Origin of the sequence: Geodermatophilus amargosae (assembly GCF_041028265.1) — a bacterium.
Taxonomy (GTDB): domain Bacteria; phylum Actinomycetota; class Actinomycetes; order Mycobacteriales; family Geodermatophilaceae; genus Geodermatophilus; species Geodermatophilus amargosae_A.
In genome coordinates, this window is sequence record NZ_JABGCW010000003.1 from 115344 (window position 1) to 464090 (window position 348747).

Below are 348747 nucleotides of genomic sequence, written 5' to 3' on the forward strand. Positions count from 1 at the left end.
ATGTCGACGATCTTCTTGCGCAGCGGCTGCGGGTCGATGCCGCGCTCGCGGTTGTAGGCGACCTGCTTCTCCCGGCGCCGGTTGGTCTCCTCGATCGCGTGCGCCATCGAGGGCGTGACCGTGTCGGCGTACATGTGCACCTGACCCGACACGTTGCGCGCGGCGCGGCCGATGGTCTGGATCAGCGAGGTGCCGGAGCGGAGGAAGCCCTCCTTGTCGGCGTCGAGGATCGCCACGAGCGACACCTCGGGCAGGTCGAGGCCCTCGCGCAGCAGGTTGATGCCGACCAGCACGTCGTACTCGCCCTGCCGGAGCTCGCGCAGCAGCTCCACCCGGCGCAGGGTGTCGACCTCCGAGTGCAGGTAGCGGACCTTGATGCCGAGCTCGAGCAGGTAGTCGGTGAGGTCCTCGGCCATCTTCTTGGTCAGCGTGGTGACCAGGATGCGCTCGTCCTTCTCGGTCCGGACGCGGATCTCGTGCACCAGGTCGTCGATCTGGCCCTTGGTCGGCTTGACCACGACCTCCGGGTCGACCAGGCCGGTGGGGCGGATGACCTGCTCGACGACGTCACCCTGCACCCGGCCCAGCTCGTAGGGGCCCGGCGTGGCGGACAGGTAGACGGTCTGGCCGATCCGGTCGGTGAACTCCTCCCACTTCAGCGGGCGGTTGTCCATCGCCGAGGGCAGCCGGAACCCGTGCTCGACCAGCGTCCGCTTGCGGCTCATGTCGCCCTCGTACATGCCGCCGACCTGCGGGACGGTCACGTGCGACTCGTCGATGACGAGCAGGAAGTCGTCGGGGAAGTAGTCGATGAGACAGGCGCCGGCCGAGCCCGGGGCGCGGCCGTCGATGTGCCGCGAGTAGTTCTCGATGCCGGAGCAGAAGCCGACCTGGCGCATCATCTCGATGTCGTAGGTGGTGCGCATGCGCAGCCGCTGGGCCTCCAGGAGCTTGCCCTGCCGCTCCAGCTCGGCCAGCCGCTGCTCGAGCTCGGCCTCGATCGAGCCGATCGCCCGCTCCATCCGCTCCGGGCCGGCGACGTAGTGGGTGGCCGGGAAGACGAACAGCTCCTCGACCTCGCGGACCACCTCGCCGGTCAGCGGGTGCAGGTAGTACAGCCGCTCCACCTCGTCGCCGAACATCTCGATCCGGACGGCGAGCTCCTCGTAGACCGGGAAGACCTCGATCGTGTCGCCGCGCACCCGGAACGTGCCGCGGGTGAAGGACAGGTCGTTGCGGGTGTACTGCTCGGTGACGAGGGTCCGCAGCAGGTCGTCGCGGTCGCGCTCCTCCCCCACCGAGATCTTCAGCGCCCGGTCGACGTACTCCTGCGGGGTGCCCAGACCGTAGATGCAGGAGACGGTGGCGACCACGACGACGTCGCGCCGGGTCAGCAGTGCCTGGGTGGCCGAGTGCCGCAGCCGCTCGACCTCGTCGTTCACCGAGGAGTCCTTCTCGATGTAGGTGTCGGTCTGCGGGACGTAGGCCTCGGGCTGGTAGTAGTCGTAGTACGAGACGAAGTACTCGACGGCGTTGTCGGGCAGCAGCTCGCGGAACTCGTTGGCCAGCTGGGCGGCCAGCGTCTTGTTCGGCGCCATCACCAGCGTGGGCCGCTGCACCTGCTCGATGAGCCAGGCGGTGGTGGCCGACTTCCCGGTGCCGGTGGCACCCAGGAGCACCGAGTCCGTCGCCCCCGAGTCCACCCGCTCCGCGAGGGCCTTGATCGCCGCCGGCTGGTCGCCCGAGGGCTGGAAGTCGCTGACGACGCGGAAGCGCCCCTGGGTGGGCCGGATGTCGGTGGTCGCGCGCACGGGGTCGACGGTACGACCGCCCGGTGACAGAACGCCGCGTGTGACGGACGGGCACCCAGGGACGCACGGGACGGGCCGCTTGCGGTCACCTCCGGCGTCGTGCTCGTGCGTGCGCCCGGGACCCGCTAGCGTGCCCCTCGCAGGCGCGGTGCCGCGCCGGGGACCAGTGCCACCCGGGATGCCCGGACGAGGTCGGACCCCGGCGCCCCGCGGCTCGGTACCAGGTGTGACCGGCGCCCGCCCGGCCGCACCGGACCTGCGCACGACGCCCTCCCCGGCTCCGCCGCGGAGGGCGTCGTCGTCTCCGCCGGCGGTGACGTGACGTCCGCCGCGTCAGGTGTGGAGCCGCCCGGATCGGGCAAGGGACCGGCGGGCACCGTGTGCCCAGACCCCCTGCCGACGGCCGTGGCGGGGGGCCGTCGCGCCCCTCGACCCCCCGCCGGGGCGCCAGTGCTGGAGGAAAGACTCGAATGACCCTGGTGTGGCCCGGAACCGCCTATCCCCTGGGAGCCACGTACGACGGCACCGGGACCAACTTCGCCCTGTTCAGCGAGGTCGCGGAGAAGGTGGAGCTCTGCCTGTTCGACGACCAGGGCAACGAAGAACGCATCCGGCTCCCGGAGATGGACGGCTACGTCTGGCACGCCTTCCTGCCCGGCATCCAGCCCGGACAGCGCTACGGCTACCGCGTGCACGGCCCCTACGACCCGTCCCAGGGCCAGCGCTGCAACCCCACCAAGCTGCTGCTCGACCCCTACGCCAAGGCGCTCGACGGGCAGATCGACTGGGACCCGTCGGTCTTCGGCTACGACTTCACCAGCGGTGAGCGCAACGACGACGACTCCGCGCCGCACATGCCGAAGTCCGTCGTCGTCAACCCCTACTTCGACTGGGGCGTGGACCGGCCGCCGCGGACGCCGTACCACAAGACCGTCATCTACGAGGCCCACGTCAAGGGCCTGACGATGACCCACCCCGACGTCCCGGAGGACCTGCGCGGCACCTACGCCGGCCTCGCCCACCCGGCCGTCGTCTCCTACCTGCAGGACCTCGGCGTCACCGCGATCGAGCTCATGCCGGTGCACCAGTTCGTGCAGGACGACACCCTGCAGCAGAAGGGCCTGCGCAACTACTGGGGCTACAACACCATCGGCTTCTTCGCGCCGCACGACGAGTACGCCAGCAACACCAGCAACGGCATGCAGGTCGCCGAGTTCAAGGGCATGGTCCGCACCCTGCACGAGGCGGGCATCGAGGTCATCCTCGACGTGGTCTACAACCACACCGCCGAGGGCAACCACCTCGGCCCCACGCTGTCGCTCAAGGGCATCGACAACCGGGCGTACTACCGGCTGGTCGAGGGCGACGAGCAGTACTACATGGACACCACGGGCACCGGGAACTCGCTCAACGTCCGCAACCCCCAGTCGCTGCAGCTGATCATGGACTCGCTGCGGTACTGGATCACCGAGATGCACGTCGACGGCTTCCGCTTCGACCTGGCCTCCACGCTGGCCCGCCAGTTCCACGAGGTGGACCGGCTCTCGGCGTTCTTCGACCTCGTGCACCAGGACCCGATCGTCAGCCAGGTGAAGCTGATCGCCGAGCCCTGGGACGTCGGCGAGGGCGGCTACCAGGTCGGCAACTTCCCGGCCCTGTGGACCGAGTGGAACGGGAAGTACCGCGACACCGTCCGCGACTTCTGGCGCGGCGAGCCCTCCACCATCGGCGAGTTCGCCAGCCGGCTCACCGGCTCGGCCGACCTCTACCAGCACTCCGGCCGGCGCCCGGTGGCGAGCATCAACTTCGTCACCGCGCACGACGGGTTCACCCTGAACGACCTCGTCTCCTACAACGAGAAGCACAACGAGGCCAACGGCGAGGGCAACAACGACGGCGAGAGCCACAACCGCAGCTGGAACTGCGGCGTCGAGGGCCCGACCGTCGACAAGAAGGTCACCACGCTGCGCGCCCGTCAGCGGCGCAACTTCCTGGCCACGACGATGCTGTCGCAGGGTGTGCCGATGCTGCTGCACGGTGACGAGCTGGGCCGCACCCAGGGCGGCAACAACAACGGCTACTGCCAGGACTCGCCGCTGACCTGGATCGACTGGGAGTCCGTCGACGAGGGGCTGCTGGAGTTCACCAAGCTGGTCACCCGGCTCCGCCACGACCACCCGACGTTCCGCCGTCGCCGGTTCTTCCACGGCCGCCCGGTGCGCCGCGGTGAGGGCGACCCCGTGCAGGACGTCGCCTGGCTGACGCCGGCCGGCGACCTGATGACCGAGGACGACTGGGACGCCGGGTTCGCCAAGTCGCTGGCGATGTACCTCAACGGCCACGGCATCCGGAGCACCGACGAGCGCGGCGAGGACGTCGTGGACGACCACTTCTACCTGGCGTTCAACGCCTCGCACGAGAAGATGGAGTTCACCCTCCCGGCCGAGGAGTACGCCGGGTCCTGGACCGTCGTCCTCGACACCGCGGAGATGGGCGCCGTCGAGGCGCAGGAGCTCAAGCCCGGCGAGACGCTGACGCTGCAGGACCGCTCGATGGTCGTGCTCAGCGCCCACCGCCGGTCGTGAGCGGGCCCCGCGACAGCCGGGAGCGCCGGCGGGCGACGCCGTCGGCCACCTACCGGTTGCAGGTGACGGCCGACTTCACCCTGGACGACGCCGCGGCGGTGGCCGGCTACCTCGCCGACCTCGGGGTCAGCCACGCGTACACCTCTCCCCTGCTGCGCTCGGCGGCCGGGAGCACGCACGGGTACGACACCGTCGACCACGCGCACGTCGACGAGTCGCGCGGCGGGCAGGAGGGCCTCGACCGGTTCGTGGCCGGGCTGCACGGGCACGGGCTGGGCCTGGTCCTCGACCTGGTGCCCAACCACATGGGCGTGGCCGACCCGGCCGCGGCGCCCTGGTGGTGGGACGTCCTGCAGCACGGCCGCGACAGCGCGCACGCCTCGGCGTTCGACGTCGACTGGGACTTCGGCGGCGGCCGGATCCGCATCCCCGTACTGGGGTCGGCCGACGACGTGGGGGAGCTGGAGGTCGTGGACGGCGAGCTGCGGTACTACGACAACCGCTTCCCGATCGCCCCCGGCACCGGTGAGGGGACCGCACAGGAGGTGCACGACCGGCAGCACTACGAGCTGGTCGACTGGCGGCGCGCGGACTCCGACCTCAACTACCGGCGGTTCTTCGCGATCAACACCCTCGCCGGGCTGCGCGTGGAGGACCCCGAGGTCTTCGACGCCACCCACGAGCTGGTGCTGCGGCTGGTGGAGCAGGGCGCCGTCGACGGGCTGCGGATCGACCACCCCGACGGCCTCGCCGACCCGAAGGGCTACCTCGACCGGCTGGCGGAGGCCTCCGGTGGCCGGTGGACCGTCGTCGAGAAGATCCTCGAGCCCGGTGAGGACCTGCCCGGCAGCTGGCGGTGCGCCGGCACCACCGGCTACGACGCGCTCGCCGAGGTCGACGACGTCCTGGTCGACCCGGCCGGCGAGGCGGCGCTGACCGCGCTGGACACCGAGCTGTCGGGGCGGCCGGTCGACTACGCGCAGCTGGTGCACGACTGCAAGCGCGAGGTCACCGACGGGGGCCTCGGCTCGGAGGTCGCCCGCCTGGTGCGGGTCACCGGCGAGCTGCCCGGCATCGACCGCGAGCAGCAGACCGAGGCGCTGGCCGAGCTGCTGGCCACCTTCGACGTCTACCGCAGCTACCTGCCCGACGGCCGCGAGCACCTCGACGCCGCGGTGTCGGCCGTGCGCGACCGCCGGCCCGACCTGGTCGCCGCCGTGGACGCGCTGCACCCGGTGCTCGCCCAGGCCGGCACCGAGGCGGCCACCCGCTTCGAGCAGACCAGCGGCCCGGTGATGGCCAAGGGCGTCGAGGACAGCGCCTACTACCGGTGGGCCCGGTTCGTGGTGCTCAACGAGGTCGGCGGCGACCCGGCGCGCTTCGGCTCCACGGTCGAGGAGTTCCACACCGCGCAGGACCGGCGGCTGGAGCGCAAGCCGGCGTCGATGACGACGCTCACCACCCACGACACCAAGCGCAGCGAGGACACCCGGGCGCGCCTGGCCGTCCTCGCCGAGGTGCCGACCGAGTGGGCCGAGCTGGTCCGCCGGTGGCTGTCCCGCCACCCGCTGGCCGACCGGCCGCTGGCGCACCTGGTGTGGCAGAACCTGGTGGGCGCGTGGCCCCTGTCGCGCGAGCGGGCGCACGCCTACGCCGAGAAGGCCGCCCGCGAGGCCGGCCTGTCGACGACGTGGACCGACGTCGACGAGGCGTTCGAGGCGTCCCTGCACGCGATGGTCGACGCCGCGTACGACGACCCGGCGACGAACGGCGAGATCGAGGAGTTCGTCGCCCGGATCGGTCCGGCGGGGCGGTCCAACGCCCTGGCCCAGAAGCTCGTGCAGTTGACGATGCCGGGCGTCCCCGACGTCTACCAGGGCACCGAGCTGGAGGACCGCTCGCTGGTCGACCCGGACAACCGCCGGCCGGTCGACTACGACGCGCGCCGCGCGCTGCTGGCCCGCCTCGACGGGGGCTGGGTGCCCGACGTCGACGACACCGGCGCGGCCAAGCTGCTCGTGGTCTCGCGGGCGCTGCGGCTGCGCCGGGACGCCCCGGAGCTGTTCACCGGGTACGCGCCGGTGGAGGTCACCGGGTCCCCCGCCGACTCCGTCGTCGCCTTCGACCGGGGCGGCGCGGTGACGGTCGCGACCCGGCTGCCGGTCGGCCTGGCCACGACCGGCTGGGGCGACACCGCGCTCGCCCTGTCCACCGGCGCGTGGCGCGACGTGCTCACGGGCACGCGCGTGGTCTCCGACGCCGGCGGCGTGCCCGTGGGCGGACTGCTGACCCGGCTGCCCGTGGCGCTGCTCGTCCGGGAGTGAGACGCAGGTCACACCGCCGCGGGGGGAGCTCCCCCGCGGCGGTGTGACCAGGCGTTCCGCCGTGGCCCGGCCTGCGCGTCCGGGTGGGGCGGGGGTCGACTCCCGGGGCTCGATGCGACGTCCCGTGACCCTGCCGTTACCTTTGCCCCGCGCCTCGGCCGACCGAGAGCCGGGCGCCGGAGCCGATCCGCCCAACCCCGTCCGTCGGCGTCCGTTCCTCCTGCACCGCCAGGACGGGGGTGGGGGAACCACTTCGACGGCGCGCAGCCGTGGTCACGGGGCCACGCAGCACCGTCTCGGGGTGAAGCCGCACGACGTGCGGCCGGGGCACCGATCGCTCCGAACCCGACAGCTCACCTCGCAGGCGGCGGATCGGAGCATCCCCATGCGCACGTCCTCCTCGCTCGCCCGCCGGGCGCTCGTCACCGCCGGCGCGGCCGCCGTCTCCATCGGCGTCCTGGCCGGGCCCGCCTCGGCCGCGGCACCCAATAACTGGGACGCCGTCGCCCAGTGCGAGTCCAGCGGCAACTGGTCGATCAACACCGGCAACGGCTACTACGGCGGCCTGCAGTTCTCGCAGTCCACCTGGGCGGCGTACGGCGGGCTCTCCTACGCCCCGCGCGCCGACCTGGCCACCAAGGCCCAGCAGATCGCGGTCGCCGAGCGCACGCTCGACGGCCAGGGTCCCGGCGCCTGGCCGTCCTGCGGCAAGGCGCTCGACCCGTCCGCGCCGGAGGCCGGCTCCCCGGCCGCGGCGGCTCCGGCTCCCGCACCGGCTCCCGCACCGGCTCCGGCCCCCGCACCGGCTCCCGCCTCCGCACCGGCTCCCGCCCCTGCGGCCGCTCCGGCGGCTGCCGAGGCGTCCGGCGACACCCACACGGTCCGGCGCGGCGAGACCCTCCGCAAGATCGCCCGCGCCGAGGGCGTCCACGGCGGCTGGCGGGCCCTCTGGGCCGCCAACCGCGACGAGGTCCCCCACCCGAACCGGATCCAGGTCGGTCAGGTCCTGCAGCTGCCGTGACCCGCACGGTGGCCGGGGAGCACGCGCTCCCCGGCCACCGCGGCGGTTGACCGGGCCTGCTGCGGGCAAGACGGTCCGGTCACCCCGCTCGATCCCTGGAGGCCCCCGCATGTCCGCACCCGTCGAGTTCGCCGTCTGGGCGCCCGTGCCCGAGCGCGTGCGCCTGCAGGTCGACGGCGCGGTGCACGACATGCGCCGCGACGACGGCGGCTGGTGGCGGGCCGAGGTCGGGGCCGGCCCGGACGCCGACTACGGCTTCCTGCTCGGCGACGACGACACCCCGCGGCCCGACCCGCGCTCGCGGCGGCAGCCCGACGGCGTGCACGGCCTCTCGCGCCGGTTCGACCCGTCGGCGTACTCGTGGGGCGACGGCGCGTGGACCGGGCGCCCGCTGGCCGGCGGCGTCGTCTACGAGATGCACGTCGGCACGTTCACCCCCGAGGGCACCCTCGACGCCGCGATCGACCGGCTCGGGCACCTCGTCGACCTCGGCGTCGACTTCGTCGAGCTGCTGCCGGTCAACGGCTTCGACGGCACGCACAACTGGGGTTACGACGGCGTCCTCTGGTACACGGTGCAGGAGAGCTACGGCGGGCCGGCCGCCTACCAGCGCTTCGTCGACGCCTGCCACCAGCGCGGCCTCGCGGTGATCCAGGACGTCGTCTACAACCACCTCGGCCCCTCCGGGAACTACCTCCCGCTGTTCATGCCGGTCTTCAGCGAGGGCGGGCCCAACCCGTGGGGCTCCTCGATCAACCTGTCCGGGCCGGACTCCGACGAGGTGCGGCGCTACGTCCTGGACAACGCGCTCATGTGGCTGCGCGACATGCACGTCGACGGGCTGCGTCTGGACGCGGTGCACGCGCTGGTCGACGAGCGGGCCACCCACGTGCTCGAGGAGATGGCCCAGGAGGTCGACCGGCTGTCGGTGGCCGAGGGCCGGCCGCTGACGCTGATCGCGGAGAGCGACCTCAACGACCCCCTCCTGGTGACCCCCCGCGCGGCCAACGGGACGGGCCTCTCCGCCCAGTGGAGCGACGACTTCCACCACGCGGTCTTCGCCACCCTCACCGGCGAGGCCTCGGGCTACTACGCCGACTTCGCCGAGGCCGGGCTGTCGGGCGTGGCCAAGACGCTCACCGGGGCCTACTTCCACGACGGGACGTGGTCGAGCTTCCGACGCCGGCACCACGGGCGACCGGTCGACACCTCGCGGCTGCCGGGCTGGGCGTTCCTCGGCTACCTGCAGGACCACGACCAGATCGGCAACCGGGCGGTCGGTGACCGCGTCTCGGCGACCCTGTCCCCCGGCCTGCTCGCCGTCGGCGCGACCGTCGTGCTGACCAGCCCCTTCACGCCGATGCTCTTCATGGGCGAGGAGTGGGGCGCCGCCACGCCGTGGCAGTTCTTCACCAGCCACACCGACCCCGAGATCGGCCGCGCGACGGCGGTGGGTCGCAAGGCCGAGTTCGCCGAGCACGGCTGGGACGCCGACGAGGTGCCCGACCCGCAGGACCCGGAGACCTTCACCCGCTCCAAGCTCGACTGGTCCGAGCCCGACCGGGAGCCGCACGCGGGCGTGCTGGCCGTCCACCGCCGCCTGCTCGCGCTGCGCCGCGAGCACCCGGAGCTGGTCGATCCCGACCTCGCCGCCATGGAGGTCGGCTGGGACGACGAGGACCGCGTGCTCGTGGTGCACCGCGGCTCGCTGCGCGTGGTGGCCAACCTCTCCGGTGAGGAGCAGGAGGTCGAGCTGGACCGGCCGGCCACCGGCGTGCTGTTCGCGACGGCGGACGAGCCCTCCTCCGCCGGGACGTCGGTGACCCTGCCGCCGGAGAGCGCGGCCGTCCTCACCACCTGATGCGCCGGCTGCACCCGTCACCGGGAGACGCCCTCTCCGACGACGACCTGACCGACGACGACCTGACCGACGACGACCTGGCGGCGGCCTACGCGCTGCCGCCGGGGCGCTCGTTCCGCGTGGACTTCGTCGCGTCGCTCGACGGCGCGGTCACGGTCGGCGGCGTCAGCGCGGGGCTCGGCTCCCCCGGCGACCGGCGCGTGTTCTCGACCCTGCGCGCGCTGGCCGACGTCGTCCTGGTCGGGCACGGGACGGCGGCCGGCGAGGGCTACGGCCCGGTGGCCGCGGACTCCGCCGTCGGGCGGCGGCGGACGGCGCTGGGCCGGCCGGCGCAGCTGCCGGTCGCGGTGGTGTCGCGGCGGGCGTCGATGGCACCGGGCGACCGGCTGGCGCAGGCGCCCACCCTGCTGGTGACCTGTGCCGCGGCCGACCCCGGCCGGCGTGCCGCGCTGGCCGGCGCCGGCGTGGACGTGCTGGTGTGCGGGGACGCCGACGTGGACCTGCCCACGGCGGTGGACGCCCTCGCCGACCGCGGGCTCGAGCAGGTGCTGTGCGAGGGCGGACCGGCGCTGCTGACCGCGGCGCTGGACGCGGGCGTCGTCGGCGAGCTCGACCTCACCGTCTCCCCCGCGCTCGTCGGCGGGCAGGCGCGGCTGCTGGACCGGGCGCTGCGCGACGTCGTGCGGCCGCGGCTGCTGCAGGTGCTCGAGGAGGACGGCGTCCTGTTCACCCGCTACGCGCTCGGGCCGAGCTGAGCGGAGAGCTCGGCGGCCTGGGAGCGGGCCGCGGCCGCCCGCTCCGCCCCGGGCACGGCGTCCAGCTCGGCCAGCGCGGCGCGGGCCGCCCCGGGATCACCGCGCCGCACGGACAGCTCGGCGAGGAAGGCCAGCGCCTCGACCCGCTCGGCCGGGTCGGCGTCCGGGGCCCGGCGCAGTGCCCCGGCCAGCAGCCGCGCGGCCTGGTCGACGTCCCCGCGCGAGTCGGCCGCGACCACGGCGTCGGCGAGGCTGCGCGCGAGCCGGGACGACGGCTCCGGCCCCGCCGCCCCGCCGCGGACCACGCGGATCCAGTTGCCGCCCGGGTCGACGAGGCTGAAGCCGGTCAGGCCGCCGGCGTTGCGGCGCGACCGGGGCCGGGTGATCCGCGGGAAGCCGGTGAGCGGCAGCCGGCCGTGGCGGGCGCGCAGGCCGGCGGCGAAGGCCCCGAACAGCTCGGCGGGGTCGTCGACCACGACCAGGCAGCTGCCGTAGGAGTCCTCGGGGCGGTGACCCGGCTGCTCGAACCAGTGCAGGTCGAGGTCCTCGCGGCTCGCGGCCAGGTACGGGTCGGGCCGCCGCTGCCGGTGGGTGGTGGTGAAGCCCAGGGCGAGGGTGAAGTCCTCGACCTCGTCGATCGAGCCGCAGGGCAGCAGGGGGACGGTGCGTTCGCCGGCCATCCCGCAGTCGACCACGCTCCCCGCCCCGCACGCACACGGTTCGCGTGATCAGCACGCGTCCACGGTGGCCGCGCGGTCCCGGGGGACCGCCGTGGGCGGGTTCTCGTCCGGCGGGCGCGGGTCCCCGGTCACCCGATCCGGGCGGGCGCCGCCCCAGGGGCGCGTTCGGCCGTTGCGTACCGCCGGTGACTGCTTGACTGGCCGGCATGGACCTGCCCGTGCTCCCGCCGGTGAAGCCGATGCTGGCCAAGGCCGCCACCACGCTGCCCACCGGCGACGGCCTGTTCTACGAGCCCAAGTGGGACGGCTTCCGCTGCATCGTCTTCCGCGACGGCGACGAGGTGGAACTGGGCAGCCGCAACGAGCGCCCGCTGACCCGCTACTTCCCCGAGGTGGTGGCGGCGGTCAAGGAGGCACTGCCGGAGCGCTGCGTCGTCGACGGCGAGATCGTGGTGCCGCAGGGCGACCAGCTGCACTTCGAGTCGCTGCTGCAGCGCATCCACCCCGCGCAGTCGCGCGTGGACCTGCTCGCCGAGCAGACGCCGGCGCACTTCGTCGCGTTCGACCTGCTGGCCGTCGGCGACGAATCGCTGCTGGAGACGCCGTTCGAGCAGCGCCGGGCACGGCTGCGCGAGGCGCTGGGCGGGACGCACGAGCGGGTGCACGTCACGGCGGTCACGCAGGACGCGCAGACGGCGCAGCGCTGGTTCGAGGAGTTCGAGGGTGCCGGGCTCGACGGCGTCGTCGCCAAGGCACCCGACCTGCCCTACGGCCCGGACCAGCGGCTGATGACGAAGGTCAAGCACGTGCGCACCGCCGACTGCGTGGTCGCCGGGTTCCGCTGGCACAAGAGCGGGCCGATCGTCGGGTCGCTGCTGCTGGGGCTCTACGACGACGGCGGCCTGCAGCACATCGGCGTCGCGGCGTCCTTCCCGATGGCCCGCCGCGCGGAGCTGGTGGAGGAGCTGGCGCCCTACCGCGCCGGCGCCCTCGACGGTCACCCGTGGCAGGACTGGGCCGACGCGCAGGTGCAGGAGGACGGCGAGCACCGGATGCCCGGCGCGCAGAGCCGCTGGAACGCCAAGAAGGACCTGTCCTGGGTGCCGTTGCGGCCCGAGCTCGTGGTGGAGATCAAGTACGACCAGCTCGAGGGCCGGCGGCTGCGGCACACCGGCCAGTTCCTGCGCTGGCGGCCCGACCGCGAGGCGCAGAGCTGCACCTACGACCAACTGGAGATCCCGGTGCGCTACGACCTGGCCGAGGTGCTGGCCGGGTGAGCGGCGTCTGCACCGGTGGCACCGGCCTCCTACGGTGGTGATCATGCGTCTGCGCCGCGGCCTGCTCGCCGCCTCGACCGGACTGCTCCTGGCGGTCACCGGCTGTAGCTCGTTCACCGACGCGTCGTCGTCGGCGGACGCCTCGTCGTCGGCAGCGACGACGACGCCGGCCGAGCCGGAGGCCGCCCCGATCACCTGGACCGATTGCGACGCGGAGATCACCGAGCTGATCGCCGGCACCCCGGGCAGCGAGCGCGACCTCGCCTTCGAGTGCGGCCGCACCGAGGTGCCGATCGACCACGACGAGGCCGACGGCGCCACGCTGCCGCTGTTCCTCATCCGCGCCCAGCTGGCCGGGCAGACCGACCGGATCGGGTCGCTGCTGGTCAACCCGGGCGGCCCCGGGGCCTCGGGTGCCGACTTCGCGCTGAGCCTGGCGCTGTCGATGCCCGAGGACGTCCTGCGCCGCTTCGACCTGGTGGGCTTCGACCCGCGCGGCGTGGGCCTGTCCACGCCGGTGGAGTGCGTGCCCGCCGACCTCAAGGACCGCCTGGTCGCCGCCGAGCCGCGGCCGACCACGCAGCAGCAGATGGACGAGGTCCTGGGCCTGACCGACGAGGTCGCCGAGGCCTGCACCGAGGAGTACGGCGACGCGCTGGGCACCTTCAACACCGTCGACACCGCGCGGGACGTGGACCTGCTGCGCGAGTCCCTGGGCGACGAGCAGCTCAGCTTCCTCGGCTACTCCTACGGCACCACGCTCGGCTCCACCTACGCCGAGTTGTTCCCCCAGAACGTGCGCGCCATGGTGCTCGACGCGGCGGTCGACCCCGACGCCGACCCGCAGGGCGACGCGGAGGCGCGGGCGGCGGGCCTGGAGGCCGGCTTCGACGCCTTCGCCGCCAACTGCACCAGCCTGGTGTCGGGCTGCCCGATCGGCGCGGACCCCCGGACGTTCGTCCAGGACCTCATGACGGCGGCATCGGCCGCGCCGATCGCCAGCAGCACGCCCGGGGAGACCCGCACCGCGACGCCGGGGGTCATCCTCACCGCGGTCGGTGCCGCCCTCTACGACACGTCCTCGTGGCCGCGGCTGTCGCAGTCGCTGGCCGCCGCGAGCACCGGTGACGCGGCGGGCCTGCTCTCCCTCGCCGACGCCTACACCGGCCGGCTCGACGACGGCACGTACACCAACCGGCTCGACGCCAACATCGCGATCACCTGCGCCGACACCCCCGAGGACCGGACGTACTCGGAGGAGCAGGTGCTCCAGCTGGCCCAGGACTGGAACCAGCGCTACCCGCTGTTCGGCGCCGGCGCGGCCTCCGGCCTCTACACCTGCGGGGTGTGGGACGCCGCCCGCACGCCGCTGCCCGAGCGCGACGCCGAGGGCAGCGCGCCGATCCTCGTCGTCGGCACCGCCGGGGACCCGGTGACGCCGCTGCCCGGCGCCGAGGACCTGGCCGGGGACCTCACCGCCGGCACGCTGCTCGTCTGGCAGGGCCAGGGGCACACCGCCTATCCCAAGACCGACTGCGTGACCGCCGCGGTCAACGCCTACCTCATCGACCTCACGGCGCCGCAGGACGGGCTCACGTGCCCGGCCTGAGCCGCCCCGACCCGGGGAGCTGACGGGTGGCCAGCAGCAAGGACGCCGTCGTCCTGACCGTCGACGGGCACGAGGTGCGCGTCTCCAACCCGGATAAGCCGTACTTCGCCGAGCGCGGGATCCGCAAGATCGACGTCGTCGAGTACTTCGTCGCCGTCGGCGAGGGGATCCTGTTCGCCCTCCGCGACCGGCCGACGACGCTCGAGCGCTGGCCCGGCGGGGTCTTCGAGGGCGCCCGGCTGTCGACCCGCATGGACAACACCGGCGACGCCTTCTACCAGAAGCGGGTGCCCAAGAACGCGCCCGACTGGGTGCCGACGGCGCACATCACCTTCCCCAGCGGGCGGACCGCCGACGAGATCGCGCCGGACTCGGTCGCCGTCGTCGCGTGGTGCGCCAACCTGGGGACGCTGACCTTCCACCCGTGGCCGGTGTCCACGGGCGACGTCGAGCAGCCCGACCAGATCCGCATCGACCTCGACCCGCAGCCGGGCACCGACTTCTCCGACGCGGTCTGGGTGGCCCCGCACGTGCGCGAGCTGCTGCACGAGCTCGGCATGGAGGGCTGGCCGAAGACCTCCGGCGGGCGCGGGGTGCACGTCTACGTGCCGATCCAGCCGCGGTGGACCTTCCCCGAGGTGCGCCGGGCGGTGATCGCCTTCGGCCGCGAGCTGGAACGGCGGATCCCCGACCGCGTGACGATGTCGTGGTGGAAGGAGGAGCGGGGCGAGAAGATCTTCATCGACTACAACCAGATGGCCCGGGACCGCACGATCGCCTCCGCCTACTCCATCCGGCCCAAGCCGCACGCCCCCGTCTCCGCGCCGCTGGACTGGGACGAGCTCCCCGACGTCACCCCGTTCGACTTCGACGTGCTGACCATGCCGGCACGGTTCCAGGCGGTCGGCGACAAGCACGCCGGCCTGGCCGGGCACGCCTTCGGCATCGAGCCGCTGCTGGAGCTCGCCGAGCGCCAGGCCAAGGACGACGGCCTGGGCGACCTGCCCTATCCGCCGGACTACCCGAAGATGCCGGGCGAGCCGATGCGGGTCCAACCGAGCCGCGCCAGGCGTCCTACCAGCGAGGATGCCTCATCCTGAGGTCCTCGACGACCTAGCACAGCGCTCACTCGCCCGATGACCTCCCGCCGTGGCGATCCGGCTGGAGGACCTGCTGGCGTCCTTCCGGCGGCACCTGCGGGCCGCCGCCAAGGCGCCGCGGACGATCGAGCTCTACAGCCAGAGCGTGCGGTACTTCGGCCGCTGGCTGGCCGACCGCGGCCGGCCGGCGACCCTGGACGAGCTGACCCGGCACGCGATCAGCGCCTGACTGGCCGAGCTCGCGGAGACCTGCGAGCCCTCCACCGTCGGCGCCCGGCTGCGCGGGATGCGCCGGTTCTGCCGCTGGCTGGTCACTGAAGGAGAACCGGAGAAGGCCCCGACCGACGGCATCGAGATCCCCAGCCCACCCGACAAGCCCGTCCCGATCCTCACCGACGACGAGATCGCCGCCCTGCTCAAGGCCTGTGCGGTGAGTCGCGGCCGGCCCGGCACGTTCGACCGCACGGTGTTCCTCGGCCACCGCGACGAGGTGGTGCTGCGGCTGCTGCTCGACACCGGCGTCCGGGTCTCGGAGCTGTGTGGGCTGGACCTGACCGACGTCGACCTGGACCGAGAGCTGGCCTACGTCACCGGCAAGGGCTCCCGCCCGCGGGGGGTGCCGTTCGGCGCGAAGACGGCCCAGGCCGTGGACCGCTACCTGCGGGTGCGCGCCCTGCACCCCTACGCCCGGTCGCCGCGGCTGCTGCTGGGCCAGCGCGGGCCGCTGACCCCCGACGGCGCCCGCGACGTGCTGCACCTCCGCGCCGCGCGAGCCGGCGTCGCAGACGTGCACCCGCACCGGTTCCGCCACACCTTCGCCCACCGGTGGCTCGCCGGAGGCGGACAGGAGCGGGACCTGATGATGCTGGCCGGCTGGCGCCGTGACGACTGCTGTCCCGCTACGCCGCCTCCACCGCCGCCGAACGCGCCCACGCCACGCACCGGCGTCTCGGCCTCGGTATCGCCTGTGATCGGGTCTCCACCGGCGAGCACACCCGAGCTCGGTGGTCTCGCCGCGCAGCCGGCCGATCGGCGGGGTTCCGACGACCGCCGTTGCTGACCAGTCGAGTGCGCCCCTCACGGAGCCTCGACCTCTGACGCGGCCGGGTATCGGCGGCGCCGATGCCAGGGCATGGGCAGGAGTCATTTCCGCCGGCGCGCCCGCCTCGACAGACTCGGAGCAGGCAGTGGCGCCGGTCAGCGGGATGCGGCGCGTCGATCCTCCGGAGGCTCCTGCGTGACGTCGTCCGCCGCCGTGGCCGCTCCCCCGTCCCCCGCGGCCCTGGACGTGCTGTCCGGGTTGCTGCGCGACGCCGTCCTCCTGGCCGGGCGGGGGACCGCGACGCCGGCGGACGTCGACACCGCGATGCGGCTGGGCGCCGGGCACCCCACCGGGCCCTTCGAGGTCCTGGCCGGCCTGACCCCCGACCAGCGCAGCGCCCTCGGCCTGTCCGCACAGCTCCCCGGGTCGACGGCGTCCGGCACCGACACCGGGGCGGTCGGCGACTGCTGGACCGGCCCGGTCGGCGTGGTGGGCACCGGGCACATGGCCGGCGGCATCGTCGAGGCGGTCGCCCGCTCCGGCCGGCCGGTCCGCGTGCTCGCCCGCAGCGCAGCCTCGTGTCAGCGACTCCTCGCGACCCTCAGGCGGAGCCTCGACCGAGCCGTGTCCCGGGGCCGCCTGGACGAGGCGGGCAAGGTCGACGTGCTCGGCCGGGTCTCGGTGGGCGAGGACCCCGTGCTCCTCGCCGCCGCCGACGTCGTGGTCGAGGCCGTCGCGGAAGACCTGACCGTCAGGACCGAGGTGCTCGCCGCGCTCGACCGGGCACTCCCGGCCGCCGTCCCGGTCGCGACGAACACCTCGTCCTACCGGGTCGCCGACCTGCGTCCGGGGGTCCCGTCCGGCCGGCCGATCCTGGCCTTGCACACCTTCAACCCGCCCAGGTGATGAGGCTGGTGGAGGTCGTCGTCCCCGACGACGTCGTCGACGCCCCCCGGCTGCGGGCGACCGCCGCCGCCTGGGCACGCGACCTCGGCAAGACCCCCGTCACGTGCGCCGACTCCCGCGGCTTCGTCGTCACCCGGCTGCTGATCCCGTTCCTCGACGACGCCGTCCGGCTGCACGGGTCGGGGATCCCGGCGGCGGAGGTCGACGGGCTCCTCCGCACCGGCGCCGGGCACCCGATGGGGCCGCTGGCCCTGGTCGACCTGATCGGCGTCGACGTCACCGCCGCCGCCCTGCAGTCGATGGCCGCTGTCGAGGACGACCCGCGCCTCCGCCCGGCCGCGCCCCTGACCGACCTGCGCGACGCCGGCAGCCTCGGCCGCAGGACCGGCGCCGGCTCCCACACCACTGAGAGGACGCGATGACCACCGCCCTGGCCGACCCGCGCACCGCGGCGGACCCCACCGCCGCGTGGACCGCGCTGATCACCCGCTACTACGACGGCTGCAGCGCCGGCGACGTCGACCTGATGCTGCAGACGCTGCACCCGGACGTCGTCCACTGGTTCCTCGCGCCGAACACGGGGTCCGCGCCGGTCGCCGGAGCCGAGCACCTGGCCCGCTACTGGCGCAAGGTCACCGGGATGCTGCAGGCCCGCTGGGTGGTCGACACCATCTGCGCCACCCCGGAGCAGGCGGTCATCGAGTGGACGATGTGGTGGCTGCCCGAGGGCGCGACCGAACGCGTGGCCACCCGCGGCGCCGAGTGGTTCACCGGGCAGGACGGGCGCATCCGCGAGATCCGCAGCTACCACCAGATGCGCCCGCACACCACCGAGCTCGACGGCTTCCCCTATCCCGAGCGCGGCTACTCCGTCCCGGGCGCCGAGCGCAGCGGCATCCACCCCGACGCCGACCAGTACGGACCCGGCGGCACCGCGTGAGCGCCGTCGAGACCACCCGGGACGGCGCCGTCGCGACCGTCACCCTCGCCCGCCCCGACGAGCTCAACGCCCTCGACCGGGCGACCCGCTGGGAGCTGGTCGGGGCACTGCGGGACGTCGCGGCCGACGACACCGTCCGCGCCGTCGTGCTGACCGGCAGCGGCCGTGCCTTCTGCGTCGGGCAGGATCTCGCCGCCGTCGAGGAGCTCGAGCACGCCGACGAGACGGTGGCCGGCTCGTACAACCCGATCGCACAGACGATCGCCGACATGCCCAAGCCCGTGGTCGCGGCCGTCAACGGTCCGGCCGTCGGTGCGGGGTTCGGCCTGGTCCTCGCCTGCGACCTGCGGCTCGCCGCCGAACAGGCCTCGTTCTCCTGCGCCTTCGGCACGGTCGGGCTGGTCCCCGACACCGGGGTCTCGTGGCACCTCGTCCGCGAGCTCGGCTACGCGCGCGCCTTCGCGCTCGCCGCACTCGGGCGGACGTTCACGGCCGAGGAGGCCGAGGGCTCCGGCCTGGTCAACCGCGTGCTGCCGGCTGACGAGCTCGCCTCCGGAGCACGCGACCTCGCCCAACTGCTGGCCCGCGGCCCGTCGGTCGCGCTCGCGCTGACCAAACGCCAGTTCCGGGCGGTGGGCGAGGTGTCCTTCGAGGCGGCCCTGGCGATCGAGGCCCGCCACCAGGGTGCGGCCGCCGCGCACCCGGACCACGTCGAGGGCCGCACCGCCTTCGCGGAGGAGCGTCCGGCGTCCTGGACGCGGTGACCGCTCCCCTCGTCCTCCTCGCGCCCGGCGCGGCGGGGCACGTGCTCGGCTGCTGACGGCCGACGGTCAGCCCTCCCGGTGGATGCGTCGGCGGCCACGCGGGACCGGCAGCGGGTCGGGGCCGGGGACGAGGCGGTTCTCGATGACCCCGAGCTCTTCGACCTCGATGCGGACGACGTCGCCCACCCGCAGCCAGTCCGGCGCGGTGTCCGGCTGCGTCCGCTTGATCTCGGCGAGGCAGCCGGTGCCGCAGGTGCCCGAGCCGAGGACGTCGCCCGGACGGACGACGGTGCCGCGGGAGGCGTGGGCGACGAGCTCGGCGAAGGACCAGGCCATGTTGCTGGTGACGTCGCCGCCGACGCGCTCGCCGTTGAGGCGGACCTCGGTGCGCAGCGCGAGCCGGCCGTCCTCGACGCGGTCGGCGACCTCGTCGGCGGTGACCAGCCAGGGGCCGAGGGTGATGGCAGCGTCCTTGGACTTCGAGGGCCCCATGGGGAACCGGAACTCGTGCACCTGCAGGTCGCGGGCCGACCAGTCGTTGAACACCGTGTAGCCCAGGACGTGCCGCTCGGCCTGCTCGGGCGTGAGGTCCGATCCGGCCCGCCCGACGACGGCGCCGACCTCCAGCTCGTAGTCGTACTGCGTGACGTGCGGCGGCATCCGCACGCCGCCGTACGGGGCGACGATCGACGCCGGGTTGGAGAAGTAGAACAGCGGCATCTCGTACCACTCGTCCGGCGGCGGTGCCCCGGTCAGCTCGGCCAGGTGCGCCTCGTAGGTGAGGAAGTCGCGGACGCTGGGTGGATCGAGCAGCGGGCCGAAGGCGGCCTGCCCCACCTCGACGGCGTCCCCGGAGCGGGCCGCCTGCCGGCCGGCGTCGGCCAGCCCCTCTTGCCCGCCGCGCACCACGTCCAGGAGCCTCGGGCCGGCCTCCAGCAGCCGGACGACGCCGTCGGTCATCGAGCCGTCGAGGACACCGACGCGCGGGCCCCCCGCGGTGAGCAGCGTGGTCAGCCGCACGTCACTTCACCGCCACGGGGTTGACCGGCGACCCGACCGCGCGGGTGAAGGGCAGCGGCTGGGCGGAGAGGAAGAACTCGTGGACGCCGTCGTCGGCGCAGTCGGCAGCGAGCGCGTCGAGGTCCCACATCTCACCCAGCAGCAGGCCGATGTGCGGCAGCGCGACCTGGTGCACCGGCTGCATCGCACCGGGCCACTCGTTGGGCCGCACCTCCACGCCCCAGGTGTCGGTGGCGACCGCGGCGATCTCGGTGCCGTGCAGCCAGCCGGCCGTCTCGAACGACAGCCCGGGCGCCGGGCCCCCGGCGTAGGCACCCCAGCCCTCTCCCGCGGCCAGCCGGCGGCGGACGCGGGTCAGCTGGCCCGTGCGCACCAGCACGATGTCGCCGCGGCGGACCTGCGACGTCTCCCCCTGGCGCCGGATCGTCTCCTCCAGGTCGGCGCTGGTGATGGGACACCCGTCGGGCAGCTCCCCGTCCTCCCCCAGCGCCCGTCCGACGTCGAGCAGGACGCCCCGGCCGACCACCGGCGCGGCGAGTCGCTCGATGCCGGTGGCGACGTCCCCCTCGCTGGTCACCACGTCGCGACCCACCCGGCCGTTCCAGGCGACGCCGTGGTCGAAGACGTGGCCCAGGCCGTCCCACTGCGTCGAGCACTGCAGCGGCATGAACACCGCGTCGTCGGCGACCGACAGACCGTGCGGCAGGCCCATCTGCTCGGGGGTGTCCATCCCCGTGCTCATCATCGTGTGGACGGGGTTGACCCGGCGCTTCCAGCCGAACTGCGGGCCGTTCTCGTCGAAGGGCAGCGACAGGCTGAAGCTCTCGCCGCGCCGGACCAGCCCGGCCGCGGCCGCACGGGTGGCGGCGTCGAGGTGGTTGACCGTGCCGATGCCGTCGTCGGCACCCCATCGGTCCCAGTTGGAGTACCGCTTCGCACACTCGGCGATGGCCGCCTCGGGGTCGGGGCCGAAGTCGGCGGTGACGTCGTATCCGTTCACTTCTCGAGTCCCAGCAGCCGGGCGGCGTTGCCGCCGCGGATGGCGTCGGTGGTGGCGGCGTCGAACCCGGCCGCCTCCAGGCGGTCCACCGGGTCGTCGACGCCCATGTCGAACGGGTAGTCGCTACCGAGGGTCACCTGGCTGTCCCCCATGGCCGAGACCAGGTGACGCAGCTGCTCGGGCGTGTAGACCAGCGAGTCGACCCAGGTGCGGCGCAGCAGCGCACTCGGCGGCTGCTCGGTCGTGTGCGCGTCGCCGCGGGAGGCCCAGGCGTGGTCGGCCCGCACCGCGTGGCTGGCGAGGTACCCGCCGCCGTGCGCGGACCAGATCCGCAGCCCCGGGTGCCGCTCGAGCAGGCCGGAGAACACGATCCGGGACAGCGCCAGCGCGGTCTCCGTCGGGTTACCGACCGAGTTGAACAGGTAGTAGGCGTTCAGCCGGTCGCCCAGCGTGCAGCCCCAGGGGTGGATGAGCACCGCGGTGTCCAGCTCCTCCGCGGCGGCCCAGAAGTCGGCCAGCGACGGGTCGTCGAGCTCCCGGCCCGGGCCGGCCGCCGTCGAGATCTGCACGCCGCGCATGCCGAGGTCGCGCACCGCCGTCTGCAGCTGCCGGACGGCCAGGTCGGGGTGCTGCAGCGACACCGTCCCGATCGGCAGCAGCCGGTCGGGGTGCTCCCCGCAGGCCGCGGCGACGCCCTCGTTGGTGGTGGCGACGATCCGCGCCGCCAGCTCCCGGTCGGCCCAGGCGTGCGGCAGCGGGGTGGCGCTGACCGCCTGGACGTCGACCCGGGCGGCGTCCATCGCGGATAGCCGCAGGTCGGGGTCGGTCAGCCGCGGGGCCAGCTCGGCGATGTGCCGCAGGTTGTAGGCGAGCGACTCCGGCCCCAGCGTGGCGGCGTCGACCGCCCGCTGCCGGGCCAGGCCGGGCTGACCCTCCAGGAGCGCGTCGACGGCGGGGACGGCGACGTGCGCGTGCACGTCGATGGCGGGCACGTGTGACGGCGATGACACGGCGGCCAGCATGGGTCCTCGGCACGCCGGTCGGAACCGCCGATCCGGCATGCCCAGCCATCCACCCCGCGGATGGCTCCCCGTCGCGCAGGACGGCGAGGGAGACTCCTAGCGCGCGTCGCCCGGGTCGCGCTGCAGGTCGGGGTACTCCTGCTCCGCCACCACCGCCAGCTGTTCGCGGAGCCACACGTGCCCTGGGTCCCGGTCGCGCCGGGCGTGCCAGAAGGCCGACTGGCGCAGCGGCTGCAGGGGGACCTCGGGTTCGAGCAGCCGGATGTCGGCGGCCTCGGCGACCCGGCGCGCCAGCCGCTCCGGCAGCAGGGCGACCAGGTCGGTCCCGGCCAGCATGAACGGCATGGTCACGAAGCCGCTGGAGGTCGCGGCGACCCGGCGGGTCCAGCCCAGGGCGTCGAGCTCCTCCTCGACGATCGAGCGGCGTCCCTCGACGACGTACTCCAGGTAGGGCGAGCCGGCCAGCAGGTCGGCGTCGACCCGGTCCCGTGCGCGGGGGTGGCCGGTCCAGACCGCGCCCACGAACCGGTCGGTGATCACCGGCATGCGCGAGCAGTCCGGCAGGGCGCGGCTCTCGACGATCCGGTCGGGCAGGACGGCGACGTCGACCTCGTCGCGCTGGAGTGCGTCGAGATAGCGGCTCCCGACCGGTGCGGCGTCGATCCGCAGCCCCGCGGCCAGGCCGCTCAGCCGTGCGACCAGCGGCCGCACGAGGGTCACGCCCACGTAGTCGCTGCCGACCACGGAGAACCGCCGGCTGTCCGCGGTGGGGTCGAACCCCGGCGGCCGCACGATCGTCTGCTCGATGGTCGCCAGGACGTCCCGGACCGGCTCGATCAACGACTCCGCCCGCGGCGTGAGCTCCAGGTAGCGCCCCTGCTTGACCAGCAGGTCGTCCCCCAGCACCCGGCGCAGCCTCGCCAGCGCCGTGCTCGCCGCCGGCTGGGACACGTGCAGGCTCTCCGCCGCGCGGGTCACGTTCTTCTCTCGAAGGAGGGCGTCCAGCACCACCAGCAGGTTGAGGTCGACCTGCCCCAGCTTCACCGGCTCCTCCGTCCTCGGCGGTCGTGACCGCCATCACGGCGGTGGATCGCAGCCAACCACGACGTGCATTTCCGGTCGATCACCCGCCTGCCTAGCGTCGGTGTCACTCGACGAGGAGGTGCGATGCCCGACGTCCGCACACGGGTGCTGGTCACCGACGTGGCGTGGCCCACGACCGACGTGGAACGCGACGTGCTGGCTGCGGCCGGCGCCGAACTGGTCCTGTCCCCCAACGGGGACCCCGCGGAGCTGTCCCGGCTGGCGGCAGACGCCGACGCGATCCTCACCTGCTTCGCCAAGGTCACCGCCGAGGTGCTGGACGCCGCTCCCCGATGCCGCACGGTGGCGCGGTACGGCGTCGGCGTGGACAACATCGACGTCGCGCACGCCACCGCCCTCGGCATGGTGGTCAGCAACGTCCCCGTCTACTGCGTGGACGAGGTCGCCGACTCGGCCCTGCTGGGCGTCCTCGCGCTCGCGCGGCGGCTCTTGCCGCTCACCCGCGACGTCGCAGCCGGTGGCTGGGGTCGCGCCGTCCCCGGCGCCGGCACCCGGCTGCGCGGCAAGGTCCTCGGGCTGGTCGGCCTGGGCGTCATCGGTTCGGCGCTGGCGTCCCGGGCCCAGGCGCTCGGGCTCGACGTGGTCGCCTACGACCTGTCGGGCCGCCCGGTGCCCGGGGTGCGCGTCGTCGACTCGCTCGAGGAGCTGCTCACCGTGGCCGACGCCGTCTCGCTGCACGTGCCGCTCACCGAGCGGACGCACCACCTCATCGGCGCGGACCAGCTGAGGACCATGAAGCCGACCGCGTGGCTGGTCAACACCGCCCGCGGTCCGCTCGTCGACACCGACGCCCTGCTGGCCGCTCTGGAGGCCGGGGAGATCGCCGGCGCTGCGCTGGACGTCACCGACCCCGAACCCCTGCCGGCGGATCACCCGTTGCGCACCCGCGACGACGTCGTCCTCACGCCGCACACCGCGTTCTCGTCCGACGGCTCCCTCGCCGAGCTGGCCACGAAGGCGGCCACCAACGTCGTCGACGTCCTGCGGGGACGGGTACCCGCCACGGTGGTCAACCCCGAGGTGCTCGACAGCCCCGCGCTGCGCGGCCCGCTGGAGTCCCGGTGACCGCGGCCGCCACGCCGGACACCGACGCGCTGACGGCCCACCTGGTGCGCCGCGGGCTGGTCGACCCGTCGGCCGGCGTGCAGGTGCGCCCGCTGGCCGGCGGGGTCTCCAACGACGTCGTCGCGGTCACCGGACCCGGCCTCGACGCCGTCGTCAAGCAGGCCCTGGGCCGGCTTCGCGTCGCCGAGGAGTGGCTGGCCGACCCCGCCCGGCTCGACACCGAGGGCCGGGCCCTGCAGCTGGCTGGTCGGATCGTCCCCGCCGCCGTCCCCCGCGTGTACGACCTCGCCGACGGCTACCTGGTCATCGAACGGGCCCCCGGCAGCTGGGTGACCTGGAAGCAGCAGCTGCTGGCCGGCGTCGCCGACGCCGCGGTCGCCGGACAGCTCGGCCGGGTGCTCGGCGCGTGGCAGCGGGCGACCGCCGGCGACCCGGCGGTGGCGCGGGACTTCGGAGACGTCACCGCGTTCGGGCAGCTGCGGGTCGATCCGTTCCACCGGACCGTCGCCGCGCGCCACCCCGACCTGGCCGACGTCGTCGAGGAGACGGTCCAGGAGATGGCGGCGTCGCGGACCTGCCTCGTCCACGGCGACTACACGCCCAAGAACGTCCTCGTCGCTCCGGACGGCGCCGGCGTGTGGGTGATCGACTGGGAGGTCGCGCACCTCGGCGACCCCACCTTCGACCCGGCGTGGACGATCGGCCACCTGCTCCTCAAGACCGTGCACCGCCCCTCCTCGGCGGCCGGCTACGCGGCCGCGGGCCGGGCGTTCCTCGCCGCGCTCCACGACGCACTCGACGGAGCCCTCGCTCTGGACCCCCGGCAGCTGGTCCGCCAGACCGGGTGCCTGCTGCTCGCCCGCGTCGACGGCAAGAGCCCGGCCGACTACCTCACCGACGAGCAGCGCCCGCGCGTGCGCGACCTCGCCCGCCGGGTGCTCACCGACCCGCCGCCCACGATCACCGACGCCTGGGAGCTTCTGGCATGAGCGACACCACCATCACCGGCCTGCTCGCCTGGGAGGCCCTGGACTCCCGCGGCAAGCCCACGGTCGGCTGCGAAGTCCGGCTCGACGGAGGCGCCGCCGGACGGGCGACCGTGCCGTCCGGCGCCTCGACCGGCAGGCACGAGGCTCGCGAACTGCGCGACGGCGGCAACCGCTACGGCGGCCAGGGCGTGCGCACGGCGGTCGCCCACGTCACCGGGGAGATCGCCGACGCCGTCCGGGGGCTGGACGCCACCGACCAGGCCGGCCTCGACCAGTCGATGCGCGGCCTCGACGGCACCCCGGACCTCGGGCGCCTCGGGGCAAACGCCGTGCTCGCCGTCTCCGTCGCCGCCGCGATCGCCGGGGCCACCGCACGCGGGGTGCCCCTGCACCGGGCGGTCGCCGACGACGGTGCCACTCCTCTGCTGCCGCTGCCGATGGTGAACGTCATCTCCGGCGGCGCGCACTCCGGCCGCTCGATCGACGTGCAGGACTTCCTCGCCGTCCCGGTCGGCGCCGGCTCCTTCGCCGAGGCGATCGAGTGGGCGGCGCGGGTGCGCGCCGGCGCGGCCGACGAGCTCGCCTCGCGCGGGCTGCCCGTGGCTCTCGTCGCCGACGAAGGAGGCCTCGGCCCGCTGCTGCCGACCAACCGCTCGGCGCTCGACGTGCTCGTGGCGGGTATCGAACGCGCCGGCCTGCGCCCCGGGGAGGACGTCGGTATCGCGATCGACGTCGCGGCCACCCAGCTCGTGCGCGAGGACGGCCGCTACGTGCTCGCGACCGAACGACGCGAGCTCACCGCCGCGGACCTGGTGGAGGAGCTGGCCGCCTGGTGCGCCGCCTACCCGATCGTCTCCCTGGAGGACGCGCTGGCCGAGGACGACTGGGCCGGCTGGCGGACCGGCACGCAGCGGCTGGCCGGGCGGCAGCTCCTGGGGGACGACCTGTTCGTGACGAACCCGGAGCGGCTCCAGCGCGGCATCGACGAGGGCGTGGCCAACGCCGTGCTGGTCAAGCCCAACCAGATCGGCACGCTCGACACCGCGCGGTCGGTCGTGCGCCGGGCACACGCCGCCGGCTACGCCACCGTGCTGTCGGCCCGGTCCGGCGAGACCGAGGACGACTGGCTCGCCGACCTCGCCGTCGGCTGGCGCACCGGCCAGATCAAGGTCGGGTCGACGATGCGCTCGGAGCGGACGGCCAAGTGGAACCGGCTGCTGCGCATCGAGGCCGAGCTGGGCGACCGGATCGCCTACGCCGGCCGCTCGGCCCTGCAGGTGCTGTCGTGAACCGGCGCGTCGACGGACACGCCCTCGGCCGCTTCGACGACGGCACCGGTCCCTTCACCGGCCTCGTCCTGGGCGACCGGGTCCTCCGGCTGGTGGACGACGGCCTGGTGAAGGGCCCGGCGACCTACCTCGAGCTGCTCGATGACTGGGCCGAGGTCGCGCCGCGCCTCGGTGCGCTCGCGGCAGAAGCCAGCCCGACCGACGGGACCCCGGTCACCGACCTGCGGACCCTCGCTCCCGTGGAGCCCCGGCAGGTGTTCCAGGCGGGCGCGAACTACCGCTCGCACGTCGCGCAGATCATCGTCTCGGGCGCCGGCCCCGACGACCCGCGGTCGGAGGACGAGCTGCGACGGCACGCCGACGAGGTGATGGACGAGACCGCGCGCAGCGGCAGCCCGTTCGTCTTCGTCTCCCTGCCGAGCGCGATCTGCGGCCCGGACGACGACGTCGTCCTCCCCCGCGACGCCGTGCAGGTCGACTGGGAGGCCGAACTGGGCGTCGTCATCGGCCGGCGTGCGCACAAGGTCCCGCCGGAGCGGGCGATGGAGCACGTGGCCGGCTACACGGTGTGCAACGACGTCAGCGCGCGGGACCTGCAGTTCCCACCCCAGCACAAGGCGCTCGGCGGGGACTGGCTGCGCGCCAAGAGCCGTCCGACCTTCCTGCCCACCGGCCCCTTCCTCGTCCCGGCCGACCAGATCCGCGACCACCGGCAGCTGCGCATCACCTTCGACCTCGGCGGGGAACGCAAGCAGGACGACGTCCCGGCGAACATGCTCTTCGACGTCCCCGCGCTCATCGCCTCGGTCTCCGCGGCCGCCGTCCTGCTCCCCGGGGACCTGCTGCTCACCGGCAGCCCCGCCGGCAACGGCGGGCACTGGAAGCGGTGGCTGCAGCCCGGCGACGTCATGGAGACCGCCATCGAGGGCCTCGGCGTCCAGCGCAACCGCTGCGTGGCCGAGGAGGGGTGACCCCGGTCCCGGGCGACCGCGGCCGGGACTGCACCGTCACCGGCGTCCGGCCGGTGGCCGACCGCATCGTCGAGGTCCGGCTGGAGGCCGCGGACGGCGGGCGGCTGCCGCGCTGGACACCCGGCGCGCACGTCGACCTGGTCCTCCCGACCGGTCTCACCCGGCCCTACTCCCTCGCCGGAGACCCCACCGAGCGATCCTGGCGTCTCCTGGTCGCCCGCTCACCCGGAGCGGGAGCCTCCGCGCACGTCCACGACACGTTGCGCGCCGGGGACACGGTGCGGGTCCGCGGGCCCCGGCACCTGTTCCCCCTCGGCGGAGGCAGCCGCTACCTCTTCCTCTGCTCGGGGGCAGGCATCGCGCCGCTGCTGCCGATGGCCCGCATGGTCCGGGCGGCGCGCGTCTACCCGTGGTCGCTCGTGCACGTCGACACCTCCTCCCGTCTGCTGCCGCTGCGCGCGGAGGTGGAGGAGCTCGGCCCGACGGCGTGGGTCGTCCCCACGCACGCCGACGGGCTCACGGCGCTCGAGGGCCTCCGCCGCGGGACGGCCGTGTACGCGGCCGGCAGCAGCCGCTTCGTCGACGCGGTCGCGGAGACGGCCGGCGCGGACGTCGCGGTGCACCGGCAGCGGTTCGACGCACCGGCGCGGGTGTCCGGTCCCGGCCGGCCCTACGAGGTGGTCCTCGCCCGGCGCGGGGAGCGCATCCGGGTGGAGCCGGGCACCGACCTGCGCACCGCCCTGCACGAGGCCGGCGCCGACGTCCCGGTCTCCTGCGGCGCCGGCATCTGCGGTGCGTGCGTCGTCCCGGTGCTGCAGGGCGCGGTCGAGCACCGGGACTCGGTCCTGACGGCCGGGGAGCGGACTGCCGGCCGGCGGATCGTCACCTGCGTGTCCCGGGCGGCAGGGGATCGGCTCGTCCTCGACCTGTGACGTGGCTCATGCGCCCGGTGGATCGGAGCGATAGCAACGGCGCATTTCCGCCCGGCCGCCGCCGTTCCTAGCGTCGTCAGTGACAGGAGTCACGCGTCATACCGAGGAGCAGCCGTGAAGGGCCACATCGCCAAGCTGGGCTACGTGGGCGTGCAGACGCCCCGCCACGAGGAGTTCCGGACCTGGGGTCCGGAGGTGCTGGGCTGCATGCTGGGCCCCGACGGCGACGACGGCGCCGTCCGGCTGAAGATCGACGACGCCGACTACCGGCTGTCGCTGCACCCCGGCGACGACCACCGCTTCCTCTACGCGGGCTGGGAGGTCGTCAACCACCGCGACCTCGACGCGGCGGTCAAGCGCCTCGAGGACAACGGCGCCAAGCCTCGGTACGCCGACAAGGCCCTGGCCGAGAAGCGCGGCGTCGACGTCCTCGTGCAGTTCGAGGACCCGTTCGGCCTGCCGCAGGAGCTCTTCTGCTACCAGGAGTCCAACTACCACTTCTGGCACCCGCCGCGGCCGCACGCCGGCTTCGTCACCCAGGAGCAGGGCCTCGGCCACGTCGTCTTCGTGGTCCCCGACGCGCGCAAGGCGGTCGACTTCTACATCGACGCCATGGGGTTCACCACCAGTGAGGTGCTCAAGATGAACGAGCCCCTCGGCGAGATGTGGTTCCTGCGGGTCAACCCGCGCCACCACAGCGTGGCGTTCCTCGAGATGCCGAACTCCCTGGGCCTGCACCACGTCTACCTGGAGTCCCAGGAGCTCGACGACGTCGGCTACTCGTACTACGACGTCCTCGGCGGGGACAGCAACCCCGACTTGCAGATGACGTTCGGCCGGCACATCGGCGACCAGGTCATCTCCTACTACGTCCACACCGCCGGCGGCTTCATGATCGAGTACGGCTGGGGCGGCGCCTACATCGACGAGATGGACAAGCGCTCCCCCAACAACCTCAACTTCCGCAACGGCAAGCGACAGGAGCTGTGGGGCCACCACTTCCGCTTCCAGCCCAACGAGGCCGTGCACCCCTACCAGCCCTGACCGCGCTACGCGCCGGGACGAAGGAGTCCGCCGTGCCTGCCGTGAACACCGTCCTGGTCGTCGGCGGCGGCCCTGCCGGGGCCACCGCCGCCGTCCTGCTCGCCGACGCCGGGGTCGCCGTCGACCTGGTCGAGATCAGGCCCGAAGTGAACGCTCTGGGCTCGGGCATCACGCTGCAGGGCAACGCGCTGAGGGTGCTCCGCCAGTTGGGCGTCCTCGACGAGTGTCTGGAGCACGGCTTCCCGTTCTCCCAGCTCGTCATCCGTGTGCCCGACCCGGCGGCGACGATCGTCGCCCGCGTTGACGACATCCCCTTCGGCGGCCCTGACCTGCCGGCGACCATGGGCATGTACCGACCCCGGTTGGCCAGCATCCTGATGGACCGTGCCGAGCGGGCGGGGGTCAAGACCCGGTTCTCCACGACGATCGAGTCGCTCGCCCAGGACGGCGACGGTGTCGACGTGACGTTCTCGGACGGCTCCTCGGGTCGCTACGACGTCGTCGTCGGCGCCGACGGACTGCGGTCGTGGACGCGGCGGATGCTCGAGATCCCGCTGGAGACCCGATCGGTGGGCATGGGCGCCTTCCGGATGTTCGGGCCGAAACCAGCGGACATCACCGAGTTCCACGCGATCTTCGGCGGCCCCTCGTACATGGCCCTCGTGTGTCCCACCTCTGAGACGACGGCCTACTGGTCGCTCGTGGAGCCGGCCCGGGACCGGACGACCCAGACGCCCGAGGAGCGGCTCGCGGACTTCCTGGAGCTCAGCCGCCCCTACCACGGCCCCTGGGACGAGGTGCGGGACTCGTTCACCGACCCGGCGAACCTCAACTACACCTGGTTCGAGCACCACCTGCTCGACGCCCCGTGGAACCGCGGTCGCGTGGTGCTGATCGGCGACGCGGTGCACACCTGCCCGCCGACCATCGCCCAGGGGGCGGCGATGGGATTCGAGGACGCCGTCGTGCTCGCCGAACTGCTCACCACGCGGGACCGGGTCGACGACGACCTGTGGGCGGCGTTCACCACGCGCCGCTTCGAGCGGGTGAGGACCGTCGTCGAGGCCTCCATGCAGATGGCGCAGTGGAATCTCGACCACGTGCAGGGCGACGTCCCCGGCGTCACCCGCCGCGTCGCGGCCGCCGTCGGTACGCCCGCCTGACCCCGAACGAGAGGACGACGATGTCACCGAGCAAGACAGGTCCGCGGGGGCGCGTCGCCGTCCTCGGCGGCGGCCCCGCCGGGATGGCGACGGCGCTGTCCGTGCACCAGGCCGGCCACGACGTGGTGGTCTTCGAGCGGTACCCCGAGGCCCGTCCGGCGGGGAACGTGCTCAACCTGTGGCCACCGCCGTTGAAGGCCCTCCGCGTCCTGGGCGTGGACACCGACGATCTGGGAGCCCCCTGCCGGTCGGAGTTCCGCAACGTCCGGGGCAAGGTGCGCGCCCAGATCAAGAGCGACCCCGAGGTCGAGGCGCAGTACGGCCGAGGCGGTGGCTTCATCGGCCTCCTGCGTCCGGAGTTGTACGAGCGGATGCTCGCGGCGCTCCCCCCGGGCGTCCTGCGCACCAACCAGCTCGTCGAGCGCATCGAGCAGGACGACCGCGCTGTCAGCCTGTACTTCGCCGACGGCAGCACGTACGAGGCCGACGTGCTGGTCGGCGCGGACGGCATCCACTCGCTGGTCCGTTCGACGCTGTGGGGCGAGACGCCGATCCGCGAGCACCGCCTGCACGCCATCGCCGGGTTCACCTTCGCCGACGACATCGGCGGCGAGACCGGCATGTGCGTCATCGGGCACGACCGCGAGGTGCAGGGCAGCTGGACCTCCATCCGCCACAAGGGCCGGGACGGCTACCAGTGGTGGGTGCTCGAGGCCACCGACCCGGAGGCGCCGGCGCCCCCGGACCTGCTGGCCCGGGCCGAGGAGCTCGGCCGGGGGTTCCCGGCCCCGCTCCCCCAGCTCATGGACCGCACCGAACCGGAGAACGTCCAGCGCTGGGTGCTCCGCGACCGCGGCTACCTCGGCCAGTGGTCCCAGGGGCGGATCACGCTGGCCGGCGATGCAGCACACGCCACGTCGCCCTACGCGGCGTACGGCGCGGGCATGTCCATCGAGGACGGTTACTTCATCGGCCGCGCGCTGCGAGGGGTCGACCTGACCGACCTCGCGGCCGTGCGACAGGCCCTGCAGGCGTACGAGGACCCCCGCAAACCGCACGTGAACTTCCAGGTGAAGATGGCCTGGGAGAACGGGCAGCGGTTCCACCACGCACCCAAGCTGGTGCGGCCGATCCGCGACTTCGTCTTCGACCACACACCCTTCCTGCAGAAGGTCGTCGGCGACACCAACCCCCGGGAGATCAACAAGCAGCTGGCGTTGATCACGGATTGAGACCACCGCAGAGTCCCGTCCTGGCGGTGCCGGGACGGGACTCTGCGCCGCCGGCCATCAGGCGAGCGCGCTGGTGAGCTGCGCGATCCGCCCCATGAGCGCCGGGACGTCGCCCTGCTCCGTGGGCGAGCTGGCAGCAGGCCAGCTGCAGCGAAGCCTCGACGACCTCGCAGACCCGAGGCAGCCGGCGTGCGGCGAAGTCCCCGAGCAGGTCGTCGTCCAGCATGTCGGCGCCGGTGAGCACCCCGGCGAGGCCCGCGGCGTCCTCCAGGCCGAGCGCCGCGCCCTGGGCGAGCGTGGGCGGTCAGGTGCGCACGGCGTCGCCGACGAGCACGACCCCACCCGGTCGTGGTCGGCCTCGTGGTGTGCCGTCGTGAAGCGTCGACGCCTCTCCTGGGACTGCAGAAGCACCATGATCGAGTGGCACACACCTCATGCATTCGGCGCCCCCGAACTCGTTGTGACGGGTTTCCGGAGGTCGCTCCGGACGCTGGTCGCATGGCCAAGGGAGGCAGTTCCAGCTATCGAACGCGCCGGCTGGAACGCGAGCGTCAGCGCCGTGAGCGTCAGGGAGAGCCGAGGACGACGGAGGCGCTTCCTCGTCAGGCGGGATCGGCAGCCGGATCGGTCAGCACGACGACCGCTCGGGCTACAACCGTCCCGTTCGCCTAGTACAGCGGGCCCATCACGCCCGCGGCTCGCGGCCCGATACCGACGTGGTGTTCGGCCACCTGCCGTCACCGCGCGTGGGAACAGTCGCGAGCAGCGGCGTCCGGCCGTTCGGCGGTCGAGCTGGTCGAGCGCCGGGTGGAGATCCCGACGCCGGTGGCCCCGACCCGTCGCGACTGGGGACCACTCCTCGCGGAGCTGGCTCGCCAGCTGGACGACGGCCGCATCTACGAGCGCGACCTCGCGGCACTCGGCGCCGTCCTGGGCACCGTCCTGGAGGCGTACCACCGCCGACCGTCCGTCCGGGACCGGTCGCACACGGCGGGCCTCCCTCACCTGCCGTGAGGTCTCGACGGTCCAGCGCGCTCGTCGGCTCCCCCGGCAGCGACGGCTGTCCCAGTCGTCCTCCAGTGGAGGCACGTACTGGAGAAGCGGATGACCAGCGACGAACGGTGGCCGCGGTAGGAGCCACTGCAGAAGACGGGAGCTCCGGTCTCCGGAGTGACGGGTGGTGCAGCATCACCGGAGGCCGGCTGGAGACACGACCGCACCCTCAGTGCCATGTCGGCCGACCGCTCGCTCATCGCGCGCCTGGCCGCGCACGAGTCCTGGGCCAGGACCGCCGACCCCAGTGCGCGCACAGAACCGGCACGCCGCGCGATGCTCGACCGCTTCGAGCGCCTAATTGACCCCGACGGGGTGCTGTCACCGGAGGAAGGGGCACGCCGCGCGGGGCATGCGCGCAAGGCCTACTTCGCCCGTCTCGCGCTGCGGTCGGCCCAGGCGCGACGCAAGGCCCCGTCGACCCGCGTCGACGAGGACCACACCCAGTAGACGCCGCGGAACCACCGCGCTCCATCGTTCGTCGTCGTGGTCCTTCGCGGGCGCTGAGGACGGGCCGACGTGGCCCTGTGCGGCAGCGTGTCCCCCATCGTTGACCGCGGTCGCAGTGGCACGAGAACCGCCCGTTCCTGCGCTCCTCCGGGCGAAGGAACCCGCCCGATGAACCCACCCACTTCCGCTCAGCGGCGACCTGGGCTTTTGCCGCTCTGAACAGCGCTCTCGGGTTTCGCTCCCCGAAGATGCCGGGCGAGCCGATGCGCGTCCAGCCCAGCCGCGCCAAGCGGCCTGCCGGCGCGGACGAGTGATCCGGCGCTCGACGCCAGCGAAGCGCAGCGCCTACTCGACGGACAACCCCCGTCCTCCGGTGGTGCTCGCGTACTTGCCCAGTCGCTCCGCCGGGCGCGACAGCAGCCGCTGCCGAGCCCCTGCGGACGATCGAGCTCTACGAACTATCCGTCCGGAGCTTCTGCCACGGCGGGACTCGGGGCCCTACCAGCGGCCCTGCAGACGGGACGGGGTCACGGTGCAGCAGCACGCCGCCGCCTGACGCGAGACGGCAGCTGCTCCTGTCGCGCCCTCGGCAGGCACGGGCCACCGCCCTTCCACACGAGGAAGCGCGGAATCCGTGCATCTGCGCGGGCCGATCTCCATCGACACCGCCCAGTTCGTGCTGACAGCATGCGCGCGTGAGCCATCGGTGTCGCTGGCGAGGCGTGCCAGTCGAAGGCACGTGAGAGCCCGCTCCCGAGGGGGATCGTGATGGCCGGCCCATCGATCGAGACCGAGTTCCACGTCCCTCGGCGGCGGCGCGGCGTGGTGGTGCGTCCGCGGCTGGCCGAGCGCCTGAACCGGGCGGAGGAGTCGTCGCCGGCGCTGGTGTCGGTACCTGGCGCGGATCAGGAAGACGACGGTGCTGACGGAGTGGCCGGCCGCCGCCGTCCCCGCTCCGGTCCGGTCGGTCGCGTGGCCCGTCGCTCGACGAGTGGGACAACGATCCGTACACACGGCCCGCCCTCTGGCGCAGGTGGAAGGAGCCCCCATGGCACGCCCACGACCTCTCAGCACCGCGGACGCGGCTTTCCTCTATGCCGAGACGCGGGAGGCACCCCAGCACGTCGGCACCCTGATGCGCCTGCGGCCGCCCGAGGATGCGCCGCCTGAGTACCTGCGCGGCGTCTTCGAGCGGCTCCGAACCGCACCGTCGGTCGCCAACCCGTGGAATGGCAAGCTCGCCACGCCGTGGTTCCAGTACAACCCTCTCCACGCCTGGGTCGAGGACAAGGACTTCGACGTCGACTACCACGTACGCCGCACCGCCGTGCCCGCCCCTGGCGACGAGCGCGAGCTCGGCACCCTCGTCGCCCGGTTGCACGCCAGCCCCCTCGACCTGTCCAAGCCCCTGTGGGAGCTGCACGTCATCGAGGGACTCGAGGACGGCGGCTTCGCGCTGTTCGCCAAGGTGCACCACTCCCTCGTGGACGGCTACACCCTCACGAAGGCCCACGAGCAGGCCTTCACCACCGACCCGGACAGCGCGCAGTCGCGCCTGTTCTACAACGTCCCGCTCAAGACCTCGGCCGCCTTCGACGACCTCGCCGCCTCGTGGGGGAGCCCGGCGGGCCTGCTCCGCTCCGCCGGCCAGGGTGTCCGCGCGCTCGGCCCGCTCACCCGCGCGCTCAGCCGGCTCACATGGAACCGCGGCGCGCTGGTCGGGACCTTCCAGGCACCGCACACCCCGTTCAACCAGCGGATCACCCGCAACCGCCGCTTCGCGACGCAGCAGTACCCGCTGGCGCAACTCAAGCGGCTGGCCAAGACCAGCGGGACCACGCTCAACGACATCGCCTTGGCCGTCTGCGGCGGCGGCATCCGGAGATACCTGCTCGAGCTGGGCGAGCTGCCGGACACCCCCCTGGTCGCCTTCGTCCCGGTGAACATCCGGCCCAAGGACGACCCGGGCGGCGGCAACGCCGTCGGCGCCCTGCTGGCTTCGATGGCGACCGACGTCGCCGACCCCATCGAGCGGCTGCGGGCGGTCAACGCATCCACGACCGAGGCCAAGAACCAGTTCGACGGGATGACCCCGGAGGCCATCACGGCCTACAGCCAGACGCTGATGGCGCCCGTCGGACTGCAGACGCTCAGCGCCGTCACCGGGCTCGGCACGCAGCGACAGCTGTTCAACGTGGTCGTCTCGAACGTACCCGGGCCGCCCGAGCCGCTCTACTTCGCCGGTGCCCGCGTGGAAGCGATGTACCCGGCCTCGATCGTGAGCAACGGTCTTGCCCTGAACATCACGTTGTTCAGCTACGCGGGCCAGATGCACTTCGGGTTCACCGGCTGCCGCGACACCGTCCCCCACCTCCAGAAGCTCGCCGTCTACACCGGCGAGGCCGTGGCCGAGCTCGAGCAGGCGCTCCCCCTGGAGTCCTGACGGGCATCACACGCCTTCGACACGACGGCGCCATCGGGCTCGGAGGCCAGGAGCCGTGGTCCTCTCCCGCACCTGCCGACGCGGCCGATCACTGCTCGAGCGGCAGCGAGCAGGACTACCGTGAACGGTGGGCGGCCCGAGATCCGTGCGCCGCTCCCAGGGGTGCGAACCCGCCCGACAGCTCCCGCACTCTCGCTCATGCGCGACCTGCGGTTTCGCCGCTGTGAACAGCGCTCTCGGGTTCCAGTCCAGAAGATGCCGGGAGAGCCGATACGGGTCCGACCGAGCCGGGCCAGGCGTCCCACCAGCGCGGACGGCTGATCCGGCGCTCGACGCCAGCGAAGCGCAGCGCCCACTCGACGGACGACCCCCGTCCTCCGGTGCTGCCCGCGTGGTCCTCCCGCCGTGCCCCGTGATCGGCACGGTGACCGGGCGGACCTCCGTGCTGGCGGTCCGCGTGCCGGCCTCGTGCGCGGTGCTGCTGGTCATGGTCGCGTCCCCGTGATCACCCTCCACGGTTGCGTCCTCCCGCTGCCGCTGCCGCGGCCACCGCCGCGGCGAGCCCCAGGACGACCCGGACCCGGTGCCAGCGGACCCATGTCCGCAACAGGTCCCGGGTCTCCGCGTCGCTGAGTGACCCGTCGGTGAACCGGTGGTTCGCCGGCTCGTTCACGGTCAGGGTGATCGCGAGGACGCCCCCCGTGGCCACCGCGGCGGCGAGCGAGGAGGGACCCTGCTGGCGGCGACCCACCAGGTGCACCACCGCTGAGGCCGCACTGGACACGCCGGCTCCGGCGCCGAGCGGGACCATCAGCCTCCGGATGCGCTCGGCGTGTGCTGTGAACCACTGGCGGAACTCGGCCGGCGGGGTCGCGCGCCAGAACGGCACGAGCACCACCTGGATGAGGACCATGCCGCCCGCGAGCAGGCCGGCGAGCACCGCCGACACCACCGCGAGCGGCCGCCTCCAGCGGGCGACTCCGCGGATGTGCTGCTGCTCCATGAGGTTGCTCCCTTCGGGGGCGTCGGGCCGGGTGACGGCGATGTCGACTCCAGCGGGGAGGGCTGTCCGAGGTCTGCTGTCGACCTGTCCTCGATGCGAGGTGCTCGGCCGGGGGGCGCTGACGTGCTCAGGTGCTGCGCTGGGTCACGACGTCGTCGAGCGTCGTGGCAGCGGCCTGTCGAACAGCGTCCTCGGCGTCCGGCCCCAGTCGCGCACGGAGTGTCTCGGCCAGCCGCCCGGTCAGTTCGTGCTCCACCGGCGAGTCCGGGATCCCTCGAGCTCGCCGATCGGCCGCGGCCACCTCGAGCAGCAGCAACGCGCCGTGGTCGTCGCCCGCCTCCGCGCGGGCAGCCGCCAGCGCCTCGGCGGCATGACAGAGCGCCCCGCGGTGGTCGATCGCAGCCGCGACCCGCATGGCCTGCTCGGCCAGGTCGGCCGCGGTCGCGGCCGCTCCCCCGGCGAGCCGCGCGCGCGCCAGGAGTGTCAACGCGGCGGCCTCTCCTTCCCGGTAGCCGATCCGCCGACAGGCACTCAGGGCCTCCTCGGCCGCGCGAACGGCCACCGGTGCGTCTCCCGCGCGGAGAGCGTTGCGCGCTCGCTGGGTCAGGGCGAGACCCTCCAGATGGGCGTCCCCGCTCCGTCGAGCAGCGGCCAGGGCGGTCGCGGCCCGGTCGTCCGCGTCGGCGTCATGGCGGTCCAGGGCGGTGCGCGCCCGCAGGATCACCGCGACGTCCCGGCGCCACGTGTCGCTCCCAGCGGCCAGTCGGTCGATCGCTTCGTCGTGCGCGGCCGCCGCTCCGTCCAGGTCGCCGAGTGCCCACAGGGCGACGCCGAGCGTGATGAGCGCGTCCCCGGTCCCGCGGTCGTCGCCGACCGACCGGCTGAGGTCCGCGGCCTCGGCGCACGCGTCGCGCGCCAGGACGAGTCGACCCAGTGGGGCTGCGACCAGACCGACGCCGAGTAGGACGCGGGAGCGGACCCGGGGATCTCCGATCGGGGTCCGCTCGGCGCGGTCGAGCCATGCGCGGGCTTCGGCGAGCTGCCCCTCCAGCGTCCAGAACCACGCCAGTGCCCCGACCAGCCGGGCGCCCAGCTCGGGTGCGTTGCCGTCCAGGCACCACCGCAGGGCCGCCCGGAGATCAGGTCGCACCTCCCGCAGCAGGGTGAGCCAGGGCCGCTGGGCGTCGGTTCGCACCTGCCGGTCGCCGGCCTCCGCCATCGCGGCGTGGTGCTCCGCATGGCGCCGGTGCACGTCGGCCGCGTCGCACCTCCTCGCCAGCATCTCGCCGGCATAGGCGCGGATCGAGTCGAGCAACCGGTAGCGGTCAGGACCGGCGCGCGCGACCAGCGACTGGCGCAGGAGGGAGGCGAGGAGCCGGAAGTGCCCGGCGTCGGTCGATCCGGGCTCGCCACCCGCCACTGCCGCCGCGGCGTCGACGTCGAAGGTCCCGGCGAACACCGCGAGGTCGGAGAGGAGTGTGCGCTCGTCTGCCGTGAGCAGGTCGACGCTGGAGGAGATCGCAGCCCGCAACGTCCGCTGCCGCGCGACCACGTCTCGGGTCTCCGACACCAGCAGGGCGAACCGGTCGTCCAGTCGTTGCAGGATCCGCGCCGGGCTGGCCACGTCGACGTGCGCTGCGGCCAGCTCGATCGCCAGGGGCAGCCCGTCCAGGACCCGGCAGATGGCGGCGACGTCCGCTGCGTTCGCGTCGCTGATCCGGAACTCCGGCTGCACCGCCGCCGCGCGCTGCGCGAACAACTCGACGGACGCCGCTCGGCCGACCTGCTCGGTGGACACGTCGTCGACCAGGGGTGGCAGTGTCAGTGGCGGCACGGGCCAGACGACCTCCCCGGTGACCCCGAGCGGACGACGGCTGGTGGCGAGCTGACGCACCTGCGGGCAGCCGTGGAGCACCGCCGCGGCCAGGGAGGCTGCACCACCCACCACGTGCTCACAGGTGTCGAGGACGAGCACCCCCGGGTGGTCACCGAGGTGTGCGACCACGGCCTGCACCACGTCGCTGCCGGGGGCCGTGGGAGTCCCGGTGGCGGCGGCGACGACGCCCGCGACGGCGGCATCGTCGTGTGCACTGCTGAGATCGGCGAACCACTCGGGACCACGGGCGGGTCCCCGCCCGAGGACCGCCAGGGCCAACCGGGTCTTGCCGGTACCGCCGGGGCCGGTGAGCGTCAACAACCCCGCTTCGTCGAACGCCGCGGACACCGCGGTGATCTCCGCTTCCCGACCGACCAGTGAGGTGACGGCACGGGGCCTGGGGACGGGGTGCCCGGCCGCCTCGCGCGGATCTGGGCCAGCACTCCCCGGGCTCACCACGTGCGCGCGCTCCGGCACGTCGGCCCCGACGAACGGTCTGGCCGCCAGGGCCGGGTCCTGGACGAGGATGCGGTGCTCGAGATCCAGGACGATCGGGCTCGGATCGAGGCCCAGTTCGTCGGCCAGTGTCCGGCGCAGCGCCGCTGCGGCGGCCAGGGCGTCGCCCTGACGCCCGCTCCGGTACAGCGCCACCATCAGGGAACTCGTCAGGTTCTCCCGCAGGGGGTACGTCCGGGCCAGCGCCTGCGCCGCGGGAACGGCCTCCTGATGGCGCCCCAGCTCCAGCAGACAGCTCAGGCGCCGCTCCTGCGCCTGCAGGTGCAGCTCCTCCAACTCGGTGACGTGGGGCGCGGCCCAGGGCAGGTCGGCGGCATCGGCGAGCGGGTCTCCGCGCCACAGGCTCAGCGCCTGGTCGAGCGTGGCGAGGGTCCGGACCGGCTCGTCACCGGCTCCGCGGACGAGTCGGCTGAACCGCGCACAGTCCACGGCCGCTGCCTGCACGTCCAGGACGTAGCCCCCCGACGTCGTGCGCAGCGGGAGCTCCTCCTGCGCTCCGATCGTCCGTCGGAGGTAGGACACCATCCGGTGGACCGCGTTGGCGGCGTCGGCGGGCGGGCAGCCGTTCCACGTGCGATCAGCCAGCAACGACCCCGACACGGGCTCACCGGGATGCAGCAGGAGGTAGGTCAGCAGCACGCGGGGATGACCGCGGCGGACCGCCACGGTCTCCTCGCCGGCCCGTACCCGGAGCGGGCCGAGGACCGAGAAGTCCACGGGCCGCAGCTTAGCCAGCCGGCCCGCCCCACAGGGCCGTCGGAACAGCGCGGCGACCGTCGGGGGACTGCACGGCCTCGTGACGGACCGCGCCAGGTTCGCGACAGCCGCAGGGCAGAGCTCGTCGATGCACTGTCTCCACCGCCCGACGGCGGCCGGCCCCCGACGACGTGGCCGGAGCCGGCCACTGCACGAGGAGACAGCGATGAACGACACGACCGCCGGTCCGACCTCCGGGCCCAGCCCCAAGGTCGCGGTCATCTACTACTCGGCCACCGGGAACGTGCACGCGTTGGCCGAAGCGGTCCGGGAGGGTGCCGAGAAGGCCGGGGGCGAGGTCCGGGTCCGCAAGGTCGCCGAACTGGCGCCGGAGGAGGCGATCCGCAGGAACGAGGCGTGGGCCGCCCACGTCCAGGCGACCCAGGACGTGACGCAGGCGACGAAGGACGACCTGGTCTGGGCCGACGCAGTGATCTTCGGGACCCCGACCCGTTACGGACTGCCGGCGGCCCAGCTGAAGCAGTTCCTCGACACCACCGGGGGCCTGTGGGAGCAGGGACTGCTCGCGGACAAGGTGTACGCCGCGTTCACCAGCAGCGCCACCAGGCACGGAGGCCAGGAGTCGACCCTGCTGGCCCTGTCGAACACCTTCTACCACTGGGGCGGCTACATCGTGCCGCCCGGATACACCGACCCGGTCCAGTTCGAGGCAGGGAATCCCTACGGTGTCGGCCACGTCAGCGACGACGGGGCGACGCCGGTCGGTGACGTCGAGAGCGCGGCCGCCGCCTATCTGGGCCGGCGGGTCGCGACCGTCACCAAGCGGTTGCTCGCGGGAGCTGCAGCAGCCTGACGGACGGCGGCGGGCGGTTCGACCCACGCCCGCCGCCCCGAGGTCACCTCCCTCGTCACGCACACCCGACAGGACCACTGGAGTCGACCGTGAACACCTACGACCCCGCGGACCACGTCCGCTACGTCACCATGGACCGGAGGCTCGACCCCTTCGACCCCATCGCAGCGGCCGGACGAACCGAGCAGCGCCTGCTGAGCGGGTACGCGAACGCGTCACCTGCCACCCGGCTGAGGATCCGGACCGCCGCGCGCGGGCTCGACCTGCCCCGTCGGCCGGTGCCGGCCGCTGCCTGCTGACCGAGCTGAGGCGCACCGGCTCCATCCCGACAGCCTCGGGCGAGCCTCGTCCAGTGGGGCGCAGGCACCTGGCCCAGGGGCGTCACCCCGGGCCGTCACCCCCGGCGTGCTGCGCCAGGACGCCCCGCCGGAGCTGCTCGGGTGACCGAGCAGACCTGGCGCGACGGCGCCGGGAGGACAGGATGGTGACAGGTCCACCGGCTGCACTGGGGGCGTGCGCCCGACAGCACTGCACCCCTCCCCCGGATCTGGAGTCGCCATGCCGTCCTCCGTCGACGTCGCCGCATTCCTGACCACCGCTTCGACGCTGAGGCGGCTCGGCGCGTACGAGATCACCGACGACCCCGGACGCGTGGACGTCGACGTCGTCCACGCGTTCCTGTCCGGCGAGTCGTACTGGCGCAGGGGCGTCAGCAGGGAACGCGTCGCACGGTCGGTGCGGATGTCGCTGCCCCTCTCGGTGCACCTGGCCACGGCGACACCGACCATGGTCGGCTTCACCCGAGTCGTCACCGACACCGCGACACACGCCTGGCTCGACGACCTCTTCGTCCTCCGCGAACACCGCCGCCGCGGGATCGCCGGAGCACTGGTGGAGGCGGCCCTGGCCCATCCCGCCGTCGCCGACGCTTCCCTCCAGTTGCTGCTGACCGCTGATGCACACGCGCTGTACGCACGGCACGGCTTCCAGCCGTTCCCCGAGCCGGGCGCTCTGATGGCACGGCTCCCGAACGCCGCTCGCATCGCCTGACGCAGCGATGGGGCGCCGGTCACTCGTCTCGGGGCCGGGATCCCCCTGGCACCGCGCGCCCGACCAGCGGCGTCCGCCGCTGCGCGGTCAGGTGTCGGGGCCGTACGTAGCGATGAACTCCGCGTACCGGCGCGCCCCGGTGCCCGAGGACACGTCACCGATCCGGAGCACGGTCAGACCGAGGTACCCCCACGTCTCGAAGGCCTCGTCGATGTTGTCCCAGCCCTCGTCGGATCCGACACCGCCGGCGAGCGCGTTCTCGCCCTTGAGCTCGACGCCGGCGCGGAACGCGTAGTCGCCGATCCACTGCACCAGGGTCTGGGCCAGCGAGTACGCCTCCGGACCGGGCTGGTCGTCCATCTCGAGCGCGGTGAAGTGCAGGACCACCTCACGCGGGCCGCCGTCGAACCGGTTGGCCAGTTCGACGATCCGCTGGTAGCCGTGCCCGGTCGCCCACGAGTCCAGGTCGACGCTGGTCTGGATCAGGCCGGTGGTCACCTCGGTGGCCCGCGGGTGGACCGGGTGGGTCATCTGCCAGTGGATACCGGGGACCTTGTAGCCGATGTCGGCCTCGGGGAAGTCCCTGCCCAGCGCACGGATGACCGTCCGCAGCACCCGCTCGCCGTGGTCGACCAGGGAGCCGTTGTACCAGTCCACGAAGTCGCGGCCGTACTGCGTGTCCACGTACGCCCGGCTGGTGAAGAACGCCTCGGCGTCCGCGGGCGGGCCGATCCGGTCCACCGACCCGAGGTCGGTGCCCCAGGCGCGGTCGACCGCCTCCAGTGAGCCGTACCGGTGCAGCATCTCCTGCTGGAAGTCGCGCACGGCCAGCGGGGAGTACGACTGCAGGGCGCCCCGCGTCGGGTAGCCGGTGCCCTCGTCGTGCTGGTTGTAGGAGGGGTACCGGAGCTCCCCGGACGGGCCGAGCGAGACGTTGACCTCCACCACGTCGTCGGCGTACACGTCGCCGTACTGGCGCTCGAACGCCCGGGTGAAGTCCCGGTACTCGTTCATCACCACCTCGTCGGCCCAGCCCTGCACGCTCTCGGGACTGTGGTTGCCCTGCTCGCTCTGGTGCTGGAGCCCGGTCGGGCCGAGTTCGACACCGCGGTACGTCCGGTCGGCGTACTTCGTCCACAACCACGACGGCAGCAGGCTGGTGTAGTCGTCACCGACGTTGCCGCCGGCCTGGTGGAAGGACAGGATCGGCGCGAGCTCGAGCCCCTCGGACGTGATCACGTCGAAGACCCGGTCGTAGTAGCTCCAGTCGAACTGGTTGTCGGCCGCGCCCTCGACGTCGCCCCACCACACGTCGACGCTCACGGCGTCCACGCCGTAGGCGGCCACGGTCTCCAGGTCGGTCTCGAACGCCGCCCAGTCGGTCACCTTCAGCGGTGCCATGACGTTGGCGGTGAACTCCGGGTCGCCCAGCGCCACAGGTCCGGGAGGCACCGGGCCGTCCGCGGGAGCGGCCTGGGCGGTACCGGCTCCGGCGAGGAGCAGACCGAGGACGGCGGACGCGACTGTGACGTGCCTCACACCAGGCATGGTGCCACCTCGCTACGCCATGACCCAGGGACGTGTCAGGTCGGAGTGGGTCTCCGCGGCGTGTCCTACCGGACGCGCGGTCCGATCCGGCTGCCGCTCTCGGCTCCGCAGAGGATCGGCGTGGCACGAGCTCGGAGTTCGTCGGCGTCGGGACCCGGGACCGATGCCGTCGCTCAGGCCGGTCGCTCCAAGGGCCGGCCGGGGTCCGCTCGTGTCCATGCAGCGCCCCACCCCCTCCCTGCTGCCGGGGTGGTGCGAGTGGGATGGACGCTTCGCTGCCCGAGTCCCTCGGGCAGCCCTGCGCGCCCTCGACCCCCGACGTCGGTCACAGGTCCACGGTCGTCCATCCGCTCCGCTCGTGTGACGAACGCGACGGCCCGGCGGGGTGGCCGGCTCGGCCGCGGCGCGAGCGCTGGTGCCCGGTGCGACGAGCCGGTGTCAGTCCGTGCTGCTGGGGAACCTCGGCGGGCGCTTGTCGAGGAACGCCGACACGCCCTCCCGCCCATCGGGACCGGCGGCCCGAGCTCGGATCGACAGGGTCTCGCGGCGCAGCGCCGCCTCCGCAGCAGGTGTGGCCGTTTCGCGCAGCAGACGCTTGGCGGCCACCTGCGCCGTCCGCGAACCCGACCGCAGCACCGCGACCACGTCCTCGACGGCCGCGTCCAGCTCCTCATCCGGATGCACCTGGGCGACCAGCCCCACGGCCCGCGCCTCGTCCGCCGACAGGACGGGGTTGAGCAGCGCCAGGTGCAGCGCCCGGTGCAGTCCGATCGAGGCCGTCAGGAGTGTGCTGCCGCCGTCCGGTGAGAAGCCGATCCTGGTGTAGGCGAGGGTGAACCGCGCGGAAGCAGCCGCGAACACGAGGTCGGCCGCCGCGGCCAGGGGCACCCCGGCGCCCGCTGCGGTGCCTCGCACGACGGAGACCACCACGGCGTCCATCCGGTGCAGGTCGCTGACCACGCGGTGCAGCGACTCGGCCATGTCGTCGACCATCTGCTCGACGTCCTCTGCGGCGGCGAAGGCGGACACGTCCCCTCCGACGCTGAAGGCGCCGCCCGCGGCCGAGAGCACGACGACGTGCACGTCGTCGGCGCGGGCTCGCCGCACGGCGCGGCCCAGTTCCTGGACCATCGACGGGGTGAGGGGATTGCCCCGCTCCGCGTCGGCCAGCCTGATCCGCGCGACGCCGTTCCGCTGTTCGTACTCGACGGTGGTCATGGCGGCTCCTCCGCGGATCCCAGGGGACGGCCTCGCCCCGATGGCGGCGCGTCCACAGTGTCGGGCGCCCGGGTGCTCCGCCGCAGCACCCGGTGGCCGGGGCGCCGTCCGGCCGCCGCCCCGGCCGATGTCCACCTCCGTGCATCGCGGCCGCGCGGTCGGGTCCCTAACGTCGGGGTGCGAGAGCAGGCCCGCAGGAGCAGCCCGGTGCATCCGAGGTGCTCCGGGTGGCCGACGTCCCGTCCCTGCGCCTTCTCCCAGGAGGTCCCGTGTTCGAGTACGACCTGCCCGCCCCGAGTGCCCGGGCCCGCGAACTGCACGACCGCATGCTCACCTTCATGCGGGAGGAGGTCCTCCCCGCCGAGACCGAGTACCTGGCGCACCGCAGGGCGGCGGGCCCGGACGACCACGTCGTCCCGCCGGTCGTGGAGCGGCTGAAGGAGCGGGCCCGGGCGCAGGGCCTGTGGAACCTCTTCCTGCCGGCGGAGTCGGGGCTGACCCAGCTCGAGTACGCCCCGATCGCCGAGCTCTCCGGATGGAGCCTCGACATCGCGCCCGAGGCGATCAACGGCCAGGCCCCCGACACCGGCAACATGGAGCTGCTGCACCTGCTCGGCAACGAGCAGCAGAAGCAGGACTGGCTCGAGCCCCTCCTGGCCGGGGAGATCCGCTCGGCGTTCGCCATGACCGAGCCCGACGTCGCCAGCAGCGACGCCACCAACATCGCCACCCGCATCGAGCGGGACGGCGACGAGTACGTGATCACCGGGCGCAAGTGGTGGACCAGTGGCGCCATGGACCCACGGTGCGCGGTCTTCATCGTGATGGGCAAGACCGACCCGTCGGCCCCGACCCACCGCCAGCAGACCATGGTGCTCGTCCCCCGGGACACCCCCGGCGTGACCGTCGTGCGCGACCACCCGGTGCTGGGTCACCACGACCAGCACGGGCACGCAGAGGTGCGCTTCGACGGGGTGCGGGTGCCGGTGACCAACGTCGTCGGCGAGGAGGGCGGTGGCTTCGCCGCCGCGCAGGCCCGCCTCGGGCCCGGCCGCATCCACCACTGCATGCGTGCGCTCGGCGCAGCAGAGCGCGCCCTCGCCCTGCTCACCCAGCGAGCGAAGGAGCGGGTCGCGTTCGGCGGTCCGCTCGCCGACCAGGGCGTCGTCCAGCAGCAGATCGCGGAGTCGCGGCTGGAGATCGAGCAGGCCCGGCTGCTGTGCCACCGCACCAGCCACGTCATCGACACCCAGGGCAACAAGGCCGCCCGCGACCTGGTCGCCATGGCGAAGGTCGCGGTCCCCCGGGCCGCCACGCAGGTGATCGACCGGGCCATCCAGGTCCACGGCGGCGCCGGCGTCACCGACGTCACGCCGCTGGCGGCCATGTACGCATGGCACCGTGCGATGCGCCTGTTCGACGGCCCGGACGAGGTCCACCTGCGGTCGATCGCCAAGGCCGAGCTCCGCCGTACCCCCGCACTGCCGCCGCGCCCCTGATCGAGGACGGGTCGGCACCACGTCCGCGCGGGCCGCTCGGGTCCGTCAGCTCTCCAGGCGTCCCTTGAGCTCCGCGAGCGCGCCACGGTAGATGCCGGAGATCGCCTCGGCGAGCTGGCCCTCCTCCTCCGGCGAGCCCGCCGCGAAGTCCGAGGCCCACACGACCTCGGCCCCCTCGGCGTGCTCCCGGACCGACAGCCGTGAGCGGTACTCCTCCAGTGCCAGCGGGCCGGTCAGGTACTCGTAGACGTAGGTGCGTGCGGCGTCGTCGTGCTCGACGATCCGCTCGGTGGCGTCGCCACCGCCACCGGCGAAGGTGCCGTGCCGGACGTCGCCCTCCATCCGGGAGCTCTCCAGTGCGGGCACCCAACCGGCGATGGCTCCCGCGTCCCCGGCCACGGCCCAGACGGTGTCCGGGTCGGCGGCGACGACGACGGTCTCGGTGACGTTCACGGCAGCTCCTCGGCGGCTCGGGGATCGGGCGGGTGTTCCACGAGGACCTCGGTGAGCTCCTCGACGATCGTGGGCGGCACGCCGTTGGCGTGGAGGAACGGGCACACCCCGCCGTGGCGCTCGTCGACCGCGTCCAGGAAGCGGCGCATGGCCTCCGCCTCGACCACCCAGGTCGCCGGGGGGTACACGTCGACGGCATCGCCGTAGGAGGCCATGCGACGAAGGCGTTCCATGGCGGGTCCGACGTCGGCTGCGCCGGCCACGTAGTCCGCGACGATGTCGTCACGGCGCACACCGACAGCGGCCAGCACCAGCGCGACGACGACCCCTGTCCGGTCCTTGCCGACGGTGCAGTGGACGAGGGTGGGCACCGTCCCCGGCCGGAGGAGGTCGGGGAGGACACCGACGATCTCCTCGGCGCCGTCGTCGAGGTACCGGAGGTAGGTCTGCACGATGGGGTCGTCGCCCGGCATCGGCGCCACCGCCGAGCCGGCCGCGACGAGAGCCCCCACCCGGACCGGGTGCGGGACGTGCCCGATCCCCAGCGCGTCCAGCGGACCGCGCCCCTCCTGCGCCACCTCGTGCGGCAGCCGGAGGTCGATGGTCGACCGGATGCCGGTGTCCCGGACCAGGCGCCGGGCCGTCGGCAGGTCGAGGAACTGCGGGGTGCCGCTGCGGTACAGCAGGCCCGGCCGGATCCGGCCGCCGTCCACCGTGCGCAGTCCCGCGACCTCCCGGAAGCCCAGCAGCTCCGGACAGGTGGCGGTCACTGCGCCGAGAGGATGGTGACGACGCAGGCGTTGCCGTCCATCCCGGCCGCTCCGCCACCCATCGTCTCGACCAGCCCGACCCGGTGCCGCTGGACCTGCCGCGCTCCCGCGCGCCCGCGCAGCTGCCATGCGATCTCCGCGATCTGGGCCGTGCCGGTCCCGCCGAGGGGGTGTCCCCGGGAGAGCAGTCCGCCGCTGGGGTTCACGGGCTGGGCACCGTCCCGGGTGGTGTGCCCGGACGGCGCCAGCTCGGCCCCCTTGCCGCGGGGCGCCAGGCCGAGGGCCTCGAGGGTGAGGATCTCGCCGATGGTGAAGGCGTCGTGCACCTCGAGGACGTCGATCTCCCCCGGCGTGCGGCCGGCCTGGGCGAACGCGCGCTCCGCGGCGCGGGTGACCGAGGCATGGCCCCACACGTCGTCGCTGCGGTGGTCCCAGAGGGCGCCGGAGACCATGGCGGAGGCCTCGATGCGCAGGTCGTCACGGTTGCCGCGGTCGGCGCCGACGACGGCTGCTCCTGCGCCGTCACTCGTCGGGCAGCACTGCAGGAAGGTCAGCGGCTCGGCGATCATGCGCGAGGCCAGGACCTCCTCGACGGTCGGTGCGCTGTTCCGCAGCTGGGCGCGGGGGTTGTCCAGTCCGTTGCGCTTGTTCTTGACCGCCACGGCGGCCAGCTGCTCGGGCGTCACGCCGAACTCGTCCACGTACCGCGCCGCCTGCAGGGCGTAGAGCCCGGGGAGCGGCAGCGACGACGCCCCCTCCGGGTCGGTGGCCTCGGGCACGATCGCGCCGGAGAACAGCGTCGACATCTGGTCGACGCCCAGCACCAGGACGCATCCGAACCGGCCGAGCCGGACCGCCTCGACCGCCTCGTGGTACGCGCTGGTGCTGCTGGCGCAGGCGTTCTCGATGGTCCACATCGGGACACCGGGGATCCCCATCCCGCGCTGGACCCGGGTCGCGACACCGGGCGGTCCGAACACCGAGCCGACGACGATGGCGTCGACGTCACGCGGTGAGATGCCGGCGTCCCGGATCGCCTCGGCGGCCGCCTCCCACACGAGGGACTCGACGCGGCGCTCGGGGAAGAGCCCGTAGTCGGAGGTCCCGACGCCCCACAGCATCGGCTGGTTCACGACTGCTCCTCCCGTGCGGCGACGAGGTCGCCGCGGTCGGTCCCCGTGATGCGCGCACGCGTACCGCTGCGCAGCACCTCGGGTTCGGCGAGGTGGACCAGGACGCGCGGGCCGTCGTCGAGGTCGAGGTAGGCCAGCCCGAAGGGCGGTCGCCGTTCCCCCACCCGGATCGCGACCACCGTCGAGGACCAGACGGTGCCGGCCGCGGGGAAACGCTCGGCCTCCACCGCGGCGTAGCAGACCGGGCACCACGGGATCCCCCGCTGGGCCGCCGGGTACCGGCAGGCGGTGCAACGGACGCCGAGGACCGCCCCCTCGTCGAACACCGGCCGCGGGTCGGCCACCTCGAGCCCGCCGACGGCCGCGCCGGGGCGCCGCTTCGTCGGTCGTCCGACGCCGAGTCCGCTGCCGCCGAACGCCGCCTCGCTCGTGCCGGGCGTGCCGCCCGACATCAGTGGTCCCCCTCCAGGGTCAGGGAGAAGCCGGGTCCGTCGACGTGCAGGTGGGCTCCGACCGACGTCTCCACCAGCTCGCGGATGAACCGCATCTCCCGCGTCGTCGGGGCGAAGTCCCGCTCGCGCCGAGGGGTGGCGCGCATGACGTCGATGTCGTTCTCGGGGACCAGCAGGCGCAGGATCAGCTCGTCGTCGGAGATGCCCTCCCCGAAGCGCTGCCGCAGTTCGTGCAGGCTCGGCTGGGGCGGCTGCCAGTCGGTGTAGCTCTTGGCCTTGGGCGAGCTCATGATCGTGTCGAGGACGTCCTGGTCGAGCGGGACGACGGGGCGGCCGTAGAAGCCGTGCGCGTAGATCAGCACCTCGTCGGGGACCACCGAGTAGCGCTGTCCGGTCACGATGTTCAGCACCGCCTGGGTACCGACGAGCTGGGAGAACGGCGTGGCCATGACCGGGTGGCCGAGCTCCTGTCGGACGCGGGACATCTCGTCGAGGACCTCCTCGAAGCGTTCCTCCATGCCCCGCGCCCTCAGCTGGTCCTTGAAGGTGCCGGCCATGCCGCCGGGGAGCTGGTGGCGGTACTGGAACAGGGAGTACTCGGCGGGCTGACCGACCGGCAGTGCCTCGTACTCGGCGACGCGCATCAGGTGCTCGGCGACGGGCGCGAACCGGGACTCGTCCAGGTCGACGTCGAAGCCGGCGTAGCGCAGGTTCGCGACGGTGTTCTCCGTCGACGGCAGGGAGACGCCCGCTGCGAGTGGACGGCTGGCCGTGTGGACGACGTCGGCGCCGGCCAGCACGCCCTCGAGGTAGTTGACCGGGGCGAGGGCGTTGTTGCTGTGGAAGTGGATCTCGACGGGCAGGTCGCCGGCCGCGGCCTTGATCGCCGTCACCAGGCTGCGGGTCCGCTCGGGCGTCAGCAGTCCGGCGGCGTCCTCCAGCTCGATGCCGTCCGCGCCGAGCGCGACCAGCTCCCGCGTGCGCTCCGCGTAGTACTCGTCGGTGTGGTGGGGGCTGTCGGCGAAGAGGATGCACGGCACCGCCGCGGCTCCCTCTGCCTGGACGGTCTTGACCAGCCGGCCGATCTTGTCGGTGTTGAACAGGCCGTCGTAGATCCAGAAGCTGCCGATGCCGTGGGCGCAGAGGCGCTGCACCCACAGGTCCATGACGCTGTCGGCGGTCAGTCCGAAGGTCACGATGCCGTTGCTGCGGGTACCGGCGCGGACGGTCGTCCGCGGCATGGCCCTCGACAGGGAGACCAGCTGGTCCCAGGGGTCCTCCTGGCAGTGCCGCACGAGGACCTCGAAGATCGAGCTGCCGACCAGGTCGATGGTGTGGAAGCCGGTCCGGTCGAGCTCGCCGGCGATGGGCAGGCCCATGTCCCTGCGCAGTTTCATGCCCCACCAGCTCTGCGGGCCGTCCCGCAGGGTCTGGTCGATGACCTCGATCCTCCTGCGGCGCCCGTCGGCGGTCCTCGGGGCGGCGTCGAGGTAGCTCATCGGTTCTCCTCCAGGTGGTCGGGCAGGCCGCGCGCGGCGATCCACTCGGTGGTGACGCGTCCGGCCCGGAAGTCGGGGTGGTCCAGCGCGGTCCGTGCGAAGTCACGGGTGGTCGGCACGCCGGCGACCTGCAGCCGGCCGAGCGCGGCGACCAGGCGGTCGGCGGCGGTGTCGCGGTCCGGGCCGTGGGCGACGACCTTGGCCAGCAGCGAGTCGTAGTAGGGGGTGACGACGTGACCGGGTTCGCAGTGGCTGTCGACGCGGATGCCCTCGCCCTGCGGTGGCACCCAGGTCGTGACCGTGCCGGGATGTGGCGTGAAGCCGCGGGCCGGGTCCTCGGTGGTGATCCGGACCTCGATGGCGTGCCCGTCGACCCGGACGTCGTCCTGGGTGAGGCGGAGTGGCTCTCCTGCGGCGGAGCGGATCTGCTCGGCCACGAGGTCGACGCCGGTGACCATCTCGCTCACCGGGTGCTCCACCTGGATGCGGGCGTTGAACTCGAGGAACGCGTACCGGCAGGTGTCGGCGTCGTAGATGAACTCGGCCGTGCCGGCGCTGTCGAGGCGCAGGGCCTCGGCGAACGCGACGCCGCTGCGGCGGATCGCCTGCCGGACCTCCTCGGGGATGTTCGGCGCCGGGGACTCCTCGACCACCTTCTGGTGGCGGCGCTGCAGGGTGCAGTCCCGCTCGCCCAGGTGGATCACCGACCCGTGCTTGTCGCCGAGCACCTGCACCTCGATGTGCCGGGCGTTGCGGATGAACCGTTCGACGTAGAGGCGCCCGTCACCGAAGGCCGCCTGTGCCTCGCCGGCCGCCGCAGGCCAGCGGGACCGCAGCTCGTCCTCGCTCTCCACCACGGACATCCCGCGGCCACCGCCGCCGGCCGCGGCCTTGACCAGCACGGGGTAGCCCAGGGCGGCGGCGGCCTCCACCGCCTCCTGCGCCGTGGCCAGCACGGGTGATCCGGACAGGACGGGGATGCCGGCGGTCCTCGCCAGCTCGCGGGCCCGGGCCTTGTCCCCGGCCTGCGCGACCGCCTCCGGGCGGGGCCCGATGAAGGTCAGGCCCTCGGCGACGCAGGCCGCCGCGAAGTCCGGGTTCTCGGACAGGAACCCGTATCCGGGGTGGACGGCGTCGCAGCCGGTTCCCAGCGCGGCGCTGAGCACCGACGGGATCGCCAGGTAGCTCTCCGAGGCGGGCGCGGGTCCGATGCAGACGGCCCGGTCCGCCAGCCGCGCGGCGAGCCCACCGCGGTCGACCGTCGACACCACGACGACGGTCTCGATCCCGAGCGCCCGGCACGCCCGCACCACGCGGACGGCGATCTCCCCGCGGTTGGCGACCAGGACCCGGCGGATCGGCGTGCCGACGGGCGCGTGCTCGGCGACGGACGCGGGGCTAGCCATCACTGGGCCGGATCCAGAACAGCACCTGCTCGTACTCGACCATCGCGGCGTTCTCGGCGCACACCTGGACGACCTCGCCCGCGGTCGCCGCGACGACCGGGTTCATCAGCTTCATGACCTCGACGATCGCCAGCTGCTGGTCGGCCGCGACGGTGTCCCCGACCCGGACGAAGGGCGGCTGGCCGGGACTGGGCGCCGTCCAGAAGGCGCCGACGGCCGGCGACCGGACGGCGACGCAGCCGGTCGTGTCGACGGCGGACGCGGCAGCCCCCTGGGCGGGTCCGGCCGCGACCGCCGGGACCGGCGCCTGCGGTGCGGACGGGGGCGCCACGGGGGCGAGCGGCGCCGCGGACGGTGCGGTGGCTCCCACGGCCGTCGTCCCGGCCGGTGCCAGCGCGACGCCGGCCGGCGGGCCGTCCTTGCCGACGGTGATCCGCAGGCCCTGGACCTCCAGGGTCATCGCCTTCCACCCGGAGCGCGAGAAGGTCCGGAGGACCTCCTGCACCTCCCGCAGGGTGACGCCCTGCGGGACGTCGGTTCCGGCCGGGCTGTCGGTCGTGCTCATCGGGTGCCTCCCTGGTGCGCGGCCGCCGTGAGCAGGACCGGCAGGCGGTGTGCCGCGACGACGACCTCGACCCCGGCGTCGAGCGCCGCCCGGACGCCGTCGGGCGTGGTGAACAGGGCGCCGCGGACGGTGCGCGTCCCCGGGGGGATGGGCGGCACCTGCTCGCCCAGCTGATCCGCGGGGATCGCGTCGGCGTCGAGCACCGGTCCGGGGACGTCCTCGCCGGGAGCGGCCACACGCACCGTGGCGACGCCCTCGGCCCACGCGGTGAGCCGGCGAAGGTCCTCGTCGGAGCTCTCGTCGACAGCGGAGCTCTCGACCTCCCCCGCGTAGACCCGGCCGCTCGTCGCGTCGACGGTCACGGTGCGCCCGAGGAGGGCCTCGATCGTGCCGGGTCCGCACCCCACGACGCAGGGGGTGTCGAGGGCCCGGCTGACGACCGCGGCATGACAGGTGGCGCCGCCCTGCTCGGTCACCACCGCGCCGGCGGCGATCATGCCGTGCACGTCGTCGGGACTGGTGGACCGGCGCACGAGGACCGAGCCCGGCTGCTCCTGGGCCTCCTCGGGCGTCCCGACGGCCACGCCGATGGCCACCCCGGGGCTCGCCGGCGCGCCGGATGCCACCAGCTCGGCCGCAGCCGCTGCGGAGGGTGTGATCTCCGGCCGCAGCAGGGTCCGCACCTGCTCGGCGGTGACCCGCCGGACCGCCTCGGCCGGCTCGATCAGCCCCTCGTCCACCAGCTCGACCGCGATGCGGACGGCGGCGCGGGCAGTGCGCTTGGCCGGGCGGGACTGCAGGAGGAACAGCTGTCCCTGCTGCACGGTGAACTCGATGTCCTGCGCGTCACGCCCCTCCCGGTCGAGGCGCTCGGCCGCGGTGACCAGTTCGGCGTGCACCGTGGGCTGCGATGCCGCGAGGGAGCGCAGCGGCTGGGGCGTCACCCGCCCGGACACCACGTCCTCCCCCTGCCCGCACGGCAGGTACTCGCCATAGGGCTCACGGACCCCGTCGACCGGGTTGCGGGTGAACAGCACCCCGGTGCCGGACCGGTCGTCGAGGTTCCCGAACACCATGGCCTGGACGGTCACCGCGGTGCCGAGGTCGTCGGGGATGCCGTAGTGCCGCCGGTAGGAGACCGCGCGGCGGGAGCGGCTGGAGGCGAAGACCGCCTCCACGGCGGTCCTCAGTTGCTCCCACGGGTCGGTGGGGACGGTGCCGGCGCCGTCGTCGGCGAGGGCGGTACGGACGGCCGTCGTGTCGGGGAGGTCCTCGAGGTCCTCGGTGCACCCGAGGACGAGCCGGCCGTAGAAGGCGGTGAACCGCCGGTGCACCTCGGCGGCGAAGTCCGCATCCCCCGTCTCGGCGGCCAGCGCCGCCTCGACCGCGTCGTTGCAGCCCAGGTCGAGGATCGTGTCCATCATCCCCGGCATGCTCACCGCGGCGCCGGAGCGCACCGAGACCAGCAGCGGCCGGTCACACCCGCCGAAGGTCCGACCGAGCTGCCGCTCGAGGAAGCGGATCCCCGCCTCGAGCTCGGCAGCCAGTCCCTCGGGCAGGCGACCGTCGGCCGCCCACGCGGCGCACGCCTCGGTGGTCACGACGAACGCCGGCGGCACGCGCAGGCCGAGTGACCGCATGCGCCACAGGCTCCAGGCCTTGCCGCCGACCAGGTCCCTGCTCGGCTCGGCGGCCGCGTCGTCGAGCACGACCAGCCAGCGGTGTCCGGTGCCGTCCGGGCGGGTCGCGGTCGGCGCGGTCACTCGGGACGCTCCCGCCCGGTCAGGCGCAGCAGGTGCTCGTGCATCTGGAACCAGACCGTGTGCACCGAGTCGACCCGGACCCCGCTGACGTAGTCGGTCTCGCCGCCCTCGGCCCGGGTCAGGGCCGTGTCGATGCGCTCCAGGAACCGGTCGACCAGGGGGTCGGCGTCGGCGATCGGGCGGAGCACCTTCGCGGTCTTGTCCACGACGCGGCCGAGCTTGGCGACGACGGCGGCGTCGTAGTCGGCGTCGTCGTGGTCGTTGGGGACCCGGTCCCGGCCGACCTCCTTGGTCTGCCAGTCGGTGGTGAGGGTCAGGACCTGCTTGTTGACGCCCGACTCGAAGGCCTCCATGGCCTCCGACACCGCCGAGGACGACCGCAGGTCGGCGAAGGCCTGCGGATAGACGTCCGCGAGGAGCTGACGACCCGCCGGGGTGATCATGTGGTTGCCCTTGGCGGCCCGGACGGCACCCTCGGCGGCGGCCTTCTCCAGGTTCTCCTCGACCTCGGGGAGGGACTGTCCGTTGACCTCCGCGAGCTGCTCGGCCGAGGCGAGCTGGCGCAGGGTCAGGGTGTGCACGGTGAGCTGGTACGGGTCGAGCATCAGACGTCCTTCCCGGCGAGCATGCGGTCCCGCACCTCGCGACGTAGCGACTTGCCGACCGGGCTGGTGGGCAGGTCGGGCCAGATCTCGACGGCACGGGGCCGCTTGAAGCCGGCCAGGCGACCGGCGCAGAAGTCCTGGATGTCCGTGGGATCGGCGTCCTGGCGGGTGACGACCGCGGCGGCGACCCGCTCGCCCCAGGTCTCGTCGGGGATGCCGACGACGGCGGCCTGCACGACCGCGGGATGGCTGAGGAGCGCGTCCTCGACCTCGCGGGGGTAGACGTTGAACCCGCCGCTGATGATCACGTCGTGCCGGCGGTCGAGCAGGTGCAGGTAGCCCTCGTCGTCCCAGCGGCCGATGTCGCCGGTGTGCAGCCAGCCGTCGGGCTCGATCGTCTCCGCGGTGGCCTCCGGCCGGCGCCAGTACCGGCTCATCGTGTGCGGCCCGCGGGTGAGCACCTCCCCGACCCCGCCGGGGCCAAGCGGGCGTCCCTCCGCGTCGCGCACCTCGACCTCGACGAAGGTGTACGGCTTGCCCGCCGACGTCAGGCGCTCGGGCGTGTGCTCCCACGGCTGCAGGCAGGTGATCGCCAGGGGCGCCTCTGCCTGCCCGTAGAGCTGGGTGAACACCGGCCCGAGGACGTCGATGCCGCGCTGGAGGACGGTGGTCGCGATCGGCGCGCCGCCGTAGCAGAGGCGCTCCAGGGCCAGGTCCGCGTCCGCGGTCGCCGGGTCCTCCAGCAACAGGGCGATCATGGTCGGCACCATGAAGGTCGTCGTGGCGCGGTGCTTCCCGGCGGCCCCCAGGAACGCCTGCGGCGAGAACTTCGGGACGATGACGTTGGCGGCGCCCTTGACCAGGTGCGGCAGGAAGAACGCGCCGCTGCCGTGGGTGATCGGTGCGGCGTGCAGCATCACCGAGTCCGGCCGGAGGTCCGGCAGCAGGTCGACCAGGAAGTTGGCGACCTCGGCCAGCTCGCTGCGGGTGGTCAGCACGACGGCCTTGGGCCTGCCGGTGGTCCCGCCGGTGTAGGCGAGCCGGAAGGGGGCGTCGGGATCGCGGCGGACGTCGCAGGGTGCGGACGACGCCTCCGCGATCAGGCCGGGGAGCTCGTCGGCGGAGAAGACGAACTCCGTGTCGGCAGGCGGCTCGCCGGCGAGCACCAGCGCCCGGGCCTGCGAGTCCTCGATCTTGTAGGCGTGCTCGTGGGCGGTCTCCCGGGCGTTGAGCGGCACCCGGACCAGGCCGGCCTTGGCGAGGGCGTAGTAGGCGACGACGCCGTCGATGCCGTTGGGCATCAGCACCGCGACGCGGTCGCCGGGCTCGAGCCCCCTGGCCAGCAGCGCGGTGCCCAGACGGTCGGTGAGCTCGTCGAACTCCGCGAAGCTCACCACCCGCGTCCCGTCGACGAGCGCGGGAGCGGCGCCGTACTGCCGTCCGGCCCGCCGGATCAGGTCAGCGATCTGCACGTGGACGTCCTCCTGGAGGAACCGAGGGGTGTGGTCGGTCGCGGGTCGACGGGACCCGCGGCCGACCGCGGTGAGGGGACGGCGGGTCAGCCGGCGGAGGGAGGCAGGTCGGCGCGGCGGAGGCCGGCGCCGCGCCCCTCGAGGTTGCGCGACCCGCGCTGGGCGAGCCGGTACAGGTCGTCGGCCCGTTCCGTCGTCCAGTGCCGCTTGACCCACTCCTCGTCGAGGTAGCGGTACTGCTCGTCGAGCACGGCCGGCCGGAAGTCCCGGGCCCGGCGGTTGTACTCGTCGATGTCCAGTCGCCCGGCCGACGTCGTCCAGAGCCCGGTCTTGGCGTCCAGGCTGCTCGAGCCCGAGAGGCGGTCCCCGACGGTCGGGGCGTGGTCGTCGTCGACGAGCACCGAGTACGGGATGCCGGTCAGCATGTTCTGGTTCAGACCCGAGTACCGGGCCATCGAGTACTCGCTGGTCTTCTGGTGGGGGAAGCCCAGCAGGCCGACCATCTCGGCCAGGTCGTCGCGGCCGTACTCGTCGTTCAGCAGTGGCTTGAACCGCTGGGCGCGGTCGTCGACGGTGAGCCAGTCCTCCTGCCGGTAGGTACCGGCCAGGTGGGCGAAGTCCTTCGCGACCGAGGAGTACACCAGCGCGCCGGCGTCGATCATCTGCTCCCGTGACCAGGTGGCGATGCGCTTCCACAGGTCGGCCGTGGCCTCGTTGAGGATCTCCCGGTACTGCTCCATCGTCTCGGCGAGCGTGTCGGCGTTCTCCATGCCGACCGGCACGTAGCCGTCGGTGAGCGCGTCCGAGGTGTACATGCCGACCGCGGCGATGTTCGCGGCGTCGTACGCGGGCTCGGCCTCGAAGGACGCCCAGTCGTCCATCAGGTGGAAGTTGGTGTCCTTGAAGACGATGGGGATCGTCAGGTTCGCGAACGGCAGCCGGGTGGCGATGCCGTCGAGCCACGGGTAGTCGCCCTCGGTGAGCTCGAAGAAGTCGCGCACGATGAGCTGACGGTCGTCACCGAACGTGTACGGGCCGCTGTTGTGCAGCCCGATCCGGCACTCGCAGTGCGCCAGGAACGCGTACTGGGACAGCTGCGCGACCAGCTTGGTCGCCGCCGTGTGCAGCCGGTCCCCCGGCGTCACCCCGTGCAGGTCCGCCTCGAAGACCTGCAGCGTCCGCTCGGGCAGGTACTGACTGCGGTCGCCGAACTCCTTGTTGGTCAGGTGACCGTCGTTGCGGTGGTAGGCGAGGTTGAACCGGCGGGAGAAGTCGAGCACGTCGACGACGTCGTCCACCGCGTCGCTGGGGCCGAGCAGCCCCCAGTTCATGAGCATCTCCCGGCCGATGAGGTAGAAGGCCGGCATGCCCCAGGCGGCGTTGACCGTGTTCACCTTGAGGCTCACCTCGCGGGCGCGGTCGCCGAGTTCCTCGGCAGGGGTGGCGGCGTCGATCTCGCGCAGCAGCGTCGGCCACCGGTAGAAGGCGTTGAGGTAGCTCAGCAGCATGTACGGGTTCATCGGGAAGAGCTTCGATTCCTGCACCGTGCGGGTGATGCACAGCCAGTACGTCGTGTCGCTGAGCCCGCGCAGGTAGTTGTTGGTCTGCAGGAGCGAGGGGTAGGTCAACCTCGGGTTCCGGGCCGTCCCGGGCAGGTGGCTGGCGGTCATGGCTCAGGCCTCGCTCTCGACGATCCAGATCCGGGCGTGACCGGTGTCGCCGGTCTCGTACGCGTCCGCCGCAGGCGGGGCCGCGGTCACCTCGATCTCGACGACGTCGCCGTCCCTCAAGGTGTCGATCCTGCTGTTCATCACGGTGGGGACGTCGTACTCGCGGGCGAGGATCCCCAGGTGGGAGCGCACGGTGCCGCCCAGGCAGATGACGCCGGCGAAGTGCTCGATGATCGGTGCGGTGAGGGTGCCACCGGAGTCGTCGATGACCGCGATCGTGCCCTCGGGGACGCCGTCGGCCAGGTAGTCCATGACCTGGTCGATGGTGGAGATCAGCGCGACCGGGCCGGTCACGTCCGCGGTCTTGCGGATGACGTTGTCGCCCACGCCGACCTGGCGTCGGCCGTCCACTGCGGCGCTCTCGTGGAACCCGGCGGCGGCCCGCTCCGGACGCTTGTACTTCTCCGGCTCCGACTCCATCGACACCGTGGCGGAGAAGTCGAAGCGATAGCCGGAGTCGAGCGCGTCCTGCTCGACCGCGCGGGCGTCGTCCTCGGAGAAGAGGTCGTACGTCCGCTCGAAGACCACGTCCTTCCAGGCGCCGCCGGTCGCCGCGAAGCGTTCGGCGACCCGTTCGCGGACGGCCGCGTTGAAGCGCGCGGGCAGGGGCAGCATCTCGGTCGTCCCCCACTTGGGGGGCGACACCGCGGGTTCGGACATCGTCACCTCTCTGTGTCGTGTCGCTGCGGGCCGGCGCCGGAGCGGCAGCCGCCGTGTCGCCGGAGGTCCTGCCGCCTCGGCCGCATCCTGAGGAGCGGCCGCGCGGCTGTTCACCTGGTCGAAAGGTAGGTAGCGTCGGAGATGTGACCCAGTCCACGTTGGGGGACATTCCTGGACGGGGTGCGCGCCGTCTCCCGCCGCGGGCCGCGTTGCGCCCGGTCGACTACGAGCGGGCCTTCGACGTCCTCGAGAGGTGCGCGACGGCGCCCTCGCTGCCGGACTTCCGGGAAGAGCTCCTCGAGTCCCTGAGCAGCACCTTCGGGCTGCGGCACGTGTCGTTCTTCGCCGGTGCGACGTTCGGGAGCACCTTCGGCGACACGGCGCCGCTCACCGAGGGCCTCACGGTGAAGATGCTGCCGGAGTACCACGACCGCTGGTCGCGCTACGACCTCTTCGGCACACCCGCGGCGATGCGCCAACTGGTCACCACCGGTGTCTCGTCGCTGGCCGAACTGCGGGCGCAGGCGGCCCTCCCCGCCTCGGCCGACGCCTACGTCCGCCACTTCCTGCAGGCGACCTGGGGCATGCAGACGGCGGCGGCGATGCGCCTCGAGCTGGTCGGCGGGCACACGGCGCTGGTGGGCATGTTCGACTCCTCGCCCGACCGGCTGGGTCACCACGAGCTCGCGACCCTGCGCCTGCTCAACCGCCAGCTGTCCGCCGTCACCCGGCGGCTGCCGGTGTCGCGGCGGCACGCCGCGCTCGCCGGCCTGTCCGAGCGGCAGCGCCAGGTCGTCCGGCTGGTGGCCGACGGCCTCTCGAACGCCCAGATCGGGGAGACGCTGTCGCTCGCGGAGGACAGCGTGAAGAAGTACGTCAGCCGGATCCTGACGTCGACGGGCTGCCAGTCGCGCATGGAACTGGCCCTGCTGGCCCGCGCGTACGCCTGACCGGCCGGCTGCGGACACGGGACGAGGGCCGCCGACGGATGCCGGCGACCCTCGTCGGGGTGGCTCAGAGGAAGGAGGAGTCCCGGGTGAGCCCGTAGCGGGGGTGCTCGCCGATCACCATGGACTCGAAGATGCCGTAGCCCTCCGCGTCCCCCTCGCGGACCCGGATGACGCAGTCCCGCAACTGGTGGACCTCCCGCGCCGTCTCGGCGTCCGAGACGTCGGCGTACCGCTCACCGTCGAGGTGGGAGGGGCCGTGCCACTGGCCGTGCCGCTGCCCCTTGAACCCGAAGTAGAGCCCGGTGCCGAGGTGGAAGCCGGTGTCGCCGGCCGGCTCGATCTCGACGGTCCGCGTCTGTCCCCACCCGGCGTCGAAGGTCATCTTGCCGCCGAGCAGCCGCCGGTTGACCGGGTCGTACTTGAGCTCGTCGCGCAGCCCCTGCAGCGGCGTCTGCGTGCCGTCCGGCTGGTTGACGAACCCGGAGAAGTACGTGGTCTCACCGTCCACGGTCTGCAGGTAGTGGTGGATCTCGTAGCTGCTGCCGTCGGGACGCCGCAGGTACATGGGACTCCAGGTGAGGGTGAAGTCCTGGTCGAGCCGGTTCAGCCGGTGTACGTCCGGCGGCGGCTCCCCGACGTCCATGCGCACACCCCAGGAGTGGTCGCGGAAGCCGAACCAGTCCTCGTCCCCGACCTCGATGCGTTCCCCGTCGATCCACAGGGTGCCGCTGACCGTGGACGCCTGGTGGTAGCGCAGCAGGTCCGAGCAGATGCGGGCGCCGAACGGCTCGCGCTGGGCGTCCTTCGCCTCCAGGAAGGGCGGGAGGACACCGGTCACGGTGAGGTCGAACCGGATGGGGACGACGTCGTTCTCGGCGAGGACCCAGCGGACCTGCCGGAGTGGCTCGAGCACCTCGTAGTCGAGCGGGCCGACGCCCACCCGCTGCGGGTCGAGGTCGAGCTGCCGGCTGGCCCGCACCGTCAGCTGCTCCGTGCCGCGGGAGACGCCCGCGAACATGTCGATGACGTTGCGGTTGTGGTACTTGCCGATCCCGACGTCGACCTGGATCGACCCGTCGCGGGCGAACAGGGACGACCACAGCTTCTCGGTCCAGGACGTGTCGGCCTGGCTGATCGTCGCGAACGTCTCCGGGGTCTGGTGGCAGAGCAGCTCGTCCGCGGGGACGAGGCGCTGCATCGCTTGACGCATGGGTGTCCTTTCCTGACCGGGGAGGGCGGAGCGCTAGCGGATCGGCGAGAAGGCGCCCGGCATGTCGTTGGCGACGAGCGCGCCGCCGAAGATGGCCGCGGCGTGGTCGTCGTCGTCGAGGGGATCGGGGTGGAGAGCGAGGGTGTCCGGCGAGATCGACCAGTCGATCCGGTCAGTGACCCCGGCGACGTCGGCGAACGGGCGCAGCCCGGCCGTGTACATCTGCGTGGCCGAGAAGATCCGGGACCTGCGGTCCATGTCGGCGAACTGCTGGTAGACCGCCAGGTGGGACCTGCTCAGCTCGGTCGTGACGGCGGCCCAGTCCTCCGGGCCGAGCGACCGCTGCTGCCCGTCGGCCGTGTGCCCGACGACCGCCGCGTCGGTGACCGCGCCGAACAGCTGGTCGGGCTCGGTGAACGTGGTGCCCCAGTCGTTGATCTCGAAGCTGGAGAAGGCACCCGGGTCGTAGGTGAGCACCAGGGACAGACCGGCGAACGGAGGCCGCAGGTCGGTCGCCCACGGATAGGCGAACGCGCTCGGCCCCAGGGAGAGGTAGTCGCGCACGATCGTGTGCCGGCCGTCGGGCTGCACGTACGGCCCGGAGTCGTAGATGCCGACCCGCGAGTCGGTGAAGTACAGGAACGAGTACCCGGCGACCGTCGCGTTGAGCCGCTTGAGCGCCTTGGCCTCGTCCGCATCGAGCCGCTGCGACGTCGCGGTCAGCCCGGCCACCACGTCCGGGGACAGGTACCGGTTGGTGAAGCCGGCGTCCTTGTTGTCCAGGGTGCCGTCGCCGCGGTGCGCCAGGGTGAGCCGCCGCCAGAAGTCGACGACCGTGCGGATCTCCTCGGTCCGCTCGTCCGGCCGCAGCCGGCCCATCCTGATCAGGCACTCCCGGCCGCACAGGTAGTGGTAACCGACCATCCAGATCCACAGCGGGCTGACCTGGTTGGGCGCCGTCCGCAACCGCCGACCGATCTCCTCCGCCGGCACCGCCGCGTCGATCGTCGCCACCCGCTGTGCGTAGGTGTGGAAGTCGTCGATCACCGACAGCGACATGTACGGCAGCATCGGGAACAGCTCGGAGGTGAACGACGACCGCCGGGTCATCTCCGGCTTGAAGGCCCGCCCCATGTGCTGGACGAGCTCGTCGAGGCGTTCGTCGGTCAGCGGCTCGGCGATGAGGGCGTCGAGGTCCGCGGGGCCGACGTCGACGTCGAAGTCCTTGACGCCGATGTCGTCGCCGACCCGGCGGACGTAGGCCCACCACCGGTCGGACACGTCCGCGGCGGCGGGCGTCGCGGACGGCGCCTCCCTCGCGGCCGCCCCCTCCCCCGCAGCCGTCGAGATCAGGCCGCCCTGGCCGTCCTGCACCGAGAGCGTGAGCTCGGCGCCGTCCTCGGGGACCTCGACCAGGTCGGCGCCCACGAGGCAGGGCACCTCGAACTCCCGGGACACGATCGCCAAGTGGGAGCGCAGCGTGCCGTCGCGGGCGACGATGCCGCCGAGCCGCCCGAGGATGGGCGAGAGGAACGTGGTTCCGCCGGACTCCACGAGCGCGATCGTCGACTCCAGGTCGGAGTCGATCGCCTCGATGACGTCGGACGGCGAGCGGAACCAGCGGGCCCGGCCGGTGATCGGGGCGAACGCGTAGGACGGGACGCCCTTGCCGATCTGGGACATGGTCACTCCTCGGCGCCGAGGGGACGGAAGCAGCCGTCCCGGTCCTGGGGGACGAAGACGCCGCCGATCAACTGCAGGGCCAGCTCCGGGTCGCTGAAGCGGCCGTAGGACTGCGCGATGCGCGGCGTGACGGTCCAGTCGATCTCGTCGAAGCAGCCGGCCAGACGCGCCCAGGGCTTGAGTTTCCAGGCGTACATCTGCGTCGCGTAGAGGTTGCGCTCCTCCGGGTCGGTCTCTGCCAGGCGCTGGTAGAGGGTCCGGTGGGCGCTGCGGATGGCCTTCGTCGCCGCCTCGATCTCGTCCGCCCCCAGGGGGCGCAGAGTGCCGTCGTCGGTGCAGAAGACCTGGGTCTCGATGATGTCGCCCTGGTAGTCGCTGGGGCTGAACCAGGCGGTGCCCCAGACGTTGTTGTCCATCCGGACCGAGCCCGGCAGCCGGTGGGCGATGACGAAGTGGTGGTACGGCAGGGTCTCCCGGATGCCGTCGACCCACGGGAAGTCGCCGTCGCGGTCGGTGCACGTCTCCCGCAGGGCGAGGAACGACCCGTCCTCCAGCACGTAGGGCCCGGTGTCGCAGACGGCGGTGCGGGCATCGCAGTTCTCGAGGAAGGCGTAGGCGGTCAGCCGCGCGCCGAACTTGCGGATCGTCCCCTTCACGCCGTCGTCGGCCGGGCGCAGCTGCCCGCGGATCTCCTCGAGCAGCGACCCCCCGATCACGTGGGAGCTGTTGGTCGGTTCAGCGTCCATGTTGAACAGCACGCCGTCCGTGCGGGCGGCGATCGTCGCCTCCCGCCAGAAGCGCAGGACGGTCAACTGGTCCTGCAGGCCGTCCGCGAGGCCGTTCTCGCCCAGGTCGACGAAGAGCTCACGACCGGTCAGGTAGTGCAGGGGCATCGCGGCGAGGTTGATGAAGCTGCGCTTGTTCCCGATCGGCAGGTCCCGGCGGACCAGCTCGGACGGGGTGGCGTGCTGCAGGATCGTCCTGAGCCGGTCGGGGACGCGGAGGTGGTCCTCCATCATCGACATGAGGATGTAGGTGTTCATGCCGAACAGCTCGGACTCGAACACCGTGCGTGCGGAGAGCTCGGACTTGTAGGCGGCGCCGGCTCTGTGGACGAGCCAGTTCCACTCCTGCAGGGACGGCTCGTAGGTCGGGTCGGTGTAGAGCGCCGTCAGGTCGGCCGGCGTCTCGAGCGAGAGCGTCATCCCGTCACCGCCGCGCTCGCCACCGAGATCCGGGCCGTCTCACCGTCGGTCAGGTCGAGGACCACGGGGTCCCCGTCGGACACCGTGCCGTCCAACTGTGCGGCGAGCACGCACGGCACGTCGGACTCCCGCGACAGGATGGCCAGGTGGGACTCACGGCTGCCGGCCGTGCACACGATCCCCTTGAGGTCGGGCAGGATCGGCGACAGGAAGGTCATGCCGCCCTTGTTGACGAAGGCGATCGTGTCCTCGAGGTCGTCGTCGTCGATGGACAGGACGTCGGACGTGTCGTTGAACCAGCGGGCCGTCCCCCTCACCTGACCGGCGGTGAACAGGGTGGTCCCGGTGCCGACTACCTGGAGATCGTCGCTCATCTCTGCTCCGTCCCGCCCCGACGCCGAGGCGATGGGTCGACTGGGCGCCTGTCGGCGCAGGCCAGACGCTAGGAGCGCGCCAGAATGTGACCCAGTGCACTTTGGGGGACAGTGCCGGTCCGGAGTCGTCCGGCCGGTGGAGCGCGGCGGCGGGACCGCCACCGGCGGAGGCCGCGTGGCGCGTCGGCGAGGGCCGGAGTCCGGACCGTGGACGACGCGCGTCGCTCCGCGCGACCACGTTGAGCAGGACGAGCCACCGGAGTAGGAACCGGGCACCCCCCTGCCCCCAGGAGGCCGCCGTGGGTCGCAGACACCGTCTGCTCCGCTCCGGGATCGCAGCCGCCGCGGCCGTCGCGGCCGGCGTGCTGACCCGATCGATGGTGAAGTCCGTCAGTGCTCCCGAGGCGGGACCGATGGCTGCCTCCTCGAGTCCTCGTGCGGGTGACCCTGACTGATCCAGCGGCATGGTCCGGCTGTCCGAGGGGCACGACACGCCGCGTGGAGGACGACTGGAGGTCCCTGCTGGCGGACCTGCCGCTCGAGCAGCGGCTGAAGGCGCTGGCCGTGTACGAGCTGGCGAGCGATCGAGCGATGGGCCAGCCGTTCGAGACGGCGGTAGCCACCCTGCGCGCCGCGGCCACCGCCGAGGGGCTCGATGCAGGTCACCAGTGGATCCCGGCGGCCGCGGCGCGCATCAGCGCCGACACGGGCCGCTGACCACGTAGTGCCGCCGAGCGGGTGGACCGGTCAGCGCTCGCGATGCTCCGGCGCGCCCCGACGTGCTCGCGGCCGTCGTCGACCATCCAGCCGTGAGGGTCGGCGCCAGCGGATCCCCGACTGCGGCGTCGGCGTCGGCGTCGCCGCTGGCGGTCAGTGGAGGCCCTTGGCCGCCTTCTTCCCCGCCTTGCTCTTCGCCTTGCTCTTCGCCTTGCGCGGGCTCTTGCCGCCCTTCTCTCCAGCCTGGTCCCGCTTCTTGCCTGCCTTCGTGCCGGCCTTCTTCCTGCCGTCCGCAGCTGCGTCGGCGGCGACCACGACCGTGTCCGCGGGGGATCCGGACGCGGCGGCCTGCGACCTCTCGCCCTGTGGCGTGGGAACGCCGCCCTCGACGTCGACCGAGCCCGGCGACACCGTCACGCCGTCGGCCCGCGTGAGCAGGGTCTTGAACCCGGTGCCGGCGCGGAAGACGGGAACCACGGACGCCCCCACCCTGATCGCCTCCCCCGTCCGCGGATTGCGAGCCGTACGTGGCGCCCGCTCGCGGCGGTCGAAGGTCCCGAACCCACTCAACGACACCCGCTCACCGCGGGCGACGCTGCCCTCGATCTCCTCCAGCACCCCGTTGACGGCAGCCACGGCCGTCGTGCGGTCCCCGCTGAGCCGCTCGGTCATCCTGGCGATGAGGTCGGACTTGTTCACACGCGCGCTCCATCTCGTGGCGGTCACGGAGCGGTCCGGTGCAGCGGACAGCGCGTTCAGCAGAACTGCTCCACCCACCAGGCACAACACGGGGAACCGCTCGCCGCGGGGCCGCGTGGGTGCCGCGTGGCGCCGGCAGTGTCACCGCTGGACGTCCGCGGGGCGCCCGTGGACGACCGCTCCGGAGGCGCAGCGCTGTGCGACTCGACGCCGCATCCGGCCCGGCTGCGCGCCGCGGCCCCTCCGGCCACCGTGCGCCGCACCGCGCGGGACTCCTGGCAGCTCCAGGGCGACCCACCTCCTGGACTCCGACGACGTCGTGGTCCGGGCATCCTCCGCTCGGACGGGACCAGGCCCCGAGCCGGCGCCTCAGGGACACCACGCAGAGGTGGGCGGCGTTCGGTGCAGGTGCCCGGTGCCAGGCGTGCGGTCAACCGCCGCCCCGGGAGGGCGGCTCGTCGTCTGCGCTGTCTGCTGCGAGCAGGGCCGCGCTGGTCACCGACCGAGCAGCCAGTGGCGGAACTCCTCTTCCAGGCGGCCCATCTCGGCGTCGTACTCAGGCGTGTGGACGAGGCCGCGGCGCCGCTCCGCGTCCCATGCCTGGAGCGGGCGGAACTGCTTGGGCAGTTTGCGGACGCGGCTGTACGGGGTGTCGGAGTCGGTCATCCGCGCATCGTGCTCTCGGAGCGGAGACCGCGGAAGAGACGGCGGGGCGGGCGGCGGCTGCCCCGCCGTGAGGGCGGATCCTGCGGTCTGCGTCGCGGATGACCGGCTGACATCCTGATCCCGTCGCCGATCGACATGAGACCCACGTGACCAGCGGTTTCGACTCCTCCGAGCCGGAGTTCGACATCGAGGCGACCGTCGACCGCGCGATGGCGTCGACCAACAGGACCTGCAGCCCTCGCTCGAGGACGCGCAGGAGGTCGTCGACGAGGTCCGTGCGGGCAGGCCGTTGGTCGCGCCCGGCGACCTCGTGGACCAGGTGACGCGCGGGAACCGGATGAGGGCGGCCCGGGCCGTCTCCCTCTCCCTGCCGTCGATCCTCCCGGGGGTCGGGACGGCGATCTCGGCTGCGGCGGTCCCGGTCGCCCTGAGGGAGGTGTCGCAGGAGGCGGTGAGTGCGACGGTCGACGTCGGACTGCTGTCCGACAGGGACCTCACGGACCCCGAACCGACCCGCGTCGCCGTCCTGCTGGTCCTGGTGCGTGGCGTCCGAGGACCGCGTCGGGGCGGATCCTCCCGGTCTTGTCGAGCTCGACCGCTCCCTCCGTGGTCCGCCGGCAGGGTCTTCGGGCCCGCTGGACCCGTGCCGGTCACCGTCGAGTCGATCCCCGAGCGTGAGGTCGAGCAGGAGCCCGGGTCCTGAGCCGGCCCGTCGGCCGGTCGGCGCCGCCCACAGCGCCGCGTGACCTGCCGCGCCAGGCCGGCGACCCGGCCCCCGGCGTACCGACGGGATGCTCCCGGCCGTTCCCCGCGCTGCCCTTGCCCTGCCGCCCGCAGCGCAGGATGCTGCCCGCATCCGCTGCCGGGGCGGGTGGCGTCGTCCGCTCCGGCTCCGGTCCAGGTACGAGGCGTCCGCGCCCGGGCCCCCAGGAGGAGCCGGTGACAGCCACCGAGAGCCGCACGAGCAGGACCGGAGACAAGCTGTCGGGCCGGGTGGCCTTCGTGACCGGCGGCACCCGGGGGATCGGCGCGGCGATCTGCCGCAGCCTGGCCGCCCAGGGCGCCGACGTCGCGGCCGGCTACAGCGGCAACACCGAGCGTGCCGAGATGTTCGCGCAGGACTTCACCGGGGCCTATCCGGAGAGCCACGTGAGCGTGCACCGCGGCGACATCGCCAACCCGGACGACTGCCGACGCACGGTCGGCGAGGTGATCGAGCAGCACGGCAGGCTCGACATCCTGGTCAACAACGCGGGCATCACCGCGGACCGCACGGTGCTGAAGATGACCGACGACGACTGGCGGCGGGTCATCGACGTCAACCTGTCGGGCGCCTTCTCGCTCTCGCAGGCCGCGCTCCGGCACATGCTCGAGCGCGGCAGCGGACGCATCGTGATGATCTCCTCGGTCATCGGGGAGACCGGCGGCATCGGCCAGTCGAACTACGCCGCGGCGAAGGCCGGCCTGCTCGGGCTGACCAAGACGCTGGCCCGCGAGGCCGCGATGCAGGTGCAGCGCTCGGGCGGGTCCGACGGCGTGGGCGTCACCGTGAACGCCGTGACGCCGGGCTACACCGCCACGGAGATGCTGGAGAGCGTGCCCGAGAAGGTGCTCGACGGGCTCAAGGCGAAGATCCCGGTCGGCCGGCTCGGCCAGCCCGAGGAGGTCGCCCGGGTCGTGCACTTCCTGGCCGCGGACGCTTCCGGGTACATCACCGGGCAGGTCTGGGGGGTCAACGGCGGCCTGGACATGTAGCCGCCGGGCGTCGGCCACCCACCCCGAGGAGAGGTACCCGCGTGTTCGACCGCATCGCCGTCGTCAACCGAGGCGAGCCCGCGCTGCGGCTCATCCGCGCGGTGCGGGAACTCGACGCCGAGCACGGCACGCGGACCCGGGTGGTCGCGCTGCACACCGAGGCCGAGCGCCGGGCGACGTTCGTCCGGGCCGCCGACGAGGCGGTGCAGCTGGCGGGGACCGGCGGGGTGAACCCCTACCTCGACCACACGGAGCTGGGCCGGGCGTTGCGGGTCAGCCGTGCCGATGCCGCCTGGGTCGGCTGGGGCTTCGTCGCCGAGGACCCGGCCTTCGCCGAGCTGTGCGCCGGACTCGGCGTGACGTTCGTCGGGCCGCCGCCGGAGGCGATGCGGCTGCTGGGCGCCAAGATCGAGGCGAAGGTCCTCGCGGAGAAGGTGGGCGTGCCGGTCGCAGCGTGGAGCCGGGGGCCGGTGGAGGACCCGGAGGACGGCCGGCGGCACGCCGAGGTCATCGGCTACCCGCTGATCGTCAAGGCGCGCAGCGGCGGCGGGGGCCGGGGGATCCGCGTCGTCCGCTCCCCCGGCGAGCTCGAGGAGGCGCTGGAGCGCACGCGGGGGGAGGCCCTGCGCAGCTTCGGCGACCCCGTCGTCTTCATGGAGCGGCTGGTCGAGGGCGGCCGGCACGTCGAGGTCCAGGTCATCGCCGACCAGCACGGCACCGTCTGGGCACCCGGCGTGCGCGACTGCTCGGTGCAGCGGCGCAACCAGAAGGTCATCGAGGAGTCCAGCTCGCCGGCGCTCGCCCCGGAGCAGGACGCCGCGCTGCGCGAGTCCGCGATCGCCCTGGTGCGCGCCGCCGGGTACGTCGGCGCCGGCACGGTCGAGTTCCTCTACCAGCCGCAGGAGCGGCTCACGACCTTCCTGGAGGTCAACACCCGGCTGCAGGTCGAGCACCCGGTCACCGAGGCGACCACCGGGCTGGACCTGGTCAAGCTGCAGCTGCACGTGGCGGCCGGGGGCCGCCTCGAGGGCGACCCGCCGCCCCCGATCGGGCACGCCGTCGAGGCGCGGCTGACCGCCGAGGACGCCGAGCAGGGGTTCGCGCCCGCACCCGGCCGGGTCGAGCTGCTGCGGCTGCCGACCGGGCCCGGCATCCGGGTCGACACCGGCCTCGGCGTCGGCGACGCCGTCCCGCCGCAGTACGACTCGATGATCGCCAAGGTCATCGCGTGGGGCCGCGACCGTCCCGAGGCGCTCGCCCGCCTGAGCTGCGCGCTGCGGGAGACCACCGTGGTGCTGCGCGGCGGCACGACGACGAAGTCCTTCCTGCTCGACCTGCTCGAGCGCCCCGAGGTCGTCGAGGGCACCGCCGACACCGGCTGGCTCGACCGCGCCGGCGTCATCGGCGGTGACCGGGCCGCCGCCACCGCGTGGGTGGCGCTGGTGCAGGTGGCCGCCGACATCGCCGCGGCCGAGGAGGCGCGCGAGCGGCAGGCCTTCCTCGTCTCGGCGCGGGGCGGCCGGCCGCGGGCGCCGCACGAGGTCGGCCGCACCGTCGAGTTCGGCATGCGCGGGCAGGTCCACCGGCTGACCGTCGCCACCGTCGACCGCGACCGGTATCGGGTCGGGCTCGACGGACGGACCGTCGACGTCGAGGTGGACCGGCTCGGCCCGCTCGAGACGCGGCTGACGGCGGCCGGCCAGCGGTACGCGGTGGTCGCCGTCGAGGCGCCCGGGTCGACGCTGGTGGAGGTCGACGGCGCGACGCACCGGGTGGGCCGCGACGTCGGCGGGGTGGTCCGCGCGCCCGCCCCGGCCGTGGTGGTCGCCGTCCGCGCCGCGCCCGGCGACGAGGTCGAGGCCGGGCAGCCGGTCGTCGTCCTGGAGAGCATGAAGATGGAGACGGCGGTGCGGGCGCCGTTCGCCGGCCGGGTCCGCGAGGTGCGGGCCGTGGTGAACAGCCAGGTCGACGCCGGCGCGCCGCTGCTGCTGCTCGACCGGACCGGAGGTGACGCCGAGGAGTCCGTGGGTGAGCGGGTGGCCCTCCCCGGCGGCGACGCGGAGCCCGACGGCGACCCCCGCGCGCGGACCCTGTCCCTGCTGGCCGAGCTGCGCGCACTGGTCACCGGCTACGACGTCGACGCCGGGCACGCCCGGCGGCTGGTCACCGACCACGCCGCCGCCCGGGCCGAGCTCCCCGCCGACGACGCGCAGCTGCTGTCGGCCGAGCTCGACGTGCTGGTCACCTTCGCCGACCTCGCCGAGCTCTCGCGCAACCGGCCGGCCAGCGAGGAGGAGGAGGAGGCCGACACGCAGGTCCACAGCCCGCGCGAGCACTTCCACTCCTACCTGCACTCCCTCGACGCCGAGCGCGAGGGGCTGCCGGAGACCTTCCGCGCGCGGCTGCGGCGGGCGCTGGCGCACTACGGCGTCCAGGACCTCGAACCGGGCCCCGCGCTGGAGGAGGCGGTGCACCGGGTCTTCCTCGCCCAGCAGCGCACCGCCGAGCAGCTGCCCGCCGTCTCCGCGCTGCTCGACCGCTGGCTGACGGCCGACCTGCCTGCCGGCGGGCCGCTGCGCGGGGCGGTGGCGGAGGTCCTCGACCGGCTGGTGCTGGCCACCCAGCTGCGCTACCCGGCCGTGGGGGACCTGGCCCGGGCCGTCCGCTTCCGCCACTTCGAGGAGCCGGTCGTCCGGGCGGCCCGACAGGAGGTCGTCGACCGGGCGGCCCGGCTGCTCGACGAGCTCGACGCGGCCGGCGCACGCGGGGACACCGCGGAGAGCATCCGGCGGATGGAGGCGCTGGTCGCCAGCCCCGAGCCGCTGGTCCGGCTGCTGACGCAGCGCTTCGACCGCCCGACGTCCGTCCCGGACCCGGTGCTCGAGGTGCTCACCCGCCGGTACTACCGCAGCCGCAACGTCGAGGACGTGCGCTCCACCCTGCTCGACGGGGACACCTGCGTGACGGCGGAGTACGCCCTGGGCAGCGGCCGGCTGCGCCTGCTGGCGCTGATGACCCGCGAGCCGCGGCTGCCACAGGCGCTGGCGGCGGTGGCCGGGGTGCTGGCCGGCGTCGACGACCCGGCGCAGACGGTCGTGGACCTCTACGTGGACTGGCCCGACCGCCCGGCCGACGCCGACGCGCTGTCGGACACCCTGCGCGACCTGGTCGGCGGCGTCCCCGCGCTGCGCGCCGGGCGCCGGGTCACCGTCACCGTGTGCACGCCCGACGGCGAGGTCGAGACGCTGACCTTCCGCCCGGACGGGGAGGGCCGGCCGGCCGAGGCCCGGCTGCTGCGCGGCCTGCACCCGCTCACCGCCCGGCGGCTGGACCTGTGGCGGCTGGAGGCGTTCGACGCCGAGCGCGTGCCCTCGCCGGAGGACACGCACCTGCTGCACGTGACGGCGAAGGACCACCCGAACGACGAGCGGTTCATCGCCCTGGCCGAGGTCCGCGACCTGACGCCGGTGCGCGACGAGCGCGGCGAGGTCGTCGGCTTCCCCACGGTCGAACGCCAACTGCTGTCCTGCCTGGACGGCCTGCGGCGGGCGCAGTCGCTGCGGCGGTCCCGGCGACCGCTGGAGCACAACCGGATCCACCTCTACGCCTGGCCCTCGATCGAGGTGCCGCTGGCGGAGGTCGCCGAGTTCGCGCGCACCGCGGCGCCGCTGACCCTCGGTGCCGGCCTCGACCAGATCGTGCTGCTGGCCCGGTTGCAGGAGGAGGAGGGCCGCCCGCCCCGCGACGTCGCCCTGCGCTTCTCCAACCGCCCGGACACCGGTGTGCGGATGGCGGTCACCGACCGCCCGACCACGCCGCTGCGCCCGCTCGACGACTACACCGAGAAGGTGCTGAGCGCGCGGGCCCGCGGCGCCCCCTACCCCTACGAGCTGGCCCCGCTGCTGGCCGGCTCCGGTGGGTCGTTCGTCGAGCACGACCTCGACGACGACGGCCGGCTGGTCCCCGTCGAGCGTGCACCGGGACAGAACCGGGCGGGCATCGTCGTCGGCCTGGTGAGCACCCCGACGGCGCGCTACCCGGAGGGGATGACCCGGGTCGCGCTCTTCGGCGACCCGACCAGGGCGCTGGGCACCGTCGCCGAGCCCGAGTGCGCGCGGGTGGTCGCGGCCCTCGACCTCGCCGAGGAGCGGGACATCCCGGTCGAGTGGTTCGCGCTCTCGTCGGGTGCGCGCATCTCGATGGACAGCGGCACCGAGAACATGGACTGGGTCTCCCGCGCGCTGCGCCGGATCATCACGTTCACCCAGGCCGGCGGCGAGGTCAACGTCGTCGTCACGGGCATCAACGTCGGCGCGCAGCCGTACTGGAACGCCGAGGCCACGATGCTCATGCACACCCGGGGCATCCTGGTGATGACGCCGGACAGCGCGATGGTGCTGACCGGCAAGCACTCCCTCGACTACTCCGGGGGCGTCTCCGCAGAGGACAACTTCGGCATCGGCGGGCACGACCGGGTCATGGGTCCCAACGGGCAGGCGCAGTACTGGGCGCCCGACCTCACCGGCGCGCTCGACGTCCTGGCCCGGCACTACGACCACACCTACCGCGCGCCGGGCGAGCGCTGGCCGCGGCCGGCCGGGACGTCGGACCCGCGCGACCGCGACGTCCGGTCCTTCCCGCACCAGCACCCGGACAGCGAGTTCACCACCGTCGGCGACGTCTTCTCCGCCGAGGTCAACCCCGAGCGGAAGAAGGCCTTCGACATCCGCACGGTGATGCGCGCGGTGACCGACCAGGACCACCCGGTGCTGGAGCGGTGGGCCGGCATGGCCGACGCCGACACCGCCGTCGTCCTCGACGCCCACCTCGGCGGGCACCCGGTGTGCCTGCTGGGCGTGGAGTCCCGGCCGATCCCGCGGCGCGGCAGCCTGCCGGCCGACGGGCCCGACCAGTGGACGGCGGGCACGCTGTTCCCGCGCTCGTCGGCGAAGACCGCCCGTGCGATCAACGCCGCCAGCGGCAACCGGCCGCTGGTCGTGCTGGCCAACCTGTCGGGCTTCGACGGGTCACCGGAGTCGCTGCGCAAGCTGCAGCTGGAGTACGGCGCGGAGATCGGCCGGGCCATCACCAACTTCGACGGCCCGATCGTGTTCTGCGTGGTGTCCCGCTACCACGGCGGCGCCTTCGTCGTCTTCTCCGGCGCCCTCAACGACCAGATGCAGGTGCTCGCCGTCGAGGGCTCCTACGCCTCGGTGATCGGCGGCGCCCCGGCCGCGGCCGTCGTCTTCTCCCGCGAGGTGGACCGGCGCACCGCCGCCGACCCGCGGGTGCGCGAGCTGGAGGCCTCCCTCGGCAGGGCCGACGCCGTCGAGCAGGCGCACCTGCGGGCACAGCTGGCCGGCGTCCGCAGCGCCGTCCGCTCCGAGAAGCTCGGCGAGGTCGCCGCCGAGTTCGAGGCCGTCCACGACATCGAGCGCGCCCGCCGGGTGGGCTCGGTGCACGACATCGTCCCCGCCGCCGACCTGAGGCCCCGCCTCATCGCCGCCGTCGAGCGGGGGATGGAGCGCGCCGCACGTACCTGACCCACCCGACTGGAGGACCGCTCGTGAACGCCTTCGTCCTGAACCGGCACGGCCGGATGGTGTTCCCCTCGAACGTCATGCCCGAGCTGGACTTCTCCACCCTGGAGACGCTCGAGCAGCTCGACGACGTCATCCGCCGCGACTTCGAGACCAAGGCCCCCAGCGGCACCGACATCCTCGCCAAGGTGCGGACCGACGCGTACGACACCCGCTACGACCTCATGCGCGACCTCGCCCTCAACCTCTTCTGGGCCAACCGCTTCTCGATCACCATGTACGACAAGCGGCCCACCCGCTGGGGGGACCTGCCCCGGTCCCGCGAGGACGTGTTCCTGCCGGTGCTGCAGCCCTGGGAGGACGGCGAGACCAAGATCGCCGCCGTCGAGCAGGCCTATCCCCAGCTGCCGGCGAAGTGGGACGCCGAGGTCGAGGACCGCGTCTTCGCCGTCCTGTTCGACGTCTACGGCTCCCGACGGCACCAGGCCACCACGCTGCCGGCGGTCAAGCCCACGGTCGCGGAGTTCCTGGAGCACTCCGGGGCGCTCACCTTCCGGCTGCGGTCCTACGACCCGGACTTCCCGGTGTACGGCCACGACGACATCGTCGACTGCGACGAGGACGTGCCCGAGCTCGAGGCGCTGCACCGCTGGGCGATGGTGCTGCACAACCAGTACCCCTGGGACCGGTCGCAGGTGGAGCTCGCCGAGGCGCGCCAGCTGCGCGACGACGACTGGGTGGTGGCCTTCCACCCGCGCGATCGCGAGGTCCGCGGGTTCCTGCGCCGGCTGCGCGCCGGTGCCCCTCCGCGGCACGCCCCGGCGCCGCGGGAGTCCCGCCCGCCGGTGCGGCCGTTCGACGCGGTCGACGTCCGGCAGCGCTTCGCCGTCCGCCCGCGGCTGGAGGCGCTGGTGGCCGTGCACGGCGACCAGGTGTGCGGCAACGACGACCTGATCCGCAACAGCGCCTACAACTGGTCGCCGATGAGCGCCGAGGAGATCGCGGCCAAGACGGGGATCGAGCAGCGCCGGTACAGCTCGCTGCCGCTGGAGGAGCTCGCCCTGCGGGCCGCCGAGGAGGCGCTGGCCAAGGCGGGCCGCGAGCCCGACGAGATCGGCGCCGTCCTGGTGTGCACGTGCACCAGCTCCCGGCTGATCCCGTCGCTGGCCACGTACCTGTGCGGCCAGCTCGGGATGCACCAGGTGTACGCGGCCTACGACCTGATCGCCGCCTGCGCCGGCATGCCCTACGGCGTCGCCGACGCCACGCGGCTGCTGCAGGAGGTGCAGCGGCCGGTCCTGGTGGTCTGCGCGGAGAAGTTCTCGGACAAGATCGGCAACGTCCGGACGTCGCGGATGATCTTCGGGGACGGCGCCGCCGGCCTGGTCGTCGGCCCGGCCCCGGACGGCGCGGACGGCGACATCGACGTGCTCAAGACCTACGCCAGCGGCCCGGCGAGCGAGGTCAACTCGATCCTCTGGCCGAACCCGGAGTTCGACAACAACATCACGGTGTTCGGGCCGCAGGTGAAGGCTCTGGCCGGTCGCTACCTGGCGCAGATGATCGCCGAGCTCGAGCAGCTCCCGGCGCCCGACGGCCGGGACGGGTCCCTGATGGACGCGATCGACCTGATCGTGCCGCACCAGGCCAACAAGACGATGGTGATCCAGCTGGCCGAGCGCGCGGGGCTCTCGGCCGACCAGCTCTACTTCGACATCGAGCAGGTGGGCAACACGTCGTCGGCGAGCATCCCGCTGGCCATCCACGACGCCGTGCGCGACGGCGTGATCACCGAGCCGGTGCGGGTCTTCGCGCCGGGCTTCGGCGCGGGCGCCGTCGCCGGGTACGCGGTGCTGCGCGTCGACCCGGCGGTGGTGGCCGTGTCGACGTCGTCGGTGCCTGCCCCGTCCGACGACGGTGCGGCCGCCGTCCGGGCGACGACGTCGGCGTCCGAGGACGTGCGCGAGGCGTTCGGCTGACCAGGCGTCGGGCCGGGCGAGGGGTCCCGGAGCTGCAGGGTGCCGACACCGCGGTCAGCGGGATGCCGTGCGGTCACCGACCCAGGACGGCCGCCTCCGCGCCGACGATGCCCTCGCCGTAGAGGCCGTTGACGTCGGCCGTGCCCTCGCACACCGCGTTCCACTCCGGTGGGCGCTCCTCGTCGGTGTAGATCTCGACACCGCCCGCAGGACAGGCGTGGTCCTGCGCCGACTCGGCCAGCACGCGGGCGACCGTCTCCGGCTCGAGGGCTCGTCCCCCGTGACGGGTGGGGCGGCCCTCCTCCTCGACGATCAGCGCCGCCACACCCGCGACGTGCGGCGATGCCGCCGACGTGCCCTGGAGCTAGGTGTAGAAGCCGCAGATGCCCTGCTCGTCGCAGTACTCCACGGAGAACCCGTCGACCGGGCCGCCGTTCTCGTCGGCCAGCCCTTCGGCGACGGCCACGTCCAGCGGGTACGACGACAGGACGAGGTCGCCCGGCACCTGGAACTCCGGCGTCCCGACGAAGAGGACGTCGGGACTCCTCGGTGCCGGACCACCGGTGCCGTCGGCCGGCACCACACCCGGAGGACGCGTGCCTCAGCCCAGCACGGTCCGCCCGAGCTCCAGGTCCAGCCGGCGGTGGGCGGCCGGCAGCAGCGACTCGTAGCACCGGCGGTAGACCGCGGCACTCCGGGCGGCCGGCCAGTCGGGCGACAGGAACCGGGCCGGCAGTCCGGGGTCGGATCGGAGGAGCCGCAGCCAGTCCGCCCCCAGGAGGGTCACCTGCCCCAGCGGGTCCTGCCCGGGCGGCTCGGACCACCACGCCCGGATGAAGCGCTCGTGGCTGTCCCGGATCCGGTCGACCGGCCAGGCCCGCCGGATGAGCTGGTCCACCCGGACGCCGGACATGGGCGAGGCGGCGAACCAGTCCGCCAGGTCCACGAGCTCGGCCAGCCCGGCCTCGGTGAGGACCGCGCCGACGTCCACCGTGCCCGGTGCGATCCAGAGCCCGTCCCGCAGTCCGCCGAACCCCGCCCAGGTGAGCGTCGCCCGCACCCGGTGCCGCAGGTCGCGCCGGCTCTCCGGCACGGAGTAGCTCAGGAGCGTCCACTGCCCGTCCGGGTGCTCGAACGGTGCGGTGGCCCCCACCCGCTCCGCGGCCTTCGCGACGAGGGCACCCGCCTCCGTGGTGAGCCGGTAGTGCGCCGTGCGGCCGACCTGGGTCCGCTCGAGCAGCCCCTTGCGCGTCATCCGTGCCAGCGTCGCGCGCGCCGCGGCCTCCGCGACGCCCAGCTCACCGAGCAGCCGGAGGAAGACCGACGTGGGGATCGGCGACCGCTCCCGGCCGCGGACGACGCCACCGAAGAAGCTGAACAGCAGCGACTGCGGGCGATGACCGTTCGGCTGGGCCTCGGCGGCCGGATCACCGCCGTCGGGTCCCCCGACCTCCTCCAGCGCCTCAGCGCTCATCCCGACGCCTCCTTCGAGCTCCCGTCGCCTCGACCCGGCGCGCCAGAGACGTTAGACGGATGGTTGACGTACGTCACGACTACTTCTACTTTTCCTGTGACCCACAGCACGGTTCGTCCCGCGACCGTCGGTGCCGACTCGGGGATCGCGACATCCACATGACCACCCGGCGGAAGGCCTCTCGTGCCCGATCCCCTCCTCACCGTGGACGACCTCACCGTCGCCTACGACGGCGCCGTCCAGGCTCTGCGCGGGGTGTCCCTGCGCGTCGACGCCGGGTCCGTGGTGGCCGTCCTCGGCAGCAACGGCGCCGGCAAGACCACCCTGCTGCGGGCGGTGTCCCGGTCCCTCGGCACGGTCGGTGGCGCGGTCACCGGCGGCACCGTCCGCTTCGACGGCCAGGACCTCGCCCGCCGGGACGCCTCCTGGGCGGTGCGGGCCGGGCTGGTCCAGGTGCCCGAGGGCCGGCGCATCTTCCGCGATCTCACCGTCGAGGAGAACCTGCGCGCCGGCGGCTTCACCGTCCGCGACGCCCGCGCCCGCACGGAGGCCACCGACCGGGTCCTCGACCTCTTCCCCATCCTCGCGGATCGCCGGCACCAGCGCGGGGGCCTCCTCTCGGGTGGGCAGCAGCAGATGCTCGCGATGGGACGGGGGCTGATGACCTCGCCCAAGCTGCTCCTGCTCGACGAGCCGTCGCTGGGGCTGGCTCCGCAGCTGGTCGAGCAGATCGGCGACATCATCGAACAGATCCACGCGCAGGGGACGTCGGTGCTGCTCATCGAGCAGAACGCGTCGATGGGGCTGCGGGTGGCGGACCGGGCGTACGTGCTCGAGGTCGGGACCATCACCGCCTCGGGGACCGCCGCGGAGCTCGCGAGCACCGACGACATCCGCGACCGCTACCTCGGCGTGGGCACCTCCTCCCCCACCCGGACGACGCACGAGGACGAGCCGGTCGACGTGCCGGTGCACCTGCGGCGCTCGTCGACGGCCGCCGCGCAGGAGCTGCGGGTCGAGGACCTCACGGTGAGGTTCGGCGGCATCACCGCGCTGTCGGGGGTGTCCTTCACCGTCGCGGCCGGCACCATCCACGCGCTCATCGGCCCCAACGGCGCGGGCAAGTCGACGTGCATCAACGTCCTCGGCGGCGCCTACCGCGCCACCAGCGGCACCGTGCACTACGGCGACGCGACGGTCAGCGCCCTCCCGTCCCACCGGATCGCCGATCTCGGTGTCGCGCGCACCTTCCAGAACATCTCCCTGTCCCTGGAGGCCACCGTCGAGGACAACCTCCTCGTCGGCCGGCACCGCGTGATGCGCACCGGCACGGCCGCCCAGGCCCTGCGGCTCCCGCACGCGCGGAAGGAGGAGCGCACCGAACGGGAGGCCGTGCGTCGCATCGCCGTCCTGCTCGGCATCGAGTCCCTCCTCGACCGGGCCGTGCACACGCTCTCCTACGGAGACCGCAAGCGGGTGGAGATGGGTCGCGCACTGGCGGCCGAACCGACCCTGCTGCTGCTCGACGAACCGGTCGCGGGCATGACCCACGGGGAGTCCGCGGTCATGGCCGACGCCATCCGCGCCGTCCAGCAGGAGCTCGGGCTGTCGGTCCTGCTGGTCGAGCACGACATGCCCTTCGTCATGGGGCTGGCCGAGCGGATCACGGTCCTCGACTTCGGCAAGCGCATCGCGGAGGGCTCCCCCCAGGACGTGCAGCGGGACCCCGAGGTCCTGCGTGCCTACCTCGGAACGGCGGCAGCATGACCTACCTCCTCACCCAGCTGGCCAACGGCCTGTCCTACGGCCTCATCCTCGGCCTCATCGCGGTCGGCTTCGTCATCGTGTTCACCTCGACCGGGGTGCTGAACTTCGCCCACGGCTCGGTGCTGCTGGCCGGCGCCTACCTCGTCGCCGTCCTGCACGACCCGATCGGCTTCTGGGCGGCGGCCGTCGTGGGGATCGCGGGCGCCGCCCTCCTGGCGGTGCTCATCAACGCCGTGCTGGTGCGCAACCTGGCCGAGGCGAACCCCGGGACCGCGGCGATCCTCATGCTCGGCGTGGACATCCTGCTGCTCACCGAGTTGACCCGGCGCATCGGCAACCGGGTGCTGACCATCGGCTCCCCCTGGGGTGCCGACGTCTTCTCGTTCGGGGGCATCACCCTCCCGATGAGCCGGGTGATCGCCGCCGGCCTCGCCCTCGTGGTCTTCGCGCTGCTGTGGTTCCTCTTCGCCCGCACCGGCACCGGGATCGCGATGCGGGCGGCGGCCGCCGACGGCGACACCGCGTCCCTGATGGGGATCCGGTTGTCCCGGACCGGTGCCGCCGGATGGGCACTGGCCGGCGCGCTGGCAGCGATCGCCGGCATCTTCCTCGCGTCCTTCCCCGCCCCCGGGGTGGCGCCGACGCTGGCGATCAGCGCCTTCGCCGCGATCCCCGCCTGGGTGCTGGGCGGCTTCGACTCGGTCGTCGGCGCGATCGTGGGCGGCCTGATCATCGGCGTCGTCACCGCCCTGGCGGTCGGCTACGAGAGCGAGCTGCACTTCCTCGGCCGCGGCCTCGGCGAGGTCGTCCCCTACGCCGTGATGATCCTCGTCCTGCTCGTGCGGCCGTCCGGGCTCTTCGGCCGCAAGGAGGCCGTCCGTGTCTGATCTCCTCCGCCGCCTCCCCGTGGCCCTGGCGGTGCTGGTCGCGCTCGGGCTGCCCGTCGTCCTCGACGGTTTCTGGCTGCAGACCGGCCTGTTCGCCATGGCTGCCGTGGTCGGGGCGATCGGGCTGACGCTGCTGGTCGGCATCGCCGGGCAGCTCTCGCTCGGGCACGCGTTCTTCGCCGCCCTGGGTGCCTACGCCTACGCCTGGACGGTCGGCGAGGTGGGTGACCGGGCCGCCGGCGCGGGTCTGCCGCCGATCCTCGGGCTCGTGCTGGCGGGCGTGGTGGCCGCGGTCGCCGGCGCCCTGTTCAGCCCCATTTCCGGCCGGCTGCGCGGCATCTACCTCGGACTGGCCACCATCGGCCTGGTCTTCCTGGCCCGCCACCTGATGGTCAACCTCGAGGCCCTGACCGGCGGGTTCAACGGCCGGGCCGTGGAGCCGTTCGCGGTGCCGGGCTTCAGCTTCAGCAACGACGACCCCGACTACCTGGCCGTCGCGGGCGTGGAGTTCGGGGGCCTGCACAGGCTCTGGTACCTGTTCCTCGTCGTCGTCCTGCTGGCCGCCTGGCTGGGACGCAACGTCAAGGGCAGCCGCACCGGCCGGGCGCTGGCCAACGTGCGGGACAGCGAGGCGGCGGCCGCCGCGATGGGCATCCACGTGGCCCGGGCCAAGGCGACCGCGTTCGTCATCTCCTCCGCCTACGCCGGCGTCGCCGGTGCCCTGATGGCCCTCGCCTACGGACGCATCGCCCCGGACCTGTTCGGACTGCAGCTCTCGATCGACTTCCTCGTCATGATCGTCCTGGGCGGGCTCGGCTCCATCGCGGGCGCGGCGGCGGGGGCGGCCTTCGTCGTCATGCTCCCCCTGGTCCTCACCCAGTACAGCTCCGAGCTGCCGTTCCTCGCGGCGCCGGGCTCGGGGGGACTGGACGGGGCCACGCTGGCCCGGCTCCTCTACGGCGCGGCGATCATCGCCGTCCTGCTCTTCCTGCGCGGTGGCCTCGCCGGTGCCGCCGGCCGGCTCCGGCACCGGCGCACCCCACTCCCGCCCGACAGCAGCGGGGCGTCTCCCGCTCCTCCCCCGTCCGCGGCTCCCGCCAGTGCGGCCGTTCCCGAACCGTCCCACCCCGGCGTCCCCACCAGGTCGAAGGAGACCACCTCATGAAGCACCGGACCCGCACCGCGCTGGCTCTCGCCGGCTGCGTCGCCGTCCTCGCCGCCTGCTCCACCGAGGACCCCGACGCCTCCGGCGGCGGCGGGGGCGGCGGCGCCGAGGGGGACGTGGAGACCGGCAACGGCGTCACCGACGACACCATCACCGTCGGGATGCTGACCGACCTGTCCGGCCCGTTCGCCGCCGGAGCCGCGATCCAGGTCACCCAGACGCAGGCCTACTACGACCAGCTCAACGAGGACGGCGGGGTCTGCGGCCGCGACGTCGAGGTGCAGGTCCAGGACCACGGCTACGACCCGCAGCGCGCCGTCACCCTCTACCGCAGCATGGCCCCCGAGGTCGTCGCCCTCCAGCAGGTCCTCGGCGGACCGACGTCGGCGGCCGTGCTGCCCCTGGCCGAGGCCGACGGGCTCTACCTCGGCGGCCACGGCTGGGCCGGCGTCGCGCTGCAGTACGAGAACGCCCAGATCCCCGGCACGACCTACGCCATCGAGTCCGCCAACGCGATCGACTACCTCGTCGACGAACTCGGCCTGTCCGAGGGCGCCACGGTCGGCGTCGTCTACTTCGTCGGCGACTACGGCAGCGACTCCCTCGCCGGCGCCCAGTACGCGGCCGGGGAACGCGGCCTGGAGGTCGTGCCGCAGGAGATCACCCCACGCGACACCGACCTGTCGGCGCAGGCCTCCGCCCTGCAGCAGGCCGGCGTGTCCGCGGTGATCCTCGGCGCCGCGCCCGGTCAGCTCGCCTCGCTGGCCGGCGTCCTCGCCGCGCAGGGACTCGACGTCCCGATCATCGGCAACACCCCGACCTTCGGCCCGTCGCTGCTGGAGACCCCCGCCGGTCCGGCCCTGGAACAGAACTTCTACACGGTGACCAGCATCGCGCCGTACAGCCTCGACGAGCCGGGCGTCCAGGCCGCCCGGGAGCTGTACGAGGCGGCCGCCCCCGACGGCGAGCTCGGCTGGGAGGTGCCGCTGGCCTCCGCGCAGGCGGAGCTGCTGACCGCGGCGCTGGAAGGCGCCTGCGAGGCCGGCGACCTGACCCCGGAGGGCGTGGTCGCCGCCATGCGGGAGACCTCCGACCTGGACACCGAGGGCCTGTACGCGACCCCGCTGGACTACACGGACGTCGCCGAGCCGCCCACGCGCACGGTCTACGTCTCCCGCGCCTCGGCGGACGCCGAGGGCGGGCTCGAGGTCCTGGGGACCTTCGAGGGCCCGAGCGCCCAGAGCTACACCGTCGGCTGACCCGTGGCCGACGTCCTCGAGCGGTCCGAGGTGCTCGTGCCCCCGGCCGCCGGTCCGGCGGAGCACGTCGTGGGTGACGTGCTCCGCCGGGCCGCCCGGCTCGGTCCGGCCGGTCCGCTGGTCCGCACGGTCACCCCCTCCGAGGAGCACGCCTGGACGGCGGCGCAGCTCCTCGCGGACGCCGGGCGGGTCGCTGCCGGGTTGCTCGCCCAGCACGAGCCCGGGACCCGGATCGCCACCTGCCTGGTCAACGGCCCCGAGGCCGTCCTGCTGCAGTTCGGCGTCGCCCTGGCCGGCATGGTCCTGGTCCCGGTCAACCCGCGGTCCCGGCCGCCCGAGCTCGAGCACGCGCTCCGGCTCTCCGGCGCGTCGGCGGTCTACGCGGCCGAGGACGCCGCAGGCAACCCCGCGGCCGACGTCGCGGCCGGACTGGCTCCCGGGCTGCCCTCGCTGACCGGGGTCCACCGGTGCGCCGGGGACTGGCGGGCACTGCTCCACGACCCGGCTCCCGAGCTCCCGGCGGTCGACCCGGAGAGCCTGGCGCAGATCCAGTTCACCTCCGGCACCACCGGGCGCGCCAAGGGCGTGCTGATCACGCACGCCGGCATGGTCGCCACGGCGCACGCCTTCCGGGAGCGCATCGGGCTGCCCGACGGCGGTGTGTGGATCAACCCCATGCCGCTGTTCCACACGGCCGGCAACGTGCTGGGCGTGATGGGGGCGCTGTGGCAGCGGTGCGAGCACGTGGTCGTGGCGTTCGAGCCCGGCCGGGTGCTCGCACTCGTGGCCGAGCGGCGGGCCACCCTGCTGTCGGCGGCACCGACCCTGCTCGACCTGCTCATGGCCCGGCCCGAGATCGGCGACACGGACCTGAGCAGCCTGCAGGTCGTGTTCACCGGCGGCCAGACGGTGCTGCCCGGCTTCGCCGCCCGCGTCGAGTCGACGTTCGGGGCGCCGCTGATCACCACGTTCGGCATGACGGAGACGTGCGGCTCCGCCCTGCTCCCCGCGCCGACGGACCCCGACGAGGTGCGCCGGACGACCGTCGGCCGCCCCCTCGCCGGCACCGAGGTCCGCGTCGCGGCCCCGGACGGCACCCCGACGGCGCCCGGCGAGCAGGGCGAGCTCTGGGTCCGCGGGGCCCGGCTGACCCGCGGCTACCACCAGGACCCTGCGGCGACCGCCGACGCGATCGACCGGGAGGGCTGGCTGCACACCGGGGACCTCGCGGTCATGGACACCACCGGCGCCTGCCGGATCGTCGGGCGGCTCAAGGACGTGATCAAGACCGGCGGGGAGAACGTCTCGCCGGAGGAGGTCGAGGAGGCCGTCAGCGGCCATCCCTCGGTGGCCCGCGCGGCGGTGGTGGGGGCGCCCAGCGAGCGCTGGGGTGAGCTGGTGGTCGCCTTCGTGGTCCCGGTGCCCGGCGCCGAGATCGACACGGCCGAGCTCGAACAGCGGTGCCGGGACCGGCTGTCCCCCTTCAAGGTGCCGCGGGCCTGGCGCGTGGTCGACGAGCTGCCGATGACCGCCTCCACGAAGATCCAGCGGGCCGAGCTCCGCCGGATGGCCGCGTCCGACCCGGCCCTGTCCCCCACCCCGGTCCCGTGAGCGGCGCGCTGCTGGCCGGGCTGCTGGGCGACCTCGCCGACGAGGGACGCGAGCTCGACGACCTGGTCACGGCCCTCCCGGCCGCCGGGTGGGCGACCCCCACCCCCGCGGCCGGCTGGACCGTCGCCCACCAGATCGCCCACCTCGCCTGGACCGACGAGGTGGCGCTGCGCGCCGCGACCGACCCCGCGGGGTTCCGGACCGACCGGGACGCCGCCGGGCCGGACGTCGCCGGGCAGGTGGACGCCACCGCCGAGGCCGGCGCGGCCCTCCCCCGGTCCGGGCTGCTCGGGAGGTGGCGGGCGGGGCGCGCCGCCCTGGCGGCGGCCCTGGCCGCCACCGCTCCGGGCACCGCGCTCCCCTGGTTCGGGCCGGACATGAGCGCGGCGTCCATGGCGACGGCCCGGCTCATGGAGACGTGGGCCCACGGCGTGGACGTGCGCGACGCCGTCGGCCGGGTGACCCCGACGACGGCGCGCCTGCGGGCCGTGGCACACCTCGGGGTGCGGACCCGCGACTTCGCCTTCCGGCAGCACTCCGTGCCACCCCCGGCCGCGGAGTTCCGCATCGAGCTGACCGGCCCGGACGGGCAGGTCTGGACCTGGGGACCGGAGGCCGCGCCGCAACGGGTCACCGGCCCGGCTCTCGACTTCTGCCTGCGGGTCACCCAGCGCCGGCACCGCGACGACCTCGCCCTCCGCGCCGAGGGCCCGGACGCCGACCGCTGGCTCGACCTGGCCCAGGCCTTCGCCGGACCACCGGGACCCGGCCGGCCGGCCCGGACCGGCACGCGGTCCTGACCCGCGCCGGCACCGCCGTTCCCGCGCCGTCCCCCGACGGTCGCATCCCCACCCAGAGGAGTACTGCAGTGGATCTCTCCGGCAAGGTCGCCATCGTCACCGGCAGCGGGCGGGGCCTCGGCCTGGCCTACGCCACCGAGCTCGCCCGCTGCGGCGCCGCGGTGGTGGTCAACGACGTCGACGCCGCGGTCGCCGAGGCCGCCGTCAGGACCGTCACCGACGCCGGTGGCAGCGCCGTGGCCGAGGTGGTGCCGGTCGGCACGGCCGAGGCCGCGCAGGCCCTGGTCGACCGCGCGGTCGGCGAGTTCGGCCGCCTCGACGTGCTGGTCAACAACGCCGGCATCCTGCGCGACACCACGCTGTGGAAGATGACCGACGAGCAGTTCGACGCCGTCGTCACCACCCACCTGCGCGGCACGTTCACCTGCACCCGCGCCGCCGCCGTCCGGCTGCGCGAGCAGGGCCAGGGCGGGCGGGTCATCTGCGTGGGCTCCCCCACCGGGCAGGTCGGCAACTTCGGGCAGACCAACTACGCCGCCGCCAAGGCCGGCATCGTCGGCATGGTCCGCACCTGGGCCATGGAGCTTGCCCGCGCCGAGATCACCGTCAACGCGGTCGTCCCGGTCGCGGCCACCGCGATGACCGAGACGGTGCCCTTCCTCAAGCCCTACGTCGACGCGCTGCAGGCCGGCGAGCCGCTGCCGCCCTTCGCCCGCCAGGAGCTCGGCTTCGGCTCCCCGGAGGACGCCGCCGGCCTGGTCGCGTTCCTCGCCTCCGACGCCGCCGCCGGCATCACCGGCCAGGCGATCGGCATCGGCGGCGACCGCCTGGCGCTGTGGAGCCACCCGTCCGAGGTCGTCGTCGAGTTCGCCGACGGCACCGGCTGGTCGCCCGACGCCATCGCCGGCATCTGGCCGGAGCGGTTCGCCTCCGCCCAGCAGACCGTGGGCCAGCAGCTGCCGGAGCCCCCGAAGTGAGCACCGCGACGGGACTGGACCTCGACGCGCTGGTCGCCATCGACGTGCACGTCCACGTGCACGCCGACTCCCACGGCCACCTGGCGCTGGACGACGAGCTGGGCGCCGCGGCGGCCGAGTACTTCAAGGGCGACCCCTACGACCCCACGGTGCACGACATCGCCGCCGACTACCGGGACAAGCAGATGGCCGCGGTGGTCTTCACCGTCGACGCCGAGGCCGCCACCGGACAGCCGACGCTGTCCAACGAGGAGATCGCCGAGGCCGCCGCGCAGCACCCCGACGTGCTCATCCCGTTCGGCTCCGTCGACCCGGCCCGGGGTGTCGCCGGCATCCGCGCGGCCCGCCGGCTGGTCGAGTCCCACGGCGTGCGGGGGTTCAAGTTCCACCCCAGCTTCCAGGACTTCGTCCCCAACGACCGGCGGCACTACCCGCTCTACGCCGAGCTGGAGTCCCTCGGCGTCCCGGCCCTGTTCCACACAGGCCAGACCGGCATCGGCTCCGGCCTGCCCGGCGGGCGCGGCATCAAGCTGCGCTACTCCGACCCGATGCTGCTCGACGACGTCGCGGCCGACTTCCCGGACCTGACGATCATCATGGCGCACCCCTCGGTGCCCTGGCAGGACGCCGCCATCGCCGTCGCCCAGCACAAGGCCAACGTCTACATCGACCTGTCCGGCTGGTCGCCGAAGTACTTCCCGCCGCAGCTGGTCCGCGCGGCCAACACGATGCTGAAGAGCAAGGTGCTCTTCGGATCGGACTACCCCCTGCTCCGGCCCGAGCGCTGGATCAGGGACTTCGAGCAGCTCGAGATCCGCGACGAGGTCAAGCCGCTGATCATGAAGGAGAACGCGATCCGCGCCCTGGGGTTGCGGTGAGGAACGCGGGCCTGGGCAGCTGGCCGGAGCGCCGGCGGCGGATCTCCCCCGAGCGGGACGCGATCTGGTTCGAGGGGACGACGACCTCGCACCGGGCCTTGTCCGACCGGGTGCGGCGCACGGCCGCGGCGCTGGCCGGGCTGGGCGTGGCCGCCGGGGACCGGGTGGCGTGGGTCAGCGGCAACCACCCCTCGGCGCTGGAGACGCTGTACGCCTGCGGGCAGCTCGGCGCGATCTGGGTGCCGGTCAACGCGAGGCTCACCGCGCCGGAGGCCGAGTACGTCCTCGGCCACTCCGGCGCGAGCGTCGTCGTGCACGGCCGCGACCACGGGACCATCGCGGACGCGCTGCGCGACCGGCTGACCGGTGTCCGCACGTGGGTGGCGGCCGAGGCCCCCACCGCGGGCGGGGCCGACTCGCTGCCCTACGAGGACCTGCTCGCCGCCGCCGACCCCGGGCTGCGCGACGAGCCGGTCGGCCTCGACGACCCGTGCCTGATCATGTACACCTCCGGGACCACGGGGAGGCCGAAGGGCGCCGTGCTCACCCACGGCAACATGACGTGGGCGTGCATGAGCCAGGTGCTCGGGTTCGACTTCACGCCGCAGGAGCGCACCCTGGCCATGGCGCCGCTGTTCCACATCGGCGGGCTCAACGGCACCGTCAACCCCACGCTACTGCGCGGCGGGTGCGCCGTCGTCGTGCGGCGGTTCGACCCGGCGGAGGTCCTCGAGGTCATCGAGCAGCAGCGGGTCAACTCGTTCTTCGCCGTCCCGACGATGCTCGACGCGCTCAGCCGGGACCCGGGCTTCCCCACCCGCGACCTGTCCTCGCTGCGCACCATCGGCGCGGCCGGCGCCCCGCTGCCGCTGTCCACGCTGCGCACCTGGCTGGATCGCGGCGTGACGGTGCAGCAGGCCTACGGCATGACCGAGTCCGCACCGGCCGGCACCGCGCTGGACAGCGCGGACGCCGAACGCAAGATCGGCTCGGCCGGGAAGCCGCAGTTCTTCACCGACGTCCGCGTCGTCCGGCCGGACGGCACGGAGGTCGAACCCGGGGAGATCGGCGAGGTCGTGCTCCAGGGGCCGAACGTCATGGCCGGGTACTGGAACGAGCCCGAGCGCACCGCCGAGGTGGTCGTCGACGGCTGGTACCACTCCGGGGACGCCGCCACCGTGGACGAGGAGGGCTACCTCTACATCCGCGACCGGTACAAGGACATGATCATCTCGGGCGGGGAGAACGTGTACCCGGCCGAGGTCGAGTCCGCGCTCCGCGAGCTGCCGACGGTGCAGGAGGCCGCGGTCATCGGCGTCCCGGACCCGCAGTGGGGCGAGGTCGGCCTGGCCGTCGTCGTCCCCGCGCCCGGTGCCCCCGAGGACGGCGAGGCGCTGCTCACCGCCCTGCGCACCCGGCTGGCCGGCTTCAAGATGCCGCGGCACGTCGACTTCGTGCAGGAACTGCCCAAGACCGCCACCGGCAAGATCCGCAAGCCGGACCTGCGGGCCCGCTACGCACCGACCGAGGAGAACGCATGAGCACCACCACGACCACCCTGGCCGAGCTGCCCGCGCTCACGGGCACCGAACTGGGCACCAGCGACTGGATCGAGGTCACCCAGGACCGGGTCGACACCTTCGCCGACGCCACCGGCGACCACCAGTGGATCCACGTCGACGTCGAGCGCGCCAAGGCCGAGAGCCCCTTCGGCGGCCCGATCGGACACGGCTACCTGACCCTGTCGCTGCTCATCCCGATGTGGTCGCAGGTGCTCACCGTCACCGACACGACCATGGCCGTGAACTACGGGCTCAACAGGGTCCGCTTCCCCGCGCCCGTCCCGGTGGGATCCCGCATCCGGCTGACCGCCACCCTGGCGGGCGTCGAGGAGGTCACGGGCGGCCTGCAGGTCACCGCGTCCGCCGTCGTCGAGGCCGAGGGCAGTGACAAGCCGGTGTGCATCGCCGAGCCGGTGTTCCGGTTCTACGGCGGCTGACCCGACGGCCGGTCACGGCCAGCAGGCCGTGGGCAGCCATAGCCTGGAGGCGTGCCCGCCTGGCCTCCGCACCGCCGCATGCCGTACGCACGCCTCCCGGAGCGGGCCTGGCGGGCCGTCGGGGGCAGCAGCCCGCCGACCGCGCCGATCGGCCTGCGGGCCCAGCCCAGCCGGATGGACGACCTCACCGCGCACGCCGCGCTGGCGCTGGCGCTGCGCGTCGGGGCGTCGATGCTCGCCGTCGGGGCTCCCTCCGCCGACGTGACCGCGACGGTGCTGCGGGTCGCCGCCGCCTACGGGCTGACCAGCTGCCAGGTCGACGTCACGTTCACCTCGATCACGGTCAGCTTCGACCGGGAGGACGCGGTCCCGCTCACCGCGATGCGGATCGTGCGGATGAGCCGGACCGACTACACCCGACTGCAGGGGGTCACCGACCTGGCCCGGGCGATCGGCACGGGCGACCTCGACGTCGAGGAGGCCCACCGCCGACTGGACGGGGTGGTCTCGGCGCCCGTCACCTACCGTCGGGTCGTGACCACGCTGGCCTGGGCCGGCGTGGCCGGTTGCTTCGGGCTCGTCCTCGGCGGCGGGTGGCTGGAGGCCCTCGTCGCGGCGCTCACCACCGCCCTGATCGAGCAGGTCATCCGCGTGCTCAACCGCCAGAGCCTGCCGGTCTTCTTCCAGCAGGTCGCCGGGGCCGCGCTCGCCACGGGGGTCGCCGTCGTCCTGGCTGCCTGGGACGTCGACGTCCAGACCTCCCTGGTCGTCGCCGCCGGCATCGTCGTCCTCCTCGCCGGCCTGTCCCTGGTCAGTGCCGCCCAGGACGCGATCAGCGGCTTCCCGGTGACCGCCGCGGCGCGGGCGTTCGAGGTGGTCACGCTCACCGCCGGCATCGTCGTGGGCATCGCCGGCGTGCTCGACCTGGCCCAGCGCGCCCGGCTCCCGCTGACGGTCGTCGACACCTCACCCGCCCCGGTGCCCTTCGCCGTCGCGCTGGCCGCGTCGGCCGGCATCGCCGGGTTCTGGGCCCTGGCCAGCCATGCCCGGCCGCGCTCCGTCGGCCTCGCCGCGGTGGCCGGAGCGCTGGCCTGGACGACGTTCTGGGCGGTCAGCTCAGTGGGTGCCGGGCCGGCCGTGGCTAGCGGGGTCGCGGCCGTCGTCCTCGGGTTCTGCGGCGAGGCGCTCACCCGGCGGCTGCGGGTCCCTCCGCAGCTCGTGGCCGTCTGCGGCATCGTCCCCCTGCTGCCCGGGCTGGCGATCTACCACGGCCTGTTCACGATCGTCGTCGACGCCGACATCGACGGCGGGCTCGCCGCCCTCGTCGGGGCCCTGGCCATCGGTCTCGCCCTCGCCGCCGGCGTCACGCTGGGCGGGTACCTCGGCAGGCCGGTCAGCGGTGAGCGGGACCGCTACGACGAGCGGGTGCACCGGCGGGCCATGACCGCCGACTGAGCCGCGCCAGCCGGGTCCTCTCCACCGCGGTGGCCCGGCTCAGCGGAAGACGACGGTGCTGTGCCCGTTGAGGAGCACCCGTCGCTCGCTGTGCCAGCGCACGGCCCGGGAGAGGGCGAGCGCCTCGGCGTCCTGGCCGACGGTGGCCAGGGCACGAGGATCGAAGGTGTGGTCGATGCGGATGACCTCCTGCTCGATGATCGGGCCCTCGTCCAGGTCGGGTGTCACGTAGTGCGCGGTCGCGCCGACCAGCTTCACCCCGCGGTCGAAGGCCTGGTGGTAGGGCTTGGCGCCCTTGAAGCCCGGCAGGAAGGAGTGGTGGATGTTGATGGCCCGGCCGTGCAGGGCGGCGCAGGCCTCGTCGGACAGCACCTGCATGTACCGGGCCAGCACGACCAGGTCGGCCCCGTGCTCGTCGACCAGCTCGAGCAGCCGCTGCTCGGCCTGCCGCTTGGTGGCCGGCGTCACGGGCACGTGGTGGAACGGCAGGCCGGCCGCCTCGGCCATCGGGCGCAGGTCCTCGTGGTTGGACACCACGGCGACGAGCTCGGCGCCGAGGCTGCCGCCGCGCCAGCGGAAGAGCAGGTCGTTGAGGCAGTGGCCGAGCCGGGACACCAGGACGAGCACCCGCGGCGGCTGGTCGCCGGTCAGCTGGTAGGTCATGCCGAACTCGCCGGCCACCGCGGCGAAGTCCGCCGACAGGCGGTCGGCGCCGGCGTCCTGCGAGCAGACGAAGGCGGTCCGCAGGAACAGCTGGCCGCGGACGGGGTCGTCGAACTGCTGGTGCTCGACGATGTCGCAGCCGTGCTCGAACAGGAACGAGCTGACCGCGTGCACGATGCCGGGGCGCTCCTGGCAGCTCAGGGTGAGGGTGAACGGGTGGGACACGGGTGCCTCCTCAGCACTCGACGACGTTGAGCGCCAACCCGCCACGGGCGGTCTCCTTGTACTTGTCCTTCATGTCCGCGCCGGTCTCGCGCATGGTCTTGATCGCCTTGTCGAGCGGCACGTGGTGCCGCCCGTCGCCGCGGACGGCCATCCGGGCGGCCGTGATGGCCTTGACCGAGCCGACGGCGTTGCGCTCGATGCACGGGATCTGCACCAGCCCACCGACCGGGTCGCAGGTGAGGCCGAGGTTGTGCTCGATGCCGATCTCGGCGGCGTTCTCGACCTGCTCCGGCGTCCCGCCGAGGACCTCGGCCAGGCCGGCGGCCGCCATGGAGCAGGCCGAGCCGACCTCCCCCTGACAGCCCACGTCCGCCCCGGAGATGGAGGCGTTCTCCTTGAACAGCAGGCCGATCGCCGCGGCGGTGAGCAGGAACCGCACCACGCCGTCCTCGCAGCAGGAGTCGACGAAGTCGCGGTAGTAGTGCAGGACCGCGGGCACGATGCCGGCGGCGCCGTTGGTGGGCGCGGTGACCACGCGCCCGCCGGCCGCGTTCTCCTCGTTGACCGCCAGGGCGCAGAGGGTGACCCAGTCCATGGCGCGCAGCGGGTCGGCCTCGTCGCGAGGGTCCTCCAGCCGGGAGCGCAGCGCGCTGGCCCGCCGGCGGACCCTGAGCCCCCCGGGCAGGACGCCGGTGGTGCGGGTGCCGCGCTCCACGCACTCCTGCATCACCGACCAGATGTGCAGCAGCCCGGCGCGGACCTCCGTCTCGGTGCGCCAGGAGAGCTCGTTGGCCAGCATCACGTCACTGATCCGCAGCCCGGTCCCCCGGGTGTGCGCCAGCAGCTGCTCGCCGGTGCGGAAGGGATACCGCACCGGCGTGCCGTCCTCGACGACCACCGGCCTCCCGGCCTCGTCCTCGTCGAGGACGAAGCCGCCGCCCACGGAGTAGTACTCGCGCCGCCGCAGCTCCGCCCCGTCGGCGTCGAGGGCCCGGAAGAGCATCCCGTTGCTGTGGAACTCCAGCCGCCTGCGCCGGTGGAGGACGACGTCGTCGTCCACCGAGAACGCGATGGGGTGCTCGCCGGCCAGCCGGAGCCGGCCCTCCCGGCGGATGGTCTCGACCCGCGGCTCGGCCGCGAGCGGATCGACGAGGTCGGGCTGCTCACCCTCCAGCCCGAGGACGACGGCCTTGACGCTGCCGTGACCGTGCCCGGTGGCGCCGAGCGACCCGAACAGCTCGCAGCGCACGCCGGCCACCTCCCCGAGCAGCCCCTCGTCCCGCAGGCGCGAGGCGAAGGCGCAGGCGGCTCGCATCGGACCGACGGTGTGCGAGCTGGACGGGCCGATGCCCACCGTGAACAGGTCGAAGGCGCTGACGGTCACCGGGTGCTCCCTCCCACCGCTGGACGGCCGACGCACGGACCGCGAGCGCAAGTACACGAGTGGTATATCAGATGCAGGACGACGGTATGGCGATCCCTCCACGGGGGCAAGGCCCCGTGGCCATCAGCCTCTACGATCTGCCCGTGACCGTCGCACCGCTGGCACTCGACCCCTCGCCCGCCACCTCCCTGGCGGACAAGGCCTACGTGGGGATCCGGGACCGGCTGATCATGCTCGACATCCGACCCGGCGATCCGATCGACGACGACGGGCTGGCCGAGGACCTCGGCGTGGGCCGGACCCCGGTGCGCGAGGCCCTGAAGCGGCTGGAGGGCGACCGGCTGGTGGTGTCCTATCCGCGGCGCGGGACCTTCGCGACCGGCGTGGACATCTCCGACCTGGCGCACATCTCCGAGATCCGCGCCCAGCTCGAGCCGCTGGCCGCCCGCCGGGCCGCCGAGCGGGCCGTGCGCACGGCGCACACGGAGCTCGACGAGCTGGCCTCGCACATCCAGCACCTCGACGTCGCCCGGCTCGACCGGACGGAGCTCATGCGCTGGGACCTCGCGGTGCACCGTGCCATCTACCGGGCAGCCGGAAACCCCCACCTGGAGGACGTCCTGATCCGGTACGACAACCTGGCGACGCGGATCTTCTGCCTGTTCCTCGAGCGGCTGCCCACGGTGGACGAGCACGTCGGGGAGCACGTCGCCCTGCTCCGGGCGATCGCCGCCGGCGACGCCGGCCGGGCCGACGACCTCGCCCGCGAGCACGTGCTCGGTTTCGAGAGGGCGATCCGCGCGGTGGTCTGACTCAGCTGCGGAGCCGGGTCATCCCCGGGTCGACGAGCGGCTCGGCGGTGACGGTCGCCCGGATCCGGGTGCCGAAGTACTCGATCTCGACGCTCGTCCCGGCGGCCGCCGAGGCCGGCAGCCAGGCGTAGGCGATCGGCCGGCCCACGGTGTGCCCGAACGCCGCGCTGGTCACGTACCCGGCCGGCCGGCCGTCGACGAACACCGGCTCGTGGCCGAGGACGACGCTGCGGCCGTCGTCGATCGTCAGGCAGGACAGCCGGCGGCTCACCGTGTCCTCTCCCCTCCCGGCGAGGGCCTGCCGCCCCACGAAGTCCTCCTCCTTCTGCGTGCGCACGGCGAAGCCGAGACCGGCCTCGTAGGGGTCGTGCTCGGTGGTCATGTCGTGGCCCCAGGCGCGGTAGCCCTTCTCGAGCCGGAGGCTGGTGAAGGCCGCGCGACCCGCGGCGACGATGCCGTGCTCCTGGCCGGCGGCCCAGAGCACGTCCCACAGCCGCCGGCCGGTGTCGGCGCCGGTGTAGATCTCCCAGCCCAGCTCACCGACGTAGGACAGCCGCATCGCCGTCACCGGCACCCCGCCGATCCGGGCCCGCTTCGCGCGGAAGTACTTCAGCCCGTCGTTGGTGAAGTCGTCGGAGCTGAGCGCCTGGACGACGTCGCGTGCCCGCGGGCCCCACAGGCCGATGCAGCACGTGCCGCCGGTGGTGTCCCGGACCTGCACGCTGCCGTCGGCCGGCGCCTCGCGCCGGAGGAGGTCGTGGTCCAGCGGGCCGTTGGCGCCGACCTGGAACAGCTGCTCCCCGAGCCGGGCGACGGTGAGGTCGCTGCGGATGCCACCGGCCTCGTCGAGGGCGAGCGTGTAGGTCACCGACCCGACCGACTTGTCCATCTCGCCGGTCGTCAGCCGCTGCAGGAGGGCGAGCGCGCCCGGCCCGCTCACCTCGAGGCGCTTGAGCGGGGTCATGTCGTACACCGCCACGGCGGTGCGGGTCCTCCACGCCTCCGCCGCCGCGATCGGGGACCAGAACCGTCCCGACCACGCGTCGCGCTCCGGCGGGACCCACTCCGCCGGCAGCTCGTCCACGAGGGCCGCGTTGGCCTCGTACCAGTGCGGCCGCTCCCAGCCACCGGCCTCGAGGAAGACGGCACCGAGCTCCTGCTGGCGGGCGTGGAACGGACTCACCCGCAGGTCGCGCGGGGACAGCCGCGGCTGCAGCGGGTGGACGACGTCGTAGACCTCCACGAAGTTCTGCTGGGAGGTCTCGCTCACGTACTCTGCGCCGAGCTGGACGTCCTCGAAGCGGTGCACGTCGCAGCCGTGCAGGTCCACCTCGCTGCGCCCGTCCACCAGCAGCTGGGCGACCGCCCGGGCGACCCCGGCGGAGTGGGTCACCCAGACCGCCTCGGCGATCCAGAAGCCGGCCACGTCCGGCGACTCCCCGATCAGCGGGCCGCCGTCCGGCGTGAACGAGAAGACGCCGTTGAAGCCGGTGTCGATCTTGGAGGAGCGCAGGGAGGGCAGCAGCAGCCGGCTCTGCTCCCAGGCCGGGGCGAAGTCCTCCTCGGTGAAGGGCAGCATCGAGGGCATCGACGACTCGTGGACGTCCCCGTCGTCGCCGCTGCCCTGGGGCAGCTCGCGCAGGTCGACGGGCATCGGCCGGTGGGCGTAGGACCCGATGCCCAGGCGGTCGACGCGCTCCCGGTAGTAGAGGTCCTGGTCCTGGTGGCGCAGGATCGGCAGGCTCGCCTCGCCGAGCTCGTCGTTGCGGCCCACCAGGTCAGGCACCTGGCCGGTCCAGACGAACTGGTGGGCCAGCGGCAGCAGGGGCACGTCCATCCCGACCATCGCCCCGAGCTCCTGCCCCCAGAAGCCGGCGCAGGAGACGACGACGTCGGCGGGGATGACCCCGTCCGGGGTCCGGACGCCGGTGACCCGCCCGCCGGACTGCTCGATGCCGGTCACCCGGGTGGAGCCCTGGAAGCGGGCGCCCCGGGCCTCCGCGCGGCGGGCCAGGGCGACGACCGCCCGGGACGCCTTGGCCAGGCCGTCGGTGGGGATGTGCAGGCCGCCGAGGATGCGGTCGCGGTCGACCAGCGGGTGCAGCCGCACGCACTCGTCCACGTCGACCACCCGGGAATCGACGCCCCAGGAGGTGGCCCAGCCCTGCTTGCGGTGCAGGTCGGCGAGCCGCTCGGGCGTGGTGGCGACCTCGAGGCCGCCGACCTGGTTGAAGCACCAGGCGCCGTCGACGTCGATGCTCGTGAGCTTCTCCACGGTGTAGGTGGCGAAGGCCGTCATCGTCCTGGAGGCGTTGGTCTGGAAGACCAGTCCGGGCGCGTGCGAGCTGGATCCCCCGGTCAGCGGGAGGGGCCCCTGGTCGACCACGGTGACGCGGTCCCAGCCACGGGCGGTGAGTTCGTCGGCCAGGTTGGCTCCGACGATCCCCGCTCCGATGACGACCACACGAGGGGTGGTGGACATGTGCTTCCGCTCCTGACGTGCCGGTGGATCCGGGGGCTGCCGACGAGGGCCGGTCAGCCGTCGTGGGTGGGGGTGAACTCGAGGGCGGCGTCGAGCAGCCAGTCGGCGAGGTAGCCGGCGAAGGAGGCCCGGACGAGGACGACGTGGTCGTCGCCGCCGTCGGAGAGGGCCAGCAGCACGACGCCGGCCTGGCCGAGCGTGGTCTGCGCACTGCGTCCGCGGCCGAACACCCGTGGGTGCAGGTCGATCGAGCAGCCCCTGGCCAGCACGTCACGCACCCGCGCCCCGGTCAGCCGGAGGCCGATCCGCTGCGCGGAGACGTCCGTCGCGGCGCCGCCCAGCGGGAGGACGGCGGCACGGACCCGGGCCTCCAGCTCCTCCGGCGCGTCGGTGGTGCTGGTCAGGAGCCACTCGTCGGGGCCGAGCCAGACGGCCCGTCCGGTGCCGGCCGGGACCCAGGTGTCCGGAGTCGTCGGCAGGTCGACGCCCAGGGCCGCCGACGCCTCCCGGACGGCCGTGCGCAGCCGGACGTCGACCATCGCCACGAACGGCTCGACCGTGGTGCGGAAGGTGTCGGGCAGGCGCTCGAAGGCGGTGCTCCACCCCTCCAGCGGGTGGGTGCGCAGCAGCTCAGCCATCGCGACGGGCTCCTTCGGGATCGACCAGCACCGAGCCGGTGACCTCGACCGGGACGAGGGTGCCGTCGACGGGGACGTGGACGGTGTCACCGATGCGCGACCGGCCGCCTCGGACCAGGGCGAGGGCGAAGGGGCGGGCGAGCGCGGCGCTGCGGTAGCTGGACGTGACGTGGCCCAGCATCGGGACCGGCGGGGGCGGCAGCCGGCCGTCGGCGAGGAACTCCACGATCTGCGAGCCCTCGGGCAGCACCGTCCGCCGGTCGACGGGCAGCAGCCCGACCAGCTGCTTGCGCAGGGGGTCGGAGTTGGCCGGGCGGGTGAAGGAGCGCTTGCCGATGAAGTCGGGCTTCTTCTTCGAGACCGCCCACGCCATGCCCAGGTCGTGCGGGGTGACGGTGCCGTCGGTGTCCTGCCCGATGATCGGGTAGCCCTTCTCCGCGCGCAGGACGTGCATGGTCTCGGTGCCGTACGGCGTGATCCCGTACGGGCGGCCGGCCTCGAGCAGGCGCTGCCACACCGCCAGCGCGTACCAGGGGTTGACGTACACCTCGAAGGCGAGCTCGCCGGAGAAGCTGATCCGGGCCAGCCGGACCGGCACCCCGTCGAGCGTGGTGTCCCGCCAGGTCATGAACGGGAACGCCTCGGCAGAGACGTCCACCTGCGGGAAGACCGCGGCGACGACGTCGCGGGACCGGGGGCCGACGACGGGGAGGGTGACCCACTGCTCGGTGACCGAGGTGCAGTGGACGCGCAGCTCCGGCCACTCGGTCTGGAGCCACTCCTCCATCCAGTCCAGGATCTTCGCCGCGCCGCCGGTGGTGGTGAGGACGAGGAAGCGGTCCTCCGCCAGGCGCAGCACCGTGCCGTCGTCGATCACCATGCCGTCGACGCCGCACATGACCCCGTAGCGGACCGAACCGACCTTCAGGCTGCTCATCAGGTTCGTGTAGAGCAGGTCCAGGAGGACGGCGGCGTCGTGACCCTGGACGTCGATCTTGCCGAGCGTGGACCCGTCGAGGATCCCGACGCCGGTGCGGGCGGCGGCGCACTCCCGGAGGACCGCGGCCTCCATGTCCTCGCCGGGCTGCGGGTAGTAGCGGGGCCGCTTCCACTGGCCGACGTCCTCGAGGACCGCCCCTTCCGCCACGTGCCACTCGTGCAGGGCGGTGACCCGCTCGGGGTCGAAGAGCCGGCCACGGTCGCGCCCGGCCAGGGCGGCGAAGGCGACCGGGGTGTAGGGCGGCCGGAACGTCGTGGTCCCGGTGTCCTGCACCGGGATCCCCAGCAGCTCGGCGGTGATCCCGGAGGTCAGGACGCCGGAGGTCTTGCCCTGGTCGTGCGCCGTCCCGATCGTCGTGTAGCGCTTGACGTGCTCGATGGAGCGCAGGCCGGCGCCGACCGCGCGGGCGATGTCGGCGACCGTCGCGTCGCGCTGCAGGTCGACGAACGAGGTGCTGCCCTCGGCACCGGAGGTGTCCGGCACCCGCCACAGCACCAGGGGCGCGGCCGGGACGACGGGCTCGGGGGCGGCGGGCAGCCGGTCCTCCCCCGCCGGCGCGATCGCCACGGCCGTCAGTGCTGCGCGGGCCACCCGCTGCCCGTCGGCCAGGCAGCCGGCCAGGTCGGACACGCCGGCGGCCGATCCGGCCACGGCCAGGCCGTCGAGGTCCTCCCCGGGGACGAACGCGCCCAGGTCCTCGTCGTAGCGGAGCCGGCCGCGGGCCTGGCTGAACAGGTGCACGGCGGGGTTCCAGCCCCCGCTGACCAGCAGCAGGTCGCAGGCGATCGCGCTGCCCGCACCGACCTCTCCGTCCGCGAACGGGGCGACGAGGGCGTGCGTGACCCGCTCGACGCCCCGGGTGCCGGTCACGACGGCACCGGACAGGACGCGGATGCCGGCGTGCTCGCACTCCTCGCGCCGGCGCGGTGAGCCCTCCGGCCGGGCGTCGACCACCGCCTGCACCCGCACACCCGCGCGGTGCAGGTCGAGGGCGGCGTCGTAGGCGCTGTCGTTCGTGGTGAACACGACGGCCTCGCGACCGGCCAGCACGCCGTAGCGGTGCAGGAAGGTCCGGGCGGCGCCGGCGAGCATGATCCCCGGGCGGTCGTTGTCGGCGAAGACGACCGGACGCTCGTGCGCCCCCGTCGCGACGACGGTCGAGCGCGCCCGGATGCGCCAGACCCGCTGGCGGGAGACGTGCCGGGGCGCGGCGGCGCCGAGGTGGTCGGTGCGCCGCTCCAGGGCCAGGACGAAGCCGTCGTCGTAGCTGCCGAACGCGGTGGTGCGCTGCAGGTGCAGCACCTCCGGGGAGCCGGCCAGCTCGGCGACCGCCGCGGCGACCCACTGCAGCGCCGGGACGCCGTCGAGCCGGTCGGTGCCCGACAGCAGGGAGCCGCCGGCCTCGGACTGCTCGTCCACCAGGGCGACGCGGGCGCCGGACCGGGCGGCGGTGAGCGCGGCGGCCAGCCCCGCGGGTCCGGCGCCCACGACCAGCACGTCGACGTGGTGGTGCACCGCGTCGTAGCGGGCGGAGTCGGGGACGTCGGCGAGGCGGCCCTGCCCCGGCAGGCCGTGGGCCGCCAGGCCGTCGTGGAGCTCGACGGTGGTGGCCAGCAGCATCGGCTCGGGAAAGGGCTCCTCGATCTGCACGAGGCCGCCCGGGTCCTCGGCCCAGGCCGCGGCGATGCCCCGCGGTCGGCCGAGCTTGATGCTCGTGGCGACCTGGTGCCGGCCGGAGGCGAGCAGCGCCGAGGCCAGGGTGTCGCCGGGGTGGCCGGTGAGGGTCTGCCCGTCGAAGGTGGACTCGACGGTGGTCGCGCGGTCGATGCGGCCGCCCTCGGGCGTGCGGGAGGGACTGGTCACGGGCTCACCGGCTCCGGGTCGTCGAGCCGGTGGACGCGCTCGAAGCGGTAGGTGACGGTGTCGCGGATCGCGGTGAACCAGCGGCGGCAGCCGGCGGCGTGGTTCCAGCGCTCGGCGAAGCGGCCCTTGGGGTTGTCGCGGAAGAAGACGTAGTGCGCCCACTCCTCGTCGGAGAGGGTGCCCGGGTCGTCCGGGTACGGGACGTGGGCCTGGCCGCCGTAGGAGAACTCGACCTCCTCGCGGGGGCCGCACCACGGGCATGGAATGAGTTGCACGGGAGACTCCCTGGCTCGGTGAGGGATGGCTCGGTGGGCGACGGCTCGGTGGGCGACGGCTCAGTGGGCGACGGCTCAGTGGGCGACGGCGGCCGCGCCGTGCTCGTCGACCAGCGCCCCGGTGACGAAGCGGTCGAGGGTGAACGGCGCCACGTACGGGTGGAGCTCGCCGTGGGCGATGGTGTGCGCCAGCGCCGAGCCGATGCCGGGCGTGGCCTTGAACCCGCCGGTGCCCCAGCCGCAGTTGAGGTAGAGGTTGTCGTAGGGGGTCCGCCCGACGATCGGTGAGGCGTCGGGGCTGACGTCGACGATGCCGCCCCAGGTGCGCAGCAGGTGCGCCCGCGCGAACACCGGGAAGAGCTCGACCGCGGCGGCCATCTGCCGCTCGATGACGTGGAAGGCGCCCCGCTGGCCGTAGCCGTTGTACGAGTCGACACCGGCGCCCATGACCAGCTCGCCCTTGTGCGCCTGGGAGACGTACACGTGCACCGCGTTGGACATGACGACCGTGGGGTGCACCGGCTCGAGCAGCTCGGAGACCAGCGCCTGCAGGGGGTGGCTCTGGACCGGCACGCGGATGCCCAGCATGTCGGTGAGCACGGAGGTGTGGCCGGCCGCGCACAGGGCGACCGTGCCGGCGGAGATGGTGCCGCGGGTGGTCCGCACCCCGGTGATCCGGTCGCCGTCGGTGTCGAACCCGGTGACCTCGCAGTCCTGGATGAGGTCGATGCCGGCCTCGTCGGCCCGGCGGGCGAAGCCCCAGGCCACGTAGTCGTGCTTGGCGATGCCGGCGCGCGGCTGGTAGGTCGCCCCCAGGACCGGGTAGCGGATGTCGGTCGAGGTGTTGACGACCGGGCAGATCTTGCGGACCTCGTCCGGCTCCAGCCACTCGGCGTCGATGCCGTTGAGCTTGTTGGCCTCGACCCGGCGCACGCTGTCACGGACGTCCTGGAGGGTGTGGGCGAGGTTGAGCACGCCGCGCTGGCTGAACAGGATCGGGTAGCCGAGGTCCTCCTCGAGCCCCTCCCACAGCTTCAGCGCGTGCTCGTAGATGGCCGAGCTCTCGTCCCACAGGTAGTTGGACCGGATGATCGTGGTGTTGCGGGCCATGTTGCCGCCCGCCAGCCAGCCCTTCTCCAGCACCGCCACGTTCGTGATGCCGTGGTCCTTGGCGAGGTAGTGCGCCGTGGCCAGGCCGTGCCCGCCGCCGCCGACGACCACCACGTCGTAGGACCGCTTCGGCTCCGGGCTCCGCCAGAGGGAGTCCGGGTGCTCCGGCAGGTCCGCGCCGGGGGTGCGTGGGGGGCGGGAGGGACCGGGCCTCATCGGGGGACCTCCGTCAGATCGGGATGGAACGGGTGGCGGGCGGGCGACCGGACGACCGTGCCCGTGCCCCTCGCCGAGTTGCTTTCCGCGAGACTGGTATATCAGTCGTGCACCACGGTATGTCCGGAGCTCCTCGGGGTCAAGGGGTGCGCCGTGCGCTCGACCGCGGACGCCTCCTGCGGTCCGGGGACGCGCTCCCCGGCCGCCGGCCGGACCCGGCTCAGTCCGACAGGCGCCGCGTCAGCCAGTCGTGGAACTCGCCGATGTGGTGCTCGGACGGGACCAGGACGCCGCCGTTGGCGTAGGCCCGGGACGACATGGACGGCTGGGTCCGCTCACAGGCCTCGAAGTCCTGCTCGTTGACGCGGTGGAACAGCTCCACCGACCGGGACACGTCCCTTCCGGACTCCACCACCTCACGGCTGTACAGCCAGTCGCACTCCACGACCGTCCGATCGGCCGACACCGGGTACATGCGGTGGAAGATGACGTGGTCGGGCACCAGGTTGACGAAGACCGTCGGCCGGACGGTGATGGCGTAGTAGCGGCGGTCCTGGTCCTCCGCGACGCCGGGGAGCTTGTCGAAGCCCTCGCTGCCGTCGACGGTGAACCCCCGGACGTCCCCACCGAACTCCGCGCCGTGCCCGACGTAGAACTGGGCGGCGTAGCCGTCCGCGAACTCCGGGAGCACCTCGGTGAGTTCCGGGTGGATGGTCGCGCAGTGGTAGCACTCCATGAAGTTCTCGATGATGAGCTTCCAGTTGGCCTTCACGTCGTAGGTGATGCGGCGGCCCACCGTGAGCGAGTCCAGCTCGTAGCGGTCGATGGACTCCAGGTCCCCGAGGCGCTCGGTGATCGTGCCCATGACGTCGTGCTCGAACGAGGGGGGCTCGTCGGCGAGGGAGACCCAGGCGTACCCCAGCCACTCCCGCAGGTGCACCGGCACCAGGCCGTAGCGCACGCGGTCGACGTCGGGCATCTTCGTCAGGTTCGGAGCCGCGATCAGCTTGCCCTCGAGGTCGTAGGTCCAGGCGTGGTACGGGCACTGGAAGGCCCGCCGGACCTCGCCGGAGTCGTCGGTGCAGATCTGCGCGCCGCGGTGCCGGCAGATGTTGAGGAAGGCGCGCAGCTGCCCGTCCCGGCTGCGGACCACCAGCACGCTCTCCCGGCCGACGTCGACCTTCCGGAACCTCCCGGGCGTCGGCAGGTCGGCGGAGCGCACCGCGCAGAACCACATGGTCTCGAAGACCCGGGCCTGCTCGAGGGCGAAGACGGCCGGGTCCGTGTAGTAGTGGCCCGGCAGCGTGGAGATGAGGCTCGCGGGCAGTTCGGTGGTGGTCATACGGCACCTCGAGGTTCCGTCGGCGGTCCGGGGACGCCGGAGGGTCGGACGACGCATGCGTGCGCCACGCCACGGTCGTCGCCCGTCGGCAGCGCTCCGGACGACCGATGTGTTGCAAATTACACAGCGGCTCGCGCAGAGCGCAACAGTCCGTCGTGTCTCGCGGCGCCTGGCGGCCCCGCGGGGCTAGCCGAAGAAGCCGAGCCTCCTGGCCATCTCGTCGGCCCCCGAGACCACCCGCCGGGCCAGCCGGGGGAAGTCCTCCACCCCCATGCGGAAGGACGGCCCCGAGACGCTGAGCGCGGCGACCACGTCCCCGTCGGCGCCGCGGACGGGCGCGGCCACGGCGTTGAGCCCGACCTCGTACTCCTCGGCGGTGGCCCCCCAGCCCTGCTCGACGATCCGGTCCAGGTGCTGCTGCAACACCTCGGGATCGGTGATCGTCGAGGCGGTGAAGCGCGGCAGATCGCGGGCGAGCACGTCCTTGCGGACGGCGTCGGGAGCGTGGGCCAGGAGCACCTTGCCGCTCGAGGTGGCGTGCAGGGGGGTGCCCTGTCCCACCCAGTTGTGGGTGCTGAGTGCCGCCGGCCCCCGGGCCTGGCTGACGTTCACCGCCCGGTCGCTGTCCAGGATGGCGATGTTGACCGTCTCCTCGAGGTCGACGGCCAGCGTCTCGCAGACCCGCCGCCCCTCGCGGGCGATGTCGAGCTGAGCGGCGGCGGCACCGGCCAGGCGCACGACACCGAAACCCAGCCGGTACTTGCCCCGGTCGGCGAGCTGCTCGACGAAGCCCCGGCTCTCCAGCACCGCGACGAGTCGGAACGCCGTCGACTTGTGCACCCCGAGCTCGGCGGCCACCTCCGTGACGCCGGCCTCCCCCTGCGCCGCCAGGATCTCGAGGACGCTGAGGGCTCGGTCGACGGACTGCACCGCGGCGACCGAGTTCCGCTCCCCGTGCGCACCCTGCGGCTCAGCCATGGCGTCAGCGTAGGTGGCCGCTGCACGGGGCGGGCCGTCCTCTTGACGGGGTCACCCCTTCGGCCCATGCTGTTGCGCTATCGGCACAGCGTTGCGTTCTTCGCAACATCAGCGAGCCTGGAGCGTCCATGATCCCGGTCTGCCCCACGACGGCGCTGCCGCCCGGCGAGGCGATCCGAGTCGAGGCCGACGAGCCCATCGCGGTCTTCAACGTCGACGGCGACCTCTACGCCATCGACGACACGTGCACCCACCAGGACGCGTCGCTCGCTGACGGCTGGCTGGACGGCTGCACCGTGGAGTGCCCCCTGCACGCCTCCTGCTTCGACCTGCGCACCGGGAAGGTCTCCGGTCCGCCGGCCAAGGCACCGGTCCGCACGCACCGGGTCGTCGTGCAGGACGGCATGGTCTACGTGCAGGCGGAGCCCGCCGCCGACGGTGTCGCATGAGCCGCACGATCGCCGTCGTCGGGGCCTCGCTGGCCGGCCTGTCGGCTGCACGCGCGCTCCGGGAGCAGTCCTACGACGGCCGCGTCGTCGTCATCGGCGACGAGCCGCACGCTCCCTACGACCGCCCGCCCCTGTCCAAGGAGTTCCTGGCCGGCGCGGCGTCACTGGACGACATCGCCCTGGGCGCGCCCGACGACGAGGACCTCGGGCTCGAGTGGCGGCTGGGCACCCGGGCGGTCGGGCTGGACCACGTCACCCGCTCGGTGCTGCTGGACGACGGCACGGAGATCCGGGCCGACGGCGTCGTCCTCGCCACCGGCGCGCGCGCACGACGGCTGCCCGGCGACGAGGGTCTCGAGGGCGTGCACGTGCTGCGGTCCCTGGACGACGCGATCTCGCTGCGCGCGGACCTCCTGGCCGCCGGACGTCTCGTGGTGATCGGCGCCGGCTTCATCGGGGCGGAGGTCGCCTCCACGGCCCGCGGACTCGGGCTGGAGGTGACCGTCGTCGAGACCCAGCCGGTTCCGCTCGCCGCGCCGCTGGGCGCCGACGTGGGCGCGGTCTGCGCCGAGCTGCACGCCGACCACGGCACCCGGCTGCTGACCGGCACCGGGGTCGCCGGGCTCGTCGGCACCGGCAGGGTCGAGGCCGTGGAGCTCACCGACGGCACGAGGCTGCCCGCCGACGTGGTGGTCGTGGGGATCGGCGCCGTCCCCAACATCGACTGGCTCGCCCACTCCGGCGTGGCCCTCGGGAACGGCGTCCTCACCGACGCGTGCGGGGCCACCAACATCCCCGGCGTGGTCGCCGCCGGGGACTGCGCCGCGGCGTGGTCGGCCTCCGCGGACCGGCACGTCCGCGTCGAGCACTGGACCACTGCGCTCGAGCAACCGGCCACGGCGGTCGCCACGCTGCTGGGTACCGGCGCACCGGCGCCCACCCCGGTCCCCTACTTCTGGTCCGACCAGTACGGCGCCCGCATCCAGTTCGCGGGGACGCGCCGCGAGGGGGACGTCGCCCGCGTGGTGGAGGGCAGCTGCGCCGACCGCAGCTTCCTGGTGGTCTACGAGCGCGACGGGCACCCGGTGGCCGTCCTCGGGATGAACCAGCCCCGCCTGTTCACCCGGTGGCGCCGGCACCTGCGCTCAGCGGTGCCGACGCCGCCCTGACCGTCCGGCCGGCGTCCGGCCACGAGCACGAGGAGCCGCGAGCGCGGCGGCCGACAGCAGACCCGCGGCGGCGACGAGGGGAACCGGTGCGCCGGCGGCGTCGGCGAACGCGCCGAGGAGGGCGGCACCGGCTGCCTGGCCGACGGTCAGTGCGATGAACAGCAGAGCCGTCGCCTGCGCGCTCGCCTCCGGCGCCAGCCGGCCGGCCCAGACGATGAGCACGCCGCTCAGGGCCACGAAGCCGCTGCCGAACAGCGCCACGGCCCCTGCGGCGACCACGATCGAGCCCGGCTCCCAGGCGAGCAGCACCGTGCCGACGGCGGTCGTCGCCGCCGAGATCCGCCAGGTGGCGGCCAGGCCGGCTCGGCGCACGACGCTCCCGCTCAGGCCCCCGAGGAGGGCGGCTGCCCCGAGCAGGCACCACAGCAGCCCGGTGGCCTGGGGGGACAACCCGCTCCGGGCCGTCACGTCCGGTCCGAACGTCCACACGCCGGCCCCGCCGGCCCCGGCGAGCAGACCGGCGGTCAGCGGACGGACGAGGCGCGACGGCCGCAGGCCGGAGCCCGGCCGGCCGGGGTCGGCCGGGGGTGGGCACCAGCACGCGGACCGGTCGGCCCACCAGGTGACGAGCAGCGCAGCGCCGGCGAAGCCGAGCCACGCCCAGCGCCACTCCGCCGGCCAGGCGAGGACCACCAGGCCACCCGCGACCACCCCGGCCCCCGTGCCGCTGTTCACCACCGTCTGCGACCGGGGCTCGGCGGACCGGGGCACCGTGCCCGCCACCGCGGCCACCAGCGCCGGACTGGCGGCTCCCGCGCCGCTGCCGGCGACGAGTGCCCCGACCGCCAGGACCGGCGTCCCCTGCGCGGCGGCGACGACGAGCGCACCCACGGCGGCGGTGGTCCCGGCCGACCACAGGGCACGGCGCGCCCGCCCACGGTCGACGAGGTGGAGGCCCACGACGGCGGCGGCGCAGTAGGCCAGACAGCCGCCGGCGGCGATGGAGCCGGCGGTGCCGGAGGTCAGCCCCAGGTCGGTCCGGAACTGCGGCAGGTAGAGGCCGAAGCCGTACCGCGTCAGCCCGTAGGTCACCGCGATCACCAGCAGACCACCGACCACCACCGGCCCGTGCGGCGCACGTCGACCCGGGAGCTCGCACACCGGCTGTAACGATCGTTCTGCCATAACGATCGTTATGCTAGAGCCGTGCCCAGGGATGCCGCCAGTCGACCGGTCCGGGAGCGCCTGCTCGACGCCGCCGGCGAGCTGTTCTACGAGTACGGGATCGCCGCGACCGGGGTGGACGCCGTCCTGACCCGGGCCCGCGTGGCTCCGGCGACCCTGTACGCGCACTTCTCGGGCAAGGACGGGCTGGTGGCGGCCACCCTCGAACGCCGCTTCCGGCAGTGGCAGGCGGTCTGGGACGAGGTCCTCGACGAGCGGACCGACCCGGTCGACCGGCTGCTGTCGGTGTTCGACGCGGTCACGCGGTACCGCGCGGTCGAGGGCAACCGCCGCGGGTGCGCGTTCCTCGCCGCCGCCACCGAACTGCCGCCGGGCCACCCCGGCCAGCAGTGGCTGGCTGCCGACTCCCGGCTGCTGACCGAGCGGCTCCACGACCTGGCCGGGGCCGCCGGCGTCGCAGACCCCACCGCGGTCGCCGACGGCCTGCTGGCCCTCTACGACGGAGCACTGGCCCGCCTGGCGCGCCAGGCGGCCACGTCGGGACTGGACACCGGCGACCCGCTGCACCGCGCGCGGCGGATGGCGGCCGACTGGCTGGCCGGGCAGGTGCGCCCGGTCCAGCCCTCCGGCTGAGCGCTAGACGCGCGGATCCGACGGCCGGCCCATCGCCTCCGCCCTGGGCTGGCTCTGCGCGGGGACGGACGGGCCGCCTCCGGCATCCGCCACGAAGTTCCCGCTCGGACCCACCGGCAGCTGGCCGCTCGCCTCCCGGCTCGCCGGAGGCGGCTGTCCCGCCCCCGCCGCGGTGTCCGACGGCGGTCTCGGCGTCTCCTCCACGACCAGGACGAAGTCGTCGCCGTGGCGCTTGATGCCGTCGACGACGGCCTTCTCGATGGCCAGGGTGGCGTAGTTGCCGCGCAGGACGATGGGATCGCGGCGGAGGTCCTTGACCAGGCTCACGGCCATCGCCGCCATCACCAGCGCGAAGGGCAGGGCCGCGATGATCGTCAGGTTCTGCAGCCCCGTCAGGGCCGCACCGTCCTCGCCCAGGAGCAGCATGATCGCTGCGACGGAGCCCATCACGACGCCCCAGAAGACGACCACCGAGCGGCTCGGTTCCAGGGTGCCGCGCTGCGAGAGCGACCCCATGACGATCGAGGCCGCGTCCGCACCGGACACGAAGAAGATCGCCACGAGGACCATCACGAGCACGGTCGCGGCGGTGCTCAGGGGGTACTGCTCCACGACGGCGAACAGCTGCCCCTCCGTGGTGCCCTGACCGGCGACGTCGAGGCCGTCGCGCTGGGCGGCGATCCCGGCCCCGCCGAAGACGGCGAACCACACCAGGCTGACCAGGCTGGGCACCAGGAGCACGCCGGTGACGAACTGCCGGATGGTGCGCCCCCGGCTGATGCGGGCGATGAAGAGCCCGACGAACGGCGTCCAGCTGATCCACCACGCCCAGTAGAAGACCGTCCATCCGCTCAGCCAGGCGGCCATCGGGTCCCCGCCGGTGGCCTCCGTGCGCGCGGCCATCGCACCGAGGTCGGAGAAGTAGCTCCCGACCGCGTCGGGGATCAGGTTGAGGATGAAGATCGTCGGCCCGGCGACGAAGACGAACACCGCGAGGACGAGGGCCAGGACCATGTTGGTGTTGGAGAGCCACTGGATCCCCCGGGCGATGCCGGAGACGGCCGAGGCGACGAAGGCGGCGGTCAGCACCGCGATGATCCCGACCAGGATGCCGTCACCGACGCTGCCGAACCAGCCGAGGATCTGCACCCCGCTGCCGATCTGCAGGGCACCCAGGCCGAGGGAGGCCGCCGATCCGAAGAGCGTCGCGAAGATCGCCAGGACGTCGATGACCCGCCCGGCCGGACCGGCGGCGCGCCGCTCACCGAGCAGCGGGATGAACGCCGAGCTGATCAACTGACGGCGTCCCCGCCGGAACGTGCCGTAGGCGATGGCCAGCCCGACGACGGCGTACATGGCCCACGGGTGCAGCGTCCAGTGGAACAGCGTGGTGGCCATCGCCGTCTGGATGGCCTGGGACGACTCGGCCTCGGTGGTGAGCGGCGGCGGCGAGACGTAGTGCGAGAGCGGTTCGGCGACCCCGAAGAACATCAGGCCGATGCCCATGCCGGCACTGAACATCATCGCGATCCACGAGATCGTGCGGAACTCCGGCCGCTCGTCGTCCCGGCCCAGGGGGATGCGGCCGTACTTGCTGGCCGCCAGCCAGATCACGTAGATCACGAAGGCCGACGCCAGCAGCACGAACAGCCACCCGAGGTTGCCCGTGACCCAGCCGAGGACCGAACCGCTCACGGTGCCCAGGCCCGTGGGCGTGGCGAAGCCCCAGACGACGAAGCCCAGCGCCATGGCCGCGGCGATGGCGAACAGGACCCTGTCCACCGCCCAGTGGCGGTCGGCGACACAGGGTGGCGGTTCTGCGAGGGCGGGGTGGACCCCCGTCACCGAGACCTCCGTGACCCTGATCGTGGCGGTCGACTCCCCCGCCCGACCGGCTCCACCGCCGGGCGCGGAGTGGTCCTCCGGGACCTCCGGCCGGTCCTGCCGGCGAGGAGGCCGGACGTGTTCGCTGCGCGGTTCCTCCATGACACTCCCCTAACGTGTTGCGTCATTCGAGACCGACTTCGCATGAGGGAACCAGACGGCTCTCCGTCGGACAAGGGCCGGAAGTGACCCACGTCACGATCCTCCCGCGATGCGCACGGGCGTGACAGGGGTGACCCGCGGTCGCCGGATCACGGAGCGGGCCGGCCGGCCCATGAGGCAGGGCCGGGCCACTGGTGCCGCCCGCCGCCCTGGCGGACGCTGCGAGGAGGACACCGAGCGACCGCGAGGGAGCGTGATCCCGTGCTCATCACGACGACGAACGACGTCCCGGGCCACCGGGTCGAGGAGGTGCTCGGCGAGGTCTTCGGGTTGACCGTCCGCTCGCGCCACGTGGGTGCCCAGGTCGGCGCGGCGATGAAGTCGCTGACCGGAGGAGAGCTGAAGGGCCTGACCCGGAACCTGGAGGAGAGCCGGCAGGAGGCCCTCGAGCGACTGACCGCCGCCGCCGCGGCCAGAGGTGCCGACGCCGTGCTGGCGATGCGCTTCGACACGACGGAGATGGGCGGCACCTGGAGCGAGGTCTGCGCCTACGGGACCGCGTGTCGGCTGGCCCGGCTCTGAGGAGTCCCCCCAGCACACCTCCTGCCGCTCAGGGGCCGCAGGCGGCGCCGGGGGACGACCGGGAGGACCTCGGTCCCTGGACGTGCGAGCGCGGCCGCTGCCAGGGTCGGCCGCGCCGGCCGCCCAGCGCTGGGGCGGGTCGGGTCGGGTACGGACCGGGAGGGGCGGGGTGGACCTGAGACGCGCGCGTCCGTGGGCCCGCGCGGCCGGGGTCACCGGGATGGCCGCCAACGTCCTCCTGGTCGCCTTCTACGCCGTCGAGGCGGGCCGCACCCGGGTCCTGCCCGTGTCGCTCGGGTCGGCCAACGACGTCGTCGGGTCGGTCGGCACGGCGCTGATGGTCCCGGTCGTGCTCGCGGTGAGCCCGAGCCGCTGGACCCGGCGACTGGGGCTCGCCGCGACCGGTGTGCTCACCCTCGCCGGACCGGCGCTGGTGCTCGGGGTCGTCCCCTCCCGCGTGCAGATGCCGGTCGCCCTGGGCGCGTTCCAGGGCCTGGCCGGCTGGATGCTGCTGAGCAGCCGTGGACGGCGCGGGACGCTCCCGCACGAGGTGACCCGGCTCGGCGGGCTGTCCGGCGGCGCGGTGCTCGCCGGCGGCGTGGTGGCCGGCGCCGGGCTGCTGCTGCCGGAGCGGTCCGCCCTGCGGCGGGCCGCCCTCGCGGTCGGCGGTGGGGCGGCCGCCCTCGGCGGGCTCGCGATGCCGCTGTGGTTCCTGCGGCTGGGCCGGGCGGTCCTCCCGCTCTGAACGGCGCTCCCGGTACGGGACGGACGGCGCCTCGGGACCGAGGGTGCCGCGAGACGGACGGAGTCGTTTCCTTGACGCGCGTCCGACCGCGACGGACGATTCGCCTTCCGCGCTCCGCGCGGTCTCGGACGACGTCGTCGAAGGGCCCCACACGTGCGCATCTCCCCGAAGGTCCTGCTGGGTTCGGCGGTGTGTCTGCTGGTGACGGCGTGCACCGGGCAGACGGGGGCGTCCGACGAGGGCGGGGGTGGGGGCGGCGGCGGCGGCGCCAACACGCTGCGGTACCTGATCGAGCAGCTCGAGGACGCCGACGAGCTCAGCCGGCTCGAGGAGCACCTCGCCGACTTCGAGGAGTCCTCGGGCATCGACGTCGAGGTGCAGCAACTCGACATCGACACCATGCGCACGGTGCTGCAGACCCAGCTGCGTGCCGAGGACGGCCCGGACGTCATCAACTGGGGATCCGGCCCCGGCTCCGGTGGCGCCCTGGCGGACGCCGGGCTGCTCTACGACCTCACCGCCGCCTACGAGGAGAACGGCTGGGAGGTCTACGACTTCGCCAAGGAGCGGGTGACCTACGACGGCAAGGTGTACGGCATCCCGGGCGAGATGGAGACCGTCGGGCTCTACTACAACACCCAGGTCCTCGCCGACCTGGGCATCGAGCCGCCGCGCACCCTCGACGACCTCCGCGCCGCGTGCCGGACCATCAGCGAGGCCGGCCTGATCCCCATGGCCCTCGGTGACCAGGAGGGCTGGCCGGGCGGCCACCTGCTGAGCATGGCGCTGTCGAGCGCCCTGGGCCCCGACGGCATGCAGGCGCTGCTGGCCGGCGAGGGGTCCTGGGAGTCGCCGGAGGTCGTCGACGCGCTGACCTTCTGGCAGGAGGCCAACGACAACGGCTGGCTGGGCGAGTCACCGGTCTCGATCGACTACGACACGATGACGGCGCAGTACATCTCCGGCGAGGCGGCGATGATCCCCACCGGCAGCTGGTTCGTGAACGACCTGGCCGTCGGCGCCGACTTCGAGTCCGGGTACGTCCCCTTCCCGGCCCCCGACGGCGAGGGCGTCTTCTCCAGCGGCCTGGGCTCCGGTCCCTTCGTCGCCGCGAACACCGACAACCCCGAGGGCGCGATCCAGCTGCTGGACTTCCTGGCCTCCGAGGAGCACGGCCAGTGGACGGTGGAGAACCTGCAGCAGATCCCGCCGCGGCCCGTGGACACCACGGGGCTCGACGTCGACCCGCTGCTGGCCCAGGTGCTCGACCAGGTCTCCACGCTGTCCGAGGGCGGCGGCGAGCTCGGCTACAACATCGACGTCCTCATGCCCGAGGCCTTCAACGACACGATGTTCGACGGCGTGCAGGCGGTGCTCACCGGCCAGTCGACGCCGGCCGAGGTGGCGGCCTCGCTGCAGGCGGCGTCGCAGCAGTGAGCGGCGGCGTCCTCCGCGCCGTCCGCGCCGGGGTGCCGGCGTGACCGCGACGCCGGCTCCCACCGTCACGGCGACGCTGCCCTCGCCGGGGAGGTCGGGCCGGCGGGGACGCCGACCGGGCCGTGCCGGGGTCTCCGGGGCCACCCGCCGCCAGCAGGCCCGCCTCGGCGTGCTCCTGGTGGCGCCGGCGGTCGCGCTGATGCTCGTCTTCCTCGTCTTCCCGGTGCTCAACTCCGTCTACTACGTCTTCGTCGACTTCGACGGCCTCGACACCACGCCGCCCTGGGTGGGGCTGGGCAACCTCACCGAGCTGGCCCAGGACTCGCAGATGTGGGCGGCCGCGTGGAACAACGCCATCTGGATCGTCATCGGCACCATCGGACCGCTCGTCATCGGCCTCGGGCTGGCGCTGCTGCTGTGGGGGGTGCGGCGTGGTTCGACCTTCTACCGAGTCGTGTTCTTCCTGCCCTACGTGCTGCCGCAGGTGGCGGTCGGCGTGGTCTGGGGCTGGATCTACGCGCCCACCCGCGGCTGGCTCAACCGCGGGCTCGAGGCGGTCGGGCTCGACGGGCTGACCCGCGGCTGGCTGGGCGACCCGGGCACCGCGCTCTACGCGGTGATCGCCACCGCGGTCTGGGCCTCCACCGGCTTCGTCTTCGTGATCATCCTGTCGGCGCTGCGCAACGTCGACAACGAGCAGGTCGAGGCGGCGACGCTCGACGGGGCGGGCTACCTGCAACGGCTGCGGCACGTGGTGCTCCCGCAGATCATGCCGGTGTTCCTCATGGTCACCGCGCTCACGCTGATCGGCGGCTTCGCCGTCTTCGACCTCATCTTCGTGATGACGGGCGGCGGTCCGGCGAACGCCACCGAGGTGCTGGGCACCTACGCCTACAGCAACGCCTTCCAGCTCAGCCGGATCAGCTACGGCACGACCCTCGCCCTGGTGGTGACGGCCCTGGCCGTGCCGGTGGCGGTGTGGCTCGACCGGCTGCAGCGGCGGGCCTCGATCGAGGAGCGCGGGGCGTGACCCGGCCGAGGCGGACGTCCGCGTCCGGCCGGTCCGGGGTCGGGCGCACCCTGGCGCTCGGGCTGCTCGCCCTGATCACGGTGTTCCCGGTGATCCTCGTCGTGTCCACCACCCTGAAGAGCAACCAGGACGTGCGGTCGAACCCGTTCGGCCTGTTCAGCTCCTTCTCGCTGGAGAACCTCGAGACCGCCTGGACGGTCGGCAACTTCGACGACTACCTGCTCAACAGCCTCCTGCTCAGCGTCCCGAGCACGCTGATCGTCGTCGTCCTGTCGACCATGGCCGGCTACGCGTTCGCCCGGCTGCCGTTCCCCGGCCGCACGGTGTCGTTCTACGTGGTGGTCTTCGGCCTGCTCGTGCCGTTCTTCGCGTACATGGTCCCGCTGTACTTCCAGATGCGGTCGATGGGCCTGCTGGACAGCCTGATCGGGGTCAACCTGGTGCTGGCCACCACGCAGCTGTCCTTCGGCGCCTGGTTCATGCGGGCCTTCTTCTCCGACCTGCCGGGCGAGCTGGAGCAGGCGGCCCGCATGGACGGTGCCAGCGAGTGGCAGCTGTTCCTGCGCATCATGGTGCCGCTGGTGACCTCCGGCATGGGCGCGCTGGCCGTGTTCACCTTCCTGCAGCAGTGGAACAACTTCCTGGTGCCGCTGCTGTACATGCCCGGCGGGGAGTACCGCCCGCTGACCCTGGGCCTCTACCTGTTCATCGGCGGGCGCTCGGTCGACATCGGCCCGCTCGCCGCCGGCACGCTGATCACGATCCTCCCGGTGGTCGTGCTGTACGTCGTCCTGCAGCGCCAGGTCACCCAGGGGTTCCTGTCCGGAGCCGTCAAGGGCTGAGCGGCCCGGGTCGAGCACCGGCGTTGGAGCGGGGTTGGAGGCCACCGCTGCACCGTTCGACCACCCCGGCACCCGGCCGCGGCGCCGACCGGACGGAGCCTCCCCATGACCCTCTCCCCGCCGGAGTCCGGCGTCCACGACCCGGCCCGACTGCTGCGGTCGCTCGGCGCGCTGCCCGCCGGAGCGCTCGCCCTCCCCGCGGACGAGGCCTACCGCGCGGTCACCTCGCTGAGTCCCTCCGGCCCGTGCGAGCCGTGCGCGGTGGTCACGCCGGCCACCGCCGCGGACGTGGCGGCCGTCGTCCGGGCCGCCGGGGCCTCGGGTCTGCGTGTCGCCGTCCGCCGGACCGGTCACGGCGCCGTCCCGGTCGCCGGGGACACGGTCCTGGTCTCCACCGCGCTGCTCGACGAGTGCGCCGTCGACGTCGAGCGGCGGTCGGCGCGCATCGGTGCCGGGACCACCTGGCAGCAGGTGCTGGACGCCGCGACACCGCACGACCTGGCGCCGGTGTGCGGTGCGGCTCCCGGCATCGGCGTCGTCGGCTACCTCACCGGCGGCGGCATCGGCCCGCTCGCCCGCACCCACGGGGTCTCCAGCGACTACGTCCGCGCGCTGGAGGTCGTCACCGGCGACGGGCAGCTGCGCCGGGCCACCCCCACGGAGCACCCCGACCTGTTCTGGGGTCTGCGCGGGGGCAAGGCGACGCTGGGCATCGTCACCGCGGTCGAGGTCGACCTCGTCCCGCTGGCGAGCGTCTACGGCGGCTGCCTGTGGTTCGACGGTGCCGACGCGCCGGCCATCCTGCGCGCGTGGCGCCGGCTGTGCGAGGACCTCCCCGAGGAGGGGACGACGTCGCTGGCCCTGATGCACCTGCCGCCGCTCCCGCACGTCCCGGCGCCGCTGGCCGGGCGCCGCACCGTCGCCGTCCGCTTCGCCTGGACCGGGGCGCCGACCGACGCCGACCGGCTGCTCGCGGACCTGCGCGCCGCCGCGCCGCCGGTGGCCGGCGACGTCACCGTCCTGCCCTACGCGGCGATCGGCTCGATCCACGCCGACCCCGTCGAGCTGCTGCCGACGCGGGAGCACACGCTGCTGCTGTCCTCGTTCCCGCAGGAGGCCGCCGACGCCCTGCTGTCCGCCGTGGGCGCGGACAGCCCGCAGACGATGGTCGAGCTGCGACAGCTGGGCGGCGCCGTCGCGCGGGCGCCCCGGCACCCCTCCGCCGTCTCCCACCGCGACGCCGCCGTCAACGTCTTCACGGTGGGGATGCCCTCGTCGGGCGACCCCGCAGCCGTCGACCGGCACGCCGAACGGGTCCTGGACGCCCTGACCCCGTTCGCGTACGGCGGGACGCTCGCCAACTTCAGCGCCGATGACTCCCCGGCGGTCGTCGCCCGCTCCTTCTCGCCGGCCGCCCTGCGGCGGCTGACCGCGCTCGGTGACCGGTACGACCCGCACGGGGTCCTGCGCACCGGTCAGGTCGCCCGCTCGCCGCTCGCCGGCAGCTGACCTGGCCGGTGCCGTCCGTCGACCGGCCGAGGGCTTGGAGCCGGATTGGAGCGCGGTCCACGACGGTGGACGTGCTCTCGACGCCCGGCACCCACCACTGCCGGCGCCCGGGCAGCGGTCCGAACGCCACCGGAACGAGGAGTCCACATGGACGACGTGCTCGTCGTGGGAGCCGGCCCCGTCGGCCTCGTCGCGGCCTGCGAGCTGGCTCGCCAGGGCGTCCGCGCCCGGATCGTCGATCCGCTCGAGCGCCCGACGGACCAGTCCCGCGCCGTGCTGCTGCACGCCCGGAGCCAGGAGCTGCTCGCCGCGCTGGGAGCGCTCGACCGGGTCGAGGCGGCCTCGCGCCGGATCACCGGGTTCGAGGTGCGCGCCGGGGGGCGGGCGCTCGCGCGGATGCGGCTGGACGACCTGCCCACCCGCTACCCGTGGGCCCTCGACGTGCCGCAGTCGGACACCGAGGCCGCCCTCGGCGCGCGCGCCGCGGAGCTGGGGGTCACGGTCGAGCGCGGGACCGGGATGGCCGCGCTCACCCAGGACGCCGACGGCGTGGAGGTCACGCTGCGCAGCGCGACGGCCGAGGAGCGCGTCCGGGTCGGGTGGGTCGTCGCCGCCGACGGCGCGCACAGCCCGACCCGCAAGGCCGTCGGCACCGCGCTGTCGGGCAGCTTCTCCGGTCAGCACTTCGTCTTCGCGGACGTGGACGCCGAGACGGACCTCTCGCCGGACACCGTGCGCATGTTCGCCCACCCCGAGGGCATCTCGGCCGTCTTCCCGCTGCCCGGCGACCGGGTGCGCCTGCTGTTCCTGGTCGACCGGCCCGGGACCGGGGAGACCCCCACCCCCGAGCTCGTGCAGTCCCGGGCCGACCGGCGGATGGAGGGCCGGGTCGCGGTGCGCCGGTCGCGGTGGCTGACGTACTTCGAGGTCCACCACGGGCAGGTCCCCCGGTACCGCCACGGCCGCGTCCTGCTCGCCGGCGACGCGGCGCACATCCACAGCCCGGCCGGCGGGCAGGGCATGAACACCGGCATCCAGGACGCCGCGAACCTCGCCTGGAAGCTGGCCCTCGTGGCCCGAGGCCGGGCCCGCGCCGACCTCCTCGACTCCTACGACGCCGAACGCCGTCCCGTCGGTGCGGCGGTGATCCGCGGGACCACCGCACTGACCACCATGGGGACCCTGACCGGCGCGCGGGCGGTCGTGCGGAACACCGCCCTGCACGTCGCGGCATCCGCGCGGCCGCTGACCGACGCCGCGGCCGCCCGGCTGGCGGAGCTGACCGTCGCCTACCCCGACAGCCCGATCGTCGGCTCCCGGGGACGGAGAGCCCCCTCCACGGCCCGGCCGGGCACGCACGCACCGGACCCCGCCGGGCTGGTCACCACCGGCGGGGCCCCGGTCCGGATCGGCGACCTGCTGCGGCGCCCCGGGCACCTGCTGCTCGCCCGCACCGACGACCGCGCCGTCCTCGAGGCACTCCGGAGCGCGCTGGGCGACCTGGGCACCGTCGTCCCCGTCGTCCCCGACGCGGCGAGGGCGGGCGCCGACGAGGGCGCCGTCGTCGATCCCGGCGACGTCGTGGGCCGCGCGTACGGCACCGGGGACGACGGCCTCGTCCTCGTCCGCCCCGACGGCTACGTCGGCTTCACCTGCACCCCCGCGGACCCCGCGGCGCTGGCGGAGCACCTGCGCGACGTCGTCGGCATCCGTGGACCCGGCGCGCCCGCCCCGGGCGCGGAGGTGTCCTCCTCCCCGGCGTGAGCCCAGGGGCCCCCGGCCGGGGCGCCCGGGCCGCGCCGTCGCTGCGCCCGCGTTGGAGTCTCGTTGGAGACGGCGGCGGCACAGTCCGGGTCGCGACACCCCGCACCCACCAGGGAGGACACCGATGGCCCCGCCCGCGCGACCGCACCACCCCGGCGAGGCGCCGTCCGGCGGGACCGGCACCGCGGCCGACCAGCGCGCCCACCGGCTGCGGAAGCTGCGGGCCCTGCACGACCGGAGGGCGCTCCCCTACCGCTACCCCACCGACGCCACCGCCGCCGGCCTGCACACCCGGTACGCCGGGCTGGCGCCGGACTCGCGGACGACCGACCGCGTGCACGTGGCCGGCCGGCTGGAGCTGGTCCGCCGGCAGGGCCACCTGACCTTCGCCACGCTGCGCGACCGCACCGGCACCGTCCAGCTGTTCGTGGACAGCTCGGTGCTCGGCGCCGACCGGCACGCCGAGTTCGACGACGTCGACCGCGGGGACTGGCTCGGCGCCGAGGGCACGGTGGTCACCACCCGGCGCGGCGAGCTGTCGGTGTGCGTCGAGGACTTCGCCGTCCTCGGCAAGGCCCTGCTCCCGCCGCCGGACCCGCACCGGGGTCTCCCCGACGTCGAGACCCGCTACCGGCAGCGCTACACCGACCTGGAGGTCAACGAACGCACCCGCGAGGTCTTCCGGATCCGGCACACCGCCGTGCGCGCGATCCGCCGGCACCTGGAGGACCGCGGCTTCACCGAGGTCGAGGGGCCGGTGCTGCAGAGCATCCAGGGCGGGGCCAGCGCCCGGCCGTTCGTCACCCACCACAACGCGCTCGACCTGGACCTCTACCTGCGGATCGCCCTCGAGCTGCACCTCAAGCGGCTGATCGTCGGCGGGATGGAGCGGGTGTTCGAGATCGGCCGGGTCTTCCGCAACGAGGGCATCGACACCCGCCACAACCCCGAGTTCACGATGCTCGAGGCCTACCAGGCCTTCGCCGACTACACCGACATGATGGACCTGGTCGAGGGCCTGGTCACCGCCGCCGCCCGGGCCGCGCTGGGCGAGGACCTCACCGTCCACTACGGCGGGCACGCCATCGACCTCGGCGCGACGCCGTGGCCCCGCCGGCGCTTCGCCGACGTGATCGCCGAGGTCACCGGCGCCGAGATGCACCCGGCGATGCCCGTCGAGGAGGCCCGCGCCGTGCTCGACCGGCTCGGCCTCCCGTACGAGGCCGGCTGGGGTGCCGGCCGGCTGATGAAGGAGGTCTACGACGAGCGCGTGCAGCACTCGATCGTCGGCCCGGTGTTCTGCGTCGACTACCCGCGCGAGGTCTCCCCGCTGGCCCGCACCCACCGCGACGACCCCGCCTACGTCGAGCGCTTCGAACTGATCGTCGCCGGCTTCGAGCTGTGCAACGCCTACTCCGAGCAGAACGACGCCGTGGAGCAGCTGGCCGCCTTCCAGGCGGAGGCGCGCGCCAAGGAACACGGGGACCCCGAGGCCGGCGACGTCGACCTGGACTACGTGCGGGCGCTCGAGCGCGGCATGCCCTGCACCGGGGGCCTGGGCATCGGCATCGACCGCCTGGTGATGCTGCTGGCCAGCGTGGACTCCATCCGCGAGGTCATCCTCTTCCCGACCCTGCGGCCGGAGTCCGGGCCGCCGCCCGGCGGCGGGCCCGGTGGCGCCCCGCGCCCGCTCGTGCCGCCCACCCCCGTGCCGGCGACGGCGACCGGCGCCTCGGTGGTCGCCCTCCCCGACCTCGCCCCCTCGGCGCACCCGATCCCCGCGCCGCCGCCGCGGGCGGGGTCCCGCTCCACCACCGTCCGGCTGCTCGCGGGGCTCACCGCGCTGTGCGGCGTCCTGCAGCTCGCCGTCCGGCTCCCGGTCGTGCACGACCGGCTCGGGAGCGGAGCGGTCGACGTCGACCCGCTGGGGGTCCCCGTCGCCGCATCGGTGACCTCGGTCGTGGCGGGGCTGCTGCTCCTCCTGCTCGCCTCGCAGCTCGCCCGGCGCAAGCAGCGCGCCTGGCAGCTGGCCGTCGTGCTGTTCGCGGTCGGGGCGGTCGCGCACGCGGTCAAGGGGCCGCACCCGGTGGCCGTCGCCCTCTGCGTGGCGATGCTCGTCGCGCTGGGCTGCGCCCGGTCGGCCTTCCGCGCGCCCGGCGACCCGCCGTCGCTGCTGCGGCTGCTGCACGTCCTGCCGCTGTACCTGGGCGGCGTCCTGCTGTTCGGCCTGACGACGCTGTGGGCCGAGCGCTCGCGCGTCGAGCCGGGCCCGACCCCGGGCGGCGCGCTGCGGACGGTGCTCGGCGGGCTGGTCGGCCTCGACGGGCCCTACACCTACCGGTCGGAGTTCCTGAGCCGGTTCCTCCCCGCCGCGCTGCTCGCCCTCGGGATCGCCGGGCTCGTCGTCGGAGGCGTCCTGCTGCTGCGGCCGCTGGCCGCCCGCCGGCCGCACACCGAGGACGACTGGGAGCACGCCTCCCGCCTGGTGCACACCTACGGCTGGGACACGCTGGCCTACTTCTCGCTGCGCGACGACAAGAGCTTCTTCTTCTCCAGCGACGGCGAGGCCTTCGTGGCCTACACCTACCTGAACGGCTACGCGCTGGTGTCCGGGGACCCCGTCGGGGCCCGCGAGTCGGTGGTGCGGGTCGTGGACGAGTTCCTCGCCCTGTGCGACGAGCGCGCCTGGACGCCGGCGCTGCTCGCGGTCCGCGAGGCCAGCATGCCGCTCTACGCCTCGCGCGGGTTCACGTCGGTCTACCTCGGCGACGAGGCGGTCATCGACTGCCGGAAGCCGCTGCTCGACGGGCCGGCGCACAAGGGGCTGCGGGCCGCCGTGCGGCGGGTGGGCCGCACCCACCGGTTCCGGCTGGTCGCCGAGACCGACGCGCCGCCGGCGCTGGTCGACCAGCTCAACGCGATCAGCGCGCGCTGGCGGGGCAAGGCCCCCGAGCGCGGGTTCACGATGACGCTGTCGCAGGACGTGCGCGGCGCGGGCGCGGACCCGCAGTTCCTCCTCTGCGTGGCGCTCGACGAGCGCGGCGTGCCCGGCGGCTTCCTGCGGCTGGTGCCCGCGTACGGCCCGTCCTTCGGCTACACGCTGGACCTGATGCGGCACGACCCGGACGCCCCGAACGGGATGACCGAGTTCCTCATCGCCGAGACCGCCGCCGCCCTCGGCGCCCGCGGCGTGGCGCGGCTGTCGATGAACTTCGCCATGTGGGGCCGGCTGTTCGCCGACGACGTCGAGTTCACCCCGGCCCAGCGCGCGGCCCGCTGGGCCGTCGGCGTGCTCAACCCGTTCTTCCAGATCCGTTCGCTGCGGGACTTCAACGAGCGGTTCGACCCCGAGTGGCTGCCCCGCGTCCTCGCCGTCCGGCGGCGCGCGGACCTCCCGCGGGTGGGGCTGCGCTACGCCGGCGCGGAGGGCTTCCTCGCCGTCCCGGGGCTGGGGTCGCTGCTGGTGCCCCGGGCCGTGGGTGGTGTGCCGGCGCCCGCGGACCCGTCGGGACGGGCGGCGGCGTGAGGCGGGCGGGCACGGTCCTCGGGACGGGCGTCGTGCTCGCCGCGCTGCTGGCCGCGCTCGCCGTCGTCCAGTGGGCCGGCCGGGAGCGGGCGCCGTTCGGCCCCGGCTCCCTCGACGCGGTCCAGCGCGCGGTGACGGCGGCCGGCCTGCGGATCTGCGGGACCGCCGACGTCGCGCGCGACCTGCCCGGCGGCAGCCTCGGCGGCCACGCCCACACGGTGGCCGTGTCCTGCCCGGGCGACGCGGCCACCGTCGTCGTCGACCGCTTCGCCTCGGCCGGGGACCGGGACGCCGCGGCCCGGCGGTTCGAGGCGCGGACCCGCCCGCGCGGCAGCGGGGAGGTGCTCACCCTGGACGACGCGACCGTGCTGCTGCAGGGCCCGGGGGGCGAGGAGCCGCGACGGCGGCTGCGCGCGGCGCTGGCCGGCGAGGGCGCCCGGTGACGCGGCCGGCGCGCACCGCCCGGCTGGGCGTCCTGGCGCTGGCGATGATCAACGTCGCGTCGATCGTCAGCGCGCGGAACCTGCCGGTCATGGCCGAGTACGGCTGGTCGATGCTGCTGCTGTTCGCGCTGTCGATCCTGGTCTTCCTCGTGCCGGTCTCGATGGCCGCGGCCGAGCTCGGCACCGCCTTCCCCCACGACGGCGGCGTCTACGCCTGGGTGAAGGAGGCCTTCGGCGGGCGCACCGGCTTCCTCGCGGTGTGGTGCGACTACGCCGAGAACGTCGCCTGGTTCCCCACCGTGCTGTCGTTCATCGCCGCCTCCTCGGCGTACGCCGTCGACCCGTCGCTGGCCGACGACAAGACCTACCTCGTCGTCGTCATGCTCGTGGTCTTCTGGGGCACCACGGCCGCGGCGCTGCGGGGCGCGCGCACCTCCGCGGTCATCGGCGCCGTGGGGACCGTCGCCGGCTCGCTGCTGCCGGCACTGCTCGTCGTCGTCCTCGGGGCGGCCTTCCTCCTGCGGGGCGACGCCTCGCAGATCCCCTTCTCGGCCGGCGCGCTGGTGCCCGACGTCTCGCTGGGCGACCTGGCGTTCCTCGGCGGCATCATCCTGCTGTTCACCGGCATGGAGATGGCCGGCTTCCACGCGCGCGAGACCCGCGACCCCGGCCGCACCGTCCCGCGGGCGATCGCGCTGGCCGTCGCGGTCACGGTCACCTTCTCGGTCCTCGGCTCGCTGTTCATGGCCTTCGTGCTGCCGCGGCACGAGATCAGCCTGGTGTCCGGGACCATGGAGCTGTTCGCCGGCGTGCTCGACCGGTTCTCGATCGGCTGGCTGCTGCCGCCCCTGGCGGTCCTCGTGGTCCTCGGCGGCGTCGCCCACCTCACGCCGTGGGTGCTGGGACCGGCGAAGGGCGTCGCGGTCGTCGCCCGCGAGGGGCTCGCGCCGGGGCGGTTCGGGCGGACCAACCGCAACGACGTCCCGGTGGCGCTGCTGGTGGTGCAGGGCCTCGCGGGCACCGTGTTCGTGCTGCTGTTCGTCGTCGTGCCGAGCGTCAGCACCTCGTACTGGATGCTCTCGGCCGTCACCGCGCAGGTGATCGTGGCGATGTACGCGCTGGTGTTCGCCAGCGTCATCCGGCTGCGGCACACCCGTCCCGACGTGCCCCGGCCCTACCGGATCCCCGGCGGCCTGCCCGGCGTGTGGCTGGTCGGCGGCGTCGGGCTGCTGGGCTGCCTGGCCTCCTTCCTGCTCGGGTTCGTGCCGCCGAGCCAGCTGGCCACCGGCGATCCCGTGGTCTACGTGGCCCTGCTCGCGCTGGCGACCGGGGTGCTGTCCCTGCCGCCGTTCGTCTTCGCGCTGCTGGCCCGCCGCCGCGCCGGCGCACCGGTGGGCTGAGCCCTACGGCGCCGCTCCCGCGGCCGCGGCGGACCGGGCCAGCGCGACCGTGGCCGCGACCATGGCGGCGACCAGCACGGCGACGAGGGCCCACTCCGCCCCGCCCGCCCGCAGCCGCTCACCGAGCACGGTGATGCCGAGCGCCGCGCCGACCACCGGCTCCCCGACCGTGGCCGCGGGGAGCGAGGCGCCGAGCGGACCGGCCTGGAACGCGGCCTGCTGGACCAGCGTCCCGCCGAGGAGGGCCGCGGCCAGCAGCCAGGTGCTCCACGAGGTGAGCACCGCGGCCACGCCGTCGCCGAGCAGGTCCACCACGCCCTTGGTGAGGGCGGCGGCCAGGCCGTAGGCCAACCCGGTGACGAGGGCCAGCAGGACCGCGCGGGGCGTCCCCCGCCGCAGCGCCGCACCGAGCAGGCACGCTCCGGCGGCCGCGCCGAGGACCGCCCACGCCGGCAGCCAGTCGCGCCAGGCGGCCGCGTCGGCCCCGGCGGTGGGCTCGCCCGTGACGACGAACGCCGCCAGCGCCACGACGAGCACCGCGGCCCATCCCCAGTCGGCCCGGCCCAGCCGCCGTCCGGCCCACCGGGCGCCCAGCGGCAGCGCGAAGAGCACGGTCGTGACCAGCAGCGGCTGCACCAGCAGCAGCGACCCCAGGCCGAGGGCGGCCGCCTGTGCCACGTAGCCCCCGGTGTCGGCGAGCGTCCCGGCCCACCACCGGGGCGACCGGGCCAGGGCCGCGACCAGGCGCAGGCTGCCGCCCGGTCCCTCCGCAACCGCCGCCGCCGTGCGCTGCTGGACCGCCGACGCCAGGGCGAACAGCGCCGCGGCGAGCACCGCCAGCCCGGCGGCGGCAGCAGCGGCCGCCGTCACGGCCGGGGTCGCGGCGCGCTCATCCGGTGCCCGCCGGGCCGCCGGCGGCCGTGACGGGCGCCGCCGCGGCCGGCCGCCGGTCCAGGACGACGACCAGCGCGGGGAACAGCAGCACGGTGAGCACGCCCGCCCCGACCAGCGCGGCGGCGTTCTCGGGCAGCATCGTGCCGCTGCGCAGGCCGATCTCGGCGAGCGCCACCAGCACGGGCAGCGCCGTCGCGCTCACCAGCGCGGTCTGCACCCGCTGCCGCGCCGGGAGCACGCGTCGGTAGACCAGCAGCGCCGGGCCGCCGCGGACGGCGAGCATCAGCGCGAAGAACAGCAGCAGCCGCAGCGGCGCCTCCGCGATCGAGGCGAGGTCCAGGGCCATGCCCGAGGAGACGAAGAAGACCGGGACGAAGAAGCCGTACCCCACCGCGTCGAGCTTGGCCTCCAGCTGGGGTGCGGCCCTGCCGACCCACTGCCGCAGCACGACGCCGGCGAGGAAGGCGCCGAGCACCGCGTCGAGGTGGAACTGGTCGGTGAGGGCGATGAGCGCGATCAGCAGCAGCACCGTGGCGCGCAGGGTGATCTGCGCGGTGTCGTCCTGCCCCGCGGCGACGACGGTGGCCAGCCGGCCGCCCTCCCGGACCCCGCGGCGCAGCAGGCCGAGCACGACGGCGAGGACGGCGACCGCGGCCAGGGAGGCGAGAGCGGCGAGCCGGCCCTGGCTGCCCAGGAACACCGCGATGGCGAGGACGGGGAACAGCTCGCCGACCCCGCCGGTGGCCAGCAGGTACCGCCCGAGCCGGCCGCCGAGGAGCCCCTTCTCGCGCAGCACGGGCAGCAGCGTCCCCAGCGCGGTGGTGGTCAGCCCGAGCGCCACCGGCAGGAACGCCCGCACCACGCCCGTGGCGGCCAGGACCCCCACCACCCCGAGCCCCAGCCCGAGCGAGACGAACCAGGCCAGCAGCGCCCGCCGGCCGGCGTCCTCGCGGAACAGGCGGAGGTCGAGCTCGTAGCCGGCCAGCAGGAAGACGAAGCCGAGCCCGACGTCGGCGAGCACCCGCACGTCCTGCGCCGCCCCGACGTCGAGGGCGTGCGGGCCGAGCAGCATGCCGCCGGCGAGCAGCAGCACCACCTGGGGCACCGGCAGGCGCGGGAACAGCCCGACGACGACGGCCGCGACCAGCGAGACGGCAGCGACGGCGGCCAGCGTGTCGATCGACACGACGTCGTCCACGCGGGTCCTCCCCTCCGCCGGAGCGCGTACCGATCCTCGCGGGTCCCGGAGCCCAGCGGAAGGCACGCGCACACGGTCCCCACGGCGGCGACCACGACGGCACGATCGCCGGAGTTGCCCGACGCGGCGAGGAGGCGGCGTGGACCTGGACCCGGAACTGCTGCCGGTGCTCAGCGGCCGCCGCGAGCTGGTCGCCTGGCTGGTCCTCGGCTTCCTGGTGGCCTTCCTGGCCACCAGGTTCGTCACCCACGCCATCCGGACCGGCCGCGGACCGTTCCGGGACGCGAGCGTCGGCGGGGTGCACGTGCACCACGAGGTCTACGGCATCTTCCTGCTCCTGGGCACCGGCACGGCCGAGTTCGCCTGGCGTCCGGACGGCGCGGGTGGCGCCCTGCTCGCCGTGCTGTTCGGGACCGGCGCGGCCCTGACCCTCGACGAGTTCGCGCTGTGGCTGCACCTGGAGGACGTGTACTGGTCGCGCGAGGGCCGCAGCTCGGTGGACGCGGTGCTGATCGCGCTGGTGGTCGGGCTGATGCTGCTGATCGGCGCGAACCCGTTCGACGCAGACGCGACACGGGGCGAGGGCTTCCTCGCGCTGACGCTGCTGGTGCACGTCGCCGCCGCACTCGTCGCCGTCCTCAAGGGCCGGGTGGTGCTCGGCGTCGTGGGCGTGTTCGTGCCGTTCGTGGCCCTCGTCGCCGCGCTGCGGCTGGCCCGGCCGGGGTCGCCGTGGGCGCGGCGGCGCTATCCCGAGGGCAGCGCGCGCCGCGCCCGTTCCCTGCGCCGGTTCCCGCCGGGCCGCCGCAACCGCTGGGACGCGCTGGTCGACCTGTTCGCCGCCGTCCCGCGCCCCGCGCCCACCGCCGCCCGGTGACGGTGCACGCGGTCAGCGACCCGGCGGGCGCACCGACTGGGCGTGGGAGAACTGGTCGGTGGGGTCCCACCGGCCCTTGACCTCCTGCAGGCGGGGGTAGTTCGGCCCGAAGTACAGGGTCGGCCAGTCCCGCAGGTCGACGTCGGGGTAGTTGACGTAGCAGCCGTCCGTGACGTCGTCGCGCGCCGGCTCGCCGCCGGTGTCGGCGTACACCGAGGCGTAGCAGCGGCGGATCCAGCCGAGGTGCAGCTCGTCCTCGGCCGGGTCGGTCCAGTAGGTCTGGTACTGCAGCTTCATGATCGACGACCGCTGCGACACCGCCGTGTCGCCGCTCGCGACGGCGTTGACCCGGCCGCCGTAGGTGTCCACCTGCACCAGCGCCTGCGGGTTGCGATAGGCCCGGTCGGTCAGCGCGGCGTACAGGGCCGCCACGTGCCGGTCGGGGAACGGCCGGCGCATGTAGGCCGACTTGTACTTGCCCCGCTGGTTGGGACCCGAGCCGTTGAGCGTCTGGGTCGCCTGCAGCCACGGCATGGTGCGCCGCGTGGTCGTGGGCAGCGCGGCCGTGGGCATGCCGACGTCGAGCGCGGCGAGGAACGAGTCGAGCAGCGCGGGGTCCTCACCGGAGGCCTGGGTCAGCAGCGTGACCGTGCCGGCGGAGACGTGGGAGAGCTTGAGCAGCCCGAACAGCCGGCGGCCGGGGCTGTCGGGCGCGCTGTTGGCGGCCAGCCAGCCGCCGTAGTTGCGCAGCAGGGTGGCGAAGGACGCCGCGTCCAGGGCACTCCACTGCCACGTGGTGGTCGCCAGCTGGACGGTCGGCGGCGGTGCCGGCAGGTCGCGGAAGGTGTACGCGACGATGACGCCGAAGGTGCCGCCCCCGCCGCCGGTGTGCGCCCAGAACAGGTCCCCGGTCCGCGGGTCGCCGCGGCGTGCGGTGACCAGCCGCACCGACCGGTCGGCGTCGACGACCACCACGTCGACGGCGGACAGGTGGTCGACGGTCAGGCCGTGCTCGCGGGACATCAGCCCGTAGCCCCCGCCTACGACGTGCCCGCCCAGCCCCACCGAGTAGCAGGAGCCCGCGGGCAGCGTCACGCCGTGGCTCTTGTACAGCAGCTCGTAGACGTCCCAGTTCGTGCACCCGCTCTCCAGCCGGATGCCGCCGTCGGGGGTCCGGGTGACCGCCCGCATCCCCGAGACGTCGAGGACCACCCCGCCGGGGTTGTCGGTCACGAAGCCCTCGTAGCAGTGGCCGCCGGCGCGCACGGTGATCCGCCGGCCGGCGGCGACCGCGGCGCGGACGGCCTGCAGGCACTGGTCCTCGGTGGTCACCACGACCACCGCCGCGGGCGTGCCGGTGAACCGCTGGTTGAACCCCGTCACCAGCGCGGGGTACCGCGGGTCACCGGGACGGACCTCGGCCGCGGGGACCGGGCTGCCCGTCCCGGACGGCGGCCCGGCGGCGGCGGGCGGTGCCGGAGCGGTGACCGTCGCGACCGCGACGCCGGCGGCCGCCGTCCCGGACCCGACGAGGAACCCGCGCCGGGACAGCCGCCCGCGCCGTCCGCCGTGTCCCCCGGTGTCCCCACTGGTCTCTCGCACGCTCGTCACGGGCTCCCCCTGGACTCGGGCCCCACGGTGGGGCGCATCGGTCGGGGAACCCTGCGGCCGGTCGCTCCAAATGCACTCCAACGAGGGAACGGCGCGGAGCCGCAACCCCCTACCGGAGCGGGGCCGGGTGCGGTACGCAGTGGTCCGACGCGGCAGCGTCATCGACGGTGGTCGCGCGCCCTGGCGCAGCCGCTCCCGGGAGGGGTGCCGGACCGCCGTCGTCGCGGGCACGGGGGTGGCACGCGAGGGGGACCATCGTGGACGGCGACTCCACGGCCGACGTGCTGTCCTTCCGGGACCTGGGACCGCTCGAGGTGCGCCGCGCCGGGACGCCGGTCGCCCTCGGGGGCACCCGCCTCGCCGCGGCCCTGTCGCTGCTGCTGGTCAACGCGGGACGGCAGGTCAGCGTCGACGCGCTCACCGAGGCCATGTGGGGCACGGACTCCCCGGCCCGCTCGCCGTCGACGCTGGACTCGCACATCTGGCGGCTGCGCAAGGCCCTCGAGCCCGGCCGGCGGCCGGGCGCCCCCTCGGCGGTGCTGGTGCGCGAGCCGGGCGGCTACCGGCTGGTCGCCGACCCCGCGACCCTCGACTCGCGGCGGTTCGCCGCGCTCGCCGCCGAGGCGCGGGCGCTGCTGGCCGCCGGCCGCCCGCACGAGGCCGGCCGGGCCGCGGAGCAGGCGCTGGCGCTGTGGCGCGGGCGGCCCTACCCGACGGTGGCCGACGAGCCCTGGGCGACCGCCGCGGTCGCCCGGCTGGAGGAGCTGCGCGACCAGCTGCGCGAGCTGCTGGTGGAGGCGCTGCTGGCCGAGGGCGCCCCGGAGCGGGCGCTGCTCGAGGTGGGCGCGGCCGTGGCCGAGACGCCGCTGCGCGAGCGGCTGTGGAGCCTGCGCATGCTCGCCCAGCACCGCCTCGGCCGGCCGGAGGAGGCGCTGCGCAGCTACCGGCAGGTCCGCGCGGTGCTGCGCGACGAGCTGGGGCTCGAGCCGGGACCGGAGCTGCGCGAGCTGCACGGCCGGATGCTCGCCGAGGACCCGGCGCTGGCCGGCCCGGCGGCGCCCGCCCGGCCGGCGCCGCCGGTCCCTCCCCCGCGGTCGGCCGCCCCGGAGCAGCGGGCCGCTCCGCGGCCGGTGCACCTGCCGCACCGCACCGCGTCCCTGGTGGGGCGGGCGCGGGAGCTGGACGAGCTGACCCGCCTGGTGACGGGATCCCGGCTGGTCACCCTGGTCGGCGCGGCCGGGTGCGGGAAGACGCGCCTGGCCATCGAGGTCGCGCGCACGGTCGCCGACCGGTTCCCCGACGGCGTCTGGTTCGTCGACCTCACCGCGGCCGGTGACCCCGTCACCGTCCTGTCCACCGTGGTGTCCGCGCTGGGGTTCGCCCCCGCCGACACCGACCGGCCCGCCGACGCGCTGCGCGCGCACCTGCGCGACCGGCGCGCGCTGCTCGTGCTCGACAACTGCGAGCAGGTCCTCGACCCGGTGGCCGACCTGGTCGACGACTGGTCCTCCGGCGCCACCGGGCTCACCGTGCTGGCCACCAGCCGGGAGCCGCTCGAGCTCGACGGCGAGCAGCTGCACCGGCTCGGCCCGCTGCTCCTCCCCGAGGGGGACGACGACGTCACCGCCTCCCCCGCGGTCGCCCTGCTGCTGGACCGGCTGGCCGCCGCCGGCGCCGACCGGGAGGACCTGGGCCTGCTCAGCGCGGTGGTGCGGATCGCCACCGCCGTCGACGGCGTGCCGCTGGCCCTGGAGCTCGCGGCGGCACGCGCGCGGGCGTTCAGCCTGGACGAGATCGCCCACCAGGTCACCGCCGACCCCAGCTCGCTGGCGCGGACCGGACGCGGCAGCGACCACCACCGCACGGTGCGCGCCGCCATCGAGCAGAGCTACGCACTGCTGCCCGCCGACGAGGCCGAGCTGCACCGCGCCGCCTCGGTCCTGCCCGGCCCGTTCACCGTGACCGCCGCCGGCGCCGTCCTCGGGGGCCCGGACGCGGGACCGCGCCCGGGCACGGCCACCGCCGACCTGGTGGCCCGCCTGGTGCACCACTCGCTGCTGGTCCCGCTCGGGCCGGCACGGCCGGGCGGCCCGTCGCGGTTCGCCCAGCTGGCCACCGTGCGCGGGCACGCGGCGCACGCGGCCGGCGCGGACACCCCCGCCCTCCGCTCCCTGCGCGACGGGTGGACGACCGCGCTGACCCTCGCCAAGCCCCCGCTGGGGAGCATGGCGGAGACCGCGTGGTTCGACGCCCTCGACGACGACCTGCCCACGCTGCGCGCGACGCTGCAGTACCTGCTGGTGGAGGCGCCCTCGGCCGAGGGGGTGCGGCTCGCCGGCCGGCTGGGCACGTTCTGGTACTTCCGCAGCAAGACCATCGAGGGCCGCACCTGGGCCGAGCGGGCGCTGGAGGCCGAGCACCTGGCCGACCCGCTGTCGGCGGCGCTCGTGCGGCTCACCCTCGCCCACCACCTCTCCTCCGGCGGCCAGGACGACCTCGCCGCCGGGCACCTCGCCGTCGCCGCGGACCTGCTCGACGGCACCGCGGAGGCACGGTCGCGCACGGTCGCGGAGGTCCAGGCGTTGCTGGCGCACTCCCTGGTGGTGGCCGGCGCGCTGGAGCCGGCGCGCGCCGTCGCCGGCTCGGTGGCGGCGGCGGCGCGGGCCGGTGGCGGGGACGCCGACCTCGCCCTGCTCGCCGAGACGTGCGCCGCCCTGGTCGACAGCGGCGCCGGCGTCCTCACCGGCGCCCGGCTGACGGCCCTGCACGGTCGGGCGCTGGCGCTGGGCAACGTGCACGTGGCCCTGCTGGTGGCCGGGATGGCCGTCGTCGCCGCCATCCGCTCCGGCGACGCTGCGGCGGCCCTGTCCTGGTCCGACCGGATGATCGGCCACCGCCTGGTGCTGGGCACGTCCGACGGGCCGGTCGCCTTCGAGCTGCGGGGCGTCGCCACGGCGATGGCCGGCCGGGCCCAGGAGGCGGTCCGGCTGTTCGCCGCGGCCCGCACGCAGGCCCTGCGCAACGGTCTGCGCTGGCCGGCCTTCGAGGCGACGCCGGACGTCCTGCGGGACGTCACCGCCGCGCTCGACCCGGGCGCCGCGGAGCGGGCGCGCGCCGACGGTGCCCGGCTCACCCTGGCCGACGTCGTCGACCCGACGGGCGCGGTCCCCGCACCCGCCTGACCCCGGCTCAGGCCGGCGGGCCGGCGACGGCGGCCCCCGCGCGGATGGCTCCCCGGTCGGGCTTGCCCTGCTCGGTGAGCGGCACCCGGCCGACCGGCAGCACCTGGACGGAGGCCGCGACCTCCCGGCCGTGCACGGCGGTGACCGCCACCCGGCACGACGCGACGTCCACCTCCCCGCCCGGCCAGGCCTCCGCGGCCACGACGCGCACGCCGCGGCCGGCGTCGGGGACGACGACGGCGTAGCGCACCGACGGCAGGCGGCACACCGTCTCCTGCAGGTCCACCGGCAGCACCGACCCGGGCCCGACCGCGTCCGCGACGCGGCCCAGCACGTGCAGCATCCCCTCGTCGTCGAGGCAGCCCAGGTCGCCGGTGCGGTACCAGCCGTCGACGAACGCCGCGGCCTGCGAGTCCGGCCGGTTCCGGTAGCCCGCCGCCATCCCGGGCGACCGGACCTCGATCGCCCCCGCCCGCGGGTCGGTCGTCCCCTCGGGCCGCCGGAACCGGACCTGCACCCCCGGCAAGACGCGCCCGGCGCTGGAGAACCGGGATGGCCGGTCGTGCTCGGCCGCCGACAGCGCGCTGACGATGCCGACCTCGCTCGCGCCGTAGGTGTGGGCGACCACCGGGCCGAGCCGGGCGCGGGCCCGGGCGCGCAGGATCGGCGGGGCCAGCGCGCCGATGTGCGTGAGCGTCCGCAGCGAGCCGAGGTCGTGCTGCGCCACCCCGGGGGAGTCCATCAGGTCGAACAGTTGCGGCTCGACGAGGAACAGGTCGGTGACGCGCTCGCGCTCGATCGCCGCCAGCGTGGCCGCCGCGTCGTAGGAGTCCTGCAGCACGACGGTGCCGCCGCCGAGCAGGGTCTGGTCGACCAGCACCTGGGTGAGGTGGGCCAGCGAGCCGTTGGCCAGCTGCCGGCGGTCGGCGCGGGGCGGACCCGCGACCATCGCGGTGTAGGTGGCGACGTCGCGCCGGCTGCCCTTGGGCACCCCGGTGGTGCCGCCGGAGGGGATGACCACCGCGAGGTCGCCCGGGCGGGCGCGGCAGGGCGGCGGACGCTCGTCGAGGCCGGCGGCCAGGGCGTCCAGCCGCAGCGCGATCCCGGGGACCGCGCCGACCGCCGCCACCGGCACCGCGACGTCGTCGGGCAGCAGGCCGGCCGTCTCGGGGAAGACGACCAGCAGCCGCGGGTCGACCTGGGTGACCAGCCGCGCCCTCCGGTCGCGGTCGGGCGGCGCCGGCAGGTACATGACGGCGGCCCCGGCCAGGTGCGCCCCGTAGCGGAGGGCCAGGGCCTCGGGCCGGTTCGGGGCGAACACCGCGACCAGGTCGCCCGGGCCGACGCCCAGGGACGCGAGCGCGCGGGCGTAGCGGGAGACGGCGGCCACGAGCTCGGCCGCCGTGGTGTCGGTGCCGGCGTACCGCAGGACAGGGCGCTGCCCGTTCCGCTGCAGCACGGTGACCAGGTCCTGCACGTAGGCGTCCACGGTCCTCCTCGGGGGTCGGTGGCGGTATCGGTGGTGTGGTCGGACGGGGCCGGTCAGGCGGAGGCGGGGCCGGACGGCGTCCCGGGGCCCCGTCCCGACCGGCGGGTGAGCGCGTACGTCGTGCCCACGCCCGCGCCGAGGACGACGATCCCGCCGGCGGTCACCCAGCCCCACGGGACGTCGCCGGAACCGCCCTGGCTCTCGACGACGACGTCGCCGCCCGCGCCGCCGTCCGCGGTGCCGTCTTCGCTGCCGGCACCGGGGCCCGTCCCGGTGTCCGCACCACCCGCTGCGTTCCCGCCCGCCGCACCGCCCGACGGCGCGGGTGTGGGCTCGGGGGTCGGCGTGGGGGTCGGGGTCGGGGAGCCGCCGCCGGTGACCGTGACGGTGGTGGACGCCGTGCCGTTGCTGCAGGTCAGCAGCACCGGGTGCGCGCCCGCGGCGGCGTCCTGCGCGATCGTGGCGGTCCCGTCGAAGGCCGTCGGGTCGGTCTTCGAGAACGTCTCCGGCCCCGTGAACGCCGTCGACGTCACCGACTGCACCTCCGGCTGGGACCCGTCGGACGGGGTGGGACAGGTGCCCGAGACGCGCACCGTCTGCCCCGGCGCGGCCGACGCGACGGAGACGGAGACGGCCCCCGGCTCCGCGGCCGCGGTCGGGGTGCCCGGGTCGGCCAGGGCGGTGCCGCCGGCCGCCCCGAGGGTGAGCAGCGCGCCGGCGGAGGCGGACAGCAGCAGGGTCGAGGTGCGCATCGCAGGTCCTTCCCACGGACCGCCCCCGGTGGGCGATCGGTGCCGCCACCGTGGGCCTCCCGGCTCCAAGGACGCCCTCGTCGGCGTTGGAACCGGCGTTGGAGCCGCGTTGGAGCCGGCGCCGGGACGGTGCGGTCTCCCCCAGCGATCGGAGACAGACGTGCACGCGTTCTTCAAGGACCCCGACCTCCAGTTCGCCGTCGAGGGCGTCCTCGGCGCCACCTGGTCCCACGCCGCCGACGTCGGCGAGGTGCTGGCCACCGTCGACAGGATCCCGAACGGCGACCGGCGGGCCTGGGTGCAGCAGTGGAGCGCCACCGCCGAGCGGCTGGCCACCCAGGCGCGGGCCGCCGAGGCCGAGGGGCACCACCGCACCGCGGCGGCGCGCTGGCTGCGGGCGGCCGGCTACTGGTCCGAGGCGACCGACCAGGCCGACGCCACCGGCGAGTTCACCCCTCTCTGGGAGCGGCACCGCGACGCATGGGACCGCTTCGTCGACCTCACCGACGCCGTCGGCGACGTGGCCGTCGAGCGGCTGTCCGTCCCCTACGAGGACACCACGCTGCCCGGCTACCTCTTCCGCTCCGGTCCGCCGGACGAGCCGCGCCGCACCCTCGTCCTCACCAACGGCAGCGACGGCTCGGTCGTCGGCGCCTGGACCCGCGGCATCGCCGACGCGCTGGCGCGCGGCTGGAACGCCGTGACCTACGACGGCCCCGGCCAGAACGCCGCCCTCGTGCGGCAGCGCCTCCCGTTCCGGCCGGACTGGGAGCACGTGCTCACCCCGGTGCTCGACGCGCTGGTCGCCCGGCCCGACGTCGACCCCGCGCGCATCGCCGTCATGGGCGTGAGCCAGGGCGGCTACTGGGTGCCGCGGGCGCTGTCCGTCGAGCACCGGGTGGCCGCGGCGGTCGCCGACCCCGGCGTCGTCGACGTCTCCACCACCATGCTCGGCCAGTTGCCGCACCACCTCGTGCGGATGCTGGACTCCGGCGACCGCGACCGGTTCGACACCGAGATGCGCTGGGCGCTCAAGCTGTCGCCGGCCACCCGGACGATGCTGCAGTGGCGCATGCGGCCCTACGGCACCACCTCGCCGTTCGACTTCTTCACCGCCGCGCGCGCCTACGCCCTGACCGACGAGCAGCTGGCGGCGATCCGCTGCCCGATGCTGGTCACCGACCCCGAGAACGAGCACTTCTGGCCCGGGCAGTCCGCGCAGCTGGCCGCGAAGCTGACCTGCCCGGTGACGCTGCTGCGCTTCACCGCGGAGGAGGGCGCCGACGCGCACTGCGAGCCCACGGCGGTCGGCCTGCGGGGCGAGCGCGTCTTCGACTGGCTCGACGAGCAGGTGCCGGCCTGAGCGCCCCCGCCCGGCCGGTCGCTACGGGGCGACCAGGCCGGTCCGGTAGGCGACGACGACCAGCTGTGCCCGGTCCCGCGCGCCGAGCTTGGCCATGGCGTGGCTGACGTGGGTGCGGGCGGTCGCCGGGCTGAGGAACAGCGCGGCGCCGATCTCGTCGTTGTTCAGGCCCTGGCCCACCAGCGCCAGGACCTCGCGCTCCCGGTCGGTGAGGACGGCCAGCCGGTCGGCCGCGGCCGCGTCGGCGGTCCGGCGGGCGGTGAACTGGGCGATGAGGCGGCGGGTGATCCGCGGTGCGAGCAGCGACTCCCCGGCCGCGACCACGCGGACGCCGTGCAGCAGCTCGGCCGGGCCGGCGTCCTTGAGCAGGAACCCGCTGGCACCGGCCTGCAGGCCCTCGTAGACGTGGGCGTCGGTGTCGTAGGTGGTGAGGACGAGGACGCGGACCCCGCGCAGCCGGTCGTCGCCGGCGATCCGCCGGGTGGCCTCGATGCCGTCCATCCCCGGCATGCGGACGTCCATCAGCACCACGTCCGGGCGCAGGGCGCGGGCCTGCGCCACGGCGTCGGCGCCGGTGGCCGCCTCCCCCACCACGGTGATGCCGTCCTCTGTCTCGAGCAGCAGCCGGAACCCCGAGCGCACCAGCGCCTCGTCGTCGGCGAGCAGCACCCGGATCGGGACAGCGCGGTCCAGGGTGGTCACCCGCCCGTCCCCACCGGGGTCAGCGGCAGCCGGGCGCTGACGGCGAAGCCGCCGCCCGGCCGCGGGCCGGCGTCGAACTCGCCGCCGAGGAGCCGGCAGCGCTCCCGCATGCCGACGATCCCCCGGCCCGTCCCGTCCGTGCCGGGGGCCGTCCCCGGACCCTCCCGCGGGCCGTCGTCGGTCACGCGCACCTGCACGGCGTCGGTGCCGTAGTCCACCGCGACCCTCACCCGGGTCGGCCCGGCGTGCCGGATCACGTTGGTGATGGCCTCCTGCAGGATCCGGTACACGGCGCCCCCGACCGCGCCGGGCACCGGCGGAGGCGGCGAGGCCGCCTGGAGGTGGACGTCGAGCCCGGCCTCCCGCGCCCGGGCGGCGAGCTCCCCGATCCGCCCGAGGCCGGGGTGCGGGCTCCGGCCGTCGTCGTCGCGCAGGACCCCGAGGACGGCCCGCATGTCCTGCAGCGCCTCCGAGCTGGTCCGCGCGATCGCCTCCAGGGCCTCGCGGGCCCGGTCCGGCCGCCGGTCGAGCACGTGCGCGGTGACGCCGGACTGCACGGTGATGACGGCGAGGGCGTGCGCCACGGTGTCGTGGACCTCGCGCGCGATCCGCAGCCGCTCCTCGTCGACCCGGGCGCGCGCCTCCTGCTCGCGGGTGCGCTCGGCGAGCTCGGCGCGCTGCAGCGCCTCGGCCGCGACCTCCCTGCGCGAGCGGACGCTCTCCCCGAGCGCGGCGCTCATGACCGAGGCGCCGATCCGGAAGAACACCCACCCGATCGCGGCCGGCGGCTCGACGTCGGCGGCGGCGGTCAGCCAGCCGGCGGCCAGGACGGCGGTGCCCACCCCGGCGGTCAGCAGCGACCGGCGTCCGTCGCCGAGGCCGGTGAGCGTGTAGAGGGCGACGAAGAGCCCGAGCCACCCGGGCCCGTCGGGGAAGTCGAGGGCGTAGTAGGCCAGGCTCGTGAGCGCGGTCGTGACGAACACCGCGACCGGCCAGCGGCGGCGCACCGCCACGACGGCGCCGCCGGCGACCAGCAGGACGTAGCCCAGGTGCCCGAGGTCGGCGAGCGGGCGCAGGACCGTCGCCGGGTCCCCGGCGGTCCGGGTGACGGTGCCCTGGACCTGCATGACGGTCACGAACGCCGCGAGCAGCTGGTCCTGCGCCCAGACGGGCAGGCGGAGTTGCTCGGCTCGGCCCGGCATGGCCGCGAGCCTAGGGTCCGCGGACCCCGTTCCGACTCCCCCCGGCCGCGCGCGGACCCACGTCCGCCGGCGCGGTGCCGGGCGGGCCGGGTACGCCCGGGGGCGGAGGCACGGCCGACCGCCGGCCGACGACGACCCGGTGCCGGCGACGCGACGATCGTCGGCGTCCGTCCCGGTCGACCGAGGGAGTACCCGATGTCCGTCCTGCACCTGCTCACCACGCCGTCGTCCGTCGCCGCCGGCTACGAGCTCGGCACCGGGCGGTCCGTGCCCACCGCGGCCGCCGTCGTCGGGCTGGTCAGCGTGGTCGTCGGGGGGCTGGCCCTGGCCCGCTCCGCTCGGACGGCCGCGCTCGTCGCCCTGGTGGCCGGGCCGGCCGGCGCGGTCGTCGGCGGGCTGCACGCCGTCAACGCCGCGGGCGGTCTCGGCACCGGCAACGGGCTCGCGGGAGCGGTGGTGGCCGTGGCGCTGGGGCTGGCCGGCACGGTCCTCGGCGCGTCGGCCCTGGTCCGCTCCCGCCGCTCCGGGCGGCCGGTCGGCTCCGCGCGCTGAGTCGGCGCTCCCGGCGCAGTCTCCCCACCCGCCCCAGGGGTCCTGCGGTTCCTGTACCGCGGGGTCCCGGACCCGCACCATGGCGGGCCGGTGCGTCAGAGCACACGGGGAGGAGAGCTCATGTCGTCGTTGTCCGACCCTGCCGTCCAGGCGATCCTGCGGCACCACCGCCGGCGCTCGCCGGAGACGCCGATGCGCGCGGTGGTGTCGAAGGCCGCAGCGCTCGGCTTCGACGTGGTCCCGCCGCGCGAGGGCAGCAGCGCCACCCACCTGCGCCTGGTGTCCACGACGCCGTCGGGCCGCACGGTCACCCTCTACGCCGACGGCGCCAGGCTGACGTCGAGCGCGAAGGGGGACCGCGCGTTCGCCGCCGCCCTGCCCGGCGCGGTCGAGACCACCGTCGACGTGCAGTTCCCCTTCGCCGGGACCGATCCGGTCGAGGTCCTCGTCGCGTTCACCGACGACGCCCGCCACCGCGTGCCCGCTCCGGTTCCCGCGCCGGCTCCCGTCCCGCCCCGGCAGGACACCGCCGCCTGGCCGGTCCCGGTACCGGCCCCCGCTCCCCCGGCTGCGGCACCGTCCCCTGCCGGGTCCGGCCGGCGGCACGCGGTCCTCGGGGTCCTCGCCGCCGTGGTCCTGCTGTTGGGAGTCGCCGGGGTCGCCACCGGCGGGATCGGCGGCGGGCTCGCGATGCTGGGCCTCGCGGCCCTGCTCGTCGGCCTCGGCGCGGTCGTCGCCGGCCGCGCGCGGTGGGCGTTCATCGCCTCGCGCCGCGTGGGCGGTGCCGTCCTCGCCGCGGGCCTCGCCGCGGTCGTCGTCGGCGGAGTCACCGCACCCCGGACCGAACCGACCGCCGCCTCGGAGCCCGCGAGCACGTCGCCGACCGCGCCGGGCACCTCGTCGGCCGCCGAGCAGAGCGCCGCCGCCGAGCAGAGCGCCGCCGCGGAGGCGGAGGTCGCCGCGGCCGAGGCCGCGCTGCAGCAGGCGGAGACCCGCGAGTCCGCCGTCGCCCCGGTCGACTCCGCTGCCGGGCTGCTCTCCGACACCGCCACCGACACCGCCGTCGGGACCGCCGCACCCACCACCGCGCTCGCCGCCCTCGCCGCCGTCCCGGTGCAGGGCCGCGCCCCGCGCACCGGCTACGACCGCGACCTGTTCGGCGCCGGCTGGGTCGACACCGACCGCAACGGCTGCGACACCCGCAACGACGTGCTCGCCCGCGACCTCACCGGCGAGACGTTCAAGCCCGGCTCGCGCGACTGCGTCGTCCTCACCGGGACGCTCGCCGACCCCTACTCCGGGCGGACCATCGCCTTCCAGCGGGGGCAGACCACCAGCGACGACGTCCAGATCGACCACGTCGTCGCGCTGTCGGACGCCTGGCAGAAGGGCGCCCAGCAGTGGGACGCAGCCCAGCGCGCCCGGTTCGCCAACGACCCGCTCGACCTGCTCGCCGTCGACGGCCCGCTCAACGTGCAGAAGGGCGACGGCGACGCCGCGACCTGGCTGCCGCCGGACCGCTCCCACCGCTGCGCCTACGTGGCCCGGCAGGTCGCGGTGAAGGTCGGCTACGGGCTGTGGATGACGCAGGCCGAGCGCAACGCGGTGGCCACCGTGCTGAGCACCTGCCCGGCCGAGCCGCTGCCCGGCGGTGTGGTCGCTCCCGTGCGGCAGGCGGCCCCGACCACCGCCGCGCCGAGCACGCCGGCGCCTGCGCCGACGACCGCACGTCCCGTGCCGACGACGCCGCGCCCGGCTCCGGCACCCGTGCCCGTCCCGGCACCCGCACCCCGACCCGCTCCCGCACCGGCTCCGGCCCCCGCACCGGCCCCGGTGGGCGGGACGACGTACGCCAACTGCACCGAGGTCAAGGCGGCCGGGGCCGCTCCCATCCACCCGGGCGACCCGGGCTGGGACCCGAAGTTCGACCGCGACGACGACGGCGTCGGCTGCGAGTCGTGACCGCCGGGTCCTGGACCCCGCGCCCCCGTGGTGCGGGGGCCAGGACCGGCGGGCCGGAGCCGGCTCTAGTCGGCGAGCAGGGCGGCGTGCGCGCCGAGGCGGTGCGCCAGGGCCGCGGCGGTACCGGTGGAGCGCAGGACGTCGGCCAGGAGGGCGGCCAGCTCGTCGGCGGCCAGCTCGTCGGCCCGAGCGTCGGGGACCTGCGCGATCACCGGCTCCTCGAGCTCGGCGCGCAGCAGGTCGTCGAGGTCGGCGGTGTCGAGGTCGCTCAGCTCGACGAGCACGAGCGGGCGCGCGGTGGTCTCCATGACGGGCTCCTCGATGTCGGCGGACCGGGTCCGTCCCGGCGAGGACGACACTGACCGCCGCACCGCAGCCCCCGCTGCGCGCAACCGCACGATTCCCGCAAGACCGCGCTCGTCGCCCCGCCCACGCGTGATCAGCGGCGCCGCCCGGGTGGGTGAGCGCCGTCCCCGGACGGCCGAACGACCCCGCCGGGAGGTCGCTCAGCGTGAGGGAGTGCAGGTCGAACCCGCCACGCGGGGACCCAGGGGTCGGCAAGAGCGCTCCGGACGGCTAGGGTTCCTCGCGTCGGGAAGGCCCTGCGCTCTGGCAGGACCCCGATGCACCATCGCAGCTAGGAGCGAGCAATGCCCGAAGGAACTGTCAAGTGGTTCAACGCGGAGAAGGGGTTCGGCTTCGCCACCCCGGACGGTGGCGGACCTGACGTGTTCGTCCACTACTCGGCCATCCAGACCAGCGGGTACCGCTCGCTCGACGAAGGCCAGCGGATCGCTTTCGACGTCGAGCAGGGCCAGAAGGGCCCGCAGGCGGCGAACGTCACCCCGCTCTGATCTCCTGATCAGCACAGCGCCCCCGTCCCGGTCCGCCGGGCGGGGGCGCTGTCGCGTCCGGGGCCGGACGGTCAGCGCCCCCGGGGCACGTAGCCGCCGACCAGCGCCTGCATGAGCAGCGCCCCCGCGTCCGGGCCCACCGCCCGTGCCGCGTCGGCGAAGGCCCGCCAGCGCTCCCGCTCCACGTCCGTCGGCGCCCGCTCGGCCCGGATCTGCGCCTGCTCCAGCAGTCGCTCCCACTCCCCCTGCGGGGTCGGCCACAGCCCCGCCAGCCGCCGCGCCTCGGCGGAGATCCCGGTGATCCGCACGATGTCGCCGGCGTGGTTGGTCAGCGGCTCGATGTAGCCTGCCGCCGCGAGCGCCTTCGCCGCGGCCACCACCTGCTCCTTGGGCAGCCCGCTGCCCGGGACGACGGAGCCGAGCAGGTACGGCGCACCGCCGTGCTTCGGCTCGTCCACCAGCCGGGCGACGGCCCGCAGCACGGGCAGGTCGCGGGAGAACCAGGTGTCGGCCAGGGGCGCGTCGGACGGTGTCACGCCGCCCAGTCTCCCCGTGCGCACGGCGGCGCCCCGCCACCCGGGGTCACGGGATGGCGGGGCGCCGCCAGGGAGGCCCTCCTCGGTCCCGGGCCCCGGTGACGTGGTGGACGGCGTGCGGAGCGAGCTGCGCGATCGGGAGGTGCGCGGGCGACCGTGCGGGTGCGCGAGGCCGGTCCGGGCCGGTGACGCGGGGAATCAGGCCGCGACGCGACCCGTTCCTCCTGGCATGACGACGTCCCCTTCGCAGCCCCAGGTGACCAAGAGCGACGCGGAGTGGCGCGCCCAGCTGTCCCCGCAGGAGTACGCGGTGCTGCGCCAGGCCGGCACCGAGCGGCCGTGGACCGGTGAGTACGTCGACACGAAGACCGTCGGCGTCTACACCTGCCGCGCCTGCGGCGCCGAGCTGTTCCGGTCGGAGACCAAGTTCGACTCGCACTGCGGCTGGCCGTCCTTCTACGAGCCGTCGGCTGCCGACGACGTGGTGCTCCGCGAGGACCGCAGCCTCGGCATGACCCGCGTCGAGGTCCTGTGCGGCACCTGCCACAGCCACCTCGGCCACGTCTTCGAGGACGCCCCGCAGACGCCCACCGGCGACCGCTACTGCATCAACTCCGTGAGCATCCGGCTGCAGCCCGCCGAGGGCTGAGCGCCCGCAGCAGCCCGAGGGCGGCTCCCCCTGCCGGGGAGCCGCCCTCGCTGCGTCTCGGGCGCTGCACCGCCGTCCTGGCTCACCGTGGCGCGTCCTGGCTCACCGCCGACGCCGAGCCAGGACGCAGCACGATCAGGTCACCTGATCATCCGCGGGCTCGCGCTCAGGCGAGGTCGCGGACCAGCTCGGCGACCGGCTTGCGGACGCCGGTGTAGAACGGGACCTCCTCGCGCACGTGCCGGCGGGCGCGGCTGGCCCGCAGGTCGCGCATGAGGTCGACGATGCGGTGCAGCTCGTCGGCCTCGAAGGCGAGCATCCACTCGTAGTCGCCGAGGCCGAACGAGGCCACCGTGTTGGCCCGCACGTCGGGGTAGGGCCGGGCCTGCATGCCGTGCTCCTTGAGCATGTCCCGCCGCTCCTCCTCGGGCAGCAGGTACCACTCGTAGGACCGCACGAACGGGTACACGCAGACGTAGCGCCGCGGCTCCTCCTCGGCGAGGAACGCCGGGATGTGGCTGCGGTTGAACTCCGCCGGCCGGTGCAGCGCCATCTGCGACCACACCGGGTCCAGCGAGCGGCCCAGCTGGGTGCGGCGCAGCCGGGTGTAGGCCTCCTGCAGCGCCTCGGGCGTCTCGGCGTGCCACCAGACCATCACGTCGGCGTCGGCCCGCAGCGCGGCGACGTCGTAGGTCCCGCGGACGACGACGCCCTTGCCGGCCAGCTCCTCGAACAGCCCGGCGACCTCGTCGGCGGCCGCGGTGCGCTGGTCGTCGGCCAGCGGCCGGGCGAGCCGGAACACCGACCACATGGTGTAGCGGATCAGGGTGTTGAGCTCGTTGGCCCGCTTGCCGACGCTCTTCGTCTCGGTGGGGGCCTGCGTCTGCTCGCTCATGCACCCATTGTCCCGCGCCCCCGGCCCCGGCGTCCGGGCAGGCAGGCCAGCGCGGCCAGCGCGAGGACGACGGCGTCCTCGGCGAGCGCCGCCTGCCAGTCGGGCACCCGCCGTCCCGCCCAGCGCCGCCAGCGCGCGCCCCCGAGCGTGCCCGCCGCGACGCCGGCCACCCCGGCCAGGACCGGCAGCACGCCGCTCCCGCCGCCCCGCCGGGCCAGCAGCACGCTCCCGCCGGCTCCGGAGGCCAGCCGCACGGCGACGCTCGGCGGGAGGGTGCGGGACGGCGTGCCCGGCAGCTTGTCGGTCGTCACCTCCCCCGTCACGGCGGCGACGGCGGCCAGGCGCACCGGCCACGGCAGGCGCGAGGGGGCGGTCAGCGCGGGCGTGGCGAGACCGAGGGAGCTGCGGCCCCCGGCGGCGGTGCCCAGCAGCGCGGCCCGCAGGAGGAGGGAGGGGGTCACGGCGCCAGCCTGTCAGGCCGCGCCCGGACCTCAGACCAGCGCCTCGACCGCGCGCCGGGCGCCCCGGATGCAGGCCGGCACGCCGACGCCGTCGTAGGCCGCGCCCGCCACCGCCAGTCCCGGCACCCCGGCCACGGCGTCCCGGATCGCGACCACCCGCTGCGGATGGCCGACCAGGTACTGCGGCAGCCCGCCGCCCCAGCGCACCAGGTGCGCCTCCAGCGGCTCGCGGCGCTCGAGGCCGAGCAGGTCGGCGACGTCGGCGACCACCGCGGCGGTCAGGTCGTCGTCGTCGCGCTGCAGCTGGGACTCGTCGCCGTAGCGCCCCACCGATGCGCGCACCCGCAGCGCCCCGCCGCCGGACAGGTGCGGCCACTTCGACGACGACACCGTGACGCCCTTGACCAGCCGCCCGGTCACCGGCGGGACCAGCAGCCCCGACCCGGCGTCGACCGGCTGGGCGGGGAAGGCCATCGCGACGACCGCCATCGACGCGTACGGGATGCCGCGCAGCGGCTCCCCGGCGTCCGGCGCCACCCCGGCCAGCAGCCGCGCGGACTTGCCGGCCGGCGCGGTGAGGACCACGGCGTCGGCCTCCAGCACCTCGGGTGCGGCGGTCGGCCCCACCGCGACCTCCAGCCGCCCGTGCGCCCGGCGGATCGCGTGCGCCGGCGTGCGCAGCCGCACCTGCGCCCCCGACGCCTCCACCAGCGCCGGCGGCAGCGAGCCCAGCCCGCCGTCCACCGTCACGAACACCGGCCCGTCGGCGTCGCCGCGGCTGCGCGCCCCGGCGTCGCGCGCGGCGACGGCGGCCGCGAGGACCGAGTCGGCGCGGGCGAGCTGCGCGGCCAGCGCGGGCATGGTGGCGGCCAGCGAGAGGTCGTCGGGCCGGCCGGCGTAGACGCCGCCGAGCAGCGGCTCCACCAGCCGGTCGACCACCTCGTCGCCGAGCCGCGCACGCAGCAGCGCGCCGACCGAGACGTCGCCGTCCAGGCGCAGCGGCGGGAGGTCGGCCTCGGCGCGCACCCGCGCGACGCCGTCGGGAGTGAGCACCCCGGCCAGCCCGTCGGCCGACGTCGGCACCCCCTGCACGGTCCCCGGCGGCAGCCGGTGCCGGCCGTCGGGCAGCACGATCGAGGCCTGCGTCGTCCGGGGTGCCACCAGCCGGTCCCCGAGACCGAGCTCCCCGACCAGCTCCACCGCCTCGGGCACGCGGGCCAGCACCGCCTCGGGCCCGGTGTCGTACCAGGTGCCGGCCAGGTCGACCCGGTCGATCTTGCCGCCGATCCGCCCGCCGGCCTCCACGACGACGACCTCGTCGCCGGGCCGGCACCGGGACCACTCGAACGCGGCGGTCAGGCCGGCGATGCCGGCACCGACGACGACGACGCGGGTCATCGCGCCGAGAGCTCGTGCACCAGCTCCACGACGTGGGTGAGCGCCCCCGGGTCGGTGTCCGGCAGCACGCCGTGGCCGAGGTTGAACACGTGCCCGCGGGCGGCGCGGCCCTGCTCGACGACGCGGCGGACCTCGCGGTCGACGGTCTCCCGGTCGGCCAGCAGGACGGCGGGGTCGAGGTTGCCCTGCAGCGACCGCTGCGGCCCCACCCGGCGGGCCGCCTCGTCCAGCGGCACCCGCCAGTCGACGCCCACCACGTCGGCCCCGGCGTCGCCGATCAGCGCGAGCAGCTCGCCGGTGCCGACGCCGAAGTGCACGCGCGGGACGTCCCGGTCGCCGAGCCCGTCGAAGACCGCCCGCGAGTGCGGCAGCACCCGGGTGCCGTAGTCGACGGCCGAGAGCACGCCGGCCCAGGAGTCGAACAGCTGCACCGCCGAGGCGCCGTTGTCGATCTGCACGCGCAGGAAGGTCGCCGCCGAGACCGCCAGCCGGGTCAGCAGCCGGGACCAGGCCTCCGGCTCGGCGTACATGAAGGCCTTGGTGCGGGCGTGCTCCTTGGACGGGCCGCCCTCGATCAGGTAGGTCGCCAGCGTGAACGGCGCCCCGGCGAAGCCGATGAGCGGCGTGGGACCGAGCTCGGCCACCAGCCGGCGGACCGCCGTCGCGAGGAACTCCAGCCGCTCGGGCTCGAGGTCGGGCAGCGCGTCGACGTCGGCGACCGTGCGCACCGGGTCCGCCACCACCGGGCCGACACCGGGCTTGATCTCGACGTCGACCCCGGCCACGACCAGCGGCAGCACGATGTCGGAGAAGAGGATCGCGGCGTCCACACCGTGCCGGCGGACCGGCTGCAGCGTGATCTCGGTGACCAGGTCGGGGTCCTGGCAGGCCTCGAGCATCGCGGTGCCGGCGCGTAGCGCCCGGTACTCCGGCAGCGACCGTCCGGCCTGCCGCATGAACCACACCGGGGTCCGCTCCACCGGGAGGCCGCGCGCGGCCCGCACGAGGTCCGAGTCGGCGGGGGACGGCGGAACGGCGGGTGCGGTGCTCACGACGGCCCATCCTCCCAGACCCCTGAGCAGCGGCGCGTCCGAGACAGACCGGGCTCCCGGCCCCTACCCTGCGAGCGTGGAGCCACGCAGCCTGGCCGGGACCCGGGACGGGGCCGGTACGCGCGCGGGCTCCGGCGGACCCGGGGACGACCGGCCGGCCGACTTCGTCGCCGCCCTGGAGTCCCTGGCCGCGGTGCGGCCCCGCACCGAGATCGTCGTCGAGGGGATCCCCGCGCCGCAACGCCTGGCGCCCTTCGCGCACGCGCTGGCCGCACGGGTCCCCGAGGGCGAGGGCGACGACGAGGTCGAGCTCGCCGTCGCCCGGTTCATCGTCCTGCACGACCCCGCCGGTCACGAGGCCTGGGACGGGACCACCCGCTGCGTCGGGTACCTGTCGGCGAGCACCGACGAGCACATGGTCGACGACGCGATGTTCTCCGAGGTCGCATGGAGCTGGCTGACCGACGCCCTCGGCGACTGCGGCGCGGCCTGGCACGCGCTCGGCGGCACCGTCACCCGCACCGCCTCCACCCGCTTCGGCGACCTCGCCGGCCCGGAGCACTCCGTCGACGTCGAGATCCGCGCGTCCTGGACCGCCGAGGACACCGCCCTCGGCCGCCACCTCGACGCCTGGCTGGAGGTCCTGGCCAACGCCGCCGGGCTCCCGCCGCCGGGGGTCGCCCTGCTCGGCCCGGCCGGCACCGCACCCGAGCCGCCCTGAGCCGAGCACTGCTGCTCCGGGCACTGCCCCCGGGAGGGACGCGCGCCCCACGCGGTCTCTACGATCGGGGGGACACGCAGACGCACTCCCCCGGGTCCCGCGCCGCTCCGCTCGCGCACCCGGGAGCCGAGGGGCGCACGGACGGGACGGGCGAGAAGGTGGACGGCAACTGAGCACCGAGCCCCTGCCCGCCGACGCCCGGGACGACGACCTCGAGCCGGACGCTCCCGAAGCGATCCCGCTGCTGGCCCCGCGCGACGGCCTGCCGCCGGTCATCGACACCCCCGAGGCGCTCACCGGCTACGCCGACGCGCTCCGCGCCGGCAGCGGCCCCGTCGCCGTCGACGCCGAGCGCGCCTCCGGGTACCGCTACGGCCAGCGCGCCTACCTCGTGCAGCTGCGCCGCGCCGGTGCCGGCACCGGACTGGTCGACCCCATCCCGCTCGGCGACCTGTCGGTCGTGAAGGACGCGATCGCCGACGCCGAGTGGGTGCTGCACGCGGCCAGCCAGGACCTGCCCTGCCTCGCCGAGATCGGCATGGTGCCGGAGCGCATCTTCGACACCGAGCTGGCCGCGCGCCTGGCCGGGCTGCCGCGGGTGGGCCTGGCCGCCGTCGTCGAGTCGCTGCTGGGCTACTCCCTGGTCAAGGGCCACTCCGCCGCCGACTGGAGCACCCGGCCGCTGCCCGACGAGTGGCTGGTCTACGCCGCCCTCGACGTCGAGGTGCTCGTCGACCTGCGCGACGCGCTGGCGGCGCTGCTGGACGAGCAGGGCAAGACCGCGTGGGCGCGCCAGGAGTTCGCCGCGGTGCTCGCCGCGGGCACGCCGCCGCCCCGGCAGGACCCCTGGCGGCGCACCTCCGGGGTGCACGGGCTGCGCAACCGGCGCCAGCTCGGGATGCTCCGCTCCCTGTGGCAGGCGCGGGACGACCTCGCCCGCCGGCGCGACGTCGCCCCCGGCCGGGTGCTGCCCGACGCGGCGATGGTGTCGGCCGTCCAGGCCGATCCGCAGACCGAGGCCGCGCTGCTGGAGCTGCCGGTGTTCCGCGGCCGGGCCAACCGGCGGCTGGTGGGCACGTGGTTCGGCGCGTTGGCCCGCGGCCGGGCGCTGCCGGAGGCCGAGCTGCCGCCACACAGCCGCTCGGGCGACGGGCCGCCGCCGGTCAACCGCTGGGCCGACCGCGACCCCGCCGCGGCCAAGCGCCTCCAGGCCGCCCGCACGGGACTGGCCGCGCTCTCGGAGCAGCACGGCGTGCCGGTGGAGAACCTGCTGTCCCCCGACCTGGTCCGCCGGCTGATGTGGACCCCGCCCGAGCCGCGCGACGCGGGGACCGTCGCCGCGGCCCTGCGCGCCGGCGGCGCCCGCGAGTGGCAGGTCGAGCTGACCCGCGACCTCCTCGCCGAGGCCCTCGCCCGCGCCTGAGCGAGGACCCCGGCGCCCCCACCCCTCGCACGCTCGCGGCGGGACCCTGCGCCGGGGCCGCACGGCCACACGGGAAGGGGCGGCCCCGGCACGAGCCGGGACCGCCCCTTCCTGGCGGGATGCGGTGCTAGTGCCCCGTCGCAGCCGCCCGCCGCCGGGCCAGCGCGTCGACGCTGGCGGCCAGCAGCAGCACTCCACCGGTGATGATGAAGTTCAGGTACGCCTCGGTGCCCAGCAGGCCCAGCCCGTTGGCGATGATCGCCACCACCAGGCCACCCAGGACGGCGTCGCGCACCCGTCCCCGGCCGCCGAAGAGGCTGGTACCACCGATGACCGCGGCACCGACGGCGTAGAGCAGCGTGTTGCCGCCGCCGGACCCCGGCGCCACCGACCCGAGCCGGGCGGCCGCGACGATGCCGCTGATCGCCGCCAGGGTCGAGCCGATGACGAACACGGCCACCCTGATCCTGGTGACGTTGATGCCGGCCCGCCGGGCCGCCTCGGCGTTGCCGCCGACCGCGTAGACGTGCCGGCCGAAGCTGGTGCGGCCGAGCACGAACGTCAGGAGCAGGAGCAGCAGGACCACGAGCGGGATGGCGTACGGGATCCCGGCGAGCACCACACCGACGGCCGGGGCCCGGTCGACGCTCAGCACCGCCGTGACCAGGACGACGACCGCCGCGATCACGCCGATCCGCACGAGCACCACGGCGAGGGGCGAGTGCGCGAGCCCCCGGCCGCGCAGGACGCGGAACCGGTTGAGCTGCACCGCGGCGTACACGGCGATGACCACCAGGGCGAGGACCCAGCCGAGGGCGACCGGCACGTTCTTGTCGCTGATCGCCGAGATCACCGGGTCGCGCACCGGCACCGTGCCGCCCTCGCCGATCAGCCGCAGCGTGAAGCCCTGCCAGCCCAGGAAGAGCGCGAGTGTGACGACGAACGACGGGATGCCGACCATCCCGACGAGGCTGCCGGTGAACAGGCCGATCACCACGCCGGTGAGGATGGCCGCCGCCACCGAGACGTACCACGGCGCGCCGGCGTCGGCGAGCAGCTTGGCCATGACCGCGGCGCAGACGCCGCTGACCACACCTGCGGACAGGTCGATCTCGCCCAGGAGCAGGATGAAGACCAGCCCCATCGCCAGGATGATGATCGGCGCCGCCTGGTCGGCCAGGTTGGCCATGTTGCGCGGCGTCAGGAACGTCTCGGGGCGCAGCGCGAAGAACAGCAGGCCGAGGGCGACGATGCCCAGGATGGCCGGCAGCGCCCCCAGGTCACCGCCCCGGACGCGGTCGACGTAGGCCCGGGCCGTCTCGCCGAGGGACCCCGCGGTGCGGTCGGCCTCGAAGCCCGACGGGGCGCCGCCGGGCTCCTGGGCGCTCGTCGGGGCGGACATCGTGCTGGACATGGGTCAGACCTCCACCGCTGCGGCTTCGGCGGGCGCGATGCCGAGGGTGCCCGACCGCCCCGCCGTGATGAGCTCGATGACCTGGGGGCGGTCGACCTGCGAGATGGGCACGTCGGCCGCCATCCGGCCCAGGTAGAGCGCCGCCACCCGGTCGGACACCTCGAAGACGTCGACCATGTTGTGGGTGATGAACAGGACGGCGTGGCCGGTGTCGGCCAGCCGGCGCACCAGGTCGAGCACCTGGCGGGTCTGCGCGACGCCGAGGGCCGCGGTCGGCTCGTCGAGGATGACGACCTTGGACTCCCACAGCACGGCCTTGGCGATGGCCACGGTCTGCCGCTGACCACCCGACAGGCTCGACACCAGCTGGCGGACCGACTTGAGGGTGCGGACCGAGAGCTTGGCGAGGGTGTCGCGGGCGGCGGCCTCCATGGAGGCCTCGTCGAGCAGGATGCCGCGCTTGCGCTCGCGGCCGAGGAACATGTTCTGGACGACGTCGAGGTTGTCGGCCAGCGCGAGGTCCTGGTAGACGACCTCGATGCCGAGGGCGGCGGAGTCCCGCGGGCCGGTGACCGACACCGGGTTCCCCTGGAACAGGATCTGGCCGCCGTCGATCGCGTGGATCCCGGCGATGGCCTTGATCAGCGTGCTCTTGCCGGCTCCGTTGTCACCCACCAGCGCGGTGACCTGACCCGGGAAGACCTTCAGGTCGACCCCGTGGAGCACCTGGATGGCGCCGAAGCTCTTGGTGACGCCGCGGAGCTCGAGGATGGGGGTCCCCTCGTCCGCCTGCGGAACGGTCATGGCGGTCCTCTCTCGGTACAGGCCTGCGGGGCGTCTCCCGAGCATGTCAGGAGACGCCCCGCAGGGAGGGGTCAGGAGATCCCGAGCTCCTGGCACGCGGCCGCGAAGTCGCCGGTGCACAGCTCCTCGGCGCTGACGAACTCGTCCTCGACGACGTCACCGACGTTGTCGCGGAAGATGGCCTGCGGCGTCAGCAGGACCGACGGGACCTCACGGCCGCCCTCGGTGTCCTCGACCGTGCCGGTGGTCTCGCCCTCCTCGCCGTTGATCAGCGCGACGGCCAGCTCGGCGAGCGCGTTGGCCTCGTCACGGACCGACTTGTAGACCGTCATGCACTGGTCGCCGGCGAGGATGTTCTGCAGACCCTCGACGCTGGCGTCCTGACCGGTCACGTTGGCCTGGCCGGCGGCGTTGTTGCGCCCGAGGATCTGGATCACCGAGTTGGCGAGACCGTCGTTGGCGGCCAGGACGCCGGCGATCTGGCCGCCGGCCTGGGTGTACATCTGCTCGAAGATCGTCGCCGCCTCCTGGTTGTCCCACTCCGGGACCGCCTGCTCGGCGACCTGCGGGTACTGCGTCAGCGGGTCGAGCACCTCGTGGGCGCCCGAGGAGAACAGCGTCGCGTTGTTGTCGTCCGGCGAGCCGTTGAGGAAGGCGATCGGCCCCTCGGTGACCCCGTTGGCCTCCAGGCACTGCTGCAGACCCTGGCCCTGGAGCCGGCCGACCTCGGTGTTGTCGAAGGAGACGTAGTACTCCGCCGAGCCGCCCAGCGTCAGCCGGTCGTAGTCGATCGTCGCGACGCCCTCGTTGGCCGCCTGCTCCTGGATCTGCGCACCCGAGGCCGAGTCGAGGTTGACGATCGCGAGCACGGTGGCGCCCTCGGTGATCATCTGCTCGGCGATGGTCGCCTGCCGCTGGGCGTCGCCCTCGGCGTTCTGGATGTCGTACTCGACCCCGGCCTCCTCGAAGGCCGCCTCGAGGTAGGGGCGGTCGAAGTTCTCCCACCGCACCGAGGACTCGGTGTCGGGGAGGATCACGCCGACCTTGCCGGCGGCCTCGCCGCCACCCTCGCCGCCGCCACCGCCGCCGCCGCCGGTGTCACCACCGCTGTCGCCGCCACAGGCGGCCAGGCTGAAGACAAGGGAGGCCGCGAGGGCCGTCATCGTGGTGCGCCGTCGCGCCATGGATGGGTCCACCATTCCGTCGGGAATCTGCAGAAGTGCGGCGGCCAATATGCGCTCCCCATCACACGGGTTGCAAGCCCGGGTCGGTGGCGTTGCCGGACCGTGACCCTTCCGGGGTGCGTGCGGACCGCCCCGACACCCCCGAGGGGTCGGGTCGCGCTTGGTCAAAGGGTTACCGACGGGTAACTTCGCTCCTGCCGCCCCCGGCTCCGGAGGACGGCTCCCACTGCTGCGGAGGTCTGAGTGTCAACTGGAGAGCGGCGGCCGCGCTCGCTGCGCGAGGTCGTCTTCGTCGACGGCGTGCGCACTCCCTTCGGCAAGGCCGGCCCCACGGGCATGTACGCCGAGACGCGCGCCGACGACCTGGTCGTGCGCGTGATCCGCGAGCTGCTGCGCCGCAACCCGGCGCTGCCGGCCGGGCGGGTCGACGAGGTCGCCATCGCCGCCACCACCCAGATCGGCGACCAGGGGCTGACCATCGGCCGCACCGCCGCGCTGCTGGCCGGGCTGCCGAAGTCCGTCCCCGGCTACGCGATCGACCGCATGTGCGCCGGCGCGATGACCGCCGTCACCACCACCGCCTCGGGCATCGCCTTCGGCGCCTACGACGTCGCCATCGCCGGCGGCGTCGAGCACATGGGCCGCCACCCGATGGGCGAGGGCGCCGACCCCAACCCGCGGTTCTTCAGCGAGAAGCTGGTCGACGGCTCGGCCCTGGTCATGGGCTCCACCGCCGAGAACCTGCACGACCGCTTCCCGCACCTGACCAAGGAGCGGGCCGACGCCTTCGCCCTGGCCAGCCAGCAGAAGTACGCCAAGGCCGTCGCCAACGGGCAGATCGGCCCGGAGCTGGTGACCGTCTCCACCCGCAGCGCCGAGCACGGCTGGGGTCTGGCCACCGCCGACGAGCCGCCGCGGCCGGGCACCACCCTCGAGGGCCTGGCCACGCTGAAGACGCCGTTCCGCCCGCACGGGCACGTGACCGCCGGCAACGCCGCGGGCCTCAACGACGGCGCCACCGGCTGCATCCTGGCCGCCGAGGAGACCGCCGAGGAGCTCGGCCTGACCGCCGGCATGCGGCTGGTCGGCTACGGCTTCGCCGGCGTCGAGCCCGAGGTCATGGGCGTGGGCCCGGTGCCCTCCACCGAGCGGGCACTGGCCCGCACCGGCCTGTCGATCTCCGACATCGGCCTGTTCGAGCTCAACGAGGCCTTCGCCGTCCAGGTGCTGGCCTTCCTCGACCACTTCGGCATCGCCGACGACGACGAGCGGGTCAACCCCTGGGGCGGCGCCATCGCCGTCGGCCATCCGCTGGCCTCCTCCGGCGTCCGCCTCATGACCCAGCTGTCGCGGCAGTTCGCCGAGCGGCCCGACGTCCGCTACGGCCTGACCGCCATGTGCGTGGGCCTCGGCATGGGCGCCACCGTCATCTGGGAGAACACCGACTGGGAGGGCTCCACCACGTGAGCGCCACGTTCGAGAACGAGGTCGTGACCGCCGCCAAGGTGCGGTACCTGCGGGTGCCCGGCCTGGCCGGCGAGATCGCCCTGGTCACGCTGGACAACGGGCACGACCACACCCGCCCGTCCACCTTCGGCCCCGGCGGGCTGGCGTCGCTGGACGCCGCGTTGGACGAGATCGCCGCGCACACCCCGGCCCCCGCGGCCGTCGCGGTGACCGGCAAGCCGTTCATCTTCGCCGTGGGCGCCGACCTGTCCGGCGTGCCGTCGGTGACCGACGCCGCGGCGGCGCGGGAGATCGCCGAGACCGGCCACCGGGTGTTCCGGCGGCTCAAGGACTCGGCCGTGCCGACGTTCGCGTTCGTCAACGGCGCGGCGCTCGGCGGCGGCCTGGAGCTGGCGCTGCACTGCTCCTACCGCACGATCTCGAGCACCGCCGTCGTCGCCTTCCCCGAGGTGTTCCTCGGCCTGGTGCCCGGCTGGGGCGGCACGCAACTGCTGCCGGACCTGGTCGGGATCGACCCGGCGGTCACCGTGGTCGTCGGGAACGCCCTGGCGCAGAACAAGGTCACCTCCGGCCCGCGGGCGGCGGAGCTCGGCATCGCCGACGCGCTGTTCGAGCCGGCCGACTTCCTCGAGCGGTCGCTGGAGTGGGCCGCCGCGGTCCTCACCGGCGACGTGGAGGTGTCGCGCCCCGAGGTGGACCGCACCGGCTGGGACGCCGCGATCGAGCGGGCCCGCGGCATCGTCGCGGCCCGCACGCGCAACGCCTCCCCCGGCGCGCTGCGTGCCGTGGAGCTGCTCGACCTCGCCCGCGCCGGCGTCGACGGCGAGGCGTTCACCACCGGTACCGCCGCCGAGGACCAGGCACTCACCGACCTGCTGATGAGCGACGAGCTGCGGGCCGGCCTGTACTCCTTCGACCTGGTCAACAAGCGGGCCAGGCGCCCGGCCGGCGCCCCGGACAAGGGCCTCGCCCGCAAGGTCACCAAGGTCGGTGTCGTCGGCGCCGGGCTCATGGCCTCGCAGCTGGCGCTGCTGTTCGTGCGGCGGCTGGAGGTGCCGGTCGTCCTGACCGACGTCGACCAGGCCCGCGTGGACAAGGGCGTGGGCTACGTGCACGGGGAGCTGGACGAGCTGGCCGCCCGCGGCCGGCTCTCTCCCGACCAGCTGAACCGGCTCCGGGGCCTGGTCACCGGCGCGCTGGACAAGGCCGTCTTCGCCGACGCCGACCTCGTCGTCGAGGCGGTCTTCGAGGAGATGTCGGTCAAGCAGCAGGTGTTCGCCGAGGTGGAGGCCGTCGTCTCCCCCGAGTGCGTGCTGGCCACCAACACCTCGGCGCTGTCGGTGACCGAGATGGCCTCCGAGCTGGAGCACCCCGAGCGGGTCGTCGGCCTGCACTTCTTCAACCCGGTGGCGGTCCTGCCGCTGCTGGAGGTCGTGCGCGCAGAGCAGACCGACGACGCCGCGCTGGCCACCGCCTTCGCCGTCGGCAAGGCGCTGGGGAAGTCCTGCGTGCTGGTCGCCGACGCCCCCGCGTTCGTGGTCAACCGGCTGCTCACCCGCTTCCTCGGCGAGGTCACCTCGGCCGTGGAGCAGGGGACGCCGGTGGCCGTGGCCGACCGGGCGCTGGACCCGCTGGGCCTGCCGATGTCGCCGTTCGAGCTGCTCACGCTGGTCGGCCCGCCGGTCGCCCTGCACGTGGCCGAGCGGATGCACGAGGCCTTCCCCGACCGGTTCGCCGTCGGTGGGGGGTTGCGGACGATGGTCGAGCTGGGCAGGACCAGCGTCTACTCCGAGCCGGGCGTCGTCGACCCCGAGCTCGCGGGCATCGACGCCGGCGACTCCCCGCTGACCGAGGACGAGGTCCGCGACCGCGCGGAGCGGGCGCTGGCACAGGAGATCCGGCTGATGCTCGACGAGGGCGTCGTCCAGGCCGTGCAGGACATCGACCTGTGCATGCTGCTGGGCGCCGGTTGGCCGTTCTGGCTGGGCGGCATCTCCGCCCACCTGGACCGCACCGGCGTCTCCGAGGCGGTCACCGGCTCGCGGTTCCTGCCGCAGGGCGTGGCCTCGCTACCCGCCTGACGCCGTACACCTCCGCGGATGTGCTCAGGCACGTCCGCGGAGGTGCACACCGAACGAGACGGCCCGGGTCCCCCATGGGGGCCCGGGCCGTCCGTCTACCGGAACTTGTGCGTGAGGCTGTCCATCGTGCGGTCGACCGAGGCGACCTTCACGTGCGAGAGGCCGCTGGTCGCGCCGGCGGCGAGCATCGCCTCGTGGGCGGACCGCAGGGTGGCCCACACCGCGTCGGCGTCGCCCTCCAGCGTGGTCCCCAGGGCGCCCACCTCGGAGCGCAGCCCGGAGGCCTGGAGGACCCGGACGGCGGCCTCCACGAACGCGTGCGGGTCGTCGGGCGTCCCGGCCGGCGAGGGCGCGACCTGGATCTCGGCGATCACCCAGCTCATCGCTGGGCGCCGTCCACCCGCTCGGCCGACGTCTGCTGCTCGGCCCGCTCGGCGAGCACCGCGGTCCACTCGGCGATCCGCCGGGCGAGGTCCTGCTCGGTCAGGCCGCAGTCGGCCAGCACCTGCCCGCGGCTGCCGTGCTCGAGGAAGGCCTGCGGCAGGCCCAGCGCGCGCACCGGGACGTCGTGCTGGCGGTCCTGCAGCGCCTGCGCCAGCATCGTCCCGACCCCGCCGGCCCGACCCCCGTCCTCGACGGTGACGACCAGCCGGTGCGCGGCGGCCGTCTCGACGAGCTCGGCGGGCACCGGGAACACCCAGCGCGGGTCGACGACGGTCACGTCGATGCCGTGGTCGGCGGCCCGCTCGGCGGCGGCCAGGCACATCGGCACCATCGAGCCGACGGCGACGAGCAGCACCTCCCGCCGGTCCCCGCGGCGCAGCACGTCGACCGGGCCGCGCCGCTCCAGCGCCGGGACGTCGACCGGCGGCGGGCCCTTGGGGAAGCGGACGACGGTCGGCCCGTCGGTCACCGCGACCGCCTCGCGCAGCGCCTCGCGCAGCGTCGGCTCGTCGCGGGGCGCGGCCAGTTGCAGCCCCGGCACCACCGAGCAGATCGACATGTCCCACATGCCGTTGTGCGAGGCGCCGTCGGTGCCGGTGACCCCGGCCCGGTCGAGGACGACGGTGACCGGCTGGCGGTGCAGCGCGACGTCCATCAGCAGCTGGTCGAAGGCCCGGTTGAGGAACGTCGAGTAGACGGCGACCACGGGGTGCAGTCCGCCCATCGCCATGCCGGCCGCGCTGGTGAGCGCGTGCTGCTCGGCGATGCCGACGTCGTAGGTCCGCTCGGGGAAGCGCTCGGCGAACGCGGCCAGGCCCGTGGGGTGCAGCATCGCCGCGGTGACGGCGACGACGTCGCTGCGCTCGCTGCCGATGCGCACCAGCTCGTCGGAGAAGGCCGTCGTCCAGTCGCGGGCGACGGCGGGGCCGACGCCGCTGTCGGGGTCGAAGACGCCGGTGGCGTGCCAGGCGTCGACCTGGTCGGTCTCGGCCGGCGCGTAGCCGAAGCCCTTGGTGGTGACGGCGTGCACGATCACCGGGCCGCCGAACGAGCGGGCCCGCCGCAGCGCGGACTCCATGACCTCGACGTCGTGCCCGTCGACCGGCCCGACGTACTTCATGCCCAGGTCCTCGAACATGCCCTGCGGGGCGAGGACGTCCTTGACGCCCTTCTTGATCGCGTGCAGCGCGTCGAAGAGGGCCGAGCCGACGACCGGCGCCCGGTGCAGCGTCTGGCGGATGGCCAGCAGCGCCTGCTCGTACCCCGGACGCAGCCGCAGGCCGGCGAGGGCGTCGGCGACGCCGCCGATGGTCGGGGAGTACGAGCGGCCGTTGTCGTTGACGACGATGACCACCGGCCGGTCCTTCGCCGCGGCGATGTTGTTCAGCGCCTCCCAGGCCATGCCGCCGGTGAGCGCGCCGTCGCCGATCACGGCGACGACGGGGCGGTGCTCGCCGCGGACGGCGAAGGCCTTGGCCAGCCCGTCGGCGTAGGACAGCGAGGTCGAGGCGTGGCTGTTCTCGACCCAGTCGTGCTCGCTCTCGGCGCGGCTCGGGTAGCCCGACAGCCCGCCGCGCTGGCGCAGCCGCTCGAAGCCCTCGACGCGGCCGGTGAGCATCTTGTGCACGTAGGCCTGGTGGCCGGTGTCGAAGACGATCGGCTCGCGCGGGGACTCGAACACCCGGTGCAGCGCGATGGTGATCTCGACCGTGCCGAGGTTGGGGCCGAGGTGGCCGCCGGTGCGGGCGACGCTGGTGACCAGCGCGTCACGGATCTCCGCGGCCAGCGCGGGCAGCTGCTCGGGGGGCAGCGCCCTCAGGTCGGCGGGGTCGCGGAGCGAGCGCAGGAGCGACACGGCGCGGCGGTGTCCTCTCTGTCGGCGGCAGGGCACGGCACGTCGAGGGCCGCCGGTCAACTGTAGTCGCGTATCGACTCCCGCCTCCGGGCGAACGGGGTGCGTGCGCGAGGGGACGTTCCGTCACCGGCCGACGCGGCATCGGCCGCACACCCGGGCGGAGCCGTTCACTTCCGTCGGTGATTGACAGAACACCCGCCTGCTCCGACGATGCCCGCCATGGACCCCCGCCGGCCGTGGTTGCCCGACGTCTCGGGCCCCTCCCGGCGACTGGTCGAGGCGCTGCGGGTGAGCGGCCCCTCGACCCGGGCGCAGCTGGTCGAGCGCACCGGCCTGTCCCGCGCCACGGTGTCCGGGTACGTGTCCGACCTCGTCGACCGCGGCCTGGTCGCGCCGGCCGAGGCGACGGGCGCGGTCGAGACCGGTGGCCGCCCCGCCCGGCTGGTGCACCTCACCCGGCGGGCCGGCGTGGTCGTGGGGGTCGACATCGGGCGCACGCACGTCCGGGTCGCCGTCGCCGACCTCTCGCACGACATCGTCGGCGAGGAGACCACCACGCTGCAGGTCGCCGACCTCGACTCCGACGCGGTCCTGGACACGGTGGCCGTCCAGGTGCGCGCCGAACTGCGGCGCGTCGGGGCCTGCACCGAGGACGTCGTCGGCGCCGTCGTGGGCCTGCCCACCCCGGTCGTCGGCCGGGCGGCCAGCTCCCGCGGCACCGTGGCGCGCTCGAACATCCTGCCGACCTGGTCGGGGCGGACCCCGGCGCCGGCCCTGCAGGAGCGGCTCGGCGTCCCGGTCATCGTGGAGAACGACGCCAACCTCGGCGCCGTCGCGGAGGTCCGCTGGGGCGCCGGCCGCGGCTCGCGCGCCACCATCTACCTGAAGATGGCCACCGGCGTCGGCGGCGCGATCGTCCTCGACGGCGACCTGCTGCGCGGCGTCTCCGGCACCGCCGGCGAGATGGGCCACGTCAGCCTGGACCCGGCCGGCGCGCTGTGCCGCTGCGGCAACCGCGGCTGCCTGGAGCTGACGGCCGGGGGCACCGCGCTGCTGCAGGCCATCCGGACCGCCGCCCCGCACCTGGCCGACCTGCGCTCGCTGGTCGCCGGCGCGCAGGAGGGCGACCAGGCCTGCCGGCGGCTGATCGCCGACGCCGGCACGTCGGTGGGCCAGGTCCTCGGCGGGCTGGTCAACGTGCTCAACCCCGACCGCATCGTCGTCGGCGGCGAGCTGGGCACCGCCGGCGACCTGCTGGTGGACCCGCTTCGCCGGGCGCTCGGGCAGTCCGCCATCCCCGCCGCGGCCGAGCAGCTCACCGTGGTCCCCGGCTCGCTCGGGGCCCGCGCGGAGGTGCTCGGCGCGCTGGCCGTCGCGCTCCGGGAGGCCGACCGGCTCGGCTGACCGGGCCGTGCCCCGGGGGCCCGTGGTCGACGGCCGGGCCCCCGGGTGCCGCCCTCCCGCCGCTACAGCCGGGGGACCCAGACCTCGCCGCGCAGCGCCCCGGCGACCACCTCGACACCCCGCGCCGCCGCGGCCAGCCGGGCCCCCTCCCGCTCGTAGGCGGCGACGGCGGCCTCGATGGCGTCCGGCGGCAGGTGGTCGGCCAGGTCGACGCGCACCGTGCGCCACCCGGCGCGGGCCGCCTCGAGGCCGGCCGCGACGTGGTCGCCGGCCAGCCGGGCGAGCAGCACGGGATAGCGCCGCAGCACCTGGTGGGCACGGTAGTCGGGCGGGACGAGGTCGAAGAGCCAGGCGACCGCGGTGTGCTCCCAGTCGGGAGCGCCCACGGGCCGCACCTGCTCCGGCCAGCCCGGGGGGACGCTCGCGACCACGGGAGCATCCTGCCGTAGGTCGAACGCGTGTTCGACCCGGCGTGCGCTGCCGTTCCCCGGTCGTGACCCCCGGGTGCTGCCCGCCTAGGAGATCTGGCGCTTGAGCCAGAACTGCTCGAAGCCCCAGGTGCCGGCACCGCTGGAGTGGTAGCTGACCAGTTCCCAGCCCTCGGCGCCGAGCCCGTTGAGCACCGTGCTGGTGTCTCCCTGCTGCCGCTCCAGCTTCCCGCCGGGGAGCTTGACGCTCACCCCCGCGCGCTGCGACTCGGCGTCGTTGGCCGTGATGACCGAGGCGTACTCCCAGGAGGTCACCTGCCCACCGTAGCGAGGGCCGCTCGGCGGACCGGTCCCGGTCGCGGCCGTCCGCCGGCTACGGGCGCCGGTGGCCGGACCGGTTCTGGCCCGATCCGGGGCACGGTGCCGGCTCGGCCCGGGTCCCCCGCCCCCACAGCTCCGGAGCCCATGGATGGTCGACGAACACCAGCGGGTCGCCGACCTCGTCGTGCCGGTCGTCGGTCGCTCCGCTGTCGCGGCGGGCCGTCAGCTCGCCGCACACGGGGCACGTGTCGGGTCCGGCCACGTCCGGAGGGAGGCCCGCGGGTGGCACCCGGGGGTCAGGTCCCGGACGCCACGCCCTCGTGCTCGGGGCAGTACGTGGCCGTGGCCGCACCGTCGAGCCGGCCGGCCTCGTAGGCGGCGAAGCCGCTGTCCTCCAGCGCGGCGACGACGTCGGCGACGGCCACGCCCCGGTCGTAGGCGTCGCAGACCGCCAGCGCCAGGGCGAGGAGGTCCTCGACGCTGCCGTGGGAGGTGAGGTCCTGGTCGGTGACGAAGTCGGCGAAGACGCCGTCGGCGGCCTCCCGGTCCGACGCCGGGGCACTCGTCGTGGCGGCGGTGGCGGTGGCGGTCGCGGCCGGTGCGGCGCCCTCCCCGCTCGCGCAGCCGGCGAGCGCCGCCGCGGCGAGGCAGGGGGCGAGGCAGGGGGCGAGGCAGGGGGCGAGGCAGAGCAGGACCCGCCTCACTCCCCCGCGCCCGGCACCAGCAGCGCCACGCACTCGACGTGGGCGGTCATCGGGAAGGCGTCGAAGGCGCGCAGCGCGGCCAGGCGGTGGCCGGCCGCGGTGAACGCGGCGACGTCGCGGCCCAGCGACGCCGGGTCGCAGGCGACGTAGACGACGGCGCGTGCCCCGGTGGCGGCCAGCACCCGGCTCACCGCCGGCCCGGCGCCGGCGCGCGGCGGGTCGAGCACGACGACGTCGGGGTCACCGCCGAGCTCCTCGAGCAGGCCGGTGAGCCCCTCGGCGTCCACCTCGCCCTGCCACACCTCCGCCTGCGGCAGCCCGGCGAGGTTGGCCTCCGCGGCGGCGCACGCCTCGGCGTCGGCCTCGACGCAGACCACCCGGCCGGACTCCCCCACCGCCGGCGCCAGGGCGCCGCCGAACAGGCCCGCCCCGGCGTAGAGGTCGAGCACCGACTCACCGGGGCGCACGCCGGCTGCCTCAGCGACGGCGGACACCAGGGCGTCGGCGGCCGACCCGTGCACCTGCCAGAAGCCGGTGCCCTCGACCTCCCAGTCCCGCCCGGCCGCGCGGCGCCCGGCCCGCCCGCCGGGCTCGGCGGGGACGTCGTCGCCGGCCCGGAGGACCCGGGTCGACGTCGGCACGCCGCGGCGGTCCAGGCGGGTGGTGGTCACCGTCCCGGCCGAGTCGACGGCGACGTCGACCGCACCGGCGCCCGGCCAGCGCCGCGCCAGCACCGCCTGCGCCGCGGGCTCGACCGTGATCGGGCAGTCGTCCAGCACGACGACGTCGTGCGAGCGGTGCCGCCGCAGCCCCGGCGCACCGGTCCGGTCGACGGCGAAGCGGGCCCGCGACCGCCAGCGCAGCGGACCGCCGGCCAGCGGCTCGACCTCGAGGCCGGTCAGCAGCGGATCGCCGGCGGCCACCCCGCCGAGCCGGGTGAGCTGCTCGCGGACGACGTCGGCCTTGAGGCGCCGCTGCCCCTCCCAGGAGACGTGCTGCCAGTCGCAGCCGCCGCACCTCCCGGGGCCGCTGTACGGGCAGGGCCGCTCGACCCGGTCGGGCGAGGCCTCGAGCACCCCGACGGCGTCGGCGCGGCAGTAGCCGGGCTGGCGGTCCTCGGTGACCCGCACCAGCACCCGCTCCCCGGGCAGCGCGTGGCGGACGAAGAGCACGCGGCCCTCGTGGCGGGCGACGCAGTGCCCGCCGTGCGCGACCGGGCCGACGTCGACCTCGAACTCCCGGCCGGTCCAGCCCCCGCCCCGGTCCGGCCGTGGCGCACTCCCGCCGCGCGGACGCGGACGGCGCCGCTCAGCCATACGGGGTGGCCTCCACCTGGTCCTCGGTGAGGCCGCGGCGCAGGTCGCCCGGCATCGGGCCGTCGCGGCGGTCGTCCTCGCCGCGGCCGACCGAGCTCTCCAGCTGCCACGGCACCGTGGTGATCATGACGCCGGGCTGGAACTGCAGCCGGGCCCGCAGCCGCAGCGCGCTCTGGTTGTGCAGCACGTTCTCCCACCAGTGCCCGACGACGTACTGCGGCACGAACACGATGACCAGCTCACGCGGGCTCTGCCGGCGGATCGCCTTGACGAAGTCGACGACCGGCCGGGTGATCTCCCGGTACGGCGACTCGAGCACGGTGAGCGGCACCGGGATGTCGTAGCGCTCCCAGTCGGCCTGCAGCCCCCGGGTGTCGCTCTCGTCCACGTTGACCGTCAGCGCGGTCAGCACGTCGGGCCGGGTGGCGCGGGCGAAGGCCAGCGCGCGCAGCGTCGGCTTGTGCACCTTCGACACCAGCACGATCGCGTGCACCTTGCTGGGCAGCAGCCGCGCGTCCTGGTCGGGCACGAGCTGCTCGGCCACGTGCGAGTAGTGCCGGTTGATGGCCTTCATGAGCAGGAACAGCACCGGCATCACCAGGATCACCAGGTAGGCGCCCCGGGTGAACTTGGTGGTCACGATGATCGCCAGCACCGCCGTGGTGAGCGTGCCGCCGACGGTGTTGATGACCTGCGAGCGGCGCATCGCCCGCTTGGCGGCCGCGTCGTCGGAGAGCCGGATCTCGCGGTTCCAGTGCCGGACCATGCCCCACTGCCCGATCGAGAAGCTGGTGAAGACGCCGACGATGTACATCTGGATCAGCCGGTTGGGATCGGCCTCGAAGGCCAGGATCAGCAGCGCCGCGAAGCCGGCCAGCAGCAGGATGCCGTTGCTGTAGACCAGCTTGTCGCCGCGGGTGTGCAGCTGGCGGGGCAGGAACCGGTCCTGCGCGAGCACCGAGCCCAGCAGCGGGAAGCCGTTGAAGGCGGTGTTGGCGGCCAGGACGAGCACCAGGGCGGTGGCCGCCTGGATGTAGAAGAACCCGACCGAGGTGTCCCCGCCGAAGGTCGCCGCGGCCAGCTGGGCGATCACCGTCCGCTGCGGGTCGGTCTCGCAGTCGCCGGGGAACCCGACGAGGTCGCAGGTGTTCTCGGCGTACTTGACGCCGCCGATCAGGGCCAGCGCGGTGACGCCGGCGAACATGGTCGCCGCGATGCCGCCCATGAGCGCCAGCGTCGTCGCGGCGTTCCTCGACTTGGGCGGGCGGAACGCCGGGACGCCGTTGGCGATCGCCTCGACACCGGTCAGCGCGGTGCACCCGGAGGCGAAGGCGCGCAGGGCGAAGAAGACCAGCGCCAGGCCGCCCAGGTCGTCGTACCCCGGCTCGGCGGTGATGGACCAGCCGGCGCTCTCGGCGACGACGGGGTCGCCGGTGACGAAGTCCCGGATCAGCCCGGTGACGATCATGACCATGATCCCGGCGACGAACAGGTACGTCGGGACGGCGAAGGTCTTGCCCGACTCCCGCACCCCGCGCAGGTTGGCCGCCGCCAGCACCGCGACCAGACCGACGGCGATGAGCACGCGGTGCTCGTTGAGCGTGGGGAACGCCGAGATGATGTTGTCGGTGCCGGCCGAGACCGACACCGCCACGGTGAGCACGTAGTCGACGAGCAGGGCGCTCGCGACGGTGAGGCCGGCGAACTGCCCGTGGTTCTTCATCGCGACCTCGTAGTCACCGCCGCCCGAGGGGTAGGCGTGCACGACCTGCCGGTAGGAGAGGACGACGGTCGCCAGCAGCAGCACGACGACGACGGCCAGCCACGGCGCGAGGAAGAGGAAGGCGGTGCCGGCCAGCGTCAGGACGATCAGGATCTCCTGGGTGGCGTAGGCCACGGAGGAGAGCGGGTCGCTGGCGAAGATCGGCAGGGCCAGGGACTTCGGGAGCAGGGACTCCCCGACGCGGTCGCTGCGGACCGGACGGCCCAGCACGAGCCGTTTGGGGAGTTGTCCGAGGTCGGACAGCTTGGGCACGGCGGCGATGGTACGGACGCCGAGGCACCCGGTGCCGCCCGCCGCGACGGTGCCGCCCGGAGGGGTCAGGTGATCCGGCACGCGTCCCCGGGGTCCCCGGACCCGGGTGTAGCTTCGCGCCCTGGACCGCGGGCGGACGGCGCCCGCGCGAGGCATCCGGGAGCGACACGTGCACGTGGTCGTCATGGGCTGCGGCCGCGTCGGCTCCGCGATCGCGCGGCGGCTGGAGCAGATCGGCCACAGCGTCGCGGTGATCGACCAGGACCCCGAGGCCTTCCGCCGGCTGGGGCCGGACTTCGGCGGCCGGCAGGTGACCGGCCTGGGCTTCGACCGGCAGACGCTGCTCGACGCCGGCATCGACTCCGCCGGGGCGTTCGCCGCGGTCAGCAGCGGTGACAACTCCAACATCATCAGCGCGCGCGTCGCCCGGGAGACCTTCGGCGTCCAGCACGTCGTCGCCCGCATCTACGACTCCAAGCGCGCCGAGGTGTTCGAGCGCATGGGCATCCCGAGCGTGGCCACCGTCCCGTGGACGGTGAACCGGCTGCTGCGCGAGCTGCTGTCGGTCAAGGTCAGCGAGATCTGGCGCGAGCCCACCGGCCGGGTGCTGCTGATGCGCGTGACCGTCACCGATGGGTGGGTGGGCCGCAAGCTCGCCGAGCTCGAGGCCGCCTCCGGTGCGCGGGCGGCGTGGCTGGTCCGCTTCGGCGAGGCGCAGCTGCCCACCGCCGGCACCGTGCTGCAGGACGGTGACCAGCTCGTGGTCGCGGCCACCGACGAGATCTCCGACCGGGTGCACCAGACGGTCGAGCGCCACGAGGGGGGCAGGGCCTGATGCGCGTCGCCATCGTGGGCGCCGGGGCGGTCGGCCGCTCCATCGCCGGGGAGCTGCTCAACAACGGGCACACCGTGATGCTCATCGAGAAGGACGGCCGCAAGGTCCGCACCCGCTCGGTGCCGGGCGCGGAGTGGGTGCAGGCCGACGCGTGCGAGGTCTCCTCCCTCGAGGAGGCCCAGCTGGCCACCTGCGACGTCGTCGTGGCGGCCACCGGCGACGACAAGGCCAACCTGGTCGTCTCGCTGCTGGCCAAGACCGAGTTCGCCGTCGCCCGCGTCGTCGCCCGGGTCAAGGACCCGCGCAACGAGTGGCTCTACACCGAGGCGTGGGGGGTCGACGTCGCCGTCTCCACCCCGCGGGTGCTCGCCGCGCTGGTCGAGGAGGCGGTGACCGTCGGCGACGTCGTCCGGTTGATGAGCTTCCGCAAGGGCGCGGCGAACCTGGTCGAGATCACCCTCTCCGAGGACACCCCGTGGGCCGGCCGGCCGCTGCGTGAGGTGCCGCTGCCCCGCGAGACGGTGCTGACGGCGATGCTGCGCGGCGACCGGGTCATCACGCCGACCCCCGACGAGCCGCTCGAGGTCGGCGACGAGCTGCTGTTCATCACGCACGCCGACGTCGAGGAGCAGCTGCAGCAGGTCCTCTCCCCCGAGATCGTCCGCTAGCCGGCGTCCGGGCGGCCTCGCGGCGGCGTCCGGGGCGCGTCGCCCTCCGTGGCGACGCGGTGGCGGTGCAGGCGCGAGATCACCCAGAACGTCAGGGCCAGCGCGGCCGCGGTCACGGGCAGGCCGAGCACCAGCGAGGCGACGCCGAGCAGGTCGTCCTCGTCGGCGAGGTAGAGCGGCGTCTGCACGGCCACCCGGAGCAAGAACGTCAGCGCCCAGACGACGGTCAGCCAGCCGTAGGCGCGCACCACCCGCGGGTCGTCGCGCCAGTGCCGCTCGGGCTCCGGGTCGGCCGGGCGCTCACCGGACACGGGCTCCGCAGGGGGTCGGGGGTGCAGCCGGGCGCGCGCGCTGTCGACCCGCCCGCGCAGGCCGGGCACCGTCTGCGCGGCCATCGACCCCATGTGGCTGGGCGCGAGGAACTCCGCGAGCACGCCGACCAGGGGCCAGCGCAGCGGCACCGACCCCAGCAGGACCACACCGATGACGGCGTTGCGGATGATCCCCGGGACGTAGAAGTTGCGGGCCTGCCCGGAGGCGGCCGCGATCGCCACGGCCACCGCGACGCCGAACAGGCCGCTGAACGCCTGCTGGAGGCTCTCCCGGCGCACCAGCCGGAACAGCAGGACGAGCACGGCGGCGCCGATCGCCGCCCAGATGCCGGTGCGCAGGCCGCCGATGGAGTTGGCGACGATGAAGGCCAGCGTGGGCAGCGAGGCGTCGACCATGCCGCGCCAGCCGCCGAGCTGCTCGAGGACCGTGTGCCGGTCGAGCGTCATCCCGCGCCCGCCGGTCCCGGCGTCGCCGGAGGTGGTGTCGGAGGTGGTGCCGTGCTCCTGCTGTGGTGCTGCTCCCCCCGGATCACGCCGGCCGTCGTCGTCGGCCGCCGGGATCACCCCGCGCTCAGCTCGTACCAGGGGTTGTAGATCACCTTGCGGCCGTCGAACTGGGCGAAGCGGCCTCGCGCGGTCATCGTCCGGCCGGGCTCGATGCCCGGGATCCGTCGCCGGCCGAGCCAGACGAGGGTGACCGAGCCGGACCCGTCGAACAGCTCGGCCTCGAGGGTCGGGACCGTCTCGCGCGGGGTGTAGACCACCGACTTGAGCCGGCCGGTCACGGTCACCACCGCGCCCTTCCGGCAGGCACTGACCTGCTCGCAGCCGGCGCGGTCGGCCTCCTCGCGCAGCTCCTGCGCGTCGATGGCGGAGTCGTCGGCGGTCAGCCGCTGCAGCGTGCGCGCGAGCCAGCCGCCGGGACGGGTCTGTGTCACGGTTCCAGAGTAGTGCCGGTCCCGCGGCCGGCGGTGTGTTCTCCCAGCCACTCGCGGACGACGGCCCACGCCTCCCCCGCCACGTCGACGGGCACGCGGTGGTCGCCCGGGACGGTGCGCACCGTCACCCGGTCGCCGGCGTCCGCCGCTGCGGCGGCGTAGCGCTGCGACTGCTCGAGCGGGACGACGTCGTCGTCGGTGCCGTGCACGCACAGGACGTCGGCGCCGGTGGGCAGCAGCCGCACCGGGTCGGCGACGGTGTAGCGGTCGGGCACCTCCCCCGGCTCCCCGCCGAGGAACTCCCGGACGGCGCCCAGCCCCTCCCGCAGACCCAGGCGCTGCTGCGCGGCGTGCCGCAGGTCCAGGACCCCGGCCTGCAGCACCGCCGCGGTGACGCCCACGCGCGGCGCGGCGCCCGGGGCGCCGGCCGGCAGCCGCCCCCGCCCGGCCGCCCAGGCGGCCAGGTGCCCGCCGGCGGAGTGGCCGATGACGGTCAGGGCGCCGAGGTCCAGCCGGTGTGCGTCGGCCAGGTCGGGCAGCGCGTCGAGGGCGGCGGCGACGTCCTCGAGGGTGGCCGGCCACCCGCCGCCGGTGCCGACCCGCCGGTACTCGACGGCGACCGCGGCGTACCCGCCGGCGGCGAGGTCGGCGGCCAGCGGGCGGGCCAGCTCGACGCCGTACGCCGCTCGCCAGAACCCGCCGTGCAGCACGACGGCGACAGGCGCCGGCCCCTTCCCGTCCGGCAGCGTCAGCTCGAGGAACTGGTCGGGGTGTGAGCCGTAGGGGACGACCGCGGGCGTCACGCCGGAGGCCCCGGCGGGGTCGCCGGACGTCCCTGCTGCTGGACCGCCTGCTGCTGGCGGGCGAGCTGCTCGGCGGCCTGCGGCGGCAGGGTGAGCGGCAGCTGCTCACGCACCGGCATCGGCTGGGTGCCCCGGACGACGACGATCCGGCGGAACACGTCCTCGAGCACCGCGGCCGCCTCGGGGGACTCGGCGGCCGGGCCGCTGATCATCCCGCGGAGGAACCAGCGCGGTCCGTCGACGCCGAGGAACCGGGCGGCCCGGCGCACCGGCTTGGGCGGGGGGCCGCCGGGCTGGGCCGGGGGCGTCACGACGACCGTGCCGGTGAGCTCCGGGCCGAAGGGACCGTCGGCCTCCTGCAGACGCCCCCCCTGCCCCGACGCGCTCCTCGCCAGCTCGGTGCGGACGTCGTCCCAGATGCCCGTGGCGCGGGGCGCGGCGAAGGCCGAGACCTGCAGCACCGAGTCGCCGTAGCGCAGCGTCGCACCGACGACCTTCTGCTGCTGGTTGAGGTCCACCCGCAGCTCGGTGCCGGCCAGTGCCGGCAGCCGCAGGGCGCCGAGGTCGACGCGGGGGGTGCCGTCGTCGGGGACGTCGGACTCGTCGTAGGGACCGCTGGTCTCCTCGACCTCGCGCTCGCGGTGCTGCGGCTCGGGCGGGACGCCGCGCTCGCGCAGTGTGCGGTCGATGCGGTTGCGCCGTCGTCCGAAGGGCATCTCAGGCCTCCTGTCCCGCGCCGGTGGACCCGTGCCCGGCCTCGCCGCGGACGCTCCCGGGCAGCTGCTCGACGGCCACGAAGCGGGCCTGCACCACCGGCTGCACGACGAGCTGGGCGACCCGCTCGCCGCGGCGCAGCGTCAGCGGGGTGGTCGGGTCGAGGTTCACCAGGTTGACCTTGATCTCGCCGCGGTAGCCGGCGTCGATGGTGCCGGGGGCGTTGACCAGGCTCAGCCCGTGCCGCGCGGCCAGGCCCGACCGCGGGTGCACGAAGCCGGCGTAGCCGTCCGGGATGGCCACGGCCACCCCCGTGCCCACCAGCGCGCGCTCCAGCGGGGCCAGGTGCACGTCCTCGGTGAGCGTGAGGTCGGCTCCCGCGTCGCCGGGGAGGGCGTAGCGCGGGGGCGCGGCCCCCGCCGCGGTCAGCCGGACGGGGACCTCGAGGGGGTCGGACACGACGGCGACCCTAACCGCGCCCCGGGACGGGTCGGCGGACCGGCCGCGCGGGCTCAGGACAGGCCGCGCCGGAGGTCGGTCCGCACCCGCCGGGCGAGGGTCTCGGTGGCCTTGAGGTTGCCCCGGCCACCGAGCGCCGCACCCACCAGCAGCGGTGCCGCCGCCGGCGCGCTGCGGGCGATGCGGCGCGACAGCCGGCGGCGGAGGGCGCGGAACCCGGCGGTGCCGAGGACGGTGCCCAGGGCCTGCCGCTCACCGCCCTCGACGGCGCGCTGCTGTGTCCAGCTGGAGAGGTAGGCGGCGGCCTTCTCGGCGGGCGTGCCGGACGCCGGCCGGCCGTGGATCTCGTGCAGCTCACCGAGCATCACCACCTCGACGGCAGCGGTGACGAGCGTCTCGGCGCCCAGCTCGAGCGGCAGCGCGACGAGCGACGGCGTCGCGAACCACTGGGCGGCGGCCAGCCCGCCGGTGGCCGCACCGACCGCGGCGGTCAGCCGGGAGGAGCGGGTCACCAGGGCGTCGGCGATCTCGTCGTCCGACAGCCCCGGGTACGCGGCGCGCAGCCGGGCGGCGTCGCGGATGGGCAGGCGCGGTGCGGCCGCGGCGAGCAGGTCGCCGACGACGCCGACCGGGTTGCGGCCCGACCGCTCGTCGTCGGCCGCGCCCGCGGGCCGGTCCGCGCCGCGGCTCCCGGTCGCCGCCGACGTGGCGGCGGAGGTCGCCGCGGAGGCCAGGGCGCCCAGGACGTCGCGCAGCACACCGCCGGCCGACCGGCGGGGGTCGGGCTGCCCGGCGGCGGACGGCTCGTCGGCGCTCCCGCCGAGGAGCCCGGACACCGCGTCGGCGACCGCCCGGGCGGCGCGGCCGAGGCCGCTGTCGTCGGCGAGCCAGGCCGGACCGTCCCCCGACCGGCCCGGCCCCGGCGCGGCCGGCGGCACCGGCCGCGGCGGCGGGACGTCGCGGGGTGCGCCGATGCGCTGCGTCGGCTCGGTCATCGGTCGCTCCCCTCGGTCCTGCCCTGTGGGTCGTACTGCTCGTCGGTCGTCCTGCTTATGCGGCGCAGTCCCGGCAGTACATCTGGTCGCCGCGGGTGGCGGCGAGCCGGCTGCGGTGCTGCACGAGGAAGCACCGCGAGCAGGTGAACTCGTCCTCCTGCTTCGGCAGCACGCGGACGGTCAGCTCCTCGTTGGACAGGTCCGCGCCGGGCAGTTCGAGGCTCTCGTTGAAGTCGGTCTCGTCGACGTCGACCGAGGCCGACTGGGCCTCCGCCCGACGGGCCTTGAGCTCCTCGAGGGAGTCCTCGCCGAGCTCGTCGGCCTCGTTGCGGCGCGGGGCGTCGTAGTCGGTGGCCATGGGGTGCCCCTCCTCCGGGGTTCTCGCGGGCGCGTCGTGCGCGCCCGCCTGGGTCCGACGGCGGCGGGGGCCACCGTCGTCCTGGCCGGCCGCCCGACGGGCGGCCGCTGGTCACGGACCGGGCCCGCCTCCGGCCGACACGGTGGTCGGCCCGGTACGGGACCGGCAGCCCCCCAACGCCGTGTGGCCCCGGTTTGTGCCCGCCCTTCCGGGCGGGACACGCGGGGCCGTTCCACGACCCGTGCAGGGCACCCGGAACGGGCCCGGGCGGGCCGGTCGGGGAGCGGAGTGCCGGAGGTTACCCTGCCGCCCGTGTCGAGTCCCGTGGGAGCTGACCCCGCCGTCGTCGGTCCGTATCTCGCCTCCGTCCTCGGGGACGAGCGCTGGCGGGAGGTGACCGTCGAGCTGATCGCGGCGGGCATGTCCAACCTCACCTACGTCGTCACGCCGGCCGGCGGCAGCGCCGACGACGCGGTGATCCTGCGGCGGCCGCCGACGGGCGCGGTGCTGGCCACCGCGCACGACATGGCCCGCGAGCACCGGGTCATCAGTGCGCTCGGGCCGACGCCGGTCCCGGTGCCGCGGACGCTGCACCTGTGCACCGACACCGGGGTGCTCGGGGCGCCCTTCTACGTGATGGAGCGGGTCGTCGGCCTGCACGTGGTCGACCAGATCCCGGCCGGCTACGCCGACACCCCGGAGCAGCGGCGGCGGATCGGCGACGGGCTCATCGACGTCCTCGCCGAGCTGCACGCCGTCGACCCCGAGGCCGTGGGCCTGGGCGACTTCGGGCGGCCCGAGGGCTTCCTCGCCCGGCAGGTGCGGCGGTGGACCAAGCAGTGGGACGCCACCCGCGACCGCGACCGCCCCGACATGGACGCGCTCGCCGCCCGGCTGGCCGAGACCGTGCCGGTGACCCAGCGGACCGGCGTCGTCCACGGCGACTACCGGCTGGACAACTGCCTGCTCGACCCCGAGCGCCCCGGCGGCATCCGCGCCGTCCTCGACTGGGAGATGTCGACCCTCGGCGACCCGCTCACCGACATCGGCATGTTGTTCGTCTACTGGCCCGAGGCCGGCGAGACCCGGCCGGTCCTCAGCCCGGTGACGACGCTGCCCGGCTTCCCGACCCGCCGGGAGATCGCCGAGCACTACGCCGGCCGCAGCGGCGTGGACCTCTCCGACCTCAACTGGTACGTCGGCTTCGCCTTCTTCAAGTTCGCCGCGATCGTCGCCGGGATCGTCGCCCGCTCGGCGGCCGGTGCGATGGCCGGCAAGGACACCTCCGGCTACGCCGACCGCATCGACCCGTGCGTCGAGCTCGGACGCGCCGCGCTGGAGGACGGTGCCCTCTGAGGTCGGCGGCCGGACCTAGACTCCGCGCGACCCGCCGCACCCGCCCGGGGGGCCGTCGAGGAGGACGACCGTGAGCACGAGCACCGACAGTCCCCCGGCCCGCCCCCGGCGGGACCGCCGGCCGGTGCCGCCCCTGGTCTTCCTGCTCGTGCTCGCCCTGGCCGCGCTCGGCGTCTGGTGGAAGGTCCTCGACGACGCCGGCGCCCGCGAGGACGCCGCCGAGGCCGCCTGCGCCACCGCCGCGGACGCACCGCCGTCACTGGACCCCGGCACGGTGACGGTGCGCGTCTACAACGCCTCCGACATCGCCGGGAGGGCGCAGGAGGTCGCCGACCAGCTGACGCAGCGCGGCTTCGTCGTCGACGAGGTCGCCAACGACCCGACCGACCGCGAGGTGGTCGGGCCCGGCGAGATCCGGCACGGCGCGCGCGGCACCGACGCGGCGCGCTACCTGGCGCTGTTCCTCCCCGGGGCCGGCTCCTTCCAGGACACCCGCGCCGACGCCCGCATCGACCTGGTGCTCGGCCCGGACTTCCCCGGGCTGGCCTCCCCCGACGACGTCGCCGCCACCCTCAGCCCGATCGCGAGCGCCGAAGCCGCCTGCTAGCGGGCGCCGGCCGGGTGCAGCCGGTCGAGCAGGGCGAGGAACGGCTCCGCCACCGTCTCGGGGACCGCGACGGCCATCGGCTCGGCGAAGGGCCGGCCGGGCAGGCCGGTGACCACCAGGCCGGCCTCCGCGGCCACCAGCGCGCCGGCGGCGTGGTCCCAGGGCTTGAGGTCGAGCTCGTAGTAGGCGTCCACCCGCCCGGCGGCCGCCGAGCACAGGTCCAGGGACGCGCAGCCCTGGCGGCGGATGTCGCGGACCTCGGTCAGCAGCTGCGCCACGACCGCGCCCTGCGCCCGGCGCTGCTCGACGCGGTACCCGAACCCGGTGGCCACCAGCGTCTGCTCCAGCGACACCGGCCGGTTGCCTGCCAGCCGCACCGGCTCCGGCCGGGCCGGCGTGCTGAGGAACGCCCCGCCACCGGCCGTGGCGGTGAACAGCTCGCCGGTGGGCACGTCGAGCACCGCGCCGGCCACCGGGACGCCGTCGACCTCGGCGGCGATCGAGACGGCGTAGCCGCGCAGCCCGTAGAGGAAGTTGACGGTGCCGTCGATCGGGTCGACCACCCAGCGCACGCCGCTGGTCCCCTCGCGGGCGGCGCCCTCCTCGCCGAGCAGGCCGTCGTCGGGGCGCGCGTCGAGGAGCCGGGCGGTGATCAGCCGCTCGGTGGCGGTGTCGACGGCGGTCACGACGTCGGTGGGGCTGCTCTTCACGTCGACGGCGGCCGCGGCCGCGCCGCGCTGGCGGGCGACGAGGCCGGCCGCCTCGCGGGCGGTGGCGACGGCGAGGTCGAGCAGCCGGGCAGGGGTCGGCGGGGCACTCACGCGGGGGATCCTGCCCGAGCCGTGCACCCGGGTGCGGCGCCGGTCACTAGGGTGACCGCGTGCAGGGGTTCGGTGTGGACATCGGCGGCAGCGGCATCAAGGGGTGCCCGGTCGACCTCGAGGCGGGCGTCCTGCTCGGTGAGCGGATGCGGGTGGAGACACCGCAGCCGTCCACGCCGGAGGCCGTCTACGAGGTGGTCGCCGGGATCGTGTCGTCCTTCGGCTGGACCGGCCGGATCGGCGTCACCTATCCCGGGGTCATGAAGCGCGGCGTCGCGCACACCGCGGCCAACATGGACAAGGGCTGGATCGGCACCGACGTCGACGCCGGCCTCACCGCGCTGGTGCCGGGGACCGTCGAGACCCTCAACGACGCCGACGCCGCCGGGCTGGCCGAGATGCGCTACGGGGCCGGCCGCGGCCACGACGGGGTCGTCCTCATGCTCACCTTCGGCACGGGGATCGGCAGCGCCCTGTTCTACGACGGGCGACTGGTGCCCAACACCGAGTTCGGCCACATCCAGGTCGACGGGGAGGACGGCGAGCGCCGCGCGTCGGCGGCCGCCCGCGAGCGGGAGGACCTCTCCTACCCGCAGTGGGCGGCGCGGGTGGACCGCTACCTCGACGTGCTCGAGGCCGGGGTGTGGCCCGACCTGATCATCGTGGGGGGTGGGGTGAGCAAGAAGGCGCACAAGTGGGTGCCGCTGCTGAGCACCCGGACGCCGGTGGTGCCCGCCCAGCTGCAGAACGACGCGGGCATCGTGGGGGCCGCACTGGCCGCCGCGGAGCGCTTCGAACCCTGAACCTCGGCCGGGAGCAGCCCTTCCGGGCGATCCCGGACCGTTCGAGGCGGTGGTCACACCGGCGCGCGTCGCTACAATGGAGGAGCCCCAGCCCGTCACCACCCAGCCGGGAGTCATCCCCCGTCCTCCTCGCGGTGAAACACCGCGCTGGACCCTGGGGCCTCCCCGCTGCGCGGCCCGACGACCGGGGCCGCTGCCCGGGAGCCGATCCACTCCCGGGGAACGCACCCAGCACGGGAAGGAACCTGAGTGCCCGCCGACAAGCCAGCGCCGGACGCCGCCGCATCGAGCACCAGCCGCTCGAAGACGGTCGCAGCCGGCACCCGGGCCTCCCGGACCAGCGCCCCCGTCGGGGTCGCGGACGAGGTGCCCGCCGCGAAGCCCACGCGGAAGAAGGCCCCCGCCAAGGCCGCCCCCACGACCGCCGCTCCCGCGACCGGAGCCGCGAAGGGCGCCCGGAAGCCCAGCATCAGCCCCTCGCCCGGTACCGGTGAGGGCACCGTGCTGACCGCCGTGGCCACCGAGGACTCCGCGGTCGCGGTGGTCGACGCCGGCGCCGAGGGCCTGACTCTCGACGAGGCCGTCGTCGCCGGCCCGGACGGGGCAGAGGCCGCCGAGGCCCCGGCCGCGGAGGAGGCCACCGCCGAGGGCGGCACCGACTTCGAGTGGGACGACGAGGAGGAGTCCGAGGCGCTGCGGCAGGCCCGCAAGGACGCCGAGCTCACCGCCTCGGCCGACTCCGTCCGCGCCTACCTCAAGCAGATCGGCAAGGTCGCCCTCCTCAACGCCGAGGAGGAGGTCGACCTGGCCAAGCGCATCGAGGCCGGCCTCTACGCCGCCGAGCGGCTGCGCCAGGTCGAGGAGGAGGGCCAGAAGCTCTCCCCGCAGATGCGCCGCGACCTCAACTGGATCGTCCGCGACGGCGAGCGCGCCAAGAACCACCTGCTGGAGGCCAACCTCCGCCTGGTCGTCTCCCTGGCCAAGCGCTACACCGGCCGCGGCATGGCGTTCCTGGACCTCATCCAGGAGGGCAACCTCGGCCTGATCCGCGCGGTGGAGAAGTTCGACTACACCAAGGGCTACAAGTTCTCCACGTACGCCACCTGGTGGATCCGGCAGGCCATCACCCGCGCCATGGCCGACCAGGCCCGCACCATCCGCATCCCGGTGCACATGGTCGAGGTCATCAACAAGCTCGGCCGCATCCAGCGCGAGCTGCTCCAGGACCTCGGGCGCGAGCCCACCCCGGAGGAGCTGGCCAAGGAGATGGACATCACCCCGGACAAGGTGCTGGAGATCCAGCAGTACGCCCGGGAGCCCATCAGCCTCGACCAGACCATCGGCGACGAGGGCGACAGCCAGCTCGGTGACTTCATCGAGGACTCCGAGGCGGTCGTCGCCGTCGACGCGGTCAGCTTCACCCTCATGCAGGACCAGCTGACCAGCGTGCTGCAGACGCTGTCGGAGCGGGAGGCCGGCGTGGTCCGGCTGCGCTTCGGTCTCACCGACGGCCAGCCGCGCACCCTCGACGAGATCGGCCAGGTCTACGGGGTCACCCGGGAGCGGATCCGGCAGATCGAGTCCAAGACGATGTCGAAGCTGCGTCACCCGAGCCGGTCCCAGGTGCTGCGCGACTACCTCGACTGACGCGAGGACCGACGCGAGGGCTCTCCGCAGAGGCCCCGACCCGCGAGGGTCGGGGCCTCTGCGCGTCCCGGCACCCGAGGTGCGCGGCACCCGGCGGGGTCGGATGATCCTCCGCAACGCCGCCCAGGGGTTCGACGAGCCGAGCGGCCGTCCCCCGAGGTCGTGATCCCAGCGCCGCAGGCCGACACGCGGAGGCCCCCCCGATGGACGTCATCCAGCAGAACCTGATCGACCCGGTCTCGAACGTCCTGTGGACCTACGTGCTGGTCTACGTGCTGCTGGGCGTGGGCCTCTACTTCGGGTTCCGCACGCGCTTCGTCCAGGTCCGGCTCTTCGGCCGGATGATCCGTCAGATCACCTCCTCGCGGAGCGGCTCGGACGGCGGCATCTCGTCCTTCCAGGCCTTCTGCGTCGGCCTGGCCTCACGGGTGGGGACGGGCAACATCGCCGGTGTGGCCATCGCGCTCACCCTCGGCGGCCCCGGGGCGATCTTCTGGATGTGGATCGTCGCCCTCGTGGGCATGGCCACCGCGCTCATCGAGGCGACCCTGGCGCAGATCTTCAAGATCCCGGCCGGTGACGGGAGCTTCCGCGGTGGACCCGCCTTCTACATCGAGCGCGGCCTCGGTTCCCGGCGCGGTGGCGTCCTGTTCGCCGTCCTGCTGATCTTCACCTTCGGCATCGCGTTCAACATGGTCCAGGCCAACACGATCAGCGACGTGCTGGCCGGCGGGCACGGAGTCGGCGAGTGGTGGTCCGCGGCCCTGCTCATGGCCCTCACGGCGTCCGTGGTGTTCGGCGGGGTCCGTCGCATCGCGCGGGTCGCCGAGTGGCTCCTCCCGGTGATGGCCCTGGCCTACGTCGCGCTCGCCGCCGTCATCATCGCGCTCAACGTGACGCAGGTGGGCGCCGTCCTCGGGCAGATCTTCTCGGCGGCGTTCGGCGTCGGCCAGGCCGCGGCCGGCATCACGGGCGGGCTCGCGGCGGCCCTGCTCAACGGTGCGAAGCGGGGGCTGTTCTCCAACGAGGCGGGGATGGGCAGCGCCCCCAACGCGGCGGCGACCGCGACCACCAGCCACCCGGTCAAGCAGGGGCTGATCCAGTCCCTGGGCGTCTTCGTCGACACGATCATCGTGTGCTCCGCGACGGCGTTCATCATCCTGTTCGCCGGGTCCGCGGTGTACACGCCCGGTGAGACCACGGAAGGCGCCTCGCTCACCCAGGCCGCCGTGGCCCACGAGCTGGGCAGCGGGACCACCTGGGTGATGAGCGTCCTGATCTTCGTGTTCGCGTTCTCGTCGGTGCTCGGCAACTACTCCTACGCCGAGGTGAACATGACCTTCCTGCGCGCCCGGCCCGGGGCCCTGACGGTGTTCCGGATCGTGGTCGTCGCCGTGGTGGGCGCCGGGGCGCTGCTCGAGCTCGCGACCGTGTGGGCACTGGCCGACGTCGCCATGGGCTTCATGGCGCTGGTCAACCTGGTGGCCCTCGTGCTCCTGGGCCGGTGGGCCCTCGGGGCGCTGCGCGACTTCGAGCGCCAGGCGCGGGCCGGGAAGGACCCCGTCTTCTCGACCACCGACAACCCCGACCTGCCCGGGACGGTGGCCGACAGCGTGTGGGGCTCCGACGCACCCGCCCGCTCCGCCGGGCGCCCGGTGTGACGGGCGTCCGCTGGTGATCTCGGCGAGGTCACGATCTCACCCGGGTGGGCTGCCCGTGCGGTGTACCGCGGCACCGGCCGGGTAGAGCGCGTAGCGTGGAGGACGTCGAGACAGCAGCGGACCCACAGCCGGAACCCAGCCGGCGCCCGGAGAAGTACCCGTCCCACCAGACAACCGGCACCACCCAGTGACGTCCCTGCTGAACCCACCACCCACCAGTCCCAGCGGTCACCGGCTCACCGAGTCCCGGCGAGTCGAACGCAGTGACGGGAGGCACGGGAACACAGGGGTCCATCCTGGCGCTGTGCAGGAGGCCGATCCGCAGCCGCGGGTCCGTGCGGTAGAGAGCGAGTGATGACCCAGATGACCCAGACGCTGACGACGACCCCCGCCGCCGACGACCTGGTCGTGCCCTTCCACTGCGACCGGTGCGGCGCGCTGGCCAAGGTGCGTGTCGTGCTCGCCAGTGGCAGCGACCTCGTGTTCTGCGGGCACCACGCTCGCGAGTACGACACCAAGCTCCGTGACATCGCCGTCGACATCATCGCGACGGACGGCGAGTAACCCACCCCACTCCGAGAGAGGGCGCTATCGTCGCTTTCCGCGATGAAGCCCTCACCCGACGCCGCCGCCGGCGTCCCCGGTCCGCATGACGCGGCCGGGGGCCCGGCGGCTCCGTCGTTCCCGGGGACCCCCGGTCGACGGCGACCCGAGGAAACCCCGATGCCGCAGCACCCCGCCTCCCCACCTGCCGCCACGTCCGAGGATCCGGGGCCCGGCGGGTTCTCCGACGACACCCGCCCGGTCCCCCGCGACCGCGGACCCGTCGGTCCCGGCGCCGCACCTCCGACGGCCACCGCACCTCCGACGGCCACCGCCCCGCCCGTCGTCCCGTCCGAGCCCCCGGCCGACACCCCGGCCGACACCCCGGCCGACACCGCCGCGGAACTCCCCAGCGAGGCCCCCGCCGGCACCGAGGCCACGCCGGCGCCCGACCCGGTCCACGACACCGTGGCACTCGGCGGCGGCCCGGCCGGCACGCAGGCCACCGAGCCGGTCGACCTGGGCAAGCGCCCCGGCGCCCCCGCCACCGGGGACGCCTCGGACACGGTCGTCCTGGGCGGTGCCGGCGTGCCCGCCGAGGCGCCCCCCGTCGCGCCCCCCGCTCCCCCGGCCGGTTCCCCCGGCGGTCCCGACGGTCCCGGGAGCCCTGGCGGCCCCGGCGGTCCCGCGCCGGGTCCACGCCGTCCGCGCTGGCGCCGTCCCGCCGTCCTCGCCCCCGTGGGCCTGCTGGCGGTGCTCGGCGTGGCCTACGGCGTCGACCTGCTCGTGGCCGGCGGCGACGTCCCGCGCAACACCGTGGTGGCCGGCGTCGAGATCGGCGGCCTGTCGCCCGCGGCCGCCGGCGACGCGCTCGAGGAGGACCTCGCCGCGCGGATCGCCGCCGACCACACCGTCGTCGCCGACGACGTCGAGGCCACCCTCTCCCCCGCTGCCGCCGGCATCACCCTCGACGTCGACGCGACCGTCGACGCCGCCGACGACCAGCCGCTCGCCCCCTGGACCCGCCTGGTCTCGCTGTTCGGCGAGCGCGAGGTCGCCCCGGTCATGGCCGTCGAGGACACCTCCCTGGCCGCCCAGGTCGACACGATCGCCACCCAGGTGGACCGGGCGCCGGTGGACGCCGGCATCGCCCTCGAGGGCACCACGCCGAGCCTGGTCGAGCCCGTCGACGGCCGGACGCTGGACCGCGAGGGCGCCGCGACGGCGATCACCGCGGCCCTGGCCGCCGGCGGGGACCCCGCGACGCCCATCGAGCTGCCGGTCGACGTCGACCCGGTGCGCGTGGACGCCGACGAGGCGCAGCGCGTCCTCGACGGGACCGTCACCCCGGCGCTGGCCGCGCCCGTCACGGTGACCAGCCAGGACGGCGCCACGTCCGTCGAGGTCCCGGTCGAGGCGATCGCCGCCTCGCTCACGTTCACGCCGCAGGACGACGGCGAGCTCGCCGTCGCCGTCGACCCGGCCGCGCTGCAGACGGCGATGGCCGACGAGTTCACCGCCTTCGGCACGCCCGCCGAGGACGCCCGCTTCGAGGTGGCCGGCGGCGGGGTGCGGGTCGTCCCGTCGGTCGACGGCACCGGGGTGGACCCGGCAGCGCTGGCCGGCCAGCTGCTCGAGGTGCTGCCCGACGCCGCACCGCGCACGGTCACCGCAGAGCTCGGGCCGGTGCCGGCCGAGCTGACCACCGAGGAGGCCGAGGCGCTCGGCATCCGCGAGCAGGTCAGCACCTTCACGACGACGACCACCAACGCCGCCAGCGCCACGAACATCCGCGTGGTGGCCGAGGAGGTCGACGGCGCGCTGGTGCTGCCCGGCGAGACGTTCAGCCTCAACACCCACACCGGGCCGCGGGGCACCGCGCAGGGCTACGTGCCGGCCAACGTCATCAGCGGCGGTGAGCTGTCCACCGCGGTCGGCGGCGGGATCAGCCAGTTCGCCACCACGATGTTCAACGCCGTCTTCTTCGCCGGCCTCGAGGACGTCTACCACAAGCCGCACAGCTTCTACATCAGCCGCTACCCGGCCGGCCGGGAGGCCACCGTGTACGAGGGCCAGATCGACCTGCAGTGGCGCAACGACTCCGACACCGGCATCTACGTGGACACCCAGTGGACGCCCGGTGCCTCCGGCGGGTCGATCACGGTGACCTTCTACGGGACCAGGCGCTACGAGATCGAGGCCATCGAGGGCCCGCGGACCAACTACCGCCAGCCGGCGGTCCAGGAGCGGGTCGACGACGGCGACTGCATCTCCCAGTCCGGCGTGCAGGGCTTCGACGTCACCGTGACCCGGGTCTTCCGCGACCTGCAGAGCGGCGCGGAGATCCGGCGGGAGACCTTCGAGACGACCTACGCGGCCGAGGCGGTCATCCGCTGCATCACGCCGCCGGCCGAGGCCCCGGTCCCGCCCGCCCCGGACGGCGGCACCCCGCCGGCCGGGCCGACGGCCTGAGCAGCGATCCGGTCCCCGGCGCCCGGTGCCCGCACCTCCCGCGTCGGCGGCGGAGGCGGGCGTCGGGCGTGCACACTGGCCTGGTGAGCACCGTGCGGGCCGGCGGGCGGTCCCGCACCGGGACCGCGGACGACGCACCCGTCCCCCCGCCCGCGCCGTCCCCGGCGGGCGCCAGCCGCGCCGACCTCCCCGCCCCCGGCCGGCTCGACCACTGGCCCGCCGCCGTCCGGGTGCCGGCGCAGGTCCTCGGCCGCACGGTGGCCAAGGCCTGGCAGGACCGCATCCTCGGGCTCTCGGGCGAGGCGGCGTTCTGGCAGATCCTCTCGGTGCCGCCGCTGCTCATCGCCCTGCTCGGGTCGCTGGGCTACCTGGGCAGCTGGATCGGCGCCGCGTCGGTGCAGACCATCGAGGACACGCTGGTCAACGCCTCCAGCGAGGTCCTGACCGCCGACGTCGTCGACTCGCTGGTCCGGCCCACCCTCAGCGACATCCTGACCTCGGGCCGGCTCGACGTCGTCAGCCTCGGGTTCCTGATCACGCTGTGGGCCGGGTCGTCGGCGACGGCGACGTTCATGAACACCATCGTCATCGCCTACGACCAGCGCGACGTCCGCGGCCCGATCGCCACCCGGCTCATGGCGCTGTGGCTGTTCGTCGTGGGCCTGGTGCTCGCGGTGCTGATGCTGCCGCTGCTGGTGCTCGGGCGCGGGGTGCTGGTCGCCCTGCTGCCCCAGCACTGGCAGGAGACCGCGACCATGCTGATCAACGCCGTCTACTGGCCGGTGGTGCTGGTCGGCCTGCTGCTGGCGCTGACCAGCTTCTACCACGTGATCCTGCCGCGGCGGCTGCCCTGGCGGCGGCACCTGCCGGGCACGCTCCTGGCCGTCGCCTTCTTCCTGGTGGCGGCCACGGTGCTGCGGCTCTACGTCTCCGACATCCTGGTCGCCGCGCTGCCCTACGGCGCGCTGGCCACCCCGATCGCAGCCCTGCTGTTCCTGTTCTTCTTCGGCATGGCCCTGCTGTTCGGTGCGGAGCTCAACGCGACCATCCAGGAGCGCTGGCCCGCGCCCCCGCGCCGGCACACCCGCCGGGCCCAGCGCCGCCGAGCCGCCGAGCTGGAGGCCGAGGCCAAGCGCCTCGGCCTCCGCTGATTCACTCCTTGCGGAGCTGCTCGTAGACCTCCTTGCAGGCCGGGCAGACCGGGCTGCCGGGCTTCGGTGACTTGGTCACCGGGAACACCTCGCCGCACAGCGCCTCGACGAGCGTGCCCATGACCGCGCTCTCGGCGATCTTGTTCTTGCGGACGTAGTGGAAGACCTCGTTGGCGTTGCCGGTGTCCGAGTCGCGGACGTCGGGCTTCTCGAGGAGGTCGGTGTCGCTCACGGTCTCTCCCAGGTTCGGGCGACGGATCCCGGCGGGCACTCCCGGCCGCCCTCCTGCCGGAGGTGGGCGCCGGGCGCGACCGCCCCGCCCACCATGATGGCAGGGTGCCTCCCGAAGCCCCGCGTACCGAGCCCCGTCACGCCGCCGCCCCGCCCCTGACCCTCTCCCCCGAGGTCGCCGAGGCGCTCGACGCCGGCGCGCCCGTCGTCGCCCTGGAGAGCACGCTGCTCGCCCACGGCCTGCCGCGGCCGGACAACCGTGCCGCCGCCGACGACGTCGAGGCGGCCGTCCGGGCCGGCGGCGCGGTGCCCGCCACGATCGCCGTCCTCGACGGCGTGCCGCACGTGGGCCTGACCGCGGGGCAGGTCGACCGGGTCTGCGCCGACCCCGACCTCGCCAAGCTCGGCGTCCGGGACCTGCCGGTGGCCGCCGCGCTCGGGTTGTCGGGCGCCACCACGGTGTCGAGCACCGCGCTGCTGGCCGAGGCCGCGGGCATCGCGCTGTTCGCCACCGGCGGCCTGGGCGGCGTGCACCGCCAGTCGGCCGACACCTTCGACGAGTCCGCCGACCTCACCGCGCTGTCGCGGACCTCGCTGGCCGTGGTGTGCGCCGGCGTCAAGTCCATCCTCGACGTCCCGGCCACGCTGGAGCGGCTGGAGAGCCTGTCGGTCACCGTCGTCGGCTACCGCACGCGCACCTTCCCCGGCTTCTACGTCGCCGACGGCGGCGCCCAGCTGGACTGGTCGGTCGAGTCGCCGGAGCAGGCCGCCGCCGTGCTCGCCGCCCGCCGCGAGCTCGTCCCCGGCGCGGTCGTCGTCGCCAACCCCCTGCCGGCCGACGAGCAGCTCGACCCCGGGCTGCACGACCGGGTCATCGCGGACGCGCTCGCCGCGGCCGAGACCGCCGGCGTGCGCGGCAAGGCCGTCACCCCCTTCGTGCTCGACCACCTGCACCGCGCCAGCGAGGGCGCGACGCTGGCCGTGAACGTGCGGCTCGTCCTGCGCAACGCCGAGCTGGCGGGGCGGATCGCGGCCGCGCTGGCCGCAGCGGCCCGCTGAGCACCCGTCCGGTCGTCGTCGTCGGCGACCTGGCCACCGACGTCGTCGCCGTCCTCTCCGGGGGACCGGCGCCGGACTCCGACCGGCCGGCCACCATCCGCAGCCGCGGCGGCGGGGCGGGGGCCAACGTCGCCGCGCACCTGGCGGCCCTCGCGGTGCCCGTCACGCTGGCCGGGTGCGTCGGCGACGACCCGGCCGGCGCCGGCCTGCTCGCCGAGCTCTCCGGTGCCGGGGTGGGCCTGGCGGTGCGGACGGTGGCCGGGGCCGCCAGCGGCACGATCGTGAGCCTGGTGGAGCCCGGCGGGCGGCGCAGCATGCTCGCCGACCGCGGCGCCAACCTCGACCTGCGCCCCGGCGACGTGCCCGCTCCGCCCCCTGGCGGGCACCTCCACCTGTCGGGCTACACGCTGCTCGACGAGCGCCCGCGCGCGGCGGGGCTGGCGGCGCTGGCCGCGGCCGCGGCGGCGGGGTGCACCACCTCGCTCGACCCGGCCTCGACCGGGCCGCTGACCGCCTACGGCGTGCAGCGGTGGCTGGCCGACACGGCCGGCGTCGGGCTGCTGCTGCCCAACGCCGACGAGGCGCGGCTGCTGTCGGGGTGCGGCGACCTCTCCGACGCCGCACGGGCACTGGCGGCCCGGCACGGCGCGGTGGCGGTCACCCTCGGCGCCGAGGGGGCGCTGTGGGCGGCGGGCACGACGCTGGTGCACCGGCCCGCGCACCCGGCGCGCGTCGTCGACACGACGGGCGCCGGTGACGCGTTCACCGCGGGGCTGCTGGCGGTGTGGCTGGCCGACCCGGACGGCGACCCGGCCGCGGCCCTGGACGCGGGACTGGCCCGGGCCGCCGAGGTGGTCGGCCGCCCGGGCGCGCGCTGAGGCGCTCAGCCCTCGACGTGCTCAGCCCTCGATGACGGTGCCGCCCTCGATGGCCCGCCGGCGGCGGGCGGGGTCGTCGAGGACGTGGTCGGGCCGGGGCGCGACGTACCGGTTCGCGTCGAGCTTCTTCTTCGGCGGCCGGTCGTTGGCCATGACGACGGCGACCCAGGGCAGGACCGTACCGAGGACCGCGAAGATGATCGCCAGCCAGAGGATCTGGTAGAACGCCGCGGCCAGCACGAGGCTGACGGCACGGACGGCCATGGTGATCACGTACCGCTTCTTCCGGGCGGCGTGCTGCTCCACCAGGCTGGGCTCGGCCTGGGTGATCAGCACCGGGTCCGACCGGCGGGGTCGTGCGGACTGCTGGCTCGAGGCCACGGACACATCCCTCCGCTGGATCGGAGCACCGACGGCACGGTGTCGCCTGTGGTGGCCGAGACCCGGTCCCTGCTGGCCGGGTCCCGGGTCTCCCCCCGGTCCGGCTCCCATGGTGCCACCGCGGGAGGGGGCGTGCAGGCGCCTCCGCGGACGATCCCGGGTCGCTAGGAACGGGCCGCCGGAGCCGTCTCCGCCGCCTGCTTCGCGACCTTCTTGGCCTCCTGCTTGGCGGCCCTCACCTCGGCCAGCGACTCCGGTCCGGTGATGTCGGCGACCGAGCGCCGCGACCCCTCCTCGCCGTAGGAGCCGGCCGCCTCGCGCCATCCGGGCGGGGTGACGCCGTACTGCTTGCCGAGCAGCGCGACGAGGATCTTCGCCTTCTGCGCACCGAATCCGGGCAGCTCCCCGATGCGCCGCAGCAGCGTGGCGCCGTCCGGGGCGTCGGACCACAGCGCGTCGGCGCGGCCGTCGTAGCGCTCGAGGAGCAGCCGGCACAGCGCCTGGACCCGGGCGGCCATCGAGCCCGGGTAGCGGTGCACGGCCGGCGGCCCCTGGAACCAGGCGAGCAGCCGGTCGGGGTCGGCGTCGGCGATCCCCGCGGCCGACAGCGTGTCCACCCCCATGCGGTCGGCCAGCAGCCGGGGCCCGGCGAAGGCCCGCTCCATCGGGAACTGCTGGTCGAACAGCATCCCGAGGACGAGGGCGAGCGGATCGCGGCCCAGCAGGTCGTCGGCGGCGTCGTCCTGGGTGATGCGGAGCTGCGGCATCCGGGCAGTCTGCCAAGTCATCGGCCCAGGGGGCCGGGCTCCCAGGTGCAGGAGACGAGGTCCTCCTCGTGGACGACGAGGAGGACCTCGTCGTCCACGCCGCGAAGCCGGCTCGGGCGACCACCTCGGTGTGGAGATCCGGGGACGCGGCGGCGACCGCCCGGCCGGTCGCCGGGGTCTCGCGTCACCCTCCGGCCGGCCCCGGACCCGGTGCCGCCGCCGGACGACCTGCCCCGGGTGGACCTCGGTCCTGCACGAAGAGGGCGAGCAGCCCGTCCACCTCGTGCGCGGCCGTCGCCGGATGCCGGAACCGCTGGTGCGGGCGGATCTCGTAGTGGGTGCGCCGGCCGTACCGATGACGGACGAGGTACCCGCTGTCCTCCAGGTCGCGCAGGATGCCCAGGGCCGCGCGCTGCGTGATGCCCACCCGGGCCGCGACGTCGGCGACCCGCGCGTCGGGGTCGGCTGCCACGGCGAGGAGCACGTGCCCGTGGTTGGTCAGGAACGTCCAGGACGGTCGATCGTCGGTCACGGCTCTCCCTTGGCACACATGGGTGAACTCTGTTTCACTGGTTGCCGGGAGGGGAGTATCCCCACAGCGCTCCCGTCGTCAGTACGGCCCCGCAGGAGGGGCCCGGCGGAGCGGGCCCGAGGCGGGCCGGGAGAGACCTCCGGTTGGTGCTCACCGACTGGAGGCTGTCCGTGGACGTCCCCTTCTGGCTCTGGCCGGCCGTGCTCGGCCTCATCGTCGGCATGCTGGCCGTCGACCTGTTCGCCCACCGCCGCGCCCACGTGATCGGCGTCCGCGAGGCCGCGGCGTGGTCGGCGGGATGGGTGGCGATCGGCGTCGCGTTCGGGGCGTGGGTGTGGTGGGCGCACGGCGCGGAGTCCGGCCAGCAGTACTTCGCCGGCTACCTGATCGAGAAGTCGCTCGCCGTGGACAACGTCTTCGTCTGGGCCATCCTGTTCACGTACTTCGCGGTGCCGAGGGCGTACCAGCACCGCGTGCTGTTCCTCGGTGTCCTCGGCGCGCTCGTCCTCCGGGGGCTGTTCATCGCCGGCGGCTCGGTGCTGGTCTCGAGCTTCGACTGGGTGCTGTACCTGTTCGCCGCGTTCCTGCTGTGGACCGGCTACCGCATGGCCCGCCAGCGTGACGAGCACCTGGACCCGGGCAGGTCCCGGGCGCTGCGGCTGTTCCGGCGCTGGGTCCCGATGACGGACGCCTACCACGGGCAGCGGTTCCTCGTCCGCCGCGACGGCGTCCTGCTGGCCACGCCCCTGCTGGCGGTGCTCGTCCTGGTCGAGGTCACCGACGTCGTCTTCGCGGTCGACTCGATCCCGGCGATCTTCGCGGTCACCGACGAGCCGTTCCTCGTCTTCACCGCCAACGCCTTCGCCCTCCTGGGGCTGCGCGCGATGTACTTCCTGTTGGCCGACCTCATCCACCGGTTCGTCTACCTGAAGACCGGCCTGGCCCTGGTCCTGGTGTGGGTCGGCGTCAAGATGCTGCTCAAGGTGGACCTGTTCTACGTGCCCACCGCGGTCAGCCTGGCGGTCATCGCCACGATCATCGGCGTCTCGGTCGCCGCCAGCCTGCGGGCCACCCGCGGTCAGGGGCGGCGCGCCGTCCCGGCCCCGTCCACCCCGCCGTTCCGGACCGCCACCGCCGAGGAGCTCGCCGCCCTCGAGCCGTTGTGGCGCCGACACCGCGACCCGACCGCCGCGGTGTCGTCCGAGCGGCCCGGCGGAGAGCGGCCGTGACCCCGGCCGGGTCGCCTCCGGTGGCCGTCGTCGTCCCCGACGACCTGGACGCGGTGAACGGCGTGTCGCCGCGACGACGTCGCCGGTGGTCAGGTCGAGGCCTTGGACCCACGGAAGGTGAGGCAGCTGGCGGAGACCCCCTCCCATCGACTCCTGCCGGGCATCGCCGACGGCGGACCCGGGCGACGGGGACCGGGTCAGTCGTCGACGAGCACGACCTCGTACTGCTGGGCGGTCGGGGGGATGCCGGTGTCGAACTTCGCGTTCACGACCGCGAGCCGGCCATCGTGCCGGATCGCGGTCGCCGGGACCTGGAAGAGGTCGCTGGTGATGACCTCCACGACCGATCCAGCCGACAGGTCCCGGCTCAGCCGCACCTCGGTGACTCGGTCGTCGTTCTGCACCGCCCAGAGCCGCCGGTCGTGCAGCACGATGCCGTCCACGGTCGGCACGCTGACCCCGGTGATCCGCGCGCTGTCGCCCGTCCTCGGATCCACGGTGTACAGCGCGCCGTTGGCGGCGTGGGCGACGACGAGCGCCTGACCGTGCCGGACGGCGGCGATGCCGTTGAGGTTGAACGGGCCGGGCGTCTCGGCCGCCGGACCCCGCAGGGTCAGTGTGCGGAACTCCGTTCCCGGCCGACCCTGGCGGTCGATCGGCACGAAGTACAGGACCCCTCGGCGGCTCTCCGTGAACCACGCGCCCGCCCCGGTGACGGTGACGTCGTTGACCACCGTGGTGGGCGGATCGGCGTCCGGTGGGGACGGCGGCGCGAACTGGTAGGTGGCGACGGTGGCCCCGGTCCGCAGGTCGTAGACGTACGCCTGCCCGGTGCCGCCGCCCGCCACGTAGAGCAGGTCGTGCCGGGTGTCGGCGTCCATGCCGACCGCCCACCGCCCCTCCGGCGCGTCGATGAAGAGCTCGGCGGTCCCCTCCTCCAGGTCGCCGCGGAAGACGTCGCCCGCGAACAGGTCGCCCGCGTAGAACGTGCTGCCCTCGCCGTGGGCGATGCCTTCCGCAGAGGTGGCGCCCGGCAGGACGATGACCTCCGGCGCCATGGCCGCGTCCTCCGGCGCCGTCGCCGCGGCGGACGGGACGCCCGTGGCCACCAGTCCGAACACGCCGGCGGTCAGCACCGCTGCGCGGAAGGAGCCGGTCGTTCTCCGCATCACCGTGGGCATGGCTGCCTCCACTCGGCGCTGTCGCACTCGTGGTCGGACGGGACGGTCGTCGACCGCCCACCCCGCCGACTGTGGCCCGCGGTGCCCCTGCGGTGTAGGGACCAACGCCCCGTCCGTGTCCCGGTCCCACCGGGCAGCGGCGGGCTCGACCGCGGACCCTGCGGTGGGCGTGAGGCGGTGCCACCTGTTGCTCACTGACGTTCGTCGCCCCGCCGACACCCGTGATCGCGAGGTCCGCCGGAGTCGGTTCACCAGGTCGAGGTGCTGGGCGTGGCCAGGGGCCCGTCGTCGGTCTGCATCGAGGCGCACCGTCCAGGCGGCCGAACCCGTCCGGGCGGACCAGCCCCCGGTCCGCGCCGGCACCGACCGGCCGATCGCAGGCTCTCTGCGGGCATCGACCTACGGAGGGCAGTCCGCCGCAGGGGACCCCGTGACGCGTCCTCGTGCGGCACGGTGACCACCCCGCGGAGCGGCAGCCGTCCCCTCACCGGCTCAGCGGTCCTCCGCGGCGGGGGCCGCGGCCGCTGCGCGGCGCTCGAGATGGGCCTGGACGGCGATGACGACGGCGACCGCGAGCCCGGCGCCGACCACCAGCGCGAACACGGGTAGCGCTCCGCCGTCCGGGGCGAGCAGGCTGCGGTCCTCGTCCTGCCACGGCCACAGCGCACGCAGCGACCCGGCCATGAGACCGGTCATGAGCGCCAGCGTCAGGGCGTGGTGCCGGCGGAGGGCCACCTGCAGCGCCTTGACGAACGACCCCAGACCGAGCGCCGCCCCGAGGGCGAAGGCGCCGAGGTAGCCCGGATCCCGGTCGTTGACCGCGGCGAGGGTGGGTGGGTACAGGCCCAGGGTCAGCAGGAGGAAGGAGCCCGACACCCCGGGCAGCACCAGGGCACAGATGGCCACCGCTGCGGCGAGGACGACCACCGGGAGTGGCGGGTCGACGTCGCCGGCGGGCGGCAGGCCGGTGAGCAGGAACGCCGCGACGGCGGCCAGCACCGCGGCCGCGACGTCCTGCCTCGCCCAGCGGCCCACCATCCGGGCCGGCACGACGATCGAGACCAGCACCAGACCGAAGAACACCGCGCGGGCTCCGACCGGATGGTCCTCGATCACCGGTTCCAGCAGCCCTCCCCGAGTCCTCTGCGCGCACCGGGGGGAGGCCACCGTCGGGCCTGGACCGGCCGGGCAGCGTGGCCCCGTCAGACACGGGTGTTGCGCTTCACCCAGCCGAAGGCCGCGGTCGCGACGAAGAGGACGGCACCTACGACGATCAACCAGAACAGTCCCTCGACCACAGCGCCGATGACGACGACCGCCAGCCAGACGACCAGCAGCAGAGCGATGAACCCGAGCACGGGCACTCCCTTCGTTCGCGCGTCTCCCGAACGCCGGCACCACCCGCTCCGGTCGAGCCGCCACGTGGGCGCCGTGACCGTCACGTGACGGTCATCCGGCGTCATCCGACCGTCATGACCGGCGGCCTCCTCGGCGACCTCGACCGACGGTTCTCCCCGCGGTGCGGAGGCGGTCGCGACCATGGCGGGCCACGTTTCCACGGCCGGGCACCTGGCAGCACGGGCCTGCGGGGAGCGCACTCCGCCTGACCGGATCGGGACCGGTCCCCCGGATGCACAGCGGCGATCCGGCCGGCCGCCGGACGGATCAGGGTCCGTCCCGTCCCGGTGATCGAGCCTTGACGCTGGGTGAGTGGACGGGTCGATCGGTGTGCCGCGTTCCGGACGGTCTGGTGCCGACCCCCCGGCGTCGGCATGATGCCAACCCCGTTCGCTGACGACCGCACGAGGGCCGCGCAGGACCGCGCCTCCGACCCGGGGACCGGTGCTGCGCCGACCGCATCCCACAGGGCGGAGGACTGGACATGACGGTCACTTCCGACAGCGCCGTACGGGGACCGGGCCGGGCCGGGCGCACCGGGATCCTCGCGATGTGGAGCGCCAACGGGATCTCCACGCTGGGCGGGCAGACGTCCAACGTGGCCATCCCCTGGTTCATCCTGGAGACCACCGGCAGTGCGGCCAGGACCGGCCTCGTGGCGACGGCCATCACCCTCGGCGGGGTCCTGGCCGCCGTGTTCAGCGGTCCGGTCATCGACCGGCTCGGGTTCAAGCGGTCCAGTGTGCTCACCGACACCGGCGCCGCCGTGGTGGTGGCCGCCATCCCGCTGCTGCACGCGGCCGGCGTCCTGCAGTTCTGGCAGATCCTGGTCCTCGGGTTCCTCATCGCCGCCATGCAGGCACCCGGCGACACGGCCCGCTACGCGATCGTGCCCGGCCTGGCCCGCCGGGCGGCGATGACGGTCGAGCGGGCCAACGCCGTCGACCGCGCGGTCAACCGGGGCGCGATGCTGGTCGGCCCGATCGCCGGCGGCCTCCTGGTCGCGGTCATGGGCCCTGCGGACGTGCTCTACGTCCAGGCGGCGGCCTTCGTGCTGTCCGCTCTGCTCGTGGCCGCACTGGTCCGTCCCGGCAGTCACGAGGAGGGCGCGGCCGCAGCGGTCCAGGCGGGCCGTCACTACTGGAGCGAGCTGTTCGTCGGGTTGAGGTTCGTCCTGCGCAACGGCCTGCTGGTGTCGATCGTCCTCGTCGTCGCGGTCGCGAACGCCCTGGACGGCTCCCTGGTCACCGTTGTCCTCCCCGTGTACGCCCGCGACGTCTGGGGCAGCCCGACGAGCCTCGGCGCGCTCACCTCCGCGATCGGCGCCGGCTCCCTGCTCGGCGCCGCCCTCTTCGGCGCCATCGGGCACCGCCTGCCCCGGCGGCTCACCGTGCTGCTCGGCGGCGCCGGTGGAGCACTGCTGCTCTACGGCGGCCTGGCGCTGACCCCGCCGCTCGGACTCATGGTCGTCCTGGTCCTGCTCGGCGGGGTCGTCGCCGGCCCGATCGTGCCGCTGCTGTTCACGGTGGTGCAGACGGTCACCCCGACGGAGCTCTACGGCCGCGTGTTCGGCGCGCTGCAGTCCCTGTCGTCGGCGGCCGCCCCGTTCGTCATCGCGATCGTCGGCTTCGTCGTCGAGGGCGCGGGCCTGGTGCCCACCATCGTCGGCCTCGGCGTCCTCTACCTGGCGGTCACGCTGGGCATGCTGCTGAACCCGGCCCTGCGCCGCCTCGACGACGACCGCGCCGCGCCCCCGCCCGAGCGGACCGGGGCGCGGCCGGCATCCGACCGCACCGGGGCCGGGCGATGACGGGCCCGGTCGACGGCGCCGCGCCGGACGGGTCGCAGCCACCGGTGCTCCTGGTCGTCGGCGGGGACCCGCGGGACGTGGCGATGACGGCTGCCGCCCTGGAGCACCGGTTCGCACCGGACTACCGGGTGCTCACCGCAGACTCGGCCGGGGGCGCACGTGCCGAGCTCGGACGCCTGTCGCGGGCCGGGCGACAGGTGGCACTCGTGGCCGCGGACCTGCACCTCCCCGACGGCGACGGCGTCGTCCTCCTGCAGGAGGCGGCGGACCTGCACCGTGGAGCCGCCCGTCTGCTGCTCTTCGACGTCGACGAGCACCACACCCGGATCCCGTTCGGCGAGCTGCCCGCCCTGCAGCGCGCCAGCGCGCTGGGCCGGATCGACGCCTGGATGGTGAAGGGCTGGGTCAATCCCGAGGAGTGGCTCTACCCCCGGGTACAGGAGGCCCTGAGCACGTGGTCGAGGGCGCACCGGCCGAGCCACGTGGTCTACCGGATCGTGGGCGACGAGTGGGATCCGCGCTGCCACGACGTCCGGGACGGGCTGACGGTCAACGGCGTGCCGTTCCTCTTCCACCCGCAGGACAGCGACGCCGGTCGCCGGCTCGTGCAGGACCACGCGCTCGACGTCGAGCGGCTGCCCGCGGTGATCCGCCACGACGGAACGGTGCTGTACCGGCCGTCGATGGTCGAGCTGGCCGTCTCCCACGGCATCCGGATCCAGCCCTCCACCTCGGTCTACGACCTGGTGGTCCTCGGAGCCGGGCCGGCAGGGCTCGCCGCCGCCGTCTACGGCGCGTCCGAGGGGTTGCGCACCCTGCTGCTGGAGGAGCGGGCCATCGGAGGGCAGGCCGGCACGAGCTCCATGATCCGCAACTACCTCGGGTTCCCCGGGGGCATCGGAGGCGGCGAGCTGGCCCACCGCGCCTGGCAACAGGCCACGCTGCTCGGCGCCGAGTTCGTCTTCACCCACCAGGTGACCGCGTTGAGCGCCGACGGCGACCGCCACGTGCTCGGCTTCCGCGACGGCGGTTCCGTCGCGGCCCGCGCCGTGGTCCTCGCCACCGGCGTCCGCTACCGGCGTCTGGGCATCCCCGACCTGGACCGGCTCACCGGTGCCGGCGTCTTCTACGGCGCGGCCGGGGTGATGGCACCGGCGGTCGCGGGCGAGGAGGTCTACGTCGTCGGCGGGGCCAACTCCGCCGGGCAGGCGGCCCTCCACCTCGCGCAGTACGCGGCCCGGGTCACCCTGCTGGTGCGTGGCGACTCCCTGGACGCCGGCATGTCCCACTACCTCGTCCGGCAGGTCGAGGCCACGCCCAACGTCCGGGTCCGGCTGCGCACCCAGGTGGTCGGTGGCCGCGGTGGCAGCCGGTTGGAGGGGCTGACCCTGCAGGACCGCGGGACGGGCCGGACGGAGGAGGTGGGTGCGGCGGCCGTCTTCGTCCTGATCGGCGCCGAGCCGCGCACCGGGTGGCTCGCCCCCGCGGTCCGCCTCGACGAGCACGGCTTCGTCCTCACCGGCCGCGACGTCCCCTCGTGCGACTGGCCGCTGGTCCGGGACCCGTATCCGTTCGAGACGAGTCGCCCGGGGGTCTTCGCCGCCGGCGACGTCCGCTACGGCTCGGTCAAGCGGGTCGCCGGCGCCGTCGGCGAGGGCTCGGTGACCGTCGGATCCGTCCACCGCCACCTGGCCGACCTCGCCGCCGACCCCGAGCAGGCGGGGGACCCGGCGGCCGTGTGATCCCCGCCCGCCGGCCCGGGGACCCCTCCCCCGACGGGGACGGCCCCGGGTGTCCGGCGCCTCGTCAGGCCCAGCTGGTGGACAACCGCACGCTGACCCCGCGCTCGTCGCGGCGGATCGCGACGTGGTCGCACAGCTGGCGGGCCAGCCACAGGCCCATGCCGCCGTGGGACAGGTCCTCACCGTGCGCCGGCCCGTACCCGGCGAAGGGGTCGTCCCAGCCCCGCCCGGAGTCGCGGACGGTGCAGACCAGCCGTCCCGGCGCGGTCCACAGCCGCAGTCCGGCCGGCGGGGAGCCGTGCCGGACGGCGTTCGAGGCCATCTCGTCGACGGCCATGAGGAAGTCCTCCAGCACGTCACCGGGGCCGTCGACGGTCTCCAGGAGCGCCCGGACGGCGCGCCGCAGGCCGGTGTAGTCGGCGATGGTGTCGTCGGCCAGCGCCGGGGGGGTGGCCTCGAGCTGCTCGTCGGGGACCGGGAGGGCGCGCAGGTAGGCGGCGGGGTCGACGTAGGCGGGGTTGGGCGCCCACCCGTCCGCGGTGACCAGGCCCGGGTGCGTGTGCCGCGCCGTGGCCAGCAGCGGCTCAGGCAGGCCGGCGCTGAAGACGCACAGTCCCCACAGCGGAAAGGGGGCGAAGGCGGCGTTGATGACCGCCTCGTAGGCCTGCCACTCGCGCCAGTCGGCGACGGTGGCGCCGAAGTCCACCTCCCCGACCACGCGCACCCGGCGCCCGGGAGCGGCGTGCTCGGCGGCGAACCGGCGGAAGGCGGTGACGGCGGTGGGGGTGCGGGATCGGTAGAGGGCGTGCCGCTCGACCACGATCACCCGCGGGTCGTTCCCGAGGGCCTCGCACAGCGGACCGGCGGTCCTGGGGTCCACGGCGACCACCGCGGCGTCCCCGGCCGCCAGGCCCTCGAGCAGCCACGGGGCGGCGACCTCGGCGACCTGCTCGGGGACGTCGTAGACCAGCGCGTCGTGCGCGGGGCCCGCATCGGGGCCGGCGCCGGGGCAGGCTCCGGGGTCGGCACCGACCGCGGAGCTCTGGTCCGAGTGCAACGTGGGGTCCCCCGAGGTGGTCACCGGTGCGCCGGTGCCCGGGCGGCCGGCCCCTCCACCGTAACTCCGGAACGAGAGCAACCGATACCCGCGGGGCACCCGGTCACCGGCGCGCCGGGCCTCCTCCGCAGGATGGGCCGGTGCGTGCGGTGGTGAGCAGGGTGACCTCGGCGTCGGTGACCGTCGACGGCACCGTCGTCGGGGAGATCGGGAGGGGCCTGCTCGCGCTGGTCGGCGTCGGCCGCGACGACGACGCCGACCGGGCGACGGCGCTGGCCCGGAAGATCCACGAGCTGCGGCTGTTCGCCACCGGGGACGGCGCCCGCTCGGCCGGCGACCTCGGACTCCCGGTGCTCGTCGTGAGCCAGTTCACACTCCATGCCGACACGCGCAAGGGCCGCCGCCCCTCCTGGGACGGTGCCGCACCGGCGGAGGTGGCCGAACCGCTGGTCACGGCCGTCGTCGAGGAGTTGCGGCGCCGCGGCAGCACGGTGGCCACGGGGGTGTTCGGCGCGCGGATGCTCGTGGCATCGGTCAACGAGGGACCGATGACCTTGCTGCTGGAGGTCTGACCCGGCGGCGAGCCGGGTACGTGGGGTGACCGAACACACCACCTGTGCGGACCCTGTGAAGGCGGGCCGCGCGGAACACCAGGCCCTGCCTGGACCGTTGTACGGGGCGTAACACAACGGACCACAACGGACGAACAGCGGGGTACCGCGCGGACAGCGGAGCCCCACCCCCAGACGCGGGTGTCCCACCGGCCACGAGGGCCGGTACATGCATCCGAACTCCAGGCAAGGACGAAGACATCCCGTGACGCTCCTCCAGTCTTCCCCCAGTGACACCCTCGAGGTCCGCTCGCCGCGCCGCGAGCCGGACACCAGTGGCCTGGTGTCGACCGACCTGGTGCGCGTGTACCTCAACACCATCGGCAAGACCGCGCTGCTGACCGCCGAGCAGGAGGTCGAGCTCGCCAAGCGCATCGAGGCAGGCCTCTACGCCGAGCGGCTGCTCACCGAGCGGCAGCTCACCCCGGCCCTGCAGCGCGACTACAAGGCGCTGGCCGCCGACGGCAAGGCCGCCAAGCGGCACCTGCTCGAGGCCAACCTGCGCCTGGTCGTCTCGGTGGCCAAGCGCTACACCGGCCACGGCATGACGTTCCTGGACCTCATCCAGGAGGGCAACGTCGGCCTCATCCGCGCCGTCGAGAAGTTCGACTACACCAAGGGGTTCAAGTTCTCGACCTACGCGACGTGGTGGATCCGCCAGGCGATCACCCGCGCGATGGCCGACTCCGGCCGCACCATCCGGCTGCCCGTGCACCTGGCCGAGCAGGTCAACAAGGTCGTGCGGACCCGTCGCCGGGTGCACCAGGAGCTCGAGCGCGAGCCCACGGCCGAGGAGCTCGGCCTCGAGCTCGACATGACCCCCGAGCGGGTCGCCGAGCTGCTGGAGTACAGCCGCGACCTGGTCAGCCTCGACCAGACCGTCGGTGCCGACGAGGAGTCCCGGCTCGGTGACTTCATCGAGGACGCCGATGCCGCGGTCGCCGAGGACGCCGTGGCCTTCCAGATGATGAAGGGCGACGTGCGCACCGTCCTCTCCACACTGGAGGAGCGCGAGCGCGACGTGGTGGTGCTGCGCTTCGGCCTCGACGGCGGCCAGCCCCGCACGCTCGAGCAGATCGGCAAGCAGTTCGGCCTCTCCCGCGAGCGGGTGCGCCAGATCGAGCGCGACACGATGGCCAAGCTGCGCGACCCGCAGCGCGCCGACGCCCTGCGCGACTACCTGGCCTGACAGCCGACATCCGAGAGCCGGTTCCCCGCGGGGAGCCGGCTCTCGGCGTTGACAGGGACTGCGCCCCGGGCCAGGCTCGTCCTCAACCGGATGGTTGAGGAGAGCGTGATGACGACCGAGCAGACCGACGAGACGACGGCCGGACCGACGACGGCGCCGACGACGGGGCGGACGACGGCGCAGCGCTGGCGGCACCTGGCCGACGACTTCGGCCGGCGGGTCGACGGCGTCCCCGCCGGCCGCTGGGACGACCCGGCGCCGTGCGAGGGCTGGGTGGCCCGCGACGTCGTCCGGCACGTCGTCGAGTGGATGCCCTCGCTGTACCTGGGTGCGGTCGGCCTGCCGCTGCCCGAGCTGCCCTCGGTGGACGACGACCCGGCCGGCGCCTGGCGGGCCGCTGACGCCGCGATCTCCGCCCTGCTCGAGGACCCCGCCGTCGCCGCGCGCCCGACGAGCACCCGCGCCGGGGACATGACGCTGGAGGAGCTGGTCGCGATGACCGGCCTGATGGACCTGCTGGTGCACGCCTGGGACCTCGCCCGCGCCACCGGTCAGGACGAGACCGTGGACCCGGCGGAGGCAGCGGGCTTCCTCGCCGGGATCGAGCCCTGGGACGCCGCGCTGCGCAGCAGTGGCCACTACGGTCCGCGGGTCCCGGTCCCCGACGACGCCGACGCCCGGACCAGGCTGCTGGCCTTCACCGGCCGGCAGCCCTGAGCGGTCCCCGCCCGGCCGGTTGACCGCTCCCGAGGGCGGGACCACGATGGCCGGACCCACCCCGGCCCGACGACAGGGGACCCGTGAGCGACGTCGAGACGATCGAGGTCCCCCACCTGGGCACCTCGACCATCGGCCACCGGTTCGGACGGGCCTACGACGCCTCGCTCCCGACGCTGGTCATGGTCAACTCGTTCAGCACCTCCGCCGAGCTCTTCCGGCCGCAGTTCGCCGACGAGGAGCTCGCGGCCGCCACCAACCTGCTCGCCCTCGAGCCGTACGGCCACGGCCGGACGCGCGCCTCGTACGAGCAGTTCACCTACTGGGACTCCGCGCTGGCCGACCTGCAGGTCCTCGACGCACTCGGCATCCGCGAGGCGTTCGTCCTGGGCACCTCGCAGGGTGGCTGGGTGGCGGCGCGCATGGCGATGCTGGCTCCCCACGTGGTCAGGGGCATCGTCCTGCTGGGCACCTCGATGGACGCCGAGAGCCGGCGCAGCCGGGACCTGGGCTGCTGGGACGGCGTCGGCTTCTGCACGCCGGCCATCGACGCCCTCGCCGAGCCCGTCGGTGCGGACTGGGCGGTCCCGACCGCGCTGGTCGACGCCGTCCTCGCCGAGGGCCTCGGCGAGGACGTGTCGCCCGGGGAGCGCGCGTTCTGGCACCGGACGCACCAGGAGAACTACGCCGGCGACGACGGGCGCAGGCGGCTGCGCACCAGCTCGGTCAACCTGCGGGACCGCGACGGCCTGCACGGCCGGCTGGACGGCGTGCGGTGCCCGGTGCTGTGGATGCACGGCACCGCGGACCCGGTGTACTCGGTCGCCAACGCGGAGGACGAGATCGGCCTGTTCACCGCCAGCGCCGGCGCCGAGCTCCGCGTCGTCGAGGGTGGCCGGCACTTCCTGAGCGCCTCGCACCCCGACGAGGTCGACCGCGCGACGGTCGGGTTCGTCGAGCGCTGGCGGTAGCCGGGGCGCTCAGTACAGGTCGCGCAGGCGCCGGGGGCCGGGCTCGACGCGGGCGGTCGGCGGACCCACCCGCACGGTGCCACCGGCGACCACCAGCGACCGGCCGCCGTGCCACGGGTTCGCCGGGCCCACGATCACCGGCGAGAGGGTCAGCCCCAGCACCTCGGGCAGGTCGTCGGCCAGTCGCGCCACCCGCAGCAGCAGGTCCTCCAGCGCCGCGACGTCGACCGGCTCGGACCCCCGCCAGCCGTCGAGCAGCGGCCAGGCCCGGGGGGCGCGCACGAGCTCTGCGGCGTCGAGGTCGGTGAGCGGCAGGGTGCGGTAGGCGCGATCGCCGAGCAGCTCGGTGGCCACTCCCCCGACGCCGAAGCTGACCAGCGCGCCGAACGACGGGTCGTCGACGACCTCCACCACGGTGGCCACGCCCGGGGCGGCCATCTCCTGCACGATCACCGGGTCACCGGCCGGGATGGCGGCGAACGCGGCACGGACGGCCGCGGCGTCGGCCAGGTCCAGCCGGACCCCGCCGAGGTCGGTGCGGTGCCGCAGCCACGGCGCCGTGGACTTGAGCACCACCGGGTAGCCGACGGCGTCGGCTGCGGCGACGGCCTCCTCGGCGGTGGTCGCCGTCCGCGTCCCCAGCAGCGGCACCCCGTAGGCGGCCAGCAGCTGCAGGCTCTCGTCGTCGGTCAGTGGGCGGCCGCCGGGTGACTCGGCCATCGCGCCGAGGACGACCGACCGGGCGCGCGCGGCGTCGACGTCGGGCAGCTCGGGCACGGTGCCCATCGGCCGCCGGCGCCACCGGGCGTACTCGGTGACCCGCGCCAGCGCGATGACCGCGCGCTCCGGCGTGGAGTAGGACGGAACCGAGCCGCGGGCGGGCATGCCGGCGTCGTCGGGTACGGCGAGCTCCGGCGGGATGCCCTCGGCGGAGAGGAACGTGGCCACCACCGGCTTGGCCGAGGCGGTCGAGACCTCGCGGAGCACCCGCCCGAACTCGTCCGGGGGCGTGCGCACCAGCGGCGGGAGGAACACCGCCACGACGGAGTCCACGCCGTCGTCGTCGACCGCCGCCTGCAGCGCGGTGCGGAACGCCTCCGGGCTGCCGTTGGTGCCGATGTCGACCGGCGCCTCGTGCGCGAGGGCCAGGCCCTGGTCGAGGACGGCGTCGGCGACGAGGACCCCCATGGCCGTGGAGTTGCCGACGACGGCGACCCGGTCGCCCGCGGGCAGCGGCTGGTGGGCCAGGAGCAGGCCGACCTCGAACAGCTGGGCCACGGTCTCCACGCGGATCACCCCGGCCGAGGCGAACAGCGCGGCCACCGACTGCTCGGGCACCGCCACCGACGTGCCGGCCAGGCCCGGGGTCAGCCCGCCGTGCCGGCCGCTCTTCACCGCCACCACCGGCTTGGTGCGGGCGACGGTGCGGGCCAGCCGGGCGAACTTGCGGGGGTTGCCGAAGCTCTCCAGGTGCAGCAGCACGACCTCGGTGCCGGGGTCGGTGGCCCAGTACTGCAGCAGGTCGTTGCCGCTGACGTCGGCGCGGTTGCCGGCCGAGACGAAGCTGGACAGGCCGATGTTGCGGCTGCGCGCCCGCTCCAGCAGCGCGACGCCGAGCGCGCCGGACTGGGCGAAGAAGCCGACGCGGCCGCGGCTGGGGACGTGGGGGGCGAGGCTGGCGTCGAGCCGGACGGCCGGGTCGGTGTTGACGATGCCCAGGCAGTTGGGGCCGACGACCCGCATGCCCGACGCGCGCGCCGCGGCCACCAGCTGCCGCTCGGCGTCGCGGCCGGCCGGGCCGGTCTCGCCGAAGCCGCCGGAGATGACCACCAGGCCGCGGACCTGCTTGCGCCGGCAGGCCTCGACCACGCCGGCCACCTCGTCGGCTGGGACGGCGACCACGGCCAGGTCGACGTCGTCGGGGATGGCCTCGATCGAGGCGTACGCGGGGACGCCGCGCACGTGCCGGGCGCCGGGGTTGACCGGGTACACCGGCCCCTCGAAGCCGTAGTCGAGCAGGTTGCGCAGCACGAGGTTGCCGATCTTGGCCTCGTCGTTGCTGGCCCCGACGACCGCGACCGACCGAGGCGTGAGCAGCCGGGCGATCGAGCGGGACTCGCTGCGCTGCTCGCGCTCGTAGGCGACGGCCAGCGAGGTCTCGGTGGGCGCGATCGGGAAGGTCAGGTGGACCACGCCGTCCTCGTAGGAGCGGCTGGGCGAGTAGCCGGCGTCGAGGAAGACCCGCACCATCCGGCTGTTCTGGGCGAGCACCTCGGCGACGAAGTTGGTGATCCCGCGCTCGCGGGCCGCGGCGGACAGGTGCTCGAGCAGCACCGAGCCCAGGCCCCGGCCCTGGTGGGCGTCCTCGATGAGGAAGGCCACCTCGGCGTCGGTGGTGTCGGGATAGCGGTCGTAGCGGCCGACGCCGATCAGCTGCTCGCCGAGCAGCAGCACGAAGGCCACCCGGTCGGTGTGGTCGACGTGGGTGAACCGGTGCAGGTCCCTGGCCGACAGCCGCTTCATCGGCCCGAAGAACCGGTAGTAGCGGGTCTGCTCGGAGCTGCGGTCCATCAGCCCGGTGAGCCCCTCGGCGTCCTCGGGGCAGATGGGCCGCAGGTGCACCGTGCCGCCGTCGGCGGCGACGATGTCGGCCTGCCAGTGCGCCGGCGGCTGCGGTGCCTCCTCGTCGTGGGCCGGCGCCGCGTCGGTCTGCTGGTCAGTCACGGGGGTCGTCCGGGTCGAGGCCGAAGTAGGGGAAGGACGCCTTGCGGGTGCGGGACACCGCCCGGTCGACGCGGGACTCGGTGAAGGGGTCCCACGCCGAGAAGCCGGTGTAGCCGCCCTCGGTCATGTGCGTGGGGGGCCGGGCCTTCAGCCCCCGGGCCACGACGTCGTCGCGCCACGACTGCGGGATCGCCGTCACGGGGTCCAGCCGGTCCCCGGAGGCCTCGGCGAGCAGGTGCGTCCAGGCCCGCGGCACACAGCGCACCAGGCCGTACCCGCCGCCGCCGAGGGCGATCCAGCGGCCGTCGCACACCTCGTGGGCGAGGTCGTGCACCGCCCGGTAGCTGGCCCGCTGGCCGTCGATCGTGAGCGCGAGGTCGGCCAGCGGGTCCTCGTGGTGGGCGTCGCAGCCGCACTGGGTGACCAGGATCTGCGGCGCGAAGGCGCGCACCACGCTGGGGACGACGGCGGTGAAGGCGCGCAGCCAGCCGGAGTCGTCCGTGCCGTTGGGCAGGGCGAGGTTGACCGCGCTGCCGAGCGCCTTCTCGGGGTCGCCGGTCTCCTCGGGGAACCCGGTGCCGGGGAACAGGGTGAGCGGGGTCTGGTGGATGCTCACCGTGAGCACCCGCGGGTCGTCGTAGAAGGTCGCCTGGACGCCGTCGCCGTGGTGGACGTCGAGGTCGACGTAGGCGATCCGCTCGTAGCCCTGACCGAGCAGCCAGGCGATGGCGATCGCGGCGTCGTTGAAGACGCAGAAGCCCGAGGCGCGGCCGGGCATGGCGTGGTGCAGGCCGCCGGCGATGTTGACCGCGTGCTGTGCGCGGCCGGAGTGCACCAGCTCCGCCGCGAGCACGCTGCCGCCGGTGATGAGCGCGGCCGCCTCGTACATGCCCTCGAAGACCGGGTTGTCCGTGGTGCCCAGGCCGAACGCCTCGTCCGGGTGGGTGGGCGCCCGCCGCACCGCCTCCAGGTAGGCCGGGTCGTGCACGAGGGTGAGCAGGTCCTCGCCGGCCGGCGTCGGGCGGACCACCTCCACCCGGCCCGGCGCGAGCACGCCGAGTCCGTCGGCCAGGCGCATGGTGAGGTCCAGCCGCACCGGGTGCAGGGGGTGCTCGCCGCCCATCGTGTAGCCGAGCAGCGCCTCGTCCCAGACCACGGCCACCGAGTCGCTCACGAGCCCTCCCCTGTCGCCGCTGCCGTCGCTGCCGCCCCCGACGCCCCCGTCCGGACGCTACCGCCGCACCGCGCCGGGCGCCGCGCCCGGAAGGCCCTCCCGGCGGGCCGTCCCGGCCGGCTCGCCCGCGGAACCCGGTCCGGTCACCCGCGCGCCGTAGGATCGGCGACGACACGGAGGAGTGCCAGTGAACGACCTCATCGACACCACCGAGATGTACCTCCGCACGATCTTCGAACTGGAGGAGGAGGGCATCGTCCCGCTGCGGGCGCGCATCGCCGAGCGGCTGCACCAGAGCGGCCCGACGGTGAGCCAGACCGTGGCGCGCATGGAGCGCGACGGCCTGCTGACCGTCGAGGGCGACCGGCACCTGCAGCTGTCGGACACCGGCCGCGAGCTCGCCACCGCGGTCATGCGCAAGCACCGGCTGGCCGAGTGCCTGCTCGTCGACGTGATCGGCCTCGACTACGCCGACGTGCACGAGGAGGCCTGCCGCTGGGAGCACGTCATGAGCGAGGCGGTGGAGCGCAAGCTGCTGTCCCTGCTCGGCAACCCCACGGTCTCGCCCTTCGGCAACCCGATCCCGGGCCTCGACGCGCTCGGCGGGGAGACCTCTGCTGTCCTCGACGCGCTGACCCTGCTCTCCACCACGGCGACCGCTGAGGGCCGGCGGGTGACCGTGCGGCGGATCAGCGAGCAGTTGCAGGAGGACGCCACGCTGCTGCGCACGCTCGCCGACCAGGGGATCCGCCCCGGCGCCACGATGGTGGCGCGGTCGGCCGACGGCACGGTCACCCTCGACGGCCATCCGGTGCCCGCGGGCGTGGCCCAGCACCTGTTCGTCTCGGCGCTGGACGAGGACCTGACCCCGGTCGAGGCCGCCGCCCAGCTCTGAGCAGTCCGAGCAGCCGGTCGCAGCGCCCGGTCTGCCGCTCCGGCGGGGGGCCGGGCGCTGCTCGTTACGGTGGGCGGCACCGTCCCGTCCCCGTCGCGAGGAGCCCCGGTGAGCCAGCCCGACGCCGTGTCCGACAGCGCCGTGTCCGACACCGCCGTGTCCGACACCGCCGTGTCCGACACCGCCGTGTCCGACACCGCCGCTCCCGGCCCCGATCCGGAGCACCAGTTCGCCCGGCTGGCCGACTTCGTCGCCGTCCCGCGGGTGAGCGGCCTGGCGCTGGCTCGCGACGGCCGGCTCGCCGTCTCGGTGCAGACCCTCGACGCGGAGCGGAAGAAGTGGGTCTCCGCGCTGTGGGACGTCGACCCCGCGGGGCAGCGCGCGCCGCGCCGGCTGACCCGCAGCGCGCCCGGGGAGTCGGCGCCGGCCTTCGCTCCCGACGGCACGCTGCTGTTCGTCTCGGCCCGCCCCGACCCGGGTGCCGGGAAGGACGGCGGTGACCCGAAGCCGTCGCTGTGGGCGCTGCCGCCCGGCGGCGGTGAGGCCCGTCCGGTGGTCACCCGGCCCGGCGGCGTGGGCGGTTTCACCGTCGCCGCCGACAGCGGCGACGTGGTGGTCGTCGCCTCCGCCATGCCCGGCGCCGCCGATGCGGCCGAGGACGAGCGGCGCCGCACGGCGCGCAGCGACGCCGGGGTCTCGGCGGTCCTGCACGAGGCCTATCCCGTCCGCCACTGGGACGCCGACCTCGGCCCCGCGGCCCCGCACCTGTTCTGGGCCGGCGCCCTGCCCGCCGAGGACGCCGCCGGGGACCGGCCCGAGCCGGTGGCCCTGCGCGACCTGACGCCCGACGCCGCCCCGCCCACCGGCGCCGGGGAGTCGGCCGTCCTCTCCCCCGACGGCCGGCTGCTGCTGCGCGTGGACTCCGTGCCCGACGGTCCGGCCGGCCGCCGCGACCGGCTGGTCCTGGTCGAGACGGCGACCGGCGAGAGCCGGGTGCTGGTCGACGACCCGCTGGCCGACGTCCACTCCGGCGCCTTCTCCCCCGACGGCGCCTCGGCGGTGTGCGTGCGCGAGACGCTGACGACCTACGCCGAGCCCCCCGACTACACGCTGCTGCTGGTCGACGTGGCCTCCGCCGAGACGCGCGACCTCACGGCGGGCTTCGACCGCTGGCCGAGCGCCCCGCAGTTCAGCGCCGAGGGCGACGCCGTGTACTTCCTGGCCGACGAGGACGGCCGGCACGCGCTGTTCCGGGTGGAGCTCTCCGGTGGCGACCCGGTGCGGCTCACCGCCGACGGCGCCTACAGCGACCTGCAGGTGGCCCGCGACGGCAGCGCCCTGTACGCGCTGCGCTCGGCCTACGACGAGCCGCCCGCGCCGGTGCACCTCGACCCGCGAGCGACGGGTCAGCACCCCGATCCGCTGCCGTCCCCGGGTGCCCTCGGGCCGCTGCCGGGGACCCTGCACGAGGTGCGCGCCACCGCCGCCGACGGCGCCCAGGTGCAGTCCTGGCTGGTCCTGCCGGAGGGCGCGAGTGCCGAGGACCCCGCGCCGCTGCTGCTGTGGATCCACGGCGGTCCGCTGATGAGCTGGAACTCCTGGTCGTGGCGCTGGTGCCCGTGGGTGATGGCGGCCCGCGGCTACGCCGTCCTGCTGCCCAACCCGGCGCTCTCGCAGGGCTTCGGGCAGGACTTCGTCCGCCGGGGCTGGGGCGAGTGGGGCGGCGCCCCCTACACCGACCTCATGACCGCCGTCGACGCCGCGCTCGAGCGGCCCGACGTGGACGCCGAGCGCACCGCGGCGATGGGCGGTTCCTTCGGCGGCTACATGGCCAACTGGGTGGCCACCCAGACCGGCCGCTTCCGGGCGATCGTCACCCACGCCAGCCTCTGGGACCTCGACTCGTTCGTCGGCACCACCGACGCGGCCTACTACTGGGAGAGGGAGTGGGGCGACCCGCTGGCCACTCCCAAGCGCTACGAGCAGAACTCCCCGCACCGGTTCGCCGACGCCATCCGCACGCCCATGCTGGTGATCCACGGCGACAAGGACTACCGCGTGCCGATCGGCGAGGCGCTGCGGCTCTGGTACGACCTGCAGAAGCGCGGCGTCCCCTCGCGGTTCCTGTACTTCCCGGACGAGAACCACTGGGTGCTCACGCCCGGCAACGCGATCGTCTGGTACGAGACGGTGATCGCGTTCCTCGCCGAGCACGTCCTCGGGCAGGGGTGGCAGCGGCCCGAGCTGGTGTGAGGCTCACCGGGCGTCCTGCTCGAGGGTGCTGCTGATCAGCGCGCGCAGCGCGGACGGCGGCAGGCACGCGGCCAGGCCGTCGGCCAGCAGCTGCGGCAGCTCCGCGTCGGGATCGGCGGCCAGCGCCCGGTCCAGCGCGACGTTGGCCATGGCACCGTCACCGCGCAGCCAGGCGCTGACGGCGAGCAGGGTGGCCGGCGGCCCGTCCAGCGGCACCGGCGCGCGGCGGGTGCACTCGGTCCAGAGCACCTCGGCGGCCGCCGCGTCGGGGCCCAGTGCCAGGCCGAGCGCGCGGTCGCGCACCTCCGGCAGCGTCAGCGCCCACAGCACCCGGGCCACCCGGGGATCGGCCAGCCGGGTGGCCGCCGTGTCGGGGCCCGGCCGGCAGTCGGCGACGGCGGAGCTGATCGCGGCGCCGGCCTGCGCGGCGAGTCCCTCCCGGCCCAGTGCCCGGAGCCGGGCGGCGTGCTCGCGGCCGGCGGACAGGCAGGCGGCCGCCATCGCGGCGGCGCCGGGGTCGTCGTCGGACGGGGTGATCCGCGCGGTGAGGACCTCCCGGCCGGCGGCCAGGACCGCGCCTCCGGCCACCGCCGCGGCGGCCAGCGGGCTGGCCCCGCCGGGCAGCGGCGTGCCCGCGCCGGGCGCGCAGCACGGATACGGGCAGTCGTAGTCCCACCAGCGGCCCGACCGCACGAGCAGTGCCTCCCGGACCGGCACGTCCCGGGCGTCGAGCGCGAGCACCACCTCGTGCACGACGTCGCGGTGCGGCAGCTCGGGCGCCGGCGGCAGCGGGGCCGCGGTGTCGCAGGCCAGGACGTGGGGGGCATGGAGGTCCGGTGCCTCGGAGACGACGGCCAGCAGCACGGCCTCCGGCTCGTCGGTGGCCACCCTGGCGGCGAGCGTGCGCGCCAGCGACCGTGCCGCGGCGGGCGGGGGCAGGTCGGCGCGCACGGTCAGGCCGACGCGGCTGCCGCCGGTCCCGCGCAGGCTGACCAGCACGACGGACTCGGCGGGGTGGAAGCCGAGCAGGTGCGGCAGGGCGGCGGCGACCTCGCCGGTGTCGCCGAGCCGGATGACGGGGATGCGGGGTTCGTCCACCCGGTCGACCCTGGGCGCCTCGGGACCCGCCCGGACCCACCCGGCCGCGCCTGTGGAGGGGTCGCGGCCTGTGGACGACGGCGCCAGGACCGTCGGGCCGTCCTGCCTCAGACCTCGTACTGCACGGCGCTGCGGGCGGCCAGGTACGGGCGGACGTGCTCGGCGACCACCCCGAGGTGCACGGGGTCGGTGGCGTAGCGGCGGAAGGCCTCCGCGTCGGGGAAGTCGGCGACCAGGACGGTGTGCGCGTTGCCCTCGACCAGGCCCGCGTCGGGCGCGACGGTGAACGCCACCGGACCGGGCACCTGCTCGGGCAGCCGGCGCAGCGCGGCCACGGTCTGCGCCCGCCGGTCCTCGTCGGCGGCGTCGGACCAGGTGAAGTGCACGACGTGTCGGATCACGCCCGCCACCCTGTCAGGAGGGCGGACCGAACAGGGTCGGTAGGGTCCGGCGCATGGGACGACGGCTGCGGATCGCACTGCTGTCGTACCGGAGCAAGCCGCACGGGGGCGGGCAGGGCGTCTACGTCCGGGCGCTCTCGCGCGAGCTGACCGCCCTCGGCCACTCCGTCGAGGTGTTCAGCGGCCAGCCCTATCCCGAGCTCGACGACGGCGTCCCGCTGACCCGGCTGCCCAGCCTCGACCTCTACCGCGAGCCGGACCCGTTCCGGACGCCACGGCCCTCGGAGTTCCGCGACTGGATCGACGTCGCCGAGTGGGCCGCGATGTGCACCGCCGGCTTCCCCGAGCCGCTGACCTTCACCCTGCGCGCCGCCCGGGTGGTGCTCCCCCGCGCGCACGAGTTCGACGTCGTCCACGACAACCAGTCCCTCGGCTACGGGCTGCTGCGGCTGCTGCGCGCGGGCGTCCCGACCGTGGCCACCGTGCACCACCCGGTGGCCATCGACCGGCAGCTGGAGATCGCCGCGGCGCCCTCGCTGCGCCGGCGCCTCACCCTGCACCGCTGGTACGGCTTCACCGCCATGCAGGCCCGGGTCGCCCCCCGCCTGGACGCCGTCACCACCGTGTCGGAGAACTCGCGGCGCGACATCGAGACCCACCTGCGGGTCCCCGCCTCCGGCATCGAGGTCATCCCCGTCGGCATCGACCCCGGCGTCTTCACCCCGCCGCCGGCCGGGCAGCCCCGCGAGGCCGACTCGATCGTGGTCACCACCAGCGCCGACGTCCCGCTCAAGGGGCTGGTGCACCTGCTCGAGGCGGTGGCCAAGCTGCGCACCGAGCTGCCGGTGCGGCTGACCGTCGTCGGCACCGCCCGGCCCGGGGGGCCGGCCGAGTCCGCGCTGGACCGGCTCGGCCTGCGCGACGCCGTCCGCTTCACCGGCCCGCTGCCCGAGGCCGACCTGGTGCGGCTGCTGCAGACGGCGACCGTGGCCGCCATCCCCTCGCTCTACGAGGGCTTCTCGCTGCCCGCGGTCGAGGCCATGGCCTGCGGCACGCCGCTGGTCACCACCGACGCCGGCGCGCTGCCCGAGGTGGTCGGCACCCAGGCCGGCCTGCGCGTGCGCGCCGGGGACGTCGACGAGCTGACCGCGGCGCTGCGGCTGGTGCTCGAGAAGCCCTCGCTGCAGGAGCAGCTGGGCCGGGCCGGGCGCCGCCGGGTGCTGGCCTCCTACACGTGGCGCTCGACCGCCGAGCGCACGGCGGCCTGGTACGCCGAGGTGCTGGAACGGAAGGGCGCCGAGCAGGAGGACACCGAGTGCTGACCGTCGACTACGACCTGCTCGACCTGCGCCCCGGCACGACCGTGCTGGACCTCGGCTGCGGTGAGGGCCGGCACGCCTTCGAGGCCTACCGCCGCGGCGCGCACGTCGTCGCCGTCGACTGGGGCGTCCCCGAGGTGGAGACGACGAAGCGGTGGCTGGGCGCGATCGCCGAGGCCGGGGAGGCACCGGCGGGGGCGCGCTACGAGGTGGTGCGCGGCGACCTGCGGCACCTGCCCTTCCCCGACGCCAGCGTCGACCGGGTCATGGCCTCCGAGGTGCTCGAGCACATCCCCGACGACGTCGCCGCGATGACCGAGATCGCGCGGGTGCTCAAGCCGGGCGGGCGGGCCGTCGTCACCGTGCCCCGCTACGGTCCCGAGCGGATCTGCTGGGCGCTGTCGGACGCCTACCACGCCAACGAGGGCGGCCACGTCCGGATCTACCGCGCCGACGTCCTGCGCGCCCGGCTGTCGGTGGCCGGCCTGGTGCCCGGGCGGCAGCACCACGCGCACGCGCTGCACGCGCCGTTCTGGTGGCTCAAGTGCGCCGTGGGCGTGGACCGCGACGCCGCCGTCGTGCGCGCCTACCACCGGCTGCTGGTCTGGGACCTCACGAGGCGGCCGCTGGTCACGCGGGCGGCCGAGAAGGTGCTCGACCCGCTGTTCGGCAAGAGCCTCGTCGTCTACGCGGACAAGCCCGCCGTCGCGCAGCCGGCGGCCGCCCCGGAGCGGGAGAAGACCGCTGCCGCGCGCTGAGCTGCCCGAGCTGCCCGGCGTCCTCGACGGGGCGGCTATGCGGGCGACGGTGGCCGCGATCGCCGCCGAGCAGGGCCGCGACGGGTCGCTGCCGTGGTTCCGCGGCGGGCAGCTGGACCCGTGGGACTCCATAGAGGCGGCGATGGCCCTCGACGTCGGCGGCGAGCACGCGCGGGCGGCGGCGGCCTACCGCTGGCTGGCCGCCCGGCAGCGCGCCGACGGCTCGTGGGCCGCCGAGTACCGCGACGGGATCGAGACGCAGCCCGCCGTCGAGAGCAACCACGCCGGCTACCTCGCCGTCGGCGCCTGGCACACCTGGCTGGCCAGCGGCGACGAGCGGCTGGTCGCCGAGCTGTGGCCCGCCGTGCGCCGCGGCCTGGACCTCGTCGTGGACATGCAGCTGGACTCGGGCGCGGTCAGCTGGGCGCTGCGGCCCGACGGCACGCCCGACGACACGGCGCTGCTCACCGGCAACGCCAGCCTGTTCCAGGCGCTGCGCTGCGGCATCGCGCTGGCCGGGCTGGCCGGGGAGGCGCAGCCGGACTGGGAGCTGGCCGTCACCGGCCTCGGGACGGCGCTGCGCACCGACCCCGCGGCCTTCGCCGACCGCTCGCGCTGGTCGATGGACTGGTACTACCCCGTGCTGGCCGGCGCGGTGACCGGCGAGCCGGCGCGGGCCCGGCTGGCCGCCGACCGGGACCGCTTCGTCGTCGCCGGGCTCGGTGCGCGGTGCGTGGCCGACCACCCGTGGGTGACCGGCGCGGAGACCTGCGAGCTGGCGCTCGCGCTCGTCGTCGCCGGGCAGGCCGACGCCGCGCTAGAGCAGGTGGCGGCCATGCAGCACCTGCGCCACGACGACGGCTCGTACTGGACCGGCTTCGTCTATCCCGACGACGCCCACTGGCCGGTCGAGCGGACCACCTGGACGGCGGCCGCGGTGGTGCTCGCCGCCGACGCCCTCGCGGGCGCGACGCCGGCCTCCGGGCTGTTCGCCGACCCCGCGGCGCTGCCCGCTCCCGGGACCGCCGACACCGGTTCACTGCCGCCCATCACGGGCAGGGTGCAGCGGTGACCAGCACCTCCCCCGCGACCGGCGCCACCCGGCCGGCCGCTGCCGACGGCGTCACCGTGGTGGTGATGAGCCGCGACCGGCGCGAGGACCTGCTGGCCACGCTGCCCCGCCACGAGGCGCCGGTGGTGCTGGTGGACAACGGCTCGACCGACGGCACCGTCGAGGCCGTCCGGGCCGCCCTGCCGGACGTGACGGTGCTGCCGCTGGCCGGGAACGTCGGCGCGCGGGCCCGCACCATCGGCGCCGGACACGCCGGCACCGAGTTCGTGGCCTTCGCCGACGACGACTCGTGGTGGGCACCCGGCGACCTCGCCCGCGCGGTCGCGGTCATGCGCGCCCATCCCCGGCTGGCGGTGCTCAACGCCCGCGTCCTCGTCGGCCCCGAGGAGCGGCTCGACCCGCTGTGCCCTGAGCTGGCGGCCAGCCCGCTGGGCACGCCGCCGCACCTGCCCGGCCCGCGACTGCTCGGCTTCATCGGCTGCGCGGCGATGGTGCGCACCGGGGCGTTCCTCGCCGTCGGCGGCTTCGACCCGGTGGTGCGGTTCCCCGGTGAGGAGGAGCGGCTGTCCCTCGACCTCGCCGCCGCCGGCTGGGACATCGCCTACGTCGACTCCGTCACCGTGCACCACCACCCCTCCACCCGGCGGCACGACCCAGCGGCCCGGCGCGCGGCGATCTGGCGCTCGAGGGTGCTGACCGCGGTGATGCGGCTGCCGGTGCGCGACGTCGTCCGCACGGTGATCACTGCGCTGCAGGGCGGCGCACCGGGGCGCCGCGGACTGCGGCGGGCGCTGCCGGACCTGCCCGCAGCGCTGCGCCGCCGGCGCCGGCTGCCCCCGCAGGTGCTGGCCGACCTGCGGCTGCTCGCCGGGGACGCCCGGTGACGGCCACCGAGACCGTCCCGCGGGACACCGGCACCGGCCCGGACGCGCGGATCGCCGTCGTGGTGATCACCCACCAGCGGCGCGGGGAGGTGCTGGTCGCGCTGTCACGGCTGCTGGAGCTGCCCGAGCGGCCGCACGTGGTGCTGGTCGACAACGGCTCCACCGACGGGACGGCCGAGGCGGTCCGCGCGCGGTTCCCCGCGGTGGAGCTCGTCGCGAGCCCGGAGAACCTGGGGGCGATCGGCCGCAACGTCGGCATCGACCGGCTCGCGACGCCGTACGTGGCCTTCTGCGACGACGACACGTGGTGGGAGCCGGGGTCGCTGCGCACCGCGGCCGACGTCCTGGACGCGCACCCGCGGCTGGCCGTGGTGACCGCCCGGATCCTCGTCGAGCCCGGCGCCCGCGAGGACCCGATCGTGCCGGAGCTGCGCGACTCCCCCGTCCCCGGTGCCGACTGGCTGCCCGGCCCGGCGCTGGGCTCCTTCCTGGCCGGGGCGAGCGTGGTCCGGCGGGAGGCGTTCCTCGAGGTCGGCGGCTTCTCCGAGCGGCTGTGGCTCGGCGGCGAGGAGGAGCTCATGGCCGGCGACCTCGCCGCGGCCGGCTGGGAGCTCTGCTACCTGCCGTCGCTGACCGTGCACCACCAGGCGTCGAGTGCCCGCGACTCGCACCGCCGCCGGCGCGACGGCATCCGCAACACCCTCTGGACGACGTGGCTGCGGCGCCCGATGCGGCCCGCGCTGCGCCGCACGCTGCACCTGCTGGCCACGCTGCCGCGCGACCGGGTCACCGCCCGGGGGCTGCTGGCCGCGGTCCGCGGGATCCCGTGGGTGGTGCGCGAGCGGCGGGTGCTGCCCCCGCACGCCGAGGCCCGGTTCGCCGCGCTCGACGCGGTCCAGCGCCGCTCCACCGCCCGCCGCTACGTCAGCTGAGCGGGCCGAGACGACCGCAGGTCGACAACGGGCGGTCCGACCGGGCCCGCCTCCCGGCCGAGCGCGGGTGAACGGTGCGCGCTGACGCCCCCTGGGCGGCAGAGATGGCCATCTCTGCCGCCCGGGGCGGCTCAGCGGGCGCAGGTGATGCAGGTGCGGGCGGTGGGGCGGGCGGCGAGGCGCTCGGGGGCGATCGGCCGGCCGCAGGACTCGCAGCGGCCGTAGGTGCCGGCCTCGACGGCGGTGACCGCGGCGTCGACGTCGGCCAGCCGACGGCGCGCGGCCTCCAGCAGCGCGGCCACCTGCTGGCGCTCGAACGCGATCGTCGCGCCCTCGGGGTCGTGCTCGTCGTCGGCGTTCGACGCCCGCGACGCGGCGACGATCGCGTCGAACTCCCGGGTCAGCGCCTCGACCTGGGCCTGGGCGGCCGCCCGCTCCGCCCCGAGCCGGTCAGCGCTCACGCCGCAGCAACCGCAGCGACCCGGTGCCGGGCAGCTCGGTGAAGTCCCCGGAGGCCAGCACCCGCCGGTAGACGCCGAAGGGCGCCTGCCCGCCGTCGGCGGGGTCGGGGAAGACGTCGTGGATGGCCAGCGTGCCGCCGACGGCGAGCTTGGCCACCCAGGCGTCCTGGTCGCGGCGGGCGGACTCCTCGGTGTGGCTGCCGTCGAGGAACAGCAGCGCCGGCGGCGTCGACCACAGCGGGGCGAGCACCTCCGACCGCGCGACGACGGCGACGACGACGTCCTCGGCACCGGCGTCGGCGATGGTGCGGCGGAACCGCGGCAGGGTGTCCAGGAGCCCGACGGCGGGGTCGACCAGCGACGGGTCATGGTACTCCCAGCCCGGCTGGTGCTCCTCGGAGCCGCGGTGGTGGTCGACGGTGACCACCTGCCGGCCGGTCTCCCGCGCGGCGGCGGCGAGGTACAGCGCCGACTTGCCCATCCACGTGCCGATCTCCAGCAGCGGGCCCGGCACCTCGACCGCGCGGGCGGCCTCGTACAGGGCGCGGCCCTCGTCGTCGGGCATGAAGCCGGGGGCGGACCGGGCGGCGGCCAGCAGTCGAAGGACCCCGTCCCCCTCCCGCCTCGCGAGCTCGGCGCGAGCCTCTGGACGGGGCCGGGAGGAGCTCGTGTTCACCGGGCGAATCTCGCACGCAGCGACGACAGGCTCCGCTCCGGGGCGGCGCCGGCCGCCGTCCCCGCCGCGGTGGCGAAGAACGCACCGACCGCCGTCGTCACCGGGACCGCGAGCACCAGCGCGATCGCGCCGACCATGGTGCGGATGACCTCCTCGGCCACCACCGTGCTGGTCAGGGTGACGCCGGCCGGCTGCGTGTAAACCTCGAAGAGCAGCAGCAGCGGCAGCGCGGCCCCCGCGTAGGCGAAGACGATGGTGTAGACGGTCGAGGCGATGTGGTCGCGGCCCACGGCCATCCCGCGGCGGTAGAGCTCCCGCGGGCCCATCGCCGGGTCCACCTCGTGCAGCTGCCAGATCGCCGAGGCCTGGGTGATCGTGACGTCGTTGAGCACGCCGAGCCCGGCGACGACGACCCCGGCGATCACCAGGCCGGAGAAGTCCAGCGTCGGGTCGAAGGTGCCGAGCTGGACGGTCTCCTCGCTCGTCAGCCCGGTCAGCTTCGCCACTCCGACGGCCACCGAGCCGAGCACGGTCACCAGCGTGAGGCCGAACAGGGTGCCCACCAGCGCCGTCGTCGTCCGGGCCGACAGGCCGTGCGCCAGGTAGAGGACGACGAACATGATCGCCGCCGAGCCGACCAGGCTGACCAGCGTCGGCGAGGACCCGGCGAGCAGTGCGGGCAACACGAACTGCAGCAGGACGACGAACGCGAAGGCCAGGCCGACCAGGGCGGCGAGCCCGCGCAGCCGGGCCACCGCCCCGACCACGACGGCGAAGGCCACGGCGAGCACGACCATCGGCGTGGTGCGCTCGAAGTCGGAGAACTGGTAGTTGGGGCCGCCCTCGGCGCCGGGGTCGCGGGTGAGCACGATCGTGTCGCCGTCGGCCACGCCGTTGGCCACGACCTCGGCCGACAGGTCCACCTGCTGGTAGTCCCCCGCGCCCTCGCCCTCGAGGACCTCGACGACGGCGGTCGCGCAGGTCGCCGCGACGGTGCCGGTGTCCCCGCACGGCAGGGTCTGCAGCGACACCACGCGGGCGTCGGCGTAGGTGGTGCCCGGCGGGAGGAACGTCGCCGCGACCTGCTCGGCACGGGTGGGCTCGCTGCCGGGCCACAGGACGACGAGTCCGACGACGGTGGCCAGGCCCACGGGCACCAGGAGCACGAGCATCAGCCGGACCGCGCGGCGTCGCCGCGTCAGCGTCTCCGGGCTCGGCGGCGGCGCGTCGGGGTCCGGGCCGTGGGAGTGGGCGTGGGAGGAGGGCGGCACCCGGTCAGGCTAGGAGCAGCCGCGGCCCCGCCACCGCCCGACACCGCGGTCAGGCGCTGCGGCCGCCGGGCCCGTCGGGCCGCCGCGCCTGTGCCCCGGACGGCGGCGAGCCGCCGCCGTCGGCGGGACCCGCGGCGTCGTCGACCACCTCGAAGCGCCGCCACAGACCGGTCAGCTGCAGCGGGCGGGCGACGGCCTGGGGCGGTGAGACCAGGGCGACGGTGACCGCGCGCGGCTGCGTCATGCGCTGCAGCTGCACGAGGACGGCCATCCCGGCGGAGTTCATGTACGTCACCGCGCCGAGGTCGAGCTCCAGCCGCGACAGGGTGGGGACCGACAGCAGCTGGTCGGTGACCACGCGGACCAGAGGACGCCGCGCGGCCTCGGTCAGCTCCCCGGTGACGGTCACCCGGCTGATCTCGCCGTCGAGCTCGGCGGTGACCTCGGGTGCGGCCGGGCCGTCCGGCCCGTCGTGCTGGTCGTCTGCGCCGCGGTCGTGGCCGGCGGTCGGCTCCTCGCCGGTCGGTTCGGACTGGTCCATGGGGGTGCACTGCCCGCTGTCCGGACATCCCATGCGGGGCCCTGAGTCCCGGGCGGCTCAGATGAGCCCGTGCGCGTGCACGGCCTCGGCGACCTGGAGGAACCCGGCGACGTTCGCGCCGAGGACCAGGTCACCCGGGGAGCCGTACTCCTCGGCGGTGGCGGCGCACCGCTGGTGGATGCCGCGCATGATCTCCTCGAGCCGGTCCTCGGTGTGCTCGAAGGTCCAGCGGTCGCGCGAGGCGTTCTGCTGCATCTCCAGCGCGGAGGTGGCCACTCCCCCGGCGTTGGCCGCCTTGCCCGGCGCGAACGCGACCCCGGCGTCCCGGAACACCCGCACCGCGTCGGGGGTGGCCGGCATGTTGGCACCCTCGACGACGTAGCGGCAGCCGCCGCGGGCCAGGACCGCGGCGGCGTCCCCGTCGAGCTCGTTCTGCGTCGCGCTGGGCACCGCGACGTCGCAGGGCACGTCCCAGATGCTGCCGCCGGCCACGAACGACGCCGACGGGACGCGCTCGGCGTAGGCGTCGATGCGGGCCCGCTCGACCTCCTTGACCTGCTTGAGGACCTCGAGGTCGATGCCCTTCTCGTCGACGACGTAGCCGCTGGAGTCCGAGCAGGCGACGACGGTGCCGCCGAGCTGGTGCACCTTCTCGATGCCGTAGACCGCGACGTTGCCCGAGCCGCTCACGACGACCCGCGTGCCGTCGAAGGACTCCCCGGCGGCCTCCATCATCGCCTCGGCGAAGAAGGCCGCGCCGTAGCCGGTGGCCTCCGTGCGCACCAGTGCACCGCCCCAGCCCAGGCCCTTGCCGGTGATGACCCCGGACTCGTAGCGGTTGGTGATCCGCTTGTACTGGCCGAACAGGTAGCCGATCTCCCGGGCGCCCACGCCGATGTCACCGGCGGGCACGTCGGTGTACTCACCGAGGTGCCGGTAGAGCTCGGTCATGAACGACTGGCAGAAGCGCATGACCTCGGCGTCGGAGCGGCCCTTGGGGTCGAAGTCCGAGCCGCCCTTGCCGCCCCCGATGGGCATGCCGGTGAGCGCGTTCTTGAAGACCTGCTCGAACCCGAGGAACTTGACGATGCCGAGGTTGACCGACGGGTGGAAGCGCAGGCCGCCCTTGTAGGGCCCGAGCGCGGAGTTGAACTCGACGCGGAACCCGCGGTTGATCTGCACCTCGCCGGCGTCGTCCTGCCACGGCACCCGGAAGATGACCTGCCGTTCGGGCTCGCAGATCCGCTCGACCGTCTTCATCTCGGTGTACTCGCTGTGCCGGCCGAGGACGACTGCCAGTGACTCGAGGACCTCACGGACCGCCTGGTGGAACTCCGGCTCCGCGGGATTGCGCCGCAGCACCTCCTCGTGGATGCGCTCGACCACCGGCGGGAGGCTGTCGGCCACGGGTGTCCTCCGCTCCTCGATCGGATCCGGCCGGATCCGCGACGGGGTCATCCTGCCGTGTGCGGGCCCGCGTCCGGTCACCAGGAGGGATGCCCTGGGTGGGCGGGTGACCCCGAGGACGCCTCGAGACGGATCGGCCGCAGGATGTTTACAGCGGCACGCAGAAGAGGTAATCTGCAGTTGCCACTAGAGGTTCACCCCTCGGGCAGCGAACTCCACACCGGATCTCCCAGGAGGTTCACCGCCATGATGCTGACCGCGTACGACCCGTTCGCCGCCACGTCCGCCGCCTTCCGCGCGCTGGACCAGCTCGCCGGCCGCACCGGCACCGCCCGCCAGCTGTCGGGCATGCCGATGGACGCCTACCGCGTCGGCGACAAGTTCGTCGCCCACTTCGACCTGCCGGGCGTGGACCCGGGCTCGATCGACCTGTCGGTCGAGGGCACGACCCTCACCGTCAGCGCCGAGCGCTCGGTCCCGCAGCTGGAGAACGCGGAGTGGGCCGTCGCCGAGCGGCCCTACGGCGCCTACACCCGGCAGCTGGTGCTCGGCCGCAGCCTCGACACCGACCGGCTCGAGGCCAGCTACCACGACGGCGTGCTCACCGTGAGCATCCCCGTGGCGGAGAAGGCCCGCGCCCGCAAGATCACCGTGACCCGTGCCGACGTGCCGGCCGCGGTGGAGAGCCGCACCATCGAGGGCGAGTCGGGGTCCGCCCACGGCGAGACCAAGGCCGTCGAGAGCTGATCGGCGAGCTGATCGGCGAGCTGATCGGCGACCGCGCGGGGCCGGGCCGGTGTGGCCCGGCCCCGCGCCGTATCCGCGTCCCTGCCGGCGAGGAGGAGCTCGCGTGAGCACCGACGGCGCCCCCGAGCCGGCCGACGCGCTCCGGCGGCTCGACGACCCGGACTTCCCCGCACTGACCATGAGCCAGGCCGCGGCACTGCTCGGCGTCCAGGCCGCCTTCCTGCGCAGCCTCGACGGCTCCGGCGTCCTGCAGCCGCACCGCTCCCCCGGCGGCCACCGCCGCTACTCGCGCCACCAGCTGGTACTCGCCGCGCGGCTGCGCGGCCTGCTCGACGAGGGACACACGCTCGCCTCCGCCGAGGTCATCCTCGGGCTGCAGGACGAGCTCGCCGACGCCCGCGCCGACACCGCGCGGCTCCGTGACGCCGTCGACCGGCTCCGCTCCGCGCGGGACGACGACGGCGCCGTGCGTGACACCCCTGGGGGGTAGGGGTACATTCGTCCGCGTGAGCGACCCGGAGAGCGCCCCCGGCCATGTGCACGGCTACATCCACCGCAAGGACGACCACCTCAGGCGGCTGCGCCGCATCGAGGGTCAGGCCCGCGGGCTGCAGCGCATGGTCGAGGACGAGAAGTACTGCATCGACATCCTCACCCAGGTCTCGGCGATGACCTCCGCCCTGCAGTCGGTGGCGCTGGGCCTGCTCGAGGAGCACCTGTCGCACTGCGTCGCCGAGGCCGTCGCCAGCGGGGGGCCGGAGGCCGACGCGAAGGTCCGCGAGGCCTCCGCCGCGATCGCCCGCCTCGTCCGTTCCTGACCCCACCCCGTACCGGAGGACCCCATGAGCACCGCCACCTACACCGTCAGCGGCATGACCTGCGCGCACTGCGTCTCCGCGGTCACCGAGGAGGTCAGCGGCCTGCCCGGCGTCACCGACGTCCAGGTCGACCTGCCCAGCGGCGGGCTGACCGTCACCAGCGACGCCCCCCTCGACGACGACGCCGTGCGCGCCGCCGTCGAGGAGGCCGGCTACGAGGTCGCCGGCCGCTGACGCGGCCGGTCGCGAGGGAGGACGCCGTGCGCACCACCACCCGGGTCGCCGCCACGTTCGTGGGCGCCGCCGCCGTCCTCGCCGCCGGCTGGGGCGCCGGTGCCCTCGCCGGCCCGGTCGGGGAGCCGCCGGCCGCCGCGGAGGAGCACGGCGGCGGGCAGCACGCCGACGACGGCGGGCACGCGCCGGCCGCCGCGACGGTCCCCGACCTCCCCGCCGGGCTCGCCGTCTCCGCCGAGGGGCACGCCCTCGACCTCGCCGACGACGCGCTGCCCGCCGGCGCCGCCGTTCCGCTGTCCTTCCGCGTGCTCGGGCCCGACGGCACGCCGGTGACCGCCTACGACACCGTGCACGAGCAGGACCTGCACCTGGTCGTGGTCCGGCGCGACCTCACCGGCTACCAGCACCTGCACCCCGTCCTCGCACCCGACGGCACCTGGACGACGACCGTGGCGCTGCAGCCCGGCTCGTGGCGGGTACTGGCCGACGCCACGCCCACCGCCCTCGGCTCCGGCCTCGTGCTCGGCGCCGACCTCGCCGTCGGCGGGACGTGGGAGCCGGCTCCGCCGCCCGCACCGTCGGCGACCGCGCAGGTCGACGGCTACACGGTCACGCTCGACGGCGACCTGGTGGCCGGCGAGGAGTCCGAGGTCCTCCTCACCGTGACCCGCGACGGCGTCCCGGTGACCGACCTGCAGCCCCACCTCGGCGCCCGCGGCCACCTGGTCGCACTGCGCGCCGGCGACCTCGGCTACCTGCACGTGCACCCGACCGGAGGCTCCGGTGCGGAGGTCCGCTTCGCCGTGCGGGTGCCCGCGGCCGGCGACCACCGCCTGTTCCTCGACTTCCGCCACGGCGACGTCGTCCGCACCGCCGCCTTCTCCCTGACCGCCCGGAGCGCCCCGTGACCACCCCCACGCAGATCGAGCTGTCGATCGGCGGCATGACCTGCGCGTCCTGCGCGGCCCGTATCGAGAAGAAGCTCAACCGGCTCGACGGCGTCACCGCCACGGTCAACTACGCGACCGAGAAGGCACGCGTGAGCTTCGGCGACGGCGTCGTCCCCGAGGACCTCGTCGCCACGGTGGAGAAGGCCGGCTACACCGCCGCGCTGCCCGCGCCCCCCGCGGAGGACGACGTCCCCGAGGCCGATCCGGACGCCGGCCTGCGGCAGCGGCTGCTCGTGTCGGCGCTGCTCAGCCTGCCCGTGGTCGTCCTCGGGATGGTCCCGGCCCTGCAGTTCGAGTACTGGCAGTGGCTGTCGCTGACGCTGACCGCGCCGGTCGTCGTCTGGGGCGGCTGGCCGTTCCACCGCGCCGCCTGGACCAACCTGCGCCACGGCGCGGCCACGATGGACACCCTCGTCTCCCTCGGGACCCTCGCCGCTCTCCTGTGGTCGCTGTACGCGCTGTTCCTCGGCACCGCCGGGGAGCCGGGCATGACGCACCCGTTCTCGCTCGCCGTCTCCCGCAGCGACGGCAGCGGCGACGTCTACCTCGAGGCCGCCGCCGGCGTGACGACGTTCCTGCTGGCCGGCCGCTACGCCGAGGCGCGCGCCAAGCGGCGGGCCGGCTCGGCGCTGCGGGCGCTGCTGGAGCTGGGCGCCCGCGAGGTGTCGGTGCTGCGCGGCGGCGCCGAGGTCCGCGTGCCGGTGGGGCAGCTGCACGCCGGCGACCTGTTCGTCGTCCGGCCCGGCGAGCGGGTGGCGACCGACGGCGAGGTCGTGGAGGGCGCCTCGGCGGTCGACGCCTCGATGCTCACCGGCGAGTCGATGCCCGTGGAGGTCGGCCCGGGCGACACCGTCGTCGGCGCGACGGTCAACGCCGGTGGCCGGATGGTCGTGCGGGCCACCCGCGTGGGCGCGGACACCCAGCTGGCGCAGATGGCCCGGCTGGTCGAGGAGGCACAGAACGGCAAGGCGCAGGTGCAGCGGCTGGCCGACCGGGTGTCGAGCGTCTTCGTGCCGGTCGTGCTCGCCCTGGCGCTGGCCACGCTCGGCTTCTGGATCGGCACCGGCGCCGGTGTGGCCGGGGCGTTCCCCGCCGCCGTCGCCGTGCTGATCATCGCCTGCCCGTGCGCGCTCGGGCTGGCCACGCCGACCGCGCTCATGGTCGGCACCGGCCGCGGCGCGCAGCTGGGCATCCTGGTGCGCGGCCCCGAGGTGCTGGAGTCCACGCGGCGGGTCGACACCGTCGTCCTCGACAAGACCGGCACCGTCACGACCGGCCGGATGAGCCTCGCCGGGATCACCGCGGCCGACGGCGAGGACGCCTCCGAGGTCCTGCGCCGCGCCGGCGCGCTCGAGGACGCCTCCGAGCACCCGATCGCCGCCGCCGTGGCCGCCGCCGCCCGCGAGCGCTGCGGGCAGCTGCCGGCCGTCAGCGGGTTCCGCAACGAGGCCGGGCGAGGCGTGCGCGGCACCGTCGAGGGCGTGCCGGTCGTGGTCGGCCGGCCGTCGCTGGTGGGCGCGCTGCCCGCGGAGCTCGCCGCGGCGGTGGCCGACGCCGACGCCGCCGGGCGCACCGCGGTCGCCGTCGGCTGGGACGGCGCGGTGCGCGGCGTGCTCGTCGTCGCCGACACGGTGAAGCCCACGTCGGCGGCCGCGGTGCGGCAGCTGCGCGACCTGGGGCTGCGGCCGGTGCTGCTCACCGGTGACTCCGTGGCCGCCGCCCGCGCGGTCGCGGCGGAGGTCGGGATCGAGGACGTCGTGGCCGAGGTGCTGCCGCAGGACAAGGTCGACGCCGTCCGGCGGCTGCAGGCGCAGGGCCGCACGGTGGCGATGGTCGGCGACGGCGTCAACGACGCGGCCGCGCTCGCCCAGGCCGACCTCGGGCTGGCGATGGGCACCGGCACCGACGTCGCCATCCAGGCCAGCGACCTCACCCTCGTGCGCGGCGACCTGCGCGCCGCCGCCGACGCCGTCCGGCTGGCCCGCCGCACGCTCGCGGTGATCAAGGGCAACCTGTTCTGGGCGTTCGCCTACAACGTCGCCGCGCTGCCGCTGGCGATGGCGGGGCTGCTCAATCCGATGATCGCCGGCGCCGCGATGGCGTTCAGCTCGGTCTTCGTCGTCACCAACAGCCTGCGGCTGCGCCGGTTCGCCCCGCTCGGGGAGAATCGCGACACGACGACAGCGGTGCCCTCCGGCCGGCCGCTGGTGACCACCGGGAGTGCCCGATGACCCGTGCCCTCCTCGCGCGGTCGATGGCCGTGGTGGGCGTCGGTGCCGGACTCGCGCTGCTGGCCCGCCCGCGGCAGGTGGCCGCCGCGGTGTCACCGGAGTACCCGCCGAGCCGGCTGTGGGTGGCCCGGCTGCTCGGCGCGCGGCTGCTGGTGCAGCACGCGGCCGTGCTGGCCGCGCCCCGGCCGGCCGTCCTGCGCGCCGCGGCCGCCGTCGACCTCGTCCACGCGGCGAGCATGGTGCCGCTGCTGCGGTCGGCCCGGTACGGCCGCGCGGCGCGGCTCACCGGCGGCGCCGCCGCCGGCACGGCGCTCGCGGCCGTCGCCCTCGGCTCAGAACGCCGGTAGCAGCAGCAGGACGGTCGGGGCGAGCAGCAGCAGCCCCGCGCCGGCGAGCGCGCCGACACGGGCCGGCGCGGGCAGCGGCGCGGGCGGGTCGAGCAGCCGGACGACGCGGGCGCCGACCGCGCTGCCGCCCACCGCCAGCGCGCCGTCGGGCACCCCGCCGCCGGCTCCCCCGGCGGCGACGACGATGGCCTGCGCGAGCGTGCGCCGCGGGTCGGGCACGGCGAGCGAGGCGAGCGCGCGGTCGTCGGCGCGCATCTCCACCAGTTCGCGCACCGCGGCGTGCGCGCGGGCGGCCGCGGGCAGCACCGGCAGCGCCGCCTCCCACGCCACGAACGGCAGCAGGTAGAGGTGGTGGTGCTCGGCCAGGTGCGCCCGCTCGTGCGCCACGACGGCGGCCAGCTGACCGTCGTCGAGCTCGGCGACCATCCCCGAGGACAGCACCAGCAGCGGGCGGGCGCCGGGGATGCAGAAGGCCACGGGCGCGGGGTGCTCGAGCAGCCGCGCGTCCGGGACCGCGGCCGAGGGCTGCACGACGAGCTCCAGCAGCTCCCGGTGCCGGCGGCGGGTGCGGGCGGTGCGCGCCCACGACAGCGCGAGGACGCCGAGCAGCTCGAGGGCGAGGACGGCGGCCAGCGTCAGGGTGACCCAGTGGTCGCCGCGGACGGGCTCGCGGGCCGGGTGCGCGGTGAGCACCGCCCAGCCGGCCTGCGGCAGCGAGTGGCCCCACGGCGCCAGGCCGTGCACCAGCAGCGCCCCGATGATCGACAGGCCGCCGGCCAGCCCGATCGCCTGCCAGCAGACCAGGGCCACGAGCGGGTCGCGCCGCGGCCAGCGGGCGCGCCCCAGCAGCGCCGGCACCGGCCAGGCGAGCAGCGCCGCGAGGACCGCGAGCGCCGCGGCGGTCGCGGGCAGCACGTCAGCGGGTGCGGGCGTCCGGTGCGCTCCGGTCCAGCAGCTGCCGCAGGAGGCGGGCCTCCTCCGGATCGACGCCGCCGACGAACCGGGCCAGCACCGCCTGCCGGTCGCCGGCCTGGCCGAGGACCTCGTGCATGAGCTCGGCGGCGTGCTCGGCGCGGCTGGCGCGCGGGCGGAACCGGCGCGGCCGGGCGTCGTCGTGCTCGACGAAGCCCTTGCCCTCCAGCCGGGACAGCACGGTGTGCACGGTGGTCAGCGCGAGGTCGCGGTCGGCGAGCGCGTCGCGCAGCTCGGTCGCCGCCACCGGCCCGTCGGCCGCCCACAGGACGTCCATGACGGTGCGCTCCAGGTCACCCAGCGACGCCACGGCTGCTCCTCCCGATCGACGGTCCTCTACGCAGCGTAGAACGCTCCCCGTCGCGACGTCCCCCCTGCCCGGGCCGATGTCCGCGACCTCACACGCCGATCCTCTACGAGTTGTAGAAAACGACTTCTACGAGGCGTAGAAAGAGTGTGTCGGCCTCTCCGGCACACACAAGAGGAGCAGCGCGCGTGGACGTGCTCGACATCGCCCGGTGGCAGTTCGGCATCACGACCGTCTACCACTTCCTGATGGTCCCGCTGACCATCGGCCTGGGGATCCTGGTCGCCGTGGTGCACACCCAGTGGGTGCGCACCGGCAAGCCCGAGTACCTGCGGATGACCCGCTTCTGGGGCCGGGTCTACCTGGTCAACTTCGTCCTCGGCGTGGCCACCGGCCTGGTGCAGGAGTTCCAGTTCGGGCTGGCCTGGAGCGAGTACTCCCGCTTCGTCGGCGACGTGTTCGGCTCGCTGCTGGCGATGGAGGCGCTGCTCGCCTTCTTCCTCGAGTCGACCTTCCTCGGCCTGTGGATCTTCGGCTGGGGCCGCATCCCGAAGAAGCTGCACCTGGCCACGCTGTGGGCCGCCGTCATCGGCTCGATCGTCAGCGCGTACTTCATCATCGCGGCCAACTCGTGGATGCAGCACCCGGTCGGCGTCACCGTCGGCGACGACGGCCGCCCGCAGCAGGTCGACTTCCTCGCCGTGCTGACCAACAACACCGCCCTGGCCGCCTTCTCGCACGCCGTCGTCGCCGCCCTCGTGGTCGCCGGCGCCCTGCTCGTCGGCATCGGCCTCTACCAGCTGCGCCGGCGGAAGCTGGCCGACCGGCCCACGACCGACGTCGACCACGCCGTGTGGCGCCGCTCGGTCCGGCTCGGCGGGTTCGTCTCGCTGGCCGCCTTCGTGCTGGTCGCCGTCACCGGCGACTGGCAGGGCAAGCTCATGTACCAGCAGCAGCCGCTGAAGATGAGCTCGGCCGAGGCGCTCTGCGAGACCGAGGCGCCGGCGCCCTTCTCGGTCTTCGCCTGGGCCAAGCTCGGCTCCAACGAGTGCGACGACGTGCACAGCTACACCGTGCCCGGCCTGCTCTCCTTCCTCGCGCACGGCGACTTCTCCACCGCCGTCCCCGGCGTCAACGAGCTGCAGGAGGAGTACTCCGAGGTCTACGGCGCCACGTACCCCGACGACCCGTCCTTCGGCGACCGGGCCGGCGAGACCATCGACTACACGCCGGTGCTCGCGGTCACCTACTGGAGCTTCCGGCTCATGATCGGCATGGGCGGCGTCTCGGCCGGGGTCGCGGCCTATGCGCTCTGGTCGACCCGGCGCGGGCGGGTGCCCACCTCGCGGATCGGCGTCTACGGGTCGCTGCTGGCCGTCGGCGCGCCGTTCGTGGCCAACGCGACCGGGTGGATCTTCACCGAGATGGGCCGCCAGCCCTTCGTCGTCCACCCCAACCCCGACGTCCCGGTCGGCGAGCAGGTGTACTTCTTCACCGCCCAGGCCGTCTCCCCCGGCGTCACCGCCGCAGAGGTGTGGACCTCGCTGATCAGCCTCGGCCTGCTCTACGGCGCGCTCGCGGTCGTCGAGCTGTTCCTCCTCGTGCGGCTGGTGCGCACCGGCGTCACCACCGGCGACACCACGCCGACCCCACCTGCGGTGGGCAGCTCGCACCGGGACGACGGATCCGACGACGACCCGCGTCCCGGCGACGACCGCGCCGACGACGACGTCCTCTCCTTCGCGTACTAGGAGTCCTCGACCATGGACCTGCAGACCCTGTGGTTCGCCGCCGTCGCGGTGCTGTGGACCGGCTTCCTGCTGCTCGAGGGGTTCGACTTCGGCGTCGCCGCGCTGCTGCCGGTGCTCGGCCGGCGGACCGCCGACCGGCACCTCATGCTCCGCACCATCGGCCCGGTGTGGGACGGCAACGAGGTCTGGCTGATCACCGCCACCGGCGCGGTGTTCGCCGCCTTCCCCGGCTGGTACGCCACCTGGCTGCCGGCGCTCTACCTGCCCTTCGTGCTGGTGCTGCTCGGCCTGATCGTGCGGGCGGTGGCCTTCGAGTGGCGGCACGGCTCGCACGACCCGCGCTGGGACGCCACCTGGACCCGCGTCATCACCGGCGGCTCGCTGGTGGCGGCGGCCGGTGTCGGCGCGGCGCTGGGCGCCACCACGCTCGGCCTGCCGATCGACGCCGACGGCGTGCGGGTCGGCGGCGCGTTCGCCGGCCTGGGCCGGGCCTCGCTGCTCGGCGCGGCCGCGGTGGTCGGGTTCTCTCTCGTGCACGGCGCGCTGTTCCTGGCGCTCAAGACCGACGGCCCGCTGCGGCTGCGGGCGCGGGCGTTCGCGCTGCGCTGGTCGCCGGTGGCCGCGCTGCCGCTGCTGGCGTGGGCGGGGCTGGTGCAGCTGCGCTCGGGCACGGCGGTCACCGCGGTGCTGTGGCTGGTCGCCGCGCTGGCCGTCGTCGTCACCTGGACCCGGGTGCGGCGGGACCGCGAGGGGCAGGCCTTCGCCGGCTGGGCCACGGTACTGCTGGCCTCGACGGCCACGCTGTTCGGCGCGGCGTTCCCGGTGGTCGTGCCCTCGACGATCGACCCGGCCTTCGACGTCACGATCGCGCAGGCCTCGGTCAGCGACTACACGCTCACCGTCATGACCTGGGTGGCCGCCGTCGGCCTGCCGGTGGTGCTCGCCTACCAGGCCTGGACCTACTGGGTGTTCCGCCGGCGGCTCACCGCCGAGCCGACCCACGACGACACCCGCGTGGCTGCCTGATGGGCAGACATCGGGATGAAGGCCCCTCTCGGGGGCCGCTGGCGCCGCTGGCGGGCGTCCCGGGCGTGCCCGGCGCGCTGGCCCGCGCGGCGGCCGCCGCCCTCGGCTCGACGGTGGGGCTCGTGCTGCTCGCGGCCGGTCTCGCGCACGCGGTCGCCCGGGCCGCCGGGTACGCCGACGGCGCGGCAACCGGCCCGCTGGCACTGGCCGCCGCCGGCGCGGTGCTCCGCGCGCTCGCCGGAACGCTCGGCGAGCGGGCCGCCGCCCGCGACGCCCGCCGCGCCGAGGACGGGCTGCGCCGCGCCCTGCTCGGCCGGCTCGCCGCCTCGCCCGCCGCCGTCGCCGCCGCGGGTGGCCCGGCGCCGGCCGCGGTGCTGGCCACCACCCGGCTGGCCGACCTCGCGCCGGCGCTGGCCACCTACGTGCCGGCGCTGGCCCAGACGCTCGTCGTCCCGCCGGTGCTGCTGGTCGTGCTGGCCGTCACCGACCTGCTCTCGGCCGGCCTGGTGGCGGTCACCCTGCCGCTGGTCCCGCTGTTCCTGGCGCTGGTCGGGCTGGCCACCCGCGACGGCACCACCGGCGCCGCCCGCGCGCTGGACCGGCTGGCCGCCCACGTCGCCGAGCTGGTCCGCGGCCTGCCCGTGCTGGTCGGCCTCGGCCGCGCCGCCGACCAGGTCACCGCGCTCGCCGAGCTGGGCGAGGCCACCCGCCGCCGCACGCTGGCGACCCTGCGGCTGGCCTTCCTCTCCGCACTGGTGCTCGAGCTGATCGCCACGCTGTCGGTGGCGCTGGTCGCGGTCACCGTCGGCCTGCGGCTGGTGCACGGCGACCTCGACCTCGCCGTCGGCCTCACCGCGCTGCTGCTCGCGCCGGAAGCCTTCGCCCCGCTGCGCGCCCTGGGCTCCGCGCACCACGCCGGTGAGGCCGCCACCCTGGCCGCCGCCGAGGCCCGCGCCGTGCTCACCGCCCCCGGCGGCCGCTCGCCCGTGGCTCCCGGGGACGACGACGACCCGCGCGGTGCCGACGTCGCCGTCCGCGACCTCACCGTGCGCCACCCCGGCCGGACGTTGCCGGCGCTGCCCCCGACCGACCTGGACCTGCGCCCCGGCGAGCTGGTCGTGCTGCGCGGCGCCAGCGGCTCGGGCAAGTCGACCCTGCTGGCCGCGCTCACCGGCGCGCTCGACCCCTCCGCCGACCTCGCGGGCACGGTCACCGGCGTCCCGTCCGGCGGGATCGCGCTGGTCCCGCAGCACCCGCGGACGACGGCGCCCACGGTGGCCGACGAGCTGCGCCGGCACGCCGCGGCCGAGCCCGGGGTGGACGCCGTGGTGGCCGAGGCGTTCGTCATCGAGGCGCTGCAGCGGGTCGGCGCCGAGGCGCTGGCCGGGCGCGACTGCACCACCCTCTCCCCCGGCGAGCTGCAGCGGGTGGCGGTGGCCCGCGCGCTGGTGCGCGTCCGCCGCGGCGCCCGGCTGCTGCTCCTCGACGAGCCGACCGCGCACCTCGACGACGCCTCGGCCGCCCGCGTCGCCGCCGTCCTGGCCTCCCTGCGCGGCACGGTCACGGTCCTCCTGGTCACCCACGACCCGGCCCTGGCCGCCCTCGCCGACCGCACCGTGACGCTGTCCTCGCCGGCGGCGGCACCGGTCCCCGCCGCGAGATCGGCGGTCTCGCCGCCCGCGGCCGCCGACGGCCACGGGACCGCCGATCCCGCGGTCCCGGCCGTCCCCTCGGTCCCCGCCGCGACGGCGACGGGCCTCGGCTGGCCGCGGCGCGCACTGGCCCGCGCACTCGCGGCGGGCGCCGCCTCGTCCGGCGCGGGCGTGGCGCTGACCGCCGTCTCCGGCTGGCTGATCGTCCGGGCCGCGGAGATGCCGCCGATCCTCACGCTGCTGGTCGCCATCGTGGGCGTGCGCGCCTTCGGCCTGGGCCGCGCCGCGCTGCGCTGGGTCGAGCGGCTCGCCGCGCACGACGCCGCGCTGCGCATGGCCGCCGACCTGCGGGTGCGCGTGTGGCGGGCGCTGGCCGCGCAGGGCGTGGCCGCCGACCGCACGCCGGGCAGCGCGCTGGCCCGCGTGGTGGGCGACGTCGGCCTGGTGCAGGACCTCTCGGTGCGCGTGGTGCCGCCCGCGGTGGTCGCCGGCACCGTCCCGGCGCTCACCCTGGCCGCGCTGGCGCTCGTCTCCCCCGCGGCCGCGGGCACCGCCGCGCTCGTCCTCGCGGCCACCGCCGCGCTGGTGCTGCTCGCGCACCGCCGGGCCGACGCCGGCGCCGCCCGCACCGAGGGCACGCTGCGGGTGGCCGCGCTGCGCGACGTCACCACGGCCCTCGACGGCGCGGCCGACCTGCGCGCCCACGGCCTGGCCGCGGCCACCGCCGCCGAGCTCGCCGGCGTCGCCGACCGCCGCTCCGCCGTGGCCGCCACCGGCGCCCGGGCCGGCGCGCTGGGCACCGGCCTGGTCGTGCTCGGCACGGGCCTGGCCGCCGTCGCCGCCACCGCGGTCGGCGCCGCCACGGGCCTCGGCGGCCCGGCGGTCGCGGTGCTGGGGCTGGCGCCGCTCGCGCTGGCCGAGCCGCTCGGCGGCCTGGTGTCCGCGCTGCAGCGCCGCGGCGCCCTGGCCGACGCCCGCGCCCGCCTCGCCGCCGTCCTCACCGCCCCGGTGCCCGCCGACCCGGCCGAGCCGCTGCCCGCTCCGGACGCCGTCCGCGACCTCGCCGTCACCGGCGTGACCGCCGGCTGGCCCGGCGGCCCGGACGTGCTGCGCGGCCTGACCACGCGGGCGACCGCCGACGGCGGCTGGCTGGTGGTGCGCGGCCCCTCCGGCGCCGGGAAGTCGACGTTCCTCGCCGTGCTCCTGGCCGCCCTGCGGCCGCGGTCGGGCCGCTTCGCCCTCGGCGGTGTGGACACCGCGCGGCTGACCGGCGAGGCGGTCCGCTCCCGCACCGCCTGGCTGCCGCAGGACGCGCACGTGTTCGCCTCGACCATCCGCGCCAACCTGGCGCTGGCCGCGCCACGCGGCCGGCTGACCGGTGCCGAGGGCGAGGCGCGCATGGCCGCCGCGCTCTCCGCCGCCGGCCTCGGCCCGCTGCTGGCCGGCCTGCCCGAGGGCCTGGACACCCCCGTCGGCGCCGGCGGCACCGCGCTGTCCGGCGGCGAGCGGCGCCGGCTGGCCGCGGCCCGCGCGCTGCTGGCCGACCGCGACGTCGTCCTGCTCGACGAGCCGACCGCGCACCTGGACCCGCCGACCGCCGCCGCGCTGGTGCGCGACCTGCGCACCGCGCTGGCCGGACGGGTGGTGGTCTGCGTGACCCACGACGACGCGGTGGCGCAGCCCGGCGACACCGTCGTCCGGCTCGGCGCGGCAGCCCCGGTGGGCGCCGCTACCTGACGAAGCCGGACCGGTAGGCCAGCACCACGGCCTGCGTCCGGTCCCGCGCACCGGTCTTGGCCAGCACCGCCGCGACGTGGCTGCGCACCGTCTCCACCCCGAGCACCAGCGCGGCGGCGATCTCGGCGTTGCTGCGGCCGTCGGCCATCAGCCGCAGCACCTCGCCCTCCCGCGCGGTCAGCCGCGCCAGCCCCGGTCCCCCCGCCGGGCCGGCCGCGCCGACGTGCCGCCGGGCCAGCTCGCGGACCGCGTCGGGGAACAGCAGCGACTCCCCGCGGGCGACGGTGCGGATGCCGTGCAGCACCTCCTCCGGCGTCGAGCGCTTGAGGAGGAAGCCGTCGGCGCCGGCGGCGAGGGCGTCGAACACGTGGTCGTCGTTGGCGAACGTGGTCAGGACCAGCACGCGCGCCGCCGACCCGGCGCGGACCAGCGCCCGGGTGGCCGCGATGCCGTCGACCCCCGGCATGCGGACGTCCATGAGGACGACGTGCGGTGCGGTCCGCCCGACCAGGTCGAGCACCTCCGACCCGTCACCGGCCTGGCCGACCACCTCCAGGTCCGGCTCGGCACCGATGATCGCGGCCAGGCCGCTGCGGATCAGCGGCTCGTCGTCGACCAGCGCGACGCGGACGACCCCGGTCACCGCAGCGACCCGCGGGCGTGCACCGGCAGGCGCACCGCCAGCACCCACCGGCCGTCGTCCCCGGGCCCGGCGTCCACCACCCCGCGCAGGTCCCGCGCCCGCTCCCGCAGGCCCCGCAGGCCGCGGCCGCCGCCCGAGGCCCCGGGCACCGTGCCGGGGAGCTCGTTGGCCAGCCGGATCCGCAGGTCGCCGGCGGCCTCCACCTCCAGCCGGCACTCCGCGCCGGGTGCGTGCCGGAGCGCGTTGGTCAGGCCCTCCTGCACGATGCGGTAGGCCTCCCGCGACACCACCGCCGGCAGCGCGTCGACCCGCCCGGTCACCGAGACCTCCACCCGGGCACCGGCGTCGCGGGCGGTGCCGACGAGCGCGTCGAGGTCCCGCAGGTCGGGCACCGGGCCGGTGCCGGCCGGGGCGCCGGACTCCTCGTGCAGCAGCCCCAGCACGTGGTCGAGGTCGACCAGCGCGCGGCGGGCGGCGTCCTCGGTGGCGCGCATCGCCGTCTCCGCCGCCGCGGGGTCGCGGGTCAGGAGCCGGCGGGCGGCCCCGGCCTGGACGGTGACCAGGCTCAGCGAGTGGCCGACGCTGTCGTGCAGCTCGCGGGCCACCCGGTCCCGCCCGGCGAGCAGCGAGACCGACGCCTCGGCCGCGGCCAGCCGCTCGGCCGCGGACCCGGCCAGCAGCCGGGGTGCGAGGACGGCGAGCCCGCGGCCGAGCAGGTGACCGCCGCCGAGCACGGCGACGGCGAGGACGGTGGCCAGGACCAGCCGCACGCCCCAGCCCCCGGGGACGCGGACCCCGCCGAACAGGCCGCCCGCGTCGGGCGTCGCGGCCAGCAGCACCGCCGTGGGCAGCCCGACGACGAGCAGGCCGCCGGCCACTCCCCCGGCCAGCACGTGCAGCACGAGCAGCGATGCGGTGCGCGCCCGCTGCCCCGCCGTCGTCGACGGGCCGACCCGCTCCTCCGCGCGGCCGGTGAGCAGCGCCGCGACCGCCGCGCCCTCGATCGACCGGCTCTCGGCGAGGGCGCCGACGGCGGCCGGCGGTGCGGCCACCACGAGGAGGGCGAGCGGAGCCGCCACGACCGGCGGCAGGCCGGAGGTGAGGAGGACCTCGACCGGCAGGGCCAGGACGACGCCGACCGCGAGCGCGAACGCCCCGCCCAGGAGCAGGTACACCCACCGGTGCAGCTCCCGCCGCAGCGCGGGTGACGGGGCGGTCGGCACCACGGCGCCATCCTGGCAGGCCAGGGCGGTCACGAGCGGGCGGCGATCACCGGCGGACGGCGAGCGGCGGCTGTCCCTGCCCGCACGCGGTGCACGCGCCCCGGCGGCGCAGCGCGTAGGCGGTCACCGCGGCGGCCAGCGCGAGACCCCACGGCAGGGTCGGGAAGACCAGCAGGAACGCCGCCTCGAACGGGTCCCCCGAGGCCAGCCCGGCGATGCCCATGCCGATCATCCCGGGGCTGGCCGCGAGCAGGACGACGGCCACCAGCCCGCCGGCGACCACGGGCACCCGCACCGGCACGGGCCGGCCGCGCAGGACCGGCACCCAGGACGGCCAGACCTCGCCCCACGGCCGGACCAGCCCGATCGTCAGCACGGCCCCGCCCAGCGCCGCGACGCCCAGCGCCAGCCCGAACAGCCGCAGCGCGGGGTCCGACGCGTCGGGCAGCCCCACCGGCCACGGCGTCAGCCAGGTCATCCGCAGCAGCCCGTAGGGCAGCGGGCCGGCGGCGGCCACCAGCGTGGCCACCCGTCCCCACCGGGCGGCGGCCTCCGGGCGGGTCCAGGCGGGACCGGGACGGCCGCAGGCGGCACACGCCCCGACGGCGGCACGGCGGGCGAGGACCCCGAGGACGGCGAACAGCACGGCGCCGCCGATCAGCAGCGCCAGGTGCCCGCGGGACGGCAGCTCCCTGGCCAGCGGCCCGCCCAGCTCCCCGGCGAGGCGGGCGATCGTGCCGGGCCGCAGCACGCCACTGACCAGCCCGGCGGCCACGACCAGGACGACGGCGCCCAGCCACGGCCGCGCCCGGCGGCTGCGCAGCGCGCCGATCGTGAACACGACCAGGAAGGTGGCGGGCGCGACGATCGCGGTGAGGTAGCCGAGCAGCACCAGCGCCCGCGTGTCGGCGGCCAGGACACCCAGGCCGCCGGCCACCGCGAAGGCGACGGCCGCGCCGGTCCCGGGCCGGTGCAGCGCGGCCGCCGCCGCGGCGGCCAGACCGCACCCGGCGAGGGCGAGCACCACCCAGGCGGTGGTCGTCGACGGCAGCACGGTCAGCAGTCCCGAGCCGCCGTTCTCGTCGCCGCCCTCCAGCCCCGGGCGGCTCCCCGGGTCGAGGAGCCACCACGCGGCGAGCACGAGGTGCAGGGCGCTCCAGGCCGCGGCGGTCCAGAGGACCGGACGCGGCAGCCGGGCCCGGGGCACCGGGGCGGTGGCTGGCGGCAGGGGCGGGGACACGGGAACGGCCACGGGGACCTCCGGTGGTGCTGCCCGGGCGGCTCCCGGGCGGACGCCGTCCAGCCTGGGAGCGCGGGCGCCCGGGCAGCTCCCCCGCGCGGGGGGACCCGCTCCGCCGCGCGGGGGGAGTTCAGGCGGCCGTGGTCAGCGGGTGGCCCCGTGCGGCCCGCGCGAACGGCGGGACCCGGCGCACCTCGAAGCCGGGGCTGCGCGGCAGCTGCGGGTCGACGACCAGCGGCACCCCGGCCGGGTCCCCGAGCAGGGGGTGCGCGGTCCGGTCCCAGCCGAGCTGCGCGCACAGGCGGTCGGCCAGCTCCGGGCGGACGCGGACCTCGCGGGGCGGGGCGGCGCCCGGCTCCCACGCGACGGCGAGGAGGTCCCTCGCCAGGCCGGTCAGCGGGCGGTGTGCGACGGCGGGAGTGCGGTCGATCGCGGTGGTGACCATGACGAGCCTCCTGGGCGGACCCCCGTGCTGCTGGTCCCTGTCTACCGCCGGGGTACGACGGTTCCCGGCCCGCCGCGTCAGGCCGCGGGGACGTCGACCGGGACCTCCGGGCCGAGCGTGGCGCCCTGCAGCAGCCGCAGGTCGTCGCCGGACCAGAAGCTGCCCGGGTCGTACCAGTTGCGCGGCCGGTCGGCGGGCAGCAGGCCCATCGCGGTGTAGGTGGCCGCGACCAGCTCCGCGCAGAACACCGTCTCGGCCGCGGTGCCGCGGCGCAGCCGGCCGGTGAGCCAGCCGCCCACCAGGCCGCGGGTGGTCGGGAAGGGCCGGCCGTCGAACCGGGCGACCGTGCGCAGGACGGCGTCCTCCATCCCAGGCGTCACCCCGCCGTCGTCGGCCGGGCCGACCAGCTGGCGCAGCCACGCGCGCTGCCCGTGGCGCTGCCGCCAGGTGACGACGGCGTCGCGCAGGTCGTGCAGCTGCACGCCGCGCTGGTGCACGCCGGTCCAGGCGTCGGGCAGCGAGCGGCCCAGCTCGGCGTGCCAGAGCAGCGGCGGGAGGTCCTCGAGGACGACGGCCATGCCCACGTGGTTCACCGGCGCGTTGGTCACCGCCCGGATCGCGCGGTCGGCGAGCGAGGCCCCGCGGAACACCCAGACGTCACCGGTGCGGGTCAGCTCGACCGCCTCGTCCAGCGACAGGGTCCGCGGCGGCGTCACCCGGCTACGGTAGGCGACCGTGCGCGCACCCAAGCGGATCTGGAAGCTGCTCGGCCTGGCCGGGCTGGCCGGCGTCGCGGCCACCGGCGCGGTGCTGGTCCGCGGCGAGCGGCAGCGCCGCGCGTACACGCCCGAGGACGTCCGCGCCCGGCTGCACGAGCGGCACGCCGCGGCGGCCGCCGTCCCGGGACCCGGAGCCGGGGACGAGCCGCCCGGACCGGTCGGGGTGCCCGGCCGCCGGTGGCCGCGTCCGCGGCTGCGCCGTCGCCGCTGACGGACCATCCCCCCGCGCGGACACTCGGCGACCGCCACACCGGGCCGCGCACGGACCCCTCCCCCGCCGCGGACGCCGGGTCGACACTGCTCGCGCCGTCCACGGGGGATCCGTCCTCGGGAGGGAGAGCACCGTGTCCGAGCACCCCAACCTCGCCCGCATGCGGGAGGGCTACGAGGCCTTCGCCAAGTCGGACCTGGCCGCGCTGACCGAGCAGTGGCGCGCGGACATCCGCTGGCACGAGCCGGGCAGCACCCCGCTCTCGGGGGACTACGAGGGCCCGCAGGCCGTCTTCGGCATGTTCGGCCTGCTCATGGAGCTCACGGAGAACAGCTTCCGGGCCGATCCCGTGCTGATGTGCGCCGACGACGAGCACGGCACGGCCCTGGTCCGGTTCACCGCCCACCGCGGGGACCGGCACCTCGACACCCTGGTCGCCCAGGTCGTCCGCTTCGACGGCGACGGGAAGCTCGCCGAGTTCTGGAACGCGCCGACCGACCAGCCGCTCATGGAGCGGTTCCTCGCCTGAGGCGTCCCGGCGCTCCCGCTCAGCCGGACGGGAGCGCCGGTCCCTCGTCCTTCAGGGCCACGCCCGAGGCGCCGAGCTCGCGGGCGCCGGAGAGCAGCGCGGCCACGGTGTCGGCGGCCTGCGCGTAGGACAGCCCGTGCGGCGGGCGGACGTTGGAGACGCAGTTGCGCTCGGAGTCCACCCGCCCCGGCCGCGGGTCCCAGGTGAGGTAGGCGCCGAGGGAGTCCGCCGAGGACAGCCCCGGCCGCTCGCCGATGAGCACCACCACCGCGCGCACGCCGAGCGCCGCGCCGACGGCGTCGCCGAGCGCCACCCGCGCCTGCGTGGCGACGACCAGCGGCGCCACCGACCAGCCGGGCAGCCGCTCGATCAGCGCGGCGGCGAGCCCCGGGCCGTGCTCGCGCACCGCCCGCGGCGAGAGCCCGTCGGCGAGCACGACCGCGAGGTCGGCGCCGGTCGCCGGCAGCGTCGTCCCCTCGGCGAGCTGCCGGCCGAGGTCGGGTCGCTGCAGGTAGGTGGCCCGGTCGGGCGCGGCGGAGGCGACGACCAGGACCTCGCCGTCGAGGTCGGCGCGCAGCCGGTCGACGTCCAGGGGCGAGTGGACGGCGTCGCGCGCGGCGGCGTGCGCGGCGCGGAACTCCAGCTCGCGGGCCGTGGGCAGTGCGTCGCCGGCCCGGCCGAGTGCCACCCGCGCCCGCGTGGCCGACCGGAGCACCGCCCACGGGTCGTCCCCGGCGGCAGGAATGGCCATCTCCGCCGCCTCGTCCGGGGCGGTCACGACCGGGCCGCCGCGAGCAGGGCCCGGGCGGCCGGCGCGTCGGGGGCGAGCTCGCGCACCCGGCCGTCGTCGCCGAGCAGGTCCATCCGGGCCAGCCACGCCTCGAACTCCGGCGCCGGCCGCAGGCCGAGCACCGAGCGGGTGGTGAGGACGTCGGAGAACGACAGCGACTGGTAGTGCAGCATCACGTCGTCCGAGCCCGGGACGGCGATGACGAACGAGCACCCGGCCGCGCCGAGCAGCAGCATCAGCGAGTCGGTGTCGTCGCCGTCGACCTCGGCGTGGTTCGTGTAGCAGACGTCCACGCCCATGGGCAGGCCGAGCAGCTTGCCGCAGAAGTGGTCCTCGAGCCCGGCGCGCAGCACCTGCTTGCCGTCGTAGAGGTACTCGGGGCCGATGAAACCGACGACGGTGTTGACCAGCAGCGGCCGGAACTGCCGGGCCACCCCGTAGGCGCGCGCCTCGAGCGTCTGCTGGTCCACCGGCCGGCCACCGACGCCGAGGTGCGCGCCGGCCGACAGCGCCGACCCCTGCCCGGTCTCGAAGTACGTGACGTCCTCCCCCACGGTGCCGCGGCCCAGCGCCAGGGCCCCCGCGCGGGCCTCGGCGAGCAGGTCGAGGGTGACGCCGAAGCCGCGGTTGGCCTCCTGGGTGCCGGCCACCGACTGGAAGACCAGGTCCACCGGGGCGCCCTGCTCCATGGCGCGCAGGGTCGTGGTCACGTGGGCCAGCACGCACGACTGCGTCGGGATCCCGTACCGGCCGATGACGGCGTCGACGAGTTCCAGCAGCGCGACCGTGCGGGCCGGTGAGTCGGTGGCCGGGTTGATGCCGATGACGGCGTCGCCGGACCCGTGCAGCAGGCCGTCGAGGATCGAGGCGGTGACGCCGACCGGGTCGTCGGTGGGGTGGTTGGGCTGCAGCCGGGAGGCCAGCGTGCCGGGCAGCCCGATCGTGCTCCGCAACCCGGTGACCACCCGCGTCCGGCGGCCGACGGCGACCAGGTCGGCGTTGCGCATGAGCTTCGACGTCGCCGCGACCATCTCCGGCGTCAGCCCCGGCGCCAGCGCGCTGATCGACGCCTCGTCGCCGCCGGCCGCCCACGCGAGCAGCCGGTCGCGGAACTCCCCCACCGTCAGCCCGGCGACCGGCGCGAACGCCGCGGCGTCGTGGGTGTCGAGGACCAGCCGGGTGACGTCGTCCTCGTCGTAGCCGACGACCTGCTCGTCGAGGAAGGTGGCCAGCGGCAGGTCGGCCAGCAGGGTCTGCGCGGCGACCCGCTCGGCGGCGGACTCCGCGGCACAGCCGGCCAGGACGTCACCGGAGCGCAGCGGCGTCGCCCTCGCCATCAGCTCGACCAGGGTGGGGAACTCGTAGGTGTGCCCCCCGAGCGTCGTGCGGCGGACGGTCATGGTGCGTCCTCCCGTGGTGCGCGCAGACGGATCCGGGCACCGACGTGGGCCTCCACCGCCTCCCGGCTGTAGAGGAGCGGGAAGCCCCCGCCTGCCGCCCACGGCTCGAACAGGTCGTGGTGGTGCGGTGAGCGCGGGTCGCCGGACTGCCCGGGCGAGTTGACCACCCGGCTGCTGTCCCACTCCCCCACGTCCAGCACCATGCGGAAGGTCGAGCCCATCGTCTGCCGGAAGTCCGGACCGTAGCCGGTCATCCCGACCGTGTCACCGCTGCCGGCACGCGGCACCGGCCCCACCTCTCCCCACTCGACGGGCAGACCCTCGGCACCGACGAGGGCGGTGTTCACCAGCCGGGTGTGGTGCACCCGGCCCCACGACCATCCCGAACGGTCGGGGCCCAGCAGCCCCTCGATCTCCTCGAGTGCCCCGCGCAGGGTCCCGTCGACGCCCGCGGTGAGCCGGTCACCGTCGTCCCGGTACGCAGCGAGCATGCGCAGGTCGCCACGGAGGTCGGAGTCCATGGACTCGTCCCGCAGCACCGCCCGCCGCGCGGTCGCGCGGTCGTCGACGCCTTCCCGGTCGAGCAGCTCCTCGAGCAGCCACGGCCGCAGGTGCCGGCGCAGCCACACCTCGAACACCAGTGCCTCGAACGAGTCGACCGACTCCTCGCCGTCCCACGCGCGCAGCCGCTCGAGCACGTCGCGGTCACGCACCTCCCCACCGTCGACCGGCGCCAGGGCGGCGCAGACCCGCAGGGCGTGCACGCTGACCGCGTCCCACTGCATGCGCCAGCTGGCCTCGACGCTGACCGCGTCGTCGCGGGCCAGCCACTCCGCGAGCCGCTCGTAGCGCGCCGGGGAGTACCAGTCGTGGGTGATCGGCAGCCCCGGGTCGTGGTCGGCGGGGAGGTTCTCCTGGTTGGCGGTGGCGAACCAGCCGGCCTCGGGGTTACGGACGCCGGGCAGCTCCTCGGCCAGCGCGAAACCGTCCCACTCGTAGCGGCCGTCGCCCGGCACCGGGAGCGATCCGTCCCAGCCGACCCGCCGCGGCACGAGCGCACTCGCCTGCCAGCCGATGTCGCCGTCGACGGTGGCGTAGACCTGGTTGACCCCCGGCGCGCCCCAGCGCGACAGCGCCTCGACGAAGCCGTCCGCGTCGGCCGCCGTCTGGTACTCGAGGCTGGCAAGGTAGGGCGCCATCCCGGGCTGCAGCCACACCGCCCGCACCGCGACGGCGAAGCCACGCTCCGGGTCGGTGTGCACGACCGGCCCGTGCCGCGTGTACGGGAGCTCGACGTCGACCGGGTCGGAGCCGGCGACGGCGATGCGGTCGGTCTCACGGGTGAACGCCTCCCACCCGTCGCCGTAGCGGTACCGGCCCGGGTCCTCGGGGTCGAGCTCGTAGACGTAGAGGTCCTCGGAGTCGGCCGGCCAGATCGTCAGCCCGAACGCGACCGTGCCGTTGTGGCCGATGGAGATGCCCGGCAGTCCCGGCTCGCCCGCCCCGATGACGCTCGTGCCCGGGGCGTCCAGGTGGGCGAGGTAGCGCAACGAGGGCAGCCCGACCGCACGGTGCGGGTCGTTGGCCAGCAGCGGCCGGCCGGTCGCCGTCCGGGAGCCGGACACCACCCAGTTGTTGCTGCCGGCCAGTTCCCCGCGCCACTCCCCCGGCGCCGGCACGCCGCTGAGGTCCACCGGAGAGAACGCCAGGCGGTAGACCCGCAGCACCTCGTCGGCGAGCAGCGCGAGGTCGGTGCCGTCCGGGAGCAGGAGCGGTTCGGCGGGCTCCCGGGCGTGCCGGACCTCCTCCACCTCCGGGCCGGCGTCACGCAGGGTCAGCGCCCGGGCCAGCTCCTGCTCGACGTTGGAGAAGAGGCCGTGGGTGCGGAACCGGACGACGTCCACCGGGTCCCACTCCGCCGGGAGGTAGCCGTGCACGCCGAACTCCGGCGGCAGGTGCTCGGGGTGGGCGAGCACCCAGCGCACGTAGGCGTTCACCCCGCGGGTGAAGGCGGTGACCACTGCCCGCGTCGCGGTGCCGTAGGCCAGCCACTCGGCGCGCATGTCGCCGCGGTAGCGGAGCAGCCGGTTGGCCCGGTCCTGCTCGACGAAGGCCTCGCCGAGGACCTCGCTGAGCAGCCCGTTGCCCCGGCGCCGCCACAGGTCGATCTGCCAGAGCCGGTCACGGGCGGCGTTGAACCCCTGCGCGAGGTGGACGTCGTCGCGCGAGCCGGCGTAGACGTGCGGCACGCCCCAGACGTCGACGAGGATCTCGACGTCCGCGGTCAGACCCTCGACCTCGTACTCGGTGTCGAACTCCTGCTCGGCCACGGGCGCTCCTCTCCGACCTGCCCCGAGCATCGTGCGCCTGCTCAGCGGACGTCGTCCTCGGCGGCGGCCAGCAGCTCGAACTCCTCCTCCGGCGCGGAGGCCACCAGGTGGTGGCGGCTGTAGAGGGCGAACCAGGCCAGGAAGACGACGTACGCGGCCAGCGTCCACAGCGCGGCGGTCCGGTCGACGAGGAAGGTGGCCACGACCGCGGCGGCGGCGAGCACCAGGGCGACCCCGGTGGTCGCGGTCCCGCCCGGCGTCCGGTACGGGCGCGGCAGGTCCGGCTCGCGGCGGCGCAGCACGACGTGGCTGACCATCATCAGGACGTAGGACACCGTCGCCCCGAAGACGGCCATGTTGAGCAGCATCGCGCCCTGGCCGGTGAGCGAGAGGGCGAAGCCGATCGCGCCGGGCACGAGCAGCGCCAGCGCCGGCGCCTTGCGGGCGTTGGTCACCGACAGGGCGCGCGGCAGGTAGCCGGCGCGGGAGAGCGCGAAGGTCTGCCGCGAGTACGCGTAGATGATCGAGAAGAAGCTGGCCACCAGCCCGAACAGGCCGGCGTAGTTGACCACCCGGGTCAGGCCCTCGGAGGCACCGGCCCCGGCCAGCGCGTCCACGGGCGGGTTGCCCGACTCCGCGATGGCCGCCGACCCGGCCGCGCCGGGGGTGAACACGAGCATGAGGACGGCCAGGACGACGAGCACGCCCATGGCCGCGACGATCCCGCGCGGCATCGACCGGGCCGGGTCGCGGGCCTCCTCGGCGGCCAGCGGCACGCTCTCCACGGCGAGGAAGAACCAGATCGCGAAGGGGAACGCCGCCCAGACCCCGAGGAGCCCGTAGGGCAGGAAGGACGAGGCGCCGGCGGCGTCGGTGGGCGCGATGTCGAGCAGGTTGCCGGCGTCGAACTCCGGGATGGCGCCGACGAGGAAGACCACGAGCCCGGCGAGGGCGACGACGGTGACGGCGAACATCGCCTTGAGCGCCTCGCCGACCCCCATCAGGTGGATGCCGATGAACAGCGCGTAGACCGCGAGGTAGACCCACCAGCCGTCGGTGATGCCGAACAGCCCGAGGGACTCCACGTAGGCGCCGATGAACGTGGCGATGGCGGCCGGCGCGATGGCGTACTCGATGAGCACCGCGACGCCGGTGGCGTAACCGCCCCACGGGCCCAGCGCGCGCCGGGCGAAGGTGTAGCCGCCGCCCGCGGTCGGCAGCGCGGAGCCGAGCTCGGCGAGTCCGAAGACCATCGCGGTGTACATGACCGCCATGAGCACGGTGGCGATCAGCAGGCCGCCGAAGCCACCCTCGGCCAGGCCGAAGTTCCACCCGGCGTAGTCACCGGAGATGACCGCCGAGACGCCGAGGCCGGCCAGCAGCAGCCAGCCGGCCGTCCCGGTCCGCAGCCGGCGCTTCTCGAGGTAGCCGGCCTCCACCCGTTCGGCCTCCACCCCCTGCCGTGTCGGCCCGGATCGGGCGGTGCGATCGGCGGTGGGATCGGCGGTCATGCGGGCTCCCGCGGTCGGCCCGCCGACGGCGGGGAGGGCCAGCCTGGTCCCGCGTCGCGTACCTGGTCAACGGCCCGCGCCCGAGGCAACGGGCCGTTCACACCGCCGACTCAGGGGATGCCGTGCCAGCGGCCCTCCTCGGCGTTGCCGGCCGGCCGCGACTCGAAGACGTTGCCCTCGGTCGGCGGCGTCTTCTGGTCGTCGGCGAGGGCGAACACCCGCAGCAGCGGCCCGACCAGGGCGTCGTAGACGGCGGGGAACAGCCGGAAGCCGAGGATGACGACGGGGTTGGCGAAGCCGGACTGGACGAGCCGCCGCGGCTTGTCCAGGCGCGCCACGACCGAGCGGGCGACCCGCTCCGGCGCGTAGATCGGGATCGGCGGGCGGCCCTTGAGCCCGATGTAGCTGCCGGCCTGCGAGTAGATCGGGGTGTTCACGCCGCCCGGCGCCACGGCCGACACGTGGATGCCCGGGACGTCGCGCGTCTCCTGCTGCAGCACGCGGATCATGCCGAGCTGGCCCCACTTCGCGGCGATGTAGCTGCCCATCAGCGGCGTGGCCACCGACGCCAGCAGCGAGCTCACGATCACCAGGTGGCCCTCGCCCTGGCGGCGGAACTGCGGCAGGACGACGCGGGCGAGGTTGGCGGTGCCGTGCAGCGCGGTGTCGACCACCCGCTCGAACACCTCCCTGGGCACGTCCTCCATGCGCCCGTAGGCGATGACCTGCGCGGAGTGGACGACGACGTCGAGGCTGCCGAAGCGCGTGACGGTCCCCTCGACGGCGGTGCGCAGTGCGTCCTCGTCGAGCACGTCGGCCGGGCAGACGACGACGTCGGCCGCGCCCTCCGCCCGGACCTCGGCCGCGGTCGCCTCCAGCGCCTCGCGGCCGCGCGCGAGCAGGACGAGCGCCGCTCCCCGCTGGGCGAAGAGGCGGGCGGTGGCGCGGCCGATGCCGCTGGAGGCACCGGTGATGAGCACGGTCTGCGGCATGCGGGGAGGTCTCCTCGATCTCGGGGGTCGCTCCCCGGCTACCCCGGTCGGTTGCCCGCCATGCGATCGAGGACGCCGAGCAGCCAGCCGGGCCCGCGCACGCCGGTCCCCGCGGGCAGCCGGGCGCGCAGGCCCCGGTCGGCGGTCACCGCGAGCACAGCCCGGCCGGCGGCGACGAGGTCGGCGGCCTCCGCGGCCAGCGCGTCGTCGCCGGTGCCGGCGGCGCGCACCAGCCGGACGCCGTCGGGGGCCGGCACCTCGCGCGCCGCCCCCTCGACCACGACCACCACCTCGTCGACGTCGGGCAGCTCCTCGCCCCGGAGCCCTCCGGCCAGGCGGTGCAGCAGCCGGCCGGTGGCGCCGGCGCGGTCCCGCCACCAGCCGTCCGGCCGCGCGCCCACGACGTTGGCGGCGTCGACGAGCAGGACCGTCATGCGTCCTCCTCCCGGGTGACCTCCCCCATGGTCGTGCGTCGGCGGGGTACCCGCCCGACCAGCACTCCGGCGACGAGGAGGTCCCATGGCGAGCAGTGGAAGCATCCGGCACGGCGACGACACGACCGTCACGACGGAGGGGTCGCACGCCACCCGCGGCCCCGGCCGCGACGCGGTCGCCGCCCAGCGCGACCGCTTCGGCGGGATCAAGTGGGGTGCGGCGTTCTTCGGGTGGCTGTCGGCCAACGGGCTCGCGGTCGTCCTGGTCGCGCTGGTCTCGGCGGCCGGGATCGGGCTCGGCCTGGCCCAGGGCGTCGACACCGTCGACGAGGCCGCCGACCAGGCCGCCGGCATCGGGCTCGGCGGCGCGGTCGCGGTCCTCGTCGTGCTGTTCCTCGCCTACCTCGCCGGCGGCTACGTGGCCGGCCGGATGGCGCGCTTCGACGGCATCCGGCAGGGGCTGGCCGTGTGGCTGGTCGGGCTGCTCGTCGTCGTCCTGCTGGCCGCCGCCGGCATCGTGCTCGGTGCGCAGTACAACGTCCTGCGGCAGCTGGACCTGCCGCGCATCCCGGTCGACGAGGGCACCGCGACCACCGCCGGGCTCATCACGCTGGGCGCGATCCTGGTGGCCACGCTGGTCGGCGCCCTGCTCGGCGGGAAGCTCGGCACGCGCTACCACCGCAGGGTCGACCGCGCCGGCTTCTGACCGCACGGTGGGGCCCCGTCGCGGACGGGGCCCCACCGTCGGTCCGCGGTCCTACGCTGCCGCGCATGTGCCGCAACATCCGCCCGTTGTCGAACTTCGAGCCGCCGGCGACCCAGGACGAGGTCCAGGCCGCGGCGCTGCAGTACGTCCGCAAGATCAGCGGGACGACACACCCGTCCCGGGCCAACGCCGAGACCTTCGACCGCGCCGTCGCCGAGGTCGCCGCCGCCTCCGCCCGCCTGCTCGACGCCCTGGTCACCACGGCGCCGCCGAAGGACCGCGCGGTCGAGGCGGACAAGGCCCGGGCCCGGGCAGCGGTGCGCTACGCCCGCTGACCGGGGCCCGTTGCGCGCGATCCACTAGTCGCCACCGGGCATGGCCACGGGTTGAGCGGGTAGGTGCCGGGCTCCCGTCCACTTCCTCCAGGAGAGTCCCGATGGCCCGCAACACCGTGTCCCGCTCCCTGCACGACCTCGGCCTGTCCGCCTGGTTCGGCGGCACGCTCGCCAACGCCGTCGCCCTGAACCCCGCCGCCGGCGAGGCCGGCAAGGACACCGGCAAGGTCGCCAACGTCGGCTGGAACCGGTGGACGCCGGTCAACGCCGTGGCGATCGGCGCCCACCTCGTGGGCAGCGTCGGCCAGCTCATCGGCAACCGCGGCCGCATCGGCCAGCAGGAGGGCGTGGCGGGCATGTCCGCGCTCAAGACGCTGCTCACCGCCGCCGCGCTCGGCGTCACCGCCTACAGCCGCTCGCTCGGCCAGGTCGTGAACGGCACCGGCAGCGGTGCCGCCAACCCGTCGTCGCGGTCGGGCACCAAGCCCACCAAGCGCACCAAGGCCGAGATCGCCGCCGCGCAGGAGCAGCTCGACTCGCTGCAGTGGGTCATCCCGGCCCTCACCGGCGCGCTCGTCGTCGTCAGCTCGTACGCCGGTGAGCAGCAGCGCGCCAGCGAGGTCATCAAGGGCGTCGCCCGCCGCTGACCGTCCCGGGCCACCGGCCCGCCGTCCGTTCCGAACTCCAGGGGGAGATCCGTGGCCCGCACCGAGGCCCGCACCACCACGTTCACCGGCAACACGGTGAGCGACCAGCACCCCGGCACGACCGGCGGGGGCCGCGGCGCCACCCGCTGCGCCCACTGCACCGACGGCCTCGGCAAGCCACGGCCGGTGGCGCCCGGGTCGTGGCGCGACCGCGTCCGGCAGAACCCGCCACTGCACGTGGCGTACCGGATCGGCGTCTTCGTCGTCGGCCTGCTGTTCGTGATGCTGGGCGTCGCCCTCACGGTGCTCCCCGGACCGCTCACCATCCCGCCGGTCCTCGTGGGTCTGTGGGTGTGGTCCACGGAGTTCGACTGGGCGCGACGGCTGTTCGCCTCCTTCCGCCGCAAGGCGGTCTCCGCGTGGCGGCACGCCAAGCAGCACCCGGCCAGCTCGCTGGCCGTCACCGTGGGCGGGCTCGCGGCCGCGGGGGTGGCGTTCTGGGCGGTCGGCCACTTCGACCTCGTCGACCGGGCGACCACCGCGCTGGGTCTCGGCTGACCCACGGCTGATCCGCACCGCGCCGGCCGCCGTCCGCACCCGCGGACGGCGGCCGGCGCGCGTCCGGGCCCCCGGTGGAGAAGACAGGACCCGGAGCGGCGGCTCGGGCCGCGGCTCAGGCGGTGGTGAGGACGACCGGGCCGTCGTCGGTGACCGCCACGGTGTGCTCCACGTGCGCGGCGCGGCGTCCGTCGGCGGTGACCACCGCCCAGCCGTCCTTCTTGTGCCGGTAGCGCTCGCCGCCGGCCAGCAGCATCGGCTCGATGGCGAGGGTGCTGCCGGCGTGCAGGCGCACGCGGTCCAACCCGGCGAGCGGCTGGTTGGGCACGAACGGCGGCTCGTGCATCGACCGGCCGATGCCGTGCCCGCCGTGGTCGGGCAGGTGCGCGTAGCCGTACCGGCGGGCGACGGCGTCGACCGCGCGGGCGACGTCGAGCAGGGTCGCGCCCGGCACCGCGGCGGCGATGCCCGCGGCGAGGGCCTCCTCGGTGGCCGTGACCAGTCGGGCGTCCGCGTCGGAGGTGCGCTCCCCCACCAGCACCGAGATCGCCGCGTCACCGTTCCACCCGTCGACGACCGCGCCGCAGTCGACGCTGAGCAGGTCGCCGTCCTTGAGCCGCTGGCCGCTCGGCCGGCCGTGCACGACGACCTCGTTGGGCGACAGGCACAGGACGCCGTTGTAGGCCGTCGGCGCCCACGACGGCTTGTAGCCGAGGAACGACGACGTCGCCCCGGCCTCGTACATCGTGGTCTTCGCGAGGTCGTCGAGCTCGCGCAGCTTCACGCCCGGCACCGCCGCCGCGCGGACCGCCGCCAGCGTCTGCGCCACCACGCGCCCGGCGGCGCGCATGGCGTCGAGCTCGTCGGCGGTCCGCTGCGGCAGCACGGTCAGGTCCACGCCCGCGACGGTACGAGACGCCCGGCGGGCCGCGACGCCGTGGACTGGCCGGGGACGGGCCGCCGGTGCCACGGTGACGCCCATGGACTTCCGCAGGATCAGGCCCGGGCAGTGGCAGCGAGCCGGCCGCATCGAGATCGCCGAGCCCGGCGGCCTCCCGACGGCGCGCGAGGTGTACGAGGACTGCCACGTGCTGTTCGTCGACGGCTGGTGCTACCTCGAGGGCGCCGACGGTGCCGTCGACGTCTATCCCGCGGCCCGGGTGCGCGCCGCCCACGACCTGCGCGAGGCCGTCCAGCCGGACGAGGGTCCCGCGTCGGCGCCCAGCCCGCTGATCTAGCCCGTCCTCATCCGCCGGGCTCGCGCCGGACGTCGGCGGGGTCCGGCGTGCGGAAGACGGTGTCCGGCCCGTCGGCACCGGCCAGGCCGTCGCTCCCGGGCGGGGACGCGTCGGTCTGCTCGGGCCGGTCGGGCTCCTCGCCGCCGACGCCGAAGCCCTCGGCCGGCGGCGGCGCCCCGGCACCGGGGTCGGCGGCGGCGATCTCGTCGTCCGGGTGGTGGCGGCCCGGCGTCATCGGCTCCCACATCGACATGACACGCCTCCTACCCGCCCACGGGTGAGCCGCGGGTGATCACCGGGTGGCCGCCGGGTATACGGCTCGGGAACGGCCGGGGTCGCGGGGCCCCGGGGGTGGCCGGGATCCGGAGGGAGCACCACGGACATGGCGACGACGGGCTCTGCCCAGCGGGCAGGACGGGGTGGACGACCGGATCCGGCGGTCCGGGACCGGAGCGCCGGGGAGGACCGGCGCGGCGCCGACGGCCGGGACGAGTCCCACGCCGAGCGGATCGACCGGGAGCTCATGGAACTGCTCAACGAACTACGGATCGCGCTGCCGGGCGTGCAGTTCCTCTTCGCGTTCCTGCTGGTGGTGCCGTTCCAGCAGGCGACGGAGCGGGCCACCGACTTCCAGCGAGACGTCTACTTCGTGACCCTCGTCGCCGCGGTCACCGCCACCGCCCTGCTGATCGCGCCGGCCGCCCAGCACCGCGCGCTGTTCCGGCAGCACGACAAGGAGGACCTGCTGCGGCGGAGCAACCGGCACGCCTTCCTGGGCCTGTGCGTACTCGCGATCGCGCTCGTCGCCGCCGTGGTGCTGGTGGTCGACGTCCTCTTCGCCCTCCCCCAGGCGCTGGTCACCGGCGGCGTCGTCGCGGCACTGCTCGGCTGGCTGTGGATCGGCAGCCCGATCCTGCAGCGTGCCCGCGGTTCCCGCACCCACGGCTGACGTCGCTCCGCGCGGGTCAGAACGGCGGGGGCTCCATCGACGGCTCGCGGAGGCCCGGTGGTCTCGTGACCCGGGTGGTGCCCGTGGGCGTGGTGACGGTGAGGACACCGTCGGGGTCCATCGCGAAGCGCCAGCCGCGGGCGTGGGTCTTCACGCGGTGGTGCCGGCGGCACAGACAGCACAGGTTGGTGCAGTCGGTGGCGCCCTCGGGATGGGGCAGGACGTGGTCGAGGTCGGCGTGCCCGGCCCGGACACTGCAGCCGGGCATGCGGCAGGTGCGGTCGCGGGTGGTGACGAACCGGTGCTGGGCACGGCGGGGCCGGTAGTCGTCGGTGACGACCGGCCGGTCCAGCACCGGGCACGCGCACCCGCCCGAGGGGTGGTCGGCGCAGCCGCGTCGCGCGAGGCGGCGGAGCTCTCTCATGGGCACCACCGCGCGCAGCCGACCGCTGACGGGGTCGGTCAGGGCGACGTCGAGGCTGCCGCCGGCAGGTGCCTGCAGCCCGCCGGGGCACAGGCCGTCGAGGCGTTCGAGGAGCTCGCGCAGGTGGGAGGCCGTGATCGGCTGACCATCGACCTCCGCCGGTTCGCCGCCGGGGCGGCCCTCGAGCGCGCTCAGAGGGGCATGCACGGTCAGGTGGGCGGTGACCGGCGGGCGGGAGTCGTCCCAGGGGCGCAGCACGAGGTCGGTGAGCACCTCGGCGCGGATCATCCCGATCGGACGAGGGTCGCCGGCCTCCTTGGCCATCCGGGCGGAGGCGTCCGCGGCGTCCCGCACGGCGACCGCCTGCTCGTGCGGCAGCAGGGTGACCAGCTCCGACATCCCGTCACCGACCGGGCGCACCCGCACGTCGGCGCCTCGGTGGGCGTTCCGGCGGCGGCGCTCGGCCGCCCCCTCGTCCAGCCGCACGAGCTCGCGGCGGACCGCGGTGCGCAGCGCCTGCACGCCGAGGTCCATCGCCCGCGGCAGCACCAGCGCCTCGACCGCCGCCACCACGGCCGCACGGTCGCCACGGCGCACCGGCTCGGACAGCTCCGCGGCGATCGCCCGTGCCCGCGGCCAGTCGATGCGCCCCTCGGCCAGCGCAGCCCAGGTGGCCTGCAGGTGCCGGGTCAGCAGCAGCGCCAGCTCGGCGCGGACGGAGGCCTCGGTCACCGAGCAGCGCAGCACCTGGGCGAGCTCGTCGACGAAGAACTCCCCGGTCCCGGCCAGACCGCCCTCCGACCACGACGCGGGCCGCTCACCGCCCCGCTCGGCCGCGGTGTCGAGGAAGTCGGCGCGGTCCCCCGCCAGCTCGGCGACCAGGGTCGACCGGTAGGCGGCCAGCATGGACTCCAACTGCTGTACGCGGCCCAGTTCGTGGACCTTCGTGGCCGTCGACCAGGTGCCGACCTGCAGCACGTCGGTCAGCCGGAACGCCCGGGTCCCGCGCTGCTCCGCCCACGGGCAGGGCTCGTCCGGCGACGGCACTTGCGCCACCGCCAGCTCCACCCCGTAGCCCTCGAACACACCTCGACCCTAGAGCCGGGGTACGACAGAAACGCCGCCCTGAGCAGCGCGGATGCCTCTTCGGTGTGGATGAACGCGACCGGCCAACGTCACCAGTCGACCGGGCCACCACGGTCCATCGATCCGACGCCGCTCCCCGGACCGCATCAGCGGCCTAGGGCGGCGCAGATGGTGTCGGCGACGTCGTCGGGGTCCTCGTGCTCCCAGAAGCGGAGCACCCGCCAGCCCAGCCCGGTGAGCACGGCGTCGGCCCGGCGGTCGCGCTCGGCGTTGGCCGCCAGCTTCGCCGCCCACCACGCGCGGTTCGCCTTCGGCAGGTGCCCGCATGTGGGGCAGCCGTGCCAGAAGCACCCGTCGACGAAGACGACCAGCCGGCGGCCCTTCCACACGAGGTCACCCCGTGCCCGGGTCTGGGAGCAGGGCCGCACGTCCACCCGGTAGCGGACGCCCCGTGCGTGCAGCCGCCGCCGCACCGCCATCTCGGGCCGGGTGTCGCGCCGGCCCTGCCGCCGGAAGCGCGCCGCCACGACCTCCGACGACGGCGCCGGCGCACGGCCCGGTCCCTGCACGGTCGGCACCGTACGGGCGGGGAACGACGTCGATGAGTCCCGATCCGCCGGCCGGTCAGTCCTGTCGGACCCGTGCGGCACCGTGCGGGCACCCGACTCGGGAGGCAGGGGGTGGGGCACGTGACGGCGTACGTCGGCGATGCGACACCGGCCGGTGGACTGACGCCCGGCGGCGACGGCGAGGTCCTGGCGATCGAGGCCGTGGGCCTGGTCAAGCGCTTCGGCGGCACGACGGCGGTGGCCGGCGTCGACCTGCAGATCCCGCGGGGCGGCGTGCACGGCTTCCTCGGCCCCAACGGCGCGGGCAAGACGACGACCATCCGGATGTTGGCCACCCTGCTGCCGCCCGACGGCGGGTCGGCGCGGGTCTTCGGCCACGACGTCGTCACCGACGCCGACGCCGTCCGCGGGCGGGTCAGCCTGACCGGCCAGTTCGCCTCCCTCGACGAGATGCTCAGCGGCGCGGAGAACCTGCTGCTGCTCGCCCGGCTGCTCGGCTACTCGCGCGCCGCCGCCCGCCAGCGCACCGACCAGCTGCTGGCCGCGTTCGGCCTCACCGAGGCGGCTGGCAAGCAGGTGAAGCACTACTCCGGCGGCATGCGGCGGCGCATCGACATCGCCGCCAGCATCGTCGTCCGGCCCGACCTGATCTTCCTCGACGAGCCCACCACCGGCCTGGACCCGCGCAGCCGCAACCAGGTGTGGGACGTCATCCGCGCGCTCGTCCGCGGCGGGACGACGGTCCTGCTCACCACGCAGTACCTGGACGAGGCCGACCAGCTCGCCGACCGCATCTCCGTCATCGACGCCGGCCGGGTGATCGCCGAGGGCACGCCGAGCCGGCTCAAGGCGTCGGTGGGGTCGGGCACGCTGCACGTGCGCGTGGCCGACCCCGACCACCGCGGCGCCGCCCGCGCGCTGCTCGAGCGGGTCCTCGCCGTCCCGGTGAGCGAGGACGGCGACCCGGCCGCCCTCAGCGCCGCGGTGCAGGACGGCGCGCCCGCGGCCCGGGCGCTCACCGCGCTGGAGACCGCCGGCATCCCGCTGGCCCAGTTCGCCCTCGGGCAGCCGAGCCTCGACGAGGTCTTCCTCGCCCTGACCGGCCGGCCCGCCGACAGCACCGGCACGTCCGCTCCGGAGGACCCTCGATGACCGCCACCTCGACCGCTCCCGCCACCACCGAGGCCGCCGCACCGGACACCGACGCGGTGCTGGCGGCCCTCGGGTCGGCCCAGCGCCCGACGCCGCAGGGCCCGCTCGCCGCGTCGGCGACGTTCGGCCGGCGGACGCTGCTGCGGATCAAGTACGTCCCCGAGCAGCTGTTCGACGTCACCGTCTTCCCGGTCATGCTCACGCTGATCTTCACGTACCTGTTCGGCGGCGCCCTGGCCGGCTCGGTCGACCGCTACCTGCAGTTCTTCCTGCCGGGCATCCTCGTGCAGAGCATCCTCATGATCACGATGTACACCGGGGTGGCGCTCAACACCGACATCGAGAAGGGCGTCTTCGACCGCATCCGCTCGCTGCCGGTGTGGCGGCCCAGCGCACTGGTCGGTGCCCTGCTCGGCGACGTCGTCCGGTTCACCCTCGCCTCGGCCGTGGTGCTCGGGCTCGGCCTGGTCCTGGGGTTCCGGCCGCAGGGCGGGCCGGCCGGCGTGCTCGCCGCGGTGGCGCTGCTGCTGGTCTTCGCCTTCGCGCTGGGCTGGATCTGGACCTACCTGGCGCTCGTGGTGCGCACGCCGAACGCGGTGATGGGCTGGAGCATGATGGTCATCACGCCGCTGACCTTCGGCAGCAACATCTACGTCGACCCCGCCACGATGCCCGGCTGGCTGCAGGCCGTCGTCGACGTCAACCCGGTCAGCCACCTGGTCAGCGCGGTGCGCGGGCTGGTGCACGGCGAGGTCGCCGGCTCCGACGTCGTCCTCGTGCTGGTCTGGGCGGCCGCGCTGGTCGCCGTCCTCGGCCCGCTGACGATGCACCGCTACCGCACGCGGAACTGACGTCGGCTACAACGGAGCCGTGCCCGCCGACCAGCCGACCCTGCGCACCGCCCGCTTCGCCGACCTGACCCCGTTCGAGGTGTACGCCCTGTGCCGGCTGCGCGTCGACGTCTTCGTGGTCGAGCAGCAGTGCCCCTATCCCGAGCTCGACGGCCGCGACTCCGAGCCGGCGACGCTGCACCTGTGGTTCGAGGAGGACGGCCGGGTCCTCGCCACCATCCGGGTCCTCGACGACGGCGAGACGCGGGCGATCGGCCGGGTGGCCACCGCCGTGCCCGCCCGCGGCCGCGGACTGGCCGCCCGGCTGATGGAGGAGGGCATCCGGCTGTGCGAGGGACGGCCCGTCACGCTGGGCGCGCAGGCGCACCTGCAGGGCTGGTACGAGCGCTTCGGCTTCCGGCTCAGCGGTCCCGGCTACGTCGAGGACGGCATCCCGCACGTGCCGATGCGCCGCGAGCCTGCCTGAGCGGGTCACGCCCTCGTCCTCAGGCTCTCACCGCCGGACCGAGGTCGGCGGCCCCGAAGGCGGCGTCGAAGCGGTCGCACCAGATGACGACGCTGGTGTACCCGGTGGCGTCGACGCCGGCCGGCACGACGTAGTTCTGGTCCCCGACGTTGCCCTTGAGCGGGCCGAGGTCGACGAATTCCTCGTCGAATGCCGCCTCCTCGCCCGTCGCCGTGTTCTGCGACAGGTAGACGTGGAGCGCCGGGCCGTTGGAGGTCGCGAAGCCCTCCAGCCGGACGACGACCTGACCGTCGGGCAGCCGGACCACGCGCGCGGCGCCGACGGTCTCGTGCTCGCGGGAGACGAAGGTGCCGGTGGCGAGGTCGACCGGTTCCCGCGGCGCCACGGTGACGACCGCTCCCCCGCCGTCGGCGGCCGGGGTCTCCTCCGCGGCGGCCGTCGGGAGGCTCTCGTCGACCCGGTCGTCGTAGAGGAGCTTCTGCGGCTGGAACCAGATCACCGTGACGGCGGCCAGCGCCACCACCACGACCGCCACCACCGGCCAGGCCCACGTCCTCCGCCGCCTCGTCACGGCGGCGGACCCTAGCTGCGGTCCCGCCGTCCGTGGGGCGTCCCGGGCGTGGGGAGGACGGGGGCGGGTACCGCCCGCCGCATGGCAGACGACGCGGCACCCGGCGGATTCGCCGAGGGGCTCGGGGTGACGGTGGAGGACACCGGCGACGGCGAGGCGACGCTGGGGTTCGAGGTCCGCGACGAGCACCTCAACCCCGCGGGGACCCTGCACGGCGGCGTGGTCGCCACCCTGGTCGACACCGTCATGGGACAGGCCGTGCGCACCACCACCGGCGACGGCGAGGTGCCCGCCACCAGCCAGCTCACCGTGACCTACCTGCGCCCGGGCAGGCCCGGCCGGCTCGAGGTGCGCGGGCGGGTGCGCACCCGCGGGGAGCACCTGACCATCTGCGAGGCCGACGTCGAGCAGGACGGCAAGGGCATCGCGCACGCCGTCGCGACCTTCGCCATCCTCGAGCGCTAGACCCTCCCCGGACGCGCGAGCGCCCCGCCGGCCGTGCCGACGGGGCGCTCGGGACGTGGAGGAGTCAGACGTCCTCGGCGCAGAAGACGGTGCCCTCGCCGCCGGTCTCCCCGTTCCACAGCACACGGGTGGCGGACGGGTGGTCGCCGCACGGCTGGTAGCTGGGTGCGAGGAACTCGCTCTCGGTCACCTTCTCGTCGACGACGCCGACGATGCGCGCCTGCGCCGCCGAGTCGTCGCAGTCGACGGTCTCGTACGAGCTGGCGCCCTCGGCCGTGATGCAGTCGCCGACCTCGGGGGCGCCGAAGTCGACGAGCCGGAACGCGGCGATCCCGCCGGCGACGGCGACCGCCGCCACGACACTGGCGATCTTGCGGCCCTTGCCGGGCTTGGCGGCCGGTGCCGGGGGCGGACCGCCGAAGGGACCGGGCTGGCCGGGCTGCGGCTGGCCGAAGCCGGGCTGACCGGGCTGCGGCGGACCGCCGGCCGGCGGCTGCCAGGCACCTGCCGGGGTGGCCCCCGACGGCGCGCTCCCCGGGTACAGGGCGCCCTGCGGCGGGAACGGCTGGCCGGGGTACGGGTCCCCGGCCGACGGCGGGGTGCCGGGCTGTCCCGGGTCGGTCATGTCGTGCTCCTCGGTGCTCCGACCGGCGCCAGGGCGGCATCCGGTCCGGCGAGCACCGTCACACACGACGTCCGTGCTGGTCAGGGGGATGCGCCGCGACCTCCCCCGCGCGGGTCAGGCCGCGAGCAGGGCCGGGCCGGGCTGCTCGACCACCACGGACACGGCCGGACCGGCGCCGCCGGCGTTGTCGTCGCCGCCCTCGTCGTCGTCCTCGGGGGCGCACTGGCTGACCAGCAGGATGATCGCGAAGACCAGGGCGATCAGGCCGGCGAAGGTGCCGAGGAGCACCGCGCGGCCACGCTTCGGCCGCACGTGCATCCCCCGCCGCGGGTCGTCGGGGTCGGGCGGTCGGGCTGCCTCGGACATGGCGGGGCTCCTCGGGTCGACGGGGTGGCGAGCGCGTCTTGCTCCCTCCGACACATGCCCAGCACTCCCGGCGGTACGCCTGTGGTGTGCATCCGGATCGCACACGACGGGGTGCCGTGCGGCGTCACGGGAGAGGACGATCGGGGCATGACCACAGCCACCTGGAACGGCACCGTCATCGCCGAGTCCGACGACATCGTCACCGTCGAGGGCAACGCCTACTTCCCGCGCGCGTCGGTGCGCGAGGACGTCCTGCGCCCGTCGTCGACGCACACCACCTGCCCCTGGAAGGGCGAGGCGTCCTACTTCTCGCTCGAGGTCGACGGGCGGACCAACCCCGACGCCGTCTGGTACTACCCGCAGCCGAAGGACGCGGCGAAGGAGATCACCGACCGGGTCGCCTTCTGGCGGGGCGTCGAGGTCCGCTGAACGGAGAGGGCCCGGCCGCCGCGGCGGCCGGGCCCGAGGGATCGGAGAGCTAGGCGCCGGGGCGGGCGCCGGCGAGCTCGCGGGCCGAGGCCGCCTCGTCGGGCGTGAGGACGGCCGTGCGCTCCTGCCGCTCGAGCGCGCGGTGGAAGGCGGCCCACGCCTCCTCCGGCGTCACGTCGAGCGCGGTGGCGATCTGCTCCCAGCTCGCTCCACCGCGCAGGGCGGCGCGGAAGCCGACCAGCTGGCTGTCGTGGGCCTTGCGGGCGATGACCTCGCCGAGTGCGAGGAGCTCCAGGGACTCGGGCACGTCGAGGGAGGTGCCACCGTCCAGCAGCGAGCTCCAGTCGTCGTCGTTGCGGTCGGCGACGGTGTTGAGGGTCGTCGCCCCGGAGTCCCGCCGGCTCAGGAAGTCCAGGCGGGTGGCGGCGGTCTGGAGGGAGAACTCCTGCTCCAGGGCCTCGGGGGTGATCTGCATGTCTCCACCTTCCCCGAGGTCACGGACGGTGGCGACCGGTTGCGACGGGGATCTCCCCGGCACGCGGAAGGCCCGCACCCCGTGGGGGTGCGGGCCTTCCGGAGAGTGGTGGACGTCAGCTGTCGACGCCCACGGCCTCCTTGGCCACCTCGGCGAGGGCGACCTGAGCGGCGCTGATGACGCTCGCCCGGTTCTTGTGGGTCTCCTCGTAGCGGATGATCACGCGGATGTCGTGCGGCTTGCGCAGGGCCTTGGCGGCCTTGGCGGCGTCCGCCGTCGACAGCGAGTCGAAGCCCTTGATCGGCAGCTCGTCGGCGGAGACGTCGCCGAGCTCCTCGCGGGCGGCCTTCGCCGTGTCGGCGGCCTCACGGTTGCCCTCGCGGCGGGCGATGCGCTCCGCCCGGCGCAGGGCGGCGCTGCGGCCGACGGTGAGGGTCTCCCGGACGGCGTCGGTGAGGGTGCTGGCGCGGTCGGCGACCTGGCCGAACTCCTCGCCGACCCGCTGGCGACGCTGCTGGGCGGTGTCCAGCGCCTCGTTCACCCGGTTGGCGACGAAGCGGTACGGGGCGTTGGCGGCACGCGCGGCGACGCCGGCGACCGTCTGGAACGGGGTGGGCTGCAGCGCGGCGGGGCCGCCCAGCGCCTCCTCGGCCAGGACGACGGTCAGCCACTCGACGGTGGCCTCGTGCGCACGGATGAGGCCCTCGGCGAGGCGCTCGACCTTGGTGATCCCGGCCCGCTGGCCCAGGACCTTCAGGTAGGTGGCGCGGTCGAGCAGCTGGTGCCCGAGCGTGAGGTCCTGCAGCAGGGCCTCCTCGAGCGGCTCGGCCTGCTCGAAGGTGGCCTTGAGGACGGCGGCGAGCCGGCCGACGGCCGGGGTCACGACGTCGGGCACGCCACCGAGCTCGCGGAGCTCGGCGGTGATGAGGCGCGTGCGCTCCATGGCGTTGTCGGCGTTCTGCGTCAGCTCGCGGCGGACGGCGTCGGTCCGGGCCTGGGAGACGCGGGTGCGGGCGACCTGCTCCTCGGTCTGGGTGAGCAGCACGAGCGCGCGGAGCTGGTTGACGATCTTGGCGTGGGTGGTGTCGGTCACGGTGGGGACTCCAGAGATCGGGGATGACCTGTCGACTCGTGAGTGCCCCGCATGCCGCGTCTGCTAACTCCTGCAAGCGCTTTGCTAGCGGTGAGGTCGGTCACGCCGTGTCGCCCCGTCGACTCCTCGACGGGCCGACACGGCGACCGGCCTCAGCCCCGCGGCACCGCCGGGGGCACCGGCGGCCGGCGCCGGGTCTCCAGCCGCAGCACCGGCTGGGTCAGCTGCGCCAGCGCGGCACAGCGGGCGCAGACCGGGCCCGGGTGGGTCTGGGCGGCGCAGGTCTCACACGGCACGCGGGATCTCCTCGCTCGGGAGTCCGGGGGGACTCGGGAGGCAGACCCTGTCACCCACCCGCGACGTCGCCGCCGCGGATGGGACGGGTGTGACGTCTCGTCAGCGATCCGTCATCTGCGCGGGCCCGGCCGACCACCGCGGACGGCGGCGCACCACCGTCGTCGCCACGGGACGGGACGTGGGGGTGCAGGCACAGGGCTGGCCGGAACAGCGGTGCGGAGTGCTCACGGGGACCTCCCGAGGTCGGTGGCCGCCGAGGGTGACAGCACCGGCGGCGCGGCGCGAGACCCGGCGCACCCGTGCGACGGGACGTCACCCGATCGACCCACCGCGTTCCCCCGATCGCCGCGAGGACGGGCGGGAGGACCTCGGCCGGCGGCGTCCTCTACGCCGCCGAGTGGTCACCTGCTGGGGTCGCCGAACACCTGGGAGTCGACGGCCGACCAATCGGCGCCGGACGTCGACTCGTCGTCGTCGTCTCGAATCCTGGGACGACAGCAGGTCGACAGCGGGCGATCGGTCAGGCGCCGAGGAGGGCGACCAGGCGGTCGAGGAACGGGACCTGGCCCTTCACGAGCTTGACCCGTGCTTCCTCGAGGCCGAGCCAGGCGGTCCGGTCGATCTCGGGGAACTCCTGCACCCGCCCCGACCGCGGCGGCCACTCGAGGGAGAAGGTGTTGCTCACGGTGGCGGCCGCGTCGAGGTCGCCCTCCGCGGCCCACAGGGTGAGCACCTTGCCGCTCGCGCGCAGCTCGCCCAGGGGCACGAGCGACGTCGCCGGCACGGGGCTGCCGAGCTCCTCCTCGAACTCCCGGTGCGCGACCGCGAGCGGGTCCTCGCCGTCGCCGTACTCGCCCTTCGGCACCGACCAGGCGCCGTCGTCCTTCCTCGCCCAGAACGGCCCGCCCATGTGCCCGAGCAGCACCTGCAGGCCGGGTGCGCGCCGGTAGAGCAACACGCCCGCGCTCCGCCTCGGCACCGGGTCAGCCTGTCACGGGCAGTGCCGCTCCCCGTCGCCGTGCCCGCGGCCGTGTCCGCGGCCGGGACGCTCGTCGCACGCCGGACCGGGCTCCGGCGCCGGCGGGGACGGCACCGCTGCCGGCGGAGACGACGGCGCCGCCGGCGGGACGGCGACCGGCACCTCGGCCACCGGCTCGGGCGCGACGGTCGCCGGGACCGGCTCCGGGGACGGCTGGGGGGACGGCAGGGACGGCCGCGGGGACGGAGAGGGGTCCGGGGACGCCGGCCGTGCCACCGGGTCGGTCGTCCCCACCGCGGGCGGCATGGCCGGCGCGGCACCGCCTCCGGGAACCCGGACCGCGGGCGCGACCAGCACCGCGAGACCGCCGACGGCGAGCAGCAGCACGAGCGCTCCCAGGACCCACAGCCGGCGGCGGGCCCCCGCCCGCGCGGCCCGGTGCCGCGACCGGACGGGCAGCCGCTCGGTGTCGAGCCCGTCGGCCGGGAGCCCGTCGGGAAGCGGCTCGGGAGCGGTGCGCATCGGGGCGAACGTACGCACGCGGAGGGCCCCGTCCCGGCCAGCGACCCGCCCCCGCGGACCCGCCCGGCAACGTCTCGGCGCTCCCGTCACACCCGCCCCAGACGCTCCACCGGGATGACCGGACCGGTCCGTCCGGACCGGTAGACAGGGCGCCATGAGCACCACGGACACCCGCCCGCATCCGCACGACGGTGTCCGGGCGGCCGTGGCGATCTCGGCCACCGGCACGCCGGTGCTCTCCTACGCCCTCGCGCACAACCGCGTCCCGGTGGTGTCGCGGCTGGCGTTCACCAACCACGGCGCGGCCGTCCGCGGCGCCACCGTGCGCCTCGGCGTGCAGGACGCCGAGGGCCCGATCGGCAGCCCGGTCGAGCTCCTCGTCGACCTCGACGCCGGCGCCACGACCGTGCTCAGCGACGTCGGCCTGGTCATGGACCCCGCCGCGATGCTGCAGATCGAGGAGCAGCGGCCCGGCTCCATCGAGATCGACATCGCCGTCGACGGCGTGGACGTGGCCGGCACCGCCCTCCCGGTGCAGGTGCTGGCCGCCAGCCAGTGGCTGGCCACCCCCGTGCCGCTGGCGCTGGAGATGCTCGCCGCGCACGTCCTGCCCAACCACCCCGCGGTGACCGCGCTGCTGGCCGAGGCCGCCGCGCTGCTCGAGGAGCGCACCGACGACCCGTCGGTGCAGGGCTACCAGGCCGGTCCCGAGCGGGTCGACCAGATCGTCGCGGCGATCGCCGACGCCGTGCGCGCCCGCCGCATCCGCTACAGCGAGCCCCCGGCCAGCTGGGCCGACATCGGCCAGAAGGTGCGCACCCCCGGCGACGTCCTCGACGGGCGGGTGGGCACCTGCCTGGACACCGTCGTCGTGCTGGCCGCCGCGCTCGAGGCCGCCGGCGTCCGGCCGCTGCTGTGGGTGGCGGAGGGGCACTCCTTCCTCGGCTACTGGCGCGAGGAGCGCAGCGCCGAGAGCGCGGCCACCACCGACGTCGCGCCGATGGTCAACCTGGTCGACCTCGGCCTCGTGCGGCTGGTGGAGACGACGCTGCTGACCAGCCGGGCCGCCGAGGAGCCCGACGCCGAGCGGCTGCACCGCGCCGCCTACGACGCCTGGCTGCCCGGTGGGCTGGAGCGGGTGGTCGGCGTGACCGACGTCCACCGCGCCCGCCGCGACGGCATCCTGCCGCTGCCCGCCCGCACCCGCGGCCCGGACGGCTCGGTGCAGGTCATCGAGTACCGCCCCGCCGACCACGACCCCGCCGTCCGCCCGGCCGGCCGGCACGCCGCCCCGGTCCCCGGCAGCCGCCCCGGCGTGCCGCCGCGCGTGCAGCAGTGGAAGAACAGCCTGCTCGACCTGAGCCTGCGCAACCGGCTGATCAACTACACCGAGGGCGCCGGCCTGCCGCTGGTCGTCCCCGACGCCTACCTCGCCTCCCTCGCCGAGCAGCTCACCGGCGACGTCGCCGTCTCCCTGCTGCCCAGCGACCGGCTGGCCGCCGTCCACGTCGAGCGCGGCCTGCGCTCGGCTCGCGAGCTGCCGGTCGGGCTGCTCGGCGAGACGCTGGTCGACCGGCGGTCGGTGCACGCCGACGTCACCGAGGGCGGCTACCTGCCCCGGCTGCGCGGCCTGGCGCACCGCGCCCGCACCGTCCGCGAGGAGACCGGCGCCAACAACCTCTACGTCGCGATCGGCAGCCTCGCCTGGGAGCTCGACGGCCGGCCGCTGCGCTCGCCGCTGGTGCTGCTGCCCGTCGTCCTCTCCCCCGCCGGCCGCACCGGCGGCTACCGCCTGACCGCCGACGACGCCGCCGCCGTCAGCCCCAACTGGTGCCTGCTGGAGAAGCTGCGCCAGGTGCACGGGCTGACCGTCCCGGGCCTGACGACGGCGGGCACGGACGGCGAGAGCACCGACGTCGACACCGCCCTCACCGTCGTGCGCCAGGCGCTGGCCGACGCCGGGCTGCCCTTCCGCGTCGAGGCCACCGCCGACCTCGCCGTCCTGCAGTTCGCCAAGTACCGGCTGTGGCGCGACCTCGACGAGCACTGGGCCGAGCTCACCGCCAACCCGCTGGTGTCCCACCTCGTGCACGCCCCGACCGGCTCCTTCACCGACCCGGTGCCGGCCGCGGCCGCCGAGGTCGACCTCGACGAGCTGGCGGCCCGCTGCCCCGTCCCGGCCGACGCCTCGCAGCTGCGCGCGGTGGCCGAGGGCGTCGCCGGCCGCACGTTCGTGCTCGAGGGCCCGCCCGGCACCGGCAAGTCGCAGACCATCACCAACCTGCTCACCCGCGCGGTCGCCGACGGCAAGCGGGTCTTGTTCGTGGCCGAGAAGCGGGCCGCGCTCGACGTCGTCGCCCGGCGGCTCGAGGCGGTGGGCATGGGCCCGTTCGCCCTCGACCTGCACGATCGCGGCGCCCGCGCCGCCGAGGTGCGCGCGCGGGTGCGCGCGGCGCTGGACCACGCGGTCGCCGTCGACGAGCAGGGCCTGGCCGCCGACGGCGACGACCTGCGGGCCGCCCGGCGGTCGCTGGCCCGCTACGCCGACCGGCTGCACGCCCTGAACGCCGCGGGCCTGTCCTACTACTCGGCGCGGACCGCGCAGCTCGCCCTCGCCGACGACGTCCCGCAGCTGCCGGTGCCGCAGGCCTTCGCCGCCGCCGCGCCCGCCGCCACGCTGGCCGGGGTGCGGCGGGCGCTGGCGCTGCTGCCCGACGTCGCCGACCTCGTCCGCCCCTCCCTGCGGCACCCGTGGGCGTTCGTCGACACCTCCCGGGTGGACCTGCCCGCCGCCCAGCGGGTGACCGCCGAGGTCGACGCCGCGATGCGCGCGCTGCCGGCCGAGGAGCACCTCGCGCGGGCGCTGCGGGAGGTGCGCACCCCCGGCGACCTCGACGACCTCGCCCACCTGCTGTCCGGTCCCGCCGTGGGCCTCGACGTCCTCGACGAGGTGCCCACCGAGCGCTGGAGGACCGCGACGACGACGGTGCTCGGCGAGGTGGCCGCCTTCGCCTCGACCGTGCACCCGGGCCTGGAGCTGGCCACCCCGGAGGCGCTCGCGCTGCCGCTGGCCGACCTCTACGTCGCCGCCCAGACCGCGCAGGCCGCCCGCTGGTGGACCCGCCGGCAGGGGCTGCGCGCGGTGCGGGCGCAGCTGGCGCCGGTGCTGCGCCCGGGTGTGCCGGTCAAGCTGCGCGACGTCCCGGAGCTCACCGCCTCGCTGTGGCGGCTGCAGACCGCCGCCGCCGCGCTCGCCGCCCGCGCCTCGGTCATCCCGGGCCTGTCGGTGCCCGAGGGCTGGAACCCGCTGCTGCACCCGACGCTGCTCGACGGGCAGGTGGCCTGGCTGCGCCGCGCCGGCACGGTCGTGGACAGCGCGCGCGAGTTCGCCGTGGCGCTGCGCCGCTACGTGGTCGCCGGGCCCGGGCCGGACGCCGGCGCCGCCGCGGCCGTCGCCCGCCTGCGCGACGGCCTCGACGAGCTGCTGTCGGTCTGCCGCAGCACCCCGGCCGCGCTGGCCGCCTGGTGCGGCGGCGACGGCGTGGTGCTGCGCTGGGCGCTGACCCGGCCCGAGCGCGGCGTCGAGCACGGCGGGCTGATCTCGCTGCGCCGCTGGGCGGAGTTCCTCGACACCCTCGAGCCGCTGCGCGCCGCCGGGCTGGCCGAGGCCCGCGCCGCGCTGGTGTCCGGGCGGCTTCCGGCCGAGGACGCACCGCGCGCCTTCGAGCACGGCCTGGCCGCGACCTCGTCGGCCGAGCGCCGGGCGGCCACCGGCCTGGACGGCTTCGACGAGGCCGCGCACGGCCGGGCGATCGCCCGCTTCACCGCCGCCTCCCGGGCGGTGCGCCGCCACCTGACCGCCGCGCTGCCCGCCGCCGTGCTGGCCGGCCGCCGGCTCGAGGACGCCGGCGGGGACGACGGCGGGGACGACGGCGGGGAGGACGGGGACCGGCTGGGCGCCCTGCAGCGCGAGCTGGGCCGCTCCCGCAAGGGCCTGAGCGTGCGCGCGCTGCTGGCGGAGTACGGCGACCTGGTCACCGCGGTCATGCCGTGCGTGCTGGTCAGCCCCGACTCGGTGGCGCGCTTCTTCCCCGCCAAGGCCGGCCAGTTCGACCTGGTCGTGTTCGACGAGGCCTCGCAGATCCGCGTGGCCGACGCCGTCGGCGCGCTGGGCCGGGCGAGGGCCGCCGTGGTGGTCGGCGACAGCGAGCAGATGCCGCCGACGTCCTTCGCCGAGCCGGCCACCGCCGTGGACGACGAGCTCGCCGAACTGCTGGGCACCGCCGTCGAGGACGAGGAGTCGATCCTCAGCGAGTGCGTGCAGGCGCGGGTGCCGCGGCACTGGCTGTCGTGGCACTACCGCAGCCAGGACGAGTCGCTGATCGCCTTCAGCAACGCGCACTACTACGAGAACCGGCTGTCGTCGTTCCCGGCGCCCACGCACGGGCGGCCCTCGGGCGACGTCGACGGCCGCGGCATCTCGCTGGTGCGGGTGCAGGGCACCTTCCACCGCTCCGGCGCCGGCCGGCTGCTGCGCACCAACCCGCTGGAGGCCAAGGCCGTCGTCGCGGAGGTCCGCCGCCGCTTCGACGCGGTTGCGGGCGGGGATCCCACAGCGGTGCCCTCGATCGGCGTGGTCACGTTCAACGCCCAGCAGCGGGCCTACATCGAGTCGCTGCTGCGCGACGCCGGCGACGAGCGGCTGGCCGAGGCGCTGGACCGCACCGACGGCGAGGGGCTGTTCGTCAAGAACCTGGAGAACGTGCAGGGCGACGAGCGCGACGTGGTGCTGTTCTCCACCGGCTTCAGCGCCGACGACCGGGGTGTGCTGCCGCTGAACTTCGGCCCGCTGAACCGGGTGGGCGGCGAGCGGCGGCTGAACGTGGCGATCACCCGCGCCCGCCGCCAGGTCGTCGTCTTCTCCTCCTTCGACCCGTCGGCACTGCGGGCCGAGCAGACGTCGTCGCTGGGCATCAAGCACCTGCGCGCCTACCTCGACCTGGCCGCGCTCGGCACCGACGCGCTGCCGCGCGAGGCGCGGCGCCCCGGCGTGCCCGACCGGCACCGCGAGGAGATCGCCGAGGCGCTGCGCTCCCGCGGCCTGGCGGTGCGCACCGACGTCGGCCTCTCGGAGTTCCGCGTCGACCTGTCCGTGGCCCGCGCCGACGACCCGGGGACGCCGGTGATGGCCGTGCTGCTCGACGGTCCCGAGTGGGCGCGGCGGCGCACCGTCGGCGACCGCGACGGCCTGCCGGTCGAGGTGCTGTCCGGGATGCTCGGCTGGCCGGTGGTGGAGCGGGTGTGGCTGCCGTCGTGGCTGCGCGACCGCGACGCCGTGCTCGACCGCCTGACCGCCGCGGTGGCCGCGGCGGCCGAGCCCGCTCCCCCGGCGCCCGCACCGGCCGTCGTGGCCGGGCTCCCCGTACTCGTCGAGGAGCCTGTCGAGGTGCCCGTCGAGGAGCCGGCGAGGCAGGTGCTGCCGACGCTGCGGTCGATGGTGTCGGCCGCCGTCACCGCGCTGCCGGTGCCCCACCACCAGCCCGTCGACGCCCCGGTGGTGACGACGCCGGTGACACCGGTCCCGCTGACCGTCGTCCCCGACCTGACCGAGGACCCGGGCGAGGACCCGGTCGAGGAGCGGCGCTTCCGCCCGTGGGCGCCCAAGCCCGCCGGTGACCGCAAGGCCCTCGACGCCCTCGCCGACCCGCGCAACGCCCGCCTGGTGAAGCGGGTGCTGGCCGCCGGGCTCAAGGCGGAGGGACCGGTGCACCGCGACCGCCTGGTCCGCCTGGCCGCCGGCGCCTTCGGGCTCACCCGGGTGACCGAGGCCCGGCGCGACGCGCTGCTGGCCCTGCTGCCCGAGGGGGCCGTCGACGGCGAGGTGGTGTGGCCCGAGACCCTGGACCGGGAGACCTGGACGGCCTTCCGCCGCCAGTCCGCGAGCACCGTCCGCCCGCTGGAGCAGGTGCCGGTGCAGGAGGTCGGCAACGCGATGGTCGCCCTGTGCCGCGCCGGCGGGCCGCTGACGCAGGAGGAGCTGTTCCTGCGCACGGCCGAGGTGTTCGGCTACCGCCGCCGCACGCCGTCGCTGGCCCCGCTGCTGGCCGCGGCGCTGGCGCGGGTCACCGCCGCCGGCCGGGTCACCGTCGGCGACGACGGCCGGCTCACCGCCTGACGGCGGCGGAGATGGCCATTCCTGCCGCTCGGGGAGACTGGGGAGCCGTGGGCACCCCCGACTTCGCCGCCGACGTGCGCGACGCCGTCGGCCGGCTCGCGGGAGTCGCCGAGCGCACGCCGCTGCAGCGCAACCAGCGGCTGTCCGACCTCACCGGCGCCGACGTCTGGCTCAAGCGCGAGGACCTGCAGGTCGGCCGCTCCTACAAGGTCCGCGGCGCCTACAACACGATCAGCCGCCTGGACGACGCCGCCCGCGCCGCCGGGGTGGTCTGCGCCAGCGCCGGCAACCACGGCCAGGGCGTCGCGTACGCGTGCCGGGCGCTCGGCGTGCGCGGGGCGGTCGTCGTGCCCGGGACGACGCCGCGGCAGAAGCGCGCCCGCATCCGGGCGCTCGGCGGGGACGTGGTCGACCTCGTCGTCACCGGCGACACCTACGACGACGCCGCGGCCGCCGCGGCGGCCCACGCCCGCACCAGCGGGGCCACGCTCGTGCCCGCGTTCGACGCCTGGCCGGTCGTCGTCGGGCAGGCCACCGTGGCCGTCGAGGTGCTCGACCAGCTCGGCGGGCGCACCCCCGACGTCGTCGTGCTGCCGGTGGGCGGCGGCGGGCTGCTGGCGGGGTGCGGCACCTGGCTGGCGCAGGCGAGCCCCGGCACCCGGCTGGTCGGCGTGGAGCCCGCCGGCGCGGCGAGCATGGCCGCGGCGCTGGCCGCGGGGCACCCGGTCGAGCTGCCGGTGATCGACACGTTCGTCGACGGCGCCGCGGTGCGGCGGGCCGGCGCGGTCACCCTGCCGCTGGTGCGCGACTCCGGCGCCGAGGTGCTGGCCGTGCCGGAGGGCCAGATCTGCACCGAGATGCTCGAGCTGTACCAGGTCGACGGGATCATCGCCGAGCCCGCCGGGGCGCTGGCCACCGCGGCGCTCACCGGCGGCACCGTGCGGGTGGAGCCGGGCTCGACCGTGGTCTGCCTGCTCTCGGGCGGCAACAACGACGTCAGCCGCTACGCCGAGGTCGTCGAGCGCTCGCTGGTGCACCAGGGGCTCAAGCACTACTTCCTCGTCGAGTTCCCGCAGGAGCCCGGTGCGCTGCGCCGCTTCCTCGACGACGTGCTCGGCCCCGACGACGACATCGTGCTGTTCGAGTACGTCAAGCGGGACAACCGCGAGACCGGCGCCGCGCTCACCGGCATCGAGCTCGGCAGCGCCGCGAGCCTGCCGGGCCTGCTGGACCGGACCGCGGCGAGCCCGCTGCGCATCCAGCACCTCGACCCCGACTCGCCGGCGTACCGCTACCTCGTCCGCGGCGGCACGCTGGGTTGAGGCTCAGACGCGCGCCAGCCCGACCACGGTGACGTCGTCGGCGCCGGCCGGGTCGAGCGCGTCGACCACCGCGTCCACGACCTCCTGCGGCCCGCCGGGCGCCCCGGCCACCACCGCGCGCACCGTCTCCAGCCCCTCGGGCAGCGGCCGGTCGCGCCGCTCGACCAGGCCGTCGCTGTAGAGCAGCAGGCGGTCGCCGGCGTCCAGGCGCAGCTCCGCCTGCGGGTAGTCGGCGACGTCGAGCAGCCCCAGCGCGGGTCCGCGCCCGTCGGTGACCAGCCGCGCGGTGCCGTCGCCGCCGTGCACGGCCGGCAGGTGCCCGGCGCTGGCCAGCGCCAGCTCGCCGGTCACCGGGTCCAGCTGAACGACGACGGCGGTGGCCATCTCCCCCGGCAGCAGCGCGGCCACCAGCCGGTTGAGCTCGGCCAGCGCCGCGCCGGGGCCCTCGTCGCGCAGCAACGCCGCGCGCAGGGCGTGCCGCAGCTGGGCGGTGACCGAGGCGGCGGTCAGCCCGTGCCCGGCGGCGTCGCCGAGCACCACGGCCAGCCGGCCGCTGGGCAGCGGCACGAGGTCGTACCAGTCGCCGCCCACGACGTCGGCCTCGCTCGGCCGGTACCGGGCGCCGAGCGCGACGCCGGGCACCGCGGGCAGCTCCTCGAGCAGCAGGGTCCGCTGCAGCGCGGCCGACAGCCGGTCGTCCTCGCCGGCGCGGGCGAGCACCGCCGCGCCGAGGTGGCCGGCCAGCGCGCGGGCGGCGCCCACCTCGTGCTCCCGCCACGGGCGGGCGGTGCCGCGGACGGTCTCGGTCCAGCGGGCGAACGACCGCCGGGGCGACAGCCGCCCGTCGGTGACCTTCGAGGTGCGCGGGTCCCCGCCCCAGCTGACCTCGCGCGGCGTCTCGGGGCGGAACCAGGCGAGGAAGTCGCCGCGCCCGCCGCCGACCTCGACGGCGAGCACGCCGCTGGCGTCGTCGGCGACGTCGTCGAAGCCGGGCAGCGCCAGGGTCAGCCGGTCGGTGGCACCGCCGGCCCGCAGCACCGCGGGGACGACGGCGGCCACCCGCTCGGCCGGCGGCGTGCTGCCGAGCAGGTGCAGCCGGCCGTCCAGGCGCACCGCGGCCCCGGCGGCGGGCAGCAGGTCGAGCACGGTGAGGTCGCCGTCGACCAGCGCGGCCGCGGGCGTGCGCGGCGTGCGCCCGATCGCGGCCACCAGCTCGGCCTCGCGCTGCGCGACGGCGACCATCCCGTCGCGCTCGGCGGCCCCGACGGTGGTGTGCAGCAGCAGCGAGGCGGTGCGGCCGAGGAACTCCGCGGCGGTGCGGTCGGCGGCCGACGGGCGGTGGGCCCCGCTGTAGCCGTGGCAGGCGACGAGGCCCCACAGCCGGCCGCGGTCGATCAGCGACACCGACATCGACGCGGTGACGCCCATGTTGGCCAGGTACTCCAGGTGCACCGGGGAGACGCTGCGCAGCATCGCGCCGGAGAGGTCCAGTGGGCGGCCGGTGCCCGGCACCAGTGGCGGCTCCAGCGGCACCGGCGTGTACGTGGCGTCGGGGATGAGACGCATCCAGGAGGCGGCGTACAGCGCGCGGGCCTGGGCGGGGATGTCGGCGGCCGGGTAGTGCAGGCCGAGGAACGGCTCGAGGTCCGGGCGCCGGTCCTCGGCGACCACCTCGCCGTTCCACTCGGTGTCGAAGCGGTAGACCATCACCCGGTCGAAGCCGGTCAGCGCGCGGACCTCGCGGGCCAGCACGGCGGTCAGCCCCTCGAGCGTCGTGGGCGCCGACAGCCGCTGCAGCACGGTGGGCAGCCGCCGGTGCCAGGCCGCGGCCGCCTGCCCGGCGCCGGCCACCGGCTCCCACTCGGTGACCAGCAGGCCGCCGCTGCGGGAGAGGACCAGCTCCAGCTCGGTGCCGCCGGGCGCCACCCGCAGCGGCTCGGCCTCGGCGAGGTCGGCGGCCAGCGCCGCGCGCAGCCGGTCGAGCTCGGCGGGGGTCAGCAGGTCGGCCAGGGTGGCGCCGGTGGGGTCGGTCCCGAGGACCTCGGCGGCGTTGGCCGAGGCGACGACGACGGCGAGGCCGGGCTCGGTGACGGCGAGCAGCGCGCCGTGCGGCTGGATCGCGCCGGGGACCGCGATCGGCTCCTCGGCGCACCGGGCGAGGGCCTCCTCGTCGATCGTGGGCTGCGGCACGGCGGCCGCCCCTACGACCCGACCTCGCCGTCGCTCAGGGTCGCCGACTCGACCACGGGCACCAGGCGCTCCAGCTCCAGCAGGTCGATGACCAGCCGGACCGGCGCGTTCGACCGCGGGCAGACCACCTGCAGCGCGGTGCCGGCGGCCGCGGCGTCCCGCGCGGTGCGCGCGAGCTGGCGGGCGCCGGAGGAGTCCATGAACGTCGTCTCGGTCAGGTCGACGACCAGCGCACGGGGCGACGCGGACAGCTCGACCGCGACGCACGAGGCGAGTTGCACCACCGTCGCGATGTCCAGCTCGCCGCGTACCCTCAGCGCGGGTCGGCCGTGCACCGCCACGCGGTCGACGGCGAACTGCACGATCGGGCTCCCTCGGTACTCGGTTCTGACCCGGGGAGAGTAACGCCACGTCATGGGGAGGGGCCCGGCATGGACATCTCGTTCACCGTCCGCCTGCCCGTCGACGTCGGCAGCGTCCCCTTCGTCCGGGGCCTGTGCCGGCAGGCGCTCGAGCACCTGCGCGTGGAGCGCACGGTCGTCGACGAGACGACGCTGGCACTCACCGAGGCCTGCGCGAACGTCGTCCAGCACGCCGGGGACCACGGTGGGTACCAGGTGTCGGTGGAGATCGACCGCGGCCTGTGCCGGATCACCGTGGTCGACGACGGCACCGGCTTCGACCTCGACGAGGCCGCCGCCCGACCGGGCCCCGACGGCGAGCGCGGCGCGGGGCTCACGCTCATGCAGGCGCTGGTCGACCGGCTGGACTTCCGCCGTGACCCCGACGGCCGGCACACCGTCCGCCTGGAGAAGCGGCTGACCAGCCGCCCGTCGCTGCGCCTGCTCGACCGCAGCTGACGCCTCAGGCGTCCAGCGGGTTGGCCTGCGCCCGGGCGGCGAAGCCGGCGGCCGTGAACCGGCCGGCGAGGGAGTCGGGCTTGCGGCGGGCCTGGTCGGTGAAGCAGGCGACGAACTCGTCGATGAGGCCCAGCCGCGGGTACCGGGCGAGGACCTCGGCGCGCAGGTCCGCGGGCCAGGCGTCCGGGTCGCGCCCGGAGATGTCCAGGCCGGTGGCCAGCTCCAGCAGGTGCCCCTCCGGATCGGCGTCGACGTCGACCTCCGGGGCCATGTGCGCGACGACGACCTCCGCGACCCGCCGCCGGCGCCCGGCCGGCCAGCCCGCGCCGGCGGCGAACACCCAGCCGACCGCGCCACCGGCCTCCTCGAACGGCACGGTCGCGCTGTCGAAGACCGGCGTCAGGCCGAGGTCGTGGACCATCGCCGAGACGAACAGCAGCTCGGCGTCGACGTCGATGCCGTGGCGGGCCGCGTGGTCGGCGGCCCACAGGTAGGAGCGCAGGCAGTGGTTCACCAGGGCCGGGGAGCTGAACTCCTGCACCACCTCGCGGGCGAGGCGGCAGGCGGCGGTGTCGGGCAGCGCGGGCAGGGAGACGGTCACGGACGGGGAGTGTGCCGCTGTCCGTGACCTCCCCCCACCCGTCCGCGCGTGCTGGCAGCTCCGTTGCGGAACCCGGCAGGGACGACGGGGTCAGGACGCCTTGAGCGCCTTCACCCGCTCGATGAGCCCGCCGGCGCAGGCGTCGATGAAGCCGTCGGGGTCCGGCCCGGCGTTCTGCAGCACGATGTGGTCGAACCCGGCGTCGACGTAGGGCTGCACCTGCTGCAGGTGCTTCTCGGCGTCCGGCCCGCAGGAGAACTGCTCCCGGATGTCGTCGGCCCTCACCGTCGCGCTGGCGGCGTCGAAGTTGACCGGGTTGGGCAGCTCGCTCATCACCTTCCAGCCGGTGACCGCCCAGCGGCTGGTCTCCAGCGCGGCCTGCACGGCGGACTCCTCGTCGGCTGCCCACGCCATCGGCACCTCGGCGTACAGCGGGCCGGAGCCGCCGGCGTCGTGGAAGGCGCTGACGAGGTCCTCGCGCGGCTCCGTGGCGAACAGGCCGTCACCGAACTCCGCGGCCAGCTCCGAGGCGTTGTGCCCGCCGCTGGCCACGGCGATGACCGGCAGCTGCTCGGGCAGGTCGAAGACGCGGGCGTCCTCGAGCTGGAGGTACTTCCCCTCGAAGGTCTGGTAGCCGCCCTGCCACAGCTGCCGGATGATCTGCAGCGCCTCACGCAGCATCGCGTGCCGCACGTGCACGGCCGGCCAGCCGGTGCCGACGACGTGCTCGTTGAGCCGCTCACCGGAGCCGATGCCGAGGGTGAAGCGGCCGCCGGAGAGGATCTGCACCGTCGCCGCGGCCTGGGCGACGACCGCCGGGTGGTACCGGATGATCGGGCAGGTCACGCCGGTGACCAGGCCGATCCGCTCGGTCCTCGCGGCCATGGCGCCGAGCATCGACCAGGTGAACCCACTGTGGCCCTGGGCCTCCAGCCACGGGTGGTAGTGGTCGCTGAGCTCGACGAAGTCGAAGCCCGCCTCCTCGGCCCGGACCGTCTGCCGGACGACCTCCTCGGGCGGGAATGCCTCGGTGGCGAGCTTCAGTCCGACCTGCATGTCCTCGTCCTCACTGCTGGTGTCCGGCGGTCGCACCGGGGCTGCCCGTGGCCCGCGGAACGGAAACGGCACGCCAGGGCTCCCGTACCGCCGCGGCCACCGGGCCGGGACGTCCTCAGGTGCGGCTCACCCCGGGACGACGTCCATCCGCAGCCCCAGCTGCTCGAGGAAGGTCTTCTGGTCGAGGAAGCCGACGACGCTCGTGATGCCGTCCGCGCCGACCTCGACCACGTCGATGCCGGGCAGGTCGCACGAGCCTCCGGTCGGCTCCGGCAGGCCCGGCATCGGCCCGCTGTTCGTGCCCTGCAAGCGCCACCGAACGTAGGCCCGGGAGCCCTCGCCGACGACGTCCTCCATGACGAAGACGAGATCGGGGAAGGCCGCGACCAAGGCCGTGACGTAGCCGGCGAGCGCGGCCTTGGGCAGTGGCTCGGGCAGCGTCGGGTCGACGTAGGTCCCGCCGTCGGCGAACAGCGCGGCGACCGCCTCGCCGTCGTGCTCGTTCCACCCCCGCAGGTACTGCTCGGCCAACTCGACGGCGGTGAGCGTGGTGGTCATCGTGGTTCCCCTCGATCGGTGGACGGGGCACCGGGGCGCGAGGGCCGCGCCAGGGTGGGCACGGGGACTGCAGAGGTGCCGAGACTACGGCCGGGTGCCGCGGGACCCCCACCTGTTCCCGAACGGGTAATGCGGTCGCGTCGCGCGGGCCGGGCGCGTGTACTGCTCCGGCCCCACCGGCAGGAATGGCCGTTCCTGCCGCCGCCTGGAGAGACGAAAGGACCATGGAGAAGATCAGCGAGCGCCTGCTCAGCTGGGCGTCGATCCTCGAGGACTCGACCCGCGAGCAGGCCGAGCGCACCGCATCGCTCCCGTTCATCCACCCGCACCTGGCGCTCATGCCCGACGCCCACCTGGGCCTCGGCGCGACCGTCGGCTCGGTCATCCCCACCGACGGCGCGATCATCCCCGCCGCGGTCGGGGTGGACATCGGCTGCGGGATGATGGCCGTCCGCACCCAGTTCACCGGCGACGACGTCCGCGGCCGGGACCTGCCCGTGCTGCACGAGCAGATCGCGCGGGCGATCCCGCTGTCGGCCGGTCGCTCCAACAAGAAGGTGCGCGAGACGGCGGCCGCGCGGGTCGAGGAGCTGCGCGGCCTGCCGGGCGCGGCGCAGGCCGACGGCGTGGCGCCGAACTGGCCGCAGCAGCTGGGCTCGCTGGGCTCGGGCAACCACTTCATCGAGGTCTCCCTCGACGAGGCCGACCGGGTGTGGCTGTTCCTGCACTCGGGCTCGCGCGGCGTGGGCAACAAGCTCGCGTCCGAGCACATCCGGATCGCGCAGGAGCGCACCCGGGCGCGCGGCGTCGAGGTGCCCGACCGCGACCTCGCCTTCCTCGAGGAGGGCGAGCCGGAGTTCGACGCCTACGTCGAGGCGCTGCGCTGGGCGCAGCGGTTCGCCGCGCTCAACCGCGAGGAGATGATGGACCGGGTCGCCGACCAGGTCTCGCGGTTCATGGGCGAGGAGGTGCACCGGGCGCAGGTCGTCCAGTGCCACCACAACTACACCGAGCGGGAGACGCACGACGGCCGCGAGGTCTGGCTGTCCCGCAAGGGGGCGATCTCCGCGCGCTCCGGCCAGTGGGGGCTCATCCCGGGCTCGATGGGCGCCGCGTCCTACGTCGTCGTCGGCAAGGGCGACGCCGCGTCGCTGCACTCGGCGCCGCACGGTGCCGGGCGGGCGTTCTCCCGGTCGGCCGCGCGCAGGCGGTTCAGCCGGGCCGACCTCGACCGGCGCATGCAGGGCATCGCCTGGGGCCGCTCGGACGCCTTCCTCGACGAGCACCCCGATGCGTACAAGTCCATCGACGTCGTCATGGCCGACGCCGCCGACCTGGTGGAGGTGCGGCACACGCTGCGCCAGGTGGTGAACGTCAAGGGCGACTAGCCGGCCGTCGTGCTCTGCCCACACCTGTGAGCAGAGCACGAGCTCGCCGGACCCTTCCCCGCGGGGCGGCCGGGGAGGACAGTCGGCGCGTGGACGTCGAGTCGCTGCGCTGCGTCCTCACCCTGGCCGAGGAGCTGCACTTCGGCCGGTCGGCGCAGCGGCACTTCCTGGACGCCGGCGCGTTCTCCCGGCGGGTGCAGCGGCTCGAGCGCGACCTCGGCGCCCGGCTGTTCGACCGCACCAGCCGGCGGGTGGCGCTCACGCCCGCCGGGCAGCGGGTGGTCGCCCACGCCCGCACGGTGCTCGCCGCGCTCGACCGGCTGCCCGAGGTCGCCACCGCCCGCGACGGGAGTGACGGCGTGCTGCGGGTCGGCGTCCTCGGCTTCGGCGTCGCCGACCGCTGGCCCGCGCTGCGCGACGTCGTCACCGCGGCCGCGCCCGGGACGCGGCTGGTGCACGCCGAGCTGGACATGGACGACCAGTACGACGCCGTCCGCCGCGGCGACCTCGACGTCGGCCTGGTGCAGCACTTCGGCGGCGTCGACGGGCTGGACTTCCGGACGGTGCTGACCACGCCCACGGTGGTCGTGGCGCCCACGGACTCGCCCCTGGCCGACGCTCCCCTGCTCACCCGCGAGGACGTCGCGGACGAGCCGTGGTTGCGGCTGTCCGCGCCGCACCCGCGCTCCCGCGAGTGGATCGGCCCGGCCGGCGTCGGCGGCTCCGGCGCGGCGGTCCGCCACCCGGCCGCGATCCCGGCGGCGGTGGCGACCACCGGCCTGCTCGGCCTGCACGGCGCCGCGGCGGCGCGGTTCTTCCCGCGGCCCGACGTCCGGTTCGTCCCGCTCGACGCCCCGCCGGTGGAGGTCGCCGTCGTCACCCGGGCGGCCGACCGGCGCCCGGCGGTGGCGGCTTTCCGGGAGGCGGCCACGGCGGTCGCGGGCTGACCGGATCGTTGCCGATCGCGCGGATGATCCGGCCCGCCGCCCGGTGGTGGAGTGGCCGTGCTCACCCGGAGAGCCGCCACCGAGGCCGGCTCCCGACGTCGCGGAGGTCCCGGTCATGGCCCAGCAGCGCACCCTCGTCACCGGCGGGCACGTCGTCTCGATGGACCCCGCGATCGGCGACCTGCCGGTCGGGGACGTGCTGGTCGAGGACGGCGCCATCGTCGCCGTCGCCCCGTCGGTCCCGGCCGGCGACGCGGAGGTGGTCGACGCGACCGGGCACGTCGTCCTGCCCGGGCTGGTCGACACCCACCGGCACACCTGGCAGTCGATCGTCCGCGGCATCTGCGCCGACTGGACGCTCGGCGACTACTACTTCGGCATCCGGCTGGCGATCTCCCCGGCGATGGCGCCCGAGGACGTGCGGCTCGGCCAGCTCGTCGGCGGCGCCGACGCCCTCGACGCCGGGGTGACGACGCTGCTGGACTTCTCGCACACCAACAACACCCCCGACCACTCCGACGCCGCGGTGACCGGGATCCGCGAGTCCGGCGTCCGCGCGGCGCACTGCCACGGCTTCTTCGAGAGCCGCCCCGCCGAGCCGCGGTTCGGCACGCACGCCGACCGGGTCCGCGACTTCGCCCGGCTGGCCGAGCAGCACTTCCCGGGCCCCGACGGGCTGGTCACCCTCGGCGTCTCGCTGAGCGAGGTGTTCGGCCAGCCGTGGCAGCAGACGGTCGACGAGCTGACCCTGGCCCGCGAGTACGGCGCGCTGATCGTCAACCACACCGGCTGCGTGTGGGGCAGCTGCGTGACCGGCGGCATCCGCGAGCTCGACGCCGCCGGCCTGCTCGGCCCCGACATCGTGCACGTGCACTGCAACGCCCTCGACGACGAGGAGTGGACGGCGCTGGCCCGCAGCGGCGGCAAGGTGTCGATCTCGGTGGAGACCGAGCTCAACATGGGCATGGGCCGGCCGGTGTTCGAGCGGTGCCGCCGGCACGGGCTGGCGCCGACGCTGTCGGCCGACGTCATCTCGCTCAACAGCGGCGACCTGTGGCACCAGATGCGCTTCGGCCTCGGCTTCGACCGCTGGGACGCCACGCACGCGGACAACCTGGCCGGCCGGATGCCCGAGACGATGGTCGCCACTGCCCGCGACGCGCTCACCTGGACGACGGTCAACGCCGCCGACGCGATGGGCATGGGCGACCGGATCGGCTCGCTCACCCCGGGCAAGCGCGCCGACCTCGTGTTGGTCGGCGGGCCGTCGTTCGAGATGGCGCCGCGGCCCGACGTCGTCGGCTCACTGGTCTTCCAGACGACGGTCGCCGACGTCCGGACGGTCCTGGTGGACGGCCGGGTGGTCAAGCGGGACGGGGTGCTCGTCGACCACGACCTGCGCGCGCTCACCCGGCAGGCCGAGGCCGCGTGCGAGCGCGTGCTGCAGCGGGTGGCCGACGAGGGCCGGACGCTGCCCGGCACCCCGGAGAACGGCTGGGAGCTCATAGAGCCGCTGTTCCAGGCCAACCGCCCGCAGCCGGCAGCGCCGGCCGCCGCGAGGTCCTAGGGTCCGCGCCATGGCAGAGCGGACGGTCAGGACGGTCCTCCCCGGCGGCGGGTTCTTCGAGGGCCCGCGCTGGCGCGACGGCACGTGGTGGGTGTCGGACTTCTACCGGCACACGGTCAGCCGGGTGAGTGCCGACGGGCAGGAGACCGTGCAGTTCGAGGTGCCCGGGCAGCCCTCGGGCATGGGCTGGCTGCCGGACGGCTCGCTGGTCGTCGTGTCGATGAAGACCCACGAGGTCCTGCGCTGGGACGGGTCGTCGCTGTCGACGTACGCCGACCTGTCGGAGCACTGCGGCGGGCACCTCAACGACCTCGTCGTCGACGCGACCGGGCACGTGTTCGCGGGCGACTTCGGCTACGACCTCATGGGCGGCGGCGCCGTCGCCACCGCGTCGCTCAAGCGGATCGACCCCGACGGCAGCGTGTCGGTGGCCGCCGACGGGCTGCAGTTCCCCAACGGCGCCGTCATCACGCCGGACGGCGGCACGCTCGTCGTCGGCGAGACCCTCGGCAACCGCTACACCGCCTTCGACCTCGCGCCCGACGGGTCGCTGACCAACCGCCGCGTGTGGGCGTCGCTCGGGCAGGAGGTGACGGGGGCGACCACCGAGGAGGTGCTCGGCCAGCTCGCCGTCGCCCCGGACGGCTGCGCACTGGACGCCGACGGCTGCATCTGGGCGGCCGACGCCGTCGGCGGGCGGGTCGTGCGGGTGGCCGAGGGCGGTGAGATCGTCGACGCCGTCGCCGCGCCCGAGGGCCTCGGCGTGTACGCCTGCATGCTCGGCGGCGACGACGGCCGCACGCTGCTGATGTGCGCCGCGCCGGACTTCTACGAGCACAACCGCGCGCCGGTGCGCGAGGCGGTGCTGCTGGCCACCGAGGTCGACGTCCCGCAGGCCGGCCTGCCCTGAGCTACGCGGGGCGCCCCCGCCCGCCCGGGGAGCGGCGCTGCGACATGTCGTAGCTGGCGACGAGCTCGAGCAGGAAGTCCGACGCCGCCTGGGCCACGGCGGGGACCTCGTCGGCGGGGGTGTCGCGCAGCACCTCGAGGAGGACGTCGTGGTGCACGCGGACCACCTCCAGCAGGCTGATGTCCGCGGCGAGCGCGGCGCGGCCCAGCTGGTAGCCGGCCTCGAGCGCCGACTCCTCGCGGCGGCCGAGGTGGCGGAGGAGGGCCGCCCGGTGGTCGCGGTGCAGGTCGGCGATGGTGGTCACCGGGCCGGGCCGATCGACGCGCCGGCCGTGGCGGCGAGGTGGGTCAGTCCCTCCTCCAGGTCCAGCGCCGTCACCAGGGACCCGGTGTCCATGCCGAGCTGGACGATGACGAACGCGACGTCGGGCTGGATGCCGACGACGACCGTCCGCGCGCCCCGCAGCCGGGCCATGTCGGCGATGCCGCGCAGGGTGCGGGTGGCGAAGGAGTCGACGACGTCCAGCGCCGCGACGTCGATGATCACGCCCTTGGCACGGTCGCGGCCGATCCGGTCGACCAGGTCCTCCCGGAACCGCTCCAGCTGCGAGTCGTCCAGGGCGGTGTGGATGGAGGCGATCAGGATGCTGCCCTGCCGCAGGATGGAGAACAGCCGCGGGCCGGAGGTCGTCGCACCCGAGGTCGTCGCACCTGTGGTCATGGCGCCGGCGCCCCGTCCGGGCGTGCCGTCGCGTAGCCGAGCATCCGCTCGGCCTCCTCGAGGCCGCCCTGCAGGTCGCCGATGGTGGCCATCTTGCTGAGGTCGACGCCGATGGTGACCAGGGTCTGGGCGATGTCCGGTGACAGCCCGGTGATGATCACGCTGGCGCCCATCAGCCGGGACGCGTCGACGGTCTGCACGAGATGGTTGGCCACCGTCTCGTCCATGCCGGGCACGCCGGTGATGTCGATGACGACGACCTTGGCGCGGTGCGTGCGGATGGCACCGAGCAGTTGCACGGTCAGCTGCCGGGCGCGCTCGCGGTCGAGGACCCCGATGATCGGCAGGATCAGCAGCCGCTCGCGGACGGGCAGCACCGGCGTCGACAGCTCCCGGATGGAGTCCTGCTGCTGCCGGATGACCCGCTCGCGCTCGTCGACGAAGCTGACCGCGACGGTGTTGGCGATGCGGTTGGCGGCCGGCTCGTAGGCGTCCAGGACCCGGTTGAGCATGCCGAAGTCGCGCTGGTACTTCTCGAACAGCGAGCGGGCGAGCACGTCGCGCAGCAGCAGCACGATGCCGACGACCTCGTGGGTCTCCACGCCGCGGGGGATGATCCGCTCGGAGAGGTCCCGGGCGTACTGCTGCAGCGCCGCCACGCTGCCGGTCTCCAGCACCTCCACGTAGTTGTCGTAGACCGAGGTGGTCTCGGCCGACATCTCCTGGCTGGTCATGGCCTGCAGCAGGGTCTCCTCCCGGATGCGGGAGACCCACTGCTCGCGGAGCTTGGTGCGGTGCTCGCGCAGGTGTGCCACGAGCTCGGGGAGGAGGGCCTCCTGGTCCCCGTCCAGGGACCGCGGCGGCTCGGTCCGGGATCCCCTGCGCAGGCCGTCCTCGCGCGTGCCGGTCATCGCTCTCCCCACCACTTCGTCATCGTCACGGTCGTGCCGCGCCCCACCTCGGAGACGATCGCGAACTCGTCCATCAGCCGCCGCGCTCCCGGCAGTCCCAGGCCGAGCCCGTCGTAGGTGCTGTAGCCGTCGTGCAGGGCCCGGTCGACGTCGGGGATCCCGGGGCCGACGTCGCGCGCGACGATGCGGATGCCCCGGCGCGGCTCCTCCAGGACCTCGATCACGACCTCGCCGGCGTCGGCGAACTTGACGATGTTGCGGGTCACCTCGGACACCGCGGTGGCTATCGCGGTCAGGTCGGTCGAGGGGAACCCGACGCCGGTCGCGACCTCGCGGGCGGCCGAGCGGGCGGCGACGACGTCGGCGTCGGACTGCACGGGGACGCGGACGTCGGCCTCGCGGGCCCGGCCCCGCCCCACCAGCGGCTCGCTGAGCCGCGCGCAGACGTCGCACTCGAGCAGGTGCCGGGCGGCGTCGACCTCGCGCTGCCGGCGCCGGTCGCCGCCGGAGATCGCCAGCAGCACGGGCCGGCACCGGTCGGTCGGCGGCTCGATCCGCTCGACGGCGAGCAGGTACTCCACCCGCAGCCGGGCGCGGGTCCGGTTGAGCTGGGCGGCCACCGCGCCCGCCGTGGACCCCAGCTCCGCCGCCAGCGACCGGGTGTCCTGCCCGGAGACCTCGTGGGCGAGCAGCGTGGCGCGCTCCCGGTCCGTCAGCCGGGTCAGGGCCTCGGCGACCGCCTCGCGGTCCTCCTGGGCGAGGACGTCCTCGTCCGGCGCCTCCGGCGGCCGGAGGTCGACCACCCGGTGCTGGTTGCGACGCTGACGGGCCTGGTCCCGCCAGAGCGAGGCGACGACGTTGCGGGCCGTCACGATGGCGTAGGGCTCGAGCATCCCCGGCTCCACGCGCCCCGACGCGGCGAGCACTCGGGTCAGCGTCTCCTGCACCAGGTCGTCGGCGGTCGCCGGGTCCGGGACCCGGGAGGCGACGATCCTCCGGACGAGGGGGATCAGCGCCGTGATCTCGGCGGGCGACGGCCGGTCCCGGGGCGCGCCGGCCCGCCCCGCGGCGGCCATGGGCGAAAACTACGCCGCACGGTCTCACCGCGCCTCCTGCTCAGCAGGGCCGCGCGGGCGGCCGCCCGCGGACGAGGCGCACCCCGAGCCCGGCGAGGATGTGCTCACCCCGGCGCCGGCGCTCGCGGGCGCGCTCGCGCAGCAGGCCGGCCAGCACGGGGTTGGCCGCCTGCGCGCGGCGCTCGAGGAGCTGCGCCGCCGCCAGGTGGGTCGCCGCGCGGCGGAGTGCCTCCACGTGCTCGAGCCGCTCCTGCGGCCCCCGTGGTGTGGAGACCCCGCCCGCGGACCCTCGGTCCGTCCTCGTCCTGCTCGTCGTCATCAGCGCGTCCGGCCTCCCTCGATCCCCCGGGCACCCGTGACGACGCGCTGCCGCGGCCGGGATGACGCCCCGGCCCCGCGCGGGAGTGCGGACGCGCGGGGCGCCGGTGCATGACGCGGAGCCCTCGGCGCCCACAGGTGCGGGTTCCCGGACCGGCGCGGGACCCGGCGCGCCGTCCCCCCGTCATGCGGAGCGGACCGGCGCCTCTTCAGTCCGTGGGCCGGTGCCGCCTTCCGTCCGTGCCCCCGGCGAGGACGGCACCGGTCCGCGCATGCGAACGGACCTGCTCGCCGTGCGGGCAACCTGTTCCGCCAAGGAAGCCGTTGTCCGCAGGAGTGGGCCCCGCCCGGCACCTCTCGCACAAGTCGGCATCGCCCAGAAGAGGTCGCCGGGACCCAGGAGTTCGGCAACGCCCGCGTCCTGACCGTCGGCTCGGTCGCGCGGACCCTGCCGCGGGCCGCCCGGGTGGTCGCACTCCGCTCACCGATGCACCCAGACCGGCGCGCGCCTCATGGGCTGGTCGACCTGGGAACGACACAGGGGGTCCCGCCGAACGGCGGGACCCCCTGTGGGAAGCGCTGCTTACTGCAGGGCTACGGCCACGCCACCGGAGAAGGCCGAGTCGTGCAGTTCGATGGAGCTGGGGACCATGCCGGCCGGGACGTCGAAGACGACCTTGCTGTTCAGCGTGTTACCGGGGTTGACCTCCTCGTAGAGGGAGTCGGCGTTGTCGAGGTAGAAGGTGGCCTCGGTGTCAGCGCTGAACTTCTGTCCCTGGGCGTTGAACAGCGTGGCGTTGTCGCCGAAGAAGCTCTGCGCCTCGCTGCCGATGTTGCTGATCGTCAGGTCGACGATGCAGAACTGCCCCTGCGCCTGCGTGCTGAGGTACTGGTCGCCGATCTGGGTCTGCGAGCAGTCGACACCGTTGACGACGAACTGGAAGTCGCCGTCCGCGGCCGGCTGACCGATGCCGACGGCCGACGACTCGGTCGACTCCCCGCTGCCGGCGGGCGCGCCAGCGGCCGGGTCACTGCCGACGGAGGCGCCCGCGGCCGAGGTGTCGGAGGTCGAGTCGCTGTCGGAGCCACCACCCTTGGGCACGGCGATGGCGATGATGGCGATCACCGCGAGGACGAGGAACCAAGCCTTCTTGTAGAAGGGCTTCTTGGCCGGAATAGGTGCCGGCGCGGGCTGCTGCGGGAGCGGCGGAGAGTAGGTCATGACATCCCCCGAGGGTGAGAGCCCGGGGCGGAGGATGGCTGCACATACGACGTGCCGCATCGCCTCCGGGCGTGACGCAGTGACCGTGACACGGTCCCGTCCCGGAATACGGGAACGCCGGAACGGAGTCGTCCTCATCGTCCACAGCGCCCCCATGGGTCGTCGGTCGACACGCACGTCACGTCTCCGGACGCACCGCGGCCCCCGTCCCGGGAGGGGACGGGGGCCGCGGTCGGTGGTGCGGATCAGTAGCCGCGACCGGTCGGTCGCGTGCCGCCACCCTTGTTCTTGTTCTGGAAGTCGCGGACGAACTGCTTGAGCTTCGCCTGGTTCTGCGGCTTCTGGAGTTCCTGGACGACCTTCGCGGCGACGCCCGAGGCGATCAGCTTCCTCATCATGCCCATGGGTGCTCCTCCCTCTCGACTGGTGCAACCGGTGCCCCGTCAACGGGCAGGCCAACCGTCCTGATCCCCGTGGACTGTCCGCGATCTGCGTGGTGAGCCGTTGACGGGGCGTGCGGACGCACCGCCTCGTCCTTTCTCGTCCGGCCCGGCGTGTCCGCTCCGCTCAGGAGACGGTCAGGCGCCGGTCATCGCGCCGTCTGTCGTGGTGACGGTGGCGTGTCGTATGACGAGTTGATGTCAAATCGGCGCGTCGCCTCCGGGCGTGGCGCCGCCGCGGGCCGGTTGAGCGCTCCAGCACCTCTCCCTACCGTCGTCGCCGACCGGCCTGGGCCTCTCGTCACCTCCCGTGTGACACCCGCCGGACGCCGCCGAACCGGATGCCGGCACCCAGCCGCACCGGACCGGGGACCCACCGCAGCACTGGGGTGAAGCGCGATCCGTCGCGCCGGGCGACTCCCCCGTCCGAACCCGTCAGCTAACTCGGTAGGCGGTCGTGGAGAACAGGAGAACCGTCGTCGATGACGACTACTCGCACGTCCATCGCTCGTCGCTCGTTCCGCGGCATCGCCGTCGCGGCCATCGCCGGAGCGGGCATCGCCCTCTCTCCCCTCCCTGCCTCGGCCGCCGTGGGCGTCGGCGGTGTCGGGACGGTGGCCGCCGCGCCGGCGCCCGCCCCCAACGGTGCGGCGCAGGTCGCCGTCGACACCGCGCTGGCCCAGGTCGGTGACATGTACGTGTACGGCGCGACCGGCCCCAACACGTTCGACTGCTCCGGTCTGACCAGCTACAGCTTCAAGGCCGCCGGCATCTCGATCCCGCGCACCTCGAAGGCGCAGTCGACGTTCGGCACCCCGGTGGCGAAGGCCGACCTGAAGCCGGGCGACCTGGTGTTCTTCTACAGCCCCGTGTCGCACGTGGGCATGTACATCGGCAACGGCCAGATGGTCCACGCCTCGACCGCCGGCAAGCCGGTGGCCGTCGTGTCCCTCGACTCGATGCCGAGCTACGCGGGCGCCCGCCGCGTCGCCTGATCGACCCCTGCGACGACGCCCCGGCCCTGGTGGCCGGGGCGCCGTCGCGTCACGTGGGCAGTGCCTTCCTCCGGCGGGCGAGGGCGCGGCGGAGGTCGGTCCTCGGGACGTCACGGAGGTTGAGCGGCGGGTCGGCCAGCTCGAGCAGCCGCTCCTCCCCCGGCGCCACCGACTCGATCGGCAACGGGAGGACGGCGACCCGCAGGTGCCGGTGCATCCAGTCGGTGAGCTCCTGCTCGCCGACGGCGGGGCCGCCCTCCGGGGACAGGCAGGCGCTGAGCGTGAGCCGGAACGTGGAGAACTGCCGGCGACCGCCGAGGTGCATGGTGGCGAGGCGGCCCCACAGCGTGTTGGTCGACCGCACGCCGCTCGGCCGGATGCCCCCGGCCCGGCCGGCGTAGACGAGGCTGGGCACCACCTCGTGCCCGAGTCCCCGGGTCAGGTCGGCGGCGCCCACGGCGTCGGCCCACCAGCTGTAGAGCCCCGGCTCGTTGCTCGCCGCGCGTCCGGCGGCGAGGAAGTCGGCCGCCGCTCCGGCGTTCCGCGGATCGAGGAGCGCAGTGACGTCGGGGACCTCTCCCGGCGGCGGTGGCGGCGCTTCGCTCGTCTCGAAGCCCAGCCGGCGCAGGGCCCGGTGAGCCGCGCGGGTGCTGATACGGCTCCGATCGACTCCCGTCGCCAGGGTCACCACCTGCCTCAGGGGCCAGCGGACGCCGTCGACGTCGACCCAGTGCGTGCGGACCGGCCGTGGCTCGCGGCCGTGCAGTGGCGCCCTCAGCGCGGTGGCGTCCTCGAGGTCCATCCCGGTCGTCCTACCCCTCGCGAGCCAACACCGTGCCTGGTTGGCGAATCGGCGTCCTGACCTGCGGTTTCGGGTTGAGGCACCCACCGCGACCGGGTACCATTCGTACATGTGTTCGGGTGAGCTGGTGGGCGGTGATGTCCTCGACGGCGTCGCCGTGCTGGTCGCCGAACGCAACTGGATCGACGCCCGGCTGGTGCGGCGGGTGCGGGCCGCTGAGTTGTCGCAGGCGCCGGAGCGGGACGGGCAGAGGTCGATGGCCTCGTGGCTGCGCGGGCACTGCCGGCTCTCGGGCTCGGAGGCGTCGCGGCTGGTGCGCAACGGCCGGGCGATCGAGCACCTGCCGGCGCTGGGCGAGGCCCATGACGCCGGGCTGGTGTCGGCCGAGCAGGTCGCCGTCGCCGCCCGCGCGGTGACGCCGCAGCGGCTGGCCGCCGCCGTGGCGCAGGGCATCGACCTGGGCGTGATCGACGCGGTGGTCACCCGGGTCGCAGTCGAGCAGGACCACGCCGCGCTCGTCCGCGTCGTGCAGCGCTATCTCGACGACCTGGACCCCGACGGCTCGGAGCCCGACCCGACCGAGGGCCGCTCACTCACCCTGGCGAAACACGCCGACGGCGCGTTGAGCATCCGCGGTCAACTCGACGCCGTGGGCGGAGAGAAGCTGCAGGCGGCGCTGGAGTCGCTCGTCCAGGCCGACCGGCCCGCCGGCGACGAGCGCAGCCGCGCCCAGCGCTTCGGCGACGCCCTCGCGCAACTGGCCGACAACGCCCTCGTCGCCGGCAACCTGCCGGTGCTGCGCGGCCACAAGCCGCAGGTCGCCGTCGTGATCAGGCTGGAGGACCTGGCCGATCCCGCCACCGGCCCGGGTGCCGGGCGGATGGGCTTCGGTGCGGTCATCTCCGCCGCCAAAGCCCGCTGGCTGGCCTGCGACGGGGCCGTCTCCCGGGTCGTCTTCGGTCCCGACGGCGCCCCGCTGGACCTCGGCCGGGAGCAGCGGCTGGCCAGCCGCCACATCCGGAGGGCGACCGAGCTGAGGGACGGCGGCTGCGTGTTCACCGGCTGCTCCGCGCCGACGCACTGGTGCGACGTCCACCACCTCGTGCACTGGATCGACGGCGGCGAGACGTCACTCGACAACTTTGCACATCCCTAAGGCATCTACCGCCACAAGGTCTTAGGGTTGTCGCCGGAGACGCGGTTCAGTGCGGGGGTTTAGTGGAAGCCAGGGCGACGAGCGGTTACATCTGGATGGGCACAGCCGTGAGGTACCTGCTCGACGCAGCTCCCCGTCACCCCGTCTTCGGCGTGGGCGCGATCCGCTCGAATATTCAGACCCTTCTTGACCGCCTTGAGCAGTATGAAATGCATGTGACTCGCCGGGTTGCCCTCCCGTTGGAGGATCTCGCCGCCGAGATCGATCAAGATCTTGAGGCGCATAAGGAAGAAGAGGGCTGGGAGAAAACGCGAACTCTGACGCCAGATGAGCAAAAGCGATTGAAAAAGACCGCCTCGTCGGTACGTACGACAATGCTCGCAGAGGCGGCCGGACAAATTGCGTACATAACTCGGGATAAGCGGTACGACGTGGGCCGCCTCCTTAATGACGTTCCATCGCTCATGGCTCCGGGCGTCTATGAGGGTCTGCCAAGTCTGGCCAAGTTCGATTTTGAGCAAGCCGGTCGCTGTATAGCCTTCGAGATGCCTACGGCCGCCGCCTTCCACTCCATGCGCGGCACTGAAGCGGTGCTACGGGATTTTTATCTGCGCCTCGTTCTCCAGAAGCGACTAAAGCCACCACTCATGTGGTTCGCGATGACTGAGGCCTTGAACAAGCGAAGGAGTCCACCGCCGGAAGTGCTTATGAACAACCTGGATAACCTGAGAAAATCATTCAGGAATCCGACACAGCATCCGGACAAAGTTTACGATATTGAAGAGGTTCAAGATCTCTTCGCCCTAAGCATCGACGTTGTCAATCGAATGTCTAAGCATTTAAAGGAATGTAATAGATAATATCCGAGGAAGGAATCTCGGCGGTCCCGCTAGCGGCATAACGACTCTCGCAGACCGCTTGGCGGCTGGGGGTCCGGGGGCGCCCTTCCCCGGACCCGCAACTGCCGGTTGCGGTCGTCCCACTTGGCGGACCGCAGCCCCAGCCCGGCGGTCAAGGGTGGCCGCAGGCCATCGCGTAGCGGCGCGGAGCGCCCTTGACGGCCGGATGCCCAAGCCGGGAACCGGCCCCGGCGCCGGAGGCGCCCCTTGGAAACATCGCAAGCACTGTTGCCCGCCATGTGGGCCGGAAGCCTGTTTGCCCAGCTCAGCGGACATATTGCTGTGAACATGAGTTGTCGCAACCTGAGTTCACGGACTCATGAACGTATATTCACAGAGTGAACCGTGCTCAGCGACGCTCGGCGGAGCGCCGCAACGCGCAAGGGCGCGGGGCGGTAGCCCGCGCGCCGCAGTCCCTTCAGCGACCGCAGCAAGCGGCGCAGCCACGTGTGGTGCTGCCCGAGCCGCCGCTGGAGGAGCCGCCGCTGGAGGAGCCGCCGGAGGAGCTGGCGGATGAGCTGCCGGAGGAGAGGGAGCTAGCTGCGCTTCGGCGGCTGCGTCGAGCTGCGCAGCGACAGCAAGCCGCCGAGCGAGAAGTGGTCGAGGCCATGCGGGAGGGGCGCGAGCTGGGGCTCTCGCTGGCACGCATCGGAAGTGCGCTGGGCGTGTCGGCGCAGGCGGTGCGTCAGCGGCTAATGCGCAACTGAAGGGCGCTTGTTCTGAGGTAGACAGACTTCGAGTCGGTGGCTTCACCCCGGAACCGGATCTGGCAGACTGCGGGCGGAGCGTGGGACAACCGTTCGAGCCACCCACTCGGGCTCGGCGGGGGTAGGACCCCAATCTTGCACGCCGGAGCTTTGAGGTCGGGTGGGTGGCAAGCTGCTGATGCCGGAGTAGCTGAAGGACCGAGGGCGTAGGCGCCGGGGGTCGATCCCTTATTGGGTCGATGCCTCGGAGTGCCTTGTGTGCCATTCCCGTTCCCCCGCGTCGCGTGGTTGCTGGCCGTGGGCAAGCTGACCCCTGCGCAGGTCAGTGAGTGGCTGGCCGCTTCCTGCGCCGCCCAAGGTGTGCCGGTGCGGGTGTCTGATCCGCAGGTGCTGGCGAAGGTGGCGGCGCTGTTGCCCGCGCCGGTGGTTGGTCCCGCGAACGCGCGGAGCGCGGGCGGGGGCAGCCCCGGCCGGGCTCAGACCCGCCAGACCGCCCGCACGCGGGACGGGTCCAGGGAGCGGGCACCGAGCTGACCGGGCTCGACTACCGCATGGTCCAGGACCGCTGCGACGATCGCGGCCTGCCGGGACAGGCTGAGGTCGTCCCACTGCTGGCGTAGCTGCCCGCCGTTGCCCGGCAGACCGTTCAGTGCGTCGGTGCGGGTGGCGGCTGACAGCCGCCGCTGGCGTTCCTGCATGCGCCGCTCGATGGGTTCGCGGGCGGCGCGCCACTCCCGGGCGCTGATCTCCTGCTTGCCGAACATGACGGCCAGCTCGTCGAGCTGGTCCTGGTCGCCGGCCAGGCCGTCGCTGAGCTCGCCGGCCAGGGCGTCACCGCGCCGGCCGGCCAGCACGTCGGCCAGCTCAGGCCCGTCCAGGCGCTGCAGCACCGCCTCGACCAGCAGCTGCTCGAGCGGCTCGGCGACAACGGTCAGCCGCCCGCAGCCGCCGTGATCGGGACCCTTGAGGCAGACGTAGCGGCGGCTGTGCTCCCGAGGGGAGGCGTAAAGCTTGCCGCCACACTTGCCGCACCGCAGCAGCCCGGACAGCACGTACCGGCGCGGGGTGCGTCGGCCGCTGCGAACCTGCTCGGCCATCCGGGCCAGGATCCGGTCCCGGTCGGCCGGGCTGATGATCGGCGCCCACTGGGCGGGGCCGACGACCTCGCCGCGGTGCTCGCGCAGCCCGGCGATCCGCCCGGAGCGAAGCAGGCCGCGCAGCGTCGGGGAGCGCCATTGTTTGCCCGTCACCGTGGCCACGCCCTGCTCGGTGAGCCAGCCGCACAGCGACCGCAGGCTCTCCCCGGCCAGATAGCGGGCGGCCAGGTCGCGGATCACGGCGGCCTCGTCCGGGCGGACGGTCAGTCGGTCGGCCTCGTAACCGAAGGGGCGCACGCTGCCGCCGTGCGGCACGCCCGAGGCGGCGTTCTGCTCCCACTTGCGCCGCATCCGGCGGCTCTTGGCCGCTGACTCGTTCGCTGCCACCGCCGCCATGATCCTTCCGATCAGCAGGCCGTCGCCGGTGCCCAGGTCCATGTCGCCAGATACGAACCGGACCTTGCGTACTCCGGCGGCATCGACGGTGGCGACGAAGGACTCCAACTCCACCGGACGGCGGGTCAGTCGGTCCACGTGGTAGCAGATCACCGCGTCCCGCAGGCCGTCGGCCAGGTCGGTGAGCATCTGCTGATACGCCGGGCGGCGCTTACCCGAGTAGGCCGACAGGTCGTTGTCGACGTACTCCTGGGCGATCGTCCACCCGACCTGGTCGGCCAGGCGTCGGCAGTCCTCCAGCTGGCGGGCCACGCCCAGCGCCCTGCCCTCGGTGTCGCTGCTGATGCGGGCGTAGACCGCTGCTGCTTTGACCTCCGGCATGGGGGCAGACTAGGGAAGCGTCGGCAACTCAGCCCTGCTCTGCGAACGCCACCACACCCAGGTCCACCACGGCTTCCGCGTCGAACGACAACCCGACGGCCGCTGGCACACCTGGCGACCCGACGGCACCCAGATCACCACCCCGGCACCACTGCTGGCGCCCGTCGCCTGAGGTCCGCGCGCGGTCACGGTCCGACCCAGCAGTCACCTCAGCACCGTCAGGGCGCGGTCGCGTGCAGTCGATCAAGCCGACCGCCGAAGGGGTCCCCACAACGTCGCCACGACTCCACGGGGAGATCCACCATGGCCAAGTCCGGACGCTTCCGCTTCGACGGCGGAGCCGCCACCTTCGTCGGGACCGGCATCCTCGCCGTCCTGATCACCGTCTGCACGTTCGGCATCTGCTACCCGTTCGCGCTGGTGCTGCGCGAGCGCTGGCGGGCCAAGCACTCGTCCATCGACGGCTTCCCGCTCGTCTTCACCGGCTCGGCGTGGGCCCTGTTCGGCAACTGGCTGAAGTGGCTGGTCCTGTCGATCATCACGCTCGGCATCTACCTGTTCTGGGTGGGCCCGCGCATCCAGCAGTGGAAGTGGGAGCACACCGACTTCGACCGCAGCCGCTACCCGCTGCCCCTCACCGACTTCCAGCAGGTCCAGCCGCTCGGCTACCACCTGCCGCCGGTCCCCGGCCGGGTCTGACAGCAGCCGACCAGGGGCGTCCGCACACGGTGCGGACGCCCCTGGTCGCGTCGGCTCAGTACTTGACGCCCAGATGGCGCTCGGCGCAGGACATGCAGAGGCCGGTGTTGTCGTGCACGTGCTCGCGGGCGTTGACCTCGCGGCACACCGGGCACCAGCGGAAGGTGCGCCGTCGCCTGCGGGCGACCTCCTCGGCGGCCTCGGCGAGCTCCGCCCGCTCGTAGAGCACCTCGTCGGAGGAGAACCGGCGGTCGGCCACGAACTCCCACACGAGCTCGACGGGCCCGGACCAGCGCGGCTCCGGCCGGGCCAGCGTGAGGCCGAAGCCGTCCCAGCCGACCGCCACCTGCGCAGGTTGACCGCTCACGAACCAGCGCTCGTGCACCGGCCCGCGCACCTCCGTCCAGGCGTCGCCCAGCGCGCGCACCAGCACGTCGGGCGCAACCCCGACCAGCGCCGCGAGCTCCGCGGTGTCAGACACCGGCCATCTCGGCCAGCCGGCACATCGCGTTGACCTGGCGGAGCTGCTCCGGCGTCCGCACCGCGGCGTCGAGCAGCAGCGGGCTCATCACCACCACCGCCAGCGCCTTGGCCCGCGACACCGCCACGTTGAGCCGGTTGAGGTCGTACAGGAACGACACCCCCCGCGGCGCCTCCTCGGCCGACGTCGACGTCGTCGAGTAGACGACCACCGGCGCCTCCTGGCCCTGGAACCGGTCGACCGTGCCCACCCGCGCGCCGTCGGGCAGCAACCTGCGGATCAGCGCCACCTGGTTGTTGTACGGCGCGACCACCAGCACGTCGTCGGGACCGATCGGCCGCTGCGCGCCCTCGTGGTCCACCCAGCCGACGCCCTGCAGCGACTGCCACACCGCGGCCACCTCGGCCGCCTCCTCCGCGGAAGACGCCGACGACAGCGCCGTGTGCCGGACCTCCCGCACCGCCAGCCCCGACCCCGACACCAGCCCACCGGGCCGCACGGTGATCCGCTCCCGCAGCGCGGCCGACTCCAGCCGGCCCTCGTACGCCAGGTCGGACACGAACGCGGTCAGCGCCGGGTGCATCCGGTAGGTCTTGTCGAGGAAGATCCCCCGGCCGACCGGCACGGTCGGGTGGCCCTCGAGCAGGTGCTCCAGCGCGGAGAGCCCCGAGTCGCCGGGGTGCACGCCCTGCGTGGGCTGCGCGAGCTGCTGCGGGTCGCCCAGGAGGACCAGCGAGCGAGCCGACCGTGCCACCGCCACCGCGTTGGCCAGCGAGAACTGCCCCGCCTCGTCGACGACGAGCACGTCGACGGCCTCGGCGAGGTCCGGCTGCGTCCAGAACCACGCCGTCCCGCCGACCAGCCGCACGTCGCCGTCGAGCAGCCGGGAGGCGACCTCCTTGCCGTCCTTCGACCACTCCACGCCCGGCGCCCCGCAGGCCTGCTTCTCGTCGCACTTCTGCAGTGCCGGCCGGCCGACGGCGGACAGCACGTTGCCGATGACGGCGTGCGAGGTCGCCGTGACGCCGACCTTCTTGCCGGCGTCGAGCAGCGCGCGGATCAGGTGCGAGGCGGCGCGCGTCTTGCCGCTGCCGGGCGGGCCCTGCACGGCCAGCACCTCGCCGTCCAGGCGCAGCCCGAGCCGGACGACGGCGTCGCCCGCCTCCTCCCCCGGCTGCCGCCGGCAGTCCGCGGGTACCCGCCGCTCGAGCAGCGCCGAGCCGAGGCAGTCGCGGCCGGCGAGCACGTCGTCGGCCGTGGCGGCGATCGCCGCGCGCATGCCCTTGTCGTCGAGCGGCCCGCTCGGCCCGAGCCCGCGCGCCGCGACCGGCGGCTTCGCCGTCTTGACGACGACCCGCCCCGCGGCCGCGTCGAGCGCGACGACGGTGCCGACGCTGACGTGCCGGTCGACGTCGACCGCCGTCGACCCCTTCGCCAGCTTCGTGTCCTGCGTCGGGAACCGGTACTCGTAGAGCTTCGACCGCTTCTCCTGGCCGACCTCCACCGGCGCGGTCAGCCGGCCGAGCGCGGTGCCGTCGTCGACGAGCGCGTCGTCGTCCATGTCCTTCCGGGCGAAGAACTCCCACCAGCCGGGGCGCGCCTCGCGGCGGTGCCACTGCACGAGGTCGCCGAGCAGCTGGTGCCCGGCCTCCTCGAGCCGCTCGACCAGCGCCAGCTCGGCGAGATCGGCGTCCGTCCGCTCCACCGGGCCGGTGGTCTCCGACAGCAGCGGGCGGTCCTGACCGCCGAACTCCCGCACGAGCTCCTCGCGCTGGGTCTCCAGCCAGTCGTGCAGCTCGCGGGTGGAGTCGACGTCGTCCTTGTTGTAGAGCTCGATCGCCTGCAGGCGGACGGGGTCGCGGTCGGCGAGCCACTGCTCGTAGGCGATGACGCTGCCCATCGCGTCGGCGACGTCGCCGGTGTGCTCGCGGCCGTAGAACGCCTCGACCTTCTTGATCGAGTACGAGCCCTTGCTGATCCGCATCGACTGCTTGACGACCGGATAGAGGTCGACGAACCGCCCGGCGCGCAGCAGCTCGTCGAGCTCGGCCTCGCGGACGCCGTAGCGGCCGGTCAGGCGCTTGAGCGCGCTGACCTCGTAGGCGGCGTAGTGGTAGACGTGCATGCCGGGGTCGGCGCGCCAGGCATCGAGGACGAGGTCGACGAGGTCGGCGACCATCTGTCGCTCGGCGGCGGCGTCGTGCGCCCAGAGCGCGCTGAAGGAGCCGTCGCGCCGTCCGACGCCGGCCAGGTACTCCAGACCCGCGCCGTCGGCGGAGAGCGGGTCGCCCTCGAAGTCGAGGTAGAGGTCGCCGGGGCTGGGCTCGGGCAGCCGGAGCAGGCCGAGGCCCGTGACGGGTTCGAGCAGCGTGCGGGTCGGGGTGCCGGTGTGCCGCTCGCGCAATTGCTCGCGCGCCTGCTCCTGCACGCGGGCGCGGGTGGCCGCGCCGATGCGGGCGGCCTGGAGCGTCTCGGGTGCGGCGTCGGCGAGCTGCCCGAGCGTGGTGATGCCGGCGGCGCGCAGGGCCTCGCGGGTGTCGCGGCGCATGCCGGCGACCAGGCTCAGGTCGTCGGCGGCCAGCAGCTCGGCGTCGCACCGCGGCTTCCAGGTGCACTGGTTGCAGTACGACGTCGGCACCGGCTCGGTCGCCGGCGGGTCGGCGACGAAGGCGGCCAGGCTGCGGCGGGCGCGGCGGGCGTAGGCGGCGACGTCGACCAGCCGCCACGGGTGGGTGACGCCGTCGCCGGTGACCACGCAGACGCGGTCGGGCTGGCGGCCCTGGAGGACGGCGAGGCGCTCGGCGTAGGTGGCCATCTGCAGCAGCGCGGGCACCTTGACGCGGCGGGCGAGCTTGGCGTCGGCGACCTCGTACGACCAGTCCCCCAGGTTCGACGGGGTGGCCACCTTGAGCAGGAAGTCGGCCGCGCCGCCCCAGACGCCGTCGAAGAACTGGGCCTGGGAGATGACGTCGACGCCGTCGCGCATGGCCTGCAGCGTCAGCGCCTCGGCCTCGCGGCGGCCTGCGACGTCGAACCGCGCCGGGATGCGGACGACGGTGCGGCCCTCGGCCTCGAGGGCGTCGAGGTAGCGCATCTCGTGCTCGGTGCCGAGGTCGGCGATGAGCGCGGCGTGGTCGGTCGGGCCCTCGGCGAGTGGCTTCAACCGGCCGTCGGCGACGGCGAGGTCGAGCGTCGTCACGTGCGGGCAGGCCTGGTGGCGGGTCAGGTCGGTGGGGCTCAGGAGCAGGGAGCCGTCTGTGCGGTACATCGAGACGGGACGGTCTCATGCGGCGGCCGTGATCGGTGTCCTCCGCGCCGAGGACGGGGCCTTTGTAGCGCTAATGGCTCCTGGGTCGGCGTCGCGCAGACTGTCGGGCGTGACTGCTGGACTGCACCGCTCGCACCGGGTGGCGGGCGCACTCGTCGGCTCGGCCGTGGGCGACGCGCTAGGGGCGCCGTTGGAGTTCGGCCCACCCGGCGCGTTCTCCGCCCGCTTCCCCTCCCCCGCCCGTGGCTCAGCGACCGAGATGTGCGGCGGCGGGTCGCTGGGGTGGGAGCCGGGCCAGTTCACCGACGACACCCAGATGGCGCTGCTGGCGGGTCAGGCGCTGGTCGAGCGGGGCGGGCTCGACGAGGCCGACGTCTTCGACCGGTTCCGCCAGTGGGCCGACGCCGACCCGCCGGACATCGGCAACCAGACGCGGGCGGTGCTGTCGTCGGCCCTGCCATGGGACGCCGCTGCCGCCGAGCACTTCGCGCGGTCGGGGCACGCGGCGGGCAACGGCTCGCTGATGCGGACGACGCCGGCGGCGATCTGGTTCTCGCGCTCTGGCACCGACGCGACCGTGGACGCCGCCCGGCGGATCTCGGCGCTCACGCACGGCGACCCGTCGGCCGGTGAGGGCTGCGCCGTCTTCCACGAGCTGATGCGGGTGGCGCTCGACGGCGGCGACCCGCTGGCAGCCGTCCCCGCTGCCCTGTCGCTGGTCGCTGAGGAGCACCGGGAGCGGTGGGCGGCCGTGCTGGCTCCCGACTGGGAGCCGTCGATGGCGACCGAGTCGAACGGCGCGGTGTGGCCGACGCTCGGGCAGGCGCTGTGGGCGCTGCGGAAGGGGAAGGACTTCGCCGAGGTGCTGCGGCTGGTGATCGACCTGGGCGGTGACACCGACACGGTGGCGTGCGTGGCCGGCGGCCTGGCCGGGGCGGTGTACGGGATGGGCGGCATCCCGATGCGGTGGTCCTCGCCGGTGCACGGGCGGATCCCCGGTCACGGCGACCGGGTGTGGCGGCTGCCCGACCTGCAGCAGCTCGCCGCGGCGCTGGACGGCAAGCCGGTGCCGTCGTACGACCCGGGCGTCATCCCGCGGATCGGTCCGCTGGAGGTCCTGCCGGGGATCTGGGCCGGCAACCTCGACGGCGCGCGCTACTCGGACGAGGACTTCGCCGTCATCTCGCTGTGCCGGCTGGGCGAGCCGTTCCCGCACACCGACCACCGGATGGCCTACATCGCCGACAACGAGCACAACGTCGACCTCGACGTCATGCTCGCCGACGTCCTCGACGACCTCGCTGCGCTGCACGCCGAGGGCCACCGAGTGCTGGTGCACTGCCACGGCGGGGCGTCGCGGACCGGGCTGGTGCTGCGCGGCTGGCTGGTGCGCGAGCAGGGGATGTCGGTCGAGGAGGCGACGGCGCACGTGGCCGAGCGCTGGCCGCACCTGGGCCTGTGGAACGCCAGCTTCACCGCGGCACTGGACCGCCTCGTCGGCCGGTGATCAGCCTCCGTCCGTGCTGGACGGCGGCGGAGGCCGGTAGACGTCGGACCGGTGCGCGATGCGCAGCACGAGGATCCGCCGACGGTCCTCGTCCACCTCGAGGAGGACCCGGTAGTCACCTCGCCGCGCACTGCGCAGCCCGGCGAGCTCCCCGGTCAACGGCTTGCTGAGGCGCAGCGGGTTCTCGGGCAGGACGGCGGTCACGAACTCGACGACGGCTGACGCGACCTTGGCGGGCAGGCGTCCGAGCTGGCGCCGAGCCGCCGAGGAGATCCGGACCTCGAACGGTGCGGTCACCCGTCGAGGCCGAACTCGGCTCTCAGTTCCTTCGCGGACGTGGTCTCGTCGCCCTCGTCCTCGGCGCGGGCCTCCTCGATGTCCCGGCGGACGCCGGGCTGCGAGAGCCAGAACAGTGTCTCGTGCAGCGAGTCGAGGTCCTCCTTCGCCATGAGGACGGCGGCTTCGCGTCCGTGGCGGGTGATCGTGACGATCTCGTGCGTCTTCTCGGCCGCCTCGACCAGCGCCGACAGCTTGTCCTTCGCCTCGCTGAGCGGGATGGTCGTCATGAGAACAGTCTAGCCGGAGTTCTGGCCAGAATTGCCCAGGCGCGTGCCGTGACCGCGGCGGGTGCCACCGGGGACCTCGGCCCCTACTCGGAGGACCGGACCGTCACTAGTTTCGCGCCCACGAAGCCATGGCCCCGGCGCCGCTGGGGACGAGTGGCGGAGGGGGGATGCCGGGTGTCTGGATCGGATGTGGCCGCGCTCCGGGACGCCTACGAGGCGTTCAGCCGGGGGGACTTCGCTGTCGCCAGCAAGATCCTGGCTCCGGACGTCGAGTGGGTCGAGCACGGTCGGGGCATGCCGTACAGCGGGACATGGCACGGCGCGGACAGCGTGGTGAACGACGTGTGGACCCAGTTCGCGCAGTACTGGGGCGGCCCCGGTGTGGTGGGCCTGGCGACGGACCAGTTCCTGGAGGCCGGGGACCACATCGTGGTGACCGGCCGCTTCACCGGCCGGGACAGCGAGGGACGGACGCTCGACGCGCCGTGCGCGCACGTCTGGCGCATGTCCGGCGGCGTCGCCACGCACTTCGCCAACTACACCGACTGGACGGTGTAGTCACCCTCCGGCGCCGGCTGCACCGCTGACGGCCGCTCATCGGCCCTTGTTAGCGTCGCCGCATGGCCGTCGATCCCCGTGGTGCTGACCTCAAGCGCTTCCTCCAGGAGGACCCGGGCGGGCCGGTGGTCATGCTCAACCTGCTCCGGTTCGCCGAGGGCGGCCGGGAGTCGTACGCGCGGTACTCGACGGCGCTCTCGGAGACCTTCCTGGCCCGGTACGGCGGCGAGGTCCTCTACGCCGGGAACGGCCACACCCCGCTGGTCGCGGAGCCGGGGCAGGACTGGGACGCGGTGCTGCTCGTCCGCTACCCCTCGCGGGAGGCGTTCAGCCGCATGGTCGCCGACCCCGAGTACCAGCAGTTCACGCACTTCCGGACCCAGGCACTGACCGAGGCGGTGCTGCAGCCGACCACTCCGTGGGTGCGCGGCTGAGCGGTCGCGTCACCCCACGTGCGCGCCCGCCGGACGGTGGGCGCCGAGGCCGCATTCCTCACGACAGAACCCGGCTTGAGCGCACTCCGTGTCCGGCGGCGGCCGAGTGATGTGCGCTCACGGCGTGTCCTCGGCCGGGAATGCGCCCCGAGCGCACGCCGCCGGCCGGGCCGGACGCTGAGCGCCGTCCGCTGACGCATGGAGGTGTGCACTTCCGCGGAAGTGCACACCTCCATGCGTGGTGCCGGTGGGCGTCAGACGCCGGTGGGGACCCGGTTGCCCGGCCGGCGGGACGGGCGGATGGTCCGCGCGGCCGAGCGGGCCAGGCGGATCGGGCCGGTGTCCCAGAGCTGGCGGGCGGGCTCGTCGACGGACGCCGTAGCCGGCTGCGGCACCGGGCGGGCGGCCTCCTCGGCCTCGACCTGGGCCTGCGCCAGCGTGGCGAGGTGGCGGGCGCGGATGACGGCCTTCTGCCGGTCGAGACGCTCCTGCTCGGCCATGACCAGGAGCTCCTCCTTGGCCTCGGCCACGGTGCGCCGCGACTGCTGCTGGAGCTCCTCGATGTCCACGTCGCCGCTGTCGCGCAGCGCCGCGAGCTTGTCGTAGGCGGTCGGCGGACCGAAGTTGAGCAGCACCTTCATGAGCACCGGGAGGATCTCGACGCACATGAACAGCAGCGACAGCATGAACTTCGCGACGGCCAGCGTGGCGTTGCTGTCGCTCAGCCGGTCGAGCGCCTGGAGTCGCAGCAGGATGCCGCCGGAGCCCTCGTTGGTGGAGTCGAACGCGGCCTGCAGCCGGTCGAGCTCGGCGGTCAGGCGGGCCAGCTCGGCGGAGTCGGTGGTGAGCGAGGCGGCGGCGAGGTCTGCGCTGCGCGTCTCGGCGGCGGACGCCGTCGACTGCGCGTCGTCGAGAGCCGCACCGGCCGAGGCGACGACGGCGGCCTGCGCGTCGGCGGCAGCGCGGGCCTGCACGTAGGCGTCGCCGGTGCCGGGGTCGCCGGTCCCGCAGGTGCCGTCGAGCTCGCACTGGGCGCGCGCCTCGAGGTCGCGTTGGGTGGCCAGGGCGGCGTCGTAGGCGGACTGCTTGGCGGTGACGTCGGCCTGGACGGTGAGCAGCGCCGGATCGGCCTGCCCGCCGGTGGCGACGACGTCCTGCCCCTGCGCCACCCGCTCCTGCAGGTCGGCGAGGCCGGCGAAGCGCGCGTCGGACTCCAGCGACTGCCGGTACGCGTCCGCGGCCTCGGCCTGCATGACGGTGATCTCGGCGTCGATCTCCTTGTGGAACACCTGCAGCGTCAGGGGCGTGGCGACGACGACGCCGAGGATCAGCGCCAGCCCCACGCGCGGCACGGCGAGCGCGAGGTTGCGCTTGAGCGAGGCGTCATGCGCCATGCCGACGAGCAGCATCCGGTCGAGGTTGACCACGACGGCGCCCCAGCCGAGGCCGAGCACCAGCGCGAACGGCCACCAGACGCCGAGGGCCATGTGCAGCGCGAACGACGCGGAGGCCACGGCGAGACCGCCGGTGCTGAGCAGGACGCCGCCGAGCGCGGCGAAGCGCGGGCGCGCGCCGGGCGCCGCCTCGAGCAGGTCGGGCCGCGCGCCGCCGAGGACCGCGAGGCGGTCCTGGAGCCGTCGTCGTCCAGCCATGTGCGTGCACTCCCCGAGCGCCGGGGGTCGTGGTTCGTCCGCCGCTCCCCTGACGCATCGGCAGCCGCGGTGCGGGTCGGGACCCCGTCGTCACACGCGCCCCACGCCGCCGCGCCGCTCCGACACGCGGACGGACCGGAACGATCCGTCCCCGCTTCTGGCGTGTCGTTAGCGAGCCTGCCTAACCTCCCTCGGCCGGCACCGACGCCGGCATGGATCCGAGGGGGAGAACCGGATGCGGAAGACCGTGACCACGGTGGCACTGGCTTCGGCCGTCGTGCTGGCCGGAGGGACCGCCGCGCAGGCGATCACGGGCAACTTCACCGAGGACTTCGAGCACACCTACGTGGGGCTCGCCGTCTTCTTCGACGAGAACGGCGTCGCGAGCCACCGCTGCTCGGGCGCCCTGCTCACCGACACCGTCTTCCTGACGGCCGGGCATTGCGTGACCCTGGACGACGAGGGCACCGTGGCCACGAGCGCGCGGGTGTACTTCGAGCAGGATGTCCAGGCGCTGGGCAGTGCCTACCCGTACGACGACGAGTACGGCGTGACGTCGACCCAGATCTACTCCTACGGATACACAGGGCTCGACGAGATCCCGGAGTCGAAGGACGCCGGCGTGCTGCTGCTCGACGCCCCGGTGCAGTCCGAGTACCCGGAGATCACCGAGTACGCCTCGCTGGCCACCGCCGGCGCGCTCGACCGGTACAAGGGCGCGCATCCGGGCAACTCGGCCACCACGACGGTGACCGGCTACGGCGTGCAGGAGAGCAACGGCAGCCAGACCAAGCAGGTCGCCTACCGGGAGCGGCTGACCGCGGAGAGCTTCATCATCGGGCTGAACGGCACCAACGCCGGCGGCTACAACGTGAAGCTGTCGACCAGCCCGGGCGGCGGCCGCGGAGGCACGTGCTTCGGCGACTCGGGTGGTCCGGTGCTCGTGGGCGACACGGTGACCGCGGTCAACTCGTTCGTGATGAACGGCGCCTGCGCCGGGACCGGGTTCGGCTACCGGGTCGACCAGCAGCCGGTCCTCGACTGGCTGCGCGGGGTGGTCGGCGCGGAGTGGGACGAGATCGAGTTCTCGACCCTCTGACGCACTGACGACGGGGCCGTCCCGCCGTGGCCCATCGCCGCGGCGGGGCGACCCCCGTCGTCAGCGGAGGTCCTCGCCGCGCAGGTCGGTGATCTCCGGCGCGGGGAGCCGGGAACCCGTGGACGCCACCCGGTGCTGCACCCGGTTCCAGAATGGCTCGTGACTCGACCGGCTCGCCGACTCGACGAGGCGGTCCCGGACGTAGTGCTGCAGCGACTGACCGGCCCGGGTGGCGCGCGCGAGCAGCACGGCATGCGTCTCGTCGGGGACGTCCGGGATGGTGATGGACACCGGCATGCACGAAGAGTGGCAGGTCCAGCAGCACGACGCTGCGGCGTCTCGTGCGGCCCTCGGGCTACCGGCCTGCTGACGGCGGCCAGTTCAGGACGACGTCGGCCGTGTAGGCGGCGTGATCACTGAGGTCCTTGCCGTCCTCCCCCTCGGGCCGGTGCACGGCGGCTCCCTCACCGAGCAGTCCCGCACTGACGGCCAGGTGGTCGATGGCGTGCGTCTGCCGGTTGAGTGCCCGAGCGCCGCGGTGAGCGGGGTCAGCCTGAGGTAGGCGAAGGCCCCCCGCAGCGTCGCCGCACCGTCGTACGTACCGGCCCAGTGCGGCGGCAGGAGTTCCTGGTTGAAGTCGCCACCCCAGACCAGCTGCTCGCCTGGCTGGCGCGCCGCGGTGATCCGGGCGACGTGGCGGTCGAGCACGTAACGTATTGCTCCGGCTGGCCGGTCGGCAGGCCGTGCCAGTATCGGCCGCTCGCACGCCAGGGCAGGACCGAGCACGCGACCAGCACGGATGTCCCCGCGACCGCCATCCGCGCGAGGGCGAGCCCCTCGTCCCCCGGGTGGTCCTGTGGACCGGTGACCTCGGTGAGCGAGTGCGAGGCCGAGATGCCGGCCCAGCGCTTGGGCTTGTCCGGGTCGAGGCTGCGAGGAGGCGAGAGGACGAAGCCCTCCGGTGAGGTCCAGTCCGGGTGCACCTCGGTGAGCAACCAGAGCTGAGCGTCCTGGCTGTCCATCCATGTTCGCAGGGCGCTCCCACGCTCCAGGTCGGGAGGCGGGCAGAGCTTCAGGTTCCAGGTGCCGATGCGCACGCTGCCCGGCTGGTCGGTCGGCATGCCGCCACCCTGACCCGCCAGCGACTCGGCTCGCCGTCGACGCGCGGGAAGCAGAGGTGCCGCAAAGGCCGCCGTCGCCACCATCGATTTGCGCACCGGCGAGGTGGCCGCCGACGACCGCATGCTGGCCGCCACCGCCGAGTGTCTCGGCGAGGGCTCCTGCGGCTCACCTGGCTGCTCGGCTGAGACGCCGGGCCCCGGCAGCGCGTGGCTGCCGGGGCCCGGGTCGGTCGGACCGTGCCTACTGGCTGACCGGGTCCTGTCCCTCGTCCTCGGCGCGCCGGCCGAACGTGCGCGCGGCGATCCCGCTGGAGATCCGGCCGGTCACCGACATGGCGCGGTCGAGGGTCTCGCTGCCGAGGCGCTTGGAGGCGTCCACGCCGTCCGCTCCGGTCTCGAGGACCCGGTCCCTGAGCTCCGCGGCCGCGTCGGTCCAGCCCCTCGCCTCCAGCGACTCCGCTCGCGACTCGATCCCGAGTCGCCCGTGGAGGTCGACGACGGCGGCGACGACGCGCTCGCTGGACTGCACCACGGCCGGAGACGCCACCGGGTTGAACAGCACCTTCAGGTTGGCGGTGGCCGCTGCTTCGGACATGCGGCCCAGCAGGCGCTCGGTGCTCTGCGAGATCGTGTCCAGCCGCTTCTGCCGGACCGCTCGAAGCCCCAGGCGATGGCCGTCCAGGTCGTCGGGAGCCACCTCCAGCACCCGGTCCAGCTCGATCACGGCCACGGCGTCGAGCAGCTGGAAGCACCGGGCGAGAACGGACAGCCACGTCTGGACCTTGGTCTCGACGTCCTTCGTCGCCTTGGCGAGGTCACCGATCCTCGCCTTGCGCTCGACCTTCTCCGCGAGGGCGTCGAGCTGGCGCAACGCGTACGCCTGGGTCCGCGCGATCGTCGCCGGCGCAGCCTGGACCTTCGACCAGGTCACCTCGTTGACCCGACCCCCGTGCTCCCGGATGGTCAGGGCCTCGTCGATGTCGAAGCCCACGCCGATCATGTCGGCCACGACGGCGTCCTCCTGGGCCCGGAGCACGTCATCGAGCTTCTCGTCGATCGTGGCGAGGTAGTCGGTGATCTGGTCCATGGCCTGCTGCATCGCGAGCTGCGTCATGATCCCCGCAGCACCGCTGAGCACCGCCGGGTTAGCGGCCTTCGCCCCGGGCCCCTGCGCGATCTGCAGCCACGACTTGATCGAGCCGGGTTCCCCGATCATCGCGTGACTGACGCCCGGCGTCTTGGTCGGCGTCAGCCCGTGCTTCGCGATCAGATCCGCCGACTGCTTGGTCAGCTTCACCCAGCGCCCCGAGGCCTCGGTCACCTGGGAGCCGGCATCCGCGAGCGCGGCCCCGCGACTGAGCACGCTCCCGAGCCTGGGCAGGTCGCGGGACCCGTACGCCAGCTTCTCGGAGATGAGGAACCGCTCGACCGCTGCCCGGTCGCCGATGACCGCCAGGCCATCACCGTCACTGATCAGCTGGACCTCGCTGGTCATCGTCGTCTCCAGGTCTCGAGTGGGCGGAGCTGTGCGGGCGTCCAGACCTTCGGAGGGTGGCCCAGGACGTTCAAGGTCAACGAGACGACCGAGTCCGACGCATGCGTCCTCGACACTCGTGGGCTCGGTGAAAGGCGCGAGGATCGGGGCATGAGCGCCCCCGGGGACCGTCCAATACTGCTGCTCGACGTCGACGGGGTCCTGAACACGCCCCGCCGCGAGGTGCCCGACGGCTGGGAGCGCGCCACGTTCAACGGCTTCCTGCTGTCCTGGGACCCGACCATCACCGCCCGCCTTCGGGAGCTGCACGAGTCGGGTCGGGTGGAGATCCAGTGGCTCACCACCTGGGCGGCGGACGCCGACCGGCTGCTGGCCGGCCCGATGGGGCTGCCGCGCGGGCTGCGCACGCACGCCCGGGCCGACGCCGCGCCGACCGGGTTCCTCGGCGTCTTCGGCGGCAGCTCGGGGTGGTGGAAGCTCACCGCCGCACAGGAGGTCGCCGCGTCCGAGCCCGACCGGCGGATCGTGTGGATCGACGACGACCTCGCCGAGCAGGCCGACGACACCGGCGACTGGCTGGCCGCGAACCCGCACGTGCTGGTGGTCGCGCCCGACCTCCACGTCGGGCTCACCCACGCGCAGCTCGACGAGGTCGAGGCCTGGCTCGGGTAGAACGTCCGGGTGCCGCTCCCGACCGCTGACCGACGGTGGGCCGGTCTCGCGTGCGCCCTCCTCGCCGTCGCGGCGTGCAGCTCACCGGAGGCCGCGCCTCCGCCGCCGACGACCGTGCCGGCCGCGACGAGCACACCCACCGCCGACGTAGCCGCGGACCTCGCCGCGCTGGAGGCGCGGTTCGACGCGCGGCTCGGGCTGTTCGCCGTCGACACCAGCTCGGGGCGGACGCTGCAGCACCGGGCCGACGAGCGCTTCGCCCACGCCAGCACGATCAAGGCGCTCGCCGTCGGAGCGCTGCTGGCGCAGACGTCGCCGGCGGACCTGGAGCGTAGCGTCCCGATCACGGCCGGCGACCTCGCCGCGGGGTACGCGCCGGTGACGGAGGGCCGGGTCGGGAGCGCCATGACGCTGGCCGAGCTCTGCGACGCCGCGGTTCGCTTTAGCGACAACACCGCGCTGAACCTGCTGCTGCGGGAACTCGGCGGCCCGGCCGGGCTCGACGCGGCACTCGAGGCCATCGGTGACGACGTCACCGAGGTCGCACGCACCGAGCCGGACCTCAACGGCGCCGTCCCCGGCGATCCCCGGGACACGACGACGCCGCGCGCCCTGGCCGCCTCGCTGCGGTTCTACGCGGTGGACGGCGCCGCCGCGGACGACCGCGCCCTGCTGGCCGACGGGCTGCGGCGCAACACCACCGGCGACGCGCTGATCCGCGCCGGCGTGCCCGCCGACTGGGAGGTCGGTGACAAGACCGACACCGGCGCCTACGGCACCCGCAACGACATCGCGGTGCTCACCCCGCCCGGGCGGGCGCCGATCGTGCTGGCCGTGATGTCGAGCCGGGACGAGCCGGACGCCGAGCACGACGACACCCTGATCGCGGAGGCGGCCCGGGTTGTCGTCGCGGGACTCGGTTAGTGCTTCGTGAGGACGGTGCCGTTCACGTGGTGTGAGCGGGCGACCTGCTGGTCCCGCCACCGCTCGACGCCCTGCTTGGTCACCTCGAGCTGGGCGTCGAGCACCATCCCGGTCGCGCGCGACTCCGCCTCCAGCGTGCGCGCCGCCCGCGCCTCGGCAGCCGCCAGCGCCGACCGCGCCAGCACCTCTGCCTCCTCGTACTCCGACTGCATGCGCAGCCGCACCCGCTCCTCGACCTTCTCGTCGCCCTGCGCGAGCAGGCGTTCGTAGAGGGACGGCGGACCGAGCGCGAGCATCGTCTTGAACAGGATCGGCAGGCACTCGATCGCCGTCATGAACCAGAACAGCAGCCGGTGCGCCGTCGCGAGGGTCGGGTTGCCCTCCTCCAGGCGGGACATCGCGGTGAGCCGGGCGAGGATGCCGTCGCTGTCGTCGACCGCCGCCTCGTGCGCGGCGACCTCGAGGTCGAGTCGCTCCTGGAGCGAGACTGCGTCCGCGCGCAGGACCGCGATCTCGTTCTGCTGGTCGATCGTCTTCTGGACTTCCTCTTCCTCCAGCCGCGCCTGCACCTCGCTCTTGAGGTCGGCGAGCTGCTGGGTCAGCGTGGTCACCTCCTGCTCGAGGCGGTCGCGGACCAGCTTCTTCGCCGCCGTGGCGGGGCCGTCGCCGGCGACACCGCTGCCACCCCGGCCGTCGAGCTCGAGCTGGTACTCCTGCTCGGCCGTCTCGAACCGTCCTCTCGTCTCGGTCAGCTGCTCCTGCAGGGCGACGACGGCTGAGTCGGCATCCACGTCGGCCGGGGTGACGCCATCGGCGAGGTCGGCCTCGAGCTCGGCGATCCGCGCCTGGTTGTCCCGCAGGTCCACCGTCCGGCTGTCCGCCTGCATGCGCTGGTTGAACTCGTCCTCGGCCTCGGCGGCCATGACCTCCACCTCGGTGGCGATCTCGGCGCTGAAGACGGCGAGCGTCAGCGGCGTGGAGACGACGGCGCCGATGAGGACGGCGAGCACCACGCGCGGCATCGCCATGGCCAGCGTGCTCCACCAGTGCTTGAGGCGCGGCGAGGAGACGACGAGCCAGCGGTCGAGGTTGAGGATGACCAGGCCCCACACGAGGCCGCCGAGGACGGCGACCGGCACCCACAGGTGCAGGGCGATGTGGAGCGCATAGCTCGCCGACACCACGGCGAGGCCGGCGGTGGAGAGCAGCACCGCGCCCATCGCGACCTGCTTGCCGCGCTCCTTGGGCGCCTCGCGCAGGACCTCGCGGTTGGCGCCGGCGACGGTGAGGAGGTGTTCGGAGATGGAGGCGCGGCTGGGGTACTTCACCGGGGGTCCTTCCGGGTGGCGCGGCGCAGGCTGTCGACGAGGGACCCGGGCACGCCGACGAGCCGCGGCGACACCTCGATCCGCGGGTGCAGTGCGTCCTGGGTGGCCCAGAAGGCGTCGAGCCGCTGGGTGACGAGCGAGGGGGCGCCGACGGTGGCGGCGACGTCGGCGTGCAGGGACACCGGCGGGGGCGCGGCGACGGAAGGCAGGTCGAGCTGCGGGACGGCCACCGCGACGACGACGGGCGTGGCCGCGGGCGTCGTCGAGAAGCGGTTGCGGCCGGTGACCTCGATGCGGCGGCTGGCGTGCACGTGCACCAGCGCCTCGCCGCACGGCGGGTGGCCGCCGCGGCCGTCGACGACGACGTCGCGGGCGTGCTCGAAGCACCAGGTGACGAGGACGGCCGAGCCCGGGCGGACGATCGCGTGGCTGACCGAGAGGGCGCGCAGGACGGGCACCTGGGTGTCGGAGGCGCCTGCGTCGGCCGCGATGCCGTGCCGGCAGGCGAGCAGCTGCGGCTCCGCCCCGATCGCCGTCCTGCCGGAGGCGGCCTCCTCGCGCCAGTCGCGGATCCAGCGGTCGGTCCACGGCAGCGATGAGTCCCGCCGCTCGGGCGGGCGCGGTCCGCGCGTGGGTCCGCGGCCGCCGCCGGTGTCGCGCCAAGCCCTAGCCCGCAGCCAGGCGAGGAGCAGGAGGAGGAAGAAGGACCAGAGGAAGGCCTCGGCGAGGTCCTTGAGGAAGCCGGCGACGAGGTCGGGCTGGAGGGAGCCGCTCCACTCGGTGTTGTTGCTGAGTGCGACGAAGCCGGCCAGGAGCAGAACCGCCGCCCATCCGACGACGAGCGGATCGCGGCGCAGCGGCTCCCGGAACACGTCTCCCCCACCTGCGGGACGTCCCCGCTGTCGCACACCCTCGGACCAACGGAACTCGATCGGATCGGAGTCCTCGGAAGTCGTACCGGGCGGGACCGACGGAAGGCAGGGTGCGCTCACCCTTTCGGGTCAGGCGAGCGACGGCTTACTCAAGCAAGTGCGAGCGACCTCACGGGAGCTGACCACTGCGGACTGGTGTGCCAAGTTCCGCCGCTCGCGCGCGAGGCCGTCCCACCGCATGTGAGCGCACGGTGGGACGGCCTCTGCCCTGTCCGGCTCCGGAGGACACTGCGGACACTGGTCCGACCGGCTGGTCAGGCGGTGAGCACCCCGGCACGTGCGTAACGTTCCGGAACGGTGATCAGCTCCACGTCGAAGACCTCACACACGCGTTGAAGGCGCTCACCCCACGCGGCGGTCTCGGCTCGGTACTCGGGGACCACGACGGCAGCACGGCAAGCGGTGTGGTCGAGGCCGAACCGGTCGAACCACGGCGCCAGGTGGACCGCCTGCCGGATGAAGTGGCGGTAGAGGACGGCCTGCCCGACCGCATGCCGGTAGTAACCGGCCACCCCCGCCGATCCCTCGGTCTTGAGCTCGAGCGCCCACGGCGTGGAGCCGTCCCGCATGAGCGCATCGAGGTAGCGGCCCGCGTTCGAGGCCGTCCGTCCCCAGCGCGTCGGGAACTGGCTACCCCAGTTGACCCTCAGGTCGCCCGACGGCTGCAAGAGCTCGAGCCGGCCCGTCGACGCGTGCACGGGCACCAGACCTCGCAGAACTCTCGCCTCGAGGGTGTGCTCCTTCTGCTTCGCGGGCTGGTCGGTCAGCGCCTCGTTCCAGGCGTCGGCGAAAGCGTTGATCGCGGCGGCGGCTCGGGTGACGGAAGCGTCCTCGTCCGTGACCTGCAGCATCCCCTCGGGCACGATCGAGAGCCAGGTGGTGCGCTCCGGGCCGCTCCTCCCCTCGTAGTCACGACCGACGTCGAGCCGCCCCTGTCGGGGACCGACCTGGGCGACCTCCAGCCCTTCGAGCCGGAGCGACCACCAGTTCGTCCTGGTCAGCATCGGATAAGCACGGAACTCCTCGCGCGGGACAGCCGCGAGGAGTCGAGCGACCAGCGCCGGCGGCTGCTCGCCGAGATTCAGCAGATACTGGCGCCACTCCGTGTACCGGTACTTCTCGTGGTCGCCCAGGTCGTCGAGCCCGCCCCCACTGATCGGCAGGACCTCGCCTCGGCTGGTCAGTCGCTTGAGGACGACGGAGAACGGTGCCTTGAGCTGCGCCGCCAGGGTCCTCAGGGCCCCTTCGGCTTCGGTGTCCGGATCGTCCTGGACCAGGAGGAGCACGACCTCGTCCGGGGCCACGGCCGTGTCGTCGAGGACATCGGCGCCGTGGAGATGGAGGTCGACGAGGTCGAGCAGGCCTTCGATCTGGTTCTTGGTGGTTGTCCCCACAGCGACGGCACGCTTGCCGTCGTAGACGCACCGGATGACGGTGTTGTTCACGGAGTTCCGACGGTCGGCCCTCGGGTCGACGGCCGTGACGCCGCGGACTCCGGCCAGCAACTCAGCGACGGCTGGTCTTGCGGACATGCGACTCCTCGATGTGTCTCAGTGCTCGATCGAGCTGACCTGCCGCGTGGACCTCGGAGGACCGGCGCGGCCTGCCGATGTCAGTCCCCGGTCGGACGGACGTTCTCCAACGCCCACTGGCTGGGTTCGAGGGTCGTGGCCTTGTACGGGCAATTCCTCCCCAGCAGGTCGGTGTAGGCAGCGGCCGCCTTCTGAGCCGCGGACATGGCCGCCTCAGCAGGGTCCGTCCCCTTGCCCTTGTTGCGGTACAGCACCCCGTAGAACATGGCGCCGAAGACGGTCGCCTCGTGCCAGCCGATGTTGCTGGTCGTCCCGATGTAGGTGATCGGCCCCTGGAGCACGTGCTCCAAGGCACGCTGCCAGGGCGCCGTGGCGGTCCTGCAGCCATCTGCGAAGACAGTCGATGTGCGGATACCTCGTCCCAGTCGGACGACGTCATCAGCCAGCCTGTCGAGTGAGTAGGACGTCCGCTGGTCACTGCTCTCGAAGGTCGGGCCGGCGTCTCCGTAGGCGCCACCGTGTGCCATGACGTGCAGCACGTGAGCCGGCGCGGTGAAGGCCATCCCCACGGTGAGGAGGTCCCGCGAGCGCACGAACTCCACTTCGACGATCGGGCTTTCGGCGCCCGCGTTGATGTTGTGCAGGGTCGCCTGCACGAAGGACATGGAGGCGTCGAACGCAGGATCGAGGCCGATGTCCACGAGTCGCACGACGCGGGGACGCATCGGCCTGCGGACACTCGGCGTCTCGGCCGGCATGGGCTTCGAGGACATGGACGCCCCTTCCGTTCTTGTGGGGACGCTCCGAGAGCGTCCGCGGCATGCCGCCTGTCTCTATCGGCAGGGACCGGCGCAACGCAGATCAGCCACATGAGCACCCGCGGCTGCGCCTAGAGACGAAGACGGCACCTGGCCGGTTCGACTCAAGTCAGGACAGCGATCGATCATCCGGATCGACGAGCGGACGCCCGGCTACGACGCGGTTGGCGCTCTGCCGGGCTCAACCGGTAGAGGTCAGCCGTCGGACGACCGCCTCGCCGCCGACGCGGCGGATCAGCTCCAGGTCGCCGCAGACGACCAGCAGGTCGCGCGCCCGGGAGAGGCCGACGTAGAGCATCTCCCGTGCCCGCGCCTCGTCCCGGAAGCCGTTGACCGCGAGGACGACGGCCGGCCGCTCGAGGCCCTTGAACCCCAGCACGTGCCCGTAGAAGAGGTCGTCGTCCTGCCAGTAGGTCGCCCAGTAGGCGTCCTGCCCCTCCGCCTGGCGCTCGGCCTGCACGGGATGGCGGCGGTGCGTGGTCAGCAGCGCCACGGCCTCCGGCGGCCAGCCCTCCTCGAGCAGTGCGTCGGCCGCGTCGTCGGCGGCGCTGACCGCCTCTTCTGGCGCGCACTGCACGAACCGCACCGGCACCCCAGCTTGCCCGCGGATGCGCATCTGCTCCGGCGCGAGGCTGGAGAAGGTGCCGGCGATCTGCTTGGTGTTGCGCAGGTTCTCGTTGAGCGGGATCGGCATGAGGTCGACGGTCGGCCGCCCCTGGCGGGCGAAGATGCGCTGCCCCTCGTCCGAGAAGACATAGAGGCATCCGTGGTCGGGATCGCGCAGTGCCGCGAGAACGGCGTCCCACCAGCTCTGCGCGAAGTCCTGCCCCTCGTCGATGACGACGGCGTCGAACCGCTGCTCCTCGGGCAGGGCTCCGGCCAGCTTCACCATCTCGGCCGGGAGGAACTCCTCCCAGTACCGGCTGTCGTCGTCGGACCCGGCGGGCACGCCCCAGCCGATGCCAAGATTGTGGAAGGTGCCGACATACGCCGGCCGCTGCCGCTTCGGCAGCTTCTCCACGCGCCGCTTAAGGAACTCGGCCAGCCCGCGCGAGTAGCACATGAGCGCGACCCGCTGGCCCTCTGCGGCGAGCCGGCGAGCCTTCTCCACCGCCAGCCACGTCTTGCCCGAGCCGGCTCCGCCACGGATTTCCACCCGGTGGTACGCGGTGAGCAGGTCGAGCACCTTGGCCTGGTCCCTCATGAGCAGGTCGCAGGCGGCCTCGCGCTCGGCCAGCGCGGCGAGGAGGTGCTGCTGCGGGATCGCCGTCCCGGCGAGGCAGTCGACCAGCTGGTCGACGTCCTCGGCGGTGGGCGGGTCCGGCTTGTCACGGACCTTTTCCAGCGCCGCGCGGATGCGGGCCGCGGCGTGCGGGACGTCGGTCTTGTCTAGCGCCATCCATCGCGCCAGGCCGGGTGCCATGAAGTCGCCGGGCAACGTTGTGGCCGGCACCGCGACGAGGTGGGCGGTACGCGGACGGCCGGCGGACCAGCGGGGATGGTCGGCCAGGTAGTCGCAGAGGAGGTACTTGCAGGCCACCGCCTGGTCGACCGGGTGGATGACGCTGTCGACGCCGTCCTGGCGTTGCCGCCACTCCCCGCGGTCCAGCGACACGCTGCCGCCCTTGACCTCGACCACCGCGACGCCCACGCCGGGCCACGCGACGATCACGTCCGCCTCCCGGTCCTCCCTGCCATCACTGAAGCGAAGGTTGCAGAAGAGGACGGCGTCGTCCGGAAGCTGTTCCTGCAGCGCCTCGGCGAAGAGGCGCTCGGCGTACGAGCCGGACACCGGCTCGTCCGGGAACCGCCGCGCGGTCACCGCCGCTTCGATCCGGTCATGCGCATTCCCCGTGGTCTCCGTTCCCGGGCAGCATTTCAGCCCAGCTCTGAGGGTTCGGACCGCCGCGGTCCGTGTACTCCCAACGGGTCACGCAGGCCCCGTCCGCACCATGTTGGCCAGCTGGTCGGCGGCCGCCTCGTACCGCCGACAGGTGCGCAAGGCTGCCATGAACCTCGACACTCAGGCGCCTGCACGCGGCGAGACGTGCAACTCACCGAGGGGGCCGCCATCGCGCCCAGCCACCGAAATTGGTGACTGCCACTCCACATGTGTGGTCGTCCACGCCGCGTCGGCGGTCGCCGAAGAATGCTTGCGATGCTGCAGGCCACCAGACAGGTCGAGACCGGCCAACAGCTCGTCCTGCCGCAGCTCAATACGGACGCTTTCCCAACGAGCGCCTAGCGCCACGTCACGTGGCAAGCGGTCGCGCACCCGCACAAAATCCACGGTGCCAAGCTTGGCGAGGTTGTGGTCTTCATCGAGCACTACGATTATCAACCGCCATGCAGGATCGGCAATACTCACTTCATACTCGTGCCGACTTACATAGATGATGATGCGACCTTGCCTGGTCGTTGATTTGACCTCCAGATGCCACGGTCCATCATCGCCGACCAGAACAATGTCGTAGCCAAAACCATCAGATTCAAGCGCCACGTGACTCGTCGAACCTGGCCGCACGGATTCGAGGTACTTCAGGAGCGCCCGCTCACCGGCCAATCCCACCCGCGCCCGGGCCTCCAGGTCGATCTTGCCGTGAGCCTGTCGAATGGCCAGCAGGGCAGCTCCGTTTTCAACGCCGAGTGACTCGGCAAGGCTCAGGGCATCTTGCGGCAGCTCAGTCTCGTCTGGGACGAGGAGATCCGCGTCACGAAGCCAAGCCGGAGCCGCACTCTCCAGCGCTCTCTGAAAGAGAAGCTGCCGAGCTTGTGGCAGCGGGAGCCCTTGCACACCCCGTTGCAGCGTCGGACCGTACGGCCCTTCCACGAGCAAACCTATGGTTCGAAGCCAGTCGAACGCCATCGAGTACTGCGTCGGGGACAAATCCGTGTACGAGACATCAGCTCTGATGAGAGCCGCAGCTTGAGCGACAGTCGAGCGATCGAGCAACCGGAGCCATCGCTCAGCTGCCCGAACGACTCCGTCAGGTGGAAGGACTGCCATTGAGGTGGCCTAGGAGTGCCCGCAGGTCGGCGCTGTCCATGCCAACCGAGGCGCTCGGCTCCTCCTCCAAATCGCCCAGTTGGAGGACCGCTTGATCGTCGAGGACTCCCCCTAGGAACTGCAGCTTGGCGGCGAGCCGCTGTTCCACGTACTCGTCGATGGTCTCGTTGGCGACGAGGACCGTAATGCGTGTAACCACGTCATCGCCCAAGCCGAGCCGATGGATGCGGTCAAGACTTTGCAGGAAGCGACCGGCGGCGAAGTCCCGGTCCACATAAACGGCATCGTGACACACTTGGTGGAGGCTGATGCCCTCCCCAAGTGTCGCCGGGTTCGAGAGCAGGACCATGCAACTCGGATCCTGCCTGAAGCGATGTATCTGCTCGGCTCGGTTATCTGATCCACCATGGACAATAGCCGGACTGAATGAAGCGAGAAGTCGCTCCAGCGACTTCAAGTTCCGGACGAAGGTGGACCAGACAAGCGTCTTTCGCCCGGCTGCCGCGTTCGTCGCGACGATGCTCAGCACCTCTTGATACTTGGGCGACATCTCGTAATGCGGCAGATCCCTCAGAAGCTCCGCCAACGAAGAGCCTTCCGGAGGCTGGAGCGGGGGCACGCGGTATGGGAGGGGCTCATGTGGGCTCGCCCCAGCCGCCAGCAAGGCTGGCGTCGTCGCTGCCATGAGCAGGTAGAGGAGAACCCGACCGAGTGCTTCCACGTCCTGCTCGCCGCCGCGCCATCGTCCGGACATGTCGCCGCGCAGGGCGGCGTACAGCTCCTTGTGCAGCGGCGGCAGATCGACCCTGCGAACAGCGGTCTCAACCGGTGGCAGCTGAAGCTCGAGCTTGGTCGTGCGCACGAACAGTGGCTTCAGAAGCGTGCTCGCAGTGCGCAGGTCGTTGCCGACGACGGCTCGAGCTACAGCCGAGCGGCCCTGCCCAGGCCAGACGAACGAAAACAGGTTCTCGAGGTCTTTGACCCCGTTTGGCGCCGGGGTCCCGCTAAGAATCAGCCGCGTGGTGGCATAGGGCCCGAGCGCCAGGCAGGCCGCGCCCCACGCGCCGGCGGAGCCAAGTTTCATCCGATGCGCTTCGTCTAGGACGAGCATCGCCGGGCGCCCCTGAAGCCACTGGATGAGCGCGGCCTCGGCGTCCGGAAGTCTTTCGTAGTTGACCAGAAGAACGTCGCACACCGGCGCCGTCGGGCCATCCATGATTGCGACGCGCAACGGCGACTCAGGGAAGCAGATCGCCGATTCGACCTGCCAGCTCTCAAATGCCGCCTTCGGGCAAACAACCAGCATCCGCTCGATGCCACTTGCATCACGGCGTGCCTGGAACAGCGCGAGAGTTACCCGGGTCTTACCTGCCCCCGGCACGCTGAAGTTTGCCCCGTGACCTAGCTCGAACAGCCTTGCTAAATCCCGCTGCTGAAAGCCTGTCAATGATGCGTCCCAAGGCTCTCCGAGCTTGGGTGCAGGCGGCAATGGTGACGCGTCACCGGCGTCAAGCCGAGACGCGATCACTGCGGCATCCGAAGCGTTGTCCTGGACCAGGGACAAGAGTGCAGGCTGCCAGCGGACGTCCTCGTCCGTGGTCGGCCATCGCGCCAGTTCGTGGAGGTTCACGAGCAGGTCGTCAATGTCGACATCGAACGCGTGCATATGGATGCTCGCGCTGCTGACGAATCGGCTGCGCAGCGTTTGGAGATGTGCCGTGCTGCCAGCGTCGGAGGCAATCTCTACGCGGCCCGCCCGGGTCGAGAAGCGGAGATCAAGCATGTGCTGTCACGAAGCCGTGTCCGGCATGCTCGCCACCGCCCGCAGCCAACTAACGCCGTCGCTCTTGCTGTCGTTCCCTCGGGTCACCAGCTGCGCCAACCTCACGACATTAGCCCGGAGCTGTACAAGGGCATCCTCAAGGTCCTCCGGGTTGAAGTTGCTCGTCGAGCGGGCGTCGGCAACTGCAGAATGTGACAGCTCAAGGGCCTCATTGGCATCGGACAGGCGGTCTGCGGCTGCGAACCTCTTCTTGATCACCCGGCCTTGCTTGCCTGCCTGAGTCAGCGCAACATCGAGCGCCTCGTCCACCTTCTTCAGCGTGGCGTGCGCGGCCGCAACCGCGGCCGGCGTCGCTGCTCCCTGTCCAAGCTCGACCGCACGAGCCTGCAGCACCTGGTCGGTCAGAGTGCGAAGCGTCTCGACCTTCTGGCTCGGTCCCGCGACCGAGATCGTGGTGCCTGGGATTTTGAGCCCCGAGGGGCTGGCCACCTTTGGCTTGGGTAGCACGTCCTTCATATAGCGCTCTGCAAAGTCCGCCTCGATCAAGCGCACATCTGTCTTCGACTTGCCCAGCGCTACCGCCAGCAGCCGCTGCTCCCGCAGAGCCTCGGCATCCTCGGGTGACTTTGCCTTGAGGGCCGTATAGGACCTGTGGAGCTCCTCGAGCTTCCCCTTGTCCGTCTCGAAATCGACGAGACGCAATGCCAGAGGCTGGCCGCTTGCGTCCAGCGTCTCACTGCGCTTTATGGCTTCCCGAATGAACGTAAGAATCCAGCGTGACCGCTCAAAGGTGGCAGCCTTGATACGGAAGTCCCGCTGAATCTCAGCAACAGGGCGGCCAGCCACCACTCGCTCATCGACGGCAAGGAGAAAGTTTACGAACGAATAGTCGCGCTTGTGATCCCTGCGCAGCTGCAGGGAAAGCTCAATAGACTGGATGTCCTCGATACCCGCATCAGTGGGGAGGACGCCTACCCGGATGTGCTCCTGACCGAGCTCCCGGAGGGCTGCACATCGGGTGTTGGCGTTGATGAGCACGCCGTCGCGCGTGATGATTCCGGGCTCGTTCTGGCCGTGGAGGCGGAGGTCTTCCTTCAGCGCCTCAAAAGCCGGGTCGACCTTCTTGGGGTCGGCCGGGTCGCCCATCAGCAGGTGATGCAGGTACGCCTGCGCGGCCTCTCCGAATGGGTTGCTGTCTAGCTCGCGATCCCGCACAGGGTCAAGCGACCGCTGGGCACGCACGCGATGAGTGCCGGGGTTGTAGCTGAGAACGTTCACAGGCATCGTGATCACCTGCACGGGTCGCTGCTGTCCGCGCCACTCGATCGTGACCGTCTCCTGCAGTCCCTGCTCCTCGCTGACCGCTGCAAGCCGCGCCTCAGCGAGCTGGCGTACATCGGCAGCGTTGGGTGGCGCTAGGGGGTTCATCTACTCTCCGCAGGTCCGGAAATCAGCTTCCATCGCTTACTACACGCCTCAGGACCTCAGGTACAGCAGGCGCACGGACCGAGTCCCTCGAACGAGGCTCGCGGTCGGCAGAGACGCCGGGAAGGCGCCACGATGCCGCATCATGAGCGCATGACAGTGCCGGACTGGAAGACGTCGTCGAAGGGCACCCGCGTTCGTGCCGCCCTTTGGCTGCACAGCGAGGTTGGCGAGGGCGGCGTATTTACGAAGTCGCAGCTACGCGAGGCGTTTCCAAACGTAGAGCAGATCGATCGCCGGATGCGGGACCTCCGCACCGAAGGCTGGATCATCGCGACGTACCGGGAGGACCGCTCCTTATCGGTTGATGAGCTGCGCCTTCTTCAAGAAGGCGGCCCGGTGTGGGACCCAAACTACGTCTCCAAGCAGAAGGCATCGGTCAGCGATAAGGAGCGGCGGGCGGTATTCGCGGCGGACAATTATGCCTGCGTGTACTGCGGAGTCAGTGGTGGCGAGACCTATCCCGACGATTCACTTCGAACGGCCAAGTTGACACTGTCCCGTGTCGAGCCTCTCGACGGCGGAGCAGCGCAGCTCGCAACGGCCTGCGACCGGTGTCACGTTGCGGCTCGGGATGACGCCGCACCGAACAACCTGCTCGAGGCCATCGATGCGCTGGAGCCGGAGCAGCGCACCCGCCTGCACGCTTGGATCCGGCAAGGCAGGCGCCCGCAGCCTCCAGAAGAGCGCCTCTGGGCGGATTACCGCCGCCTGCCCCATGCGGCGCGGCTTGCCGTGCACAAGCATCTGGAGGGCTGAGGTCAGGAAGACTCGCCGGTTCCTCCGACGCTCCACCGCACCGCCAGGGCACTCAACATCACCCTCGCGCGCGAGAGCACCCCTTCCCCGCCTAGCCATCACCGCCTCACCACGCGGACGGCGCTTCTGGGCCCGGGACTGGCTGCGGCACCCATCCCGACGGTCCTCCCGGACAACCGGCCAACCCGCCCGGTGAGCGTGCTCGCGTCTCGGCCTGTCGCTGCGAAAGCAACCGTCACTTGCGAATCCCCTTCCCCGGTTGTGTCACGGGGGTCAGTTAGCCTCGGAGGCATGTTCGAGGGCGGCAACCACAAGGTCGACCGCCGCTTCGATGGGCGTGTGCTCCCAGACGCGCAGGACACGCCAGCCGGCCGAGGTCAGCGCCTCGTTCGCGATCTTGTCGCGCTCAACATTGCGCCTCAGTTTGGGAGTCCAGTACCAGTCATTCGTCTCTGGCTGACGACCATGCGTGGGACAGACGTGCCAGAAGCAGCCGTCGACGAAGACCGCCACGCGCCGTCGGGTGAACACCACATCGGGGCGCACGCGAACACCGTCGAGATCCAGCCGATGGTCCTTCCGGAATCGGAAGCCCGCTCGATGCAGTGCCGACCGAAGGGCAAGTTCCGGCTTCGTGTCAGCCCGCCGGATGGCGCGCATGTTTCTCGAGCGCCCCGGGTCAGGCGGGCGCGGTACGCGAACCGCAGCGGCGCTCTCGTCGATCGGGCCTCCCTGCATGACTGAAAGTGTGCCCATGAAGCGGTCGGCCACGCTGCAGCGCACGCCCAGCGGTCGGACCACGGCGACGGCCGCGCCAGGCGACGGAGAACGCAGCCAAGGAGAACCTGTGACAGACCTCAGTGTTGTCGAGATCTGTGCCGGGGCGGGCGGTCAGTCACTCGGGCTGCACCTGGCAGGCTTCCGTCACGAGCTCGCCATCGAACTCGACCCGGCTGCCTCCGCCACTCTGCAGGTCAACTTCGCCCGGCTGCTCAAGGAGGAAGTCGCGCGAGATCTAAACCTGAGCAAGACGGACCCATCAGTCAGCGCCGAGGCCGAGCGACGGGCCGCTGACTTGGTTCGAACGGGAGACGTGGCGGACGTCGACGTCTGGGATCCAGCAGAACACAAGGGCGTAGCGCTCCTGGCTGGAGGCGTCCCCTGCCCTCCCTTCTCGATTGCCGGCAAACAGCTCGGCGCAACGGACGAGCGCGACCTATTCGCCTGGGCGGTCGAGCTAGCGGGCCGCATGAAGCCACAGGCGGTCCTTCTTGAGAACGTCCGTGGACTATCGTCCCCTCGGTTCGCGGCGTACAGGCAGGCCGTCATCGACCGATTTGAGGACTTCGGATACGTCGCTGACTGGGAACTTCTGGAGGCTCGGGACTTCGGTGTCCCCCAGTTACGACCCCGCTTTGTCCTCGTCGCCCTTAAGCGAAAGTTCGCTCCCTACTTTGAATGGCCCGAGGGGAAGCCTACTCAGGAGACCGTAGGTAGCGCCCTGCTCCCAATGATGGAAGCGAACGGCTGGCCTGGTGCTGCGGATTGGGCCGCGGACGCCAAGGGCATTGCTCCCACGATCGTCGGCGGTAGCAAGAAGCACGGTGGTGCGGACCTGGGGCCCACAAGGGCCAAGCGCGCGTGGGCTGCTCTGGGCGTCGACGGGCATGGTTTGGCCGATACGGCTCCGGACGAGGACTTCGTGGTTCCAGCCCATGGCAGGGGGCCGAAGCTGACCTGTGAGATGGTCCAACGGCTACAGGGGTGGTCAGGACCTGAATATGAGCAATGGGTCTTCACGGGCCGCAAGACTTCGCGTTATCGGCAGATCGGGAACGCGTTTCCTCCGCCCGTAGCGAGAGCCGTCGGATCCTCTATCGCTAGCGCACTGCGCATGGAAGGCGACCCCGCGCGCTTGAGTGCCGAGCGGAAGATGCATGACGAGGTCTACCGCCTACTGCGCGACCACGGCGGTTGGCTGACGGCTGACCGCATCTATCAGCTGGTCGGTGGTCGGCTCAGCATTGATGAGATCGCAAAACGAGTTCAGATTATTGGCAGAGACTTCGATATTGAGACAAGAGCACGCGCTAACCGCGTTAGCTGGCGCCTAGGCGAGTTCAAGGCCTTCCGGGGCCAAGAGGATCATCAGCGACACGCTGCTTTCGTAGAACGTCGCTCGCGGAGCCGTATCAGCTGACCACGACGTGACCGCCTGGACTGAAAAGGCGGCCGCGAATCTTTGTCACTTGGCCGACTCTTCGACACCCTTCGTCGATTTCCTCGCCTCTACGCAGAAGCGCCCCCACGGTTTTCGCACGCGCCAGCGACCTCATCGCGAAGCCCTCCGCAGAAAACGAAAGACTTCGACCGGCACTGAGTTCTTCGGAAACCGAACTCTCGGTGGCGTGGGCTAGTTGATTCTGTCGGCAGGGGCACGTCGAAGCCCATCCGGTAGCGCCTTCGAATGCACCACTGCGAGGGAACGGTTGGCTCGCGTCAGGCTCGTGTACAGAAGCCCGTGTCCCCGCAAGTTTGTCGGGAAGTCAGACGGCTCAACTACAACGACGGCATCAAACTCAAGGCCACGCGCATCATTCGCAGAGAGCACCCGCACCGTCAGCTGACCGTCCGAGTACTCATCGCTGCCCGCCGCTCGAGCCCGCCAACCGTGGCTGGCGAACGCTGAACGGAGCGACCCGCCCTCCACGCCAATCACAGCCACCGTGCCTCCATGGTGGTTCCGTGCCAGCCTGGCCCCTGCCGTGACCACGGCCCGGGCCATGTCGGCCGGACGTACTTTCAAAGTGACAGGAAGACGCCCCTCCCCCTGTACCGACACGCCATGCCGTTCGTGCCTCGGAAGAAGATGACCAGCGAACTTGTGAATGGCCGTCGTCGACCTGAAGACGCTGCGGTAATCCTCGATGTGCGTTTCGACGTCAAGGTCCAGAAACTCCAGGCTCTGTCGCCACGACAGGGCGCTGTGATCCGATCGCCGCTGATTCATGTCGCCGACGAGTGTCCACCCGGCGTCGGGGCGGACGAGCAAGCGCAGGATGCGCCATTCGATCGGCCGCACATCCTGGGCCTCGTCGACGATGACGTGCCCCGGCGACTCGAAGCGATGCTTGCCGGATGCGAGCCCGCAGTACGCCAAGAGCGGCGACAGACGATGCCTGCGAAGAGCCGCGCTCCAGGTGGGGAGCGCGCGCAGGTAAGAAATCCAGTCGGGCGGGGCGAAGGCCGACTTGGCGACCATCTCCTCATAAACCAGGCGCGCCGCCTCTGACCTCGAACTGGCGTGGTCGAGCCGACCTCGCCGTCGCAGCATGTCGGCTGCGGAATCGACCAGCGTGCACAGCTCTCGATCGAAGTCCCGATAGGTCTCCGCCCGGCTGTCTTCAGCACCGCTTGCCACATCGAGCTCGGGCATGAGCTTTTGGAACACATCGTCGAGGCTGCGCACGATGACCCCGTCATCGGGCGCGAGCTCGCGCACCGCACGCTTAGTATGCTTCACGTAGTTGTCGGTGGGACCGAGCAGGAGCACCTTGCCCACGATCGGGGTGCCCGCTCGCTGCGGGTGCGTCAGGTAGGCGGCACGGTGCACCGCGACGATCGTCTTGCCGGCGCCGGGGTGACCTTGCACCACGAGCGGCGCCGCCGGATCCCATTTGACCAAGTCGTGCTGTCGCGGCTGCAAGGTTGCGAGCACGTGGTGCAGTTCTGCCCGGCGGGGAAGGGCCAGGATGCGGAGGAGCGCCTCCCTATGCCTCAGGGCCTTTGCGTCAGGGGCGGAAGTAGCGCTCGGCGGCGCGGACTTCGTTGGGGCCACATGTGCGGGCGATGCCGCTTGGGGTGGGCTACCAGTCAGCCTCGCCGGCATGTTCTCGCGCGGGGCAGGCGCCGCCGGGGGCTCGCTGCCGTCCGGGACCTGCGTGGGCCTGACCGCCACCGGCGGTCGCGGCACCACTAGCGCCACCTTCCTATCGAAAGCCGTCTTCGCGTCCCCCGAGTCCCGGCGCTCGTCGTCGTAGGCCACGATGTCGTCACCGCGGGACGTGAAAGCCCGCGTGATCTGCACATCCCCCAACAAATTTGAACCGTCACCGTGGCCGTAATAGGCGTCCGCTGCGGGCGCAGCCCAGCTGATGACCACGAAGTCGCGCTCCTGGGCAAACCACTGGCCGATGTAGACGTCGTCCGTGTTGAGTGTTGGGTCGGGTGCAGTCAGTCCCATGCGTCCCACGAATGGTTGGGGCATCGGACGCTCAAGCTGTGGCACACCCTTCCTGCCCTGCCTTGCTTCGGACACGCGCGGCTTGGCGACCCTTACCGCCCGTTTCGCCTTGTCCGTCAAGGTCTGCACGTACCGCTTGTTCCGTGCCCGTTCGTCCGCAAGGACGGCTGGATCCTGACCGCTCACTCGCACACCTCAAGCACACAGACAGCAAGCGGAGACACCGTCACGTCCGGCGCCCCGGCATTGTCGAGGTCGCTGAGCGTCTGTCGGTGAGCCTCCTCGCGGCGAGCCAGCTGGCTGTCGAAGAGCTTCACACCTCGACTCTTACCGCGTTCGAGAGCTGTCAGTCTCCGCGCCTGAATCGCGGCGCGCGCTCGTTGGTGCTGGTCCTCAAGGAGCACCCTTCGGGAGTCGATGAGCGAGGAGATCTCAACGCGCCGCCTGTCGTTCTCGTGAAGCATCCGCCCGTCCATCAGGTCCTGAAGGGAGTCCACGCATCTGGAGAGCGATGCAGGGATGGGCCCCTGGCCCTGCTGAAGCTCACCGGTAGCTAGGCGAGCGAGCAGAACATTCACGTACTCATCGCTCACGAGCCGACCATCCGTCGTCACCGCAGATCCCCAGATCTCCTGGCCCGCGCGAGGCGCCTCCCATCGCGCCACCGCCAGCTGGACGACGAAGGTTCCAACTTCCAGCTCTCCCCGACCCGCCACACGGACGACTGCGAAGCGAGCGCGACGGTGCTCGGGCACGTTGGCAGCAGCTAGGGCAAGCGGGTGCCGGGCCGACAGCAGGTCCATCGTTTGGTTCTGGCGGGCCGTTTCCTGGTCCAGCGCGAGATACAGCAACTCCTCGTTTCGGAGCGCGCGCACATAGGGACCCGCCTCATCCCGGCTCAACCTCTCGTCGACCACGAGCCGATGAAGTCGATCGGCCATGTCGCGGTTGCCTCGGAGGCGCAGGCTCACGCCGCCATCGATCACGACCGGAGGTGGCGCCTGACAGATGGAGGCCCAGTCCTCGAGTAGGTGCTGGAGCTCGGCGGCGCCGACGTACCGACCGGACGCCACGAGGTTCCGTTCCAGGCCGGCGACATCGTCGGTCGACGCCCCAAGCAAGAACGGTGTTGCCGTCTCGAGATCTTCGAGACTGCTGCGCTGCTCCTCGATTGCGGCCAGGGCTTGGTCCGCTTTCGCCGCTCGCTGCTCGTCGCTGAGATCGAAGTCGAAGACGACGTCCTGAAGCGCCTTTAGGTGGTCCGTGACGATCGGTTCCAGCGCTCCGATGCTGCCCTCGAAAACGCCGATCCGAGAGAGAAGCCGCTGCTTGATGCGGTCATCCAGGGCCGCCGGGCACCAGACATTGAGGATCGAGACTCTCTCTTCCGCTTGCCCGATCCGATCGATGCGCCCGATTCGCTGCTCGACCTCCATCGGGTTCCACGGCAAGTCGTAGTTCACGACCGCGGAGCAGAACTCGAAGTCCAGACCCTCACTGGCCACCTTGTTGGCCAGCACGAGGTCGTACCGACCGTCACGGAAGTCCGCCATGATCTGGTTTCTGCGGTCACGGTCGACACCACCGTGAAGGATTGCCACTCGGCAGCGGCCCCGCAGGCGTGCCTCGAGATAGGCGAGCGTCGGACGCGAGAAGGTGAAGAGCAACGCTCGACGTCCTGAGTCGATAACCTCGAGCAGCTTCGGAACGACGGCGTCAAACTTGCTGTCGATGCCAGCCACCTCGTCCGCTGCCTTTAAGAGCTGCACGTGCGGCCGGAGCATCGGAGGCTTCGCCGTTGCAGACGGCACGGTGGTCGAGTCCTCGTCAGAGACCTCCTCCCCCAGGCCCCACTGCAGAACCGCATCTCTCGCGGCAGGAAGGCAAGCCGAGGCAAGGCGAAGCGGCATCTGCATCGCGAAGCCGGCTGGCTGACCAGCCGCCGCGGCGCGGTTACGGCACCAGGTGACGTACTCGTCGTAGAACCGCGCCTCCGCCGCGGTCCACGCCACTTGCGTGTCCATGGCATGCCGGACTGCCTTCTTCTCGTCCACCTCGGCGCGTCGGGTGCGAGTGAAGACCGACGAGAGGACGTTGAGCTCGGAGAGGTAGCGCCGCGCCTGCACGATCTCTCGTGCACTCAGCTCGTCTTGTCCCACAAGTTCGCGCAGCGACGCGAATTCGCTCCGCCTGACCAACGGGCGCCCCATGGAGAGAGAACGCATCTCGTCTAGTGCCCGCAGACGAGCGACGCCATCGGCATCCGGGGCCGCGAGCAGCGCACCCACGCGATTCAAGACAACGTTCGGTTCCAGCTGGAGCTCTAGGGACCCGACGTCACCGAAGTCCCCGGGGGCAAGCAATTCCAGCAGGTTGTACAGGTCCTCGTTACGCAGGTTGATCGGGGTTGCAGTCAGCAGGACGAGTGCCTCGGCCCAGTCGCTCAGCAGCGCGCCAGCCTGATGGGACGCCGTGCTGGCGTTCCTCATGTTGTGTGCTTCGTCAACGATTGCGAGACTCAACGGCCCCGCCAGGTCAATCAGTTCGTCCAGTGATTCCCACCTGCGGAAGCTCTCAAGGCTGGCGATGTACGCGAAGCGTCGCGGCAGGCGCTGCTCCCGTGCCCGCTGCTCGAAGTCGGTGGCCGTTGCGCCTGAGAGCTCCACGAGCTGAAAGCCGAACCTGTCTTCCATTTCCCGACGCCACTTCGCAACCAGCGATGCCGGGCACACGACAAGCACCCGATCGGCAGATTTGCGCGCCTCGAGCTCTGTCCATACGAGGCCTGCCTCGATGGTCTTGCCGAGCCCTACCTCATCGGCGATGAGGATGCGGGACTTACCCGACTCGAGCATGCGGATGACCGGGCGGAACTGGTATGCGCGGAAAATGGTCCGCGTGGCACGAAACGAGAACAGCGTGTCGGTGAATGCGCCGGCAAGCTTTTCGCGCGTCAGCGTCGCGCTCAGACGTCGGGCCGTGTCGGGAGGCTGCCTGATCCAGTCGTGGACCGTGTCGCTCGAGTGCAGCCCGGTCAGCGAGTCCTCGCCAAAGGTGACCAGCCGCCCGTCCACCCGGAGTTCGTAGATCCATTGCCCGCCCGAGAACCGGCGGCCTCGTACGGGGTGGTCACGGCCGGTACTGACGACTGCGACGTCGTCGTTAACCGCGAACAGCGGCGCTGGAACCTCGGCTCCACCCGGCCAGAGATGGTCCATCCACGCCTCTACGTCGCGCAGGGCGTGATCTTCTGGGAGCACTTCGGTCGCGAGGCACTGGCTGGTGCCGGCGGGCGCTCCCTGAGAGACGACAAGGGCCCTGGTCTGCGTGAGGCCCGAAAACCAGTACACCCCCTCGGGGAGTTCGACTTCAGCTTGGCCTAAGTGGCGCACTTCCCCAAAGAGGTCGCGATGCTCAAACCGGTTTGGCCCGACGAACAGCGCGTCGCCACCAGGAACGACTACGGCAAGCTCCGAGGCATCCTGCGCTTCCGGGTGGTACCCGTAGCTCGTCCTGACCTGCTCCGCCGTGTATCCGAACAAGCTTCTTCGCTCCCCGTTGCAGACTGCCGCGAGCTAATCACAGACCGCGACCCGCATGACTCCTATCGGATGCGAGTCATTCCGTCGGGTCGGCCCTGCTCTCGAGGTGGGACCAAGGCGCTCCTGGTCGCGGACTGCCGCATGCCGGTCTCCCGCCCCCTGCCCGGGCGCAGAGTGATCTTCGCCTCGGGCGTGGCGGCGGGCACCGCGTCGCAGCTAGCGCCGCACACTCACCGGTGCGCGTCCCGGTAGGCGGCCTTGATGCGCTCCGGGACCTGCCCCCGATCCTTTACTTCATGGCCGTTGGCCCGCGCCCAAGCCCGGAACTCAGCGTTACTGACGGCGTCGACGCCTTCAGGCAGCATGCTCGGCTTCTTGCCCGAACCGTCGCCCGGCACCGGCAAGCACCCTTCAGTCACCAGCCGGACCACGTCTTCAGGCTTGAGCTGCTTCGCCTTCATCTTTTCGTAGCCGGCCATGACGGCGTCGACGTCCACGCCAGCCTGCTTGGCTTGTCGCTTCAACTCCGCCAGGTCGATCTCACCTTCCAACAATCGCTTCAGGTTCGCCGCGTCTTGGGCCTGCAACTCCTTAGCCGCCGCCTGGTTCCCCTTCTGCCAAAGAAGCCAGCCACCGCCGGCTCCACCGCCGACCAGCAGACCTGCCGCCGCAAAAAACAGAATCGGCACCATCGAGGCATTCCCCCAAGCGTGAAAGACACCGGACGACCCTCAGCATCATTGTCTCGGGAACTTGTTCGCTAGCCCGACGCGCCTCGCCTCCCCCGTCTTGGCGAGCCATTTCCAGCCGAGCGACACCTGCTTTCGCCTGCCCTGGAACATCGATGCGTCGGCTTGCGACTGCGCCGTCTCACCCCACCGTGTGGATCCGGCCCGTATGGGCGGCACCATTTCCGGGACCTGCGCCATTTCGCCGAGAGCCTTCCGATAGTCGTCGCGGGCGTGGCGGCAGAGGTCGCGAGCAGTCAGGCGCCACCTCAAGAGACGCCTGGCCGTGCCCTCGGTCTTGCGGACGGAGTGCGGGGCGCCCGTACCTGTACGCGGCAGCCACGCGGCTCCCCTCGGCTCAACGACGTCCTTACGCAGGCATGATAGACGTCTCGGATGCCGCTGCTGATTCCTCCTCGGGCGTCGCGACGGCGATACGCCTGAACCAATTCAGGTGGGCCAGCAAGCCATCGCGGGACGACTTCGCGATGGTCAAGTCGACGTGGAACCCAGGGCGCATGGAGACCTTGGCGACAGGGAGGTCGACGCCGGGCACCTGGTTGAGACGCCGGCGAAACTCGTCACGCAGTTCCCATCGGTCGAACGGCGGCCGGTACAGCATGTACTGGAAGACGACTTCGACCTTCCCCGAGGGATAGATCGTGAAGGGCCAGACCTTCTCGCTAAGCCGGGTCGCGTCGGTGGCCATCAGGTAGCAAGAGACTTCGCCTGCCTCCCCGAACTCGAGACGGCCACCCAACCTCGTCCAGCCGTCGAGAAGCGCAAGTACGCCATGAACCGCTTCTGGGCTCTGGGCTTCGCCTAGTTGCGCGATGAAGGTGTCACGCAGGTCGATCTGCGTATCCGAGGCAGGAACCGAAAGTTCGGTGGGCAGGATCTCAGGCTCCATCCCGACCAGAGCAGCAAGCTCGCTGCTGGTGAAGCGCTGAGCTTTCGATGCCCGCCCTGATTCATCGAACTCGACGCCCTCGTCGCGAAGCATCTGTTCGGGGCTGTCGGTACGCCCGGGCTCAAGCCATCGGAAGTCCGGTGATACCACACCGGCGGCCTTCAGGACTCGGTGGGCGTTCGGCACCGGGTTTCCGGCGATGTACTGGCCTACGGGAACGGCATGGCTGCCGATGAGGGCGGCCAGATCCCCGTAACTGGTCCAGGACCCCGCAGGAAGGGCCGCGAGCGCGGTCGCCAGTAGCGGCCAGTTCGGCCCTCCCGCCGGCAGGGCGCCGGCGACGGGTCCGGGCCACGTCTCGGTGATTCGGGCAGCCAGTCGGGCCGCGCGTGCCTTCAGCTGCGAGACACCCCAGTGGTCCTCCTTCGCGATCTCCTGGTTCATCCGAAGACCACTCGTAGCAAGCTGCTCGCGCTTGACGTGGAAAGGACTGTTGCTGAGCACGCTGTTATAGCCCGTCAAAGTCAAGTTCGCGAGGGTGTGGACCAGCTCGGCATGCATCTGCTCGGCGTCCTCCCCCGCCTCGAGGTCAAGCTCGGCGATCCACGAGTCCGTCAGCGTCTGAGGCAGGACGTGCTCGATCGTCAGACCTCCCAGCGCCACCGGCTCTTTGCTCTCGTATGACTCCTCCAGCCAGCGCAGAACCAGGTTCCGCTGATTGGGTCGTCCGGTCAGGTAGAACGGCGCGGTTGCTACCGCGGCAGTGACGTCGGCGTCCGACCCGTAGTGCTTGCGTCCCGTTGACAGGTAGACACGGACGGCTTCCTCGACGGGCAAGTCTTGGGGCATCTCGTGGACCGTCGCGAGCAGGATGCGATTGAGGCCCTGCGTGGCACGTCCGACGATCAGCCGGCGAACCAGGTAGCTCTCGACGTAGAGCGCAGCCGCGGCGACTTGCTCTGACGTCGCCTCGCCTCTGTCCCTCAGGTCAAGCAGGCGCAGCAAGAGCGGGTAGACAGTCGTCGTGCCCCAAGCCTTCAGCCTCTCCAGGCGGAGGCGCACACCTGAGTGCTGCTCCAGCTCGGGGTTGAGGATGACCCTCAACAGACCGCCGAGGCGCCGGAAGCGCAGAACTTCCGCCTCGATGTCCTTCTCGTCATGGAGCTTGTTGAGCCGCTGCTGCTGGGCTGCATAGGTATCGGCCTGCCTGTGGGCCGGGTCTTGCTGCACCAAGTCGAGCCAGAAGAGCAGCTCCAGCTCGTCGCTCGTCAGCGACTCCTGCAGCGGCAGCCACGTTGACTCATAGACCTGCTCCCCACGCGTGGGCAGTCGCATGAAGAGGTAGTTGCGGAGCAGGTCGCCCTGCGTCAGGCGCAACCCCGTGTTGTTCAGGGACTCGAAGATGCGGTGCGCGTTGTCCCCGGCCTGCGCCGTCACCGACACGAGAGCAAGCCCGCGGAGCACCGCGTCCTCGAGCCTTTCGATGTCATGCGGATCTTCCGGGTCGTCTGCAGCGACGAGCCGGCTTCTGAAGAAGCGGTAGGCGTCGAGGACGGCGCTCGCACCGCTGGCCGGTGTCCCGTCGATGACCGCGTTGTACTGCGGCCGGTCGGCCTGCGTCGGAACCAGCTTGATCCGCTGCGCCTCGGGCTTGAACTTGTTGCTCAAGTACAGCTCATTGATGCGCTCGCGGTGCTCCGCTGACTCGGTTGCGACTCGATGATCACGAATAGCCGCTAGCAGGACCGTGAGGGTCGTCAGACGCTGCTGGCCGTCGACGACAAGGAACTCCGGAACGCCCGTAGGGCCGTTGGACGGACTCGGCGCTAGCACTAGGGAACCGATAAAGTGACTGGCCTTGGGGTCGCCGACCCGGTCCTCGGCGATCTGGACAAGGTCACCCCAGAGTCGTTCCAGCTGGACGGCGGTCCATGCGTAGGTCCGTTGGTAGAGCGGCACCCTGTACTGCCGCGCGCCCTCCAAGAGCTCCTGAAGGTTCGTTTCGCTTGCTTTGACCACCGTGCTCCCCCGTCAGGCAACTGCTCGTATCGTCCGGACGCCGTTGCCCTCAACCTAGGCCAGTGACTCGCAAGGACGCTTCGCGCTGCGTCGGTCCTCACCACAGCCGTCCCATCACCGAGTCGGTGTCCCGGGCGAGGGACGCGTTCAGGTAGACCCTTCTGTGTCGACCCACGAACAGGCAGAGTCGGCGGCAGTTACGAGACGGGGTAGAGCGCGTGGACGGGTTCGAGGGCAAGGTCCAGTTTGTGTGGCAGGTCGCCGACCTGTTGCGCGGTGACTACAAGCCGGCGGAGTACCGCGGGGTGATCCTCCCGCTGCTGGTGCTGCGCCGGCTGGACGCGGTCCTGGAGGAGACGAAGCCGGCCGTGCTGGCGCGGGCCGAGCAGCTCAAGGGCGTGACGGACAACCCCGACCTGCTGCTCAAGCAGGCGGCTGGCGTGCCCTTCTACAACGTCAGCCCGCTGACGTTCACCAAGCTGCTCGACTCCCCCAACAACCTTGCCCAACAGTTGCGCGCCTACATCGGGGCGTTTTCCCCCGGTGCCGCACAGGTACTGGAGAAGTACCGGTTCGACGAGCAGATCACCCGCCTCGACGACGCCGGCCTGCTGTACCTCGTGCTGGGCAAGTTCGCCGATTTGGACCTGCGCCCGGAGGTCGTGCCCAACCATGCCATGGGCTACATCTTCGAGGAGCTGCTGCGCAGGTTCTCCGAGCTCTCCAACGAGACGGCGGGCGAGCACTTCACCCCACGCGAGGTCATCCGACTGATCGTCAACCTGCTGTTCGGCGAGGACTCCGACGTTCTCACCGGCACGGCTCCGGTGCGCTCGATCTACGACCCGGCCTGCGGCACGGGCGGGATGCTCAACATCGCCGACCAGTACCTGACCCGGCTCAACCCGAAGGCACGGCTGGAGATGTTCGGCCAGGAGCTCAACCCCGAGACGTGGGCCATCGCGCGGTCGGACCTACTCATCCAGGGTCAGGACCCCGAGCGGATCGTGCTGGGCAACACGCTCACTGCCGACGGACACGCGGACAAGCGGTTCGACTACTTGCTGGCCAACCCGCCGTTCGGCGTCGACTGGAACAAGTCGAAGGACACGATCGTGGCCGAGTCGAAGCAGCCTGGCGGTCGGTTCAGCGCTGGACTCCCCCGCGTCTCCGACGGCTCCCTGCTGTTTCTGCTGCAGATGATCGCCCGGATGAAGCCCGTCGAGGACGGCGGCAGCCGTGTGGCGATCGTCTTCTCCGGAAGCCCGCTCTTCGCCGGGGCCGCAGAGTCGGGAGAGAGCAACATTCGGCGCTGGATCATCGAGAACGACTGGCTGGAGGGCATCGTCGCGCTGCCCGACCAGCTCTTCTACAACACCGGGATCAGCACCTACGTCTGGATCGTCACCAACCGCAAGCGCCCCGAGCGCAAGGGCAAGGTTGCGCTGATCGACGCCCGCAGCGAGTGGTCGAAGATGCGCAAGTCGCTCGGCGACAAGCGCAAGTACCTCGACGACGCGCACATCGAGGAGATCACCCGGCTCTACTCGGATGCCCCGGAACTCGCAGACGCCGACGAGCGGGTAAAGGTTTTCAACGACGACGTGTTCGGCTTCCGCCGGATCACGATCGAGCGCCCACTGCGCCGCCGATGGACGGTCACCGAGGACACCATCGAGGCCGTTCGCTCGGCCAAGCCGGTGGTCGCTCTAGCTGCCGGGGACGACGACGCGCGGCGGACCCACGACGCACTGCTGGGCGCGCTCGCTGATCTCCTGGGAACGACAGAGGATACCGAGGCGGCATTCGTGAAGCTGCTGCTCAACGCGTGCACTGCACGCAAGCAGATCGGCCTCCCGTCGGCGATCAAGAAGGCGATGCTCTCGGCCGCCGCGGTCGCCGACCCGGACGCACCGGTGGTCACCGACAGGAAGGGCGACCCGCTGCCCGACCCCGATCTCCGGGACAACGAGAACGTGCCGCTCACTGAGGACGTCGACGCCTACATCGAGCGCGAGGTGCGCCCCCACCTACCTGATGCCTGGGTCGACCACACCAGCACCAAGATCGGATACGAAATCCCGTTCACCCGGTACTTCTACAAGTATGTCCCCCCGCGCCCGCTGGCCCAGATCGACGCCGACCTCGAAGCCGTGGAGGCGCAGATTAGGCATGTGCTCACGGGACTGAAGCGATGACGGCCGCTCGCTCGCTTGCCCACCTAGCCACATTCGTCAATGGCCGCGGATTCCGTAGCGAAGAGAGGTCCGAGTCGGGACTCCCGATTGTTCGCATCAGGCAGCTTGTTGATCCTGAAGCGGCCGTGGATTTCTTTGACGGCCCCGTCGAGGAACGTCACCGTGTGAACAACGGCGATCTCATCTTCTCTTGGTCAGGAACCCTGGCGACCCGCTTATGGGACCGCGGTCCGGCTGCCCTAAATCAGCACCTCTTCAACGTCCACCCGGACCCTGGGGTCGACAAGGTTTGGCTCCGCTGGGCCATCGAGTCACTTCTTCCAACCTTCCGCGGAATGATGCATGGCTCAGCAATGACTCACATAACGAATGAGATGCTGCGACAGGTTAAGATTGCGCTCCCTTCTATTGAGGAACAGCGCCGACTGGCAGAGTTCCTCGACGATCAGGTAGGAAGACTCGATCGTGCCGAAAGGGCCTACACTTGGCTGTCAGATCTCCACAATGAGCGGATCGACGCACTCATCTGGAGCTTTCTCCGACCGAACCCCGACAGCTCAATGAAGCAGAGTTCTCATACGCAGATGAGACGCCAGCTAATCAAAATGGTAAGGCCAGCCACTTGGTCCGACGGGGATGCAGTAACCGCGTTCCGCAATGGTCAAGTCATAGCCCGATCTGAGCGTCGCGCCGACGGGTACACAGAGGCGTCCAGCCAGCAGTCGCAAGCCCAAGGTGTCGAAGCAGGCGATCTCGTTATCCATGGCCTCGACGGTTTCGCGGGAGCAATCGGGACATCTGAAAGCGACGGAGTCTGCAGTCCCGCGTATCACGTTTGCCAGGTGCGTGACGGTGATGCGGACTTCTACGGTCGGCTTCTTCGACTGATGGCTGTCAATGGCTATCTCAGCCTCTACGGCGGCAGCTCCAGAGAGCGTGCCGTGGATTTCCGCAACTGGAGTTCCTTTTCGCAGACTCCCATACCGGTCGTGTCAGTCGAACAGCAGTCGCACATTGGCGAAATGATCAGGGCACTGCGCCCGCTCGGCGTGAAAATTGCTCAGCTGCAGAGCTTGCTCGACGAGAGGAAGCAGGCTTTGGTCACCGCAGCGATTTCCGGACATCTCGACATAACGACGGCGCGGGCGGTGGCGTGATGGCGGGGCACACCGAGTCTGACTTCGAGGCCGCGATTGAGGTGCACCTGCTCGCGCACGGATGGCGGCACGGCTCCCCCACCGACTATGACGTGCCGCTCGGCCTCGACCCGGTCCAGTTGATCGACTTCGTGCAGGAGACGCAGCCGAAGGTCTGGGCGAAGCTCACCGAGCAGCACGGGTCGGCCGTCGTCGCCAAGGTGGTCAAGCGGATCGCCGACGAGATCGATGCGCAGGGCGTCGTCCAAGTGCTCCGTCGCGGCGTCAAAGAACGCGGCCAGCGCATCCAGCTCGCCTTTTTCCGCCCCACCCACGGCCTCAACCCGGAGCTGGTCGAGAACTACGCGAAGAACCGACTACTGGTCTACCGGCAGCTGCACCACAGCGAGACCAGCACGCACCAGTCGCTCGACCTGATGCTCGCCGTCAACGGCATCCCGGTCGCGACCGCCGAGCTGAAGAACCACTTCACCGGCCAGACGGTCGAGCACGCGAAGGCGCAGTACCGGGACCCGAAGCAGCGCAACCCGACCGACCGGATCTTCGCCCGCCGCGCGCTCGCGCACTTCGCCGTCGACCCGGACGTCGTCTTCATGACCACGAAGCTCGACGGGTCGAAGACGGTATTTCTGCCGTTCAACCAGGGATCGGACGGCCCTGGCCGCAAAGGCGGCAAAGGCAACCCGGTCAACCCGAACGGCCACCGCACTGCCTACCTGTGGGAACAGGTCTGGGCGCGCGACACCTGGCTGGACCTCCTGCACCGCTACGTCCAGGAGGACGTGCCCAAGCAGGGCGGCCGCAAGGTCCTGTTCCCGCGCTACCACCAGTGGGACGTCGTCGAGCGGCTCACCTCGCACGCCGCCGTCCACGGCTCCGGGCGGAGCTACCTGCTGCAGCACTCCGCCGGCTCGGGCAAGTCCAACTCGATCGCCTGGTTGGCGCACCGTTTGGCCGACCTGCACTCCCCCGGCGACCCGGCGCAGCTTGCTCCCGACGCCGGGATCGACACCGACGAGCTGGTGTTCGACAAGGTCGTCGTCATCACCGACCGCCGCGTCCTCGACCAGCAGCTGCAGGCCACGATCTCCGGTTTCGAGCACGTCCAGGGACTGCTGCAGCGCATCGACGAGGACTCCCAGCAGCTCAAAGCGGCCCTCACCGACACCAAGACGAAGATCATCATCACCACGCTGCAGAAGTTCCCAGTGATCGCCCAGGACGCCGCCGTCGTCGGCAAGCGGGTGGCGGTAATCGTCGACGAGGCCCATTCATCGCAGACCGGGGATGCCGCGCAGAAGCTGAAGAAGGTGCTCGGAGCCAGCGACCCGCTGACCCCCGACCCCGAGACCCCCGACGACCAGGACCTCCTGGCCGACGCCGTCAGCTCGCTCACCGAGTCCGCCAAGTCCCGCGGTCGCAGCGCCAACCTGTCGTTCTTCGCCTTCACCGCCACGCCCAAGGGCAAGACCCTGCAGCTGTTCGGCATCCCGCACGACGAGGCCGGTACGACGGTCTACGAGCCGTTTCACCTGTACTCGATGCGGCAGGCGATCGAGGAGGGCTTCATCCTCGACGTTCTGGCCAACTACGTGACCTACAAGCGCTACTACCGGCTGGCCAACGGCCTGACCAGTGACGACCCCGAGGTGGAGAAGGGCAAGGCCGCGGTCGCGCTCGCCCGCTTCGTCGACCTGCACCCCTCCAACCTCGACCAGCGGGCCGAGATCATCGTCGAGCACTTCCGCACGGTCACCGCCGGCAAGATCGGCGGACAGGCCAAGGCGATGGTGGTGACTGGCAGCCGGCTGCACGCCGTCCGGTACCTCGCTGCCGTCGAGCGCTACCTGGCGAAGAAGCAGCTCACCGGTATCCGCGCCATGGTCGCCTTCTCCGGCGGCGTCACCGATCCTGACCTCACCGGCGACCCGGTCACCGAGAGCAGCCTCAACGGCTTCCCCGAGACCCAAACCAAGCAGCGCTTCCACGACGAGGGGCAGCTGCTCATCGTCGCCGAGAAGTACCAGACCGGCTTCGACGAGCCGCTGCTGCACACGATGTACGTGGACAAGAAGCTCGAAGGCGTCAAGGCGGTGCAGACGCTCTCCCGGCTCAACCGCATCCACCCAGGCAAGGAGGACACCTTTGTCCTCGATTTCCGCAACACCGCCGAGGAGATGCGCGAGCAGTTCGCGCCGTTCTACGAGTCCAGCTGGACCGAGGAGACCGACCCCAACCTGCTCTACAACCTGCAGACGCGGATCGAGAACCACCACGTCATCGAAAAGGGCGAGCAGCAGGCAGCGGTGACCGCCTTCCTCCTCGGCCACGAGGCCACCCACGCCACCGTGACCGCCAATGTCGACCCCGCCGTCCTCCGCGCTGGCAACCTGCCCGACCACGAGCTCGCCGACCTGCGCGACGCGCTCAAGGCCTTCGTCCGCGCCTACGCGTTCCTGGGCCAGATCATGAAGTTCACCGACGAGGAACTAGAAGGCCTCTACCTTTACGGCAAGCTGCTGCTCGCCAAGCTCAAGGAGGCACCCAGCGAGTCAGGGGCCATCGACCTCGGCGACACCGCGCTGGCGTTCGTCGGCCACCAGGCCGGCATCGAGACCAGCGGCAGCAACACTCCCGGCGAGAGCACCGGCGAGATCGAGAGCTTCACCGGCGAGGGCCGCGGCGGCACCGTTGAGGAGGCGCTCATGGTCAAGCTCTCCGAGCTAATCCAGACCTTCAACGCCGCCCACGGGATCGACCTCAGCCAGGCCGAGAGCCTCCTCATCTATGTGGGCGTCCCCAGTCACCTATCGGACGACGAGAACGTCCAGCAGCGGGCTGCGGACAACACCGAGGAGCAGTTCTCACTGACGATCAAGAAGGACGACATCGCCGGCGCGCTGTTCCAGAACCAGGAGAGCTCGACCAAGCTATTGAAGGCCCTGCTGGAGAACGACACGTTCGCCGACGCCGTTCAGAGGATCGTCAGCGCGGAGACTTGGAGGGCTGCACGTCGAAAATATGCCCAGCCAGCCTAGTGACTTCGCGCAGTCATCAGCCAAGGCCAGTGACTCCACGAGTCTAGGTGAAGTCACCCAATCTCTCTGCGAATACCTGCAATCAGAGTTCGCAATGCCCCGCGCACGCCAGGAGTCGTTAACCATACCCTCACTGAGAGTCGCGCCAGTGACTCAGAGTTCAATGCCAAGCGTTGGACCAGCTCATGCCAGGCTTCGTGGGGGTCCTGACCAGCCACAGAGGACAGCGCAGTCCGGATCTCTGAGTCCGCCCGCCCCAGCGTTCGACTGGCAAGTCGCGGCTTACTGGCAAGGGCTGCCATCAGCTCCTCTTCCGGACTGGTATCACCCGGAAGGCAGAGCCTCGTGCCGCCCAAATTGCGCTGATCGCCATCCAAAACTCCAACGGCTGGCTGTCTGGGCGATAGACTGTTGCAGGAATCCACGGCTCGCTTGACGTTCTCTACGCTGCCCGCCCACGAGATTTGCACTCCCAGCCCCGCGAGCTCCCCACTCAAGCTCAAGAGCTCATGAAGCACGACCTGGGCTAACCGGTCCTCGACAATCACCAGCGCCGCTGGGCGGGCCGGCAGGCCGAGGAGGACCCTGGCCTCTTCCAAGTTGCGAGGTGCGCGAACGTTTACATCAATGCCCATGACCTCTAGGACCCTTACTGCACTAACAGGGACCTTCTGCAACATCTCCACCGAGTGAGTGCTTACAATAGACGTAAGCGAGCGTTCAGATGCAACCCTGGCGATGACATTCAGCAGGGCAGCTTGACTCGCAGGCGACACATGGGCTTCCGGCTCCTCAATCAGCAGAAGAGAACCCGGTGGCGCTTGAAACAGGCGCCACAAGAGCGTGAGGGCGGCGAGCTCGCCGAGCCCCATTGACAGCGAGTCGTACGCGACGCCGTCTGGAGTCTCTATAACGAAGTAGGGAGTGGTTTCGCTCAAGGCTTCCTCCGACACGGCCTCCTCCGGGTTCTCAGAGCGCCTCTCAAGCTCATAGACCGCGACTCGCCTGTAGTCCTTACGTGTCACATAGCGAATCAGTTCGAGCTGGCCGCTCGGAAACTCACGGGCTCCGAATTGCTCTACATACTCGGCGAGGTTTTCTTCGAACGACAGCGCCTGGCGGCTGGCTCGTGCGTCACTAGACGCATCAACCATGATCGTTTCAGTGAAGGACGGCGGTCCGCCAGCGACCAACCCATCCGCCAAGTCAATCGACAGCTGGGCGGCCTCTTTGGGGGTGGCCGTGCGGAGGATCGCCGTACCTTCATGGAGGTGTGCAGGCAGGTGATCCCTAGAGCCCCAAAGGGTAGCGGCCATGAGCGCCAGCAGGCTTGATTTTCCAGTTCCGTTGTTGCCGCACAGGATTGTCAGCGGACTGAGGTGCGATATCTCAACGTTAGCTGGGAACGAACCGCGCTGCACAGAAAACGAGTCAAGCCTTTGTGGCCGCGCCTTCTCGAAGAGCCGCTTCCAGTGGCCTACGACTTCAGCATTTCTCAACTGAGGTCGCCCCATTCAGGAATGTCGATTATGTCGTAGAGTACCCCTTGGCCGATGCGTCCGTCGCTGCGACCAGCGCGAGCAAGTGAATACTCTTCGATAGACCCGCCAGGCCAACCCACTGCTCGGTCAAAAAGAACGGCAATCACCGCGTCACGCAGGAGGACCGATGTGACGTCGAGGACTCGTGCAGTTGCCCTGTCGTCGTAGACATCGAGAAGAGAACCAGTCGGCCAAGACTCCTCGGCGAGCGGACCGCCTGTGCGTCGTGCTTCTCTGCGCTTCTCCAGCATTGCGGCGAACAGCAGCGCGAAGCTATCGAAGGTCTCTGGGTCAAGCTTCCCGCGCGTGGCCCTTCTTAGCCTGACACCGAAGATCAGCCACGAGAAGAGCGTGGCCCGGTTGAATCGAAGCGCACCGGCCTGAAAGCTGGGCAGTCGCGAAAGATCCTCTAGAGCTTCGCGAGCCCGGATCAGTGCCACACGATCAAAGGGGGCCCCGGAACGATATTTCCGCGTAACGGCGGCGCCCGACAGCTGCTCCCTTAAGGAACCTATTTCAAGCGTCAGGCAAAGTCTCGCGATCGCGTCGTCGTATGCCATCCGCGAATTTGTGAATCCAACCGTTTCGCGGCGCCATCCGATCTGTTCAGCGAGGTCGACGAGTTCGCGAACCTCTTCACGCGCCGGCCCGAAGAACGCGTTCCTTTTTCCGCATTCGTAAGGGAGACAGGCTCGTTTAGGCGAAAGAAAAGCTCGAATGGCTCCTCGGGCAAGTAGTCTGACAGATCGACGACCTGAATGGGGAATGACAGGATGCCACGACGCACTTCGTCCGACAGGTCGGAAAAGTGGTAGCCGTGAAGGTTCTTCACTTCCGGGATCGGGGGATCGATACGGCCGTCGATGGAGAAGACGTCATCGCAGAACTCAACGATAGCGGTTAACCTCTGCTGGCCATCCAGTACAGATTGCCGCCCGTCGTGCTCACGGATGAAGTGGAGAGGTGGTATGTGCCAAGAGCGAAGGATGGTGTCAATCAGCCGCTGCTTCTTGCGAGTGGACCAAACGCTCCCCCTCTGAAAGTCCGGCTGCAAATCAATTCTGCCGTCCCGGACACGGTTGACAAGAAGCTCAACCTCGGCGATGGTCGGCGTCAGACGCAAGGGGCTCCACCTTCTGGGCTCGACTAGATTGGCGCGAATCTAGCGGAAAGTTGGCACGCCTTCCAATGGGGATGGCCCGAGCACCGCTAGGCGCGGTGCGCGCTCCGCCCAAGCTAATTCATCTCCTGACGTACGGGAAGGGCGTTCCGACTTACATCAACGCTTTGCCGACACCCGAGCGGCTCAGAGGAAGACTTCTATGTGTTTCCCGCCGAGCGACGCATCGACCACATCTGAGCGGGGCGCTCGGACTGCATCGCGACCTCCCAGCCGACCGCGCCGTTGACGACCTCCTTTCGGAGGTTGCCCACCGCCGCCCGCACCAGCTCGGGGTCGGCGGCCACGCGACCGGCCAACTCGAGGGGCCCGGTCCTCGACGGCGGCGTCGTCCACCGACTCCCACGCCAGCCCGAGCTCCACGGCCTTGGTCCCGTCGATCTCCTCGCCGAACAGCGCCATCGCCGCGGCGGCCTCCCGGCTGATCAACCGCGACAGGATGACGAAGTGCCCACCCCCGGGGTGCAGGCCGCGCTTGAGGAAGCCGGCCAGCAGCCGGGCGTTGTTCGCGACGATCCGCAGGTCGGCCGCCAGCAGCATGTTCATCCCCGCGCCGACGGCGGACCCGCGCACCGCCGCGATCGTCGGGACCTTCACCTGGCCGAGCCGGTAGAAGGAATCGTAGATGCGGCCCATGCCCTCGTAGGCGTCAGGCGCGGCGGGGTCCTTGCCGGCGCTGGTCAGCGTCGCGGCGTTGTTGCCCGTGCAACGGCACGGCGCTCCGCCGGCAGGTCGTCGGCCTCGACCACATGCAGGACGCCGCGGCCGCGCTCCTTGGCGCCGTACATCGCCCGGTCCGCCAGCGAGAGCACCTCGTCCAGCGTCGTCCCCGCGGACGCCATCGCCAGCCCGATAGAAGCCGACACCCGCACCGTCCGCCGTCCCACCTCCACCTCGTCCACCAGCACCGCGGCGAGCCCGTGCCCGATCGCCTCGGCAACAGCAGCGGACACCCCCGGCAGCACCGCCACGAACTCGTCCCCGCCCAGCCGGCCGACCACCGCCCCCGGCAGTTCCCGCTCCACGTGCCGGCGCAGCCGGTCGGCGAGCCGGACCAGCAGCTGGTCCCCCACCGCGTGCCCGCCGCGGTCGTTGACCTCCTTGAACCGGTCGACGTCCACGAACAGCACCGCTCCCCCGACCGCCAGCGCCGCGCGGCCGGTGTCGAGCAGGTGGCTGCGGTTGGCCAGCCCGGTCAGTGGGTCCTGCCGCGCCGACCGCAGCAGCGCCTGCTTCCACCCGTCGGCCTTGGTCGCCACCGCGGTCAGCCGGTCGACCGTCTCCCGCAGCCGCGCCGACTGGCCACCATCCGCGTCCACGGCCAGCCCCGCCGTCGAGGAGGTCAGCGTCTCGAGCACCGACTCCAGCGGCAGCCCGGCCGCCACCGCCTCCAGCGTCTTCCCCTGCGCCGCCAGCAGCCCCTTGTCCCAGCAGTGCGCGGCCACCTGCCGCCGCAGCGACAGCACGCTGCGCACCAGCCGGACCTGGTTCTCCAGCAGCGCCTGCTCCGCCTGCGAGAACGCGCGCGGCTCGTCGTCGAAGACGCCGAGCGAGCCGAGGACGAAGCCGTCCTCGTCGACCAGCGGCACCCCGAGGTAGGACCGGATCGCGCCGGCCGCCACCGCCGGGTTGTCGCGGAACACCGGGTGGTCGAGCGCGTCGGCCACCTGCAGCGGCTCGCGCAGCGCCACCACGTAGGCGCAGAACGACAGCTCGTCGGGCACGTGCGAGTACGGCGCCCCGGCACCGTGCTCGGCCGGGTAGCACTGCAGATCCGGACCGACCAGGTTGATCATCGCGATCGGCGCCTCCACCGTCCGCGCCATGTAGGCGACGACGGCGTCGAGGTCGGCGATGCCCGCGTGCCCGCCCAGCCGGTAGCTGCCGACCGCGGCCAACCGAGCCGGCTCGGCGACCCTCCCGCGGACTCGGCAGGAGGGGCGTTTCGACCACGGCGCTCACGCGCGGCGACGCTAGCTGCCCTGCGTCACTTCCGGGACACGGAGCGGCACGGCGTCGCGCGCGGACCCGCTCAGGCGGACGACCTGGGCGCACCCATCCCCGGGTCGATCCGCGTCGGCCCCGAGGCCGACGGCTCGACGTCGAAGTCGAAGATCCCGGTCGGGATGTAGACGGTCGCGCAGGAGTTGGGGATGTCGACGACGCCGGACAGCCGGCCCTCGATCGGCGCGGAGCCCAGCAGCAGGTACGCCTGCTCGGGGCTGTAGCCGAACTTCGTCAGGTAGTCGATCGCGTGCAGGCAGGCGCGCTGGTAGGCCAGGTCGGAGTCCAGGTAGTGCTGCTCGTCGTCCAGCGTCACCGAGGTACCCGAGAAGGCCAGCCACCGGTCGTAGCGGGGCTCGACGTTGCCGGGCAGGAAGATCGCGTTCTCCGCCACCCCGTAGGTCTGCATGCCGCCCTTGAGCAGGTCGATGTGGAGGTCGATGAAGCCGCCCATCTCGATGGCGCCGCAGAAGGTGATCTCGCCGTCGCCCTGGGAGAAGTGCAGGTCGCCCACCGACAGGTTCGCCCCCGGCACGAACACCGGGTAGAACACCCGGCTGCCGCGCGTGAAGTTCTTGATGTCCTGGTTACCGCCGTTCTCCCGCGGCGGCGCGGTCCGGGCGGCCTCCGCCGCAACCCGGTCGAAGGCCTCGCCCGACAGCGACCCCAGGATCGCGTCGTCCGGGAGCGGCGGCAGGGCCAGCGGCGGGTTGCGGTCGGGGTCGGTGGCGATCAGCGCGCCCTCCCGCCGGTTCCAGCGCGCCAGCAGGTCCGCCGACGGCGCGGTGCCCATCAGCCCGGGATGGGTGATCCCGGTGTAGGACACCCCCGGCACGTGCCGCGACGTCGCCGTCTGCCCGCGGAAGTCCCAGATCGCCTTGTACGCGTCGGGGAACTGATCGGTGAGGAACCCGCCGCCGTTGGTCCTCGCGAAGATGCCGGTGTAGCCCCAGCCCTGGCCGGCCAGCGGGCCGGAGTCCTCCTGCGGGATCGGGCCCAGGTCGAGGATGTCGACCAGCAGCAGGTCGCCGGGCTCGGCTCCCTCCACCGCGATCGGCCCGGACAGTGCATGCACTCGGGACAGCGGCGCGTCGCGCACGTCGTCTGCCGAGTCGTCGTCGTGGATGGCACCGTCGAACCACTCACGGCAGTGCACCCGGAAGACGTCGCCCGGGCGCACGGTGACCGCCGGCGGGATGTCGGGGTGCCAGCGGTTGTGGCCGACCAGCTCCTGGTCGGTGAACGACCTGCTGGAGTCGAGCGGGAAGACGACCTCGGGCACGGCGGACCTCCAGGCGGGGACGGGTCAGGGGCGGGGCAGGCGGGCGAGCGCCGGGTTCGCGGGCCGTACCGGCGGGCGGTGGGACGGCGGGGCGGAGACCACCGCGGGCTGGTCGGCGCTGCGCTCGGTGCGGTCGATCAGCGCACGGTTGCGGGCCGACCCGAGCGCCAGGCCTGGAGCGGTGAAGATCCGGGGCGCAGGGGCCGCGCAGTCGGGGCAGGGTTCGGAGTCGGCCGCGGTGCCGATCGGGCGGGCGACCTCCAGCACGCCGTGCTCGGTGCACCGGTACTGGTAGACGGCCACGACGGCCCCTTCCGCTCCGACCGGCGGGACCGCACCCGGTCCCCGGCTGGCGGGCGTCGCGTCGCCGCGGCTCCCGCTCGGAGCCTGTCGGGACGCGGCACGGCCGTCCAACCCCGACGGCCCGCGCGCCGTCCCCCGACCTGCGCGTGCTCACCCAGTGGTGCACGCGCGTGACGCCGCGGCGTCAGGACGTCGCCTGCTCGACCCCCCGGGCCGTCCGCCTCTGTCGCCGCGGACGTCGTCGGCGCCACGCTCCGGGCCTCACCTGCCAGCAGGCCTGGCAGCCGGAACCGGTGGGTGCAGGTGGTCAGGAGGGTGACGTGACCGGTCCCGCTCAGGCCCGACCGGCCATCATGGGTTTCCACCACCTCGCGATCACGGCGACGGACCTCGACGCGAGCGTGGCGTGGTACCAGCGCGTGCTGAGGCTCCAGCCACTCCCGATGACGTTCCCGCACCACGGCTCGGAGGAGTCCGGGCACGCCGTCCTCCTCCTCGAACCGGCCCAGGGGTGGGCGATCGGGATCCACCGCCACGTCGCCAACCCAGGGACGCCGGCCAGTGAGACGGCGACGGGCCTGGACCACGTCGCATGGGCGGTGTCCTCCCGGGAGGACCTCGATGCCTGGGCTTCGTGGCTCGACGAGCAGGGCGTGGAGCACGCCGGCGTGACGGACACGACCGACCCTATGCCGTACTCGGTCCTGGTGTTCCGGGATCCGGACAACGTCCAGCTGGAGCTCGTGCACCTGCCGGGATGAGCCGCGCACGACCGGCGCCGCGGCGCAGCCGGACGGCGCTAGCGTCCGACGGTGGACCAGCCCGAGCCCGGCCGTCCGACGAGCAGCCGCCTCGCCCGCACCGCCCGGCTCGCCGCGCTGCCCGCGGCGTTCGCCGGCCGCACCGCCGTCGGGATCGGCAGGCGCATCGGCGGCCGTCCCGCCGAGGCGGTCGCCGCGCAGGTGCAGCAGCGCACCGCCGAGCAGCTGTTCGCCACACTCGGCCAGCTCAAGGGCGGCGCCATGAAGGTCGGGCAGGCGATGTCGGCGATGGAGGCCGCACTGCCCGAGCAGCTGGCCGGCCCCTACCGCGAGGCGCTCGTCCGGCTGCAGGACGCGGCGCCGGCCATGCCGACCGCGATGGTGCACCAGCAGCTCGACCGGGCGTTCCCGGCCGGCTGGCGGCAGATCCTCCGCGACTTCGACGACCGGCCGGTCGCGGCGGCCAGCGTCGGCCAGGTGCACCGCGCCACCTGGTCCGACGGCACGCCGGTGGCCGTGAAGATCCAGTACCCGGGCGCCGGCGAGGCGCTCGTCGCGGACCTCGGGATGATGCAGACGGTGGCGCCGGTCGTGCAGACGGCCATGCCCGGCCTCGACGCCCGGCAGCTCTTCGCGGAGCTGCGCGCGCGGCTGGTCGAGGAGGTCGACTACGTCCTCGAGGCCGACACCCAGATGGCCTTCGCCGATGCCTACCGCGACGACCCCGACATCGCCGTCCCCGACGTGTTCGCCGTCGAGGAGAACGTGCTGGTGAGCCGGTGGATCGACGGCACGCCGCTGTCCCGCGTCATCACCGACGGCAGCCAGGACGACCGCGACCGCGCCGGCCTGCTGCTCGTGCGACTGTTCGCCTCCGCGCCCGTGCGCGCCCGCCGGCTGCACGGCGATCCGCACCCCGGCAACTTCCGGCTGCTGGCCGACGGCCGGCTCGGCGTCGTCGACTTCGGGGCCACCGAGGCCCTGCCGTCCGGCTGGCCGGGAAAGCTCGGCCCGCTGCTCGCCGCCGGCAGGGACCGCGACGCCGGGGCCCTGCACCGCATCGCCGCCTCCGCGGGACTCCTGCAGCCGAAGGCAGTGACCCCGGACGCCCTGATGACGCTGCTCGACCCCTACCTGCAGCCGCTGCGCAGCCCCACCTTCGGGTTCAACCGGGCCTGGATCCAGGAGCAGACCCGGCTCGCCTCCGACCCGTTCAGCGCTCCCGCCCGCACCCAGCGCCGGCTGACCATCCCGCCGCGCCACCTGCTGCTCCAGCGCGTGGCCGTCGGGATGACCGGCGTCCTCTGCTCGCTGGGCGCCACCGTCGCGGTCGACGGCGAGATCCGCCGGTGGCTGCCCGGCTACGACACGCAGGTCTGACCACATCGAGAGGAGACGGGCCGTGGAGACGCCCTTCACCCGACTGGTCGGCTGTTCCGTCCCCATCCAGCAGGCCCCGATGGGAGCGGTCTCCTCACCCAACCTGGCCGTGGCGGTCGCCGAAGCCGGCGGCGTCGGCACGCTCAGCGCGCTCGGCCTCCCGCCGGAGGTGCTGCTGCGGCGCCTCGACGGGATGCGACGGCGTACCTCCGGCGTGCTGTCCGCCAACGTCGTCACCCCGGAGGTCGACGAGCAGCTGGTCGCCGACGTCGCCGAGCGGGTGCGGCTGGTCGACTTCTTCTGGTTCGACCCCTCGCCGCGGCTCGTGGACGTCGCCCACCGGTCCGGGGCGCTGGTCAACTGGCAGGTCGGGTCGGTCACGGAGGCGCGCGCCGCGGTGGACGCCGGCTGCGACGTCGTCACGGTCCAGGGGGTCGAGGCCGGTGGCCACGTCCGCGGCTTCGAGCCGCTCCTCCCCCTGCTGCGCGAGGTGCTCGACGCGGTCGACGTCCCCGTCCTCGCGGCCGGCGGCATCAGCGATCGAGGCTCCTTTGCCGAGGTCATGGCGGCCGGCGCGGCGGGTGCCCGGATCGGCACGCGCTTCCTCGCCACCATGGAGTCCGGCGCCTCCCCGGCGTACAGGCAGGCGGTCGTCGACGCCGTCGGGGACAGCACCATGATCACCGACGCGTTCGCCGACTGCCCCCTCTGCGCCACCAGCCCGCGGGCCCGGGTCCTGCGCGCCGCGGTGGAGCGGCTCGCCGAACTGGACGACGACGTCGTCGGGACGGTCCCCATGGGCGGCGCGCGGGTCCCCGTGCCGCGCGCGTCCGGCCTCCCGCCCGTGGCCGGCGCCGAGGGTCACCTCGACGCGATGGCCATGTACGCGGGAGCCGGCGTCGGCGCGGTGACCGACGTCCGGCCGGCCGCCGAGGTCGTCGCCGAGCTGATGGCAGCCCTCGAGCTCCGCCCGCGCCCACCGAGGTGAGTCGCCGCGCCGCCGTCCCGGGTTGCGGTTACGTTGCTGTTGAGTGACGCAGGTCACCACTCCGACTCTGGACGGGCAGGCCGATGCTCTACACCGCCTACGAGATCAACCGTCGAGCGGGGGCGCCCGTGGTCGCGGCGTCCGGGCTGGCCGCCCGTGCCCTGCACGCCCTGCCCGCCCCGCTGGCTCGCACCCCGGCCGTGCGGCACGTCCGGGCGGCCTGCGACATCCTCGCCAAGGCGCGTCCCACCCACGACCGGCCGGCGTACGGCATCGGGACCGTGCGGGTCGGCGGCCGCGACGTCGACGTCGTCGAGCGCCCGGCGCTGACGACGCCGTTCGGCACCCTGCTGCACTTCGCCAAGCCGTCGGTTCCCGGCCAGCCCCGCGTGCTCGTCGTCGGCCCGATGTCCGGCCACTTCACGACGCTCATCCGGCCGACGATCCGCACGCTCCTGTCCGACCACGACGTGTACGTCATGGACTGGCACAACGCGCGGGACGTTCCCGTGGACCGCGGGCGCTTCGGGCTGGACGAGTACATCGCCCACGTCATGGACGCACTGCGTCACCTCGGCTCCGGCACCCACGTCGTGGCCGTCTGCCAGCCCGCCGTCCCCGTGCTGGCCGCCGTGGCGCTGCTCGCCGCCGAGGGCGACCCCACCGAGCCGGCCAGCCTCACCCTCATGGCCGGCCCCATCGACACCCGCATCAACCCCAACCGGGTCAACACCGCGGCCGCCACCAAGCCGCTGTCCTGGTTCGAGCGCCGGCTCATCGACACCGTGCCGGGCCGGTACGCGGGCGCGGGACGGCGGGTCTACCCCGGCGTCGTGCAGCTGACCGCCTTCATGTCGATGAACCCGAAGAGACACCTGGGCGCGCACGCGCGGATGTACCGCGACCTGGTGGCCGGCAACACGGCCGCGGCCGCGGCCACCCAGGCCTTCTACGACGAGTACGGCGCGGTGATGGACGTCCCCGCCGAGTTCTACCTGGAGACGGTCGGCCGCATCTTCCAGGAGCACCAGCTCCCCACCGGGCGGCTCACGTGGCGGGGCGAGCGCGTCGACCCCGGCGCCATCCGGAACACCGCGCTGCTCACGGTGGAGGGCGCGCAGGACGACATCTGCTCCCCCGGCCAGACCGAGGCGGCCCACCGTCTGTGCACCGGGATCCCGGAGGAGCGCAGGCGGCACCACCTGCAGGACGGGGTGGGCCACTACGGCGTCTTCAGCGGCTCTCGCTGGGAGGCCGAGGTCTACCCGGTCGTCCGGGCGTTCATCGAGTCCGCCCGGCCCGCCGAGCGGACGACGTCCCTCGGCTGAGCGGGCGCTTGCCCGGGGAGCCGCCCCGGCGGGACCCTCGCCTCCCCGCCCGGGAGACGAGATGTCCCGCACCGCCGCGACAGCACTCGCCGTGCTGCTCTCGACCGCCTGCACCGGCGGGGACGACGCCCCTCCCCTGCTCGACTCGGTCGTGGACGCCGTGGACCTCGACGCCGCCCTGGGCACGGACGTCGTCCTGTACGACCTCGCGCCCAGTGCCGACGGCCTGCCCGTGGCCCTGGTCGGCGCGGCCGTTGCCGCGCAGGGCTGGCTCGTCCCGCTCGCGGGCGGCGCCCCCACCGCCGTCCCCGCCGTCGACCCGGGCAGCGAGCTGGTCATCGCCGACGACGGCACGCCCCTCGTCGTCGGCACCGCACTCACTCGGGTCGGCGGAGCGGTCCTCCCGCTCCCCCTCGACGGGCCGCCGGACGCCGTCCTCCTCGACGGCGACGTCCTCTCCCTGGCCCGCGGCCCCCGGCTGGCCGCCGTCGACGCCGGCACCGGGCAGGTCCGGGCCACCGCCGTCGCGCCCGGTCCGGTCACGCACCTCGCGTCGATGCCGGACGGCGACCTCGCCGCACTCGTCACCCGTTCCGGAGGCGGCGTCGACCTGATCCGCCTCACCCCCGACCTGCGCCTCGACGGTGACCCGGTCGAGCTGGTCGCCGAGGGCGGCAGGCCGACCGGCCTGCGGGTGACCTCCGACGGCACCGTCGTCGCCACGGCATACGTCGGAGAGGCACAGGAGGACGGGCGGCTGGTCACCGTGGTCGACGGCCGGGTGCAGACCGCCGTCGACCTGAGCGGCACCGACGACACCGCCCTCGACCTCGCCGTCATCGGTGGCATGGCCTACGTGGTGCTGTCCGCCTCCTACCACCCGGCCGAGCTGACGGCGGTCGACCTCGTGACCGGCGAGCGCACCGGGACCGTCGGGCTGTGCGGCGGCGCGGGTGCGTTCGGTGCGCTCGCGTCCTCCGCCGACGGCGGCACCCTGACCGTCGTCGGCTCGTGCATCGACGCCGACGGACCGTCGACCACCGCCTTCGTCATCGGCTGACCGGCCTGTGGACAACTCCCGGGTGGGTCGTCCGGCGCTGCCACGGTGTGCCGCATGACCACACCCGTTCTCGCCGACGTCCCCGTCCGCTCGCCGCGCGCGCTCACCCGCCGCTGGGCGAGCCTGCTGCAGCCCCTGGTCTTCGACACCCGCAGTCTCTGGCTGGCCTGGATCGGTCCGGACGGCCGGCAGTCCCCCGCCCTCGTGCCGATCGACGACGTCCCCGCCCGACCCGACCTGCGACTGGTCAGCGGGCTGCTCGGAGTCCACGACGAGGTGGCCGCCTCCCTCGGGTCCAACGACGTGCTCCTGGCGATGGCGCTGTGCCGTCCCGGCGAGCCGGTCGAGACCGGGGACGACACCGACTGGCTCCGCGCCTTCCACGAGGTCCTCGGCGTCGAGCTGGACCAGGCCTGGAGCCTGCACCTCGCGGCCGGCGGGCGGGTCGAGCCGCTCCTCGAGGCGCAGTACTTCCTCGGCCAGGTCGCGCGATCGACGGACGGTCCCCGGTGACGGTGCGGTACGGCTGGCTCCCCGAGGACCGCGACGCCGTCCTCGTGACGCCGCCTGCCGCGGGAGGCGCACCGCGACGCCGCGACCTCGTCGCCGCGAACCAGCGCCACGACTGGCGCGTCTCCTGGGAGCTGCTGTGCTCCGGCGTCCAGGCCGACCACGGGACGTTCGCGCGCTGGAGCCGCGGTCACGACGAGGCCGCCGCCGTCACCGGACCGCTTCCCGACGGCCTGAGCGTCGCCATCGGGGACGTCCGCCCCGCACGGCGACCGCGACGACCGGTCCTACACCGTCGACGTCCGGCTCAGCCGCAGCGACGAGATCCGCGTGGAGCAGATGTCCGTCGTGGAGGAGGCGGGCGGTCACCGCGCCTGCGGGCAGGCGTGACGCGGCCGGCGCCCCGGTCCACCGCCGAGGCGCCCGGCGTCCTCAGCCCTGGGCGGAGCGCCGCATCGACCACATCTGCGCGGGGCGCTCGAACTGGGTGGCGACCTCCCAGCTCACCGCGCCGTTGACGACCTCCCTGCGGAAGTTGCCCACGGCCACCCGGGCCAGCTCCGGATCGGCGGCCACGCGGCGCGCGAGCTCCAGCGCGCGGTCCTCGACGGCGGCCTCGCCGACCGACTCCCACGCCAGGCCGAGCTCGACCGCGCGGGTCCCGTTGATCTCCTCGCCGAACAGCGCCATCGCCGCGGCGGCCTCGCGGCCGATCAGCCGGGACAGGATGACGAAGTGCCCGCCGCCCGGGTGCAGGCCGCGCTTGAGGAAGCCGGCCAGCAGCCGGGCGTCGTCGGCGACGATCCGCAGGTCGGCCGCCAGCAGCATGTTCATCCCGGCGCCGACGGCCGAACCGCGGACGGCGGCGATGGTCGGCACCTCGACCTGGCCCAGCCGGTAGAAGGAGTCGTAGATCCGGCCCATGCCGTCGTAGTTCTCCGGCGCGGCCGGGTCCTTGCCGGCGTTGGTCAGCGTCGCGACGTCCCCGCCGGCGCAGAACGACCTGCCCACCGCCCGCAGCACCAGCGCGCCGACCTCGGGCCGGGCGTCGACCTCGTCGAAGACGCCGATCAGCTCCGACGCCATCGCCGGCGTCAGCGCGTTGCGGCGGTCGGGCGCGTTGAGCGTCACCACCGCCACGCCGCCGTCGACCTCGAGCAGGACCTCGGCGTCAGCCACGAGCGCACCTCCGGATCTGGGGCCCGCGGGCCCGGGGACCATCCCGGGCATCAGACCACGGCGCGCGGTTGCCGCCCCGCGCGCCCCGGCTCCACACTCGCCGCACCGACCCCCGGAGCCCGCATGCCCGCCCGCCGCGCCGCCGTCGTCGTCGCCTTTGTCGCGCTCATGGCCACGGGGTGTACCGGTGGGGACGAGGAGCCCCCGCCGCCCCGGGAGTTCAGCGAGCTGCAGACCACCGTCGACCTCGACGCCGTCGCGCCCGGTGGCGTGGACGTCCTCGGCCTCGAGCCCGCCGACGACGGCGCGCTGGTCCTCCTCGGCGACACCGCCGAGCCCGGGATCGGCTACCTGGCGCCACTCACCGGCGACGGGCTCGGTGAGGTCCGGCGGATCGACGGCGTCGGCACGCAGCTGCTCGTCGCCGAGGACGGCACCGCGCTCGTGGTCGGCCCCGACCGGATCACCACCGTCCCGCCGGGGGGCGATCCCACGGTCACCGAGGTCGTGCTCAAGGAGCTCGTCGACGCCGCCCTCTCCCCCGACGGCCGCCGTCTCTACGCCGCCACCCCCGGCCGGCTGGTCGGCCTCGACCCGCGGACCGGGGAGACCACGGCCGAGACGGACCTCGACGAGGGGCTCACCGTGGCGGCGCTCGAGGCGGGTCGCGACGGGCCGGTCGCACTCATGAGCGACGCCCGCGCCCCCGACCTGGCCGACGTCGCCGTCCTGGGCACGTGGGACGAGGACCTGCGGCAGGCCGGGACGGTCGAGCTCGCCCCCGACCAGCCGGCCAGCATCCCCTCCGCGCTGCGCCTCGCCGACGACGGCACCGCCGTCGCCACGCTCACCGCGGGATCGGGCGACCCGTACCGCGTGGTGACCGTGCGGGACGGCGAGGTGCGGGCCTCGCACGCCGTCCCCGGCACCGACCGCCCCCTGGCCGACCTCGCCGTCTCCCCCGACGGGCGGGTGGCCTACCTGCCGGTGGCCGGTTTCGAGGTCACCTCCGGCGTGATCACGCTCGACCTGGCCGGCGGCCAGCAGCTCGCCGACGCGCGGCTGTGCGAGGGGCAGGCCACCTTCGGCCGAGTGGCGCTGGCCGGCGAGCGGCTCACCGTCATCGGCTCGTGCATCAGCAGCGAGGCGGCGTCCTCCACCGCCTTCGTCGTCGGCTGACCATGGCCAGCGGAGTGTGACCTGGGCCACGATGGCGCCTTCCCCACTCCCGAGGAGGCCCTCATGGACCGACTGCGCTTCGGCACCTTCCTGGCACCCTTCCACCCCGCCGGCGAGAACCCGACGCTCGCGCTGCAGCGCGACCTCGAGCTCGTCGAGCACCTCGACCGACTCGGCTACGACGAGGCCTGGATCGGCGAGCACCACTCGGCCGGCACCGAGATCATCGCCTCACCGGAGATCTTCATCGCCGCGGCCGCCGAGCGCACGAAGCACATCAAGCTGGGCACCGGCGTCACGTCGATCAGCTACCACAACCCGCTCTGGGTGGCCGAGCGCATGGTGCTGCTCGACCACCTCACCCGCGGGCGCGCGATGCTCGGCTGTGGCCCCGGCTCGCTGCCCACCGACTCGATGATGCTGGGGCTCGACCCGACCGACACGCGCGAGCTGCTCGAGGTCGACCTCGACATCATCATGCGGCTGCTGCGCGGCGAGACGGTCACGCAGAAGACCCGCACGCACGAACTGGTCGACGCCCGGCTGCACCTGCGGCCCTACACGCAGCCGCGCTTCGAGGTCGCCGTCGCCGCCGTCGCCTCTCCCACCGGGCCGCGCATGGCCGGCACGCACGGCATCGGGTTGCTCTCGATCGGCGCGACCCTCAGCAAGGACGGCTTCGACGCGCTCGCCCACCACTGGAACGTCGTCGAGGAGCGGGCGGCGCACTTCGGCCAGACGGTGTCGCGGCGCGACTGGCGGCTGGTCGGACTCATGCACGTCGCCGAGACCAAGGAGCAGGCCTACGCCGACGTCCAGCACGGCATCGAGACGTGGTTCCGCTACTTCCAGAAGACGGCGGCGTTCCCGCAGATGGCGGTCGAGGGCGGTGACGCGACGGAGATGATCGACTTCATCAACGAGGCCGGCATCGGCGCGATCGGCACCGTCGAGGACGCCCGCGCCCAGGTGCAGCGGCTGTGGGACCAGTCCGGCGGCTTCGGCGCGATGCTGCTGCTCGGCCACGAGTGGGCCAACCCGCAGGCCACGAAGCGGTCGTGGGAGCTCATCGCCCAGCACGTCATGCCGCACTTCCAGGGCGGGGAGACCAGCCACGCGCAGGCGACGCTCGGCGCCAAGGAGTACGCGATGGGCAAGCGCGAGGACTACGCCGCCGCGCAGATGGCCGCCGTGGCCACGATGACCGAGCGCTACGAGAAGGAGAAGGCGGGCCAGGCCTGACGACGGCGGTCGGGTGGCGGCGGCGCCGTCACCCGACCAGCTCGTCGGACAGCCTCCGCAGCCTCTCGCGCGCGAGAGGGTCGTAGGCCTGCTCGTGGGCACGGGTCTCGCGGACGCCGTCGAAGTAGCGCCCGGTCACGCCGGCCAGCTCCGGGTCGACGACGAGCCGCGCCGTCGCCTCGACGCCCTCCTCGATGGTCGACGTCGGGTTCGCGACGATCTTCGTCGGCATGAACGTGGCCGGGTGCAGCGCGTTCACCGTGACGCCGGTGCCCTGCAGCTCCTCGGCGAGGTCCACGGTCGACAGGATCTGCGCGAGCTTGCTCTGGCTGTACGCGCGCGTGCCGCTGTAGCCCTTCGTGAGCTGGACGTCGTCGAAGTCGATCGGCATCTGCGCGGCCGAGGAGACGTTGACGATCCGCGCCTCGCCCGCCGCCCTGAGCAGCGGCAGCAGCTCGCGGGTGAGCAGGTAGCCGGCCAGGTAGTTGACGGCGAACCGCAGCTCGAGGCCGTCGGCGCTCTCCTGCCGCCCCGGCCCGCCCGGCACGTCGCGGCCGATGCCGGCGTTGCTGACCAGCACGTCGAGCCGGTCGACGTCGGCCTCCACGGCCTCGGCCATCGCGCGGACCTCCGCCAGGGACGACAGGTCGGCCCGGTACGACCGCGCGCCCGGCCCGAGATCGGCGAGCAGCGCCTGCAGCCGCTCCTCGTCCCGCCCGTGGGCGAGCACGGTCATGCCGCGACCGGCGAGGTCGAGGGCCAGTGCGCGGCCGAGGCCGTCGGTGGCACCGGTGATCAGGACGATCTGCTCGTTCAGCGGTCGCATGCCCGCGAGCCTCGTCGCTCAGGTCGGCGGCTTCCACCCGGGGTCGCGGCCGGTGGCGCCGAGCAGCCGGTCCAGCGCCGGGGCGTCGTCGGGGACCGGCACGCGGGGGCCGTAGAGGTCCGGCGGGCGGTCGTCGCCGAAGGAGTCGGCGAATGCGCGGCAGGCGTCGGCGTCGGCGGGGTCGACGTCGTAGGGCTGGCCGGTGGCGGCGGCGAGGTCCCAGCCGTGCACGACCACCTCGTCGAGCGCGACGACGGCGGTCACGTCCCCCGGCATCTCGACCCCGCCGGCCGCGGTCATGCCCTCGTGCGCCGCCGGGTCGCGCCACGCGGCGGCCAGCGCGTCGAGCTCCGCGGGGATCCGGGTGCGCCAGTCGGGGGGCAGCATCCCGGGGTCGGCGGACGCCTGGCCGTCGACCGGCGTCTTCTCACCCGCCATGCGGAAGGCGTACGCCAGCCCGGCCAGGTGGGCGAGGAGGCCCGCCACCGGGGTGCCCTCGCACGGGGTGGGGTCGGACAGCTGCTCGTCGCGGATCCCGGCGACCACCCTCGCGGTGGTGGCCGCCGCCCGTCCCAGGTCGGTCGTCATGGGAGTACGACCGCCGGCGCCCCCGGGAATGAGCGGTGGCGGAGTTCAATGGGATCCGTGGTGGGGGGACCGGACGTCGCTGCCCTCGTGCTCCCGAGCGCGGGGCCCGACCCGATCCCGATGGCCACCGCGCTGGCCGCCGTCCTCGGGTACGCGCGCGGGCGCCGGCCGCTGTTCTTCCGCTCCCCCAGCTCCCCGCAGGGCCGGTGGGTGCAGGTGCTCGCCTACGCGATGGACCGGTTCGACGGCCAGCCGGCCGAGGCCGCCGACGGCCCCACCGACCGCGACGTCCTGCTCGCCGAGGGCCTGCACGGCCGGCTCGACCCGGCGGCGTGGTCGGCCGTCCGCGCGCGCCTGACCGCCGCCTGGCCGCAGCTGCAGCCGCTCCTCGACCGCGCCGCCGGCCGGGCGTTCTGGGAGCTCCCCGACGACGAGTTCTCCGTCCTCGCCGAACCCGGCACCGTGGGCGCGGCCCTCCGCTCGCTGGCCGAGGGCACCGGCGCGCGGCACGTCGTCGCCGCGCTGCACCACCGGCACCCGGCGCTGGTCCCGCTGCTCGACGGCGTCACGCTGCGCCAGCTGTGGGGCCACCTCCGCGAGGGCGACAGCGGGCCCGAGGCCGTCGTCCACCGCGAGCTGGTCGCCAACGCCGGGGCGTTCGCCGTGCTCGAGACGGCGACGGCGACGCTGCTGGGCCGCCGGCTCACCCGGCTGCGGCTGCACGACGTCCTGCTGTGGCTGTCCGGATCGCTGCGGATGACGCACGCGGTCGCCGTCGGCCGGGCGCTGGCCGCCGGCTCCGAGCAGGGCCTCGAGGCGCTGCTGCCGGCCTGAGTCGTCGGACCCCTGCGGCACGGTGTCGCCGTGCTCGAGGACCTGCTCCGTCTCGTCGACGACCCGCGCGCCGTGGCCGACCTGCGCCGCTCCGACTCGCCCGTCCACCCGCGACGGCGCTTCGAGTTCCTCGGCGATCCCGACCCGGTCCGGGTGACCGCCGCCGATGTGGTCGCGCTGACGCTGGTCGGCGTCCCGGTACCGGGCGGCGTCGCACTCGACCTGCTGGAGGGCGACCTCGGGCTCGACGTCGCCGACCTGCTGCGGCACGTCCCCGCCGACGTGCCGGTCACCTCACCCCTGGCCGTCGACCTGCTCCCGGTCCTCGACGTGGCGCGGTACCTGCTCGAGGAGCCGGCCGGGATGGACCTGCGGACGGCGGGGACGCTGCTCGCCCGCAAGCGGCCGCTGCTGGTGCCGGTGCCCGACCCGGTCGTGCTGTGCGCGCTGGGATGGGCGGACGACCCGTGGGGCTGGGCGTTCCCCGCCTTCAGCGCGGACGGCGGGGTGCTGGGCGACGTCGTGGCCGCGGCCCGCATGGAGGCCGGACTCGTGACGACGGGCGACCTGCGTGCGTTCGAGACCGTCGTGTGGATGCGCCACCACAGCGAGCACCTGCGCACCTCCTGCCCGGGCCTCCGTCTCTCTGCGTGAGCACATTCTGCTTGCACACTGCTAGCATCGTGCGACATGAGGACGCTGTACCTGCGGAACGTCCCGGACGACGTCGTCGACCGCTTGGAGCGGCTGGCTGTCCGCGAGGCGACGTCCGTCGGGGCACTCGCCGTCCGTGAGCTGTCCGAGGCCTCCCGTCGCGCCGACAACCCCGCGCTGCTGGGCGCGCTGCCCGATCTCGGCGTCCCGGCCGAGGACGTCGTCGCCGCCGTGGACGCCGAGCGCGCCGGACGGTGATCGTCGCCGACGCCTCGGCAGTCGTCTCCGCCCTCCTGAACGCCGGCGCGGCTCGCGACCTGCTCGCTCACGAGCGGATCCAGGTACCCCACCTGGTCGACGTCGAGGTGGCCGGCGCACTGCGGCGCACCGTGTCCGCCGGCACCGTCACGGCGGACGAGGGCTGGGCGGCGCTGGACACCTGGCGGCGGCTCGGGGTCACGCGCCACCCCGTCCCCGGCCTGCTCGACCGGGTCTGGCAGTTGCGCGAGAACCTGACCGCCTACGACGCCACCTACGTGGCACTGGCCGAGGCCCTCGACTGCCCGGTCGTCACCGCCGACGGGCGGCTGGCGCGTTCCCCCGGTATCCGTTGCGCCGTCACGGTGGTACCGCGCTGACCCCCGTTCCGATGGACCCCCGCGCCTGCCGATAGCCGAGCGGAACGGGCGCGACCGCGCCCCTGCAGAGAGGACCGCATGCTCCCCCGCACCCGGCTCGAGTCCCTCCGGGGAGCACCCCGCCCGCTCTCCACCGGCCACCTGCTGGCCGACTGCGAGCGGTGGTGCCGCGACAACCTCCCGCCGCGGCAGGTCCGGCGACTGCGGTCCGTGCCCGCCCCGACCCGTGCGGGGTCACTGCGGGTCGGCGCACGGGCGCTCGCCGGGACGGCGCAGGCCTGCTGAGGCTCCGGGTCAGCGCAGGACGGCCGTCGAGTGTCGGTCGGCCGCGAGGGGGGCAGCCCTCCGCCATGACCGACGACGACCCGTACGAGCTGCACCGCTTCGTCGACGCGCAGACCGACACCTACGTGCAGGCCCTGTCCGAGCTGCGCGCCGGGCGCAAGACCAGCCACTGGATGTGGTTCGTCTTCCCGCAGGTGGCCGGGCTCGGCCGCAGCGCGACGGCGCAGCGCTACGCGATCTCGGGGCTCGACGAGGCGCGCGCCTACCTCGCCCACCCGGTGCTCGGCGCCCGGCTGGTCGAGTGCGCGGAGGCGCTCACGTCGCTGCCCGGCTCCGACGCCGGCGCGGTGCTGGGGCCGGTCGACGCCCAGAAGCTGCGCTCGTCCATGACGCTGTTCGCGCACGCCGGCTCCTCGCAGCCGGCGTTCCGCGCCGTCCTGGAGCAGTACTTCGGCGGGCAGGAGGACGACGCGACGACGTCCCGGTTGTAGTCCTGCGCGCAGTCGTGCTCTGCCCACAGCTGGGGGCAGAGCACGACCGTGCGAACGGCGGGTCAGCGGGGATCCCGCCACATGGGGGTCATCGGCGGGCAGCCGGGCGGCATGTCGAGCGTGCCGTGCTCGACGAAGCCGTGGCGGCGGTAGAGGGAGAGGTTCCGCTCGCAGGTGGCCTCCAGGTAGGCCGGCAGTCGCTCGGTGTCGCACCGGTCCAGGACCGCCTGCAGCAGCGCGCCGCCGAACCCCTGCCCCTGCCGCCCGGGGCGGGTGCCGATGTAGAGCAGGTACCAGTGCGACGGCAGCTCGCGGTGGTGGGCGAAGAGCGCCGAGCGCACCTGCTGGAAGACCCGCATCCGCCGCCCGCCGATCCGCAGCCAGGCCGGCAGCTCGCCCAGGTCCTCCCGGGAGGTCCCCCGCCAGTGGCCAGGCGGGAACCACACCGCGCCGGCGTCGCCGCCCGCCGCCGTCCACAGGCCGCCGTGCGCCAGGCTGCGCGCGCCGTCGACGGCGAAGACGCGGCGCACGCGCTCGTCCCGGGCGCGCACCCCTCGCGGCAGGAGGTGACTGAACAGCAGGTCGTCGGCGAAGGCCGCGGCCAGCGTCCGGCTGAGGCGCTCGACGTCCCCGGAGGTGGCGCGGCGGACGGTCTGCTGCAGGTGCTCGCCCATGCCGGCGACGGTCCTCCCCCGCGGGCCGCCGCCCCAGGGACCTGCGGCCCTGCGCTGCGCGCGGGGTTGCGGGCCTCGATCGTCCACCGGGCGGTGGGAGCCGCCGTCGGCGAGGCTCGTCGGGTGAGCGACGACAAGGGATCCGGGTACGTCACCAGCGGCCAGGAGTACAGCCGCGACACCACCTACATCACCGACCGGATCACCTCCGACGGCTCGGGCCCGTGGCCGGTGGAACCCGGCCGCTACCGGCTGGTCATCGCCCGCGCCTGCCCGTGGGCCAACCGCGCGGCGATCGTGCGCCGGCTGCTGGGCCTCGAGCCGGCCATCTCCATGGGCATCTGCGGGCCCACCCACGACGAGCGCAGCTGGACCTTCGACCTCGACCCCGGCGGCCGCGACCCGGTGCTGGGCTACGAGCGGCTGCAGGAGGCCTTCCTCGCCCGCGACCCCGAGTACCCGCGCGGGATCACGGTGCCGGCGATGGTCGACGTCGCGACGAAGGCCGTCGTCACCAACGACTTCATGCAGATGACGCTGGACTTCTCCACGCAGTGGACGGCGCACCACCGCGACGGCGCCCCCGACCTCTACCCCGAGCACCTGCGGGACGAGATGGACGACGTCATGCAGCGCGTCTACACCGAGGTCAACAACGGCGTGTACCGCTGCGGGTTCGCCGGCGACCAGGCCGCCTACGACAAGGCCTACGACCGGCTGTGGACGGCGCTGGACTGGCTCGAGGAGCGCCTGGCGACCCGGCGCTTCCTCATGGGCGACACGATCACCGAGGCCGACGTCCGGCTGTTCACCACGCTGGCCCGCTTCGACGCCGTCTATCACGGCCACTTCAAGGCCAACCGGCAGAAGCTGGCGGAGATGCCGGTCCTGTGGGCCTACGCGCGCGACCTGTTCCAGACCCCCGGGTTCGGCGACACCACCGACTTCCCGCAGGTCAAGGAGCACTACTACGTCGTCCACGCCGACATCAACCCGACGCAGGTCATCCCGATGGGCCCGGACACCCGCAACTGGCTGACCCCGCACGGGCGGGAGGAGCTCGGCGGCTCCCCCTTCGGCGACGGCACCCCGCCCGGGCCGGTGGCCCCCGGCGAGGAGGTGCCCGCCGCGCACGGGCCGGGCGGCATCGGACACCGGCCGGACGAGGAGCGCCACTAACCTCCCGGCATGTCCGACGGCGATCCGCTCGACCCGGACGCCGCCGAGGTCGAGCGCCGCGCCGCCGAGCGGCTCACGTTCTTCTCCGACGCCGTCGTCGCGATCGCGCTCACCCTGCTGGCCCTCGAGCTCCCGGCCCCGGAGGGCAGGACGACGTCGGAGGTGCTGCGCTCGCTGGCCGACCACGGCTACGAGTACTCGAGCTTCCTCATCGGGTTCCTCGTCGTCGCCGCGCACTGGAACGCGCACCACCGCGTGTTCCGCTGGCTGACCGGCGTCCGGCCGCGGCTGGTCACGCTGTCCCTCACCTGGCTGCTGCTGATCGTCCTGACGCCGTTCCTCACCCGCGTCCTGACCGAAGGCGACCTCGACACGGTCCGGTTCGGCATGTTCGCCGTCGCGCAGGCACTGCTGCAGCTGGTGTTCGCGGCGATGGTGTCGCTGGCTGCGCGGGAGGGGTTGTTCGCGGCCGCGGCGCCGGCGGCCGCGACCGGCCATCCCTGGCGGCACGCTGCCCCGGGCGCGCTGGGGTTCCTCGTGGCGGTGCCGCTGTTCCCGCTGGTCGGCCGGTGGGCGTTCGTCCTGTGGGCGGCCGTGCCGGTGCTCTACGGGCGGCTGGTCGCCCGCCGCCTGCCGGACTGAGGGTCAGCAGCCGCCTCCGCCGCCGTCGCCCCCTCCACCGCCACCTCCGCAGTCACCGAGGCCGCCGCCGTCCGCGCCGGACACGACCGCGCCGCCGGTCAGGTAGCCCGGCGAGTGGGCGGAGCCCGCCCGCGCGCCCACGCCGTAGCCGCCGCCGGCCGCCCCGGTGCGTGCCCGACCTTCGGCCCGGGTCCGGAAGCGTTGCATCCCCAGCGCCAGGAGGAGGACGGCCGCCAGGACGCCGAGCAGCACGATGGTCGTCATGACGGAACGGTGAGGCACGCTCCCGCGGCGCGACAGGGTCCTTCGGCGCGTCGCTGCGACGGGTCAGTCCCCTCCGCCACCGCCTCCGCCGCCATCTCCCCCGCCGCCCCCGTCCCCGCCCCAGCCACCGCCGTCGGAGTGGCCGTGGTGGCCGCCGTCGTCGGACCAGGAGCCGCCGTCACCGGACCAGCCGGAACTCGAACCGTCGCCGCCGGAGCGGTGCCCACCGGCTGTCCGGCTCCGGCGCACCGCGCTGGTGAACATGGCGGCGATCACCAGCAGGACCACGGTCATCACGACGACGGGGAACACGGGCGGGACTGTGCCCGACGGTCGGGCCGAGCGACAGACGTCTGCGCGTCTCAGCTCGCGGCGCGCTCCTCCGGCAGGTCGCCCGTGCGCCGAGCCGACTCAGCGGCGTTCGCCAGGGTGCCCCGGTCCAGCCACTCGAGGAGGAACCGCGAGCCGTGCACGTCGACGACGGTGGCGCGTTCGGGGAGCGGGCGCGGCACACGCGGAGTCGTCATGACGTCATGACAGCACATCGACGTGTCGGGAGCATGGCCTCGCGGCGTCGTCCGGGTGTCGCGATCGTCCAGGGATCTCAGGAGAGCGGTCGACGGGGGCGGGGCCGCGGTGTGGCCACCGCCCCCGTCGTCCTGAGAGCTGGGCGGGGAGGTCAGGGGTGCCGCTCCGACGCAACCGCCGTCCGCGGAACCCCCAGCCCCGATACCTCCCCGCCCGGTGGCCCGGACCCAGCGGGAGCCAGGTCGGGGTCACGCCCGGGAAGGCAGCGCACGGCCGCGGTGCGGTGCGGGAGGGACCCCGACCTCGACCCGGCGGCTGGTGCGCGCCTGGGAGGGAGGTCAGTCGGGAGAGAAGGACGGGTCGCGCAGGACGGCGGACGCGACGGCCGGAGCCAACGTGGGCGCCTCGACGGTGGAGACGGCGGAGGGCGGCAGCCAGGCCGGGCAGACGGCGGCAAGGGCGGTCAGCGACGTCGAGGACGACATCGTGGGCGCCGTCGGCGCGATCGGCTTCGGCTCGGGCGGGGCCGGGGACGCGGGCTCGGTGGGGAGCTCGGCCGGGAGCGGCGGGTCGACGGGCTGCGAGCCGGTGGTCTGCTCGCGCGTCGTGGTCCGGTCGGCCGGGACGGCGGTGCCGGCGGTCGACGTGAGCCACTCGCAGAGCTGCCCGGTCCGGAGGAGGGCGACGGAGAGCGGCTCCTGGGTCACCGCGGCGATCGCGCCGATGATCGGGACGACGGCGGTGGTGCCGGGCTCGGTGGTGCCGGGCTCGGTGGTGACCGGCGCGGCGGCGGCAGCGCTGGGCGACGTGGTGGCCACCGGCGCCGACGGGGTGCTGGCCGCCGGCGTCTCGACGATCTCGACCACCGGGGTGACCGGCGGGGCCGCCGCCTCGACGACCGGAGGCGCGACCGGAGCCGGGACGTCCTCGACGACCGAGGCCACCTCGGCCTCGACCACCGGGACGACGACGGGGCGCAGGACCTCCCCCACCACCGGCACCACCGGGGCGACGACGGGCGTCAGCACCTCCTCGACGACCGGCACCACGACGGTGTCGACCACCAGGACGACCGGGCGAACGACGTGCTCGACGACGGGCACGGCCGGAGGCACGACGCCCTCGACCACCGGGAGGACCGGCTCCAGCACCGGCTGGACCACGGCGTCGACGACGGGCGGCACAGCGTCGACGACCGGGGCCACGACGTGCTCGACGACCGGCCGCACCGGCGCCACGACCGGAGGCAGCACGCGCTCGACCACCGGAGCGACGACCGGGGGCACGACCGCCTCGACGACCGGCACGACGACGGTGTCGATGACCGGGGCGACCACCGGGGGCAGCACGTGGTCGACGACCGGCCGCACCGGCGCCACGACCGGAGGCACGACGTGCTCGACCACCGGCACCACCGGACGCAGGACCGGAGGCACGACCTCCTGGGCGACCGGCGACGCGGTCGGCGG

General features: G+C 73.9%; 322 protein-coding genes, 2 pseudogenes and 2 riboswitches (1 of these 326 cut by a window edge). Of the genes and pseudogenes, 159 read left to right on the top strand and 165 right to left on the bottom strand.

What is annotated here, in order from left to right:
• Positions 1-1811, bottom strand: partial view of an excinuclease ABC subunit UvrB gene (uvrB, locus tag HLV61_RS03920; protein WP_369253080.1) — the 5' portion only. It extends 316 nt beyond the left edge of the window; only the first 1811 of its 2127 coding nucleotides appear in the window; it begins with the start codon at positions 1809-1811; its stop codon lies off the left edge, out of view.
• Between the two features lie 470 nt (positions 1812-2281).
• On the opposite strand from uvrB, the gene glgX reads away from it, so the two are divergent.
• From glgX to HLV61_RS03945, 5 genes are all read left to right on the top strand, one after another.
• On the top strand, positions 2282-4396 hold the full coding sequence (gene glgX, locus HLV61_RS03925) for a glycogen debranching protein GlgX (RefSeq protein WP_369253081.1): 2115 nt from the start codon (positions 2282-2284) through the stop codon (positions 4394-4396).
• Entirely contained in the window at positions 4393-6720 is a 2328-nt protein-coding gene (gene treY, locus HLV61_RS03930; RefSeq protein WP_369253082.1) for a malto-oligosyltrehalose synthase, read from the top strand. The genes glgX and treY overlap by 4 nt, the downstream gene beginning before the upstream one ends.
• A 213-nt stretch (positions 6721-6933) precedes the next feature.
• A riboswitch (cyclic di-AMP (ydaO/yuaA leader) is annotated at positions 6934-7102 on the top strand.
• Positions 7103-7105: 3 nt separating this feature from the next.
• On the top strand, positions 7106-7741 hold the full coding sequence (locus tag HLV61_RS03935; RefSeq protein ID WP_369253083.1) for a transglycosylase family protein: 636 nt from the start codon (positions 7106-7108) through the stop codon (positions 7739-7741).
• Positions 7742-7850: 109 nt separating this feature from the next.
• On the top strand, positions 7851-9602 hold the full coding sequence (gene treZ / locus HLV61_RS03940; protein WP_369253084.1) for a malto-oligosyltrehalose trehalohydrolase: 1752 nt from the start codon (positions 7851-7853) through the stop codon (positions 9600-9602).
• Positions 9602-10357, top strand: a complete 756-nt coding sequence (locus HLV61_RS03945) for a dihydrofolate reductase family protein (RefSeq protein WP_369253085.1) — start codon at positions 9602-9604, stop codon at positions 10355-10357. Before treZ ends, HLV61_RS03945 begins: the two co-directional genes overlap by 1 nt.
• Here the strand turns inward: HLV61_RS03945 and HLV61_RS03950 are convergent.
• A complete protein-coding gene (locus HLV61_RS03950; RefSeq protein ID WP_369253086.1) occupies positions 10336-11037 on the bottom strand; it encodes a VOC family protein in 702 nt (233 codons plus the stop codon). The two genes, HLV61_RS03945 and HLV61_RS03950, sit on opposite strands and share 22 nt — an antisense overlap.
• Before the next feature lie 206 nt (positions 11038-11243).
• On the opposite strand from HLV61_RS03950, the gene HLV61_RS03955 reads away from it, so the two are divergent.
• The 9 genes from HLV61_RS03955 (at position 11244) to HLV61_RS03995 (ending at position 18675) form a co-directional block, all read left to right on the top strand.
• Entirely contained in the window at positions 11244-12314 is a 1071-nt protein-coding gene (locus HLV61_RS03955; protein ID WP_369253087.1) for an ATP-dependent DNA ligase, read from the top strand.
• Positions 12315-12357: 43 nt separating this feature from the next.
• Positions 12358-13923 (top strand): alpha/beta hydrolase, encoded by a 1566-nt coding sequence (locus tag HLV61_RS03960; RefSeq protein ID WP_369253088.1) that lies wholly within the window; start codon positions 12358-12360, stop codon positions 13921-13923.
• Positions 13924-13949: 26 nt separating this feature from the next.
• Complete coding sequence (gene ligD, locus HLV61_RS03965) at positions 13950-15023, top strand: non-homologous end-joining DNA ligase (RefSeq protein WP_369253089.1); 1074 nt, start codon at positions 13950-13952, stop codon at positions 15021-15023.
• Between the two features lie 49 nt (positions 15024-15072).
• On the top strand, positions 15073-15252 hold the full coding sequence (locus HLV61_RS03970) for a phage integrase N-terminal SAM-like domain-containing protein (RefSeq protein ID WP_369253090.1): 180 nt from the start codon (positions 15073-15075) through the stop codon (positions 15250-15252).
• 57 nt (positions 15253-15309) lie between these two features.
• Complete coding sequence (locus HLV61_RS03975) at positions 15310-16083, top strand: tyrosine-type recombinase/integrase (protein ID WP_369253091.1); 774 nt, start codon at positions 15310-15312, stop codon at positions 16081-16083.
• A 177-nt stretch (positions 16084-16260) separates the two neighbouring features.
• Entirely contained in the window at positions 16261-16971 is a 711-nt protein-coding gene (locus HLV61_RS03980) for a 3-hydroxyacyl-CoA dehydrogenase NAD-binding domain-containing protein (protein ID WP_369253092.1), read from the top strand.
• Positions 16971-17393 (top strand): 3-hydroxyacyl-CoA dehydrogenase family protein, encoded by a 423-nt coding sequence (locus tag HLV61_RS03985; protein WP_369253093.1) that lies wholly within the window; start codon positions 16971-16973, stop codon positions 17391-17393. Before HLV61_RS03980 ends, HLV61_RS03985 begins: the two co-directional genes overlap by 1 nt.
• Entirely contained in the window at positions 17390-17911 is a 522-nt protein-coding gene (locus tag HLV61_RS03990; protein WP_369253094.1) for a nuclear transport factor 2 family protein, read from the top strand. The genes HLV61_RS03985 and HLV61_RS03990 overlap by 4 nt, the downstream gene beginning before the upstream one ends.
• Positions 17908-18675, top strand: a complete 768-nt coding sequence (locus HLV61_RS03995; protein WP_369253095.1) for an enoyl-CoA hydratase/isomerase family protein — start codon at positions 17908-17910, stop codon at positions 18673-18675. Before HLV61_RS03990 ends, HLV61_RS03995 begins: the two co-directional genes overlap by 4 nt.
• A 66-nt stretch (positions 18676-18741) precedes the next feature.
• Here HLV61_RS03995 and HLV61_RS04000 read toward each other — a convergent pair whose 3' ends face one another.
• The 4 genes from HLV61_RS04000 to HLV61_RS04015 form a co-directional block, all read right to left on the bottom strand.
• Positions 18742-19695 carry a fumarylacetoacetate hydrolase family protein gene (locus tag HLV61_RS04000; protein ID WP_369253096.1) on the bottom strand — a complete coding sequence of 318 codons (954 nt, stop codon included), beginning with the start codon at positions 19693-19695 and terminating at the stop codon, positions 18742-18744.
• A 1-nt stretch (position 19696) separates the two neighbouring features.
• A complete protein-coding gene (locus tag HLV61_RS04005; RefSeq protein WP_369253097.1) occupies positions 19697-20695 on the bottom strand; it encodes a cyclase family protein in 999 nt (332 codons plus the stop codon).
• Positions 20692-21705, bottom strand: a complete 1014-nt coding sequence (locus HLV61_RS04010) for an amidohydrolase family protein (protein WP_369253098.1) — start codon at positions 21703-21705, stop codon at positions 20692-20694. Before HLV61_RS04010 ends, HLV61_RS04005 begins: the two co-directional genes overlap by 4 nt.
• A 108-nt stretch (positions 21706-21813) precedes the next feature.
• On the bottom strand, positions 21814-22761 hold the full coding sequence (locus tag HLV61_RS04015) for a LysR family transcriptional regulator (protein WP_369253099.1): 948 nt from the start codon (positions 22759-22761) through the stop codon (positions 21814-21816).
• Between the two features lie 123 nt (positions 22762-22884).
• On the opposite strand from HLV61_RS04015, the gene HLV61_RS04020 reads away from it, so the two are divergent.
• The 10 genes from HLV61_RS04020 to HLV61_RS04065 all read left to right on the top strand — a co-directional run bounded on the left by HLV61_RS04020 (position 22885) and on the right by HLV61_RS04065 (position 35452).
• The gene (locus HLV61_RS04020) at positions 22885-23886 is read left to right on the top strand and encodes a C-terminal binding protein (protein WP_369253100.1); all 1002 of its coding nucleotides are present in this window, start codon (positions 22885-22887) and stop codon (positions 23884-23886) included.
• Positions 23883-24875 carry a phosphotransferase family protein gene (locus tag HLV61_RS04025; protein WP_369253101.1) on the top strand — a complete coding sequence of 331 codons (993 nt, stop codon included), beginning with the start codon at positions 23883-23885 and terminating at the stop codon, positions 24873-24875. Before HLV61_RS04020 ends, HLV61_RS04025 begins: the two co-directional genes overlap by 4 nt.
• A complete protein-coding gene (gene eno, locus HLV61_RS04030; protein WP_369253102.1) occupies positions 24872-26164 on the top strand; it encodes a phosphopyruvate hydratase in 1293 nt (430 codons plus the stop codon). Before HLV61_RS04025 ends, eno begins: the two co-directional genes overlap by 4 nt.
• Complete coding sequence (locus tag HLV61_RS04035) at positions 26161-27135, top strand: fumarylacetoacetate hydrolase family protein (protein ID WP_369253103.1); 975 nt, start codon at positions 26161-26163, stop codon at positions 27133-27135. Before eno ends, HLV61_RS04035 begins: the two co-directional genes overlap by 4 nt.
• Entirely contained in the window at positions 27132-28067 is a 936-nt protein-coding gene (locus tag HLV61_RS04040; protein ID WP_369253104.1) for a PDR/VanB family oxidoreductase, read from the top strand. The genes HLV61_RS04035 and HLV61_RS04040 overlap by 4 nt, the downstream gene beginning before the upstream one ends.
• Positions 28068-28181: 114 nt before the next feature.
• The gene (locus tag HLV61_RS04045) at positions 28182-29111 is read left to right on the top strand and encodes a VOC family protein (RefSeq protein WP_369253105.1); all 930 of its coding nucleotides are present in this window, start codon (positions 28182-28184) and stop codon (positions 29109-29111) included.
• 32 nt (positions 29112-29143) lie between these two features.
• Positions 29144-30274: an FAD-dependent monooxygenase gene (locus HLV61_RS04050; protein WP_369253106.1), complete on the top strand. Its 1131-nt coding sequence runs from the start codon at positions 29144-29146 to the stop codon at positions 30272-30274.
• A gap of 20 nt (positions 30275-30294) precedes the next feature.
• Positions 30295-31506, top strand: a complete 1212-nt coding sequence (locus tag HLV61_RS04055; protein WP_369253107.1) for an FAD-dependent oxidoreductase — start codon at positions 30295-30297, stop codon at positions 31504-31506.
• Between the two features lie 1230 nt (positions 31507-32736).
• A complete protein-coding gene (locus HLV61_RS04060) occupies positions 32737-33009 on the top strand; it encodes a hypothetical protein (RefSeq protein WP_369253108.1) in 273 nt (90 codons plus the stop codon).
• 1048 nt (positions 33010-34057) lie between these two features.
• The gene (locus HLV61_RS04065; protein WP_369253109.1) at positions 34058-35452 is read left to right on the top strand and encodes a WS/DGAT/MGAT family O-acyltransferase; all 1395 of its coding nucleotides are present in this window, start codon (positions 34058-34060) and stop codon (positions 35450-35452) included.
• A gap of 505 nt (positions 35453-35957) precedes the next feature.
• Here HLV61_RS04065 and HLV61_RS04070 read toward each other — a convergent pair.
• A complete protein-coding gene (locus HLV61_RS04070) occupies positions 35958-36455 on the bottom strand; it encodes an anthrone oxygenase family protein (RefSeq protein ID WP_369253110.1) in 498 nt (165 codons plus the stop codon).
• A gap of 127 nt (positions 36456-36582) precedes the next feature.
• A complete protein-coding gene (locus HLV61_RS04075) occupies positions 36583-39564 on the bottom strand; it encodes a BTAD domain-containing putative transcriptional regulator (RefSeq protein WP_369253111.1) in 2982 nt (993 codons plus the stop codon).
• A 205-nt stretch (positions 39565-39769) separates the two neighbouring features.
• On the opposite strand from HLV61_RS04075, the gene wrbA reads away from it, so the two are divergent.
• The 3 genes from wrbA to HLV61_RS04090 all read left to right on the top strand — a co-directional run bounded on the left by wrbA (position 39770) and on the right by HLV61_RS04090 (position 41467).
• Complete coding sequence (wrbA, locus tag HLV61_RS04080; protein ID WP_369253112.1) at positions 39770-40417, top strand: NAD(P)H:quinone oxidoreductase; 648 nt, start codon at positions 39770-39772, stop codon at positions 40415-40417.
• 89 nt (positions 40418-40506) lie between these two features.
• Positions 40507-40716: a hypothetical protein gene (locus HLV61_RS04085; RefSeq protein ID WP_369253113.1), complete on the top strand. Its 210-nt coding sequence runs from the start codon at positions 40507-40509 to the stop codon at positions 40714-40716.
• 259 nt (positions 40717-40975) lie between these two features.
• Complete coding sequence (locus HLV61_RS04090; RefSeq protein ID WP_369253114.1) at positions 40976-41467, top strand: GNAT family N-acetyltransferase; 492 nt, start codon at positions 40976-40978, stop codon at positions 41465-41467.
• Between the two features lie 87 nt (positions 41468-41554).
• On the opposite strand, the gene HLV61_RS04095 is transcribed toward HLV61_RS04090, so the two are convergent.
• Together HLV61_RS04095 and HLV61_RS04100 are read right to left on the bottom strand one after the other, a co-directional pair.
• On the bottom strand, positions 41555-43006 hold the full coding sequence (locus tag HLV61_RS04095; protein ID WP_369253115.1) for a family 14 glycosylhydrolase: 1452 nt from the start codon (positions 43004-43006) through the stop codon (positions 41555-41557).
• A gap of 447 nt (positions 43007-43453) precedes the next feature.
• Positions 43454-44233: an enoyl-CoA hydratase-related protein gene (locus HLV61_RS04100; protein ID WP_369253116.1), complete on the bottom strand. Its 780-nt coding sequence runs from the start codon at positions 44231-44233 to the stop codon at positions 43454-43456.
• Positions 44234-44502: 269 nt separating this feature from the next.
• On the opposite strand from HLV61_RS04100, the gene HLV61_RS04105 reads away from it, so the two are divergent.
• A complete protein-coding gene (locus HLV61_RS04105; RefSeq protein WP_369253117.1) occupies positions 44503-45732 on the top strand; it encodes an acyl-CoA dehydrogenase family protein in 1230 nt (409 codons plus the stop codon).
• A gap of 45 nt (positions 45733-45777) precedes the next feature.
• Here the strand turns inward: HLV61_RS04105 and HLV61_RS04110 are convergent, their stop codons facing one another.
• The 12 genes from HLV61_RS04110 to HLV61_RS04165 form a co-directional block, all read right to left on the bottom strand.
• Positions 45778-46185, bottom strand: coding sequence for an SRPBCC family protein (locus HLV61_RS04110; protein ID WP_369253118.1), 408 nt, complete (start codon positions 46183-46185; stop codon positions 45778-45780).
• Positions 46182-46955 (bottom strand): tyrosine-protein phosphatase, encoded by a 774-nt coding sequence (locus HLV61_RS04115; RefSeq protein ID WP_369253119.1) that lies wholly within the window; start codon positions 46953-46955, stop codon positions 46182-46184. The genes HLV61_RS04110 and HLV61_RS04115 overlap by 4 nt, the downstream gene beginning before the upstream one ends.
• A complete protein-coding gene (locus HLV61_RS04120) occupies positions 46952-48088 on the bottom strand; it encodes a thiolase family protein (RefSeq protein WP_369253120.1) in 1137 nt (378 codons plus the stop codon). Before HLV61_RS04120 ends, HLV61_RS04115 begins: the two co-directional genes overlap by 4 nt.
• Positions 48085-48540 carry a Zn-ribbon domain-containing OB-fold protein gene (locus tag HLV61_RS04125; RefSeq protein WP_369253121.1) on the bottom strand — a complete coding sequence of 152 codons (456 nt, stop codon included), beginning with the start codon at positions 48538-48540 and terminating at the stop codon, positions 48085-48087. The genes HLV61_RS04120 and HLV61_RS04125 overlap by 4 nt, the downstream gene beginning before the upstream one ends.
• Positions 48540-50039: a hypothetical protein gene (locus tag HLV61_RS04130; protein ID WP_369253122.1), complete on the bottom strand. Its 1500-nt coding sequence runs from the start codon at positions 50037-50039 to the stop codon at positions 48540-48542. Before HLV61_RS04130 ends, HLV61_RS04125 begins: the two co-directional genes overlap by 1 nt.
• Positions 50036-51445 (bottom strand): acetyl-CoA carboxylase biotin carboxylase subunit, encoded by a 1410-nt coding sequence (locus HLV61_RS04135; RefSeq protein WP_369253123.1) that lies wholly within the window; start codon positions 51443-51445, stop codon positions 50036-50038. The genes HLV61_RS04130 and HLV61_RS04135 overlap by 4 nt, the downstream gene beginning before the upstream one ends.
• Positions 51438-52010 carry an acetyl-CoA carboxylase biotin carboxyl carrier protein subunit gene (locus HLV61_RS04140; protein WP_369253124.1) on the bottom strand — a complete coding sequence of 191 codons (573 nt, stop codon included), beginning with the start codon at positions 52008-52010 and terminating at the stop codon, positions 51438-51440. Before HLV61_RS04140 ends, HLV61_RS04135 begins: the two co-directional genes overlap by 8 nt.
• Positions 52007-53773, bottom strand: a complete 1767-nt coding sequence (locus HLV61_RS04145; RefSeq protein WP_369253125.1) for a pyruvate, phosphate dikinase — start codon at positions 53771-53773, stop codon at positions 52007-52009. The genes HLV61_RS04140 and HLV61_RS04145 overlap by 4 nt, the downstream gene beginning before the upstream one ends.
• Complete coding sequence (locus HLV61_RS04150; RefSeq protein ID WP_369253126.1) at positions 53770-54378, bottom strand: hypothetical protein; 609 nt, start codon at positions 54376-54378, stop codon at positions 53770-53772. The genes HLV61_RS04145 and HLV61_RS04150 overlap by 4 nt, the downstream gene beginning before the upstream one ends.
• Entirely contained in the window at positions 54378-55850 is a 1473-nt protein-coding gene (locus HLV61_RS04155) for a class I adenylate-forming enzyme family protein (RefSeq protein ID WP_369253127.1), read from the bottom strand. Before HLV61_RS04155 ends, HLV61_RS04150 begins: the two co-directional genes overlap by 1 nt.
• Before the next feature lie 86 nt (positions 55851-55936).
• Entirely contained in the window at positions 55937-57520 is a 1584-nt protein-coding gene (locus HLV61_RS04160; RefSeq protein WP_369253128.1) for a hypothetical protein, read from the bottom strand.
• Positions 57521-57523: 3 nt separating this feature from the next.
• A complete protein-coding gene (locus HLV61_RS04165; protein ID WP_369253129.1) occupies positions 57524-58240 on the bottom strand; it encodes a PEP-utilizing enzyme in 717 nt (238 codons plus the stop codon).
• 143 nt (positions 58241-58383) lie between these two features.
• Here HLV61_RS04165 and HLV61_RS04170 point away from each other — a divergent pair, with 143 nt between their 5' ends.
• Positions 58384-59190 (top strand): response regulator transcription factor, encoded by an 807-nt coding sequence (locus HLV61_RS04170; protein WP_369253130.1) that lies wholly within the window; start codon positions 58384-58386, stop codon positions 59188-59190.
• 64 nt (positions 59191-59254) lie between these two features.
• Here the strand turns inward: HLV61_RS04170 and HLV61_RS04175 are convergent, their stop codons facing one another.
• Genes HLV61_RS04175 through HLV61_RS04190 form a run of 4 tightly spaced genes read right to left on the bottom strand, consistent with a single transcriptional unit; the run spans position 59255 to position 63662 of the window.
• Entirely contained in the window at positions 59255-60400 is a 1146-nt protein-coding gene (locus HLV61_RS04175) for a hypothetical protein (RefSeq protein WP_369253131.1), read from the bottom strand.
• Between the two features lie 33 nt (positions 60401-60433).
• Positions 60434-62083, bottom strand: coding sequence for a PEP-utilizing enzyme (locus HLV61_RS04180; RefSeq protein WP_369253132.1), 1650 nt, complete (start codon positions 62081-62083; stop codon positions 60434-60436).
• A 2-nt stretch (positions 62084-62085) separates the two neighbouring features.
• Positions 62086-63288 (bottom strand): hypothetical protein, encoded by a 1203-nt coding sequence (locus HLV61_RS04185; RefSeq protein ID WP_369253133.1) that lies wholly within the window; start codon positions 63286-63288, stop codon positions 62086-62088.
• Positions 63285-63662 (bottom strand): PEP-utilizing enzyme, encoded by a 378-nt coding sequence (locus tag HLV61_RS04190; RefSeq protein ID WP_369253134.1) that lies wholly within the window; start codon positions 63660-63662, stop codon positions 63285-63287. The genes HLV61_RS04185 and HLV61_RS04190 overlap by 4 nt, the downstream gene beginning before the upstream one ends.
• A 498-nt stretch (positions 63663-64160) precedes the next feature.
• On the opposite strand from HLV61_RS04190, the gene HLV61_RS04195 reads away from it, so the two are divergent.
• Entirely contained in the window at positions 64161-64379 is a 219-nt protein-coding gene (locus tag HLV61_RS04195; RefSeq protein WP_369253135.1) for a hypothetical protein, read from the top strand.
• A gap of 153 nt (positions 64380-64532) precedes the next feature.
• Here HLV61_RS04195 and HLV61_RS04200 read toward each other — a convergent pair whose 3' ends face one another.
• Both HLV61_RS04200 and HLV61_RS04205 read right to left on the bottom strand, forming a co-directional pair.
• Complete coding sequence (locus HLV61_RS04200; protein ID WP_369253136.1) at positions 64533-65078, bottom strand: HU family DNA-binding protein; 546 nt, start codon at positions 65076-65078, stop codon at positions 64533-64535.
• A 495-nt stretch (positions 65079-65573) separates the two neighbouring features.
• Positions 65574-65744 (bottom strand): hypothetical protein, encoded by a 171-nt coding sequence (locus HLV61_RS04205; protein ID WP_369253137.1) that lies wholly within the window; start codon positions 65742-65744, stop codon positions 65574-65576.
• A gap of 939 nt (positions 65745-66683) precedes the next feature.
• Here HLV61_RS04205 and HLV61_RS04210 point away from each other — a divergent pair.
• From HLV61_RS04210 to HLV61_RS04220, 3 genes are read left to right on the top strand one after another with little or no spacing between them, the layout of a single operon-like run.
• Entirely contained in the window at positions 66684-67499 is an 816-nt protein-coding gene (locus HLV61_RS04210) for a 3-oxoacyl-ACP reductase family protein (RefSeq protein ID WP_369253138.1), read from the top strand.
• A 41-nt stretch (positions 67500-67540) separates the two neighbouring features.
• On the top strand, positions 67541-73042 hold the full coding sequence (locus HLV61_RS04215) for an ATP-binding protein (protein ID WP_369253139.1): 5502 nt from the start codon (positions 67541-67543) through the stop codon (positions 73040-73042).
• A gap of 23 nt (positions 73043-73065) precedes the next feature.
• Positions 73066-75018, top strand: coding sequence for a 3-oxoacyl-ACP synthase III family protein (locus tag HLV61_RS04220; RefSeq protein WP_369253140.1), 1953 nt, complete (start codon positions 73066-73068; stop codon positions 75016-75018).
• Between the two features lie 73 nt (positions 75019-75091).
• On the opposite strand, the pseudogene HLV61_RS04225 reads toward HLV61_RS04220, so the two are convergent.
• The 3 genes and pseudogenes from HLV61_RS04225 to HLV61_RS04235 form a co-directional block, all read right to left on the bottom strand.
• Positions 75092-75367 (bottom strand): annotated as a pseudogene (locus HLV61_RS04225) (S8 family peptidase); the annotation flags it as partial.
• A 15-nt stretch (positions 75368-75382) separates the two neighbouring features.
• Positions 75383-75601, bottom strand: a complete 219-nt coding sequence (locus HLV61_RS04230) for a hypothetical protein (protein ID WP_369253141.1) — start codon at positions 75599-75601, stop codon at positions 75383-75385.
• An 18-nt stretch (positions 75602-75619) separates the two neighbouring features.
• Positions 75620-76492 carry a PaaX family transcriptional regulator gene (locus tag HLV61_RS04235; RefSeq protein ID WP_369253142.1) on the bottom strand — a complete coding sequence of 291 codons (873 nt, stop codon included), beginning with the start codon at positions 76490-76492 and terminating at the stop codon, positions 75620-75622.
• Positions 76493-76675: 183 nt separating this feature from the next.
• On the opposite strand from HLV61_RS04235, the gene HLV61_RS23195 reads away from it, so the two are divergent.
• The 11 genes from HLV61_RS23195 to HLV61_RS04300 all read left to right on the top strand — a co-directional run bounded on the left by HLV61_RS23195 (position 76676) and on the right by HLV61_RS04300 (position 89290).
• Positions 76676-78259: an ATP-binding cassette domain-containing protein gene (locus HLV61_RS23195; protein ID WP_440284466.1), complete on the top strand. Its 1584-nt coding sequence runs from the start codon at positions 76676-76678 to the stop codon at positions 78257-78259.
• On the top strand, positions 78256-79146 hold the full coding sequence (locus HLV61_RS04255) for a branched-chain amino acid ABC transporter permease (RefSeq protein ID WP_369253143.1): 891 nt from the start codon (positions 78256-78258) through the stop codon (positions 79144-79146). Before HLV61_RS23195 ends, HLV61_RS04255 begins: the two co-directional genes overlap by 4 nt.
• Positions 79139-80311, top strand: a complete 1173-nt coding sequence (locus tag HLV61_RS04260; protein WP_369253144.1) for a branched-chain amino acid ABC transporter permease — start codon at positions 79139-79141, stop codon at positions 80309-80311. The genes HLV61_RS04255 and HLV61_RS04260 overlap by 8 nt, the downstream gene beginning before the upstream one ends.
• A complete protein-coding gene (locus tag HLV61_RS04265; RefSeq protein ID WP_369253145.1) occupies positions 80308-81570 on the top strand; it encodes an ABC transporter substrate-binding protein in 1263 nt (420 codons plus the stop codon). Before HLV61_RS04260 ends, HLV61_RS04265 begins: the two co-directional genes overlap by 4 nt.
• Before the next feature lie 3 nt (positions 81571-81573).
• A complete protein-coding gene (locus HLV61_RS04270; protein ID WP_369253146.1) occupies positions 81574-83181 on the top strand; it encodes a class I adenylate-forming enzyme family protein in 1608 nt (535 codons plus the stop codon).
• Positions 83178-83981: a TIGR03084 family metal-binding protein gene (locus tag HLV61_RS04275; RefSeq protein WP_369253147.1), complete on the top strand. Its 804-nt coding sequence runs from the start codon at positions 83178-83180 to the stop codon at positions 83979-83981. Before HLV61_RS04270 ends, HLV61_RS04275 begins: the two co-directional genes overlap by 4 nt.
• A gap of 68 nt (positions 83982-84049) precedes the next feature.
• Positions 84050-84958 (top strand): SDR family oxidoreductase, encoded by a 909-nt coding sequence (locus HLV61_RS04280; protein WP_369253148.1) that lies wholly within the window; start codon positions 84050-84052, stop codon positions 84956-84958.
• On the top strand, positions 84955-85836 hold the full coding sequence (locus tag HLV61_RS04285; protein WP_369253149.1) for an amidohydrolase family protein: 882 nt from the start codon (positions 84955-84957) through the stop codon (positions 85834-85836). Before HLV61_RS04280 ends, HLV61_RS04285 begins: the two co-directional genes overlap by 4 nt.
• Positions 85833-87377 (top strand): acyl-CoA synthetase, encoded by a 1545-nt coding sequence (locus HLV61_RS04290; protein WP_369253150.1) that lies wholly within the window; start codon positions 85833-85835, stop codon positions 87375-87377. Before HLV61_RS04285 ends, HLV61_RS04290 begins: the two co-directional genes overlap by 4 nt.
• Positions 87374-87835 (top strand): MaoC family dehydratase, encoded by a 462-nt coding sequence (locus HLV61_RS04295; RefSeq protein WP_369253151.1) that lies wholly within the window; start codon positions 87374-87376, stop codon positions 87833-87835. Before HLV61_RS04290 ends, HLV61_RS04295 begins: the two co-directional genes overlap by 4 nt.
• Positions 87836-87886: 51 nt before the next feature.
• Positions 87887-89290 carry a threonine/serine ThrE exporter family protein gene (locus HLV61_RS04300; protein ID WP_369253152.1) on the top strand — a complete coding sequence of 468 codons (1404 nt, stop codon included), beginning with the start codon at positions 87887-87889 and terminating at the stop codon, positions 89288-89290.
• Between the two features lie 39 nt (positions 89291-89329).
• Here the strand turns inward: HLV61_RS04300 and purU are convergent, their stop codons facing one another.
• Together purU and HLV61_RS04310 are read right to left on the bottom strand one after the other, a co-directional pair.
• Positions 89330-90178, bottom strand: a complete 849-nt coding sequence (gene purU, locus HLV61_RS04305) for a formyltetrahydrofolate deformylase (protein ID WP_369253153.1) — start codon at positions 90176-90178, stop codon at positions 89330-89332.
• Positions 90179-90188: 10 nt separating this feature from the next.
• The gene (locus HLV61_RS04310; protein WP_369253154.1) at positions 90189-91562 is read right to left on the bottom strand and encodes an L-serine ammonia-lyase; all 1374 of its coding nucleotides are present in this window, start codon (positions 91560-91562) and stop codon (positions 90189-90191) included.
• Positions 91563-91705: 143 nt separating this feature from the next.
• Between HLV61_RS04310 and HLV61_RS04315 the strand changes: the two genes are divergently transcribed.
• Positions 91706-92374, top strand: coding sequence for a GntR family transcriptional regulator (locus tag HLV61_RS04315; protein ID WP_369253155.1), 669 nt, complete (start codon positions 91706-91708; stop codon positions 92372-92374).
• Between the two features lies 1 nt (position 92375).
• On the opposite strand, the gene HLV61_RS04320 is transcribed toward HLV61_RS04315, so the two are convergent.
• The 7 genes from HLV61_RS04320 to HLV61_RS04350 form a co-directional block, all read right to left on the bottom strand.
• A complete protein-coding gene (locus HLV61_RS04320) occupies positions 92376-94856 on the bottom strand; it encodes a GcvT family protein (protein WP_369253156.1) in 2481 nt (826 codons plus the stop codon).
• Between the two features lie 53 nt (positions 94857-94909).
• The gene (locus HLV61_RS04325) at positions 94910-95494 is read right to left on the bottom strand and encodes a sarcosine oxidase subunit gamma (protein ID WP_369253157.1); all 585 of its coding nucleotides are present in this window, start codon (positions 95492-95494) and stop codon (positions 94910-94912) included.
• Entirely contained in the window at positions 95487-98357 is a 2871-nt protein-coding gene (locus HLV61_RS04330; RefSeq protein WP_369253158.1) for a 2Fe-2S iron-sulfur cluster-binding protein, read from the bottom strand. The genes HLV61_RS04325 and HLV61_RS04330 overlap by 8 nt, the downstream gene beginning before the upstream one ends.
• Entirely contained in the window at positions 98354-98632 is a 279-nt protein-coding gene (locus tag HLV61_RS04335; RefSeq protein WP_369253159.1) for a sarcosine oxidase subunit delta, read from the bottom strand. The genes HLV61_RS04330 and HLV61_RS04335 overlap by 4 nt, the downstream gene beginning before the upstream one ends.
• Positions 98633-98707: 75 nt before the next feature.
• Positions 98708-99958, bottom strand: a complete 1251-nt coding sequence (locus tag HLV61_RS04340) for a sarcosine oxidase subunit beta family protein (RefSeq protein WP_369253160.1) — start codon at positions 99956-99958, stop codon at positions 98708-98710.
• 220 nt (positions 99959-100178) lie between these two features.
• Entirely contained in the window at positions 100179-101300 is a 1122-nt protein-coding gene (locus HLV61_RS04345) for an aromatic ring-hydroxylating oxygenase subunit alpha (RefSeq protein WP_369253161.1), read from the bottom strand.
• A 186-nt stretch (positions 101301-101486) separates the two neighbouring features.
• On the bottom strand, positions 101487-102278 hold the full coding sequence (locus HLV61_RS04350; RefSeq protein WP_369253162.1) for an IclR family transcriptional regulator: 792 nt from the start codon (positions 102276-102278) through the stop codon (positions 101487-101489).
• 128 nt (positions 102279-102406) lie between these two features.
• Between HLV61_RS04350 and HLV61_RS04355 the strand changes: the two genes are divergently transcribed.
• Both HLV61_RS04355 and HLV61_RS04360 read left to right on the top strand, forming a co-directional pair.
• Positions 102407-102727, top strand: coding sequence for a bifunctional 3-phenylpropionate/cinnamic acid dioxygenase ferredoxin subunit (locus tag HLV61_RS04355; protein WP_369253163.1), 321 nt, complete (start codon positions 102407-102409; stop codon positions 102725-102727).
• A complete protein-coding gene (locus tag HLV61_RS04360; protein ID WP_369253164.1) occupies positions 102724-103896 on the top strand; it encodes an NAD(P)/FAD-dependent oxidoreductase in 1173 nt (390 codons plus the stop codon). The genes HLV61_RS04355 and HLV61_RS04360 overlap by 4 nt, the downstream gene beginning before the upstream one ends.
• Here HLV61_RS04360 and HLV61_RS04365 read toward each other — a convergent pair.
• On the bottom strand, positions 103873-105015 hold the full coding sequence (locus tag HLV61_RS04365; RefSeq protein ID WP_369253165.1) for an MFS transporter: 1143 nt from the start codon (positions 105013-105015) through the stop codon (positions 103873-103875). The genes HLV61_RS04360 and HLV61_RS04365 overlap by 24 nt on opposite strands.
• 87 nt (positions 105016-105102) lie before the next feature.
• Between HLV61_RS04365 and HLV61_RS04370 the strand changes: the two genes are divergently transcribed.
• The gene (locus HLV61_RS04370; protein WP_369253166.1) at positions 105103-105714 is read left to right on the top strand and encodes a TetR/AcrR family transcriptional regulator; all 612 of its coding nucleotides are present in this window, start codon (positions 105103-105105) and stop codon (positions 105712-105714) included.
• A 3-nt stretch (positions 105715-105717) separates the two neighbouring features.
• Here the strand turns inward: HLV61_RS04370 and HLV61_RS04375 are convergent, their stop codons facing one another.
• Positions 105718-107496 carry a BCCT family transporter gene (locus HLV61_RS04375; RefSeq protein WP_369253167.1) on the bottom strand — a complete coding sequence of 593 codons (1779 nt, stop codon included), beginning with the start codon at positions 107494-107496 and terminating at the stop codon, positions 105718-105720.
• Positions 107497-107961: 465 nt separating this feature from the next.
• Here HLV61_RS04375 and HLV61_RS04380 point away from each other — a divergent pair, with 465 nt between their 5' ends.
• From HLV61_RS04380 to HLV61_RS04425, 10 genes are all read left to right on the top strand, one after another.
• The gene (locus tag HLV61_RS04380; protein WP_369253168.1) at positions 107962-108282 is read left to right on the top strand and encodes a YbjQ family protein; all 321 of its coding nucleotides are present in this window, start codon (positions 107962-107964) and stop codon (positions 108280-108282) included.
• Positions 108283-108451: 169 nt separating this feature from the next.
• Complete coding sequence (locus HLV61_RS04385) at positions 108452-109027, top strand: hypothetical protein (protein WP_369253169.1); 576 nt, start codon at positions 108452-108454, stop codon at positions 109025-109027.
• A 153-nt stretch (positions 109028-109180) separates the two neighbouring features.
• A complete protein-coding gene (locus HLV61_RS04390) occupies positions 109181-110464 on the top strand; it encodes an ABC transporter substrate-binding protein (RefSeq protein WP_369253170.1) in 1284 nt (427 codons plus the stop codon).
• Between the two features lie 40 nt (positions 110465-110504).
• Entirely contained in the window at positions 110505-111494 is a 990-nt protein-coding gene (locus HLV61_RS04395) for a carbohydrate ABC transporter permease (protein WP_369253171.1), read from the top strand.
• Positions 111491-112336 (top strand): carbohydrate ABC transporter permease, encoded by an 846-nt coding sequence (locus HLV61_RS04400; protein WP_369253172.1) that lies wholly within the window; start codon positions 111491-111493, stop codon positions 112334-112336. Before HLV61_RS04395 ends, HLV61_RS04400 begins: the two co-directional genes overlap by 4 nt.
• A gap of 105 nt (positions 112337-112441) precedes the next feature.
• The gene (locus HLV61_RS04405) at positions 112442-113845 is read left to right on the top strand and encodes an FAD-binding oxidoreductase (protein ID WP_369253173.1); all 1404 of its coding nucleotides are present in this window, start codon (positions 112442-112444) and stop codon (positions 113843-113845) included.
• A 147-nt stretch (positions 113846-113992) separates the two neighbouring features.
• Positions 113993-115609, top strand: a complete 1617-nt coding sequence (locus HLV61_RS04410; RefSeq protein ID WP_369253174.1) for an FAD-dependent monooxygenase — start codon at positions 113993-113995, stop codon at positions 115607-115609.
• A 124-nt stretch (positions 115610-115733) separates the two neighbouring features.
• On the top strand, positions 115734-119135 hold the full coding sequence (lysS, locus tag HLV61_RS04415; RefSeq protein WP_369253175.1) for a lysine--tRNA ligase: 3402 nt from the start codon (positions 115734-115736) through the stop codon (positions 119133-119135).
• Positions 119132-119578: a hypothetical protein gene (locus HLV61_RS04420; RefSeq protein ID WP_369253176.1), complete on the top strand. Its 447-nt coding sequence runs from the start codon at positions 119132-119134 to the stop codon at positions 119576-119578. Before lysS ends, HLV61_RS04420 begins: the two co-directional genes overlap by 4 nt.
• The gene (locus tag HLV61_RS04425; protein WP_369253177.1) at positions 119575-120978 is read left to right on the top strand and encodes an amino acid permease; all 1404 of its coding nucleotides are present in this window, start codon (positions 119575-119577) and stop codon (positions 120976-120978) included. Before HLV61_RS04420 ends, HLV61_RS04425 begins: the two co-directional genes overlap by 4 nt.
• A 3-nt stretch (positions 120979-120981) precedes the next feature.
• Here the strand turns inward: HLV61_RS04425 and HLV61_RS04430 are convergent, their stop codons facing one another.
• Together HLV61_RS04430 and HLV61_RS04435 are read right to left on the bottom strand one after the other, a co-directional pair.
• Positions 120982-121848 (bottom strand): DMT family transporter, encoded by an 867-nt coding sequence (locus HLV61_RS04430; RefSeq protein ID WP_369253178.1) that lies wholly within the window; start codon positions 121846-121848, stop codon positions 120982-120984.
• Positions 121849-121867: 19 nt separating this feature from the next.
• Positions 121868-123070, bottom strand: a complete 1203-nt coding sequence (locus tag HLV61_RS04435; RefSeq protein ID WP_369253179.1) for a cation:proton antiporter — start codon at positions 123068-123070, stop codon at positions 121868-121870.
• Between the two features lie 139 nt (positions 123071-123209).
• Here HLV61_RS04435 and HLV61_RS04440 point away from each other — a divergent pair, with 139 nt between their 5' ends.
• The gene (locus HLV61_RS04440) at positions 123210-123944 is read left to right on the top strand and encodes a hypothetical protein (RefSeq protein ID WP_369253180.1); all 735 of its coding nucleotides are present in this window, start codon (positions 123210-123212) and stop codon (positions 123942-123944) included.
• Positions 123945-123956: 12 nt separating this feature from the next.
• On the opposite strand, the gene HLV61_RS04445 is transcribed toward HLV61_RS04440, so the two are convergent.
• Positions 123957-125555: an FAD-binding oxidoreductase gene (locus HLV61_RS04445; RefSeq protein ID WP_369253181.1), complete on the bottom strand. Its 1599-nt coding sequence runs from the start codon at positions 125553-125555 to the stop codon at positions 123957-123959.
• 257 nt (positions 125556-125812) lie between these two features.
• Between HLV61_RS04445 and HLV61_RS04450 the strand changes: the two genes are divergently transcribed.
• Positions 125813-128737, top strand: a complete 2925-nt coding sequence (locus HLV61_RS04450) for a BTAD domain-containing putative transcriptional regulator (protein ID WP_369253182.1) — start codon at positions 125813-125815, stop codon at positions 128735-128737.
• Between the two features lie 7 nt (positions 128738-128744).
• Here the strand turns inward: HLV61_RS04450 and HLV61_RS04455 are convergent, their stop codons facing one another.
• Both HLV61_RS04455 and HLV61_RS04460 read right to left on the bottom strand, forming a co-directional pair.
• On the bottom strand, positions 128745-130226 hold the full coding sequence (locus tag HLV61_RS04455; protein ID WP_369253183.1) for a class I adenylate-forming enzyme family protein: 1482 nt from the start codon (positions 130224-130226) through the stop codon (positions 128745-128747).
• Positions 130227-130279: 53 nt separating this feature from the next.
• The gene (locus tag HLV61_RS04460) at positions 130280-130978 is read right to left on the bottom strand and encodes a hypothetical protein (protein WP_369253184.1); all 699 of its coding nucleotides are present in this window, start codon (positions 130976-130978) and stop codon (positions 130280-130282) included.
• Between the two features lie 160 nt (positions 130979-131138).
• Here HLV61_RS04460 and HLV61_RS04465 point away from each other — a divergent pair, with 160 nt between their 5' ends.
• Positions 131139-132341, top strand: a complete 1203-nt coding sequence (locus tag HLV61_RS04465) for an alpha/beta hydrolase family protein (protein ID WP_369253185.1) — start codon at positions 131139-131141, stop codon at positions 132339-132341.
• Between the two features lie 21 nt (positions 132342-132362).
• Here HLV61_RS04465 and HLV61_RS04470 read toward each other — a convergent pair whose 3' ends face one another.
• A complete protein-coding gene (locus HLV61_RS04470) occupies positions 132363-133043 on the bottom strand; it encodes a response regulator transcription factor (protein WP_369253186.1) in 681 nt (226 codons plus the stop codon).
• On the bottom strand, positions 133040-134245 hold the full coding sequence (locus HLV61_RS04475; protein WP_369253187.1) for a sensor histidine kinase: 1206 nt from the start codon (positions 134243-134245) through the stop codon (positions 133040-133042). The genes HLV61_RS04470 and HLV61_RS04475 overlap by 4 nt, the downstream gene beginning before the upstream one ends.
• Positions 134246-134440: 195 nt before the next feature.
• Between HLV61_RS04475 and HLV61_RS04480 the strand changes: the two genes are divergently transcribed.
• Positions 134441-134797, top strand: coding sequence for a DUF6223 family protein (locus HLV61_RS04480; RefSeq protein ID WP_369253188.1), 357 nt, complete (start codon positions 134441-134443; stop codon positions 134795-134797).
• Between the two features lie 120 nt (positions 134798-134917).
• A complete protein-coding gene (locus tag HLV61_RS04485) occupies positions 134918-136759 on the top strand; it encodes a GmrSD restriction endonuclease domain-containing protein (RefSeq protein ID WP_369253189.1) in 1842 nt (613 codons plus the stop codon).
• Between the two features lie 65 nt (positions 136760-136824).
• Here the strand turns inward: HLV61_RS04485 and HLV61_RS04490 are convergent, their stop codons facing one another.
• Positions 136825-137067, bottom strand: a complete 243-nt coding sequence (locus tag HLV61_RS04490; protein ID WP_369253190.1) for a hypothetical protein — start codon at positions 137065-137067, stop codon at positions 136825-136827.
• Positions 137068-137409: 342 nt separating this feature from the next.
• Between HLV61_RS04490 and HLV61_RS04495 the strand changes: the two genes are divergently transcribed.
• Positions 137410-137613, top strand: coding sequence for a cold-shock protein (locus tag HLV61_RS04495; RefSeq protein WP_093582180.1), 204 nt, complete (start codon positions 137410-137412; stop codon positions 137611-137613).
• A 71-nt stretch (positions 137614-137684) separates the two neighbouring features.
• On the opposite strand, the gene HLV61_RS04500 is transcribed toward HLV61_RS04495, so the two are convergent.
• Complete coding sequence (locus HLV61_RS04500; RefSeq protein WP_369253191.1) at positions 137685-138149, bottom strand: hypothetical protein; 465 nt, start codon at positions 138147-138149, stop codon at positions 137685-137687.
• Positions 138150-138378: 229 nt separating this feature from the next.
• Between HLV61_RS04500 and msrB the strand changes: the two genes are divergently transcribed.
• Positions 138379-138798, top strand: coding sequence for a peptide-methionine (R)-S-oxide reductase MsrB (gene msrB / locus HLV61_RS04505; RefSeq protein WP_369253192.1), 420 nt, complete (start codon positions 138379-138381; stop codon positions 138796-138798).
• 166 nt (positions 138799-138964) lie between these two features.
• Here the strand turns inward: msrB and hemQ are convergent, their stop codons facing one another.
• The 4 genes from hemQ to hemE are packed head-to-tail and all read right to left on the bottom strand — an operon-like array spanning position 138965 to position 142604.
• The gene (gene hemQ, locus HLV61_RS04510; protein ID WP_369253193.1) at positions 138965-139693 is read right to left on the bottom strand and encodes a hydrogen peroxide-dependent heme synthase; all 729 of its coding nucleotides are present in this window, start codon (positions 139691-139693) and stop codon (positions 138965-138967) included.
• Positions 139690-140154 carry a hypothetical protein gene (locus HLV61_RS04515; RefSeq protein WP_369253194.1) on the bottom strand — a complete coding sequence of 155 codons (465 nt, stop codon included), beginning with the start codon at positions 140152-140154 and terminating at the stop codon, positions 139690-139692. The genes hemQ and HLV61_RS04515 overlap by 4 nt, the downstream gene beginning before the upstream one ends.
• Before the next feature lie 30 nt (positions 140155-140184).
• Positions 140185-141552 (bottom strand): protoporphyrinogen oxidase, encoded by a 1368-nt coding sequence (hemG, locus tag HLV61_RS04520; protein ID WP_369253195.1) that lies wholly within the window; start codon positions 141550-141552, stop codon positions 140185-140187.
• Positions 141549-142604 (bottom strand): uroporphyrinogen decarboxylase, encoded by a 1056-nt coding sequence (gene hemE / locus HLV61_RS04525; RefSeq protein WP_369253196.1) that lies wholly within the window; start codon positions 142602-142604, stop codon positions 141549-141551. The genes hemG and hemE overlap by 4 nt, the downstream gene beginning before the upstream one ends.
• Before the next feature lie 76 nt (positions 142605-142680).
• Here hemE and HLV61_RS04530 point away from each other — a divergent pair, with 76 nt between their 5' ends.
• Both HLV61_RS04530 and HLV61_RS04535 read left to right on the top strand, forming a co-directional pair.
• The gene (locus HLV61_RS04530) at positions 142681-143325 is read left to right on the top strand and encodes a DUF3000 domain-containing protein (protein WP_369253197.1); all 645 of its coding nucleotides are present in this window, start codon (positions 142681-142683) and stop codon (positions 143323-143325) included.
• Positions 143326-143509: 184 nt separating this feature from the next.
• Positions 143510-144748, top strand: a complete 1239-nt coding sequence (locus HLV61_RS04535; RefSeq protein ID WP_369253392.1) for a ribonuclease D — start codon at positions 143510-143512, stop codon at positions 144746-144748.
• 127 nt (positions 144749-144875) lie between these two features.
• On the opposite strand, the gene HLV61_RS04540 is transcribed toward HLV61_RS04535, so the two are convergent.
• The 3 genes from HLV61_RS04540 to HLV61_RS04550 form a co-directional block, all read right to left on the bottom strand.
• Positions 144876-146162, bottom strand: coding sequence for a sugar ABC transporter permease (locus HLV61_RS04540; RefSeq protein WP_369253198.1), 1287 nt, complete (start codon positions 146160-146162; stop codon positions 144876-144878).
• Positions 146163-146165: 3 nt separating this feature from the next.
• A complete protein-coding gene (locus tag HLV61_RS04545; protein WP_369253199.1) occupies positions 146166-146966 on the bottom strand; it encodes an ATP-binding cassette domain-containing protein in 801 nt (266 codons plus the stop codon).
• A 71-nt stretch (positions 146967-147037) separates the two neighbouring features.
• A complete protein-coding gene (locus HLV61_RS04550; protein ID WP_369253200.1) occupies positions 147038-148150 on the bottom strand; it encodes a sugar ABC transporter substrate-binding protein in 1113 nt (370 codons plus the stop codon).
• 243 nt (positions 148151-148393) lie between these two features.
• On the opposite strand from HLV61_RS04550, the gene HLV61_RS04555 reads away from it, so the two are divergent.
• Positions 148394-149617, top strand: coding sequence for a thiolase family protein (locus tag HLV61_RS04555; RefSeq protein ID WP_369253201.1), 1224 nt, complete (start codon positions 148394-148396; stop codon positions 149615-149617).
• Positions 149614-151698 (top strand): 3-hydroxyacyl-CoA dehydrogenase NAD-binding domain-containing protein, encoded by a 2085-nt coding sequence (locus tag HLV61_RS04560; protein ID WP_369253202.1) that lies wholly within the window; start codon positions 149614-149616, stop codon positions 151696-151698. The genes HLV61_RS04555 and HLV61_RS04560 overlap by 4 nt, the downstream gene beginning before the upstream one ends.
• A 95-nt stretch (positions 151699-151793) precedes the next feature.
• Here HLV61_RS04560 and HLV61_RS04565 read toward each other — a convergent pair whose 3' ends face one another.
• Entirely contained in the window at positions 151794-152081 is a 288-nt protein-coding gene (locus HLV61_RS04565; protein WP_369253203.1) for a thiamine-binding protein, read from the bottom strand.
• The gene (dxs, locus tag HLV61_RS04570; protein ID WP_369253204.1) at positions 152078-153997 is read right to left on the bottom strand and encodes a 1-deoxy-D-xylulose-5-phosphate synthase; all 1920 of its coding nucleotides are present in this window, start codon (positions 153995-153997) and stop codon (positions 152078-152080) included. The genes HLV61_RS04565 and dxs overlap by 4 nt, the downstream gene beginning before the upstream one ends.
• A 219-nt stretch (positions 153998-154216) precedes the next feature.
• On the opposite strand from dxs, the gene HLV61_RS04575 reads away from it, so the two are divergent.
• A complete protein-coding gene (locus tag HLV61_RS04575; protein ID WP_369253205.1) occupies positions 154217-155401 on the top strand; it encodes an ROK family transcriptional regulator in 1185 nt (394 codons plus the stop codon).
• A 62-nt stretch (positions 155402-155463) separates the two neighbouring features.
• Here HLV61_RS04575 and HLV61_RS04580 read toward each other — a convergent pair whose 3' ends face one another.
• The 5 genes from HLV61_RS04580 to HLV61_RS04600 form a co-directional block, all read right to left on the bottom strand.
• On the bottom strand, positions 155464-155832 hold the full coding sequence (locus tag HLV61_RS04580; RefSeq protein ID WP_369253206.1) for a hypothetical protein: 369 nt from the start codon (positions 155830-155832) through the stop codon (positions 155464-155466).
• 84 nt (positions 155833-155916) lie between these two features.
• Positions 155917-156144 carry a DUF4177 domain-containing protein gene (locus HLV61_RS04585; RefSeq protein WP_369253207.1) on the bottom strand — a complete coding sequence of 76 codons (228 nt, stop codon included), beginning with the start codon at positions 156142-156144 and terminating at the stop codon, positions 155917-155919.
• Positions 156145-156446: 302 nt separating this feature from the next.
• A complete protein-coding gene (locus HLV61_RS04590; protein ID WP_369253208.1) occupies positions 156447-156854 on the bottom strand; it encodes a DUF732 domain-containing protein in 408 nt (135 codons plus the stop codon).
• Positions 156851-158170 (bottom strand): class I SAM-dependent RNA methyltransferase, encoded by a 1320-nt coding sequence (locus tag HLV61_RS04595; protein ID WP_369253209.1) that lies wholly within the window; start codon positions 158168-158170, stop codon positions 156851-156853. The genes HLV61_RS04590 and HLV61_RS04595 overlap by 4 nt, the downstream gene beginning before the upstream one ends.
• Positions 158163-160205 carry an APC family permease gene (locus tag HLV61_RS04600; RefSeq protein WP_369253210.1) on the bottom strand — a complete coding sequence of 681 codons (2043 nt, stop codon included), beginning with the start codon at positions 160203-160205 and terminating at the stop codon, positions 158163-158165. Before HLV61_RS04600 ends, HLV61_RS04595 begins: the two co-directional genes overlap by 8 nt.
• A 169-nt stretch (positions 160206-160374) precedes the next feature.
• Between HLV61_RS04600 and HLV61_RS04605 the strand changes: the two genes are divergently transcribed.
• Complete coding sequence (locus HLV61_RS04605) at positions 160375-161040, top strand: potassium channel family protein (RefSeq protein ID WP_369253211.1); 666 nt, start codon at positions 160375-160377, stop codon at positions 161038-161040.
• Positions 161040-161708 (top strand): potassium channel family protein, encoded by a 669-nt coding sequence (locus tag HLV61_RS04610; RefSeq protein WP_369253212.1) that lies wholly within the window; start codon positions 161040-161042, stop codon positions 161706-161708. Before HLV61_RS04605 ends, HLV61_RS04610 begins: the two co-directional genes overlap by 1 nt.
• Here the strand turns inward: HLV61_RS04610 and HLV61_RS04615 are convergent.
• Genes HLV61_RS04615 through HLV61_RS04645 form a run of 7 tightly spaced genes read right to left on the bottom strand, consistent with a single transcriptional unit; the run spans position 161705 to position 166307 of the window.
• Positions 161705-162604 (bottom strand): DUF3159 domain-containing protein, encoded by a 900-nt coding sequence (locus HLV61_RS04615; protein WP_369253213.1) that lies wholly within the window; start codon positions 162602-162604, stop codon positions 161705-161707. The genes HLV61_RS04610 and HLV61_RS04615 overlap by 4 nt on opposite strands.
• Positions 162601-162978, bottom strand: coding sequence for an OB-fold nucleic acid binding domain-containing protein (locus HLV61_RS04620; RefSeq protein WP_163475775.1), 378 nt, complete (start codon positions 162976-162978; stop codon positions 162601-162603). Before HLV61_RS04620 ends, HLV61_RS04615 begins: the two co-directional genes overlap by 4 nt.
• Positions 162975-163781, bottom strand: a complete 807-nt coding sequence (locus HLV61_RS04625; RefSeq protein WP_369253214.1) for an alpha/beta hydrolase family protein — start codon at positions 163779-163781, stop codon at positions 162975-162977. Before HLV61_RS04625 ends, HLV61_RS04620 begins: the two co-directional genes overlap by 4 nt.
• Complete coding sequence (locus HLV61_RS04630) at positions 163778-164497, bottom strand: DUF3710 domain-containing protein (RefSeq protein ID WP_369253215.1); 720 nt, start codon at positions 164495-164497, stop codon at positions 163778-163780. The genes HLV61_RS04625 and HLV61_RS04630 overlap by 4 nt, the downstream gene beginning before the upstream one ends.
• 1 nt (position 164498) lies before the next feature.
• Positions 164499-164954 (bottom strand): dUTP diphosphatase, encoded by a 456-nt coding sequence (dut, locus tag HLV61_RS04635; protein ID WP_369253216.1) that lies wholly within the window; start codon positions 164952-164954, stop codon positions 164499-164501.
• A gap of 53 nt (positions 164955-165007) precedes the next feature.
• Positions 165008-165949: a hypothetical protein gene (locus HLV61_RS04640; RefSeq protein WP_369253217.1), complete on the bottom strand. Its 942-nt coding sequence runs from the start codon at positions 165947-165949 to the stop codon at positions 165008-165010.
• A gap of 55 nt (positions 165950-166004) precedes the next feature.
• Positions 166005-166307 carry a DUF4193 domain-containing protein gene (locus HLV61_RS04645; RefSeq protein WP_204693870.1) on the bottom strand — a complete coding sequence of 101 codons (303 nt, stop codon included), beginning with the start codon at positions 166305-166307 and terminating at the stop codon, positions 166005-166007.
• Positions 166308-166619: 312 nt separating this feature from the next.
• On the opposite strand from HLV61_RS04645, the gene HLV61_RS04650 reads away from it, so the two are divergent.
• Together HLV61_RS04650 and HLV61_RS04655 are read left to right on the top strand one after the other, a co-directional pair.
• Positions 166620-167663: a phosphotransferase family protein gene (locus HLV61_RS04650; protein WP_369253218.1), complete on the top strand. Its 1044-nt coding sequence runs from the start codon at positions 166620-166622 to the stop codon at positions 167661-167663.
• Positions 167664-167733: 70 nt separating this feature from the next.
• Positions 167734-168270 carry a LytR C-terminal domain-containing protein gene (locus tag HLV61_RS04655; RefSeq protein WP_369253219.1) on the top strand — a complete coding sequence of 179 codons (537 nt, stop codon included), beginning with the start codon at positions 167734-167736 and terminating at the stop codon, positions 168268-168270.
• On the opposite strand, the gene HLV61_RS04660 is transcribed toward HLV61_RS04655, so the two are convergent.
• A complete protein-coding gene (locus HLV61_RS04660) occupies positions 168267-169091 on the bottom strand; it encodes an inositol monophosphatase family protein (protein ID WP_369253220.1) in 825 nt (274 codons plus the stop codon). The genes HLV61_RS04655 and HLV61_RS04660 overlap by 4 nt on opposite strands.
• 59 nt (positions 169092-169150) lie before the next feature.
• Between HLV61_RS04660 and ppgK the strand changes: the two genes are divergently transcribed.
• The 6 genes from ppgK (at position 169151) to HLV61_RS04690 (ending at position 177368) form a co-directional block, all read left to right on the top strand.
• Complete coding sequence (gene ppgK, locus HLV61_RS04665; protein WP_369253221.1) at positions 169151-169894, top strand: polyphosphate--glucose phosphotransferase; 744 nt, start codon at positions 169151-169153, stop codon at positions 169892-169894.
• 249 nt (positions 169895-170143) lie between these two features.
• Positions 170144-171541 carry an RNA polymerase sigma factor gene (locus HLV61_RS04670; protein WP_369253222.1) on the top strand — a complete coding sequence of 466 codons (1398 nt, stop codon included), beginning with the start codon at positions 170144-170146 and terminating at the stop codon, positions 171539-171541.
• Positions 171542-171744: 203 nt separating this feature from the next.
• Positions 171745-173202, top strand: a complete 1458-nt coding sequence (locus HLV61_RS04675; protein WP_369253223.1) for an alanine/glycine:cation symporter family protein — start codon at positions 171745-171747, stop codon at positions 173200-173202.
• Positions 173203-173556: 354 nt separating this feature from the next.
• A complete protein-coding gene (locus HLV61_RS04680) occupies positions 173557-173766 on the top strand; it encodes a DUF7455 domain-containing protein (protein WP_199505451.1) in 210 nt (69 codons plus the stop codon).
• Between the two features lie 159 nt (positions 173767-173925).
• Positions 173926-176217, top strand: a complete 2292-nt coding sequence (locus HLV61_RS04685) for a VanW family protein (RefSeq protein WP_369253224.1) — start codon at positions 173926-173928, stop codon at positions 176215-176217.
• A gap of 83 nt (positions 176218-176300) precedes the next feature.
• The gene (locus HLV61_RS04690) at positions 176301-177368 is read left to right on the top strand and encodes a YihY/virulence factor BrkB family protein (RefSeq protein ID WP_369253225.1); all 1068 of its coding nucleotides are present in this window, start codon (positions 176301-176303) and stop codon (positions 177366-177368) included.
• Position 177369: 1 nt separating this feature from the next.
• Here the strand turns inward: HLV61_RS04690 and HLV61_RS04695 are convergent, their stop codons facing one another.
• Positions 177370-177600: a DUF3039 domain-containing protein gene (locus tag HLV61_RS04695; RefSeq protein WP_093582423.1), complete on the bottom strand. Its 231-nt coding sequence runs from the start codon at positions 177598-177600 to the stop codon at positions 177370-177372.
• A gap of 104 nt (positions 177601-177704) precedes the next feature.
• Between HLV61_RS04695 and HLV61_RS04700 the strand changes: the two genes are divergently transcribed.
• Complete coding sequence (locus HLV61_RS04700) at positions 177705-178658, top strand: pseudouridine-5'-phosphate glycosidase (protein WP_369253226.1); 954 nt, start codon at positions 177705-177707, stop codon at positions 178656-178658.
• Positions 178655-179536 carry a carbohydrate kinase family protein gene (locus HLV61_RS04705; protein WP_369253393.1) on the top strand — a complete coding sequence of 294 codons (882 nt, stop codon included), beginning with the start codon at positions 178655-178657 and terminating at the stop codon, positions 179534-179536. The genes HLV61_RS04700 and HLV61_RS04705 overlap by 4 nt, the downstream gene beginning before the upstream one ends.
• Positions 179537-179557: 21 nt before the next feature.
• Here the strand turns inward: HLV61_RS04705 and HLV61_RS04710 are convergent, their stop codons facing one another.
• The 3 genes from HLV61_RS04710 to HLV61_RS04720 all read right to left on the bottom strand — a co-directional run bounded on the left by HLV61_RS04710 (position 179558) and on the right by HLV61_RS04720 (position 181216).
• Positions 179558-179917 (bottom strand): DUF3099 domain-containing protein, encoded by a 360-nt coding sequence (locus tag HLV61_RS04710; protein WP_369253227.1) that lies wholly within the window; start codon positions 179915-179917, stop codon positions 179558-179560.
• A gap of 164 nt (positions 179918-180081) precedes the next feature.
• The gene (locus tag HLV61_RS04715) at positions 180082-180684 is read right to left on the bottom strand and encodes an HhH-GPD-type base excision DNA repair protein (protein ID WP_369253228.1); all 603 of its coding nucleotides are present in this window, start codon (positions 180682-180684) and stop codon (positions 180082-180084) included.
• Between the two features lie 184 nt (positions 180685-180868).
• On the bottom strand, positions 180869-181216 hold the full coding sequence (locus HLV61_RS04720) for a helix-turn-helix transcriptional regulator (protein WP_369253229.1): 348 nt from the start codon (positions 181214-181216) through the stop codon (positions 180869-180871).
• Between the two features lie 170 nt (positions 181217-181386).
• On the opposite strand from HLV61_RS04720, the gene HLV61_RS04725 reads away from it, so the two are divergent.
• Positions 181387-182445 carry a TerC family protein gene (locus HLV61_RS04725; RefSeq protein ID WP_369253230.1) on the top strand — a complete coding sequence of 353 codons (1059 nt, stop codon included), beginning with the start codon at positions 181387-181389 and terminating at the stop codon, positions 182443-182445.
• Positions 182446-182642: 197 nt separating this feature from the next.
• Here HLV61_RS04725 and HLV61_RS04730 read toward each other — a convergent pair whose 3' ends face one another.
• From HLV61_RS04730 to HLV61_RS04740, 3 genes are all read right to left on the bottom strand, one after another.
• Positions 182643-183626 (bottom strand): hypothetical protein, encoded by a 984-nt coding sequence (locus HLV61_RS04730; RefSeq protein ID WP_369253231.1) that lies wholly within the window; start codon positions 183624-183626, stop codon positions 182643-182645.
• A gap of 492 nt (positions 183627-184118) precedes the next feature.
• Complete coding sequence (locus HLV61_RS04735) at positions 184119-184742, bottom strand: DUF368 domain-containing protein (RefSeq protein ID WP_369253232.1); 624 nt, start codon at positions 184740-184742, stop codon at positions 184119-184121.
• Between the two features lie 86 nt (positions 184743-184828).
• Positions 184829-184984, bottom strand: a complete 156-nt coding sequence (locus HLV61_RS04740) for a hypothetical protein (RefSeq protein WP_204263633.1) — start codon at positions 184982-184984, stop codon at positions 184829-184831.
• Between the two features lie 524 nt (positions 184985-185508).
• Here HLV61_RS04740 and HLV61_RS04745 point away from each other — a divergent pair.
• On the top strand, positions 185509-186834 hold the full coding sequence (locus HLV61_RS04745) for an MFS transporter (RefSeq protein ID WP_369253233.1): 1326 nt from the start codon (positions 185509-185511) through the stop codon (positions 186832-186834).
• Entirely contained in the window at positions 186831-188576 is a 1746-nt protein-coding gene (locus tag HLV61_RS04750; RefSeq protein WP_369253234.1) for an FAD-dependent oxidoreductase, read from the top strand. Before HLV61_RS04745 ends, HLV61_RS04750 begins: the two co-directional genes overlap by 4 nt.
• A 64-nt stretch (positions 188577-188640) precedes the next feature.
• On the opposite strand, the gene HLV61_RS04755 is transcribed toward HLV61_RS04750, so the two are convergent.
• Positions 188641-189657 (bottom strand): anti-sigma factor RsbA family regulatory protein, encoded by a 1017-nt coding sequence (locus HLV61_RS04755; protein WP_369253235.1) that lies wholly within the window; start codon positions 189655-189657, stop codon positions 188641-188643.
• Between the two features lie 116 nt (positions 189658-189773).
• Between HLV61_RS04755 and dtd the strand changes: the two genes are divergently transcribed.
• From dtd to HLV61_RS04775, 4 genes are all read left to right on the top strand, one after another.
• Positions 189774-190205, top strand: a complete 432-nt coding sequence (dtd, locus tag HLV61_RS04760) for a D-aminoacyl-tRNA deacylase (RefSeq protein WP_369253236.1) — start codon at positions 189774-189776, stop codon at positions 190203-190205.
• 244 nt (positions 190206-190449) lie between these two features.
• Positions 190450-191433 carry an RNA polymerase sigma factor SigB gene (gene sigB / locus HLV61_RS04765; protein WP_369253237.1) on the top strand — a complete coding sequence of 328 codons (984 nt, stop codon included), beginning with the start codon at positions 190450-190452 and terminating at the stop codon, positions 191431-191433.
• 108 nt (positions 191434-191541) lie between these two features.
• Complete coding sequence (locus HLV61_RS04770) at positions 191542-192150, top strand: TIGR03086 family metal-binding protein (RefSeq protein ID WP_369253238.1); 609 nt, start codon at positions 191542-191544, stop codon at positions 192148-192150.
• Between the two features lie 83 nt (positions 192151-192233).
• Positions 192234-193121, top strand: a complete 888-nt coding sequence (locus tag HLV61_RS04775) for an alpha/beta fold hydrolase (RefSeq protein WP_369253239.1) — start codon at positions 192234-192236, stop codon at positions 193119-193121.
• Positions 193122-193130: 9 nt separating this feature from the next.
• On the opposite strand, the gene HLV61_RS04780 is transcribed toward HLV61_RS04775, so the two are convergent.
• Both HLV61_RS04780 and HLV61_RS04785 read right to left on the bottom strand, forming a co-directional pair.
• Positions 193131-195845, bottom strand: a complete 2715-nt coding sequence (locus HLV61_RS04780; protein ID WP_369253240.1) for a bifunctional acetate--CoA ligase family protein/GNAT family N-acetyltransferase — start codon at positions 195843-195845, stop codon at positions 193131-193133.
• Positions 195838-197019: an acetoin utilization protein AcuC gene (locus HLV61_RS04785; RefSeq protein WP_369253241.1), complete on the bottom strand. Its 1182-nt coding sequence runs from the start codon at positions 197017-197019 to the stop codon at positions 195838-195840. Before HLV61_RS04785 ends, HLV61_RS04780 begins: the two co-directional genes overlap by 8 nt.
• 187 nt (positions 197020-197206) lie before the next feature.
• Between HLV61_RS04785 and HLV61_RS04790 the strand changes: the two genes are divergently transcribed.
• Both HLV61_RS04790 and HLV61_RS04795 read left to right on the top strand, forming a co-directional pair.
• Positions 197207-197914, top strand: a complete 708-nt coding sequence (locus tag HLV61_RS04790; protein WP_369253242.1) for a metal-dependent transcriptional regulator — start codon at positions 197207-197209, stop codon at positions 197912-197914.
• 108 nt (positions 197915-198022) lie between these two features.
• Complete coding sequence (locus tag HLV61_RS04795; RefSeq protein WP_369253243.1) at positions 198023-200167, top strand: prolyl oligopeptidase family serine peptidase; 2145 nt, start codon at positions 198023-198025, stop codon at positions 200165-200167.
• Positions 200168-200170: 3 nt separating this feature from the next.
• Here HLV61_RS04795 and HLV61_RS04800 read toward each other — a convergent pair whose 3' ends face one another.
• Together HLV61_RS04800 and HLV61_RS04805 are read right to left on the bottom strand one after the other, a co-directional pair.
• Positions 200171-201265, bottom strand: coding sequence for a DUF4192 domain-containing protein (locus tag HLV61_RS04800; protein ID WP_369253244.1), 1095 nt, complete (start codon positions 201263-201265; stop codon positions 200171-200173).
• Between the two features lie 107 nt (positions 201266-201372).
• Positions 201373-201666, bottom strand: coding sequence for a Dabb family protein (locus tag HLV61_RS04805; protein ID WP_369253245.1), 294 nt, complete (start codon positions 201664-201666; stop codon positions 201373-201375).
• 53 nt (positions 201667-201719) lie between these two features.
• Between HLV61_RS04805 and HLV61_RS04810 the strand changes: the two genes are divergently transcribed.
• The 5 genes from HLV61_RS04810 to HLV61_RS04830 are packed head-to-tail and all read left to right on the top strand — an operon-like array spanning position 201720 to position 206631.
• Positions 201720-202988 (top strand): glycosyltransferase family 4 protein, encoded by a 1269-nt coding sequence (locus HLV61_RS04810; protein ID WP_369253246.1) that lies wholly within the window; start codon positions 201720-201722, stop codon positions 202986-202988.
• Positions 202982-203743: a class I SAM-dependent methyltransferase gene (locus HLV61_RS04815; protein ID WP_369253247.1), complete on the top strand. Its 762-nt coding sequence runs from the start codon at positions 202982-202984 to the stop codon at positions 203741-203743. Before HLV61_RS04810 ends, HLV61_RS04815 begins: the two co-directional genes overlap by 7 nt.
• A 49-nt stretch (positions 203744-203792) precedes the next feature.
• Positions 203793-204815: a prenyltransferase gene (locus HLV61_RS04820; protein WP_369253248.1), complete on the top strand. Its 1023-nt coding sequence runs from the start codon at positions 203793-203795 to the stop codon at positions 204813-204815.
• Positions 204812-205699 (top strand): glycosyltransferase, encoded by an 888-nt coding sequence (locus HLV61_RS04825; RefSeq protein ID WP_369253249.1) that lies wholly within the window; start codon positions 204812-204814, stop codon positions 205697-205699. Before HLV61_RS04820 ends, HLV61_RS04825 begins: the two co-directional genes overlap by 4 nt.
• Entirely contained in the window at positions 205696-206631 is a 936-nt protein-coding gene (locus HLV61_RS04830; RefSeq protein ID WP_369253250.1) for a glycosyltransferase family 2 protein, read from the top strand. The genes HLV61_RS04825 and HLV61_RS04830 overlap by 4 nt, the downstream gene beginning before the upstream one ends.
• Before the next feature lie 131 nt (positions 206632-206762).
• On the opposite strand, the gene HLV61_RS04835 is transcribed toward HLV61_RS04830, so the two are convergent.
• From HLV61_RS04835 to gdhA, 5 genes are all read right to left on the bottom strand, one after another.
• On the bottom strand, positions 206763-207092 hold the full coding sequence (locus tag HLV61_RS04835) for a TraR/DksA family transcriptional regulator (RefSeq protein ID WP_369253251.1): 330 nt from the start codon (positions 207090-207092) through the stop codon (positions 206763-206765).
• Entirely contained in the window at positions 207082-207657 is a 576-nt protein-coding gene (locus HLV61_RS04840; protein WP_369253252.1) for a class I SAM-dependent methyltransferase, read from the bottom strand. Before HLV61_RS04840 ends, HLV61_RS04835 begins: the two co-directional genes overlap by 11 nt.
• A 107-nt stretch (positions 207658-207764) precedes the next feature.
• Positions 207765-209039 (bottom strand): YibE/F family protein, encoded by a 1275-nt coding sequence (locus tag HLV61_RS04845; RefSeq protein WP_369253253.1) that lies wholly within the window; start codon positions 209037-209039, stop codon positions 207765-207767.
• A gap of 49 nt (positions 209040-209088) precedes the next feature.
• Positions 209089-209580, bottom strand: a complete 492-nt coding sequence (locus HLV61_RS04850) for an STAS domain-containing protein (RefSeq protein ID WP_369253254.1) — start codon at positions 209578-209580, stop codon at positions 209089-209091.
• Between the two features lie 57 nt (positions 209581-209637).
• A complete protein-coding gene (gene gdhA / locus HLV61_RS04855; RefSeq protein WP_369253255.1) occupies positions 209638-210987 on the bottom strand; it encodes an NADP-specific glutamate dehydrogenase in 1350 nt (449 codons plus the stop codon).
• Between the two features lie 246 nt (positions 210988-211233).
• Between gdhA and HLV61_RS04860 the strand changes: the two genes are divergently transcribed.
• From HLV61_RS04860 to HLV61_RS04890, 7 genes are all read left to right on the top strand, one after another.
• Complete coding sequence (locus HLV61_RS04860; RefSeq protein WP_369253256.1) at positions 211234-211734, top strand: Hsp20/alpha crystallin family protein; 501 nt, start codon at positions 211234-211236, stop codon at positions 211732-211734.
• 103 nt (positions 211735-211837) lie between these two features.
• Positions 211838-212224, top strand: a complete 387-nt coding sequence (locus HLV61_RS04865; RefSeq protein ID WP_369253257.1) for a helix-turn-helix domain-containing protein — start codon at positions 211838-211840, stop codon at positions 212222-212224.
• A 16-nt stretch (positions 212225-212240) separates the two neighbouring features.
• Positions 212241-212552 carry a metal-sensitive transcriptional regulator gene (locus HLV61_RS04870; protein ID WP_440284467.1) on the top strand — a complete coding sequence of 104 codons (312 nt, stop codon included), beginning with the start codon at positions 212241-212243 and terminating at the stop codon, positions 212550-212552.
• A gap of 24 nt (positions 212553-212576) precedes the next feature.
• Positions 212577-212786: a heavy-metal-associated domain-containing protein gene (locus HLV61_RS04875; RefSeq protein WP_369253258.1), complete on the top strand. Its 210-nt coding sequence runs from the start codon at positions 212577-212579 to the stop codon at positions 212784-212786.
• Positions 212787-212812: 26 nt separating this feature from the next.
• Entirely contained in the window at positions 212813-213694 is an 882-nt protein-coding gene (locus HLV61_RS04880; protein ID WP_369253259.1) for a hypothetical protein, read from the top strand.
• Complete coding sequence (locus HLV61_RS04885; protein ID WP_369253260.1) at positions 213691-215967, top strand: heavy metal translocating P-type ATPase; 2277 nt, start codon at positions 213691-213693, stop codon at positions 215965-215967. Before HLV61_RS04880 ends, HLV61_RS04885 begins: the two co-directional genes overlap by 4 nt.
• A complete protein-coding gene (locus HLV61_RS04890) occupies positions 215964-216314 on the top strand; it encodes a hypothetical protein (RefSeq protein WP_369253261.1) in 351 nt (116 codons plus the stop codon). Before HLV61_RS04885 ends, HLV61_RS04890 begins: the two co-directional genes overlap by 4 nt.
• Here the strand turns inward: HLV61_RS04890 and HLV61_RS04895 are convergent.
• Together HLV61_RS04895 and HLV61_RS04900 are read right to left on the bottom strand one after the other, a co-directional pair.
• Entirely contained in the window at positions 216300-217229 is a 930-nt protein-coding gene (locus HLV61_RS04895; protein WP_369253262.1) for a M56 family metallopeptidase, read from the bottom strand. The two genes, HLV61_RS04890 and HLV61_RS04895, sit on opposite strands and share 15 nt — an antisense overlap.
• Position 217230: 1 nt before the next feature.
• Positions 217231-217596: a BlaI/MecI/CopY family transcriptional regulator gene (locus HLV61_RS04900; protein ID WP_369253263.1), complete on the bottom strand. Its 366-nt coding sequence runs from the start codon at positions 217594-217596 to the stop codon at positions 217231-217233.
• A 185-nt stretch (positions 217597-217781) separates the two neighbouring features.
• On the opposite strand from HLV61_RS04900, the gene HLV61_RS04905 reads away from it, so the two are divergent.
• From HLV61_RS04905 to cydC, 3 genes are all read left to right on the top strand, one after another.
• Positions 217782-219344 carry a cytochrome ubiquinol oxidase subunit I gene (locus HLV61_RS04905; protein ID WP_369253264.1) on the top strand — a complete coding sequence of 521 codons (1563 nt, stop codon included), beginning with the start codon at positions 217782-217784 and terminating at the stop codon, positions 219342-219344.
• Positions 219345-219356: 12 nt separating this feature from the next.
• Positions 219357-220370 carry a cytochrome d ubiquinol oxidase subunit II gene (gene cydB, locus HLV61_RS04910; RefSeq protein WP_369253265.1) on the top strand — a complete coding sequence of 338 codons (1014 nt, stop codon included), beginning with the start codon at positions 219357-219359 and terminating at the stop codon, positions 220368-220370.
• A gap of 65 nt (positions 220371-220435) precedes the next feature.
• Positions 220436-223759 carry a thiol reductant ABC exporter subunit CydC gene (gene cydC / locus HLV61_RS04915; RefSeq protein ID WP_369253266.1) on the top strand — a complete coding sequence of 1108 codons (3324 nt, stop codon included), beginning with the start codon at positions 220436-220438 and terminating at the stop codon, positions 223757-223759.
• On the opposite strand, the gene HLV61_RS04920 is transcribed toward cydC, so the two are convergent.
• The 5 genes from HLV61_RS04920 to HLV61_RS04940 form a co-directional block, all read right to left on the bottom strand.
• Complete coding sequence (locus HLV61_RS04920) at positions 223752-224402, bottom strand: response regulator (protein WP_369253267.1); 651 nt, start codon at positions 224400-224402, stop codon at positions 223752-223754. The genes cydC and HLV61_RS04920 overlap by 8 nt on opposite strands.
• Positions 224399-225628, bottom strand: a complete 1230-nt coding sequence (locus HLV61_RS04925) for a sensor histidine kinase (protein ID WP_369253268.1) — start codon at positions 225626-225628, stop codon at positions 224399-224401. Before HLV61_RS04925 ends, HLV61_RS04920 begins: the two co-directional genes overlap by 4 nt.
• A 43-nt stretch (positions 225629-225671) precedes the next feature.
• On the bottom strand, positions 225672-226877 hold the full coding sequence (locus HLV61_RS04930) for a hypothetical protein (RefSeq protein ID WP_369253269.1): 1206 nt from the start codon (positions 226875-226877) through the stop codon (positions 225672-225674).
• A gap of 118 nt (positions 226878-226995) precedes the next feature.
• Complete coding sequence (locus tag HLV61_RS04935; RefSeq protein WP_369253270.1) at positions 226996-227310, bottom strand: hypothetical protein; 315 nt, start codon at positions 227308-227310, stop codon at positions 226996-226998.
• A gap of 77 nt (positions 227311-227387) precedes the next feature.
• A complete protein-coding gene (locus HLV61_RS04940) occupies positions 227388-228026 on the bottom strand; it encodes a hypothetical protein (protein ID WP_369253271.1) in 639 nt (212 codons plus the stop codon).
• Positions 228027-228045: 19 nt separating this feature from the next.
• On the opposite strand from HLV61_RS04940, the gene HLV61_RS04945 reads away from it, so the two are divergent.
• Both HLV61_RS04945 and HLV61_RS04950 read left to right on the top strand, forming a co-directional pair.
• Positions 228046-228300 carry a hypothetical protein gene (locus tag HLV61_RS04945; RefSeq protein ID WP_369253272.1) on the top strand — a complete coding sequence of 85 codons (255 nt, stop codon included), beginning with the start codon at positions 228046-228048 and terminating at the stop codon, positions 228298-228300.
• A 133-nt stretch (positions 228301-228433) separates the two neighbouring features.
• Positions 228434-228829, top strand: coding sequence for a nuclear transport factor 2 family protein (locus tag HLV61_RS04950; RefSeq protein WP_369253273.1), 396 nt, complete (start codon positions 228434-228436; stop codon positions 228827-228829).
• Between the two features lie 19 nt (positions 228830-228848).
• Here HLV61_RS04950 and eutC read toward each other — a convergent pair whose 3' ends face one another.
• The 6 genes from eutC to HLV61_RS04980 all read right to left on the bottom strand — a co-directional run bounded on the left by eutC (position 228849) and on the right by HLV61_RS04980 (position 236286).
• A complete protein-coding gene (gene eutC / locus HLV61_RS04955) occupies positions 228849-229580 on the bottom strand; it encodes an ethanolamine ammonia-lyase subunit EutC (RefSeq protein ID WP_369253274.1) in 732 nt (243 codons plus the stop codon).
• 23 nt (positions 229581-229603) lie between these two features.
• Entirely contained in the window at positions 229604-231019 is a 1416-nt protein-coding gene (locus HLV61_RS04960; protein WP_369253275.1) for an ethanolamine ammonia-lyase subunit EutB, read from the bottom strand.
• Entirely contained in the window at positions 231016-233349 is a 2334-nt protein-coding gene (locus tag HLV61_RS04965; RefSeq protein ID WP_369253276.1) for a penicillin acylase family protein, read from the bottom strand. Before HLV61_RS04965 ends, HLV61_RS04960 begins: the two co-directional genes overlap by 4 nt.
• A 41-nt stretch (positions 233350-233390) precedes the next feature.
• A complete protein-coding gene (eat, locus tag HLV61_RS04970; RefSeq protein WP_369253277.1) occupies positions 233391-234860 on the bottom strand; it encodes an ethanolamine permease in 1470 nt (489 codons plus the stop codon).
• Positions 234861-234970: 110 nt separating this feature from the next.
• Positions 234971-235852, bottom strand: a complete 882-nt coding sequence (locus tag HLV61_RS04975; protein WP_369253278.1) for an SDR family NAD(P)-dependent oxidoreductase — start codon at positions 235850-235852, stop codon at positions 234971-234973.
• A 38-nt stretch (positions 235853-235890) separates the two neighbouring features.
• Complete coding sequence (locus HLV61_RS04980; protein ID WP_369253279.1) at positions 235891-236286, bottom strand: hypothetical protein; 396 nt, start codon at positions 236284-236286, stop codon at positions 235891-235893.
• Between the two features lie 85 nt (positions 236287-236371).
• Between HLV61_RS04980 and HLV61_RS04985 the strand changes: the two genes are divergently transcribed.
• From HLV61_RS04985 to HLV61_RS05000, 4 genes are all read left to right on the top strand, one after another.
• Positions 236372-236992, top strand: coding sequence for a hypothetical protein (locus HLV61_RS04985; protein WP_369253280.1), 621 nt, complete (start codon positions 236372-236374; stop codon positions 236990-236992).
• 65 nt (positions 236993-237057) lie between these two features.
• A complete protein-coding gene (locus HLV61_RS04990; RefSeq protein WP_369253281.1) occupies positions 237058-237327 on the top strand; it encodes a DUF2277 domain-containing protein in 270 nt (89 codons plus the stop codon).
• Between the two features lie 101 nt (positions 237328-237428).
• Positions 237429-237974 (top strand): hypothetical protein, encoded by a 546-nt coding sequence (locus HLV61_RS04995; protein ID WP_369253282.1) that lies wholly within the window; start codon positions 237429-237431, stop codon positions 237972-237974.
• Positions 237975-238025: 51 nt separating this feature from the next.
• Positions 238026-238532, top strand: a complete 507-nt coding sequence (locus HLV61_RS05000) for a PGPGW domain-containing protein (protein WP_369253283.1) — start codon at positions 238026-238028, stop codon at positions 238530-238532.
• Positions 238533-238647: 115 nt separating this feature from the next.
• Here HLV61_RS05000 and map read toward each other — a convergent pair whose 3' ends face one another.
• Entirely contained in the window at positions 238648-239430 is a 783-nt protein-coding gene (gene map, locus HLV61_RS05005; protein ID WP_369253284.1) for a type I methionyl aminopeptidase, read from the bottom strand.
• Between the two features lie 82 nt (positions 239431-239512).
• Between map and HLV61_RS05010 the strand changes: the two genes are divergently transcribed.
• Positions 239513-239770: a hypothetical protein gene (locus HLV61_RS05010; protein WP_369253285.1), complete on the top strand. Its 258-nt coding sequence runs from the start codon at positions 239513-239515 to the stop codon at positions 239768-239770.
• Between the two features lie 7 nt (positions 239771-239777).
• Here the strand turns inward: HLV61_RS05010 and HLV61_RS05015 are convergent, their stop codons facing one another.
• Entirely contained in the window at positions 239778-240023 is a 246-nt protein-coding gene (locus HLV61_RS05015) for a hypothetical protein (RefSeq protein ID WP_369253286.1), read from the bottom strand.
• Positions 240024-240152: 129 nt separating this feature from the next.
• Between HLV61_RS05015 and HLV61_RS05020 the strand changes: the two genes are divergently transcribed.
• Positions 240153-240719, top strand: coding sequence for a DUF6328 family protein (locus HLV61_RS05020; RefSeq protein WP_369253287.1), 567 nt, complete (start codon positions 240153-240155; stop codon positions 240717-240719).
• A 16-nt stretch (positions 240720-240735) separates the two neighbouring features.
• Here the strand turns inward: HLV61_RS05020 and HLV61_RS05025 are convergent, their stop codons facing one another.
• Positions 240736-242229, bottom strand: coding sequence for an HNH endonuclease signature motif containing protein (locus HLV61_RS05025; RefSeq protein ID WP_369253288.1), 1494 nt, complete (start codon positions 242227-242229; stop codon positions 240736-240738).
• 146 nt (positions 242230-242375) lie between these two features.
• Positions 242376-242798: a very short patch repair endonuclease gene (locus tag HLV61_RS05030; RefSeq protein WP_369253289.1), complete on the bottom strand. Its 423-nt coding sequence runs from the start codon at positions 242796-242798 to the stop codon at positions 242376-242378.
• A 120-nt stretch (positions 242799-242918) separates the two neighbouring features.
• On the opposite strand from HLV61_RS05030, the gene HLV61_RS05035 reads away from it, so the two are divergent.
• The 3 genes from HLV61_RS05035 to HLV61_RS05045 are packed head-to-tail and all read left to right on the top strand — an operon-like array spanning position 242919 to position 245267.
• Entirely contained in the window at positions 242919-243950 is a 1032-nt protein-coding gene (locus HLV61_RS05035; RefSeq protein WP_369253290.1) for an ATP-binding cassette domain-containing protein, read from the top strand.
• Positions 243947-244801, top strand: a complete 855-nt coding sequence (locus tag HLV61_RS05040) for an ABC transporter permease (RefSeq protein ID WP_369253291.1) — start codon at positions 243947-243949, stop codon at positions 244799-244801. Before HLV61_RS05035 ends, HLV61_RS05040 begins: the two co-directional genes overlap by 4 nt.
• Positions 244802-244820: 19 nt before the next feature.
• Positions 244821-245267: a GNAT family N-acetyltransferase gene (locus HLV61_RS05045; protein ID WP_369253292.1), complete on the top strand. Its 447-nt coding sequence runs from the start codon at positions 244821-244823 to the stop codon at positions 245265-245267.
• 19 nt (positions 245268-245286) lie between these two features.
• On the opposite strand, the gene HLV61_RS05050 is transcribed toward HLV61_RS05045, so the two are convergent.
• Positions 245287-245838, bottom strand: a complete 552-nt coding sequence (locus HLV61_RS05050; protein ID WP_369253293.1) for a DM13 domain-containing protein — start codon at positions 245836-245838, stop codon at positions 245287-245289.
• Positions 245839-245919: 81 nt separating this feature from the next.
• On the opposite strand from HLV61_RS05050, the gene HLV61_RS05055 reads away from it, so the two are divergent.
• A complete protein-coding gene (locus HLV61_RS05055; protein WP_369253294.1) occupies positions 245920-246303 on the top strand; it encodes a PaaI family thioesterase in 384 nt (127 codons plus the stop codon).
• A gap of 64 nt (positions 246304-246367) precedes the next feature.
• Here the strand turns inward: HLV61_RS05055 and HLV61_RS05060 are convergent, their stop codons facing one another.
• On the bottom strand, positions 246368-246928 hold the full coding sequence (locus HLV61_RS05060; protein ID WP_369253295.1) for an LppU/SCO3897 family protein: 561 nt from the start codon (positions 246926-246928) through the stop codon (positions 246368-246370).
• Positions 246929-247042: 114 nt separating this feature from the next.
• Complete coding sequence (locus HLV61_RS05065) at positions 247043-247294, bottom strand: hypothetical protein (RefSeq protein ID WP_369253296.1); 252 nt, start codon at positions 247292-247294, stop codon at positions 247043-247045.
• Between the two features lie 147 nt (positions 247295-247441).
• On the opposite strand from HLV61_RS05065, the gene HLV61_RS05070 reads away from it, so the two are divergent.
• The gene (locus HLV61_RS05070; RefSeq protein WP_369253297.1) at positions 247442-247723 is read left to right on the top strand and encodes a DUF427 domain-containing protein; all 282 of its coding nucleotides are present in this window, start codon (positions 247442-247444) and stop codon (positions 247721-247723) included.
• Between the two features lie 49 nt (positions 247724-247772).
• Here the strand turns inward: HLV61_RS05070 and HLV61_RS05075 are convergent, their stop codons facing one another.
• From HLV61_RS05075 to HLV61_RS05095, 5 genes are all read right to left on the bottom strand, one after another.
• Complete coding sequence (locus HLV61_RS05075) at positions 247773-248198, bottom strand: hypothetical protein (protein ID WP_369253298.1); 426 nt, start codon at positions 248196-248198, stop codon at positions 247773-247775.
• A gap of 115 nt (positions 248199-248313) precedes the next feature.
• The gene (locus tag HLV61_RS05080; RefSeq protein ID WP_369253299.1) at positions 248314-249291 is read right to left on the bottom strand and encodes a ferritin-like domain-containing protein; all 978 of its coding nucleotides are present in this window, start codon (positions 249289-249291) and stop codon (positions 248314-248316) included.
• Positions 249292-249443: 152 nt separating this feature from the next.
• Positions 249444-249587, bottom strand: a complete 144-nt coding sequence (locus tag HLV61_RS05085; protein ID WP_369253300.1) for a hypothetical protein — start codon at positions 249585-249587, stop codon at positions 249444-249446.
• Between the two features lie 521 nt (positions 249588-250108).
• Complete coding sequence (locus HLV61_RS05090; RefSeq protein ID WP_369253301.1) at positions 250109-250567, bottom strand: NUDIX domain-containing protein; 459 nt, start codon at positions 250565-250567, stop codon at positions 250109-250111.
• 12 nt (positions 250568-250579) lie between these two features.
• Complete coding sequence (locus tag HLV61_RS05095) at positions 250580-251089, bottom strand: hypothetical protein (RefSeq protein WP_369253302.1); 510 nt, start codon at positions 251087-251089, stop codon at positions 250580-250582.
• 154 nt (positions 251090-251243) lie between these two features.
• Here HLV61_RS05095 and HLV61_RS05100 point away from each other — a divergent pair, with 154 nt between their 5' ends.
• A complete protein-coding gene (locus HLV61_RS05100) occupies positions 251244-257264 on the top strand; it encodes a DUF4011 domain-containing protein (RefSeq protein ID WP_369253303.1) in 6021 nt (2006 codons plus the stop codon).
• 47 nt (positions 257265-257311) lie between these two features.
• The gene (gene ilvA, locus HLV61_RS05105) at positions 257312-258586 is read left to right on the top strand and encodes a threonine ammonia-lyase IlvA (RefSeq protein ID WP_369253304.1); all 1275 of its coding nucleotides are present in this window, start codon (positions 257312-257314) and stop codon (positions 258584-258586) included.
• Between the two features lie 3 nt (positions 258587-258589).
• On the opposite strand, the gene HLV61_RS05110 is transcribed toward ilvA, so the two are convergent.
• Positions 258590-260776 carry a SpoIIE family protein phosphatase gene (locus HLV61_RS05110; protein ID WP_369253305.1) on the bottom strand — a complete coding sequence of 729 codons (2187 nt, stop codon included), beginning with the start codon at positions 260774-260776 and terminating at the stop codon, positions 258590-258592.
• 11 nt (positions 260777-260787) lie between these two features.
• Positions 260788-261138 (bottom strand): STAS domain-containing protein, encoded by a 351-nt coding sequence (locus HLV61_RS05115; RefSeq protein ID WP_369253306.1) that lies wholly within the window; start codon positions 261136-261138, stop codon positions 260788-260790.
• Between the two features lie 69 nt (positions 261139-261207).
• On the opposite strand from HLV61_RS05115, the gene HLV61_RS05120 reads away from it, so the two are divergent.
• Positions 261208-261636, top strand: a complete 429-nt coding sequence (locus HLV61_RS05120; RefSeq protein WP_369253307.1) for an ATP-binding protein — start codon at positions 261208-261210, stop codon at positions 261634-261636.
• Positions 261637-261640: 4 nt separating this feature from the next.
• Here HLV61_RS05120 and HLV61_RS05125 read toward each other — a convergent pair whose 3' ends face one another.
• The 3 genes from HLV61_RS05125 to HLV61_RS05135 all read right to left on the bottom strand — a co-directional run bounded on the left by HLV61_RS05125 (position 261641) and on the right by HLV61_RS05135 (position 263851).
• Positions 261641-262237 (bottom strand): HD domain-containing protein, encoded by a 597-nt coding sequence (locus tag HLV61_RS05125; RefSeq protein ID WP_369253308.1) that lies wholly within the window; start codon positions 262235-262237, stop codon positions 261641-261643.
• A gap of 90 nt (positions 262238-262327) precedes the next feature.
• Positions 262328-263293 (bottom strand): TIGR03557 family F420-dependent LLM class oxidoreductase, encoded by a 966-nt coding sequence (locus HLV61_RS05130; RefSeq protein ID WP_369253309.1) that lies wholly within the window; start codon positions 263291-263293, stop codon positions 262328-262330.
• Between the two features lie 126 nt (positions 263294-263419).
• Positions 263420-263851, bottom strand: a complete 432-nt coding sequence (locus tag HLV61_RS05135) for an ester cyclase (protein ID WP_369253310.1) — start codon at positions 263849-263851, stop codon at positions 263420-263422.
• A gap of 224 nt (positions 263852-264075) precedes the next feature.
• On the opposite strand from HLV61_RS05135, the gene HLV61_RS05140 reads away from it, so the two are divergent.
• The 4 genes from HLV61_RS05140 to HLV61_RS05155 all read left to right on the top strand — a co-directional run bounded on the left by HLV61_RS05140 (position 264076) and on the right by HLV61_RS05155 (position 268663).
• Positions 264076-265239 (top strand): RtcB family protein, encoded by a 1164-nt coding sequence (locus HLV61_RS05140; RefSeq protein WP_369253311.1) that lies wholly within the window; start codon positions 264076-264078, stop codon positions 265237-265239.
• 89 nt (positions 265240-265328) lie between these two features.
• Positions 265329-266186, top strand: a complete 858-nt coding sequence (locus HLV61_RS05145) for a LysR family transcriptional regulator (protein ID WP_369253312.1) — start codon at positions 265329-265331, stop codon at positions 266184-266186.
• A gap of 115 nt (positions 266187-266301) precedes the next feature.
• Positions 266302-267753 (top strand): amidohydrolase family protein, encoded by a 1452-nt coding sequence (locus HLV61_RS05150; protein WP_369253313.1) that lies wholly within the window; start codon positions 266302-266304, stop codon positions 267751-267753.
• A 10-nt stretch (positions 267754-267763) separates the two neighbouring features.
• Positions 267764-268663 carry an SMP-30/gluconolactonase/LRE family protein gene (locus HLV61_RS05155; RefSeq protein WP_369253314.1) on the top strand — a complete coding sequence of 300 codons (900 nt, stop codon included), beginning with the start codon at positions 267764-267766 and terminating at the stop codon, positions 268661-268663.
• 1 nt (position 268664) lies between these two features.
• On the opposite strand, the gene HLV61_RS05160 is transcribed toward HLV61_RS05155, so the two are convergent.
• The 7 genes from HLV61_RS05160 to HLV61_RS05190 form a co-directional block, all read right to left on the bottom strand.
• Entirely contained in the window at positions 268665-268967 is a 303-nt protein-coding gene (locus HLV61_RS05160; protein WP_369253315.1) for a phosphatase RsbU N-terminal domain-containing protein, read from the bottom strand.
• On the bottom strand, positions 268964-269383 hold the full coding sequence (locus HLV61_RS05165; RefSeq protein WP_369253316.1) for an STAS domain-containing protein: 420 nt from the start codon (positions 269381-269383) through the stop codon (positions 268964-268966). Before HLV61_RS05165 ends, HLV61_RS05160 begins: the two co-directional genes overlap by 4 nt.
• Complete coding sequence (locus HLV61_RS05170) at positions 269380-270294, bottom strand: STAS domain-containing protein (RefSeq protein ID WP_369253317.1); 915 nt, start codon at positions 270292-270294, stop codon at positions 269380-269382. The genes HLV61_RS05165 and HLV61_RS05170 overlap by 4 nt, the downstream gene beginning before the upstream one ends.
• On the bottom strand, positions 270291-271370 hold the full coding sequence (locus HLV61_RS05175) for a sigma-70 family RNA polymerase sigma factor (RefSeq protein ID WP_369253318.1): 1080 nt from the start codon (positions 271368-271370) through the stop codon (positions 270291-270293). The genes HLV61_RS05170 and HLV61_RS05175 overlap by 4 nt, the downstream gene beginning before the upstream one ends.
• 40 nt (positions 271371-271410) lie before the next feature.
• Positions 271411-271605 (bottom strand): hypothetical protein, encoded by a 195-nt coding sequence (locus tag HLV61_RS05180; protein WP_369253319.1) that lies wholly within the window; start codon positions 271603-271605, stop codon positions 271411-271413.
• Positions 271606-272271: 666 nt separating this feature from the next.
• Positions 272272-272910 carry a DUF4352 domain-containing protein gene (locus tag HLV61_RS05185; protein ID WP_369253320.1) on the bottom strand — a complete coding sequence of 213 codons (639 nt, stop codon included), beginning with the start codon at positions 272908-272910 and terminating at the stop codon, positions 272272-272274.
• Between the two features lie 245 nt (positions 272911-273155).
• On the bottom strand, positions 273156-273314 hold the full coding sequence (locus HLV61_RS05190) for a hypothetical protein (protein WP_369253321.1): 159 nt from the start codon (positions 273312-273314) through the stop codon (positions 273156-273158).
• 374 nt (positions 273315-273688) lie between these two features.
• A riboswitch (cyclic di-AMP (ydaO/yuaA leader) is annotated at positions 273689-273820 on the top strand.
• 12 nt (positions 273821-273832) lie between these two features.
• Between HLV61_RS05190 and HLV61_RS05195 the strand changes: the two genes are divergently transcribed.
• Positions 273833-274345, top strand: a complete 513-nt coding sequence (locus tag HLV61_RS05195) for a C40 family peptidase (RefSeq protein WP_369253322.1) — start codon at positions 273833-273835, stop codon at positions 274343-274345.
• Positions 274346-274394: 49 nt separating this feature from the next.
• On the opposite strand, the gene HLV61_RS05200 is transcribed toward HLV61_RS05195, so the two are convergent.
• A complete protein-coding gene (locus HLV61_RS05200; RefSeq protein ID WP_369253323.1) occupies positions 274395-275147 on the bottom strand; it encodes a GIY-YIG nuclease family protein in 753 nt (250 codons plus the stop codon).
• Positions 275148-275256: 109 nt separating this feature from the next.
• On the opposite strand from HLV61_RS05200, the gene HLV61_RS05205 reads away from it, so the two are divergent.
• The 3 genes from HLV61_RS05205 to HLV61_RS05215 all read left to right on the top strand — a co-directional run bounded on the left by HLV61_RS05205 (position 275257) and on the right by HLV61_RS05215 (position 277909).
• Positions 275257-276303: an HNH endonuclease signature motif containing protein gene (locus tag HLV61_RS05205; protein WP_369253324.1), complete on the top strand. Its 1047-nt coding sequence runs from the start codon at positions 275257-275259 to the stop codon at positions 276301-276303.
• Between the two features lie 107 nt (positions 276304-276410).
• Positions 276411-277163 (top strand): hypothetical protein, encoded by a 753-nt coding sequence (locus HLV61_RS05210; protein ID WP_369253325.1) that lies wholly within the window; start codon positions 276411-276413, stop codon positions 277161-277163.
• Positions 277164-277651: 488 nt separating this feature from the next.
• Complete coding sequence (locus tag HLV61_RS05215) at positions 277652-277909, top strand: hypothetical protein (protein WP_369253326.1); 258 nt, start codon at positions 277652-277654, stop codon at positions 277907-277909.
• A 476-nt stretch (positions 277910-278385) separates the two neighbouring features.
• On the opposite strand, the gene HLV61_RS05220 is transcribed toward HLV61_RS05215, so the two are convergent.
• Positions 278386-279783 (bottom strand): recombinase family protein, encoded by a 1398-nt coding sequence (locus HLV61_RS05220; RefSeq protein ID WP_369253327.1) that lies wholly within the window; start codon positions 279781-279783, stop codon positions 278386-278388.
• A gap of 16 nt (positions 279784-279799) precedes the next feature.
• On the opposite strand from HLV61_RS05220, the pseudogene HLV61_RS05225 reads away from it, so the two are divergent.
• Positions 279800-279955: pseudogene (locus HLV61_RS05225) on the top strand (endonuclease); the annotation flags it as partial.
• A gap of 131 nt (positions 279956-280086) precedes the next feature.
• Complete coding sequence (locus HLV61_RS05230; RefSeq protein ID WP_369253328.1) at positions 280087-280482, top strand: DUF898 family protein; 396 nt, start codon at positions 280087-280089, stop codon at positions 280480-280482.
• Between the two features lie 55 nt (positions 280483-280537).
• Here HLV61_RS05230 and HLV61_RS05235 read toward each other — a convergent pair whose 3' ends face one another.
• Entirely contained in the window at positions 280538-280963 is a 426-nt protein-coding gene (locus tag HLV61_RS05235) for a hypothetical protein (RefSeq protein ID WP_369253329.1), read from the bottom strand.
• Positions 280956-284231 (bottom strand): TM0106 family RecB-like putative nuclease, encoded by a 3276-nt coding sequence (locus HLV61_RS05240; protein ID WP_369253330.1) that lies wholly within the window; start codon positions 284229-284231, stop codon positions 280956-280958. The genes HLV61_RS05235 and HLV61_RS05240 overlap by 8 nt, the downstream gene beginning before the upstream one ends.
• Positions 284232-284340: 109 nt before the next feature.
• Here HLV61_RS05240 and HLV61_RS05245 point away from each other — a divergent pair, with 109 nt between their 5' ends.
• The gene (locus HLV61_RS05245) at positions 284341-285738 is read left to right on the top strand and encodes an ADP-ribosylglycohydrolase family protein (RefSeq protein ID WP_369253331.1); all 1398 of its coding nucleotides are present in this window, start codon (positions 284341-284343) and stop codon (positions 285736-285738) included.
• On the opposite strand, the gene HLV61_RS05250 is transcribed toward HLV61_RS05245, so the two are convergent.
• Together HLV61_RS05250 and HLV61_RS05255 are read right to left on the bottom strand one after the other, a co-directional pair.
• Positions 285739-286035, bottom strand: a complete 297-nt coding sequence (locus HLV61_RS05250; protein WP_369253332.1) for a type II toxin-antitoxin system RelE family toxin — start codon at positions 286033-286035, stop codon at positions 285739-285741. It abuts the gene before it with no gap.
• Positions 286032-286304: a type II toxin-antitoxin system Phd/YefM family antitoxin gene (locus HLV61_RS05255; protein ID WP_369253333.1), complete on the bottom strand. Its 273-nt coding sequence runs from the start codon at positions 286302-286304 to the stop codon at positions 286032-286034. The genes HLV61_RS05250 and HLV61_RS05255 overlap by 4 nt, the downstream gene beginning before the upstream one ends.
• Before the next feature lie 189 nt (positions 286305-286493).
• Here HLV61_RS05255 and HLV61_RS05260 point away from each other — a divergent pair, with 189 nt between their 5' ends.
• Positions 286494-286862, top strand: coding sequence for a nuclear transport factor 2 family protein (locus HLV61_RS05260; protein WP_369253334.1), 369 nt, complete (start codon positions 286494-286496; stop codon positions 286860-286862).
• A 62-nt stretch (positions 286863-286924) separates the two neighbouring features.
• The gene (locus HLV61_RS05265; RefSeq protein WP_369253335.1) at positions 286925-287296 is read left to right on the top strand and encodes a DUF1330 domain-containing protein; all 372 of its coding nucleotides are present in this window, start codon (positions 286925-286927) and stop codon (positions 287294-287296) included.
• A gap of 254 nt (positions 287297-287550) precedes the next feature.
• Here the strand turns inward: HLV61_RS05265 and HLV61_RS05270 are convergent, their stop codons facing one another.
• Positions 287551-288948: a DUF4407 domain-containing protein gene (locus HLV61_RS05270; RefSeq protein ID WP_369253336.1), complete on the bottom strand. Its 1398-nt coding sequence runs from the start codon at positions 288946-288948 to the stop codon at positions 287551-287553.
• Between the two features lie 235 nt (positions 288949-289183).
• Here HLV61_RS05270 and HLV61_RS05275 point away from each other — a divergent pair, with 235 nt between their 5' ends.
• Positions 289184-290047, top strand: coding sequence for a trypsin-like serine protease (locus tag HLV61_RS05275; RefSeq protein ID WP_369253337.1), 864 nt, complete (start codon positions 289184-289186; stop codon positions 290045-290047).
• 60 nt (positions 290048-290107) lie between these two features.
• On the opposite strand, the gene HLV61_RS05280 is transcribed toward HLV61_RS05275, so the two are convergent.
• The 3 genes from HLV61_RS05280 to HLV61_RS05290 form a co-directional block, all read right to left on the bottom strand.
• Entirely contained in the window at positions 290108-290344 is a 237-nt protein-coding gene (locus tag HLV61_RS05280) for a FitA-like ribbon-helix-helix domain-containing protein (protein ID WP_369253338.1), read from the bottom strand.
• A 251-nt stretch (positions 290345-290595) separates the two neighbouring features.
• The gene (locus HLV61_RS05285; RefSeq protein WP_369253339.1) at positions 290596-291168 is read right to left on the bottom strand and encodes a hypothetical protein; all 573 of its coding nucleotides are present in this window, start codon (positions 291166-291168) and stop codon (positions 290596-290598) included.
• A gap of 241 nt (positions 291169-291409) precedes the next feature.
• A complete protein-coding gene (locus tag HLV61_RS05290) occupies positions 291410-292663 on the bottom strand; it encodes a hypothetical protein (RefSeq protein ID WP_369253340.1) in 1254 nt (417 codons plus the stop codon).
• Between the two features lie 150 nt (positions 292664-292813).
• On the opposite strand from HLV61_RS05290, the gene HLV61_RS05295 reads away from it, so the two are divergent.
• Together HLV61_RS05295 and bla are read left to right on the top strand one after the other, a co-directional pair.
• A complete protein-coding gene (locus HLV61_RS05295) occupies positions 292814-293335 on the top strand; it encodes an HAD domain-containing protein (protein WP_369253341.1) in 522 nt (173 codons plus the stop codon).
• Positions 293336-293344: 9 nt separating this feature from the next.
• A complete protein-coding gene (gene bla / locus HLV61_RS05300) occupies positions 293345-294259 on the top strand; it encodes a class A beta-lactamase (RefSeq protein WP_440284468.1) in 915 nt (304 codons plus the stop codon).
• Here the strand turns inward: bla and HLV61_RS05305 are convergent.
• The 8 genes from HLV61_RS05305 to HLV61_RS05340 form a co-directional block, all read right to left on the bottom strand.
• On the bottom strand, positions 294256-295587 hold the full coding sequence (locus HLV61_RS05305; protein WP_369253343.1) for a DUF4407 domain-containing protein: 1332 nt from the start codon (positions 295585-295587) through the stop codon (positions 294256-294258). The two genes, bla and HLV61_RS05305, sit on opposite strands and share 4 nt — an antisense overlap.
• Positions 295584-296459 (bottom strand): hypothetical protein, encoded by an 876-nt coding sequence (locus HLV61_RS05310; protein WP_369253344.1) that lies wholly within the window; start codon positions 296457-296459, stop codon positions 295584-295586. The genes HLV61_RS05305 and HLV61_RS05310 overlap by 4 nt, the downstream gene beginning before the upstream one ends.
• A gap of 314 nt (positions 296460-296773) precedes the next feature.
• Positions 296774-297964, bottom strand: a complete 1191-nt coding sequence (locus HLV61_RS05315) for a hypothetical protein (protein ID WP_369253345.1) — start codon at positions 297962-297964, stop codon at positions 296774-296776.
• A 167-nt stretch (positions 297965-298131) separates the two neighbouring features.
• Positions 298132-298752, bottom strand: a complete 621-nt coding sequence (locus tag HLV61_RS05320) for a hypothetical protein (RefSeq protein WP_369253346.1) — start codon at positions 298750-298752, stop codon at positions 298132-298134.
• 298 nt (positions 298753-299050) lie between these two features.
• Complete coding sequence (locus HLV61_RS05325; RefSeq protein WP_369253347.1) at positions 299051-300691, bottom strand: nuclease-related domain-containing DEAD/DEAH box helicase; 1641 nt, start codon at positions 300689-300691, stop codon at positions 299051-299053.
• 201 nt (positions 300692-300892) lie between these two features.
• Entirely contained in the window at positions 300893-301735 is an 843-nt protein-coding gene (locus HLV61_RS05330; RefSeq protein WP_369253348.1) for a protein NO VEIN domain-containing protein, read from the bottom strand.
• Positions 301736-301856: 121 nt separating this feature from the next.
• Complete coding sequence (locus HLV61_RS05335; RefSeq protein ID WP_369253349.1) at positions 301857-303659, bottom strand: DEAD/DEAH box helicase; 1803 nt, start codon at positions 303657-303659, stop codon at positions 301857-301859.
• Positions 303660-303665: 6 nt separating this feature from the next.
• Positions 303666-305087: a transcriptional regulator gene (locus HLV61_RS05340; protein WP_369253350.1), complete on the bottom strand. Its 1422-nt coding sequence runs from the start codon at positions 305085-305087 to the stop codon at positions 303666-303668.
• A gap of 150 nt (positions 305088-305237) precedes the next feature.
• On the opposite strand from HLV61_RS05340, the gene HLV61_RS05345 reads away from it, so the two are divergent.
• Positions 305238-305903, top strand: a complete 666-nt coding sequence (locus HLV61_RS05345; protein ID WP_369253351.1) for an HNH endonuclease — start codon at positions 305238-305240, stop codon at positions 305901-305903.
• A gap of 273 nt (positions 305904-306176) precedes the next feature.
• Here the strand turns inward: HLV61_RS05345 and HLV61_RS05350 are convergent, their stop codons facing one another.
• Positions 306177-306674 (bottom strand): very short patch repair endonuclease, encoded by a 498-nt coding sequence (locus HLV61_RS05350; protein ID WP_369253352.1) that lies wholly within the window; start codon positions 306672-306674, stop codon positions 306177-306179.
• Between the two features lie 76 nt (positions 306675-306750).
• Here HLV61_RS05350 and HLV61_RS05355 point away from each other — a divergent pair, with 76 nt between their 5' ends.
• Positions 306751-308103 (top strand): DNA cytosine methyltransferase, encoded by a 1353-nt coding sequence (locus HLV61_RS05355; RefSeq protein ID WP_369253353.1) that lies wholly within the window; start codon positions 306751-306753, stop codon positions 308101-308103.
• A 213-nt stretch (positions 308104-308316) separates the two neighbouring features.
• Here the strand turns inward: HLV61_RS05355 and HLV61_RS05360 are convergent, their stop codons facing one another.
• The 4 genes from HLV61_RS05360 to HLV61_RS05375 all read right to left on the bottom strand — a co-directional run bounded on the left by HLV61_RS05360 (position 308317) and on the right by HLV61_RS05375 (position 317345).
• Positions 308317-310332 carry a UvrD-helicase domain-containing protein gene (locus HLV61_RS05360; RefSeq protein WP_369253354.1) on the bottom strand — a complete coding sequence of 672 codons (2016 nt, stop codon included), beginning with the start codon at positions 310330-310332 and terminating at the stop codon, positions 308317-308319.
• The gene (locus HLV61_RS05365) at positions 310329-313688 is read right to left on the bottom strand and encodes a DEAD/DEAH box helicase (protein WP_369253355.1); all 3360 of its coding nucleotides are present in this window, start codon (positions 313686-313688) and stop codon (positions 310329-310331) included. Before HLV61_RS05365 ends, HLV61_RS05360 begins: the two co-directional genes overlap by 4 nt.
• 230 nt (positions 313689-313918) lie before the next feature.
• On the bottom strand, positions 313919-314380 hold the full coding sequence (locus HLV61_RS05370) for an Lsr2 family DNA-binding protein (protein WP_369253356.1): 462 nt from the start codon (positions 314378-314380) through the stop codon (positions 313919-313921).
• A 406-nt stretch (positions 314381-314786) separates the two neighbouring features.
• Positions 314787-317345: a GmrSD restriction endonuclease domain-containing protein gene (locus HLV61_RS05375; protein ID WP_369253357.1), complete on the bottom strand. Its 2559-nt coding sequence runs from the start codon at positions 317343-317345 to the stop codon at positions 314787-314789.
• 218 nt (positions 317346-317563) lie between these two features.
• Here HLV61_RS05375 and HLV61_RS05380 point away from each other — a divergent pair, with 218 nt between their 5' ends.
• Genes HLV61_RS05380 through HLV61_RS05390 form a run of 3 tightly spaced genes read left to right on the top strand, consistent with a single transcriptional unit; the run spans position 317564 to position 323738 of the window.
• On the top strand, positions 317564-319543 hold the full coding sequence (locus HLV61_RS05380; RefSeq protein WP_369253358.1) for a type I restriction-modification system subunit M: 1980 nt from the start codon (positions 317564-317566) through the stop codon (positions 319541-319543).
• Positions 319540-320700, top strand: a complete 1161-nt coding sequence (locus HLV61_RS05385; protein ID WP_369253359.1) for a restriction endonuclease subunit S — start codon at positions 319540-319542, stop codon at positions 320698-320700. Before HLV61_RS05380 ends, HLV61_RS05385 begins: the two co-directional genes overlap by 4 nt.
• Positions 320700-323738, top strand: coding sequence for a type I restriction endonuclease subunit R (locus HLV61_RS05390; protein WP_369253360.1), 3039 nt, complete (start codon positions 320700-320702; stop codon positions 323736-323738). The genes HLV61_RS05385 and HLV61_RS05390 overlap by 1 nt, the downstream gene beginning before the upstream one ends.
• A gap of 53 nt (positions 323739-323791) precedes the next feature.
• On the opposite strand, the gene HLV61_RS05395 is transcribed toward HLV61_RS05390, so the two are convergent.
• From HLV61_RS05395 to HLV61_RS05425, 7 genes are all read right to left on the bottom strand, one after another.
• Positions 323792-325159: an ATP-dependent nuclease gene (locus HLV61_RS05395; protein WP_369253361.1), complete on the bottom strand. Its 1368-nt coding sequence runs from the start codon at positions 325157-325159 to the stop codon at positions 323792-323794.
• 74 nt (positions 325160-325233) lie between these two features.
• Entirely contained in the window at positions 325234-325839 is a 606-nt protein-coding gene (locus HLV61_RS05400) for a hypothetical protein (protein WP_369253362.1), read from the bottom strand.
• Complete coding sequence (locus HLV61_RS05405) at positions 325803-326402, bottom strand: DUF262 domain-containing protein (protein ID WP_369253363.1); 600 nt, start codon at positions 326400-326402, stop codon at positions 325803-325805. Before HLV61_RS05405 ends, HLV61_RS05400 begins: the two co-directional genes overlap by 37 nt.
• Before the next feature lie 183 nt (positions 326403-326585).
• Positions 326586-327143 carry an enoyl-CoA hydratase-related protein gene (locus HLV61_RS05410; RefSeq protein WP_369253395.1) on the bottom strand — a complete coding sequence of 186 codons (558 nt, stop codon included), beginning with the start codon at positions 327141-327143 and terminating at the stop codon, positions 326586-326588.
• On the bottom strand, positions 327140-328357 hold the full coding sequence (locus HLV61_RS05415) for a GGDEF domain-containing protein (RefSeq protein WP_369253364.1): 1218 nt from the start codon (positions 328355-328357) through the stop codon (positions 327140-327142). The genes HLV61_RS05410 and HLV61_RS05415 overlap by 4 nt, the downstream gene beginning before the upstream one ends.
• A gap of 134 nt (positions 328358-328491) precedes the next feature.
• Entirely contained in the window at positions 328492-329745 is a 1254-nt protein-coding gene (gene fmdA, locus HLV61_RS05420) for a formamidase (RefSeq protein WP_369253365.1), read from the bottom strand.
• A gap of 24 nt (positions 329746-329769) precedes the next feature.
• Positions 329770-330048 carry an FmdB family zinc ribbon protein gene (locus HLV61_RS05425; RefSeq protein ID WP_369253366.1) on the bottom strand — a complete coding sequence of 93 codons (279 nt, stop codon included), beginning with the start codon at positions 330046-330048 and terminating at the stop codon, positions 329770-329772.
• Positions 330049-330368: 320 nt separating this feature from the next.
• On the opposite strand from HLV61_RS05425, the gene HLV61_RS05430 reads away from it, so the two are divergent.
• The 6 genes from HLV61_RS05430 to HLV61_RS05455 all read left to right on the top strand — a co-directional run bounded on the left by HLV61_RS05430 (position 330369) and on the right by HLV61_RS05455 (position 336078).
• A complete protein-coding gene (locus HLV61_RS05430; protein ID WP_369253367.1) occupies positions 330369-330809 on the top strand; it encodes a VOC family protein in 441 nt (146 codons plus the stop codon).
• Between the two features lie 51 nt (positions 330810-330860).
• Positions 330861-332189: an ABC1 kinase family protein gene (locus tag HLV61_RS05435; protein ID WP_369253368.1), complete on the top strand. Its 1329-nt coding sequence runs from the start codon at positions 330861-330863 to the stop codon at positions 332187-332189.
• Positions 332190-332211: 22 nt separating this feature from the next.
• Positions 332212-333177: an NAD(P)H-dependent flavin oxidoreductase gene (locus HLV61_RS05440; RefSeq protein WP_369253369.1), complete on the top strand. Its 966-nt coding sequence runs from the start codon at positions 332212-332214 to the stop codon at positions 333175-333177.
• 83 nt (positions 333178-333260) lie between these two features.
• Positions 333261-334505: a polyhydroxyalkanoate depolymerase gene (locus HLV61_RS05445; RefSeq protein WP_369253370.1), complete on the top strand. Its 1245-nt coding sequence runs from the start codon at positions 333261-333263 to the stop codon at positions 334503-334505.
• 61 nt (positions 334506-334566) lie between these two features.
• Entirely contained in the window at positions 334567-335565 is a 999-nt protein-coding gene (locus HLV61_RS05450) for a hypothetical protein (protein WP_369253371.1), read from the top strand.
• A 54-nt stretch (positions 335566-335619) separates the two neighbouring features.
• Entirely contained in the window at positions 335620-336078 is a 459-nt protein-coding gene (locus HLV61_RS05455; protein WP_369253372.1) for a hypothetical protein, read from the top strand.
• 429 nt (positions 336079-336507) lie between these two features.
• Here the strand turns inward: HLV61_RS05455 and HLV61_RS05460 are convergent, their stop codons facing one another.
• Entirely contained in the window at positions 336508-337254 is a 747-nt protein-coding gene (locus HLV61_RS05460; RefSeq protein ID WP_369253373.1) for an enoyl-CoA hydratase/isomerase family protein, read from the bottom strand.
• 123 nt (positions 337255-337377) lie between these two features.
• On the opposite strand from HLV61_RS05460, the gene HLV61_RS05465 reads away from it, so the two are divergent.
• A complete protein-coding gene (locus HLV61_RS05465) occupies positions 337378-338433 on the top strand; it encodes a hypothetical protein (RefSeq protein WP_369253374.1) in 1056 nt (351 codons plus the stop codon).
• A gap of 63 nt (positions 338434-338496) precedes the next feature.
• Entirely contained in the window at positions 338497-339675 is a 1179-nt protein-coding gene (locus HLV61_RS05470; protein ID WP_369253375.1) for an LLM class flavin-dependent oxidoreductase, read from the top strand.
• Positions 339676-339703: 28 nt separating this feature from the next.
• Here HLV61_RS05470 and HLV61_RS05475 read toward each other — a convergent pair whose 3' ends face one another.
• Positions 339704-340501: an SDR family NAD(P)-dependent oxidoreductase gene (locus tag HLV61_RS05475; protein ID WP_369253376.1), complete on the bottom strand. Its 798-nt coding sequence runs from the start codon at positions 340499-340501 to the stop codon at positions 339704-339706.
• 18 nt (positions 340502-340519) lie between these two features.
• The gene (locus HLV61_RS05480; protein WP_369253377.1) at positions 340520-341089 is read right to left on the bottom strand and encodes a TIGR03086 family metal-binding protein; all 570 of its coding nucleotides are present in this window, start codon (positions 341087-341089) and stop codon (positions 340520-340522) included.
• 57 nt (positions 341090-341146) lie between these two features.
• Between HLV61_RS05480 and HLV61_RS05485 the strand changes: the two genes are divergently transcribed.
• The 6 genes from HLV61_RS05485 (at position 341147) to HLV61_RS05510 (ending at position 343991) form a co-directional block, all read left to right on the top strand.
• Positions 341147-341923 carry a DUF6308 family protein gene (locus HLV61_RS05485; protein WP_369253378.1) on the top strand — a complete coding sequence of 259 codons (777 nt, stop codon included), beginning with the start codon at positions 341147-341149 and terminating at the stop codon, positions 341921-341923.
• A 30-nt stretch (positions 341924-341953) separates the two neighbouring features.
• Entirely contained in the window at positions 341954-342577 is a 624-nt protein-coding gene (locus HLV61_RS05490) for a DUF6308 family protein (protein ID WP_369253379.1), read from the top strand.
• A gap of 36 nt (positions 342578-342613) precedes the next feature.
• Positions 342614-342835: a hypothetical protein gene (locus HLV61_RS05495; protein WP_369253380.1), complete on the top strand. Its 222-nt coding sequence runs from the start codon at positions 342614-342616 to the stop codon at positions 342833-342835.
• Positions 342832-343215 (top strand): type II toxin-antitoxin system VapC family toxin, encoded by a 384-nt coding sequence (locus HLV61_RS05500; protein ID WP_369253381.1) that lies wholly within the window; start codon positions 342832-342834, stop codon positions 343213-343215. The genes HLV61_RS05495 and HLV61_RS05500 overlap by 4 nt, the downstream gene beginning before the upstream one ends.
• A gap of 78 nt (positions 343216-343293) precedes the next feature.
• Positions 343294-343500, top strand: coding sequence for a hypothetical protein (locus HLV61_RS05505; protein ID WP_369253382.1), 207 nt, complete (start codon positions 343294-343296; stop codon positions 343498-343500).
• A gap of 65 nt (positions 343501-343565) precedes the next feature.
• Positions 343566-343991, top strand: a complete 426-nt coding sequence (locus HLV61_RS05510) for a DUF1810 domain-containing protein (RefSeq protein ID WP_369253383.1) — start codon at positions 343566-343568, stop codon at positions 343989-343991.
• A 62-nt stretch (positions 343992-344053) separates the two neighbouring features.
• Here the strand turns inward: HLV61_RS05510 and HLV61_RS05515 are convergent, their stop codons facing one another.
• Positions 344054-344665: a GNAT family N-acetyltransferase gene (locus tag HLV61_RS05515; RefSeq protein ID WP_369253384.1), complete on the bottom strand. Its 612-nt coding sequence runs from the start codon at positions 344663-344665 to the stop codon at positions 344054-344056.
• A 123-nt stretch (positions 344666-344788) separates the two neighbouring features.
• On the opposite strand from HLV61_RS05515, the gene HLV61_RS05520 reads away from it, so the two are divergent.
• Positions 344789-345844: a glutathione S-transferase family protein gene (locus tag HLV61_RS05520; protein WP_369253385.1), complete on the top strand. Its 1056-nt coding sequence runs from the start codon at positions 344789-344791 to the stop codon at positions 345842-345844.
• Positions 345845-345853: 9 nt separating this feature from the next.
• Positions 345854-346486 (top strand): TMEM175 family protein, encoded by a 633-nt coding sequence (locus HLV61_RS05525; RefSeq protein ID WP_369253386.1) that lies wholly within the window; start codon positions 345854-345856, stop codon positions 346484-346486.
• A 3-nt stretch (positions 346487-346489) separates the two neighbouring features.
• Here HLV61_RS05525 and HLV61_RS05530 read toward each other — a convergent pair whose 3' ends face one another.
• The 4 genes from HLV61_RS05530 to HLV61_RS05545 form a co-directional block, all read right to left on the bottom strand.
• Entirely contained in the window at positions 346490-346750 is a 261-nt protein-coding gene (locus HLV61_RS05530; protein WP_369253387.1) for a hypothetical protein, read from the bottom strand.
• Between the two features lie 63 nt (positions 346751-346813).
• Positions 346814-347062, bottom strand: a complete 249-nt coding sequence (locus HLV61_RS05535; protein ID WP_369253388.1) for a hypothetical protein — start codon at positions 347060-347062, stop codon at positions 346814-346816.
• A 50-nt stretch (positions 347063-347112) separates the two neighbouring features.
• Positions 347113-347277: a hypothetical protein gene (locus HLV61_RS05540; protein ID WP_369253389.1), complete on the bottom strand. Its 165-nt coding sequence runs from the start codon at positions 347275-347277 to the stop codon at positions 347113-347115.
• 339 nt (positions 347278-347616) lie between these two features.
• Positions 347617-348747 (bottom strand): hypothetical protein (locus HLV61_RS05545; RefSeq protein WP_369253390.1); only part of this gene is annotated, 1131 nt, incomplete at its 5' end.

Bases quoted from the DNA above. Each gene is read 5' to 3' on its own strand.
- glgX (WP_369253081.1), top strand. From the start codon at position 2,282: ATGACCCTGGTGTGGCCCGGAACCGCCTATCCCCTGGGAGCCACGTAC.
- HLV61_RS03935 (WP_369253083.1), top strand. From the start codon at position 7,106: ATGCGCACGTCCTCCTCGCTCGCCCGCCGGGCGCTCGTCACCGCCGGC.
- treZ (WP_369253084.1), top strand. From the start codon at position 7,851: ATGTCCGCACCCGTCGAGTTCGCCGTCTGGGCGCCCGTGCCCGAGCGC.
- HLV61_RS03945 (WP_369253085.1), top strand. From the start codon at position 9,602: ATGCGCCGGCTGCACCCGTCACCGGGAGACGCCCTCTCCGACGACGAC.
- HLV61_RS03950 (WP_369253086.1), bottom strand. From the start codon at position 11,037: ATGGCCGGCGAACGCACCGTCCCCCTGCTGCCCTGCGGCTCGATCGAC.
- HLV61_RS03955 (WP_369253087.1), top strand. From the start codon at position 11,244: ATGGACCTGCCCGTGCTCCCGCCGGTGAAGCCGATGCTGGCCAAGGCC.
- HLV61_RS03960 (WP_369253088.1), top strand. From the start codon at position 12,358: ATGCGTCTGCGCCGCGGCCTGCTCGCCGCCTCGACCGGACTGCTCCTG.
- HLV61_RS03975 (WP_369253091.1), top strand. From the start codon at position 15,310: ATGCGCCGGTTCTGCCGCTGGCTGGTCACTGAAGGAGAACCGGAGAAG.
- HLV61_RS03985 (WP_369253093.1), top strand. From the start codon at position 16,971: ATGAGGCTGGTGGAGGTCGTCGTCCCCGACGACGTCGTCGACGCCCCC.
- HLV61_RS03990 (WP_369253094.1), top strand. From the start codon at position 17,390: ATGACCACCGCCCTGGCCGACCCGCGCACCGCGGCGGACCCCACCGCC.
- HLV61_RS04020 (WP_369253100.1), top strand. From the start codon at position 22,885: ATGCCCGACGTCCGCACACGGGTGCTGGTCACCGACGTGGCGTGGCCC.
- eno (WP_369253102.1), top strand. From the start codon at position 24,872: ATGAGCGACACCACCATCACCGGCCTGCTCGCCTGGGAGGCCCTGGAC.
- HLV61_RS04055 (WP_369253107.1), top strand. From the start codon at position 30,295: ATGTCACCGAGCAAGACAGGTCCGCGGGGGCGCGTCGCCGTCCTCGGC.
- HLV61_RS04060 (WP_369253108.1), top strand. From the start codon at position 32,737: ATGTCGGCCGACCGCTCGCTCATCGCGCGCCTGGCCGCGCACGAGTCC.
- HLV61_RS04065 (WP_369253109.1), top strand. From the start codon at position 34,058: ATGGCACGCCCACGACCTCTCAGCACCGCGGACGCGGCTTTCCTCTAT.
- HLV61_RS04070 (WP_369253110.1), bottom strand. From the start codon at position 36,455: ATGGAGCAGCAGCACATCCGCGGAGTCGCCCGCTGGAGGCGGCCGCTC.
- wrbA (WP_369253112.1), top strand. From the start codon at position 39,770: ATGAACGACACGACCGCCGGTCCGACCTCCGGGCCCAGCCCCAAGGTC.
- HLV61_RS04090 (WP_369253114.1), top strand. From the start codon at position 40,976: ATGCCGTCCTCCGTCGACGTCGCCGCATTCCTGACCACCGCTTCGACG.
- HLV61_RS04100 (WP_369253116.1), bottom strand. From the start codon at position 44,233: ATGACCACCGTCGAGTACGAACAGCGGAACGGCGTCGCGCGGATCAGG.
- HLV61_RS04125 (WP_369253121.1), bottom strand. From the start codon at position 48,540: ATGTCGGGCGGCACGCCCGGCACGAGCGAGGCGGCGTTCGGCGGCAGC.
- HLV61_RS04130 (WP_369253122.1), bottom strand. From the start codon at position 50,039: ATGAGCTACCTCGACGCCGCCCCGAGGACCGCCGACGGGCGCCGCAGG.
- HLV61_RS04135 (WP_369253123.1), bottom strand. From the start codon at position 51,445: ATGGCTAGCCCCGCGTCCGTCGCCGAGCACGCGCCCGTCGGCACGCCG.
- HLV61_RS04140 (WP_369253124.1), bottom strand. From the start codon at position 52,010: ATGAGCACGACCGACAGCCCGGCCGGAACCGACGTCCCGCAGGGCGTC.
- HLV61_RS04150 (WP_369253126.1), bottom strand. From the start codon at position 54,378: ATGCTCGACCCGTACCAGCTCACCGTGCACACCCTGACCCTGCGCCAG.
- HLV61_RS04160 (WP_369253128.1), bottom strand. From the start codon at position 57,520: ATGACCGCCAGCCACCTGCCCGGGACGGCCCGGAACCCGAGGTTGACC.
- HLV61_RS04165 (WP_369253129.1), bottom strand. From the start codon at position 58,240: ATGTCCGAACCCGCGGTGTCGCCCCCCAAGTGGGGGACGACCGAGATG.
- HLV61_RS04175 (WP_369253131.1), bottom strand. From the start codon at position 60,400: ATGCGTCAAGCGATGCAGCGCCTCGTCCCCGCGGACGAGCTGCTCTGC.
- HLV61_RS04180 (WP_369253132.1), bottom strand. From the start codon at position 62,083: ATGTCCCAGATCGGCAAGGGCGTCCCGTCCTACGCGTTCGCCCCGATC.
- HLV61_RS04185 (WP_369253133.1), bottom strand. From the start codon at position 63,288: ATGACGCTCTCGCTCGAGACGCCGGCCGACCTGACGGCGCTCTACACC.
- HLV61_RS04190 (WP_369253134.1), bottom strand. From the start codon at position 63,662: ATGAGCGACGATCTCCAGGTAGTCGGCACCGGGACCACCCTGTTCACC.
- HLV61_RS04205 (WP_369253137.1), bottom strand. From the start codon at position 65,744: ATGACCGACTCCGACACCCCGTACAGCCGCGTCCGCAAACTGCCCAAG.
- HLV61_RS04235 (WP_369253142.1), bottom strand. From the start codon at position 76,492: ATGAGCGCTGAGGCGCTGGAGGAGGTCGGGGGACCCGACGGCGGTGAT.
- HLV61_RS04255 (WP_369253143.1), top strand. From the start codon at position 78,256: ATGACCTACCTCCTCACCCAGCTGGCCAACGGCCTGTCCTACGGCCTC.
- HLV61_RS04265 (WP_369253145.1), top strand. From the start codon at position 80,308: ATGAAGCACCGGACCCGCACCGCGCTGGCTCTCGCCGGCTGCGTCGCC.
- HLV61_RS04295 (WP_369253151.1), top strand. From the start codon at position 87,374: ATGAGCACCACCACGACCACCCTGGCCGAGCTGCCCGCGCTCACGGGC.
- HLV61_RS04320 (WP_369253156.1), bottom strand. From the start codon at position 94,856: ATGTCCACCACCCCTCGTGTGGTCGTCATCGGAGCGGGGATCGTCGGA.
- HLV61_RS04325 (WP_369253157.1), bottom strand. From the start codon at position 95,494: ATGGCTGAGCTGCTGCGCACCCACCCGCTGGAGGGGTGGAGCACCGCC.
- HLV61_RS04340 (WP_369253160.1), bottom strand. From the start codon at position 99,958: ATGAGGCCCGGTCCCTCCCGCCCCCCACGCACCCCCGGCGCGGACCTG.
- HLV61_RS04345 (WP_369253161.1), bottom strand. From the start codon at position 101,300: ATGACCACCACCGAACTGCCCGCGAGCCTCATCTCCACGCTGCCGGGC.
- HLV61_RS04350 (WP_369253162.1), bottom strand. From the start codon at position 102,278: ATGGCTGAGCCGCAGGGTGCGCACGGGGAGCGGAACTCGGTCGCCGCG.
- HLV61_RS04355 (WP_369253163.1), top strand. From the start codon at position 102,407: ATGATCCCGGTCTGCCCCACGACGGCGCTGCCGCCCGGCGAGGCGATC.
- HLV61_RS04360 (WP_369253164.1), top strand. From the start codon at position 102,724: ATGAGCCGCACGATCGCCGTCGTCGGGGCCTCGCTGGCCGGCCTGTCG.
- HLV61_RS04405 (WP_369253173.1), top strand. From the start codon at position 112,442: ATGACCCTCTCCCCGCCGGAGTCCGGCGTCCACGACCCGGCCCGACTG.
- HLV61_RS04410 (WP_369253174.1), top strand. From the start codon at position 113,993: ATGGACGACGTGCTCGTCGTGGGAGCCGGCCCCGTCGGCCTCGTCGCG.
- lysS (WP_369253175.1), top strand. From the start codon at position 115,734: ATGGCCCCGCCCGCGCGACCGCACCACCCCGGCGAGGCGCCGTCCGGC.
- HLV61_RS04460 (WP_369253184.1), bottom strand. From the start codon at position 130,978: ATGCGCACCTCGACCCTGCTGCTGTCCGCCTCCGCCGGCGCGCTGCTC.
- HLV61_RS04475 (WP_369253187.1), bottom strand. From the start codon at position 134,245: ATGCCGGGCCGAGCCGAGCAACTCCGCCTGCCCGTCTGGGCGCAGGAC.
- HLV61_RS04480 (WP_369253188.1), top strand. From the start codon at position 134,441: ATGTCCGTCCTGCACCTGCTCACCACGCCGTCGTCCGTCGCCGCCGGC.
- HLV61_RS04485 (WP_369253189.1), top strand. From the start codon at position 134,918: ATGTCGTCGTTGTCCGACCCTGCCGTCCAGGCGATCCTGCGGCACCAC.
- HLV61_RS04490 (WP_369253190.1), bottom strand. From the start codon at position 137,067: ATGGAGACCACCGCGCGCCCGCTCGTGCTCGTCGAGCTGAGCGACCTC.
- HLV61_RS04495 (WP_093582180.1), top strand. From the start codon at position 137,410: ATGCCCGAAGGAACTGTCAAGTGGTTCAACGCGGAGAAGGGGTTCGGC.
- msrB (WP_369253192.1), top strand. From the start codon at position 138,379: ATGACGACGTCCCCTTCGCAGCCCCAGGTGACCAAGAGCGACGCGGAG.
- hemQ (WP_369253193.1), bottom strand. From the start codon at position 139,693: ATGAGCGAGCAGACGCAGGCCCCCACCGAGACGAAGAGCGTCGGCAAG.
- hemG (WP_369253195.1), bottom strand. From the start codon at position 141,552: ATGACCCGCGTCGTCGTCGTCGGTGCCGGCATCGCCGGCCTGACCGCC.
- HLV61_RS04540 (WP_369253198.1), bottom strand. From the start codon at position 146,162: ATGTCCAGCACGATGTCCGCCCCGACGAGCGCCCAGGAGCCCGGCGGC.
- HLV61_RS04545 (WP_369253199.1), bottom strand. From the start codon at position 146,966: ATGACCGTTCCGCAGGCGGACGAGGGGACCCCCATCCTCGAGCTCCGC.
- HLV61_RS04550 (WP_369253200.1), bottom strand. From the start codon at position 148,150: ATGGCGCGACGGCGCACCACGATGACGGCCCTCGCGGCCTCCCTTGTC.
- HLV61_RS04565 (WP_369253203.1), bottom strand. From the start codon at position 152,081: ATGAGCTGGGTGATCGCCGAGATCCAGGTCGCGCCCTCGCCGGCCGGG.
- HLV61_RS04575 (WP_369253205.1), top strand. From the start codon at position 154,217: ATGGACCCCCGCCGGCCGTGGTTGCCCGACGTCTCGGGCCCCTCCCGG.
- HLV61_RS04595 (WP_369253209.1), bottom strand. From the start codon at position 158,170: ATGGCTGAGCGGCGCCGTCCGCGTCCGCGCGGCGGGAGTGCGCCACGG.
- HLV61_RS04610 (WP_369253212.1), top strand. From the start codon at position 161,040: ATGCGCGTCGCCATCGTGGGCGCCGGGGCGGTCGGCCGCTCCATCGCC.
- HLV61_RS04630 (WP_369253215.1), bottom strand. From the start codon at position 164,497: ATGCCCTTCGGACGACGGCGCAACCGCATCGACCGCACACTGCGCGAG.
- HLV61_RS04640 (WP_369253217.1), bottom strand. From the start codon at position 165,949: ATGACCGAGCCGACGCAGCGCATCGGCGCACCCCGCGACGTCCCGCCG.
- HLV61_RS04645 (WP_204693870.1), bottom strand. From the start codon at position 166,307: ATGGCCACCGACTACGACGCCCCGCGCCGCAACGAGGCCGACGAGCTC.
- HLV61_RS04675 (WP_369253223.1), top strand. From the start codon at position 171,745: ATGGACGTCATCCAGCAGAACCTGATCGACCCGGTCTCGAACGTCCTG.
- HLV61_RS04680 (WP_199505451.1), top strand. From the start codon at position 173,557: ATGACCCAGATGACCCAGACGCTGACGACGACCCCCGCCGCCGACGAC.
- HLV61_RS04685 (WP_369253224.1), top strand. From the start codon at position 173,926: ATGCCGCAGCACCCCGCCTCCCCACCTGCCGCCACGTCCGAGGATCCG.
- HLV61_RS04715 (WP_369253228.1), bottom strand. From the start codon at position 180,684: ATGCCGCAGCTCCGCATCACCCAGGACGACGCCGCCGACGACCTGCTG.
- HLV61_RS04730 (WP_369253231.1), bottom strand. From the start codon at position 183,626: ATGCCCACGGTGATGCGGAGAACGACCGGCTCCTTCCGCGCAGCGGTG.
- HLV61_RS04745 (WP_369253233.1), top strand. From the start codon at position 185,509: ATGACGGTCACTTCCGACAGCGCCGTACGGGGACCGGGCCGGGCCGGG.
- HLV61_RS04750 (WP_369253234.1), top strand. From the start codon at position 186,831: ATGACGGGCCCGGTCGACGGCGCCGCGCCGGACGGGTCGCAGCCACCG.
- HLV61_RS04770 (WP_369253238.1), top strand. From the start codon at position 191,542: ATGACGACCGAGCAGACCGACGAGACGACGGCCGGACCGACGACGGCG.
- HLV61_RS04810 (WP_369253246.1), top strand. From the start codon at position 201,720: ATGGGACGACGGCTGCGGATCGCACTGCTGTCGTACCGGAGCAAGCCG.
- HLV61_RS04840 (WP_369253252.1), bottom strand. From the start codon at position 207,657: ATGCCCGACGACGAGGGCCGCGCCCTGTACGAGGCCGCCCGCGCGGTC.
- HLV61_RS04850 (WP_369253254.1), bottom strand. From the start codon at position 209,580: ATGGACCAGTCCGAACCGACCGGCGAGGAGCCGACCGCCGGCCACGAC.
- HLV61_RS04860 (WP_369253256.1), top strand. From the start codon at position 211,234: ATGATGCTGACCGCGTACGACCCGTTCGCCGCCACGTCCGCCGCCTTC.
- HLV61_RS04875 (WP_369253258.1), top strand. From the start codon at position 212,577: ATGAGCACCGCCACCTACACCGTCAGCGGCATGACCTGCGCGCACTGC.
- HLV61_RS04890 (WP_369253261.1), top strand. From the start codon at position 215,964: ATGACCCGTGCCCTCCTCGCGCGGTCGATGGCCGTGGTGGGCGTCGGT.
- cydB (WP_369253265.1), top strand. From the start codon at position 219,357: ATGGACCTGCAGACCCTGTGGTTCGCCGCCGTCGCGGTGCTGTGGACC.
- HLV61_RS04935 (WP_369253270.1), bottom strand. From the start codon at position 227,310: ATGGTCACCACCGCGATCGACCGCACTCCCGCCGTCGCACACCGCCCG.
- eutC (WP_369253274.1), bottom strand. From the start codon at position 229,580: ATGGCCATTCCTGCCGCCGGGGACGACCCGTGGGCGGTGCTCCGGTCG.
- HLV61_RS04960 (WP_369253275.1), bottom strand. From the start codon at position 231,019: ATGACCGTCCGCCGCACGACGCTCGGGGGGCACACCTACGAGTTCCCC.
- eat (WP_369253277.1), bottom strand. From the start codon at position 234,860: ATGACCGCCGATCCCACCGCCGATCGCACCGCCCGATCCGGGCCGACA.
- HLV61_RS04975 (WP_369253278.1), bottom strand. From the start codon at position 235,852: ATGCCGCAGACCGTGCTCATCACCGGTGCCTCCAGCGGCATCGGCCGC.
- HLV61_RS04980 (WP_369253279.1), bottom strand. From the start codon at position 236,286: ATGACGGTCCTGCTCGTCGACGCCGCCAACGTCGTGGGCGCGCGGCCG.
- HLV61_RS04985 (WP_369253280.1), top strand. From the start codon at position 236,372: ATGGCGAGCAGTGGAAGCATCCGGCACGGCGACGACACGACCGTCACG.
- HLV61_RS04990 (WP_369253281.1), top strand. From the start codon at position 237,058: ATGTGCCGCAACATCCGCCCGTTGTCGAACTTCGAGCCGCCGGCGACC.
- HLV61_RS04995 (WP_369253282.1), top strand. From the start codon at position 237,429: ATGGCCCGCAACACCGTGTCCCGCTCCCTGCACGACCTCGGCCTGTCC.
- HLV61_RS05010 (WP_369253285.1), top strand. From the start codon at position 239,513: ATGGACTTCCGCAGGATCAGGCCCGGGCAGTGGCAGCGAGCCGGCCGC.
- HLV61_RS05015 (WP_369253286.1), bottom strand. From the start codon at position 240,023: ATGTCGATGTGGGAGCCGATGACGCCGGGCCGCCACCACCCGGACGAC.
- HLV61_RS05020 (WP_369253287.1), top strand. From the start codon at position 240,153: ATGGCGACGACGGGCTCTGCCCAGCGGGCAGGACGGGGTGGACGACCG.
- HLV61_RS05040 (WP_369253291.1), top strand. From the start codon at position 243,947: ATGACCGCCACCTCGACCGCTCCCGCCACCACCGAGGCCGCCGCACCG.
- HLV61_RS05055 (WP_369253294.1), top strand. From the start codon at position 245,920: ATGGCAGACGACGCGGCACCCGGCGGATTCGCCGAGGGGCTCGGGGTG.
- HLV61_RS05060 (WP_369253295.1), bottom strand. From the start codon at position 246,928: ATGACCGACCCGGGACAGCCCGGCACCCCGCCGTCGGCCGGGGACCCG.
- HLV61_RS05065 (WP_369253296.1), bottom strand. From the start codon at position 247,294: ATGTCCGAGGCAGCCCGACCGCCCGACCCCGACGACCCGCGGCGGGGG.
- HLV61_RS05070 (WP_369253297.1), top strand. From the start codon at position 247,442: ATGACCACAGCCACCTGGAACGGCACCGTCATCGCCGAGTCCGACGAC.
- HLV61_RS05075 (WP_369253298.1), bottom strand. From the start codon at position 248,198: ATGCAGATCACCCCCGAGGCCCTGGAGCAGGAGTTCTCCCTCCAGACC.
- HLV61_RS05095 (WP_369253302.1), bottom strand. From the start codon at position 251,089: ATGCGCACCGCTCCCGAGCCGCTTCCCGACGGGCTCCCGGCCGACGGG.
- HLV61_RS05100 (WP_369253303.1), top strand. From the start codon at position 251,244: ATGAGCACCACGGACACCCGCCCGCATCCGCACGACGGTGTCCGGGCG.
- HLV61_RS05120 (WP_369253307.1), top strand. From the start codon at position 261,208: ATGGACATCTCGTTCACCGTCCGCCTGCCCGTCGACGTCGGCAGCGTC.
- HLV61_RS05130 (WP_369253309.1), bottom strand. From the start codon at position 263,293: ATGCAGGTCGGACTGAAGCTCGCCACCGAGGCATTCCCGCCCGAGGAG.
- HLV61_RS05135 (WP_369253310.1), bottom strand. From the start codon at position 263,851: ATGACCACCACGCTCACCGCCGTCGAGTTGGCCGAGCAGTACCTGCGG.
- HLV61_RS05140 (WP_369253311.1), top strand. From the start codon at position 264,076: ATGGAGAAGATCAGCGAGCGCCTGCTCAGCTGGGCGTCGATCCTCGAG.
- HLV61_RS05150 (WP_369253313.1), top strand. From the start codon at position 266,302: ATGGCCCAGCAGCGCACCCTCGTCACCGGCGGGCACGTCGTCTCGATG.
- HLV61_RS05155 (WP_369253314.1), top strand. From the start codon at position 267,764: ATGGCAGAGCGGACGGTCAGGACGGTCCTCCCCGGCGGCGGGTTCTTC.
- HLV61_RS05165 (WP_369253316.1), bottom strand. From the start codon at position 269,383: ATGACCACAGGTGCGACGACCTCGGGTGCGACGACCTCCGGCCCGCGG.
- HLV61_RS05170 (WP_369253317.1), bottom strand. From the start codon at position 270,294: ATGACCGGCACGCGCGAGGACGGCCTGCGCAGGGGATCCCGGACCGAG.
- HLV61_RS05175 (WP_369253318.1), bottom strand. From the start codon at position 271,370: ATGGCCGCCGCGGGGCGGGCCGGCGCGCCCCGGGACCGGCCGTCGCCC.
- HLV61_RS05185 (WP_369253320.1), bottom strand. From the start codon at position 272,910: ATGACCTACTCTCCGCCGCTCCCGCAGCAGCCCGCGCCGGCACCTATT.
- HLV61_RS05190 (WP_369253321.1), bottom strand. From the start codon at position 273,314: ATGGGCATGATGAGGAAGCTGATCGCCTCGGGCGTCGCCGCGAAGGTC.
- HLV61_RS05195 (WP_369253322.1), top strand. From the start codon at position 273,833: ATGACGACTACTCGCACGTCCATCGCTCGTCGCTCGTTCCGCGGCATC.
- HLV61_RS05200 (WP_369253323.1), bottom strand. From the start codon at position 275,147: ATGGACCTCGAGGACGCCACCGCGCTGAGGGCGCCACTGCACGGCCGC.
- HLV61_RS05205 (WP_369253324.1), top strand. From the start codon at position 275,257: ATGTGTTCGGGTGAGCTGGTGGGCGGTGATGTCCTCGACGGCGTCGCC.
- HLV61_RS05220 (WP_369253327.1), bottom strand. From the start codon at position 279,783: ATGCCGGAGGTCAAAGCAGCAGCGGTCTACGCCCGCATCAGCAGCGAC.
- HLV61_RS05230 (WP_369253328.1), top strand. From the start codon at position 280,087: ATGGCCAAGTCCGGACGCTTCCGCTTCGACGGCGGAGCCGCCACCTTC.
- HLV61_RS05240 (WP_369253330.1), bottom strand. From the start codon at position 284,231: ATGTACCGCACAGACGGCTCCCTGCTCCTGAGCCCCACCGACCTGACC.
- HLV61_RS05255 (WP_369253333.1), bottom strand. From the start codon at position 286,304: ATGACGACCATCCCGCTCAGCGAGGCGAAGGACAAGCTGTCGGCGCTG.
- HLV61_RS05265 (WP_369253335.1), top strand. From the start codon at position 286,925: ATGGCCGTCGATCCCCGTGGTGCTGACCTCAAGCGCTTCCTCCAGGAG.
- HLV61_RS05270 (WP_369253336.1), bottom strand. From the start codon at position 288,948: ATGGCTGGACGACGACGGCTCCAGGACCGCCTCGCGGTCCTCGGCGGC.
- HLV61_RS05275 (WP_369253337.1), top strand. From the start codon at position 289,184: ATGCGGAAGACCGTGACCACGGTGGCACTGGCTTCGGCCGTCGTGCTG.
- HLV61_RS05280 (WP_369253338.1), bottom strand. From the start codon at position 290,344: ATGCCGGTGTCCATCACCATCCCGGACGTCCCCGACGAGACGCATGCC.
- HLV61_RS05285 (WP_369253339.1), bottom strand. From the start codon at position 291,168: ATGCCGACCGACCAGCCGGGCAGCGTGCGCATCGGCACCTGGAACCTG.
- HLV61_RS05290 (WP_369253340.1), bottom strand. From the start codon at position 292,663: ATGACCAGCGAGGTCCAGCTGATCAGTGACGGTGATGGCCTGGCGGTC.
- HLV61_RS05295 (WP_369253341.1), top strand. From the start codon at position 292,814: ATGAGCGCCCCCGGGGACCGTCCAATACTGCTGCTCGACGTCGACGGG.
- HLV61_RS05330 (WP_369253348.1), bottom strand. From the start codon at position 301,735: ATGGCGTTCGACTGGCTTCGAACCATAGGTTTGCTCGTGGAAGGGCCG.
- HLV61_RS05335 (WP_369253349.1), bottom strand. From the start codon at position 303,659: ATGCTTGATCTCCGCTTCTCGACCCGGGCGGGCCGCGTAGAGATTGCC.
- HLV61_RS05340 (WP_369253350.1), bottom strand. From the start codon at position 305,087: ATGAACCCCCTAGCGCCACCCAACGCTGCCGATGTACGCCAGCTCGCT.
- HLV61_RS05345 (WP_369253351.1), top strand. From the start codon at position 305,238: ATGACAGTGCCGGACTGGAAGACGTCGTCGAAGGGCACCCGCGTTCGT.
- HLV61_RS05370 (WP_369253356.1), bottom strand. From the start codon at position 314,380: ATGGTGCCGATTCTGTTTTTTGCGGCGGCAGGTCTGCTGGTCGGCGGT.
- HLV61_RS05385 (WP_369253359.1), top strand. From the start codon at position 319,540: ATGACGGCCGCTCGCTCGCTTGCCCACCTAGCCACATTCGTCAATGGC.
- HLV61_RS05390 (WP_369253360.1), top strand. From the start codon at position 320,700: ATGGCGGGGCACACCGAGTCTGACTTCGAGGCCGCGATTGAGGTGCAC.
- HLV61_RS05400 (WP_369253362.1), bottom strand. From the start codon at position 325,839: ATGGCATACGACGACGCGATCGCGAGACTTTGCCTGACGCTTGAAATA.
- HLV61_RS05445 (WP_369253370.1), top strand. From the start codon at position 333,261: ATGCTCTACACCGCCTACGAGATCAACCGTCGAGCGGGGGCGCCCGTG.
- HLV61_RS05450 (WP_369253371.1), top strand. From the start codon at position 334,567: ATGTCCCGCACCGCCGCGACAGCACTCGCCGTGCTGCTCTCGACCGCC.
- HLV61_RS05455 (WP_369253372.1), top strand. From the start codon at position 335,620: ATGACCACACCCGTTCTCGCCGACGTCCCCGTCCGCTCGCCGCGCGCG.
- HLV61_RS05465 (WP_369253374.1), top strand. From the start codon at position 337,378: ATGCCCGCCCGCCGCGCCGCCGTCGTCGTCGCCTTTGTCGCGCTCATG.
- HLV61_RS05470 (WP_369253375.1), top strand. From the start codon at position 338,497: ATGGACCGACTGCGCTTCGGCACCTTCCTGGCACCCTTCCACCCCGCC.
- HLV61_RS05475 (WP_369253376.1), bottom strand. From the start codon at position 340,501: ATGCGACCGCTGAACGAGCAGATCGTCCTGATCACCGGTGCCACCGAC.
- HLV61_RS05480 (WP_369253377.1), bottom strand. From the start codon at position 341,089: ATGACGACCGACCTGGGACGGGCGGCGGCCACCACCGCGAGGGTGGTC.
- HLV61_RS05495 (WP_369253380.1), top strand. From the start codon at position 342,614: ATGAGGACGCTGTACCTGCGGAACGTCCCGGACGACGTCGTCGACCGC.
- HLV61_RS05505 (WP_369253382.1), top strand. From the start codon at position 343,294: ATGCTCCCCCGCACCCGGCTCGAGTCCCTCCGGGGAGCACCCCGCCCG.
- HLV61_RS05510 (WP_369253383.1), top strand. From the start codon at position 343,566: ATGACCGACGACGACCCGTACGAGCTGCACCGCTTCGTCGACGCGCAG.
- HLV61_RS05515 (WP_369253384.1), bottom strand. From the start codon at position 344,665: ATGGGCGAGCACCTGCAGCAGACCGTCCGCCGCGCCACCTCCGGGGAC.
- HLV61_RS05525 (WP_369253386.1), top strand. From the start codon at position 345,854: ATGTCCGACGGCGATCCGCTCGACCCGGACGCCGCCGAGGTCGAGCGC.
- HLV61_RS05530 (WP_369253387.1), bottom strand. From the start codon at position 346,750: ATGACGACCATCGTGCTGCTCGGCGTCCTGGCGGCCGTCCTCCTCCTG.
- HLV61_RS05540 (WP_369253389.1), bottom strand. From the start codon at position 347,277: ATGACGACTCCGCGTGTGCCGCGCCCGCTCCCCGAACGCGCCACCGTC.